We start from the raw sequence: 373,050 nt of genomic DNA on the forward strand, positions 1-373,050 counted from the left end.
CGTCGTCGGCGTCCAGGCCGTAGGGGTCGTTGCCGACGACCCGCACGGTGCCGGAGACGTACGCCGGGCCGTCCCCGCTGCCGCCCGCACAGTCGACGTCGCTGGCGACCGGCACGCAGCCGCTGGAGTAGTTCGGGTCGCAGCCGCCGCTGAGCGCGGGCGCGACGTACGTGCCGACGAACACCACCCGCGGGACCGGCTTCCTCACGACCACGGACTTCACCTTGGTGCGCTCGGTGACCTTGCCCTTCTTGACCGTCACCCGCCAGGTGGTGACGCGCAGGCCGTCGTGGCCCCGCTGGGTCACCCGCCGCTCGCCCCGGTCGAGCCGGGTGGTCCGGTGGGTCTGCGTGCCGTTCGGGATCGACTCGCGCTTCGTGACCGTGCGCGTGCCGGACTTCGGCGCCGAGGCCGGCTTCGTCCTGGCCGCGGTCGGGCGGCTCTCGCCGCCGCCCTTCGCGTCGTCGGTCGCGGCGCAGCCCGTCAACGAGCCGGCCAGCGACAGGGCCAGCACCACCGCTGCGGCGAGGACGCGTGCGTGCATGGTGGGAAGGTAGGCCGAAGTGACCGTCCTGGCACCGGTGGACTACACCGGTCGCGCGCGTCGACGACGACGTGCGGCGGCTGAAGAGCGGCGCCGTCGCGCGCGGTGAGGGCGACAGCAACCGCGCCGGTCCGCAGTACAACGGCCCGATCTAGTCCGGGTCGGCCGCCGGGTCGTGCTCCGCGGCCGCCCGGCGGGCGGCGTCGCGGATCTCGAAGACCTCGGTCGCGAACCCGCCGACCGCGCTCGCGACGTCACGCACGGCACTGGTGACGATCGTGGCGACCTGGCCGACCGTGGAGGCCGCGGCCTCCACGGTCCCCTGCACGGCGTCCTTGCGGATCTCTGCTCGCGACAGCTCGTCCTTCATCTGCCCATCCTCAGGCGGCGACCGGTTCCGCCACAACCCGGTCCGGCGTACGTCGCGGTCGGTCCGGCAGCGCCATCCGGCAGATCTTGCGGGCCACGCTGCCGAGCTGCTTGCGCAGCGGGCCGGTGTTGTACGCGAGCCCGTACCGCTCGCAGATCTCACGGACCTCGGCGGCGATCTCGGGGTACCGGCGCGCCGGCAGGTCCGGGAACAGGTGGTGCTCGATCTGGTGCGACAGGTTGCCGGTCATCACGTGGAAGAGCGGGCCACCGGTGATGTTCGCCGAGCCGAGCAGCTGACGGTAGTACCACTGCCCGCGGGACTCGTCCTCGCACTCCTCCTGGCTGAACGTCGCGACGCCCGCCGGGAAGTGACCGCAGAAGATGATGTTGAACGCCCAGATGTTGCGGACCAGGTTCGCGGTGGCGTTGCCGGCCAGCGTCAGCGGGAACAGCGGGCCCGTGAGCGCCGGGAACAGGACGTAGTCCTTGAGCGCCTGGCGCTTCACCTTGCGCATGATCCCGGCGTGCAGCGCCTTGTTCTCCGACATCTTCCGCCGGCCGGCGACGATGTTCTCGACCTCGAGGTCGTGCATCGCCACGCCCCACTCGAAGAAGACCATCAGCAGGAACGCGTAGAGCGGGTTGCCGAGGTAGTAGGGGTGCCACGGCTGGTCCTCGTCCATGCGGAGGATGCCGTACCCGATGTCGCGGTCCTTGCCGAGGATGTTGGTGTAGGTGTGGTGGATGTAGTTGTGGCTGTACTTCCACTGCTCGCTCGGGCAGACGTTGTCCCACTCGTACATTCGCGAGCTCAGCGCCGGGTCGCCCATCCAGTCGTACTGGCCGTGCATGACGTTGTGGCCGATCTCCATGTTGTCGAGGATCTTGCTGACTGACAGCGCGGCGACCGCGAGCGGCCAGGCCGGCGGCAGGTAGAACAGCGCCCGGCCGGCGATCTCGAAGTTGTTCTTGGTCTTCACGACCTTGCGGATGTACGCCGCGTCCTCGTCGCCGAGGTCGGCGATGATGCGCCGGCGGATCGCGTCCATCTCCTCGCCGAACGCCTCGAGCTGCTCGTCGGTGAGCGTCGTCGTGTTCATGGGTGCCTCCTCACAGCTCCACGGCGCAGTCGCCGACGGGAGCGTTGACACAGATCTGGATGTCCTCACCAGGGAGGGAGGACTCGACACCGGTCAGCACGTTGCGGACGGTGCCCTCGGTCTTGCGGGACGTGCACGAGAAGCAGATCCCCATCCGGCAGCCGGACTCCGGCTTCAGCCCCAGCGCCTCGGCCTGCTCCAGCAGGGTGGCGCCGGTGTTCGCGCCGCTCACGCCGGAGCGCTCGAACGCGACCTCACCGCCGCTGGCTCCCGTGGAGACCCGGGGCGGCTTGAAGTACTCGACGCGGAGCGCCTCCGAGCCGTCGTACGCCGCCTGGACGGCCTCGATCATCGGCGCCGGCCCGCACGCCCACGTGGGCACGTCCCGGTAGCCCGGGACCAACCGCTCCAGGTACGCCGGCGACAGGTTCGGGTCGCCGAGCTCCGGGTGCAGCAGGTGCACGTCGATGCCATGGCCTGAGCGACGGATGTCGTCGAGCTCGGCGGCGAAGATCTGGCGCTCGGGGCTCTGCGCGTAGTGCAGGAACGTCACCCGGCCGCGGTGCGTGCGCCGCTGCAGGGTGCGCAGCATCGACATCACCGGGGTGATGCCGGAGCCGCCGCTGATGAACAGCACGTGCTCGGGCACGTGCGCCGGGAGCACGAACTCGCCCTCGGCCTGCGACAGGTGCAGCATCTGGCCGGGCTGCGCGCGCTCCACGAGGAACCGGCTGACGACGCCGTCGGGGTTCGCGCGCAGCGTGATCGTGAACCGGTCACCGTTGCGGGACTCGGGGCTGGAGATCGAGAACACCCGCGTCGTACGCCGCGCGCCGTCGACCTCGACGCCGACCTGGACGTGCTGGCCGGCCCGGTGGCCCTGCCAGGTCGAGGTCGGCTGGAGGGTGAGCGTGGCGACGGCCGGGTGCCCGGCGACGTCGACCTCGCGGTGGATGGAGACGATGCGGGCGCGCACGTCGTGGGCGGCCCACATCGGGTTCAGCTGCTCGAGGTAGCGGTCCACGCCGTGCGGCGAGGTGAGAGCCGCCACCGCGCGGGACCGGAGGATCCGGTTCATGTCCGCTCCTTCCTTTCAGTGAACGTTCGTACACTCAAACCATGCCCGCATACCGGGAGTACGGTCAAGGTCCCCGCGGGTGAGCCGGAGCACAGCCGTGCTCCCAGCGCTAGCCTGAGCCCATGAGCACGCGCGTCGAGCAGAAGGAGCGCACCCGGCGCGCGATCCTCGATGCCGCGCTCGAGCTGTCCGACGAGAGCACGCTCGCCGTGCTGTCGCTGCGTCAGGTCGCCAAGGAGGTCGGCATCGTGCCGACGGCGTTCTACCGGCACTTCGACTCGATCGAGGCGCTCGGGCTCGCCCTCGTCGACGAGTCGTTCGTGTCGCTGCGGACGATGATGCGCGACCTGCGCCGCGGCGACCCGGCCCTCTCCGACGTCGTCGACCGCTCGGTCTCGGTGCTGGTAGCGCACGTGCACCAGGACCGCGCGCACTTCCTGTTCATCGCCCGCGAGCGGGCGGCCGGGCCACCGGCGGTCCGGGAGGCGATCCGGCACCAGATCGAGCTGTTCGAGCGGGAGCTCGCCACCGACCTGGCCCAGCTGCCGGGCACCGACGCCTGGTCCGGCGAGGACCTGCGGGTGCTGTCGAACCTGATCGTGACCGCGATGGTCGCGACCGCCGAGGCGATCCTCGGCGCCGCCGACCGCCCGGACGCCGAGAAGGAGCTCGTCGAGCAGGCGCGCACCCAGCTCCGGATGGTGCTGATCGGTGCGCTGAACTGGCGATCCAAGCCGTGACCGCGGCTCGCGCCCTGGTCGTGCTCGCGCACCCACGGCCGGGCAGCCTCAACCACGCGGTCGCGGACCGCGCCGCGTCCGCCCTGCGCGACGCCGGGCTGCAGGTCGACCTGCACGACCTGTACGCCGAGGGCTTCGACCCGGTCCTCACCGCCGAGGAGACCTGGACCGCGGGGGTCTCCGCCGCGGAGCTGCTCGCGCGCACCACCGACCCGCTCGTACGCCGCCATCGCGAGCTGGTCGCCGGCGCCGACGTCCTCGTCGCCGTGCACCCCAACTGGTGGGGCAAGCCGCCCGCCGTGATGGCCGGCTGGCTCGACCGCGTGCTCGTCCCCGGTGTCGCCTACACCCTCGACGACGCCGGCGGCCTGCCCCGTTCGCTGCTGCGCCTGCGCCGGCTTCTGGTCGTCAACACCTCCGACACCCCCGACGACCGCGAGGCCGAGCAGTACGGCGACCCGCTCGACGCGATCTGGCGACGCTGCCTGGCGCCGTACCTCGGTGGCCCGGCCGTCGACCGCCTCGTGCTGCGCGTCGTCGCCGACGCGAATGCCGACCAGCGCGCCGCCTGGCTCGCCGAGGTCGCCGACCTGGCGACCCGGGCCGGCCGGGAAGTGTCCCAGGCGGTCGCTCCGCCGCGATAGTCCCTCACGTTGTGGCTGCCGACACGCCGAGAACGACAGCCAAAACGTTAGGGACTATCGCGACGGGCGCACTGTCACGTCGGGGATCGTCGCGTCGCGCGGCAGGTCGAGGACGTGCAGGATCGCGTCGGCCACGGTCTCGGGGCGGATCCAGACGGAGGCGTCGTACTCCTTGCCCTCCTGCTCGTGCACCTTGGCCTGCATCGGGGTGCCGGTGCGCCCGGGGTAGACCGTCGTCACGCGCAGGTCGGTCTCCTCGCCGCGCAGGGAGTCGGCGAGCGCCTTCAGCCCGTGCTTGGAGGCGGCGTACGCCGACCAGCCCGGGTGGGCGTTGAGGCCGGCCCCGGAGTTGACGAACACGACGGTGCCGCGGGCCGCGCGCAGCGCCGGGAGCGCGACCCGGGTGAGCGCGGCCGGGGCGACGAGGTTGACCCGCAGCTGGGTCGACCAGTCGTCGACGGACAGCTCGGCCACCGCGCCGAGCTCGACGACCCCGGCGGAGTGGACGACGGAGTCCAGCTCGCCGGGCAGCGCCAGCGACTCCACGGACTCGGGCGAGCCGAGGTCGGCGACCAGCACGTCCGCGCCGGGGAACCGCTCGGCCAGGTCGGCCGCCCGCTCCTCCGAGCGCGCGAGCAGCACCAGGTGGTCGCCGCGCGCGTGCAGCCGCTCGGCGACGACTGCGCCGATGCCGGAGCCGGCACCCGTGACCAGATGCGTGGCCATCAGCGGGTGAAGACGATCTTGCCGAACTGCTCGCCGTCCAGCATCGCGGCGAACCCGTCCCGCGCCTCGGTCATCGGCAGGGTCCGGTCGATCAGCGGCCGTGCGCCGGTGGCGTCGAGCAGCGAGACCAGCGAGGCGAGCTCACCGCGGGTGCCCATCGTCGAGCCGACCACACTGAGCTGCAGGAAGAAGATCCGGGTCAGCTCGGCGTCGTCGAGGTCCGGGCCCGACGTGGTGCCGGAGGTGACGATCCGGCCGCCGGGGCGCAGCGCGCGGATCGAGTGCGACCAGGTCGCCTTGCCGACGGTCTCCATGACCGCATCCACCTTCACGGGCAGCCGGGCGCCGGCCTCGAACACCTCGTGGGCCCCGATCTCCAGCGCGCGCGCCCGCTTGGCCTCGTCACGGCTGGTCGCCAGCACCCGCAGCCCGGCCGCACGGCCGAGGATGATCGCGGCCGTCGCGACGCCGCCGCCGGCACCCTGCACGAGCACGGTCTCGCCGGCCTTGAGCCCGCCGCGGGTGAACAGCATCCGGTACGCCGTCAGCCACGCCGTCGGCAGGCAGGCGGCCTCCTCGAACGACAGCGACGCCGGCTTCGGCACGACGTTCGAGCAGGGCACGGCGACCCTGTCGGCGAACGTGCCCTGGTAGCGCTCCGACAGCAGCGACCGCTTCGGGTCGAACGTCTCGTCGCCCGACCACGACGGGTCGCTGATCACCGCGTGCACGACGACCTCGTTGCCGTCCTCGTCGTACCCGGCCGCGTCGCAGCCGAGGATCATCGGCAGCGCCTCCTCGCGCAGGCCGACGCCGCGCAGGGAGAACAGGTCGTGGTGGTTGAGCGAGGCGGCCTTCACCGTCACGGTCGTCCAGCCGTCGGGCACGTCGGGGTCGGGGCGCTCCCCCACCTGCAGCCCGGCGAGCGGGTCGTCCTTCGAGAAGCTGTCGGCGTAGACGGCAAACATGTGGACCACGCTAGCGAGCCGCCGCGCGCCTGCCGACATGAGTCCGATCACGCCGCACGACCGGCGCGCGAGCGCACGTGGTGGTGCAGCAGCTGCTCGAGCCGGACTGGCTGATCGAGGTCGAGGCGGTGGCAGCGAAGGTCGACTAGCGGCGGGCCACGCCGTCGCGCCGTGCGGCCTCCGCCACGGCGGCGGCCACCGCCGGCCCGACCCGCGGGTCGAACGGCGACGGGATCACCAGCTCCTCGGTGAGGTCGTCGCCCACCAGGTCGGCCAGCGCCTGGGCCGCGGCGAGCTTCATGCCCTCGGTGATCGCGCTCGCGTGCACGTCGAACGCGCCCCGGAAGATCCCGGGGAACGCCAGCACGTTGTTGATCTGGTTCGGGAAGTCCGAGCGGCCGGTGGCGACCACGCGGGCGTGCCGGTGGGCGACGTCCGGGTGGACCTCCGGGTTGGGGTTGGCCATCGCGAAGATGATCGCGTCGGGCGCCATCCGCGCGACGTCCTCCTCGGGCACGGTGCCGCCCGAGACGCCGAGGTAGACGTCGGCGCCGTCGAGGACGTCGGCGAGGCTGCCGGTGCGCCCGGTCTTGTCGGCGGTCATCTCGGCCAGCTCCCGCTTGACGGGGGTCAGGTCGTGGCGGCCGGAGTGCACCACGCCCTTGCGGTCGGTGACCGCGAGGTCGGTGATGCCGGCGCCGAGCAGGATCTTGGCGATCGCGACGCCGGCGGCGCCCGCGCCCGAGATCACGACGCGGGTGGTCGCGGGCTCGCGGCCGGTGAGCCGCAGTGCGTTCCAGAGCGCGGCGAGCGCGACCACCGCGGTGCCGTGCTGGTCGTCGTGGAAGACCGGGATGTCCAGCAGCGCCTTGAGCCGGTCCTCGATCTCGAAGCAGCGCGGCGCGGAGATGTCCTCGAGGTTCACGCCGCCGAAGCTCGGCGCCAGCCGCGCCACGGTCTCGATGATCTCCTCGACGTCGGTCGTGTCCAGGCAGATCGGGATCGCGTCGACCCCGCCGAACTGCTTGAACAGCACCGCCTTGCCCTCCATCACCGGCATCGCCGCGGCCGGGCCGATGTCGCCGAGGCCGAGCACCGCGGTGCCGTCGCTGACGACCGCGACGGTGTTCGGGACCCACGTGTAGTGCTGGGTCATGGCCGGGTCGGCGGCGATCGCCTCGCACACCCGGGCCACGCCCGGGGTGTAGGCCAGCGACAGGTCGTCGCGACCCACCAGCGGGACGGTCGCGGCGACCGCCATCTTGCCGCCGACGTGCAGGTCGAAGACCGGGTCGCCGGAATGAGGATGAGTTGCAGACATTGAGGGGCTTTCCAAGGGTGAGAGCGTGCGTGACGAGGGGTCCGGATCGGGGCGCGGGGTGGTGCGCAGATTCGATCGACGGACCGCAGGGGGTCTCCCTCGTCGCCAGTCTGGCACAGCGTCAGAGCTTGCGGGGGCGCGGCCAGACCCTGGCCAGGGTGACTGCGATCACGTCGTCGTCGGGCACCGGGCCGCGGTGCCGGGAGTCCACGCCCTCGCCGGGGTTCTCGCTCAGCAGCCACCAGGCCGGCCGCCCCAAGGCCGTCGTACGACGCTCCACCGCTCGCTTGACCGCCACGGTGCCGTCGGCGAGCCGCGCCACGACCAGGTCGCCCTCCTCTGCCGGTCGGCGGTACGAGACCAGGAGCCGGTCACCGGGGCGCAGGACGGGCAGCATGGACCGCCCACCGACCACCGCGAATCCCCACCTCGACACGCGGAGTAGTGTCGCAGCGAGCACGAAACAACCGAACAAGAGAGGACCCGCATGTTCGCGCGACTGTTCGCACCCACCCTCGAGGTGTCCGCCCACTGCGACCTTCCCTGCGGCGTCTACGACCCCGCGCAGGCCCGGATCGAGGCCGAGTCGATCAAGGCCATCATCGCCAAGGTCGCGGACAACGACGACCCCGACTTCCGCACCCGCGCGATCCTGATCAAGGAGCAGCGCTCGGAGCTGGTCAAGCACCACCTGTGGGTGCTCTGGACCGACTACTTCAAGCCCCCGCACTTCGAGAAGTACCCGCAGCTGCACACCCTCGTGAACGAGGCCACCAAGCTGGCCGGCGCCTCGGGCACCAAGGGCGAGCTCGACGCCGCGAAGGCCGACGAGCTGCTCGCGAAGATCGACGAGATCGCGGAGATCTTCTGGGAGACCAAGAAGGCCTGACGCGACGGCCGCAGGCCGTCGCCTGGCCTTCGACGTCTCGAGCGCGACTGAACGAAGCGAAGTCGCTACCGCAACGAAGGCCTGACACACGCAAGCGCAACGACCCGCCCGGTTTCCGGGCGGGTCGTTGCGCATTTCCGGCATGCCCTCGTCAAAGTCGAGTAACTTAGGAGATATTATTCAGTAGTTCGATTGCCGTTCAGAGGAGTCCGCCATCACCACCACCACCGCCCCGCGGCACCACGACTACTGGAACGGCTTCTACGCCGGAGCCGATCGGGGCCGCGTCCCCGAGGAGCCGTCGGCGTTCGCCCAGTGGGTCGACCACCAGCTCCCGGCGGCCCAGGAGGTCGTCGAGATCGGGTTCGGCACCGGGCGCGACTCGCTCTGGTTCGCCCGCACCGGTCGTCGCGTGCGCGGCCTCGACTTCGCCGAGTCGGCGGTGGCGCACGGTCGCGCCGAGGCCGCGGAGCGGGACCTGCCCTGCGAGTTCGACCTCCTCGACCTGTACGACGACCAGGCAGTGACGCGGGCCGCGACGTCGCTCACGGCCACGCCCGGCCCCCGCGCGGTGTACGGCCGCTTCCTCGTGCACTCCCTCGAGGACGCCGGCCGAGCCAACCTGGTCCGGCTCGCCGCCGACGTCCTGCGCAACGGCGGCGGCGAGCTCTTCCTGGAGTTCCGCACGGGCAAGGACCTCGGCCAGGAGCACCTCTTCGGCGACGACCACTTCCGCCAGTTCATCGACCCGATGGTCGTCGAACTGGAGATCGAGGACCTGGGTGGCGCGGTCACCTACCGCGAGGAGGGCTGCGGGCTGGCGGTCTACCGGACCGAGGACCCGCACGTGGCCCGGATCGTCGCCCACTTCCCGGCAGGAGCACGACGCTGAGCGGAGCGGCCGTGCGGCGCCGCTTCGCGGTGAGCAGCCACGGCATCCGGGTGCCCGCGGGCGTCCAGGACGTCGTCGACGTCCGGATCGCCGGCGAGCGGGTCTGGTCCATCAACCCGCGGCGCGAGCGCCACCGGCTCGGCCTGCGGCCGGTGCCCTGGCCGACCGCGCTCACGCCGTACCTCGACGGCGTCGCCGACGTGAGCCTGGTGCGGCACGCGAGCGGCGAGACGGTGCACGAGCAACGGGTCTCGTTCGGCACCGGCACCACCCCGGTCAGCGTGGTCGACGCGAGCGGACACCCGGTCGCCGTCGACAAGGCCGGGCACCTCCAGCGCATGTTCGACCGCACCGACGAGGACCTGACCGCGGACGTCCTCGACTCCGTCGAGCGGGTCCTGCGCGACCTGCGCGAGGCGTGCGGGCTCGACGCGTTCCTCGCGTTCGGCTGCCTCCTCGGGGCGGTGCGCGATGGTCACGTGATCGGCCACGACTGCGATGCGGACGTGTCCTACCTCAGCCGGCACACCCACCCGTTCGACATCATCCGCGAGAACCGCCGGGCCGCGGAGACCATGAAGTCGCTCGGGTGGAGGATCACCCGGATGTCAGCCGGTGACTTCAAGATCTGGACCCGCCCCGGCGGCGGCCGACGCGTCGGCATCGACGTCTTCGCGGCGTTCCACGTCGACGGCCGGTTCTTCATGGTCCCGTCCGTCAGCGGCGACCTCCCCCGCACGGCGCTGCTGCCCGTCGGCGAGGTGACGCTCGAGGGCCGGCGCATCCCTGCGCCGGCTCAGCCCGAGGCGCTCCTGGAGACCACCTACGGACCGGGCTGGCGGGTCCCGGACCCGTCGTTCGAGTTCGAGCCGTCACGGGCGACGGTACGACGGCTCAACGGGTGGCTGCGCAACAACCGCAAGCACCTGCGGCACTGGGGCGACTTCTACGGCTCGCGGGCAGCGGACCGGGTGCCGGCCACGCCGAGCCCGTTCGCGACCTGGGTCGCCGGACGCCTCGAGCCCGGCCAGGAGGTCCTTGACGTCGGCTGCGGCACCGGCCGGGACGCGGTCTTCCTCGCCGAGCAGGGACACCGCGTGACCGCGCTCGACGGCAGCCCGCGCGCGCTGCAGCGCAGCCGGCGGCTGGCCGCGGAGCGCGGCGTACGGATCCGACCGACGCCGCTGAACCTCAACGACCTCGCCTCCGCGCTCACGTCGGGAGCGCGGTTCGCGCACGCTGCGCGACCGCCCGAGATCTACGCCCGGTTCCTGCTGGACGCCATCGAGCCCGACACCCGGCTGACGTTCTGGCGCTGGTGCCGGATGGTCCAGCGCCGCGGCGGGACGACGTACCTGGAGTTCCGGACCTGGCAGGGGACGCTGCGCGCGCGGGCGTTCCCGTTCCACTACCGCACCTTGCTCGACCCCCGGCACGTCGTCGCCGAGATCGAGCGGGCCGGCGGCACCGTCGTGCACCGCAGCATCGGAACAGGGCTGGCGGCCTTCGACGGTGAGGACCCGCGCATCTGTCGACTCGTCGTGAGGTGGTCATGAACAGGTCGGACCGTCGTCAGGTGAAGCTCCGGCTGGGACCGCTGTCCTGGCGTCGTCGGGTCGTGGAGCTCGAGCTGGAGATCCAGGAGTCGCGCCGGCTCAACCAGCGGCTCTCGGACCTCATCGACGTGGTCACCGAGGTCCTGGTGCCCACCGTCGACCGCGACGACGAGCGGCTGCGCGCGGCCCTCGCCCGGCTCGAGGAGGCGAAGGCGCCCGGCAGCCCGCCGATCCGTTAACGCCCGAGGGGCACCGGGTACGACAACCCAGACAGGGTGACCGCTACTGTTTCCGGCACCTACCCCGAGCCCCACCAAGGACGGAACCCATGACTTCGACCGGTCAGGACGGCCGACGGGCCGACGTCGAGCTGCGGGTCCCCGCCGACAGCGCCTACGCGTCGGTGCTGCGGACCACGACCGCGGGCCTGGCCGCCCGCCTCGACTTCCCGATCGATGACATCGAGGACCTGCGGATCGCGGTCAGCGAGGCCAGCGCGATGGTGCTGCCCGCGGCGTCCGAGGACGCCGACCTGACCTGCCAGTTCTTCATGAGCCCGGGGTCGCTGACGGTGAGCGTGGGCGTCGAGGTCGACGCACCGGTCGACCCCCAGTACGACAGCTTCGCGTGGACCGTGCTGGCCACGTTGGCCACGGACGCCTCCGCCGACACCAGCGACGGTCGGTTCACGGTCAGCGTCACCATGGCGCCCGGCCAGACCGACGGTCACTGAGATGTCCCCCGTGAAGGGCGACGTGGACGAGGAACCGGACGGCCTCACCGGCGTCGAGCTCACGCGCGCCCGCAGCGCCGAGCTGTTCGCGGTGTTCCGCGACGAAGGAGCGCCCGAGGCGAGCCGGGACGCCGCCCGCGACGCCCTGGTCCACCTCCACCTCCCGCTGGTCGAGCACTGCGCGCGACGCTTCCGCAACCGCGGCGAGCCGCTCGAGGACCTCGTACAGGTGGGCACGATCGGCCTGATCAAGTCGGTTGACCGCTTCGACACCGACCGCGGCGTGGAGTTCTCGACGTACGCGACGCCGACGATCATCGGCGAGATCAAGCGCTACTTCCGCGACAAGGGCTGGGCGATCCGGGTCCCGCGCCGGCTCCAGGAGCTGCGCATGCAGATCGGCTCGGCGAGCGCCGAGCTCACCCAGACCCTGGGCCGCTCCCCCACGCCGCGCGAGCTCGCCGAGGCGATCGGGTGCTCGGTCGAGGAGATCGTCGAGGGCATCGAGTCGAGCAACGCCTACTCCACGCTGTCGCTGGACGCCACCGACAACGGCGAGGACAGCACCGCGACCATGCTGGACGCGATCGGGATCGACGACGAGGGCCTCGAGCACGTCGAGATCCGGGAGTCGATCAAGCCGCTGCTCGACCGGCTCGAGCCGCGCGAGAAGAAGATCCTGCTGCTCCGGTTCTTCAAGAACATGACGCAGTCGCAGATCGCCGAGGAGATCGGCGTCTCCCAGATGCACGTCTCCCGGCTGCTCAACCGCACGCTCGAGCAGCTGCGCGCCGCGATGGAGGAGGAGTCGGGCTAGACCGGTTCCTCGTCGGAGAGGGCCGCGAGGCTCGACGGGACGAACAGCCCGACCAGCACCACCACGGCGACCAGCGCGGTCACGACCGCCACCACCGTGGTGTCGCCGCCGCGGAAGCTCCACGCCACGCCGAGCTGGATCAGCTGGGCGAGCACGACGGGGCTGCGCGCCCAGGATCGGCGGTGGGTCAGCGCCCAGGCGGCGGCCAGCAGCAGCGCGCCGTACCCCGCGAAGAACACGGAGGTCGTCAGCGCCACCGCGACCCGGTCGGAGGAGATGCTGGCGAGCTCCAGGACGGCGTACCCGAGGAGCACCAGCCCCTCCACGGCGGTCAGCGAGGCGGCGACCACGAGCGGGGCGGGGTTGGCGAGGGGGCGTACGGTCACAGTGCGAGCCTAGAAGAGCCCTGTCACCCGACCGACACCCGCCGGTAACTCCTGTGACGAACAGAACCATCCAAAGGGTTGTTTAACGGTCCAATAGTTGCGAGGCTTGGTGAGCGCTCGTGAATGAGTTCGCTTCGTAGCGCCGTCAAGCAACAACGCAGGTCTTTCATCGACCCGGGCCTGCCCGCGCAAGTGTAGGAAAGAGGGATTCCCCAGCCATGGATTGGCGCCACCGTTCTGCGTGCCTCGACGAGGACCCGGAACTGTTCTTCCCGATCGGCAACACCGGTCCGGCCATCCTCCAGATCGAGGAGGCCAAGCAGGTGTGCCGACGCTGCGAGGTGCGCGAGCAGTGCCTCGCGTGGGCGCTCGAGGCTGGCCAGGACCACGGTGTCTGGGGTGGGCTCGGCGAGGACGAGCGCCGCGCCCTGAAGCGCCGCAACGCCCGCTCGCGGGTCCGCACGGCCTAGGCGTTACTCGAGAGGTACGTCGAGGGCGGCTCGGGTCCCCGTCCCTGACGGCACCGGACCGAGCTCCAGCTGGCCGCCCAGCTCCGACTCCACGAGCGTGCGGACGATCGACAGCCCCAGGCTGGTCGACGCGTCGAGGTCGAACCCCTCCGGCAGCCCCTTGCCGTCGTCGTCGACGGTCACGTGCAGCCGGCCGACGATCCGGCGCACCGTGAGCACGATCTCCCCGGCGGTCTCCGGGTCGTCGTAGCCGTGCTCGACCGCGTTCTGGAGCAGCTCGGTGAGCACCATGGCCAGCGCGGTCGCGGACTCGGAGGGCAGCTCTCCGAACGTGCCGTCGCGGCGCACCCGGATCCGCCCGCCCTGGTCGCTGACGTCGGTGACCATCCGGCCGAGGGGGTCGACGATCTCGTCGAAGTCGACCCGCTCGCCGACCGACTGGCTGAGCATCTCGTGCACGAGCGCGATCGACCCGACCCGGCGCACGGCCTCCTCCAGCGCGAGCCGGGCGCTCTCGGAGTCCATCCGGCGCGCCTGCAGCCGCAGCAGCGCGGCGACGGTCTGGAGGTTGTTCTTCACCCGGTGGTGGATCTCGCGGATCGTCGCGTCCTTGGTGACCAGCTCCCGGTCGCGGCGGCGCAGGTCGGTGACGTCGCGGACCAGGATCAGCGCGCCGATGTGGTCCCCCGCCGGTCGCAGCGGGATCGAGCGCACGATCAGGGAGACGGTGTCCGTGCCGATCTCGGTGTCGCGGTGCGCGCGGCCGCCGAGCACCGCGCTGAGCGTCTCCTCGTCGGGCCGGCGCCGCGGCGGTACGAGGTCCCGGGTCAGCTCGGCCAGCGACAGCCCCGCCAGGTCGCCGGAGAGGCCGAGCCGCCGGTAGACCGACAGCGCGTTCGGGCTGGCGTAGACGACCCGGCCGACGTTGTCGACGCGCAGGAAGCCGTCGCCCACCCGCGGGGTGTCCGCGTGGTCGCTGCGCTGCCCGGCCGCCGGGAAGTGCCCGTGGGCGATCATCTGGGTCAGGTCCGCGGCGGTCTGGAGGTACGACAGCTCGAGCCGGCTGGGCGTGCGCACGCCGAGCAGGTTCGTGTTGCGCGCGACGACCGCGATGATCCGCCCGGCCCGGCGCACCGGGATGGTCTCCACGCGCACCGGCACGTCGTCGCGCCACTCGGGGTCGCCCTCGCGGACCAGCCGGCCCTGGAGGTACGCCGCGTCGATCAGCGGCCGCCGTCCGATCGGCACGAACGTGCCCACGACGTCGTCGACGTACGCCGTCGGGCCGGTCGTCGGGCGCATCTGCCCGGCGGCCCAGAACCCCTTCCCCTCACGGTCGGGGAGCCACAGCACGAGGTCGGCGAAGGACAGGTCGGCGATGATCTGCCAGTCCGCCTGCAGCAGCTGCAACCAGGCGACGTCCTCGTCGTCCAGGTCTGTGTGGCTGCGCACCAGGTCGGTCATCGTCGGCACGCTCGCAAGGCTAGGTGCTCCCCCTCCCCATCTGGACACGTGGGCAGCATTTGGCATGCTGGGGGCCATGTCCGGGGCGTACTGGCAGCAGGTGCACGCAGACGGACTGGCGGTACCGACCGACCGGCCGCTCGACGAGCTGACCGCCGAGCTGACCCGGATGCTGGGTGACCCCGACCCCGCCAAGCGCGACGGCACCGCCTACCCCACGCTGACCACCTGGGTGGCCCGCGGCGTGTACGACGACCTGCTCGCCGGGCTGGGCGACGGGATGGCCATCGGGCTCGGGATCGGCCTGGGCGACCAGGACACCGACACCGTGTTCCGGCGCAGCTTCTCGGCGCTGGTTCTCGGCGAGTGCATCGCCCGCGACAACCGGCGGCCGCTGCTGCCGGGCGGCAAGATCCTCGAGTGGGGCGACCGGCTCTCGACCTGGCTGCTGCGCGAGCGCGACCTGCGCGGGTTCGTGCCCGGCAAGGGCTGGGCGCACGCGGTGGCCCACGGTGCCGACACGCTGGCCACGCTCGCCGGGTCCCCGCACCTGGCGACCCCCGAGCTGACCGTGATCCTCGACGTGGTCGCCGACCGGGTGCTGCTGCCGGTCGACCAGCTGTTCACCAGCGGCGAGCCCGACCGGCTGGCCCACGCCACGATGGCGGTGCTGCGCCGCAACGTCGTGCCGCTGCGGGTCCTCGAGCCCTGGATCGCCCGGCTGGCCGCGTCCGCGAGCACCCGGGCGTCGTACGACGAGCGCGACCCGTACCTCGCCGGCGGCAACGCCGAGGCGTTCCTCCGGGCGCTGTACCTGCAGCTCTCGCTCGGCGCGCAGCCGCCGCAGATGCGCTCCGACCTGCTGCTGGTGGTGGTCGACGCGCTGAAGTCGTCGAACGCCGCCTTCCTCAGACCTACGGGTGAGTAGCCTTCGGGCATGTCCTCCGAACTGACCGGTCATGCCGGCGAGCTCGCCGTCTCCGTGGCCCAGGCGCACGGTGTCGAGACCATGTTCACGCTGTCCGGCGCGCACGTCTTCCCGCTGTACGACGGCGCCGTCAAGGCCGAGACGCCGATGCGGCTGCTCGACGTCCGCCACGAGCAGACCGCGGCGTTCGCCGCGGAGGCGACCGGCAAGCTGACCCGCGTGCCGGGCCTCGCCGTGCTCACCGCGGGCCCGGGTGCGACGAACGGGCTCAGCGCGGTCGCCCAGGCCCAGTTCGCCGGCTCCCCGATGGTGGTCGTCGGTGGCCGTGCCCCGCAGAGCCGCTGGGGCACCGGCGCCCTGCAGGAGCTCGACCAGCCGCCGATCTTCGCGCCGGTGTCGAAGCTCGCCCGCACGATCCCGACCGCCGGCGAGGTGCTCGACGGCATGCACGAGGCGTTCGTGACCGCTCGGTCCTCGCACCGCGGCCCGGTGTTCGTGGACGTGCCGATGGACGAGCTGTTCAACTCCGCGACCGGCACGCTCCCCGAGGTCGTGCCGAGCCGAGGCGCCGACCCGGACCCCGACGCCGTCACCGCGATCGCCGGGCTGCTCGCGAGCGCCGCACGCCCCGTGCTGATCCTCGGCACCGACGTCTGGGCGGACCACGCCGAGGAGGCCGCCCTGCGCTTCGTCGAGTCGGCGGGCGTCCCCGCGATCACCAACGGGATGGGCCGGGGCATCGTCCCCGGCGGCCACCCGCTGCTGGTCACCAAGGCCCGCAGCCACGCGCTCAAGCAGGCCGACCTCGTGGTCGTGGTCGGCACGCCCCTGGACTTCCGGCTCGGGTACGGCGTCTTCGGCGACGCCCAGGTCGTGCACGTCGCCGACTCCGCGGGCCAGCTCTCGGCGCACGCCACGCTCGCCGGCTCCGTCTCCGGCGACCTGTCGTCGGTGTTCGACGGGCTGCTGGAGGCGCTACGCGCCCCCGACTGGTCCGCCTGGGTCGGCGAGCTCCAGGGCGCCGTCGCGGCCGCCGTGGAGCGCGACGCGGCCCTGCTGGGCGCCGAGGCCGACCCGATCCACCCGGCCCGCATCTACGGCGAGCTGGTCCCCCGGCTCGCCGACGACGCCGTGGTCATCGGCGACGGCGGTGACTTCGTCAGCTTCGCCGGCAAGTTCGTGGAGCCGAAGCGACCCGGCTGCTGGCTCGACCCGGGCCCGTACGGCTGCCTCGGCGCCGGCTTCGGCGCCGCGATCGCGGCCCGCCTCGCGCGCCCGTCGTCCCAGGTCGTGCTGCTCCTCGGCGACGGCGCCGCCGGCTTCTCGCTGATGGACGTCGACACGATGGTGCGCCACGGCCTTCCGGTCGTGATGGTGATGGGCAACAACTCCGCGTGGGGCCTGGAGAAGGGTCCGATGCAGATGCTCTACGGGTACGACGTGATCGCGGACCTGGCCCCGAGCACGGGCTACGACGCCGTCGTGCGCGCTCTCGGCGGGGGCGGCGAGACCGTCACCGACCCGCGCGAGGTCGGTCCGGCGCTGGACCGGGCGTTCGCGTCGGGTGTGCCGTACCTCGTCAACGTCATCACCGACGTGAACGCGACGTACCCCCGGAACAGCTTCGGTGTCTGACGTCAGCCTGCGCCGCGCCACGCCCGCCGACCACGAGGCGGTCGGCGCGGTCACGGTCGCGGCGTACGCCGAGTTCCACTCCGCCGAGGGCGACTACGTCGAGCGGCTGCGCGACGCGGCCACCCGCGACCGCGAGGCCGAGCTGTGGCTGGCCGAGCTCGACGGCTCGGTGGTCGGCACCGTGACCATCACGCCCGAGGGGTCGCCGTGGCGCGAGATCGGGCGGCCCGGCGAGGGCGAGTTCCGGATGCTCGCGGTCGCGCCGTCCGCGCGCCGCCGGGGCGTCGGCGAGGCGCTGATGCAGCTGGTGTTCGACCGCTTCCGCGAGCTCGGCGCCCGCGCGATCGTCCTCTCCAGCCTCGCGGAGATGACGTCGGCGCACCGGGTGTACGAGCGGCTCGGCTTCACGCGGCTCCCCGAGCGGGACTGGTCGCCCGTGCCGGGCGTCGACCTCATCGCGTTCCGGGCGGAGCTGTGATGGAGGCGACGCTGAGATTCACCGTGACGTCCGCCGACACGGCCGAGGCGGTCGGCTCCGGCAGCCTGCCGGTCCTCGGCACGCCGCGCCTGCTCGCCTGGTGCGAGGCGGCCACCTGCGCCGCGATCGACCCCACGCTCCCCGAGGGAGCCACCAGCGTCGGCACCCGCATCGAGCTCGAGCACGTCGCCGCCAGCGCGGTCGGCCAGGAGGTCGAGGTGACCGCGTCCGCGTCGTACGTCGACGGCCGGCTGCACCGGTTCACCGTCGGCGCCCGCAACGTGGGCGGCAAGGTGATCGGCACCGGCGAGGTCACCCGCGTGGTGGTCGACGTGGAGAGGTTCATGAGTCGGGTCTGACGGTGCAGGTTTCCCCGGTGGGCCGGGGAAACCTGACGTTCTCGGCCGAAACTTCACCCCAGAACGTCAGGCTTTGCCCGAACACTGGTGCTGGTGGGACGCCCGCGTGGTGGTCGACGTGGAGAAGTTCATGAGTCGGGTCTGACGGCGCAGGTTTCCCCGGTGGGCCGGGGAAACCTGACGTTCTCGGCCGAAACTTCACCCCAGAACGTCAGGCTTTGCCCGAACACTGGTGCTGGTGGGACGCCGATTCGCGCCGGGCACCAGCATTTGAGAGACTGACCCTTGGCCTTCGGGCCACGGACGTCTCGATCAGGAGGAAAACCATGGGCAAGACCGGCCGCAAGCGCCGCGCTCGCAAGAAGAAGGGCGCGAACCACGGCAAGCGCCCCAACGCCTGAGCGCAGTACCGCTTCAGAAAAAGCAGAACCCCCGGACCATCGGTCCGGGGGTTCTCGCGTTGCTGAGGACGTCAGCCCTCGGTGACCTGGATCTGGACCTGGACCTCGCGGATCCGGAACAGCACCTTCTGGCGCAGCTCGTCGGGTGCCGCCTCGGAGCAGGAGCGCGCGACCACGGACTTCACGGTGCGCTGGAGGTCGTACTTCTCCAGGCACGGGTTGCACGTGTCGAGGTGCATGCGGACGGCCGAGCAGTCGGCCTGGTCCAGCTCGTTGTCGAGGAAGTAGACGATCTGCTCGAGGAAGTCCGCGCACTCGCTCGCGGTCGGCTCGTTGTCGTGGGTGTGGCTCACGACGCACCCCCCTCGGGGCCGACGGGCAGCAGGTCGTTGTCGCGCACGTAGTCCGAGAGCAGGTCGCGCAGCTGGCGGCGGCCGCGGTGGAGCCGGGACATGACCGTCCCGATCGGAGTGTCCATGATCTCGGCGATCTCCTTGTAGGCGAAGCCCTCGACGTCGGCGAGGTACACCGCGAGCCGGAACTCCTCGGGCAGGCGCTGCAGCGCGTCCTTCACCTGGGAGTCGGGCAGGTGCTCGAGCGCCTCCATCTCCGCGGACCGGAGCCCGGTGGAGGTGTGCGACTCGGCACGGTGCAGCTGCCAGTCCTCGACGTCCTCGGACATCGACTGCTGCGGCTGGCGCTGCTTCTTGCGGTAGTTGTTGATGAAGGTGTTGGTCAGGATCCGGTACAGCCAGGCCTTCAGGTTCGTGCCGGGCTTGAACTGGTGGAACGACGCATACGCCTTCGCGAAGGTCTCCTGGACGAGGTCCTCGGCGTCGGCGGGGTTGCGGGTCATCCGCATCGCGGCGGAGTACAGCTGGTCCAGGAACGGCAGCGCATCGCGCTCGAAGCGCGCCGACCGGTCGGCCTCGGACTCGGTCGCGAGGTCGACGATCTCAGGGGTGGGGTCAGTTGGGTCTGTCATCGTCTCCCAGACTATCCCCGACGGGCGTTCCAGCACGGCCAGCATGTCGGGTCAACGCGTCAGGCCGAGCGCTCATTCCCGGTCACCTCGCGCACCAGCCACTCCAGCGTGGACTCCACGATGATCTCCAGCGCGACCTCCTGGGAGACCGGAGCGGTCTTCGCGACCTTGAAGGAGTGGTCCGCGGCGGGGACGACGGCGAGGTCGATCTCCTGCGGGAACTCCTCCGGCCGGCCCATGGTGTCCTTCTCCCCCTGGACCACCAGCGTGGGCACCCCCGCGCCGCGCAGCTCGTGCAGCCGCGACTTCTCGGGCTTGCCCGGCGGGTGCAGCGGGAACGCCAGCGCCAGGCAGCCGGCGGCGCCGAGCGTGGACGCGCAGCGAGCCGCCGAACGGGCGCCCGCGGAGCGGCCGCCGACCACCAGCGGCGCGGTGCTGCGGAGCTGGTGCGCAGCGGCGGTCAGCCCGGCGTCCAGGGTGGGCGGCGGGGTCGCGACCTTGCGGCCGGCGACGCGCCACGGCTGCTCGAGCCGCACCACGGTGAAGCCGTTGCGGGGCAGCGACGTCGCGAGCGCCTCGAGGTCGGCGGTGTCGATGCCGACGCCGGCGCCGTGGCTGAGCAGCAGGGTGGCGTACGGCGAGCGCGCGCGGTCGGTCACGAGCCGGGCCTCGCCGTGCGGGGTGTCGATGCGGCGCTCGGTCACAGGTCCTCCAGGGGCAGCGGCTCGAGCAGCTCGGGCCCGTTGTTGCGGACGTTGCTCACCAGCGTCGAGACCGGGTAGGCCTCGAGCATCCCCGGCGCCGCGGGCACCAGCAGCCCGGTGTCGCCGCCGGAGCGCGGGTCGAGCCACTGCGACCAGCGCTCACGCTCGACCATCAGCGGCATCCGGTCGTGGATGTGGCCGACGGAGTCCTCGGCCTCGGTCGTGATCACCGTGCAGGTCCACCGGAAGCGGTCCTCGGCGTCGTCGGCCTTGGTGGGGTCGCGCCAGATCTCGTAGAGCCCGGCCATGGCCAGCACCCCGCCGTCCTTGGGGCGGATGAAGAACGGCTGCTTCTTCGGCTTGCCGGCCTTCGTCCTCTCCTCGGTGGGGTACCACTCGAAGTAGCCGTCGGCCGGCAGCAGGCAGCGGCGTACCGCGAAGGCCTTCTTGTACGCCGGCTTCACCGCGACCGTCTCCATCCGGGCGTTGATCATCCGGTTGCCGATCGCGGGGTCCTTGGCCCAGGACGGCACCAGGCCCCAGGTCAGCACCCGCAGCTGCCGCTCGGGCGGCTCCTCGGACTCCTTCGTGGGCGGCCGCTCGACGACGGCGTACACCTCTTTGGTGGGCGCGACGTTGTAGTCGGCCTCGAGCGGCGCGGGAATGCGCACGTCGGCGATGTCGAACTCCTCGACGAGGTCCTCGGGGCGACGGCTCGACGCGTAGCGACCGCACATGCGGCCACTCTAGAGCCAGGCGCCGTCAGACCCGGGTGAGCTCGTCGAGCAGCGCGGCTGCACCCGCGTCGGTCTCGGGCAGGCCCTCGATCCAGACCCGCGCCTCGACCATCTCCCGCAGCAGGCCGACCCGCCGCGCCATGCGGTCGTCACGACCGGTCAGCACGACCACACGGCCGGCACCGACGTGGCCGATGGTCTCGGGGCCGGGGAACACGGTGCGGGCGGTGTCGCCGACCCGGGCGACCCGCATCGAGCGGGTGAGCACGTCGTCGTGCTCGTGCTCAGGGGCGGCGACCACGACCAGGGCGTGCTCGGCCGGGGCGGAGCCGCGGTAGACCTCGGAGACCCGGCTGCGCAGGTGCGCCAGGCTCGCCAGGCCGGTGAGCGGGTCGTCGCAGGAGAGGCTGTGCAGGTAGCCGAGCGTCGCCTCGCTCCACGCGACGCTGAGCGCGCGGACCTCGTAGTACGTCGGCTCGTCACCGCGAACGAGCGCACTGGTCTCGGCGAGCTGGTCGAGCGCCTCGGCGAGGGACAGACCGTCGCGGGCCAGAGCGGCTCCGGCGACCTCGCAGGCCGAGGAGGTGCCCGACCCCGAAGCAAGGGTCTCCCCCACTGCCTCGAAGCGCGGCGGCAGTGCCGCACGCTGCTCCGAGGACAGCTCCCCCCTTGCTCCGGGGTCGCCCGTGGCCCCACATCGTCCGCGACTCGCGAACCATCCCACGGTGGCCCCCTCACTTGGTCTGCGGCGATGAAACGGGGCGCCTCGCGAACCGTGACGCGGAACTCAGAGATTTTTTCGTTCCTTTTTCCGCCCTCCGGCGTTGGTGGGTTGTGGCCAGCCATATTTCGACCATCGACGGGCCGAGCGACGGGGAGCTGATCTCCGCCGTTCGCAGCGGCGACGTCGACGCCTACGGCGAGCTCTTCGCCCGGCACGTCGAGGCCGCCCGTCGGCTCGCGCGGCAGCTCGTGCCGGCCGGTGACGTCGACGACCTGGTGTCCGAGGCGTTCGCGAAGGTGCTCGTCGTCCTCCAGCGCGGCGGCGGCCCGGACCTCGCGTTCCGTGCGTACCTCCTCACGGCGGTACGCCGCCTGCACGTCGACCGGATCCGCTCGACCGCGCGGCTGCACACCACCGGCGACCTGACCCCGTTCGACCCCGGCATCCCCTTCCGCGACACCGCCGTCGAGGGCTTCGAGAGCGCCGCCGCGGCCCGCGCGTTCGCCTCGCTCCCCGAGCGCTGGCAGCTGGTGCTCTGGCACACCGAGGTCGAGCAGCAGAAGCCGGCCGAGGTCGCCCTCCTGCTCGGCATGACCGCGAACTCCGTCTCCGCCCTCGCCTACCGCGCCCGCGAGGGGCTGCGCCAGGCGTACCTCTCCATGCACGCCCAGGACGTCGACGAGGACGCCTGCGCGCGCACGCGCGCCGCGCTCGGCGCCTACGTCCGCGGTGGGCTCTCGCGCCGCGACAGCGCGCGCGTCGAGGAGCACCTGGAGAAGTGCCGGCGCTGCGCGGCCCTCTACCTCGAGCTCACCGAGGTCAACTCCCGCCTGGGCGCCCTGCTCGCCCCGCTGCTGCTCGGCAGCGCGGCGGCAGCGTACGTCGGCGCCTCCTCCGCGGGCGGCGTCGGCGCGGCGGCCGGCACGGTGACCGTGCTGGCCGGCCGGGCGCGCGACGCCGTCGTCACCTACGGTCCGACGGCTGCGGTCGCCGGCGCGGCAGCGGCGGTCGTGGCCGCCGGGCTCTTCGTCACGGTGCGCCAGGACCGGCCCGACCAGCAGATCGACAGTGCCCCGGTCGTCACCGACCTGCCGGCCGCGTCGACCACCGGCCCGGTGCTGCCGGCCGAGCGGGTGAAGGTGGACCCGGCCGCCGCCGCAGGCGCCGCGCCCGCGCGGTTCGCCCCCGCGCCGACCGCGAGCCCGGACTCCATCGACCCCGGGACCGGGCCGGGCACCGAGCCGACGGACGGCCCCACCGCGGGCCCCACCGGCGGGCCGACGGGCGGGCCGACGGGCGGGCCGACCCGACAGCCCAGCGAGCAGCCGAGCTCCGAGCCGACGGTCCCGCCGCAGTCGCCGCTCGCCCAGATCGGTGTCGAGGCCTCGATCGGGCCCGACGGCATCGGGGTCGGGGCGACCGTCGGCGTCCTCGGGCTGCCGCCCCTGGTCATCGACGCCACGGTGCCCGCTCCCGCATTGCCCTGACGCTCAGTGGGTAGGAGGTACCCATGACCGTCAGCAGACTGATCGCCCGCCCCATGCTCGCGTCGATCTTCGTGGTCGGCTCCTCCGCCGCCCTCAAGAACCCGTCCGCCGCCGCCACGAAGGCCGAGCCGGTGACCTCCCGGCTGGTGCCCGCGATCCGCAAGGCCGGCGTCCCCGTGCCGAACGACACCGAGACCCTGGTGCGGATCAATGCCGGGGTGCAGATCGGCGCAGCGCTGGCGCTGGCGACCGGCCGGATGCCGCGGCTGTCCGCGGCGGTGCTCGCCGCGTCGCTGGTCCCGACGACGGTCGCGGGACACCGGTACTGGGAGCAGGACGACCCGGCCCAGAAGACACAGCAGCGGCTGCACTTCTTCAAGAACATCTCGGTGCTCGGCGGCCTCGTCATCGCCGCCGGTGACACCGACGGCAAGCCCGGCGTCGCCTGGCGCGCCCGGCGCGCGGCCAAGGACGCCCGCCGCGAGGCAAGACGACTGGCGAAGGACGCGCACCTGCGCCACTAGGCTTCGGCGGGTGACCGACGCTCAGCATGACTCCTGGCAGGACCCCTGGCCCGCGCCCCGCGCCAGCAGCCCTGTCGACGCGATCGTGTCGTTGCCCGGCAGCAAGTCGCTCACCAACCGTGCGCTGGTGCTGGCGGCGATCGCCGACGGCCCGTCCGTCGTACGCCGCGCGCTGCGCTCGCGCGACACCCTGCTGATGGCCGGCGCGCTGACCGCGCTCGGGTCGGCCGTGGACACGTCCGGCGACGACTGGACGGTCACGCCCGGGACGTTCACCGACGACGCCACCGTGGACTGCGGCCTCGCGGGCACGGTGATGCGCTTCGTCCCACCGATCGCCGGGCTGTCGACGGGGACGGTGGCGTTCGACGGCGACCCGCACATGCGCAAGCGCCCGATCGGCGAGATCCTCGGCGCGCTGCGCGGCCTCGGCGTCGACGTGCCCGGGGACGCCCTGCCGTTCACGGTGCGTGGCTCCGGCTCGGTCCGCGGCGGCACGGTGGTGGTCGACGCGTCGGCGTCGTCGCAGTTCATCTCCGCGCTGCTGCTCGCCGGGGCGCGCTACGACGAGGGCGTCGACGTGCGCCACGACGGCAAGCCGGTCCCCTCGCTCCCCCACATCGACATGACGGTCGCGATGCTGCGCGAGCACGGCGTGGACGTCGACGACTCCGAGGCGAACCGCTGGCGGGTCGCGCCCGGACCGATCCGCGCGGCCGACCACGTGATCGAGCCGGACCTGTCGAACGCGGCGCCGTTCCTCGCGCTCGCGGCGGTGTCCGGCGGGACCGTGACCGTGCGCGACTGGCCGCGGTCGACCACCCAGGCCGGCGATGCGCTGCGCGACATCCTGACCACGATGGGGTGCGAGGTCGCGTTCACCGACGAGGGGCTGGAGGTGACCGGGAGCGGCACCCTGCTCGGCCTCGACGTCGACCTGCACGACGTCGGCGAGCTCACGCCGGCGGTCGCCGCCCTGTGCGCCCTGGCCGAGGGGCCGTCGCACCTGCGCGGCATCGGGCACATCCGCGGCCACGAGACCGACCGGCTCGCGGCCCTCGCCACCGAGCTCGGTGGCCTCGGCGCGGACGTCACCGAGCACCCCGACGGACTCAGCATCGCCCCGGCGCCCCTGCACGGCGGGGTGTTCCACACCTACGCCGACCACCGGATGGCGCACGCGGGCGTGATCGTCGGCGCCGCGGTCGAGGACGTGCTCGTGGAGAACATCGGCACCACCGGCAAGACGTTCCCCGACTTCGCGCGCTTCTGGTCAGGGCTGATCCCGTCGTGACCGGCAGGTACTCCGACCACGACGTCGAGCACTACGACCGTCCCCGTCGGCGTACCCGTCCGCGCACCAAGGAGCGTCCCGCCTACGACGACGCGGTCGACGGCGTCGTGGTCACCGTCGACCGGGGGCGCTTCACGCTGCTCATCGACGGCCAGAAGGTGATGGCGATGAAGGCCCGCCCGCTGGGCCGCAAGGGCGTCGTGGTCGGCGACCGGGTCCGGGTCGTCGGCGACACGTCCGGCGACGAGGGTTCCCTGGCCCGGATCGTCGAGGTGCGCGAGCGGGTGACCACGCTGCGCCGCACCGCCGACGACGACGACCCGGTCGAGCGGGTGATCGTCTCCAACGCCGAGCAGCTGGTCGTGGTGACCGCGCTCGCCGACCCCGACCCCCAGCCCCGGCTGATCGACCGCGCGCTCGTCGCGGCGTACGACGCGGGCATGCAGCCGCTGCTGGTGCTCACGAAGGCCGACCTCGCCGACCCCGAGACGCTGCTCTCGACGTACCGCTCGCTCGGCGTGCCGTGGGTCGTCACCCAGCGCGGCGGCGACCTGACCGAGGTGCGTGAGCGGCTGCACGGGCGGACCAGCGTGCTGGTCGGCTCGAGCGGTGTCGGCAAGTCCACGCTGGTCAACGCGCTGGTGCCGACGGCCTACCGCGACGTCGGCGTGGTCAACGCGGTGACCGGCCGCGGGCGGCACACGTCAACGTCGGCGTTCATGCTCGAGCTGCCGGACGGTGCCGGCTGGATCATCGACACCCCGGGGATCCGCTCCTTCGGGCTCGCGCACGTGCAGCCGGAGCGGCTGATCGAGGCGTTCCCGGACCTCGACGAGATGACCGAGGACTGCCCGCGCGGCTGCACGCACGGCACCGACGAGCCGGAGTGCGGGCTGGACGAGGCCGTCGAGGCGGGCACGGCCGACCCGGACCGGGTCGCGTCGTTCCGGCGGCTGCTGGCCGCGCGGAGCGAGCCGGCGTACTAGTCCGTCAGCCCCAGACGGCGCGGGCGCCGGCCTCACCGGTGCGGAACACCCACACCAGCAGCACGACCGACGACACCGCGAGCAGCACGTCGAGCACGACCCGCAGCGCACCGGTGCGGCTGTGCAGCCAGCCGGACAGGACCGCGACCGCCCCGAAGGCGAGGCTGACCCAGAGCAGCTGCTCGCCCAGCTCCTCGTGCTCCTGGACCTGCGGGAGCTGCCGCAGCTCGGACCTGCTGTCGAGGAAGTCGCCTCCGGAGAAGTACGCCAGGACGAGCGCGCCGGTCGCGACCACGGCGAGCACGACCATGGGCCAGCGCATCACGTCGCGCCAGCGTGGGACGAGGTAGGCGAGCGCCGCGAGGGCCGCGAGGGGGCCGAAGATGACCGCCGCGTGGACGACGAGCGGGTGAAGTGGGAGGCCGTTGATCTCCATGACTCGTACACGGTCCACCACCGCGGAGCGTTCAGTGCATAGGCTGACGGCGTGTCGACTGACTACACCGACGATCTCCGGCTGGCTCACGTCCTGGCCGACGACGCGGACTCCCTGACCGAGGCGCGCTTCAAGGCGCTCGACCTGCACGTGATGAGCAAGCCCGACCTGAGCCCGGTCACCGACGCCGACCAGGCGGTCGAGGAGAGCATCCGGCGGACGCTGTCCCGGGTCCGCTCGCGCGACGCGATCACCGGTGAGGAGCAGGGCTCGACCGGGCACAGCCAGCGGCGCTGGGTCATCGACCCGATCGACGGCACCAAGAACTTCGTGCGCGGCGTGCCCGTCTGGGCGACGCTGACCTCCCTGGTCGTCGACGACGAGGTCGTCCTCGGCGTCGTCTCCGCACCGCTGCTGAACCGGCGCTGGTGGGCCTCGTCCGGCAACGGCGCCTGGACCGGGCGCTCGCTGCTCAAGGCCACGCGCTGCCAGGTCTCCGACGTACGCCGGCTCGAGGACGCGTCGCTGTCGTACGCCTCGCTCTCCGGCTGGGAGGAGCGCGGCCAGATGGAGGACTTCCTGACGCTGATGCGGCGCTGCTGGCGCACCCGGGCGTACGGCGACTTCTGGTCCTACATGCTCCTCGCGGAAGGGGCCGTCGACATCGCCGCCGAGCCCGAGCTCGAGGTCTACGACATGGCGGCGCTCGACATCATCGTGCGCGAGGCGGGTGGCCGCTTCAGCTCGCTCGACGGCACCGACGGCCCGTTCGGCGGCAACGCGCTGGCGACCAACGGCCACCTGCACGAGGCGGTGCTGTCGTTCCTCGGGTCGATGCCGCACGACGACGACGACCCGGACTCGCGGTCCACCGGCCCGGGGTCGGTGTCCGACCTGCGGATGCACCGCTCGCGCGAGTGAGCGCCCGAGACTGACCCTGTACGCCGGGCCTGCTCGCCAGTACCGTCGACGGCATGCGGATCAGTGAGGTGCTGCAGGCCAAGCCCAGCCAGGAGATCGTCACGATCAGCCCGGACGCCGGCGTGCGCGAGCTCATCGCCACGCTCGACGAGAACAACATCGGCGCCCTCGTCGTCAGCTCCGACGGCACCACGCTGGAGGGCATCGTCAGCGAGCGTGACGTCGTACGCCACCTGCACCGCGACGGCACGGTCATCAACAACTCCGTCAGCGCGATCATGACCACCTCGGTCCAGACCTGCGACGAGGACACCCCCGTCGACGAGCTGATGAAGACCATGACCGACCGGCGCATCCGGCACGTCCCCGTCGTCCGGGGCGACGTCCTCGTCGGCATCATCTCGATCGGCGACGTGGTCAAGCACCGCATCGACCAGCTCGAGTTCGAGCGCGACCAGCTCGACAGCTACGTGCACCAGGGCTGAGAGCGGGACCGCCGAGTGCTGACCTCGGGGGTCGCCCGCACTCAACGGTCCCTCGCCCCGGTCGGCAGCGGTGACCGGGACTACCGGAGCGGGACCTCGCTGCTCCCTGGTCACCGTCCCCGGTGAGCACCTCCCCGGAGGGACGGTCGCGGACCCGGCCCCAGGGCATCAGGCGTCCGCGACCTCAGGTGCTCACCTTCCACGGTACGTCGGGGACGGTGAGCGGGCTCAGCGCCGCCGGCGCTCCCGGACCTTGTCGACCGCGGCCTTGATCCGGGCCTGGTTCTCGGGCTTGCGGGACTCGTCGTACAGCTTCTTCGCGACACCGGCGGCCGCGACGGCTCTCATCAGCTTCATGTCCGTCCGTACCCGCAGGCGCCGTCTGGTCATGCGTCCTCGCTAGGGTGGCTGGCATGGACAAGCCCGAGATCGACTTCCCCGACTTCGACCCGCCGGCCGACCTGGTGGTCACCGAGATCACCGAGGGCAGCGGCGCCGAGGCGACCGCCGGCTCGACCGTGTCAGTGCACTACGTGGGCGTTGCCCACTCGACCGGCGAGGAGTTCGACGCGTCGTACAACCGCGGCACTCCGCTGGACTTCCGGCTCGGCATCGGCCAGGTCATCCAGGGCTGGGACCAGGGCGTGCAGGGGATGAAGGTCGGCGGCCGCCGCCAGCTGGTCATCCCGCCGCACCTCGGCTACGGCGACCGCGGCGCCGGCGCGGTCATCAAGCCGGGCGAGACGCTGATCTTCGTCGTCGACCTGCTCGCGGTGAGCTGAGAGCTACCAGGGCAGGCCGTCGTCGTACGACGCCTCGTCCACCACGCGCGCGGACTGCGGGCCGAGGGTGACCACGTCGCCCTTGACCAGCTGCCGGCCGCGGCGGGTCTCGACCTCGCCGTTGACGAGCACGGCGCCGTCGGCGATCACCGGCTTCGCCTCCGCGCCGCTCTCGACGAGGTTGGCGAGCTTGAGGAACTGACCGAGCCGGATGGACTCGTCACGGATGGGTACGTCGAACGGCTCGGCCATGGCGCTCATTCTGCCCGTACGACATCGGCGTCGAGCCAGCGCGCCAGGTCCTCGACCTCGGCCCAGACCGCAGCGGCCATCTCGTCGGCGAAGGGCTCGTCCTCGTGCAGCGCACGCACGACCAGCGCGCCCTCCGCACGGTCGGCCGCGGCGTCGAGCTTGCCGACCAGCCGGTCGCCGTACAGCACCGGCAGGGCGTAGTACCCCCACCGCCGCTGCTCGACCGGCTTGTACATCTCGAGCTGGTACTCGAACCCGAACAGGTCCACCAGCCGCTTGCGGTCGAAGACCAGCCGGTCGAACGGCGAGAGCAGGGCCGCACGGCCGGTGAACGAGCCGTCGAGCAGGCCGGCGTCGACCTTCCACGTGCCACGCACCCCCTCGACGACCGCCGGCTCCCCCGCCGGGCTCTTGCGGACGATGCCCAGCGCGCGCAGCTCGCGCTCGGCCAGCTCCTGCCGCGCCGTCTCCACGTCGGGCACCGGGTCGTCGGGATACACGCGGCCAGCGAGGTCCCACAGGGGTTCTCGGCCCTGGCGCCCGACGGTCGCGACCTCGCCGCGCTGGACCATGAGCGCGAGCAGCCGCTGCACGTTGCGGTTGTTGTTCCAGCCGCTGGAGCGCCACGGCACCTCACAGGTGTCGGGCAACGCGCTGGTCGGCAGCGGTCCGTCGGAGCGCAGCGCGGCGAGCACGTCGAGCCGGCAGCCGTTGTTGGCCTCGACCCACTCCGCCCGCTCGACCTCCCAGTCCTTCAGCGGTCCGGTGCCCGGCCACGCCGCCATCTCCGCGCGGAACAGCGCCATGTCCTCGACCGGCCGGATGAACCCCTGGTGCTCGATCAGGGCCTGCTCGTCGAGCGCGTCGCGCAGCTCGCCCGGGTCGTACGACGGCCCCAACCGGCTCCACAGCACCAGGTCGGCGCTGGGAGCGATGGGGCTGGTCGGCTCGGCCTGGATCGCGGTCAGGTGCCGCGCGACCTCGAACAGGTCGCCCGGGCGGTCGGCGTCCAGCAGCTGGGCGCGCACCGCGATCCGCCTCGCGTCCTCGCGGGACAGCTGGAGGGTCATCCGATCGTCACGGAGACAGCATGGATCAGCACGCCGACCAGGCCGCCGACGATCGTGCCGTTGATGCGGATGAACTGGAGGTCACGGCCGACGTGCAGCTCGATCCGCCGGGCCGCCTCCTTGCCGTCCCACCGCTCGATCGTGGTCGTGATGATCGTGGTCACCTCGGTGCCGTACCGCTCGACGCCGAACACCGCGGCGTCGGCCGCCAGCCCGTCCAGCCGCGTCCGCAGCGCCTCGTCGGCCAGCAGCCGCTCGGCGAACGACGACAGCTCCGTCAGCAGCCGCTGGCGCACCGCCCCCGCGGGATCGGTCAGCGACGCCAGCAGCGAGCGGCGCAGCGCGTTCCACAGCGAGACGCTCGACGAGAGCACCTGAGGGTGGTCCAGCAGCCGGTCCTTGAAGCGCTCGGTGCGCTCCTGGGTGGCCGGGTCGGTCAGCAGGTCCTCGGCGAGCTGGGCGAGCATCGAGTCCAGCGCCTGCCGGGCGTGGTGGCGCGGGTCGTCGCGGATGTCCTCGACCCACTGGACGAGCTCGCGGTGCACCCGTGAGGTGACCGCGTCGTTGAGCCGGGTCGGCGCCCACCACGGCGCCCGCTCCCCCAGGATCAGCGTGACGGTCTCGGGGTTCTCGACGAGCCAGCGGTGCAGCTCGACCAGGCCGAGGTCGACCAGCCCGTGGTGGAGGTCGTCGCGGACCGCCTCCTCCAGCATGCTGCCGAGCAGCGGCGCGATCGGCTCCTCGTGGAACCGGGGCACCAGCGCGTCGCGGATCAGCCCCTCGACGTGCTCGTCGCGGACCCGGTTAAGCGCGAGCACGGCCACGTCGGCGACCTCGTCGGCGGCGCGCTGCGCGTGCGCCGGTACGGCGAGCCAGCGCCCCACCCGCAGCGAGATCGTGGCGGACGCGACGCGCTCGCGGATGATCTCCTCGTGGAGGAAGTTCTCCCCCACGAACTCCTCGAGGCCCTTGCCGAGCTCGTCCTTGCGCTTGGGGATCAGTGCTGTGTGCGGGACCGGCAGCCCGAGCGGGTGCTTGAAGAGCGCCGTGACCGCGAACCAGTCCGCGATCGCGCCGACCATCGAGGCCTCGGCGCCGGCGTTCACGAAGCCGAGGAAGCCGTCCTGCCCGAGCGTGGCGACGTACACGACGGCGGCGAACCCGAGCAGCGAGACGGCGAGGGTGCGCATCCGGCGCAGCCCACGTCGGCGCTCGTCGTCGGCCGCGGGGTCGGGCGTGATCAGGGGGATCGCTGTGGTCGTCATCGGGTTCGTCATCGCTCGCCATCCTCCCCCACGCGTCCGCACCCAACCCGCGTGCCAGAATTCCCGGATGCCTCGCACCGTGATCACCTTCGGCACGTTCGACGTGTTCCATGTCGGACACCTCCGCGTCATCGAGCGCGCCGCCGCGCTGGGCGACCGGCTGGTCGTCGGCGTCTCGGCCGACGCGCTCAACCTGAGCAAGAAGGGCCGCGAGCCGGTGTTCAGCCAGGCCGAGCGGATCGCGATCGTGGCGGCGCTCAAGCCGGTCGACGCCGTGTTCATCGAGGAGAGCCTCGAGCTCAAGCGCGACTACATCCTCGAGCACCAGGCCGACGTGCTCGTGATGGGCGACGACTGGGCCGGCCGCTTCGACGAGTTCAAGGACATCTGCGAGGTCGTCTACCTGCCGCGCACGCCGGCGATCTCCACCACCGCGCTGATCGAGAAGATCTCCGGCACCGCCTGACCCTGGTTTGGGGGGACCGCCCGTGGGGGCAGTCTCCCGGCATCGATCGTTCTCGGGGAGGAACTTTGCGTCGTTGGATCCTGGCCGTCGTCGTCGCGGTGAGCCTGCTGACCGCCGTACCGGCCACCGCTGCCGAGGACGACCCGGCCCTCGTCGCCGCGCGGGAGGCCTTCGCCGGCGACCCGACGCGGGACACGACCCTGGTCCTGCGCGACCTGTTCATGTCGCTCCAGCAGCTCGACGGCTCACAGCGGCGCGAGGCGCAGGCCTATCTCGCCCGCCCGACCGACGGCGCGACCGACCAGTTCGGCGACGGGTACTCGGTCCCGGCCCAGCGCAAGTGCCGCGCGAACATCTGCATCCACTGGGTGCCGACGACCGCGGACGCCCCGCCCAGCCAGGCCTGGGTGAACTCCACCTTGAAGTTCATGAACAAGGTGTGGCGGTTCGAGGTCGGCGAGCTCGGCTACCGCCCGCCGCTCGGCGACGCGCGTCGCGGGGGCAATGCCAAGCTCGACGTCTACCTCAAGGAGGTCGGCGCGCGTGGCGTCTACGGCTACTGCGCCCCCGAGCGCCGCGCGAAGGGCCGCAAGTGGCTCGCGTCCGGCTACTGCGTCCTCGACAACGACTTCGCCGAGGCGCAGTACGGCGCCCCGCCGCGCGAGTCCATGCGGGTGACGGCCGCGCACGAGTTCTTCCACGCCGTGCAGTACAGCTACGACTACGGCGAGGACCCCTGGCTGATGGAGAGCACCGCCACCTGGATGGAGGAGCGGGTCGCCGACGACGTCAACGACAACCGGCAGTACCTCGCGCACGGCCAGGTCGGCCAGCCCGCGCAGTCGCTCGACCGCTTCAACGAGCAGGGGTTCAACCAGTACGGCAACTGGGCGTTCTTCGAGTTCCTCGCGTCCCGGTACGGCACCCGCGTCGTCCGCTCGATCTGGAACGAGGCCGGCGCGTTCGCCGGTGCCGGGTACCAGTTCTCGACGGCTGCGGTGAAGTCCGTGCTGGCCCGCCACGGCGGTTTCGTGAAGGTCTTCCGGGCGTACGCCGGCGGCAACTCGGTCCCCGCGCGCACCTACGGTGAAGGCAAGGCCTGGCCCGCCGCCCCGGTCAGCCGGACCTGGGAGCTGACCAAGGCCCAGCGGCGCTCGACCGACACCCTGCGGATCAACCACATGGCGTCGCGGAACGTGAAGATCCGCCCGGGCACCGGGATCCGCAAGGGCTGGAAGCTCCGGATCACGGTCGACGGCCCGCCGGGTCGCACCTCGCCGGCGGCGTACCTCGTCGTGCGCCGCAAGCACGGCATCGGGGCCAACCCGATCCGCCTCAACGGCAAGGGAGTCGGGCGCGCGACCATCGCGTTCAGCCCGCGCTCGGTCTCGTCGGCGACCGTGAGCCTGGTGAACGCCTCGACCCGGTTCTCGTGCTGGCACCGCACGAACTGGTCGTGCCAGGGCCGGGCGCGCGACGACCAGCAGCGGTTCACGCTGACGGCCACCGCGGTGCCACCGAGGCGCCGCTGACGGCACTGCGCTGCGGACTGTCGGCGAGGGTCCCTAGATTGTCCGGGTGACCCACGGCAGCCTCGGCGTCCCCCAGGGCGCGGCCCTGACCCTCGGTGCCGTGCTCGGCACCGGCGTGATCTCCTTGCCCGCGCTCGCGGCCCACGAGGCCGGGCCGGCCTCGCTGGTGGCCTGGCTCGGCCTGGTCCTGCTCTCGGTCCCGCTGGCCACGACGTTCGCGGCGCTCGGCGCGCGGCACCCCGACGGCGGCGGGGTGTCGACGTACGTCCGCCGCGCGTTCGGCGGGCAGGCCGCCACGGTCATCGGCTGGTGCTTCTACTTCGCGATCCCGGTCGGGGCTCCGGCGGCCGCGGGCTTCGCCGGGGCGTACGTCGCCGACAGCGTCGGCGGCGGCCGACAGACGCAGCTGCTCACCGCCGGGGCACTGATCGCGGTCGTCGCGGTGATGAACTGGTACGGCGTGCGCGTCTCCGGCCGGGCCCAGCTCGTGATCGCCGCTGCCCTCGCCCTGCTGCTGACGGTCGCCACCCTGGTCTCGCTCCCCCACGCCAGCGCCGAGAACCTCACGCCGTTCGCGCCCCACGGCTGGGCGGCGATCGGCACGGCCGCCGCGCTGCTGATCTGGGCGTTCGCGGGCTGGGAGGTCGTCACCTCGCTGTCGGGCGACTACCGCGACCCCGAGCACGACATCCCCCGCGCGACCGCGATCGCCCTGGTGGTGATGGCGGTCCTGTACCTCGGCATCGCGTTCGCCACCGTCGCGGTGCTCGGTCCCGACACCGGCAAGGCTCCGCTGTCCGACCTGCTCGTGCTCGGCTTCGGCGAGCCGGCCCGGGCGGTCACCACCGTGGTCGCGGTGCTGCTCTCGCTCGGCGCCATGAACGCCTACTTCGCGGGCAGCGCACGCCTCGGCGCGGCGCTCGGCCGCGACGGGTCCCTACCGGTGTGGTTCGCGCGCGGCTCGACCGCCGGCGAGGTGCCCCGGCGCTCCCTGCTCGTGGTCACGGCCGGGGCGCTCGCCACCCTCGCGGCCATCGCGGTCGTCGACGTGCAGATCGAGCGGACGATGATGCTGGTGACGGGCGCGTTCACGATCGTCTACCTCGTCGGCACCGCCGCCGCGATGAAGCTGCTCCCCCGGCGGACCTGGGTCTGGCGCGGCGCGGTGATCTCGTTCGTCGCGACCTTCGCCCTGCTCGCCTTCACCGGGCGGTACCTCCTCCCGCAGCTCGTCGTCGCCCTCGCCGCCCTCGCCTGGACCGCACAGCGGAGCCGGCGGGCGCGCCGCGCCGGCGGCAGCGCCGCGCTGGTCCCGGCCGGGCCGGAGGAGTGACCCTGCGTCCCCTGGCGTGGGCGAGCGCCGTCGCCGTGGTCTCGATCGGGCTGCTGGCGATCGCGGTCGGCGCCGACTGGCTCGGGCCGGACGTCGGTCGCGGCGCGAACTTCTGCGAGGCCGCCCGCGACGCGTGGGTGAAGCAGCCGGCCAACTCGTTCTCCAACGCCGGCTTCGTCGTGGCCGGTCTCCTGATCGCCTGGCACGCCGACCGGACGTCGCTCCACGGGCTGGCGACGCCGTACGCCTGCGTCGTGGTGCTCCTCGGCCCGGCGAGCGCCGCCATGCACGCGACCCAGTCCGAGCTCGGCGGTGAGCTCGACCTGCTGAGCATGTACCTCATCGCGTCGTTCGCAGCGGCGTACGCCCTGATGCGGTGGTACCGGCGCGACCGGGTGTTCTTCTGGCAGCTGTTCCTGCTGTTCGTGGCGGCCTGCGAGCTGGTCGGGCTGCTCGGCGACGACGTCCCCGTGGTGGAGCAGTCCGGGAACGTCGCGTTCGCGGCGCTGCTGCTCACCGCCGTGGTCGTCGAGGTCCGGCTCTGGAGACGCGGGCCGGAGCGCACCGACCTGCGGTGGGGCGCGGGTGCCCTGGGGTGTCTGCTGCTCGCGTTCGCCATCTGGAACGTCACGAAGTCGCACTGGTGCGACCCGCACTCCCTGCTGCAGGGACACGCGGCCTGGCACCTGCTGGACGCGGCGGCGGCGTACCTGCTCTACCGGTTCTGGGCCAGCGAGCCCCAGCGGGGGCTCAACCCGTGAGCTCGAGCACGGGCCGGCCGTCGGCGGTGCGCACCTCGACCGACGCGATCTCGTCGGTGGTCAGCGCGGTCGCGCCGGTGACGTGCACGGGCTCCCCGGGCAGACCCGTCCAGGACGCGACCTGCTCGCTGCCGCCGTCGCGGTCGTGCACGACGAGCGTGTAGACCGGCGGCGCGTCGTCGGGCTGGTAACCCCCGGCCGGCGCCTCGTAGGTGCAGGTGAGGTCGAGCCGGGTGCCCCACTCGACCGAGGTGAGCGAGAGCGTGCCCCACACCGAGGTCTGGTCGACCTGCGCCATCTCGTGCGCCGGAGCGAGCGCCACGGTCTGCGAGGACCCGCCGTCGTCGCCGGTCGCCGCGACCACGGCCACGCTGCCCGCGGCGATCGCCACGACGGCCGCCGCCGCGGCCAGGGCCACCGTCCAGCGCCGACGGTGGCGGGTGCGACGTACCTCCTGCACGAGCGCGGGGAGCAGGGTGTCCGGCACCGGCTCCTCGACCCGCTCCGACGCGAGCACGTCGGGCGAGACCTGCGCGAGCAGGCCCGGGAGGCCGGCGAGCTGCTGGACCGCCTGCGAGCAGCTGCGGCAGCCGGGCAGGTGCCGCTCGAACTCGAGCCGCTCCTCGCCGCTGAGCGCGCCCAGGACGTACGCCGCGTCGAGGTGGGCGTAGGAGCAGGACGTCGAGTCGCTCATGCGACCACCCCCATCTCCTCCAGCGCCAGGCGCAGCGCGCGCAGGGCGTAGTGCGTGCGGGACTTCACGGTGCCCTCGGGGACGCCCAGCCGTCGGCTGGCCTCGGCCACGGTCTGGCCGCGGTAGTAGCACTCGAGCAGCACCGCCCGGTGCTCCTCGCTCAGCCGGGCCAGGGCGTCCGCGACGACCCACGACAGCAGCACCTGGTCGGTCCGGTCGGGCTCGCCCCGGCCGTCGGGGACCTCCGCGACGCTGACCTCGCTCTGCGAGCGCCTGGTGCGCCACTCGTCGATCACGATGTTGCGCGACACCCGGAACAGCCAGGCCCGGACCGAGCCGTGGGACTCGTCCAGCGCGGGGAAGTTCCGCCACGCCCGCAGCAGCGTCTCCTGGACCACGTCCTCGGCCCGCGCCTGGTCCCCGCTGGTCAGCCGCAGGCAGTAGCCCCAGAGCGCGGTCGCGTGCTCGTCGTGCAGCTGCTGCATCAGGGCCACCGGGCTGTCGGCCATCACACCTCCCACCTGTAGTACACACGGAGGTCGGGCCGGAAAGGTTCAGGGCCGGAAAGGTTCAGGGCGGAAAGGTTCAGGCCGGGCCCCGACCTCGACCACCACCTCCGTGGCCGGCGAGCAGCGCGTCGAGGGCGTCGTCGACCAGCTGGCTGGGAGAGGTGTGCCGAGCGCCGGCCGCGGCGACGAGCCGGGCCTCGACGGAGGGATCCAGCAGCGGGCCGGACGGCATGGGCCCGGGGCGGCGGCGGAAGACACCGACGGCGGTCAGCACGATGGTGCCGAGGACGTCGAGGATGGCGATGACGCCGAAGGCCCGCCAGTAGTTCCCGGTCATCACGGACTCGGTGACGATCGGGACGCTGATCATCGTGGCGACGACCGCGATGGCGAGCAGCGTCAGGGCGAGGGCGGGCTCGACCCGGTGGCGACCGACGAGCGCGAGCAGCAGGCAGGCCTGGGCGAACGACCAGGCGAGGGTGGCGGAGACGCCGAAGACCTGCCAGGTGTGAGCGCCGCCGAGGGTCTCCGACCACGTCATCATCAGCGCGGTGGCGGTGGCGACGACGGACGTGAGGCCGCCGACGGCACCGAGGACGGCGAGCCGGTGGCCCGCGAGACCGAGGTAGCAGAGCGCGGCGACGGACTCGCAGCCGACGATCACGGTGGTGATCAGGACGTTGACCTCGGTCTCCCCGAAGACGCCACCACTGACGATGGCGCCGATGCCGAGGAGCGCGGCGAACGAGAACGAGACGATGACCAGGGCGCTGACGAGCTTGCGTAGATCTCTCATGCCTCGATCCTCGGGAGATCGGGGCACGCCGGCATGAGCCCGGCTACTCAACCAGCTGCTCGACCGGCGAGCCTGGCCTCCTTCTCGGTGAGCGCCTGGGTGAGCAGCGCGACCAGCGCCTCGAGCTGCAGGTCGGCCGAGGACGAGACCTCCTCGTCCGAGCCGTCGAGGGCGACGGCGGCGAGGCCGGCCTTCGAGTCGATGAGCTCGGCGATGCGGGTGTCGATGGTCTGCGAGGCGATGATCCGCCAGGCGGTGACCGGCTCGGTCTGCCCGATCCGGTGCACCCGGTCGATCGCCTGGGTCTGCTCGGCGTCGGTCCACGACAGCTCGGCGAGCACGACGTTCGAGGCGACCTGGAGGTTCACGCCGACACCGGCCGCGGTGAGCGAGCAGACGATGACCGCGACCTCGGGGTCGTTGACGAAGTCGTCGATGTTCCGGGTGCGGACGGCGGTCGTCTGGTCGCCGCGGATCGAGGAGTACCGCAGCCCGCGCTGGGCGAACGTCTCCTCGGCCGCGTCCATGACCTCGATGTGCTTGGCGAAGAACACGACCTTGCCGACGCTGCGGGCCAGCTGCGCGGCGTAGTCGGCCGCCAGCCCGGCCTTCGCCTTGCCGATGCGGCGCAGCATGCTGAAGACGTTCTCGCCGTTCGAGGACTCCATGTCCTCGCGCTCCCACGTCGCGACCTGGCGCACCAGCCGGTGGTCGATGCCGTCGACCGTGCGGCCCGACGTGCGGGTCTCGAGCGCGGTCTCGTACCGGGCCACCAGGCGGCGGGCCAGCTCCTTCTCCGCGGCGCGGATCGAGCGGCCGGCCTCGTCGTCGAGCTCGACGGGGAGGTCGGCGACGCGACGGGCGGGGATGTCGGAGGCGACGTCGATCTTGCGGCGCCGGACGATGCCGCGGTCGACGACGCTGCGCCGCGCGGCCGGGTAGAAGCCCGGGTCGGCCGGGGTCAGCCCGGTCTCCTCGAGGCTGTCCATGAGCTGGCCGAGCGGCTTCTTCTCGTCGATCCAGCCGAGGAACTCCCAGATCGCCTGGAAGTCCTCGATGTCGTTGATGAGCGGGGTACCGGTCAGGGCCATCAGCAGCGGACGTGACATCCGGGCGCGGATCCGGTCGGCGAGGTACAGCACGTGCTGCGAGCGCTGCGAGGACTTGTTCTTGATGAAGTGCGCCTCGTCGACGACCATCCCGCGCAGGCCGTGGTTGGCCAGCCAGCCGACGTGCCGGTCGAGGATCTCGTAGTTCACGACGAAGATGTCCGCGAAGCCGTCGACGTCGCTGCCGTCGCCGTGGATCACGGTGACCGACCGGTTCGGCGTCCAGAGCCCGACCTCGCGGGCCCAGTTCATCTTCACGACGTTGGGGACGACGACCAGCAGCGGGAACGCCTCGGCCGCCTGGGCGGCGAGCAGCGCCTGCGCGGTCTTGCCGAGACCCGGCTCGTCGGCGAGCAGGAACGTGCGGTGGCCCTCGGCGGCGCTCGCGATCAGCTGCGCCTGGTGGTGCATCAGCTCGCGGCCCGGGGGCAGCGGCACCGGCGTCTGGACGGGGTCGGGCAGGGGCATGCAGGAGGGGCCGTTGCTGGCGTACTCGAAGGAGCGGAACAGCGGCCCGAGCAGCTCCCAGCCGGCCAGCCGGCGGGCCTTGCCGCTGCCGGGCTGCACCGCGGTGAAGTCGGGCACGAGGAAGGGGTTGGAGAGCTGGCGCTGGATGACCGACTGGGGCACGACGCGGCGCGGGGCCGTCGTCGCGGCCACCTCGGCCGGCTCGTCGGGCTCGGGCTCCTCCTCGGGCACCTCGACGCCCCCGGCCTCGAGCATCCGGCGGCGCAGCTCGCGGGCGGAGTCGGAGACCTCGGCGTCCTCGGCGAGCAGCATCAGCAGCGAGGTGTCCCGCGCGGCGGTCTTGGCGAGGATCGTGGCGATCCCGTCGAGACGCTTGAGCTGCTCGGCGCGCTGCGCCTCGCTGATCTCGGTGTCCGCCTTGAGGTGGGCCCGCTCCTCGCGGACCAGCAGCGCGACGACCTGGTACTTCGTCCGCGTCGACGGCGACACCGCGCCGCGACCGACGGCGGTCTCGACCTCGCGGACCGCGCGCGCGAGCACCGGGATGATGCCCTCGTTGTCGAGGGGGCGTCCGCGGCGCTGGTTGCGGGCCGGGGTACGGCGCTGGCCCTGTCGAGCCAAGACTCCTCCTTGGAGTACGTGAAACGAGCCGTCACAGGGAGGCGACCCGTGGGGTCATCCCGCGACGAGAAGACGCCGGCGAGGGGCAGAGCGCCCGCGGACGGCAGAAGTGCTGTCGCCAGCATAGCGCGCGAGTCGCCCGGCGGCGTACCGTGGTCCGACCCGGTCGAAACATGTCGCATCTGAGGGAGGCGGAGATGGACGTACGTCGGCACGTGCACCGCACCGCCTGGACGCGCGGACGCGTCGCCCACGGCGCCTGACCCTGCCGTTCTGGCCCCTGTCCCGACTCGACCAGGAACGACCCATGGAACCCGACACGGTCATCGTGAACGGCGCGCCCCGGCCCCTCGCCGCTGCCGCGCACACCACCGCCCTCGACTGGCTGCGAGGCCAGGGCCTCACCGGCGCCAAGGAGGGCTGCGCCGAGGGCGAGTGCGGCGCCTGCACCGTCCTGCTCGCCCGCCCGGGCGCGGACACCCCGACGGAGTGGACCGCGCTGAACTCCTGCCTGCTCCCGGCCGCCGCCCTCGACGGCCAGGAGGTGGTGACCGCCGAGGGGTTGGGCTCCCCGGAGGCGCTGCACCCGGTGCAGCACGAGATGGCCGTCCGGGGCGGTTCGCAGTGCGGCTACTGCACGCCGGGCTTCGTCTGCAGCATGGCCGCGGAGTACTACCGCCCCGACCGCGTGCAGCTGAACGGCTCCAACGGCTTCGACGAGCACGCGCTCAGCGGCAACCTGTGCCGGTGCACCGGCTACCGGCCGATCCTGGACGCCGCCCGCGCGCTCGGCCACCCCGGCCTCGACGACTCCCTCGCCGCCCGGCGGCACCAGCCTCCCCCGCCGCCCCCACGGGCCCAGCGCGGCCTCCAGGAGGTGCTGCGGCTGCTCGCCGACGAGCCGGACGCGCTGGTCACCGCCGGCTGCACCGACACCGGCGTCGAGGCCAACCTGCGCGGCGCCCGGCCCGCCCTCCTCGTGCCGGTCGACCGGGTCCCCGAGCTGCGCGAGCTCCGCGCGACGCCGGAGTACGTCGAGGTCGGCGCGGCGCTCACCCTCAGCGAGATCGAGCGCCGGCTCGGCGGCGCCGTACCGCTCCTGGAGCAGGTGCTCCCCCAGTTCGCCTCGCGGCCGATCCGCAACGCCGCGACCATAGGCGGCAACCTCGCGACCGCCTCCCCGATCGGCGACCTCGCACCCGCACTGCTGGCCCTGGACGCGACGGTCGTGCTGGTCTCCCTCGACGGCGACCGCGAGGTGCCGCTGACCGCCTACTTCACCGGCTACCGGCAGACGGTCCGCCGCCCCGGCGAGCTGGTCCGGGCCGTCCGCATCCCGCTGCCGCTCGCGCGCACGACCGCGTTCCACAAGATCGCCAAGCGCCGCTTCGACGACATCTCCAGCGTCGCCGTGGGGTTCGCCCTCGACATCGAGGACGGCGTGGTCGCGCGGGCCGCGATCGGGCTCGGCGGGGTCGCCGCCACCCCGGTCCGGGCCACCGCGACCGAGGCCGCCCTGACCGGGCAGCCGTGGACGGACGAGACCGTCCGCGCGGCGGCCGCCGTGCTGGCCACCGAGGGCACCCCGATGGACGACCACCGCGCGAGCGCGGCGTACCGCTCCGCGATGCTCGGCCAGTCCCTCCACCGCCTCCACGCGGAGGTCGTTGCATGAGCGTCGGCACTCCCCTGCCCCACGAGAGCGCGGCCCTGCACGTCACCGGCGCGGCGCTGTTCACCGACGACCTCGTCGGCCGGACGAGCGCCGTCCTGCACGGGCACCCCGTGCAGGCTCCGCACGCCCACGCACGCATCGCCCGGCTCGACCCGGCCCCGGCGTACGACGTGCCCGGCGTGGTGCGGGTGCTGACCGGCGCCGACGTCCCCGGTGTCAACGACGCCGGCGTGCGGCACGACGAGCCGCTGTTCCCCGACGAGGTGATGTTTCACGGGCAGGCCGTGTGCTGGGTGCTCGCCGAGTCCCTCGAGGCGGCGCGCCTCGGCGCCGCCGCGGTCGAGGTCGAGTACGAGCCGCTTCCCGCGATCGTGAGCCTGCGCGACGCGATCGCCGCCGAGTCGTTCCAGGGCAACCGGCTGCTCCTCGAGAGCGGCGACGTGGAGGCCGGGTTCGCCGCGGCGGCGCACGTGTTCGAGGGCGAGACCGAGATGGCCGGTCAGGAGCACTTCTACCTGGAGACGCAGGCGTCGCTCGCGCACGTCGACGAGTCCGGGCAGGTGTTCGTGCAGTGCAGCACCCAGCACCCGACCGAGACCCAGGAGATCGTCGCGCACGTCCTCGGGCTGCACAGCCACGACGTGACCGTGCAGTGCCTGCGGATGGGCGGCGGCTTCGGCGGCAAGGAGATGCAGCCGCACGGGTACGCCGCGGTCGCCGCGCTCGGCGCGACGCTGACCGGGCGTCCGGTGCGGGTCCGGCTCACCCGCGCCCAGGACGTCACGATGACCGGCAAGCGGCACGGGTTCCACGCGACGTGGAAGGTCGGGTTCGACGCCGACGGGCGCCTGCTCGCGCTCGAGTCCACGCTGACCTCGGACGGCGGCTGGAGCCTGGACCTGTCCGAGCCGGTGCTCTCGCGGGCACTGTGCCACCTCGACAACGCCTACTGGATCCCGAACGTGCGCGCCGCCGGCCGGGTGGCGCGCACGCACAAGACGTCGCAGACGGCGTTCCGCGGCTTCGGCGGCCCGCAGGGGATGCTCGTGATCGAGGACGTGCTCGGCCGGTGCGCTCCGCTGCTCGGCATCGAGGCGGCCGAGCTGCGGCGCCGCAACTTCTACGCCGACGGTCAGGCGACGCCGTACGGCCAGCCGGTGCGGCACCCCGAGCGGGTCGCGCGCGCCTGGGAGCAGGTGACCGAGTCCGGTGAGCTCGCGCGGCGCACGGCCGAGGTCGCGGCGTTCAACGAGTCGAGCCCGCACCGCAAGCGCGGGCTGGCGATCACGCCGGTGAAGTTCGGGATCTCGTTCAACTTCACGTCGTTCAACCAGGCCGGCGCGCTGGTGCTCGTCTACAAGGACGGCTCGGTGCTGATCAACCACGGCGGCACCGAGATGGGCCAGGGCCTGCACACCAAGATGCTGCAGGTCGCGGCGAGCACGCTGGGCCTCCCGCTCGACAAGGTCCGGCTGGCGCCCACGCGCACCGACAAGGTGCCGAACACCTCCGCGACCGCCGCGAGCTCCGGCACCGACCTCAACGGCGCGGCGGTGAAGGACGCGTGCGAGCAGATCCTCGAGCGGCTCGCGGGCGTGCCCGGCGAGACCTGGGAGGCGCGGGTGCACCGTGCCTACCTCGACCGGATCCAGCTGTTCGCCGCCGGCTACTACAAGACCGACGGGCTGCACTGGGACCCGGCCGCGATGCGCGGCAACCCGTTCAAGTACTTCGCCTACGGCGTCGCCGCGAGCGAGGTCGAGGTCGACGGCTTCACCGGGTCGTACGTCGTCCGCCGGGTCGACATCGTCCAGGACGTCGGCGACAGCCTGTCGCCGCTGGTCGACCTCGGGCAGGTGGAGGGCGGCTTCGTGCAGGGCACGGGCTGGCTGACGCTGGAGGACCTGCGCTGGGACGAGCGCGACGGCCGGCTCGCCACCTCGTCGGCGAGCACCTACAAGCTGCCGAGCCTCTCGGAGATGCCGGAGGTCTTCAACGTCGCGCTGCTGGAGAACGCCACCGAGACCGGCTCGGTCTACGGCTCGAAGGCCGTCGGCGAGCCGCCGCTGATGCTCGCTCTCTCGGTGCGCGAGGCGCTGCGCCAGGCGGCCGCGGCGTTCGGCCCGCCGGGGACGAGCGTCGAGCTGGCCTCCCCCGCCACGCCCGAGGCGGTCTTCTGGGCCGTCGAGCGGGCCCGCGAGCGGAGTCTCTCGTGGACTGGCTGAGCGCGGTCTCCCGACTGCGGGAGACGCGGACCCCGGGTGTGCTGGTTACCGTGGCCGCGGTCCGCGGGCACGCCCCTCGCGACGCCGGCGCGAAGATGGTCGTCTCCGCCGACGCCACCTGGGGGACGGTCGGCGGCGGCAACCTCGAGGAGGTCGCGATCGAGCGCGCCCGGGCGCTGGGCGCGGCGCCGGAGATGGTCACCGTGACGTTGTCCGACAAGGCGCCGTACGAGCACGGTGTGCAGTGCTGCGGCGGCGAGGTCACGCTGCTGTTGGAGCCGCTCACGGTGGTGCCTTCGGTTGCGGTCTTCGGCATCGGCCACGTCGGGCTGGAGCTGGCTCGGATCCTCGCCCGGCACGACCTCGACCTGCACCTGGTGGACTCCCGCGCCGACCAGCTGACCGAGACGCGGCTCGCGCCGGTGCTCGCCGACGCCGTCGCGCGGGTGCAGGTGCACGACGTCCCCGTGCTGCCCGAGCTGGTCCTCACGACCCTGCCCGCCGGCACCCACGTCCTGGTGATGACCCACGACCACGCGGAGGACGCCGCGCTCTGCGACGCGGCGCTGCGTACGCCGGCGCTCGGCTCGATCGGCCTGATCGGGTCGGCCGCCAAGTGGGCGCGCTTCGAGCGCAAGCTGCTCGACGAAGGCCACTCCCCCGCAGACGTCTCGCGGATCACCACGCCGATCGGGATCGAGGGCATCGAGGGGAAGGAGCCCGCCGTGATCGCGGTCGGCGTGGCTGCGGCCCTGCTCCGGGAGGTCAGCCGGTCAGCGACTCCAGCGCCACGACGATCGCCAGCACCAGGCCGGCGTCCTCCCCGGGGCTGATCTCGACGCCGTAGGTGTCGCGGACCCGGAACCAGCGCTTCGAGACGTTGGCGACGGTCTGGCCGTCGCGCTCGATCTCGTACTCGTGGTCGACGATGTTGCCGTGCGCCTTCAGGTCGGGGCCGCCCTCGACGTCGATCGCGAACCGGTCGCGGATCCCCACCAGCGCCTTGTGCACCGTGGCGATCGTGTCGCCGCCGCGCTCGATCGCGACCTTGTCGCGCACGCTGAGCTTCTTCTCCTGGATCCGCGCGATCTCGGTGCCGGCCAGGTCCTCGAGCACGAACGTCTCGCGCAGCCGGAAGGCCTTGCCGTCCACCTTGAAGGCGCGCTCGCCGCTCTCGTCCTCGATCCAGAAGTCGTCGCCGATCGAGGCGAGCCTCTCCCGCATCCGGAACCGCCGCCCCTGCGGCCCGTCGTCGTCTCGTCGTCCTCGTAGCAGTCCCATGCCTGCACGCTCGCAGCGCGGCGGGCCGGTGACCTCACGCGGACCGGGTGAGTCGCGATGACTCCCACCACGCGACAATCCACCGGTGAGGAAGTACTGGCTGCTGTGGGCATGGCTCAGCATCTGCTTGCTCCTCGCAGTCGGTGCCTACTCGGTCGCGGCCGACCAGCCACCCGTCGAGGGACCGGAGGACAGCTGGCCGTACGTCGCGGTGTTCGCACTGGTGCTCGGCGACGCGGTCATCGCCGTCCTCCCCGGCGAGACCACACTCAACACCGCCTCGACCCTGGCCGCCCAGGGCGTCCTGGAGCTGCACTGGGTGATGCTCGCCGGCGCGCTCGGCGCCGTCGTCGGCGACTCGGCGCTGTACTGGATCGCGCGCCTCTTCCGGCCCCGCGTGCAGGCGCGGCTCGACTCGGCGCTGAAGAACCCCAAGGTCGCCGCCGCGCAGGAGATCGTCGGGTCGACCACGACCGAGCTGATCGTGTTCGGCCGCTACCTGCCGGGGATGCGGTTCGTCGTCAACGCGAGCATGGGCCTCTCCGGGCATCCCTACCGCGACTTCGTCCGTTGGTCGTCGCTCGGCGGGACGCTGTGGGCGGTCTACAACTGCTCGGTCGCCTACCTGGTCGGCACCGCCCTCGTCGATGCACCGCTCGCGTCGGTCGTCATGTCGGCGCTCGCCTCCACGGTCGTGGTCGCGATCGTCTTCCTCGTGGTCGCGCGCCGGGTCCGGCGGGAACGACGCTCAGGGAGCGTCGATCAGGACGCACCGACCAGCTGAGACGCTGCATCGGGCCATCGGGCGCGGGCCTTCGTGGTCCTCGCCCGGCATCAGCGCGGAGACGAGGTACTCGTCGTCCTCCCACCACAGGGAGCCCGCCACGAACTCCCACATGCCCGGCGCCGTCAACGTCGTGCCCGACGAGCCGTCGACCCTCCCCACCTCGATCGTGTCGAGGTAGAACGCCTCACCGCCGAGCGACCCCTGCGGGACCCACGCCATCGCCCTGCCGCCGGGGCTGACGTCGAGGATGTCGAGCCCCGGCAGGTCTCCGATCTGGGTGACCTCGCCGTCGTCGGACAGCTCGGCGAGGTACGCCGGGCCCTCCTCGCCGTCGGACACCCACAGGCCGGCCGCGGTACTCGCGTGGAACCACACTCCTGGGGCGGTCTCGGTGAGGTCGACGGGCGGGCTGCTCTCGCCCCTCACCGTCCACAGGACCGTCGTCTCCAGGCCCTGGACGACGACCTGGCCGTCGTCCGTGACCGCTCGGATGTGGACCTGGGTGCCGGCGGTCTGGTTGCCGAGCTCGACCGGCCCCGAGCCGAGCCGCGAGCCGTCGGCGGTGTCGAGGACCGTGACGATGCCGCCGTTGTCGGTGCTCAGTACGGCGACGTACCGGCCGTCGGGCGACAGGACGGGAGGCGAGTCGACGGTGAGGTCGATCTGGTATTCCGGCTCCGGCCCGGTCCCCCACCACCAGGTGCCGTCCTCGCCGGCCATCGCGAGCCAGACGTCGCCGCCGGACGTGAGGTAGCCCCAGACGCCGTCGACCTTCCGGCCGTCGACGTACAACGTGCCGTCGTTCATGTACGGGATGGTGGGAGCCGCGGTCGGGATCTCGCGCGGCGCCTCGGTCGGGGTCGGGCTCGGCGCCGGATCGGGCGCCGTACCTCCCCGGTCGCTCGCCACGACCGCGACCACGCCGAGCACGACCAGCAGCACCGCGGCCGCGGCCAGCACCGGCAGCCAGGGCCGGCGCGGCGGGCCCTCGGACAGGACGGGGAGCGGCGGGACGCGCAGGCCGTCGGCCACCTCGCGCAGCTCCCGGTTCAGGATCTCCTCGACGTCGTGCATGTCAGCCCTCCCTCCCATCGGTCTCGAGTGCGCCCCGGAGCGCCTGCAGGGCGCGGTGCGCCGTGGACTTCACGTTGCCGGTGGAGCAGCCGAGAACGTCGGCGATCTGCTGCTCGCTGAGGTCCTCGTAGTACCGGAGCACCACCACGGCTCGCTGCCGCGGCGGCAACGAGCGGACGTGCGGCCACAGCACCATCCGGTCCTCCGGACCCGGCGGCGGCGCGGTGCCGCGCTCGGGCGGCTCGTCGGTGAGCACCTCGCCCCGACGCGCCTTGGGTCGCTTCTGCGACAGGTAGGTGTTGGTGAGGGTCCGGCGCAGGTACGCCGTGGGCGAGTCGGCTCGCACGACCTTCGCCCAGGCGCCGTACGCCTTCACGAGTGTCTGCTGCGCGAGGTCTTCGGCATCCGCGTGGCTGCCGGTGAGCAGGTAGGCGTAGCGGTACAGCGACGGCCACGCGCCGCTGGCGTACTCCTCGAACGTCGGGGTGTCCGACCTGCTCGTCACAACGTCCATGCTCCGATGACTACCGAAGCCGGCGGAAGGTTGCGTCAGCGGTCGATCATCCGGTCCATCTGCTCGGGATAGCGCTCACCCGCGACCTGGATCTGCTCGGCAGCGGCGTCGATCGCCTGCAGGTCCGCGGGCGTGAGCGTGAGGTCGGCGGCGCCCAGGTTCTCCTCGAGCCGCTCGAGCCTGCGCGTGCCGGGGATCGGCACGATCCAGGGCCGCTGGGCAAGCAGCCAGGCGAGCGCGACCTGTGCCGGGGAGGCCTCCTTCTCGGCGCCGATGCGGGCGAGCAGGCCGACCAGGGCCTGGTTCGCGGCCATCGCGTCGGCGGCGAACCGCGGGATGCTGGCGCGGATGTCGTCGGCGCCGAACGACGCGTTCGGGTCGATCGTCCCGGTGAGGAAGCCGCGGCCGAGCGGGCTGAACGGCACGAAGCCGATGCCGAGCTCCTCCAGCAGTGGGAGGAAGTCGGCCTCCGGCTCGCGCCACCACAGGGAGTACTCGCTCTGCAGCGCGGTCACCGGCTGGACGGCGTGGGCGCGGCGGATGTTCGCGACGCCCGCCTCGGACAGCCCGAAGTGGCCGACCTTGCCGGCCTCGACCAGCTCCCTGACCGTGCCGGCGACGTCCTCCATGGGCACGTCGGGGTCGACGCGGTGCTGGTAGAACAGGTCGATGCGGTCGGAACGCAGCCGCCGCAGTGCCTCGTCGGCCACGCGACGGATCGTCTCCGGCCGGCTCGACAGCCCGTGCTGGGTGCCGTCCGGCTCGATGTCGAAGCCGAACTTGGTCGCGATCACGACCTGGTCGCGCACGGGCGCCAGCGCCTCGCCGACCAGCTCCTCGTTGTCGAAGGGGCCGTAGACCTCAGCCGTGTCGAAGAAGGTCACTCCGCGCTCGACCGCGGCTCGGACGACCCGGACCATGTCGGCGCGCTCCGGGCGCGGACCGTAGCTGGCGCTCATCCCCATGCAGCCGAGCCCGAGTGCCGAGACCTGAAGGCCCTGTCCGAGGGTGCGCATCTCCACGCGGCGAACCTATCGAAGGTGGCGCCGGGGCGGCCGGCGCGTTCCACGCCTCGTCGTGCGGGCACTCGCAGTCGTGCCCGCAGAAGTCGCACAGGTCGACGGCACACGCCGCGCAGAGGAAGGCCATGCCACCAGCCTCCGCGCCGCGGGCCGGGAGCGGCAGGGCCGGACGGACGCCGTTCCGGGACTTAGGTCCACTTGAAGCCAAAGGTGCCACGATTGTACGCAATCTGCGATCCTGGGCCCGTGACGACGGCGTACACCCAGATCCGGCAGGCGATCGTCGAGGGCCGCTACGAGCCGGGACAGCGGCTCATCGAGCAGCGCATCGCCGAGGAGTTCGCGCTCTCGCGCACGCCCGTGCGCGAGGCGCTGCGCCGCCTGGAGGCCGAGGGGCTGGTGCGCAGCGAGCCCAACCGCGGCGCGGTCGTGCGCGACATGACCACCGACGACCTCGCGGACCTCTACGGCCTGCGCGCCCGGCTCGAGGCGTATGCCGCCGAGCTCGCCGCCTCGCGGATCGAGCCGCACCAGGTCGAGGAGCTCGACGCCGCGATCGCGGACTTCGACCGGGCGCTGGCCGAGCAGAGCGACGCGCTGGAGGTGACCCGCGCGATCACGGAGGCGAACCGGCGCATCCACGCGACGATCCTGGCCGCCGCCCGGCACGACCGGCTCGGCCAGCTGCTCGAACGGACCGTCGACGTACCCCTGTCGTTCCAGGCGTTCCGGCAGTTCGACCGCGGCGAGACCGAGCGGTCGCACCTGTTCCACCAGCTGATCCGGGACGCCATCGTCGCCGGCGACCCGTCCCGGGCGTCGGCGCTGATGCTCGAGCACGTCCTGCAGGGGCGCGACGTGCTGGTCGCGCACCTCGACGGCTAGGCCGGGAAGCCGCCGGCCCTGCCGAGCAGGGCGGGCACCTTCTCCCCGAGCACCCCGGACAGCCAGTCGGCGGTCTCGACGAGCGGGGCCAGCGCGACACCGGTCTCGATGCCGCTGCGGTCCAGCAGGTAGACCAGGTCCTCGGTCGCGATGTTGCCGGTGGCGGCCGGCGCGAACGGGCAGCCGCCGATGCCCCCGGTCGACGAGTCGAGCGACGTCACGCCGGCCTCCACGGCGGCGATCGCGTTGGCGTAGCCGGTGTTCCGGGTGTTGTGGAAGTGGGCGCGGGTCCGGACGTGAGGCGCGACCTCCCCGAGCCCGGCGAGCAGCCGGCGGACCTGGGCCGGGACGCCGACGCCGATGGTGTCGGCCAGCGCTATCTCGTCGACACCCAGGTCGCCGACCTGGCGGGCGATGTCGAGGACGGTCGACTCGGGGACCTCGCCCTCGAACGGGCAGCCGAAGGACGCGGCCACCGTCACCGACAGGGTGAGCCCCGCGCCCCGCGCCTCGGCGGCCAGGCCGCGCACGTTCTCGATGGAGTCCGCGATGGACATGCCCTGGTTGCGCTGGCTGAACGTCTCCGAGGCGACCACCACGCAGTTGACCTCGTCGACACCGGCCGCGACCGCCCGGTCGAAGCCGCGCCGGTTGAGCACCAGCCCGATGTACGACACGTCGTCACGGCGCGGGACGGCCGCCATCACGTCCTCCGCGTCCGCCATCTGCGGGACCCGGCCGGGGTGCACGAAGCTGGTCGCCTCGATCCGGCGCAGGCCTGCGGCGATGCTCCGCTCGATCAGTGCGACCTTGTCGGCGGTCGACACCAGCACGGACTCGTTCTGCAGGCCGTCGCGAGGCCCGACCTCGATGATCTCCACCTCTCGATCGTACCCATATTGCATACAATCGCGCGGACCTTCTCACGATGGCACCATGACCGCCGTGAGCACCTTCGACGGCCACCAGGCGGTCTGGTCCGGCCGGCTGGGCAGCCTGCGCAACACGGTGCGCCAGCACGTGGTGCGCGAGCAGCTGCACAGCCACCTCGACGGGGTGACGAGTGCGCTCGACGTGGGGTGCGGGCAGGGCACCCAGGCCGTGGAGCTGGCCGCGCGCGGGATCCGGGTCACCGGCGTGGACCCGGCGCCCGAGCTCCTCGCCCTGCTGGCCGCGTCCGCGCGGGCCCGCGGTTGCGCGGTCGAGACGGTGCCCGGGTCGCTGGCGGACCTGGAGCGGCTCCTCGACGGTCGGGCGTTCGACCTGGTCTGTGCCCACGGCCTGCTGATGTACCTCCCCGATGCGCGGGCCGCGCTCGCCACGCTCGGCGGCCTCGTCCGCGCCGGGGGGCTGGTGTCGTTCACGGTGCGCAACGGCGACGCCCTGGCGTTCCGCCCCGGTGTCCGCGGCGACTGGCCCGCAGCGCTCGCGGCGTACGACGCCACGACGTACACCAACGAGCTGGGCGCGTCGGCGACGGCGCACCGCCTCGCCGACGTCCTCGACTGGTGCGACGAGCTCGGGCTCGACGTCGAGGGCTGGTACGGCGTGCGGGTGCTGACCGACGGCGTCCCGGCAGGCGCACCACCGGACCCGGACACGCTCGCCGCCTGCCTGGCCGCCGAGGTCGAGGCGGGTCGTCGGGAGCCCTACCGCCGCTTCGGCTCCCAGCTGCACGTCATCGCGCGGAAGCGCTGACCCGGGCGCACTCGTCCGGCGGCATGCCGAGCAGGGCCAGCGACATCTCGATGTAGCGCTGCGCCAGCTGCCTCGGGCCCAGCTCGCCCGACTCCCGGTACCAACGCGGGATCGCCTGAAGCATCCCGAGGAGCGCCCGGGTCGTGAGCGCCACGTCGACGGCGTGGAACACGCCGCGTCCGACGCCCCGCTCGACCACCCGGCGCATCATCAGCTCGAGCGCGCGGCGCAGCTCGATGTACTCGTTGCGCGCCTGCGGGCTGAGGTAGCGGGTCTCGGAGTCGAGGGCCACGAACCGGGCGCGGGACGCGAGGTGCAGGACGTGCGACTCGACGAGGTTCGCGAGCTCGACGACCGGGTCACCGTTGCCGTCGGCGACGGCAGCCTCACCCCGCGGCAGCAGGTCGGCCATCGTCGACTGGAGCACCGCGAGCAGGATCGCTTCCTTGTTCTCGTGGTGGTAGTACAACGCCGGAACCGTGACCCCGACCCGGCCGGCGATGTCGCGCACGGACGTGCCGTGGAAACCCTGGTCGGAGAAGGCCTCGGCCGCGTGCTGCAGCAGGTCGGTGAGCTCGACAGGCGGGCAGACCCGCCAGTCCGTGGGTGCGGTTTCCACCGGCTTACGTCCAATCGACATCCGTGGTTCGACGTTGCAGGTCCCGAGCCCAGGGCGAGCGTACGTCAAGCAGTTGAATTTCGGACGAATCCTGGCGCAACGCCGGACCGGCGCGGTAGAAGTGTCTGCGGCCCACGCACCCGCTGGAGGATCGATGTCGGACACCCCGGAGTTCCCCGAGCTCGGCTTCTACGGCCTGGCCGGCCACTCCGACAACCCCGCCGACCTGATCGGCGAGGTCCGTCAGGCCGAGCACCTCGGCCTCGGATCGGTCTTCCTGTCCGAGCGCTTCAACTTCAAGGACGCCGCCGTGATGGCCGGCATGGCCGTCGCGGCGACCACCCGGCTCGGCATCGCCACCGCGGCGACGAACCACAACACCCGGCACCCGCTGGTCACCGCGACGATGGCCGCGACCGCGCACCGCGCCAGCGGGGGCCGGTTCGCGCTCGGGCTCGGGCGCGGGTTCGCGCCGCTGTTCGACCTGATGGGGATCCCCCGGATCACCAACGCGCAGCTCACCGACTCGTTCGAGATCCTGCGCCGGCTCTGGCGCGGCGAGCAGTTCGGTCACTCCGGACCGGCCGGCGAGTACCCGTACCTGTTCACGGTCAGCCCGCTCGACGAGCACATCCCGATCCTGATGGTCTCGATCGGCCCGAAGTCGGTGGAGCTGGCCGGCCGGATCGCCGACGCGGTGGTGCTGCACACCTACATGTCCGACGAGGCGGTCGCGCGGTCGGTCGCGACGGTACGCCGCGCCGCCGAGGAGGCCGGCCGCGACCCGGCGGCGGTCCGGGTGTGGGCGTGCACCGCGGTGATCGACGACGCCATCGACGAGCAGACCCGGTTGCGCAAGACCGTCGGGCGGCTGGCGACGTACCTCCAGGGGTACGGCGACACGCTGGTCGCCGCGAACGGGTGGGACCCCGCTGCCCTGCAGCGGTTCCGCGAGGACCCGAGGGTCACGTCGTCCCAGGGGGCGTTCGACACGGTGGGCACGGTCGAGGACCTCGAGTACCTGCGGGACGAGGTGATCCCTGCCGAGTGGCTCGCCGCCGCGATCACCGGCGACGAGCGCTCGTGCGCCGAGCAGATGGTCGCGCAGTTCGAGGCCACCGGCGTCGACAGCATGATCATGCACGGTGCGACGCCGTCCCAGCTGTCCGGCGTCCTGCGCGCCTACCGCAAGATCCGACCCGACCGGCCGGAGCTCCCGGCGAACCCCGGCTGGATGCGCTGAGCGCTACGGGAACAGCTGGTCGACCCGCTCGGTCAGCCAGCGCCGGTACTTCTCCGGGCTCCAGCCGGCGGTCTCGGTGAGCCGGAGGTACACCTCGGCGCTGCCGAGCGCCCAGAGGCCGTCCACGAGGTCCTGCGACGGGCGGCGGCCGAGGACGTAGCGCGCGCCGGCCGCGAACCGGGCGCGCTGCCCGGCGTCGTACTCCTCCCAGTGCCCGGCGAGCGCCGGGTCGGCGCTCGCGGCGTGCGCGAAGGTGCGGCTGAGCTCGGCGACGGCCTGGTGCGACTCCGTGACCCACCGGGTGAGGTCAGCCATCCGCTGGTCCCGGTCTCCCCGGGCGAGCGCGGCCCAGTCGACCCGCTCCCCAGCCGAGCCGAGCTCGACCACCTGGAGCAGCAGCTCTGCCTTGGATCCTGCCGTGGCGTAGACGGTCTCGACCGACACCTGCGCGAGCCGCGCGACGTCACGCATCCCTGCCGCCCAGCCACGGGTCGCGAACAGCTCAGCGGCGGCCTCGAGCACGGCCGCGCGGTTGGTCGCCGCCATCGCCCGGCGCCGCGACGCGTCGTACGTGCGCCGGGCGGTCGTGGTCATCCTGTGAGTGTGGAACAAGCCTGTATTGAATACAAGTACGTTCTGCATGGTGGTGGATCTCCACAGAACCTCCACGAGTCGTCCCCGAAACCTGGCGGACCCCGCTTCTAGGCTCGGTGCCATGGCAGCAACGATCCTGGTCGTCGAGGACGAGCCGGTCATCAACCAAGCGGTCACGGACCGGTTGCGCGGATCCGGGTACGACGTCGTGCAGGCTTTCGACGGACCGACCGCGGTCGCCCGGTGCGCCGAGACGACGCCGGACCTCGTCGTGCTCGACGTGATGCTGCCCGGCTTCGACGGCCACGAGGTGTGCCGGCGGATCCAGGCCGAGCGACCGGTGCCGGTGCTGATGCTCACCGCGCGCGACGACGAAGCCGACATCCTCGTCGGGCTCGGCGTCGGGGCGGACGACTACCTCACCAAGCCGTTCCGGATGCGGGAGCTGGTGGCCCGGGTGGCCGCCCTGCTGCGGCGGGTGGAACGCGCGGCCGAGCTCGCCGCGCGCCCGGTCCACGACCTCGGCGACATCCGCTTCGACGGACCCGCCCGCAGGGTCTGGGTCGCGGACGCCGAGGTGCACCTGACCCCGACCGAGTTCGACCTGCTGGCCCGCCTGGCCGCGAACCCGGGCGTGGTGATCACCCGGGAGGAGCTCTACAGCGAGGTCTGGGGCTGGCCCGGAGCTGCCGGCACCCGGACCGTCGACAGCCACGTGAAGGCGCTGCGCGCCAAGATCGGCGCCGACCGGGTCCGCACCGTGCACGGCGTCGGGTACGCCCTCGAGCCGGGCGGCACGGCGTGAGCGGGGTGCTCGACCAGGTCACCTCGGTCAAGGTGAAGCTCGGGCTGTTGGTCGCGGCCAGCGTGACCGTCGCCTGGGTCGTCGCCGCGATCGGGGCCGCCGGCGGGGTCCCGTACTGGCTCAGCCTGCCGGTCACCGTGGCCCTCGCGCTCGGCGTGACCCAGCTCCTCGCCGTCGGGATGACCTCGCCGCTGCGGGAGATGACCGCCGCGGCCCAGCGGATGGCCCGCGGTGACTACTCCACCCGCGTGACCGCGACGTCGAGCGACGAGGTCGGCCAGCTGGCGCGGGCGTTCAACAGCATGGCCGAGGACCTGGGTGCGGTGGACCGTCAACGGCGCGAGCTGGTGGCGAACGTCAGCCACGAGCTGCGCACCCCCCTCGCCGCCCTGTGCGCCGTGCTCGAGAACCTCGCCGACGGCGTCGCCGAGCCGGATCCCGCGACCCTCCGGACCGCGCTCGCCCAGGCAGAACGCCTGTCTGCACTGGCCTCCGACCTCCTCGACCTCGCCCGGGTCGACGCCGGCGAGACCCAGCTGTCCACCGCGGAGGTGCCGGTGGTGGTGCTGCTCGAGGAGGCGGTGGCTGAGGCCCGGGCCACCGGCCGGGACGTGCGGTACGACGTCCGCGTGACCCCGCCGACCCTGGGGGTCGTCGCCGACCCCGCCCGGCTGCTCCAGCTGGTCACCAACCTGCTCGACAACGCGTCGCGGCACAGTCCCACCGGCGGCGTCGTCCGGGTCAGCGCCGCGGCGACCTCCGACGGGTGGCGGCTCGAGGTCGCCGACGACGGGCCAGGCATCCCGGCCGCCCACCGCGAGCGGATCTTCGAGCGGTTCGGGACCCTCACGGACACCGAGGGCGGTGGCGGCACCGGTCTCGGGCTCGCGATCGCCCGCTGGGTCACGGACCTGCACGGGGGCGTCATCCACGTCGTCGACCCCGAGCCCCCGAGCACCGGAGCGCGCATGCGCGTGGACTTCCCCACCGACATCGAGGAGCCCCTCATGACCCAGCCCACGCCGGTCGTCCCGGCGCCCACCCTCCCCCCGGTCCCGGCCCCCGAGCCGGCCATGGACTCGCTGTTCGGCCGGTTCTGGCCGGACGCCGGCGTTCCCGGGAACGTGCGCGCCGTGCTGGCCTGTTTCGGCGTCGGGGTGCTGGCCGCGCTGATCCTGCCGTTCCGGGGCCTCGGCATCGGGACCTTCCTGGTGCTGCTCGCCGCCGGGGGCGTGATCCTCGGCTTCAGCGTCAACCGGCGCTCGCCGTTCACGCTCGCCTGCGCCGGGCTCTGCGTGCTGCTCGCGGCGACGACCTTCCTCCGCGACGCCGAGTGGATCGTGGTCCTGTGCCTCATGGCCGGAGGAGCGCTCTGCGTCGCCGCGCTCGTGAACGGCCGGACCCTCCCGGCGTTCGTCCTCGCGGGGATCGCCTGGCCGCTGGCGGCGCTGCGCGGTCTGCCCTGGCTGGCCAGGTCCGCGCGCGGCGTGAGCGGGCACGGGTCGAGCGCCTCGGCGGTGCGCACCGGCCTGCTGTCGCTGCTGGGCGTCGCGGTGTTCGGCCTGCTGTTCGCCTCCGCCGACGCGATCTTCGCCGAGTGGGTGAGCGCGCTGGTGCCCGACCTCGACCTCGGCTCGTTCGTGCTGCGGGCGTTCGTCGCGGTGGCGGTCGGCGGCGTGGTGCTCGCTGCGACGTACGTGGCACTCAACCCGCCGCGGGTCGAGCCGACCGGCGCGACGGCGCGGCCGGTCGCCCACCGCTACGAGTGGCTGGTGCCGGTGCTGCTGGTGGACGCGGTGTTCGTGGTCTTCCTCGCGGCGCAGGCGTCGGTGATCTTCGGTGGGCACGGGTACGTCGAGAGCACCACCGGGCTCACCTACGCGGAGTACGTGCACCAGGGCTTCGGCCAGCTCACGGTCGCCACCGCGCTCACCCTGCTGGTCGTGTGGGCGGCCGCGCGGAAGGCACCGCGCGAGACGTCCGCCGACCTGGCCTGGCTGCGCGGTTCGCTCGGCCTGCTCTGCGTCCTCACGCTGGTCGTGGTCGCCTCCGCGCTCTACCGGATGCACGTCTACCAGGAGGCGTACGGCTTCACCCAGCTGCGGCTGCTCGTCGACGTCTTCGAGGCCTGGCTGGGGCTGCTCGTCCTCGGCGTGCTCGCCGCGGGCGTGCGGCTCGACGCCACCTGGCTGCCGCGCACCGCGCTGCTCAGCGGCGCGACGTCGCTGCTGCTGCTCGCCGCGATCAACCCGGACGCCTGGGTCGCCCAGCACAACGTCGACCGCTACGAGGACACCGGCAAGGTCGACTGGTTCTACCTCCAGCAGCTCTCCGCCGACGCCGTCCCCGTCCTCGCCACGCTCCCCGACGACGTCGTCGGGTGCGCCCTCTCCGGCCACGAGCTCGAGGACGACGACTGGCTGGAGTGGAACCTCGGACGCCACCGCGCGCAGCCGCTGCTCGAGGAGTGGCTCCCCGCCGGCGGCTACGACAGCACCTCCTGCGCGGCCGCGTCGGACTAGGTGCGGCCCGGTGGTCGAGGAAGGCGCCCCGGCGCCGGTCTCGAGACCACCTCCTGTCCACACCACGGCTTCCGACGTCGATGTCCACAACCGGTTCTGGTGCGGGGGCTGGTTGTCGGTGGGCCCGCGTGGCCTAAAGGCATGACGGCACTGACCACACCCCGACACCGAGCTGACGTACCTGGCTGCCCAGGTGGCCGAGCTGACCGCCCGGGTCGCGGCACACGCGGACGACCTGCACGTCGGGCAGGAGGTCGGTGCCTCGTCCGCGGCCGCGTGGTGGGCGCACACCACCCACACCACGCGGGCAGCAGCGGCCGGCACGGTGAAGCTCGGCCATGCTCTCGAGGCCCATCTCACGCTGTGCCACTGGCACCACCAGCGGGCACACGACCCCGCCTACGCCACCACCTACCACCCGGACGGCGAGGTCACCTTCCGCCGGCGTCAATAGCGCCGTGCGCACCGACCGGCGTCCGTCCCCGCAGCACCGCGACGAGACCCGCGGCGGAGACGCACGCCCACACGCCCTCGAGCAGCAGGAAGCCGTACTGGAGGTGCAGGGCGGCCAGGACCGCGAGGACCGCGGACCCCACCAGGTTCAGCGCGAGATAGGGCACGGAGGAGGTGCCCATCCGGCCCTTCTGCGCGGCCACGAAGGCCACGAGGATGAGTAGCGAGCCGGCCACCTGAATGATCTGTTCGAACACGTCGATCTCCCGGGTGCGTCGTCTTGGCGGCGGGTACGGCGCGTCTCGTCCGGAAGCTGAGATCCTCAGTTCAACGTCAGGTTCTCACACGCCCGCGACCGGGGCGAATCCCAGCAGCAGCACGGCGAGCGCGAGCTCGATCGCGGCGCCGAAGACGTCACCGGTGACACCGCCGAAGCGACGTACGGCGCGGGCGACCAGTGCCACCACCACCAGCGCGGCGGCGAGGACCGTCAGCGGTCCGCGCCACGGGTCGACCAGGGCGGCGAGGGCAGCGAGGACGAGCCATCCCGCGACCACGACGGTGCGCGGGACGGTCGAGGTGAACGCGCTGCCCAGACCGTCGCGCCGAGCGGCCGGAACCCCACGGGCACAGGTGATCCAGAGCGCGGCGCGGGAGGCGCACACCAGCGCACCGGCGAGCAGCCAGTCCTCGTACGCCGCGAGCGCGGTGGCCTGGACGCCGAGCACGACCACGACGGCGACAACGCCGGCCGGCCCGGCCGTGCCGCCCTTCATGACCGCCAGCGACCGCTCGCGGTCGTAGCTGGCGGTCAGCCCGTCCGCGACGTCGGAGAGGCCGTCGAGGTGCAGCGCGCGGCTCCCCGCGGCGAGGGCGCCGACGGCGAGGAAGGCCACCGCGAGCGCGGGGAGGGAGAGCTCCGCCCCGGCCCAGCCCACGAGCGCCACCAAGGCCCCGAGCGGCGCGGCGGCCACCGGAGCCAGCAGCATCGCCCCGCGCGCGGTCGTGGGCGTGACCGCGGCAGCGCCGACAGGGATCGCGGTCAGCGTGCCGACCGCGACCTTGAGGGAACCGATCACCCGCGCAGGACCTTCTCCATCGCCTTGCCCCGGGCGAGCTCGTCGACGAGCTTGTCGAGGTAGCGGATCTGCCGCATCAGCGGGTCCTCGACCTCCTGCACCTTCACCCCGCACACCGAACCGGTGATCAGCCCGACGTTCGGGTTGAGGTCGGCGTCAGCGAAGAAGTCCTCGAACGTCGTCTCGTCGGCGAGGTGCTTGCGGAGCGCGGCCTCGTCGAACCCGGTCAGCCACTCGATCACCTCGTCCAGCTCGGCCTGGGTGCGGCCCTTCCGCTCGACCTTGGCCACGTAGTGCGGATAGACCGAGGCGACGCTGGTGGTGAAGATCCGGTGCATGATCGGCAGCGTAGATCACGGCCACCAGGTGTCCAGCCGGGCGACCGACGCCGCCGGCCGATCCTCGTCCCGGCCGCGGCGGGGTCAGGTCGACGCGCGCTCGGCGACCTCGCGATGGCTCAAGCCAGGCCCTCGAACGGACGCACCTCGACCTTGCCCCGGCAGGCCTTCGACCCCTCCGCGGCGAGCGCGAGGGCGCGATCGAGGTCAGGCGCCTCGATGACCCAGAAGCCACCGATGAACTCCTTGGTCTCGAGGTAGGGGCCGTCGGTGAACAGCGGCTGCTCCCCCTGGCCGTCGACGACCGTCGCGGACGAGGCTTCCAGCAGGCCGCCGCCGAAGACCCAGTAGCCCTCGGCGCGAAGCTTCTCGTTGAAGGCGCTGGTGTCCGCGAACGCCTGCTCCATCTCCTCCTTCGAGCCGTAGTTGCCGAACTCGTTGCGCTCGGCCGGGCCGTGCACGCTCAACAGGTAGTGCGTCATGGTGCTTCTCCTCCGTCGCGGGCGACCTCGGTGACCGCCTCTCACCATCACCACGAACGAGACGGCACCGATACGACAGCCTGCCACCGGGTACCGCTCGGCCATGCCCGAACTCTCCCGGCTCGCGGGTGGTGCGCTCGCCACCGCGACCCACGCCCTCGCCGCTGCGCGGTCCACCGCCAAGCCCCTGCACCCCTCGGGCCAGGTCTTCGACGGCTCGCTGGTCCGCCGCGGCAGCGCCGAGCCGACCGGGGTGGGCTGGCTCGACGAGCCGGGCACCGACGACGTCACGGTCCGGCTCTCGCGCGCGGTCGGCCTGCCCGACGCGCTGCCCGACATCCACGGGCTCGCCGTGCGCGTCGACCTGACGAGCGGACCGGCGGACCTGCTCTTCGCCAACACCGGCACCCGCCGCCTGACTCGCTACCTGCTGACCGCCACCCGCGATCCTCGCCGCGCGATGACGACGCTGCTGCCCTACCGCACACCCACCGGGGCGCTGTTGCTGCGCGCGGACGGCACCGGCGCGACGACCTTCGAGCTCTCCTGGGCGCGTCCCACCAGCGGGTGGACCGGCTTCGCGACCCTGCACCTCGGCGAGCGCCAGGGCGACGGCGACGAGCTGTCCTATGACCCGCTGCTGCACCGGGTCCCCGGCCTCGAGCAGTACGACGCCGTCGTCCGGCTGCGGGAGCCGGCGTACCGCCGCGCGCGCCGGACCCGCTGACCGCTCCGGCGGGTCAGGCGCTGCTCCCGGGCTCCAGCCGGGCGCCCTCGGGGAGCGTCACGTCCCGCCCGACCGTCGAGCCGCGCCCGATCAGGACGATCGCGTCGGAGTCGTCCGGGTCGGTGTCCGGCGAACCCACCCCCGCATCCGGGCCGATCTCGCAGTCCTGGTCGACGATCGCCCAGTCGATCCGGGCACCGGCGCGGACGACGCTGTCGCGGAAGACCACGCTGTCGCGCACGAGCGCACCCTCCTCGACCACGGCGCCCGGCCCGATGACGCTGCGGATCACCGTCCCGCTCACGCACGACCCCGGGCTCAGCAGGCTGTCGCTGACCCGGCCGCCGTCCAGGACCCGGGCTGCGGGCCGCTGCTGCTGGTGGCTCAGGATCGGCCAGTCCAGGTCGCCCAGGACACCGAGGTCGTCGGTGAGGACGTCGTGGTGTGCGGCGAGGTACTTCGCCGGCTGACCGAGGTCCTTCCAGTAGCCGGTCATCTGGTGCACGTAGGTCTTCCCGCGCTCGACGAGCCGCGGCACGAGGTGCTCGCCGTAGTCCCCGAGGCCGCTGTCGCCTTCGTCGGCGTCGGCGCCGAGCTCGCGGTGCAGCTCCTCGAGCACGGGCACCAGCACGGCCGGGTCGTACAGGAAGATCTCGGTCGCCACGGTCCCCGTGGCCGGCTTGTCCGGCTTGTACGCGAAGTCCGTGACCCGGCCCTGCCGGTTCGCGACCACCGTGGCGTGGTCGCTCGCCTCCTCGACCGGGATCGTGGTGGTGACGATCGTGCACTCCGCGCCCTTGCGGCGATGGGTCTCCAGCGCCTCGTTGACGTCGAAGCGGTACACATGGTCGGCGCTCAGCACGACCAGCACCTCGGGGGCGTCGTCGACGACCTGGTCGCGGAAGCGGTACAGCTCGTCGGCGTTGCCCTTGGCGAACCCCTCCTCGTCCGTGCTGCCGGTGCCCTGCTGCGGCATCAGCAGGCGCAGGCCGCCCCGGTTGCGGTCGAGGTCCCACGGCCTGCCGTTCGCGACCCCCTCCCCCAGCCCGGCGCCCTGGAACTGCACCGACATCCAGACGTCGGTGATCCCGCTGTTCGCGAGGTTGGAGAGGGGGAAGTCGACCAGCTGGAAGGTCCCGGCGAACGGCAGCGTGGGCTTGGCCCGCTCCCGCGTCAGGACGTCCATCCGGCCACCGGCGCCGCCGGCCTGGACCAGGGCGAGCACGTGGGAGCGGTTCATCACCGCACCCTGCCCGGTCACCAGCGGCGCCACACGTGCGGGGGTGAGGTCATCCCATGCCGAGCAGGACTTCCGGTGCCGACAGGACGGTGACGACGGAGAAGCCGACTGAGCCGGCGCCGCCGTTGCCGGCGTCGGAGCCGCCGCCGTTGCCCCCGGCGCCACCCCCGCCGAAGCCCGGAGTCACCGACGCCCCGGTCCCACCGGACCAGCCGCCGGCACCTCCGTTGACCAGGATGGAGCCGGTGACCGAGGGCGTCGACGGCGCGTAGAGGTGCACGATGCCGCCACCGCCCCCACCGCCACCGCCGGCGACCTGGTTGGCCACCGTCGAGACTCCGCTGGAACCCGAGCCGCCGTTGGCGGCCACGGTGCCGCGGACGTTGATCGCGCCCTTCGCGATGATCCGGACCACGCCGCCGGCGCCGCCGCCGGCGCCGGGGAGGAGCCCGGAGGCCGGGGTGGGCGCACCGTTCTCGCCGTTCGCCATGATCGCGCCGCCCACCGCCACGGTCACCGTGCCGGACGCGGCGAGTGTCAGCGAGCCGCCGCCGGCACCACGGGGATCCGAGGACGAGCCGTCCGGAGAGCCGGTGCCCCGGGCGCCCGACCCGCCGCCCAGCAGCCCCGGACCGACGAGAGCGGCCTGGAAGGACGATCCCAGCCCGACCCCGCCGAAGCCGGCGGTCGCCGCGGCCAGGCCGACGCCGGGCTGGGCCGGCCCGCCCGGCTGCGTCTGCGCACCGGGGAGCACGGTGACGGTTCCGTTGATCGTGATGTCACCGGTGGCACGCAGGACGGTGCCGCTCGGCACCTTCAAGGTGCCGCCGGCCTGGACGAGGATCGAGGTGAACTGCGGGTTGCGGTAGACCGACGCCCCCAGGTCGAGGGTCGCACCCGGAGCGACCGTGAGCGCACCAGCGCTGCCGTCCCCGTACCCGGCCACGGCACCCGACGGACCCTGGGGCCCGGCTGGGCCCTGAGGTCCGGCGGGACCTTGCGGGCCAGTGGTGCCCTGCGGCCCGGTCGCACCCGTGGCACCCGTCGCACCCGTGGCCCCGGTCGCGCCCGTCGCCCCGACGGCGCCGGGGATGCCCTGAGGGCCAGCGGCTCCGGGTCGGGCGACCTGGATCCACCGAGCCGGATCGGTCCCCGGCTCGACGCCGGCGCTGTCGTCGATCGCGACGTAGGCACCGCCGTCGTAGGCGACGACGTCGGACGGCGGGCCGGCGAGGTAGTCGACGTCCTCGTCCCACACGGTGATCGCGGACCAGGGGTTGGGCCCGGCAGCACCGGTCGCACCCGTGGCACCCGTCGCACCCGTGGCACCAGCCGGACCGGCCGGACCGGCCACGCCCGCGGCACCCGTCGCGCCGGTGGGTCCCGCCGGACCCTGCTCACCCGTGGCCCCGGTCGCCCCGGTCGCTCCCGCGGCCCCGCGCGGCCCCTTGGTGTTCCAGGTCAGCGGACGCTCCGCGGCACTGCAGCTGCCGGCCCGGTCGGTCACCAGTCGCAGCGAGCCGTCCGAGGGCCGGTAGCAGGCGTTGATCGTCCGGTCGCCCCCGACGCGCGCGAGCGGCGCGGAGGCCGTGGCGGTGACGGCGATGCCCGCCAACGCGAGCGCCGCGACGGCTGCGCTCGAGAGACGTCGTCCGGTGATCGGGTGTGGCACGTGGGGCTCCTCGTTCTCGGGTCGTGGACCCGGGAACGTCCGAGCCCGGCCCATCCTGGTCGTACCGGACACTCTTCGTCCCGAGAACGCCGGACTTTCCTCGACGCCCCGCTCCGCCCTCTGAATATGCTGGCGCCCCGGGCCAGAGAGGGACTCATGATCAGGACGACGCCGTTCCACCCGCGGCTCAGCGAGCTCAACGACCAGCACCTGTTCACGCACTGGCAGGGCACGCTCTCGCCGCTGCGCTACAGCCACGCCCCCAAGCACGAGTACTTCGCCGTCCGCAACGGCGTCGGCGTCTTCGACACCTCCCCGCTCTACAAGTACGCCGTCACCGGACCGGACGCCGAGAAGCTGCTGTCCGGCGCCCTGGTGCGCGACATCCGGACCTGCCGGCCCGGCCAGGCCCACTACACGGCCTGGTGCGACGACCGCGGCTACGTCATGCACGACGGCGTGGTGTTCCGGCACGCGACCGACGAGTTCCTGCTCACCGCCGGCCGACCGGCGCTGTCGTGGTTCCAGGAGCTCGCGACCGGTCTGCGCGTCGAGCTCGAGGACGTCACCGAGGCGTACGGCATGCTCGCCGTCCAGGGCCCGCGCTCGCGCGCGGCGCTGGCCACGGTGGCGCCGGAGGCCGAGACCCTGGGCTACTTCGACCACGTACCGGCGAAGCTGGCCGGCGCCGCCGTGACCCTGTCCCGCACCGGCTACACCGGCGACCTCGGCTTCGAGATCACCGTGGCCGCCGACGACGCGGTCGACGTGCTCGACGCCGTGCTCGATGCCGGCCGCCCGCACAGCATCCGGCCGTTCGGTGAGGAGGCGCTGATGACGCTGCGCATCGAGGCCGGGCTCCCGCTGGTCGACGTGGAGTGGCACGACGCGCGGCTCACGCTCAGCGACGCGGACTGCGTGACGCCGAAGGAGCTCGGACTCGGCTGGATGCTCCGCGGTGTGCGCGACGGCTCACGCCGCTTCGTGGGATCCGAGGCGATCCGCCGCGAGCTCGTCGACGGCACCTCGCGCTGGGCGACCACCGGCATCGTCGTCGACGCCGACGACTGGGACCGGCTCTACCGGGAGGCGGGGCTGTTCCCGCCCAAGTCTCCGCATCCGCTGCCGTACGAGTCGATGATCCTCGACGAGGGCGGCACCGAAGTCGGCTACTGCACGAGCTTCGTCTACTCCCCCGTGCTCCAGCGCCACATCGGCATCGCCCGGGTGCGGCCCGACCTCGCCGCCGCCGGGACCGAGCTGCGGCTCGAGCTCGCCGTCAACCACCACAACACCACGGTGCGGATCGCCACGACGCCGATGCCGTTCTTCGAGCCCGACAGGAAGAAGTCATGAGTTCCCCCCATTCCAGGCATGAGTACGACGCGATCGTCGTCGGCGGAGGCCACAACGGGCTCACCCACGCGGCGTACCTCGCGAAGGCGGGGCTGCGCACGCTGGTGCTGGAGAAGAACGACCTGGTCGGTGGTGCCGCGATCACCGAGGAGCTGATGCCGGGCTTCAGCTTCACGACCTTCTCGTACGCCCTCAGCCTGCTGCGGCCCGAGATCATCCACGAGCTCGACCTCGTGAAGCACGGCTTCCTGCCGCTGATGATGCCCTCGTCGTTCCACCCGACCGGCGACGGCGACTACCTCCTGTTCGGCGACGACCACGCGCAGAACCTCCAGGAGGTCCGGCGGCACTCGCCGCGCGACGCGGACGCCTACGAGCGCTACCACCGCGACCTCGACCGCGTCTGTCAGGCGATCCGTCCGTTGTTCGACAGCCCGCCGCCGAACCTGTGGGGCACCGACCCCGAGGACGCGGTCGACGTGAAGTGGCTGCTGGACCACCTGGGCGGGATCGACCGCAAGACCATGCACGACACCGTCCGGCTGCTGACCGGCAGCGCCCAGGACTGGCTCGACGACTACTTCGAGCACGAGGCGATCAAGGGCTACCACGCCTCCTCCTCCATCATCGGCTCCAAGGTCGGGCCGATGTCGCCCGGCTCCGGGCTGGTGCTGCTGTTCCACAAGATGGGTGAGCACGACGGCCACCTCGGCTCGTGGGCGTTCCACAAGGGCGGCAACGGCGGCTTCACTCAGGTGCTGGCCCGGGCCGCCCAGGCGTACGGCGCCGAGATCCGCCTGGCCGCACCCGTGACGTCCGTGATCACCACGGACGGCCGCGCGGTCGGCGTCGCGCTCGAGGACGGCACCGAGTTCCGTGCGCCCGTCGTGGTCTCGGCGCTCGACCCCCGGCGCACCTTCCTCGAGCTCGTCGAGCCGCGCGAGCTCCCGCTCGACCTGGTCGACAACGTCCGCCGGATGAAGTTCCGCGGCGTCTCGGCGAAGGTGAACTTCGCCCTCGACGGCCTCCCGGTGTTCCCGGCGCTGAAGGACACCGTCGACCACTACGGCGGCTTCCTCAACATCGGCCCGACGATCGAGTACGTCGAGAAGGCCTTCGACGCCGCGAAGTACGGCTGGTACTCCGAGCAGCCGTTCATCGACGGTGCGATCCAGTCCGTCGTCGACCCCGACATGGCGCCGCCGGGCAAGCACGTCATGTCGTGCTTCGTGCAGTACGCGCCGTACGAGCTGCGCGGCAGCGACTGGGAGACCGAGCGCGAGGCGTTCGGCGACCAGGCGCAGGCCGTGCTCGAGTCGCACTTCCCGGGGTTCGGCGACCTCGTGCTGCACCGCGAGGTCGTGACGCCGGTCGACATCGAGGCGCGCACCGGGCTGACGGAGGGCAACATCTTCGCCGGCGAGTTCCTCGCCCCGCAGATGTACTTCTTCCGCCCCGCGCCGGGATGGAGCCAGTACGCCACACCGATCGACGGCTACTACCAGTGTGGCTCCGGCACCCATCCCGGCGGGTGCGTGATCGGCTCGCCCGGGAAGCTGGCCAGCCAACGGGTGCTGCGCGACCTCGCGCGCTAGCTCGCCTAGGTGCGCCACCGCGAGAAGCGGCGCTCCACGGCGACCAGGCCGTAGTTGACGGTCAGCCCCAGCAGGGTCGTGGTGAGGATCGCGGCGTACATCTGCGGGATCAGGAAGTTCATCTGTGTGTAGTTGATGAGGAATCCCAGTCCCTCCGTGGCGCCGACCAGCTCGGCGGCGATCAGCACGAGGATCGCCGCGGCGCCCGAGATCCGGATGCCGGTGAAGATCGTCGGCACCGCCGCGGGGAACACGACCTTGCGGAACGTCGCCACCGGACTGAGGCCCAGCACCTTCGCCGAGCGCAGCAGCTGCGGGTCGACGGTCGCCACCCCGCTGACCGTGCTGAGCAGGATCGGGAAGAAGCAGGCGTAGGTGACGATCGCGATCTTCGAGGTCTCGCCGATCCCGAGGATCAGCGTGAACGCCGGCAGCAGCGCGAGGGCCGCCGTGTTGCGGAACATCTCGAGCGGCGGGGTGAGGATCTCCCGGATCGGCCGGTACCACGCGATCGCGGCGCCGAGCGGGATCGCGACCACGGTCGCCAGGCCGAAGCCCACCACCGAGCGGCTCAGGCTGGCCTTGACGTGTACCCAGAGCTCGCCACCGCTCGCCAGGTCCCACCACGCCTGGAGCACGGTGTGCAGCGGCGGCAGGAAGTAGGGGTCGACGACACCGAGGCGCGGGAAGAACTCCCACACCAGGGCGAGGATCGCGATGCCGAGCAGGCCACGACCCACCCGCCCGGCCTTCGTCGCGTACGTCGACACGCCGATCGCGCGCGCCGCCTGACGTTGGCGCGGGTTGAGCTCGGCCTCGGTGCGCTCGTCGAGCAGGGTGCTAGGCAACCGAAGCCACCCCCTCACGACGCCCGACCGACCCGGCGGACCGCTCGCGCAGCAGGTTCCAGATCCGGTGGCGGTACCCGGCGAACGCCTGCGTGCCTCGGATGTCTCCCCGAATGTCTCCCCGAATGTCATGGTCTCCAGCACCCGACCGGTCGAGCCGGATGTCGACGACCTCGCGGATCCGGCCCGGCCGCGCGCTCATCACCGCGACCCGCTGACCGAGGAACACGGCCTCGTCGATGTCGTGGGTGATGAACAGGACCGTCGTCCCGGTCCGCTCCCAGATCCCCAGCAGCTCCTCCTGGAGCAGCTCGCGGGTCTGCGCGTCGAGCGCACCGAACGGCTCGTCCATGAGCAGCACCTCCGGCTGGACCGACAGGCTCCGGGCGATCGCGACCCGCTGCTTCATGCCGCCGGACAGCTCGCCCGGCAGCCGGTTGGCGAAGTCGGCGAGCCCGACCAGGCGCAGGTACTCCTCCGCCTGGCTGGCGCGCTCGGCCTTGTTCAGCCCACCCTTCGCCTCGAGCGCGAGCTCGATGTTGCCCTGGGCGGTCCGCCACGGGAGCAGGGTGTACTGCTGGAACACCACGCTGCGGTCCAGGCCGGGACCGGTGATCGGCCGGCCCCCGATGCTGACGGTGCCGGACGTCGGCTCCGCGAGACCGGCGACCAGGTCCAGGATCGTGGACTTGCCGCAGCCCGACGGGCCCACCAGGGTCACGAACTCACCCGCGCCGATGGTCAGGTCGACGTCCTCCAGCGCGACGAAGTCGTGGATCCGCTTGTCGGTGTCGCTGCGGACCGGGAAGGTCCGCCCGACGCGCTCGAGCTCGATCAGGGCGCTCATCAGGAGCCTCCGTTCGCGAGGCCGTTGTACTCGTTGGTGTAGACGTCGCTCGCCGAGATCTGCGACGGGTCGACGTCACCGCGACCGGCCAGCCAGTCGAGCCACAGCGAGATGTCCTCGTCGGAGATCTCGGCGGTGTCCTTGGTGGCGACACCGGTGCTGCCGGCCCAGTTCTGCTCGACCGCCTCGACGTAACCCTCGTACCCGTTCTCCTCCAGCCAGGGGAGGTAGACCTCCAGCACCTCGTCACGACTGTGCGACTCGATGTACGCGACCGCCTTGGCGATCCCGGTGACGAGCTTCTCGGACGTGTCCGGGTTGCGCTCCAAGAACTCCTCGGTCATCACCATGCCGCCGCCGTTGTACGGGCCGACCACGTCGGTGTCCTTGACGAGGGTCTGCAGCTTCACGCCGGTCGACTCGGTCGCCTGGATCTGGCCGCTGCCGATCGACGCGGCGTCGACCTGGCCCTGCTGCAGCGCCTGGATCGTGTTGAGCGGCGGGAGCGGCACGAGCGTGACCTGCTTGATCTCGTCCTCGCTGAGGCCGCTCTCCTCGAGCCAGGTGTCGAGGATCGCCTCGGCGTTCGCGCCGAGGGTGTTGACCGCGACCTTCTTGCCGACGAGGTCCTCCGCGTCCTTGATCGGCGAGCCGTCCAGCGTGACGATCGCGGAGCTGATCTTGTCGTTCGAGCCGTACGACGACACGACCGCCTTGATCGGAGCGCCGCTCGCGACGACCTGGGCGATCGCGCCGAAGAACGCCGACGAGCTGATGTCGATCTGGCGGCTGGTCAGCGCCTGGACGCTCTGCGGACCGCCGGTGACGTCGCCTACCTTCTCGAGCTCGAGGCCGTCGAGGTAGCCCAGCGCGGCCGCGAGCTGCAGCACGTCGACGGACCCGGCGTACGACTGGTAGCGGATCGTGGTCGTCTCACCGCCGCTCCCGCCCTCGCCCGCGGCGGAGCTGCAGGCGACCAGAGAGCTGGCGGCGATGATCGTGACGAGACCGGCGGCGAGACGCCTGAGTCGGTGGTTGTGCATGGGGGCTCCTGGTTCGGGGTCGGTCAGGCGTTGGCGGCGGCGGGAAGCGGCGTCGCGTACTGGCTCTCGGGGCGGGGCAGGCCGTAGTGCTCACGGAGGGTCGTGCCGTCGTACTCGGTCCGGAACAGGCCGCGGTCCTGGAGGATCGGCACGACCTTCGACGTGAAGTCGTCGAGCAGCTGCGGGTAGAGCGGCGGCATCACGTTGAAGCCGTCCGCCGCACCCTGCTCGAACCACTCCTGGATGGTGTCCGCGACCTGCACCGGGGTGCCGTGCACGACGTTGTGACCGCGGCCGCCGGCGAGCCGGTGCAGCAGCTGGCGGACCGTCGGGTTCTCGCGCTCGACGATGTTGGCGACGACCTGCTTGCGGCTGCGCTCGTTGTCGAGGACGTTCCCGGCGCCGCCGAAGAGCTCCGCCGGCACCGGCTCGTCGAGGTCGAGGTGGCGCAGCGAGACGCCGGCGAACCCCTCGAGCTGCTTGAGGCCGTACTCGGGAACGGTGAGCTCGTTGAAGTAGCGAAACTTCTCCTCGGCCTCGGCCGGGGTGTCGCCGATGAACGGGCTGATGCCCGGGAGCACCAGCACCTCGCGGGGGTTGCGGCCGAAGCTCAGCGCCTGCGCCTTGATGTCGGCGTAGAACGCCTGGGCGTCGCCGAGGGTCTGGTGCGCGGTGAAGATCGCCTCGGCGTTGCGGGCGGCGAACGCCCGGCCGTGGTTGGAGGAGCCGGCCTGGATGTGCACCGGACGACCCTGCGGCGGGCGCGGTGCGCTGAACGGGCCGCGCACGTTGAGATACGTGCCCCGGTGGTCGATCCGGTGGACCTTGCCCTCGAGCGTGTGCACGCCCGACTCCCGGTCCGCGAGCACGGCGTCGTCCTCCCAGCTGTCCCACAGCTTGTCGACGACGTCGACGAACTCCTGGGCGCGCTCGTAGCGCTCCTCGTTGCTCGGGACCCCGTCGAGACCGAAGTTGTGGGCGGCCTCCTCGCTGAACGTCGTCACGATGTTCCAGCCGGCGCGGCCTCCGGAGATCTGGTCGAGCGAGGCGAAGAGCCGGGCCAGGTTGTAGGGCTCGTAGAACGTCGTCGACGCGGTGGCGATCAGGCCGATCCGCTCGGTGGCCGCGGCCAGCGCGGTCAGCAGCGTGATCGGCTCGAACTGGTTCGCCGGGCGGTGGCCGGTGCCCCACCAGGCGGGGCCGTCGGCCAGGAACACCGCGTCCAGCTTGGCCTCCTCGGCCTTGCGAGCCAGGCCCTGCCACCAGGTGACGTCGCCGATCCGCTCCACGGAGGAGTCGGGGTGACGCCAGGACGCCTCGTGGTGACCGGTGTCGTGCAGGAAGGCATTGAGGCGGAGCTGTCGACTCATCGTGGTGTTCCTCTCGTGGCTTTTCTAGATTTAGTCGAGTAACTTACTACTGTTTAATCGAGGCGCAAGGAAACGTCTCGGGAAACCCCACGAGAGGTAGGCCACATGAAGGACATCAGGACGGCGGTCGTCGTCGGCAACCCCAAGCCGGAGAGCCGCACCCTGGCCGCCACGATCCATTTGACCCGCGAGCTGACGGGCGCGGATCCGGGCCTGGTGGTGGACCTCGCGACGGTCGGCCCCGCCCTGCTCGACTGGTCCTCCCCCGAGGTGGCCGGCCTGGTCGCCGGTGTCGGCGATGCCGACCTCGTGGTGGTCGGCTCGCCGACGTACAAGGGCGCCTACACCGGGCTGCTCAAGCTCTTCCTGGACCGGTTCGCCGCCCGCACCGGGCTCAGCGGGATCGCCGTCCCCCTGATGCTGGGTGGCAGCCCGGCACACGCGCTCGCTCCCGAGCTCACCCTCCGCCCGCTGCTCACCGAGATCGGCGGCACCGTGCCGGGTCGCGGGCTGTTCGTCCTCGACAGCCGCTACGACGACCCGTCGGCGTACGACGACTGGCTGCACGACACCGCGCCCGCTGTCCGCGCGCTGCTCGAGGCGACCCAGGGGGCGCTCGCATGACGACGGCGCCGGACGGCCTGAAGACCAACCAGGACCTCGACCCGCGCCGGCTCCGCGACGCGTTCGGGATCTTCCCCTCGGGCGTCGTGGCGGTGGCCGCGAACGTCGACGGCCGCCTCGTCGGGCTCGCCGCGTCGTCGTTCACCTCGGTCAGCCTGGATCCGCCCCTGGTCTCGATCTCGGTGGCCAAGACCTCGAAGACCTGGCCCGACCTGCGCCGCAGCGCCCACCTCGGGGTGACGATCCTCGCCGAGCACCACGACGAGGTGTGCCGCCAGCTCGCCGGTCCGGTCGACGAGCGCTTCGACGGGATCGGGCTGAGCAGCTCCGACGACGGCGCGGTCACCCTCGACGAGGGACTGGCCCGCTTCGACTGCACGATCTACCGCGAGGTCGAGGCGGGTGACCACCTCATCGTGCTGCTCCAGCTCCACGCCGTGCAGCACTCGGCCGGGCAGCCGCTGGTCTTCCACCGCAGCGCGTTCGGCCGGCTGGCCGGCTAACCGGCCGGCGAGGGAGAGAACCGCTCCTGGGTCTCGGCGTAGCTCAGCGCACCGTCCAGGAACTCGAGGGTGCCGGTCGCGAGGAGCTCCCGACCGGCGCGTTCCACCAGGCTCAGCGCGGCGCGGGCGATGCTGCCACCGACGCTGACTCGCCGCACCCCGAGCGAGAACAGGGTGGGCGCGTCGGTCGTGCTCGCCAGGCCGGCGACCACGTTGAGCGGCGCGGGGATCGCGGTGACGAGCCGTCTGATCGTGTCGTCGTCGGCGACGCCGGGCACGAACACGCAGTCCGCCCCGGCCTGGGCGTACCGGACTGCCCGCTCGACGGTCTCGTCGAACGGGTCGCCGGCCGACCCCGCGAGGTAGGTGTCGGTGCGGGCGTTGAGCACGAAGGCGCCGCGCGGCGCAGCGGCCCGCGCGCCGGCCACCCGCTCGACGGACTCGTCGAGCCCGAACAGCACACCGCCCGCGGCGTCCTCGAGGTTGCCGCCGACGGCGCCGGCCTCGAGGGCCCGGGTGACCGTGGCGTGGACGTCGTCGTAGCCGGACTCGAGGTCCGCCGTGACCGGGACCCGCACGGCGGCGACGATCCTGGCGACCTCGTCGAGCATCACGTCGCGGGCCATGGCTCCGCCGTCCGGGACTCCGCGGGCCCAGGCGATGCCGGCGCTCGTCGTGGCGACGGCCGGGAAGCCCACGCGCTCGAGGATCCGGGCGGAGCCGGCGTCCCAGGCGTTCGGGAGCACGAAGCCCGGGGCGTCGTGCAGGGCGAGCAGCGCCGCTGCTCCCCCAGCCGGGCGGGCCACGCTCTCGGTGTCCATGCCTCGATCGAAGCACGGCCCACCGACAGGCGTCAGGGAGCCTCCAGGCCCCCGGCGGTGAAGACCGCGAGCTGCTCGACCCAGTCCTTGTCGAGGCCCGAGGGACCCACCGCGCCGCCGTACCCGTAGAGGTCGGCGCGGGCGAGGGCGTGCAGCATGCCGAACATCGCGATGCCGTACCGCCGCCCGATCTTCTGGCTCTTGCGCCCGGTGGCGCGGCGCACGCAGGTGGCGAACAGCGCGGTGATGCCCGGCTCGATGTCCTGCTCCTCGTAGAAGGCCGCGTCGCGCGTGACCCCGAGCCAGTCGACGACCTTCATCCAGTTCAGTCCGGAGACCGGGTCGTCGTCGATCACGTGCACGAGCGGCAGCAGCACCGCGTCGATGACGGCGCGCACCGTGGGCTTCTCCCGCGAGTCGGCGAGCGCGACGAGGTTCGACCGCATCTCCTCGCTGACCGCGCGCCCGCGCCGGTCGACGACCGCCGAGACCAGGTCCTCCTTGCTCGCGAAGTGGTAGAACACCGCGGCGGGAGCGACGCCCGCGTCCCGAGCGACCGCGCGCACGGACACCGCGTCCACGCCACCCTCGCCGAACATCCGCTCGGCGGTGTCGACGAGCACGCTCGGGACGTCGAGGTCGAGGCGTCGTCCAGGACGCCGCGCCCGACTGCTCATTCCGAGGCCGGGGCCTTCTCCTCGGAGCCGGCCGTCGCGCTCTCGACGTCGCCGAGGTACGCCGCCTCCAGCACCGCGGTCTGCTTCGCGAGCTCGTCGGCGGGCCGGTCGAGCACGATCTCTCCGTGGACCAGCACCATCGCCCGGTCGGCCACCTCGAGGGCGAGCTGGACGTGCTGCTCGACGAGCACCACGACCGCACCTGTCTCGTCCGCGATCTTGCGGACCATCGGCATGAGCTCCTCGACGATGACCGGCGCCAGGCCCATGCTCATCTCGTCGATGAGCAGCACGCGGGGCTCCTGCATCAGCGCCCGCGCGACGGCGAGCATCTGCTGCTCACCGCCCGAGAGGTCGCCGGCGTTGATCTTGCGGCGCTTGGCGAGAGCCGGGAACCGGTCGAAGGCCTGGTCCACGGTGGTCGCATGCTTGCCACGCGCGGCCTTGAGGTTCTCGTCGACGGTCAGGCCGGTGAACAGGGCGCGGTCGTCGGGCACGAGGACGAGCCCGCGTCGGGCGGCGATGCCGGGCCGGCCGTTCTTCAACGGTTGGCCGTCGATCGTGACGGTGCCCGCCTGCGCCGGCAGCAGTCCCGCGAGCGTGGTGAGCAGGGTGGTCTTGCCCGAGCCGTTGGGCCCGAGCACGGCGATCACGCTGCCCGCGGCGGCCTCGAGGTCGAAGCGGTGCACCACGTTGACCTTGCCGTAGCCCGCCTGGACACCGTCACAGACGAACACCGGACTGGCCGAAACGGCCTGCGCGTCGAGCGGCTGGGTGATCGTCATGACACGACCTCCTGGTCGGCGTGGGTGGTGCCGAGGTAGGCGTCGGCGACCGCGCGGTCGGCACGGATCTGCGCCGGCACCCCGTGCGCGATCACCTTGCCGAAGTTGAGCACGTAGATGTCGTCGCACAGGTTGAGGACCAGGTGCATGTCGTGGTCGATGAGCAGGATCGTCACGCCACTGTCGCGCAGGGTGCGCAGCCGCTGTCCGAGCCACTGGCTCTCGCGACTGTCGAGACCTCCCGCGGGCTCGTCGAGCAGCAGCACCCGCGGGTTGCCGATCAGGGCGCGCCCGATCGAGACGAGCTGGCGGCGGCCCTGCGACAGCTCGGCGACCGGCACCTCGGCGACGTCACTGAGCCCCAGCAGCTCGAGGGTCTCGTCGAGTCCCTTCGGCTCCCGGCCCTGCGCCGCGGCCGCGCCGACCACGATGTTCTCGGTGACCGACAGGTCCTCGTAAAGCTCGGTGTGCTGGAACGTGCGCCCCATCGACGCGCGCACGCGCTGGTGCGGCTTGAGCGAGGACAGGTCGTTGCCGAGGAGCTCGACCGCCCCGGTGGAGCGGGTGAAGCCGCTCATCGCGTCCAGCAGCGTGGTCTTACCGGCACCGTTCGGACCGATCAGGCCGACGATGGTCCCCTCGCGGACCTCGAGGTCGACGCCGTCCACGGCCACGACACCGCCGTAGCGCACCTGGACGTCGCGCGCCCGCAGGACGACGTCGCCACCGGGCAGCGGGTCCTGCGGCTCGAGGTGTCCCTCGAGTGCCTGGACGGCGACCGCCTGCTGGTCGGCGATCTTGGCGCGCCGGCGCGCGTCGAGCCAGTTGTGGAACGGCCCGACGATGCCCTCCGGCTGCGTCATCAGGATCGTCACCAGGCCGAAGCCGGAGAGGACCGGGTACAGGTCGCCGCCGAAGCCCAGGCCCTCGTTGATGCCGAGCGCGAGCAGGCCCCCGGCGCCCACCACTCCCGAGAGCACGCCCCCGGACACGCTGGTGATGCCGGCGAGGTACGTCGTGGCGAACACCGTCAGGCCGAGGAACACCGAGAACGTGATGAAGGTGATGTTGGCCTGGAAGTAGCTGAGCATGGAGCCCCCGAGGCCGGCGGTGAACGCACCCATCGCGAACGCGATGATCTTGACGCGCACCACCGGGATGCCCGCGCCGGCCGCAGCCTTCTCGTTGGCGCGGACCGCCAGCATCTGCGACCCGAGCCGCGACGTGCGCAGCTTCGCGACGCTCACGGCCACGGCGACCAGCACCGCGAGGCAGAGGAAGGCGAACTCCTTGCGCGGGTACTCGAAGCCCACCCGCGCGCTGAGGTCGATGCCGAAGATCGTGGGACCGTCGATGTCCTGCCCGGACACGCTCACGAAGTCGAGGTTGTGGAACCAGAACGCCTCGATCGCGACCGCCGTGGCGAGCGTGACGACCGCGACCGGAAGGCCCCGGATCCGCAGCGCCGGCAGGCCGACGACAACACCGATCGCGGCCGCGATCAGCGCCGCGAGGATGGGCGCGACCGGGAACGGTACGCCGCCGTCGATGAGCCGGCCCATGGCGAACCCGGCGACACCGGCCAGGGTCAGCTGGGCGAGGGAGATCTGCCCGGCGTACCCGGTGACGATCACCAGCGAGAGGCCGATGACCGAGAAAATAAAGCCGCTGATGAGCGCGATCAGCCAGTCGCCGGACAGAGTCAGCACCCCGACGGTGCCCAGCAGCGTCCCGACGACGGTGGGCAGGAGGATCGACCGCGGTCGCGGCGCGCGGCCGAGTGCCGGCCGAACCACGACCCCGCGGCTGGGCAGTGGCTTGGCGCGGACCACGAGCACGATGAGGATCAGCAGCAGGACGAGCATCTCGTCGCGGCCCGACGTGGGCAGCCAGTCGTGCTGGCCCTTGAGGTAGGTCAGCTCGCTCTGGACCATGCCGATCACGAGACCGGCGATCACGGCCGGGAGCAGGCGCTGGAAGTTGCCGATCACCGCCGCCGCGAGCGCCGGCACGATCAGCAGCGTGAAGAGGTTCGGCGTCAGCGGCACGATCGGGGCGATCAGGATGCCGGCGACAGCGGCGACCGCGCCGCTGATCATCCAGTTCACGGCCGCGATCCGGTCCGGCTGGATGCCGCTGACGTACGCGCCCTTCTCGCTCTCGGCGGCCGCCCGGGTGAGCAGGCCGAACCGGGTGAACTTGAACGACGCGGCGAGCGCGATCGTGATGCCGAGGATGACGATCGCGAACCACACGCGATCGCTGGTGACGTTGGCCCCGGCGATCTTCCACGACTCGACCGGCAGGATCGGCTCGGTCGTGATGCCCGTGTCGCCGAGCCGGACCGTGTAGAGGCCCGAGAGCATCAGCATCACGCCGATGGACGCGACCGCCTTGCCGACCGGAGGCACGTCGCGCAACGGCCGGAAGACCAGGACGTACAGGAGCAGGCCGAAGAGCGAGGTGATGACCACCGAGATGGCGGCGGCGCCCCAGAACGTCAGCTCGGACCCGAGGTCCACGGTCTTCGGCAGGCCGGGGATCGGGATCAGGAGCTCACCGCGGCGCAGGAACGCGTACGTGTACGCCCCGAGCGCCGCGAGGCCGCCGGTCGCGAAGTTGATGACACCGCTGCTGCGGTAGGTCACGACCAGCGTCAGGGCCAACGCGGCGTAGATGGCCCCGTTCGCCAGGCCGAAGAGCAGGAAGACGAGATGCTGGTCCATGGATACCTCGAGTAGTCAGGCCGGGCCGGAGGGCGAGCTGGGTGCGCGGTCGACCGGCACCGGTGGGATCAGCGTCCGCCGATCCCACCGGTGCACAGGGGTCGTCACATCGCGTCGGCGCTGGTGAGGACTTCCTCGGAGACCGCGTTGCCGTCGGCGTCCAGGTTGGAGCGGAGGGTCGTCGCCACGCAGACACCCGGCAGCACCGCGATGACGTCGGCACCGCACTGGAACGTCATGCCGCCACCGAGCGGGAGCGGGACCGGACGGTCCATGTTCTGCAGGGCGTCCATGACCGACGCAGCGTCAGCACCCGAGTCCGGGGTGAGCGCCAGCGCCTTCTGCAGCGCGAGCTCCACCTGGAAGGCGGCGGTCGTGAAGATGTCGTCCACCGGCGCTCCGTCCGCGTAGGTCTCCACGACGGTGTTGTAGAGCTTCCGGTCCTCGTCGGACTCGTCGAGCGTGGTGCTGCCGAGGACGATGACACCCTCGAGGCCACCGGGGATCGACGCGATCTGGTCCTCGGGGAACCCGCTGACCTGCGTGATCAGCGGCCCGTCGAAGCCGAGCTGCTTCGCGGTCTTGATGCCCGTCGTGACGAACTCGGTCTCGCCGAAGAAGACCAGCTGGCCGGCGCCGTCGCTGATGGCCTGCTGGATCGCGGCGGTCGGGTCGGCCACCTGCAACGGGATCGGCACGATGGCGAGCTCGAGGCCGGCGGCCTCGTACTGCGGCTCTGCCAGCTCCTTGACCGGACCGGTCGTCGACGGCAGGTCGGGCATGACGAACGCGGCGCTCTTCACGCCCTCGTCCTTGGCGACGGCGATCGTCGCGCTGCCCAGGCCGAGCGGGTTGAAGAGCACGAAGGCCTCGTCGCTGCCCAGCACGTCCACGTCGGCGGTGAGCTGGGTGATGTACGGGATCCCGGAGCCCTCGAGCGGCTTGTAGACGCTGAGCGAGACTCCGATGTTCGGGGCCAGGACCGCGGCCACGTCCTCCTGGCCGAACTGGACACCGCACGCCGTACCACCGGCGGGCGTGTTCTTGGTCGCGCACTCGACGAGCTCGATCGGGTGTCCGTTGAGGCCGCCGAGGTACTCGTTGATGTACTCGGTGGTCGCCCGGTAGCCGGTGAGGCGCGCGTCGTCGGGCTCGTCGGCGGTGACGCCGATCTTGACCGGCTCGCCCGTGGCGGGGTTCTTCTCGCCGAGGTCGGTGGTCTCCTTGCTGTCCCCGGTGCCACCCTCGCTGTCGCCGTCGCTGCTCGCGCAGCTGGCGAGCGTCAGGGACGCCACCCCGATCAGCGCGATCGCGGCCAGCCGACCGCGTCGGTTCCCAACTTGCTTCATTTCTCTCCTGGTGAGCTCGGACCGCCGCAGCGGGTTGGTACCAGTCCAGATCTGGAGAGCCGACACCGGTGAGAGAAATAGCCGTCCGTCCACCCCCGCGCGGAAGTGCCGGACCCCTCCCAATTCGGCCCAGGGTGACCTCCGTCACCGCGTGACGGATCTAAACAGGTGTCCAGACGAGAGTCAATAGGTCTGGACAGGGCTCGGGCAGGCGTGGCGGAGGCGCTCGCGCGCCCGACCGGGAGGCTCCGAGCGACACGCCAAATTGTTACCCGTGAGTGCTGGACCTCCGCTCAGACACACGTCTACCCTCTGCCGCGGGAGGGGCGTTCTTTCCTGCGTACACGCAGGACTGATCGAGCGACCTCCCATGCGCGCCCGGGGTGACCGGCGAGCGCGATACGGCGAAAGGGAGACATGACCACCACGCAGAGCCGGAGCGCCGACGGAGCGCCCAGCGAGACCCGACCCAAGAAGCGCAGCGGCTGGCTGGGATTCGTCCTGATCGGCCTGGCGGCCTTCCTCGTCGTCGCGGGCCTTCTCTTCCAGATCTGGGCGCCCGACCAGCTGAAGCGGGCTCCGATCGACACCGACGAGGTGACCGAGCTCGAGGGCGTCGCCCTGCTTCCGGCCAACTTCGCCGAGCCGAGCAACCTCGAGCAGGTCGACATCCGGGTCTACCAGGGCACCACGTCCGACACGGACAAGTCCGACGACGACGTCGCGGTCTACGACGAGTACACCTGCCTCCTGCGCGACGAGGGCGAGCTCGACGGCTGCGTCGACGCCGAGGACCCCGAGGGCCGCCTCGTCACCGCCGACCTCGACCGCTACGCGACCGACCGCCGTACCGGCGAGGCCGTCAACGACGTCGAGTACGTCGGCGAGGACGCGATCCCCCACACGGGCCTGATTAACAAGTGGCCGTTCGACGTGGAGAAGAAGTCCTACGAGATGTGGGACGGCGTCGTCGGCGACTCGGTCGAGGCGAAGTTCGTCGAGGAGTCGACGCTCAAGGGCCTCGACGTCTACGTCTTCGAGACCGACGTGACGGCCGAGGACGTGAACATCCTCCCCGACATCCCGGGCACCTACATCAACCAGGCCACCTGGTACGTCGACCCGGTCACGGGCTCGATCGTCGGCAAGAAGGAGCACCAGGAGCGACTCCTCGGCGGCGACACGCTCGTGCTGAACCTGGACTTCGAGTTCACCGACGCCGAGTACGCGCAGAAGGTCGACGACGCGAAGTCGAACATCCAGCTGCTCAACCTGGTGACGACCATCCTGCCGATCGTCTTCTACGTCGCCGGCGCCCTGTGCCTGGTCGCGGGCCTGCTGCTGATGCGCCGCCGCCGGCGCGCGGCCTGACGCACGACCTGACGAGGCCCCGCTCCGTGCGCGTTGTGCACGGGGCGGGGCCTCGTGCCGTCCGCGTCGCGCAGTGGGCGCTCGGCGCCGTCGGCCGCGAGTCGCTGGCGGGGATCCTGAACGCGCCGGGACTCGAGCTGGTGGCCGTCAAGGTCCACTCGCCCGACAAGGCGGGCGCGACCGCCGGCAACGGCGTCGTCACGACGGTCTCGGTCGAGGAGCTGCTCGCGGCCCGTCCCGACGTCGTCGTCTACACACCGCGCACGCCGTCGGTCGACGAGGTCTGCGGCCTGCTCCGCGCAGGGGTGGACGTCGTGACCACCGCCTTCGCGTTCCATCCCGCGCGGATGGCCGAGCCCGACCGCTCCCGCCTGCTCGACGCCGCCGTCGCGGGAGGGTCCACGCTGCACGGTTCCGGCCTCAACCCGGGCAACTTCAGCGCCGCCGTACCGCTCGCGCTCTCGGGCCTCGTACGCCACCTGCGCCGGGTCACGCTCACCGAGCGCGCCGACTGGTCGGTCTACGAGAGCACCAGCATCACGTTCGACGCGATGCGCTTCGGCCGGCCGCCCGAGGAGGTCTCGGAGTCGGCCAGCGAGCTGCTGGCCTTCAACGCCGACCTGTTCCGGCAGCAGGTGTGGCTGCTCGGCGATGCACTCGGCGCGGACCTCGACGAGGTCGTGACGGAGCACGAGGTCGTCGTGGCCGGGGAACGGGTCCCGGTCTTCGACCGGGTCATCGAGCCCGGCACCGTCAACGCCCAGCGGTGGCGCTGGGTCGGCCGCTCGGGTGGTGCCGACCGGGTCGAGATCGACTGCATGTGGACGGTCGGACCGACCACCGCGGACTGGCCGGCAGCCCAGCACGGGTGGACGCTCCAGCTCGAGGGCGACCCCTCGGTCTCCGCGCACCTCATGACGCTCGCCAGCCTCACCGAGCCGCGGACCCTCGCCGAGCACGTCCGCGCGGCGAGCGTCGCCACCGCGATGCAGGTCGTGAACGCGATCCCGCACGTCCACGCCGCTCCCCCGGGCTTCGCGACCAGCGCGGACCTGCCGATCCCCCGCAGCCTCCAGGGTTTCCGCGAGCCCGCGTCCCCCTGAGGCGGATCAGGCGCCGTCGCGGGTGAGCAGCGCGACCGCGCCCTCGAGCTCGCGCCCGAGGTCGGCGTACTCGATCATGCCGACGCCGGCCTCGATCAGGGCCCCGGAGAACATGAACGTGAGTGTCCGGATCAAGGTGGGCTCCGCGTGCTCGCCGAGCGCCTCGCTGAACAGCGCGTACCAGTGCTGGCCGACCGCGCGCCGGACCCGCTCGACGTCCGGGTCGGACGCCAGCAGGCTCTTGGTCGCGGCCGCCGACAGCATCGGCCCCGCGGCGGCGGTGTCCGCGAGGTGCCGCACGGTCTGCCGCAGCCGGTCGGTGGGTCCGCCGGTCAGCTCCGGCCGCCCGGCGTCCGCGAGGTGGCGCCAGTAGAGCGTGGCGAAGAGATGGTCCTTCGAGGAGAAGTAGGTGTAGGCCGTGGCCGCCGAGACCCCGGCGCCCGACGCGACGAGCCGGATCGAGATGTCGTCGTACGCCGCCTCGTCGAGCAGCGTGCGCGCCGACGCGAACAGGCGCTCGACGGTTTCGACCTGACGCTCGTTGAGCCCGCGCTGCGGCAGGACGGACGGCTGGCTGGACACCGGTCCAGCCTACGTCGTCACCGCTCGATGTCCGTCCCGACCCCGTGCCGGACGGCCCAGGCCACGGCCTGGGGGCGGGTGTGCACGTCGATCTTGCGGTAGGCGACGCGGATGCTGCTCTTGACGGTGTTGATGCTGATGAACTCCTGGGCGGCGATCTGGTCGTTGCTCAGGCCCTGGGCGATCAGCTCGAGGATCCGCATCTCCCGCGGGGTCAGCCCCACGTCGGTTCCCAGGCGGTGCGAGCGCTGCTCGGACGTGCTCGAGCCGACGACCGGGTCCGGGCCGGGGTCACCGGCCTGCCACCCGGTCAGGGCGGACTCGACGGCGGCCACCAGCTCCTCCTCCGTGGCCGCTGCGGAGAAGAAACCGTCCACGCCCCGCGACAACGCGCGGCCGAGGAGGTCCGGACGGAGCGGGCGCTCGATCGCGAGCACGACGCTCGCCGTCCTCTTCACGAGCTCGTCGAGCTCGACGCCGTCACCGTCGGCGAGCGCCGCGACGTCGTACAGCACGACGTCGGGCTCGAGATCATCGAAGGAGGTAGGCAGGTCGATCACCTCGACCCGGTCGTGGTAGCGACTCAGCATCGCCGTGAATCCCTCGACCACCACCGGGTGCGGGCTCAGCACCGCCACCTTGGCGACGCCAGCGGGCATGACCGGATTGTTGAGCGAAATCCGCGATTCCAAACCCACCCGAACGGGTGAGTGGCCACCAGGGTCGCCGCTGCGTCGGTCCCGGACCTGCGAGAGGCCCTCACACCCGATTGAGCCTTCGCCAGCAGGCAGCGATCGAGGATCTATACAGAGAAGGTTTGAGCCTGCGAGACACCGCCGGCCATCTCGAAGTCGCCAGGTCTACGGTCCTGATCTGCTGCGATGCGCTGCGGCCGGTGACCTGCCCAGCCGCCTTCACAGCCTCGAACACGTCGGAGTGGACGCGAGTCGGTGACGTCCTCGCAGAAACCATCGGTTGACGTTCCTCTCCGAGCGCGAACGCCCTCACCACACCAAAGAGTGCGACACCTGCGGCGGCTCTAGTCGGTCTCCAGGAGCAACTCATCGGCGACCCTTCCCGCGCCTGCACCGCTCGAGCGCAGCAACGAGCAGAGCAGCCTCTGGAGCGCTCTGGAAAGCGACTGCGAGCCGCTACCCTCTTCGCGACGACTGCCACGCTCGGGATGGAGGCGCGCTGATGGTTCGGTCACGGATACCTGGCTTCGTTGCGTTCGTTCCATGAGGTCCCTCCGGTGGATCGCGACGTGGGTCATCGCAGCCACCTTGCTGACTGGCTGCTGGGACAACGACGAACCTCCACCAGTCACCCCGAGTGCAAGCCCAGGATCGCAGGACAGCTCGCTGGATTCCTCACCGCGCCAGCTCACTGTCCAAGAAGCGCGCGACGCCCTACTCACCGCCGAGAATCTGGGCGAAGGATACGAGGACGCGCCCGACGAGGACGGGACTGGTGAAAGTCCACCGCTCGGGTGTCTGGAGGCAATCTCAGACTTCGACAAGGATGTTCAAGGCGTAGATGCCAAAGCGCAGTTTGCGTTCATGCCGCAGACGACGGCCGGGGTGCCTGATGTCATCAATGGCGTGCTCAGCTTCGGCACTCTCGAGCAAGCCACGTCCTTCATGCGGCGCTTCGCGAGTACATTCGCGAGCTGTCAAAAGGTCGACAAGCGCGCCGAGAACGGAATCGCCGTCGACCTCTCCGTGAATCTCGACGAGCGCGTTGCCGACGGCAACGTCGATGAGCAAGCGAACCTGTACGCCGAAGGTTCCTTCAGGTTCCGGGACCAGGGCCTGCAGTTCTCGATCGCGATGTCGGTGGCGCGGGTAAAGAACAGCATCATCGCCGTGCTGACCACTGATCTCGACAGCCTCGCTGCCGTTGCCCCGCTCACAAAGGAGTACCTCCGCCTAGGCGTCGACCGCCTCCGTGCAGTGATGGCTGGCGAGGACCCACCAAACGACACATCATCCGTGAGTCCAGAACCGCACACAGCCCCACCCGCCGACGTGTGACCAACCACCAGACGCAGCGACCTCTCGGCGATTCAAAGCCGCCCTACGCCACTTCGCCGAGCCTCAAGCCGTCAGCAGACGGGTTCTCGCACCGCCATGAATCCGGACCGGGGAGAATGGCAATTCGCGGCGTAGGCATTCTCGGCAGCCTTGCCCCAGCCGCAGATGAGGAAACCACCGAAGATCGCACCCAACGGGCTTCGACCCAAGCCTGCACCCATGACCGCGCCCCCGCCGCAGACGAGGGTGAACTTGGCGACCTTCTCACCGATGCGGTGGATCTCCTCAGAATCCTCTTTTGCCTCGGCACAACCGGCCGGATGCAAGCCAGTAGACATGCACCGTTCGGCCTCGAAGAAGTAGTCGCACACGGGGCACCAGTCGCCCCACCCGCGCGGCTGGCTCCAGCTGCGCGGTTGGCCGCGGAACTGCTCGGGGTGGTGCTTCTGGTACCGCTTCACCGCGTCGCGCATGAGGCGGTTCCACTTCTTCTTCGGCATGAGCTTCTTCTGTATGCCCGCGGAGTTCCCGGTCCGACCGTTCTTGAACTTCTGAACCTGCCTCCTGGCCCAAGACTCACAGGTCCGGTCACCGCCGCTAGGGGGGACACAACGACGTTCCGGATCCGGCGCGGTACCAAGCGCAACCGCGGTTACCGAGGCCGAGCGTGCGTTCACGGGCGTCGCCGCAGATGCACGCTCCTCGACATACCCGATGGCGATAACCGAAACAATGGCGATCACCGCAGACGCGACAAACGCCACGATCTTCGTCGAGCGTGACCACCCGCTGCGCGGTCCCCGCCACTCACTCCACATTCCCATCACGTTCCACACCCCCGAGTAGGTTCTTGCGATTGTGTCTACCCGGGACCTGACCTACCCAACCGCCTTCTACGAGCCTCCGCTCAGCATCGACAGTCGCCCGGTTACCCGGACGCAGGCGCACTCTGTAGCCGCGAATCAGGCGTCCGCTCGTGCCGACAAACGAACATCTGCGACCATGCACCGTGACGAACGACCTTCCGGAGGACATTGCTCGTGCGGTGCGGAAACTGAACGAGTTTCGGATGGGCGTTCACAGGGTCTCGGTTCTAGCTGCTTGTTGCCGCAGCGGTCAGCGCTTCTCTCATCGCGGGCTCCGGCGCGAACACCAGAGCGCTGGCGAGGGTCACGTACTGATGCCGGCCGCGCACAACCACACCCAGCTGACGAACCGCTCCGAGCCACGTAGCTTCGTGTCGCGTCAGCCCCAGCAACCTGCGGGCATCGCCAGCCGGAACAAGGAGCTGGCCAGCTGTGCCGCCGGCCCCATCGTCCGCCGGCGCCGGGTAGCTTGCGTTGTACGCCTCGACACTGCTGCGTGTCACGTACAACCTGCCACCGTGGCCGGGAGGGCTGAGTCCCCGTTGGAGAGCTGAAGACGACAAAAGCCGCCCAGATGAGTCTGGGCGGCTTTTGTCTCAATCCGGCGATCGCAGGATTTCTCTGTAGCGGGGGCAGGATTTGAACCTGCGACCTCTGGACCTCCAGCGTGTGTGCGTTCCGCCGCTGGATCCTTTGACCGCACTTGCCGATGTGTGCTCTGACCTGCGCAGACGCGCAAAACCCAGCGCGCCGAATCCAGATCTTCTTGACGCTATGTGCTCAGATCAGACGGCTTGCGCTGACGTTTTCGGGACATAAGCGCGGCGTGGCTCGAATCGCAGTCGGACCCACTGGTGCGGCCGAACGGCGGTTGGTCGAGCGGCGGCCAAGTGGTGGTTGCCCGTCCAGGCACCTCGCAGCGCACACCATTACGAGGCGACGGCGCAGTAGTGGACGAAGTGCTTCATCTGGGTGCCTGCGGCCCCTACAGCTGCCAGGCCGCTCGCACCCTGGCGCGCAGCCCACCGCCGACGTCAACGGGACGATCACCGACGTCCCCCGGATGCAGGCGTCACTGCCGCCATGATGGACACCTGCGAACTCCCCGCCCTACAACCTCGACCCTTGCCTCACGTGTCTCGCACGATGATGTGACAGATCTTGGTGTCGGTGCAGTCAGCAGGATCAAGCCGGTCACTGCGGCTGATGAGCCCCTCAATCTCCGCTTCGAGCGCGGCGAGCTCGCGTTGCCGGGCCCGGATGCCTTCCCGCTTGGTCACGAGCAGGGATTGGACGTGCGAGCACGGGACGGCGCCGTCTCGACGCAGCTCGAGGATGCTGGCCACCTCGACCAGGGTGAGACCAGCCGCCTGGCCGCTGCGGATAAATGCGAGCCGGTTGAGGACCGAGGCGTCGTAGTCCCGGTAACCGTTGGGACCCCGCGGTGGCTGGGGAAGCAGGCCACGCCGCTCGTAGAAGCGGATGGTCTGTGCCGCTACGCCCGCCGCCTCGGCAGCCTCTCCAATGCGCATGGTCTCACTTTACGCTTGACCTTGCACCATGGATCAAGGTTTAACGTGACGGCTATGGACATCACGCTGCTCTACTTCGAGGACTGCCCGAATTGGAAGGTGGCGGACGAACGACTCCGCGTCGTTGCGTCGGAGCGCGGCGACGTCCGCTTGACTCGCCATCTTGTCGAGACTCCGGCGGAGGCCGAGCGCACCGGCTTCCACGGCTCCCCGAGCATCCAGGTCGACGGCGTCGACGTCTTCGCCGAGCCCGACTCCGAGGTCGGCCTGACCTGCCGCCGCTACCGCACGCCGGATGGATTCCAAGGCGCACCGACCCTCGAGCAACTACGGGCGGTCCTGGCCGATGCGTGACCGCATCACCACCATCGGCCCCATCGCGGCAACGGCCGACGCCATCGGCCTCTGCTGCGGCCTGCCGGTCCTGTTGTCGCTGGGGATCGCCGGCGCCATCGCCAGCTGGTCCCTGCAGAACTGGGTGCTGATCTGGGCTCGTGCTCGCCGCTGCCCGGATGGGCACGGTGGGTCCGAGGCCGGCGACGCAATCGTCCGAGCCATAGCCCGAGACCGACCGTGCACACGGACACCTCACCCGCACAGAACGCTGACAGCTCCACCGACCTGACAGTCAAGGAGAACACCGCATGAGCCAGCACTTCGACCTGATCGTGATCGGCGCCGGCATGGCCGGAGTCGCCGCCGCGAACAAGTGCGCAGCCCAAGGGTGGGAAGTGGCCATCGTCGACTCACTCCCTTACGGCGGCACGTGCGCCTTGCGGGGCTGCGATCCCAAGAAGATCCTGCGACGCGGCGCCGAGGTCATCGAGAGTGCCCGCCTGCTGAGCGGCAAGGGCATCAACAGCGACGGGTTGTCGATCAACTGGGCGGACTTGATGAAGCACAAACACGGCTTCACCGACCCGGTCCCCCAGAGCATGGAGGACGGCCTGACCCGCAGCGGCGTCACCACCCTGCACGGCCGGGCGAGGTTTACCGGTCCTCGCCAGCTCGAGATCGACGGCACCGTCTACGACGCCGACCGCCTCCTGGTCGCCACCGGTGCGCGACCACGTCCCCTGGAGTTCCCGGGCCACCAGCATCTGATCGACAGCACCGACTTCCTGGATCTCGAGGAACTGCCTTCTCGGATCCTGTTCGTCGGAGGCGGCTTCATCTCATTCGAGTTCGCCCACATAGCCGCACGCGCCGGCAGCGCAGCAACGATCATCGACCGCGGCGAGCGTCCATTGAAGGGCTTCGACCCCGACCTCGTCGAGCTCCTGGTCGACCACGGCCGGGAAGTCGGCATCGACCTGCGCCGACGCACCAGCGTCGTGAACCTGCACCAGTCCGACACCGGCTACCGAGTCGCACTCGAGCACGACGGCGCCCAGGAGACCATCGAGACCGACCTCGTCGTCCACGGCGCCGGCCGAGTCGCGGACCTGGCAGACCTCGGCCTCGACGCCGCCGGGGTCGAATGGGGCGAGCACGGCATCCACGTCGCCGACTACCTCCAAAGCACGACCAACCCGGCCGTCTGGGCCGCAGGCGACTCCGCTGACACCGCCGGGATGCCGCTCACACCGGTCGCGGTTTCGGAGGCCAAGGTCGCCGCCTCCAACATGATCAAGGGCACCACCACGACCCCGGACTACGCCGGCGTGCCCACGGCGGTCTTCACCATCCCTGAACTCACCCGCGTCGGCATGCTGGAATCCGAAGCCCGCCAGGAGGGCATCGATCTCGCCATCCGCTACTCCGACACCAGCGGCTGGTACTCCAACTACCGGATCGGCGCAACCACCGCTGCGACGAAGATCCTCATCGACCAGTCAACCGACCAGGTCGTCGGAGCCCACCTGCTAGGACACGAGTACGGGGAGCTGATCAACACTCTCGGCCTGGCCATCAAGGTCGGCCTCACCACCCGTCAACTGAAGTCCGCGACAGCCGCCTACCCCACCGTAGGGTCCGACTTGGGCTCAATGTTGTAGTTCCCTTGCACGCCACGCCGCCCTGTGGGCCACACCTCCAAGCGCCGTTCCGGTGGGTCCAGGCTTGTGACGCAATTCCTCAGCGCGTTGGCGGCCGCACGGTACGGCGGCTGGCTGACCGGAGTCACGACCTGGGTCGGGAGTTCCCAGGTCGAGCCGAAGGGCGGCGCGTTCGGGAGCTTCCGGCACGGGTATGCGGATGAGATCTCGACCTGTGTCGACTCCGCGCTTCACCATGAGGCCGGATTCGGATCTCCTCCGGCCCAATCGGAACACCGCCCCGGCAGATCCGGTGCTGATCCATCTCCCTGCGCCTTCGGATTGGAATGGTGACCTCGACCGTAACCGCCCCACGACCATGCACCAGCGGCTGCCTAAGATCGAGCTCATGCAGGATCTCCGAGCACCGACCGGGACACGCGGGCCGCGCTACGCGCTGGTCGCGGTTGCCGTCGCACTGTTCGGCCTTCTGTCGATGCACGGCTGGGGCTCCCACACCGGCGCTCACTCCGTGGGAGCCACATCCCAGAGCGCAATCGCCATGATCGCCGCGAGCGGCGCCATCAGCCATGACCACTCCGGGCCGGCTGCCAATGAGCCGGATACCCCCGAACCGATCGTCGCGGGCCACCCAGCGGGAATGAGCTCTGAGGAGCCCGTCGGCGAGAACGGTGCGGGGCTTCTTGGGCTCTGCCTAGCCGTGCTGGCCGGCCTCCTACTGCTGGGGATCGCCCTGCTGCTCGCACGTCGCGGCGTCCGCATCGCCCGCACCATGCTGCCCGCGTGGCAGCCCTTGCGGCTCATCGGGCGAGACCGTGACCCGCCAGGCCTCCGCATGCTCTGTGTGATCCGCTGCTGACAGGCGTCCGCCACGAGCGCCCGACCCGGGCGACTCGGGGCTTTCGCCTCCCCAGACACTGATCACACAGATGGAGAAACACTCATGCGCAAGTCGCTGATCACCGCCGTCGTGACGGCCTCGCTGTTCACCCTCACCGCCTGTGGCAACGAAGACGACACTGACACCGCTGGCGGGCACAACGACGCCGACGTCACCTTCGCCCAGGAGATGATCCCCCACCACCAGCAGGCCATCGAGATGGCCGACCTCGCCGAATCACGCGCTGAAAGCCAGGAGGTCAAGGACCTCGCCACCGACATCGAGGCAGCCCAAGGCCCCGAGATCGAGACTCTGACCGGCTGGCTGGAGTCCTGGGGCGAGGACGTCCCCGATGAGGGCATGTCGGGCATGGATCACGGCGACATGTCGTCCGACGACATGGGCGGAATGATGACCGAGGACGAGATGGCCGACCTCGAGGCGGCCTCCGGCGCGGAGTTCGACCAGATGTTCCTCACCATGATGATCGAGCACCACGAGGGTGCGATCGAGATGGCCAAGACCGAGCAGTCCGAGGGCGAGTTCCCCGATGCCGTCGACATGGCCAAGGAGATCGAGACGACACAGGCGGAGGAGATCCAGACAATGCAGGACCTGCTGAAGTCCTAATCTCGTCCCTGGTGCCGGGCAGGACAAAGCTAGTGCGCCTGCCCGGCACCCATCCTCACCTCGGAGCCGCCCTCATGTACCGACCCCACATCGCCCTCACAGGCATCCTCCTCGGCGCCGCGCTCCTCTCGGGCGGCTGCGCCAAGGACACCCCAGCGACAACACCGCCCGCCGATGAGGAAACGAGCGTCGGCCACATCCACGGTCTCGGCGTCGACCCGGCCGACGACAGCCTCTACGTCGCCACCCACTTCGGCCTGTTCCACGTCGACCAGAGCGGCCAGCCGAGCCGGGTCGCAGACCGGTATCAGGACACGATGGCGTTCACCGTCGTCGGCCCGGGCCACTTCCTCGGCAGCGGCCACCCGGACCTCCGCGAGGACCTGCCCGCTCACCTGGGCCTGATCGAGTCCACCGACGCCGGAGAGACGTGGACGGCCCTCGCCCTCCAGGGCGAGGCGGACTTTCACATCCTCGAACCCGCCGGCGACGCCCTCTACGCATACGACGCGACCTCCGGCCGCCTGCTGCGAACCGTGGACCGGAAGAACTTCGACGAGGTGTTCCAAGGTCCGCTGATCAGCGTCGCGGCGGTCGATGGGAGCGTCGCGCTGATCGCGACCGACGGCAACGGCCAACTCCACAGCATCGACGCCATCTCCGGGGAGACCCGAGAACTCGGCGGTCCGAGCACGATGTACCTCGACACCACTCCGGACGGGAACCTGGCCGGTATCGACCCCGACGGCGTCGTCCGGGTCAGCACCGACACCGGCCGAACCTGGCGCGAGGTCGGCTCAATCGAGGGCCAACCGGCCGCATTCACCATCAGCGCCCAGGGCTGGTTCGCCGCGACCGAAACGGCCGTCTACCGGTCCACCGATGACGGCGACACATGGACCCGCGTCCTGTGATCGTCCAGGGACGATGAGTAACCGCAGAGCCACGCATCGACGCGCGGGTTCCCATCGCGCGCCGCGGCGTGCCACGAGAGGGCTCACCGGCCTGGCGGTGCTGGCAACGACCGCCGCCGTGGCTGTGCCCGCCGCGTTCCTCATCCCCGGCGCAACGAACACCGGGGAGGCGGGCCGCCACACTACAGTTGCGTCCCCGCCACCGTCCGCGCCGCACCCTGACCCGACTCTCAAGGGCGAGCGACCAGACGGTGAGGTCGCGGTCGGTCGAGATCGTGACCCAGATCCGAGTGGGCCCCCCTCCCCCGCCACTCAAATTCCGGAACGCGGCCCCGGCACCTTCGAAGTCGCCGCCGCATCACTGCTCGGGCCGCAGGACGGGGTGACCTACCGGGTCGAGGTCGAGCAGGGCCTGCCCTTCAGCACCGTGGATGTGGCGCGGCTGGTCGAAGCCACCCTGTCTGATCAGCGCGGCTGGGCGACGCGACACACGCTCGTCCGCGTCGAAGGCCATGCCGACCTCCGCATCGTCCTGGCCACCCCGGAGACGGCCGATCAACTCTGTGCACCACTCGACACCGACGGACGGCTGTCCTGCCGCAACGGTGACGACGTCGTCCTCAACGCCTGGCGGTGGCAGTTCGGTGCAGACGGCTACGCCGGTGACCTTGTGGCATATCGACGCTACGTCATCAACCACGAGACGGGCCACGCCTTGGGCTATCCCCACGTCGGCTGTCCCGGACCTGGCGAGATCGCGCCAGTGATGCTGCAACAGACCAAGGGCCTGGACGGCTGCAAACCAAACCCGTGGCCCGCCCGCGTGGACCTCGTCGGGCACTGATCCACCTTCTGGTCGGACCGGAGACGTGCGGGGGTCCATAGAGGAGCCTGGCCCTCACGGCCCCGAGCAGATGCTGAATCCCAACCCAAGGACCTTGGCGATGACACCCCTACTCATGCCCCGCGTGCTCCACAGCTCCCATCGAAGCCGTTGAATCCGACGAGGCGACCGGCTGAACCGGCAGCCGAAGCCGCTTCAGCAACAGCGCGTTGACCGCCACCAAGAAGCTGGACCCCGACATCGACAAAGCCGCGACCTCCGGCCTCAGCACCAAGCCGAAGGCGGGCTCGAACACGCCTGCCGCGATGGGGAGCGCGATCGCGTTGTAGCCCACCGCCCAGCCGAGGTTCTGGCGCATCTTGCGCAGCGTGCCCCGGCCGATCGTCAGCGCCACCGGCACGTCCAGCGGGTCGGACCGCATGAGGACGACGTCCGCGGCTTCGATCGCGACGTCAGTGCCCGCGCCGACTGCGATCCCGACGTCTGCCTGCACGAGCGAGGGCGAGTCGTTGACGCCGTCGCCCACCATTGCCACGGTGCGGCCCTGCGCCTGCAGCTGCTGAACCTGGTGCGCCTTGTCCTCGGGCAGCACCTCGGCGATGACGTCGTCGATTCCCAGTTCCTCGGCGATCCGCTCGGCAGTGGCGCGGTTGTCGCCGGTCAGCATGGCCACCCTGATGCCCGCCTGGTGGAGCGCCGCGATCGCGGCAGCCGAGGTCTCGCGGACCGCGTCGGCAATGCCGAGCACGGCGACGGCTCGACCGTCGACGGCGACGAAAACCGCCGTGCGGCCTCCGGAGGCGATCTCGTCGCGCCGCGCGCCGAGATCACCGATGGTGATGCCCCCCGACTCCATGAGGCGTCGGTTGCCGATAGCCACCTGGTGGCCGTCGACCTCGGCGAGGGCGCCGATGCCGGTGACGTTGCGGAACCCGGTGGCACGCAGGCGCGGGACATCGGTGGCGTCGACGTACCGCACGACGGCGTGGGCGAGCGGGTGCTCGGACTCGCGCTCGAGGGCACCGGCGAGGGCCAGCACCCGGTCGTGATCGAAGTCGCCGACCACTACGTCGGTGACCTCGGGTTCGCCCTTGGTGAGAGTGCCGGTCTTGTCGAACACGACGGTGTCGATGCGCGCGGAGGACTCGATCGCGGTCGCGTTCTTGAACAGGATCCCGCGCTTCGCCCCGAGACCGGACCCCACCATGATCGCCGTCGGGGTGGCCAGGCCGAGGGCGTCGGGGCAGGTGATGACGACGACCGTGATGGCGAACAGCAGCGCGGTCTGCACGCTCGCGCCGGCCGCCAGCCAGACCAGGAAGGTCCCGACTCCTCCGACGAGGGCGACCAGGACCAGCCAGAACGCGGCCTTGTCGGCGAGCCGTTGTCCGGGAGCCTTGGAGTTCTGGGCCTGCTGCACCAGTGCGACGATCTGGGCCAGTGCGGTGTCGGCACCCACCTTCGTGGCGCGCACTCGAAGAGTGCCGCTGGCGTTGACAGTAGCGCCGATGACCTGGTCGCCGGGTGCCTTGTGCACCGGGAGGCTCTCGCCGGTGACCATGGACTCGTCGACCTCCGACTCGCCCTCTTCGACGGTGCCGTCGGTGGCGATCTTCGCCCCGGGCCGTATGAGGAGCAGGTCGTCGACCTGGACCTCAGAGGTGGGGACCTCGACGGGTTCGCCCTCGCGGAGCACGGTCGCCATCGGAGGGGCCAGGTCCAGCAAGGTGCGGATGGCGTCGTTGGCGCCGCCTCGTGCTCGCATCTCGAACCAGTGGCCGAGCAGCACGAATGCGGTGAGCATGACCGCGGCCTCGTAGAAGACCTCGCCGCCACCGGTGAGGGTGATTCCGAGGGAGTAGAGCCAGCCGGCGCCGACCGCTACGGCCACCAGCACCATCATGTCCAGGGTCCTGGCTCGGAGTGCTCGCCAGGCGCCGTCGAAGAAGATCCAGGCGGAGTAGAAGATGACCGGCAGCGACAGGATCAGGGCGAAAATGTCATCGCGCATCCCGAACGGGGCGGCCGCGTCGAAGCCGAGCATGTCGCGCCCCATCGGCGAGTACAGAGAGACGGGTACGGCGAGCAGCACGGCGACCAGGAACCGGTTGCGCATGTCGCGGACCATGTCGGCCATCGACATCGAGCCGTGTCCGCCGTGGCCCATCGCGTCGTGCGGTGACGAGACGGGCGATGCCGGGCCGGCGGGGCCGGCGTGTTTGTCGTGGCTGTCATGCGGGTCGTGCTCGCCATGCTCGCCATGCGCGGCCTGCTGAGCGTGGCCAGCGTGGTGGTCATGACCTGGTTCGAGCATCGGGTCGCACACGTGACTGGGGACAGACTGCCCGGCGCAGTGGAAGCCGCACTCCCGGACCCAGTCCCGCAGCTCGCTGATGCTGGTGCGGTTCGGGTCGTAGGTGACGGTGGCGGTCTGGGCGACCGGGTTGGCGTCGACGGAGAGCACGCCAAGCTGGCGTGACAGCACCGCCTCCGCGACGTTCTTGCTGGTCGCCCATTGAACGCCGGAAACCTCGAGGACAGCGGTGGCGGCGCCGTCACGGTGCGCGTCCGCGTCGTGGCGGCCGGCGGGGTGCTGGTGGGTGGTCATCGTCCTGCCTCCACCTTGGAAGGGTTGGTCCTGGTCGAGTCGTGCTCGAGGTGTGGCGCCTCGGTCGATTGCGTGGAGACGGCCTGGAACCGACGCAGCCGCAGGCTGTTGGACACCACGAACACCGAGGAGAACGCCATCGCGGCACCGGCGATCAGCGGGTTGAGCAAGCCGAGCGCGGCCAGAGGCAGCGCCGCGACGTTGTAGGCGAAGGCCCAGAACAGGTTGCCCTTGATCGTCCGCAAGGTGCGGCGGGACAACCGGATCGCGTCGACGGCCGCGCGCAGGTCGCCGCGAACTAAGGTGAGGTCGGACGCCTCGATGGCCACGTCGGTGCCGGTGCCCATAGCGATGCCCAAGTCGGAGGTCGCCAGTGCGGCGGCGTCGTTGACGCCGTCCCCGACCATCGCCACCGTCCGGCCCTCACGCTGGAGACGTTCGACGACGGCGACCTTGTCGGCCGGAAGGACCTCGGCGATGACCTCGTCGATGCCCACCTCGGCGGCGACCGCGCGGGCGGCGCGTTCGTTGTCTCCGGTGAGCAGCACCGGCCTGAGTCCGAGCTCCTTGAGCTCGGCCACGGCCTGGGCACTGGTGGGCTTGATGGCGTCGGAGACGACCAGCACGCCGCGGGTTGCGCCGTCCCAGCCGGCGGCGATCACGGTCCGGCCTTCCTGCTCGGCCGCATCGACCACCTGTGCCAGGCGCGGGGCGAGGGGCTGGCTCCACTCCTGGGCGAGCCAGCCGGGCCGACCCGCCACGACCGCGTGGCCGTCGACCACCCCGGCGACGCCGAGGCCTTGGGTCGAGGTGAATCCCTCGACGTCAGGCAGCTGCGCGTCGAGGCGTTGGCTGGCGCCGGTGGCGATAGCTTGACCGATCGGGTGTTCCGAGGCGTTCTCGAGAGCGCCGACCAGCCGGAGCAGGTCGTCGGTGTCGACACCTTCGGTGGGCTCGGCGGCGATCAGCTCCATGCGCCCGGTGGTCACAGTGCCGGTCTTGTCCAGGACGATGGTGTCGACGATCCGGGTGGACTCGAGCACCTCGGGGCCCTTGATGAGCACGCCGAGCTGGGCGCCGCGGCCGGTGCCGACGAGCAGTGCGGTGGGTGTGGCCAGCCCGAGGGCGCAGGGGCAGGCGATGATCAGGACCGCCACTGCGGCGGTAAACGCCGCGGTGACGCTGTGGCCGGTCAGCAGCCAACCGGCGAGTGTGGCCAGTGAGAGGGCGATCACGATGGGAACGAAGACCGCCGACACCCGGTCTGCGAGGCGCTGGACCTGAGCCTTCCCGTTCTGGGCATCCTCGACCAGCCGTGCCATCTGGGCCAGCTGGGTGTCGGCTCCGACGCGGGTGGCCCGGACCACCAGCCGGCCGCCGGCGTTCACGGTCGCGCCCACGACGACATCGCCAGGGCCCACCTCGACCGGGACTGGTTCTCCGGTGAGCATGGAGGCGTCGACGGCCGACGTGCCGTCCTCGACGACACCGTCGGTGGCGACCTTCTCCCCCGGACGCACGATGAACCGGTCCCCGACCGCCAGCTGGCTCACGGGCACGCGCACCTCTGCGCCGCCACGGAGGACGGCGACGTCCTTGGCGCCCATGTCGAGCAGGGCGCGCAACGCCGCACCGGACTGGCGCTTGGCGCGGGCCTCGAAGTAGCGGCCGGCGATGATGAAGGTGGTGACCGCGGCCGCCACTTCGAGGTAGATGTGGACGTCCGCCTCGCCGTCGGGGAAGAGGTCGAACGGCATCCGCATCCCGGTCATCCCGGCGTGGGTGAACAGCAGTGCCCACAGCGACCACAGCCAGGCGGCGGTGACGCCGACCGAGATCAGGGTGTCCATGGTGGCGGCGCCGTGACGGGCGTTGGTCACCGCGGCTCGGTGGAACGGCCAGGCACCCCAGACCACGACGGGTGAGGCCAGGGTCAGCGAGATCCACTGCCAGTTGTCGAACTGCAGCGCCGGGACCATCGACATGGCCAGCACCGGCACCGTCAGCACGGCCGATACCACCAGGCGCTGCCACCACCCCGCGGCCTCGCGGTCCCGATCGTCCGGCTCGGTGGTGGCCACGCCCTCGTCACCGCTGGGCGCCCGGGCCGGCACAGTCGCGGTGTAGCCGGTGGCCTCCACCACCGTGACGAGGTCGTCGGGGCTAAGGTTTGTCGGGTAGCTGACCTTGGCCTTCTCGGTGGCGTAGTTGACCGTGGCGCTGACGCCGTCGAGCTTGTTCAGCTTCTTCTCGATCCGCGCGGCGCAGGAGGCGCACGTCATCCCACCGATGGCGAGCTCGATGTCGTTGACGGTGTCGGACGCGGTGGTCTGCTGGGTCATGACTGTGCCTCCTGGGGGATGGATCGCGCTTCGGACGTGAGGGACCTGGCCCGTCAGGCGAGGTGGTAGTCGCCGGCCTCGTCGAGGGCTGCGGCGACCTGCGCCCGATCGAGGGGCTGGGCGCTGGTCACGGTGACCGACGAGGTCCCGCCGGCGACGAGGTCGACGGAGACGTCGCTGACGCCGTCCAGGCTCTTGAGCTCGCTGGTGACGGCGCTGGCGCAGTGGCCGCAGGTCATCCCCGTCACGTCGTAGCTGGTCGTGGTCATTTCGTTTCCCTTCGTTGCGGCGGTGGCGGTCGATTCGATCCTGGTGCCGGTGGAACTACCGGTCTCGGTGTTGGAGCCGCAGCCGCATCCTCCGCAGCCGCAGCCACCGCCGTTCGGGGGGCTGTCGGCCAACTGGAGTTCGTGGCTGGTGTGTGGGGCGGGCATGGGTGCTCCTTCGTTGGTCGGGTCGGTCATGAGCGGACGAGTCGTCGGATCGCTGCGGAGGCCTCGTTGAGCTTCTGTTGGGCCTCGGCGGGGTCGGTGGCGTGGGTCAGGCAGTGCTCGAGGTGCTGGTCGAGGAGAACGAGCGCCACGCCTTCGAGGGCCTTCGTCGCCGCCGAGACCTGGGTGAGGATGTCGATGCAGTACTGCTCCTCGTCCACCAGGCGCTGCAGGCCGCGAATCTGGCCCTCGATGCGGCGCAGCCGGGTCAGCACTGCCTGCTTCTCGGTGAGGTATCCCGGTTCGGCTGCCATCGCGACCCTCCTCTGCCTGTACCCGGACGGGGTGTCTGCCTTCGCAGTTGACTATACCCCCATGGGGTACTCCCACAAGGTGGCCGGAGAGACCTTCATCGAACCTTCATCGAGATCGGCTCTGCCTCGGTGGTCAGGCGCTGAGGTTGCTGCGGATCTCGTCGAGCAGGTCCTGGGGTGCCAGCCACATGGAGGGGTATTCGCCGTACCAGCGCTGTCGGCCCTGCCTGTCGATGAGCACGAAGCTGTGCCCGGGCAGTCCGGCATGCATGCCTTTGCCGAGGGTTCCGTAGGCCTCGGAGACCGTGCCGTCGTCGAGCAGGAACGGTGTGGTGACTCCGCTGGCGGTCATGTCGGCGGTGATCTGCTCGCGGGTGTTCATCACGATCGGCAGCACGGTGACGTCGAGCTTCTGGAAGGCTGCCGCTTGCTTCTCGATCTCGCCCATCTGGACGATGCAGGACTGGCACCCGGCGCCCTCGGAGAAGTACAGGAGCACGTTCTCGCCGCGGTGTTGAGCCAGGGTGTGTTCGGAGCCGCCGGTGTCGGTGAGGGTGAATTCGGGGGCGGTGCGGATCGCGTCGGAGGACTCGGGGCGCGAGGTGAGCATCATGGCTGTCACCGCGGCGACCAGAGCCAATGCACTGGCCGTGCCGATCATGATGCGCAGGCGGCGGCGACGACCGGATGCCCGCGCGGCCTGTTCCGCGCACTGACGGCGTTCGTTACGGGTTTGCTCGGCGGCCTTGTGCGACATGATGTTTCCTCCAGGGTCCGGGTCAGCTGTGGTTGTCGGGGTGGGCGCCGACGCCCGGGCCGTGGCAGGCGGGATCCTCGTCGGGGTCCGCGTCGGTCGATGCGTCCGGTCGGTGTCGGTCACGCAGGGTGGCGATGACGAAGACTGCGGCGAGGGCCAGCACGGCGAGTCCGAGCACCGGCTCGGGGACCGGGTCGGTCCAGGTCTCGATGCGGGCGAGGACCTCGGACAGCCCCTTGCCGATGGAGACCTGGAATCCGGGGCCACCGGTCATCTGGCCGGTGTTGGCCAGGTAGATGACGAAGCCACCCATGACCGTGAACGCGACGGCGACCGCGATGTTGATGGTGTTGGTGGCCAGCACCTTGCCGGCCAGCCGCAGCCGGACCGGCCTGGCCTGCAGGAAGCGCCGCTCGCCGAGCCGGAAGCGGTCCCAGAACAGGGCCATCACGAACAGCGGGAACACCATGCCGAAGGTGTAGGCCAGTCCCAGCGTCACTCCGCCGACAGCGGAACCGGACAGGGCGGACAGTGTCATCACCCCGGCGAGCACCGGGGCGCAGCAGGAGCTGGCGATTCCGGAGAAGACGCCGAGGGCGAAGAAGCTGGCCGAGTCCCCGCGAGTGGTGTCGGGGGCTCGCAGGAAGGACGGCAGGCTGACCATCCGACCGGACAGGCTGAGCCCCGCCAACGCGAGCATCAATGCTCCGCCGGCGTAGTACAGCGGTGCGTGGTAGTTCGCGATGGTCGAGGCCACCAGGCTCATGCCCAGCGTGATCGGCACGAGCACGAGCGCGAGGCCGGCGGCGAACACGAAGGTCAGCGGCAGCAGTCGCCACCGCCGATTCTTCACCGCCACCGCCAGATAGGACGGGGCGAGGAAGACGATGCAACACGGTGCGAACAGGGCGACGCCTCCGGCGAAGAACGCGGCGAGGACCGAGCCAGTTGTCAGCAGGTCACCCATGGTTGGCCCCCCTCGCCGCGGAGGCGGTGCTCGGTGCGTCGCCGTACCTGCTCTTGAGGAGCTTCTCCAGTTTGCGTCGTGGCAGACGTCCGCTGCTGAAGAAGGTGCCGTCGAGGAGAACCAGGGGGCTCATCGGCGCGCGGTGGCGTGCCATCAGCGCCTGGCCGGCCTCGCTGCGCACAGCTACCGTGTCGACCGCGAGCGGGTAGCTGGCTGCCAGCGTCGCAAGCGCCCGCTGGGCGTCCTCGCAGAAGTGGCAGGCCTCGTTGTCCACGACGGTGATCCGGAGCGGCTCGAATGCCGGCGTGGGTGATGACATGGCTTCCCCTCGTGCGCGCTGGTTCGACACGGTCCAGCGTCGACGGGGTGCTCGGGGAAAAGTGGCGAGGTTGTGTGAAGGTTCGCTGAAGATGCCCGGCGATTGGCCCCGGATGTCCGGGCCCGAAGGCCCTACCGGAGGCCAGGTAGCCGTACCGTGAACGTGGCCCCGAGTCCGGGTCCGGCGCTGGTCACCGAGATACCGCCGCCATGTGCCTCGACGAGGGCGCGGGCGATGGCCAGCCCGATGCCTGAGCCGCCATGGCCACGGTCGCGGGCGGAGTCGGCACGGTAGAACCGGTCGAACAGGTGCGGCAGGTGCTCGGCTGCCACCCCCTGGCCGGTGTCGGCGACGCGGTACTCCACCCACTGGTCGATCCGTCGGCAGCCCAGGGTCACGGTCCCGCCCGCCGGAGTGTGGCGCAGGGCGTTGTCGAGCAGGTTGCCGAGCACCTGTCCGAACCGGTCGGCGTCGACGCGGACCTGGCCGGCATCGGCGAGCTCGGTGCGCAGGTCTACCCCCTTGGCGGCGTACCGGTCGCGGGCGACGTCGGCGGCCGCGGCAGCCACGTCAGCGGCGGCCATCGGTCGCAGCGTCACGTCGATCCCCTCCTCTGCCTGGGAGACGGCGGACATGTCCTCGGCGAGGCGCCGCAGGCGGCCCGTCGAGCCGCGGATCACCCCGAGCGTGTCGTCGTCCAGGGCTCGGATGCCGTCCTCGACGGCCTCGAGGTGCGCGTCGATCGTGGCCAGGGGCGTGCGCATCTCGTGGGCCAGGTCGGCCAGCATGCTGCGTCGAGTCGACTCGGTCGCTTCGAGCCTCTCCGCGAGGCGGTTGTAGGTCAGTGCGAGGGAGGCGAACTCGCCGCCCAGTCCCGGGTCGGGCACCCGGGCGTCGTACCGTCCGGCGGCGATGTCCGCTGCGGCGGCGGCCACGTTGCCGATCGAGCGCTGCACCCGGCGGCTGAAGTACCACGAGACCGCCAGCGCCGCGAGGACCGAGGCGAGCAGCGCCAGAGAGACCGAAAGGACCAGCGCCGAGGCGAAGGCCTCCTCCACGTGACGAGTCTCCTCGGCGGTGTGGGTGTCGCCGGCCTGCTGGAGGTGGTCGCTGAAGATGCTGGGTCCGACGACGGAGGCGACCAACCAAGTGGTCAGGGCGCCGGCCACCAGCACCAGGGCCTGGGCGACCAGGAGCCGAGTGGCGAACCGCGGCCGGGCACGGACCGTGTCCGCCAGGAGTGGGGGGCTGGTCACTGCCCTGTGCCCATCCGGTAGCCGACGCCACGGACGGTCCGGATGAATCGGGCCTGAGTGGCGTCGTCGTCCAGCTTGCGGCGCAGGTGGCCGACGTGCACGTCGACCAGGTGCTCGTCACCGACCCACGAGGGTCCCCAGACGGCGTCGATGAGCTGGCGCCGACTGAACGCCATCCTGGGTCGCTCGGACAGGGCGGCGAGGAGGTCGAACTCGGTGCGCGTCAGCGCCACTGGTTCCTCCTCGAGCCATACGTCGCGTCCCAGCGGATCGATGACCAGGGCACCGAAGGTGCGAGCACCTTCCAAGGCATCGGACGAGGCTCCCGATGGACGGGGCCTGCGAAGCATGGCCTGGATCCGGGCCATCAGGATCCGGGGGCTGAACGGTTTGGTCAGGTAGTCATCAGCCCCCACCGAGAGCCCGATGAGCGTGTCGACCTCTTCGCTGCGTGCGGTCAGCATCACCACGTAGGCATCGGAGAAGGTGCGCAGCTGCCGACAGACCTCCATTCCGTCCAGGCTGGGCAGACCCAGGTCCAGCACCACGACGTCCGGGTCGACGGCGCGGGCGGCCTCCACCGCCTCGAGCCCGTCATGAACCACCGCCACCTCGAAGCCGTCGCGCTCGAGGTAGCTGCCGATGAGTCCGGCCAGCTGCGTCTCGTCTTCGACCACCATCGCCCGGAGACCGGTTCGGGGGCGGCCACCCGCGGTACCCCCTGCCGGTGAGCCGGCCTTCTCGTCCATGACGTCCTCGCCCATACCCGCCATGGTCTCAGTCCGCTGCCCGGCCAGCCGTAGGTCAGCACCGGCGAGGGCACGTTCTTCAGCGAACCTTCACATGAACGCGACCGGGACACAGTGGTGTCCGGGCAATCGTGGGAGTCACCAAGCCAAGCGAAGGAGCTGAGGACGATGATGGGCTGGTACCACGACGGCATGGGTTGGGGCGGTTGGATCATCATGACCGTGGCCATGGTCGCGTTCTGGGCGTTGGTGGTCTTTGCCGTTCTCGCCCTGTTCCGCACGCAGCGCCCCGGTGGGTCCACCCCGGACCGCCGCGACCCGATGCAGATCCTCGACGAGCGGTTCGCCCGAGGCGAGATCGACGAAGACGAGTACCACGCCCGCAGCAGTGTGCTGCGTGCCTCGGTGCACTAGCCGCTCGCCCCTTCCCGCCTCGCACATCTCGCCTCTCGCCGAACCTGAGTCAGGAGCCCCCACTTGTCCGAGATCACTCGTCGCGCCGTCCTTCGCGGGGCCGCCGGGCTCGCAGGCGTGGCCGCCCTCGGCGGCCTCGCCGCTTGCAATCGGTCCACTGGCACAGCGGTCGGGCCCGCCGCCGACGCGGTAGCAGCGGCGGAGGCGGCGCGCCGGAAGCCCGGAGCTCGGGTGGTCACCGCGCGCCTCACGGCCCAGCCGGTGACCCTCGACCTGGGTGGCCAGACCGTGAGCACGTGGGCGTACGGCGACACCGCGCCGGGACCGCTGCTCCGCGTCGACGCCGGAGACGTGCTCCGGGTCGACGTCGCCAACCAGCTCCCGGACGCCACGAGCGTGCACTGGCACGGCCTCGCACTGCGCAACGACATGGACGGCGTGCCCGGACTCACCCAAGATCCGATCGCCGTGGGAGAGACGTTCCGCTACGAGTTCACCGCACCTCACCCGGGCACGTACTTCTACCACCCGCACTCCGGAGTTCAGCTGGACCGCGGCCTGTACGGCGTCCTGGTCGTCGACGACCCTCAGGAGCCCGGTGAGTACGACGCCGAGTGGATCGTCGTCCTGGACGACTGGGTCGACGGGACGGGCCGCACCCCGGACCAGGTCCTTTCCGACCTGCAACAAGCCGGCGGCGACGACTCCATGGGCGGCATGCACGACATGGGCGGCACGGGCATGGAGGGGATGGACCACGGCTCGATGGGCTCTATGGGTGGGATGGAGGTCATGCGGTCGCCCCTGCTCGGTGGTGCCGGGGATATCACCTACCCGTACTACCTGCTCAACGGCCGGACAGCCGCCGATCCGGCGACGCTGTCGGCTAAGCCGGGTCAACGCGTTCGGATCCGCTTCGTCAACGCCGGCTCGGACACGGCGTTCCGGGTCGCCGTCGGTGGGCACCGCATGACCGTCACGCACAGCGACGGCTTCCCCGTCGTGCCGGTGCCCACCGACGCGCTACTGATCGGGATGGGCGAGCGCTTCGACGCCACCGTCACCTTCGGCGACGGCGTGTTCGAGTTGGTTGCCTCGGCCGAGGGCAAACAGGGCCAGGCGCTGGCTGTGATCCGCACCGGCGCCGGTCGCCCGCCCACGGCTGACGTCAAGGTCCGCGAACTGTCGGGCAAGGTACTGCTCGGCACGGCGCTGTCGGCGGTCGAGTCGGCCCGCCTGGACCGACGGTCGGCCGACCGAACCCACGACCTGGTCCTGGGCGGCACCATGGCGCCCTACCGCTGGACCATCAACGGCAAGACCTTCCCCGACACCGACCCGTTGCGGTTGATTCAGGGTGAGCGGGTCCGGCTGCGCTTCGTCAACCAGTCGATGATGTTCCACCCCATGCACGCGCACGGCCACACCTTCGCGCTGAGGGGCGGCGGAGCCCGCAAGGACACGGTCATCGTGCGCCCCATGGCGACCCTCGACGTCGACCTCGAAGCCGATAACCCAGGACAGTGGGCGACCCACTGCCACAACATCTACCACGCCGAGACCGGCATGATGACCACGCTTTCCTACCAGGCACAGGAGTGACGATGTCCGACCACCACGCTGCCGCCGGGGAGGTAGCGGACGACCGCCTCGACGAGTCCCGCGCCGAAAGCACCCCCAACCAGACTTCGCAGAGGCGGGGCGTCCTGGCCACCGCTTGGAGTGCGGTGACCGCTGTGGTGGGCGGCATCATGGGCCTCCTTCCCCACCTGCTGCACCACGTCGGGCTCCTCGGAGGAGCGGTACTGGTGACCGGCGCCACCGGCAACGTCCTGTTCGCCGTACTGGGATTGGTGTTCTCCCTGCCCCTGCTTCGGCGCCTCTACCGGCGCTTCGGCTCCTGGAAGGCCCCCGCCCTCGCTCTGGGCGTGTTCGCGCTGATGTTCTCGCTCTCGGCGTTCGTCATCGGCCCGGCCATCAGCAACGACGATCCGAGTCAGGACCGGGACCGCACCCCCGTGCAGACCCCAGACCCTGACGAGCACGAGGGCCACCACGACTGACGAGCCCTCACGACAACGGCACGAGTCACCGAGGAGGTCCCCATGGACACCGCAGTGGCCCTGGTGCAGGCCTACCTGCACGTCAATGGCTACTTCACCGTCGTCGAGCACCCGGTCCTGGAGAGTCTGCGCGCCGGCCAGGTGCGCACCGTCACCGATCTCGACGTCCTGGCCTATCGCCTTCCCGGTGCCGGCCACGACCTGATCCACGGGCGCTCAGGAACCGTGCCCCAGCGCCTGAGCTCCGAGGTCGACCCGGCCCTCGGCGCGCCGACTGGCCGAGCCGACATGATCGTCGGCGAGGTCAAAGAAGGTCGTGCGCGACTGAACCCGGCTCTGCGCGACCCGGCGACACTAGAGGTCGCGCTCGCGCGGTTCGGGTGCTGCCCCGCCGAGGAGGCCCGAGACGTCTCGCGTCGGTTGCTCGACCATGGCCGCGCAGCCACCAGGGCCGGCCATGAGATCCGGGTGGTGGCCTTCGGCGGCACACCGGGCCAGGTAGAACCTCACAATCCGTGGACAACCGTGCCCATGAACCACGTCGTGGAGTACCTCCAGGCCTATCTCCACGCACACTGGCAGGTGCTGCGCCACGCGCAGATCCACGACGAGGGACTCGCTGTCCTCGCGCTGATGGAGAAGTGGGGGCTCGGCCACAACGCTGCGGATCGCCTCCCCGTCCCGTAAGGAGGCGCGTCATGGCCGAGTGCGAGTGCGACCACCCACATGTACCCCGCCGGGTTCTGCTCACCGGCGGGCCGGGCGCGGGCAAGACGGCCGTCCTGGAACTCGTACGCCGCTCGCTGTGCCGACACGTCAAGATCCTGCCGGAATCGGCAGGAATCGTCTTCGGTGGCGGGTTCCCGCGCGACGACGACGCGGAGTGTCGACGCGCGGCGCAACGGGCGATCTTCCACGTTCAGAAGGAACTCGAGGCGACCGGGGACGCCCACAATCCGGCAATCGTGCTGTGCGACCGCGGCACAGTCGACGGGCTCGCGTACTGGCCCGGGCCACCGGGCGACTTCTGGACCTCGACGGCCACCACGCTGGACACCGAGCTGCATCGGTACGACACAGTGCTGCATCTACGCACGCCAACCGCGGACCAGGGCTACAACCACCAGAACCCGCTGCGGACCGAGACGGCCCTCCGTGCGGCCGATGTCGACGCCCGCATCCTGGAGGCCTGGCAGCGCCACCCCCATCGCCACGTCATCCCATCCACCGGCGACTTCCTCGAGAAGGCGACCCGAACCGTGGACCTGCTGCGAGAAGAGCTCCCTGCCTGCTGCGCCAGCCACCTGGACCTCAACGCCGCACCCACCCTCCCTCCCACCTGACATGTGGCCGCCGCGGTGACTCGCCGCCCTTCAGCCCCTCCGAGCACTTCGACGCCACGTGGTTCTTCAGCGAACCTTCACAAGACGGCGCCGGTCACCTTCACCCCGCGGCGAGACCCTCGAAGTGGACCGAGGAGACCAGCGGTCCACCGAAGTTGGAGGAAGTCATGAGTAACCGTTGGAGCATCAACATCACCCCCGCCGAACGCGTCGCTCGCGTCGCCATCGGCGGTCTCGCCGCGATCGCCGGCGCGTTCCTGCTGGGCGGCGCCGCCTCCACCTTGGCGGTCGTCCTCGAGCTGCTACTCGTACTGGCAGGCCTCGACCTGGTCGTCACCGGAGCGCTCGGACACTGCCCGCTCTACGCCAAGCTCGGCCACGTGCCCGCATCCCTGAAGGGTAGGACGTCATGAGCACCCCGAACGGCATGGACCGCGAATCCCTCCGCGACTCCCAGCAATGGCCCTACCAGCCAGAGCCCTCGACACCCACCGAGCCCCACCACGCCGGACAGGAGACCGACGGCGGCGCCCACGGAGCGCACGGTGGTCACGGGCTGATGATGATCGTCTGCTGCATCCCCATGCTCGCCATCGCCGGCCTGCTCTTCCTCACCGGCGTAGCAGGTTCCGGCATCATCGTCACGGCTCTGCTGTGCACCGCGATGATGGCGGCCATGATGTTCGCCATGCCCGGCGGGCACGGCGGTCACGGCCACAAGTAGCACGAACGTCGAGCCACGCTCGGCAAACGGAAGTGAGCCACATGAAGGCCAGGGTTGAAGCCTCGGTCCCGGTCACCCGCCGGTTTCTCACGACGCATCCGTTCCGCACCGCCGCCGGAGCCGCCGGGATCGGGCTCGCCCTGATGCTCATGCTGCTGCTGGCCGGACTCTGGGTCGGCGTCCAGGACCGCGTCACCACCTACGACGACCACCTCGGTGCCGACCTGGTCGTCGTCCCGGCCGGAACGCGCAACCTCTTCGCCGACCCCGGCGCTCTGCCGGCGCCGGCCGTGGACGCCATCGCCCAGGCCCCTGGCGTGACACGAGCCGCGCCGCTGCGCGGCATGTATCAGATCCTCGAGCTGTCGCACGGCAAGGCTGCCGTGGCCGCGGTCGCCTACGAACCCGGCAGCGGGCTCGGTGGCCCCTGGGCCTTCACCGATGGCCGTGCCCCCGAAGCCCCCGACGAGGTGGCCATCGATGCTTTGTGGGCCGAACAACACGACTTCGCCATCGGCGATCGGCTGCCCATTCTCGGACACCCGATGCGGGTGGTCGGCCTCACCGACGACACCGCACTGTTCATGACCCCGCTGCTGTTCACCACCACGGCCGGGATGGACCAGATGCTGCGGGCTACCGGCACCACCGGAGCGGTGCTGGTCACGACCGCGGACCCCGATGCCGTAGCAGCGCAGCTGCGTGACGAGGGGTACACCGTGCGCACTCCTGCCGAACTGCGGGAGGCGTCCCTGCGACTGGCGACCGACATCTACGGCTCGCCGGTACGGCTCATGGTGGGCGTGGCCTTCGCAGCCGGCACCCTGATCGTCGCGCTCGTGGCCTACACCCGAGTCACCGAACAACAGCGGGACCTGGGCGTCCTCAAGGCCCTCGGCGCCACGCCCGGCCGGCTTCGCCGAATCGCGGTGACCGAGACCGTGGCACTGACGGTGCTCGGCACACTGGCCGCGATCGTCCTGCTGATCATCACCCGGGAAGTCCTCGCCTGGTGGCGACCCGCATTCCCGGTGCTGCTCACCTCCGGCACCATCGCCCAGACCGCCGCCGCAGCGGTCACGATGGCACTACTCGCCGCATGGCTACCGGCACGCCGACTCAACCGGCTCGACGCAGCTTCCGCATTCCGGAGCGGACGATGACCACCATCACGCAACCAACTCCGCCGCGATCCGATCACCCACGACGCGCCCTCGCGACAGGAGCCGTGCCCGTGGGGCGCCGCTTCCTGTTCGCCGACCGCCGCCGCGCCACGCTGACCGTCCTCGGCGTGGCCGCCTCCCTGCTACTGGTCCTCGTCCTCGGCGGCATCTTCGCCGGGGCCGTCGACCGCGTCACCTACTACATCCGCACCTCCCCGGCCGACGTGTTCGTCTCCCAGGCCGGGGTCCGCACCATGCACATGTCCGCCTCGACGCTCCCCGCGGACACCCCCGAGCGCGTCGCCGACATACCGGGAGTTGCCTGGGCCGCACCGATCGCGTTCGCCTCCGGCTCGGTAGCCGGACCACAGGGCCGGCAGCTGTCCTACCTCATCGGCTACGACACCCGCACCCGCCGGGGCGGCCCCACACGCCTCGTGGCCGGCCGCACACCGGCCGCCGGCGAGGCCGTCCTGGACGAGCAGGCAGCCAAACAGCTCGGAGTCCAGGTCGGCGACCAGTTCACGGTCATGGGCACGTCCCTGCGCGCTGTCGGCTTCTCCACCGGCGGCAGCAGCATCACCAACACCACCGTCTTCGTCGAGCTCAGCGAGTTCGGCCGGATCCACGACGACCGCGTTTCGTACGTCCTCACCGGGCTGGACCCAGGCGCCGACCCAGAAGCGGTCACGGACCGGATCGAGGCCGAAGTCGGTGGCGTCACGGCCCAGACCCGCGAGCAGTTCGCCGACTCCGAAGCCCGCATCGTCACCGATATGAGCGCTGACCTGCTCCGGCTGATGTCCTCCATCGGGCTCGTCATCGCGCTCGCCGTCATCGCCCTGGGACTGATGACGGCCACCTTGAACAGGCTGCGGGACTTCGCCGTCCTCAAGGCTCTCGGCGTCCGCACACCTCGGCTCGCGGCAGCGGTGGCGATGCAGGTGCTGCTCACCGTCGTACTCGCCTCCACCGTCGCCACCACAGCCGCGCTGGGGCTGGCGTGGTTGCTGCCACTCGCCGCTCCAGCGGTCCAGATCTCCATCACCACCGCCGCCGTCGCACAGACCACCACCACAGCGCTCCTGGTCGGCCTCATCGCCGCCCTGTGGCCGCTGCGCCGCATTGCCGCGCTCGACGCGGCAACCGCCTTCCGGGAGACACGATGAATACCAACGCCCCCACCACCTCCGGCAATGCCTCGGTCCCCGACCCAGTGCTCCGGTCACCGGGCAACAACAGGCCCCACGGTGAATCGACCAGGTCCGGGGTGCTGACCGTTCGAGGGCTCACGAAGACGTACGGGGCGGGCGAGACCGCCGTGGATGCCGTGCGAGCAGTCGACCTCGACCTCGCCGCCGGGGAAGTGCTCCTCGTGATGGGGCCGTCCGGATCGGGCAAGACCACCTTGCTGCTGATGCTCGGCGCACTGCTGCGTCCGAGCGCAGGCTCCATCACCGTCACCAGCCGTGATGGCGTCGACGTGGACATCGCCGCGGCGCGTGAGAAGGAGCTCCCTGTGCTGCGGTCGCGCACCTTCGGGTTCATCTTCCAGGACTACGCCCTCTTGGACGCACTCACGGCCACCGAGAACATCGCAGTTGCCGCCAATCTCGCCGGCACCACCGGATCCGCCGCCCGCCACCGCGCCACCCAGCTGCTCGAGCGCGTCGGCCTTGCCCACCGGGCAGCGGCGCGGCCCTCCCAGATGTCCGGCGGCGAACAACAGCGCGTCGCAGTCGCACGCGCGCTCGCCAATGACCCACCCGTTCTGCTCGCGGACGAACCCACCGCCAACCTCGACGCCTCTCGCGGCCGAGACCTCGCCCGGCTGCTGCGCCAGCTCGCTGACGAGGACAGCCGCTCGATCGTCATCGTGAGCCACGACGATCGACTCCGAGAGATCGCCGACCGCGTGCTCTGGTTGGAGGACGGGCAGTTCCGCCACGTCGCCGCGCTTGCCGTCGATCCCGTCTGCCGCATGCAGGTCGAGCCGAACGGACCCCACGCGAGCTGGCGCGGCGAGCAGTGGTGGTTCTGCTCTGACGCCTGCCGACGGGAATTTGTCACCAAGCCCGAGCGATTCACCCCACGGCCAGCGTCCACCTAGGCCGTGCTGCCGCAGGGTCGGCAGTCGTCATCAGCGGACTTGCGCCCGGAACCGGAACGCGTCCCGTCGCGTGTCGGTCTCGACGAGACCGAACCCGGCAGCCTTCAGCCGTGCCGGCAGTTCCTCCGGGTCGACCAAGGTGCAGGTGTCGCCGATGTGTGCCAGCGCGAACAGCGGACCCCACCGGCTGTCCGAGCCCGCCAACCTGCCGTTCGGGCGCAGGACCCGGCCGGCTTCGGCGTACAGGCGATCCTACGCCGCCGCCGTGGGCAGGTGATGCAGCATCGTGAAGCAGACCACCGCGTCGAACGAGCCTGACGCCAATGGAAGCGCCGTCGGGTCACCATGTCGCACGTCCACCCCCGGGTGTCTTCGTGCGAGCGCCGTGGCATCGGCTGCGTCGTAATCCAGGCACGTCAGCGATCCCACCTGCTGCACCAGCCAGTCTGTGGTCAGTCCCGGGCCCGGCCCGAGCTCCAGGACGGACGCTCGCTCGAGGGAGATGCCGTCCAACGCCCATGGCAGCAGCGCTCTCACCTGGGCGCGCCAGATCCGGGATCGGCAGTAGACGCGATGGATCAGGTTCACCGTGGAGTCCTTCCTTCATGCACGCGGGCGGCCTCCCACCTCGATCTGACTATGCGGCTCGACCACTGTCCAGTCATGTGATCGGCCTTCATCGGTTCTTCATCGAAACCACCGGCGATCCGTCTGGGTCAAGCGGCGAGGGTGATGGCGCGGTCCCCACCGGGCCGACGTCGTCTATACGAAAGGTTCGCCCATGAGCTCAACATCCGGCACCGGTCCCGATGCGGCTTCTGCGCAGCTCCCGAAGGATCGGCACGGGTGGAGCCGGCGGATGCGCGTCGTTGCTCTCTCCGCCGGTGCGTTGGCCGTGCTTGCCGCCGCGGGTGGCCTGGCGGCGCTCAACGGCTATGACGACCGCGCCGACGAGGGCTCGACGGCGGCCGCTCTCGCCGGCCACCGCGGCATGGTGGAGGGCACCGTCTGGATCGCCAACGAGGGCGGCGACTCGCTCACGGCAATCGACGCCGCCACCAACCGGGTCGTGACCACCGTCGCCGGCGTCAAAGGGCCGCACAACGTGCAGGTGTCTCCCGACGGTGCGTCGGTGTGGACGGTGAGTGGCCACGACGGATACGCCGCGATGCTGTCCGCGGGGAGCTTGGACCTGCACGGTGTGGTCCCGACCGGCTCGGCACCAGCCCATGTCGTGGTCTCCCCGGACGGGGCAACCGCGTACACCACGAACGGCGCGGACGACACCGTCTCCGTCATCGACGCGTCCACCATGAAGGCCATCGACACCATCAAGGTGGGCCAGGGCCCGCACGGCCTCCGACCCAGCCCGGACGGCCGCTGGCTTGTCGTGGCGAACGTCGCCGACACCACGCTCAGCGTCATCGACACCCGGACCAACCAGCTGGTCACAGACGTCGAAGTCGGGAAGGCCCCCGCGCAAGTCGCCTTCTCCCCCGACGGCCGGTTCGTCTACGCCTCCCTGAACGGCGAGGACGCCGTCGCCAAGGTCGACATGACGTCGCGCAAGCTGGTCGGCACGGTCGCAGTCGGAGACGGCCCCATCCAGACCTATGTCAGCGGCGACAACCGCTACCTCCTCGTCGCCAACCAGGGCACCGAAGACTCGCCCGGGACCGCCGTCTCGGTGATCGACATCAAGACGTTCACCGTGACCGCAACCGTCGAGACCGGACAGGGCTCCCACGGCGTCGTCGTCGACCCCTCGAGCCAGCACGCCTACGTCACCAACATCTACGGCGACGACGTCGCCGTCCTGGACCTCCAGAAACTCGAGGTCGTGGCCCGAATCCCCGTCGGAGACAAGCCCAACGGCGTGAGCTTCTCCCCGCTCCCGAACGACGCCGAAGACGGCAGCGTCACGCTCGACCTTTCCACGGATCCCGAAGTGCCCGCCGACGAGATCGAAACCGATCACGGAGACGGCCACCAGGACGGTCACTGATCCTCTGGAAGGCGACGCCGCCTCAGTGCGGCTGACTCAGACCCAGGCATCGGGGTGGACATCGCCAGCCATCACCGCGCAGTTCGCCACGCTGGGCCAGCATCCGCCGAGTTTTTGGGTCATCAATCCGCGACATAAGCGGAAACGGTTCAAAATACGAGTGGCCTCTGACCTGCGTTTCTGCAGGTCAGAGGCCACTTTTCAGTAGCGGGGGCAGGATTTGAACCTGCGACCTCTGGGTTATGAGCCCAGCGAGCTACCGAGCTGCTCCACCCCGCGTCGGTGAGACCAACCCTACCGGGCGGGGTCGGGCGGGCCAAATCCGGGGGGTCAGGACTCGGGGTCGGCCGACTCCGAGGGGGTCGGTTCGTCGCTGGCGCCGCCCGACGGGTCCTGGTTCTCCGGCAGCGTGCCGGAGAGCCGGACGGCCTCGGCGACCTTGGCCTTCCCCTCTTCCATCAACCTGGCCCACTCGACGGTGTCGCCCGCGCGCTGGGCCTCGTCGGCGTCATTGAACGCCGCTTGGGCCTCGAGCAGCAGGTCGCGGATCTGGTCCGGGACCGGGACCTGCTCGCCGTCGCCCGGCTCCTCGGTGCCGGGGTCCTCGCCGCCCGGCTCCTCGGTGCCCGGGGTGAACGGGCTGGCCCCGAGGGCGTCGCCGAGGGCCTCGGTCAACGTGGCGCCGATGCCGACGTTGCCGCCGTAGGACACCAGCACGTACTGCAGGATCGGGTAGCCACCGGTGGTGCCGGCGCGCGCGGCGTAGATCGGCTCGATGTAGATCAGGCCGTCGTCGACGGGAAGCGTCAGCAGGTTGCCGTACAGCGGCGGGTTGCCGCCGGTCTGGAACGGCAGCAGCGCCGCGCGGACGTCCGGGTCACCGGCGAACTCGTTCGCGATGAGGCCCGGCCCCTGGGCAGGGGTGTCGGTGTCGGCGAGCTGGAGGACGTTGATCTTGCCGTAGTTCTCCTCGTCGGTGGCGTCGGAGGAGACGGACACGAAGGCCGCCAGGTTGTTCTTGGAGTACGGCACGAAGTTCGAGGTCAGCGACCACACGTCGTCGACGGCGGCGCCGGTCCCACCACCCTGGTTCACGAACATCCGGTACGGCGGTTGCAGGTGGTCGGGCGAGTTCGGGTCCTCGGGGACCTGCCACCGGTTGTTGCCGTTGTAGAAGTCCACCGGGTCGGTCACGTGGTAGCGCGCGTACTGGTAGCGCTGCACCTTGAACATGTCCTCGGGGTAGCGCAGGTGCGCCATGAGGTCGTCGGAGATCGCCGACTTCGGCTGCACGGTCCCGGGGAACGCGCTGCTCCACGCCTGGAGGATCGGGTCCTCCTCGTCCCACTCGTAGAGCGTCACCGTGCCGTCGTACGCGTCGACGGTCGCCTTCACCGCGTTGCGCATGTAGTTGATCTCGTCGGTCGGCAGCGTCGCCAGGCCGGTGTTGGCCTGGAGGGAGTCGTCGGTCATGTCGTCGAACGACTCCTTCTCCGCACTCGGGAACCGGTCGGTGGTGGTGTAGCCGTCGAGGATCCAGACGATCTTGCCGTCCACGATCGCGGGGTAGGCGTCGTCGTCGATGGTCAGCCAGGGCGCGACCTTCTCGACCCGCTCGCGCGGGTGGCGGTTGTAGATGACCTCGCTGTTGGAGTTCACGCGGTCCGCGAGCAGGAAGTTCGGCTCGCCGAACTTCACGGCGTACATCAGCTTGTTGAAGAAGCTGCCGACCGGGACGCCGCCCTCGCCCTCGTACGTCGTGAAGGTCTCCGCCTCGCTGTCGCCGGTCTCGCCCTCGGTCTCACCGTCGCTCTCACCCTCGGTGTCGGTCTCCCCCGTGGGCTCGGTGGTGCGCAGGTCCAGCTCGACGTCCGTGCCGCCCGGCTCCTTGCCGACGACGGAGTACTCGGGGCTCTGCTCACCGAAGTAGACCTGGGTCTGGTACGGCCCGGTGCCGAGCTCGGTCAGCGAGTTCTGGTCGGCGCTCTGCAGTCCCTGGGCCCACTGGGTGTCGGTCTGCTCCGGGCCGTCGTCGGCCGGGCGCTGGTTCGCGTAGGCCGCGATGATGCCGTTGCCGTGGGTGTAGACCGTGTGCAGGTTGTTCCAGTTCTTGTTGCCCTCGCTGATGTCGTCCTGGTTGAGCTCGCGGACGCCGAGCACGAGGGCGCGGTCGACGCCGTCGACCTCGTAGCGGTCGACGTCGAGCACGTTGGCGACGGAGTAGTACGCGAGCACCTGCTGGTTCTGCTCGAACGTCTCCCGCACCAGCTGCGGGTCGACCAGCGGCACCGACCTCGTCTCGGCGACCAGCGAGGCGAGCTCGTCGCTCGAGGCGACCGCGCGCTTGGTGTACTGCTGCACCTCGACGTCCTCGATGTCGTACGCCATGCGGGTCGCGTCGATGTTCGCGGCGATGTACTGCTGCTCCTTGTCCGCCTCCGACGGCTTGACCTGGAACTGCTGCACGATTCCCGGCCAGATCAGGCCGAGCAGGATCGCCGACACCGCGAGCAGCGCGAGGCCGACCGACGGCAGCAGCCAGGTACGGCGCCACACGTTGACGAAGAAGAGGATCGCGCAGATCACCGAGATGCCGAGCAGGATGTTCTTGGCGGGCAGCACCGCGTTGTGGTCGGTGTAGCCCATGCCGGTGAACAACGGTCCGCCCTGGGTGACCAGGTCGAAGCGGTCCAGCCAGTAGTCGGCCGCCTTCGCCAGCACGAACAGGCCGAGCAGCACCGAGAGCTGCACCTGCGCCGCGCCGGAGAGCCGGTCGCGGGCGGTCTGCAGCCGGATACCGCCGTACAGGTAGTGCACCAGCGCCGATGCCAGCAGCGCGACGACGAGCACGGCCATCGTGAAGTCGACGAGGAAGTGCAGCCACGGCAGGTCGAAGACGTAGAAGCCGATGTCCTTGTTGAACCACTCGTCCTCGCTGCCGAACGGCACGCCGTTGCGCCACAGCAGGTAGGAGCGCCACTGCCCGATCGCGGAGCTGCCGGCGAACGCGCCCAGCACCAGCGAGATGCCGATGAGCAGCCAGGTGCGGATCGGCGAGATCGCCTCGCGGTAGCGGTCCAGCCCGTTCTGCTCGGGCGAGTTCGGACGGAAGAACGGGCGGAAGCGGTAGGCCAGGTAGATGTTGACGCCGACGACGATCGCCATCACGGCGCCGAAGACCGCGAACAGCAGCGTCTTGGTCCACACCAGGGTGCTGAAGACCTCGGCGTAGCCGCCGTCCTTGTACCAGAGGCGGTCGGTGTAGAGCCCGGCGAAGGTGCTCAGGAACAGGAACCCGATCACCAGCACGACCGCGGTGATGATCAGCGCGCGGGAGCGCCGCGACCCGGACCGGGGCGGGGGTTGGTTGTCCCGCGACTCCTGGTCGAACAGCTCGCTCATTCCTCGTTCTCCCTCTCGTGCCCGGCTCCGGGCTCTTCCAACGTCGCACGCAGCAGCTGCAGCAGGGCCGGCACGAGGTCGCCCCCACCTACGACGGACTGGTCGTCGTCGTGTGACCGCAAACGTAGGGCACAGTAGGTTGCGCCCGCGCGGGTTGCGCCCGCGACGATGCGGACCTCCTGGCGGTCCGGGTGCTCGCGGGCGAACTCCTCGGCGGCCGCCTGGTCCTCCGGGATGTGCGCGTCGGCGTCCGGCGGCAGCACCAGTCGCTCGACCACGGCGGCGCAGCCGGCGACGTCCTCGGGCCACACGATCGACTCGAGCACGACCTCGAGCGGCTGGTCCGGAGCGAGCTGGTCCTGCTCGACCGGGGTGAGCGAGCCCTGCGCGGAGGCGGCGTCGAGGCCCATCGCAGAGGCGAGCGCGGGCTCGCGGCGGACGAGCTGGGCGGTGTCCACGAGCGCGTAGAGGCGCGCCGGCCGGTCCCAGCCCTCGGCGGCGACGTGGCCCTCGATCTCGAGGACGGCAGCGGCCAGCGCCGGGTCCACGTCGAGGATCTCGTCGAAGTCGCTCATGCGTCGCCCTTCTCGCAGCTCGGGAGGTCGGCGTCGTGGTCGTCGACCCACGCCTCGATCGACTCGCGGGCGCTGTGCATGGTGGGCGCCCGGACCAGCCGCATGTCGTCGTTGGGCGCGAGCACGGCCTGGTCGCAGTTGTCGGGCGGGACGAGGAACAGCTGGGCTCCGGCGTCGCGGGCGCCGACGATCTTCTGCTGGATGCCGCCGATCGGGCCCACGGTGCCGGTGGCGTCGAGGGTCCCCGTACCGGCGACGACCTGACCGCCCGTCAGGGACCCGGGCGTGAGCGTGTCGTAGATGCCGAGGGAGAACATCAGCCCGGCGCTCGGGCCGCCGATGCCCTGGTCGATGTTGATGGTGACGTCGACCGGGAGGTCCGGGGTCACCACGGTGCCGAGCTGGATGCCGACCTGCGGCCGGCCGTCGGCGACCTCGGGGGTCACCGGGACCTCGATGCGCTGGTCGTCGCGCAGCACCAGGAAGTCGACGGGCTCGCCCTCCGGGGCCGCGGCCACGGCCTCGGCCACCGCCGCGGTGTCGGCGACCTCGGTGTCGTCGACCTCCAAGATCACGTCGCCGTTCTCGAGCTCGCCGTCGGCCGGCGCGTCCGCGACGACGCCCACGACGGCCGGGTGGGTGACGTCGTACCCGAGCTCCTCCAGCGCGGCGGCGGTGGCGGCGTCCTGGGAGGACGTCATCTCCGCCGCGCCCTCCTCGCGGTTCTGCTCGACGGTCTCGTCCTCGCGGTAGACAGCGTCGTACGGGTAGACGGCGTCCTCGTCGCTGACCCAGTCGTACATCAGCTCGAAGAGGTTGTTGGAGCCCTTCGGCAGCGGCTGGGACACGTAGACCGTGGTCATCCGGAGCTGGCCGTCGTCGCGGTAGACGTCGTGGCCGGACACCTCGATGATCTCGTCGCCCTGGTCGTTGGTGCCGAGGACGTCGAGGGTCAGACCGGGCTCGTAGGTGACGTACGGGAGCGGGTGCAGGGCGGCGGCCAGCCACAGCCCGATGAGCAACGGGACGGCCAGCACCCCGGCCACGGTCCGCTGCGTCATGGCGCCAAGAGTGTCAGATCAGTCCTAGGACGCTCGCCGGGAGGGCCGTACGGCGATACCGGTGGAGCGGTCGGGGTCCGGCTTGGTCACGGCGTACCCGGGCGCCGGCCGGCGGCGACGCCGGCGGGTGTCCGGCTCGAGGGCGGACGCGAGGCGGCGTACCGCGACGTCGCGCTCGACCTCACCGCGGCCCTCCCGTCCCAGCCAGCCGACCCAGAGCATCGCCAGCACCGTGACGACGACCGACGGCACGAGCCAGAGCAGGATCTCCACGGCCCCAGGCTAGGCGCGCCGCGGCCCGGCTCCGGGGAGGCTCGCCTCAGGGGGTGCCGACCCACTCCTCGGAGCCGTCGGCGAAGCGCTGGTGCTTCCAGATCGGCACCTCGGCCTTGAGGGTGTCGATCAGCGCGCGCGACGCGTCGAACGCCTCACCACGATGCGCGGTGGTGGTCGCGACGATCACGGCGATGTCGCCGATCGCCAGGGTGCCGACCCGGTGGACGGCCGCGATCCCGTGCACGTCGTACGTCGCGGCGACCTGCTCGCAGATCTCCCGCATCCGGTCCAGCGCCGTCGGATGGGCGGAGTAGTCGAGGCCGTCGACGCCCTTGCCGCCGTCGTGGTCGCGCACCCGCCCGACGAACAGCGTCAGGCCGCCCGAGGCGTCGTCGTCGAGGGCGGCGACGACCTCGCTGACGTCGAGCGGCGTGTCTCGTAGGTCCACGAGTCGTACGGCGGAGGTCACGCCCCGAGCCTAGGCCCACCGGCGTACCGTGGAGGACATGAGTGAGCAGCCGGGCGAGACGCCCGACGAGGGGAAGAACCCGTTCAAGGGCACGCCGTTCGAGCAGATCTTCGGCGCGTTCGCCGCCGGACCCGCGGGCGCGACACCGGGCATGCCCGACCTCAACCAGCTCTTCAGCCAGCTCCAGTTCCTGATGCAGCCGCACGACGGCCCGGTGAACTGGGACTTCGTGCTCGACACCGCGCGCAAGGTCGTCGCCCAGTCCCCCGACCCGTCGCCGACGCAGAAGCAGAAGGACGCGGTCGCCGACGCGGTCCGGCTCGCCGACCACTGGCTCGACACGACCACGGAGTTCCCGTCCGGCGTCACCTCGGCCGCGGCGTGGAGCCGCGCCGAGTGGGTCGTCGGCACCACCGACGTGTGGAAGGTGCTCGTCGAGCCGATCGCGGAGTCGTCGGTCCAGGCACTCGGCGGCGCGCTGCCCGAGGAGGCCACCATGGCCGGCCCGCTGCTGGGCATCCTCGGCAAGGCGGTCGGCGGGATGCTGGCCTCCCAGGTCGGCTCGGGCCTCGGCGGCCTCGCCTCGGAGGTCCTCAGCGTCTCCGACATCGGCCTCCCGCTGGCCGCGCCCGGCCAGGCCGCGATCGTCTGGACGAACGTCGCGGAGTTCGCCGCCGGCCTCGACGTGACCGAGGACGACGTGCTGCTCTACCTCGCGCTGCGCGAGGCCGCGCACCAGCGCCTGTTCGCCCACGTGCCGTGGCTGCGCGAGCACCTGATCGACGCGGTCGCGGAGTACGCCCGCGGGATCGAGGTCAACGCCCAGGGCCTGCAGGCGAAGATCGAGGAGCAGATGCAGGGCATCGACCCGACCAACCCGGAGTCGATGCAGGCGCTGCTGGACGGCGGGATGTTCGACCTCCCCCGGTCCGCGGCGCAGGACGCGGCGCTGCAGCGGCTCGAGGTGACCCTCGCCCTGGTCGAGGGCTGGGTCGACGAGGTCGTCGGCCAGGCCACCGCCGAGCGGATGCCCGCGGCGGCGAAGCTGCAGGAGGCGTTCCGGCGCCGGCGCGCGGCCGGCGGGCCGGCCGAGCAGACGTTCGCGACCCTGGTCGGGCTCGAGCTGCGCCCGCGCCGGCTGCGCGACGCCTCCACGCTGTGGGGCTCGCTGCGCACCCGGCAGGGCACCGAGGCCCGCGACGGCGTCTGGATGCATCCGCACCTGCTGCCGACCGCCGCCGACCTCGACGACCCGCTGGGCTTCCGCGAGGACGCCACGGCGCTGCCCGCGCTGGACGACGCGGACTTCGACGCGGAGCTGAAGAAGCTCCTCGACGGCCCGACCGAGTGACGCTCCACGACGACGCGCTCGCCGTCCTCGAGGGCTGGCGCGCGCCGCACGACGGGCAGGAACGGCTCCGGGAGCGGTACGTCGCGCACCTGCGCGCCCACCCCGACGGGATGCAGCGGTCCTGCCGCCCCGACCACGTCACCGCCAGCACCGTGGTGCTCAACGGTGACGGCACTGCCGTGCTCCTGACGCTGCACGCCAAGGCGCACCGGTGGTTCCAGTTCGGCGGCCACTGCGAGCCCGGCGACGCCACCGTCGCCGGCGCCGCGCTGCGCGAGGCCACCGAGGAGTCCGGCCTGGCCGGGCTGGAGCTCGATCCCGAGCCGGTCCAGCTCAGCGAGCACGCCGTACCGTTCTGCGGCCCCGCCGGGGACGTGCACCACCTCGACGTCCGGTTCCTGGCCATCGCGCCAGAGGGCGCGGAGCACGCGGTCAGCGAGGAGTCGCTCGACGTGCGCTGGTGGCCGGTGGACGCACTCCCCGACCCCGAGCCGGACCTCGTCGAGGCGGTCGCGCTCGCCCGCGAGAGAGCTCAGTCGAGCTCGAAGGGCGGCGGGTCGACCTTGGCCGCCGCGGACCAGCCGATCAGGTAGCCCTTGGCCCGCTCCGCCTGCGGGTAGCGGTCGACCCAGGCCCAGAACTTCGCGTCGTGACCGGGCTCGAGCAGGTGGGCGAGCTCGTGCACGAGCACGTAGTCGACGACCCAGCCGGGCATGCCCTGCAGCCGTGACGAGAGCCGGATGGTCCGGTCACCCGGCGTGCAGGAGCCCCACCGCGACCGCTGGTTGTCGACCCAGCGCACGGTCTCCGGCACCGCGAGCCCGCCGAGGTACTTGTCGCTGAGCTCGGTGGCGCGGCGCATCAGGTCGGCGTCGCTCGGCTTGCGGCGGCGCTCGGAGCGCTCCAGCCGCGCGAGCATGGTCTCGACCCACTCCGCCTCCTCCTTGCGGGACAGGGAGGCGGGGATCATCACCACGACGCGGTCGCCGTCGCGGTAGGCCGAGACGGTACGACGGCGCCGCTTCGAGCGCCGTACCTCCACCTGCGGCTGGGTCATGGCAGCACGCTACTTCTTCGCCCAAGCAAGCAGGCGCTCCCGCGGCCAGGTGTTGACGATGCGCTCGGCCGGGATCCCGGCCTCCTCGGCCCGCTCGCAGCCGTAGACCTGGAAGTCGAGCTGGCCCGGAGCGTGCGCGTCGCTGTCGATGGAGAAGACGCAGCCCAGGTCGCGGGCGAGCTCGAGGAGCTCGGTCGGCGGGTCGCGGCGCTCGGGCCGGGAGTTGATCTCGACCGCCACGTCGTGGTCGACGCAGGCCTGGAAGACCGCCTTCGCGTCGAACCGCGACGGCGGCCGGGTGCCGCGGTTGCCCATCACCATCCGTCCGGTGCAGTGGCCCAGCACGTTGGTGAACGGGTTCTGCACCGCGGCGACCATCCGCCTGGTCATGTCGGGTGCGTCCATCTTCAGCTTCGAGTGCACGCTCGCGACCCGGACGTCGAGCCGCGCGAGCAGCTCGTCCTCCTGGTCGAGCCCACCGTCGTCGAGGATGTCGACCTCGATGCCCTTGAGCAGCATGAAGTCGCCGGCTCCCCCGGCGGTGAGGTGCTCGTTGACGGCGTCGACGACGCCGAGCTGGCGGGTCAGCCGCTCCGGGCTCAGCCCGCGCGCGACCGTCAGCCGGGGCGAGTGGTCGGTGAGCACCAGGTAGTCGTGCCCGAGCTCCATCGCGGTGAACGCCATCTCCTCGATCGGCGATCCGCCGTCGGACCAGTCGGAGTGCGAGTGCAGGTCGCCGCGCAGCGCCGCGCGCAGGTCGGCGCCGCCGGCGGCGAGGGGGCCGCCGTGCTCGCGCTCGAGCTCGGCGAGCCGGGCCGGCATCTCGCCGCGCACCGCCGCCGTGATCACCTTCGCCGAGCTGGCGCCCACGCCGGGCAGGTCCGTGAGCGTGCCGTCCTCGACCGCCGCGGCGACCTGCTCAGGCGGCAGCGGGAGGATCGCCGCGGCCGCGCCGCGGAACGCCTTGACCTTGTAGGTGTCCTCGCGGCCGCGCTCGAGCAGGAAGGCGATCCGGCGCAGCGCCGCGACCGGTCCGCCGTCGTACTGCTCCTCGACCTGGGGCGACACGCCGATGACCTCCCGAACTCGTGGTGGGTTTCTTTTCTCCACACCCGGTGGACAGCCATTCTTGCTGGTCAGCGCCGGGTACGTCGTCCTGGTTCACGGCTCGTCCACAGCCTGATCCCGCCCCGGACCGGGTTCCTCCACCGGTCGGCGGCGTACTCCACAAGTTTGTCCACAGGGTTGTCCACAGGCTGTGACGACCGCACGTTGACCGGCGCACCCCCGCGCTCCTAGGTTTGCGCGCAGACGAGGCCCCTGGGCCGCCGAAGGACACTCGCAAGGGGAAGGCAAGTGTCCGGCTGGCGAACCGGGGGCCTCTCTTTCTCTGCGCTGCCTCAGGCCTCGCGCTCCAGCACGAAGTAGTAGTGCCGGCCCTCGTGACGCACGCCCTTGCCGTTCATCACGCCGAGCAGGACGTGGGGCGGGGTGCCGGCGTCCACGGCCTTGAAGTGGTCGATCACGGGCTGGCCGTCGTAGACCATCGACGCGGTCACCTCACCGCGGAACTCGACGTCCCACAGCGACGCCAGGCCGCGGCCGAGCTCCTCGTTCGAGAAGAGGCTGCCGTCGTCGGCGCGACAGATGAGCGGGTGCGCGACGCGGACCGAGTCGAAGCGCTTGCCGTGCCAGCCCGAGGCGGTGAGCATCGCGTGCACCGGGTGGTCGGTGTCGAAGTCCGAGCCGACCCACGAGCCGAGGATGTCGGCGCTGCGGACCGGCGTGCAGTCGGCCCAGAGGGCGTCGAGGTCCTCGGCGGGTACGTCGTCCATCCGGCGCAGCGCGGCCAGCCGGCGGCTCAGCAGCGTGGGCTCCATTCAGGCTCCTGCGTAGAGGCGGTCGAGCACGTCGGCGTACTTCGTGTGCACGACGCGTCGCTTCAGCTTGAGCGTAGGGGTGAGCTCCTCGGACTCGGCGCTCCACTCGACCGGCAGCAGCTCGAAGGCCTTGACCTGCTCGGGGCGCGAGAGGCGCGCGTTGGCCCGGTCGACGGCGTCCTGCGCCAGCGCGCGGATGGCGGGGTGCTGCGCGAGCTCGGCCAGCGACCCGGCCTCGATGCCGAGTCGCTGCGCGACCACCGGGGCGACCTCGCCGTCGAGGGTGAGCACGGCGACGCAGTACGGCCGGGCCTCGCCGAACACCAGCGCGTGGCCGATGACCGGCGACTCCTTGAGGAGGTTCTCGACGTTGGAGGGAGCGATGTTCTTGCCCGACGACGTGATGATCATTTCCTTCTTGCGGTCGACGACCTTCAAGAACCCGTCCTCGTCGAGCTCGCCGATGTCACCGGTGTGCACCCAGCCGTCCGCATCGACCAGCGCGGCGGTGGCGTCGTCCTGGCGGAAGTAGCCGGGCGTCGTCACGGGGCCGCGGGCGAGGATCTCGCCGTCCGCGGCCAGCCGGACCTCGATCCCGGCCAGCGGCCTGCCGACCGTGCCGAGCCGGAACTGCTCCGGCCCACAGGCGGTGACCGCCGCGGTGGTCTCCGTCATCCCGTAGACGTCGTAGATCCGCATCCCGAGGCCGGCGAAGAACCGCGCGGTCTCCAACGGCATCGGGGCCGCGGCGGACGTCGCCCACTCGACCCGGTCGAGACCGAGCAGGGCCCGCATCGGCCGGAGCACCTGGGCGTCGGCGGCGGCGAAGCGCTCGGCGAGCTCCGCCGACGGCCGCCGGCCGAACTCCTGCGCCTCGACGTACTCGAGGCCGACCGCCATCGCCGCCGTGACCGCGGCCCGCGTGGCCTCATCCGGCTCGGCGGCCAGTCGCGCGCCGAGGCCGGTCTGGATCTTCTCCCACACCCGCGGGACGCCGAAGAACCGCGTCGGGTGCACCTCGGCCAGGGCCCCGACCAGCTGGGACGGGTCCGCGACCAGGTGGACGTGGCCGCCCACCACCTGCGGGATGTACATCCCGAGCAGCCGCTCGGCGATGTGCGCGAGCGGCAGGTACGAGATCCACACCAGGTCGCCCTCGGGCGCCGCGGTGCGCAGCGACGAGTGCGCCTCGAACAGCACGTTGCGGTGGGTCAGCACCACGCCCTTGGGGTTCCCGGTGGTGCCCGAGGTGTAGAGGATCGTGACCGGGTCGGCCGGGCGTACGGCGGCGACGCGCTCCGCGAGCCGGTCGGAGCCGGCGGCCCGGCCGAGCTCGACGAGCGCCGACCAGGCGACGTACCTCTCCCCCGCCGGCACGGCCGACTCGTCGAGCAGGACGACGGTGTGCACGCTGGCCGAGGCGTCGAGGGCCGGGCGCCAGCGCGCGAGCTGGTCGGCGCCCTCGAGCACGACGACGCTCGGCGCCGCGTGGCCGGCGACGAACGTCACCTGCTCGGGCGACAGCGTGGCGTAGACCGACATCGGCGTCGCCCCGGCGTGCACCGCGGCCATGTCCACCACCACGTGCTCGATCCGGCTCGACGCCATGATCGCGAGCGTGTCGCCGCGCGCGACACCGCGCTCGACCAGTCCGGCGGCCACGTCGTGCACGAGCGCGTCGTACTCCCGCCAGCTGACCGTGCGCCAGCCCGCGCCGTCGATGCCGACCTTGTCGGAGTAGGCCGGCCGGTCGCCGCGTTCGGCGACGACCCGCTTCAGGGTCACCGGCAGGGTCAGTCCCTCGATCTGCCGCTCGATCTCGGCGCGCTGGGCGAGGACGTCGGTCATGGCTCTCTCCTTAGTAGCTGCGCGGCAGGCCCAGCATCTGGGTGCCGATGTGGGCGAGGACGAGCTCCTCGGAGACCGGGATGTTCTTCCCGATCCGGCTGTCACGGAACAGCCGCTCGACGGGGTACTCCTTGGAGTACGCCATCCCGCCGAAGGTCTGGAACGCGCGGTCGGCCGCCTCCCAGGCGACCTGGGCAGCGGTGAGCTTCGCGATGCTGGTCTCGTTGCCGCACGGCCGTCCCTGGTCGAAGAGCCAGGCGGCGTTGTAGGTCATCAGCCGGGCCAGCTCGACCTTCGCCTTGACCTGCGCGAGCGGGAACGCGATGCCCTGGTTGGCGCCGATCGGTCGGCCGAAGACCTCGCGCTCGCCGGCGTACTCGACGGCGAGCTGCAGCGCGGCCTCGGCGCCCCCGACGCCGCCGGCCGCGGCGAGGATGCGCTCGGGGTTGAGCACGTCCCACAGGACCGAGAAGCCGTGGTCGACCTCACCGACGACGTTCGCCAGCGGCACCCGCACGTCGTCGAGGAAGACCTGGCTCGACGTCACGATGTTGCCGCCCAGCTTGGGGATCGGCGTGTAGCTGAGGGTGCCGGCCGCCAGCGCCTCCGGCACGTCGACGAGCGCGATCGTGAAGCCGGCGGTGCGCGAGCCGAGCCGCTCGCGCGCCTCGAAGGCCGGGGTGGAGCGGGCGACCACCAGCATCCAGGCGGCGTTCTCGACACCGGAGATCCAGACCTTCTGACCGCGCAGCACCAGCTCGTCGCCGTCGACGCGTGCCGTGGTGGCGATCTCGATCGCGTTCGAGCCGGCGTCCGGCTCCGTGAGCGCCATGCAGAACTGGGTCTCCCCGGTGGCGACGCCCGGCAGGATCCGTCGGCGCTGCTCCTCGGTGCCGTGCCGGGTCAGGGTCGTCGCGCCGAAACCCGGCGTCAGGATGTAGAGGAACGTGCCGGCGGTGCCACCGGACGCCGCGAGGGTCTCGCACGCCACGGCCAGCTCGAGCATGCCGGCTCCTCCACCGCCGTACTCCTCCGGCACGCAGAGCCCGACCCAGCCGCCGTCGGCCAGGTCGCGCCAGGCCTCGGTGGGGAACCGGTGCTCCTCGTCGCAGCGCGACCAGTACGCGTGGTCGTACTTCGCCGCGACCGCGGCCACGCCCTCGCGCACGGCGACCGCGGTCTCGGGCAGGTCGAAGTCCATCAGTCGTTCCTCTCGTCGGCGCCGAAGTAGGCGCGGTGCACGGCGTCGCGGTCGGCCAGCAGCTCGGCGGCAGGCGCCTCCAGCACCGCGCGCCCGTGGTGCAGCACCAGGCCGCGGTCGGAGACGCCGAGGGCGAGGTCGACGTGCTGCTCGACGAGGAGCACCCCGACGCCGAGGTCGGCGGCGAGCCCACGCACGACGGGGAGCAGCTCCTGGACGGCGACCGGCGCCAGTCCCATGCTCAGCTCGTCGACGAGCAGCACCCGCGGCTGCATCAGCAGCGCCTTGGCGAGCGCCAGCATCTGCTGCTCTCCCCCGGAGAGAAGGCCGACCCGACGGTCCACGAGCGGCGCGAGCCGCGGGAGCCGTTCGAGGGCGGAGTCCCACCGTGGACCGCTCCGGCGCGCCGCCAGCCGCAGGTTGTCGCGGACCGAGAGCCCGGAGAAGATCGCCCGCGAGTCGGGCACGAGGACGACGCCGTGGCGCGCCGTTCGGTCGACGCGGCGGTCGACCGCGCGGCCGAGGGCGAGCACCTCGCCTGAGCGCGGCCGGATCAGACCGACGGCCGCCCTGAGCGTCGTCGTCTTGCCCGCGCCGTTCGGGCCGAGCAGGGCGACCACCTCACCGGCCGCGACCGTGAGGTCGAGGTCGCGTACTGCGGCGGCGGACCCGTAGCCGGCCGTCACGCCGCGGAGCTCCAGCACCGTCATGGCGCCACCTCCGCGCCGAGGTACGCCGCGACGACCGCGGGATCGTGCCGCACCTCGTCCGGGGTGCCGCAGGCGATCACGCGGCCGAAGTCGAGGACGTAGATGCGGTCGCAGGTCCCGAGCACGAGGTTCATGTCGTGGTCGATGAGCAGGATCGCCGAGCCGCGGTCCGCCATCCGCCGGACCTCCGCACCGAATGCCAGGCTCTCGTGCGTGTCCAGGCCGGCGGCCGGCTCGTCCAGCAGCAGCACGTGGCTCTCGCCGGCCAGCGCCCGCGCGACACCGACGAGCTTCTGCCGGCCGAGGCTGAGCGCGTCTGGGCGCCGGTGGGCGTCCTCGGCCAGGCCGAGCTCGTCGAGCACCGGGTCGTGCGGCGCGCGCGCAGCCCGTCGCCGGAACGTGTCGGCGGCGAGGCCGCGCAGGCCACCACCCTGAGCGACCACGGCGAGGTTCTCCGTCACGCTGAGGTCGCCGAAGAGCTCACCGGCCTGCCAGGTGCGGGCCAGACCGGCCCGGCGGCGCCGGTGCGCGGGCATCGCGTCGATGCGCCTGCCGGCGAGCCAGACCTCGCCGCTGGACCGGGCGAACCCGGTGACGGCGTCGACGTACGTCGTCTTGCCGGCGCCGTTGGGGCCGATCAGGCCGACCACCTGGCCGCGGTGGACCTCGAGGTCGACGGAGTCGTTGGCGGTGACGCCGCCGTAGCGGACCGTGAGACCGCGGGTGCGCAGGACGGGGTCAGGCTGCGAGGACATGGTGCCTCCTGCTGCGGGCGTGGGCGACGGCGGCGCGGACGCTGCCGGTGATGCCGACCGGGTTGAGGACCGCGGTGACGACCAGGGCGATCGCGGCGATCAGGTTGTAGTACTCGCCCAGCCCCAGGCTCGACTCCAGGAACGTCTCGGCGACGCCGAGGGGCGCGAGCAGCCCGGCCAGCAGCGCCCCGGTGATGCCGGTGATGCCGGCGACGTACACCGTGCACAGCAGCGCCAGCCCGACGAGGATGCTGAACGACTCGACCGAGAGCTGGCCCCGGCTGTAGCCGATCAGGCAACCACCGATCCCGGCGAGGAACGCCGAGATCCCGAAGCCGAGCAGCTTGGTCGCGGCCACGTTGATGCCGGCCGCCGCGGCGGCGCGCTCGTTCGAACGGACGGCGAGGAACGCGCGTCCGGTGCGGCCGCTCATCAGTCGCGCGGTCAGCCACGTCAGCGCGCCGACCACCACGACCACCATGAACGCGAACCGGACGGTCGTCAGGTTGGTGCCGTCCCGGACGCCGAGGTCGAGACCGCCGATCGTCGGGTCGGCGATCAGGTTGCCCTCGTACGGCGTGAGCGCGGGGTTGCCGAACACGAAGTTCTGGATCGCCAGCGCGCCGGCGAGCGTCACGACCGCGAGGTGGGCGCCGCGGATCCGCAGCGCGGGGATGCCGACGACGATCCCGAGCGCGGTGGCACCCAGGGCCGGCAGCAGCAGGGAGAGCGGGAAGCCGATGCCCCACTCGCTGGTCACCCGGGAGAGCAGGAAGCCGCCGGTGCCTGCGAACGCCATCGCCGCGAGCGAGATCTGGCCGAGGTAGCCGGTGAGGACCACCAGCGAGAGCGCGATCAGCGCCATGATCACCGAGGTGACCACGCCGAAGCGCCAGCTGCCCTCGGTCAGCACGATGGCGGCGACGACCCCGGCCAGGGTGAGGAACGCCGGGAGCGCGCGCATCGTGGGCGGGTGCACCGGAGGCATCCGGCCGCTCACGACGCCGCCCCGCTCGGGCAGGCTCTTGCCGTTGACGAAGAGCGCGACGACCACCACGAGGAACGGCACCGTGTCGCCGAACCCCGCCTGCGCCCAGACCGGCCAGAAGTCGTAGGTGCTGAACATCAGCAGGAGGGACTGGAACGAGCCGATCGCGAGCCCGGCGACGCAGGCGACGAGCACCGACGTGAGCCGCGCGACGAGGGCCGCGGCCAGTCCCGGCAGCACGTAGAACGTGTACGCCAGCGGGTCCAGGCCGATCGACGGGGAGCCGACCACGGCGATGAGCCCGGTCGCCGCACCGGTGACCAGCCAGACGACGGCGGCCAGCCGGTCCGGCGAGTAGCCGGTCAGCAGCACCGCTTCCTCGTCCTCCGCACTGGCGCGGGTCGCGGTGCCCCAGCGGGTGAAGCGCAGGTAGCCGGCCAGCAGCAGCGCGACCCCGACCGCGAGGCCGAGCATCACCAGGTTCGCCACCGCGACCTCGGCCCCGAGGATCGTCACCGAGTCGTCGGCGAGGATCGGCCGCGCGACCGTCGTGGTCACGTCGAAGCGCAGCGGCACGAGGCTCGCGACGAGCAGCATGACGCCGACCGACGCGGCCACCTGGGACAGCGCGGGCGCGGCCCGCAGCGGCCGGAGCACCAGCAGGTGCATCAGCAGCGCGAGCACCGTCGAGCTCACGACGCCGAGCGCGACAGTCGTCGGCACCGGGGCCGGCCCGTCGGTGAGCCGGAGCTCACCGACGGGCAGGACCAGGGTGCCGGTCGTGCCGAGCTCGGCGGCGACCCAGACTCCCCACAGGGCCACCGAGCCCTGGGCGAAGTTGAGCACACCGGTGGCGCTGTGGATCGCGACCAGCGAGGAGCCGATCACGGCGTACACGGCGCCGACGGTGAAGCCGAGGCTGACGAACAGGACCAGCTGGTCCACGTCAGGTCGCGCCGGGGATCTGGGCCAGGATCTCCGGCACGGGCGTCAGGAACCCGTCGCCGGCCGGCTTGATCGAGCCGTCTTCCTGGACGTCGAACAACAGCATCTCCGTGGTGCAGTTCGGTGACGTCTTGCTGCCGCACGTGATGTCCGGGCCGAGGAAGCTCGGGAAGTCCTTCAGTCCCTTGAGCGTCGTCAGCACGGTCTCGCCGGTGAGCTCGCCCTGGACGCCGTCGAGAGCCTTCGCGAACGTGACGATCTGGGCGAACTCGGCGTACGCGTAGAAGCCCCCGGTGCCGCCGTCGACACCCTCGATCGCCTGCTGGGCGATCTCCAGGTCGGCCTTGACGTCCTCGGGCGCGTAGTCCATCGCGTCCGGGAGCCAGGTCGAGGAGTAGAGCGCGCCGCCGGCCGCGTCGGCCGGAGCCGCCTCGATGTAGTCGGTGCAGGCCGCGGTGAAGATCGTGCCGTCGTACTGCTGCTGGCGCAGCGCCTGGACCAGGGCGGTGCAGGCGGCCTCGTTCGGCGAGGCCATCAGGCCGCCGACGTCCGGGTCGTCCTTGGCGATCGTCGCCGCGAGCGCGGTGAAGTTGGGGTTCGTCGGCGAGAAGTAGACGCCGGAGGCGTCCATCTCCAGCGCGCCGGCCAGCGCCGGGAGGAGCGTGTCGATGGTCTGGTGCGACGACGGGGTGTCGACGAGCGCCAGCACCACCGAGTCCTTGCCGGCCTCCTTGAAGGCCTGCATAGCGCCGACGAGGAACGACGCCTGCGGGGCCGCGAAGTACACGCGGTCCTCGGCCGCCGAGCCCGTCACCGAGTCGAACGCGATCATGCCGACGAGCGGGATCTTCGCCGAGCTGAGCACCGGCAGGGTGGCGCTGGACGAGAGGTTGAAGCCGTCCATGACCGCGACGACGCCCTCCTCCACGAACGTGTTCGCGCACGAGGTCGCAGACTCCGGCGTGGTGTCGGTGTCGCACGACACCAGCTCCAGCGGGCGTCCGCCGATGCCGCCGAGCTGGCCGTTGACGTAGTCGACCGCGGCGGTGGCGCCGGTGTCGGCGCCGGGCTGCGGGACGGGACCGCCCGAGGGGTTCAGGAAGCCGACCTTGACCGGCGGGCCGTCGAGCTCGGCGGCCGCGGACGTCGACGGCGCCGCGGCGTCCGGATCGTCGTCGCCGCTGTCGCCGCCGCTGTCCGACGCGCAGCCGGCGAGGGCGAGCGCCACCGCCGACGACACGACGACGGAGCGCCACAGGGAGTGCCTGGTTCGCATGGAGACCTCTCTTCTTGGTGGTGTGTCAGAGCCGCGCGGCGAGGCGCGAGGCGTTCATGTGGGCGATGGCCTCGATCGAGACCATCGGGTTCACTCCCGAGGCAGTGGGGAAGCTGGACGCGTCCGCGACGACGACGTTCGGGTCGTCCCACGTGACGCCGTCGGGGTCGGTCGCGCTGGTGGCGGAGTCGCCGCCCATCCGCGCCGACCCCATGAGGTGCAGAGCCGCCATCGCGCAGCGGCCCGGGCCGTACCCCGCTCGGTCGCAGCGGTCGATGAACTCCTCGACGCCGCCGTCGCGGTCGCGGGTCCAGGTCACCCCGGCCTGGTGGCCGGAGAAGAGGCTGCGCGCACCGGCGGCCTCGAGGATCCGCGCCGCGCCGGCGACACCGGCCCGCAGCCTCCGCTCGTCGCGGCCGGAGAGCCGGTAGCTCACGACCGGCTCGCCGTCCTTGCCGACCCGCACCTCCCCCGAGTCCTGGTCCCGGGTGATCACGCCGACGCTGCTGAGGTTCGCCAGGCGCAACATCCGCTCGCGGTGCTGAGCCGCGCCCCGCCAGGACATGAACGCGACCGCGAGGGCGGGGTTGGCCGCGGCGGTCTCGTACACGACGCCGTAGCCGGAACCGTCGAGGTCGGCGTGCTCGCGCGAGTACCGGCTCTGCATCGCGCCCTCCCAGGGAGCGACGCGCTCGTCGAAGTCGGCCCACACCGCTGTCGCCGGGTGCAGGCGCAGGTGCTTGCCGATGTTGGGGTTGCCCAGCCCGGAACGTCGCAGCAGCGCCGGCGTCTGGATGGTGCCGCCCGCGACCACCACGGCCCGGGCGCGCACGCGGACCGGGTGCCCGTCCGCCGTACGTCCCTCGACGCCATCGGCCTTCCCGCCGCTGCGCGTGATGGTGCGTACGTCGACGCCGGTGACCAGCCGTGCCCCGTGCCGCTCGGCGTCCTCGAGCCAGGTCTTGGTGACCGACTGCTTGGCGCCGATCCGGCAGCCGAGACCACACCGGCCGCACTCGGCGCCGGTGTCGCAGCCGACGACGTTGCGGTCGAGGGAGTCGACGTGCCAGCCGAGCTTCTCCAGCCCGGCCTCCATGATCTTGTCGCGCGAGGAGATCTGGCTGTGGTCGCCGTTGACCCGCAGCCGGTCCCACACGGCGTCGAGGGACCGGTCGAACTCCTCGGTCGCGAACTGAGGCACCCCCAGCCCCGCCCACTCGGACCGGACGTCGTCGGGCGTGCGGAAGCAGGTCGAGTAGTTCACGACCGTGCCCCCGCCGAGACACTGGGCGGTGAGCAGGCTGAGCTGCCCCTCGACCGTGGCCGACGGGCCGGGCGCGTAGAGCCGTGACATGCCGCTGAGCTCTCCGCCGTCGAAGTCGCGGTCGTCGTAGTAGCCACCCTTCTCCAGCACCACGACGGAGTGCCCGGCCGCGGCGAGCACCGCAGCCGCCGTCCCCCCACCGGCACCGGAGCCGACGACGACTACGTCGCACGCCAGCTCGAGCGGAGCGGTGGGCGTGACCGGCTGCAGCGCGGGCGCCGGCGCGGTGTCGAGCGGCCCGAGCGGGCCCGAGTAGCCGATCGCGTCCCACAGCGGCGAGTGACCGGTGGGGCCGGGCGTCATGTAGTAGGCCAGCGTCGCCGCGCCCTTGAGCGCCTGGAACAGCGCCCGCTTCTGGGACAGCCGCGAGTCCGAGAGGCCGATCAGCGCGGCCTCGCGCTGATCCTGGCCCAGCCGGGAGAACCGGCGCGGACCGAAGCCGAGCAGGACACCGAGCGTGCGCGAGTCCCACGCCGAGAGCAGCCGGGCCAGCTGCTCGAACTCGGCGGCGCGCGGGTTGTGGGCGGCCAGTCCCTCGACGACCTCGACCGCGCCGAGCGCGCTCGCGGACGGGAGCCGGTCGCCGTCGCCAGGGGCGAACGTGTCGCAGATCAGGGCCAGGTTCGCCCGCTGCCTCGCGGTCAGCTCCATCGCACTCCCTCTCGCGTCTCCTGACGTGACGTGCGGCACAGCATGCCCGGGACGGCTGGCCATTTGCAAGGATTTTGTTAATCGAGATTCACAGATAAGTTAACGACCATCCACGTCGGCGACAGCGGAGAGGCAGGGGCCCGTGGCAGGTGCGCAACGCGTCGCCGTCCGGCCGCGCAACCGCAAGCAGCTGATCCTGGCCGCGGCCGGCGAGGCCTTCGCCGAGCGCGGCTACCACCACGTCGGCATGGAGGAGATCGCCGCCGCGGTGGGCGTCTCGGGCCCTGCCCTCTACCGCCACTTCCCCAGCAAGTACGCGCTGTTCGCCACCTGCGCGACGTCGCTCAGCGGCCGGCTCCTCGACGAGTGGGCAGCCGCGCCCCTGGGTGCGGACCTCGCGGACCCCGTGGTCGCGACCGCGCACCTGCACGACGTCTTCGCCACCCTGGCCCGCGTCACCGCGGGTCAGCGGCGCGCCGGCGGCATCTACCGCTGGGAGGGGCGCTACCTCGAGCCGGCCGACCGCGAGGCGGTGCGCCGGCAGTTCGAGGAGATGATCGAGCGGGTCGCGACCGGCGTCCGCACCGTGCGACCCGACGACCCGCCCGCCGACGTCGACCTGCTGAGCTCCGGCGCCCTGAGCGTCGTCGCCAGCATCACCGCCCACCGCACGTCACTGCCGATCACCCGACTGACCCGGATGGTCGCCGACACCGCGACCCGCGTCGTGCACACCGACGTGCCACCGCAGCGGTCGACCGGCGACCCCTTGCCGACGGCGCCGGCTGCGCGTCGGGTCCCCCGGCGTACCGCCGTGCTCGAGTCGGCGGTCCACCAGTTCCACGCGGAGGGGTTCGCCGAGGTCACGATCGAGGCGATCGCGGCGGAGGCGGGCCTCACGACCTCCGGCTTCTACCGGCACTTCCGCAGCAAGGCCGAGGTGCTGCTCGAGGCGTGCCTGGTCGCATCACGAGACCTCGACGCCGCGGTCGAGGCGGCCGGCATCCGGGGCGCGCCGCCCGGCGTCGCCCTCGACCGGCTCGCCCGGGCGTACGTCGCCCACTCGTTCTCCCACCAGGAGCAGATGTCGGTCTACTACGCCAACGTCGCCACGCTCCCCGCGGCCGACCAGGCACGGCTGCGCGCGCTGCAGCGCGACCACGTCGCGCTGTGGGTGACGCTGCTGCGCGGGACCCTGCCGGACCTCGGGCCCGCCGAGGCGCGGTTCCTGGCGATGGCCGCGATCTCCACGGTCACCGACCTCGGCCGGCGGCTGCACTGGCGCGACGACGACAGCACCCGCGCACGGGTGCACGCGATCGTCGGCCAGATCCTCGCAGCGGACGGACTCAGCGCCCCGTGAAGACCGGAGCCCGCTTCTCCTGGGCGGCCCGGATGCCCTCCTGCAGGTCCGCGGTCGCCAGCGTGATCGGCTGCGCCATCGCCTCCCACTGGATCGCGGCCTCGAAGTCCGCGTGCCCGCCGTCGGTCAGCGCGAGCTTGGTCAGCCGGCTCGGGATCGGCGCGGTCGCGGCGATGCCGGCGGCCGTCTCGAGCACGGTGTCGAGGAACGTCTCCGGCGCGTGCACCTGCGACACGAGGCCGAGCCGCAGCGCCTCGTCCGCGTCGACGACGCGGCCCGTGAGCAGCAGGTCGCGCGCGTGTGCGGGACCGACCACGTTCGGCAGCAGGTGGGTCGCGGCCATGCCCGGGTGCATCCCGAGCTTCACGAACGGCACGCCCAGCTTGGCGCCGGTGGCGGCGTACCGCAGGTCGCAGGCCAGGGCCAGGCACAGGCCGGCCCCGATCGCCGCACCGTTGACCGCCGCGATCGTGGGCACCTCGAGCCGACGGATCGACAGCCAGGCCCGGTAGAACGCGATCATCCGGGTGCGCAGGTGGTCGACCGACGCGTCCGGCTCGCTGGCGATCCACGAGGTGTTGCCGCCCGAGCAGAACGCCGAGCCGGCACCGGTGACGACCACCGCCCGGACCGAGCGGTCCCCGGCCAGCTCGTCGACCGCCGCGACCCACGACGTGGTCATCTCGTCCGACATCGCGTTGCGCTGGTCGGGGTTGTCGAGGGTGAGCAGGACGACCCCCTCGGAGGGGCGGTCGACGCGCAGGTGAGGGCCGGTAGTCATGGGGTCAAGGTACTGAACCGGGTTTCGCCCCGCCGTGAGCGGATTCACGGCTCACGGTGCGCCTGACGCACGCTCAGGCGCACGTGACGTAGGGTCGAGTCGGTTCGGCAGCACCCGCTGTCGTACTCCGACGGGTCTTCCCCCCTTCCCCGTCGCGACGACCGATGAAAATGATTAGGCAAGGAGGCCGTCATGGCGGAGACCTGGAGCGGCGAGTTCTACTGCGTGAAGTGCAAGGAGAAGCGCGAGGCTGAGGGCGAGGTCAAGGTCAACGACAAGGGCACCCGGATGGCCAAGGCCGTCTGCCCGGTCTGCGGCACGAACCTCAACCGCATCCTCGGCAAGGCCTGACGCACATCCGCGTAACGCCAAACTGAGCCAGTACGACGGCGCCCTCCCGCACGGGAGGGCGCCGTCGTCATTTCCTCTCCGGCTGTGGACGACCGGAACCGGGTGCTCCGCGCTGGGTAGACGGCACCCATGAGCCATCCCCGCCTCCGGCCCGGGCTGCACGTGGTGCGCCGCGACGACGACCACCTCCAGGTCGGCGTGGACCCACCGTGGCGCGTGGTCCTGCCCGACCAGCCCGACGTACGTCGCCTCCTCGACGACCTGGTCTCCGGGCGGCCCGCCCGCCCGGACTCGCCGGCCGCGCACCGCGCGCTGGCCGACCTGCACCGTGCCGGGCTGCTGGTCGAGCCCGTGGTCCGCCGCGGAGCCGTCCGGGTCGCGGTCGAGGGCGGTGGCGTCACCGCGGCCGAGGCGGTCCGGATCCTGCGGGCGGCCGGCGGCGAGGTGGTCGCGGCGGAGGACGCCGAGGTCGCGCTGGTGGTCGCCGACGGCGAACCCCGGCGCACCGACGTGGACACCCACCTGCGCGACGGCCGGACGCACGTGGTCGTCGGCGCGGCGCCGTCCGGCTTCACGGTCGGGCCGTTCGTCGTTCCGGGCTGGACGGCCTGCCTGCGCTGCGTCGACGCGCACCGGGGCCAGCACGACCCGCGCCGGGCCGTGGTGGTCGAGCAGGTCGGCGGCCTGGCGGGCGAGGCGCACGACGCCGGGCTGACGGCCCTGGTCGCCGCGTGGGCGGTGCGGGACGTGCTCAGCTATGCCGAGGGCGGCCGGCCGTCGACCTGGTCCGCCACCGTGACGATCGGCCCGGACCTGGCACCGCGCACGGACTCGTGGCTGCGGCACCCGCACTGCGGCTGCTCCTGGGCCGAGGGGCTGGTGGGTTGAGCCGGGAGGTTCACCAGAACTCGCTGTCGAGCTTGCCCTCCATCGCGCGCAGGTTGGCTCGCGAGCAGTCGTCGCAGTAGGCGCGCTTGCGGCCGTTCTCGACGGCGGTCGTCCACGTCAGGGTCGCGGCGTCGTCGGATTCCTGGCGGCCGCAGAAGTCGCAGATCATGCCCACCGCTCCAGGGTAGCCAGCGCGGCCGTCGAAATGCCGAGAGCCGGGCACGGGACCTGTGGTCTCGTGCCCGGCTCCCGGGTTCAGTCACCCGCGATCAGGTGAGGGGTGGTTGGTTCGTGATCAGAGCGCGCGCCAGAGCCAGACGCGCCTGCTGTGCCGCCTGCTCGGCCTTGCGGCTGAGTCGACGAGCCGTGGCCAGCCGGCGACCCAGCTGGAGCTCCTGCGCCTCTCCCAGGCGCATGGACATTTGCGCGCGGGCCAGATCTTCGTGCATCAAGTTCATGTCGTTCGTTCCGTTCGGGTTCGTGGTCACGATGGTCTTCATCAGATGAGCTTTCGTTGTTCGGTGCTGCGCTCAGAAGGTGCGAGCGAGAGCGAGGCGGGCCTGCTGAGCGAGTCGCTCGGCCTGACGGCTGGTGCGGATCGCACCGGCCAGCCGGCGACCCGGTCGGCACTGCTCGGCCTCGCGCAGGCGAGCGGTCTGCTCCGCGCGAGCGAGGTACTGGGTGTTGAGGTTCATCTCGGTTCCTTTGACGTCGTTGTCGAAGAGGTTGGTCGGTGGTGCTGGATCAGGCGGCTGCCTGGTTCTTGCGGGGGCGGCCCCGGGGACGCTTCCGGGGGATCACCACGCCCTGGAGGAAGAGCTGGCCTCCCCAGACTCCCCAGGGCTCACGGCGTTCGAGGGCACCGTCGAGGCACAGGGCCTGGACCGGACAGGCCTGGCACAGCGCCTTGGCGTTCTCCACGTCGGCCGGGGACTCTGCGAACCAGAGCTCCGGGTTGTTGGCCCGGCACGGGAGCAGGTCGTCGTCGACCTGACCCGCCTGGTCGTGCAGCTGGCCCAGGGTGACCTCGGCAGTGCCATCGGTGCGAACGAGCTCGCTGATGGTCATGTTTCACCTCCTCTCCTGACCTGATCGCTGGTGGTGGTGCGGTTCGGGTTGAAGATCCGTGCCTTGAGAAACACAAAGGCCGCGGATCCCGGTTTTCGGGTTCCGCGGCCTGGAGGCTGCCGAGCTGTTGGTTCTCAACAGGTCGGTGGACTCCAGGCACTGGTCCCCGGGACGTAGGACTGGGCGAGACCCCGGTTGTCATCGCCGAACGAGTCAGCGATCACCGCAACGCGGTCGCGCATGACGAGCTTCGTCGTGGCGGCGTTGCCGGCCTCGGCTGCGCGGGCGGACACCGTGAAGGCGTGGCCGCAAATGGGCATGCCAAAGGCCGACGGGGTCTGAGCCGTCATCCAGGTCTTGGTGCTGTTCATTGGTGCCACCTCCTTCAGTAGTAGGGCGCCGATCCTGCCAAGATCGTGTGCGCTGTTTCTGTTGCTTGCGGAAAACTATCGTGGACCCGCTGTAATGGGCAAACGATTTAGTGGGTATTTCTCGATTTTTTTCGCGACCGGCTCAGCCGACCACGCTCAGCACCTCGTCGCCGTACTTCTCGAGCTTCGACCGGCCTATACCGCTGATGCGCAGCAGGGCGTCGGGGGTGCGCGGCTTGTGCTCGGCGATCAGCTGCAGCGTCGCGTCGGTGAAGACCACGAACGCCGGCACGCTCTCCTCCCCCGCCCGCTCCTTGCGCCACTCGCGCAGCCGGTCGAACAGCTCCTCGTCGTACGACGCCGGGCAGTCCGCGCAGCGCCCGCGCTTCTTCTCCGCGCCGGTCGACAGCGGCCGGCCGCACTCGCGGCAGCCGGCGACCTTGCGGGTGCGGGGCTGCTCGCGGGCGGCCAGGACCTCCTGGGGCAGCAGCGGGTCGAGGAACCGGGACGGCTTGCGGTTGGGGCGTCCGCCCGGGTTGCGCGCCAGCGACCAGGACAGCGCGAGGTCCACCCGCGCCCGGGTCATGCCGACGTACAGGAGCCGGCGCTCCTCCTCGATCGCGGCCGGGGTGTCGGCGTAGGTGATCGGGAGGGTGCCGTCCTGCAGGCCGCAGAGGAACACGGAGTCCCACTCGAGGCCCTTGGCGGCGTGGAACGTCGCCAGGGTGACGCCGTCGGCGACCGGGGCGTGCTGCTCGGCCGCGCGCCGGTCGAGGTCGTCGACGAAGCCGTTGAGCGTCGCGCCGTCGTGGCTCGCGAACTCGATCGCCTGGTCGACCAGCGCCTGCCAGGACTCCCAGCGGTCGCGGGTCTGGCCGCGCGTGGTCGGCGCCTCGGCGGTCCAGCCCATGCCGGCCAGGATCGCCGCCACAGCACCCGGGATGCTCGCCGCGTCGTCGCCGGCCTCGCCGGAGCGAGCGGCGCCGCGGAGCCGGGTGACCGCCTCACGGACCTCCGGCCGGTCGAAGAACCGGGCCGCGCCGCGGACGACGTACGGGATGCCGCGCGCCGACAGCGCCTCCTCGAACGACTCCGACTGGGCGTTGATCCGGAACAGCACCGCCACCTGGCCGAGGCTGCGGCCGGCGTCGCGCAGCCGCAGGATCGCGGCGGCCACCGCCTCGGCCTCGGCGACCTCGTCGGAGCGCGGGGTGTAGCTGACGGTCGGGCCGGACGGGCGCTGGGCACGCAGCTCCACACCTTGGCTGAGCGACCCCGCGAGCAGGGTGTTCGCGGCCTCGACGACCTCGGGCGTGGAGCGGTAGTTGCGGACCAGCTCGACGGAGGTGGTGTTGGCGTGCTTGCGGGGGAAGTCGCGCAGGTAGTCGGCGTTGGCCCCGGCGAAGGAGTAGATGGTCTGCGCGGGGTCGCCGACGACGCAGATCTCGTCGCGGCCACCGAGCCAGAGGTCGAGCAGCGCGGACTGCAGCGGCGAGACGTCCTGGTACTCGTCGACGACGAACCACTTGTACTGGCGGCGCACCTGCGCCGCGATCCGCTCGTCGTCGGCGAGCATGCCCGCGGTCAGGAGCAGTACGTCCTCCATGTCCATCCGGCCCTGGCCGCGCTTGACGTCCTCGTAGCTGCTGAACACCCGGCCGACGGTCTCGTGGTCCTGCCCGGTGACGCTGCGGCCACGCTGGGCGGCGACCCGGGCGTAGTCGTCAGGGTGCACGTTGCTGACCTTGGCCCACTCGACCTCGGAGGCCAGGTCGCGCAGCAGTGCCTGGTCCGCGGAGAGCCGCTGCCGGCGGGCCGCGGTGGCGAGCAGGCCGATCTTCGACTCGATCAGCGTGGGCAGCTCGGTGCCGTGCGCCTGCGGCCAGAAGTAGCGCAGCTGACGCAGTGCCGCCGAGTGGAACGTGCGCGCCTGGACCGGCCCCGCGCCGAGGGCGCGCAGCCGGGCGCGCATCTCGCCGGCCGCGCGCGTGGTGAACGTGACCGCGAGGATCTCGGTCGGGGCGTAGATGCCGGTGGCGACGCCGTACGCGATCCGGTGGGTGATCGCCCGGGTCTTGCCGGTCCCGGCTCCCGCGAGCACGCGGACCGGCCCGCGCAACGCCTCGGCGACCCGCCGCTGCTCGGGGTCGAGCGCATCGAGCAGGGGGTGGGCGTCGGGCATGTCGGGGGAACAACTCCTCGTGAGCGATGGTTGAGTCGGCGAGACCTTTCCAAACCCTAGACGCCGGAGGCGACAGTCCCGATGCACGGTTCCTTCACGATGTACTCGACCCCGTGGTGTGGCTACTGCCACCGCCTCAAGGGCCAGCTCGACCGCGAGGGCATCACGTTCGACATCGTCGACATCGAGCAGCAGCCGGAGGCCGCCAAGCTGGTGGAGTCGGTCAACAACGGCAACCAGACCGTCCCCACGCTGGTCTACTCCGACGGCACCGCGCAGACGAACCCGTCGCTGGCGCAGGTCAAGGAGAAGCTGGCCGCTCTGGCTGGCTGAGCGCTGGTGACGGATTCCCCGGTGCACCGGGGAATCCGTCACTTCCTGGGTGTTGCAACGGCTGAGAAGTTCCAGGAAAGGCCGAGAAGTCCGGCCTCACCACTCGCCGGGCAGCTCCCCGCCGTACCAGTGCTCCACGAGTGAGCGACTGATCGATACGCCGCGCGGGAGCAGCAGGGTGCCGGCCTCGGCGAGCTCCTTCATCTCCGCGCGCGTGAACCAGCGCGCGTCCTCGAGCTCGTCGTTGTCGACCGCGATCTCGGTGCTGGTCGCGCGCCCGACCATGCCCAGCATCAGGCTGGCCGGGAGCGGCCAGGGCTGGTTGCCGAAGTACTCCACGTCACCGACCACGACGCCCGACTCCTCGAGCACCTCGCGGCGTACGGCGTCCTCGAGCGTCTCCCCCGGCTCGCAGAAGCCGGCCAGCGTGGAGTAGCGACCCTCGGGCCAGACCGCCTGGCGCCCGAGCAGGCAGCGCTCGTCCTCGGCGCCCGGCTCTCCCGAGGTGACGATCATGATGACCGCGGGGTCGGTGCGCGGGAACTGCACATGGCCGTTCTCGCAGACCAGCTCGTGCCCGGCCGCGCGCGGCGCGAGGGGCTCGCCGCAGCGCGGGCAGAAGCGGGTGACCCACAGCCACTCGGCGAGGCCGAGCGCGTGGAAGACCAGCGGCGCGCCGGCGAGCGCGTCGTCGGCGAGGAACGGCAGGAGCCCGCGCAGCGGCGTCCAGTCGCCGCCGGCCTTGGAGATCTCGGCGTCGACGATCACCGCGAACCACGCGCGACCGTCGTGCTCACCCAGCAGCACCCGGAGGCCGTCCGGCGCCTCCGCCGGCGCGACCCAGTCGAGCGCGCCGGCCACCGGCCGCACGCGCGTGCCGGCGACGACCAGCACCCGCGACTCCGGGTCGGCCCACCGCGCGGCGAGCCAGGCGTCGTCAGCGCGGTAGGCGCCGGCGCGGTCGTGCGGGTTCGCGGACAGGCGCTCGTGCTGGTACCTCACGAGTGCAGGCTATGCGCCATGCGGAGCGGCACGCCGAGCGACCTCGTTGTTGACAATGATTCTCATTTGCAATGAGAATCATGGTCATGTCACGACACGTCTTCCGCCGTACTCCCGTCCTCGTCGCCCTCGCGCTCACCGCCCTCACGGGCTGCGCGAACGACGACTCACCCGCCGCCGAGCAGCCGTCGTCGACGCCCGAGGCGCCGTCCGTCCAGTCCGTCGACGCACCGGAGCCGCGCCTCGCGGTGACGTACGACGGCGGCGTGCTCGTCGTCCGCGCATCGGACGGCGAGGTGCTGCTCGACGAGCCGCTCGGGGGCTTCCTGCGGGTCAACCCCGCGGGCGACGACCGGCACGCCTTCGTCAGCGCGGCGGGCGGGTTCACGGCGCTCGACCTCGGGTCCTGGACGTCCGACCACGGCGACCACGGCCATTCCTACGCCGACGACCCGGCGCTGCTCGACTTCACGGTGCCCGCCGAGGAGCCCGGCCACGTGGTCGTCCACCACGGCTGGACCACGCTCTTCGACGACGGCACCGGCACGATGACGTCCTTCGAGTCCCACGAGCTCGACGAGCCCGACGAGCTGGAGACCGAGACGGCGACGACGCCGGACCCGCACCACGGCGTCGCGGCCCGCACGCACGACGGTGGCTGGCTGCACACGCTCGGCACGAGCGAGGAGCGGTCGAGCATCACCGTCGTCACCGCGGACGGCGAGCAGCTCGCGTCCAGCGACGAGTGCCCGGGCGTGCACGGCGAGGCGTTCGCAGGTGAGGTCGCGGTCGTGGGGTGCGAGGACGGCGTGCTCGTCGTCGACGGCACCGAGATCACCAAGGTGGACGCACCGGACGCGTACGGCCGGATCGGCAACCAGGCCGGCCACGACGAGTCGGCGTACGTCCTCGGCGACTACAAGGTCGACCCCGACGCGGCGCTCGAGCGCCCGACCCGGGTCAGCGTCATCGACACGACCGACGCCTCGCTGCGCCTGGTCGACCTGCCCGCGAGCTACTCGTTCCGCTCGCTCGGCCGTACGCCCGAGGGCGACGGGCTGGTGCTCGGCACCGACGGCGCGCTGCGCGTGATCGACGTGCGCCGGGCCGCGGTGCGCTCCTCGCTCACGGTGGTCGCGCCGTGGCGCGAACCGCTCGACTGGGAGCAGCCGCGCCCGACGCTCGAGGTGGTCGACGGGACGGCGTACGTCACGGAGCCGGCGACCCGGGAGATCCACGTCGTCGACCTCGACCGGCTCGAGGTGGTGCGGACGCTGACGCTGCCCGAGGTGCCCAACGAGCTGGTGGGCGTCAGCGGCTGACCGCCAGTCCCTAGGGTGGGCGCCATGAGCACGCACATCGGCGCCCGCCCCGGGGACATCGCCCCGCTGGTCCTGCTGCCCGGCGACCCGCTGCGGGCGAAGTGGATCGCCGAGACCTTCCTCGAGGACGCGACGCTCTACAACGAGGTGCGCGGGATGTACGGCTACACCGGCACATGGAACGGCCACCGGGTGTCGGTCCAGGGCTCCGGCATGGGCCAGCCGTCGCTCGCGATCTACGTCCACGAGCTCTTCACCGAGTACGACGTGCAGTCGGTCATCCGGGTCGGCTCGTGCGGCGGGATGAGCGAGAAGGTCGCGATCCGCGACCTCGTGATCGCGTCCGGCGCCTGCACGGACTCGTCGATGAACCGGATCCGGTTCGAGGGCCTCGACTACGCCCCGGTCGCCGACTTCGGGCTGCTGCGTGCGGCGTACGACGCCGCGGAGGGCCGCGACGGGGTGCACGTCGGGCTGATCTACAGCAGCGACTCGTTCTACGCGGCGCGTCCCGAGCTGGCCGCCCGGATGGTCGAGTACGGCGTGCTCGCCGTCGAGATGGAGGCCAGCGCCCTCTACACCCTCGCTGCCCAGCACGGCCGCAGGGCGCTGGCGATCTGCACGGTCTCCGACCACCTGGTCACCGGCGAGGAGACCACCTCTCAGGAGCGCGAGCAGACGTTCGGCGAGATGGTCGAGATGGCGCTCACGGCTGGGACCACCGTCACGGACTAAACCCGCGCCCCGACAGCGTTCTGCCGACGTGGAGATCCTCGACGCGGTGGTGATCGGTGCCGGGCAGGCCGGGCTGTCGGCGTCGTACCACCTCACGCGGCGCGGGATCGCGCACGTCGTGCTCGACGCCGACGCGGCACCCGGTGGCGCGTGGCAGCACCGCTGGGACTCGCTGACCATGCGCGACGTGCACGGGATCGCGTCCCTCCCCGACTCCGACTCCCCCGCCGACGAGGCCGGCCGGGCGAACGCCGTGGTGCCGGCGTACTTCGGCGCCTACGAGCGCGCGCACCGGCTGCCCGTGCTGCGTCCGGTGCGGGTCGACCGGGTCGAGCCGGCCGGCGAGCTGCTGGTCGTGCACGCCGGTGAGCGGAGCTGGACGACGCGCACGATCGTGAACGCGACCGGCACCTGGACCCAGCCGCACGTGCCGTACTACCCCGGCATCGAGACCTTCCGCGGCGAGCAGCTGCACACCGTCGGCTACCCCGGTCCTGCCCACTTCCACGGCTTGCGCGTCGTGGTCGTCGGCGGGGGCGCGTCGGGCGTGCAGCTGCTCGGCGAGATCGCCCCGGTCGCCGCCGACACCCTCTGGGTCACCCGGCGCGAGCCGGTGTGGCGCACCGACGAGTTCACGCCCGAGGCCGGGCGCGAGGCGGTGGCGCTCGTGGAGGAGCGGGTACGCCGCGGTCTTCCGCCGGCGAGCGTCGTCAGCGTGACCGGACTGGCGCTGCGCGACCAGGAGCGGGCGGCGGAGCAGCTGGGCGCCTACCGACGCCACCCGATGTTCACAGCGATCGAGCCCGACGGCGTGCGGATGCCGGACGGGTCGCTGTGGCCCGCCGACGTGATCCTCTGGGCGACCGGGTTCCGGCCCGCGATCGCCCACCTCGCTCCCCTGCACCTGCGCTCCGAGCACGGCGGCATCCAGCTCGACCGGGCCGGGACCACCGCGGTCGCGGACCCGCGCGTGCAGCTGGTGGGCTACGGCCCGTCGGCGAGCACGATCGGCGCGAACCGCGCCGGCCGGGCTGCCGCCACCGGCGTCGCCCGCTGGCTCGCTCAGAGCGCGAGCAGCGCCTCCAGCGCCTGACGGTCCGGCAGGTCGGTGGGCTCGACGACCTCGCCGGTGCGCACGTAATAGAACGCCGCGCGCACCCGGTCGAGCGGCACGTCGTGCAGCTCGGCCCACGCCAGCCGGTAGATCGACAGCTGGAGCGGGTCGGCGGTCGCGGACCGGTTGGTCTTCCAGTCGACGACGAGGTGGTCGTCACCGTCGACGTACACCGCGTCGATCCGGCCACGCACGACCTGGCCACCGAGCACGAGCGCGAACGGCGCCTCGACCTGATGGGGCACCCGGCTCGCGAACGGCCCGGACTCGAACGTCGCGATGAGGTCCTTCAGGTCGGTGTCGTCGTCGATGCCCGCGTCTCCGCGACCGGGCAGGTCGCCGTAGTCGAAGAGGTCCTGCTGGCCGAACCGCGCCTCCACCCACGCGTGGAAGCGGGTGCCGAACCGCGCCGCCGACGACGGTGGCCGCGGCATCGGCCGGGCCAGCTCGCGGGCGAACGTCTCGGGGTCGTCGCGCAGCCGGCCGAGCGCGGTGGCCGAGAGGCTCGACGGGAGGGGTACGGCGACGTCGGAGCTGCGGTCTCGGCGCGCCTCGGCGAGCAGCCGGTCCAGCTCGGCGTCCCACTCCGCGACCCGCGCGGCCTCGATCATGTCCAGCCCGGCGTCGACCGCCTCCGGGTCGGCCTCGACCACCCGTCGCGCGGCCTCGATGCGCAGCGCGGCCTCACGCCCGGTGCCGGTCGGCGGCCACGGACGGGACGGGTCGACGGCGTCGTACGGGTTCGCGGCGCCCTTCTCGGGCTTGTCGAGCCAGTCCGCGACCGGCTCGCCCCAGTCGTCGAGCTGGTCGCGGACCACGAGCTGGTACGCCGACGGGCCGAACGGCGTCGCGCGCGGGCTCCAGAGGTAGGAGGACACGAACAGGCGCCGGGCCGCGCGGGTGAACGCGACGTACCCGAGGCGCAGCTCCTCCTCGGCGTCGTGGTCGCGGGTGGCGGCGCGGTAGGCGTCGAGGGCGGCCTTGTCGTGGCCGGCGAGCTGCGGGAGGTCGGCGGCGTCGCCGCGCAACGGCGCCGGGAGGATCGCCGGCGACGACGTCCACAGCGTGCGGGAACGGTTGGACGGGAACCGGGTCTCGCAGACGCCGACCAGGAAGACGAAGTCCCACTCGAGGCCCTTGGAGCGGTGGACGGTGAGCAGCTTGACCGAGTCGGCCTCGGTCGGGGTCGCCACGTCGAGGCCGTTGCCCTGGTCGTCCTCGGCGGTGAGGTAGGCCAGCAGCGCCGGGAGGGTGACGTCGCCGTCGACGGCCTGGAAGTCCGCCACCGCCTTCACGAACAGATCGAGGTTGTCGCGCCGCGCCGACGCCGCCGGGCTGACCGCCGAGGCGAGCTCGACGTCGGTGCCGCTGGTGTCGATGATCCGGCGCACGATGTCGAGCAGCGGCTCCCCGACGTACGTGCGCAGGGTGCGGAGCTCGGCGGAGAGCAGGGCGAAGCGCTCGAGCGCCTCGGGCGAGTAGGGATGGTCCCCGGGGTCGGCGAGCGCGTCGTCGAGGGACGGGATCTCGGCCGGGTCGATGCCGTCGGCGATCTCGAGCAGGTGCTCGGTCACGGACTCCGGCGCCGCGCCGCGGCCCAGACGGCCGGAGATCTCCACGGCCCGGCGGCTGAGCAGCCGCAGGTCGCGCGGGCCGATCGCCCAGCGGGGGCCGGTCAGCAGCGTGAGCAGGGCGGCGTTGGCGGTGACGTCGTGCAGCAGGTGCAGGGTCGCGACGATCTCCGCGACCTCGGGCAGCCGGAGCAGCCCGGACAGGCCGACGATCTCGACCGGGATGCCGGCGCTGGTCAGCGCGTCGAAGACGTCCTCGGCGTGCGCGTTGTCGCGGGTGAGCACGCCGATCTTCGCCCACGAGCCGTCGTGCGACTCCTTCACGGCGTCGACCAGCCAGGCGAGCTCGTCGGCGTGCGTCTCGAAGACCCGCGCGGTCACCGAGCCGGTCTCCGCCTCGGGCTTGGCGACCAGCGGCTCGACCTGGCCGTACTTGGCGTACAGCGGGGCGGCCAGCCGGTTGGCGACCTCGAGGATCCGGGCGTCCGAGCGGCGGTTGACGGTCAGGGGGTACGTCGGGACCGGGCGGCCGCTGCCCGAGGGGAAGGTGTCGGCGAAGTTGAGGATGTTGGACACCGACGCACCGCGCCAGCCGTAGATCGCCTGGTTGGGGTCGCCGACCGCGGTGACGGGGTGACCGTCGCCGAACAGCCGCGAGAGCATCACGGCCTGGGCGACGGAGGTGTCTTGGTACTCGTCGAGGAGCACCACCTTGAAGCGGGTCTGCTCCAGCGCGCCGACGTCCGGCTGCTCCCGGGCGAGCCGGGCGCCGAGCTCGATCTGGTCGGAGAAGTCCATCAGGCCGAGGTCGCGCTTGAGCCGGCGGTAGGCCTCGACCAGGCCGAGCAGCTCGGCGCGCCGGTCGATCGCGGAGATCGCCTTCTCGACGGCCTCGCGGTAGGTGACGCGGTTCTTGCCCGCGACCTCCTCCTCGAGCGCCCGCACGAACCCGGCCCGCGCATCGTCGTCGACCGCGCGCACGTCGTCGGGGCCGACGAGGTGCTCGCTCATCGCGCTGTCGAGGGCGAGGAGGTTCTGGATCACGGTCTCCGGGTGGTCGGAGAGGTGCCGCACGTCGCCGGTGTAGCGGTCGACCGCCCGCGCGCCGAGCTGGTAGCGCGCGGCGTCGGTGATCACCCGGGTGTCGGGCTCGTGCCCGATCCGCAGGCCGTGGTCGGTGAGCAGCCCGGCGGCGTAGGCGTTGTACGTCGCGACCGTCGGCTCCAGGACGTCCTCACCGTCCTCCGGCTGCTCCAGCGCGCCCGCGGCGGCGAGCGCCTCGCGGATCTTGCGGCGCAGCTCGCTGGCGGCCTTGGTGGTGAACGTCAGGCCGAGCACCTCGTCGGGCCGCACCTGGCCGGTGACCACGAGGTAGACCACCCGCGCGGCCATCAGCGTGGTCTTGCCGGAGCCGGCTCCGGCGATCACGACCGCCGGCTCGAGGGGCGCGGAGATCGCGGCCCACTGCTGGTCGCTCGGGGCGTACGGCGTGCCCATGACCTCCTGGAGGTCCTCGGGGCTGTCGATGCGGCGGATCACTGGCTGGTCACCGGCCCCGCGCTCTTGATCGGGCAGATCGGAACGAACGTGCAGTCGCGGCAGTGCTGGCCGGCGACCGCCGGGAAGGTCTCGGTGCGCAGCAGCGACGCCGCGTGACCGAGCCGGGCGCGGAGCTCGTCGCGGGCCGGTCCGTCCTCGGCCTGGACGTCCTGGGCCTGGACGACCGCGGTCTCGCCGCCGTCGGTGAGCCCGAGCTGGACCAGCTCGGCGCCGCCCGCCTGCGCCCCGGGCACCAGCTCGTCGACCGCGCCGTGGTCGACGGCGTACTGGTAGAGGCCCAGCTGGACGTGGCTCTCGACGGCCTTGTTGCTGGGCTTGGTGCGGCCGGTCTTGAGGTCGACGACCACGACGTTGCCGTCGGCGTCGACCTCGAGGCGGTCGGCGTACCCGGTGAGCTTCACGTGCTCGCCGTTCTCGAGCTGGACGACGGTCGTGAACGCGGACTCCGTGTCGAGGAGTCGGCGCGGGTTCGCCAGGTGCCACTGCAGGAAGCGGCCGAGGGCCGCGCGGACTCGCTCGTGCTCGCGCAGCTTCGACCAGGGGGTGCGGAAGTCGAGCCGGTCCCACACGGCGTCGACGTGCTCCATCAGCACGTCGAGGGCGGGCTCGACCTCGCCGGTGGCGACCCGCTGGGCGAGCGCGTGCAGGAGCTCGCCGAGGTTCGCGGACTGGTGGGCCCGGGAGATGCCGCCGGCCTCGCGCTCGAGGAACCACTGGGTCGGGCAGACCGCCATCGACTCCAGCACGCTCGCCGACACCGGCACCGGCTGGTCGGGGTCGCGGACCGGCTGCACGGAGCGGGTGGCCGCCCGGGTGCCCCACCACGACGACGGGTCGGCGATGCGGACCTCGGGGGCGAGCCGGGCAAGCCGCCGAGCGGCCGCCTCGCGCAGCGGCTCGGTGGTGTCGGGGTCGGCGACGGTGCGCCGGAGCTCGGCGACCAGCCCCGCGAGGGACAGCGGCCGGGGTGGGCGGCCCACGACCCGCTCGACGGTGACGCCGAGCTCGTCGAGGAACCGGGACGGCTGCTCGCCGTCGTCCTCGGCGGACGCGACCGCGGTGACGACCAGCCGCTGGCGCGCGCGGGTGCAGGCGACGTAGAACAGCCGGCGCTCCTCCATCAGCAGCTCGCGCGCGGACACCGGCGGGACCACGCCGTGCTCGCCGATCCGGTCGGCCTGGAGCAGCGTCGAGCGGCGCCGCAGGTCGGGCCAGCCCTCCTGCTGCACGTGCGCGACCACGACCAGGCGCCACTCGAGCCCCTTGGCGCGGTGCGCGGTCAGCAGGCGCACGGCGGAGCCGCGGGCGCCACGCTCGGCCAGGGTGTCCGCGGGGATCTGCTGCTGCACCAGCGTGGCGAGGAAAGCGCGCACGCCGACGTGGTCGCGCTGCTCCTCGGCCCGCGCGGCGACGTCGAACAGCGCGCACACGGAGTCGAGGTCGCGGTGCGCGCGGCGGGCTGCGCCCCCGCCGAGGTCGACCGAGCGGCGCAGCCGGGCCGGCCAGCCGGTCCGTGACCACAGCGTCCAGAGCAGCTCCTCGGCCGAGGCTCCCCCTCGCATGTCGTCGCGGGCGTCGACGAGCAGCTGGGCGAGCGCCCGGGCGCGCACCACCTCGGGGCCGTCGAGGCCGTCGAGGAACCCCGGGGTGACGATCGCCGAGCGGACCAGCTCCCGCGACGTGCGCGGGGTGCGGCCCTCGGCCTTGCTCTGCTCCTTCTCCCGGATCCGCAACCGCCGGGCGAGGCGGCGTACGTCGCCTGCGTCGAGCCCACCGAGCGGCCCGAGCAGCAGCGCCTCCGCGCGCGCCGGGTCGATGTGGTCGACGTGGTCGATGTCGTCGTTGTCGAGGTTGACCACGGCGCGGAGCGCATCGATCAGCGGCAGGACGGCAGGGTCGCGGACCAGCGGCACCTCGTCGCTCGCGACCTCGACGGGGACGCCGGCCGCCCCGAGCGCTCGGCGCAGCGGCGGGATCGACGCCCGCCCCGAGCGGACCAGGACCGCCATCTGGTCCCAGGGGATGGAGTCCTCGAGGTGGGCGCGGCGCAGCAGGTCGGCGAGGTGCTCGGCCTCGGCACGCTCGGTGTCGAAGGTGCGGACCAGCACCCGGCCGTCGCCGAGGTCGTTCGGCTCGGCCTCGGGCGCGAGGAACGCCGCGCGCGCCTCGGCGGGGATCGTGCCGGGCAGCGCGAGCCGGCCGGCGACCCGCTGCGAGGCGACCAGCAGTCGCGGCCCGAACCGCCGGGTGGTGCGCAGCGCGACCACGTCGGCGGGCGCGCCGTCGGCACGCGGGAACTCGGTCGGGAAGTCGAGGATGCCGCGCACCTCCGCGCCCCGGAAGCCGTAGATCGACTGGTGGGGGTCGCCGACCACCACCAGGTCGCGGCCGTCACCCGCGAGCGCACGCAGCAGCGCGACCTGGCCGGGGTCGGTGTCCTGGTACTCGTCGACGAACACCGCACTGATCTGCGCACGCAGCTCGTCGCGGTGCGCCTCGGCCTCGATGGTGGCGCGGCGGATCAGGTCGGCGTAGTCGGTCGCGCCCTGGGAGTCGAGGTTGGTGAGGTACTGGTCGAGGAACAGCCCGGCGGCGACGTACTCCGGCAGGCCCTCGGCCTCGCCGAGCGCCTTCAGGGCCATGCCGTCGAGGCCCTTCTCGCGGGCGCGGGACAGCACGGTGTGGACCTCGCGGGCGAAGCCGCGGGTGCCGAGGGCGCTGGCCAGCGACTCGGGCCAGACGACGGACTCGGGGTGGTCGGTGAGCAGCTCGCGGAGCACGACGTCCTGCTCGGGCGCGGACAGCAGCCGCAGCGGCGCCTCGTAGAGCTCGGCGGGCGAGTAGCGCCGGATCAGCGCGTAGGCGAACGAGTGGAACGTCGAGCTCAGCGTGGTCGACATGGTGCGGCCGAGCCGGGCGGTGACCCGGTCGCGCAGCTGCTCGGCGGCCTTGCGGGAGAACGTGAGCGCGAGGATCTCGTCGGGCTTGGCGCCGCGCTGCTCGATCCGGTCGACGATCGCCTCGACCAGGGTCGTGGTCTTGCCCGTGCCGGGGCCGGCGAGCACGAGCAGCGGCCCACCCGCGTGGTCGACGACCCGGCGCTGGTGCTCGTCGAGCTCGGGCACGGCGACCGTGACGTCGGGCCGCACCAGGCGGTACGTCGTCGGGGTGGCCGTCATGTGGGCTAGCCAACCACCTGGCGCCGACATGGCTCGACAATGGCCCTCGTGAGCCAACGCACTGTCGCCATCCTCGCCTTCGACGACATGGAGGTGCTCGACTTCGCCGGGCCCTACGAGGTCTTCAACGTGGCCGGGGAGCTGGGCGAGGGCAACCCGTTCTCGGTGCACTCGGTCGGCGTCACCGGGGATCCGGTCGCAGGTCGTGGCGGGTTCACCGTGCTGCCGACGTACGCGATCGCGGGCGCGCCGATCCCCGACCTCGTGGTCGTGCCCGGCGGCGCCGGGTCGCGCGCGCTGATGACGGACGAGCGGGTGCTGGCGTGGCTGCGCGAGCGGGCCGCCGAGGCCGAGCTGCTGCTGTCGGTGTGCACCGGCGCACTGGTGCTCGGCGCGGCCGGGCTGCTCGCTGGGAAGCCGGCGACCACCCACCACGACGCGTTCGACGAGCTGGCCGCCGTGTCGCCGACGACCAAGGTGGTCCGTGGGCAGCGGTTCGTGCGCAGCAGCGAGACGATCCTGACCTCGGCCGGGGTGTCGGCCGGCGTGGACCTCGCGCTGCACGTGGTGCAGCTGCTGGCCGGGCAGGAGACCCGCGACCGGACGGTCACGGAGATGGAGTGGATGTGGCAGTCGTGAGCTGCCCGCGTTGGCACCTCTCGCCATAGGCGGCGTCGGTGCGCCTCAGTAGCGTGCGCACATGACCGAAGGCCCCCTGTCCGACGTACTCGTGCTCGACCTGACCCGCGCGCTCGCCGGCCCGCACGCCGCGATGATGCTCGGCGACATGGGCGCGCGCGTGATCAAGGTCGAGTCGCCCTCCGGCGACGACAGCCGCGGGTGGGGCCCGCCGTTCCTCGGCGAGGGCGACGACCGCGAGTCGACGTACTTCATGTCGGCCAACCGCAACAAGGAGTCGATCGTCCTCGACCTCAAGTCCGAGGCCGACCAGGACGTGCTGGCGCGCCTGGTCGAGCGCGCCGACGTGCTGATGGAGAACTTCCGCGTCGGCGTCCTCGACCGGCTCGGCTTCTCGGTCGAGCGGCTGCACGAGCTCAACCCCCGGCTGGTGGTGCTGTCGATCACCGGCTTCGGGCACGACGGCCCGGAGGCGTCGCGCTCGGGCTACGACCAGATCGCGCAGGGCGAGGGCGGGCTGATGTCGATCACCGGCACCGAGCAGCCGACCAAGGTCGGCGTGCCGATCGCCGACCTGGTGGCCGGGATGTACGGCGCGTACGGCGTGGTCGCCGCGCTGCACGAGCGGAACCGCACCGGCCGGGGCCGCGTGGTCCGCACGTCGCTGCTGGCCGGGATGGTCGGCGTGCACGCCTACCAGGGCACGCGGTGGACGGTCGGCGGCGAGGTGCCCGGCCTGGCCGGCGACCACCACCCGTCGATCTCGCCGTACGGCATGTTCGCGACGGGCACGGCGCCCGTGCAGATTGCGTGCGGCTCGGAGGGCCTGTGGCGCGCGCTGTGCAACGCCTTCGGCTGGGACCCGGCCGAGGCGGCGTTCGCGACGAACGCGCTGCGCGTCGCCAACCGGGGCGCGCTGATCGAGCGCATCGAGGGGCTGTTCGCCGACCAGCCGGCCGAGCACTGGCTGGAGCTGCTCTCGGCGGCCGGCGTCCCGTCGGGCATGGTGCGGTCGATGGACGCCGTCTACACCTGGGACCAGACGCGGTCGCAGGGGCTCGTGATCGACGTCGAGCACGCCACCAAGGGTCGTCTCGAGCTGCCGGGGTCGCCGATCCGCTTCGACGACAACCCCTACTCCGGCGGGCGCTCGACGCACCTCGCTCCCCCGACGCTGGGCCAGCACGATGCGTCGATCCGGGAGTGGCTGGAGTCGTGAGCCGCGACTGGCAGCAGTGGCACGAGCACTACGACGACCCGGACTCGTCGCTCTCGAAGCGGCTGACCGTGGTGCGTGGCGCCCTGCAGGGGCTGCTGGCCGCGGCCGAGGGGCCGGTCCGGCTGCTGAGCCTCTGCGCCGGTGACGGCCGCGACACGCTGCCCGTCGTCCGCGCGTCCGACGCCTCGGTCACCGGGGTGCTCGTCGAGCTGGACCCCGAGCTGGCTGCCCGTGCCCGGGCGAACGCCCCGGCGGGGATCGAGGTGCGGACCGCCGATGCCGGCACCACCGCGTCGTACGCCGACGTCGCGCCTGTCGACGTCCTCCTCGAGTGCGGGATCTTCGGCAACGTCACGGACGACGACATCGCGCGGACCGTCGCCGCCACGCCCTCGCTCCTGGTGGCCGGCGGTCACGTCGTCTGGACGCGCGGCAACAACGTGCCGCGCGACCCCACGTCGTACGAGGGAGACCCGGCGGAGCTGGTGCGCGGGCTCTTCCTCGACGCGGGCTTCGAGGAGGTCGTGTTCGTCAGCGACCCGTCCGGCTTCCGGGTCGGCGTCTCCCGGTGGCCGGGGCCGGACGGCGTGCCCGGGCCCGGCCAGCGGGTGTTCCACTTCGTCTGAGCTCGGACTTCTCGGGCAATCCCTGACGTTCTGGGGTGAAGTTTCGGCCCATAAGGTCAGGTTTCCCCGGCCCACCGGGGAAACCTGCAGCAGCCTCAGCCCAGGTCGACGATCGCCGCCACCGGGCCGCCACCGTCGGGGCCCTGGTGGGCGGCGGAGACCGACACGAAGACGGCCGGGTCGCCGGTGACCGCGGCGGTCACGCCACCGACCGCGGACTTGATCTGGCGGTGCCAGTGCACGTCGGAGTCGTCGAGCATCGCGTTGCGGCGGCCGCGGACGACGCCGTCCTGCGACACCTCGCACTTGAGGAACACGTTGACCAGCCGGCCGTCGAGGTCGGAGGGGTGCGGGCGCTCGGGGAGGTCGAGGCCGGCGGAGCGGATCGCGTCCCAGATGCCGTCGGCGTCGAGGGCGTCGTTCATCACCGAGTGGCCGATCCGGTAGCGGCCGCCGACACCCGGCGCGTTGCCGACCACGACGACCTGCGCCTGGTCGAGCTCGACGCCGGAGGAGCAGGAGGCGACCGAGGAGTACAGCGAGCGGTTGTGCATGACGTCGGCGTCGGTCGGCATCTCGATCTCGCCGAGGGCGACCGCGATCCCCAGCGCCGTGCAGCCGTTGGAGAGGTCCATCGACTCGTGGGTGTGCTCGGTCCACACGGTCTTGCCGCGCGACTTCGCGTCGCGGATCGTGTGCACGGTCAGCAGCGGCGTCTTGGTCTGCACGTAGTGCACGTCGGCCGGGTCGGTGATCCCGGCCCGCTCCATCGCGACCTTCACGGCGTCGGCGACCTTCGTGACCATCGCGGTCCGGCCGATGTCCTCGGGCATCAGCACCTCGCTCATCGCGAAGCCGACGGTGAGCCGCGGCTCGTCGGTCGGTACGACGTGCTCGGGCGGGACGGTCGCGAAGATCGTGGCGTGCGGGCTGATCACGCCGTCGGTGCCGCCCGACCACACGATCGGGACCTGCTTCACGGCCTCGGCGTCGGCGCCCTTCTCGACCAGCACCTCGCGGAACGCGCGGTCGGCGATGATCCGCGTGTAGTCGTTGACGCCGCCGTTGCCCTCGGTCTTGCCGATGATCGCGATGACGCGGTCGGCCTGCATCACGCCGTCGTCGATGAGCTTCGCGAGCTCGCTGGCGTCGGCGACGGAGTGGATCGGGACCTTGCGGACTTCGATGGCGTCGGGCATGACGTTCCTTCTGCTAGTCGGGCTCTAGGTGGGTACGACGACGGTGCCGGCGTCTCCGGCGATGGCTGCGGCGAGGTGGTCGAGGTCGGTGATGACGGCGCGGGTGCCGCCCTGCTCGACGAACCGGCAGGCGGCGTCCACCTTGGGTCCCATCGAGCCGCTGGCGAAGTGCCCCTCGGCGGCGTAGCCGCGCAGCTCCGCGACCGTCACGGCGCCGAGGGACTCGGCCTCGGGGGTCCCGTAGCGCAGCACGGCGTTCGGCACGTCGGTGCCGATCACCAGCACGTCCGCGGCGACCGTGCGCGCGAGCAGCGCGGCGCCGAGGTCCTTGTCGATCACGGCCTCCACGCCGCGCAGCCGGCCGTCGGGGTCGCGGACCACGGGGATGCCTCCACCGCCGTTGGCGATCACGACGAAGCCGGCGTCGACCAGCGCGCGCACCGCGGCCGCGTCGAGGATCTCGAGCGGCTCGGGCGAGGCGACCACGCGCCGCCAGCCCTTCTCGCCGCGGTCCTCCCAGACCTGACCGTGCTCCTGCATCACCGCGGCCTCGTCGGCGGGCAGGAAGCGGCCGATCGGCTTGGTCGGCTTCGCGAAGCCGCTGTCGGCGGCGTCGACGAGGGCGCGGGTCACCACCGCCGCCGTACGCCGGTCGACGCCGCGGCGGGCCAGCTCGACGTCGAGCGCGTCCATCAGCACGAAGCCGAGCGTCCCCTGCGTCTGTGCGCCGCACCAGTCGAGCGGCACCGGCGGGACGACGGCGGCGGCGACCTCGTTCTTGACCAGCAGGTTGCCGACCTGGGGACCGTTGCCGTGCGTGATGACCACGTCGACGTCCTGCTCGAGCATCGAGGCGACGGCGGCCATCGCGACCTCGGCGGCGCCGATCTGGTCCTCCGGGCGGGCCCGGCCTGCGTTCGTCATGGCGTTGCCACCGAGCGCGAGCAGGACCCTCATGCTCCGAACCTAGTGACCGCGCAGGCGCGCATCTTCGGCAGGAGTTGCCAAGAGAACGCCGCCGACGCCGTCATCGTCCTCCGGCCACCCGCAGCGTCGTGCCGGTGACGTACGACGCCTCGTCGCTCATCAGCCAGGCGATCGCGTCGGCCACCTCGCCGGGCTCCCCGGCCCGGCCGAGCGGGACCAGCGGCCCGACCCGGTCGATCCGGCCGGGTTCGCCGGCGTCGGCGTGGATCGAGGTGCGCACGATCCCGGGCGCGACGCCGACCACGCGGATGCCGTCGCCGGCCACCTCCTGCGCGAGCCCGACGGTGAGCGTGTCGACGCCGGCCTTGGACGCGGCGTACTGGACGTACTCGTTCGCCGAGCCCAGGGTCGCGGCGCCGGAGCTGACGTTGACGAGCACGCCGCCGCTGCCGCCGTACGACGTCCCCATGGCGCGGACCGCCGCGCGGGCGACGAGGAGCGCGGAGGTGAGGTTGAGGTCGACGGTCGCGGCGATCACGTCGGGGGGCGTCTCGGCGAGCTTCCCGATGTGCAGCGTGGCGCCGGCGTTGTTGACGACGCCCGTGACCGGGCCGGCCGCCGCGAACAGCCGGTCGACGCCCGCGGGGTCGGTCAGGTCGGTGCGCACGACCGTGCAGTGCCCGCCGGCGTCCTCGACGGCCAGCCGGGCCTCCTCGGCGGCCCGGTCGTCGCGCGCGTAGCCGAGCACCAGGTCGTGGCCGTCGCGCGCCAGCCGCAGCGCGGTCGCTGCGCCGATCCCGCGGGTGCCGCCGGTGATGAGGGTCTTCATGCCATCTCGAAGTCGTCGAAGTCGAAGCCCGGTGACACCAGGCAGCTGACGAGTGCGTCCGCCGGCGCGGGAAGCGTGCGCTGCCAGGTGCCGGCCGGCACCAGCAGCTGCGGCTCGACGAGGTCGACCGACACCGCGGTCACCTCGCCCGGTCGGTCGCCGACCCCGCCGAGCTCGAGGGTCACCGCGCCGTGGTGGGCCAGCCACACCTCGTCGGAGGAGACCCGGTGCCAGGCGGAGGACTCCCCCGCCGGGAGCAGGAAGTAGATCAGCGTCGCGGTCGGCCGCACCCGCCCGTCGGGCAGCGTCACCGACTCCGGCGACGCCCAGGTCTGCCGGTACCACCCGCCCTCGGGGTGCGGCTGCAGGTCCAGCGCCTCGGCCAGCGCCGGTCGGGTCATGAGCCCACTCCGTGCAGCCGGGCGTGCAGCGCGCGGACCTCGGCCTCGAGCTCGGGCGCCGGGCCGTCGACGGGTACGCCGGGCGCGACGTCGCGCACCGCCAGCGGCCGCACCGGCCCGGGCGCGATCCCCCACTCGGCCAGCCACCCGACCAGCTGCTCCGTGGAGGCGGCGTACACGATCCGCCCGAGGCCGACCCACGCGTGCGCCGCCGAGCACATCGCGCAGTGCTCGCCGGAGGTGTAGACGGTGCAGGCCGCGCGGTCCTCCTGGGGCAGGTTCTCGCCCGCCCAGCGGGCGATGTCGAACTCCGGGTGCCGGGTCTGGTCGCCGTCCTTGACCCGGTTGCGGTCGGCGTACAGCACCTCACCGGAGCCGGACACGAGCACCGAGCCGAACGGCTCGTCGCCGTCGTCGAGCGCCTCGCGCGCCAGCTCCACGCAGTGCCGCAGGTGGTCGAGATCGGTCTCGGAGAGCGTCACGACCCCGAGTCTGTCAGCCGAGCGCGTACGACGCCCGCCAGACGTAGCCGTCGTCGCCGCGGGCGACCAGGGAGACCGAGCGCGGCAGCCGCCCGCCGGGCAGCGCGCGGGTCAGCGTGACGACGCCGTTGAGGCACTCGTCGCGGCCCAGGCCCGACGTGATCGTGTGGTCGCGCCAGCGGACGACGACCTTCGCGCGCCACGTGGAGTCGCCCTGACAGGTGTAACCGGCGTACTCCACGTGCACCCGGCCGCGGTACGCGGTCGCCTGGAAGCGGGCGTGGTACATGCTGACCGACGCCGAGCGCCGGGCGAACGCCGCGTCGATCGAGCACGAGGGCCGGGTCTGGCCGGTCGCGGCGGTCAGCATCACGCCGGACGACGAGAAGCCGTTCGGCACGTCGAGCACCGACGTGTGCCGGGCCCGCCCGCGCGGCGTGCTGACACCGAACTGGTCCTGCTGGCCCCCGGAGCTCTGCATGCCGCCGTACAGGACGTGGGCGCTGCCGCTCCAGCGCCGGTGCGGCATCCCGGTGGCGCGCAGGGTCACCCCCAGCCGGTCGCCGTCGCGGACCTGGCGGACCTTCAGGTGCCCGGGGGTCTCGATGCAGTCGCCGCGGTAGGTGCTCGCACCGGCCGGAGCCACCGCGAGCAGGGTGATGCCGAGGGTGGCGACGACCAGTGCACCAAGCAGGGTACCGAGCAGGGTCCGCATGGGTCCGGAGCGTACGTCGTCTCGCTAGGCTCGGCACTCGAACCGTGAACATCCGCCTCGGGCCAGTCACCAGGAGAGTCGATGCAGACCGAGATCATGTACGGCCCGGCCTATGCCACCGCGAAGGTCGTCCTCAGCGCCGGCGAGGTCGTCCGGGCGGAGGCGGGCGCGATGCTCGCGATGTCCCCGGGCGTGGCGATGGAGACCACGACGCAGGGCGGTGTGCTCAAGGGGCTGCGCCGCTCGGTGCTCGGTGGCGAGTCGTTCTTCATGAACACGTTCACCGGGCAGGTGGACGGCGCCGAGCTGTGGCTCGCGCCGCCGCTCGCGGGCGACGTGGTGGCGTGGCCGATCAACGGGACGCTGTTCGTGCAGTCCGGGTCGTACCTCGCGTCCTCGCAGGGCCTCGAGGTGGACTCGAAGTGGGGCGGCTCGAAGACGTTCTTCTCGCGCGAGGGCCTGTTCATGCTGCGCGTCAGCGGCCAGGGCGACATCGTGCTGTCGAGCTACGGCGCGATCCACGCGATCGACCTGCAGCCGGGCCAGACCTACACGGTCGACACCGGCCACATGGTCGCGTGGACCGAGGGCGTGAACTACGCCGTGCGCAAGGTCGGCAACTGGAAGTCGACGTTCTTCTCGGGCGAGGGCTTCGTGGTCGACGCGACCGGCCCCGGCCGGATCTACATCCAGACCCGCAGCCAGGACTCGTTCCTCAACTGGCTGATCCCGCAGCTCCCCCAGCAGAGCAGCTAGGCGTCCGCGGTGGCGGCGGGCTCGGTCCGCCGCCACGCGGCGAGCGAGACCGCGCCCAGCGCCAGCGGCCCGCCCAGCGTGAAGACGCGCCACACGACGAGCCCGGCCACCGCGGCGGCCTCGGCCTCGAGCCCGGCGGACTGCACGATCGCGGCGAGGATCAGCGCGTCCACGATGCCGATGCCGCTGGCCGGGAAGATCGTGAACGGGTAGGCGAACAGGTACGCCACCGCGATCTCCGCCGCCCCCACCTCGCTCGAGCTCAGCCCGACGAACCGCAGGCACATCACGAGCAGGGTGAGGTCGACCGCCAGCATCCCGGCCAGGGCGAGCAGCGAGCGCGGGAAGCCGTACCGGAACCGAGCCGCGACGTCGCCGCGGAAGCGCACGCAGGCCTCGGCCCACGCGGCCGGGTCGACGGTACGGCGGACCCGGCGCGCCACCCTGCCCGCCCTGGTGCCCACCACGCGGGCCAGGCCGTCGCTGCGGACCACGAGCAGCAGCCCGGTCAGGATGCCCGCCGAGATCGCGATGCTGACGAGGTCGGCGAGGCGGTAGCCCAGCTCACCGCCGACGATCGCCAGCAGCACGAAGCCGACGGCCGGAGCACCGAAGCGGACGATGTAGAACGTCAGCGTGTTCATGATCGTGCCGGCCATGCCCTTCGCGACCGGCACGCCCCACGACGAGAACATCGCCATCCGCAGCGCGATGTCGCTCGGCGGCGGCGCGATCGTGGACATCAGGATCGCGACCTGGTCGTTCTGGGCGGCGCGCAACGGCGAGACGCCCGGGATGTAGAGCGACAACGGCAGCGCGTTGAGCACCTGCCGGACCACCAGCACGGCGAAGAGGACCGGCGCCTGCCACCAGTCCAGGTGCCCCAGGGCGGCCCGGACCTCGCCCCAGTCGACCTTCCCCACGAGCTGGACGACGATGTACGTGACGAGGGCCGCGACCGCCAGGAGGGCGAGGCGGACCCACCAGGACCGACTCAGAACTCCACCGGCTCCCGGATGATCGGGCAGGTCATGCAGTGCCCGCCGCCGCGGCCACGGCCGAGCTCGGCGCCCACGATCGTGATGACCTCGACCCCGGCCTTGCGCAGCAGTGTGTTCGTGAGCGTGTTGCGGTCGTAGGTGAACACCACGCCGGGCTCGAGCGCGACCGCGTTGTTGCCGCTGTCCCACTGCTGGCGCTCCGACTGGTAGACGTCACCCCCGGTGTCGATGACCTGGATCGACGGGAGACCGAGCTCGCGGGCGACGACGTCGACGAACCGCGCCGAGCCCTCGTCGCGCACCTCGACCCCGGGCGCCGTGTCCGACGGCATCAGCGTGAACGTGTGCACCGCGTCCATGATCGTGGGGTAGAGCGTCACGATGTCGCGGTCGACGAACGTGAAGACCGTGTCGAGGTGCATCGCCGCGCGCAGCTTGGGCATCCCGGCCACGATCACCCGGGTGGCCGCGCCCTGGTCGAACAGAGCCTTGGCCACCTGGGTGATCGCCTGGCGCGACGTCCGCTCGCTCATCCCGACGAGCACGACGCCGTTGCCGACCGGCATCACGTCGCCACCCTCGAAGCTGGCCTGTCCCCACTCCTGCTCCGCGTCGCCCCACCAGACGGTCGACCCCACGAAGTCGGGGTGGAACTGGTAGATCGCCTTGTAGAGCAGCGTCTCCTCCTTGCGAGCCGCCCAGTAGAGCGGGTTCATCGTGAGCCCGCCGTACAGCCAGCACGTGGTGTCCCGGGTGTAGAGCGTGTTCGGCAGCGGCGGCATGAGGTACTCCCGCGCGCCGGTCGACTCGCGCGCGAGGTTCACGTAGTCCGAACGGAAGTCGTCGGGCAGGTCGGTGGTCGCGAGCCCGCCAATGAGGAACTCCGCGAGCCTCCGCTCCTCCAGGCCCTCGAGGTAGCCGCGGGTGTCGTCGACCAGCCCCAGCCCGACCTGGTTGGGCACGATCTTGCGATCGAGGATCCAGTCCTTGGCGCCGGGCACCCCGAGCGTCTGCGCGAGCAGGTCGTGCAGCTCCACGACCTCGACGCCACGCTGGGTCATCTTGTTGACGAAGTCCGCGTGGTCGCGCTGGGCGTTCTCGACCCACATCACGTCGTCGAACAACAGCTCGTCGTTGTTGCTCGGGGTGAGTCGGCGATGGGCGAGGCCGGGGGCGCAGACCAGCACCTTGCGGAGCTTGCCGACCTCCGAGTGCACGCCGTACGTCGAGGAGACGCTCATGTGGAACTTCCTTTCACAGGGTGATGGTTCCGGTCCAGAGGCCGACGGCGCCGAAGACGCCGCCGGCGACGATGAGGACGCACAGGCCGATCTCGGCCGGGGTGAACAGCCGGCGCCCGTGCTCGCTGCGCGCCTTGACGTACAGCAGCGACGCCGGCGCGAGCAGCACCGTCATCAGCAGCACGAACTTCATGCCCGCGGCGTCGAACAGGAAGATCGTGTACGCCACCGCGACGCCGGCCACGATCGTCTCCTTGCGCCGCACGCCGGCGGGCACCCCCTCGTAGGCCTCGCCGGTGAGGCCGAGCTTGAGGGCGTAGGCGGCGGCCAGCAGGTACGGCAGCAGCGCCAGGCTGGTCGACAGGTCGAGCATGAAGTTCAGCGCGTCCGTGACGAACAGCGTGAGCGCCAGCATCCCCTGGACCGCGAGCGAGGTGACCACCAACGCGGTGATCGGGGTGCCCGCCGCGTTCTCCCGGCCCAGGAACTCCGGGAAGTCGTCCTGCCGGGCGGGGATGAACATGACCTCGGCCGCCATCAGCGTCCACGCGAGGTAGGCGCCGAGCACCGACACGATCACGGCGATGCTGATGAACCACTCGCCCCAGTCCCCCACGACCGACTCGAAGACGCCGACCATCGACGGCTGCCGGGTGGCCGCCAGCTCGGGCTGCGGCACGACGGAGTAGCTCGACAGGGTCACGAGCGCGAAGATCGAGAGCACGCTCAGGAAGCCCATCACCGTGGCCTTGCCGACGTCCTCGCGCTTCTGGGCGTACCGCGAGTAGACGCTCGCGCCCTCGATGCCGATGAAGACGAACGTCGTGATCAGCATGGTGTTGCGGACCTGCTCGTTGAGATCGCCCAGGTCGCCGTACCCGTACGCCGTCCAGTTGTCGGAGAAGACTCCGGCGTCGAAGTTCACGAACAGCACGACGATGAACACCAGGATCGGGATGATCTTGAAGACCGTGACGATCCGGTTGATCACCGCCGCGTCGCGGACCCCTCGCGCGATGAGGTAGTGGAACGTCCAGACGCCGACGGTGGCCAGCGCGATGGCGAGGACGGTGTCGCCGTCCCCGAAGCCGTCGAAGAACGCGCCGAGGGTGGCGCCGATGAACACCCAGTAGAAGGTGTTGCCGGCGATCGAGCTGGCCCAGAAGCCGATCGCGGAGTTGAAGCCGGCGTAGTCGCCGAACCCGGCCTTCGCGTAGATGAAGACGCCGGAGTCGAGGTCGGGCTTGCGGATCGCGAGGTTCTGGAACACGAACGCCAGCATCAGCATGCCGGCGCCGGCGACCGCCCACGCGATCAGCGACCCCAGGATGCCGGTCGCGACGCCGAAGCGGGCTGGGAGCGAGAACACGCCCGCGCCGACCATGCCGCCGACCACCATGGCGGTGAGCGTCGGGACGCTCATCTTCGCGACGGCGCCACCGGCGGGAGCTGCGTCGGTCTCAGTGCTCATCGGGTCTCCTCGACGTCGGTCGGGTCCGTCTTCTCGATCTTGAAGCCGGTGAAGCCGTAGAGCACGCTCAGCGCTGGACTGGCGTAGCAGAAGACGGCGTACGGCAGGTAGAGCAACGTGGACACGCCCAGCGTGGCACCCATGAAGGCTCCGCACGAGTTCCACGGGACCAGGGGTGACGTGACGGTGCCGCTGTCGGCGGCCAGCCGCGACAGGTTGGTCGGCGCCAGCCCGCGCCGCGCGAACTCGGCCTTGAAGATGCGGCTGGGCAGCACCAGCGCGATGTACTGGTCGCCGGCGACGACGTTGAGGCCGAAGGCGCAGGCGAAGACCGTGAGGAACAGCCGGCCGGTCGTGGTGGCCGCCGCGATCATCGGGTCCACCAGCCGGCTGATCAGGCCGAACTCCTCGAGCATCGCGCCGAACGTGACCGCCCCGAGGATCAGCCAGATCGTGAGCAGCATGCTGTCCATGCCACCGCGCGACAGCAGCCGGTCGACGTCGGCGATCCCGGTGTCGATCGAGAAGCCGTTCGCCATCGCGGTCCACACCGCCTTGACCGACTCGGCGACCACGTTGCCGGACCCGGCGACGAAGTCGGCGTACACGTCGGGCTGGAGGAAGGCGCCGAGCACGCCGGCGAACAGCGTCGACGCGATCAGCGCCAACGACGCCGGGACCTTCTTGATCGACAGCACCGCCAGCAGCACCAGCGGGAGCAGCGCGAGCGGCGTGATCCAGAAGACCTGGTCGAGGTCGTCCAGCTCCGAGGAGACCACGGCATCGGAGACCGTCACGGACCCGGTGAGGCTCAGCACGACGAAGACGACCATCGCGACGCCGAACGCCGGGACCGAGGTCCAGACCTGCCGCTTGATGTGCTCGTGCACGTCGACACCGACGATCTGCGCGGTGAGGACCGTGGTCTCCGACAGCGGCGACGTCTTGTCACCGAGGTAGGCGCCCGAGATGACCGCGCCGGCGGTGATCGCCGGCGAGACCCCGATCAGCGTGGCGATCCCGACGAGGCCGACCCCGATGGTGGCCGCGGTCGTCCACGAGCTGCCGATGCTCAGCGCGACGATCCCGCAGATCACCGCGGTGGCGGCGTAGAACCACTCCGGCGAGAGCACCTGGATGCCGTAGTAGACGAGGGTCGGGATGGTGCCGCTCAGGTTCCAGACGCCGATCAGCGCGCCGACCGCGAACAGGATGAAGACCGCGCTGGTCACCGACGCGACCGCACCGCGACCCGCCTCCTGGACCGCGGTGAACGGGTGCCCGTTCCGCATCGCGATCAGCGCCGCCACCCCGCAGCACAGCAGCAGCGCGACCTGGATCGGGCCGTCGAGCGCGTCGAGTCCGTACAGCGCGAGCGACCCCGCGATCAGGACAGCCAGCACCGCCAGCGGCACGAGGGCGTCGGCCAGCGACGGGTCCCGCACCCCGGTGACGTGGTCGGCCATGGTCCATGACTAGCGGCTCACCCCGGTGCTCGCCTCCCCCGAAGCGGGCTAGTCCAGCCCGTTGAGCTCGTCGACCACGTCCAGCAGGTCGCCCCGGTCGTAGTAGTCGACCGCCACGAAGTTCGGCAGCTGGCCCCGCTCCTCCTCGCACTCCCGCAGGCGCGGCAGCAGCACCGCGCGGGCGTTGACGATCGCGGAGTTCTGCGGGACGTTGCGCCAGTCGTCGATCCAGTGGTTGACGAGGAACAGCGACGCGTCGGGGTCGCCGCGGTTCTCGGCGCAGGTGAAGTCCGCCGGGCTCCGGAACCGGTACGGCGTGTCCTGCACGACGTCGAAGCCCGGGATCAGCCACGGCAGCAGCTCGCCGCCGCCGTGGTTCTCCATCAGCACCACGAGCCGGGTCCCGTCGTCGACCATCTCCCCCAGCGTCGGCCAGGTGCCGTCCTCCTCGGGCGTGTACACGTAGGGCTGCAACCCCGCCTGCTCGATGACCCGCGCGGTGTCGGCCGGCGTGACCTCGTCCTGCACGAACAGCGTGACGACCTCGCGCGGGTGGGCGTCCAGCCAGTCCTTGGTGGCACGCAGGCTGCGCGCCCACGACGTCGACCCGAGCTCGCACATCGCGTGGCAGAGGTAGGGCCGCACCTCGCCGGTCGGCGCGAGCCCGGCCGCCCGCCGAGCCCGCAGCGCGGCGTCGACCGCGCGCCGCCCGAAGTCCTGCCGGGCCTGCTCGATCGCCTCGGCCCGGCTCTTGTCCGCGGTGGCCACGATGCCGCGGCGGTCGGTCGGCTGGCCGTACCAGGTGTCGATCAGCAGCACCCGGATCCCGTGGTCGAGCTGGGCGATGATGCCGTCGGGCTGCTCGGGGAAGAACCAGCCGGGCTCGGCCGCGGCCGACATCGAGTTGTGCGTGGCTGGGTAGGCGACCTCGTCGTACGCCCGGTCGCACAGCTCCTCGTGCCCGTTGCAGGCCACGTCCGCCTTCCTCGCCGCGTCGTCGGAGCAGCCGGCGAGCGCCAGGCAAAGACCCAGGGCCAGGGCCAGGGTCAGGACGAGGACGCGACGCACCTGCACAGCCTCGCGTCAGCCGAGCAGCGCGCGCAACGGCAGCGTGCCCACCGGCAGGCCGTGTCGGTCGTAGTAGGCGAACATCGCGCTCAGCCACGGGTGCGTCCCCGGGTCGGGGACCCTGCGGGCCACGATGCCGGCCTCCGCGGCGAGCTCCGCCACCGTCGCCTGCCGGCTCGCGAGCTCGTACGTCGCGCCGTCGTGGCCGTCGTCCAGCAGCACCCTGGCCGCGGCCGCGCCGAGGTCGGCGAGGTCGAGGAACCCGAACCGGGCGTCCACGTCGTACGGCACGTCCAGCGTCGGCCCGCTCAGGTCGAGGTTCTGCAGGTACGCGCCGGGCTGGAGGATCGTCCAGGCCAGGGCGGACCGCCGGACCCGGTCCTCGGACACCGCCTTCCCGAGGTGGTGCGGCATCGCGGGCACGTACGGCGACGCGACCGAGTGGTAGACGAGCCGCCGGACGCCGGCCGCGGCGCAGGCCCGCACCACCTCGTCGACGTACGCCGGCTCGTCGGGGTGCAGGTTCGGGGCGACGAGGTACACCGCGTCGCAGTCCTCGAGCGCGGTGGCGAGGTCGGGCCAGTCGGCGCGGCCGACGGCGCGGGCGTCGGGCACGGCCGCGCGCACGGCTCGACCGGTCTTGCCGTTCCCGCCGACAACAACGATCCGCGTCATGGGGCGAATCTAGACGGGCGGCAGCCGGGAACCTCGCCGGCCGCGGTGGTGTACACAGGTTCGACCGACAGAAGGACTCGACCCTGGACACCGGCCTGGACGACGCCGACGTACTGGCCCGGGTGCGCGACGGCGACCGTGACGCGTACGCGGAGCTGGTGCGTCGGCATGCCCCGGTGGCGATCCGCACCGCGGCACTCCTCGGTGCCGGAGGAGATGCGGAGGACGTGGTGCAGGAGGCGTTCGTGAAGGCGTACGGCGCCCTGGGGAGCTTCCGGCCGGGCGCGCCGTTCCGCCCGTGGCTGCTGAGGATCGTCGCCAACGAGACCCGCAACCTGCACCGCGGCGCGGGCCGCCGGACCGCCCGGGAGCGGCGGTCCTGGGCGGAGGCCGAGCCGCTGCTCCTCGCCCGGCCCGACGACCCCGCCGAGGCGACGCTGTCGCGGGAGCGTCAGGACGCCCTGGTCCGCGGGCTCGCGGTCCTGTCACCCGCGCACCGGCAGGTGGTCACCTGCCGCTACCTGCTCGACCTCGACGAGGCGGAGACCGCGGCGGTGCTGGGCTGGCCGCGCGGCACCGTGAAGTCCCGGCTGAGCCGCGCTCTCGCGAGGCTCCGCGAGGAGGTGGCCGTCGATGGCTGACGACGCGCTGGTGCGCGACCTGGTCGCGCTGGGACGCGTGGCCGACGTACCCCCGCCGTCGGACGAGCTGGCCGCGGCCGTGCTGCGGCGGGTGACCGCTCCCCCGCGACCGTCGTGGTGGACCCGGCAGCGCCGGGTCGTCGCGCTCGTGGTGACGGCGATCCTGCTGGCGCTGCTGGCCGCGCCGCCGGTGCGCGCGGCGGTCGCGGACTGGTTCGGCTTCGGTGGCGTGCGGGTCGAGATCGGCGGCTCCGACCAGGGGTCGGCACCGCCGCCCACCGGCGTCACGGGCGACGCGCCCGTCGCGGTCGACTTCCCGGTCCACACGTTGACGGCGCTGGGCGAGCCCGACGGCGTCGAGGTCTCGCCCGACCGCCGGATCGTGTCGATGAGCTGGACGACCGAGGACGGCGTCGTGCGGCTCGACCAGCTCGACGGGCGGCTCGACTTCTCGATGGCCAAGCGCGCTCCCGACGTCACGTTCGTGACGGTGTCCGGGGGCGGTGCCCTGTGGTTCGACGACCCCCACGAGGTCTGGGTCCTGGGCGACCCCGAGGCGCACGCGCCCCGGCTCGCCGGCCACACGCTGATCTGGCCTGCCGGCGCCACGACGCTGCGGCTCGAGGGCGAGGTCGACCTGCGGACGGCGATCGAGATCGCGGAGTCGGCGGAACCTCTCGGCTGACGGCGGTGTACCGCCAGCATGACCATCGTCCGTGCACGTATCGCCGCAGCCGTCTGTGCTGCTGTCTCCGCCGTCGCGCTCGCGGTGCCCGCATCGGCGGGCGGGCCGACCAGCGTCACGCTGACCGCGCCCGGTGACAGCCGGCCCGCGTCGCTGTCCTACACCGAGTCCGACTACGACCTGCTCGGCGAGCTCGTGGGCATCAACGAGACCATCCCCGAGGACGCGGGCGGGACGCACGCGAGCGGCTCCGCCATCACCGCCACCTGGCTCATCCACGACGTCGACCCGTGGCGCATCGACCGGATCTACCTCGACGCCGAGGGCGGCCCGTGGATCGCGACCCAGGTGATGGACCACGAGACCGGCGAGATCTCCGGCAGCCCGGTCGTCTGGCACCAGCCGCAGCGAGGCATGGAGCTCGCGTTCCTGCTCGAGCGGCTGCTGCCCGCGGCCAGCGTCCCGGAGCCGGCGCCGGTCGAGACGCCGGTCGAGACGCCGGAGCCTGCCGCCGCACCCGCCGAGCCCGCGGACCGGGTGTCCGGTGCGTGGTGGGGACTCGGCGGCCTGGTCGCCGGCGCCCTGCTGGCGCTGGGCTGGACGCGGTTCCGCCCGGCCCGCCCGGCCCGCGCGGCCGAGCCCGAGCTCGATCCCGACGCGGACTGGCTGGTACCTCAGACCAGGTCGACCTCGGCGTAGGCCGCTCCGTCGGCGAGCCGGGCGTAGCCCGGGCCGCGGTCGAAGAACGCCTCGCTCGGCTCCGGGCGGCCCTGGCGCTCGGCCCGGGTCGCGGCCTCGTCGTACGACAGCGAGTCGTCGTCGAGGTCGCCGGTCAGGACGACGCCGTAGTCGGCGAGCGCGGCCTCCGGCGAGACCTTGCGCCACACGACGTCGCGGACGACGAGGGCGGGGTCGCGGTCGAGCGGGTTGCCCCAGCCGCCGCCGCCGGTGGTGCGGATGCGGACGACCTCGCCGGCCTTGATCGGCTCGGCGTCGGCGAGGGCGTCGACCTCGCGCTCGTTCGGGCCGCCCGGGTCGATGGTGACCTCGAACGGCTTGCCGGCGTGGCCGCCCTTCACGCCCCAGCAGGCCAGGATCGACCGGTCCGCGATGGACATGAAGTGGCCGTCCTTGAGCATCCGGATGTGCTTCTCGTAGCCGAGGCCGCCGCGGAACTGGCCGGCTCCCCCGCTGTCCATCGCCAGCGACAGCGACTCGACGCGGAACGGGAAGCGCGCCTCGGTGAACTCGGTCGGCAGGTTCCGGGAGTCGGGGACGACGTGGATGGTGTCCTCGCCGTCCGCGTAGTAGCGACCGCCCGAACCGCCGCCGAGGACCTCGCGCATGAGGTACGGCCGGCCCTCGAGGTCCTCGCCGTACACGCCGGTGTAGCGGATGGTCTCCTGGTCGGCCGGCATCCGGCCGTCGACGGCCTTCGCGACCACGCCGGCGAGCACGCCGAGCAGCCGCAGGATCACGAACGTGCGCGCGTTGGTCGGCGCCGGGAACACCGGTGTCAGCAGGGTCCCGGGCTCGGGGAACCGCATCTCGATGAGCGGCACGATGCCCTCGTTGACGTCGAGCTCGGCCATCCGCTCGGGGCTGTCGGCGAGGTTGCGCAGGATCGGCGCGAGCCACTTCTTGAGGAAGACGCCGTCGCTGTAGTCGCCGCAGTGGTTGATCGGGCCCTTGGCCTGCGGGCTGGTGCCGTCGAAGTCGAGGACCAGCCGCTCGCCGTCGGGGTCGTCGGACGGCGTGCGGGTCAGCGTGATCCGCTGCGTGTGCAGCATCGGCTCGTCGACGCCGTCGTGCTCGGCGTAGTCCTCCCACACCCACGAGCCGACCGGGATCTGGCTGAGGATCTCGCGGCGGTAGGTCTCGGTGGTCCGGCTGATGATCGCGTCGAAGCAGGACTCGACGGTGTCGGTGCCGTACCGGTCGAACAGCTCGCCGAGCCGGCGGGCACCCATCAGGCAGGCGGAGCACTCGGCGTCGAGGTCGGCGGCCAGGGACTCCGGCATCCGGGAGTTGCGGGTCATGATCGAGAGCGCGGCCCTGTTCGGAACGCCGGCGTCCCACAGTCGGATCGGGGGGACCATCAGGCCCTCCTCGAACACGCTGGTCGCGTTGGAGGGCATGGAGCCGGGCACGGCTCCGCCGATGTCGTCGTGGTGGCCGAAGGCCTGGACGAACGCGACCACCTTGCCGCCGCTGAACACGGGGACGGTGACGCACAGGTCGGGCAGGTGCCCGATGCCGCCCTCGGAGCGGTAGACGTCGTTGTGGAAGAAGACGTCGCCCTCGCGCATCTCCTCGATCGGGAAGTCGCGGGCGACGGGGTGCACGAGCGCGGAGTACGACCGGCCGGTGAGCTTGCGCAGCAGCCGGTCGTGGATGCCCGCGCGGAAGTCGTGGGCGTCGCGGATCATCGGGCTGCGGCTGGTCCGCCCGATCGCGGTCTCGACCTCCATCTCGACGCTGGCCAGCGAGCCCTGGACGATCTCGACGAGCACCGGGTCGGCGCTCGCGCCGGCGTCCGCGGTCAGGTGGCCGAACGGGAACTGGGTCGGTGCACGGCGGCTCATGCCTGGCTCCTCGTCACGATCAGGTTCAGGTACTCGTCGACGCGTACGTCGAAGCCGGGGTGGATCGGCACCGTGGAGCCGAACTCCTCGACGATCACCGGGCCGGTCAGCGTCGACCCGGGTGGCAGGTCGCTGCGTTGGTACAGCGGTGTCTCGACGTAGCCGTCGGCGGCCTCGAAGCAGACGGGCCGCACGGTGGTTGAGGTGCGAGCGGAGCGAGCCTCGAAACCACCATCGTGGCGCTTGATCTCCGGGCGCTGGATCGGACCGATGCCGGAGACGCGGAGGTTCACCCACTCGACCTGCTGGCTGTCGTCGCCGGAGAAGTCGTAGCCGTAGAGCGCCTTGTGCTCGGCGTGGAACGCGTCGGCGACCGCGGCCGGGTCGAGGGCACCGGCGCCGACGGGCACCCGCACTTCGAAGGCCTGGCCGAAGTAGCGCAGGTCCGCCGTACGCACGAACTGGTGCTCGCTCGGGTCGAAGCCCTCCTTGGCCAGCGCCTCGGCGGCCTGCGCGGTGAGCTCGTCGTAGATGCCGGCGACCGCGGCCGGGTCGAGCTTGTCGGCCAGCGTCACGTGGGTGCGGACGTAGTCGTTCTTCACGTCGACGGTGAGCAGCCCGAACGCCGAGACGTTGCCGGGGTTCGGCGGGACCAGCACGGTCGGGATGCCGAGCACGTCCATCAGCCGGCACAGCAGCAGCGAGCCCGAGCCACCGAACGTGGTGAGCGTGAAGTCGCGGACGTCGAGGCCGCGCTTGACCGTGACCTGGCGCAGCGCGTTGGCCTGGTTCCACGCGGAGATCTCGAGGATGCCGGTGGCGCACGCCTCCGGAGACAGGCCGAGCTTCCCGGCGAGCGCCTCGATGCCGGTCGTCGCGGCGTCGACGTCGAGCGGGATCTCGCCGCCGAGCAGGTGCGGAGGGATCCGGCCGAGGTAGACGTGGGCGTCGGTGATGGTGACCTCGGTGCCGCCCTTGCCGTAGCAGATCGGGCCCGGGTCGGCGCCGGCCGACTGCGGGCCGACCTTGAGGGTGCCCTCGGGGCTGAGCCACGCGATCGAGCCGCCGCCCGCGCCGACGGTGACCACGTCGATCATCGGGATCTTGCTGGGGAACGCGCCCACCGACCCCTCGGTCGTCAGCGTGGGCTCGCCGTCGATCACGACCGACACGTCGGTCGACGTACCACCACCGTCGCTGGTGAGGATCTTGTCGAACCCGGCGACCTTGCCGATCAGCGCGGCGCCGAGCGCGCCGGCGGCGGGTCCGGACAGCACGGTGGTGATCGGCTGGTGCACGACCTCGTCGGCCGACAGCACCCCGCCGTTGGACTTCATCACGTAGAAGGGGATGGTGCGGTCGTCGTACGCCGTGAGCCGCGCCTTGATGTTGTTGACGTACGCCGACAGGCGCGGCTTGACGGCCGCGTCGACGAGGGTGGTCATGGCGCGCTCGTACTCGCGGTACTCGCGCAGCACCTCGCTGGAGAGCGACACGATCGCGTCCGGGTGCTCCTCGGTGAGGATCGCCCGCATCCGCTCCTCGTGGACGGGGTTGGCGTAGGCGTGCAGGAAGCAGACGCCGAGGGTCGTGATGCCCTGCGCCTTGAACCAGCGGGCAACGGCGCGGGCGCCGTCCTCGTCGAACGGGCGGACCTCGTCGCCGTCGACGTCGAGGCGGCCCTCGACGCCCTTCACGAGGTCGCGCGGGACGATCCGGTCGGGCTTCACCCAGAAGTAGCTGTTGCCGTAGCCGTCGGGCACGGACTGGCGGGCGATCTCGAGCATGGCCTCGTAGCCGGTGTTCGTGATGAACCCGAGCCGGTCGACCTTGCCCTCGAGCAGCTGGTTGGTCGCGACGGTCGTGCCGTGGCTGACCGCGTCGATGTCGGCGCCGGTCGCGCCGAGCAGGCCGAGGACCTTGTCGATGCCGGCGAGGAACCCGTCGGCGGGGTTGCTCGGCGTCGACGGGGTCTTGGTGGTGACCAGCTCGCCGCTGTCCTCGTCGAAGGCGACGACGTCGGTGAACGTCCCGCCGGTGTCGATGCCGATCCGGATGCGTCGCTGCCCTGACATGCCCCCGATTCAACCGTCCCCGGGGTCACCGAGCCACGGCAGAGGTTGCCGACGGGCGCTCGATGCTCCGGCAATCTCTGCCAGGAGGGTCGCTCCGGGAGACGTGCACGACGCCCACGGTCGCGAGAACGGAGTACAGGCCCTCGCCAGGAGGCGCCGTCACTGCAACAGCCCGGACTCACCCAGCTCGAAGCGCCCGGTCTCGACGAGAGTGGCCTCCGGAGTCAGCGGGTGGAACTTCGCCGCGCGGATGTCGCGGTACGCACGCTCGACGACCGAGCCGCGGAAGAAGCCCGGACCGCCGACGACGTCCATCGCGAGGTCACAGACCTCGAGGCCGGCGCGGGCGACCTCCGCCTTGGCGATCATCACCGCGACGTAGGTGTCGTGGGACGGCACCGGGTCGTCGCCGACCGCCGCGAGGGCGCCGTCCAGCGACCAGGACGCCACCTGCAGCGCGTGCTTCATCCGCCCGAGCTGGCGCTGCACGAGCACGTTGCCGGACTTGCGGGCGGCCGCGGCGCGCGCCTCGGCGTACGCCGCCTCCGCCACGCCGAGGTAGACGCCGCTGATGATCGGGAAGGCGATGCTCGAGATCACCTGCAGCGGACCGTCGACGACGCCGAAGGGCCGGTTCGCGAGGACCCGCTCGTCGGGCACGAAGACGTCCTCGATCTCGATGTCGTTGCTCGCCGTGCCGCGCATGCCGAGCGTGTTCCAGCTGTCGGTGACCGTCACGCCCTCCGAGGCGACCGGGACGGCCATGTTGAGCACCCGTCGGCCCTGCTCGGGGTCGGCGACGGCGAACATCGTCGACAGGACGGTGCCGTGGCGCGACTGGCTCGCGAACCGCTTCGTGCCGCTCACGCGATAGCCGCCGTCGACCTTGACGGCCTCGCCGTGCGGGTGGGTGTAGTCGCCGCCGCCGGTGGAGACGAGCAGGATGCCCTCCTCGGCCACGCGGCGCAGGGTCGCCTCCGCGCCCGGCAGCCCGCGGCGGTACCGCCAGGCGGTGAACGCGACGACGTGCTGGTGCATCGAGCTCGCCAGGGCCGTCGAGCCGCAGTGGTGGGCGAGCTCGCGCTGCAGGGCGGTGAGCTCGGCGATCGTCGCGCCATTCCCGCCGAGCTCGACGGGCACGGCCGCGGTGAGCAGGCCGGCGTCACGGAGGGCGTCGTACGCCTCGGTGACGAAGGTGCCCTCGGCGTCGTGCCGCGCGGCGTGCTCGGCGAGCTGGGGTCCGATGGCCGCGGCCCGGGCGGTCAGGTTCACGGTGGTGGGCTGTGTCAGTGTGGTCATGGATCCAGGCTGGGCCGAGGCGCCCTCGCCCACTAGTGCAGGTTTGCGACCTGGGTGGTACAGATTCGCGACTACCGCTGCCGGTCGCTGTGGGCCACCATGGAACATGCCCGACTACGGTGACTTCTGCCCGGTCCAGATGGCGGCCGAGGTCGTCGCCGACCGCTGGACGCCGATGATCGTGCGCGAGCTGGTGCTCGGCAACACCCGGTTCAACGACATCGCCCGTGGCCTGCCCGGCATCTCGCGGTCGCTGCTGGTGCAGCGCCTGCGGCACCTGGAGAAGAACGGTGTGGTGGAGACCTGGCCCTCGCCGACCGGTCGGGGCAACGAGTACCACCTCACCCCGGCGGGCCGGGACCTCGAGCGGGTGATCGACAGCTTCGGCCGCTGGGCGATCGAGTGGCTCTTCGACGACATGCGCCCCCAGGACGTGCCGCCGACGACGCTGATGTGGTGGATGCACCGCCGCGTCGACCCGACCCGCTTCCCGCCACAGCGCACGGTGATCGAGTGGCGGCACACCGAGCCGGCCGCGCAGACCATCTGGCTGGTCCTCGACCGCCAGGAGGTGTCGGTGTGCATGGTGCACCCGGGCTTCGACGTCGACGTCGTCGCGACCGCCACCACCGCCACGTTCGCCGAGGTCTTCCAGGGCTACTCCACCTGGCAGGAGGCCGTCGCCGACGGCCGCATCGAGGTCGCGGGGCTGCCCCGGCTGCTCTCCGCGCTGCCCCGCTGGTTCCTGTGGAGCCCGTGGGCCGAGGTCACCCGGGAGCGGGCCGACCGCGCCCAGGCCGAGCAGCCTGCGCACTGAGGCCAGCGGCCCGACGTCCGGCGCGCGGGGGTCAGTTCTCGGTGATGCCGAGCAGCTGCTCGACGCTGCGCAGGTCGTCAGGGTCCTGCTGCGGCCGGTCGTCCTTGCCGGTGACGGTGCTGTCCAGGGTCACCGGCTCCGGCAGCCGGGTGTAGTCGCGTCCGGTGGTCATGACGCCATGGTGCCACTCAGGCGTCGGGCGCGCGGTCGTTGTAGACCCCGGCTTCCTCCTGGCCGGTGATCGCCTGGATCGCCCGCATGATCTCGTCGGTGAGCTCGCGGCGGGCCTTGCCGAGCGCCATCCCCTCGAACCTGCCGGCCACCTCGATGGGCTCGCCGAAGGTGACGGTGACGGGAACGACCTTGGGGAACCGGGCGCCGACGGGCTGGAGCTTCTCGGTGCCGGACAGCCCGACGGGGACGACCGGGCAGCCGGCCGTCAGAGCCAGGTGCGCGACGCCGGTGCGGCCGCGGTAGAGCCGACCGTCGCGCGAGCGGGTGCCCTCGGGGTAGATGCCGAACGCCTCACCCCGGCCCAGGACGCCGAGGGCGGTGTCGAGGCTGTCCAGGGCGGCCTTGCTGTCGTCGCGGTCGACCGGCAGCATCCCGAGCCCCTCGAACCAGGCGCGAGACAGCGCGCCCTTCACGCCGGTGCCGGTGAAGTAGTCGGACTTGGCGAGGAACGCGACCTTGCGGGGTGCCACGATCGGGATCACCAGGCTGTCGGCGAAGCTCAGGTGGTTGCTGGCCAGGATCACCGGGCCGGTGCGCGGGAGGTTCTCCATGCCGGTGACCGTCGGGCGCCAGATCGCCTTCGACAGCGGCGCGACCACCGCGTGCACGACCGTGTACATCTCCACGGGACCAGTGTCGCGGTTACCGGCGGGTCCGCCGCATCGGGCTCGGAAATGGGCGAAGGGCCCTCGGAAGTATGAGTTCCAAGGGCCCTTCAGGTGACCGGTACTGGTGACGCTCCCGATCGACATCTCGTCCACTCCGGCCCCGGCGGCCTCGTCACCCTGCCGCCGCGGTGCGTCCCCAGCAAGCTGGTTCTGCACCGTCTGGACCCTCGTCTCCGAGCTGTCCCGATCTCCCTTGCGGGATCTCGTGGGAGAAGTTCTATGCCCTCGGGAACAGGCCGCGCAAGGGGTTCGGGAAACATTCTTCGAGTTCCACCGAAATTCGCCCGGTGCTCCACAGATCGAGGTCGCCTATCCACAACGAGCGACGACTTTTCCCCATGGTTGAGCGGGATTGGGTCGTCGTCGGCCTGTCCCGCGGCACACCCGGAAATGAGTGAAGGGCCCTTGCGAGTATGAGTCGCAAGGGCCCTTCGGGTGACCGGTACCGGTGACGCTTCCGGTCGACGCGCTCTTCCCCGTGGGTCCCAGCGGCCTCGTCACCCAGCCGCTGCGCCTCGCTCCAGCAAGCTGGCGCGGTGCGTGTGGATCCTCGTCTCCGAGTCGTCCCGCCTCCCGGTTGCCCGGACTGCGTGGGGGAAGTTCTATGCCCTCGGCGAACCGGCCCGCAAGGGCTTCTCGGAACATTCTTCTGGTTCCACCGGAATTCGCCCGTTGCGCACAGGTTCGACCCCAGTACTCCACAACCCGCCCCGCTGTTTCCCACAGGTTCTCCACAACCTGTGGCCGGCCGCGACGGTTGGGGATCGCGCACGCACTGTCTCGGTGCGCGGGTCAGGGCAGGTCAGTGCCCACGCGAAACACCGGCCAGCCGATCTCGGTGCGCCACGCGGCGCTGTCATCGGTGTCACGCGGACCGACGAGGTAGCGCTCGCGCACGGGCCCCGCCACGGTCAGGGCGTTGGCGACGACCCAGGAGCCGAGCTGGCCGTAGGTCACGTCGGCGCCGTCGTGCTCGCCGTGGTGGGTGGTGACGGCGAGCTCGACGGCGGGCAGCCGGACCGGGCGGACACGTCCGCGTCGGGGAGGCTCGGCGGAGGGCCGGTAGAGCAGGAGGCGCCCGTGTCCGTGCTCGAAGAGCCCGTTGTCGTAGAGGCCGCCGGGCGGTCCCGCGTCGGTCGGCGGGCCGAGGGCTGCGTCCAGCTCGGCCATCGCCCCGGCGAACCAGGTGCCGACGTCGTCGGCGTCCACCTCGTCCTCGACGGCGGCGACGGTCACCTCGGGCTCCGCGCGCAGCTCGACCTGCAGGGGCGGGGGGTCCGGCGCCAGCAACCGTCGCAACGAGCTGACCGCCACGCGGGTGCGCGCCAGCTCGGCCTCCAGGCGCACGAGGTGCTCGGCGACCAGCGCCGCTCGCTGGTCGGGGTCGGAGGCACCGAGAATGCGTCGTACGTCCGCGAGGGGGACGTCGAGCTCGCGCAGCCGGTGGATCACCTGCGCCGTGGGGATCTGGTCGGCCGAGTAGTAGCGGTAGCCGCTGGACGCATCCACCAGCTCCGGCTCGAGCAGACCTCCCTCGTGGTAGCGCCGCAGCGTGCGGATGCTGAGGTGCGTCAAGCGCGAGAACTCACCGATCGCCAACATGGGTGAAGTCTGGACTCTCCCCCTGGGGGAGATACCAGTCCTTGACTCTCGCGCCGCCCGAGTGCCCAGGCTCGAGCACATGGACAACGACACCCTCACCGCCCAGCTGCCCACCCCGATCCGCGCCTACCTGGACGCCCAGGGGGCTCGCGACGCCGACGCCGCCCTGGCCGTGCTGAGCCCTGGAGCCGTCATCTCCGACGTCGGGGAGTCCTTCAGTGGCGAGGACGGCCTCCGGCGTTTCGTCACCGAGGCGGGGGCGGAGTTCACCGTCATCACCGAGATCACCGGCGTACGTCGCGACGGCGAGACCTGGGTGGTCGGCCACCACCTCGAGGGCGACTTCCCAGGTGGGACCGCGGACCTGGACTACCGGTTCGTGCTCGACGGCGAGCGCATCGAGCGCATCGACATCGTCGTCGCGCACTGACTGCCTGACCGCAGGGAGAGGGGTACGGCGTGCGTGGTGGAGCGCGCCGTCCCCGGTCCGGTCGAGGACGGCCACGCCGGTCTCGTGCGGACGGCCGCGCAGGCCGGCGAGCCCCACATCGACCCGGAGACCCGCGGTCCGGAATGGCACGGCTCGCGCTGCTTCCCGGCTTTCGGCACCAGCTTTCGTCCACATCGAGGGTTGAGACAGCGATGTGCACAGGCTGATCGTGGGGGTGGGCTGGTTGTCGGTGGGGCGGCGTTGCCTGGGGTCATGAGCGCGATCACCACTCCCAGGCACCGAGTGTCGGTGGCGGTCGCGCACGTCCACGCCGACCTCGACACCGTCACCGACTCCTCGGTGTGGTCCATGGATGCCGCCGCGACCGCCGCCACCCTCGTGGCACTGACCCGTGCGGAGGCGAGGCTGGCCGAGCTCAAGGCCCGCGTTGCCGCGCACGCCGACGACCTCCATATCGGTCAGGAGGTCGGCGCATCCAGCGCGGCGAGCTGGCTGGCGCACACCACCCACACCACGCGGGCAGCAGCCGCCGGCACGGTGAAGCTCGGCCACGCTCTCGAGGCCCATCCCATGACGCGAGACGCCCTCGCGCGCGGGGACGTGCTGCTGGAGCAGGCGCGGGTGATCGTGCACGCGGTCGACCTGCTGCCTGCCGACGCCGACACCGATCGCTCGGAGGCACATCTGCTGGCTGAGGCAGCCCACCACGACGCGAAAGCCCTACGCGTGCTGGGCAAGCGGCTGTTCGAGATCGTCGCCCCCGACGAGGCCGACGCCCGCGAGGCAGCGATCCTCGAAGCCGAGGAGAAGGCAGCAGCCAAGGCCTGCCACCTGAGCATGTACGACGACGGGCACGGCAAGACCCACGGCCGGTTCACCATCCCCACCGTCGCCGGCGCCCACCTGCGCAAGATCCTCCTCGCCGCGATCACCAACAAGAAGGACCCCGAACCCCGCCCGACTCCCGAACGGCTCGGCCAGGCGCTGTGCGACTTCATCGCCGCCTACCCCGACAACAAGCTCCCGAGGACCGGCGGACTCACCGCTACCCTCCTCGTCCTCATCGACGAGGACTCCCTGATGGGACGCGTCGAGAAGGCCGGCGTCCTCGACACCGGCGAGAAGATCAGCCCCGGCGCCGCCCGCCGCCTGCTCTGCGAGGCCGAGGTCATCCCCGTCGTCCTCGGCGGCGACTCCGAGATTCTCGATGTCGGCCGCGGCCGGCGGTTCCACACCCGCGCCATGCGACTCGGCATGATCGCCCGCGACCGAGGCTGCCGCGCCGACGGCTGCGACCGCACCCACAGCCTCCACGCCCACCACAAGACCCGCTGGACCGACGGCGGTGCGACGAACGTCAAGGACGGCGTGACTCTCTGCCACTGGCACCACCAACGAGCCCACGACAGCAGCTACGAGACGACCTACCAGCCCAACGGCACCGTCATCTTCCATCGACGCCAATAGGTCTTTCAACGGTGACCACAACGGTCGACCACGACGAACCCGCAAGCCGACCAGCCACCGCAACCACCTTCCGGTGACCCCAGACCGCCGTAACCCGGTATTCGAAAACCAAACAACCGGTACCATCCACCACCCCGGAGGCCGCCAAGCCTCCGCCACTCCGCCCGGGCCGCCAGGCGCCCCGGCGCGCCCCACGACCCCTGCAGGACGCCCGGATCTGCCGATGAGCGGGCGTGCCGTGGTGCAATGAGTTCGTGGCCGACGACCGTGAAGCACCGCCGATATACTTCGGCGACCACCCCCACGGTTCGTACTGGTCAGCCGAGGTGGGCGGTGGCTCAGATGACGAGCCCGAGTCCTGTGAAGTCAGCGGAACCGTCATCACCTTCATGCCTGAGGACACCGTCACCGTGCCTCTCTGGAGCGACGAGGGACTACTTCCCGAAGAACCTGAGTGGCTGAATCGCGCTCTCGGCCTCAGCCGTGGACTGGTTGAGGACATCGCTGCTTGGGGCAGGGACTGGAACGCCGATCGCATGGGCGAAACACTCATCGCAGCGCAGCGTGAAGAACGTCGGATCCGGCTCGACGCTGAGGCGCGGCTGCTGGTCGCGCGACTCCAGCGTGAAGTTCCTGAGCGGTTCACCGTCGTGTACAGGCCCTGAGTCAAAGCATCCGCATCTGCCGCGTTGGGTGCGCCGCTTACCGATGCACGGCGCCTTGGAGCGTAGCGATGCAGCGGCGCCAGCTGACGTCCTTCGACCTCTGGATGATCTGGTCGACCGCGCCCGAGCGCGGCGCATCAGGGGACGGTGACGGTGACGCGGATAGCCGTCTCCTCTGTGCCGCGCCGGAAGAGCCGTTCCCACCCGTATCGGTAGGTGAAGTCGAAGCTCGGCACATCCAGCACGCCGGCCTGGGTGGCCACGGTGGTCATCATGACGTAGTCGGAATCCGAGAGTCGCGCGTCGGTCGTTGGGCTGACATCAAGACAGACGTCGTGGAGATCGCCTTCGTACGTGCCCATCACGCCTTGCGCCGGATCCATCGTGCACACGGAAAAGCTGATCGTTGCTCCGGACGTGTTCTCGGCGACGTTCGCCGCGATGTCCTCGATGGTCACCTCATCCACGCCTGCGGGGGCACCCGGGAAGGTGATGGAGACATTGACCGGCGTTCCGACGGTGCTCTGCGTGCCGACTGCGTTGCCGGGAGGCCCGAACAGGGCCGGATGGGCCCACCACCAGGCGAGCCAGCAGAGTCCGCAAAGAAGGATGAACACCACAGCCGGCGCCGCGGATCGGCGAGCCGGGCCCGTACAGGACAGCGCGCCCGCCTCGACACCGCGCTGACGGGCGCCTGCTTTCGCCCCGCCTCCGGAGCCGCCGTGTCCCGAGTGTCGTTCACGGACGCAGTCTGGCATCACGGGGAACGCGGCGTCCTGGCATCATGCGCGCATGGTTCGTTCGCTTGCTGAGGCTGCGAAGACGCAGCGCGCGGTTCGATGATCGTCGCCTCCAGCTCCGTTGAGCTCGGCTCCGACGAGCACACCTTCGTGATCCGTGGCGAGGCCGGCACCGTCGTCGGCAGCCCGTGGGACGGCAGCACTCTGGTCACCATCCCTACCGATGTCGACCAGGTCGGCGACGTGTGGGTGAACACCGGTGACCAGTGGGGGCCTTTCAGCGTCACCACCCAGGTCCACGACACCCCACCTCCGGACGACCCTTCCTGGGAGGACGTCGTCGAGATCACCCTGACCTGCACCAGCGGTCTCCTCGTCGCAGAGCTGGTCAACCATGAACCGTCCACCTCATTGACTACCGACCCCGGCTCCTACCGAATCCGGGTCTGTGCCCGCGGCCGAGTCGACCCAGAGCTCGACGACGACTACGACGACCAGGACGAGCCCGGCGCCGAGAGCACCGAACCAGTCGAGCACTACCTCGTCCAGGCATGGCCGGCCCTACCGACTGACCCAACAGCCCCTGTCATCGTCCGGGACACCAGCAGCTGGGCCGCTGCGCAGCTCGCCGGCCCACGCACCTACCCCGAGGTCGAAGGCACCAAGGTCGGGTTGGCGGCAGCCGCGCGTATCGGCCACGACGCCGACGGCGGCCCCGGCGCCAGACACCTGTCAGGGACCGTCAGCGCGATCACGCTCGAGGGTGTCGTACCAGGCACCCGCAGGAAGGTCTCGAAGTACCTCAAGTATGGGCCAACACTCTCTCGACACGTCCCGACGTGGAGCTTCATGGCCGGCCCCGGCTGGGACCAGCTCGGCGCCGCCAACTACTGCGCCGCTGGCGGAGGCCACCCCGACCAGCTGACCGGTGCCAACGGCGTGATCCGGGTTGTCCGGGTCGCCGACGACAGTCCACGCTCGTGGGTGAGCCAATGGGCGTGGATGGTCCCCGGCCCAGGCCCGAACGGCAGGTGGATCGCCAATCTGGTCCCCCTGCTCGTCGAGGACACCACCGTCACCGCCACCTTCACCCAAACCAAGGACGAGCAGGGACAACCGTGGACCACCGTGCAGGTCCAGCACGACCTCATTCCGGTGGAGTGGGTCGATGACCTGACGTCGTGGTGGACCTACCAACTCGCCATGATGACGTCACTCGCGGCCACAACCTGACATGGAACGCGGCTCGAGTCGCGTCTCATCGCCGCCTGCCGGCGATGCCGGCGACGAGCAGGACGGCGAGGGCGACGACGGCAGTGCGGCAGCCGCGGGGCCGATGAGTACGGCGCGCGCGCGCGCGGTCAAACGACCATGTCGTCCTATCGCACCGTCATCGCCCTGCCCACCGCCGACCGCGGACGTGCGTACGCGTTCGCCCGGACGCTCGGCTTCGAGACGCCAGGGGAGCTGGCCGACGACGGGGTGCCTGAACCGCTGCGGGTGCAGCTGAACGAGCTGACCGCGGTGATGTACATCCCGACCGGCGGGTTCGGCTGGGTCACCAGCGGCCGAACCACCGCAGACTCCACGATCTCCGAGTGCCTGCTCAGCCTGCAGGTCGACTCCCCCGGCGAGGTGGACGGCATCGTCGGTCGCGTCGAGGCGGCCGGCGGCGTGGTCGTCTCAGCGCCCGAGCAGAAGCCGTGGGGCTACACCGCGACCTTCACCGACCCCGACGGTCACCTCTGGGAGGCCATCGTCTCGGAGATCTGATCAGGCCAGGTGCGCCGCCAGGAGGTCGAGGAGCCCGCGGCTGCCGGCCTCACGGCCGGGGCCCTCGGCCCAGTACTGGTCGAGGAAGACGCCGTGCTCGGTGTGAGTGAACACGGTGCCGTCGTCGGCGGGCTCGAACTCGAACGACGCGACCGACGTCGACATGTGGGCGCCGTCGAGCCACATGTCGTACGACGTGACGATGCGTTCGTGCTCCACGATGTCGGTGTAGGTCGCGACGTACCGCGAGACAGGTCCGTCGTGGAACGCGCCCTCGGCCACGTCGCGGCCGCCGACGCGGAAGTCGAACGCCCACTCACCACGGACGAAGGCGTCGGCGTCGCCGTACCACGCCCGCTTCTGGTCCTCCTCGGCGAAGGCGCTCCAGACCCGCTCGACCGGCACCGGATAGGTGCGGCTGAGGGTGAAGCCGGCATGAGCCAGGCGACGTTCGAGAGTCATCGGTGCGGTCCTAGCGCGTGAAGGTGACGTGGAGCGTGCCGCTCTCAGCGACCTCGGTCGTCATGCGGTGCGTCTGCTCGAGCCCACGCAGGTCCTCCCAGACGCGGTGCCCGCGATCGAGCACGACCGGCGCGATCGCGACGTGCAGGTCGTCCACGAGCCCGGCGCGCAGAAACGCGCGGGCGGTGCGGATGCCACCTCCGACGCGTATGTCGAGACCGCCGGCGGCCTCGCTCGCCTCGGCGAGCACGTCCTCGATCCGCCCGTCGCGGAAGCGGAACGTCGTCCCGCCCTGCATCGCGATGTCGGGACGGGGCGCCGTGCTTGTCAGCACGAAGACCGGGAAGCCGAAGGGCGGCTCGTCGCCCCACCACCCCTTCCAGTCGGGATCGTCGGGGAACGTGTGCAGGCCGAACATCGCCGCCCCCATGATCTCGGCGCCGATGCCGGTGAAGAAGGCCGTGGCGTAGGCGTCGTCGATCCCGGTCGTGCCGGCGCCACTGGTGTCGCCGAACACCCGCTCCTTCATGGTGCGGGTCGCGACGTAGGCGGCGGTGATCGGTCCCCAGTCCTCACCCATCGGGTTCTCCGGTCCGTCGCCGGCCGAGGTGCAACCGTCGAGCGAGCTGAAGAGGTCGATCCGAACGCGCGTCATGTCAGGAGTCCTTCGATCCGGTGCGGGCCAGGTGGATGCCGAGTCGGTCGGCTTGCCGTTCTGCAGGGGTGCGCTGCTCGCCGAGCCACAGGTGCAGCACGTCGAGCGCGCCCGGTCGCAGGCTCACCGTCCGCACCCGGCCGTGCTTCTCGGACGAGACGACGCCGGCGTCCTCCAGCACGCGGAGGTGCTGCATCAGCGACGGCAGCGCCATCGAGAACGGCGCCGCCAGCTCGGAGACGACGGCCGGCGACACCGACAGCCGCTCCACGACGGCGCGACGCGTCGGATCCGCCAGGGCGCGGAGGACGGCGTCCAGCTCCGCCTGATAGTTAGGCACAAGCCTAACTATTGCACGAAAACCCAGAGACCGGTGCGACCCTGCGCGGCAGGATGTGCGGGTGCAGCTCACGATCTCCGTCCTCGCCGACCGTCCGGACCTCGTCGACGCGATGTGGGCCATGCCCAACTCGTGGCCGACGTTCATGACGAACGACCCGATCGGCGGGCTGTACTACGGCAACGTCGAGACGCGGTTCGCCGCGTACGTGCTCGTGGCGCAGGACGAGGCGGGCGAGGTCGTGGCGTGTGCGTACTCGGTGCCGTTCACGCGGGGCGACGACGAGCTTCCCGACAACGGGTGGGACTTCGCGATCCGCAGCGGGCTGCTGACCAGCCTGCGCGGCGACCGACCGGACGCGATCTCCGCGATCGAGATCGCGGTGCGGCCCGACCTGCAGGGCGCCGGTCTGTCCAGCCAGATGGTGACGGCGATGCGGGACAACGCCAAGCGGCACGGGTTCGCCGAGCTGGTGGCGCCGGTGCGTCCCAACGGCAAGACCGACATCCACGAGCCGATGTCGACGTACGCATTCCGTGTCCGCGAGGACGGCCTGCCGGTCGACCCGTGGCTGCGGGTGCACGTGCGCGCCGGCGGGCGGATCGCCAAGGTCGCGCCGCGCTCGATGGTCATCCCCGGCACCGTCGAGGAGTGGCGCGAGTGGACCGGGCTGCCGTTCGACCGCAGCGGCCCGGTGCACGTGCCGAAGGCGCTGTCCCCGGTGCACTGCGACCTGGAGCACGGGGTGGCGACGTACGTCGAGCCGAACGTGTGGGTCGTCCATCGCACCGGCGCCTGAGATGGGCTTCGAGGAGGACTGGCACGCCTGGCGCGACGCGCGCGAGCAGCGGCTGCGCAGCCCGCAGGGGTGGCTGGCCGTCACCGGGATCCACTGGCTGACCGAGGAGCCGCAGCGCTTCGACGGCGTCCCGGGTGAGTGGCGCCGCGACGACCACGGCCCGGTCCTCGACGGGCAGCACCTCGGTGACGTCGACGAGGACGGGGTGCGGCTGACGCTCGGCGACACGACGGTCGAGGTGGCCGACCGGGACGGTCGGACCATCGTGCGGCCACGGCAGCCGAGCTCGCCCCACCTGCGCCGGTACCAGGGGACGCCGTGCTTCCCGCCGGACGCCGCCTGGGTGGTCCCCGCCCGCCACGAGGGACACGAGGTGGTCTTCGAGCACGACGGCAGCGAGCACCGGCTGGTCGCGGAGGTCGAGGACGACGGCCGGCTGTGGATCCTGTTCCGCGACGCGACGTCGGGCGTGACGACGTACGCCGCGATGCGCCAGCTGCTGACCGAGGTGCCGGACGACGACGGCGCGGTCGAGCTCGACTTCAACCGCGCCCACAACATGCCGTGCGCCTACACCGACTTCGCCACCTGCCCGGTGGCGCCGGCGCAGAACACGCTGCCGTTCGCCGTCGAGGCCGGCGAGCAGACCCCGAGGATGGACCCATGACCTACGACGTGACCGAGCTCCGCAGCCACTTCCCGTCCCTGGACTCGGGCACCGCCCACTTCGACTCCCCCGCCGGCACCCAGACCCCGCGCCAGGTCGGCGCGGCCATCGCCGCCACCCTCACCGGCCCGTTGTCGAACCGCGGCACCGGCTCCCCGTCCGAGTCGAACGCCGACGCCGCGGTCGCCGCGTTCCGCAGCGCGTACGCCGACCTGCTCGGCGTGCCGGCGGGCGGCATCGTCTACGGACGCAGCGCCACCCAGCTGATCTACGACTTCTCCCGCGCGATCGCCAAGGACTGGCGGTCGGGCGACGTGATCGTCGTGAGCCGGCTCGACCACGACTCCAACGTCCGCCCGTGGGTCCAGGCCGCGGAGCAGCAGGGCGTCACGGTGCACTGGCTCGACTTCGACCCCGAGACCGGCGAGCTGGAGGAGGCGCAGCTCGACCCGCGTACGCGCCTGGTCGCGATCACCGGTGCGTCCAACCTGATCGGCACGAAACCGCCGGTACGACGGATCGCGGACGCCGCGCACGCGGTCGGCGCGCAGGTGTTCGTCGACGCCGTGCACCTCGCAGCACACGGGTTCGTCGACGTCACCGAGCTCGGCGCGGACTACTTCGTGTGCTCGCCGTACAAGTTCCTCGGCCCGCACTGCGGCGTCCTCGGCGCGGCGCCCGAGCTCCTCGCGACACTGCGCAACGACAAGCTGGTGCCGTCGACCGATGCGGTGCCCGAACGGTTCGAGCTCGGGACCCTGCCGTACGAGATCATGGCCGGCGCGACCGCGACCGTGGACTTCCTCGCCGCCATCGCGCCCGGCGACGCGACCTCTCGCCGCGAGCGGCTCCGCACGTCGCTGCACGCGGTCGACGAGCACGAGCTGCGCCTGCGGACGCGGCTCGAGGACGGCCTGGACCCTGGCGTGGTCGTGCACTCCCGCGCAGCCGACCGGACGCCCACGCTGCTGCTGACCTTCCCCGGGCGAGAGACCAAGGACGCGTACCGCTTCCTCGCCGAGCGCGGGGTCCTCGCGCCGGCCGGCTCGTTCTACGCCTACGAGGGGTTCCGCCGACTCGGGCTCGAGGACGAGAACGCCCTGCGCCTCGGGCTCGCGCCGTACGTCGACGACACCGACGTCGACCGGGCGCTCGAGGGTCTAGCGGCGTTCCTGGACCGCTAGCTCGACGGCCGCCGCCACCTCGAGGAGGAACCGGTCGCGGCCGTGCGCTGCGACGATCTGGATGCCGACCGGGAGCCCGTCCGACGTGTGCCCGAACGGCACCGAGATCGCCGGGCAGCCGGTGACGGTGATGAAGTAGGCCGCGCGCATCCAGTCGAGGTAGGTCTGCATCGGCCGACCGTTGATCGCGGTCGGGAACTCCTGGTCGGCGGGGAACGGCGGCACCTGCGAGACCGGGAGCACGAGCACGTCGTGGGTCTCGAAGAACTCCCGCATCCGCTCCGCCAGCATCGTGCGCTGGTGGTAGGCGCGGGCGACGTCGGCGCCGGTCAGCGTCTCCCCCGCCCGGATGTTGTCGGCCAGCGACGGCTTGAACGCGTCGGGGTGCTCGGCCAGCAGCGGACCGAGCTTCGCCTGGAAGTGCCAGGCGCGCAGGGTGCGGAACGTGTCGTCGGCCTCGGCCAGGACGGGGTGCGCGTCGGAGACGCGGTCGAACAGCGAGGCGGCCGACGCCACCACCGACGCCACCTCGTCGTCGACCTCGAACGCCCCGCCGAGGTCGACCGACAGCGCGACGCGGAGCCCGGCCAGCGAGAGCGGGACGAGCGACGCGAACGACGAGCCCGGCTCGCGCAGTGCCTGCGGAGCGCGGGGGTCCGGTCCGGCCAGCACCGACAGCAGCAGCGCGAGGTCGCCGACGTTGCGGGCCATCGGGCCACCGACCGACGTGGTCTCCCACTGGTTGTACAGCGGCCACTCCGGCACCCGGCCCAACGACGGACGCAGGCCCACCACGCCGCAGAACGACGCCGGGTTGCGCAGCGACCCACCCATGTCGGAGCCGTCCGCGAGCGGCACCATCCCGGACGCCAGCGCGCACGCCGCGCCGCCCGACGAGCCACCGGCGGACCGCGCCGGGTCGACCGGGTTCAGCGTCGTGCCGAAGACGGTGTTGAACGTGTGCGACCCGGCCGCGAACTCCGGCACGTTCGACTTCCCGATCGGCACCACGCCGGCGCGCCGCACCCGTTCGACGATCAGCTCGTCGGCGTCGGGCACGTGGTCGCGGAAGAGCGGGGAGCCGTACGTCGTGCGCCATCCCGCGACGGCATGGGTGTCCTTGAACGCGAACGGCAGCCCGTGCAGCGGGCCGATCTCGGCCCCGGTCGCCAGCGCCTGGTCCGCGGCCGCGGCGCCCTCGCGGGCGCGGTCCTCGTCGAGCGAGACGATCGCGTTCAGCTGTGGGTTGCGCTCGGCGATCCGCTCCAGGTGCAGGTCGAGCAGCTCGCGTGCCGAGATCTCGCGGCGACGTACGGCGGCGGCCTGGTCGCGCGCGGTCGAGTCGACGTTCAGGTCCCTCATGGTCGGTCCTCGCCGGACATCTCGGGGAATGCCTGACGTTCTCGGGTGATGCTTCGCCCCAGAACGTCAGGTTTCCCCGGGGGGCCGGGGAAACCTGCGCCGCGCAACCCCGTCATGGCCGGCCGAAGAGCCGCCCGACGACGACGCCGAGCACGACCAGGCCGGCACCGACGGCGATGCCCTTCACGAAGTCGGACGACGAGCCGAGCGCCGGCCGGGCCGGGGCGGTGAACGCCTGGGGTGCTCCCGGGGTCTCGGCGGTCTCGACCCCGGACGGGCCGGGACCCTGGCCGATCGCCTGCGCGACGTTGCCGAAGAAGTCCCCGGCCATCCGCTTCGAGACGCTGGTCAGCATCCGCTGCCCGACACCGCCGACCATGCCGCCCACGACCGCGTCCGCGTCGTAGTCGATGCGGGTCACGCCCGGCTCTGCCTCGCCGAAGAACACCTTCACGGTGGCGTCGATGGTGCCGGGGGCGCCGGCACCGGTCAGCTTCATGACCAGCGACTCGTTCTCCTTCAGGTCGGAGAGCTCGCAGGAGCCGAGATAGGTGCCCTTGATCGCGGCGACGCCGGCGGTGACGGTCATGTCGTAGGAGTTCTCGCCGGTCGCGACCAACCGGTCGCAGCCCGGGATCGTCGAAACCAGCACCCGTGGGTCGAGGATCGCGTCCCAGACCATCTCGACCGGGTACGGGACGATGTTGGAGCCGACGATGTTCATGAGTTCTCCAGGCCTTGCGATTGGCGAAGTGCGTACAGCTCGGACGGCGAGATCGGCATCGCGGTGATCACGATGTCTTCGGCGTCCTCGATGGCGGCGGCGAACACCGCGGCCGAGGGGATCACGCCGGCCTCGCCGGCGCCCTTGATGCCGAGCGGGTTCAGCGGGGACGGCGTCTCGAGGTGGTCGATGTCGATGCCGTCCGGCACCTCGGTGACGTACGGCATCAGGTAGTCCATGAACGACGCGTTGAGCAGCTGCCCGGACTCGTCGTACGCCATCCGCTCGTACAGCGCGCCGCCCACGCCCTGCGCCACACCGCCGTGGATCTGGCCCTCGACGATCATCGGGTTGATCAGGTTGCCGCAGTCGTGGACGACGGCGTACTTGAGGATCGTGATCTCCGCGGTGTCCGGGTCGGTCTCCACGATCACCGCGTGCATGCCGGACGCGAACGTCGCCCGCTCGGGCGAGTAGAAGTCGCGACCCTCGAGGCCGGGCTCCTCGTCCTCGGGCACCGGCGGCTTGCCGGGATCGCCCACGGAGAACTGGGTCGCGGCCTTGGACGCCTCGTCGAAGGCGTAGCGCAGCGGGTTCGACAGCACCGACACCGTGCCGAGGTCGATCGACGAGCCGGGCGAGCCCTTGACGGACACGACGCCGTCGACGATCTGCAGGTCGGCGGGGTCCGCCTCGAGCGCCTCCCCCGCGATCTTGAGCGCCTTCTCCTTGGCCCGCTTGGCCGCGAGGTGGATCGCCGAGCCGCTCATCACCGCGGCGCGGGAGGCGAACGTGCCGACGGCGTACGGCATCCGCCGGGTGTCGCCGGTGACGACCTCGACGTCCTCGAACTTCACGCCGAGCTCGTCGGCGACCAGCTGCGCGAAGACGGTGGCGTGCCCCTGACCCTGCGTGGTGAGGCCGGTCGCGACCTTGACCTTGCCGGTGGTCTCGATGTGCACGTGCGCGCCCTCGTAGGGACCGACGCCGGTGCCCTCGACGTAGCAGGCCAGCCCGATGCCGACCCGCCGCCCCTCGGCGGCCATCTCCGCCTTGAACGCCGGGAACTCGTCCCACCCGACCAGCTCCTTGATCTTCACCAGGGACGCCGGGTAGTCGCCGGAGTCGTACTCCAGCTCACGGCCGTCCTGGAAGATCAGCCCCTGGTCGTACGGGAACTCGTCGGGCTGGATGAAGTTGGTGGCGCGCACCTCCGCGCGGTCCTTGCCGAGGTACTTCGCGATCGCGTCCATGGTCCGCTCCATCGCGTAGCAGCCCTGCGGCCGCCCGGCACCGCGGTACGGCGTGACCATCACGGTGTTGGTGTAGAGCGACTCGAAGTAGACGCGGTAGTTCTGCGGCTTGTAGGGACCGAGCAGCTGGGTGGAGGTGATGATCGGGACGATCAGGCCGTACGGGATGTAGGCCCCGTGGTCGTGCCAGAACTCGACGTTCAGCCCGAGCAGCCGGCCGTCGTCGTCGAAGCCGACCTCGATGTGCTGGACCTGGCCGCGCTCGTGGGCGGACGAGATGAAATGCTCGCGCCGGTCCTCGGTGAACTTCACGGTCCGCCCGAGCGCACGGGCCGCCATCGGGACCAGGAGCTCCTCGGGCCACGGGTGGTTGATCTTCACGCCGAAGCCGCCGCCGACGTCGGGCGTGATCACGTCGACCTGGCCGAGGTCGAGGCCCAGCTTCACCGCGACGGCGGCGCGCACGCCGGTGGAGCTCTGCGTCGAGGTCCACAGCTGCAGCCGGTTGAGGTCGGGGTCCCAGCGGGCGACGGTGCCGCGCCCCTCCATCGGCGTGCAGGCGCCGCGCTCGATCGTGAGGTCGAGCTCGAGCCGGTGCGGCGCCGCGGCGATCGCGGCGACCGCATCGCCGACGTTCTGCTCCAGCTTCGCCGCGACGTTGCCGGGGACGTCAGCGTGCACGAGGTTCTTCGCCTCACGCGCGGCGTCGACACCCACGACGGCCGGCAGGAACTCGTACTGCACGCGGATCTTCGAGACCGCGTCCTCGGCGACGTAGCGATCCTCGGCGACCACGAACGCGATGGCCTCGCCGACGTAGTTCACCTCGTCCTTCGCCAGCGCGTACTGAGTGCGGCCCTCGGTGAGCGCCGGGTGCGGGATCAGCAGGGGCAGCGGCTCGGCCATCGGGCCGGTGAGGTCGTCGTAGGTGTAGACGAGGTGGACGCCCTCGACGTCGAGCACGTCGGTCACGTCGATGTCGAGGATGCGGGCGTGCGCGTGGGGCGAGCGGAGCACCGCGGCGTGCAGGAGGTCCTGCTCCACCGCGACGTCGTCGACGTAGCGGCCCTGGCCGCGGAGGAACCGCTGGTCCTCGACGCGCTGGACGCCCTGGCCCATCAGCTTGGTGGTCATGAGAGCTCAGCCGCTCGCTCGACCGCCTTCACGATGTTCTGGTAGCCCGTGCACCGGCACAGGTTCCCAGCGATCATGTCGCGGGCCTCCTCGTGCGTGGGGTGCGGGTTCGCCTTCAACCCGGCGGTGATCGTGGTGAGGAAGCCCGGGGTGCAGAAGCCGCACTGGAGGCCGTGGCACTCCGCGAACGCCTGCTGCACCGGGCTGAGCGTGCCGTCCTCGTCGGCGAGGCCCTCGACCGTGGTGAGCTCGTGGTCGACCGCGGAGACCGCGAACATCAGGCACGAGCGCATCGGCTCGCCGTCGACCAGGATCGTGCACGCGCCGCACACGCCGTGCTCACAGCCGACGTGGGTGCCGGTCAGCTTCAGGTCGTGGCGCAGGGCGTCGGACAGCAGCCGCCGCGCGGGCACCCGGATGTCGTGGGTGGCGCCGTTCACCGTCAGGCGTACGTCGTGGAGCTCCTCGCTCATGCTGCCTCCCGGGCCGATCGGACCACGCGCTCGGTGAGCACGCGCACGAGCTGGGCGCGGTACGCCGCACTCGCGTGGATGTCGCCCATCGGCTCCAGCTTCTCGAGGGCCGCCTCACCGAGGTCGGCGTCGGCGACGCCGGAGAGGTCGACCACGGTGGGTACGTCGCTGACGGAGAGGTAGCCGACCTTCAGGGAGTCCCCGTGGGCCAGCGCCGCGACGCCGACCAGCGCGTAGTCCCCGTGCCGGCGCGCGATCTCCTCGAATCCGACACCGGCGCCGGGCGCGAGTGCGGGGAAGAACGCGGACACCGCGATCTCGTCGTGCGCGAGCGAGGACTCGAGCGGGCCGACGTACAGGTCGTCGGCGTGGATCGTGCGGCGCCCGGCCGGACCCTCGACCTCGACGTGGCCGCCGAGCAGCGAGAGCACCATCGGCATCTCGGCCGCGGCGTCGGCGTGCACGATCGAGCCGACGGTGGTGCCGCGGTTGCGGATCGTCGCGTGGGCGACGTGCGCGAGCGCCATCGGAACGAGCGGCTGCACCCGCCGGACGTCCTCGGAGGCCAGGACGGCGGCGTGCCGGGCGAGCGCACCCACCCGGCAGCCGCCCTCGGTGACCTCGATGCGGTCCAGGCCCGAGACCCCGTTGATGTCGACGAGCAGCGACGGCGCCGCGAGCCGCATCGACAGCAACGGGACCAGGCTCTGGCCGCCGGCCAGCACCTTGGCGTCCGGCTCGCCGGCCAGGGCGGCGACCGCCTCTGCGAGCGTCCCTGGCCGGCGGTAGTCGAACGGTGCTGGCTTCACGATTCCCTAGTCAATCAGTGCTTGTGCTTGGGGTCTTCGCCGTGGTGGTGCGGCGCCGCGTGGTCCTCGACGTGCGCACCCGGGCTGCCGACCGACAGCATCGTGCCGTCGCCGCCCTTCGGAGCGACCAGGCGCGCCAGGTGGTAACCGACGATCACGACGATCGTGCCGAGCGCGATGCCGCCGAGCTGGAAGTCCTTGGTGATCTCGAAGAACCCGGTCGTGCCGTACCCGATGGCGAGGATCAGACCGGCCGAGATCGGCACCAGGTTGATCGGGTCGGCGAAGTTCACCCTGTTCTCGACCCAGATCTTCGCGCCGAGCAGGCCGATCATGCCGTAGAGCACCAGCGTGATGCCGCCGATGACACCGCCGGGGGTGGCGTAGACGACCTGACCGAACTTCGGGACGAAGCCCAGCAGGATCGCCACGATCGCGGCCACGAAGTAGGCGGCGGTCGAGTAGACCCGGGTCGCGGCCATGACCCCGATGTTCTCGGCGTACGTCGTGGTCGGCGAGCCACCGACCGAGCTGGCGACGACGGTGCCGACACCGTCGGCGGCGATCGCCCGGCCCATCACCGGGTCGAGGTCGCGTCCGGTCATGCCGGCGACGGCCTTGACGTGGCCCATGTTCTCGGCGACAAGCGCGATGACTGCCGGAAGTGCGAGCAGCGTGAACGTGACCGAGAAGCTCGGGAGGTGCCAGCCGACCTGGTCCATGTTGTTGGCACCGCCGAAGGGCGACTGGTTGCCGACGAGGCCGGCGACGGTCTTGTCCGGCAGACCGAACCACGGCGCGTCCTTCACGCCGTCCCAGTTGACCCGGTCGCCCGCGACCCCGCCGACGCCGATGGCGTCGAAGACCCACGAGAGCAGGTAGCCGAAGATCAGGCCGAGGAAGATCGCGATCCGGCCCAGGAAGCCCCTGAGACCGACGGCCATCACGATGACCGCGGTCATCGTGATCAGTGCCATCCACCGGTCCGCCGGCATGTAGGTGCTGGTGGCGACGCCGGCCAGGTTGAAGCCGATGATCATGACGACGGCACCGGTGACCACCGGCGGGAGCACCGCGTTGACGACGTCGGCGCCCAGGAAGTGGATGATCACGCCGACGAGCGCGAGGATGACGCCGGAGACGAGGATCGCGCCGGTGACGTCCTGGGGTCCACCGGGGCCGCCGGAGCCGCTGTAGGTGTAGATCGCGGTGGCACCGCCGACGAAGGACGCCGACGTGCCGAGGTAGCTGGGCACCGTGCCCTTCACGATGAGCAGGAAGCAGATCGTCGCGATACCGCTCATCATGATCGCGAGGTTCGCGTCGAGACCCATGATGATCGGGAAGACGAAGGTCGCGCCGAACATGGCGACGACGTGCTGGGCTCCGATACCGACGGTCTTGCCCCACGCGAGGCGCTGGTCCGGGGCTACGGCTTCACCTGGCTTGGGATCGACCACTTCCCACTTGAACATCGACATGACTGCACCCTTTCGGTGTCAGGACGGGCCCGAGGCACCACAAACTAGTGAGGCCCATGACACACCCACGACGGCGACAAATGCCGAAGGAACGCCGCACCGACTGGCACCAGTTGTGGGCGCGTCGCGTCAGGCGCGAGACCGAAATCCCGGCGTCATCAACCGGTGATCTCGTGGACACGGAGGGCGACCGCGACGTCCAGCCGGAGGTGCGAGTCGGTCGACAGCGGACCCAGCAGGCGCTCCAGCTTCGAGACCCGGTAGCGCATCGTGTTGTAGTGGAAGAACTGCAGCCGCGCGGCCTCCGCGACGTTGAAGTTCGTGTCCAGCAGCACCTGCAGCGTCTCGCGCAGGTCCGCGGCCTCGGTCGTGTCGTCGGCGAGCGGGCCGAGCACGTCGTGCACGAAGGCGCGCAGCTCGCCATTGCCCTCGGGCCCGTCGGGGATCAGCGCGATCACCCGGTGCAGGCCGAGCTGGTCGAAGAACGTCGTCGAGCCGCCGCCGTTCACCCGGCGCCCGACCTCGACGGCCCGGCGCGCCTGGGCGTACGCGTCGGGCAGCTGGTCGAGTGACTCTGCGACCCGGCTGACCCCGACGGAGAACGGCCGGCGCCCACCGCCCTTGTCGCCGGCGACCGCCTGCACGACGCGGGCGACCTCCTGGTCCGCGGGCAGGAGGGTCACGACCTCCGTCGAGAAGTCCACGGTCGCGACGCCCGGCGCGACCACCTGACGCCACGCGGCCGAGAACCGCTCCTGCCAGGCCCGGCGCTGCGTGCTCGAGGCGGGCTCGTCGGTCGGGTCGAGCTCGGCGGCGACGACCACCACCGGACGGGTCAGGTCCCAGCCGAACGTGTCCGCGTGCTCGGCGACGTACGCCGGGTCGACCGCGCGGCGCAGCAGCAGGTCGCGCAGGAAGTCGCCGCGGTACTTGTTCTCGACGGCGGTGACCGCCTCCTCGCGCGTGATGAGCAGCGCCGCCACGGCGGCGGCACGCTCGAGGGCGTGCACGTCGTCGGCCGTCCACGGGCCGTCCGCCCGCACGCACACCAGCCGGGCGAGGTCGGTGCCGCCCGCCGCGACCCGCGACACGTGCGCCGGCCCGCCACCCACCGCCTGGTCGATCCGCTCCACGCGGATCCGGCCGGTCGGGTCGAGGAGGTCGCCCGCGGCCAGCAGCGCGCGGTGGTCCTCGGCCAGCGCGGCGGCCCGCTCGCGGCCGTCGGTCGAGGTGAACGCCACGCCGACGCCGAGCACGCGCGCGACCTCCGCGGCGATGCCGCCGAGGTCGCCACCCTCCAGGACGATCTGGGTCAGTCCGGTGTGCAGCGCGTCCACACGAGCGAGCGCGGCGATCGCGCGCTCCTCCCGGTCACCGGTTGTCAACACTTGCACTCCCCTGCCCACTGCGTTGGCACAACGTCACATCGGCAAACGTAATGGGCGGTCGATAGCGTGAGGAAGGTGATCCCCGTCAGCGCGCCGGCCCGGGTGCGCGAGCACCTGCGCGCGCAGCCCGACGGACCGGTCCGGGTGCTGCACCGCGGCCGCGACGCGGTGTACGTCGAGGTCGCGGGCCGCTGCGTGGGCGTCGTCGGGCCGCGCGCCACCGCCGTCCCGTGCGCGCTCCGGTCACGATCCGATCACCTCGGTGGCGACTCGGCACCGTCGGGCGCAGATGCGGCGTACCTTCGACAGGGAGTGCTGCACCTCGACGGCGCCGCGCTGAGCATCGGCAGGATCGTGGACGTCCGCGTCCCGCGTCTTCCGGACACGGCGTGCTCGGGCACCTTGCAGGCTGTCCCCCCGGCCGCGGTGACCGAGCACGTCGGCTCGGTGCCGAGCGACCTCGGCCCCGACGACGTCGCGCGGATGGTCGGCCGCGGCGACGGGCTCACCCCCCTCGGCGACGACGTGATCTGCGGCTGGCTCGCGATCCACCGCGCGGCCGGCGTCGAGACCCCGGACGTCGACGCCGCGGTCCGCGCGCACCTCGGCCGCACCACCCTGCTGTCCGCGACGCTGCTCGACTGCGCGATGCACGGCGAGGTCATCCCGGAGTTCGCCGCCTGGGTCGCCGCCACCGACGACCCCGACCGCACCGCCGCCCTGGCCGCGGTCGGCCACACGTCCGGAGCCGGGATGCTGCACGGCGCCCGGCTCGCCCTCACCCACCTCCAAGGAGTCGCCGCATGACGACCCACGTCGAGCTCCGACCCGGCGCGTACGCCGACTCGGTGACGCTCCTCCAGGTCAGCCGCACCGTGCAGGGCCTGCCCGGTGTGGACGCCGCCCAGGTCGCGATGGCCACCCCGCTGAACGTCGACGTGCTCGCCGAGATGGGCTTCGACATCCCGGCCGAGGCCACGCCCAACGACATGGTCGTCGCGCTCCGGCTCGACGACGCGAGCGCGCTCGCCGGGGCCCTGGCCGGCGTCGAGCAGGCGCTGCGCGACGCCAACCGACGCGACGAGTCCACCAGCGCCATCGCGCCGCCCCGGACGACGGCGAGCGCGCTGAAGCGCGGGTCCGGCGCCATGGCGCTGATCTCGGTGCCCGGCGCGAACGCGTTCGTCGAGGCGATGGACGCCGTCGACGCGGGCAACGACGTGATGGTGTTCAGCGACAACGTGCCGCTGGAGCAGGAGATCGCGCTCAAGCGCGCGGCCGCCGAGCGTGGCGTGCTGGTGATGGGGCCGGACTGCGGCACCGCCGTGGTCGGCGGCCTCGGCCTCGGCTTCGCCAACACCGTCTCCCCCGGCCCGGTCGGCATCGTCGCCGCGTCGGGCACCGGCTGCCAGCAGCTGCTCGCGCTGCTCGACCGCGCGGGCGTCGGCGTCACCTCCGCGCTCGGCGTCGGCGGCCGCGACCTGTCCGCCGAGGTCCGCGGCCTCGCCACCCGCGAGGCGCTGCGCCGCCTCGACGAGGATCCCGCCGTCGAGCTGATCGTGCTGGTGTCCAAGCCGCCGGCCGACGACGTGGCGGCCGAGATCGAGGAGTACGCCGGCAGCCTGTCCACGCCGGTCGAGCACGCGCTCCTCGGGGCCGGCCGGCCCGACCTCACCGCCGCCGCCGAGTCGGTGCTGCGTCGCCTCGGCCGGGAGGTGCCGGCGTGGCCGGTCGTGGGCTCGGCCTCGCCCCGGGCCGGGCTGGTCCGCGGCCTGTTCGTCGGCGGCACGCTGAAGAGCGAGGCCCAGCTGATCGCCGGCGACCCTCACACGTTCGTCGACTTCGGCGACGACGCCTACACGGCCGGGCGCGCCCACCCGATGATCGACCCGACGCTGCGCCTGGAGCACCTCGCCCGCGCCGCCGCCGACCCCGAGACCGGCGTGCTGCTGCTCGACGTGGTGCTCGGCCACGGCGCCGAGCCAGATCCCGCGTCGCGGCTCGCGGCCGCGATCAGCGGCCTCGACAAGCCGGTCGTGGTCGCGGTCGTCGGCACCGACGCCGACCCGCAGGACCGCGAGCGCCAGGTGCGTGCGCTCGCCGACGCCGGCGCCGAGGTCCACCTGTCCAACGCCGGCGCCACCCGCCGCGCCCTCGAGCTCGCCGGAGGCCTGCGATGACCACCCCGAACACCGTCGTCAACGTCGGCGCCGACCTGCTGGCCGACGCGGTCGCCGAGCAGGCCGTGCCCGTCACCCGCGTCGACTGGCGCCCGCCGATGGTGGGCACCGAGGCCGACCTGGCGGACGTCGCGGCGGACCCGCGCCGGCGTACCGCCAACGAGCAGGCACTGGCCGCAATGCTCGACGTCACCGCCACCCTGGTCGACGTCGCCCCGGCCTCGGAGGTGCTCGGCCTGCAGCGCGGCGAGTTCCTGCACGCCGGACCGCCGATCACGTGGGAGCGCGCGTCCGGCCCGATGCGCGGCGCGCTGATGGGCGCCGCCGCGTTCGAGGGCCTGGTCGACGACCCGGAGGACGCCGTCGCGCTGTTCGAGTCCGGCGCCAACGTCTCCCTGGAGCCGTGCCACCACCGCTCCGCGGTCGGCCCGATGGCCGGGATCACCACGCCGGGCATGTGGGTCTGGGTGCTCGAGGACCAGGCGAGCGGGCGGCGTACGTACTGCACGCTCAACGAGGGCCTCGGCAAGGTGCTGCGGTACGGCGCCTACGCCCCCGACGTGATCGAGCGCCTGCACTGGCTGGCCGACGTGCTCGCGCCCCTGCTGCAGAAGGCCGTGCGCGCGGCCGGCCCGGTCGACATCACCGGCATCCTCACGCAGATGCTGCAGATGGGCGACGAGGCCCACAACCGCAACCGGGCCGGGACGTTGATGACCCTGCGTGACCTGGCGCCCGCGATGGTCACGAGCGGCTTCGATGCACCTGACGTCGCCCAGGCGATGCGGTTCATCGGTGGCAACGACCACTTCTTCCTCAACCTCGCGATGCCGGCCTGCAAGCTCGCGCTCGACGCCGCGCGGAACATCGACGGCTCGACGATGGTCGTGGCGATGGCCCGCAACGGCACCGACTTCGGCATCCAGGTCGCGGGCACCGGCGACGAGTGGTTCACGGGTCCGTCGCAGCAGGTGGACGGGCTCTACTTCGGCGACTACGGCCCGGACGACGCGAACCCCGACATCGGCGACTCGGCGATCACCGAGACCGCGGGCATCGGCGGGTTCGCGATGGCGACGGCCCCGGCGATCGTGCGGTTCGTCGGCGGCTCGGTCCCGGATGCCCTCAACACCACCCGCCGGATGCACGAGATCACGCTGGGCGAGAACCCGCGCTGGTCGGTGCCGGTGCTGGAGTTCCAGGGCACGCCGACCGGGATCGACGTGACCAAGGTGTGCCGCACCGGGATCCTGCCGCAGATCAACACCGGCATGGCCGGGAAGCTGGCGGGCGTCGGCCAGGTCGGCGCCGGCCTGGTCACCCCTCCCGCGGAGATCTTCCCGAAGGCGTTGGCCAGGCTTGCTGAGCTGGCGGTCTCCAGAACGCCTTCCTGATGTCGACGTTCCCGGTCCGGCGCAGCGGCGTGCCCTCCTCGAGGTAGGCCTGCCGCGCCTCGTCCCGGTGGCTCGCCGGCAGCGAGCCGTCGGCGCGCACCACGCGCCACCACGGGACCGGCGCGCCGTGCGACGCCATGATCGACCCGACCTGGCGCGGGCCGCCGCCGCCCATCACCGCCCCGACCACCTCCGCGATCGCGCCGTACGTCGTGACCCGCCCGCGCGGCACCGCCTCGACGCAGCGCAGCACCCGCTCGACGTACTCCTCGACGTCCATCAGCCCTCCCCCGTCCGCACCGCGAGCGCCGCGGTCGCCGCCACGGTCGCGGCGAACGCCGTCGCGGCGCCGAGCAGCCAGATCCCGGGCTGCTCCGGCTCACCACGCAGCAGCAGCGCGAGCACCCACGCGGCCGGGACCGTCAGCGCGACCAGCGCGCCGCGGCGCACCCACAGCACGAGGGTGGCGCTGTCGAGGGGCATCGTGGGCGGACCGTACGACGCCAGCAGCGCGGCGACGTGGGCCACCACCAGCGCGAGCGCGGCGACCAGGATCGAGGCGGGCAGCGAGTCCTCGAGCGCGATCGCCCACCAGCCGAGCACGACCAGGCCGGCGGCGGTGCCGTACGGCGAGTCCGGGGCCCACGCCGCCGCGGCCGCGGTTCCCACCACCGCCCCGGCGATCCACCACGGCGGCCAGTTGCCGGCCGGGCCGGTGGCGAGCACCGCGACCACCGGGCCGAGGAGGACCAGGGCTCGCAGGGCGATCTGGGAGCTGCTCGTGCGGGGCGTCATCGAGCCACCACCCGGGGCAGCTGGGCACGCCGGGCCAGCCGGCGCATCACCTCGTCGACCGTGCCCGGCCCACGCCACGGCACGACCGGGCAGCCGAGCGCGGCCAGCCGCTCGAGCACCACCGAGCGCTCGATGCGGCGCATCCGCCAGGCCAGCGCGGCCAGCGCCGGGTCCTGCTCGTCGCCGAGCGTCGCGGGGCGCGCGTCCGGCGGCAGCGTGTCCACGACCAGCACGGCGACCCCGCGGCGGGTCAGCGTGGCAGCGACCGTGCCCATCGACTCCGCGAGCATCGGCGACAGCACGACCACGATCGCGCCGCCGGTCACGCCGAGCTGGAGAACGCCGGTCTCGGGCTCCCCCGGGTCGCCGGTGCGCAGGGTCGCGAGCTGGTCCTGGATGCGGCGCAGGTGCCGCGCGCCGGCGCCGTACCCGACCTGCTCCTGGCCGCGGCCGACCACGCGCAGCGCGACCCGGTCGCCGGCCCGCACGTGGTGCTCGGCGATCGCGGCCGCGGCGCGGACCGACAGGTCCAGGCTGCTCGCGGCCGCGCCGACGCCGCCGGACCCGCCGTGGTCGGCGAGCGCGTCGACCACGAGCAGCACGCCGGTGTCCTCCTCGGCGCGCGTCGTCACGACGTGCAGGGTGCGGGTGCGCAGCGACACCGGCCAGTTGACGCGGCGCAGCCGGTCGCCCGGCTGGAACGGGCGGATCCCGGACAGCTCGGTGCCGCTGCCACTGCGCTGGGAGCGATGGGCCCCGACCAGCCCGATCGGCTGCGGCGCCTCGGCGCGGGAGTCGTACGGCGCGGTCGTCGGCAGCACCCGCACCGGGCGGCCGCCGAGCCGGACCGGGCCGAACCGGAAGCCCGCCCACGGGCTGTACAGCGCGACGTTCTCCTCGCCCAGCACCCGGCGGCCCCAGCGCCGGGGGCTGATCTCGACGGCGGGGACGCCGCCGGCAAGCAGTCCGCCCACCTGGCCGTCGTGCGGCCGGATCGCGACGTACGCCGGGCGGCCGGCGGCCCGGGTGACGTACTCCGCCTCGTCACCGTCGCCGACCACCAGGCGCGAGGTCGTGCCCTGGCCCTCGTGGAGGACGCCGTGGTCGAGCCGGGAGTCGAGCCGCGGCAGCCGGTGCGGCCGGTGCGCCAGGCCGAGCGCCGTGAACGTCACGAACGGCGCGGCGAGCACCATCAGCACCGGCTTGCCCACGACGAGCGCGAGCGCGACGGCGACCGCGCCGAGCACGACCGCCCGGCCGAGTGCCGCCGTCGCCCGCCAGCTGCTCATCGGCGCCTCACCGGCGGTCGAGCGTCGCCGGGGTCGGGACCTGCGTGAGCACCGCGTCGACCACGCTGGCGCCGGTGACGTCGCTCATCCAGAGCTCGGGCTTGACCGTGATCCGGTGGGCGAGCACCGGACGGGCGATGGCCTTCACGTCCTCGGGGACGACGTAGTCGCGCCCGCGCAGCAGCGCGAACGCCCGGGCGGCGAGCACCAGCCCGAGCGACCCGCGCGGCGAGGCGCCCGTGAGCACGTCCGGGTGGTGGCGGGTCGCGACCGCGAGGTCGACGCAGTACCGCCCGACGCTCTCGTCGACGGTCACGGTCTCGACGGTCTCCTGCAGCGCGAGCAGGCCGGGGCCGTCGGTCACCGCGGTCAGCTCGAGCTCCTCGCGCCGCCGGTCCATGCGGCGGGCGAGGACGTCGTACTCCTCGCCGGCGGAGGGGTACCCGAAGCCGATGCGGAGGAGGAACCGGTCCAGCTGGGCCTCGGGCAGCGGGTAGGTGCCTTCGTACTCGATCGGGTTGGCGGTGGCGAGCACGTGGAAAGGCGAGGGCAGCGCGAACGTCTCGCCCTCCACGGTCACCTGCCGCTCCTGCATCGCCTCGAGCAGCGCCGCCTGGGTCTTCGGCGGCGTCCGGTTGATCTCGTCGGCGAGCAGCAGGCCGGTGAAGATCGGGCCGCGCCGGAAGTCGAACTGCCCGCGCCCCTGGTCGTAGACGAACGAGCCGGTGAGGTCGGCGGGCAGCAGGTCGGGCGTGAACTGCGCGCGCGTGAAGTCGATGCCGAGCGCCTGGGCGAACGACCGGGCCGCCAGCGTCTTGCCGAGGCCCGGGTAGTCCTCGAGCAGCACGTGCCCCTTGGCGAGGATCGCCGCGAGCACCTGCATCAAGGCGGCGCGCTTGCCGACCACGGCCCGCTCGACCTCGTCCAGCACCTGGCGGGCGACGTCGGCGGCCTCGCTGACGGGAAGTGGGTGGGTCTGGGTCACAGCTCCTCGATCCTGGTCAGGTAGCGGTCGATCTCGGCCGGCGCGAGCCGGCGTGGTGCGCCGTCGAGCACGGCGACGAGCTCGGGGCCGAGCAGCTCCGCGGCCCGCGGGTCGTCGCGGCGTACGCCGTGGCGCTGGCGCAGCACCTGGTCGGCGAGGGCGGCGAGCCGGTCGCGCAGCGCGGTGTCCTGCGACCGCGCGGTCCGGTGCGCCTCGAGCAGGCCCACGTAGCGGGCCAGCCGCGGGTCGCCCCCGGCGCGCGCCGACGGCTGCTCGACGGTGACCTCCCACGCGGCCCCGCCGTCGGCGAGCGCGTCGAGGATCAGGCCGAGCACGCCGACGCAGGTCGCCACGAGCAGCGCCAGCCGCAGCGGGTCGGGGTCGGTCTTCGCGAGCACCAGCGCGAGCTCGAGCACGACGAACACCGCCGTGCCCCCGGCCAGTCGCCGCAGCCAGCGGTTCCCCGCCAGGGCGCTCACGCCGAGACCCCGATCGTGCGGTGGATCGTGTCGAGCGCCTCGAGGGCGTCCGCGCGGTCGGCCTCGGTGAGGTCGTGCTCGGAGAACCGTGCCTCCCGGTAGAGGTCCCCCAGCCGCGAGACCGCCGGCTGGTGGGCGTCGACCAGGTCGAGCACCCGCATCGTGTACTCCGACGAGGTCTCCCAGTCGCGGCGCTCGAGCCCGGCAGCCGCGGCGGCGACCTCGAACCGGTGCCAGCACTCGACCACCGCGTTGCGCGGGCTGCCGTCCTCCAGCAGGCGGCGCTGGGCGGCCGCGTCGTCGAGCAGCGCCCGGGCGACGCGTTGCGGGGGCTCGAGCACGGTGAAGTCGGGGTCGGTCGGCCCCTCGCGGCCCCTGCGCCGGCGTTCGCGGCGGCCGCGCACGCGCCGCAGCATCGGCAGGATGACGTAGCGCACGAGCAGCACCGCGAGCAGCGCCACCACCGCGAGGTTGACGACGAACGCCGCCACCTGGATCCACCTCGGGGTCTCGCTCGACTCCTCGGTGGCGTCATCCTGCGGGACCGACGCCTCGTCGGTCGGCGCGGGCTCGTCGGTGGGAGTGCCGACCGGCGAGGGTCCGTCGCCGCGCAGCACCTCGCTCGGCCCGATCGACGACGCCCACGTGGCGAGCACGAGGACCAGCAGCGCGATGGCGAGCGCGCCGAGGACCGCGGTCGTGCCGGCCCGCCGAGTCGTCATGCCCGGGAACCTACCAACGCAGACGGCGGCCCCATCCGAACCGGATGGGGCCGCCGTTCGAGTCGATCAGCGCGGCGCTCAGAGGATGGGCGAGAAGGGCTCCGTGCCGTTGACCAGCGTGAGGCCCGAGATGCCGGAGTGCTGCTGCGCGAACGCGAGCTCCTTGGCCAGGTCGCCGATGTTGTTCGAGAGCGGCAGCGGCGCCAGGCCGAGCGTCGAGAGGGTGCCGATGGCCTTGCCGTCCTCGCTGACGAACGCCGAGCCCGAGTCACCGGGGATGCCGGGCGTCACGGTGTAGAGCGGGTGCGACCAACCGCCGTCGGCGGCGCTGTCGCCGAGGCTGATGCCGGTCTTCGGCGAGAGCGGCTCGATGCCGGCGCGGAGGCTGGAGTTGCCGTAGGAGTACACGCGGTCACCGGCCGCGGTGCCGTCGGTGTCGATGCCCGTCGGGCCGCCCCAGAACGGGATGCTCGGGTTGACCTTGCCGACGTCGGCGGCGTCCACCTTGACCAGCGCGAAGTCGTTGTAGGCACAGGTGTTCGCGTCGGTGGTGCCGATCTTGTCCATGGTGTCCCAGGCGGAGTACACCAAGGTGCCCGAGCCCACCTTGGTGCCCTCGCTGACCAGCGAGCCACCCTCGGTGAAGTTCACCCGCGTACCGAGCGGCAGCGAGTCCGAGAGGCACCCGTCCGTGTCGGTCGCCGCGCCGGTGCCCGCGCAGTGGGCGGCGTAGCCGACGTAGACGTTGCTGGCGCTGTCGGTGAACACGAAGTTCGCCGTGCACTGGGCGCCCTCGGTGTACATCATCGTCCCGGGGTGGATCTTCGCCGTGGCCGCCGGCGCCCAGGTGGGCGCGGCGTTGGCGGGAGCCGGGGAGATCGCCATCAGTGCGGCGGTCATGATCGTCACGGTCACGGCCGCGAACACCGCGGCGAACTGGCTTCGGTTGAGGCTCATGCCACACACAACGACCCCCCACCGGTGCGGGTTACGCACCAGTAAGGGGTCGTCGTGGATCTGTCTGGCTCAGTACGACGGCTGCGAGGGGTCGATCTGGTTGACCCAGGCGACCACGCCGCCACCCACGTGGACGGCGTCGGCGTACCCGGCGCCCTTCACGATCGCGAGCGTCTCGGCCGAGCGGACACCGGACTTGCAGTGCATGACGATCTGCTTGTCCGACGGCAGCTGCTCGAGCGCCTTGCCGTTGAGGAAGTCGCCCTTCGGGATCAGCACCGAGCCCGGGATCTGGTTGATCTCGTACTCGTTCGGCTCGCGCACGTCGACGAGGACGAAGTCGCGGGTGCCCTCCTCGCGCTCCTTGAGCATGTGCTCGAGCTGGACGACCGAGATCGTCGAGCCCGCCGCGGCCTCGGCCGCGTCGTCGGAGATCGCGCCGCAGAACGCGTCGTAGTCGATCAGCCCGGTGACGGTGGGGTTCTCGCCGCACAGTGCGCAGTTCGGGTCCTTGCGGACCTTGAGCTTGCGGTACTCCATCTCCAGGGCGTCGTAGATCATCAGCTTGCCGACCAGCGGCTCACCGATGCCGGTGAGGAGCTTGATCGCCTCGTTGACCTGGATCGAGCCGATGCTCGCGCACAGCACGCCCAGCACGCCGCCCTCGGCGCAGCTCGGGACCATGCCCGGCGGCGGGGGCTCCGGGTAGAGGCAGCGGTAGCACGGCGCGTCGTCGGCGAGCGTCGGGGCGAACACCGACGCCTGGCCGTCGAAGCGGTAGATCGAGCCCCAGACGTACGGGATCCCGAGGAAGTACGCCGCGTCGTTGACCATGTAGCGCGTCGCGAAGTTGTCGGTGCCGTCGACGATGAGGTCGTAGCCCTTGAAGATCTCCATGACGTTGTCGTTGTCGAGACGCGTCTCGTGCACGATCACGTTCACGTAGGGGTTGGTCTCGGCGATCGACTCCTTGGCCGACTGCGCCTTCGACTTCCCGATGTCGGACTGGCCGTGGATGATCTGGCGCTGCAGGTTGGACTCGTCGACCTCGTCGAACTCCGCGATGCCCAGGGTGTGCACCCCGGCCGCGGCCAGGTAGAGCAGCGCGGGGCTGCCGAGACCGCCGGCGCCGATGACCAGCACCTTGGCGTTCTTGAGGCGCTTCTGACCCGACATCCCGACGTCCGGGATGATGAGGTGCCGGCTGTAGCGGCGTACCTCGTCGATGGTCAGTTCGTCCGCAGGCTCCACGAGCGCGGGAAAGGACACGGCTAACTCCTTGATCGGTCGGTTCGACTGTCCGAACAACCTGTCGTCCTGCCATGTTCCCCGCCGACGTCGTGCGCGGATCGCCGTGTCCCGTCATCCGGACGCGAGTGACTGCCGGGTAGTCTTCGCCGGGTGACCGCAGAGCAGTACGACGCCCCGGCCGTGCGACCGCGCGGAGGCCGGATGCCCCGGCGCGAGCGGCGCGCGCAGCTGATGAGCTCCGCGCTCGAGGTGTTCGTCGCCCAGGGCTACCACGCGGCGGCGATGGACGACATCGCCGACCGGGCGGGCGTCTCCAAGCCGGTGCTCTACCAGCACTTCCCCGGCAAGCTCGACCTGTACCTCGCGCTGCTCGACCAGTCCTGCGACATGATCATCGCCGGCTGCCGCGAGGCGCTGGAGTCGACGACCGAGAACAAGCAGCGCGTCGCGGCCACGATGGACGCCTTCTTCGAGTACGTCGCCGGCGACACCGGCGCGTTCCGCCTGGTCTTCGAGTCCGACCTCACCAACGAGCCGGCCGTGCGCGAGCACGTCGACCGGGTCACCACCGAGTGCGCGGCGATGATCGCGCACGTCATCCACGACGACACCGGCCTGCCGGACGACGCGTCGCGGCTGCTGGCCGTGTCCCTGGTGGGAATGGCCCAGGTCAGCGCCCGGTTCTGGCTCTCGGACCCGGGCGCGATCAGCAAGTCCGACGCCGCCGCCCTGGTGGCCGGGCTCGCCTGGCGCGGCATCCGCGGCTACCCGCTCGAGCACTGAGTTCCCGCACAGTCCCGGCACAGTCCCGCACCACCCCCGCAACACCCGCGCAGAACCAGAAGGAGGACCTCGTGGAGGTCAAGATCGGCATCCAGAACGCCGTCCGTGAGCTGACCGTCGAGACCGACGAGTCGGCCGAGGCCGTCGAGAAGCTCGTCGCCGACGCCATCTCCGGCGAGGGCGTTTTCACGCTGGCCGACACCAAGGGCCGCCGCGTGATCGTGCCGTCCGCCAAGCTCGCGTACGTCGAGATCGGTCACGGCACCGTCGGCCAGGTCGGCTTCCGGGGCTGACCCCGTGCTCTCCGCCCTGCTCTGGGCGCTCATCGGCGGGACCATCATCGGTCTCCTCGGCAAGATGCTCGCGCCCGGCGACCGGGACAACGTCCCGCTCTGGCTGACCGTGCTGTGCGGCATCGGCGGCGTGCTGCTCGGCAACTTCCTCTACGGGCTGTTCTTCGACCTCAACACCCGCGGCTTCGACTGGTGGCGGCACGGCTGGCAGGTCGTGGTCGCCGCGATCCTGGTCTCGCTCGCGGCCGGGCGCACCGCCCGGACCCGCTAGGGCCGCTGCTGGGCCCGGGGGTCAGCTGTCGAGCCCGAGCTCGGCCATCCGCGCCGCGTGACGCTCGGTGATCCGCGTGAACATCCGCCCGATCGCGGCCAGGTCGAGGCCCGGGCGGTCCACGCCTCCGGCCAGCAGCGCGGACAGCGCGTCGCGGTCGGCCGCCACCCGCTGGGCCTGGGTGAGCGCCTCGCCCATCAGCCGTCGCCCCCACAGCGCGAGCCGGCCGCCCAGGCGCGGGTCCGCCGCGATCGCCGCACGCACCCGGTCGACGACGAACGCCGAGTGCCCGGAGTCCTCCAGCGCCGAGACCACCAGGTCCCGGGTGTCCGGGTCGAGGTACGCCGCGATCTCGCGGTAGAAGTCGTTGGCCATCCCGTCGCCGACGTAGGCCTTGATCAGGCCCTCGTACCAGTCGTCGGGGGCGGTGTACTCGTGGAAGCGGTCGATCGGCTCGCGGAACGGCGCCATCGCCTCGAACGGGTCCGCGCCGAGCTGGCTCAGCCGCTCGTTGAGGGCCGCGACGTGACCGAACTCCGCGGTCGCCATCGAGGCCATCGCGACCTTGTCCTCCAGCGTCGGCGCCAGCTTCGCGTCGTCGGCGAGGCGCTCGAACGCCGAGATCTCGCCGTAGGCGATCGCACCGAGGAGGTCCACGACGGCCTCGCGGTACTGCGGGTCCTCGAACGCGACGGACGTGGATGCGGTCACGTGCGCACCCTACCGATAGACTCCCGGAGATCGAGGTCGCGCTCACTCCCGAGCGCACCCGCGTATGTGCGCGGCAGGCCAGCCCCGAAATTGGCAGGGTGAGTCCGCCGCAAGCCCACGGCAGTGACTCACGAAAGCGACAAGACCATCACCACGTTCCGAGAGCTCGGGGTGCTCCCCGAGATTTGTGACGCGCTCGAGCGCGCCGGTATCACCACCCCCTTCGCGATCCAGGAGATGACCCTCTCCGTCGCGCTGCTGGGCACCGACCTGATCGGCCAGGCCCGGACGGGCACCGGCAAGACGCTGGCGTTCGGCATCCCGGTGCTGCAGCGCAGCGTCGCGCCGAGCGACCCGGCGTACGCCGACCTGCCCCAGGGCAAGCCGCAGGCGCTGATCGTCGCCCCGACCCGCGAGCTCGCGCTCCAGGTCTCCAACGACCTCCACCTCGCCAGCAAGGACCTCGGTCTCCGGGTCCTCACGGTGTACGGCGGCGTCGGCTACGACACCCAGCTCGAGGCGCTCGAGTCCGGCGTGGACATCGTCGTCGGCACCCCGGGTCGCCTGATCGACCTGGCCAACCGCCGCGCGCTCGACCTCTCGCACGTGCACGCGCTCGTGCTCGACGAGGCCGACGAGATGCTCGACCTCGGCTTCCTGCCCGACGTCGAGACGCTGCTGCGCAAGACCCCGGAGACCCGTCAGACGATGCTGTTCTCGGCGACCATGCCGTCGGCGATCGTCGCGCTGGCCCGGATGCACATGCGCCACCCGATGAACATCCGCGCGGAGTCGTCGTACGAGAACGCGACGGTGCCCGCGACGGCGCAGTTCATCTACCAGTGCCACGACCTGGACAAGCCGGAGATCATCGGTCGGGTCCTGCAGGCCGAGGACGTCGACAAGATCATCGTGTTCACCCGCACCAAGCGCCAGGCGCAGCGGGTCGCCGACGACCTCACCGAGCGCGGCTTCAAGGCCAGCCCGCTGCACGGCGACATGGCGCAGGTCGCCCGCGAGAAGGCGCTCGCGAAGTTCCGTGAGGACAAGATCCAGGTGCTGGTGGCGACCGACGTCGCCGCGCGCGGCATCGACGTCCGCGGCGTCTCGCACGTCATCAACTACTCCTGCCCCGAGGACGACAAGACCTACGTCCACCGCATCGGCCGCACCGGCCGCGCGGGCGCGAGCGGCATCGCCATCACGTTCGTCGACTGGCAGGACATCGCCCGCTGGAAGATGATCAACAAGGCGCTCGACCTGCCGTTCGACGAGCCGCAGGAGACGTACTCCACCTCCGAGCACCTGTTCCACGACCAGGGCATCGCCCCGGGCACCAAGGGCCGCATCGTCGACCCCGCACCCGTGGAGCGCAAGCCGCGCGAGGAGCGCAGCGAGCGCAAGCCGAGCAACCGCAACCGCACCCGGACCCGCAACGGCGAGAAGGTCGCCCCGGAGTCCGGCACGCCGGCCGCCGCGGCCGACGGCGAGAACCGCCCGAAGCGCACCCGCAACCGCCGGCGGCGCTCGGGTGGCGGTGCCGCGAAGGCGCCCGCCGCGGAGTGACCGCTACGCGGTGACGACCACCGTGGTGCCGAGCGGCGCGAACTCCCAGAGCGCGATCGCGTCGGACAGCTTCTGACGGATGCAGCCGTGCGACTGCGGCGTGCCGAGCTGGGCGACGGTCTGCACCGCCTTGCCCTCGTCCACCGGGATCGTGTGGAAGCCGATCGCCGCGCCGGTGTCGCCCTGGGTGAAGCGCACGAAGTACTTCATCGTGCCGGAGTCGTCGATCCCCCACGCCTGCTCGGAGCGCGAGTACACCGAGTAGGTGCCGGGGTCGAGGTTGTCGGTGAGGCTGCCGGACACGAGGTAGGTGCGCTCGACCTGCTGGCGCTTCGTGACCAGCCAGACCCGCTGCTGGCTCTCGCTGAACACGATCCGCCGGCCGGTGCCGGAGTCGGCGGGCAGCGCGTCCTCCTCGACGAGGTCCTCCTCGACGACGGGCTCCTCGGACTGCTCGATCTCGGGGCTCGGCGTCTCCGAGGGCGTCTCCGACGGCTGGGCCACCGGCGCGACGGCTGCGGCCGCTCCCCCGTCGCCGTTCTCGCCGGTCGTGGACGGCAGCACGCCGGTGCCGCCGAGCACCGCGATCATGGTGACGGCGAGCGACGAGCCGAGCACGGCGAGTCGTCCGTAGCGGGGCCGCACCGGGGTGCCGCGGTGCTGGCTCACCGCTCGGCCTTCCTCTGGGCCTTCTTCTGCGCCTTCTTCTTCGGGCGCTTCGAGCGCTCGACGAGGTTCACGGCCACCTCGCGGTAGGCCTGCGCACCCTTGTTGCTGCGGCTGGTGGCCAGGATCGACCGGCCGGCGGCCGGGGCCTCGGCGAACTTGATGGTCTTCGGGATCGGCGGCTCGATCACCTCGAGGTCGTAGGTGTCCGAGATCGTCTCGAGCACCGTGCGCGCGTGGTTGGTGCGCCCGTCGTACAGCGTCGGCAGCACGCCCCACACCTCGAGGCCGCGGTTGGTGAAGCGGCGGACGTCGTGGACCGTGTCGAGCAGCTGCCCGACGCCGCGGTGCGACAGCGTCTCGCACTGCAGCGGCACCAGGACGCCGTCGGCCGCGGTCAGCGCCGCCACGGTGAGCACGCCGAGCGAGGGCGGGCAGTCGAGCAGCACCCAGTCGTAGTCGAGGTCGCTGTCCTCGAGCGACTCGATCATGGTCTTGAGGACGTGCTCGCGGCCGGTGCGGGTCAGCAGCTCGGCCTCGGCGCGGGCCAGCTCGATGGTCGCCGGCAGCAGGTCGACGCCGTCATCGGTCTGGAGGATCACCTCGGCCGGGTCGAGGCCCTTGGTGAGGACGTGGTGGACCGACAGCTCGAGGTCCTCCGGGTCGATGCCCAGCGAGAACGTCAGGCAGGCCTGGGGGTCGAGGTCGACCAGCAGCACGGAGCTGCCGAGCTCTGCCAGCGCGGCGCCGACCGAGGCGACCGTGGTCGTCTTGGCGACACCGCCCTTCTGGTTGGCGATCGCGAGTGTCGTCGTCATCGGTCACCATCATGCCCGACGGGGGTGCGCAGATCGCGCAGCCACCTGTTTGACTTGCGTCATGTCCCAGACCGCTCTTGTCACCGGCCCCACCGCGGGCATCGGCCGCTCCTTCGCCCACCAGCTCGCCGAGCAGGGCTACGACCTCGTGCTGGTCGCCCGCGACCGGGCCCGGCTCGAGGCCGAGGCCGACGAGCTGCACGCGACGTACGGCGTCTCCGTGGAGGTGCTGGCCGCCGACCTCGCCGACCGTGCCGAGCTCGCCACCGTCGAGGCCCGGCTGGCCGACCCCGAGCGACCCGTGCACCTGCTGGTCAACAACGCCGGCTTCGGGCTGAAGAAGCGGTTCCTCGACAACACGGTCGACCAGGAGCAGGCGATGCTGGAGGTGCTGGTCACCGCGGTGATGCGGCTCAGCCACGCGGCTCTGGGACAGATGTCCGAGCGCGGCAGCGGCGGGATCATCAACGTCTCGAGCGTGGCGGCGTTCCTGCCGCGCGGGACGTACTCCGCGGCGAAGGCCTACGTGAACAGCTTCTCGGAGTGGGCCGCCCACGAGTACGCCGACCGTGGCGTCACGGTCACCTGCCTGTGCCCGGGCTTCACGAAGACCGAGTTCCACGAGCGGATGGAGGTCGGGCGCGGGTCCGCGCCGGACTTCATGTGGCTCGACGCCGACGAGCTGGTCCGCACGGCCCTGAAGGACCACGCCAAGGGCAAGGTCTTCTCGATCCCGAGCCCGCAGTACAAGACGATCGCGGCGGCCGCCCGGATCATCCCGACCGGGGTGCTGCAGAAGTTCCAGTCCCTCGGGCGGAAGTGAGCCGCTCGAGCTCCTCCGGCGCCGTGGTGTTGCAGCCGAGGTCGTGGTCGGTCTTGCCCGACCCGTGGTAGTCGCTGGACCCGGTGACGACCAGGTCGAGGTTCCGCGCGATCGCCCGGAGCCGGTCGCGGTCGGCGGCGTCGTGGTCCTGGTGGTCGACCTCGATGCCGTTGAGCCCGATCTCCTTGAGCTCGGCGAACGTCGCCTCCTCGGGCCGGCCGTAGCCACCGCGCCCCCACGGGTGCGCGACCACCGACACTCCCCCGGCACCCGCCACCGCACGCACCGCGGTCTCGAGCGGCGCGGCGTACCGGTCCACGTGCGCCGGCCGGCCCCAGCCCAGGTAGCGGTCGAACGCCGCGGTCCGGTCCGGCACCACCCCCTTGGTGACCAGCGCGTCGGCGACGTGCGGGCGGCCTGAGGCGACCGCACCGGCGGCAGCCCGGCGTACGTCGTCCTCGGTGATCTCGATGCCGAGCCGGTTGAGGCGGTCGATCATCGTCGGCACGCGGGCCGCGCGACCGTGCAGGATCCGCTCGAGCTCGGTGACCAGCGGCGGATGGGCCGGGTCGACGAAGTAGGCCAGCAGGTGCACGCCGCGGCCGCGGTGGTTGGTGCTGATCTCCATGCCCGGGACGACCTGGATGCCGACCTGCTCGGCAGCCGCCGTCGCCTCCGCCCAGCCGTCGGCCGTGTCGTGGTCGGTCAGCGCGACGACGTCGAGGCCGGCCGCCGCGGCGGCGCGGACGAGCTCGGCCGGGGTGTCGGTCCCGTCGCTCGCGCGCGAATGGGTGTGGAGGTCGATGCGCACCCGGGACAGCCTAGGTTCACCAGGCCGGCCGGTGCGCACCGAAGGGCAGCTCCACCAGCTGGGGACCGACGTGCGACACGTCGCGGAGGATCCAGTCGTCGCGCAGCAGAAGCAGCGCCGACGCCGGCCGCAGCACGATCCAGAGCCACCGCCCGCCGGCCTCCCCGGCGACGACCGAGCGGTCGAACTCGCCGTCGAAGGAGTGCGTCGACACGTCCCACAGGCTCACCGACTGGCTCCCGATCCGCACCTTCGCGGCCGGGGGTCGCTCGCCGATCTCGGCGCCGGGATCGTCGTACCGGCTGCGCGCGCAGCGCGCCCCGAGCCCGGTGCCCGCCTCCTCCGCGACCACCACCACGTCGACCGGCCCGTCGAGCGGGCTGGTGCCGGACGTGCACGTCAGGGTCGCGCGCGGGCGCCCCGCCTGGTCGGCCACCGCGGCGAAGTCGGTCACGGTCCATCCCGGGCTGATCGGCCAGGGCAGGTACGTCGGGAACTGCCGTGACGCCGCCAGGTGCTCCGCGAACGCGTCGTACGTCGCCTCCGGCGGGCGCCACAGCGCCGGCCCTTCCCCGTGGTCGGGGCAGGGCAGCACGGGTGCCGAGCACCGCACACATCCCGCCGCCAGCGACATGCGCTCCACGGTGATTCCCCGGCGGTCTCTCGTCAAGAGCGCCTGGTGATCCCGGTGAGCCAGGCATCGGGGCCCGGATGGCCCGCTCGTGGCTCCGCGCGCCGCCGGGAAGAAGAGCAGCGGCCCGTCCGGACCGCGGCCGCGGGTCAACGACTCTCGACACGACGAATGCCCCGCCGGCCGTGGTCGGCGGGGTGTGGGTCAGCGGATATGTCGGTCGGTGTCGACGAGGTAGGTCTGGCCGTGGGGACTGGTCCACACGAACGTGGTGGGTCCCATGCGGTGGTAGGTCCAGGCGGTGTGGGTCTTGAGCCGGTGGTGTCCGCGGCACAGGGGCGCGAGATTCACTGTCTCGGTGCGACCGGTCGGGTACTCGGTGATGTGGTCGGTGTCGGCGGTGCGTGAGGGGCGGCTGCAGTTGGGGAACACGCAGGTCGGGAACGTCAGCGTGACTTGTTCCTGCTGCCGAGGGGTTGGTGTGTAGGAGTCGGTGGACAGGTTGTCGTTGAGGTCGAGCACCGGCCGCACGGTCACCCGGGTGCCGGCCTGTTGGCACCAGTGCTTGATCTGGTCGGGGGTGACGACGGTGCGGGTGTGCTCGACCTCGACCATCGACTGCTCGGGGCGGGTGTGGGTGTGGATCACGACCTCACGCCGAGGGTCGCCGGCGAGCATCCCGGCGGCGATCGAGCGGCGCACGTCCAACGGCAGGGCCGGGTCCTGGGCGGCGGCCTTCGCGGTGATCGCGTCGTCCAGGGCGACCGCGTCGGCCAGGTCCAGCACTCCGGCGACGGGGACCTGCCCGTCGACCACGTTGCGCCAGTAGAACGTCAGGTGCCGCTGCTCGGCCGCCGCGACCCGGCGTTCCTCCGCGGCGGCGGGGTCGTACTCGGCGCGGGCGGCTTCCACGGTCCGCTCGATCTGCGCGAACGAACACCGGTGCAGCACCGGCGCCAGCGCGCGGTCCACGAACCCGGCGGCGTCGGCCGGCAGGGACCGGGTCTGCTGGGCGACCTTGCGGGCCTTCCACACCAGCACCTCCCCGGCCAGCACGCGGGCCCAGGTGCACGGGAGCCGGTGGCACAGCTCGACCGCGTCCCCGATGAACACCCGACCCGCATCAGACGACAGACCCACGGCCAGGGCGAACTCCGCGATGCAGAACTCCGCCACCGTCGGTGCGCCGTCGCCGGCGACCTCCACGTCCCGCTCCTCCCACGGCCTGGTCGCATCGACCGGGAAGCCCGGGTGCAGCTCGGCCCAGTCGACGGCGAGCTGGAGCTTGTCGACCTCGGCTTCCATCGCTGCGGCGTGGCGGGCGCGGGCGACGTTCAGCACCTGCTCACGAGTGAGGGTGCTGGTCGTCTCCATGGCTCTACTCAACCAGGGGGCACCGACAGTGGGACGCCGATATCCCTTGTTTTGAAGGGTTCTGGGGAAATGGGCTTGGTATAGATTCGTGACGGGGCGGGGGTGCGCGGGGGTGGTGGTTTCGAGACAGGCGCCAGGGCGCCTTCCTCAACCACCGTGACCCGCCAGAGCGCCTTCCTCGACCACCGCGCGCCGGCCCGCTCAGTCGTCGGCGAGCACCACGACCCGGTCGCCCGGGAGCACCTGGAACGTCTCGGACTTCGGCGGGTTCACGCGGACGCCGAAGGACGCCTCGCCCTCGGCGAGCGCGGCGGACTTGTAGCCGAGCGCGGTCTCGTTGCGGCGGGAGGCGCCGGCGATGATCGTGGCGTAGGTGACCTCGGCGCCGGGCTCGACGTACCACTCGGCCGGGCGCAGGTAGATCTCGCTGCCCTGGTCGCCGAGCAGCTGGTCGAAGACCGCCTCCAGGCGGTGGTCCTCCGACAGCTGGGTGACCAGGAGGCTGACGATCTCGCCGCTGACCACGACGTCGTCGACGTGCGCGACCTGGGCGAGCACCCGGTTGCGGTCGTCGAGCATCTCGCTGACCACCGGGGTCGCGGAGTCGAAGCGGGACAGGATGTCGCGCACGTGCAGCAGGGTGACCAGCGTCCGCGCGTCCGCGGCCTGCGGCTCCAGGTCGTCGGAGTAGCAGAGCACCAGCACCTGGTCGAGGTCCGGGCGCACGTGCGCCTCGAGGGTGCCGCGGTCGGTCGTCGCACCGGGCGCCACCGTCACCTGGAGGTTGCTCAGCTGCGGCACGTTGCGGACGTCGAACGACGTGAGCACGGTGATCGTCGAGCCGGCCGGGGCGTACTTGTCCATCTCGCGCAGCACGATCGGCGCCCGCTCGTTCCACCCGATGAGCAGGGCCTGGGTCGGGTGGTCGGCCTGGCCGCCGCCGGTGCCGAGCTGGCTCAGGTCGGGCTGCACGGTCGAGTCCGGGTCGCCCTGGAGCACCGAGTCGTCCTCGGCCACGACGATGAGGGTGTGGCCGGCGATCACGGTGTCCGCGGTCGGGTTCAGCTTCGGGACACCGTCGGCGATCACGCCGATGACCGTCGCCTGCTCGAAGCCGAGCTGCACCTCGCCGTACGTCATCCCGTCGAGGTTGTGCTCCTCGAGGAAGTAGATCTCGTCGCCGCCGTAGTCGAACAGCTCGGTGTAGACGGCCGCGGCGCCGGACTGGCGCGAGGTCTGCACGACGAGCTTGGCGACGGTCTCGCGGATGTCGAGCAGGACCGTCCGGTCGGCGCCGACCAGGCGGGCCGCCTCGAGGTTCGTGGGGTTGCGGATCTCGGCGACGATGCGCGGTCCGTCGGGGCCGGCGTGGGTCAGCGCGAGCAGGGTCTTGATGACCTCGCTGTCCGGGTCCTCGGACTCCTGCGGCGCGAGCAGGATCACCGAGCGGGCGGTGGTGTGGCTGCTCAGCCGCAGGTCGTCGATGTCCATCGGCGAGCCGTTGCGGCAGATCACGCGGGTGCCGCGGAAGTCGTCGACCTTCGCGCGCAGCTCGTCCTCCATGTCGACCTTGTCGCGGTCGGCGAGGATCACGATCACCGGCTTCCGGCGGCTCTCGTTGGCGATGGTGAGCTCACGGACGATCGTGAAGATCGAGTCCGACCAGCCCAGGATCACGGTGTGGTCCTTCTCGAGCACGATCGAGCGGCCGCGGCGCAGGTCGGCGAGCTTGGTGTCGATGCCGGCCGCGATCACGCCGATCAGCGCGCTGACGATGAACAGGCCGGCGATCGTGAGGACCAGCATCGTGAGGAGGAACCGCCACGGGCTGTCGGCGTCGCCGCCGATCGTCCCCGGGTCGAGCGCGTGGAACAGGCTCTGTGCCATCTCCCGGAAGAAGCCGCCGACACCGTCGTACGACTCGCCCTGCCGCAGGTTGAAGAGGCTGACGATGACCGTGAACAGCAGGATCAGCAGCAGCGTGACGACCGACAGCCAGGCGATCAGCGCGGGCGTGCCCCGCGACATGCTGTTGTCGAACCGGTAGCGCAGCCGGTCGCCGAGGCTCGACCGCGGCTCAGCCGCGCCCTTGGCGGCGCTGGAGGCCACGGCCCCCTTCGGCTGGGCCATCGCCTTGGCGGTCCTCTGACGCATCTGTTGACCGGTCCGTGCCATCTCTCGTCTCCCCGCCTGGTTCTGCTATCGGGGCATCGTTGCAGGTCCCGAGGGCCGACCTCGGCGTTTTCGGTGATCCGACCGACCACCGAACCCGGGCGTGGCAGCATGCGGGCCGTGGACATCTCCCGTTGCCGGATGGCCGTCGCCGCCGGCTTCCTCACCCAGGGCCTGATCCTGCTGAGCCTCACGACGCGGCTGCCGGAGTTCCAGGACCGCTGGGACATCTCGGACGTCCAGCTCTCGCTGATCCTGCTGATGATGATCCTGCTCGCCGGCGCCGGTTCGGTCGCCGCCGAGATGCTCGCCAAGCGCAAGGACAGCGCACTGCTGCTGCGCGCCGGCCTGGTCGTCGTGGCGGTCGGCGTGGCGATGCTCTGCACCGCGCAGACGATGGGTCTCTACATCGGCGGGATCGCGCTCTACGGCCTCGGGCTCGGTGTCGTCGACGCCTCCACGAACATGCAGGCGGTCGCCCTGGAGCACCGCTACGAGCGGCCGATCCTCCCGTCGTTCCACGGAGCCTGGACCCTCGGCGGCGTGATCGGCGCGGGCGTCACGCTCGCGACGACGGACCTGCCGCTCGAGGCGGGCGCCGCGGTCGCGGTGATCCCGCTGCTGGTGGCGTTCGGCCCGTTCCTCCCCCGCGACCACGGCCCGACCGAGCTCCCGGCCGACGTGGCGGTGCCGTGGCGCCCGATCCTGCTGGTCGGTGTCGCGATGGTGCTCTTCTACATGGTCGACACCGCCGTGCAGACCTGGGGACCGCTGTTCCTCGACCACACCTTCGACACCCCGGAGCGGTACGTCGCCCTCTCGGCGATGGCCTACCTGCTGGCCAGCGGCATCGTCCGGCTGGCCGGCGACGGCCTGGTCGCGCGGTTCGGACCGGTGGTCGTGCTGCGCGTCGGCGCCGTGGTGGGCGCCGGGGCGCTGGCGATCGTGGTGTTCTCCTCGACCTGGCAGGTCGCGGTCGTCGGCTTCGCGATCCTGGGCGGCGGCGTCGCGGTGGTCGCCCCGTTGAGCTTCTCGGCCGCCGCGAGGATCGCCGGCGGCGAGGGCTTCGAGCCGGCGCAGCGGCAGGCCCGGGTCGATGCCGTGATCGCCCGGTTCAACCAGTTCAACTACGTCGGTGCGCTGCTCGGCTCCGTGCTGACCGGCATCGTCGGCGCCGACTCGCTGCGGATCGGCTTCGCCGTACCCATGGTGCTGGTGCTCGGGATCATCCCGCTCGCCCCGGCGTTCGCGCCGCGGATCGCGGCGGCGCTCACGACACCGCGACCCTCGGGACCCTGACCCAGGTCGGGCCGGCTCAGGCGGTGGGGCCGGGCCAGTTCTTGTCCGGCACCGGGGTCGGACGGCCGGGCTGCTCGCCGCCGCGCGCCTCCAGGTAGCTGTTCTTCGGCACCATCACCTTGCGGCGGAAGATGCACACGACCGTGCCGTCCTGCTTGTAGCCGATGGTCTCGACGTAGACGACGCCGCGGTCGTCCTTCGACTTCGACTCGAACTTGTCGAGCACGGTGGTCTCGCCGTAGATCGTGTCGCCGTGGAACGTCGGCGCGACGTGGCGCAGGGACTCGACCTCGAGGTTGGCGATCGCCTTGCCGGACACGTCCGGGACGCTCATGCCGAGCAGGATCGAGTAGATGTAGTTGCCCACCACGACGTTCTTGCCGAACTGCGTGGTCTCCACCGCGTAGTTCTCGTCGATGTGCAACGGGTGGTGGTTCATGGTGAGCAGGCTGAACAGGTGGTCGTCGTACTCGGTCACCGTCTTGCCGGGCCAGTGCTTGTACGTCGCGCCGACCTCGAACTCCTCATAGCTGCGTCCGAACTGCATGGGGACATGCTGCCCGGCGATCGGCGTCGGCGCACCCGTGGTTACCTGTGGGTAATCTCACGGGGCGCCGACGCGACCGTCAGGACCCGCCGCCGCCGGCCTTGCGGCGGTGCATCTTCGGGGCACCGCCGACGACCTCGGACCCGTGCGCCTTCTCCTTGACCGGACCGTCCTGGTGGACGCCGCGCTCGTGGTGGTTCTTCTTGTCCAGCGCCTCCCGCATCTTGGCCTTCAGGTCGTCGTTGGCGTGGGAGTCGGTCATGGTTCCTCCTGCGTGAACGGTCTGGACGGTCCGTCCACCCTCGCACGGTGGACCCGGATCGGCCACCGATAAACCCCGCCTAGACTGGCCGCGCAGACCGAGGGGGAAGACAGCGTGCGTTCGAGGATCACCGACACCGCTGCCCTGACGGCGGTCATGGTCGGGCTCCTGATCGTGGTGATCACCGCGCTGCTGATCGCCACCAAGGATCCCGAGCAGCCCGCGGCCCGCCTCCCGGACCCGACGGCACCGCCGCCCACCGCGCCCGCGGATCCCGAGGCCTCCGCGACCGGCCAGACCAAGCCGCCCCGGCCGACCCGCTCCCCCGGTGACCGCGAGACGTGCGTCGACGGCGGGACCCGCACCCGGCTGACCGTGCTGACGTTCAACATCCACTCCGCACGCACCCCGGACGGCAGCGTGCGCCTCGCGGAGATCGCCTCCGAGCTCGCCACCTGGGACGCCGACGTGGTCCTGCTGCAGGAGGTCGACCGCGGCCGGGCCTGGACCGGCGGTGTCGACATGCCCGCCGTGCTGGCCGACCAGCTGGACATGGCGTGGGCGTTCGGCACCAACGTGCGCCGATCCGCCACCAACCTGTACGGCACCGCGATCCTGTCCCGCTTCCCGATCGAGTCGTACCGCAACACCCTGCTCCCCGCGCCGCCCGGCACCCAGCAGCGCGGCCTGCTCAACGCCGTCATCGACGTCGACGGCACCCGGATGAGCGTCTACGGGACCCATCTCGAGCACACGTCGTCCGACGCCCGGGTGCAGCAGATGCAGACGATCGCCCCGATCCTCGCCGCCGACGAGCTCCCCAAGGTGTTCGGGGGCGACCTCAACGCCAAGCCCGGCTCCCCGGTCCTGCTCGCGGCCGGCCCAGCCGTGCAGGACACCTGGAAGGCGATCGGCGACGGCGCCGGCCTGACCCACCCCGCGGGCGTGCCGCAGCACCGGATCGACTACCTGATGCACGGCGACGGGTCGGACGCCGACCTCGCCCCGCTTGCCACCCAGGTGCTGACCTCGAACGTGTCCGACCACCGCGCCGTGTGGGCGACGTACGAGCTCAGCAGCGGCAGTGCGACCGACGTGTGCGTCCCGGTCGTGCCGGAGCAGGACCAGGGCTGACGGTCAGGACTCCTCGGACGCGTTCGCCCGGCGCTTGTCCCGGTCCCGGCTCTTGCCGAACGGGTACGGCCCGTGGCCGGTCTTGCGGGTCTCGCGGAGCTGGTCGAGCAGCGCGTCGTCGCAGGACCCGGTGACGAACTCGGCGATCGAGCGGAGCTGGGCGTCGGAGGTCGCCTGGTCCTCGCTGGTGAGCAGCTCGTAGCGCAGGTCGAGGACCCGGTCGGGGCGGGTCTCGCGCAGGAAGGCCTGGATCTCCTCGACCCGCCGGATCGCCTGCATGACCTCGCCCTCGTCCTGCCCCTGCCAGAAGCCGGAGCCGACCACCTTGTCGTGGTTGCGCTCGTTGAGCACGAACTGGCAGCCGGGGAAGGTCTTGTCGAGGAACTCGAAGAACGCCTCGGTCTCGGCCGGGCGGATCCGGTGCCAGAGCACCTCCTTGAAGCCGAGCCGGTCCACCTCGGCGGGCTCCACCGACCCGAGCAGGTGCCCGGTGACGAGGGTGCGGGTGCTCTCCACGAAGCTCGCGGGGGTGATCTCGTTCAGCCCGAAGAACGCCGAGTGGCTCGCCTTCGGGTTGTGCTTCAGGTGCGTCTTGCGGAACGCCTGCACCGAGTGCATCGCGCGGAACAGGTGCAGCAGGTACATGTTGTTCTCGCCGCGGACCAGCGTCCGCGGCAACGTGTTCAGCAGCCCCTGCACCAGCGTCGAGCCGGACCGGCCGTAGGTCACGACGAAGACGTAGCCGTACGTCTTCGGCTTCTTCCGCCCACGGATCTTGCTCAGCACGTGTCCTCCTCAGACCTTCCCGAGCAGCGCGCTCGGCACCCGGCACAGCGGCTGCTGCTCGAGCGCGGCGACCTGGCCGCGGCCGACGCTGCGGTACCAGCCGCCCTTGTGCTCGACGATCCCGCGGAGGTCGACCTCGGCGGGGTTGAACTCGGGCACCCGGTCGGGATCGACGCCGGCGGTCGCCCGGTCGAGCACGCCGACGATCTCCTCGGCCTCGCGCGACCAGCTGGACTTGATGGCCCGGCCGTCGGCCTCGACCAGCGCGCGCCGGTGCGCGGCCACCCGGCGCAGCGCGTCCCGGTCGGCGAACTTCAGGTGCACCATGTACAGCTCGGGGTCGATCTCGAACGGCGCCTCGATGCCGTGCGACGCCCACTTCCACGCCGCCGGGACCCGCTTGACCTGCGGCTTGCACATGAGCGGGGCGAACTTCGCGAACCGGCGCTGGCCGAGGACCGGCTCGTCCGCCTTCAGCGGCTCCTCGAGCGAGGCCACGTGCACGACGTTGAGCGCCACGGGAGCGACCACCTCGCGGTCGCGCCGCGTGGCGAGGAAGCTCGGGAGGTCGGCGTGCTTCGTCGGGTCGGGCAGCAGGAACTCGTCGGCGTCGACGAAGACGACGTAGTCGTAGAGCGCGAGGAAGCCGCTGGCCAGCCCGCTGAGCAGCTGCATCCGCACGCCCTCGTAGCCCGGGCCGGGCAGCTGCGGCAGCCGGTGCACCGTGCACCCGAGGTCGTCGGTGGAGCCGTCGGTGCTGTTGTCGTCGAGCACGACGAGGTTCTCGATGCCGACCTGGGCGGAGTAGTGCCGCACCCAGCGCGGCAGCATCTCGGCCTCGTCGCGCGCCATCGTCATCACGAGGACCTCGGGGTTCCCCGCCGGCTCCTCGGAGGTACGTCGGCGGAGCAGCGGCATGCGACGCACTCTAGTCGGCCGACTTCCCGTTGCCGGAGGCCCGTACCAGCCCCTCGATCGCCGCCACCGCGGCGGCGAGCTGCTCCTCGGGCGGCAGCCCGCCGGGCCGCGCGCCGGAGACCGCCAGCGGGGTCAGCTCGGCCAGGTCGCCGACGACACGGATGCCCGACCCGCGCAGCTGCTCGACCAGCTGGCCCGCGCGCTCACGCAGCCAGGGCGACGGCTCGTAGCCGACGCCGGGCTCCTCGCCGCGGCGCTTCGCCAGGACCCGCTTGGCCAGCTGCTGCTTGACCTTGCGCGCGTACTCGCCGTACGCCATCCCTTCGACGCGCTCGTTGAGCAGCCGCAGCACCTCGGCGGACGCGGCGCCCAGGGACTCGTTGGTCGGGCCGGGCTCGGCGAACCCCGCGGGGTCGACGCCGAGGGTCGAGGCGAAGCGCTCCCAGAGCAGCGTGCTCGGCGCGCCGGGGGTCGGCACGGTCACCAGCGTCATCCGGTCGACGCCGACCGCAGCGGACCAGCGCTCGCAGATCCCGGCGACGTCCTGCTCGCGCCAGAACCGGCGGCCCAGGCCGTCGCGGTCGGCGATCGCGGCGACGTACTCGTCGTAGGGCAGGAACCGCCCGTTCTTCAGCGTCTCCTGCCACATCGCCGGGATGCTCCGGCCGAGGTCGCGCGCGGTGACCACGACCTCCACGGTGCCAGTGGGGAAGGACGACACGACCCTCTCGATCTTGGCGGCGGCGGCCGGGCCGAGGAACTCCATCGAGATCACCGCGGTGCCGCTCGCGGCGCCGATCTCGTCGACCATGCCCTGCCAGGCGCCTTCGGGCGGTGCGGCGACGACGCGCTTGCGCTCGAGGACCTCGGAGACCGCGCGGACCTGGTCGGGCCAGGCATTGCCGGGCACCAGCACGCCCTGGTCGGCGAGCCGGTCGCGGTTCAGGAACAGCAGGCGCTGGAGGTAGCTGGTCCCCGACTTCATCGCCCCGACGTGCAGGATCACCCGCTGCGCCACGCCCGCTCCCGTTCCTCGCCTCGATCCGACCCTCGCACTACGACCGCCCAGCCTAGGGGGCGCTACGTACGCCGCCGCCACCAGCGCCGGCGCTCGGCGGCCTCGGTGAGCCCGGCGACCTGGGCGGTGAGCAGCTCGTTCTCCGCCTCCAGCGCCTGGATCGCGGCCCGGTCGTCGCGCGCCCGGAGCAGCATCAGCGCGACCGCGTCGGACAGCCCGTCCAGCATCTCGGCCGCGGTCACCTCGTCGGGGGTGGGGGTGCCGGGCGCGGGGACCTCGGGCACCAGCTCGTCGAGGTCGCCGTACACCTGGTAGCCGCCGGTCCGCACCAGCTCGCTCCAGGAGCGGGCGACGCCGGTGAGCCGCTCGGCGACCGTCGCCGGCGCCACCGCCTTGCGCCCGCGCACCGTGCCCAGGATCGTCTGGGCGAACCAGCGCTTGGCCACGACCGAGTACCACGGCTGCTCCAGCCGGCCGTCCAGGGAGGTCAGCACCTGGCGCAGGAACGCGACCTGCGCGGCGCCGAGGGACTCGTTGCCCTGCGGCGCGGTGGCGGGGTCGATCAGGCCGGGCGGCAGGTCGATCGCGGTGGCGAAGCGGTTCCACAGACCGTCGGGGCCGGCACCGGCGCCCGGCGTGACCACGAGGTGGGTCCGCTCCGGCGGCGCCACCACAGCCCACCGGGCGAGCAGCGCCGCGAGGTCCTGGCCGCGCCAGAACACCGACGTCCCCTGGTCCTCGCCCTCCCCCGGCAGGTCGGCGATGACGGCGTCGGAGTACTCCGCGAACGAGTCGGGGTGTCCGTTCTTCACGCGCTCCTGCCACTGCGCGGTCACGACGCGGCCGAGGTTCCGCACGGTGACCACGAGGTGCACCTCGAAGTCCACGAGCCGCTCGGCGATCACCTCGACCTGCTGCGGGCTGGCCGCGCTGAAGATCTCGTGGCTGATCACCACACGGCCACCGAAGTTGCGCCCGCGCCTCAGCAGGTCGGCGAACGCGCCCTCGACCGCCTCCGCAGTCAGTCCCCACGCGGCCGGCTTGCCCGCCATCTCCAGGGCGGCGTGGAACATGCCCTCCTGGCGGACGTACGGGTAGATGTACCCGTTCTCCTTCAGCACCGACCGGTTGCCGCCGAGCAGCGACTGGAGGAACGTCGATCCACTCTTCGGTAGCCCGATGTGCAGGTAGAGCCGCGGGGGCGGCTCCTCTTCCGGGACCACCGCGGAGTCGGACACGGGAGAGAGCCTAGGACCCGGAGCCGCTCGCGTACTCCTTGAGCAGCGCGCGGCCGATGATCATCTTCTGGATGTCGGACGTGCCCTCGCCGATCAGCATGAACGCGGACTCGCGGTAGAGCCGCTCGATCTCGTACTCCTTGGAGTACCCGTAGCCCCCGTGGATCCGGAAGGAGTCCTGGACGACCTCGTTGCAGTACTCGGCCGCCAGCATCTTGGCCATGCCCGCCTCGACGTCGTTGCGCTCGCCGCGCTCCTTGGTGCGGGCCGCGCGGACCATCATCGAGTGCGCGGTCTCGACCTTGGTGGCCATCTCCGCGAGGCGGAACAGGATCGCCTGGTGCTCGGCGATCGGCTTGCCGAACGTCTCGCGCTGCTGCGCGTAGTCGATCGCCAGCTCGAAGGCGCGCAGCGCGATGCCGCAGGCGCGGGCGGCGACGTTCACGCGGCCGACCTCGACGCCGTCCATCATCTGGTAGAAGCCCTTGCCGGGCTCGCCGCCGAGGATCTGGTCGGCCGAGATCTGGTGGCCCTCGAAGACAGCCTCGGTGGTCTCGACGCCCTTGTAGCCCATCTTGTCGAGCTTGCCGGGGATGGTCAGGCCCGGCGCGGTCTCGCCGAAGCCGGGCTCCTTCTCCACCAGGAACGTCGTCATGTTCTTGTAGACCGAGTCCGAGCCCTCGTCGGTCTTCACCAGCAGCGCGATCAGCGTCGACGTGGCGCCGTTGGTCAGCCACATCTTCTGGCCGTCGATCGTGTAGTTGCCGTCGTCGCCCTTGACGGCCTTGGTCTTGATGGCGGCCACGTCGGAGCCCAGGCCCGGCTCGCTCATCGAGAACGAGCCGCGCACCTCGCCGGCGGCCATCAGCGGCAGGTACTTCTTCTTCTGCTCCTCGGTCCCGTGCTGCATCAGCATGTGGGCCACGATGAAGTGGGTGTTGATGACGCCGGAGACGCTCATCCAGCCGCGCGCGATCTCCTCGACGCACAGCGCGTAGGTCAGCAGCGACTCACCGAGGCCGTCGTACTCCTCGGGGATCATCAGGCCGAAGATGCCGAGCTCCTTGAGCCCGTCGACGATCTCCTGCGGGTACTCGTCCGCGTGCTCGAGCTCGGTCGCGACCGGCAGGATCTTCTCGTCGACGAAGCGGCGTACGGCCTTGAGGATCTCCTGCTGGTCCTCGGTGAGGCCGTCGGTCTGGGCGAGTCGAGGCATGGTGGAACCTTCCATCGGCGTGCAGGAACGCCAGGATGCTATCCGCCGGAGCGCGTCCTGAGACCTGCGCTACCGGTGACATGTGCCACGGGCGTTATTTACCCAGCTTGCGCTTGACCTTGGTCAGCAGACCATCCTCACCGACCCGGATCTCGCCGGTACGACGCTCCGCCTCGGCGGTCCCCCGGGCCGCGAGCATGCTGGCGATGGCGGTCACCGACGCGGCGGCGACGTCGCCCTCGCTGGGGCGGGTGCTGCCCTCGGCGAACGCCGCCTCGGTGCAGCGCAGGTCCTCCAGCGTGCCCTCGACGCGGTAGCCGCCCTGGGCGAGGTCGGCGACGTGACGCTCGGAGACCTCCTCGCACCAGGACCGGAACTTGGCGGGCACCAGGATCCGCTGCTTCTCCTGGGCGCCGAGGACCTGGGCGCCGAACTGGCGCTTCACGACGTCGCCGTACACGTAGCGCCGGTGCACCTCCTCCGGGAGCTCGGCGTTGACGCGGCGCAGCACCTCCGCCTGGACCAGGCCGAGGCTGGAGTTGCTGGGCCGGTCCTCCGGCTCCAGCCGGGTCGCGTCGACGTCGAGGACCCGGGCGAACCGCTGGAGCAGCAGGTCGGTCGGGCTCCCGGCGGGCGGGACGGTGATCACGTGCACGCGGTCGGCGGACAGGGCCGCCGCCCAGCGGGACGCGACCGTCGGCGGGTCGAGGTGGATCCACGGGGCCTTGGCCTTCCCGGCCCGCTCCAGCTCCTGCAGGCCGCGGAGGTAGGCGCCGAACCGGGTCGTGCCGCCGGCCTTGAGGTCCTCCTGCCACATCGACGGCAGCTGCCGGGCGAGGTCGCGGACCGTGATCACCGCGTGCACCTCCCGGTCACCGCAGGCGTCGAGCAGTCGGTCGATCTGCGCGGGGCCGGCCGCCGCCAGCGACTCCTGGCTGAAGACCGCACGCGACCCGGGAGCCTTGTCGAGCTGGTTGGTGAAGCGCTCGACCGTGGCCCGGTCCGACGCCTCGTCGCGGCGCGCCTCGTAGCGGTTGCGGATCACGACCATCAGCTCGAAGCACTCACGCTTCGACGGCGGGACCAGGTCCAGGCCCTGCGCCGCCAGCTGGGCGGTGCTGTTCAGCAGCGCGGCCTGGAGGTACGACGTCCCCGTCTTCTGCAGGCCGACGTGGACGTAGAGCCGGCGCGACATGGGGTCACTCCACTGCATCGCCGCCGCGCGGCGCAACTCGGCGGCTGCCGGGTCAGCTGATGGACTCCAGCAGCTGCTCGCCGTCCTCGAGCGCGATCGAGCCGACGCGCACCGTGACCTGCGACGGCGAGGACACGAGCGCCTTCCCGAGCTTGCGGGCGACGTCGAAGCGGGTGGTCCAGGACCCGGCCGTGTCGCTGACCATCATCAGCGTCCGCGGCAGGCCGGCGCTGGTCCACGAGCTGCGGCAGCTGGCGTTGCACCGGCGCACGGAGCTCCGCGTGTCACCGCTGTCGGCCACCGCCTTGGTCAGCCGCTTCTCGGTCGGCGTCGGCTCGGCGCTGGCGGTGATCACCCGCACGTGGACGCCACGGCCGAGCGCGAGGGCGAGCTGGCGGGAGACGGCCGGGAACTCCAGGCTGGCCGTGGCGAGTGCGATCTGGGCGCCCGGCTCGGCCGCCTGGATGCCCGCGAGCAGGGTGTTCAGCGCCGCGCGCCGCTCGGGGCGGGTGCCTGCGGGGTCGTTGCTGACGATCGTGGTGTCCGTCGGGGCGTCCACCGTCCAGGCGAACTCCGCGACGACCGCGTCGTGGTCGGACTTCAGCTCGATCGGGTAGTGGTTGACCGGCGGCAGCTCGTCGGCGTGGGTGCCGAAGACGTAGTCGATCGTGTAGCCGTGGTGGTCACCGGTCGAGAAGTGCGAGGCGAGGTTGTCGTACGTCGGGATCAGGCCGCTGCGCGACAGGATGTCGCGCGGGTAGCGCGGGCCGGTGTAGGCGACGTTGAAGTCACCGCCGACGAGGACCGGGCCGGCCGCCTCCAGCCGGTCGACGAGGAGCTCGAGCCGGGTCATCGAGCGGCGCAGCAGGTCGGGCATGCCCTTGGTGACCGGGGCGACGTGGACCGAGACGACCGACAGCACCCGGCCGTCGACGCCCTGGAACGTCACCCAGTTCGCCCAGCGCCGGCCGAGCTCGACGACCTTGCCCGGCGGCTTGCCGCGCCAGTTCGAGATCTTCCAGCTGCCCTGCGCGATCGGCGTCCACCGGTCCTCCCGCCAGGCGACCGGGGTCGCGGCGGTGAAGCGGTCGGTCATGTCGCGGTAGATGCCGTAGCCGTCGGGGGCCATCACGGCGTCGTTGCGGAACGGGACCTCGTTGTACGTCACGAAGTCCGGCTGCACCTTGAGCACCCGGCGCACGTCGGCCTGGAACCGCTCGGGGCTCAGGCCGGTGTAGATGTTGGCCTGGACCATCCGGAGGTCGCTGGCGGGCGGTACGCCGCCGGGATCGGACGAGACGGCGCCGGGGACGCGGTCGCCGGCACCCGCGGGGACCGGCGCGAGCGCCACCCCGGCGAGCGCGGTGAGCACGGCGGCACCGGCCGCGAACAGTCGTCTACGCATCGCCCGGACTCCTCGTGAGCTGCCAGTGGAACTGGGGGGAAGAAGGCCCTCCGGGCCAAGTCACACCAATCACAACATCCCCATGCGTCACTGACAACCGCTTCGAAATAACTACAACCGTGTAGTTCTCAGCGGGTCGTTCAGGCGCCGCTCCCGGCGCCCCCGGAGGCGCCCTTCTTGTGGATCCGGACCGCGAAGTCGGCCAGCGTCTTGATGGCCGACGCCGCCACCTCGGCCTCGTCGAGCTCGGGGATCGGGGCGGCCGCGTCCGGGCCGGGGACCAGCATCGCCGGGTCGCCGTGGATGGCGTAGCCCCGGGCGGTCACCTCCGCCATCCGCTGCTCGGCGAGCTCGCGGACCCAGCCGAGGTGCTCCGGCGGCAGTGTCAGCCGGGCGCTGGCCTGGCGGGCGAGCACCTTCTGCACGAGGGTCCGACGGATCGCCGGGAGGTAGTCGGCGCGGTAGTCGGGCAGCCGTTTGCCGAGCGCCAGGTTCAGCCGGCGCAGCACCTCGGCCTCGACGTACCCGAACGAGGCGTTGACGTCGAAGCCGGGGAGCGTGATCACCGCCGGGTCGTAGCCGACGACGGAGCCGAACGAGCGGAACACGTGGTCGGGATCCACGCGCATCGGCGGCACCGGGATCACGTTGACCCGGTCCGGCTCGAGGCCCGCGCCCCAGCGCGTGCAGATGTCGAGGACGTCCTGGCGCATCCAGTACTGCTCGGCGAACGCGCCGGACCGGTCGCGCACCTCGTCGAGGAACGTCGGGTAGTCGGTGGTCAGCCGGTGCTTGAGGAACTGCTGCCACTCCGATGGCAGCTGCTTGGCCCAGTCCCGCGCGGTCAGCACGACGTGCACGTCGAGTCCCGCGGCGTCGGCGACCTCGGAGAACGCCGTCACCTGCGCGGGCGTGCACTCGGCGAGGTCCTCGTTGCTGATCAGCAGCCGGTCCCCCGGCGTCGACCTCAGGACCTCGACCAGGCTCCTCACCCGGGGCAGGTCGACGTCGCGGGTGAAGCCGCGACCGCCCTCCCAGCCGAGCGGGCGCAGCAGCCGCTGGATGTGCTCCTGCCGACCGACGAACGGCACCCCGACCCCGGCCGCGGCCAGCGCGTCGACGGACTCCCAGAGGCCGTGCTGGAGCGCGGAGGTCCCGGTCTTGCTGGAGCCGACATGGACGAATACCGGACGTCGAGCACTCACGGGGCGAGGGTATCCATGCGCGGCCTCAGCCGATCTGGGCGGTGGCGCTGATGAAGAAGTGGTCGCTGATCTTGCTGGTGATCGGCGAGGTGTCGCGCCAGTAGCCGGACCAGGAGATCGAGCCGGCACCGGCGACCCAGTCGACCGGGATCGGGCTCGGGGGCGGCACGCAGCCGGAGGCGTAGCTGCCGCCGTTGGCGGCGGTCATGCCGGCCGCCGGGACGACGTTGCAGTAGAAGAGCTCGCGGTCGTTCATGTCGCCGGTGACCAGCACCGGCAGCCCGGTGGCCTTGAGCTGGTTGACGATGCCGACCAGCGCCTGCTGGCCCGAGCGCCGCTCGGTGGCGTACCGGCCACCGCCCGCGGACGGGTGGGTGTTGACGACGTAGAACTCGCGGCCGGTCGCGATGTCGCGCAGCTGCAGGATCGGCTGGGGGCGCGGGCGGCCCATGAACGTGATCGTGAACTTGCTGCCGCTGACGAACTGGAAGCGGGCGTCGTCGTACAGGATCGAGTTGTCGGTCTCGGCGCTCCCCCAGGCGGTGCCCGGGTACGCCGCCATCCCGGTGCGCGACTGCAGCGCGGCGAGCTGGTCGGTCTGGAGCTCCTGCGTGCCGACGATGTCGACGTCGTGCTTGGCGATCAGGCCGGCCGCCTTCGGCGAGCGCACCGAGGCGGGCGGGTAGCGGCGGCGGTCACCGCCGGGGGCGGTGTGCTGGCTGCCGAGCACGTTGAAGGTGCCGACCCGCACCGCGATCGGCTCCTGCGGCTCCTCGGAGCGCGCGATGCGACCGGCCGCGCGGGCCAGCGATCGGTCCCGGGCCTTCGCGCGCTTCTCGGCGAGCGCCTGCTGGCGCGCACGGATCTCGGCCTTGGTGGGCGGAGCCTTGACCAGCGTCTGGGCAGGCAGGACCGCGCCCGGGGTCGGGTCGTCGGCGCGGTTGGCCAGGTTGGCGGCGACCTGTCCGGCGAGGTCCTCCGAGGGCACCGACGGATCGAGGTCGACCAGCGACGCCCGAACCGCAGCGAAGAGCGAGAGTCCGAGAGTCACGACCAGGACCACTCCGAGGACCGTCCGGACGTGTCGCCCGCCCGGCGGCCGCTTGCGGAGCGCATGGCGGGGCACCGCAGGAGGTTAGCATTCGAGCGCGCCGCCGGCGCCTTCTTCGGCGCCGCCCGGACCGTCGCTACCCTTCGGCCATGATCCTGACGGCCTCGACGATCAAGGACTCCCCGGAGAACGTGCGGTTCTTCGTCTCCGCGAACCTGGCGTCCGGGGTCGACCACATGGTCGTGTTCCTGGACGCCCCCAAGGAGCCCGGGCAGCCCGAGGTCGCCGCGGAGCTGGCCGAGCACCCGCACGTCACCTGCATCCCGACCGGCCGCAAGTCGTGGTGGACCGACGGGCGCCCGCAGAGCCTGAACGTGCGCCAGCGGATCAACGCGAACGTCGTGCGCCGCGCCCTGGAGCCGTTCGCCTGGGCCGAGTGGCTCTTCCACATCGACGGCGACGAGGTCGCCCGGGTCGACCGCGAGGCGCTCGCCGCGGTCCCCGCCGGGACCGACGCGGTCCACCTGCCTCCCTGGGAGGCCGTGAGCCAGTGGAGCCAGCCGGAGCGCCCGACCCGCTTCAAGCGGCTTCTCGAGGACGCCGACCTCAACCTGCTGCAGGTCCTGGGCACGATCGGCGAGCCGACCAACCAGGCGTACTTCCACGGTCACGTGATGGGCAAGAGCGGCGTGCGCCCGGGCTCCGGCCTCGCGCTCACCCTGCACGAGGCGATCTCCGCGGACGGCGAGCGGCAGCCGCGGCACACGGACCCGCGGCTGAGCGTGCTGCACTACGACGCCCCGTCGGGCGAGGAGTTCGTGCGCAAGTGGACCGCGCTGGCCCAGGCAGGGCCGGCGCGCTACCGCCCCGACCGTGCCCCGGCGGCCAAGGCGCTGCGGGCGCTGGCGTCGAGCGACCTGCCCGAGGACGTCCGGGCGACGTACCTGCGCCGGATCTACGACCTCACGACCCGGGACGACGTGGAGACGCTCGCCGACCTCCGGCTGCTCGTCGAGCACGACCCCCTGCAGGCGGGCGCGACCCCGCGGCCGTTCCCGGCCGGCGCCGCCGAGGCGCTCGCGGCCCGGGTCGCCGAGCTCGCGGCCGGGCCGAAGGCCGGGTTCTACGTCGAGGAGTCGTCGCCGCCGCGCGAGCGGAACAAGCGGCTCAAGCGGCTCGTCGGCCGGTCCTGACGGGCCTGGGCGGCCTGCTTGAGCTCCCGGACGTCACCGAGCATCGTCGCGACCAGGTCGACGGCGACCGCCGCGACCTCGTCATCGGTGACCGACAGGGTGCTGCGCCGCGGCTCCAGGGTCTCCGGGACCAGCAGGTGGTCGAGCTCGCCGACCACGTCGAACGGCGTACGGCGCAGGTAGTCGACCGCCTCGACGGCCCGGCGGCGGCAGTCCTCGACCTGGTCCGGCTCGGGCCAGAACCGCTCCCCGCCGCGCGGCACCAGCCGCTCGTCGGCGAGGAAGGTGCGCAGGTAAACGCCCTTGTCGAAGGCCTTGTCGAAGCCGGTGAGCCGGCCGTTCACGCGACGTAGCGTCTCGGCCTCGGCCACGCCCATCGAGGTGTTCGGGAACGAGCCGGACAGGTCGATGCCCTCAGTGGCGAAGCCGACAGTGGCGGCGAAGCGGTGCCAGACGTCCTCGCGCGGGGCGCCCGGGTCGAGCACGAGGACGTGCACGCGCTCGGGCGGCACCGCCGCGGTCCAGCGCTCGAGCACCAGGCGCAGGTCGAGGGTGCGCCAGTTCCAGATGTCGGTGGGCCGGTCGGAGACCTCGCGGGCGTAGTCGGGCATCGGGGTGGTCGAGCCGTTCTTCAGGCTCTCCTGCCAGCTCGCGGTGAACAGGCCGAGCGGCTCGCGCGCGGTCACCACGAGGTGCACCTCGGTGGCGCCGAGCGCCTCGACGGCCGCGACCGCCTGCTCGGCGCTGGCGGCTGCGAAGAACTCGTGGCTGACCAGGCCGGTCCCCGAGGCGCTCGCGAGCTCCGCGCAGATCCGCGACCAGGCCGTGCGCTGGTGCTCGGGCGCGCGCTGGTGGCTGCGTTGCTCGCGGACCGTGCGGGAGGCCCACAGGTGGTCGCGGCGCTCCGCGCCCGGCACCACGATCCCCCGCTCGCGCAGCCGCTCGCGGTTGGACCAGATGATCGTCTGGAGGTAGGAGGTCGCAGTCTTCGGGAGCCCGATGTGGACGAAGGTGCGATCGACCACTACAGGCTCTCCTGGAAGCGGGCGATCGCCTTCTGCACGGCCTCGTCGTCGCGCGAGGCCATCGGCACGAGGAGCTCCTGGACGACGTCCACGATCTCCGCGAGCCGGACGTTGTGGCGGCGCATCTCGGCGACGTCGGCCTCGAGGTCCGCGACCCGCTGCTCGAGCCGTCGTACGGCGGCCCGGCTCGACCCCGGTCGCAGCGAACTCATGACCACTCCCCTACCACTCGGACGATCGGCCGGCCCTTGCGCTCCAGCTCCTGCACGTCGACCTGGGCGGCCCCGGCACCGCGCAGCAGCGTAGCGAACGCGTCGGTGTCGACCGTGCCGAGCACCCAGTCCGGCAGCCGGGCGTCGGTGCCGGTGTAGAACTCGGCGAGCAGCTGGCCGCCGTCGCGCAGCGCCATCGAGCACAGCCGGGCCAGCGACTCGCGGCCGAGCCCGGACGTGGCGTCGACGACGTGCCGGGCGAGCACGACGCGCGGTCGCGGCCGGCTCGCGAGGCGAGCGCCCTCCGACAGCACCGAGCGCCGGTCGGCGAGGTTCAGGTAGCGCACGTCGAGCGGCAGGTCCTCCCGCGCGGCGTGCTCGCGGGCGGGGGCGAGCCCGCGGACCGCGAAGTCGTACGCGGTGACGGTGTGCCCCTGCCTGGCCAGCCAGAGGCTGTCGGTCCCGCTGCCGGCGCCGACGTCGAGGATCTCCGCGTCGAGCCGGCGCGCGAGCTTCGCGGCCCGCTTCGCCAGGAGCGACGGCTTCTTGACCGCGGACCGAGCGGAGGCCTGGGCGGCCTTGCGGTCCCAGTGCCGCAGACCCGGCTGGACACCGCGGAACCAGTCGTCGAACGCGCGGATCGTGCGCTCGGGCGTCGTGAACTTGAACGCCGGGTCGGGCGTGCGCCAGCCCGGGCCGTACGTCGCCTCGAGCAGCTTCTCCGGTCGCGCCGGGACCGGCACCGCGCGACCCTCCAGCTCGGCGGTCCCGAGCGGGTGGATCCACTCGCGCTCGAACGGCGTGCCGATCTCGCCCATGAGGTACAGCCGCCCGGCGTCGAGGAAGCCGCCGAACACGTCGAGGCCGCGGCGCACGTCGGCCTCGGTGACGTAGATCTTGAACGAGGCCCCGCTGTAGCGCGAGATCTCCCAGCCGTCGCGGGCCAGCCGACGCTGCACCTCGAAGGACTCCCGCGCGACGTCGACGGGGTTCGAGTACCTGCTGACGTAGCCCAGGTCGGCGTCGGAGTCGTGACCGAGGACCTTGCCCTCGCGGACCGCTCCGAGCAGCGTGCCGTACGCGACGAACGGCTCCACGCCGGCCGAGCGCAGCGCCGCGAGCACCGACTCCGTCGCGTCCAGGAGCGCGGAGATGTCGCGGTCGGACCGCCCGGCGAAGGTCGGCACGAGCCGGCCGGACTTGTCGATGCCGAGGTCGACACCCTTCTTGTTCCGGACCCGGATCTCGCCCTCGCCGCCGCCGAGCGCGACGTCGCGGTCGAAGTACGTCGCCCCCGTCGCGGAGTCGACGACGCTGATGCGCGCGCGGCCGTCGAGGTGGCGGCGCAGCGGCGCGGGCCACGGCGCGGTGCGGATCGGCCACGGTCCGCGGTCCAGCGGGAACGCGGCCGGGACGGTGTCGCGGTGGGTCCAGAACGTCCAGACCCGCCGGCCGTCGATGCGGACGTCGACCGGGCGGTCGGTCACCGTCACGACGGAGAAGCCGTTGTCGTCGGCGCTACGCACCCAGACCGGACGCGCCACGGTCACCCCAGGTCGAGGTTGGCGTAGGGGTCGACCCCGCTCAGGGAGTACGGCGTGCCGTCCTCGAACACGGCGTTCTCGCCCGTGCCGAACACCAGGTCGTCGGGGCCGGCGACCCGGGTCGTCGGCGCGCGGCGCGCGGCCAGGTCCGTCGTCGTGTCGTTCGTGTTGTCCTGCGGCGGCTTGGGGAAGTTCGTGTACCAGTAGTTGATGTGCTCCTGGTACTGCAGCGTGCGGTGCTTGCTCCAGTAGATGCCGAGGTTCTCGTCGCTGTTGCGAGCCAGGCTCGACCAGTTCGCGGAGCCGTTGAGCACGACGTAGCCCGACCGGTCCCCGCGCACGTTGCCGACGACCGTCATCGCCTTCAGGTGGAAGTAGTTGTCGAACTCGCCGTCCTCGTCGAAGTCCTGCGTCAGGTGCTTCATCGGGATGGGGCCGCGACCGGCCGGCGAGCGCAGCACCCGGCCGACGTCGATGCCGATGACCGTGTAGCCGATCTTGATGTCACACCCGCGGTCCCAGAGCTGGCGGACCTTCCTGGCCAGGGCGAGGCCACGCGCCTGCCGGATGACGTCGGGCGCCATCCGGATGATGGTGCGACCACCCGGCGTGTTGGTCGCCTCCCAGCACTTCACCTTGTTGAGCAGGTCCATGACCGGGTCCCGCTGCGCGGCGATCGGGAACATCATCAGCCGGAAGCCCTTGAAGTCGCGGGAGGCGAACGGGCGCTTGGCCTTCCTGTCCTTCGCGGCCTCGCGGAAGATCCGGTCGTAGAACCGCCACACCGAGCGGGTGCGGGTGTGGGTGTAGATGTCGTTCCACTGGTTGTTGGTCGAGGCGAGCGTGAAGTTCGCCGAGCCCTGCATCACCACGCGCCGGACGTCGCCGACCTTGGAGAACATGAAGAGCTTGGCGTGCGCCGCGCCACCCGGGCCGCGGCAGGAGTGGTCGCAGGTCCGCGCCCAGCTGCGCACACCCTTCGGAGCGTGGTCGTTGCCCTGGCGCAGCTCGTAGCGGAGCCGGCGGAACGGCCCGTTCGGGAAGTCCTCTTCGTTGTTCGTGGCGTCCATGAGGACCTGGACCTGCACCCCGCGCCGTTGCGCGGCCAGCAGCGCGTCGGTGCCGGCCCGGGTCAGGAAGTTCCAGGACAGGATCTTGATGTCGCTACCGCGCGCGGAGGAGTTGATGGACCGGATGATCTTGTGGAAGATCGCCCGCCGCGCGTTGGTGTCGCCCAGCGGGCTGTTGAAGGTCGGGCCCGGCTTCGGCGTGTAGCGGTCCGGCGCGGCGGCACGTGCGGCCAGCGGCGCGGCGGCCGATGCCACCGGGGCGGCCAGGTCGAACGTCGTCGGGACCGCGGCCGCCTGAGACCCCAGCGAGGGCATCACGAGACACGAGACAGCGACGAGCAGCGCAAGGAATCGGGCCACGCCGGATCTCCCTCTCAACGGTCCTGGATGGTCGTGCGAGCGCTCAGGCGCGGCATCGCAGTGCGGCAGCACGGTACTCCGAGTCCTCGATCAACGGCGCATCGGCGGCGTGGACCAGGCCTCCCGGTACGGCGTAGAACCGGTCGTCGTAGCGGATGATCCGCTGCCCCGACGAGCAGGCCAGCGGGTCCGCGGGGACGTACGTCCCGGTGCCGTCGGCGCACCCCTTGTACCCCCGCGGCAGCGTGGCCCGGTCCTTCCAGACCAGCGCGCACGGGAGCGTCCCCGCGGGCAGCGGCTCGGCGCTCTCGGACCCACCCGGGGAGCCGGTCGTGGAGTCGGAAGCGGCGTCGGGCGAGGTGTTCGCGGTGTCACCGCCGGCATCGCTGCCGCAACCGGCTGCGAGCACGGCGACGACCGCGACGATCGCGGGCACCCAACGCCGGAGCATGACTCATCGTAACTGCGCGGCCAATGCCCGGATCACGCTCGCGGGGTCCTCGGGGAGCGCGACGTCGTCGGGGCGCGGGTCACCGGGCCCGCCGAGCACCGGCGCGAGGTCCGCCGGGTCGCCGTGCACGGCGACGCCGTCCTGCTCCACCTGCGCGAGCCAGGCAGCGGTGGCGGCGCCGAGCACCTCCGCCAGGTCGTGCGGCGCGACCGGCCGCGGACCCGGGCGCGTGGCGAGCTCGCCCTCGGCGTACCCGCGCTTGACGACCCGGAGGTACTCGCCGCGCTCCACCCGGCCGACGAGCCCCGCGTTGACGGCGCGCAGCAGCGCGATCTCGGCCGTGCCGAGCGAGGGGTTGGCGGGCGCCTGGTCGGTGGGGTCCAGCACCCCCGGGTCGATCCCGGCAGCGGCGGCGAAGCGCCGCCACAGCTCGGCGGGGTCGGCGCCGGGTCGGGGCAGCGTGACGAGGTGGGCGTGGCCGGTGGACCAGCGCCGGAGGCAGGCGGCGAAGTCCTGGGCGTGCCAGAAGTGCGGCCGGTCGCCGCCGCCGGTGTCGGCGCGCAGCTGGGTGGCCTCGAACTCGGCGAAGGAGTACGTCGCGCCGAGCTTGACCTCCTCCTGCCAGTGCGCGACCGACTGCCGGCCGAGGTCGCGGGCCGTCACCACGACGTGCACCTCGAGCCCGGCGAGCGGCTCGAGCGCCGCCCGGACCTCGTCGGGGCTCGCGCCCGCCAGCACCTCGTGGCTGATGATCGTGGTGCCCTCGAAGCTGCGGGCCCGCGCGCAGAGGGCGGCCCAGGTCCCGGCGACGTCGTCGGCGCTCAGGCCGAACTTGGCGTGGCTGCCGCGGACCTCGACAGCGCCGTGGAACTGCGCCCCGGGGCGGAGGAACGGGTAGAGGATCCCGGCCGCCCGCAGCCGGTCGCGGTTCGCCGCGAGCAGCCCCTGGAGGTACGTCGTCCCGCTCTTGGGCAGGCCGACGTGCAACACGACGCGTTGCTGGGTGCTCGACACGACGCACATGCTCCCACCAGAGCGGTAGCGTTACCGCACGTGAGCCTGACCCCACGAAAGCGCGAGTCTCCCCCGCTCCGCTCCTCCACCTCACGCTTCCGCGGGGACCCCAGATGAGCACCGCCCCCGCGCGCGTCTTCGTGGCCCGCCTGGTCGGCCTCCCGATCTTCGATCCGGTGGGCGAGCAGGTCGGCAAGGTCCGCGACCTCGTCGTGGCCGTGCGCACGGAGGTGCACCAGCCGCGGGTGCTCGGCATGGTGGCCGAGGTGTTCGGCCGCCGGCGGATCTTCGTCCCGATGACGCGGGTGACCAACATCGACAGTGGCCAGGTGTACACGACCGGGCTGCTGAACATGCGCCGGTTCGAGCAGCGCCCGAGCGAGACGCTGGTGATCGGGCAGATGCTCGACCGCACCGTGCGGATCCCGAGCACCGGCGTGACCGGGACCGTCTACGACGTCGGCATCGAGCAGGCCCGCAACCGGGACTGGGTGGTCAGCCGGGTGGCGGTCAAGGAGCACGCCAGCAAGGGACTGCGCCGGCGCAGCAACCGCGGACAGACCCACGTCGTGGAGTGGCGCGACGTCGAGGGCCTGAGCCGGCGCGAGGAGGCGCAGGGCGCGACCCACCTGATCGCGGCCCTCAACGAGATGCGGCCCGCCGACGCGGCGAACATGATCCACGACCTCCCGCCCGAGCGGCGCAGCGCCGTGGTGGCCGCGCTCGACGACGAGCGGCTCGCCGACGTGCTCGAGGAGCTCTCGGAGGAGGACCAGGTCGAGATCCTCGCGAACCTCGACTCCGAGCGCGCCGCCGACGTGCTCGAGGAGATGTCGCCCGACGACGCGGCGGACCTGATCGCCGACCTGCCGCCGGAGACCGCGGCGACGCTGCTCGAGCTGATGGAGCCCGAGGAGGCCGAGGACGTCCGGCGGCTGATGTCGTACGCCGAGGAGACCGCGGGCGCGATGATGACGCCGGAGCCGGTGATCCTCGGCCCGGACGCGACCGTCGCCGACGCGCTCGCCCACGTCCGCAACCCGGAGCTGACCCCGGCGCTGGCCGCGCTGGTCTACGTCTGCCGGCCGCCACTCGAGACGCCGACCGGCAAGTTCCTCGGCGTCGCGCACATCCAGCGGCTGCTGCGCGAGCCACCGTCGTCGCTCGTGGCGGGTGCGCTGGACGACACGATGGCGTCGCTGCGTCCCGAGGCCTCGATCGACGGGGTGGCGGCGCACCTGGCGACGTACAACCTCGTCGCCGCCCCCGTCGTGGACGAGAACGGCCACCTGCTCGGCGCCGTGACCGTCGACGACCTGCTCGACCACATGCTCCCCGAGGGATGGCGCGACCGCGCCCGGCCGGGTGACGACCGGGAGGAGGTGACCGGATGACCGAGCCTCGCGGCGCGCGGTTGGACACGCCCAAGGACCTGCGCCGACAGCCCCTGCTGCGGCGGCCGGCGTACGACTCCGACGCGTTCGGCAGCTTCGCCGAGGGCTTCGCGCGCTACATGGGCACCGCACGGTTCCTCATCTGGATGACCGCGGTCGTCGTGATGTGGGTGCTGTGGAACTCCCTGGCGCCCGAGGAGGTGCGCTTCGACGACTACCCGTTCATCTTCCTCACGCTCGCGCTCAGCCTGCAGGCGTCGTACGCCGCGCCGCTGATCCTGCTCGCGCAGAACCGCCAGGAGCAGCGCGACAAGGTCATCGCCGAGCAGGACCGGCAGGCCAACGCCCGCGCACATGCCGACATGGAGTTCCTGGCCCGCGAGGTGGCGTCGCTGCGGATGGCCGTCGGCGAGGTGGCGACCCGCGACTTCCTCCGCTCGGAGCTGCGCTCGCTGCTGCAGGACATCGAGGAGCGGGCCGAGGAGCGCGCCCGCGAGAGTGCGCAGGGTCACGCCACCGAGGCGGAAGTCGAGCCACCCACCACCTAGACTCGGTCATCATGAGCACCCCCACTCTCGAGCAGGTCAACGCCGCTCTCGCGACCGTCAACGACCCCGAGATCAAGCGTCCGATCACCGACCTCGGCATGGTCGAGTCCGTCGAGGTCGACGACGCCGGGGTGGTGCACGTGACCGTGCTGCTGACGGTGGCCGGTTGCCCGATGAAGGACACCATCAACCGCGACGTCTCCGCCGCCGTCGGCGGTGTCGCCGGGGTGACCGGCGTCGACCTGCAGCTCGGCGTGATGACCGCCGAGCAGCGCTCCGGGCTGCAGGAGCTCCTGCGCGGCGGCCAGGCCCAGCGCGAGATCCCGTTCGCCCAGCCCGGCTCCCTGACCAAGGTGTTCGCCATCGCCAGCGGCAAGGGCGGTGTCGGCAAGTCGTCGGTCACCGTCAACCTCGCGCTCGCGATGGCCAAGCAGGGCCTGCGGGTCGGCATCGTCGACGCCGACATCTACGGCCACTCGGTCCCGGCGATGCTCGGCGTCGCCGACAGCCGCCCCACCCAGGTCGACGACCTGATCATGCCGGTGCCGACGGCCAGCGGCGTCTCGGTGATCTCGATCGGCATGCTCAAGCCGCGCCGCGACCAGGTCGTCGCGTGGCGCGGCCCGATGCTCGACCGGGCGCTCGTGCAGATGCTCGCCGACGTCTACTGGGGCGACCTGGACGTGCTCCTCCTCGACCTGCCGCCGGGCACCGGCGACGTGGCGATCTCCCTCGGCCAGCACCTGCCCGGCGCCGAGGTCGTCGTGGTGACGACCCCGCAGGAGGCCGCGGCCGAGGTCGCGGAGCGCGCCGGCACGATGGCCTCGATGATGCACCAGCGCGTCGTGGGCGTCGTCGAGAACATGAGCTACCTCGCCTGCCCGCACTGCGCGGAGACCGGCACCGAGCACCGCCTCGAGATCTTCGGCTCCGGCGGCGGCGACCGGGTCGCCGCGACCCTGTCGGCTCGGTTCGGGTACGACGTGCCCGTGCTCGGCCAGGTCCCGCTCGACATCTCGCTGCGCGAGGGCGGTGACGCCGGCAAGCCGATCGTCGACTCCGACCCGACCGCCCCGGGCGCCACGGTGCTCACCGAGATCGCCACGAAGCTCGCCGGCCGCGGCCGCGGACTGGCGGGGATGCAGCTCGGCCTGACGCCGACCAGTAAGTTCTGACGCGTGTTCGGGGTCGGCCTGCCGGAGTTCGCGGTGCTCGCGTTCGTGGCGGTGCTCGTGTTCGGCCCCGACAAGCTGCCCGAGCTCGCCAAGCAGGCGGCCCAGCTGGTCAAGCAGGTCCGCCGGATGGCCAACGCCGCCCGTGACGAGCTCCGCGAGGAGCTGGGCCCGGAGTACTCCGACCTGGAGCTGCGCGACCTCGACCCGCGCACGATCGTGAAGAAGCACATCGCCGAGGCGCTCGAGGACGACGACGAGCCGGTGCGCGCCCCGCGGCGCGGCCAGCGCCCGCTCGGCGCGGGCGAGATCCCGCCGTACGACTCGGACGCGACCTAGTCGCGGGACTGGACCGCCGCGAGGGCGCTGAACGCCACCAGGACCGTGCGGCCCGCGCCGACGCTCGCCTCGACGAAGTCGGCGCCGACCCGGCGCAGCACCGCGTCGTACGACGTGGTGTCGCGCAGGTGCAGCACGCACCGCTCCCCCGCGTCGGCCAGCCGGCGCAGCGCCGAGCCGAGACCGAGCGCGGCGACCGGTGACCACGCGACCTCCGGGACGGACCGGTCCGAGACGCCGTGCACCGCCGCGACGGCAGGGAGGCACACCACCCAGTCCTGCGCGGGCCCGCGCAGCACGCACCAGCCGTCGGCCACCCGCTCGAGGTCGCCCGCGACCGTCCCGACCCCGGTGACCTCGAGCCGCACCTCGGTGTCCAGCGACGCCATCAGCCGGCTCGCGAGCGTCACCTCGCCGTACGCCGCCCGGCTGCGGTCGGCGAGCTCGGCGTCCCGGTCGGCGGCGTAGAGCGCCTCAGCCTGCTGCTCGAGGTCGTCGAGCAGCGCGAAGAGGTCGTCCTCCCAGGCCATGGGTGCAGCCTAGGTCGGAGCGGCGGTCAGGACGCCCTCACGAGCACCCGCCGCACCGCGGGCGTCGCTCGGCTGCCGACGAAGCGCCGGACGGCGACCTCGTCGGCCCGCGCGACCACCAGCTCGAGCGGGCCGCGGCCGGACACGCTCGCACCGAGCAACCCGAACCGGTCGTCGACCAGGTGTGCGAGCTCCTCGCGCGCCGCGGTGACCTGCGGATCCTCGTTGATCTCGTCGCGGATCAGGACGAACGGGCCGGCGACCACGTCGACGATCTCGAGGTCGGTGTCGCGATACCGGTCGGCGTACGCCGTCAGCTCCGCGAACCGGGTGGGGGCGAGCTCGGCGCGGACGCCGTTGGACACGGGGTGGGCCTCGCGCCGGAACGCGACGACCGCGTCGTCCGCCTGGTTGGCGACGAGGTCCTCGACCGCGTCCCGCGTGACGAGGATGCCCTCCCCCGCCGAGAGCGACGCCTGCTTGGGTCCGGCCAGGACCACCTCGACCGAGTCGAGCTCGTCGTCCTCGATCGGGTCGTCGTAGGCGTCGAAGACCGCCATCACCTCGTCGGCCGAGGCGTCGGCTTCCATCCGGACCCGCACGTGCTTCGGTGCCGCGACGAACGGGACGGCGTCGTCGCCGTCGTTCTCCCACACCTCGACGCTGTCCACGCCCGACCTGCCGTCCACCCGCTCCTCGAGCGAGCTGAGCGACTCCGAGCACCCACCGAGGACGAGGACCGCCGCGAGCACGGCGAGGGTACGCATGCCGTCCACGGTAGGCGACCTGTGGAGACATGATTGACGACGTGGGTAAAGAAGCGCATCGTGAAGCAAACGGAAGCAAACGCATAGATTGGCTCTCGGGATGCACGCTCCGGCACACCGCTGTCTGACCGTCTGGCTGGCCGCCACCGCAGCCGCCGCGACCCTCGTCGGCTGGCTGCTGCCGGTGGCGCTGGCCCCGGCGGCCCGCTTCGACGACGTCCTCGTCCGCCTCTGCGCCGCCGGCGGGTGCGCTGCCGCCGGCTGGCTCTATGTGGTCACCACGGCCGCGGTGGCCGAGGCCGCGACCGGCGCCACCACCCCGGGCGTCCCGGCGCCGCTGCGCCGCCTGGTGCTGCTCGCGTGCGGCGCGGCCGTGGTCGCCGGGCTCGCGGTCCCGGCCCAGGCCACGCCGGGCGAGGTGCACCGCGACCGGCGGCCTTCCGTCGCCGGGCTGCCCTTCCCCGACCGCGCCGTGTCCCCCCGGCCAGCCGCCGAGGTGGTCGTCGTGCACCCCGGGGACACGCTCTGGGCCCTCGCCGCGGCCGACCTCGGCCCGGACGCCGCAGCCGCGGAGATCGACGCCCGGTGGCGCGAGATCTACGCGCAGAACCGGGACGTCATCGGTCCCGACCCCGACCTGATCCAGCCCGCCCAGCGACTGCGCCTCCCGGCGCAGCAGTGAACCGAGGAGGCCCGTCCATGTCTCAGGAGATGTCCCAGCACAACGTCGTCCCGTTCCCGCCGCCGGCTCCGGTCGCCAGCGTCCAGGGAACGCTCGCCCTCGACCTGCAGCCGCGCCAGGACCCGCCGACCGTCACCGGTGCGACCGGTGCCCGCCCCCGCGCCGACGTGATCTCCATCGAGGCGCCCCGCCGGCGCGGCCTGGAGCAGTGGGCGCGCCGCTACACGCAGGCCGCGGTCGAGATCGTCGGCGGCGACCGGCCGGTCACCCAGCTGCTGCGCTGGAGCTCGCGCGACGTCTACCTGGACCTCGAACGCCGCGCGCAGCTGGTCGCCCGGGCGGGCCGGCACCAGCCCGGGCTGGGCCGGGTGCAGCCGGTGCGCCCCAAGGTGCTCGGTGTGCACCTGTGCTTCCTGGACCGCGAGGTCGTCGAGGTCAGCGCGCACGTGCGCTACGGCGAGCGCTCCCGCGCCCTGGCCGCCCGCTTCGAGGAGCGCCAGCAGCGCTGGTGCTGCACGGCGCTGGAGTTTGCTTGAGTTAGCGCGCGGCCGAGCCCGCGAGGCCGCGACCGCGCGTCGAAACCCGGTAAGACGACAGTCGGCGGTGACCACGGAGGTCACCGCCGAATGTCAGGTCCGGTGGTTTCGAGGCTCAGGCGCCAGAGCGCCTTCGCGCCTCGACCACCGTGGGTCTAGTTGACCCGAGCCGTCAGTCCCGTCGGACCGCCGGGGCGGCCGTGGCACTGCTTGTACTTCTTGCCGGAGCCGCACGGGCACTTGTCGTTGCGACCGGTGCCGGCGTACTCGTCCACCTCGGCCTCGGCGGCGCGCACCTCGGCCTCGCCGTCCTCGCTGGGAGCGGTGTAGGTGAGGTTCTGCGGCTTGCTCGGCAGGTCGAGGCCCTTGGCCCGGATCTGCGGGGCATCGGCGGACGGCACCGCCTGGCGCATCGGCTCGAAGGCCTCCTCGTCCTCCTCGATCTCCTCCTCCTCGACCTCCACCTGGACGTCGAGGTTGAAGAGGAAGCCGACCGTCTCCTCCTTGATGCCGTCCATCATCGTGGTGAACATCTCGAAGCCCTCGCGCTGGTACTCGACCAGCGGGTCCCGCTGGGCGTAGGCGCGCAGCGAGATGCCCTCGCGCAGGTAGTCCATCTCGTAGAGGTGCTCGCGCCACTTGCGGTCCAGCACCGACAGCACCACGCGCCGCTCGAGCTCGCGCATGACGACCTCGTTGACCTCCTGCTCGCGACGGTCGTACGCCGCGTGCGCGTCGGCCTTGATCGCCTCGGTCAGGAAGTTGCGGTCCAGGGCCTCCCGGCCGCCGGCCTCCTCGACGATCGCGTCGGTGTCGAGGCCGACGGGGTAGATCTGGCGCAGCGCGGTCCACAACCCGTCGAGGTCCCACTCCTCCGCGAAGCCGTCGGTCGCCGCGGCGACGTAGCCCTCCACGGTGTCGTCGAGGAACGTGCGGATCTGCTCCTCGAGGTCCTTGCCCTCGAGGACCTCGCGCCGCTCGGCATAGATCACCTTGCGCTGGCGGTCCATCACGTCGTCGTACTTGAGGACGTTCTTGCGGGACTCGAAGTTCTGCGACTCCACCTGCCCCTGCGCGTTGGCGATCGCGCTGGTGACGCGCTTGTTCTCGATCGGGACGTCGTCCGGGATCTTCAGCACCTGGAGCACGCGGTCGACCCAGTCGGACTTGAACAGCCGCATCAGCTCGTCCTGCAGGGACAGGTAGAACCGGGACTCGCCCGGGTCGCCCTGACGGCCGGAGCGACCACGCAGCTGGTTGTCGATACGGCGCGACTCGTGCCGCTCGGTGCCGACGACGTACAGGCCGCCGAGCTCGCGCACCTCGTCGTGCTCCGCGGCGACCTGCGCGCGGATCCGCTCGAGCGCGGCCGGCCAGGCGGCTTCGTACTCCGCAGCGGTCTCGCCGCCGGGCTCGAGGCCCTCCTTGCGGAGCGCGGCGTCGGCGAGGAACTCGACCGAGCCACCGAGCATGATGTCGGTACCGCGACCGGCCATGTTCGTGGCGACGGTGACCGCGCCCTTGTGGCCGGCCATCGCGACGATCTTGGCCTCGTCGGCGTGCACCTTGGCGTTCAGCACCGAGTGCGGGATGCCGCGCTTCTTGAGCTTGCTCGAGAGGTGCTCGGACTTCTCGACGGAGACGGTGCCGACCAGGACCGGCTGGCCCTTCTCGTGGCGCGCCGCGATGTCCTCGACGACCGCGTCGTACTTGGCCTCCTCGGTCCGGTAGACGAGGTCGGGCTGGTCGATGCGGGCCATCGGCTTGTTGGTCGGGATCGGGACCACGCCGAGGTTGTAGATCTTGTCGAACTCGGAGGCCTCGGTCATGGCCGTACCGGTCATGCCGGAGAGCTTGGCGTAGAGGCGGAAGTAGTTCTGCAGCGTGACGGTCGCGAGGGTCTGGTACTCCTCGCGGACCTCGACGCCCTCCTTGGCCTCGATCGCCTGGTGCAGGCCGTCGTTGTAGCGGCGGCCGGCGAGCATGCGGCCGGTGTGCTCGTCGACGATGAGCACCTCGCCGTTCATGACGACGTACTCCTTGTCGTTGCGGAACAGCTCCTTGGCCTTGATGGCGTTGTTCATGAAGGAGATGAGCGGCGTGTTGACCGAGTCGTACAGGTTGTCGATGCCGAGGTAGTCCTCGACCTTGGTGATGCCCGGCTCGAGCACCGAGATCGTGCGCTTCTTCTCGTCGATCTCGTAGTCGACGTCGATGGTCATGGTGCGCGCGATCTTGGCGAACTCGCCGTACCACTTGACCTCGTCCTGCGTCGGGCCGCTGATGATGAGCGGGGTCCGCGCCTCGTCGATGAGGATCGAGTCGACCTCGTCGACGACGGCGAAGTTGTGGCCGCGCTGGACGCACTCCTCGATCGACCCGGCCATGTTGTCGCGCAGGTAGTCGAAGCCGAGCTCGTTGTTGGTGCCGTAGGTGATGTCGCAGTTGTAGGCGACCCGGCGCTCGTCGGGGCGCATCTCCGGGAGGATGACGCCGACCTCGAGGCCGAGGAAGTGGTGGACGCGGCCCATCATCTCGGACTGGTACTTGGCGAGGTAGTCGTTGACGGTGACCACGTGGACGCCCTTGCCCGAGAGCGCGTTGAGGTACGACGGCGCGACCGCGACCAGGGTCTTGCCCTCACCGGTCTTCATCTCGGCGATGTTGCCGAGGTGCAGCGCCGCGCCACCCATGATCTGGACGTCGAACGGGCGCAGCCCGAGGACCCGGCGAGCGGCCTCGCGGACGGTCGCGAACGCCTCGGGCATGATGTCGTCGAGGGTCTCGCCGTTGGCGAGGCGCTCCTTGAACTCCGCGGTCATCCCCTGGAGCTCGGCGTCGCTCATCGCGACGAAGTCGTCCTCGATGGCGTTGACGGCCTTCGCGATCGCTTCGAGCTGTCGGAGGATCTTGCCTTCGCCGATGCGGAGGATCTTGTCGAGAATGGCAGGCACGTGGGCACAACTCCTGGGTGTTCAGCCTGAAGGCAGGGGCGGCGCCACTCTACCCAGGGGCCTGAACCCACCCTAACCAGCGCGACGGTTTGCGACCCGTCCAGATATTCACGTCAGTGCCCGTTGACATGAACCTCACACTTCGTGTCAACTCGTACTGTCATGAAAACGACGCGCCGCTACACGATGACCGCCCGGGCCGAGGCCAAGGAGCGCACCCGGCTGCGGCTGCTCGACGCGACGATCACGCTGGCCGAGACGCGGCTGGTCTCCCAGATCTCGCTCGACGACATCGCCGCCACCGCGGGGGTGAGCGTGCAGACGTTGCTGCGCCACTTCGGCAACCGGGCCGGCCTGATCGACGCGGCCCGCCAGCACGCGCTGACGACGGTCGGCGAGGAGCGGCGTACCCCCGTCGGCGACCCGGACGCCGCCGTCCGCACGGTGCTCCAGCACTACGAGCGCCGCGGCGACACCGTGCTGACCATGCTCGCCCAGGAGCACGTCGACCCGGCGACCAAGGAGGTCACCGACGCGGGGCGGGCGTTCCACCGCTCCTGGGTCGTGGCGGTGTTCGAGCCGATGCTCCCCTCCCCCGGGCCCGAGCGCGACGAGCTCGTCGACCTGCTGGCCGTGGCGACCGACGTCTACACGTGGAAGCAGCTGCGCCGCGACCGCGGCCTGAGCCCGGCCGCCACGGAGCAGCGGGTCCGCACCCTGGTGAGGGCGCTGCTGTGAGCGGCTTCCTCTTCGTCACGTGGGACGGCGGCGGCAACGTGCCACCGGCCACCGCGCTGGCCCGCGAGCTGGTACGGCGTGGCCACACCGTGCGGTTCCTCGGCCACGCCTCGCAGGAGCAGGCGCTCACCGCCGCGGGCTTCACGTTCGTGCGACCTCGGCACGCCCGGCGCTTCGACTCCACCCGCGACTACACGCCGCTGCGGATGCTCGGCGTGTTCGCCGACGCCGGGATGGGCCGCGACCTCCTCGACGCGCTGGCCGCCGAGCCGGCCGACCTGGTCGTGGTCGACTCATTCATGTTCGGCGCGATGGACGCCGCCCGGCGGGCCGGGGTGCGGTACGCCGTGCTCGAGCACATGTACGCCGCGGCGTACCGGACCGGCATCCTCGGCGGGCCGATGGGCCTCAACCTCCGGCTGCGCCGGCTGGCGCCGCAGCGCGCTCTCGACGGCGCCGCGCTGCGGCTGCTGATGACCCTGGCCGACGTCGACCCCGCGCCGGCCGCGGCCAACCTGCTCCAGGTCGGCCCGCTGGCGGCCTGGTCGCCGCGCGTCGCGGGCGACCCGACGATCGTGGTCGGGCTCAGCACGTTCGGCTACCCGGGCATGACCAGGGTCCTCCAGCGCCTCGTCGACGCCACCGAGGGCCTGCCGGCGCGGGTGCTGGTGTCCACCGGCCCGAACGTCGACCCCGCCGACCTGACGGCTCGGCCCGGCGTCGAGGTGCACCGCTGGCTGGCGCACGCGGACACGCTGCCCGGCGCCTCGGCGCTGGTGACGCACGGCGGCCACGGGTCGACGATGGCCGGCCTCGCGCACGACGTGCCGGTGCTCGTCGTACCGCTGGACGGCAAGGCCGACCACGTGGTGGTCGGGCGCAGCATCGAGAGCGCCGGCGCCGGGCGGACGGTGCCGCGCCGCGGGTCCACGGGCGACTTCCGCGCGGCTCTCTCGGCGCTGCTGGAGCAGCCGTCCTACCGCGCCGCCGCGGCGCGGCTGGGCACAGCGATCCGGGCGACCGACGCCGTCGGCGACGGCGCGAGCGCGCTGGAGGCGCTCACGGACGGAGCAGCGGCGCCAGGTCGCCCCGCGGCTCGACCGTGACCGAGTCGAGGCCGAGCCAGCCCGCGAGCTGACGCAGCTCGGCCGACAGCTCATCGGCGGTCTCCGGCGGCGCGGTCGGCTCGGCGTACGCGCCCTTGACGACCAGCCGGCCCTCCTTGCGCTCGGCCTTGAGGTCGACCCGCGCGACGACCCGGTCGCCGAGGAGGAACGGGAGCACGTAGTAGCCGTGCACGCGCTTCTCGGCGGGCACGTAGATCTCGATCCGGTAGTGGAAGTCGAACAGCGACTCGGTGCGCGCCCGCTCCCACACCACGGGGTCGAACGGGCTGAGCAGCGCCCGCGCGCGGACCCGCCGCGGCAGTCGCGCCTCGGCGTGGAGGTACGCCGGCCGCTTCCAGCCCTCGACGGTCACGGGGAGCAGCTCCCCGGCCTCGACCAGCTCGGCGACCGCGGTCGCGGTGTCGGCGACCTCCATCCGGTAGTAGTCGCGCAGGTCCTGCACCGTGGCCACGCCGTGCGAGCGGGCGGCGCGGCGCACCAGCTCACGCGCGGCGTCGGCACGACTCGGCACCGGCTGGGCGAGCACGGCGGGCGGGATCACCCGCTCCGGGAGGTCGTAGCGGATCTCGAACTGGGAGTTGCGGCCCGCGATCGCGACCTGGCCCGAGGTGTAGAGGTAGTCAAGGACGCGTCGGGTCTTGGACCAGTTCCACCCCCAGTTGTCCTTGGCCCGGGGCAGGCCGTCGTCGAGGTCACGCGCGGTGGAGGCGCCGCGGTCGGCGAGCTCGGCGAGCAGGCTCTGCTCGAGCTCGTCGTCGGCCTGCACGAAGCCCCACTTGCCACGCTTGGCGCGGTAGTCGTCCATCCGGTGCTGCATCACCGGCCACAGCTCGACCGGCATGAACGCCTGGACGTGGGCCCAGTACTCCACGATCCGGCGGGGCCGCCGCTCGGCGGCGCGGCGCAGCAGGTCGACGTCGTACGGGCCCATCCGGGAGTACAGCGGCATGTAGTGGGCGCGCTGCAGCACGTTGACCGAGTCGACCTGCAGCACGCCGGTGCGCTCCAGGGTGCGCTGGAACGTGCGCATCGTCGGCTCGGCGTGCGGCTTGTCGAGGAACCCTTGGGCGGCGAGGGCGATCCGGCGCGCCTGGGCGACGCTCAACGACTCCATGGCGGGAGGCTAGTGGGCCGCGCCGACAGCGCGCCGGGTGGTTTCGAGGCTCGTCGCTGACGCTCCTCGCACCTCAACCACCGAACCGGTGGTTGAGGTGCGAGCGAAGCGAGCCTCGAAACCACCACTACGGCAGGTCGAGCAGCTTCTCCTTGACGGCGTACATGACCGCCTCCATGCGGGAGTGCAGCTGCAGCTTCTCGAGGATGTTGCGCACGTGGTTCTTGACGGTGTTCTCGCTGATGAACAGGTCGCGGGCGATCTCGCGGTTGTTCATGCCCTTGGCGACCAGGCGGAGCACCTCGAGCTCGCGCTCGGTGAGCCGCAGGCCGGGGACGTGGTCGCGCTCGGGGCGCGACATCTGCTTGAACTCGTCGATCAGCTTCACCGCCATCGACGGGCTGATCAGCGACTGGCCGTCGGCGACCACCCGGACCGCCTGGGCGACCTCCTCGATCGAGGAGTCCTTGAGCAGGTAGCCGGCGGCGCCGCTCTTCACGGCCTCGTAGAGGTCGGCCTCCTCGTCGGAGACCGTCAGCATGATGATCTTGGTGGACGGCACGGCGTCCTTGATGGCGCGGCAGGCCTCGATCCCGGAGCGCTTCGGCATCCGGATGTCGAGCAGCACGACGTCCGGCGTGGTGCTCGTCGCGAGGGTGGTCCCCTCGACGCCGTCACCGGCCTCGCCGACCACGTCGATGCCGGGCTCGACGGTCAGGAGCATCGTCAGGCCGCGACGGAACAGCTCCTGGTCGTCGACCACGAGCACACGGATCGGCTCACGTTCGGCCTCGGTCGTCGCGTCAGCCACGTGGGCATCATGGCACGAACGGACCCCGCATGGCTCCCATGCGGGTGGTGGCAAGACTCCGGGGGTGGCCCGAACGGGCCACCCCCGGGTCTGTCACGGTGTCGGTCAGAGCTCGGAGTCGAGGTCCAGCGAGATCACGCCGTAGTCGTATCCGCGCCGGCGGTAGACCACCGACGGGCGCTCGCTCTCCTTGTCCACGAACAGGTAGAAGTCGTGCCCGACCAGCTCCATCTCGTAGAGCGCCTGGTCGAGCGTCATGGGTGCGGCCGGGTGCGTCTTCTCCCGGACCACGAGCGGACCGTCGCCGGTCACGTCGATCGGACCGACGCTGCGCTCGGTCGTCGTCACGTCGTCCTCGCCGTCCTCGACCATCGGCGTGCCGGCGAGTGCCTCGCCGACGGACACCGGGGTGTGCCGGCCGTGGTGGACCCGCCGCCGGTCGGAGGCGCGGCGCATCTGAGCGGCCATCTTGTCGATGGCGAGGTCCAGGGCGGCCATCTTGTCGGCGGCACAGGCCTCGGCCCGGATCACGGGTCCCTTCGAGAGTGCGGTGAGCTGGAGGCGTACGGCGCGGTCCGCCTGCCGCGGGTTGCGTTCGTTCTCGACCTCGACGTTCACCCGGATGATCCGGTGATCGTGCTTCTCGAGCTTGGTGAGCTTGTCCTCGACGTGACTGCGAAACCTGTCAGACAGCTCGCAGTGACGACCCGTGACGACAACTTCCATGTGAACCTCCCGTTGCACAGTTGGTTTCTCGATGCGCTCAGCTCGCGGCCATGCCCTCCTCGGGGACGGTCGGGAGCGAGAGAGGAGTCCGTCCGGCCGACCTGGTCTTCGACCCCACAATCGCCTGCTGAGACGTTCGCAGCTTGGATGCCACTACTGGCCTTCTCCCGGCCGTCGTCGCATCTGGCGACGGGGCCGAGGCAGGACTTACCACTAAGCCGCACCGTGATCCCACGCCCTGCGTGAGCAGGACCTGGTTACGTGGACCGTTTTGCCTGCGACTGGCATCGGCTTGCCGTGCGGGCTCCCGGTTGGACCGGGGCGTCCCGACGACGCAACCACGGACCCGGACGGACTCCATGCACAGACGTTAGTCCGCTGCCGACGACGACAAAAGGGTCAGGCGGGTCCAGTTTCAGGTGACCTTGCGGACACGCCCGTCGACCGCCGCCGGGTCGCCGCGACGGTCGCCACCCCGGCCACGGCGAGGCCGGCCGACTCCAGCGCCCGCTGCGCCTCCCGGGCCGTCGCGCCGGTCGTGAGCACGTCGTCGCAGACCACGAACCACGCCCGGGGGCGGGTCGCCGCGAGCCGGCGCAGCGCGCCCGGCCGGCACCGCATCGAGCCGGCCAGGTTGGCCGCGCGGTCGGCCGCGCCGAGGCCGGCCTGGTCGGCGACACCGCGGCGGCTGCGGAGCAGCGAGCGGGGCACCACGTCAGCGCCCCCCGAGCGCAGCAGCCGGGCCGCGAGGGTGGTCACCGCGGTCGTCGGGTCGTGCCCGCGAGCCCGGGCCACGCCGGGACGCGACGGGACCGGCACCAGCACGACCGGGCCGCGGCCGGTGTCACCGAGCAGGCCGGCCACCGCGTCGGCGAGCAGCCCCGCGAGCGGGCGGCGCAGCGCCAGCACGCGGTGCTCCTTGTGGGCGAGCAGCAGCGCGCGGACGACGCCGTCGTACTCCCCCGCCGTCCAGGGCGGGGCCAGCCCGGGCGGCACCGGGTCCGGCCAGGCCGGCCGTGGCTCGGCGGGCAGCAGCGCGGCGCACGCGCGGCACAGCGACCGCCCGGGGCGGGCGCACCCAGCGCAGGAGCCGCCGAGCAGCAGGTCGGCGGCGCCGTCGAGGAGCATGCCCCGATGCCACCGCACCGGCGCCGGCGGCTCAACCCGGTCCGGCCGGCCTGTGGATCAGCCGACGTACACGAGCGTCGTGACGCCGGGGTCGATCGAGGTCGACTTCTGGTCGACGACCTCGACCAGGGTGCCGCGCGCGAGCCCGTACAGCGGCTCGTCCGGGTACGGCGACCCCGCCAGCGAGACCAGCCGCTCCTCGATGGAGGCCGTCGCGGCCTCGGGCACGGCGGGTGAGCCGTCGACCGACACCAGCTCGACGTGCGCCAGCGTCGGCGTCAGCGGGATCAGCATCGCGATGCGCGCCGGGGAGCTCCACGTGATCGACCGGATCGGCAGGTTGGCCTCGCCGCCGGTGCCGATCCGCTCGGCGCGGGTCGCGCCCACCACGCGTCCGGTCGGCGAGTGCTCGATCCGGCTCACGACCAGCGCGTCGCTGCCGTCGCGGCGCACGACCGCGACCAGGCGGGTGCCGTCGCGCGAGACCTGGAACGAGCGGACGTTCGCACCGGTGAGGCCGGGGACGCGCAGCCCCTGGACGCGCCCCTCGAACACGTACAGCACGCGGGCCCCGGCGGTGGTCCGGTCGACGACCCAGGCGCGGTCGGCGAAGTCCCACGACGGGCGGAGCAGGTCGGTGGCGTTCTCGACGACGGACTCGACGCGCATCGACTCGGCGCTGTCGCCGAGCTCGCCGAGCAGCAGCGAGGTGCCCTCGCCGCCGACGCCGGCCACCGCGGTCGCGTCGAGACTGGTGCCGATCGAGCGCAGGCCGAGGTTCCGGGTGCCGAGCGGGCCGGCGACCGGGGAGAGCCCGCTCGGGGTGCCGGAGACGACCCTGCCGTCGCGCAGCCCGTAGAGCAGCGGGCTCGCCTGGAAGCCCGCCGGGTCGAACTCGCCGCCGCCGTCGACGCGGTACGACGTCACCCCGCCCGGCAGCGGCACCGGGTCGCCGTTCAGCGTGACCCGGATGCTCTCGATCGCGGCGTCCTGGCGCAGGGTCCACGCGAACTGGGCCATCATCAGCTCGATCGTCGCCGCGGTCAGCTGGGCCTCACCGGCCAGCGGGATCACGGCCTCGCCCTCGGCCGAGACCCGGACGCCGACCACGACCTCGAGCTCGGCCGGGACGGCGCTCTGCACGACCCGGCCCAGCTCGTCGCCGGGGCCCTTGACCAGCGCCTTGGTCAGCGACGACGCGAGCTGCTCGCCCTTGGGGACGTAGATGGGCTCGGGGGCGAGGATGCTGTCGGTCGGGTCGAAGAAGTACAGCGACGCCGGGACGTAGCGGGACTCGAACCAGTCCTCGGGGACGATGAGCGCGTCGGGAGCGGCGTCGATGCGCCACTCGCCGTCCTCCATGACCATCGGGAACGTGATCTCGCGCTGGTCCGCGGGCAGCGGACCCTGCCAGGCGCCGCGGCCGTCGAGCCGGTCGGCTCCCGTCAGGGTCACCTGGACGCCGTCCGCGGTCTCGACCGGCGCCGGTGGCTCGGCGTAGGTGATGGTCTCGAGGCCGGGGTCCCACACCGCGTCGGCGTCCTGGCTGAGGAACTGGCGTGCGGTCTGGGTCTGGATCGGGGTGGCCTGCATCGCGTCGAGGAAGTGGTCGACGATCTCGGCCGGCCCCTCGCCCGCCTGCGGCGGCCGCGGGTCGATGAAGACGCCCGGGTCGGAGCCGACCCGGCCCTCGGACCGGGTCTCCTCGACCGGGCCCTCGGTCGGCACCCGGACACACCCGGCGAGCAGCACCAGGCCCGCGGCGACGGCGGAGGCGAGCGCGCGGTTCACGACACCGGCTCCGCGACGTCGGTCGGGACCAGCGGCAGCGGGCTGTGCCGCAGCACGCTGCCGGCGCGCCGGGGCAGGGTGAGCCGGAACTGGGCGCCCTCGCCCGGTCGGCCCCAGGCCTGCAGCCAGCCGCCGTGCAGGTGCGTGTCCTCGAGCGCGATCGACAACCCGAGGCCCGTGCCACCGCTGGTGCGGGCACGGGCCGGGTCGGCGCGCCAGAAGCGGTTGAACACCATCGAGGACTCGCCCGGCGCGAGGCCGACACCGTGGTCGCGTACGGCGATCGCCGCGGCGTGGTCGTCGCCGGCGACCTGGACGACGATGCCGGCGTCCTCGCCGTCCACGGCCGCGTGGTCGATGGCGTTGGTGACCAGGTTGCGCACGATCCGCTCGACCCGGCGTACGTCCGCCTCGGCCAGGCACGGCTCCTCCGGCGCCCGCACGACGACCCGGACGCCCCGCTGCTGGGCGAGCGGCGCCGTGGCGTCGACGACCCGGCGCGCGACGGCGCCGAGGTCGAGGTTGTCGACCTCGAGCACGGCGGCCCCGGCGTCGAAGCGGCTGATCTCGAGCAGGTCGGCGAGCAGGGTCTCGAACCGGTCGAGCTCGGTCTGGAGCAGCTCGGCGGCCCGCGCGGTGACCGGGTCGAAGTCCGCACGCGCGTCGTGCAGCACGTCGCTGGCCATCCGGACCGTGGTGAGCGGGGTCCGCAGCTCGTGGGAGACGTCGGAGACGAACCGCCGCTGCACGCGGCTGAGCTCCTCGAGCTGGCGGATCTGGCGCTGCAGGTTGCTGGCCATCTGGTTGAACGACGTCGCGAGGCGGGCCAGGTCGTCCTCACCGGAGACCTTGAGCCGCTCCTGGAGCTGGCCGGCCGCGAGCCGCTCGGCGACCCGGCGCGCGAGCCGGATCGGCGTGACCACCTGCCGGGTCACCAGCCAGGTCATCCCGGCCACCAGCACGAGCAGCAGGACCGCGGCGGTCAGCAGCGCCCGCGTCACCAGCGCCAGCGTCTCCGCCTGCTCGTCGAGCGGGAAGAGGTAGTACAGCGTGTAGGTCTCGGAGTCCGCCGGCAGCGTCACCTGGGAGGCGACGACGATGCCCGGCTCCTCGGAGGTCGTGCCGTCGGGGTCGGTGGTCTCGATGTCGGTGTAGGTCCAGGCGGTCGACGTGTCCTGGTCGAAGTGCGCCTGCAGGGAGTCCGGGACGCTGCTGGTGTCGAGGCCGGGCGTGAACGTCGCACCGCCGTCGACGATCCGGCTCCCGGGCTCGGACGGCCCGAACAGCACCGCGGAGAAGCCGCGGGTCTCGCCGCGCTGGATGATGGTCGCGGCGAGCTGCTGGCGCTGGGTGTCGGCGTCACTGTCGGTGCCAACCGCGGAGTCGAGCAGCTTGCGCGCGGCCGCCGTACCGCCGTTGGCCTCGGCGACCACCGCGTCGACCCGGTTCTCGAGCAGACCGTCGCGGGTCTGCTGGAGCAGGAACCAGCCGACCACGCTGAAGACGACGGCCGACAGCAGCACGGTGCTGATCACGACCCGGGCCTGGATCGAGCGGCGCCAGAACGTGAGCGCCCGACGGGTCGGCTCCGGGAGCCGCGGGAGCCTCACCAGGTGGACCATGCCCTGGCCCTACGCCGTTCCGGCCTTGTACCCCACGCCGCGCACGGTCACGACGATCTCCGGGTTCTCCGGGTCGTGCTCGACCTTGGAGCGCAGCCGCTGCACGTGCACGTTCACCAGGCGGGTGTCGGCGGCGTGCCGGTAGCCCCAGACCTGCTCGAGCAGCACCTCGCGGGAGAACACCTGCCAGGGCCGGCGGGCCAGGCACACCAGCAGGTCGAACTCGAGCGGCGTGAGGCTGATCGGGGCGCCGGCGCGGGTGACCGCGTGGCCGGCGACGTCGATCGCGAGGTCCCCGATCGTCAGCGTCTCCTGCGCCGGGGTGTCGAAGCGCCGGATCCGGGCGCGGATCCGGGCGATCAGCTCCTTGGGCTTGAACGGCTTGACGACGTAGTCGTCGGCGCCGGACTCGAGCCCGACCACCACGTCCACGGTGTCGCCCTTGGCCGTCAGCATCACGATCGGGACGCCGGACTCCGCGCGGATCTCCTTGCAGACGTCGATGCCGTCCTTGCCCGGGAGCATCAGGTCGAGCAGGACGAGGTCGGGCTTGTAGTCGCGGAACTCGTCCATCGCGTCGTCGCCGCGACCGCACATCCTGCTGTCGAAGCCTTCCTGGCGCAGGACGATCGTGAGCATCTCGGCGAGCGAGGCGTCGTCGTCGACGACCAGGATCCGGCCCTTGCCGGTGGTCTCGATCGGGGGGCCGGATGGGGCGCCGACGGGCTCGCTCATGTTGACCATAGTGCCAGCCCGCCGGTCGCCGCCGGCGGTGTACGACGTGCTCAGTACCGGTACTGCTCGGGCTTGAACGGACCCGCGGCGTCGACGCCGAGGTAGGACGCCTGGTCGTCGGTCAGCGTCGTGAGCTTCACGCCGAGCGCGTCGAGGTGCAGGCGCGCGACCTCCTCGTCGAGGTGCTTGGGCAGCACGTAGACGCCGACCGGGTAGTCCTCGGGCTTGGTGAAGATCTCGATCTGCGCGAGGACCTGGTTGGTGAACGAGTTCGACATGACGAACGACGGGTGGCCGGTCGCGTTGCCGAGGTTCATCAGGCGGCCCTCGGAGAGCACGATGATCGAGTTGCCGGCCGGGAAGGTCCACACGTCGACCTGCGGCTTGACGTTCTTGCGGACCGCGACGCCCGGCGCCTCGAGGCCGGCCATGTCGATCTCGTTGTCGAAGTGGCCGATGTTGGCGACGATCGCCTGGTGCTTCATCCGCGCCATCTGGTCGACGGTGACGACGTCCTTGTTGCCGGTCGCGGTGATGATGATGTCGGCGACCGGGAGCGCGTCGTCCAGGGTGGTGACCTGGTAGCCGTCCATCGCCGCCTGCAGCGCGCAGATCGGGTCGATCTCGGTGACGATCACGCGGGCGCCCTGGCCGCGCAGCGACTCAGCGCAGCCCTTGCCGACGTCGCCGTAGCCGCAGACGACCGCGACCTTGCCGCCGATGAGGACGTCCGTGGCGCGGTTGATGCCGTCGATGAGCGAGTGGCGGCAGCCGTACTTGTTGTCGAACTTCGACTTGGTGACGGAGTCGTTGACGTTGATGGCCGGGAAGAGCAGCGAGCCTTCCTTCATCATCTCGTACAGGCGGTGGACACCGGTGGTGGTCTCCTCCGTCACGCCCTTGATGCTGTTGGCCTTCGGGGTCCAGTACGACGCGTTGGCCGCGAGCTGCTCGTTGAGCACCTCGAAGACGACCTTCTGCTCGACGCTGGTGGCGGTGGCCGGGTCCGGCGCGGTGCCGGTCTTCTCGGCCTGGACGCCGAGGTGGACGAGCATGGTGGCGTCGCCACCGTCGTCGAGGATCATGTTCGGCTGGTCGTTGCCCCAGTCGAGGATCTGGCGGGTGCACCACCAGTACTCCTCCAGGGTCTCGCCCTTCCACGCGAAGACCGGGACGCCCTGCGGGTCGTCGACGGTGCCGTTCGGGCCGACGGCGATGGCCGCGGCCGCGTGGTCCTGGGTCGAGAAGATGTTGCAGGACGCCCAGCGCACCTCGGCGCCGAGCGCGACCAGCGTCTCGATGAGCACCGCGGTCTGGATCGTCATGTGCAGCGACCCCGCGATCCGCGCACCCTTGAGGGGCTGCTCGGCGCCGTAGCGCTCGCGCATCGCCATCAGGCCGGGCATCTCGTGCTCGGCGAGCTGGATCTCGGTGCGGCCGAAGTCGGCCAGGGAGAGGTCGGCGACCTTGAAGTCCATGTCTGCTCCTGCGGGTCTCTGCGACGAGTGCTGGCTGCGGAATCCGAGCGTAGGTCGTGCCTCGCGCAAACTGAGAATCCTCGAAGGACCTCAGGCGCCGGTGAGGACCACGAGCCGCTGCGTCGCGCGGGTCATCGCGACATACCGGTCCACCGCGCCCTCGATGCCGGAGCCGAAGGACGGGGGATCGACGAGGACGACCAGGTCGAACTCGAGTCCCTTCGCCAGCTCGGGGGTGAGCGAGCGGACGCGGGACGTCGCGACGAACTCCGGGTCGCCGATCACGCAGGCAGTGCCCTCGGCGTGCTCGGCGAGCCAGGTGTCGAGGATCGCGCGGAGCTCGTCGCCCCGGCCGTGGTGGACGGGTACGCCGCTGCTGCGGACCGAGGTCGGCACGTTGGCGTCGGGCAGTGCGGCCCGGATCACCGGCTCCGCCTCGGCCATGACCTCCTCCGGGGTCCGGTAGTTGATGCTCAGCGACGCCATCGTGACCCGTTCGAGGCCGGCGCGGGCGAGCCGCTCCTCCCACGACTCCGTGAACCCGTGCCGGGCCTGGGCGCGGTCCCCCACGATCGTGAAGCTGCGAGACGGGCAGCGCAGCAGCAGCATCTGCCACTCCGCGTCGGTCAGCTCCTGCGCCTCGTCCACCACGACGTGCGCGAAGGGCCCGGCCAGCAGGTCGGCGTCAGCGGCCGGCACGGCGTCGGGGTCGACGAGCGCGTCCCGGATGCCGTCTTGGCGCAGCTGGGCCCACATGCCGTCCTCGTCGTCGAGCTGGAGCATCTCGTCGACGACCCGGTCCATCTGCTCCCGCTCGGCCGCGACCGCGGCCTCCTGCCGGCGCCGCCGCCGCGACGCCTCGGGGTCACCCAACCGGTGCCGCGCGGCGTCGAGGAGCGGCAGGTCGGAGGTGGTCCAGGCGCGGGCGTCCTCGCGCTGCAGCAGCCGCACCTCCTCCGGGCTGAGCCAGGGCGCGCACATCCGCAGGTACGCCGGCACCTCCCACAGGTCCCCGACCAGGTCGGTCGCCTCGATGAGCGGCCATGCCTTGGTCAGCGCCGCGGTGAGGCCGCGGTTCTGGCGCAGCGCCCGCCTGAGCTGGTCCTCGGGAACCTCCTCGTCGTCGACCTTGCTCACGAGGATCGTGAGCAGCTCGTCCCAGACCTGGTCGCGCGCCTCGTTGTGCGGGGTGCCGGGGTCCGGCGCGTCGAACGCCTCGGCCCAGTCGGCGGGGCTCAGCCAGATGTCGCCGTACGGCGTCTCCACCTCCATCGCCTCGGTCGGCGGCTCCTCGTAGAGCCGGACGGCCGGCTCGATGGCCCGCACCATCGCGACGGACGCCTTCAGGCGGGCCACCTCGGGGTCGGCCTCGGGCACCGCGTGCGCGCCCTCCGGCAGCAGGTCACGCACCGTGCAGGTCTGCACGCCCTCCTCCCCCAGGCTCGGGAGCACGTCGGCGACGTAGGCCAGGTAGGGCTGGTGCGGCCCGACGAAGAGCACGCCGCCGCGCCGGTGCCCGAGCCGCGGGTCGGAGTAGAGCAGGTACGCCGTGCGGTGCAGCGCCACGACGGTCTTGCCGGTGCCCGGCCCGCCGTCGACCACGAGCGCACCCCGGGACCCGGCGCGGATGATCGCGTCCTGGTCGGCCTGGATCGTGCCGAGCACGTCGCGCATCCGCGGCGACCGGCTGCTGCCGAGGCTGGCGATGAACGCCGACTGGTCGTCGAGGGCGGCGGCGTGACCGTCGAACCCGTCGGCGGTGAACACCTCGTCCCAGTAGTCGGTGATCCGGCCGCGGGTCCAGCGGTAGCGGCGGCGGAAGGCCAGGCCCATGGGGTCGGCGTGCGTGGCGCCGAAGAACGGCTCGGCCACCGGCGAGCGCCAGTCGACCAGCAGCCGCCGGCCGTCGCGGTCGGTGAGGCCGAGGCGGCCGACGTACACCGGCTCCTGCCCGTCGGCCGGGACCATGTGCCCCAGGCAGAGGTCCCAGCCGAAGCGGCGCAGGGCCCGCAGCCGCGCCGTCAGCCGGTGCACCTCCTGGTCGCGGTCCATCGCCTCCTGGCCCGTGCCGCCGGGAGCCCGGCGGGCCGCGTCGAGCCGCTCGGTGAGGTCGGCGATCGCGTGCTCGAGGCTGTCGGCGATCGCCGCGAAGTGCCGCTCGTCGGCGGTGATCAGGGCCGGCTCGGCCTTGGCGGTCAGGTGGTCGGGGAGCGCGAAGGCAGACGTCACGACGGGCGATTCTGAGGCAGCCCGGGGGTCTTGCCGCAAGCCCCGGGGTCGGCTATACCTTGGTTGTGGCGAGGGGATCCCCCTCGCCACGTCCATGCCCGGCTCAGGGCACGGCTCAGTGCGCCGCGTGGTCCTTCTTGGGGAGCGGGAGCACGTGCAGGACCGCGATCAGCACCAGCCCGAGCGCGAGGCCGAAGATCGCCGAGAAGACGGTGTTGGTCAGCCAGCCGAGGACGGCGCCGAAGCTCTCGACCGCGTGCTCGACGTCGTGCTCGACGTGGTGCACGAAGTCGTAGAGCAGGTCGAAGCCCAGCTCGTGGGTGCCGTTGAGCACGATGTGGCCACCGACCCACAGCATCGCGACGGTGCCGACGACCGAGATCACCTTGAGCAGTCGCGGCATCGCGGCGACCAGGCTGCGGCCGACCTTCTGCGCGACGGCCGACCGGCGGCCGGCCAGGTGCAGGCCGACGTCGTCCATCTTCACGATCACGCCGACCACGCCGTACACGGCGATCGTGATCGCGATCGCGACCACGACCAGGATCACCAGCCGGCTGAGGAACGGCTCGTCGGTGACCTCGTTGAGCGCGATCACCATGATCTCGGCCGAGAGGATGAAGTCGGTGCGGACCGCGCCGGAGACCATCTGCTTCTCGGCCTCCGCGCCGCTGCCGGCGAGGACGACGTCGTGGTGCTCGTGGCCGCGGATCCGGCCCCAGATCTTCTCCGCGCCCTCGTAGCAGAGGTAGCTGCCGCCGACCATGAGGATCGGCGTGAGCAGCCACGGCAGGAACTGGCTGAGCAGCATCGCCGCGGGGAGGATGAACAGCAGCTTGTTGCGGATCGAGCCCCACGCGATCTTGCGGATCATCGGGAGCTCGCGCTCGGCGGCGACGCCGTGGACGTACTGCGGTGTCACCGCGGTGTCGTCGACCACGACACCGGCGGCCTTCGTGGTCGCGCGGCCGGCTGCGGCGCCGACGTCGTCGACGGATGCGGCAGCGAGCCGCGCGAGCGCGGCGACGTCGTCGAGCAGCGCGAACAAGCCTCCAGCCATGCCCGAAGGCTATCGGGAGGTCAACACGTCCTCGCGCACGGTCGCCTCCACCTCGGGCTGGACCTGGTCCTTGGCGATCGTGAGGTCGACCGCGCGGTTCATGTGCCGCTCGGCGTACCCGAACGGGTCCACGAGGTCGACCAGGCGCGACGACACCGGCTTCCAGGCCAGCGCCAGCGCCAGCGCGAGGGCGGCGAGCGTGGTCACGCCGAACGCGATCGGGGCGTGCTCGTCGGCCCACCCGCCGTAGCCGGCGTACGACGCGCCCTTCACGAAGAACCCGTGGAACAGGTAGACCACCAGCGTGGCCGCGCCCATCCTCGTGAACCAGCCGAAGGTGCGCGGCACCAGCGACAGGAACGCCGCCGCCCCGAGCGTGCCGACGAGCAGCACCAGAGCCCGCGTGAGCAGCGCGTTCAGGTCGTCGGCGTAGCCCATCTCGTCGTAGCGGGAGCGGTAGTAGAGCCACTCGGTGCTCGCCCACACGTCGGTCCACGTGGTCAGCACCCACAGCGCGAGCAGGGTGCAGACCGCCGCCGCCTGCGTGGGCTTGCGGCGCAGCCACTCCAGACGCTCGGTTGTGGCCTTGAGTCCCATCACGAAGAACGGCAGCAGGCCGAGGACGCGGGCGAGGTCCAGGGTGTCGCCGGCGTACATCCCGGCCACCAGGCTGATCGCGACCGCGGCGACCACGCCACCCCACATCGGCCGGAAGATCGGCGTCAGCAGCCGCCAGAAGAACAGCGCGGCGAGGTACCACATCGGCCAGTGCGGGTCGCGGAAGAGGTCGTCGAGCTCCTCGCCGCCGACGTACACGCGGAACAGGCCGAGCGCGGTCTCGAAGAGGAGGTACGGCACCACGATGGTGCGGAACAGCTGCCAGGTGCGCTCCTTCGTGTACGCGAAGCGCTGGGAGAGGTAGCCGGTGACGAACACGAACGCCGGGACGTGCCAGGCGTAGAGGAAGTCGTAGAGGTGCTCGACCATGCCGGTGCTCGGCAGCAGCGTCCAGGCGTGCCCGATGACGACGAGGGTCACCAGCGCCATCTTGGCGTTGTCGAACCAGGGATCACGGGTGGAGGTCGGCACGCGGGTCTCCTACCCGGGTGCGCGGCGCGTTAGTCCTCGACCAGTCCGATCCGCAGGTACTCCGCGGCGTAGGTGCCGCTGAGCAGCAGCGACGCGTAGCGAGCGACCTCGGTGGCCGCGTCGGTGGTGACGGTCTCGACCCGCAGGCCACGAGCCGCGGCCGCCGCCTGCAGCCGGCCGCGCTGCTCGCGCACGACGTGCTCCTCGGCCCCGTCGTCGAGCACCAGCAGCATCGGCCGCCGCTCGGGGACGCCGTCGGTGAACGGGTCGTCGAACAGGTTGCGCTGGCGCGCGGCCTCCAGCACCGGCAGCAGGTGCTCGGCGTCACCCGCCAGCGCGGTCCGCCCACTGGCGCGGCGCACCGACTCGGCCACCCGGCGCGCGGCGCGGGCGGCGAGCACCGAGCCTCCCCACACCAGGGGGTTGCTGTCGGCGAGCGCGATGGCGAGCACCTTGGCCGGGTTCACCGCCAGGTCGCGGTGGGGCGAGCACTCGATGGCGACGGCGTCGAGCGCCTCGGCGACCTGCTCGGCGTCGGCACGAGGGCCGAGCGACACGCGGTCGAGGTACTCGAGCACGACCACCGCGGTCGCCAGCTGGTCGTGGGTGGTCGTCGGCAGGATCGTGGTCCACCGGCCGGCGGCGTGCTCGGCGACCATCGACGTCGGCGGGCACGCGACCACGACCTGGCAGCCGCGGCGTACGGCCTCGGCGACCGCGGAGGCGGTGCCGGGGTCGGAGCCGTCGGGTGCGAGCACGACGACGAGGTCCAGGCTCCCCGCCCAGCCGGGCAGCGCCGGGCCGGGCCAGGCCACGAACGGCACCGGGCACCACGGCTCGAGGACGGCCCGCAGCAGCCGCGAGTCGGGGCCGGCGGCGATCACCGCCCGTGGACGGGCCAGCTCCTCGGCACGGGCCACGGCCGCGGCGGTCGCCTCGGCCGCGTCACCGGCGGCCCGGCGGACGCGGGCACCGGACTCCGCGAGCACGCGGAGCGCACCGTCGACGGCCTCCAGCACCGCCGCGTCGTCGAGGCGGGACTCGTCGAACCAGGTCGCCATCGTCGTGACTCAGGCCGGCTTGCGGGCCTCGTCGACCAGCAGCACCGGGATGTCGTCGCGGACGGGGTAGGCCAGCCCGCAGCCGCTGCAGACCAGCTCCTCGGCGACCAGGTCCAGGCCGGAACGGCAGGCCGGGCAGACGATGATCTCGAGCAGCGCGGGGTCGAGGTTCGGGGCGTTCATCGGTCTCTCCTGATCTCGGCGAGGACGCGGTCGCGCACCTGCGCCATGGTGGCTTCGTCGCGACCCTCGGCGTTGAGCCGGAGCAGCGGTTCGGTGTTCGACGGCCGGACGTTGAACGCCCAGTCGGCGTGGGTGACGGTGAGCCCGTCGAGTCGGTCGGTGGTGACGCCGTCGGCGCCGGCGTACGCCGCCTCGATCTCGGCCATCACGGCGCGCTGGTCGGCGACGGTGCTGTTGATCTCGCCGCTGACGACGTACCGCTCGTACTCCGCCAGCAGTCCCGACAGCGGCCGGTCGGTCTCGGCGAGCGCGGCCAGGGTGTGCAGGGCCGCGAGCATCCCGGAGTCGGCGCGCCAGAAGTCACGGAAGTAGAAGTGGCCGCTGTGCTCGCCGCCGAAGATCGCTCCGGTCTCGGCCATCGTGGCCTTGATGTAGGAGTGGCCGACCCGGGTGCGGACCGCGGTGCCGCCGCGCTCCGCGACGATCTCGGGTACGGCGCGGCTGGTGATCAGGTTGTGGATCACCGTGGCGCCGGGCTCCTTGGCGAGCTCCCGGGTGGCGATCAGCGCGGTGAGGGTCGACGGCGAGACCGCCCGCCCCTGCTCGTCGACCACGAAGCAGCGGTCGGCGTCGCCGTCGAAGGCCAGCCCCACGTCGGCGCCCTCCGCGAGCACGCGGGCCTGGAGGTCGCGGAGGTTCTCGGCCTCGATCGGGTTCGCCTCGTGGTTCGGGAACGTGCCGTCGAGCTCGAAGTACAGGGGGATCAGCTCCACGGCGTCCCAGAGCCGCTCGAACACCGCGGGCGCCGTGTGCCCCGCCATCCCGTTGCCGGCGTCCACGACGACCTTGAGCCGGCGTCCCTCGACCGGCGCGAGGCCGAGCAGGTGGGCGGCGTACGCGTCGAGGACGTCGCGCTCGCTGATCTCGCCGCGCGCGCCGCCGTGCGGCTTGACGCCCTCCTCGACGAGGTCGCGGATGTCGGCGAGCCCGGTCTCCATGCCGATCGGCTGGGCCTCGGTGCGGCACATCTTGATGCCGTTGTACTGCGCCGGGTTGTGGCTCGCGGTGAACATGGCGCCGGGGTGGCCGAGGTGGCCGGAGGCGAAGTACAGCTGGTCGGTCGAGGCGAGCCCGATCATCACCACGTCGGCGCCCGCGACGCTCGCGCCGTCCGCGAACGCAGCGGCCATCCCGGGCGAGCTGGGACGCATGTCGTGCCCGACGACCACGGTGGCCGCGCCGGTCACGCGCACGAACGCGGCGCCGGTGGCGCGGGCGAGGTTCTCGTCGACCTGGTCGGGCACGGTGCCGCGCACGTCGTACGCCTTGAAGACCGCGCGGAGGTTCGCCGGGTCGAGGGTGTCGGCCATGGCGGTGAGCCTAGTCGGGCTCAGTCGGTGCTGAGCGAGCGGAGGTGGCCGCGCCGCGTGGTGACCCGGCCGGTCTCCTCGGCGGGCGACACCCGCACCGGCGGCGCCGGGCGGGCGGCCTCGCGGACCGCGTCGGCGAGCGCGAGCAGGTCGTCGCCGGAAGGGCCCTGGTCGGCCTGCCCGGTCGAGAGGCGGAGCACCTCCCAGCCGCGGGGGGCCGAGAGCCGCTCGCTGTGCACGTCGCACAGGTCGTAGGCGTGCGGTTCGGCGTACGTCGCGAGGGGGCCCAGCACGGCGGTCTGGTCGCTGTAGACGTACGTCAGCGTGGTGACCGCGGTACGGCTACAGGCGGTACGCGAACACCGGCGGGCAGGACTCACGCGGCAGACGGTACCCGGCGCACGACCCGGTCCGGATTAGGCTCGCGGCGTGGATGACACGCGGCGCTCGACGCCCAGGTTGCGGGACCGGCGCGGCCGCGGGATGCGCGGCCCGGCCGTGCTCCCGGAGACGCCGGGACGGCCCGCGCTGCGGACCGCGCGCGAGCGCTTCGACGACCTCGCGCTCGGCATCGTGACCGAGATCGACGCGCGCTGGCAGGACCGGCTCGGGCTGGTCGAGTACGCCGTCGAGGACACCCCCCAGATCCCGGACGACTGGAGCTCGCCGACGGTCCCGCTGTCGTCCCTGGTCCGTGGGAGCGGCGCTACGCCGACCCGGCTCGTGCTGTTCCGCCGCCCCATCGAGCGGCGCTGCGAGACCCGCTCCGACCTCGAGGCGCTGGTGCTGACGGTGGTGGTCGAGCAGGTCGCCGAGCTGCTGGGCATCGACGCCGAGCAGGTCGACCCGCGCTACGAGTCGGGCGACGACTAGCTTGTTGGAGGTCCGGCGGCCGCGATAGTCCCTAACGTTTTGGCTGCCGACACGCCGATGGGCACGACCGAAACGTGAGGGACTATCGCGGCGTAGCCCTACGGAAGGCCGGGGCGGACCGCGGGGATCAGCCCGTTGGTCGCCGGGACCGTGAGGGGCACGACCGCAGCGCCGCCGTCTCCCGCCATCATCACCGCGCCGGACACCGTGGTGCGCTCGACCTCCACGGTCACCAGGACCGTGTCGGCCGGGAGCTTCACCGTGACCCCGAGGTCCGGGGAGATCTCGGCCTGGGTGCGGTCGAGCTCCTCCCCCGACGCCGAGCGGGCGACCACCGTGACCAGGCCCTGGCGGGTGGCGCCGCCGACCTGCACGCTCTTCTGGCCGCCGGTCTCCGGCAGCAGCGCGGTCGCCGACGACTCGACCAGGTCGCTGGGGACGGCGTGGGACAGGTCGCCCCGGACGTACGACCGGACGGTCGCGGTCACCGGGCCGGTCGCGTCGAGAAGCAGGCCGGTCGCGCCGTCCTTCAGCGCGGCGTCCAGGACGCTGGACACCGAGATCCGCTGGACGCTGTGCGGGGCGACGCGGATCTCCGGCAGGCCCTCGGGCGCGAACACCGACCGGCCCGACACGACCTTGACCTCGGCGCGGATCTCGTCGTCACCGCCGTTGGCGACCACGAGCGTACGACGGCCCGGGCCGGGAGCGAGCCCCATCAGCAGGTTGGAGGTGGCCGGTGCGGGCTGGTCCGCGAGCCAGTCCGCAGTGGGCTCGGCGGAGCCGATGCCGTCGAACCGGTCCTGCACGACGGCGCCGATGCGGCCGCGGACGGTCGCGACCTGCAGCGCGAGCTCGTCGCGGCGCGGGACCAGCGTGCCGAGGTCCAGCCGGACGCTGGTGCCGCCCGGCACGGAGACACCCCTCAGCCGCTCGGCCTCGACGACGCCGGAGCGTCCGTAGACGGTGACGTTCGCGATCGCCGTGCCGGCGTCGGGGTTGACCAGCTCGAGCACCGACGTGTGACCGGCGCCGGCGCCGACGCCGGTGAACCAGGTGACCGGCGTGGGGTCGGGGCAGCTGACGGCGGCCGGCTCCGCGCCGCCGAAGCGGGCGGCGACCAGGCCCGGGGCGGCGTCGTCCTCCCCCAGGATCGCGACCGCGTCGGACTGGTCCGGGACCAGGGTGACCTCTCCGGACGTGAGGTCGGCCGGCTGCTGGGCGTCTCCGAGACCGACCTGGACGGTGCCCCGGACGTCCTCGCCGGCGCTCGTGATCGCCACCTCCCGGGCGTCGTCGGCCGGCGCCGTCGGGCAGACGAGCGTGGCCCGGGTGAGCTCGGTGCGAGTCGGCGGCGCCACGGGGTCGGTGACGGCGTCCTGGTCCACGAGGGCGAGGCCGCCGAGCCCGAGCAGCGGGAGGAGCACGGCGAGCAGCACGGTGACGTCGACGCGGCGCGTCTTCGCCCGCGCGCTGCGCCGGCCCGGGGCCGGGGGTGCGCTGTGGCTCATCAGGACCGCCTCCTGCTCGTCGTCGGGAGGCAGAGCACGACGACGACCAGCGTCCCGAGCCCCGCGAGGACCAGCAGCGCGACGCGCAGCCACGACGTCGGACCCTCGAGGCTGGCGGCGTCCAGCGGACGGTCCACCTCCCAGGCGCGCGTCGGCGCGATCGCGCTCGCCTGGATCAGCCCGGTGGCCGCGTCCAGCACGCCGGCGACGCCGCCGTCGGCCGGCTCTGGGAGCACGACGTACTCGATGCCGCTCTGGCCGAGCGCGTCGATGACCTCCGGCGTGGGGCGCGAGACGAGCTCGCGGACCTGGGCGGTGAAGTCCTCGTCCTCGCTGGTGAGCGCGAGGATCTCGTCCTCGCCCATGGTGACGCCGTCGCCGCGGCGCACGGAGTAGGTGAGGCCCTCGTCGACCGAGCCGCGCACCACGAGGATGCCGTGCTCCGGGCCCTGCTCGGAGCTCTCGACCATGTAGACGGGGATGTCGGTGTCGACGCCGTCCGCGACGGTGTTCTCGGCCGCGCCGAGCCACCACGCGAGCCCGCCCAGCGGGACGACGGCGGCCGCAACGGCGACCACCGCGGCCACGGCGCGGCGCCAGGAGTGGAGGTCATGGACCAGCGCGATCGCGCCGATCGTGGCGGCCACGACGAACGCGCCCTGGAGGACGACGACGAGGGCGGCGAGGCCGGTCGCGACCGTGGTCGCCGCGAGCGCGAGCGTGCCGGTGCCGAGCAGGGCGGCGAGCACCGCCGCTACCAGCGCGACCACCCAGCAGACGAGCACGGGGATCCGGGTCGAGCGCGGCACGAGGGCCAGCAGCGCCAGCACCGCGAGGATCGCGCCCGTCCACCACGGCGCTCCCAGCCCGGCGAGCCGGCCGGTCGCGAGGTCGAGGCCGTCGGCCACCGGCGACGGGAGCCGGCCGACGTCGAGGAGGAAGGCCTCGGCCGCGCCACGCTGCACCGCCGGGACCCACCACGGGGAGAGGAGCGCGGGCACCAGGGCGAGCGCCGTGGCCGGCGGGCCCCAGACCGAGCGGTCCCGCACCGCGCCGCGGACGATGAGGAACGCCGCGACCACGACCACCAGGCCGAGGAGTGCGGCGAACAGCCACAGCACCGGCGCGAACGCCGAGGCGAGCGCGAGCAGCAGGCCGGTGCGCCAGGCCGCCCGCCAGCGCCGGTCGGGGGCCGGATCGGCGAAGCCGAGCGCGGCGTGCGCGAGCCAGGGCAGGGTCGCGGCGACCACGACCACCCCGAAGCGGCCATCGCTCCACGCGCCGCTCACCACGGGGACCAGCGCCCAGGTGGTCGCGCCCCACAGCAGCGCCGTGCGCGGCGCACCGGTCGGCGTGACCAGCCGGCCGACCACCCGCAGGAACCGCCACGCGCCCCAGAGGCCGAACGGCACCGCGAGCAGCATGACCAGCGACACCGCGAGCGACGGGCTGCCGCCGAGCAGCGTGGCGAGCAGCGCCATCGGCAGGACGTACGCCGGAGCGGGCACCGCCGTACCGGTCCCGAGCGGGTGCCAGGTCTCGACCTGGAGCTGCCACCACTGGCCGGCGCTCGCCGGGGCCGGCGAGAGCCCGCCGCCGGCGAGGGAGTCGAAGGCGTCGCGCGCGCCGACCAGCGCGACGAGCACGAACGCGGCCAGCGTCAGGGCGACCGGGTTGGTCAGGAAGCGCGCGACGATGCCGGTGTCCTCCACCAGCTCGTCCTCGTCGGTCCGGGGCCGTGCGACGGTGCTCGCCGGCGCCACGGCGGCGGCCGCGACCCGGCGTCGCTCCGCGACGTCCTGCGCCTGGTTGGTGGCCGCGGCGGCGAGGTCGCCGAGGAAGTCGAGCCCGTGCCGGTAGGGCACCCACCACGGCGACAGCAGCGACCGGGCGTGCTCCTCGGCCGGACGCTGCTCGCGCCGGGCGCGCCGGGCGGCGCGGACCTGGCCGGGGTGGGCGTACAGGTTCAGCAGCGCGGCGAGGTCGTCGAGCGCCTCACCCGGGGAGCGGACCACCAGGAACCCGAGCATCCGCAGCACGGTCCCGAACGCGAGCCGGACCACCAGCCACGGCAGCGCGCGGCCGCGGGCGTTGGCGAGCAGGGTGTAGAGCGCCGCGCGGCGCTCCTGGTAGTGCGTGTGCCGCCCGGTCAGCGGCGTACGGCGTACGCCGCGGTGGGCCGCCTCGGCGTGGAAGACGACCGCCTCCGGCACGATCAGGGTGCGGTGCCCGGCCGCGGCCGCGCGCCACCCGAAGTCGATGTCGTTGCCGAAGATCGGCAGCTGGGCGTCGAAGCCGCCGAGCTCCTCCAGGACGGTACGCCGCACCAGCATGCCGGCGGTGTTCACGGCGAGGACCTCGCGGACCTCGTCGTGCTGCCCCTGGTCGTACTCGCCGCGCTCCAGCCCGGTCTCGCGCCGTCCGGTGCCGGAGATCGTGACGCCGAGCTCGAGCAGGCGGCGCAGCGACGGCCACTCGCGCAGCTTGGGGCCGAGTACGTCGGCGCCGGGGTCGGCCGCGGCGGCCGCGAGCAGCGCGGCGAGCGCCCCGGGGTCGGGGTTCGCGTCGTCGTGCAGGATCCAGACCCACTCGCTGCTCGAACCCTGCAGGCGCAACCGTTCGAGACCGAGCCGGACCGCTTCGGGGAAAGACGTGGAGCCGGAGACGCGGAGCGCGGCGCCGAAGTCGGCGGCGAAGGCCGCGTCGAGGAGGTCGGCGCTCTCGTCCTTGCTGCCGGTGTCGACGCAGACGACCGCGTCGACCGGGGTGCGCTGGGCACGCAGGCCGTCGATGACGGCGGGGAGCCAGCGCCCGCCGTCGTGACTGACCAGCAGGACCGACACCGAAGAAACCACGATCCCGAACCCTAACGGCCGGGCGGTGAAGCACGCCCATCCCGGCGGGGCGCCCCTCGGCCGGAAGATGACCTAGGGGACGCCCACGCCGACGGACGTCAGACTGCGCGCTTCTTGAGCTTGCGGCGCTCCCGCTCGGAGAGCCCGCCCCAGATCCCGAACCGCTCGTCGTTCATGAGGGCCGACTCCAGGCACTCGTCGCGAACCTCACACGTGAGGCAGACCTTCTTGGCCTCCCTCGTGGACCCTCCCTTTTCCGGGAAGAACGCCTCAGGGTCAGTCTGTGCGCACAGCGCACGGTCCTGCCATCCAGCTTCCTCGGCGTCCCCGTCGAGGAGAAAGAGTTCTCTCACGGCACTCGCCCTTTCGACCCGATACTGCTCCCACATCCCCGAAACCACACGGCGGGCCTAGCCGATCAGACCCGGAACCCCGCGAAGACTCGCGAACGACACTGTGGGAATTACATGCCTGTCGTACCCCGGAAGTCAACCCCGGATCTGCTATGGGCGCACCGCGGGGCCGCGGGCGGCCGGGTCATCCCCCTCATCGGCAGGTGACCCCGGTGCGGCAAGGTATTCGCATGCACAAGCTCACGGTGCTCTCGGGAGGCATGGGCGGCGCCCGCTTCCTCCAGGGTCTCCTGCACGCGATCACGACCGGCCGACTGCCCGGCGTGGACCCCGACGCCGAGGTGACGGTGGTCGCCAACACCGCCGACGACCTGTGGATCCACGGGCTCAAGGTCTGCCCCGACCTCGACACCGTGATGTACACGCTAGGCGACGGCATCGACCCCGGCCGCGGCTGGGGCCGGCGCGACGAGACGTGGAGCGTGAAGGAGGAGCTGGCGACGTACGGCGTGGAGCCGACGTGGTTCGGCCTCGGCGACCGCGACATCGCCACGCACCTGGTGCGCACCCAGATGCTCGACGCCGGCTACCCGCTCTCCCAGGTGACCGAGGCGCTCTGCAAGCGGTGGAACCCCGGCGTGACCCTGCTCCCGATGACCGACGACCGCGTCGAGACGCACATCGCGATCACCGACCCCGACACGCCGAGCGGCCGCCGGGTCGTGCACTTCCAGGAGTACTGGGTCCGGCTGCGCGCCGAGGTGCCCGCCGAGACCGTCGTCGTGGTCGGGCTCGACGACGCCACCCCCGCCCCCGGCGTCATCGACGCGATCACCGACGCCGACCTGGTGCTGCTGCCGCCGTCCAACCCGGTCGTGTCCGTCGGCACCATCCTCGGCGTCCCCCGGGTGCGCGAGGCGCTGGCCGCGACCACGGCCCCGGTCGTCGGCCTCTCCCCCATCGTCGGCGGCACGCACGTGCGCGGGATGGCCGAGCAGATGCTGACCTCGATCGGCGTCGAGGTCAGCGCGTCCGGCGTCGGGCTGCACTACGGCGCCCGCCCGAACGGCGGGGTCCTCGACGGGTGGCTGGTCGACACCGCCGACGCCGCCGAGGTCGACCGGGTGACCGCGGCGGGGATCGCGTGCCGCGCCGTGCCCCTGATGATGACCGACGTCGACGCGACCGCGGCCATGGCCGCGGCCGCCGTGGAGCTCGCCCGGGAGTCGGCCCAGCGATGAGCCGGATCGAGGTGTTCGCCCCCGACGGCGCGCCGGAGATCCGCGCCGGCGACGACCTGGTCGAGATGGTCGTGCCGCTCGTCGAGCTCGCCGACGGCGACATCGTCGTGGTGACGAGCAAGGTGATCAGCAAGGCCGAGGGGCGGGTCCGGACCGGCACCCGCGACGATGCCCTGGCCGAGGAGACCGTGCGCGTGGTCGCCCGGCGCGGCGAGACCCGGATCGTGCGCACCCGGCACGGGCTGACCATGGCCGCGGCCGGGATCGACGCCTCGAACGTCGCGGCCGGCAGCATCGTGCTGCTGCCGCTGGACCCCGACGCCTCGGCGCGCGGGCTGCGCACCGGGCTGCGGCACCGCACCGGCCGCAACGTCGCGGTGATCGTCACCGACACGGCCGGCCGCGCCTGGCGCGAGGGGCAGACCGACATCGCGATCGGCGCGGCCGGGCTGCTGGTGTCGGAGGACCTCGCCGGCCGCGTCGACGGCTACGGCAACCTGCTCGAGGTGACGCTGCCGGCCGTCGCGGACGAGCTGGCCGGCGCGGCCGAGCTCGCCCAGGGCAAGCTCGGCGGCCGACCGTTCGCGGTCGTCCGCGGCCGCGCCGACCTGGTGCTGCCTCCCGAGGTGACCGGCCCCGGGGCGCGCGCGCTGGTGCGTGCCGACGGTGCCGACCTGTTCGGGTACGGCGCCCGCGAGGCCGTCGTACGCGCGCTGCGGGGCGACCCGGCCGACCGCCTCCCCTTCGGGGCGCCGGCGCCGGCGGCCGACCTGGCCGCCGCGATCACGAGCGCGATCGGGCTGGTCGCCTCCCGCTCCGGCCCCGACGGCGGGGAGCTGGTCGTCACCCGGCCCGCGGGTCTGAAGCGACCGCTGGCGGCCCTGGCGTTCGCGCACGGCTGGGAGGTCCTCGAGACCGATTCCGCCAGTGATGTCCGGCTGCGACCGGCCCGCCCGTAGACTCTCCCGGTCGTAACCCGAAGCAAGGAAAGCCGAGCCGTGGCCAAGTCCTCGAAATCCGTGAAGTCCGACCGCCGCGCGGTCATCGACCAGCTCCGCAAGGAGCAGAAGGGCGCCGAGCGCACGCGCGGATTCGCCATCGTCGGTGTCTGCGTCCTGGTCGCGCTCCTCATCATCGGTGCCGCCGCGTACAAGCCGATCATGGACTGGTGGGACAGCCGCGAGGTCGAGAAGCTCGCGCTGAGCGACATCGGCTCGCCGGCGTCGGTCTGCCAGGACATCACCACGAAGAAGGCGGACGGCAACCAGAACCACGTGCCGACCGGCACGCCGGTCGAGTACACGATCGCGCCGCCGGCGTTCGGCGCCCACTGGAACGAGGCCGGCGTCGCGCCGGCGCCGTTCGACCGGAAGTTCTACAGCGAGGAGGACCGTCCCGAGATCGAGTCGCTCGTGCACAACCTCGAGCACGGCTACACGATCCTCTGGTACGACGAGACCCTCTCGGACGAGCAGGTCTCCGAGATCCGCGACATGGCGGAGAAGTTCGACGACTCGGACGACAACTTCCGCGACAAGTTCATCGCGGCGCCGTGGACCGCCGCCGACGAGGACGGTGCGTCCTTCCCCGAGGGACAGCACGTCGCGTTCACGCACTGGTCGGCCGGCGGCGAGGGCGAGACCGACGTCTCCAAGCAGCTCGGCGCCTTCCAGTACTGCACGGCCCCCAGCGGCGAGGCCCTGCAGGAGTTCATGAAGCAGTACCCCTACTTCGACTCCCCCGAGCCCGGCGCCATGTGAGCTCGGCCGGCGCCGAGATCGTCGAGTGACGTGAAACGGCCCCTGGGACCTGGTCCTGGGGGCCGTTTCACGTCACTCGACGGAAACTAGGTGAGCTCGCTCCGGCCGGACTCCTTCAGCTGCTCCACGACCCGCTTGACGTCCTGGGCCCGCGCCCTGGTGGTGACCAGGAGCGCGTCCGGGGTGTCGACGACGACCACGTCGTCGAGCCCGATCACCGCGACGACGCGCCCGGACGACGGCACCACGAGGCCGGTGCTGTCGACCGCGAGCACGTCACCGGCCTCACCCAGCACGGCCGTGTCGCCCCCGAGCAGCGTGGCGAGCGAGTCGAAGTCGCCGATGTCCTCCCAGTGGAACGACGAGGGCACGCACGCGACCCGGCCAGCGTCGGCCGCCGGCTCCGCGATCGCGTGGTCGAGCGCGATCTTCGGCAGGCCGGGCCACAGCTCGTCGAGCAGCGACGGGTCCGCGGCGATCGCGCGCAGCGCTTCCGCGAACTCCGGGTGCCACCGGTGCAGCAGGTCCAGCAGGACGGTCGGGCGAACCACGAACATGCCGGCGTTCCAGCGGTAGCGCCCCGTGGCGACGTACTCCGTCGCGGTCTCGACCGACGGCTTCTCCACGAACTCCTGCACCGCGCGCGCACCGGCGTGGCCCGCCAGGTCGTCGCCGAGGTGCACGTAGCCGAACGCCGAGGACGGGAACGCCGGCTCGATCCCGAGGGTCACCAGCCATTCGTCGCGGGCGACCCGGGCCGCGATGCGGACGGCGTCCGCGAACCCGCCGGGGTCCGGGATCACGTGGTCGGCGGCGAAGGAGCCCAGCACCGCGTCCGGGTCGCGGCGCTCGATGATCGCGGCGGCGAGGCCGATCGCGGCCATCGAGTCGCGCGGCGATGGCTCGGCGAGCACCGACCCCGGGTCGACCTCGGGCAGCTGCTCGACCACGGCGGGGCGGTGTGGCCGCCCGGTGACGACGACGAACCGGTCCTCGGCGAGCGGCGCGAGCCGGTCGACGGTGCCCTGGAGCAGCGTCCGTCCGCCGCCGGTGAGGTCATGCAGGAACTTCGGCGACGACTGGCGAGAGAGCGGCCACAGCCGCGTCCCCGCCCCGCCGGCCGGGATCACGGCCCAGAAGTGGTCGATCGAGGACATGCTGCGAGGCTAGTGCCGTGACCACCTTCTCCGAGGTCCTGACTCGCCAGCTGCGGGCCGATGCTGGTCGGCCGTTCGTCACGTTCTACGACGACGCGACCGGCGAGCGCGTCGAGCTGTCGGTGACGACGTACGCCAACTGGGTGGCGAAGGTCGCCAGCCTGCTCGTCGAGGAGCACGACCTCGAGCGCGGGCAGACGCTCCGCCTCGACCTGCCCCCGCACTGGCTGGGCCCGGTGTTCCTCGGCGCCGCCTGGACGGTCGGCCTGGTGGTCGACCCGGACGCGTCGTCGCCGGACGCCGTGGTCTGCGGACCGGCGGGACTGGCGCAGTGGGCGCCGCTGGCCGGCGACCTGCCGGTGCTGGCCTGCTCGCTGCTGCCGCTCGGCGTCCGGTTCGCCGACCCGCTGCCGCCCGGCGTCCACGACGTCGGCGTCGAGGTCTGGTCGCAGCCGGACGCCTTCGCACCGTGGGACCCGCCCGGGCCGGACGATCTCGCCCTGCCGGGCGTCACTCAGGGAGAGCTGTGGAGAGCGGCCGCCGCCGGGAGCCTCCTCACCGACGGCGGCCGCCTCCTCTCGGAGGCGAACCCGGCTTCCCCACCAGGTATCGCCACCTTCACCGAGCCGCTCGTTCGTGGCGGCTCGCTGGTCCTGGTCACCCACACCGAGCCGGAACGGCTCGCGGCGACGTCCGTCGCCGAGCGCGTCACGGCCCGCTTCCCTTGATCGCGGGACGACCAGCCAGTCCACGGGTTGCTAGCCCGCCAGGTCGTAGACCCCCATCCCGTCGGCCAGGAACCGCCGCGGCTTGAGGCCGGTCGCGGTGCCCTGGAGCAGGTAGAGGTCGCCGCTGGCCTTCTCGCGGACGATGACGTCCGCGTGGCCGGTGAGCGTCGCGTCGCTGACGCCGATCACCCAGTCGTACTTCGCGAGGTTCGCACCCAGCGCCTTGGGCCGGGTCAGCCCGCCCGGGCCGTTGCCGCGGTAGAGCGCGAGCTTCGAGCCCTGACGGAACAGCGAGTCCGGGGCGCCGTCGCTGTCCCACCGACCGACCGCGATCTGGCGGGCGGCCTCGATGCGGCTGTAGGCGACGTACGACGTGCCGAGGCCCGAGAGCCCGCGTCCGGGGTAGATCCGCATCGAGCTGCCGGCCGGCTGGCCCATCAGGTCCGGGAAGCCGTCGCCGGTCATGTCTCCGACCGCCGCGAGCAGGCCGACCTTGGCGAAGCCGTCCGCGATCTTCACCGGCTCCGCGAGCTTGCCGGTGCCGTTGCCGCGCCACAGGGACAGCGCGCCGTTCTTCTTGTTCCGCGTGATCACGTCGCCGAAGCCGTCGCGGTCCCAGTCCCCGGCGTTGAGCACGAGGTTGGCGCGGCGGAAGTCCGCCCCGGTCGCGATCGGCGTACCGGTCTCGTAGGTGCCGTTGTTCGGGAGCACCGCGAGCCGCGCGCCGGTGCGGGTCACCAGGTCGGGGGCGCCGGCGCCGGTCATCTCGGCGGCACCGAGCAGGCTGCCGACGCTCGCCAGCCGGGTCACCGGGCCGAGGGGGTGGCGGTAGCCGCCGTCGCCGTCCGAGGGCAGCACGTAGCCGTACTTGGTCTGCGCGTGGCGGACGAACAGGTCCGAGCGTCCGTCCTGGTCGAAGTCACCGACCCCGGTGATCGCCGAGTACTGGCCCCAGGAGCCGGGGACCGTCACCGGGTCGCCGAACCCGCCGTTGCCGGCGCCGGGGAACAGCCACATCGCGCCGGCCTTGTCGCGGGCCAGCAGGTCGGCCTTGCCGTCGCCGTCCGCGTCGCCCGCTCCGACGAGGAGCGTGTACGCCGACCAGGTCGTGCCGAGCTTCTTGAGGCGGAACGTACCGTCGCCGCGACCGAGGTAGACGTCGAGCCGGCCGGTGGCGACGTGGCGCGCGACGAGGTCGTTGCGGCTGTCGCCGTTGAGGTCACCGACGGCCGTGATCAGGTCGCGGCCATTGAACGCTCGGGTCTCCTTGATCCCCTCACCGAACGCACCGGTGTCGCTGCCGGGGCGGACCACGGCCGATCCCGCGCCGCCGCGGACCAGCAGGTCGCCGACGCCGTCGCCGGTGAGGTCGGGGGACGCGACCAGGGTCGCGCCGTCCTCCACGTTGCTCAGCGCGGCCACACCCGGAGCGAACGACGTCAGGCCGCCGGTCGGGATGATGAAGCCCTTGCCGTCGCTGGCGCGCCGGACCACCAGGTCGGGGTGCGGGGTGCCGGCGAGGTTCGACTCGAGCTCGCGGCCGTCCCAGCCGCGCTGCGCCTCGGCGGCGAGCTTCCGGATGTCCGGGATCTTGGCGTAGAGGTACTTGCCCGGGCACGCGGTCGACGCGGCGTCGCGGTGGCCGTTGATCGCCTGGAAGTCCTTGGACCCGACCCACTGCTTGGTCGAGGAGGCGTTGACGCCGTGCAGCGAGAGCTTCCACGCGAACAGGGCGCCGTACGCCTGGATCATCGCGCGGGACGGCTGGGTGAGCTCGAAGTTCCCGATCGCCGACATCGCGAACGAGTAGTCGTTGTAGTTCAGCGTGTGCGCGCCGACGACCGGGCGGTCGACCCCGCCGTACCGGCCCTCCCAGATCCGGCCGAACCGGTCGACGAGGAAGTTGTAGCCGATGTCGGACCAGCCGCGGGACTGCGTGTGGTACGCGTAGATGCTGCGCAGCAGCGCCGGCACCTCGCGGCGCGTGTAGTTGTTGGCGTTCACCGTGTGGTGGACGAAGCCGGCGTGCACCTCGTAGTAGTTCAGCGAGCTCTTCTCGCGCATGCTCTCGTCGGCGCCCCACTGGGCGCGCGAGAAGATCTGCGGCTTGGGCGTGTACGTCGCCGCCTGCAGGTCGAGCTCACCGTCCACGGTGCCGTCCTCGGCGCCGTCCTCGGCGCCGTCCTCGGCGCCGGTCTCGGTGACCTCCGCGGCCGGGAGCGCGGTGGCGTCGCCCGGCGTACCGTCCATCGCGGTGGTGTCGAGGGCCGGGCGCTCCTGGGCGGTCTGCGTCTCCTTGCCCGGGTCGATGACCGCGAGCCTCATGTCGCTCGGCAGCGCCTCGGTGCCCGCGACGCGGACCTGGACCTGGTCGACCTTGCCGACCAGCAGCGGGTCGGTGCCGGGACGGGCGCGCCGCGCCTCCGCGCTGTCCGGGTCGGGGCCGTGCTCGTCGTGGTACTCGAGCTCGGTCCAGTCGCTCCACGTGTCGCCGGTGCGGGTCCGCACGTCGAACGCGATCTCGGACTCCTCGATGTCCTTGCTCCCGTGCGCCCAGGTGACGCCGACCGCGCCGAAGCCGGTCACGTCCTCCGGCGCGCTGGTGACGCTCTTCGGCAACGCGCCCACCTTGGCCCGCGCGCTCGTCTGCGGCGCGGTCAGGGAGTACTCGTTGACGATCGGGTCGACCGGCGCGGTCGGCACCTTGGTCGCCTGGTGCGACACCCGGGTGTAGGCGGCGAGGTCGCCCTGGAGCGCCGTGGACGGAGCCTCCCCGGGCGTCTCGCGGACGACGTCGAGGCTGACGACGCTCGCCGCGGGGGCGAGCGCGGCGAGCACGACACCGAGGGCCAGCATCTGCTGGCAGCCGGTGACGAAGGTGGTCTTGCTGGGAGGCATCGGGCGTTCTCCAGGTGTGGGGGAAGTTCACACGAGAGCGCAACTTTCACACGAGTCACAGCGACCACGGAAGAGTTCGTGAGTAACTACAAGAGTGTAATTTCCACTCGACACGCCGACGATTCCGAGATTTGTCAAGAAACTTCAGGCGTGTAATTCACGGCGGCGGTGCCGCGCGAGCCGGGCGAGCTTCGTCTCCCCTATCGGCCGGCGGGGTGGGTGGCGGAGGGCTGGGGGCCGTCGGATTCCCCGGTGCACCGGGGAATCCTGCACTTCCTGGGCAAAGCAACGCCCGAGAAGTGCCAGGAAAGCCTGAGCCATGTGCCTCGTGGGACTGGTGGGACGACGGGCGGGGCAGCCGTGCCAGCCAGGACAGCCGTACGCCGAGCGGCTGCCCGCTGGGCTCAGATCCCCTGGTCCTCGTCCTCGGCGGTCTCCTCCTCGTCGGGGCCGCCGTCGTACTTCACGAACTTGATGCCCTCGTCGACGCCGCCGTCGAACGCGAGCTTGCCCTTCTCGAGGACGAGCACGCGGTCGCACATCCGGCGCACCGAGCCGGCGGCGTGGCTGACGTAGAAGAGCGTGCGGCCGCCGTCGCGGATCTCCTGCATCTTCTCCAGGCACTTCTTCTTGAAGGGCTTGTCCCCCACCGCGAGCACCTCGTCGGCGAGAAAGATGTCGGAGTCGACGTGGATCGCGACCGCGAAGCCGAGGCGGGCGGTCATGCCGGACGAGTAGTGGCCGACCGGGGAGTCGAGGAACTTGCCGAGGTCGGCGAAGTCCGCGATGGCGTCGAACTTCCGGCGGGTCTCGGCGTCGCTCATCCCGAGTACGGCGGCGTTGAGGAAGACGTTCTCGCGCCCGGTCAGCTGCGGGTGGAACCCGGCGCCGGTCGCGATGAGGCCGGAGATCCGGCCGCGGGTCAGGACCTGTCCCCCGTCGGGGCGCATGACGCCGTTGATCAGCTTCAGCAGGGTGCTCTTGCCCGAGCCGTTGAGGCCCATCAGGCCGATCGACTCGCCCTGCTCGACGGTGAACGAGACCCCGTCGAGGGCGTTGAACTCGTTGCTGATCTCCTGGCCGCGCATCTTCGCGACCGCCATCTGCTTCAGCGTGCGGTGGTAGCGCAGCGTGAACGACTTCGTGACGTCCTCGACCACGATCGAGGTGCTCGGCGGATAGGTCATCAGAGCCGCTCCGGGATCCGGTTCTCGAACCGCTTGAAGATGAACTGCCCCAGCAGCAGCATCAGCGCGGAGACGCCCAGCGCCAGGAAGCTGAACGCCCACAGGTTGCCCGGGATGTGGGTCGCGTGGGTGAGCTCGGGGTGCTCGGTGGTCCCGACCCAGAACGCCTGCTGCATCAGGAGTACGGCGTCCGCGATCGGGTTGAGCAGGTAGAACTGCGCGAACCAGCCGAAGCGGGCGTCGACGAGGATGTAGGGGTAGATCATCGGCACGCCGAAGCGGACGAAGTTCGTGAGGATCGAGACGAAGCTGCTCACGTCGCGCAGGAACACGTTGGCGACGGAGAACATCAGGGCCAGCGAGGTGCCGAGCAGGGCGATGATCAGCATCGCCAGCACCACCCCGGCGAGGTACTCGAGGTTCGGCGTCCAGCCGGACAGCACGGAGACGACGGTGAGGATCACCAGCTGCGGGCCCATGTGGTAGAAGGACACGAGCATCGAGGCCACCGGGAACATCTCCCGCGGGACGGCCATCTTCTGCACCAGCCCCTTGTTGCGCACGATCGAGCGGGTGCCGGCGTTGAACGTCTCGACGAAGAACTGGACGATGATCAGCCCGCAGAACACGTGGACCGCGAAGTTCTCGGTCCCCCGGTTCATGATCTTGCCCATCACGAACCAGTAGATGAACAGCTGCGACAGCGGGTTGATGTACGACCACAGCAGCCCGAGGAACGAGCCCTGGTACCGCGCGCTGATCTCGCGCTGCACCAGCATCCGGAGCAGGTAGCGGCGCCGGAAGACGTCGATCAACCCCGCCTTGGGGGCCGGCGAGACCAGCGGGGCATCGACCAGGTGATGCCGGCCGGCCTCAGTCATCGGTGCCCGTCCACGGCCGGAAGGTCTCCTCCCATGCCTCCGGGGACGTGATGTCACCGAGCTTCGCGCGGTACTCCTCGGCCAGCCGCGGCCACTCGCGCCGCAGCCGGCGGTGGATGGCGATGGTCTTGCCCAGCAGCTCGCGGAACTTCTCCGGGTCGCGCTGGTAGAGCGCGGCCGAGGTCCCGTCGTTCATCGACACGATCGCGGAGTCGTACTTGGTGATCCGGTACCACTGCGTGTCCATGGCCGGCAGCTCCGCCTCGGGGAACTTCCGGCTGAGCGCGCGGACCGGCAGCAGCTGCCGGATCGGCGCCTTGAGCGCCGCCATCTTGATCTCGCGCGGCATCGGGACCGCGGTGTCGTCGCGCCCCTTGCGCGGCGGCTTGGTGCGCCGGACCGGCGGGAACGCGTCGCGGTCGGCCTCGAGCCGCGCGTCGGTGAACGCCTTGACGAACTCGCGGATCTCCTTGAGGCGGCTCGGCAGCATCTCGTGCAGGTGCTCCGGGCCGGCGAGCACGTCCTCGAGCGCCTGGTGGCGGATCTCGACGGTGGAGTACTGCATCGACACCAGGTGCTTGATCTGGTGGTTGAAGCTCTCCTGCACCATCCGGCCGCCGTTCGGGTACGGCGAGTGCAGCAGCGCCGCGACGAACCGGTTGCGGTGGTGGAAGTACGACTGCCAGTCGAGCGCGTCGTTCTTGTCGCTCCACGGGATGTGCCAGACCGCGGCGCCCGGGAACGTCACCGTCGGGTAGCCGGCCTCCTTGGCGCGCAGGCCGTACTCGGAGTCGTCCCACTTGAGGAACAGCGGCAGCGAGAGCCCAATCTCCGCGATGACCTGGCGCGGGATCAGGCACATGAACCAGCCGTTGAAGTCCACGTCGACGCGCTTGTGCAGCCACCGGGCGGACCGCAGGTTGCGTGCGGAGAAGTCCCAGTCACCGAAGACGCCCGGCGCCGACTGCCACCAGAACTTCCACGGCTGCACGATCTCGCCGAAGCTGTGCATCCGCGACTTCGCGTAGAGGCTGAACATGTGGCCGCCGACGATCGTGGGGCGGCGGGCGAGGTCGCCGAACGTGACCGCGCGGATGATGCCCTCGGGCTCGCAGACGACGTCGTCGTCAATCATCATCGCGTACGTCGCGGTGCCCTTGCGGACCGACTCGAGCTGGCCGCGGGCGTAGCCGCCCGAGCCGCCGAGGTTGCCCTGCTCGATGAGGGTCAGCCGGTCGCCGAGCGCGGCCTGGGCCTTGGCGAAGTAGGCCGAGTCGACGACCTTGTCGGTGCCCTGCTCCATGACGAAGACCGTGTCGAGGTACGGCGCCAGCGCGGTGTCCTCGCCGATCTGGCCGAGCAGCTGCGCGCAGAAGTCGGGGCGGTTCATCGTCGTGATCGCGATGTCGACGGTGCCGTGCTGCGCCCGGTCCTCGGGCACGTCGGCGGTCCACTCGGCGGACTCGACGACGACGTCCTCGTCGCCGGCGACGACGTTGTACCAGTACCAGCCACCGTCGACGAACGGCTTCAGCGACAGGTCGAACGTGAACGTCTCAGCGCTCGCGGACTCGGTGCTCGCGGCGTCGACGCGCTGCGAGCGGCCGTTCGCCATCGACTTGTAGACGATCACGGTCGCGCCGCGCCCGCGCACGGTGATGGTGAGGCGGACCTCCTTCACCACCGTCCAGCGGCGCCAGTAGCTGGCCGGGAACGCGTTGAAGTAGGTGCCGAACGACAGCCGTTCGCCCGAGCGCACGGTGAACGCGGTGCGCGACTGGACCTGGTCAGGGTGGATCGCCGAGCCGTCACCGAGCGCCTGCCGCATGGCCGCGGCGTTGAGCTCGCGGGCCTGGCGGTTGTGGCCGACCTCGTACTTGTCCGCGTCGAGCACGGCCGGACCGGCGTCGACGTACAGCGAGAGGACGTCGAGGTCACGGTCCAGGGGCAGGATCTGGCGCTGCAGCAGTCGGGTGGTCATTCGTCGACGCCTCCGCTGGTGAGGGCCGCGCCTTCGGCGAAGTGCGGCCGGAGCTTGTTCTCGAACATGGAGAGCGCCGAGCCGATCGCCATGTGCATGTCGAGGTACTTGTAGGTCCCGAGCCGCCCGCCGAAGAGCACCATCGGCTCCTTCTTGGCGAGCTCGCGGTACTTCAGCAGCTTGGCGCGGTCCTCGGCGGTGTTGATCGGGTAGTACGGCTCGTCGCCCTCCTCGGCGAAGCGGGAGTACTCGTGCACGACGATCGTCTTGCCGGGCAGGTAGGTCCGCTCGGGGTGGAGGTGCTTGAACTCGAGGGTACGGGTGTAGGGAAGGTCCTGGTCGTTGGCGTTGACCACGCCGGTGCCCTGGTAGTCGTCGACGTCGACGGTCTCGCGCTCCAGGTCGATCGTGCGCCAGGAGAGCCGGCCCTCGGAGTTCCCGAAGTACTCGTCGACCGGACCCGTGTAGACGATCGGGACCTTGCCCTTGTACTCGTCGGCGACGTCGAAGAAGTCGGTGTCGAGGCGGACCTCGATGTTCGGGTGCTCCGCCATCTTCTCCAGCCACGCGGTGTAACCGTCGACCGGCAGACCCTCGTAGGTGTCGTTGAAGTAGCGGTTGTCGAAGTTGTAGCGGACCGGGAGGCGCGTGATGATGTCCGCGCTCAGCTCCTTGGGGTCGGTCTGCCACTGCTTGGCGGTGTAGCCCTTCACGAACGCCTCGTAGAGCGGGCGGCCGATCAGGCTGATCGCCTTCTCCTCGAGGTTCTGCGCGTCCGCGGTGGCGATCTCGCTGGCCTGCTCCGCGATCAGTGCGCGTGCCTCGTCCGGGGTGTGGCTCTTGCCGAAGAACTGGTTGATCAGGCCCAGGTTCATCGGGAACGAGTAGACCTGGCCCTCGTACTTCGCGAAGACCCGGTGCTGGTAGCCGGTGAAGTCCGTGAACTTGTTGACGTAGTCCCAGACCTTCTTGTTCGAGGTGTGGAAGAGGTGCGTCCCGTAGACGTGCACCTCGATCCCGGTCTCCTCATCGAACTCGGAGTACGCGTTGCCGCCGAGGTGGGGCCGGCGCTCCAGGACGAGGACCTTCAGGCCCAGCTCCGTGGCGCAGCGCTCAGCGATGGTGAGTCCGAAGAAACCGGACCCGACGACAACGAGATCAGGGGACGACACGATCGGTCAGTCTACGGATCGAGACGGTCCGACCCGCATTCCCCGCGCGTCGCGCATGGCGCGGATCACATTGGCCGCCTCCCGACGCCCTCCCCGCACCGGGCTGAGCAGCACGACGGCGGCGGTCACCAGCCACGGCTTCAGGCGAACGAGGGCGTTCTCGCCGTACCGCAGGTGCACGACGAACAGGTTGCGGTACATGTAGTACCCCTTCCACCCGCTCAGGTCGTGCTGCTGGTCGAAGTCGAGCTGGCGGACCAGCACCGCGTCGCGCACGGCCCAGATCCGGTAGCCGGCCCGCTGGGCGCGGACGGCGTAGTCGACGTCGTCGTAGAAGATGAAGTACGACGGGTCCGGCAGCCCGATCGCGGTCACGACCTCGCGGCGGATCATGAAGCCCTCGAACGCGACGTTCTGCACCTCGACCCGCTCGGGCATCGCGACCCGGCAGTCGTAGCGCGAGTCGACCGACTCGGTCTTGGGGCGGATCGCCAGCGGGTTGCGCAGGTCGAACCGGGTCGCGGCCTTCTCGACCAGCCGCCCGTCCAGGTCCTCGCGCACGGCGATCAGGCACGCCTCGTCCTGGGCGAGGAGCACGTCGAGGCAGTCCGGCGCGGGCACGACGTCGTCGTCCATCAGCCAGATCCGGTCGAAGCCGCCGTCGTACGCCGCCCGCACGCCGCGGTGGAAGCCGCCGGCGCCGCCGAGGTTGTCGTCCGTGCGGATCATCTCGAGGCCGGCGTTGGTCGCCGCGGCCAGCACGTCGGGCGTGTGGTCGGAGCTGGCGTTGTCGACGACGATCACGGCGTCCGGCTGCCGGTGGAGGGCCTCCAGCCCGGTCAGCATCCGCGCCAGCAGGTCGGCGCGGTTGTAGGTCACGACGACGACGGCGACCGTCTCGCTCATCGGAGGTACCTCCGATGACCGGTGAAGTCGCCGCGCAGCCCGGCCCACGCCCCGCGCGCGCTGAGCGCGATCCGGCCCGGCTGCGGCCGGGTGAGCAGGTAGAACCAGACGGTCTTGAGCCAGAACAGCAGCACGTGCGGCCAGCCGCGGTAGTCGCGCAGGTTCACGGTGTTGTTGCGGGCCATGCAGTAGGCCTTGAGCTCGCTGGGGCTGTGGTTGTACGTCGTCCGGCCGAACATCATCGGCGTGCCGAGGTCGCCCACGGACGGGTGCCGCACCTGCGCGGCCACGATCGTGGCGATCCGGGCGCCGGCGGCCTCGGCGCGGAGGCGGTACTCGTGGTCGTCGCCCCAGATGAAGAACTCCGCGCGGGGCAGCCCGATCCGGTCGACCAGCTCCCGGGTCACGAGCACCCCGTTGAACGGGATCACGATGTCGTCGATCCGGCCGTCGCGGGCGGCCGCCGCGACGTCGGCCAGCCGGTGGACCACCGCCGTGCCGCCGGGCAGCCGGATCGGGAACACCAGCCGCTCCGGCTGTGCCTCGTCGACCACCAACGGCCCCCAGAAGTCGAGGTCGCGGTGCTCGAGCAGCGTCGCCAGGCAGCCCTCGTCGGGCAGCCCGTCGTCGTCCATCAGCCAGGCCAGGTCGGCGCCGCGCTCCATCGCCCACGCGAGCCCGTCGTGGAAGCCGCCCGCCCCGCCGCGGTTCTCGGTGAGCGTGCGGACGCGCACCCGGTCGTCGGCCAGCGCGGCGAGCCACTCCCCCGTCCCGTCGGTCGAGGCGTTGTCGACGACCAGGACCTCGGTGAGCTCGGGTACGTCGGTCAGGCGCTCGACCAGCCGCTGCAGCAGCCCGAGCCGGTTGAAGGTGACCACCACCGCCGCGACACGCACGGCGACCACCCTAGGGGGCGACTCTGTGCGGAACGCGCGCGGATCTGGTGGTTTCGAGGCTCAGGCGCCAGGGCGCCTTCGCACCTCAACCACCGACAACGGTGGTTGAGGTGCGAGCGGAGCGAGCCTCGAAACCACCGACAACGGTGGTTGAGGTGCGAGCGGAGCGAGCCTCGAAACCACCGTGACGGGCGGTTACGAGCCGCACTCCGTCAGGCCGAGCTCGTTCGCCAGGGAGTTGGCGTCGCCGAACACGTCGGAGTCCGACAGGATCAGCGACGGGTCGTCGCCGAGCTGGTCGAGTCCCTCCTGGAGGTCGGCGAGCATGTCGTCGAAGTCGTCCTGGGCGTCCTCGGGCGGGGTCAGCTCCTCGAGCGAGTCGTGCTGGTCCTGGATGTTCGGCACCAGGACGTCCTGGACGAACCCCTCGACGTCCTGCTCGTTCTCGGGGTCGATGTCGCCGGACGCCTCCTCCAGCTCCGCGTTGGCGTCGGCGCAGATCTTGTCAGCCTGCTCGACGAACTCCTCCTGGCTGAGGGGCTCCTCGTCGGAGCCGCAGCCGGTGACCAGCAGGCCGCCGGCGAGCGTCAGTGCGGACAGGAGCAGCGCGGGTCGTCTCATGGGGCTACGTAACCGGACTGCACAGCCCCTGTCGAGGGGGTCGAGACCAGTCAGCAGGCAGCGCCGAGGTCGTCGGACTGGTTGGCGGCGTAGCCCTCGCTGAGCGAGCCCAGCGAGCCACCGGTGACGCTGTCGGTCCGGTGCTTCTTCTTGGCCTTGGCGCCGTCGCCCTCGGCCTGGTCGATCGCCTCGGCGACCTTGCTCCGCACCAGCGCGATGTCGGGCTCGGCGGTGTTGATCATCGGCGGCACCAGGGAGAGCGTGGAGATCTTCTGGCCGCGGGCCTTGAGCGCGAGGTCGATGAACCGGTCGACCTCGCTGGCCGGGATGTTCGTGGAGATCATCGCGGAGCTCGCCTTGGCGATCTTCTGGAAGTTCCGTACGGCGGTCTGCGGGCTGACCTGCTGGAGCATCGCGTTCATGACGCACTTCTGCCGGGCCATGCGCGAGTAGTCGTCGGAGTCGTAGCGGGCCCGGGCGAACCACAGCGTCTCGAAGCCGTCGAGCTTCTGCACGCCCGGCTCGATGTGGCTGTAGAAGGAGTCGTGCGGGAGGCCGACCGGGATGCTCTGGCGCACGTTGAGGGTCACCCCGCCGACGGCGTCGACGAGGTCCTTGAAGCCCTCGAGGTTCACCATCGCCCAGTAGTTGATCTTCAGGCCGGTGATCCCCTCGATCGCCATGATCGTGGCGTCGACGCCGGGGTTCTCCGAGTCGGGGAACAGCTCGGTGTTGTCGCCCGCCCAGGTGGCGACGCCGTTCAGGTAGTCGGCGTCGAAGCCGTCCGGGAACTGCTCGGCCATCACCGAGTCCTTGGCGAACGGGAAGTTCTGCATGTTGCGCGGCAGCGAGATCAGGACGGTCTTGCCGGTCTCCTCGTCGATGCTGGCCACCGTCATGGAGTCGGGGCGCAGCCCCCAGCGGCCGGCTCCGGAGTCACCGCCGAGCAGCAGCACGTTGTAGCGGCCGTGGTGGGCGTCGGACGCCTTCCCGTCGCCGAACATCGTCAGCATCAGGTCGCGCTGGACACCGACCAGGTGCGCGCCGAACAGCAGCGTCCCGGCGACCGCCAGGCACAGCACGCCGTTCACGCCGACCACCGCGCGGCGGTGGCCCATCGCCAGCGAGAGCGGCTGGCCGATCCGCCAGGCGTCGAAGAACAGCAGCGCCCATCCGATCGCGAGTCCCATCAGCACCAGCCGCAGCCAGAACAGCGCGGCGGTGTCGGTCCCGAGCCGGAAGAAGAGCTGGTGGTGGAACAGCCCGGCGACCATCGTCGCCAGGAACACGACGACGACCACGAACCAGGTCCGCAGCGCGATCCAGCCGACCCGCCGGTTGCCGGCCACGATCTGCGCCGAGCCGGGAAGGACCAGCGTCGCGAGCATCAGGGCCATCGCGCGACGGAAACGGACCCGCGCGGCGCGGTCGCCGGCGGTGAGCTGTGACCCGGGGGAAGGAACGGGTGGCATCGAGATGCCTCCATGCAAGAGATGCCGAACGGGGAAGAGTGGTGCTGACCGTCAGTATCACCAGTCACACCCGTCACATCCGGGCACGACGCGCCGGGAGCCCTCACCGGATCGGGTTGCGGCCGGGGCGGTACCGTCACGGCCATGACCGATCGTCCCCGGGGAGACGGCACACCCGAGGACGGGACGCCCGAGTACCACTGGCTCTACGGCAGCGAGGGCGGCACGCCCCCCGCCGAGCCGCGTCCCGACGAGACCCGGGTGATGCCGGTGCAGCCGCGTCCCGACCAGCCCTCGCCCCCGGGAGATCCCGCCGTGACCGCGCCGACGTACGAGCCGCCGCCGCTCCCCCCACCGCCTCCCGGTCAACCGCCGACCCCGACCCCGGGCGGCGGCCAGCGCCCGCCGCGCCGGCGCGGCGGCGTCAAGCGGGCCGTGCGGATCGTGCTGCTCCTGCTCGTCGCGTGGCTGGTCTACCTCGTCGCCGTCCCGTTCTTCGCGTGGACCAAGGTCGACGGGGTCGCGTTCGAGCCGAAGGGCCAGCGACCCGACGACCAACCGGGTACGACCTACCTCATGGTCGGCAGCGACTCGCGCGCCGGACTGTCGGCCGAGGAGCGCAAGAAGTACGGAACCGGCAACGCGTCGGGCCAGCGCACCGACACGATCATGCTGCTGCACACCGGCGACGGCCCCAACCTGCTGATGTCGATCCCGCGCGACTCGCTCGTCGACGTCCCGGGCTACGGCACGACCAAGATCAACGCGGCGTACGCGTTCGGCGGCCCGAAGCTGCTGGTGCGCACGATCGAGCAGAACACCGGCATCCGGGTCGACGAGTACATCGAGATCGGGCTCGGCGGGCTGGCCGGCGTGGTCGACGCCGTGGGGGGCATCGAGATCTGCCCGACCGAGGCGATGAAGGACCCGCTCGCGGACCTCGACATCGAGAAGGGCTGCCAGGAGGCGAACGGCGAGGTGGCACTCGGGTACGCGCGCTCGCGGCACACGTCCAACATCGGCGACATCGAGCGGGTCAAGCACCAGCGCGAGGTCGTGGCCGCGATCGGCGACGAGGTGATGTCGCCGTGGACGTTCGTCAACCCGGTCCGCTACTGGCGGCTGTGGAACGCCGTGCCGGACTTCTTCGCGTTCGGTGAGGGCATGGGCCCGTTCCAGGCCGGCCGCTGGGCGATGGCGATGACCAGCGTCGACCTGAGCTGCGTGGTCCCGATCTCCGACCTCGCGGTCCACTGGGACCCGGACCGCTCGGAGCAGCTGTTCGGCCTCATCCGCGAGGACAAGACCGGGGACGTCCCCAAGGGCCTCTGCACCCCCACCGGGCTCCCGAAGAGCGTGACCGGATGAGCCGGGCCCGCTACGAGACCCTGGCGTGGGACGTCGACGCCGACGGCGTCGCCACGCTGACGCTGAACCGCCCCGACCAGCTCAATGCGTTCGACCTGACGATGGCCGGCGAGCTTGAGCAGCTCTTCCGCACCGACGCCCACGCCGACGACGTCCGCGCGGTCGTGGTCACCGGCGCGGGCCGGGCGTTCTGCGCCGGCATGGACCTGTCCGCCGAGGGCAACGTGTTCGGGCTCGACGAGTCGCTGCGCCCGACGGTGGCGGAGTTCCGGGAGTCGTACGACGCGGCGCCGTACGACGCGGGGGTGCGCGACACCGGCGGCAAGGTGACGCTCGCGATCCACGCGCTGCCGAAGCCGGTGATCGCGGCGATCAACGGGCCGGCCGTCGGTATCGGCGCCACGATGACGCTCGCGATGGACCTCCGGCTCGCGTCGACCAGGGCGCGGATCGGGTTCGTGTTCGGGCGGCTCGGCATCGTGCCGGAGGCCGCGTCCACGTGGTTCCTGCCCCGGATCGTCGGCATCCAGCAGGCGCTGGAGTGGGTCTACTCCGCCGACATCCTCGACGCGGACGCCGCGCTGGCGGGACGCCTGGTGCGCAGCCTGCACGAGCCTGACGACCTGGTGCCCGCGGCCCAGGAGCTCGCCCGGTCGTTCGTCGTCGGCCGCTCGGCGACAGCGCTGGGCCTCGCCAAGCGACTGCTCTACCGCAACAGCGCGGTGGCCGACCCGCTCGAGGCCCACCTGTCCGACTCGCTGGCGATGTACTGGTCGTCGCTCGGCGACGGCAAGGAGGGCGTGGCGGCGTTCCTCGAGAAGCGCGCCCCGGAGTTCTCCGGCCGCGCGTCCGAGCTGCCCGACGTCTTCTAGCGGCCGACGGCCTTCTCGAGCTCGGCCTTGTTCATCTTCGAGCGGCCCTTGATCCCCTTGCGGCGGGCCTCCGCGTAGAGCTGGTCGCGGGTGCGTCCGCCCGCGCCCCGGTGGGAACGCAGGCCGCCGCGGCGACCGGACGAGATGTCATCGGTCGACGTGCGGCTGGCCTGCTCGGCCTCACCGTGCCGCGCCCGCTCTTTGTTCACGGTCCGGGCCGCGATCTCCTCGGCCTCGTCCTCGCTGCGGCCCCGGTCCTCGAGGCCCTCCTTGATGTGCTCGTACTGACGTTCCCGCTTCTTCGACCACTGTTGCTGAGGCATGCAGAAGCCGTACCCGGTTCACTGACCGCCGAACGTCTCCATCAGGGTCTCGCGCTCGGCCTCGGTCAGGTTGGTGCTGATCAGCGTCTTGTCCAGGCCGCGGAGGCGCTCACCGAGGCGATCGAGGTCGCCCTCGTCGGTGACGAGGAACAGCGCCGAGGAGCCTTCGACGACCTCCTTGCGGATCCGCTCGAGGTCGCCCTTCGTGATGCCGGTGCCGTCGGTGGCCTTGCTCAGCGCACCGATCGCCGCTCCCACCACGCCGCCGACGACAGGCACCAGGAACAGCGAGCCCGCGACGACACCCCACAGTGCGCCCCAGCCGGCACCCCGCTTCGGGTCGTCGTGCTTGTGCTTGGTCGTCGGCTTCGCCTCGCCGACCGGCCAGCTCACGACGGCGTGGTCGACGATCTTCACCAGCCCTTCGGAGGCCGCGGACTCCAGGACCGACTCCGCATGCTCCGCTCCGGCCGGGTCGTCGAACTTCCACACGGTGAACGTCGTCATCTCTTGTCTCCTTGGGTGGGTTGGCTGTCAGACGGGCTCGGGGTCGGGGTCGAGGCGGCGGACGACCACCTTGATCAGCTCCTCGACCACGACGATCGAGAGTGCGATGCCGATGCAGATGCACCACTGGTCGAACGTCAGCGCGGTCGTGCCGACGATGCGGGCGAGGAAGTCGATGCCGGTCACCGCCACGATCGCCAGCAGCGCGAGGCCGTAGCGGCGCAGCTGGACGACGGCCGGGATCGCGTCTCGGTCGAAGATCGTGTTGCGCTGGTCGCGGCTGAGCAGCGCCGCGGCGAGGTGGAAGACCGAGAGCGTCGTCAGCAGCATGGTGCTCGCCAGCACCGCGTTGCCGTCGATGTCTCCGATTGCGCCGTCGCCGATCTGGTAGGCGAGCAGCGCACCGACGGTCATCACCGCGCCCTGGACGCAGAGCCGGATCCAGTTGTTGCGCGACAGCACCGGCGCGGATACCGGCCGCGGCGGTCGCGACATCAGCCCACGCGCGGGCTGGTCGAAGCCGAGCGCGATCGCGAGCGGGATGTCGACGACCATGTTCAGCCACAGGATCTGGTACGGGTTGAGCGGCGCACCGCTGGCGATGCCGAGGATGCCCGCCCCGATGAAGATCGCGATGTAGGCGACCAGCGTCGACATCTGGAAGCGCAGGTACTTCAGCAGGTTGTCGTACAGCGTGCGGCCGTAGGCCACCGCGCCGACGATCGTCGCGAAGTTGTCATCGGTCAGGATCATCACCGCGGCCTGCTTGGAGACCTCGGTGCCGGTGATGCCCATCGCGACACCGATGTCGGCCGACTTCAGCGCCGGCGCGTCGTTCACGCCGTCGCCGGTCATCGCGACGATGTTGCCCTTCTCCTTCAGCAGCCGGACCAGGCGCACCTTGTCCTCCGGCGCGACCCGCGCCACCACGCCGATGTCGTCGATCTCCGTGCGCAGCTGCTCGTCGCTCATCGCGGCGAACTGGGTGCCGGTGATCGCCCGGCCCTCGATGCCGAGCTCGGCCGCGATGGCCCCGGCCGTGGTGGCGTGGTCACCGGTGATCATCCGGACCCGGATGCCCGCCGTCCGGCACTCGGCGATCGCCGCCTTCGCCTCGGGCCGGGGCGGGTCCACGATGCCGACCATCGCGAGCAGGGTGAGCTCCTGGACCAGCGGCAGCAGGTCACCACCGGCCTGGACGACGCCGGGCTCGAAGTCGCGCTGCGCGACCACCATGACCCGCTCCCCCGCGTTGGCGATCGCGTCGTTGGCCTCGAGCGCGAGGTGCCGGTTCTCCTCGGTGATCGCGATCAGCGACCCGTCGGGGTGCCGGAACGTCGTGGCGCGAGCGATCAACACGTCCGGCGCGCCCTTGACGTAGCAGCGCACCACCGGGCGACCGTCGTCGGCGGTCATCTCGTGGAACGTCGCCATGAACTTGTAGTCGGAGTCGAACGGCACCTCCGCGACGCGCGGCAGGGCCGCCCGCGTCTCGGTGATGTTCAGCCCGCCCTTGGCCCCGAGCACGATCAACGCTCCCTCGGTCGGGTCGCCGATCAAGGCCTCGCCGTCCAGCACGGCGTCGGCGCAGAGCACCATCGGCAGCAGGTACGGGTCGAGGTCGATGCGCTGGCCGCCGACGTGGTTGAGCTCCCCGACGGTGCTGTAGCCCTCGCCGGTGACCGTGTAGCGGTTCTGCCCGGGGATCACCAGCTCGCGGGCGGTCATCTTGTTGAGCGTCAGCGTGCCGGTCTTGTCCGAGCAGATCGCCGAGGTGGAGCCGAGGGTCTCGACGGCCGGCAGCCGCTTCACGATCGCGCCCCGCTCGGCGATCTCCCGGGTCCCCATCGACAGCAGTGCGGTGACGACCGCGGGCAGGCCGGTGGGGATCGCGGCGACCGCCAGGGCGACACCGGTGATGAAGAGGGTGTCGAAGTCCAGGCCCTGCGCCCGGCCCAGCAGCACGACGAGCACCAGCGCGACGCCGGCGATCGAGGCGATGATCTTCGACAGCGAGTCCAGCTGCCGCTGCAGCGGCGTCTTGGTGGCCTCGGTGTTCGCGAGCATGTCGGCGATGTGGCCGATCTCGGTGCCCATACCCGTGGAGGTCACGACCAGCTCGCCACGTCCGCGGGTCACCGAGGTGTTCATGTACGCCATGCAGGTGCGGTCACCGAGCGGTACGTCGTCGCCGGGCACCGGGTCGACCGACTTCCCGACGGGGAGGCTCTCACCGGTGAGCGCGGCCTCCTCGATCTCCAGCGTCGCCGCCAGGACCACCCGGCCGTCGGCGGGGACCAGGTTCCCCGCCTCGACGAGCACGACGTCGCCAGGGACCAGGTCGCTCGCGTCGATCTCGACCGCCTGGCCGTCGCGGCGTACCCGGGCGATGGTCTTCATCATCTGGGCGAGCGCCTTCACGCTCTCCTCGGCCTTGGCCTCCTGCCGCAGGCCGATGATCGCGTTGAAGACCGTCAGGCCGGCGAGCAGCACCGTGGTGGCGAGCTCCTGCACCACGACCTGGTTGACGACCGCGGCGCCGAGCAGGATCAGCTGCATGAAGTCCTGGTACTGGCGCACGAACGCCTTCCACCCGGGCTCCTTCTTCGCGGCGGCCAGCTGGTTCGGGCCGTGGGAGGCGAGCCGGGCCGCGGCCTCGGCCGCCGAGAGCCCCTGGGCCGGGTCGACGCCGAGGCCGCGCGCGACCTCGTCCGCCGGCACGGCCACCGGGTTCGCCACCTGTCCTGGCATGGCGACAGCATCCTGGGTCGACATCGGTGCTCCTGTCCGGTCCGAAAGTCCAGCCACCCGATTCTCGGGAACATCCGGGTGGTGCCGCCTCACCCAATTCAGGGTGGGTTGGCCAACCCCACCCCGCCCGGGGTGAATGCGAACCACCCTCCCTCGTGGCACGTTCGAGCCTCAGACCTGTCAGCCGTGGAAGGGGAGAGATGACCGACCAAGACGTGGGGCCGATCGACTACCTGGTCGTGGAGTTCCCGGGAGCCCAGCTCAAGGGTGAGGCGCTGGCCGCGCTCATCGACCTCGTGGAGCAGGGAATCATCCGCATCCTCGACCTGGCCGTGGCCATGGTCGGCGACGACGGCTCCTTCACCGCCGTCGAGATCACCGACCTCGACGGGGACGGCACGCTCGACCTCGCCGTGTTCGAGGGCGTCTCGTCCGGGCTGCTGGACGACGACGACCTGGCGGAGAGCGCCGCGCTGGCCGAGGCCGGCAGCGCGGTGGGGCTGCTCGTGTACGAGAACACCTGGGCCGGCCCGTTCGTCTCGGCCCTGCGCCGAGCCGGTGCGGACGTGATCTCCAGCGGGCGCATCCCCGCCGACGAGGTCATCGCCGCGCTCGACGCCCTCGAGAACGCCTGAAGCAAGAAGGGAAGTGCACCATGGGACTTGTTGGTGGAATGGCACGCACCGCGGTCGTGGCCGGTACGGCGACCGCCGTGTCGAACCGCGTCTCGCGCCGGCAGGCCGGCCGCTGGGCCGCACAGGAGCAGCAGCAGTACGCCGCTCAACCGCAGTACGCTCCCCCGCCGCAGCAGCAGTACGCCCCGCCGCCCCCGGCCCCGGTCGAGGACGACGCTCCGTCCGGTGACGAGCTGATCGCCCAGCTCGAGAAGCTCGGCGACCTGCGCGACAAGGGCATCCTCACGCAGGCGGAGTTCGACGCGCAGAAGGCCAAGCTCCTCTACCGCTGACGCCTGCTGGACGCGCGGCTGTCGTCACCCGATCCGGGTGACGACAGCCGTTCGCGCGTCGATCTAGGTTCGAGCCATGCGGCAAGGTGGGCGGGCACCGTCCGGGTCTCCCGGAACGCGCCTGGCCTCGCCGTTCTTCCGCTCGAAGTTCCGGGTCCCCACCGTCCCGGACCACTACGTGCCCCGTGACCGGCTCGTCGACCTGCTCGACGACCTCGCCGACTACGCCGTCACCGCCCTCGTCGCGCCGGCCGGAGCGGGCAAGACCGCCCTCGCCTCCGACTGGGTGCGCCGCGGTCGCCGTCCCAGCGCCTGGCTCGCGCTCGACGAGTCCGACCGCGACCCCGCGCAGCTGTGGACCGCGCTCATGGCCGCCCTCGACACGCTCTCGCCGGGCGTCGGCGACCGGGCCACCGCCCTGGTGCCCGGAGCGATGGTGCCCGGAGCGGTCGAGCTCGACGACGTCGGCCGGGTCCTCGCCGACGACCTCGAGCTCGTCGACGCCCCGCCCAGCGTGTTGGTCGTCGACGACGTGCACTGCCTCGACGAGGATGCCGGCGCCCAGGCCGCGCTGGCGTCGTTCGTGGAGCACAAGCCGGACTGGCTGCACGTGCTGCTGCTGAGCCGGCGCCGCCTCCCGCTGCCGGTCGAGCGGCTGCGCGCCGCCGGGGTCCTGGCCGACGTCGAGTTCGACATGCTGCGCTTCCGGGAGGACGAGGCGATGGCGATGCTCAGCGCGCTCTGCCCGGACGCGCCTGCCGAGATGCTCCCGACGCTCGCCGGCCGCGCCGACGGCTGGGCCGCGGCCCTCCAGCTGACCGCCCTGTCGATCCGTTCCCAGCGGGGCCGGCAGCTGGCGGAGTCGAGCCCGACGGCCGCGAGCGACCCGTCCGACCGGCTCGTCGACGAGTACGTGTGGCGCGAGGTGCTGCGGACCGAGCGGCGCGAGCTGATCAGCCTGCTCCTGGCGATCGCGGTCGTCGACCGGGTCAACTACGGCCTCGCGGAGGCGCTGACCGCCCGGCAGGACGCCGGCGACCTGCTCGAGGAGGCCCGGGCCCGCGGCCTGTTCGTCACCAGCCTCGACGCGGGTGGTTGGTTCGAGGTCCACGGGCTCGTGCGCGACATGCTGCTCGCCGAGCTCGAGCGCCGTTCCCCGCAGACCCTGCGCGAGCAGCACACCCGGGCGGCACGCTGGTTCGAGAGCATGGGCGACGGACCCGCAGCGGTGGAGCACTGGTTGGCCGCCGGTGACGCGCCGGCGGCGCTGCGGCTGCTCTCCGAGATCGCCCTTCTCCTCTCCGAGTCCGGACGCTCCGCGACCATCGCGCGGGTGCTGGACGCGATCCCGGCCGACGTCAGCAGCGCCGACTCGGAGTCCCTGGTGCGCTACGCGTGGTGCCGGCTGTTCGTCGACCGGGCCGGGTTCCTCGACGCGCTCGCGGCGGCCCGGACGGCCGACGACTCGCGGCTGCTGGTCCTGAGGTCGGCCGAGCGCTTCCTCGCCGGCGACTGGGCGGGCTCCGAGGCGCTCGCCCGCCAGGCGCTCGACGAGCTCGGTGACCAGGTCTGGCAGGACCCGGTCGGGCGCGCCGCCTGGAGCCTGGTGGCCCACGGGCTCGCGCTGGACGAGAGCTGGAACGACAGCGGGCGGCTGGTCGGCGAGGCGCGGGTCGCGGTCAGCAACGACGCCGGCCGCCGGGTGGCGTTCGAGGGGACCCGCGCGCTCGGCCTGGCCCTCAGCGGCCACCCGCTCGACGAGCTGCGGTCCGCGGCCGGCGTACGGCACATCGTCGACGCGACCGCGCTGGCCACGCTGCGCACCGAGCTCGGCCTCGCCGACGCGATCGTCGCCCGCGAGGTCGGCGACCACGACCGTGCCGAGCAGAGCCTGAGCCAGCTCGCCGCGCAGCACACCTACCCGTTCTCCTTCGTGCCGCTCCTGGCCCAGCTCGAGCTGGTCGAGATGCGCCTCGGCGACGGCCGGCACGCCGACGCCGCGGCGGCGTTCGCCGAGGCCGTCGCGATCTGTGCGGAGCAGTTCGGCGGGCCGATCGCCCGGCTCGGCCGGGTCGGCGTGCTGGTGCACCTCGCCGCGGACGATCTCGAGGCGGCGGATCAGTGGGCCCGCCGCGTCGACGACCCGTTCTGGGGGCCGTGGTGCCGGGCGAAGGTCGAGCTCGCGCGTGGCCGGAACGCCGAGGCCGGCGACCTCCTCGCGCAGGCGCTCCCCCGCTGTCCGCGCCACCACGTGGTCCACGACCTGGTGCTCGCCCAGACCGTCGCCGCGGAGAGCAGGGAGGCCGCGGCCAAGTACGTCGCGGTCGCGGTCGAGCTCGCGGCCGAGCACGGCATGCTGCAGTCGGTGGCCGCCGAGGGGGCGACCGTGCTGGAGCTGGTCGAGCTCACCGCGTGGGCGGTCTCGGACGGCTGGATGGACCGGCTGCGCCGGCTCCTCGTCTCCTCGTGGGAGGCGCAGGTCCCCCGGACCGGCCTGGTCGAGGACCTCACCGAGCGGGAGCGCGACGTGCTGCGACTGCTGCCGAGCCGGCTGTCGCTGCGCGAGATCGCCGCCGAGCTCTTCGTCTCGCAGAACACGCTGAAGTTCCACCTGCGGGTGATCTACCGCAAGCTCGGTGTGAACTCGCGTGCGGAGGCCGTCGACACGGCCCGACAGCTGAGGCTGCTCCCGCGCACCGCCGCCGGCTAGCTAGGGCGTGTCCCGGTGCAGCCGGCGCTGCTGCTGCTCGAACTCCTCCTCGGAGAGCAGCCCCCGGTCGACGAGCGTCAACAGCTCGCGGACCTGGTTGGAGCGTCGTACGTCGACCTCGGGCATGAACTGGTCGGCGGTCACGTCCACGACGGGACGACGGCGCAGCACGCCGAGCAGGTGGGCGCGTGAGGTGGCGACCCGCTCCATGATCGGTCCCCTTCTCTAGGTGGTGTCGACGGACCGGCGCCCGGCCGCCCGCAGGGACTGCGCGATCCGGTGCCGCGGGATCCGCTCGCCGCCGACGATCCGGCCGCCACCCTGGCGGGCGGCGTCGGCGAGGAGGTGGGCCCAGCGGTCCTCGACGACGAGGATGAGCGCGGTGGTCGACGGCTTCAGAGCGCCGCACGCCAGCGCGATGTCGTCCTCACTCAGCAGGCCGCCCACCTCGCCCTCGACCCCGCGCAGGGCCGCGAGGCCGGGCACGGACTCCGCCTCGATCGAGGTGTAGTGCCCCTCGGCGTCGGTCACCACCGCGACCAGGTCCAGGATCCGGATCCGCGCCGCCTCCACGAGCTCCTTGAGGGCCCCGGCGATCGACGCCGTCGCCGACAGGCCGCCGAGCGTGATCACGACGTACTCGACCAGGTCGAGGTCGGGCAGGTCGACAGCACGGCGAAGCTCGCCCTCGTCGTCGACCATGCCCCACCCCGTCCTCGTCCGGTGCCGAGCTCACGCCAGCAGCTTGGCCTTCGCCGCGGCGAACTCCTCCGCGGTGATCGCGCCACTGGCCTGCAGGGCCGCGAGCTTCTCGATCTCCTCGGCGGTGCTCGTCGAGGAACCCGTCACGTTCTGCACGTACGCACGCATCTGGTCGTCCCTCGCCTGGGCGTCGCGCACGGCGTGCTCGCCCATCTTCTTGCCCCGGGCGATCAGGTACACGAACACGCCGAGGTAGGGCAGCACGATCACGAAGACCGTCCAGAGGCCCTTGCCCCAGCCGGAGAGGTCGTCACTGCGGAAGATGTCGCTGAAGACCGCGATGAGCAGCCAGATCCAGATGAAGAACAGGAAGAACCAGAGCATGGACAAGAAGACGTCCCCGTTGCCGAACTCCCATGCAGTGATCACGTTGTGCCTCCAAGCGTTGTCAGCCGGCGCTCACGCCGGCGTCGCGGGCTGCCGTTGCTCCGGCAGTGTCGGTCCATCGTCGAGACGGACCGGGTAGGTCCGCACCACCCCGGCCGGGGTAGGAGCGGGACCGGGTCAGGGGCGCTTGTGGCCCAGTTGCAGGCACAGCGCCCAGATGATCAGCGCGTCGAACGCGATCACCACCAGCGACCACAGCGGGTAGTGCGGGAGCGCCGCGAAGTTCGTGAGCATCGACAGGCTCACGACGATGATGCCGCACAGCCACGCCCACGCCTGGCCGGCGAGGATCCCGATCGCGACCGCGGCGGAGAGCACCCCGACCACCAGGTGCACCCAGCCCCACACGGTCATGTCGAGCTTGTAGAGATAGTCGCTGCCCGCCGCGTACAGGTCGTCGTTGGCGATCGCGGACAGTCCCTGGAGGATCTCGAAGGACGCGCTGACCAGCATCAGCACGCCCGCGAACATCGTCGTGAAGTCGGTCAGGGCGCCCTTGGTCGAGTACTCGAACCCACCGGGCCGCCCGTCGAACGGGTCACTGCTCATCGCGCCATGGTCGGCGCGTCCCGGGTGGAGCCGCATCACCCCGGGTGGGGTGGGCCGCTTCAGTGCCGGTGGTAGACCTTGTTCGCGATCCGCCACCCGTCGCCGGTGCGCACCAGCACGAACATGTCGGTGAAGCGGCTCTCCCCGTGGTCGAGCGTCATCGTCGCCGTCGCGACCGTGCCGTCGACCCGCACGGAGTCGATGGTCCGTGAGAACTCGGCCTCGCGCGGGTCCGGGCGGCCGTCGAAGAGCGCCGTGTAGCCGTCCAGGTCCCAGGACGTGAAGGCGCCGTCGCGCAGCCCCTCGACATGCGCGGTCGGCAGGAACGCCCGGCGGAAGTACGCCGGGTCGCGGGTGGCGTGCCCCCGGGCGTAGTCCTCCAGCGGAGCGGTCACCCCCGTCCCCGGACGCGCCAGCACGGCCACGTCCTCGCCGGACCCGGCGGCGGCCGCACGCTCCAGGACCGCGGCGAGCGTGGGCGGCGTGCTCGTGGCGGAGCGCTGGACGAGCCCGAGGTCCTTGGCGAGCGCGCCGACGGCGAAGTCCGCCCGGTCCGGGACCTCCTCCCCCAACAGCTGGCCGCGCTTCGACCCGACGAGCCCGCCGAACGCCGTGTGGGACAGCAGCTCGACGGCCTGCTCGTCCGGCACCCCCAGTGCTCGTGCGGCCGTCCAGGCGGTGCGGACCCCGTCGAGCGCGCTCGCCAGTGCGGCCGCGCCGACCAGCTTCAGCGCCGCCGCGTCCGCCACCCCGCGAGCGGTGATCACCCGCGCCGAGACGGCGGACAGGACGTCGGCGACACCCGGTGTCTCGACGTCACCGCCGGCGATCACGGTGAGTGTCCCGGCCGTCACCGCACCGACGGATCCCAGGACCGGCGCGTGCACGTAGGCGACGCCCGCCTTCACCGCGAGCTCCGCGAGCTCCGCGGCCTCCGCAGGACCGACGGTGGCGGTGTTCACCACCACGCCGACGTCCACGATGTCGGCCAGCACGTCGCGGCACGCGGCACCGTCGAACACCGCGAGCACGACGACGCCGCGTCCGCGCACGGCCTCGGCGAGCGGCCGCCCGGCCTCCGACCGGGTCCACCCGGTCGCGTCGAAGCCCTGCTCGAGCAGGCGGTCCAGGAGGGCAGCACCCATCCGGCCGAGTCCGACGACGGTCACCGTGGGGAGTGTCATGCGGCGACCGTAGGTGCGGCCGAGAGGTGCGACAAGCGCAAGTCCTACCGGTCATCCATGCGGAACCCGCATACTTCTCGCATGGCGACGATCAGCGCGTGGCGGACGTACGTCGAGGTCTGCCGGCTCGGCTCGTTCTCCGCGGCCGGCGCCGCGCTCGGCTACAGCCAGTCCGCAATCTCGCGGCAGCTGGCCGGCCTCGAGCGCGACCTCGGCGTCGCGCTCCTCGAGCGCCGACCCCGGGGGGTGCGGCCGACCGCCGCTGGACGTGACGTCCTCCGGCACGCCCAGACGATGGTGCACGCGGAGGCGCAGGCGCGGCGGGCGGCGAGCGACGCCCGGGACCGGCGCCGGCTCTCGGTGGGCGCGGTCCCCTCCGCCTCCGGATGGCTGCTCCCGGAGGCGTTCCGCGCGATCCGGGCCGACCACCCCGAGGTGCTGCTGACGCTGCGCACCGCGGGGTCCACCGAGCTCGAGGACGGCGTCGAGGCCGGCGTGCTCGACCTCGCCGTCGTCAGCGACTACCCGCCCGGACTGCCGGTGCGGCCCGGCATCGACCGGACGGTCCTGCTGCGCGACCCGATGTCGGTGATCCTCCCCGCCGATCACCACCTCGCGGCCACCGCCGACCCGTTGGGCCTCGGCGTCCTCCGGGACGAGACGTGGGTCGAGGACAACGCCGGCTCGGCCGCCGTGCTGCAACAGGCTGCGGCCGCGGCCGGCTTCACTCCCCGGATCGACCTCGAGGCGGGCGACCTGCTGGGCAAGGTCGCGCTGGTCGCAGCCGGTCACGCGATCGCGCTGGTGCCCGGTCTGCTCGTCGCGGCACTGCCGCCCGGTGTCGCCGTACGACGGATCGCCGACGGCCCGACCCGCGTGGTCTACGCGAGCCGGGTCCGGCGCCCCGATCCCGACGCGGCGCTCGACGACCTGGTGTCCGCCTGCCGCCGCGTGGCCGGTCAGATGTCCGACTGAACCCCGGCGAGGAGCTGGCGGGCCATCACGATCCGCTGCACCTGGTTGGTGCCCTCGTAGATCTGGGTGATCTTGGCGTCGCGCATCATCCGCTCGACCGGGTAGTCACGGGTGTAGCCGTAGCCGCCGAGCACCTGGACGGCGTCGACGGTGACCTGCATCGCGACGTCGGAGGCGAAGCACTTGGCCGCGGCGCCGAAGAACGTGAGGTCGGAGTCGCCGCGCTCGGAGCGGCCGGCGGCGGCGTAGGTCATCTGGCGGGCCGCCTCGACCTTCATGCCCATGTCGGCGAGCATGAACTGCAGGCCCTGGAAGTCGGCGATCGGCTTGCCGAACTGCTTGCGCTCCTTCGCGTACTCCAGCGCGTAGTCCAGCGCACCCTGCGCGATCCCGACGGCCTGCGCCGCGATCGTGACGCGCGTGTGGTCGAGGGTCTTCATCGCCGTCTCGAAGCCGGTGCCCTCGGCGCCGATCATCCGGTCGGCGGGGATCCGCACGTTGTCGAGGTAGACCTCGCGGGTGGGCGAGCCCTTGATGCCGAGCTTCTTCTCGGGCGCGCCGAAGGACACGCCCTCGTCGGACTTCTCGACGACGAACGCCGAGATGCCGCGGCTGCGCTTCTCCGGGTCGGTCACGGCCATCACCGTGTAGAAGTCGGACTCGCCGGCGTTGGTGATCCAGCGCTTCACACCGTCGAGCACCCAGAAGTCGCCGTCGCGGACCGCGCGGGCCTTCATGCCGACCGCGTCGGAGCCGGCGTCCGGCTCGGACAGGCAGTAGGAGAAGCCGCCCTCACCGCGCGCGAGCGCGCCGAGGTACTTCTTCTTGAGCTCCTCCGACCCCGAGATCTGCACGGGCAGGGAGCCGAGCTTGTTCACCGCGGGGATCAGGCTGGACGACGCGCACGCGCGGGCGACCTCCTCGATCACGATCACGGTGGCGAGCGCGTCGGCCCCGGCGCCGCCGTACTCCTCCGGCACGTGCGGGGCGTGGAAGTCCGCGGCCAGCAGCGCGTCGGCCGCCTCCTGGGGGTAGCGCGCGTGCTCGTCGACGTCGGCGGCGAACGGCGCGACCTTGGCGTCGCAGACGGCCCGGACGGCCTCGCGGATCGCCTGGTGCTCCTCGGAGAGCGCGTACATGGGGAACTCGGAGCTCATGCCCGAATTGTATATTTTCCCGCTCCGCGCCCCGACGCCAGGTCCCGGAAATGCCGGACGCCCGGCCGGGGCAGAACCCGGCCGGGCGTCGGATGGAGCAGGTGCCTACTTCTTGACGGTGACCTTGAACGGGGCGCTCGAGGCTCCGTTGGTCGAGGTGTCACCGGCGTAGACGACCGTGAACGTGGTCGTCTTCTTGATGCCCTTGGCCAGCTTGATCGTGGCCTTGCCGTTCTTGAGCGTGCCGGTGCCGACCTTCTTGGAGCCGGCCTTCAGCGAGACCTTGCCGGTGGCGGGCTTGTTGTCGCCGACGACGCTGGCGACGACCGAGAACGCCTGGCCCTTCTTGACGGCCTTCGGGGCCTTGCCCGTGACGGCCGCGTTCTGCGGCACGACCGTGTAGGTCGTCACGACGCCCTGGGTGCCGGCCACGGTGCAGTCCAGCGGGATCGGGATCACGTTGGTCAGCGAGAACGACGTCGGCATCAGCAGCTCGAGGGTGCCGGGCTCGGGCAGCGCGAACTGCTCGTTCGCCGTCGTGGTCTTCATGCTGTAGCCACCGGTGGCCGGGAGCTGGGCCGACGGGACGTTGAAGCCCTTGAGCGCGGCGGCGGACGAGCCGAACGGGAAGCTCATGCCGGCGCTGGTGGCGCCGACCGAGTTGATGCCCTGGGCCTTGAGACCGGCGACGACCTCCGGCGAGAGGTCGATGCCGATCTCGACACCGACGATGTCCTCGGGCACCTGGAAGCCGGTCGCGAACGGCGGGAACGCCGTGAGGTCGGCGGTCGCGCTCAGCGTCAGCGGCAGCACGTCGGTGGTGAAGCCGTTGGTGCAGTTGTAGTTGGCGGTGCCGGTCGCCGCAGTGGCCGTGGTGCTGGTGAGGCCGACGAGGACGCCGGCGGCCAGCGCGGTGGTCGCGCCGGCGACGACGGCGCTGCGCGTGATCTTGCGAAGGTTCATGTGTGTGCTCCCTCCCGAGCAACTCGAATGCGCGGCTACCGGTAGGTAGTGCGCCGCGTCACGTTATCCCCTGCTCGTCCGCCCCGGGGACCGAACCCCCGAATCTCTCCCGAATTCGGATGTGGGGTCCTCAAATAGGATGGCCGGATGACGGACTGGCAGCGCGCGGACTGGGTCGAGACGATGCTCGACGACACCGAGACGTGGGCGGTCGTCGGCCTCTCGGGTGATCCGAGCAGGACGGCGTACGAGGTCGCCCGCGCCCTCCAGAGCCGCGGCAAGCGGATCGTGCCGATCCATCCCAGCGCCCCCACCGTGCTGGGCGAGCAGGGCTACGCGAGCCTCGCGGACGTGTCGTTCCCGATCGACGTCGTCGACGTGTTCCGGCGCTCGGAGGCGGCCGGTGAGTACGCCGACCAGGCGGTCGCCGTGGGCGCCGGCGGCGTGTGGTTCCAGCTCGGGGTCGTCGACGAGGCGGCGTTCGAGCGCACGACGGCTGCCGGGGTGCCCATGGTCATGGACACCTGCCCGCTGATCGAGTGGCGCCGACGCCGGTGAGCCGACCGGGTGAGGACTTGAGGGTCGCCGGCCTCGTGATCCCGGCCGGCGAGCTGGTCGAACGGTTCTCGCGGTCGTCCGGACCGGGCGGGCAGTCGGTGAACACCACCGACAGCCGCGTCGAGCTGGAGCTCGACGTCCTGACGTCGTCCGCGCTGACCGAGCAGCAGCGCGCCCGGCTCGTCGGGCGGATCGGCTCCCCGGTGGTGGTCGTGGCGTCCGAGCACCGCTCGCAGCACCGCAACCGGGTGGCCGCGCGCGAGCGCCTCGCCGAGCGGATCCGGACCGCGCTGGCGCCGCCTCCCCCGCCGCGCCGGCCGACCAAGCCCACGCGCGGCTCGCAGAGGCGCCGGCTCGACGCGAAGAAGCAGCGCGGTCAGACCAAGGCGCTGCGCGGCCGGGTCACCGACGGGTGACGCGGGCGCGCATCGTCAGCGCGACTCCACCGCGAGCCGGGCGCTGAGCGCCACGAACGAGGCCGCGAACGCCTGCCGGATCCGCCGCACCAGGCGCGGCCGGGTGAGGACACGGTCACGGAGCGCGGCGGCCGCGGCGCCGTAGGCCGCGAAGACCACGAACGTCATGAGCATGAAGACGCCGCTCAGCGCGAGCATGCGGGGCACCTGGTGGGGCGTGCCGGCCGGCACGAACTGCGGGAGGAAGGCGAAGAAGAAGATCGTCAGCTTCGGGTTGAGCAGGTTCAGCGTGATCCCCGCGACCAGCACCTGCCGGCGCGACCCGGTGCCGGCACCGGTGTCGACGGACAGGGTGCCGGTGTCGCGCCAGGTCGCCCACGCCATCCACAGCAGGTAGGCGACGCCGAGGTACTTGATCGCCTGAAAGGCGACGCCGCTCGCGTGCAGCACGGCGGCCAGGCCGGTGATCGCGGCGAGCAGGTGCGGCACGGTGCCCAGGGTGCAGGCGAACGCGGCGAGGATGCTGGCCCGCGTCCCGCGCGCCAGGCCCGCGGCGACCGTGTAGAGCGCGCCCGTCCCGGGGGTCGCGACGATCACCAGCGCGGTCACCAGGAAGGCGATGCTCATGGCCCGACGCTAGTGGGCGGCGACCGCCGCCGTGAAGGCCCGCACCAGCGGGTGCACAGGGCGGCCCTCCAGGGCGCCGATGTGGGGCTGGAACATGCTGGCGACGTAGAAGGGATGGTCCGGGAACTCGAGCACCTCGGCCCCCGCGTCGTCGGCCGTCGCACCCACGACCACGCCGGCCCCCTCGAGCCGGCGCACGGCCGCGGCGGTCGGCGCGTAGTTGCAGAAGTGCATGCCCACGAACGGCGCGTCGACGATGTCGGCGAACCGCGTGCCCGGCACCGGCGTCACGAGCCGCTCCTCGCCGTACAAGCTGCACGCGAGCGCGGTGACGACGTTGTCGTCGGCCTCGCCGTCGGACTCCGCGTGCGAGGCGGACTCGCCGAGGACCGAGCGGGTGAACTCGATGACGGCGTACTGCATCCCTCCGCACGAGCCCAGGAACGGGATGCCGCGCTCCCGCACCACCGTCAGGGCCGCGAGCACCGCGGCGTCGTCGGCGTACGGCGAGCCGGGCACCAGCCAGACGCCGGCGTACTCCGTGATGTCGAACGCCGAGTCGGTGGGCACCCACACGGTCTCCGTGTCGAGCATCGGGCGCAGCGCGTTGAGCTCCTGGTGGCTGCGGTGGCCGCGGTCGTCGCCGAGGAGCGCGATCAACTCCCCAGCCTCGCCAGCTCCTCGTCTACCACCGACGGGTCGAGCTTGGTGAAGATCGGCGTCGGCTTCGCGACCGGCGTGCCGGGCACGATGGGCCGCCGCTCCCACCGCGGGGTGCGGGAGTACTCGCCGGTGATGATCGGGTACGGCGCTCCGCCGTCGAGGTCGTCGACCTCCACGATCTGCGGCATCGGCGCGACGTCGCCGGCACCGCCGAGCGCCGCGTCGACCTGGTTCGCGGAGAACGGCAGGAACGGGCTGAGCACCAGGTTGAGGTCGGCCACGCACTGCGCGACGACGTGCAGCACCGTGCCCAGGCGCGCCGGGTCGTCCTTGATCTTCCACGGCTCGGTGTCGGACACGTACTTGTTGACCTCGGCGACCACGCGCATCGCCTCGCCGATCGCCTGCTTGAGGCGGTGCCGCTCGAGCAGCTCGCCGACCGTGGTGAACGACGCGAGCGTCGCGTCGAGCAGCGCCTGGTCCTCCGCGGTCAGCTCGCCGGCCTCCGGGATCTCGCCGAAGTTCTTCGCGATCAGCGTCGCCGTGCGGTTGACCAGGTTGCCCCAGCCCGCGACGAGCTCGTCGTTGGTCCGGCGCACGAACTCCGACCAGGTGAAGTCGGAGTCCTGGTTCTCCGGACCGGCCGCGGCCACGAAGTAGCGGAACGCGTCGGGCTGGTAGCGACTGAGCAGGTCCCGCACGTAGATGACGACCTTCTTCGACGACGAGAACTTCTTGCCCTCCATCGTGAGGAACTCGCTGCTCACGACCTCGGTGGGCAGGTTGAGCACGCCGTACTGCCGCGGGGTGCCGCCCTTGGCTCCCTTGCCGGAGTAGGCCAGCAGCTCGGCGGGCCAGATCTGGCTGTGGAAGGTGATGTTGTCCTTGCCCATGAAGTAGTAGGCCTCGGCGCTCGGCTCGTTCCACCACTCGCGCCAGCGGTCCGGGTCGCCCTGCCGGCGCGCCCACTCGATGCTCGCCGAGAGGTAGCCGATGACCGCGTCGAACCAGACGTAGAGCTTCTTGGTCGGGTTCTCGCGCCAGCCGTCCAGGGGCACGGCGATGCCCCAGTCGATGTCGCGGGTCATCGCCCGCGGCCGGATCTCCTTGAGGATGTTCTGGCTGAACCGGATCACGTTGGGCCGCCACGTGCCCGACGCCTCGCGCTCGTCGAGCCACTCGGTCAGCGCGTCGGCGAGCGCCGGCAGGTCGAGGAAGAAGTGCTGGGTCTCGATGAACTCCGGCGGCTGCCCGTCGATCTTCGACACCGGGTTGATCAGGTCCTGCGGGTCGAGCTGGTTGCCGCAGTTGTCGCACTGGTCGCCGCGCGCGCCGGCGTACCCGCAGATCGGGCAGGTGCCCTCGATGTAGCGGTCCGGCAGCGTGCGCCCGGTCGACGGCGAGATCGCGCCGTACGTCGTCTGCTCGACGAAGTAGCCGTTCTCGTACACGCCGAGGAACAGCTCCTGCACCACCGCGTGGTGGTTGCGGGTGGTGGTGCGGGTGTAGAGGTCGTAGGTCAGGCCCAGCGCCGCGAGGTCCTCGGCGATGATCCGGTGGTTGCGGTCCGCGAGCTCCTGGGGGCTCACGCCCTCCTCGCCGGCCGCGATCAGGATCGGCGTCCCGTGCTCGTCGGAGCCCGACACCATCAGCACGTCGTGACCCGCCATCCGCATGTACCGACTGAAGACGTCGGAGGGCACACCGAAACCGGCCACGTGGCCGATGTGGCGCGGGCCGTTTGCGTACGGCCAGGCGACGGCGGACAGAACTCGGGTCATGGGTTGATCCTATTGACCCGGCGCCACCGGGTTGTCGCGGGCCGTTGCTAGCGTCGACACATGGAGACGCTCATCGCAGAGGACCTGCTCCTGCTGCTGCTCCACGACGAGAAGGGCACGGTCGTCGGGACGATCAACCTGCCTCCGGCGCTCGGCGGCGCCGTGCTCACCGAGCTCGCGCTCACGGGCGCCGTGGAGGTCGAGGAGGACCCGGGCCGGTGGCGGACCGCGAAGGTGCACGCGGTGGCCGGCGCCCGGCCCGACGACCCGACGCTGGCCGCGGCGTACGACGTGGTCGCGCAGCGGCCCCGGACGGCGCAGGACCTGGTGACCCGGCTCGGCAAGCACCTGCGCGACGAGCTCGCGCGGCGGCTGGTCGAGCGCGGCATCCTCGAGCGCCGCGACACCAAGGTGCTCGGCCTGTTCCCCAGCAAGCGGTGGCCGACCGCCGACCCGGGACGCGAGCGCGAGCTCCGGTTCCGGCTCACCTCGGTGCTGGTCCAGGGAGTCCAGGCCGACGAACGCACGGCGGCGCTGGTCGCGCTGCTGTCCGCGGTGGACCGGGCCCACAAGGTCGTCGACCTCGCCGGGCTGCCGCCGAAGGTCGTGCGCAAGCGCGCCAAGGAGATCGCCGACGGCGCCTGGGCGGCCAAGGCCGTCAAGGACGCCATCGCGGCCGCGACCGCCGCCGTTGCGGCGGTCGCCGTCGCCGGAGCCGTCGCGGCGTCGAGCGGCAGCTGACGTCTCAGACCGCGCGGCCCGCGAACGCCGCGAGCCGCTCGTACGGCCCGCCGTCGGTGGCCACCTCGGCCGCGAACGCCTCGCCCCGGTTGTCGTCGGTGAGGTTGGCCCGCATGAAGGCCAGGCCGCGCTCGGCCACCTCCGGGTCGAGCCGGTCGACCGGGTAGCCGATCGCGGTCGCGACGTCCCACGTGTGCGTGGCGAGCTCCGCGATCTGCCAGTCGGCGGGCACGGGCGCGTCGCCCTCGTGCTCGTGCCAGTGGTGCAGCAGGTCGTCGCCGGCGACCCGGAACACCGGCCCCCAGCTCTCGGCGACGTGCGGCGGGGTCGCCGAGAAGTCCGGCTCCCCGCCCCGCATCATCGTGAGGAAGTGGCCCGGCTGGGCGACCAGGTGGTCGATCAGCGCGGCGACGTCCCAGTCGCGGCACGGCGTCGGGCGACCCAGGTGGTCGGCGTGCACGTGGTCGAGCACGTCACCGGCCTGGTCGATGGCCCGTGAGAGGACCCTGACCTCGTCGCCCATGGGACCACGCTAGGTCGGCCGTCAGCTGAAGTCGAGGTCCTCGGTGCGGCTGCGCTTGAGCTCGTAGAAGTGCTCGTACTTCGAGAGGGTCACGAACGCGTCCCACATCCGGCCGGCGTCCTCACCGCGGGGCGCCTTGCTGATCACGGGACCGAAGAACGCCCGGCCCTCGAACGCGATGGTCGGGGTCCCGACCTCGTTGCCGACCTGGCTCATGCCGGCTTCGTGCGAGGCCGCGATGGCGTCGTCGTACGACGCGTCGTCCATGGCGTCGGCGAGCGAGAGGTCGAGCCCGGCGTCGGCAAGCGCGGCCTCGATCAGGTCGCGGTCCTTGGCCTGCTTCTCGATGTGGATGCGGGTGCCCATCGCCGTGTACAGCGGCAGGAGCACCTCCTTGCCGTACTTCTGCTCGGCGGCCATCAGCACGCGCACCGGCTGCCAGGCGGTCGAGAGGAACTCGCGGTACTCCGCCGAGATGTCCTTGTCCTGGTTCAGGTAGGCCAGGCTCATGATGTGCCAGGTGACCTCGATGTCACGGACCTTCTCCACCTCGAGGATCCAGCGCGAGGTGATCCAGGCAAAAGGGCAGGCGGGGTCGAACCAGAAGTCAGCGTTGGTCATATCGGACGGAACAATCCGGACTCGGGTCCGCATTCCCTGTCAGGTGAGAAGGGCGACTGCCAGCCCGGCGAGCCCGCAGACGCCGAGGGAGCGCAGCACCGGCCACCGCAGCGCGAAGATCAGGATGGCGCCGAGCGCGCCCAGCGCGGCCGGCTCCCACTGGAAGGACGACCACACCGGCACCAGCAGGCCGAGATGCTCGAGCCCGGCGCGCCTGGTGTCCTCGAACAGCGTGTGCACGGTGAAGTAGTAGGCGAGGTTCGCGATCACGCCGACGACCGCCGCGGTGACGCCGGTCAGCGCCGCCGACAGCGGCTCGTTCCCCCGCAGCCGCTCGACGTAGGGCGCCCCCAGGAAGATGAAGAGGAAGCACGGCACGAACGTCACCCAGACGACCAGCAGCGAGGCCAGCACGGCCGCCGCCCACGGGTCCAGCGCGCCGGGGTCGCGGAACGCGCCGAGGAACGCCACGAACTGGACCACCATGATCAGCGGGCCGGGTGTCGTCTCGGCCAGCGCGAGTCCACGCACCATCTCCTGGGCGGTCAGCCAGCCGTAGTTCTCGACCGCGGCCTGGGCGACGTACGACAGCACCGCGTAGGCGCCGCCGAACGTCACCAGCGCCATGCCGCCGAAGAACAGGCCCTGGTCGGTGAACACCGTCTGCTGGCCGCCGGCGAGGGCGAACGCCGCGGCGACCGGCAGCATCCAGAGCGCCAGCCCGACCACGAGGATCACGAGCGAACGCCGCCCGGACCGCGGCGCGGTGTGCAGGGCGTCGTCGGGGATCAACGGCGCGTCCTCGTCCGGCTCGGGCGGCGGCTCGGGCAGCCGGACCAGGTCGGGTCGCCGCCGGCCGACCACCCAGCCGACGAGACCGGCGACGAGCACCACGAGCGGGAACGGCACGGCCAGGACCGCCAGCGCCACGAAGGCGACGACGGCGAGCACCAGGAGCACCCGGTTGCGCACGGCGCGACGCCCCAGGCGCAGCACCGCCTGGAGGACGATCGGGATGACCGCGGCGGCGAGGCCGAGCAGCACGCCGGTGACCAGGGTGGATTCACCGTGGGCGACGTACACCCACGAGAGCGCGAGGATCGTGATCAGGCCCGGGATCACGAACAGCACCCCGGCGATGAGGCCGCCCAGCCAGCCGTTGAGCAGCCAGCCGCTGTAGACGGCGAGCTGTTGGGCCTCGGGGCCGGGCAGCAGCATGCAGTAGCTCATCGCGTGCAGGAACCGGCGCTCGCCGATCCACCGCCGCTCCTCGACGAGCTCCCGGTGCATCACCGCGATCTGCCCCGCCGGGCCACCGAACGTCTGCCAGGAGATCAGGAACCAGACGCGAAACGCCTCGCGCAGCGAGATGACGTCGCGTCCGCTGTCGCTCACGCGGGACATCATGCCGGGGATTCCGCTTTTCGCAGGTGACCTGCCCAGTGGCAGGATGCTGGGCATGCCTGGAACCAACCTCACCCGGGACGAGGCCGCCACCCGCGCCGCCCTCCTGGACGTCACGTCGTACACCATCGATCTGGACCTCACGACGGGCGACAAGACCTTCGGATCGACCACCACGATCGCGTTCACCTGCCGCGAGCCCGGCAGCGCGACGTTCGCCGACCTCGTCGACGCGATCGTCCACGAGATCACGCTGAACGGCGAGCCGCTCGACCCGGCGACGGCGTACGCCGACAGCCGCATCGCGCTCCCCGGCCTGCAGGCCGAGAACGAGCTCGTCGTGCGCGCCGACTGCACGTACTCCCACACCGGTGAGGGCCTGCACCGCTTCGTCGACCCGGCCGATGGCCGCGTCTACCTCTACTCCCAGTTCGAGGTCCCCGACGCCCGCCGCGTGTTCACGACGTTCGAGCAGCCTGACCTGAAGGCGCCGTTCCAGTTCAATGTCGTCGCTCCGGACAGCTGGAAGGTCGTCTCGAACTCGCCGACCCCCGAGCCGGAGCCCGTCACCGAGGGCAAGGCCGTGTGGCGCTTCGAGCCCACCAAGAAGATGTCGACCTACATCACCGCGATCGTGGCCGGTGAGTACCACGAGGTCCAGCACGTCTACAACGGCAAGTACGGCGACATCCCGCTCGGCCACTACTGCCGCCAGTCGCTGGTCGAGTACCTCGACGTCGACGAGCTCGTGAAGCTCACCCAGCAGAGCTTCGCGTTCTTCGAGGAGCAGTTCGACTACCCCTACCCGTTCGGCAAGTACGACCAGCTCTACGTGCCGGAGTACAACATGGGCGCGATGGAGAACGCCGGCTGCGTGACGCTGCGCGACGAGTACCTCCCCCGGAGCCGCCAGCCGCGCTCGTTCTACGAGTTCCGCGCCTCCGTCATCACCCACGAGATGGCGCACATGTGGTTCGGCGACCTGGTCACGATGAAGTGGTGGGACGACCTCTGGCTGAACGAGTCGTTCGCCGAGTGGGCCTGCTACTGGTGCGAGGCGGAGGCCACCGAGTTCACCGACGCGTGGACCGGCTTCGCGAACGCCCGCAAGCAGACCGGCTACCGCGCCGACCAGCTCCCCAGCACCCACCCGATCGCGGCCGACAACGTCGACCTGCACGCGGTCGAGGTCAACTTCGACATGATCACCTACGCCAAGGGCGCGTCGGTGCTCAAGCAGCTGGTCGCCTGGGTCGGCCTCGAGCCGTTCCTCGCCGGCCTGCGTCAGTACTTCAAGGACCACGAGTTCGGCAACGCCGAGTTCGGCGACCTGCTGCTCGCCCTCGAGAAGTCGTCGGGCCGCGAGCTCCAGGGCTGGGCCCAGGAGTGGCTGCAGACGGCGGGCGTCAACACCCTCGCCCCGGAGTTCGCGCTCGACGGCGACTCCTACGCGTCGTTCAAGGTCCTGCAGACCGCGCACCCGGACCACCCGACCCTGCGCCGGCACCGCCTCGGCCTCGGCCTGTACGACGAGGTCGACGGCCGCCTGGTGCGTCGCGACTACCTCGAGATCGACGTCGAGGGCCCCGAGACCGAGGTCCCCGCGCTGGTCGGCGTGAAGCAGCCCGACCTCCTGCTGCTCAACGACAACGACCACGCGTTCGCCAAGATCCGCCTCGACGAGCGCTCGCTCGCGACCGTCACCGGCGGGCTCTCCAAGCTCGACGACTCGCTCGCCCGGGCCCTCGTCTGGAGCGCCGCCTGGGACATGACCCGCGACGCCGAGATGCCGGCCTCCGACTTCGTCCGCCTGGTGCTGGCGAACATCGGCTCCGAGACCGACTCGTGGGGCGTCACCCGGATCCCGACGTACGCCGCGATGGCCGTCAACGCCTACAGCGCTCCCGCCGGCCGCGCCGCGCTGCGCGCCGAGTGGGAGTCCGGCCTGCGCGAGCTGCTGCTCGCCGCCGAGCCGGGCAGCGACCACCAGCTCACGTTCGCGCGGTCGTACGCCGCGGTCGCCCACAGCGACCAGGCGCTCGGCGACGTCGCCGGCCTGCTGGACGGCTCGTTCGAGGTGGACGGCCTGGCCGTCGACCAGGATCTGCGCTGGGTGCTGATCACCTCGCTGGCCGCCTCCGGCCGCTTCGGCGACGCCGAGATCGACGCGGAGCTCGAGCGCGACAACACCATCTCCGGCAAGGAGAAGGCCGCCGCCGCCCGGGTCGCCCAGCCGACCGAGGATGCCAAGGCCGAGGGCTGGCGCGCGATCCTCGACCCCGGCACGCCCAACGAGACCGCCCGCGAGATGGTCTTCTCGATCTTCCGCTACGGCCAGGACGACGTCGTCGCGCCGTACCTCGAGCGCTACCTCGAGGCCGCGGAGACCTGCATCGACACCCTCGGCTTCCACAAGGGCTCCGTGCTGCTCGAGTACGGCTTCCCCAAGGCCCTCGGCTCCGAGGCGCTCGTCGAGCGCGTCGACGCCTGGCTCGCCGACAACGAGGCCCCCAAGGGCGCCCTGCGCTACGTCCAGGAGGGCCGCGCCGACGTCCTCCGCGCCCTGGCCGCCCAGAAGCGGGACGCCCAGGGCTGACGCCTGGGCCCGTCGAGAGACGCGAAACGGCCCCCAGGACCTGGTCCTGGGGGCCGTTTCGCGTCTCTCGACGGTTACGACTCGGCGCATGTCGGGGGCTTTCAGCGTCCTCTCGGCGCCGCCCTGCGGCCGGAACCAGCTCGGTCGCGCAGGAGGCCAGGCGCGTAGCCGCGCTCCTCCGTCCCGGACGGCGGCAGCCAAGGGCGGTGAAGCGAACCCTTGACGGGGCTGCCGGTCGGGTCGGACGATCCAGCGCCGGGGGGCCGCCGCTCGCTCTACGACTCGGCGTGCAGCGTCTGCGGCGCCCGCGCGTGCTCGGCGAGATGCTGGATGCCGCGGCGCAGCCCGTCGACCAGGTTGCCCTCGGCGAACGACGACTGCATCTGGAAGGCGGTCAGCTCGACCTCGCGGTCGGTGAGGTTGCGGCGCACGATCCCGCCGGTGACGATCTCGAGGACTCGCGCGTTCGGGTCCACCAGGATCAGGATGCTGCGCGACGGCGCGACCAGCGAGTTGTGCAGCCGGGTCGCGAACGCGCGCGGCTCGCCGTCGACGCGGCCGACGAACACGCTGAACTCGAAGCGCGAGATCTGCTCGGCCTGGCGGATCGCCTCGTCGACCTGGTACCGCTCAGCGGCGTTGAGCTCACCAACGGGCACTTGCGCCACCCGCCTTCGAGTCCTGGTCGTCCGGCGCGGGAAGCTCGGCGGTGCCCTTGACCGGGCCGCCGAACCACTGGTCCGCGGTCGCCTGGCCGCCGACCGTGAACCGCTCGCCGCGGATCAGGCTGGGCAGCAGCACCAGCAGGGTGATGACCGCGAAGAGCAGCACCGGGATGCCGACGAAGATGAGCGCCGCCTCGACGCCGTCGACCACGGTCGGCGGCTCGCCGGTCCAGTTCTCCGGGGTGTCCGCGCCGGCCGGCCCGGCCATCGCGACGAGGCCCAGAGCGACGAGGACGACAGAGGTACGGCGAACGAGGTGCGCGAGCTTCGTGGTCACGAGCAAAGCGTATCGTCCCGCGCTCCCACGTCCTTGCTCGGTGCGGTAGACATGGGGCCCATGTTCGGCTTCGACGACGCCACCTGTGAGTCAGGTCACGACATCTGCGAGCAGGTCTACGACTGGACCGACAACCAGGGCCTGGCGAACGCCTCCGACGTCCTGATCGGCAAGCCCCTCACGATCGCGATGCTGCTCGCGCTCTTCTTCGTGATCCGCTGGGTGCTGTACCGGGTGGTCGACCGCCTGGTGGCCAGCGCCGAGGACGGCATGCTCCCCGACAAGATCAGCCGGTTCGGCTTCCGCGGCAGGGCCGCACAGCAGGCCGAGGCCCGCGACCTGGCGAGCACGACCCGCCGGGTCCAGCGCGCCAAGACCATGGGCGACCTGCTCAAGAGCGTGATCACGGGCCTGCTGATCGCGATCTTCGGGACGATGATCCTCAGCGAGCTCGGCGTGAACATCGCGCCGATCATCGCCAGCGCCGGCATCATCGGCATCGCGCTCGGCTTCGGCGCCCAGTCGCTGGTGAAGGACTTCCTCTCCGGCATCTTCATGATCTTCGAGGACCAGTACGGCGTCGGCGACGTGGTCGACGTCGGCGAGGCGAGCGGCACCATCGAGGCGGTCAGCCTCCGCGTCACCCGGTTGCGCGACCTCAACGGCACCGTCTGGTACGTCCCGAACGGCGAGATCCTGCGGGTCGGCAACATGAGCCAGAACTGGTCGCGCGCCGTGGTCGACATCAAGGTCGGCTACCAGGAGGACCTCACCCGGGTGCAGTCGGTGCTGCGCGACGTCGCGCACGGCCTGTGGGAGGACGAGGACTTCCAGGGCCTGGTCATCGAGGAGCCGGAGGTGACCGGCGTCGAGCTCTTCGATCCCGAGGGCGTCACGCTCCGGGTGCTGCTGAAGACCCTGCCGATGGAACAGTGGGGCGTGGCCCGGGCGCTGCGCGAGCGGGTCAAGGCCCGCTTCGACCACGAGGGCATCGAGATCGCGATCCCGCAGCAGGTCGTCTGGCAGCGCCAACAGAAGACGGGCCCCTCCCCCGAGGGGGAAGAGCCCGTCCAGAGCTGAGGTCGCGCTACGCCAGCGACGCCTCGAGCTTGATGGTGACCGCGGAGAGCGCCTGGCTGACCGGGCAGCCCTCCTTGGCGGCGGTGGCGGCAGCGACGAAGTCGTCGTTGCTCATGCCCTCGACGACGCCCTTGACGGTCAGTCGGATCTCGGTGATGCCGGTGCCGGGCACGAAGTCGACCGCCGCGCTGGTGTCGAGCGAGGTGGCCGGCGTACCCGCCTTGGCCAGACCGTTGGACAGCGCCATCGAGAAGCAGGACGAGTGCGCGGCGGCGATCAGCTCCTCGGGGCTGGTCTTGCCGTTCGCCTCCTCGGCGCGGGAGGGCCAGGACACGTCGAACGTGCCGACGCCGGAGGAGTCCAGGGTGACCTTGCCGGCGCCCTCGAAGAGGGTGCCTTCCCAGTGGGTGGTGGCGTTGCGCGTGGTTGCCATGTGCGTCGATCTCCTGTGGATGGCTCGATGGTCGGTGAACTCCTGCGAGTCTTGCACGCCGGTGTCGAGCCGTGCCCGGCTGCCTTGCAGAATGGACCCGTGACCACGTTCTACGAGGAGATCGGCGGCTTCGAGACGTTCCGACGGATCGTCGCGAAGTTCTACGAGGGCGTGGCCGAGGACGAGGTGCTGCGGCCGCTGTACCCCGAGGAGGACCTGGGCCCGGCCGAGGAGCGCTTCCTGCTGTTCCTCGTGCAGTACTGGGGCGGGCCCACGACGTACTCCGACAACCGCGGCCACCCGCGGCTGCGGATGCGGCACGCGCCGTTCGCCGTGACCCCGGAAGCACGCGACCGCTGGCTGCTGCACTTCCGTGCCGGCCTGGACGACGTCCAGCTGACTCCCGAGCAGGACGCGCAGTTCTGGGGCTATGTGACCCACGCCGCACAGTTCATGGTCAACTCTTTCGAGTGACCGTGTAACACCGGGGCGCGGTCGCGACAGGAGAGGGGCGTACGGGCGGACATCCGCCGACCCCATCCTCCGGAGGTTTTGCATGCGCCGGACCACCACTGCCCTGACCGCCACCACCGCCCTCGCGGCCGCCCTCACGTTCGGCACCGCGTACGCGACCACCCAGGTGGGCACGGCGAGCAGTCCGACCAGCGACTCGACCGCTGAGCCGACGGAGACCCCCACCACGGTCGTGAACAAGAACGGTCACGAGGTCGACGAGCACGCAGCCAAGGGCCAGGCCCGGGCCGCCGAGGTGCGGGAGCGCAACGCGCTGCGGCAGGCCGAGAAGCACCCCGAGCCGAGCGAGACCCCGAGCGAGACCCCGACCGAGACCCCGAGCGAGACGCCGGCCGAGACGCCGACCGAGACGCCGACCGACCACCAGCCGAACGAGCACGCGGGCACCCACCCGGACACGCACGCGCTGCCGGGCGGCACCGACCACGGCCAGGACGGCATGGAGCACGGCCACCAGGGTGACGACCACGGCCAGGGCCACGCCCACGGCCACACCCAGGGCCACGGCCACGGCCACGACGACGACACCACCACGGAGCTCGCTGAGAGCTGACCCCAGAACTGGGCGGTCTCGGACCCAACAACGTCCCCGGAGTCCGGGACCGTCCTTCTGGGTAGGAGTGAGCCGTGCACCTGCGAACACCGACCCCCACGCTCGAGCCCGACGACGCTTTCGTCGCCCGGCTGAGCGCGCTCGCCGCCGCCGGCGCCCCGGTCGCCACCGCGCCGCGCTCCCCCATCACCACCTGGCGCGTCGCCCTGGCCGCCGCCGGGGTCGCGGCGATCCTCGTGGGCGTCGCGTGGCTCGCCGGCCTCAGCCCCACGGGCAGTCCGCAGCCGGCCCCGGGGCCTGCGACGTCGCCGTCCGCCCCTGAGTCGAGCGCGAGCACCGAGCGGGCGCCCTCGTCCGCCGAGCCCGGCGCCGGCACCAGCCGCGCCGTCGACCCCTCAGGGACGACGTTCTCGGAGACCGCGGCGGTCGACCCGCCGGCCGCACAGCCGACCGGGACTCCCGGCCGGCAGCCCACCAACCTCGCCAGCGGCGCGGACTCCGATCCCGGCCAGTCCGGCCAGTCGGGCCAGGCCGGCACCGCCGGCCCCGGGCGCGGGCCGAACGCCCACGCGGGCGACCACCCGAACGAGCACGCCACCACGAAGTCGAACAACGGCAAGCCGCGCAACGAGGACAAGCCGGACCGCGGGCCGAAGAAACCGAAGGACCCGACGAGCCCAGGGAGCAACGCACACCGGTGACCGGAGGGGACGACGAGCTCATCGAGCTCGCCAAGCGGGGAGACCAGGAGGCTTGGCGGGCGCTGTACCGCGCCCACGCGGGCCGGCTGCTGGTGTGGCTCAGCACGCGACCGAGCGGCGACACGTCCGAGACAGCGGAAGACATCGCCTCCCAGGCATGGCTGACCGCGGCGGAGCGGGTCCACGACTTCAGCGGTACGTCGGACGACTTCGCGGGCTGGCTGTTCGGGATCGCGCGCAAGCACGCCGCCAACACCCGCCGCCGCGGTGAGCGCCGGCGGACGCACCCGGTCGACCTCGGCGGTGCCGACACGATGGGCACGCTGCCCGCCGTACCCGGTCCCGAGCCGGCGGTCGCTGCTCAGGACTGGGTGGTGCGCGCGCTGGCGACGCTGCCGGAGCGCGAGCGCGACGTGGTCGGTTGCCGGGAGGTCGTCGGCCTGGACGTCGCGAGCACGGCGACGGCCCTCGGGATCTCGGCGGTCGCCGTCCGGGTGGCGCACCACCGCGGGCTGCGCAGGCTGCGCTCGATCGTCGGCGACGGCGCTGGTCAGGACGGCAGCAGCGCGCGCAGCCTGTCGAGGTAGGGCTCGGGCGGCTGCGTCGACCGCTGGGTGTGCTGGTCGAAGAACACGATCGTGACCCGGGCCCGCGCCAGAACGGTCTCACCGTCGAGGATCAGCGACTCGATGGTCGCGGAGCGCGTGCCGACGCGCGCGACCCAGCTCCACGCGTCGTACGCCTCGGGCCGGAACAGGATCGGGACCCGGTAGTCGACGTCGGTCTGCGCGACCACGATCGAGATCGGGTCGAGGCCCTTCCAGACCTCGCCGATCAGCCGGATCCGCGCCTCCTGGAGGTACTCGAAGTACTTCACGTTGTTGACGTGGCCGTACACGTCGACGTCGGAGAAGCGCACCTGCACGGGGTAGTGCGCGGCCGTCTCGGGACGGGAGGCCGGCAGCGCGACGCGGGCGCCGCGCTCCTCGGGCTCGAGGTAGGCGCTGAGCGTCTCGCGCTCGACGGGTGACAGCCGGCGCGGGCGCTCGGTGGCGAAGACGTACGGCGTCAGCACGGTCTTGGCCCGTGCGTACACCACCCGCTCGCCGTCGCGCTCCTGGAAGAGCTCGTAGGCGAGCGTGAACGCCGCGACCCGGATCTCGGTGACCCAGCAGTCGATGCTGACGGGCCGGGAGCCGAAGGTCAGCGGCGCGAGGTAGCTGACCTCGTGGCGCACCACGACCGCAGCCTCGGCGAGGTCGTCGGCGGGGTCGTCGATGCGAGACGCCCCGTTCGCACGGAACAGGTCGACGCGGGCCTCCTGGAGGTAGTCCACGTAGACGACGTTGTTGACGTGACCGAGCACGTCGAGGTCGGCCCAACGCATCGGGCACTCGTAGGTGTGCCGCACGGGCTCGATCGTGCCAGACGGGCCGCCCGGCACCCGACTGGTCTCACGGGACCTGCAGCTCGGTCAGTGGGTGGGCGCGAACTGGCGGCCGTAGTAGGTGCGCATCGACTCGTGGCGCGCGATCCGCTCGTGCCGGTTGGCGACGACGGTCCGGGCGATCACGGCGGTGGAGACGACCGCGCCCAGCACGGCGAGCACGACGACGGTGACGACGGCGGTCACGTCGAGGGTGGTGAGGTTGGAGGAGAGATCCATGGTGCATCCTTTCTACAAATGTAGATTTCTACGTATGTAGAAGGTACGCCTGGAGGCTCCCTGGAAGCCAGCCGGAGCGGTAGTGTCCCCCCTCACAACCAGCAGGAGAGATGTGATGGCCGAGAGCCCACGGCGTCGCCAGCTGCTCGATGCGGCCCTCCACGTGATCGCCGACCAGGGGCTGCGCGGACTCACGCACCGGGCGGTGGACCGGCAGGCGGGACTCCCCGAGGGCAGCTGCTCGGCCTACCTGCGGACCCGCAGCGCCCTGCAGCAGGCGCTCACCGACCACGTCGCCGCCACCCTCGTCGCCGACGTCGACGCGCTCGCCGAGCAGGTCCGCGACGCCCCGCCGTCCGACCAGGGCGTCGAGGCGGCCCTGGACCTGTTCCTGCGCTGGCTGGGCCAGCGCGAGCTCCTCGTCGCCCGCCTCGAGCTGACCATGCTGGCCACGCGCGACCCCGACCTGGCCGCGCGGCTCGCCGAGCACCGGGCGCGGCTCGTCGAGCTGGTCGACGAGATCATGGGCTCCCTCGGCAAGGAGCACAGCCGGGAGCGCGCCGAGGCGCTGGTGGCGTCGTACGACGGCATCCTGATCACGGCGCTCCTCAAGCCGCCCGGCGAGCGCCGGGTCTTCCTCACCCGGTCGCTCGAGCTGCTCAGCAGCGCCCTGGCCGGCTCCGACGAGGGGTGACGTACGCCTCCCCCGCAGAACTAGAACACGGTCTAGTGTTGGCGCTCGGAGCAGTCCCCCAGCGCCCCCAGTGAATGGAGTCCCCATGCCCGAGGCAGTCATCGTCAGTGCCGCCCGTACCCCCATCGGCCGAGCCAACAAGGGCTCGCTGAAGGACTTCCGGCCCGACGACCTCAGCGCGCTGATCATCAAGGCCGCGCTGGACAAGGTGGACGGGCTCGACCCGAACACCGTCGACGACCTGTACCTCGGCTGCGGCCTGCCCGGCGGCGAGTCCGGCAACAACATGGCGCGCATCGTGAACGTGCTCAACGGCATGGACCAGGTGCCGGGTGCGACGATCACCCGCTACTGCGCCTCGTCGGTGCAGACCACGCGGATGGCGTTCCACGCGATCAAGGCCGGCGAGGGCGACATCTTCATCTCCGCCGGCGTGGAGACCGTGTCCCGCTTCGCGAAGGGCACCTCGGACCACTGGCCCGACACCAAGAACCACCTGTACGACGACGCGATGGCGCGGACCGAGAAGATGGCCGAGGGCGGCATCGACTGGCACGACCCGCGCGAGGACGGGCTGCTGCCCGACGCCTACATCGCGATGGGCCAGACCGCTGAGAACGTCGCCCGGCTGCGCGGGCTGTCGCGCCAGGAGCTCGACGAGTTCGGCGTGCGCTCGCAGAACCTCGCGGAGAAGGCCATCAACGACGGTTTCTGGGCCCGTGAGATCACGCCGGTCACCACGCCCGACGGGGTCGAGGTGTCCAAGGACGACGGCCCGCGCGCGGGCGTCACCTACGACGGCATCAAGGACCTCCAGCCGGTCTTCCGCCCGGACGGCGTCGTGACGGCCGGCAACTGCTGCGCGCTCAACGACGGCGCGGCGGCGGTCGTGATCATGTCCGACACCAAGGCTGCCGAGCTGGGCGCCAAGCCGCTGGCCCGGATCGTCGCCACCGGGGTCTCGGGCCTGTCCCCCGAGATCATGGGCCTCGGCCCGGTCGAGGCGACCAAGCGGGCGCTGGCCAACGCCAAGATGAGCATCGGCGACATCGACCTCGTCGAGATCAACGAGGCGTTCGCGGCGCAGGTCGTGCCGTCGTACCAGGATCTCGGCATCGACATCGACCGGTTGAACGTGAACGGCGGCGCGATCGCGGTCGGCCACCCGTTCGGCATGACCGGCGCGCGGCTGCAGAACACCATGCTCAACTCGCTGGACTGGCACGACAAGTCCACCGGCCTCATCACGATGTGCGTGGGCGGCGGCCAGGGCATGGCGTTGATCCTGGAGCGCGTCTGAGCGTCCTACACTGCCGGGGTGACCGACATTCCGGGGGCGGAGACCAGGTGGCTCGACGAGGACGAGCAGAACTCGTGGCGCGCCCTGATGATCGGGATGACGCTGCTCCTCGACCGTCTCGACGACGACCTCAACCGCGCCTGCAACCTGTCGCTGGTGGAGTACGAGATCCTGGTCCGCCTGTCGGAGCGTGAGGACCGGCAGATGCGGATGGCCCAGCTCGCCGACGCGCTGGCGCACAGCCGCAGCCGCGTCACGCACACCGTGGCACGGATGGAGCGCGCCGGCCTGGTCGAGCGCACCAGCTCGCCCGAGGACGGTCGCGGTGTCGTCGCGCTCCTCACCGACAAGGGCTTCGAACTGCTGACGACGATGGCGCACGTGCACGTGAGCGGCGTCCGCAAGAACCTCGTCGACCTGGTCAGCCCCGAGGACTTCCGCGCGGTGGGGCGGGTGATGAACGCGGTCACCGACCACCTTGCCGCGGGGCACCCCGAGATGGACATCCGGCTCCGGTCCTAGGCGAGGCCGAGGACGGCACGAGGGGCGGCGACCGTGGTGGTCGCCGCCCCTCGTCCTGCGTGCGGTGGGCGTCAGTCGCGCGTGAGCCGGCGGTGTGTGACGCGGTGGGGGCGCGCCGCCTCGATCCCGAGACGCTCGATCTTGTTCTCCTCGTAGGCCGCGAAGTTGCCCTCGAACCAGAACCACCTGGCCGGGTCCTCGTCGTCGCCCTCCCAGGCGAGGATGTGGGTGGCGACGCGGTCGAGGAACCACCGGTCGTGCGAGGTGACCACGGCACAGCCCGGGAAGTCGAGGATCGCGTCCTCGAGCGAGGACAGGGTCTCCACGTCGAGGTCGTTGGTGGGCTCGTCGAGGAGCAGCAGGTTGCCGCCCATCTTGAGGGTCAGCGCGAGGTTGAGGCGGTTGCGCTCACCACCGGAGAGCACGCCGGCCTTCTTCTGCTGGTCGGGGCCCTTGAAGCCGAACGACGCGACGTAGGCGCGCGAGTTCATCTCGAAGTTCGCGACCTTGATGAAGTCCAGGCCGTCGGAGACGACCTCCCAGACGTTCTTGTTCGGGTCGATGCCGCCGCGGCTCTGGTCGACGTAGGAGATCTTCACCGTCTGGCCGACGTTGAGCTCGCCGCTGTCGGGCGCCTCGCCGCCGGTGATCATCCGGAACAGCGTGGTCTTGCCGACGCCGTTGGGACCGATCACGCCGACGATGCCGGCGCGCGGGAGGCTGAACGAGAGGTCGTGCATGAGCGTGCGGCCCTCGAAGCCCTTGGTCAGGCCCTTGGCCTCGAGGACGACGTCACCGAGCCGCGGACCTGCCGGGATGTTGATCTCGGAGGTGTCGATCTTGCGGGCGCGGTCGGCCTCGGCGGCCATCTCCTCGTAGCGCGCCAGCCGCGACTTGCTCTTGGTCTGGCGGGCCTTGGCGTTGGAGCGGACCCACTCGAGCTCCTTCTCCAGCATCTTGGCGCGCTTGGCGTCCTTCTGCCCCTCGATCTTGAGACGTTCCTTCTTGGTCTCGAGATAGGTCGAGTAGTTGCCCTCGTAGGGGTGCGTCTGGCCGCGGTCGAGCTCGAGGATCCACTCGGCGACGTTGTCGAGGAAGTACCGGTCGTGGGTGATCGCCAAGACGGCGCCCGGGTAGTCCTTGAGGTGGCCCTCGAGCCACTGGACCGACTCCGCGTCGAGGTGGTTGGTGGGCTCGTCGAGCAGCAGCAGGTCGGGCTGCTGGAGCAGCAGCTTGCAGAGCGCGACCCGGCGGCGCTCACCACCGGAGAGGTTGTCGACGATCGCGTCGGCCGGCGGGCAGCGCAGCGCGTCCATGGCCTGGTCGAGCCGGCTGTCGAGGTCCCAGACGTTCGCGGCGTCGAGCTCGGTCTGCAGGTCGCCCGCCTCGGCCGCGACCTTGTCCTGGTCGGCGTCGGGGTCGCCCATCATCATGTAGAGCTCGTCGAGACGGGCCATCTTGGCCTTGATCTCGCTGACCGCCTCCTCGACGTTCTCGAGCACCGTCTTGCCCTCGGTCAGCGGCGGCTCCTGCTGCAGCATCCCGACGGTCGCCTCGGGGTCGAGGATCGCGTCACCGTTGTTGGGGTGGTCGAGCCCCGCCATGATCTTCAGCAACGAGGACTTGCCCGTGCCGTTCGGGCCGACGACGCCGATCTTCGCTCCGTGCAGGAACGACAGCGTCACGTTGTCGAGGACGACCTTGTCGCCGTGGGCCTTACGCACATTGCGCAGGGTGAACACATACTCCGCCATGGTCCCCGAGCCTACGGGGCAGCGGGCGCTTGCGTCGTATCGGGGGGACGGCTCAGGCCGCCGCCTCCGCCTGCTCCTGCCCCGCCTGCTCCTGCTTCGGCGTGCGGGTGAACGCGCTGGTGCCGCGGCTGAGGTCGTGACCGAGGTGGGTGGCGTCGACCTCGAAGACCACGACCTCGACGTCCTCCTTGTTGACGTAGGTGCGCACGTGGAGTCGGCCGGTGACCACCACCGGGTCACCGCGGCGCAGCGAGGTGGCGGCGTTCTCGCCCAGCGCGCGCCAGGCGCTGACGGTGTACCACTGGGTGACGCCGTCGGACCAGTTCTCCGTGCGCCGGTTGAACCGGCGCGGGGTGCAGGCCAGCCGGAAGCTGGCGACCGGGACGTCGCCGGCCCGCCGGAGCTCGACGTCGCTCCCGAGCCAGCCCTGCAGCGTGATCGTCGTGTCGTTCATGAGAGGTCTCCTTGCCTCGATCGAGTGGACGCATCGAGGCTCGGCGCCGGCGCCGACAGTCCTGCGGTCGGCGCCGGCTGCCTGTGGAACACCGCGTCGGAAACGACGCTGTGCACGGAGACCGGCTCGGGGTGGAGCCTGGGGATCAGGTCCGGAACGTCGAGACCGTGGTCCGCAGCTCGGCAGCCATCCGGGACAGCTCGTCCACGGCGGAGTTCGTCTGCGTGACCGCCTGCGTGGTGGTCTCGGCCGCGCCGGCGACACCGGAGATGTTCATCGCGATCTCACCGGAGCCGGTGGAGGCCTCGGCGACGTTGCGCGCCATCTCGTTCGTCGTGGCGGTCTGCTCCTCGACCGCCGAGGCGATCGTGAGCTGGTAGTCGTTGATCGAGGAGATGATCGTCGAGATCTCCCCGATCGCGCTCACCGCGCCGGTGGTGTCGGACTGGATCGCCTCCACGCGGCGGGCGATGTCCTCGGTCGCGCGGGCGGTCTCCTGCGCGAGCTCCTTGACCTCGTTGGCCACGACCGCGAAGCCCTTGCCGGCCTCACCGGCACGCGCGGCCTCGATGGTCGCGTTCAGCGCCAGCAGGTTGGTCTGCTCGGCGATCGAGGTGATCACCTTGACCACGTTGCCGATCTCCTGCGAGCTCGCGCCCAGCTTGCCGACCGACTCGTTGGTCGTCTCGACGATCCCCACGGCCTGGGCGGCCACCCGGGCGGCGTCGTTCGCCGAGCCGGCGATCTCGCGGATCGACGCGCCCATCTCCTCCGCGCCGGCGGCGACGGTCTGCACGTTGCGCGACACCTCCTCCGCGGCCGCGGAGACGACACCGGCCTGGACCGAGGTCTCCTCGGCACCCGCGGCGATCTGCTGCGAGGACGCCGCGAGCTCCTCCGAGGCGGCCGCGACGGCGTCCGAGGAGCCCATCACGGACCCGATCAGCGTGCGCAACTTCGAGCTGGCGGCGTCGAGCGCGTCGCCGAGGCGGCCCACCTCGTCGCGCGAGTCGAGGTCGGCGGTGCGGGTGAGGTCGCCGTCGGCGAGGGACTCGGCGACCGACTGCACCTTCGCGATCCGGCGGGCCAGCGCGGTGGCCACGAACCAGCCGAGGGCGACCGACACGAGGGTGCCGATGACCAGGAGCAGGATCGCGATGAGCCGGTTGGACTCGTAGCTGCTCTTGACCGAGGCCGCAGCGTCGGCGGCGATCTCCGCCTCCTTGGAGGTCAGCCAGTCGAAGTCCTCGCTCATGGCGTCGGTGAACGGCCGGGCCTGCTCGCTGTTCGCCTCCCACCAGAGGTCGGTCTCCTCCTTGTCGGCCAGGGGGATCAGCACGTCCTGCTGGATCTGGAGGTAGCCGTCGACGTTCACCTTCAGGTCGGCCAGGCGGCTGGCCTGCTCGGACGAGATGCCGGTGGCGGTGTAGGTGTCCATGAGCTCGACCGCGGCGGCGTGGCCCTCCGCGACCTTCTGCGCCGCGTCGGCCCGCTCCTCGGGGGTCGGCGCGAGGGCGGCGCTGCGCGCCTGGATCCGCATGTCCCCGACCGCCACCTGGAGGTCACCGAGCGCGTCGACGCCCTTGACGTTCGACGAGTAGAGCAGGTCCGCCTGGTCGGCCGACTTGCTGAGTGAGACCAGGCCCATCACGCCGATGGTCACGGACACGACCGCGCCGACCGCGACGGCGGAGAGGACCTTGGGGCGCACCCCGAGGTCGTTGAACCGGCGCAGCGGGCGGAACCGGGCGGGCCGACCGGAGGCAGCCGCCTCCGGGTTCGTCGGCGTGGCTTCGTGGGCAGTAGTCATGTGGCTTCCTTCGCGGGATCAGGTCTACGACGCTGATGGCTCGATCGGCCGGTGCGCGAAGAACCTGAACACGGTCCGGGGAGACCATGGGACCGAAAGGGTGAAACTAGGCGCTGAGCGCCTTGCCGAGCGCCGTGCGGACGCTCGTGTACGCCGCCAGCTCCACCTCGACCGGGTCGACGACCAGCTCGTGCGAGACCTCGCGGACCGCCTCGCGCAGCCGCTGATCGGCCTCCTCGGCGCGGTCGCTGGCCACTCCCGCCACCGCCAGGCGACACACCAGCCCGATCGCGATGCCGAGGACGAGGCCGCCCACCAGCAGCACCAGCGCCAGCGCGATGCCGCCGAACTGGGGCGTGTCGGAGTCCTGGAGCTTGCCGGTGGCGGCGAGCACCCCGGTCCACACGAGGCCGCCGACCGCTGCGGCGAGCAGCAGCCACTGCAGGATGCGGACGAGGTGCGCCCACCACGGGGTGCGGCCGGCCTTGATCTGGGCGGCGGCCAGCGCCGCGTCCAGCCGGTCACCCAGCTCATCGAGCCGGGCGGTCGACGCGCGGCGGACCGCCTCGACCCAGGGCTGCGCCAGGCCCGCGGAGACGTCGTCGGCGAGCGCGCGCACCTCGCCGTCCACCCGGGCGCGCTGCACCTGGGTGGCCTGCGGGAGCGTGGGGCCACGGCCGGCGAACTCCCGGCTGTCGTCGCCGAGGTCGAGCTCGAGCGCCTTGACCGGGTCGGACTTCATCCTCGAGAGCCAGCCGACGACCGGCCAGCCGGTGGCCCGGCCGACCCGCATCCGCGTCGACCGCTCGACCGCGTCGACGACGATCGGGACGCCGGCCGCGTCGGCGAACGCGTCGTCGAGAGCCGCGACCCGCTCGGCCGGGAGCACCCGTGTCGGTGCGTCGCCGGACGCCGCCTCGAGGCGCGAGGCGGCCGAGCGGATGTCGGCGTCGAGGCGGAGCCGGGTGGACTGCTTCTCGGCCGCCCGGCGCGCGATCTCGGCGCGCAGCTCGGGGATGCCGACGCCCTCGCGGGCGCTGATCGGGAGCACCGGGACGCGATCGAGGCCGTCGGCGTCCAGCAGCCGGCGTACGTCGTCGAGCATCGACTGACGGCGCTCCGGAGGCACGGTGTCGATGTGGTTGAGCGCCACGACCAGCACGTCCTGGTGGTCGACCGAGGGCGCGAGGTAGCGGTCGTGGATCGCGGCGTCGGCGTACTTCTGCGGGTCGAGGACCCACACCAGCACGTCGGCCAGATCGACGAGCCGGTCCACCTCGAGGTGGTGGGCGACCTCGGTGGAGTCGTGGTCGGGCAGGTCGAGCAGCACGACGCCGTCGAGCTCGGACTGGGCGTCGCGGCGACCGCTGTCGAGCATGGAGTCGCGCGTGGTCTGGTGCCGCGGCGGGATGCCGAGCCACTCGAGCAGCTCGTCGGCACCGTCACGGCCCCACACGCACGCGGAGGCCCACGACGTGGTCGGGCGGCGGACGCCGACGGCCGACAGCTCGAGCCCGGTGAGCGCGTTGAACGTGGAGGACTTACCCGAGCCGGTCGCGCCGGCGATCGCGACCACCGTGTGGGTGGCGGACAGCCGCAGCCGGCCGGTGGCGCGGTCGACGACCGCGACCGCGTCGTCGACGAGCGCGTCGTCGAGGCGGCCCCGGGCAGCGTGCGCGGCGGCGTCGAGCCCCTCGATCCGGGCACCGATGTCGGTGCCACGGGTGACCAGCCTCTTGGCCCCCTCGAGCAAGGACGTCATCTTCTCCCTCGACCCGTCCGCAGGACGGCATCGGCGAACAGTTCTGCTCCCACCCTAGGGGGTGTCCCTGTCGGTGTCGTCGGCACGGCCCATGGTCTGCTCGAAGCGCCGGTCGTCCACGCGGCGGGACGCGGCCCGGAGCTGCTCGGCGACGGCCTCCGGCAGGTCCAGCCCGTCGAGGATCTCGAGGCGGCGCCCGCGCTCTCGCTCGATCAGCTCGGCCATCCGGCGCTCCAGTGAGGCGCCGGCCCGCTCGACGAGACCGGCGACCGTCTCGGGGCCGAGCACCGCATCGAGCAGCGTGCGCCCGAGGTCGGCGTCGTGGAGGGCCTGGGCGCGGCGCGCGAACACCAGCACCGACAGCGCCACGCCGAGCGCGGGCACGCCGTGCGCGAGGAACTTGCCCGCGTGATCGGCGCCCTCGGCGCGGATCAGCCCGTGCAGCTCGTCCTGCCAGGCGCGGACCTCGGCCTCGGCGCGGCGGCGCAGGTCCGCTCCGGCCCGGCCGAACGTCGGCTCGCCGGCGACCAGCGCGCGGCCGGCATCGCTCTCCTCCCACGCGGCGCGGGTCCGCGCCGCTGCGAGCTCGGCGTGGTCGAGCACGAGGTTCTCCAGCGCCGACTCGACCGCGAGGGTGACCCGGTCGGCCTGCTGCGGGGCGCCCTTGACCGCGCTCACGACGCGACCGCGCAGGCGGCCGACGGGGCGGTCGAGCGAGCGCAGCAGCTCGCCGGTGCCGATCAGCTCCTGCCAGCGGGCGAGCAGCTCGCCGCGCAGCAGCGTGCCGTCACCGGTCTGGGCGGCGAGCTCGGCGGCGGCGTCGTCGTACGCCGACGTGGCCGCGGCGCGCAGCTGCTCGGCGGCCGACACCTGCTCCTGGAACGCGTCCGCGAGCACGTGGGTACGCCGCGCGAGCGTGCGGATGGTGCCGTCCAGCGTCTGCCGGACCACCGCCCCGCGCGCCCCGGAGTCGGACGCCAGCGAGACCAGCCAGCTGCGGATCTCGGCGACCTCGGCGGCGGGCAGCAGACCCTCTTCGTCCAGGGTCGCCTCGGCGACGGTGAACAGCGGCGAGTCCTTGAGGCCGCGGCTGGCGAGCATCCGCGCCAGGTGGGCCGCGACCGTCGGCACCGCGTCGGCCGCCGTCCGGTCGAGCACGACGGCGACCGCGGTCGAGCGCTCGGCCGCGCGCTTGAGGTGCTCCCAGGGGACCTGGTCGGAGTACCGGGCGGCCGAGGTGACGAACAACCACAGGTCGGCCGTCGCGAGCAGCTGCCCGGCGAGGGTGCGGTTGTGCTCCTCGACGGAGTCGATGTCGGGGGCGTCCAGGATCGCGAGGCCGGCCGGGACGGTGTCGGAGGCGACCAGCTGGAGCGAGCCGTGGTCGTCGGTGACGTGGTCGATGCGGACCAGGTCCGGCAGCAGCCGGTCCTGGCCGAACCAGTGGGCGTCGTCGGGGTGGTGCACGAGGACGGGCGACCGGGTCGTGGGCCGCAGGACGCCGGACGTGGTGACCCGGCGGCCGACGAGCGAGTTCACCAGCGTGGACTTGCCGGCGCCGGTCGAGCCGCCGACCACGACGAGCAGCGGGGCCTCGACGCTCATCTGGCGCGGGATGACGTAGTCCTCGAGCTGGTCGATCATCTGCTCGAGCTCGACGCGGTGCTGCTCGACCCCGGCGACGTCCAGCGGCAGCCGGGCCTCCTGCAGCGCACCACGGAGCCGCACCAGCGCGGTCAGCATCCGCGTGTTCTGGTCGCTGGAGACGGTCATCGCGTGGGTACCACCTGTCCGGGGAAAGCGATCGACGGCCGAAGGTCGTCGATCCTCTGGAGGAACTGTTGTCCGCGCGCGGCGTAGTCGGGCGGCGGAGTGCCGCGCAGGAAACGGTAGTGGAGGAACCCGAGCTCCACGGCCGCCTGCTGATAGTCCCGCATGGCGCGCTCGGCCTCGCGACCGCCCCTCGCCCGGGCGTAGGCGCGGCTCTGCCGGCGGCCGCGCAGGTCGACGACCCAGCCGATGTCGGTCGCCGGCACCAGCCCCCGGTTGGCGGCGTCGGTGAGCGCGGAGGCCAGCATCCGGCGCTCGGAGCTGCGCGCCCAGACCGCGAGACCGACGAGCCCGACGAAGGCGGGTGCCATCAGCACGAGATAGGTCAGCAGGAAGCTGTCGAAGCCGTACGCCGTCGACGTGTTCCAGATCGCGTGGGCGGTCACAGCCACGACGTACCCACCGATCGGCCAGAGCCATCGTGCGGTGCTGCTGCGCGAGCTCACGGCCAGCCCGACCCCGATGCCGGTGAACGCCGTGAAGAGGGGGTGCGCGAACGGGCTGAACAGGCAGCGCACGACGAAGGTCGTCGTCAGCGCCTCGGTGCCGCCGGGGCCGGTGCCGTCGGTCCCGTTGTACGCCGCGAGCAGGTAGAGCACGTTCTCGGTGAAGGCGAAGCCGATGCCGACCATCCCGGCGTAGACGATGCCGTCGAGCACGCCGTCGAGCTCCGCGCGCCGCCACCAGAGCAGCAGCACGAGGAACAGGCCCTTGCACGCCTCCTCCACGATCGGCGCCTCCAGGACCAGGCTCGCGTCGTCCCCGAGCCCGAGCACCAGGCCGCCGACCCCGGCGATCACGATGGCGGCGGCGGTCGCCACGAAGCTCCCCCACAGCAGTCCGGCGGCCAGCAACGTGCGCGGCTCGGGCTCGTAGCGGTCGAGCCAGACGTAGCACGCGACGAGCGGACCGACGGGCAGCACCGCGAGGACGGTGGCGAGCGCCAGGCTGCCCGGCGCCCCGGAGACGGCGAGCAGCGCGAGGATCGCGAGCGCCCCGAGACAGGTCAGAACCGTGACGACGACCGTGAACGCACGACCGGTCCTGGGCATGGAAGGCAGCCTATCCGGGCATTCCGGTGCGGCCGCGACAGCGGCGTACAGTGGCCGCGTGAGCGAGCAGAACGAGAGCCAGCCGGCAGCACCGAAGACCGAGTCGCACGACCCCGCCGTCCCCGCCGCGTACGCCGCGTTCATGCGTCAGGGTTGGGGCGATCGCGAGCTCGACCTCGCCGTGGAGCCCGTCGCCGGTCCGGCGGCCGAGCGGCGCGCGAGGCTCGCCGAGGCGTTCCCCGGCGAGCGGCTGGTGCTGCCCGCCGGCACGTTCAAGGTCCGGGCCAACGACACCGACTACCGGTTCCGCCCCGACACCGCGCACACCTACTTCTCCGGCAACCAGACCAGCGACGCCGTCCTGGTCGTCGACGACGGCGAGTCCGTGCTCTACGCGCGCCCCCGCTCCTCGCGCGACACCGACGAGTTCTTCCGCGACCGCCAGTACGGCGAGCTCTGGGTCGGCCGGCGCCCCTCGCTGAAGGAGATCTCCGACTCCCTCGGCATCGAGGTGCGCCACATCGAGGACCTCCCGTCGTTCGACGACGACCGCAAGACCCGCGACATCACCACCGACGACGACCTCGCCCGTGTCGCCGACGAGCTGCGCCTCATCAAGGACGACTGGGAGGTCGCCCAGCTGCAGGAGGCGTGCGACATCACCACCCTCGGCTTCGAGGACTCGGTCCGCGAGTGGGACCAGGCCCTGAAGTACGGCGAGCGCTGGATCGAGGGCACCTTCTTCCGCCGCGCCCGGGCGATGGGCAACGACATCGGCTACGACTCGATCGTCGGTGGCGGCTCGCACGCGACCACGCTGCACTGGATCGAGAACACCGGGGCGATCACGCCCGGCTCGCTGGTGCTGCTCGACATGGGCGTCGAGAACCGCTCGCTCTACACGGCCGACGTCACCCGCACGCTGCCGGTGGACGGCACGTTCACCGCCCTCCAGCGCGAGCTCTACGACCTCGTGTACGCCGCCCAGCAGGCGGGCATCGAGGCGGTGCGCCCGGGCGAGCCGTTCAAGGTCGCCCACAACGCCGCGATGCACGTGCTCGCGCACGGCCTCGAGGACCTGAAGCTGCTGCCGGTCTCGGCCGCGGAGGCGCTCGACCCGGAGAGCCGGGTCTACGCCCGCTGGACGCTGCACGGCACCAGCCACATGCTCGGCATGGACGTGCACGACTGCGGCCGCGCCGCGCCGGACACCTACGCCGAGGGCACGCTCGCCGAGGGCATGGTGCTCACCGTCGAGCCGGGTCTGTACTTCCAGGAGGACGACCTGCTTGTCCCCGAGGAGCTGCGCGGCATCGGCATCCGGATCGAGGACGACATCCTGGTCACCGCCGACGGCTACCGGAACCTCTCCGCCGCGCTGCCCCGGACGTCGGCCGAGGTCGAGGCGTGGATGGCGGAGCACCGCCGCTAGGTTGCCGCCGCCTCGATCTGGGTAACTCCCCCGCGTGGGAGACGATCGCGACGAGACCGACGAGGAACGCCTGGACCGCAAGTTCCAGGACATGCTGCAGGAGCTCCGGATCATGCAGACCGGGGCCCAGCTGACGGCGGGGTTCCTCCTGACGCTGCCGTTCCAGGAGCCGTTCGAGGACCTCGACCAGTTCCAGCGCACCGTCTACCTCGCGCTGGTCGTGGGCGCCGGCCTGACGACCGCGCTGCTGCTGACCCCGGTCGCGATCCACCGCAAGCTGACCGGCACCCACGTGAAGGAGCGCGTGGTGACGTCGGTGCACCGGCTGATGGCCACCGCGCTCGCGACGCTGGCGACCATCATCGTCGGCATCATCTTCTTCACGTTCGACGTGGTCGTCGACCGCACGATGGCCTTCGTCGTCGCCGGGGCGATGGGCGTCGTCGTGGGCAGCCTGCTGCTCGCCCTGCCGTACAGCCTCGCCGGCGGCGCGACCTCGGACCCGGACTAGGCGCCGCGGGCGCGCTGGCCGTAGACGGTGCTGAGCGCCCAGATCACGAACAGGTCGAAGGCGATCACGACCAGGGCCCACAGCGGGTAGTACGGCAGGAACATGAAGTTCGCCAGCGCCGAGACCATCGCGATCACGATGCCCGCGATCATCGCCCAGCCCTGGCCGTAGAGGATGCTGACGCCGATCACCACGGCGAGCACGCCGAGGAGCAGGTGCACCCAGCCCCACGCGGACAGGTCGATGTCGAAGACGTAGTTCGCCGCACTCTCGAACACGTCGTCCTTGGCGATCGCCGAGATGCCCTCCAGTGCCTGGAAGACGCCGACGGTCGTCAGCATCACGGCGGCGAAGATCGTCCCGCCGTCCGCCCACATCATCTCCCGAGGGCTCGCGTTGTGTTGGCTCATGGCCCGAGGCTAGGGACGCGCGACTGCTCCCGAGATCACCCGGTTCGGACGATCTCGCTCGGTCGCGCCACACATCAGGGACCGCCCTGCGTGGCCGGAGCAGGTTCGCGACGGCATCGCCGGGCGCTGACGAACGAGCGAGCGCGTCCGACATACTTGCCCCGGGCCTTGGGCCCTCGGCCTCCGTAGCTCAGCTGGATAGAGCATCGGCCTTCTAATCCGACGGTCGCAGGTTCGAATCCTGCCGGGGGCGCCACGCTCGGCCGCGCTGACGTGCTGAGGTCGGCAACACAGTCGACCCACCACGACCTTGGGCACCCGCTCCACGCAGATGGGTCGTGTGCCTGACAACGCGCTATGCCGCGGCCTCAGGCACACGACCCGACGGCCGACGACCCGAATCCTGCCGGGGGGCGCGCGTCAGCGGTCCTCGGGGATGATCGCCTCCGCGATCGGCTCCTCGTACTGCTCGCGCTCCTCGGGGTCGAAGTCCGGCTGGTCCGGCCGGTTCACATGGTCCTCGGGGTCCATGTCGACGTCGGCCGGGGTCGGCTCCTCCTCCTCGACCGGCTGCTTGGTGCGCTCCAGGTCTCCCGTGTCTCCCATACCGGCCGAGTACCCACCGGATGGAGGGCGTATTACCGCGGGACGGTGGTGTCGATGCTGCGCATCCGGTCCGGCTCGAACCCGTGCCGCAGGCCCCAGGCGACGGCCTGGGAGCGCCGGGCGACGCCGATCTTGCGGTAGCCGGTGCGGATGTAGGTCTTCACCGAGTTGATCGACAGGTACGTCTGCTGGGCGATCTCCTGGTTGCTCAGGCCCTGCACGATGAGCGCCAGCACCTCGGCCTCGCGCGCCGTGAGGCCGTGCTCGCGGCCGGGCCACTCGCCGTTCGCGACACCGTCGGCCACCCCGGCCGACTCCGGCGGGGTGATGGTCTCGCCGCTGTGGATCGCCTCCAGCGCATCCGCGATCTCCGAGCCGCTGAGCCCCTTGGAGAGGTAGCTGGCCGCACCGCGGGCGATGGCCCGCTCGACCAGGTCGGGCTGGGTGTTCCAGCTGAAGATCACGACCCGGTGGCCCCGGCCCGCCACGAGGTCCTCCAGGTCGACCGCGTCACCCTGCACCTGTCCGAAGGTGTCGTAGAGGACGACGTCGACGTCGCTGACGACCGGCAGGCCGGAGTCGAGCTCGACGACACGGATGCGGTCCTGGTGGGGCGCGAGCATCGCCGCGACGCCGGCGACGACGATCTCGTAGTCGTTCACGACCGCCACGCTGATCGGGGGCATGGGCACAGTTCTACCCGAATGTGACTCGGTCGACACGCGCGCCAATGCGACTGAACCAGCCCGGTACGGGATACAAAGGAACTGGCCCCGCTTGGTATGAGCTCGCGGGGCCGATTACTTTTCTCAGCCGCTTTCCGGACGGCCGACGTACTCGTCGATCTCGCCGAGGATCCGGGTCTTGACCGCCTCGTCGGCGAACGACGCGCGGACGCCGGTCCGTGCCAGCTCCGCGACGCCCGCCTCGTCGAGGCCGAGCAGCTCGGCGGCGATCTCGTACTCCCGGTTCAGCGTGGTGCCGAACATCGGCGGGTCGTCGGAGTTGACGGTGATCGTCACGCCGGCGTCGCGGAACGCCCGGATCGGGTGCTCCTCGAGCGTCGCGACCGCGCGGGTGGCGATGTTCGACGACGGGCACACCTCGAGCGGCACGCCGGTCTCGGCGAGGTGCGCGAGCAGCTCGGGGTCCTGGGCCGCCGACGTGCCGTGCCCGATCCGCTCGGCGCCCAGGAGGCGCAGCGCGTGCCAGATCGTCTCCGGCCCGGTGGTCTCACCGGCGTGCGGGACGCTGTGCAGCCCGGCCGCACGGGCCGCGTCGAAGTGCGGCTGGAACTGCTGGCGCGGCACGCCGATCTCCGGGCCTCCGAGGCCGAACGCCACCAGCCCCTCGGGGCGGTGGTTGAGCGCGAAGTCCACGGTCGCGTCCGCCGCCGGCACCCCGGACTCCCCCGGGACGTCGTAGATCCAGCGCAGCACCAGCCCGAAGTCGCGCTCGGCGGCGACCCGGGCGTCCTCGATCGCCTCGGTGTAGGCCTGGATCGACATCCCTCGCCCCTCGTCGTGCGGCAGCACCGAGGTGTACGGCGTGCACGTGAGCTCGGCGTAGCGCAGGCCCTGCTGGGTCGCCATCTCCCGGCCGATCTCGTAGGTGAGGTAGCGGATGTCCTCCGGCGTCCGGACCAGGTCGACGACCGCGAGGTAGACCTCGATGAAGTGCGCGAAGTCGCGGAACTCGAAGAACGTCCTCAGCGCATCCTCGTCGCTCGGAACCGTCCCGGGATGGCGCTCGGCCAGCTCGGAGACGATCCGGGGCGACGCCGAGCCGACGTGGTGGACGTGCAGCTCGGCCTTGGGCAGGTGGGCGATGAAGTCCTTCAGGGATCGCGGAGAGCTCACGCGCCGCAGTCTGTCACTGCAGCTGCTCGACGAGGTTCTCCGCCATCTCCTCCGCCGTACGACCGTCCTGGAAGACCTCGCCGTCCAGCAGGATCGTGGGCGTGCCCTGGACTCCGGCGTCGAACGCCGCCTGGGTCGCGTCGGCCACCCAGTCCGCGGCGGCCCCCTCGCGGATCTTGTCCCCGACGTCGCCCTCGTCGGCCCCGGCCTCGACCGCCCAGTCGACCAGGTCGTCGTTCGTGGGGAACGGGCCCTGCTCCGACGGCTGGTTCTCGAACATCAGGTCGTGGAACTCCTTCGCGACCTCCGGGCCGGACTCGTCGAGCACGATCTTCCACGCGCCCGCGGAGCGCTCGGAGTAGTCGCCGATCGACGACAGCAGGTTGAACGGGCGGTACTCGACCTGCACCTTGCCGTCCGCGGCCAGCCCGGCCAGGTCCTCGCTGCTCGCCAGCTCGAACTGACCGCAGTAGGGGCACAGGAAGTCCTCGTAGATGATCACCGAGTGCGGGGCGTCGTCCGGCCCGATCGTCAGCCCGAACTCGCTGCCCGCGGCCGGCGCGTCGACGTCGGTGGTCGTGTCGAGCGCGCGGGCCAGGAAGAACCCGCCGACCACGATCACGAGCAGCACGGCGATGACGCCGCCCACCATGCGGTTGCGGCGGCGGCGCTCCTCACGCTGCTGCTCGGCCAGCGCCGCGGCGGCGCGGCTGGCTCGGTCGGCTTCGCGGTTCTTCTTCGACATCACGTTCCTTGGGGCTCGGGAGTACGGCGGAACAGCAGCGAGTCCAGCGCCAGTCTCGTGGACGGCTTCCAGACCAGAAAGAGGGAGGCGAGCAGCAGCGCGGCGTCCCGGGCGATCTCCCACGGGTACTTGTCCGCGGCGTCCGGGTCGTAGCCACCACCACCGAAGCAGCCGCAGTCGATCGTGATGCCGCGCGCCCACGCGGACGCGATGCCGATGATGAACAGCACGAACAGCACGGCGGACGCCGCGGCCATCCAGCGGGTCAGCAGCCCGAGGACCAGACAGAGCCCGATCACGATCTCGAGGACCGGGAGCAGCTGGCCGACCGGCTGGACCAGCTCGCCCGGGAGGAGCTGGTAGGCGCGGACGGCGTTCACGCTCTGGGCGGGATCGGGCAGCTTGAGCGCGCCGGCCACGATCCACACGCCGCCCACGACCACGCGCGCGAGCAGGCCGACCCATTCCCTCACGCGCCCGAGCCTAGGGCCCGACCCTGAGTGGGGGCTGAGCGGCGAAGGTCCCGAATCGCTGGGACTAAGGTTGCGGGTGTGAACGAACGACTGGTCTGGATCGACTGCGAGATGACCGGCCTGGATCTCGGCGCCGACGCGCTCATCGAGGTCGCGGCCCTGGTCACCGATTTCGACCTGAACGTGCTCGGTGAGGGCATCGACCTCATCATCAAGCCCCCGGCCGAGGCACTCGACCAGATGAACGACTTCGTCCGGGACATGCACGAGAAGTCCGGCCTGAGCCGGGAGCTCGACGCCGGCATCACGCTCGAGGAGGCCGAGGAGCGGGTGCTCGCCTACATCAAGGAGCACTGCCCCGACGGCAGCCGGCCGCCGCTGGCGGGCAACACCGTCGCCACCGACCGGGCGTTCCTCGCCCGCGACATGCCGAACCTGGAGTCCTTCCTGCACTACCGGATCGTCGACGTGTCCTCCATCAAGGAGCTGTCGCGGCGCTGGTTCCCGCGGGCGTACTTCCAGGCGCCGGCCAAGCGCGGCAACCACCGGGCGCTGGCCGACATCCAGGAGAGCATCGAGGAGCTGCGCTACTACCGCGAGGCCGTCTTCGTGCCCTCCCCCGGCCCGGACAGCGATGCGGCCCGGGCGATCGCCCTCAAGCACGGCGGCGCGCTCACCGGTCTGACCGCCGACGCACCGTCCGGCGACCGGCCCGATTCCCCGAACGCGGACTGAGTCCCCTACACTTTCTGCTCGGTCCGTCAGGACCGGCTTGGTGGGTATAGCTCAGCTGGTAGAGCGCTGCGTTGTGGTCGCAGATGTCGCGGGTTCAAGTCCCGTTACTCACCCCAGTGCGACGAGCCCCCGACCTGATGTCAGGTCGGGGGCTCGTCGCATCTCCCCTTGGCACCCCCGACTGCCGGGTCTAGCGTGTCGAGATGGGCCGAGGCCCACCTCGGCCACGTTCGACCCGGGAGGTCGGAAATGGCACTAGATCGTCGCAGCGTGTTGAAGACAGGGGCCGCGGCGGCAGGCGCCGCGCTCACCGGAGGCCCCTTCCAGGGGCTGCTCGCCGAGTCGGCGTCGGCCAAGCCGGGACACCACCCTCGGTTTGACCTGGTGCCGGCGCTCGACCGCCGTGACGGCCAAGTCCGGCTGCACCTGCCCCGGGGCTTCTCCTACCGCTCCTTCCACGACACGGAGCTGCCGGTGACCCTCGGCGACGGCACCCTGCTTCCCGGACGGCACGACGGCATGGGTGCGTTCCCCGGCCCTCACGGCAACATCCGCCTGGTCCGCAACCACGAGATCACCAACTCCGCAACCGCCACCGCGTTCGGACCGGGTGCTCCGTACGACGCGAACGCCGGTGCGGGCTGCACGACCGTCGAGGTCACCAAGTACGGCGAGGTCGTCGACTCCTACACCAGCCTCAACGGCACCATGTTCAACTGCAGCGGGGGTGTCATGCCCTGGGGCTCGTGGATCACCTGCGAGGAGACGATCAACGGTCCCGACGTCGGCCCGGACTTCCAGGGTGTGCCCAACACCCACCTGGAGGAGAAGCACGGCTACATCTTCGAGGTGCCGGCGGACGGCCAGAGTAACCGCCAGCCGATCACGCGCGCCGGGCGCTTCCCTCACGAGGCCGTGTCGTTCGACCCGGTCGACGGCATCCTCTACCTGACCGAGGACAACTTCGAGTTCCCCTCCGGCTTCTACCGCTACATCCCCAAGCACCACCCGATGGATACCGGATTCCTCGACAACGAGGGGCGACTGCAGATGCTCGCGGTCAAGGGTCGTCCACTCGCCCACCTGGAGGCACGGCAGCAGCGGCGCGCGACGTACAAGGTCGAGTGGGTCGACATCGACGACCCGGACCCGACGATGCCGGCCGGCACCACCAACGACCAGGCGCTGGTCAAGGTCGGCGACCAGGGCCGGGCGCAGGGTGCTGCGCTGTTCTCCCGGCTCGAGGGCCAGGTCTACGAGGACCACGTCGTCTACTTCACCTCCACCCAGGGCGGTGGTCCGGCCGAGCAGGACTGGGGCGCCGCGGACGACGACGACGACAACGCCAGCGGCTTCGGCAAGGGCAACGGTCAGGTCTGGGCCTACCACTGCCGGTCGAAGACGCTGCAGGTCGTCTACCAGGCACCGGTGGACGACACGGAGGCCAACCTCAGGTTCGATTTCCCCGACAACATCACCACCAGCAAGCGCGGCACGCTGGTGGTGTGCGAGGACAGCGCCGTGGACAACTACATCCGCGGGCTCTCGCGAGGCGGACAGCTGTGGGACATCGCCCTGAACCGGCTGGTGAGCCAGGTCAGCACGGACCCGGTCACCGGTGAGTACCGACAGCGGTACGCCGACGAGTTCGCAGGGTCGACCTTCTCGCCCGGCGGCCACACCCTCTTCGTGAACATCCAGGCCAGCGCCGGCATGACGTTCGCCATCTGGGGGCCGTGGCGCAAGATCGGGGTCTGACACCGGTCACTCCGGGATAGTCCCTCACGTTGTGGTTGCCCGGTACGGCGTGTCGGCAGCCACAACGTTCGGGACTATCCCGGCGCTCGGCTGTCTCAGCCGCCGACGGCCGGATCCGCCTGCGCGGGCGCGGGGTCGGGGAGCCGCATCATCCGGAAGGCGACGGCGATCCCGGCGAGCGCTGCGAGGAGTGCGACGACCAGCGCGACCTGGAGCGCGAGGTCCCGGGCCTCGTCGTTGATGCTGAGGACCTCGTCCTGGACGTCCTCGGGCTGGTCGACGAGGAGCTCGCCGAGCTGGGCGTCGCTCATCACCTGCGCGTCGTCCTCGAGCACCTGGGCGACGCGCTCCTGGTCGGCGGGCGGCAGCACGTCGCTCGACTCCGCCATGTTCGTGAAGGAGATCGACAGCGTGGCGAGCATGATCGCGCCGGCGAACGCGAGACCGAACGAGAGACCGAACGACCCGGTCGCCGAGGTGACCCCGGCCGCCTCGCCGACGCGCTCCTCCGAGATGGGGGCCAGGGCGTAGTTGTTCAGCTGCGACGCGAGCAGGCCGAGCCCGGCGCCGGCGAGCATCAGCGGGATCACCAGGTGCCAGCCGGAGTCCGCGCGAGGCACCAGCACCACGAGCAGGGCGATCGACGCGGCGAGCAGCACGAAGCCCGCCCGGACGATGCTGCTCGCCCGCCGCCGGCCCGCCCGGCGCCCGGCGAGCAGCGCGACGCCGAACATCGTGAGCGACAGCGGCGCGAGGGTGATGCCGGCCTCGAGCGCGTTGTATCCCCACACGAGCTGCAGGTAGATCGGCAGGGCGATCAGGAGTCCGCCGAGCGCTACCTGCTGCAGGAAGATCTGGGAGACGCCGGTCCGGAACAGCTGGGAGGCGAACAGGGTCGGGTCGAGCAGGACCGGCTTGCCCTGACGCTTGCGCCGGAGGAGCCAGTACACGAGACCCGCCATCGCGGCGGAGCCGATCGCGAGCAGCAGCGCGACCGACTCGCCGCCCTCCTGCCACACGAGCACGCCGATCACCAGGCCGCCCATGGCGACCACCGAGAGGCACGCGCCCACGACGTCGATCGACCGGTCTCCGGCGTACGGCACGTCGCGGATGCTGCGGCTCCCGATCAGCACGACGAGGATGATCAGCGCCTCGATGAGGAACCCGACGCGCCACGACAGGACGGTCGTGACGAAGCCGCCGATCAGCGGACCGATCGCCGCCGCGATCGCCGCGGACGCGCCGACCAGCGCGAAGATTTTCGCGCGCGCCTTGCCCTCGAAGTTGCCGTGGATCAGCGACTGCATCGCCGGGAGGTAGAGCGAGGCGCCGAGCCCGCCGAGCACCGCCCAGAAGACGATGATCGCCGTCAGGCTCTGCGCGAAGACCATCGCGAGCGCCCCCACGGCGTAGAACACCATGCCGGTGACGAACGCGCGCTTGCGCCCGAACAGGTCACCCACCTTGCTGCTGATGAGGATGAACGCGGCGGACACGAGGGCCTCGATCGCCACGGCCGACTGGACGCCGCTCACGGTCGTGTCGAGGTCGTGGACGACGGCCGAGATCGACACGTTCATGAACGACGTGTCGATCACGAACACGAACATCGCCGCCGCCAGGAGGATCCCCTGCCGGGGCGTGCCGGTGTCGTCGGTGCTCGACGCGGTCTGGTTCACGGCGCCATCGTCGGCTCTGCCGGGGTGGTGGCGCCTCACCCGGCGACGGGTGGGCCGGGCCACCCGTTCGACAGCCGCCAATTCTCTGACTAAGGTCAGAGAATGGATCCGGACACCGCCACCCTGCGCCGGTTCAACCGTACCTACACGCAGCGGATCGGGGCGCTCGACGAGTCGTTCCTCGGGACCGGCCGTCCGCTCGGCGTGACCCGGCTGCTGTTCGAGATCGGGTACGACGGCGCCACGGTCCGCGAGCTGCGCGACCGGCTCGACCTCGACTCGGGGTACCTCACCCGGCTGCTGCGCCGCCTGGGCGACGACGGCCTCGTCGAGGTGCACCCCGACCCGGCCGACCGTCGCCGGAAGGTGGCGACGCTGACCGCTGCGGGCCAGCGGGCCTGGCGCGACCTCGACGACCGCTCCGAGGAGCTCGCCCGCGCGATCGTCGGCCCGCTGACGCCACGGCAGCGCGAGCGGCTCACCGAGGCGCTCTCGACCGCCGACCTGCTGGTGCGGGCCGCGACCGTACACCTGCGCGAGGTGTCCCCCACCGACCCGGTCGCCCGCGAGGCCGTGCAGCGGTACTTCGACGAGCTCGAGCGACGCTTCCCCGACGGCTTCGACCCCGGCGAGCCCGACCACCGCGGGACGTTCCTGCTCGCGTCCAGCGACGGGCAGCCGGTCGCGTACGGCGGTGTCCAGCAGCTCTCGGACGAGACCGGCGAGATCAAGCGGATGTGGGTCGCCGACGACTGGCGCGGCGCCGGCCTCGGCGCCCGGATGCTGCGCGAGCTCGAGTCACTGGCGGCCCGGCTCGGCCACACCCGCGTCGTGCTCGACACCAACGGCACCCTGCGCGAGGCGATCGCGATGTACGGCCGCGCGGGCTACACCGCGGTCGAGCGCTACAACGACAACCCGTACGCCGAGCACTGGTTCGCCAAGGAGCTCATGGCTCCTCGGTGAGCCGCTCCCAGTCCGTGACGATCGGCGCGAGCTCGCCGTCGACCCAGAGCGCGAGCTGGTCAGGAACCACCCAGCCGCCTGCCGCCCGGTCGGCGAGGTCCCAGACGTAGCGGGCCACCGAGCCGCGCGAGCAGACGTCGGTCACCCCCGGGATCGACGAGGTGCAGCGGACGCAGTCGTAGTCACCCGACACGGGCAGGGCGGGGATCGTGAACCCCAGCGCGTGCAGCGGCTGGAAGACGTGGGTCGCACCCCACGTCGCCGGGTGGCCGACGGCCTCCTCAGCCGCTGCCTGGGCATGCGCGCGGACGTCGATGCCGAACGGCGTGCCCGCGCGCACGAGCGACTCGATCGCGAACCCGACCTTGCTCGTCAGGTCGAGCCACGGCGCGAGCACCGGGTTGTCGACGAGTGGCTCGGTGAGCGGCGCGAGCACCGGCTCGGCGGCGATGCGGCGTACCAACGCGGACCGCCAGGCGGCGAACGCGGCCGCTCCTCGGGAGTCGGCGGACATGTGGCCGTCCCACGCGAGGACCGTCTCGCGGACCGGCCCCGGGTCGAGCTCGCGGGCCAGGTCCTGGAAGAGGGCGAGCGTCGGCAGCAGGTCGTCGTCATGGATCGCGCGGAAGTCTTCGGTGGTCAGGTCGCGGCGGCCGTCGAGCAGCGCCCGGATGCGCGCCGCGCGGTGCGGCGGCGCGAACGACGTGCCGATCGGGTCGCTCTCCGGGCCGCGGCGCTCGTTGGCGGTGACCACCTGCCCGTCCGGCGCGACGTCGTGGGCCGGCAGCTCGTCGAGCCACCCGGTCCACGCCGACTCCGGTCCGACGACGCCGCGACGGTTGGCCTCGGGCCGCACCGGCACCCGCCCGGCGTTGCGGAACCGCACCGCCCCGCTCCGGTCGGCGGCGATCACGTTGTTGACCGGCTCGACCCAGTCGTCGAGAGCGGCCATCACGTCCGCGGCGGTGCGGGACCTCAGCAGCGGCAGGAAGGCGTCGAAGCCGAGGTCGTCGAGCACCACCGACGCGGCGCGCAGGCTGAGCCCGCGACCCTCGTCCACCGAGCCGGCGAACACCGGGCCGCGCGCCGTCACCACGATCTCCAGCACCTCGCCACCGAGCACCTCGGTGCGCGCACTCGCGGGCTCCCAACCGGACGGTCCCAGCGCTTCGACGCCGTCAGCGGTACGCCGCAGCCGCTCGTCGTACACGTCCTGGTAGTCGGCCATCGCATTGGTGATCGCCCACGCGACCTCGCCGGCGTGGGCGAAGTGCTGGATGCCCGGCACGCCGGGGAACGCGAAGCCGAGCACGTCGAACTCGTCGCAGGACAGCCGCACCTGCTGGTAGACGTTCGGGTGCTCGAGCCCGCGGTGCGGGTCGCCCCCGATCAGCGGGAAGCCGGTCGCGGTCCGGTCACCCCCGACCGCCCAGGCGTTGCTGCCGCTGGCCAGCGGCCCCTCGTGCGACAGCAGCCGGGCGTCGTCGCCGAGCACCTCGCGCGCCCGCGCCTCCCAGAGCTTGCCGGGCAGGCTCGCGAACAGCAGGTGCTGGGCGAGGAACACCGCGAGCGGCGTCCACGGCTCCCACGCGGCCGGGCTCAGGCCGAGCTCGCGCAGCTCCGGGGCGTCGTCGTGCAGGCCGTCGTTCACGCCGTCGACGTACGCCGCGACGAACGCCGCGGACTCCGGCCGCAGCCGCGCATGGGCGCGGCGCGCGGTCGCGGCGATCCCGGTCCTGCGGGCCAGCCGGTCCCACGGCAGCCCGGCCGGGCCGAGCACCTCGGCCGTGGTGCCGGTGGCCCGGCGCCGGAGGTGCTCGAGCTGCCAGGCGCGGTCGTGGGCGGTCACCCGGCCCTGCCCCTCGGCGAGGTCCGCGACGGTGCTGGCGCGCACGTGCGGGACGCCGTACGCGTCGCGGTAGACCCGGGCCATCTCAGACGTGGGTGAGCAGCGGCAGCCGGACGAAGAACGTGGTGCCCGCGCCCGGCTCGGACTCGACGCGCATGTCACCGCCGTGCTTCTCGACGATCGCGTGCGCGATCGACAGGCCGAGGCCACTGCCGGGGATCGCCTGCTCCTGGGCCAGGGAGGAGCGGAAGAACCTGCTGAACAGCCGCTCCTGCTCGGCCCGCGGGATGCCGATGCCGGTGTCGGCCACCGAGATCACCGCCGAGTCCCCCTCCGCCAGCAACGTCACCGTGACGCGCCCCTCCTCCGGCGTGAACTTCACGGCGTTGCCGACCAGGTTGATGACCACCCGCTCGAGCATGTCGCGGTCGCCGAGGAACGGCACCGGCTCGTCGGGCAGGTCGACCACCAGCTCGAGGTCGCGCAGCTCGGACGTCGGCGCGACGACCGTGCAGGCGGCCGCCACGATCTTGCGCAGGTCGACGAGGCGGTCGACCATCGCCATGCCGTCCTCCTGGACCCGCGAGAGCGTCAGCAGGTCGTCGATCAGCGACAGCAGGCGGGTGCTGTTGGCCGCGACCCGGCCGACCGCGTCGAGCTGGGGCGCCTCGAGCTCGCCGTACACGCCCTCCTGGAGCATCTCGGTGTAGCCCAGGATGCTGGTGATCGGGGTGCGCAGCTCGTGGCTGACGCTCGACACGAAGGCGTCCTTGACCTGGTCGACCTCGCGGAGCCGCTCGACCGCCTGCCGCTCGGTCTCCAGCGCCTCGACGAGCTTCTCCTGCGCGCGCACCCGCTCGGTGATGTCCTCGGAGGTGCTGACGTAGCCGGTCACCTCGCCACGGTCGTCGTGGATCCGGTTGAGCGTCATCGAGTGCATCCGCAGCTCGCCGTCCTTGCGCACGAAGCCCATGTCGACCGGGCCCTTGTCGATGACCATGCGGGCGACGGCGACCAGGGTCGGCTCGACGCCGAGCAGGGCGCCCTTGGCCTCGAGCTCCTCGCGCGAGTGCAGCATCTCGGTGGTCCGGCCGAGGAGCTCGTCGGCGGTGTAGCCCAGCAGGCGCTCGGCGCCCGGGTTCACCAGCGTGACCAGGCCGTGCTCGTCGGTGCCGATGATCGCGACGCCGTTCGCGCCGTTGACGATGTTCTGCACCTTGTCGCGCTCGGCCGCGACCTGGCGGGCGCTCTCGAGCTGCTCGCCGACCGCGAGCAGCAGCGGCACCACGACCAGGGCGCACACGATGGCGAACGTCGAGAGCAGGATCCCCTGCGCGTCGGGCGAGAAGCCGTAGCGCGCTCCGGCGTTGGCGAACGGGCCTCGGCCGTTCGTGGTGCACGTGACCGCGAAGGCGAGCACGACCACCATCTGCGACAGGGCTTCGTACGGCGCGGTGCGCAGCGCGCACCACGTCAGCACCGGCACCACCATGAACGCGATCGACGGGAAGTCGTGGGGCAGGAACACCAGCGGCGACAGCGTCAGGATCACGACCCACTGGGCGGCTCGCTCCGACGGGCCGGCCGCGCTCGCGTGCAGCCGCAGCCGCGCGAAGAACGGCACGATCACCAGCTGCGAGCACAGGTTGCTGGTCAGCAGCGCGAGCGCCAGCACGGACGGGTCGCTCCACCCCGTGGCGGTGCTGGTGACGAACGCCGCGGCCCCGGAGACCAGGGCACCGAGCGCCGCCCCGCCCACGAACCGGGCCAGGTCACCGCTCGAGCGCAGCTCGGGCCGGACCCGCCGGCCACCGGCGAAGATCCGCCAGGTCACCCAGGCGCCGGCGGTCATGCCGAGGCCGAGGCCGACCGCGACCTCCGGGTCGCGACCTCCGGACCAGATCGTGCCGACCGCGATCCCCGCGACCAGCACCAGGAGGACCGGCGTGCGCGGCCGCGCCGCCACCATGAGGCAGGCCGTGGCCGCACCGATCGGCCAGATGCCGATCGCCGTACCGCCCTCCGGGGTGGCATGCACGGCGGAGAGACCGAACAGGGTCATGGCAGCGAGCAGGCACGCGACGCGCACGACCCACGACCTCACCACGGACGTCCCTCCCGAGCGGCGGCGCGCCTGATGCACCACCCTCCTCTGACCGACATCTTCGCCCCGAACACGTGCCGTGGCGCGTACGACCTGCCGAGCGGGGCTAGGTTGGCTCGATGAGTTCGGCTCGGAACAGCTACGACGTGGTGGTCGTCGGGGGTGGCCACAACGGCCTGGTCGCGGCGGCGTACCTCGCCGGCGCGGGCCTCTCGACGCTCGTCCTCGAGCGGCTCGCGCGACCGGGCGGCGCCGACCTGGTGTCGCCGCTGCCGGGCGCCGTGGTCACCGACCTCGGGCTGGACCTGCCGCGCGGCAGCCGGAACCCGGCCTGCGGCGACCTGGCCAGCGACCTCGTGCGCGCGGTCGGGCCGACGCTGCTCCAGCCGCTGCCCCTCGAGCGCGACGTCCGGGCCCAGGTCGACCCCGACACCTGGCGGGACTTCGTCTCCACGCCGCTGGGCGTGACGCTCGAGGCCCGGTACGCCGACGACGCCGAGCGCGGACGCGTCGCAGCCGAAGCCCTGACCGGCACGTTCGCGTCCCTGCACGACGAGTCGCTCGCGGCGAACCGCGGCCTCCTCTACCGGCTGCTCGGCGGCACCGCGAGCACCCGCGGCGTGGCGGAGCTGCTGACCCAGGCGGCCGCCGGCGCGGGCGCCGAGCTGGTCACGTCCGCCGGGGTCAGCTCGATCCGCGGCGGCGACGACGGGGCCGAGGTGTCGTGGCACGACGGGATGTCGCAGCACACCGTGGGTGCGCGGTTCGTGCTCTCGAACGTCGCGCCCTGGGTGCTGCAGATCCTGATGGGCGGCGACGAGGACCCGGCGACCAAGCCCGAGGGCGCGCAGCTGCGGATCGACCTGCACCTCGACCGGCTCCCCCGGCTGAGGTCCGGCGCAGACCCGGAGGCGGCTTTCGCCGCCGGCATCGTGGTGGGCAGCGGCTACGCCGAGCTCGCGTCGGCGTACGACGAAGCCGCCGCCGGGCGGATGCCGTCGGTGCTGCCCGGCCGGCTCCAGGGCCGCGGTGACACGCTCACCTACCTCGGCACCCACACCCCGGCCCGGCTGTTCGCCGACGACCCGCAGGGCGCCAAGGACCTGGCCGTCGCGCGGGCGCTGGCCACGATCGACACGCAGCTCGCCGAGCCGATCGCCGACCGCGTGGTGCACCTGGAGGCCCGGACCCCGCAGGACATCGAGCACGACCTGGCGATGCCCGGGGGCCACCGGTTCCATGGCGACCTGGAGTGGCCGTGGGCTCCGAACCGGGCGCGCCTGGACACCCCGGCGCAGCAGTGGGGCGTCCAGACCGACGTCGGGTCCGTGCTCGTCTGCGGCTCCGGATCGCGCCGAGGGGGCGGCATCTCGGGCCTCGGCGGGCACAGCGCGGCGCACGCCGTCCTGGCCTCCAGATGAGGACGACGGCCCCGATTTTTCCGCGACGTCGCCCGCTGGTAGAGTTCACGTCGCTTCACCGCGCGGCATTAGCTCAATTGGCAGAGCAGCTGACTCTTAATCAGCGGGTTCGGGGTTCGAGTCCCTGATGCCGTACATCACGAAGGGCCGGGACGAGTTCCCGGCCCTTCGGCATTTCCCCGCCGTTCCCCCCGTCGTCACGAAATCACCCGTTCGGGCGTAACGCCAGGCGGGCGCGGGACCGTCCGCGCCAGAGACGATGTGGACGTGTCAGTCAGGCCTCCGCGTGTCGGGATCGTGAGCAGCCAGGTGGTCCTCGGCAAGGGTCTCGCCGCCATGCTCGCCGAGCACCCGGAGAGGGCCGTCCTCGCGGACGCGGACCAGGCGGACGTCGTGCTGTACGACGTGCTCGGCGTGCACCGGCACAACGGCGCCGACCTCGAGCGGCTGGTCCGCGAGACCAGCTCGGTGATCCTGGCGGTCAGCCGCGACCTGCGACCGGACCTGCGCGCGCGGGCGATGGCCCGCGGTGCGCACGGATGGATCTCGATGAGCGTCGACTCCGCGCAGCTGGTCGAGGCCGTCGAGGCCGCGGTCGACGGGCACGCGCTGCCGGGACGTGAGGACCGGATCGGGCACGCGGTCGGCCTCACCGAGCGCGAGGTCGAGGTGCTCGCGCTGATCACGCTGGGCATGAGCAACCAGGAGATCGCCGACCGGCTCTTCCTCTCGATCAACTCGGTGAAGACCTACGTGCGCACGGCCTACGCCAAGATCGGCGCCCGCTCGCGCAGCCACGCGGTCGCGTGGTGCCTCCACCACGGGTTCGCGCCGCCCGAGCTCTGACGCATGGCCCCCGACCGGCGGGGGCACCGGGGCTGCATGGCACTCACGTCCCTCTGGGAGGACCTGCACCCCCACCCCGCCCCGGCCGAGGCCGTCGTGGACGGCGAGTGGGACGCGCTCGTCATCGGGGCCGGCATCACCGGCCTCACCACCGCGACCCTGCTGGCCCGGGCCGGCCTGGCGGTCGCGGTGCTGGAGGCGCGCCACGTCGGTGCGGGCACGACGGGCCGCAGCACCGCCAAGGTGAGCCTGCTCCAGGGCACCCAGTACTCCCGGATCTCGCGCCGGCACAGCGACGCCGTGCTGCGCGGGTACGCCGCAGCGAACGCCGAGGCGCTCGCGTGGGTCACCCGCTTCTGCGACGACCACGGCGTCGAGTACCAGCGGCGGCCGGCGTACACCTACGCGACCAGCGAGCAGGGCGAGCGCTCGGTGCGCGCCGAGCTCACCGCGCTGCACAAGGCGGGCGTGGACGGTGCCACGTGGGTCGACGAGGTCCCGTTGCCGTTCTCGACGACCGGCGCGGTCCGGCTGGACGACCAGGTCCAGCTCGACCCGCTCGAGCTGCTCGCGGGGTTGCGCGCCGAGGCGGTCGAGCACGGCGTCAGCATCGTCGAGGGCGCGCGCGTACGCCGCCTGCACGGGCACGGCCCGTACACCGTGGAGACCGAGGCGGGTGAGGCCACGGCGCCGCTGGTCGTGGTCGCGACGAACATGCCGATCCTGGACCGCGGCGGATTCTTCGCCCGGGCCGAGCCGGCCCGGTCCTACGGGCTGGCCTTCCGCACCAGCGGTTCGGCCGTCGACGGGATGTACCTCTCGGCGGACTCCCCGTCCCGCTCGCTGCGCGACACCCCGGCACCCACGGGCAGCCTCCTGCTGGTCGGCGGCGACGGGCACAAGACCGGCACGTCGGGCTCGGAGCTCGGGCACCTGGACTCGCTGCGCGCGTGGACCCACGAGCACTTCCCCGACGCCGAGGAGACGCACGCCTGGTCCGCGCAGGACTACGTCCCCCACCACGCCCTGCCGTACGCCGGCCCGATCCTGCCCGGCGCGGACCGGCTGCTGATCGCCGGCGGCTACTCCAAGTGGGGCATGACCAACGGCGTCGCCGCCGCGCTGGCGATCACCGCTCGGGTGCTCGGCGGCAACCTGGAGTGGGCCTCGACGTTCGAGCCCTGGAGCACCCACGAGCTGACCGGCGTGCCGGACAGCATCCGGATCAACGCCGCGGTCGCCCTCGAGATGACCTCGGGCTGGGTCCGCAAGATCGCCACCCGCGACGACGCCCCGATCTGCACGCACCTCGGCGGGGTGCTGCGCCGCAACGACGCCGAGGACAGCTGGGACTGTCCCCTGCACGGCTCCCGGTTCGGTCCCGACGGCTCGGTCCTGGAGGGTCCGGCCACGTGTGCGCTGCGCGGCTCGGGCGCCTGACCGCCAGTCCCTTTTCGGACGCCTTCAGACCACTTTTCTCAAGGCTTACTCAAGGTTCCTCCACCGGCGGTGCAAGGTTCGTCCACATCCGTTACGGGGGCTGTTCTCGGCGTGGAATCGTGCCGATGCACCCGGAGATCACGCCGGACACCCGACCCCCAGGAGTCACCTCATGCGAGCCCGTCTCGTCGCCGCCCTCACCGCCGCCGTCGCGGTGGTCCCGGCGTTTCTCGTCGTCGGCGCCAGCCCGGCGCAGGCCAGCGGCAACAGCGGCACGGTGAAGATCTCCGAGGTCGGCGGCGCCGCCGACGAGAGCAACGACCCGCACGTCGGCTGCTCGTTCGACGTGCAGTGGTACGGCTTCGACCGCTCCTCGTCCGCCGTCACCTTCGCCAGCTGGGCGCCGACCCAGGCCGCAGACCTCACGGTGTCCGGCCCGGCCGCGGTGCCGCTCGGGAACCCGGCCTCCGGCAGCGAGCTGAACACCATCCAGACCTACACGCTGGCCTTCACCGGAGCCGATCCGGCCGCCCAGGGCTACCACGTGAAGCTGACCGTGGAGACCACCCGCCCGGACGGCCGCAAGGGCGTGACGAAGTACAAGACGTTCTGGGTCGACTGCGAGCGCGAGGACGCCTCGACCGAGCCGACCGACCCGGACAACCCGGGCAACCCGGGCAACCCGGGAGAGCCGACCACCCCGGGCACGCCGTTCGACTGGGACTGGACGTACCCCACGCCGACCTGTGACGCGCTCTCGCTGACCTACCCGGCCAGCATCCCGGCCGGCCAGGCCAACGACGCCAACGTCCGGTTCGCGACCGCCTCGGGCCAGTTCACGCTGAACTTCCACAACAACGCGGGCACCTGGTCCGGCGCCCACGTCTTCGACTTCAAGAGCCACCCGCAGTGGCCCGCCGGGCTCACCGACTACCACGTCGTGTGGACCCAGGTCGGCGGCACCAACTACCACTGGCAGGGCGACGTCGCCTGCGCGCCGGTCCCGACGACCGACCCCGAGGAGCCGTTCAGCTGGGACTGGGAGTACGCCGACCCGACCTGCACCGCGCTGACCGTCGGCTACCCGGCGAACATCCCGGCCGGGCAGGCCAACGACGCGAACATCCGCTTCGAGAGCAACGTCGGCCAGTTCACGCTGAACTTCCACAACAATGACGGCACCTGGTCCGGCACCCACGTCTTCGACTATCGGTCGCACCCGCAGTGGCCGGCCGGCGTCACCGAGTTCCACGTCGTGTGGACCCAGGTCGGCGGCACCAACTACCACTGGCAGGGCGACGTCGCCTGCGTGATCGAGGACGGCACCGCCAAGGCGGTCACCGAGGTGGCCGGGTTCAAGGCCGGCAAGGTCACGGTCAGCAAGGGCGCCACCGTCGCCAGCGACGCGATCGTGGTCGACGGTGCCGGCTTCCAGGACCTCTACCTGCAGATGTCGACCACCGGCCAGAGCTCGTGGAAGTCGGTCAGCACCGTCACCACGACCGCCAGCGGCACCGGCCGGGTCACCTTCCCGCAGCTCACGAGGAAGGGCACCTACCGCTTCCGGGTGGTCGTGGCCGAGTCCGGGATCTCGACCGGCGACACCACCGACGTCCTCACCGTCAAGGTCCGCTGACCACGAACCGGCGTACCAGGTCCCTGCGGATCTGGGCGTCGGTCCACGCGAAGCGCACCCACCGGCCCCGCGAGAACATCCGGGTCTGGTCGGTGGAGTACGGCGAGCGCGGGTTCTCGGACTGGCCGTAGGTCAGGATCGTGCGCGCGTCCACGCGGCCACCGCTGAGGTAGGAGACCGCCTGGATGTGCGAGGAGCCGTACGTCACCGCGCGGAAGTAGTCCGCGTTGTCGCGCGCCCAGCGGGAGGCGAGCGCGTTGGCGTTGCCGACCTCGTCGCCGCTGCCGCCACCGAGCGGGATGGGCGGCGCGCCCCGGTCGCCCGCGACCTGGAGCCGACCCCACGGGACGTCGAAGGCGATGCCGCGCTCGCGCAGCGAGGCGATCGCGTCCGCCATCGCCTGGACGACCTGGGGGTTCGCGACGTTCAGGTCCCGCGGGGTGTCCAACGGGTCGCCGGGGTCGAACTGCGTCACCCAGACCGGGTCGACGAGGTCGAGCGGCAGGGACGGCAGCCGGGACACGAACTCCTCGAAGATGTGGGTGCCGACGGAGTCGACGTTCGACGTGCGGTCCCAGGCCTCGAGGACGTCACACGCCTCGGTCTCCCCCGTGGCCCGGCAGACCTGGTCGAGCGCGCCGCCCTCGCTCATCACCTCGGCCGCCATCAGGCGGTTCTCGTGCTGGTGCCGGCGCAGGCTGCGCGGCGACTCCTTCCGCCCCGACTCGAGCCGGTCGATCACGTACTGCGACACCATCCGGGTGCGCATCGTGCGCACGCACCGCTCGCAGCCGATGATCCCGGCGTACCCCTCCAGCGGTTGTGCGGGGTTGGGGAGCCAGTACGAGTCGTTGGCGTTCATCACCCAGTCGCGACGGACCGCCTTCGGCAGGTTCGCCGGGCCGAAGACCCCGGGACGCTGGGCGTCCTCGTCGGTGCGCCACGCGCAGGTCGAGCCCGCGAAGGTGCCGTCGAGGCCCGGCAGCCCGGCCACCTGCTGGAGCAGGATGCCGGTCGGCGTGAGGCACTGCTGCACGAGGTCGTCGGGCACGTTGGGCACGACGGAGTGGTCGGCGTACAGCACGTTCCCGGCGCGGTCGGCCGCCGTGGTGTTCACCCACGGCATGCCGCCGCCCGCGTCCTGGCGGCGCAGCAGGTCACGGACGCTGGTCGCCTTGCCCATGTCGAGGAACGTGTCGATCGTGCGCAGGTGCTCGGCGTTCGCGTCGCGGATCGCCCAGACGCTGAGCGGTCCCCACGGCATCAGCGTCGCCGGAGAGTCGACGACGTAGCCCTGCGGGGTGCGGTAGACGTCCTCGGTCACCGTCCCGTCCGGAGTCTCCACCTCCACGACGTCGCGGATGAGCTCCTGCGGGCCGGCGTCGGTGAGGTAGGTCGTGCCGGGGCCGGGCGTCTCGTACTCGTACGGCGTGAACCGGTACGCCGTCGACACGGTGTGGCTCCACGCCACGTCCTCGTTCCACCCGATGTTCACCACCGGCGAGCCGATCAGCGAGGCGCCGGCGACGTCGTACCTGCCCGGGATCGTCAGGTGCTGCTGGGTGAAGTGGTAGCGGCCGCGCCAGGGGAAGTGCGGGTTGCCCAGCAGCATCCCCTTGCCGGTGGTGGTCGCGTCGCCGCCGACGGCGGTGGCGTTGGACCCGAACGGGGACTCCGGGTCGCGGCCGAGCGCCCTCAGCAGCGCGTCGCGGTCGACGTCGGCCGCGACCGGGAGCTCGGGCAGGCCTGGGTCGTCCGGGGTCGGCGGCGCCGCGTCGACGATCTCCTCGACGAAGACGCCGGACGACGCGAGCAGGTTCGCCAGGTAGACGCCGTACCAGAGGTCGAGCGACGTCACGTCCGGCTTCAGGTACGCCGCTCCAGCGCACGCCGGGTCGGTCACCCGGTGGGTGCGCAGCCACTGGTTCGCGCCGGCGACGTACCCGTCGACCATGGCGCGGGCCTGCGGGCCGGGACCACGGACGGGGTCCTTCAGCAGCTTCTCGACGACCTTGCGCTGGTGCAGGCTCGCCACGAACGCGTCGACCTGGAGGTTCGAGGCGTCGAGGGTGACCTGGTCGTTGTACCGCTCGTCGGGGCCGAACCACTTCGACCGCTCACCACGCGCGGTCACCAGGGTGTCGGCCAACGTGCAGACGGCGGCCTCGGTGGCGGCGTACCCGCTGCCGAAGCCCAGCGAGCCGAAGTCCCGCGCGGTGATGTGCGGGATCCCGTGCTCGGTGACCGCGATGCTCGCGCGGTAGCGGTCCCGGGGCGCGGCGTCCGCCGCCGGGACGGCGACGAGCGGGACCAGGGCGGCGGTCGCAGCGAGGGCGACGAGTCGGCGCAGCATGCCCGCTACAACGGGCCGGAGTGCGTCCGGGTTACAGGTACAGGCCGGTGGCGGAGTCGCCGATGCGCTCCGCGGCCACCGCGTGGACGTCCCGCTCGCGCATCACGATGTAGACCTCGCCGGCGACCTCGACCTCGGCCTTGTCCTCGGGCTCGAAGAGCACCTTGTCGCCGACCTCGACCGCACGCGCGTGCGGGCCGACCGCGACCACGCGCGACCAGGCCAGCCGGCGCGCGCCCATGGCGGCGGTCGCCGGGATCACGATGCCGCCGCTGGAGCGGCGCTCTCCGGACTCACGGTCCAGCTCCACGAGGATGCGGTCGTGGAGCATCTTGATGGGGGTCTTGTCGCCCATCGGTCAGCGAACGACCTTGCGGACGACGACGAAGAACGTGATCACACCGACCGCGACACCGGCGGCCTTGAGGATGTTGTCGGTGCGCGGCTGGCCGGTGGACCGGTCGACGAAGTGTGCCTTGATGTCGGCGACCTCACGGCTCACGATCGTCTTCGGGTGCGAGCGGTAGAGGAGCTGGTCGATCGTGGTCGCCAGGCGCTCCCTGGTCTCCTCGATCTCCTGCTCGAGAGCGGACAGCTGGTCGTCCTTGCCCACGTGATCTCCTCGTCGTCGTCTGTCGGGGCGAGGCTATCAACGCGCCGGAGGCAGCGTCGTCCGCGGGTCGAACCCGAACGGCAGCTCGAGCCGGTTCTCCTTCATCAGCACGTCGTCGGTGAGCACGTCGTACGTCGATCCGTCGGCCACGACCGTGCCACCGCTCAGCACGACCGAGCGCGGGCACAGCTCGAGGGCGTAGGGCAGGTCGTGGGTCACCATCAGCACCGTCACGTCGAGCGAGCGCAGGATGTCGGCGAGCTCGCGGCGCGAGGCCGGGTCGAGGTTCGACGACGGCTCGTCGAGCACGAGGATCTCCGGCTCCATCGCCAGCACCGTCGCGACCGCGACCCGGCGGCGCTGGCCGAAGGAGAGGTGGTGCGGCGGGCGGTCGACGAACTCGGTCATGCCGACCTTGTCGAGTGCGTCCATCACCCGGCGGTCGAGCTCGTCGCCCTTGAGGCCCAGGTTGGCGGGCCCGAACGCGACATCGGCCCGGACCGTGCCCATGAACAGCTGGTCGTCGGGGTCCTGGAACACCACGCCGACCCGGCGCCGGATCTCCTGGAGGTTCGCCTTCTCGACCGGCAGCCCGCTCACCGAGACGCTGCCGGCGCCGGCGGTGTGGATGCCGTTGAGGTGCAGCACCAGCGTGGTCTTGCCGGCGCCGTTGGGACCGAGGAGCGCGACCCGCTCACCCTGGTGGACGTGGAGGTCGACCCCGAACAGCGCCTGGTGGCCGTCGGGGTAGGCGTAGGCGAGGCCCTTGACCTCGAGGACGGGGGTGCTCACTGGGTGCTCATTTCGGGGGCATCCTCCCGGTGTAGCCGCGCGACAGCATCGCGAGGTGGACCCGCTCGCCGCGCTCGTAGGAGCGGATGAACAGCGCGCCCGCCGAGCGGGCCAGGATCGGCCAGTGCCGCGGGTTGCGGGCGGTGAACCCGCGCGACTCGCGGGCGACCTTCATCCGCTGCATCTCGCCGGTCACCACGTCGAGGTAGCGGACCATGAACGACATGATCTGCACGAGCTGGCTCGGCATCCGCAGCCGCTCCAGCCCGGCCAGCAGCTCCTGCGGCTCGGTCGTCGCGGCCAGGGTGAGGCTGGCGAGCACGCCGAGCGTGCCCTTCACGACCAGCGCGACGCCGGCCTCCAGCCCGTGCTGGCTGACGGTGAGGCCGAGCACCTCGGTCTTGGGCCCCTCGGCGACGAACGGCAGCAGCAGCGCGAACACCAGGAACGGGACCTCGACGACCGTCCGCTTCAGGATGTAGGTCGGGGGCACTGTGCTGATCGCGACGACCACCGCGATGACGCCCAGGTAGACCGCGTAGGCGGCGTACCAGTCGCGGGGTGTGGCGACGACCACCAGCATGAAGGCCAGCAGCGTCAGGATCTTCAGGTGTGCCGGGGCGCGGTGCACCACGGAGTGCCCGTGGTAGTGCAGCTTGTGACCGTGCCCGGCGCCCATCAGTCCGAGCCTCGGCGGCGCACGGCGTACGTCACGCCACCCGCGACGGCCAGCACGACGAGGACGCCGACGACGCCGGTCACGCTGCCGTAGTCGCCGAGGAGCGCGTCGCGGCTCTCCTCGGTGTCGGCGAAGCCGTGGTCCTCGGAGACCTTGGTCAGGCCGTCCGGCGAGCCCGAGGCGTAGCTGCTGACGACCCCGGCGAGCAGGAGCGCGACGAGGACACCCGCCGCGACGAACCAGCGCGTCCTCATGCCGTCACCTCCGAGCGGATCTCGAGCTCGCGGCGCGCGAGCACCCGGCGGGCGCCGTAGACGAGGTCGGGGCGTACGGCGATCACGGCGCCGACCGCGAGGAACGTGATGATGCCCTCGCCGATGCCGATCAGCACGTGCACGCCGATCATCGCCGTCAGCAGCTTGTCGAGCGAGATGTCCGCCGTGCCCCCGACGGCGTAGAGGCCCACGAACAGCAGGGCGGCGGCCGGGACCGACGCGAACGCCGCGATGCCGGCCTGGGCGGGCACGAGCGCGAGGCGCTTGGGCATCGTGGCCTGCAGGACCTTGAACACCAGCCAGCCGACGAGGACCGTGGCCACGCCCATCAGCAGGATGTTGGTGCCGAGGGCGGTGATGCCGCCGTCGGCGAACAGCAGGCACTGCACGAGCAGCACGACGCTCACGCACAACAGGCCGGTGAAGGGGCCGACCAGCACCGCCGCGAGCGCACCGCCCATCAGGTGGCCGCTGGTGCCGGCCCCGACGGGGAAGTTCAGCATCTGCACCGCGAAGACGAACGCGGCGACCAGGCCGGCCATCGGCGCGGTCTTGTCGTCGAGCTCCTTGCGGGCGCCGACCAGGGCGGCACCGACACAGCCGATGGCGACGACCGCGGTCGCCGTCGACGTCGGAGCGTCGAGGAACCCGTCGGGGACGTGCATGCTGACTCCTGCTCAACGGATACGTTGGAACCCTTCGCGCTCACCCTACGTTATTGCAAACCACTCGCAACAAGGAGCCCACCTCGTGACCCAGCGCCTCTCCCCCGGTGACACCGCACCCGAGTTCACGCTCACCGACGACACCGGCGCCGAGGTCGGTCTCAGCGACTTCCTCGGCCGCAAGGTGATCGTGTACTTCTACCCCGCCGCGATGACTCCGGGCTGCACCAAGCAGGCGTGCGACTTCACCGACTCGCTGGACTCCCTCAAGGCCCAGGGCTACGAGGTGCTCGGCATCTCCCCGGACAAGCCGGAGAAGCTGGCGAAGTTCCGCGAGCGCGACGCGCTCACCATCACCCTGCTCTCCGACCCCGACAAGTCGGTGATGAAGCAGTACGGCGCGTTCGGGGAGAAGAAGCTCTACGGCAAGACCGTCGAGGGTGTCATCCGCTCCACGGTCGTCGTCGACGAGGACGGCAAGGTCTTCCTCGCGCAGTACAACGTCAAGGCCACCGGGCACGTCGCCAAGCTCCGCAAGGACCTGAAGCTCAACCTCGCCGACGAGCAGCCTCGCTGAGACCGGGTCGTCCGCCTCTCGGCTGGCTATAGCCCCGCCTGAGGCGGACGACCCGTCTGGGACACTGCTCCCGCGCGCCCGTAGCCCAATTGGCAGAGGCACCAGGTTTAGGTCCTGGCCAGTGCGAGTTCGACTCTCGCCGGGCGCACTCCCGACCCGCCCAGCGATTCGCCGCCGTCCTGTGACCGCAGTCACTAGAGTCCGCGCATGGACTCCGCCCTCACCACCGTCGGGCTGCCGCTGGCGCTCGGGATCATCATGTTCGGCCTCGGGCTCTCGCTCACGCTCGACGACTTCCGCCGGGTGGCGAAGGCGCCGAGGGCGGTGGCGGTCGCCCTCGCCTGCCAGCTGGTGCTGCTCCCGCTGGTCTGCTTCGGGCTGGTGAAGGCGCTCGACCTCGACCCGCTGCTCGCGGTCGGGATGATGCTGCTGGCGGCATCGCCGGGCGGCACGACCGCGAACCTGTTCAGCCACATCTTCCGCGGCGATGTCGCGCTGAACGTCAGCCTGACCGCGGTGAACTCGATCATCGCGCTGTTCACGCTGCCGCTGATCACCAACCTGGCGATCGACCACTACGGGCTCGACGACGAGGTCAGCCTGCCGTTCAGCGAGGTCGTGCAGGTCTTCGCGATCGTGCTGATCCCGGTCGCGATCGGCATGTTCGTGCGGGCGCGCAACATCGCGTTCGCGGACCGGATGGAGCGTCCGGTGCGGATCGGGTCCGGCGTGATCCTCGCGATCCTGGTGCTCGCGGTCATCGTCGACCAGCGCGAGAACGTCTCGGACTACGTCCAGGACATCGGGCTGGCCACCGCGCTGTTCTGCGCGATCTCGCTGGTCGTCGGGTTCTTCGTGCCGCGCGCCCTCGGCGTGCGGGAGGACCAGGCGATCGCGTCCTCGATGGAGATCGGGGTCCACAACGCGACGCTCGCGATCTACGTCGCGGTCGAGATCCTCGACAGCACCGAGATCTCGGTCCCGGCCGCGGTGTACTCGCTGGTGATGTTCGCGTTCGCGACGCTGTGGGGCCTGCTGCTCACCAAGAAGCTGGTGAAGACCGCTCAGCCGGCCTGAGCGTCCTCCTCCTTCAACCGCGGCACGGTCGCGCCCTCGGGCCTGATCCCGCGCTTGTCCGCGAAGAACTCGCGGAGCCGGTCCATGTCGGCGACGACGTCACCGGTCAGGGCGAACGTCGGGCCCCAGCCGACGGTCCGCGAGGGCGCGTCGAGGAAGGCGAGCGTGATCGGCAGGCCGGTCTGCTGGGAGATCCGGTAGAAGCCGGACTTCCAGTACTCGCCCCTGCTCCGGGTGCCCTCGGCCGCGATGCCGAGCAGGAAGGTCTCGTCGGTCTCGGAGTCGACGATCAGCCGCCGGATGGTCTCGCCCGGGTTCTCCCGGTCGAGCTCCACCGCGCCGGACCAGCGCAGGATGCTGCCGAGCGGGCCCTTGAACAGCGAGTCCTTGACCAGCAGCCGGATCTGGATGTTGTAGTCCCACGCCAGCAGCATCGTGAGGACCCAGTCCCAGTTGGACGTGTGCGGCGCCCCGACCAGGATGCCCTTGCGCGGCACTTCCCCCACGGTCTTCCAGCGCGCCAGCCGCAGCAGCAGCCGGGCGAGGTTGCGGCGGAAGAAGAACTCGCGCTTCATCGCAGGATCCGGGCGACGATCGGCGCCATCCGGCGCAGCGCCCACCCGCGGTGCGAGATCGCGTCCTTGTCCTCCCGCGAGAGCTCCGCGGTGCTCACGCCCGGCCGGTCGTCGGCCTCGAACAACGGGTCGTAGCCGAAGCCACCGTCGCCGCGCGGCGCCCGCAGCACCCGGCCCGGCATCACGCCGCTGGTGAGCTCTTCACCGCCCGGGTGGCAGAACGCGACGGCGCACTGGAAGTGGGCGGTACGCCGCTCGTCCGGCACGTCGTCGAGCTGCGCGAGCAGCAGGTCGTTGTTGCGCTGGTCTTTGTCGTCGCGAAGCGATCCCCCGGTCCCTGAGGAGCCGAGGGACGAGGCGTCTCGAAGGGTGGGCGGGCCGGACCAGCGCGCGGACAGCACGCCCGGCATCCCGTTGAGGGCGTCGACGCAGATCCCGCTGTCGTCGGCGAGCGACGGCAGACCGGTGGCGGCCAGCCCGGCGCGAGCCTTGAGCAGCGCGTTGCCCTCGAACGTCGGCTGGTCCTCGACCGGCTCGTCGTAGCCATCGACGTCGTCGATGCCGACGACCTCGATCTCGGGGAGGTGCTCGCGGAGGATCCGCTCCATCTCCTCGATCTTCTTGCGGTTGCGCGAGGCGAGGAAGACCCGCGTCATCGCGCCAGCGCCTCCTGCTGCAGCCGCGTGAGGTCGGCGCAGCCCTTCGCGCCCAGCTCCAGCAGCGCGTCCAGCTCGGCGCGGTCGAACGCCGCACCCTCGGCGGTGCCCTGCACCTCGACGAACTTGCAGTCGCCGGTCATCACGATGTTCATGTCGGTCTCGGCGCGGACGTCCTCGACGTAGGGCAGGTCGAGGCGGGGCACGCCGTCGATGATCCCGACGCTGACGGCTGCGACCGAGCCGGTGAGCGGCTCGCCGGTGAGCGACCCCGTCGAGCGGAGGTGGGCGACGGCGTCGGCGAGGGCGACGTACGCCCCCGTGATGGCGGCTGTGCGGGTGCCGCCGTCGGCCTGCAGCACGTCGCAGTCGAGCTGGATGGTGTTCTCGCCGAGCGCCTTGTAGTCGATCACCGCACGCAGGGAGCGGCCGATCAGCCGGCTGATCTCGTGGGTGCGGCCCCCGATGCGGCCCTTGACGGACTCGCGGTCGGACCGGGTGTTGGTCGACGCCGGCAGCATCGCGTACTCCGCGGTGACCCAGCCCAGGCCCGAGCCCTTGCGCCAACGCGGGACACCCTCGGACGCCGATGCCGCGCAGAGCACCTTCGTCCTGCCGAACTCGACGAGCACCGAGCCCGCCGCGTGGTCGAGCCAGTTGCGGGTGATCGTGATGGGTCGGAGCTCGTCGTCGGCGCGACCGTCCTCGCGCGGGGTGGCGTTCATGGCCCCGACCCTAGTCGGCGCTCACTTCACCTCTGCCCGCAGCACCCGTCGGATCCCGATGGCGAGAGGGATCCCCAGCCAGATGATTCCGGAGACCACGAGCTGCGCCCAGTCCTCCCCTGAGCTCGACCAGTCCCAGATCGCCTCCTGCGAGGACTGGAAGTCGATCCACGGTGCCAGGGAGTCGAACCAACCCATCAGCGCGGCACCGGCGAAGAACAGCGGCGGCAGGACCCACTTGTAGACGAAGAAGGCCACGATCGCCGCCGGGGTGTTCAGCAGGAGCGCGGCCAGGGCGAAGCCGCCGAGCATCGCCAGGACCTGGGTGACCAGGAACGCGAACATGTCCGGCCAGCCGAACGACCAGTCGGCCCCCCCCTCGATCAGCCCGTAGATCAGCGTGCACACGAGCCCGATCACGACCGAGACCGCGACCGTCGCCAGCGTCAGCAGCACGCCGACGAACGCCTTGGCCGCGATCACCAGCGGCCGGCGCGGCTCGAGCGAGAACGTCACCATCGCGGAGCGCTGGCTCCACTCGGTGGTCAGCACCATGATGCCGAGCACCGGCAGCAGGAACGACGTCAGGAACGCCGCGACGCCGATGAAGTCGCCCCACGAGATCGGCTCGTCCTGCACGGTGGTGACGGCGAGGACGATGACCTCGGCGGCCAGCACGATCAGGCCGATCGAGACCAGCAGCCAGAAGCCCGCGCGGGTGTCGTACGACTTGCGCAGCTCCACTCGGGCGAGCCGCCAGAACGACGTCTTCCGGGTGCCCGAGACGTCGAGCGTCATCGCACTCATGTCACTTCACCTCCGCGCGGAGCACCCGCCAGATGCCGACCGACAGCGGGATCACGAGCCAGATCACGCCCGAGACCAGCAGCTGGGCCCACTCCTCGCCGGTCACCGAGCCGTCGATGAGTGGGACCTGGGCGTTGTTGAAGTCGATCCAGGGGTGGATGTCGGCGAACCAGCCGATCAGCTCGGCCCCGATCCCGAAGATCGTGGGCAGGATGAACGAGTAGGCGAAGTAGACGACGATGGCGGCCGGGGAGTTCAGCAGCAGCGCCGCGAACGCGAAGCCCGTGAGCATGCCGATCACCTGCAGCAGCAGGAAGAACGAGGTCCGCTTGATCCCGAAGTCCCAGTCGGCGGGGATGTCGGAGATCGCGTTGAACGCGGCCGTGCACAGCGCCGCCAGCAGCAGCGTCACCACGACGGCGGCGACGGCGAAGAGGACGCCGACGACCAGCTTGGCGGCGATGACGTGCGCCCGGCGAGGCTCGAGCGAGAACGACACCATCGCGGTGCGCTGGCTCCACTCGCTGGTGAGCAGGAGGATGCCGAGCACCGGCAGCAGGAAGCCGATCGAGAACGTCGTCGAGGTCAGGAAGTCGTTGTAGGAGACCTGGATGTCCTGGGCGATCGCTACGGACACCTGGATCACCATGACCAGCGCGGTGACGATGCCGATCGAGATCAGCAGCCACAGACCAGAACGGGTGTCGTAGGTCTTGCGCAGCTCGGTGCGCAGCAACCGGGTGAAGGGCGTGGGCGCGGTGCCCGAGATGTCCAGGGTCATCGGCGCGGCGGTGGTCGCGCTCACGAGACCGCCTCCCGCTGGGTTTCGGCGGTGAGCTCGAGGAACAGGTCCTCGAGGCCGCCCTCGCCGCCCCGGAGGTCGGTGAGCACGACGCCGGCCTCGAGTGCGGTCCGGCCGACCTCGACCGGCTCGGCCTCGACCCGCAGCCCCTCGCCCGCGCTGGCCACGGTGATGCCCTTGGCGGTCAGGGCCGCGGCGAGCGCGGCGTTGTCGAGGGCCGTGACGAAGCAGTGCACGCCGCCGCCCTTGGCGGCACCCGCGAGCAGCGACTTCTTGTCACCCTGCGCGACGATCTTGCCGTTGCCGATCAGGATCATCTCGTCGGCGATCTGCTCGACCTCGTGCAGCAGGTGGCTCGACAGCAGCACGGTGCCACCGCGCTCGGCGTACCCCTTGAGCAGACCACGCATCCAGCGGATGCCGGCCGGGTCGAGGCCGTTGGCGGGCTCGTCCAGGATCAGCACCGAGGGGTCGCCCAGCAGGGCGTGCGCGATGCCGAGGCGCTGCTTCATGCCGAGCGAGTAGTTGCGCAGCCGGCGCTTCGCCTCGGTCGGGGTCAGCGACACCAGCTCGAGCATCTCGTCGACGCGCGAGTCGGGCAGTCCCATGGTGGCGGCGCCGAGCTCGAGGATCTCCCGGCCGGTGCGGCCGGCGTGCTGGGCGGACGCGTCGAGCAGGACGCCGACGTGGCGGCCCGGGTTCGGGATGTCCTTGTAGAGGTGACCACCGATGGTGACCCGGCCGGAGGTGGGCGGCGTCAGGCCGACCATGATCCGCATCGTGGTGGTCTTGCCGGCGCCGTTCGGGCCGAGGAAGCCGGTCACGGTCCCGGGGACGCAGCTGAAGCTGATGTCGTCGACGGCGGTGAACGTGCCGTAGGTCCTGGTCAGTCCTTGCACTTCGATCATGGCTCCAGCCTGCCGGATCGAGACGAGCGCCGCACGGTACGCGCGGATGGACCTCGCAGACCAAAGTAGGGGTGCCGCCGGGACCCCGGCATCGTGTACGCCGCGGCCCGGACGCCTAGCCTGGGCAGGTGGACCGGCCGACCCCAGCGGAGTACCAGCCGCCGCTGCGGTGGTGGAGCCACGCGTGGCGGCTCGCGGTCATGCTGTCGATCAGCGTCACGGTGTGGCTGACCGTCGTCGACTGGCAGACCGAGGCCCGCCTGCTGCTCGACGTCGCGGTGGGCGTTCCCGCGTTCGTCCTCATCTTCTACCGACGCCGGTGGCCGGTGGCCGTCGCCGTCGTCCTGACCGTGGCGGGCGGGTTCTCCTCGATCGCCGCCGGGCCCGCCACCCTGGCGGGCGTCTCCCTGGCCACGCGCCGCCGGTGGCGGGAAATCATCCCCATCTCGGTGCTCGCCCTGGGCTGCGCCGAGCTCTTCACGGTGGTCCAGCCGAGCAACCCGGACGACCCCGAGTGGTTGATCCTCCTGATGAACGTCATCGCGGTCTCCGCCACGGCGGCCTGGGGCATGTACATCGGCTCGCGGCGCGAGCTGATCTGGACGCTGCGCCACCGCGCCGAGCGCGCCGAGGCCGAGCAGGAGCTGATGGTGCGTCAGGCGCGCAGCCAGGAGCAGGCGCGGATCGCCCGCGAGATGCACGACGTGCTCGCCCACCGGATCTCCCAGATCTCCATGCACGCCGGGGCACTCGCCTACCGCGACGACCTCACACCGGAGGAGGTCCACACCAGCGCCGAGGTGATCCGCGACAAGGCACACGAGGCCTTGACCGATCTCCGCGGCGTGCTGGGCGTGCTGCGCGACGGCGCCGGCGAGCCGATGCTCGCGCCGCAGCCGACGTACGCCGACCTCCCCGAGCTGGTGGCCGACGCGCGCGAGACCGGCGTGCGCATCGAGTTCGAGGACCTGGTCGAGGACCCCGTGCCGGAGTCGACCGGCCGCACGATCTACCGGATCGTGCAGGAGGGCATCACCAACGCCCGCAAGCACGCGCCGGGCGCGCTGCTCAGCGTGCGGGTGAGCGGTACGCCGGAGGACGGCATCGACGTGTTCCTGCGCAACCCGGTCGGCTTCGGCCCGACTCGGACCCCCGGCGCCGGACTCGGCCTGGTCGGCCTCACCGAGCGCGCCGAGCTGCGGGGTGGACGGCTCGACCACGGCCGGGAGGGCTCGACGTTCGTCCTGCACGGCTGGATACCGTGGGCCGCGTGAACACCACGCGCGTGCTCGTCGTCGACGACGACCCCCTGGTGCGCTCCGCCCTGGCGCTGATGCTCGGTGGCCACGACGACCTCGACGTGGTGGGCGAGGCGGCGGACGGCCGCGAGGGCGTCCGGCTGGCCGGTGAGCTGCGGCCCGACGTGGTGCTGATGGACATCCGGATGCCGCGGCTCGACGGGCTCGGTGCGACCCGTGAGCTACACGCGCGGCCACACCCGCCGCGGGTGATCGTGCTGACGACGTTCGATGCCGACGAGCAGGTCGTCGAGGCGCTGGCCTCCGGCGCCGACGGGTTCCTGCTCAAGGACACCCCGCCGCCGCAGATCGTCGAGGCGATCCGCAAGGTCGTCGACGACGAGCCGATGCTCTCCCCCTCGGTGACCCGGACGCTGATCCGGCGGCTGCGGGACGCGCCCGACGACGGGGCCGACGCCGCCGCCGCGGCCGCCGCGCGGCTGGCGCTGCTGACCGAGCGCGAGAGCGAGGTCGCGGAGGCGGTCGGACGCGGGCTGAGCAACGCCGAGATCGCCGCGGAGCTGCACCTGTCGGTGCCGACCGTGAAGGCCCACGTGTCCCGGCTGTTCGACAAGCTCCAGGTCACCAACCGCGTGCAGATCGCGATCCTGGTCCACGACGCCCAGAAGGGCTAGTCAGAGGTCGTAGACGGCTCCGCACACCGCGAGCTCGGTCGGGCCGTCGTACGTCGTCGCGGCCTCGGCCAGCGCGTCCGCCGGCTCGTGCCACGGCGGGACGTGCGTGAGCACCAGCCGCTTCACGCCGGCGCGGGCGGCGACCGCGCCCCCGTCGGCACCGGTGAGGTGCAGGTCGGGCGGGTTCGCGTGGCCGACCCGGAACGACGCCTCGGCCAGGAACACGTCGGCGTCCCGCGCCACCTCGTCGAGCGACGAGCACGGGCCGGTGTCTCCGCTGTAGGCCACGGTCGCGCCGTCGGCGGTCACCCGCAGCCCGAACGCGTCGACGGGGTGCAGCACCGGGATCGGCTCGATCGAGAACGGGCCGATCTCGACCGGCCCGAGCCACTCGCGGAAGTCGAACTCCTCGTGCATCCCGGGGTCGAGCGGCAGGTCGTAGGCGCGCGCCATCCGGTCCGCGGTGCCCGCGGGGCCGTAGACCGGGATCCGCGGCTGGTGCCCGGTCGGGTGGTACTTGCGCATCACGTAGTAGCCGGACAGGTCGAGGCAGTGGTCGGCGTGCAGGTGGCTGAGCAGCACGGCGTCGATCGCCAGCGGGTCGGCGTACTTGTGCAGCGCACCGAGGGCGCCGCTGCCGAGGTCGAGCAGGATCCGCCAGGTGCGCCCGCCGGCGTCGGCCTCGAGGAGGTAGCAGCTGGCGGGCGAGTCCGGCCCGGGGTAGGAGCCCGAGGAGCCCACGATCGTGAGCCTCACGCCAGGCCTCCGACGAACTGGGAGGCGGCCACCATCTCGGGGCCGAGGAAGCGCCGGCCGATGGTCTCGAACTCGCCCGGGGTGCCCGTGGTGAGGAAGGAGTACGACGGGTCGCCGCCCGGCCGGATCAGGTCGGTGCGGACCAGCATCTTGTAGACGTCCTTGGCGCACTCCTCGGCGCTGCTGACCAGCGTGACGTCGTCACCCATCACGTAGGAGATGACGCCGGTGAGCAGCGGGTAGTGGGTGCAGCCGAGCACCAGCGTGTCGACGCCGGCGGCAATGAGCGGGTCGAGGTATTCGTGCGCGTGGTCGAGCAGCTCGTCCCCCGACGTGACGCCGGCCTCGACGTACTCGACGAACTTCGGGCAGGCCCGGACGTGCAGGTCGATGTGCGGCGCGGCCGCGAACGCGTCCTCGTAGGCCATCGACTCGGCGGTCGCGCGGGTGCAGATCACGCCGATCCGGCCGGAGTGGCTGGCGGCGACGGCGCGGCGGGTCGCGGGCAGGATCACCTCGACGACGGGGACGTCGTAGCGCTCGCGCGCGTCGCGGAGCATCGCCGCGCTGGCCGAGTTGCACGCGATCACCAGCGCCTTCACCCCGCGGTCGACGAGGTGGTCGAGGCACTCGAGCGCGTACTCACGCACCTCGCCGATCGGCTTCTGGCCGTACGGCTGGCGAGCGGTGTCGCCGACGTACACGATCGACTCGTGCGGCAGCTGGTCGATCACCGACCGGGCGACGGTGAGTCCGCCGAAGCCGGAGTCGAAGATGCCCACAGGGGCATCGCGCAGCTCAGGCGTGGTCATGGTCGGCACGAGGAGCAACGGTATTGGGTCGGGAGGGTCCACGCACGGAGTCGCGACGTACCTCACGCGTGCTCGTCGTCACCCTCGCCCTCCGAGCCGACGGCGGTGCGCTCGAGGATCTGGTCGGCGTGGCGGGTCACCCAGATCATCAGCGGCAGGAGCTTCTCGACCAGACCCTCGCCCAGCGGGGTGAGGGAGTACTCGACGTGCGGCGGCACGACCGGTCGCGCCTCGCGCAGGACCAGCCCGTCGCGCTCGAGGGTGCGCAGCGTCTGAGCGAGCATCTTCTCGCTGATGCCGTCGGCGCGCCGCCGCAGCTCGCTCCACCGCAGCGGCTCACCGTCGCTGAGCGCGGCGAGCACGAGCGGCGCCCACTTGCTCATCACGTGGTCGAGGACCTCGCGGGTCGGGCACCCGGTGGTGAAAACCTGCTCGGGGAACGCCGCGGCCAGACTAACCTTCATGCCAGTACCTTACTCGAAAGTGGGTACTAACCAACGGGAAGCATGGAGGTCGACCGGTCGTTCCAGCAGGTGACAACCACCCGCTCGAAAGGCTCATCATGACCGTCCTCGTCACCGGCGCCTCCGGCCACCTCGGCCGGCTCACCGTCCTCGCCCTGCTCGACCGCGGCGTCCCCGCCGCCGACGTCGTCGCCACCGCGCGCGACCTCGACGCGGTCACCGACCTCGCCGACCGCGGCGTCCAGGTCCGCCGGGCCGACTACGACGACCCGGCCTCGCTCGACGCGGCGTTCGCCGGTGTCGACCGCCTCCTGCTGGTGTCGTCCAACGCGGTGGGCGCGCGCGTCACCCAGCACCGCAACGTGATCGAGGCCGCGGCCCGCGCCGGCGTCGACCTGCTCGCCTACACGAGCCTGCTGCGCGCCGACAGCAGCGGCCTCGGCCTCGCCGCCGAGCACATCGCGACCGAGGACCTGCTGAAGCAGAGCGGGCTGCCGGTCACCCTGCTGCGCAACGGCTGGTACCTCGAGAACTACACCGAGAACGCCGGCCCGGCCCTCGCCACGGGACAGGTCCTCGGCGCCGCCGGCGACGGCCGGATCAGCGGCGCGACCCGGCAGGACTTCGCGGAGGCCGCGGCGGTCGTCCTCGCCGGCGGCGAGCACGCCGGAGCCGTCTACGAGCTCGCCGGCGACGAGGCCTTCACGATGGCGGAGTACGCCGCCGCGCTGGCCGCCGCGACCGGGCGGGAGATCACCTACACCGACCTGCCCGCCGCGGAGTACGCCGCCGCCCTGGAGTCCGCCGGCGTGCCCGCGCCGTTCGCCCAGGTGCTCGCGGACTCCGACCAGGGCGTCGCCCGTGGCGACCTGGAGGACCACTCCGGCGACCTGTCGCGGCTGATCGGCCGGAGCACGACCGGACTCCCCGAGGCGATCGGCGTAGCGTTGTCGGGTGCGTAGCCCAGCAGCCCTCGCCCTCGCGGCCGCCGTGGTCCTCGCGGGCGCGGCCGCGCCCGCCCACGCACGCACGACCGGAGCGGGCGCGCCCCGCTCCGGCGTGGTCGCGATCTCGGTCGACGGGCTCAACGTCGCCGCGATCAGGAGGCTGGGCGCGGCCGGCGCCCCGACCCTGCACCGGATGCTCGACCAGGGTGCCGGCACCCTGAACGCCCGCACCGAGCACGAGCAGACGACGACGCTGCCGAACCACACGAGCATGCTCACCGGGCGCCGGATCAGAGCGTCCGCCGGCGGCCACGGCGTGACGTGGGACGACGACCGGCCGCGCACCACGGTCCAGGGCGCGGCCGGCCACCCGGTCGGGTCGGTGTTCAGCGCCGTCCACGCCGCCGGCGGCCGCACCGCGCTGTACACGACGAAGGAGAAGCTCCGGCTGTACCAGCGGTCCTGGAGGGCCGGCGTCGACACGTTCCGTTTCACGGAGAACCAGCGCCGCCTGGTCCGCGCCGCGCGCGCCGACCTGGCCGACGGGGCGCCGGCGTTCACGTTCCTGCACGTCTCGCTGCCCGACCGCGCCGGTCACGCGTACGGCGGGATGTCGCCGCGGTACCTCGACGCGGTGCGGCGTACCGACCGGCAGCTCGGCGGCGTCCTCCGTGCGGTCGCGCGCGAGGGCACGGTGATCCTGACCACCGACCACGGGTTCGCGACCGGGGAGAACGGCCACGCCGACAAGCGCGACGTCGAGAACTACCGGATCCCGTTCCTGGTCTGGGGCGTGGGCGTCGAGCCGGGCGACCTGTACGCGTCGAACCCGACGTTCCGCGACCCGCGGGCGCGGCGTCCGGGGTACGCCGGGCTCCAGCCGGTGCGCAACGGCAACGTGGCCAACCTCGCGCTCGACCTGCTCGGGCTGGGCGCGGTCCGGGGCAGCGGGATCGACCCGGAGCAGACGCTGTCCGTCGACTAGCTGAACAGCCGGCCCTGGGGCGGCCCCAGCGACGGGTCGACACCGTCGAACATGCTGCTGACCGACTCCCCCGCGTGGGACCGGGCGATCGCCTGGGCGAAGAGCCCGGAGACCGAGAGGACCCTCAGCTCCGGCCAGCCGGAGGGCGGCGGGACGGTGTCGGTGGTGACGACCTCGGTGACCATCGGGTGACCGCGCAGCCGCTCGATCGCCTTCCCGACGAAGAGCCCGTGGGTGCAGGCGATCGCGGCCTCGGTGCAGCCCTGCTCGGCGAGCCGGTCGAGCAGCTCGACGATCGAGCCGCCGGTCGCGATCTCGTCGTCGAGGACGATCGCACGGCGTCCCTCGACGTCGCCGACGATCGTGTCGATGACGACCTGGTCGTCCCCGAGCCGCTTCTTGCTGCCAGCGGCGACCGGGACGCCGAGCAGCCGCGCGAGCTGGCCCGCGGTCTTGGCGTTGCCGAAGTCCGGCGACACCACGACCGCGTCGGTGAGGTCCTGGCCGAGGAAGTGGTCGGCGAGCACGCCGAGGGCGGTCAGGTGGTCGACCGGGACCGAGAAGAACGCGTGCACCTGGGGCGCGTGCAGCGTCATGGTGAGCACCCGGTCCACGCCGGCCGCGACCAGCATGTCGGCCACCAGCCGGCCGCCGACGGACAGCCGCGACGCGTCCTTCTTGTCGGAGCGCGCGTAGGAGTAGTACGGGATCACCGCCGAGATCCGCTCCGCCGACGCACCGCGCGCGGCGTCGATCATCAGCAGCAGCTCCATCAGGTGCTCCTGCGTAGGCGGGCACAGCGGCTGCACGAGGTAGACGTCGCGCTGGCGGCAGTTCGTCTGCAGCTGCGCCTGCAGGCAGTCGTTGCTGAACCGCGTCATCTCCACCGACGACAGCTCGACGTCGAGGTCCTCGCAGATGGCCGTGGCCAGTCCTCGGTGGGCGGATCCGCTGAAGACGACGATCTCGCGCAAGGGAGCTCCCAGGTCGGCAGGGCCGGTCGTGGCCACCGTAGCCAACGACCCGCGACCGGGCCCATCACCCGGAGCGGGTGATCTTCGACCCTGGGGTCTGGCCCCGGATCTGGCCCGGGGGTCGGGCCCCCGGGATCAGGCCCAGAGCTGGCCCTCGAGGCGGTCCTCCGCCTCGTCAACGGTGCCCTCGTAGGCGCCGGTGGAGAGGTACTTCCAGCCGCCGTCGCAGACCACGAACGCAATGTCGGCCGACTCCCCCGCCTTGACCGCCTTGGCGGCCTGCCCGATCGCGGCGTGCAGGATCGCGCCGGTGGAGATGCCGGCGAAGATGCCCTCGACCTCCAGCAGCTCGCGGACGCGGCGTACGGCGTCGCGCGGGCCGACCGAGAAGCGGCTGTCGATCAGGTCGGCGTCGTACAGCTCGGGGACGAAGCCCTCGTCGAGGTTGCGCAGGCCGTAGACGAGCTCGCCGTAGCGCGGCTCGGCGGCGACGATCCGCACGTCGGGCTTGGCGGTGCGGAAGAACCGGCTGACGCCCATCAGCGTGCCGGTGGTGCCGAGACCGGCGACGAAGTGCGTGATCGACGGCAGGTCGGCCAGCAGCTCCGGGCCGGTGCCCTGCTCGTGCGCGAGCGCGTTGGCGGCGTTGCCGTACTGGTAGAGCATCACCCAGTCAGGGTGCTCGGCGGCCACCTGCTTGGCGACCCGGACCGCCTCGTTGGAGCCGCCGGCGGCGGGCGAGGAGATGATCTCGGCTCCCCACATCCGCAGCAGCTGGCGACGCTCCTCGGAGGTGTTCTCCGGCATCACGCAGACGATCCGGTAGCCCTTGAGCTTCGCGGCCATCGCCAGCGAGATGCCGGTGTTGCCGGACGTCGGCTCGAGGATCGTGCAGCCGGGACGCAGCGTGCCGTCCTTCTCCGCCTCCTCGATCATCTTGAGGGCCGGGCGGTCCTTGATCGAGCCGGTCGGGTTGCGGTCCTCGAGCTTCGCCCAGAGGCGCACGTCGGCGGACGGCGACAGCCTCGGCAGCCCGATCAGCGGCGTGTTGCCGACCGAGGCGAGGAGGTTGTCGTACCGGGTCATCTCAGCGAGCGCCGCCGGCGACCGCCGGGAGGACGACGACCTGGTCGCCGTCGCTGAGCTCGGCCTCGAGGCCACCGATGAAGCGGACGTCCTCGTCGTTGACGTAGACGTTCACGAACCGGCGCAGGTCGCCGTTCTCGATCAGGCGATCCTTGATCCCGGGGTGGTTGGCCTCCAGGTCGTCGATCAGCGCGCTCAGGCTGGCGCCGTCACCGCTGACGGCCTTCTCGCCGCCGGTGTAGGTGCGCAGGATGGTCGGGATCCGGACCTCGATGGCCATGGGTACTACTCCTCAGTTGCTGGGCAGCTCGTCGACGACCGTGACCTCTTCCTCGGTCACCTCGCCGTCGATGATTCTGTAAGACCTGAACTCCACGGGACCGTCGTTATTCCCGTGCTCACGCGTGCTCACCAGCACATAGTGTGCCCCCGGCTCGCTCGCCAACCCGATGTCGGTCCGGCTCGGGTAGGCCTCGGTCGCGGTGTGCGAGTGGTAGACGATCACCGGCTCCTCGTCGTTCGCGTCCATCTCCTTGTAGAGCTGCAGGAGGTCGGTGGAGTCGAACTCGTAGAAGGTCGGCGAACCCGCGGCGTTGACCATCTCGACGAGCCGCTCGGGGCGGTCGCTGCCCTCCGGGCCGGCGACGACGCCGCAGGCCTCGTCGGGGTGGTCGCGCTTGGCGTGCGCGACGATGGCGTCGTACGTCGCCTGGTCGATGGTCAGCACCGTTCCAGCGTAGGGGCAGCAGCCGGGCCGGCCGGCACCTGCCCGGACCCCGGACCGGTCCGCAGCCGGGTGGCGGCGAGCGTGGTACCGCCGGCGAGGACCACGGCGGCGACCAGCAGGCCGGCACCCAGGCCGGAGCCGTCGGCGACGATGCTCACCACCGCCAACCCGACCACGCCACCCACCTGCTGGGTGGTGGTGACGAACCCGGACGCCACGCCGCTGTGCTCGAGCGGCGCGTCCCCCATGGCGATCGAGGTGACCTGGGGCATGGCCAGGCCGAAGCCGGTGCCCATCACCGCGAACGCGGGCGCGACGTCCAGCCAGAACGTTCCCTCGGCCGGCGTCCGGGACAGGAGCAGCAGGCCGCCGACGAACAGGACGAGCCCGGACACGAGCACCCGCTCCGCGCCGAACCGCTCGGCCAGCCGACCGCTGAGCACGAGCGACGAGAGGGCGATGGCCACGGTGACCGGGAGGTAGGAGAGCCCCGTGGCCATCGGGCCGAGACCCATCACGTCCTGCAGGTAGAGCGCGCTGAGGAACTGGAAGCTGAACCCGGCGACGGTCATCGTGAACAGCACCGCATTGGCGACCACGAACCGCCGGGCGCGGAACAGCGCCCTCGGCACCAGACCGGTGCGGAGCGCACCGGTCCCCCGCGCCGGATCGAGGTGGCGCAGCGCGACCGGGACGACGAGGAGCCCGATCGGGACGTTGACCAGGAACACCCAACGCCACGACACGAGCTCGACCAGCACCCCGCCCGCGATCACCCCGAGCGAGGCGCCGGCCGCGCCCACGAAGGCCAGCAGCCCGAAGGCGCGGGTGCGCCCGCGCTCGTCGTCGGCGTACAGCGCGGCGATCATCCCTAGCACCACTGCGGATGCGAGCGCCCCGCCGACCCCCTGCAGGAACCGGGCGGCCACCAGGAGCTCGGCGCCGGGCGCGAGGCCGCACAGTGCGGACGCGGCGGTGAACACCACCAGGCCGGCGAGGAAGACGCGGCGAGCGCCGAGCAGGTCGGCGAGGCGTCCCGCCGGGAGCAGCAGGAGGGCGAAGGCGACGAAGAAGGCGTTCACGACCCAGGCGAGGCCGGCGTCGGAGAACCCGAGGTCCGCACGGATCGTCGGGAGCGCCACGTTCACGATCGTGCCGTCGAGGATCACCATCAGCTGGGTGGCCGTCAGGGCGGCGAGCGCCCAGGTGCGCGAACGGGGGCGGGTACGGGTGAGAGAGGACATGACGAGACCGTATCAAATGGTCTCGTACAAAACTATCTCTTTTTGTCTTATCCTGTTGCGGACGGAACCCTGCGTCGCCGCTGCGGTGCCGTGTGCGACGGCTTCGCCAGCGGGCCACCCGTCAGCAGCTCCAGCGCCTCGACAAGGGCGGTCCGGCGCGCGCCGCTCAGCGGCGCCAGCACCCCGTCGATCACCTCGGTGGCCACGCCGAACCCGCGATGCAGCACGCGCCGACCTTCCGGGGTCACCGCGACGACGCGCGCGCGGCGGTCGGTGGAGGAGACCCGTCGCTCGGCGAGCCCTGCCTTCTCGAGCGCGTCGAGCGTCACCACCATCGTCGTCTTGTCCAGGCCGGCGAGCTCGGCGATCTCCGTCTGCGAGCGCTCGGCCTCGTCCGCCTTCCACAGCACGCAGTACTCCCTGACCGTGAGGCCGACCGCGTCGAGCGCGGCGCCCAGCTGGGCAGCAAGCGCGTACGACGCCTGGTTGAGGAGGTAGGAGAGGTCGACGGGCGGCGGGGTGGCGGAGGATCGAGCCATGCGTCGACTGTAGCGAGACCATCCCGTTGCGGACGATCTGCCAGAAGACCTTGTCCGGCGACGCCTCAGCTGCGGAACCGCGCCGCGGTCTCCCCTGCGAGGACGTCGTCGATCCGCTCGCGCAGCCAGTCGGCCATCGGCGGCAGCGCGTCGGCCGGCCACCAACGCACGTCGACGTTCTCGTCGTCGGCGACGTGGGCGTCGCCGCTCACCCACGTGCAGGCGAACGTGAGGTCGAGGTAGACGCCGAGGTCGCCGTTGCCGTGCACGACCTGCGGGCTCGCGCTGACCGACGCGAGCCGGTCCACGGTCACCACGACGCCGGTCTCCTCCAGCGCCTCACGCGCGGCCCCGACACCCGGCTCCTCGCCCGGGTCGAGGATGCCGGTGACCGGCGCCCACTCGCCGTTGTCGGCGCGCTTCGTGAGCAGGACCTCGTCGCCGCGGACGATCACCGCGGTCACCGCCGGCAACCACAGCTCGTGGGTGCCGACCATCTCGCGCAGGGCGGCGACGAACGGTGGGATGGGCATCGGCAGCTCAGTCCGACAGCGCCTGGACGAGGGTCTCCTGCAGGTAGCCGACCCACTCGTAGATGTCGTGCGCCTGCGCGGTCGGGTCGTCGTCGGGCAGCGAGTGCCAGTACTCCTCGTCACCCTCCTCGACACCGAGCCGGGTCGCGAGCGCCAGCCGCAGGTCGGTGAACGAGCGCATCCAGGTCTCGGCGCCGGGCTCGTCGAGCTCGACGTCGATCATCAACCCCTCCTCGGTGAGCTCGGGCGGCAGCCCGGCCTCCTCGAGACCGTCGATGATCGCGATGGCGGCGTTCGCCTTGCCGTCGCGCAGGCTCCCCTCGGTGAACCGGCGGAACTCGGCCGCCGCCTCCTCGTCGGCCGGGTACGCCGTCGGGAACAGCCGGGCGAGCACCGGGTCCTCCGGCTCCTGGGTCGGCCCGGTGAAGTCGAACATCGCCTCGAGCGGGTCGACGTCGTCGCGCGGGACCGCGGCCTCGTTGCGCAGCAGCTCCACGAGCTGGGAGGCCAGCGAGCGCAGCAGATCGGCCTCGAACCCGGTGAAGTTCGCGATGATGCGCTTGCTCCTGCGGTGCCTGTGGAACCCGCTCAAGTCCGTCCTCAGTCCTGCCGGTCCATGGTCGCCCAGAGGCCGTACTCGTGCATCGCCTGCACGTCGCGCTCCATCTCCTCGCGGGTGCCCGAGCTGACCACCGACTTGCCGTCCTCGTGCACCTCCATCATCAGCTTCTCCGCCTTCTTCTTCGAGTAGCCGAAGTACTTCTGGAAGACGTAGGTGACGTACGACATCAGGTTGACCGGGTCGTTCCACACGATCGTCACCCAGGGCTTGGCCGTCTGGGTGATCTCGTCGGGAGTGAGGTCGGGCTCGATCTCGACGGGGGCGGACACGCACTCAATGTTGGCACACTGACCTCCGTGGCCCCGTCAACAGCCCTGTTCACCGATCACTACGAGCTGACCATGCTCCAGGCCGCGCTGCGGTCGGGGGCCGCCCACCGCCGGTCGGTGTTCGAGCTGTTCCCGCGGCGGCTCCCGGAGGGCCGCCGGTACGGCGTCGTCGCCGGTGTCGGGCGGGCACTCGACGCCATGGAGGCGTTCCGCTTCGACGACGAGACGCTGGCCGCACTCGGCGGCGTCGTCGACGGGCCGACGCTCGACTGGCTGGCGTCGTACCGCTTCTCCGGCGACGTCTGGGGATACGCCGAGGGCGAGGCGTACTTCCCCTACTCACCGCTGATGATCGTCGAGTCGTCCTTCGCCGAGGCGGTGCTGCTCGAGACGCTGCTGCTGTCGATCTACAACCACGACTCGGCCGTCGCCTCCGCGGCGTCGCGGATGACGCTCGCCGCCGGCGACCGGCCGTGCATCGAGATGGGCTCGCGGCGCACGCACGAGGACGCGGCGGTCGCGGCCGCGCGGGCGGCGTACGTCGCGGGCTTCACGGCGAGCTCGAACCTCGCGGCGCGGCAGCGCTACGGCGTGCCCACCACCGGCACCAGCGCGCACAGCTTCACCCTGCTGCACGACACGGAGGCCGACGCGTTCCGCGCGCAGGTCGCGTCGCTGGGGACCGGGACGACGCTGCTCGTCGACACCTACGACGTGGCCGAGGCCGTGCGGCAGGCGGTCGAGGTGGCCGGTCCCGGCCTCGGCGCGGTGCGGCTCGACTCGGGCGACCTGGCGGTGCTGGCCACCGAGGTGCGCGCGCAGCTGGACGCCCTCGGCGCGACGAGCACGCGGATCATCGTCACCAGCGACCTCGACGAGTACGCGATCGCGGCTCTCGCAGCGGCCCCGGTCGACGGGTACGGCGTCGGCACCGAGCTGGTGACCGGCAGCGGCCACCCGACGTGCGGCTTCGTCTACAAGCTGGTCGCGCGAGCGTCGGACGCCGGGGAGATGGTCTCGGTCGCCAAGCGCAGCGTCGACAAGGCGTCGATCGGCGGACGGAAGTACGCCCTGCGACGGCTCACGTCGAACGGCGTGGCCGAGGCCGAGGTGATCGGGATCGGCCAGCGGCCCGACGACGACGGCGACGACCGGGAGCTGCTCGTGCCGCTCGTCCGCGACGGCGAGGTCGTCGGCCGGGAGTCCCTGGAGGCGGCGCGGGCGCGGCACCTCGCGTCCCGCGCCGAGCTGCCGGTGGCGGTGCAGCAGATGTCGCGCGGCGAGCCGGCGATCCCGACCGTCCACGAGTGACCGGTAGCCTGCGAGGAATGAAGCGGGCGCTGATCGTGACCGACGTCCAGAACGACTTCTGCGAGGGCGGGTCGCTGCCGGTCGCGGGCGGGGCCCGGGTGGCCGCCGACATCGGCGCCGTCCTCCACCACTGGTCGTCCGGCGAGCCGGACGCCCCGGCGTACGAGCACGTCGTCGCCACCAAGGACCACCACATCGACCCCGGCGGGCACTGGTCGAAGGACCCGGACTTCAAGGAGTCGTGGCCGGTCCACTGCCGCGTCGGCACCGACGGCGAGGCGTTCCACCCCAACCTCGACCCGCAGCCGTTCGACGCGATCTTCCTCAAGGGCGAGCACGAGCCGGCGTACTCCGGATTCCAGGGCCGCGCGCACGGCGACGTGCTGCTCGCGGACTGGCTGCGCGCGCACGACGTCGGCGCGGTGGACATCTGCGGGATCGCAACCGACTACTGCGTGCGGGCGACCGCGCTGGAGGCGCTCGCGGCCGGCTTCTCGACGCGGGTGCTGATCGACCTGTGCGCGGGCGTCGCGCCGGAGACGTCCGAGGCCGCGATCGCCGAGCTGCTCCAGGCCGGGGTGACCGTTGTCTGAGCAGTCGGAGCACCTCGTCGTCGAGCTCGCAGACGGCGTGCTGCGGCTGACGTTCAACCGCCCCGAGGTCCTCAACGCCGTGTCCGGCGACATGATGTCGTCGCTGGCGGCCGAGCTCGAGGGCGTCGGCGGGCGCGAGGACGTGCGGGTCGTGGTGATCACCGGCACCGGCGCCGGGTTCAGCGCCGGCGCGGACATGGAGACGCTGGAGCTCGCGCCGCAGTTCCCGGTCGAGATCATGGACGGCGCGAACCGCGTGATCCGCGCGGTCGTCGGCTGCCCCGTGCCGGTGCTCGCCGCCGTCAACGGCGTGGCCGCCGGCGTCGCCTGCTCGGCCGCGCTCGCCTCCGACATCATCGTCGCCGCGGAGTCCGCGTCGTTCCTGCTGCCGTTCGCCAAGGTCGGACTGATGACCGACGGCGGGGCGTCGCTGACGGTGGCCGCCTCCATCGGCCGCGCCCGTGCGATGCGGATGGCGCTGCTCGCCGAGCCGCTGTCGGCGCGCGAGGCGCTCGAGTGCGGCCTGGTCACGCACGTGGCCCCCGACGACGCCTTCGACGAGCTGGTCTCGAAGCTCGCGCGCCGGCTCGCCTCGGGACCGGCCCTCGCCCAGACCGGCATCAAGAAGGCGATCAACGCCGCCACCCTCGGCGACCTCGAGTCCGCCCTCGACCGCGAGCACTCCGGCCAGCGCGCCCTCTTCACCACCGCCGACTTCCGCGAGGGTGTGGCGGCGTTCCTCGGCGGCCGGCGGCCGGAGTTCCGCGGCGACTGAGCGCGGGGCTGTCTTCCGCTTGTAACGCGGGGTTAGGACCTCTGGTCACCCTGAAATTTCGGGGTCACCAGAGGCTCTAACCCCGCGTTACAAGCGTCCGCCTCAGCGGCGACGGCGCCGGACGACGTACGGCGCGAGGTCGTCGATCGAGGTGCCGAACCGGGCGTCGGTGTCGGCGATCTCGCGCTGCAGGCGCCGCTTCGTTGCCTCCCAGGTGTCCGGCTGCAAGTCCGCCCAGACGAGACGGGACATGCCGAGCTTGAAGCCGCAGAGCCAGTCCTGGCGCTTCTTCTCCCGCCAGACGACCGCGCCGGGCGACTGGTCGGCGTACCCGCCGTCCTCGTGGCGCTGGTACTTGTGCCAGCCGTCGAACTCGATCAGGTGGCGACCGACTCGGAAGTCGACCCAAGCGGTCCTCCCGCGGTCACGCAGACCGAACTGGGGATGCACCACTCCCATCCCGAGCTCCTCGAGCATCAGCTTCGTCAGGTCCTCCCCCGGGTTCTCGCAGCGGGCATCAGCGAGCTCGATGGACGACCGCACCTTCGTGACGAACGGCCAGTTGCGCATCGCGACCACCGCGGACCGCAGCGTCGGCTTGGTGATCCCCATGCGCAGCGCCGACCCAGCGGCGACGATGCCGTGCCGGGTGCCGTGCTCGCGCGCTATGTCCGCGACCGTGCGCGGGATGTCGAGGAGCGGCTGGCCGTCGACGAACACGATCTGCTCGTCGGCGAACGGCGCCTTGTGGTGCTTGACGCCATGCCGCGTCCGACCGCCGAGCGCGCCGAACCTGGTGACGTGCACGAGCCGCGGAGTTGCCTCCAGGATCGCCAGGCCGTGCAGGTACGCCGCCGAGTCGTGGCTGACGAGACCTGGAGTCTGCATCGTCATGGTGGCCGCCCAGACCTCGAGCCGCGGTCGACCGACGTACGGGTCGAGCTCGGCCCATCGTGTCGCGGTCGTGTACACGCCATGGCGTACCGCCACCCACTCGCCGCGCCTGAGTAGGCCGGCCACGTCCTTGACCGTCGCACCGGCCGCCAACGCCTGGCGGCGCCGGATCAGGCCGTGCTGCTCGGCGAAGTAGTGGGCGAACTTCGGCATGCCGCGACCATTCCCGGCCGCCGAGTCCCGACTCTCACGAGTTCCTCGCCTGTGGACAGCGCAGCTGTAACGCGGGGTTAGACCCACTGGTGACCCGCAAATTTCAGGGTCCCTAGAGGTCATAACCCCGCGTTACATGCGGCGGAGCGGCCTCAGCTGGTGACGGTGATCGGCGTGCCGCCGGAGACCAGGCGCCAGTCGACGGAGGCGAACGCGGCGGGGTCGATGGTGCCGTTCTCGGTGACCCAGTCGATGAGCAGCTGGCGGATCTCGTTCTGGCGGTTGTAGACGACGGGGCGGTGGAGACGGCCGGGAAGCCGCCGCCGCCGGACTGGCGGTAGTTGTTGACCGCCAGCACGAACTGGTCGGCGTCCTTCACGGGCACGCCGCCGTACGCCAGCCCGACGATCCGGGCGCCCGCCGGCTGCGAGAGGTCGATGTCGTAGGTCAGCGGCGCGTCGAGGCCGGCGACGGAGTCGAAGTTGTAGTCAGGTGTGCCGTTCGGGGCGGTCGGGGTGACGGCGTTGGTGACCTGGGCCATCGTGAACGGGCCGGTGCCCGAGACCTGCTTGAAGTAGCGGGCGGAGTGCTCGAGGTAGGCCTTCACGTCGGCGCCGGAGACCTGCACGCCGAGCAGCGTGTTGTCGTAGATGTAGAGCCCGGCGACGTCGCGCACGGTCACCTCGCCGGCCGGGAACGACGCGGACCGGTTGAACGGCGCCGCGATCGACAGCACCGGCAAGGACGCGGCCTCACCCGTGAGGCCGGCCTTCACCGCATCGGCCTGCACGTAGTTCACGAAGTCGATGATCGGCACGTCCTCGACGACCGCCCGCGCGGCCGACATCGCTGCGGCGGACGTGCCGATGACGGAGTTGACGTACTCGATCACGGTGTCGTGCTGGGCCTGCACGGCCGCGACCACGGCCGGGTCGGCGTCGACGGTGTTGGAGTTCAGCACCTGCGAGCCGGCCGCGACCAGCGTCCACTTCTGCTTGCCGCGCTTGGTGTAGGTCTCCTGCACGATCAGGTCCATCAGCGCGACGCGCATGCCCCAGTACGCCGGCTCGCAGAGCAGCACCTGCTGCCCGGTCTTCGTGTTCCGCACGAACTGCTGGGCGATCTCCTTGTGCGCATGGCCGACGAGGATCGCGTCGACGTGCGGCACCTGCTCGGCGACCAGGGACGCGGCGTTCTCCGGGTACGGCAGCGCGTCGCCGTACGACGAGGACGTGTCCGCGCCCGAGTGCGCCGAGATCACCACGAGGTCGCAGCCGCGCTTCTTCATCTCGGGCACGAACTTCTTCGCCTGCTCGACGAGCCCGGGGAACTCCATCTTCCCCTCGACGTTCGCCTTGTCCCAGATCGCGATGCCCGGGTTCGTCAGGCCCAGCACGCCGACGCGGAGCGTGCGACCGCGGCCGACGCGGAAGGTCTTGATCACGTACGGCCGGAACGCCGGGCGCTTGGTGGCCGGGTCGACGGCGTTCGCACCGAGCAGCGGAAAGTCCAGCTGCTCCTCGAACGTGCGCAGCGTGTCGAGGCCGTAGTTGAACTCGTGGTTGCCGAGCGCGGCGGCGTCGTACCCGACCAGGTTCATCGCGCTCGCCATCGGGTGCTTCGCGCCCTCGGTGATCGGGTCGATCTTGGCGTAGTAGTACGCCAGCGGCGTGCCCTGGATGGTGTCGCCCGCGTCGAGCGTGAGGACCGGCTCACCGCGCCGCTCCTTGCGCATCGCCTTGATCAGCGTGGTCGCCTTCGCCAGCCCGATGTCGTCGTGCGCGCTGTTGTCGAACTCCGCGTTCTTGAAGTAGTCCCAGTTGTAGACGTTCCCGTGCAGGTCGGTCGTGCCGAGGACGGTGAGGCGCACCCGGTTGCCGGGCTTGCGAGGGTTGTACTCCCCGCCGTACGACGGAGCGGTGAAGCCGGCGGCCGCGAGCGCGGCACCTCCGGTGACTCCACCAGCAAGGACAGCACGGCGCGACGGCATGGCAGAAAACACGACAGTTCCTCCCGCGGCCTCAAGGGGTCAGTGCAATCGCCTTCTGACTGGAGGTGGTTGGGATGCGTCCTCGGACT

General features: G+C 71.7%; 385 protein-coding genes, 5 tRNA genes, 1 pseudogene and 1 riboswitch (1 of these 392 cut by a window edge). Of the genes and pseudogenes, 150 read left to right on the forward strand and 241 right to left on the reverse strand.

From position 1 onward, the window contains the following. From ABD875_RS09420 to ABD875_RS09435, 4 genes are all read right to left on the reverse strand, one after another. Positions 1-544: the 5' portion of a G5 domain-containing protein gene (locus tag ABD875_RS09420; protein WP_345173764.1), read on the reverse strand. Its footprint begins 20 nt before the window's first position; the window shows 544 of its 564 coding nt (coding positions 1-544); it begins with the start codon at positions 542-544; the stop codon falls past the left edge of the window. A gap of 151 nt (positions 545-695) precedes the next feature. After that, the gene (locus tag ABD875_RS09425; RefSeq protein ID WP_345173767.1) at positions 696-914 is read right to left on the reverse strand and encodes a hypothetical protein; all 219 of its coding nucleotides are present in this window, start codon (positions 912-914) and stop codon (positions 696-698) included. A gap of 10 nt (positions 915-924) precedes the next feature. Further along, on the reverse strand, positions 925-2,016 hold the full coding sequence (locus tag ABD875_RS09430) for a fatty acid desaturase family protein (protein ID WP_345173770.1): 1,092 nt from the start codon (positions 2,014-2,016) through the stop codon (positions 925-927). A 10-nt stretch (positions 2,017-2,026) separates the two neighbouring features. Beyond that, positions 2,027-3,094 carry a ferredoxin reductase gene (locus ABD875_RS09435; protein WP_345173773.1) on the reverse strand — a complete coding sequence of 356 codons (1,068 nt, stop codon included), beginning with the start codon at positions 3,092-3,094 and terminating at the stop codon, positions 2,027-2,029. Positions 3,095-3,216: 122 nt separating this feature from the next. On the opposite strand from ABD875_RS09435, the gene ABD875_RS09440 reads away from it, so the two are divergent. Further along, positions 3,217-3,834: a TetR family transcriptional regulator gene (locus ABD875_RS09440; RefSeq protein ID WP_345173776.1), complete on the forward strand. Its 618-nt coding sequence runs from the start codon at positions 3,217-3,219 to the stop codon at positions 3,832-3,834. After that, a complete protein-coding gene (locus ABD875_RS09445) occupies positions 3,831-4,478 on the forward strand; it encodes an NAD(P)H-dependent oxidoreductase (protein ID WP_345173778.1) in 648 nt (215 codons plus the stop codon). Before ABD875_RS09440 ends, ABD875_RS09445 begins: the two co-directional genes overlap by 4 nt. Positions 4,479-4,532: 54 nt before the next feature. Here the strand turns inward: ABD875_RS09445 and ABD875_RS09450 are convergent, their stop codons facing one another. From ABD875_RS09450 to ABD875_RS09465, 4 genes are all read right to left on the reverse strand, one after another. Further along, entirely contained in the window at positions 4,533-5,204 is a 672-nt protein-coding gene (locus ABD875_RS09450; RefSeq protein WP_345173780.1) for an SDR family oxidoreductase, read from the reverse strand. Next, the gene (locus ABD875_RS09455; protein ID WP_345173782.1) at positions 5,204-6,172 is read right to left on the reverse strand and encodes a zinc-binding dehydrogenase; all 969 of its coding nucleotides are present in this window, start codon (positions 6,170-6,172) and stop codon (positions 5,204-5,206) included. The genes ABD875_RS09450 and ABD875_RS09455 overlap by 1 nt, the downstream gene beginning before the upstream one ends. A 145-nt stretch (positions 6,173-6,317) precedes the next feature. After that, a complete protein-coding gene (locus ABD875_RS09460; protein ID WP_345173785.1) occupies positions 6,318-7,493 on the reverse strand; it encodes an NAD(P)-dependent malic enzyme in 1,176 nt (391 codons plus the stop codon). A gap of 121 nt (positions 7,494-7,614) precedes the next feature. Continuing rightward, entirely contained in the window at positions 7,615-7,929 is a 315-nt protein-coding gene (locus ABD875_RS09465; RefSeq protein ID WP_345173787.1) for a S24/S26 family peptidase, read from the reverse strand. 51 nt (positions 7,930-7,980) lie between these two features. Between ABD875_RS09465 and sodN the strand changes: the two genes are divergently transcribed. The 6 genes from sodN (at position 7,981) to ABD875_RS09495 (ending at position 12,380) form a co-directional block, all read left to right on the forward strand. Then, a complete protein-coding gene (gene sodN, locus ABD875_RS09470) occupies positions 7,981-8,382 on the forward strand; it encodes a superoxide dismutase, Ni (protein WP_296607533.1) in 402 nt (133 codons plus the stop codon). Between the two features lie 358 nt (positions 8,383-8,740). Next, positions 8,741-9,274 carry a class I SAM-dependent methyltransferase gene (locus tag ABD875_RS09475; protein ID WP_345176291.1) on the forward strand — a complete coding sequence of 178 codons (534 nt, stop codon included), beginning with the start codon at positions 8,741-8,743 and terminating at the stop codon, positions 9,272-9,274. Positions 9,275-9,285: 11 nt separating this feature from the next. Further along, positions 9,286-10,830 (forward strand): methyltransferase domain-containing protein, encoded by a 1,545-nt coding sequence (locus tag ABD875_RS09480; protein WP_345173790.1) that lies wholly within the window; start codon positions 9,286-9,288, stop codon positions 10,828-10,830. A 20-nt stretch (positions 10,831-10,850) separates the two neighbouring features. Then, entirely contained in the window at positions 10,851-11,069 is a 219-nt protein-coding gene (locus tag ABD875_RS09485) for a DUF6752 domain-containing protein (RefSeq protein WP_345173793.1), read from the forward strand. Between the two features lie 89 nt (positions 11,070-11,158). Next, positions 11,159-11,563 (forward strand): ATP-binding protein, encoded by a 405-nt coding sequence (locus ABD875_RS09490; RefSeq protein WP_345173795.1) that lies wholly within the window; start codon positions 11,159-11,161, stop codon positions 11,561-11,563. Between the two features lies 1 nt (position 11,564). Continuing rightward, entirely contained in the window at positions 11,565-12,380 is an 816-nt protein-coding gene (locus ABD875_RS09495; protein WP_345173797.1) for an RNA polymerase sigma factor SigF, read from the forward strand. Here the strand turns inward: ABD875_RS09495 and ABD875_RS09500 are convergent. Further along, positions 12,377-12,766, reverse strand: a complete 390-nt coding sequence (locus ABD875_RS09500) for a hypothetical protein (protein WP_345173799.1) — start codon at positions 12,764-12,766, stop codon at positions 12,377-12,379. The two genes, ABD875_RS09495 and ABD875_RS09500, sit on opposite strands and share 4 nt — an antisense overlap. A 218-nt stretch (positions 12,767-12,984) precedes the next feature. Here ABD875_RS09500 and ABD875_RS09505 point away from each other — a divergent pair, with 218 nt between their 5' ends. Further along, positions 12,985-13,236 carry a WhiB family transcriptional regulator gene (locus ABD875_RS09505; RefSeq protein ID WP_243058197.1) on the forward strand — a complete coding sequence of 84 codons (252 nt, stop codon included), beginning with the start codon at positions 12,985-12,987 and terminating at the stop codon, positions 13,234-13,236. 3 nt (positions 13,237-13,239) lie between these two features. On the opposite strand, the gene ABD875_RS09510 is transcribed toward ABD875_RS09505, so the two are convergent. Continuing rightward, the gene (locus tag ABD875_RS09510) at positions 13,240-14,700 is read right to left on the reverse strand and encodes a sensor histidine kinase (RefSeq protein WP_425576190.1); all 1,461 of its coding nucleotides are present in this window, start codon (positions 14,698-14,700) and stop codon (positions 13,240-13,242) included. 64 nt (positions 14,701-14,764) lie between these two features. Between ABD875_RS09510 and ABD875_RS09515 the strand changes: the two genes are divergently transcribed. The 5 genes from ABD875_RS09515 to ABD875_RS22600 all read left to right on the forward strand — a co-directional run bounded on the left by ABD875_RS09515 (position 14,765) and on the right by ABD875_RS22600 (position 18,501). After that, complete coding sequence (locus ABD875_RS09515; RefSeq protein ID WP_345173804.1) at positions 14,765-15,628, forward strand: DUF2785 domain-containing protein; 864 nt, start codon at positions 14,765-14,767, stop codon at positions 15,626-15,628. Positions 15,629-15,637: 9 nt separating this feature from the next. After that, entirely contained in the window at positions 15,638-17,263 is a 1,626-nt protein-coding gene (locus ABD875_RS09520; protein ID WP_345173807.1) for an acetolactate synthase, read from the forward strand. Then, complete coding sequence (locus ABD875_RS09525; protein ID WP_345173810.1) at positions 17,256-17,741, forward strand: GNAT family N-acetyltransferase; 486 nt, start codon at positions 17,256-17,258, stop codon at positions 17,739-17,741. Before ABD875_RS09520 ends, ABD875_RS09525 begins: the two co-directional genes overlap by 8 nt. Before the next feature lie 23 nt (positions 17,742-17,764). After that, positions 17,765-18,100 (forward strand): thioesterase family protein, encoded by a 336-nt coding sequence (locus tag ABD875_RS09530; protein ID WP_345173812.1) that lies wholly within the window; start codon positions 17,765-17,767, stop codon positions 18,098-18,100. A gap of 326 nt (positions 18,101-18,426) precedes the next feature. After that, positions 18,427-18,501 (forward strand): 50S ribosomal protein bL37, encoded by a 75-nt coding sequence (locus tag ABD875_RS22600; RefSeq protein WP_369759046.1) that lies wholly within the window; start codon positions 18,427-18,429, stop codon positions 18,499-18,501. A 71-nt stretch (positions 18,502-18,572) separates the two neighbouring features. On the opposite strand, the gene rsrA is transcribed toward ABD875_RS22600, so the two are convergent. From rsrA to ABD875_RS09555, 5 genes are read right to left on the reverse strand one after another with little or no spacing between them, the layout of a single operon-like run. Next, on the reverse strand, positions 18,573-18,854 hold the full coding sequence (gene rsrA / locus ABD875_RS09535) for a mycothiol system anti-sigma-R factor (RefSeq protein WP_345173814.1): 282 nt from the start codon (positions 18,852-18,854) through the stop codon (positions 18,573-18,575). Continuing rightward, on the reverse strand, positions 18,851-19,486 hold the full coding sequence (locus tag ABD875_RS09540; RefSeq protein WP_345173817.1) for a sigma-70 family RNA polymerase sigma factor: 636 nt from the start codon (positions 19,484-19,486) through the stop codon (positions 18,851-18,853). Before ABD875_RS09540 ends, rsrA begins: the two co-directional genes overlap by 4 nt. Positions 19,487-19,545: 59 nt before the next feature. Next, positions 19,546-20,190 carry an alpha/beta hydrolase family protein gene (locus tag ABD875_RS09545; protein WP_345173819.1) on the reverse strand — a complete coding sequence of 215 codons (645 nt, stop codon included), beginning with the start codon at positions 20,188-20,190 and terminating at the stop codon, positions 19,546-19,548. Continuing rightward, positions 20,187-20,927 carry an SOS response-associated peptidase gene (locus tag ABD875_RS09550; RefSeq protein ID WP_345173821.1) on the reverse strand — a complete coding sequence of 247 codons (741 nt, stop codon included), beginning with the start codon at positions 20,925-20,927 and terminating at the stop codon, positions 20,187-20,189. The genes ABD875_RS09545 and ABD875_RS09550 overlap by 4 nt, the downstream gene beginning before the upstream one ends. A 25-nt stretch (positions 20,928-20,952) precedes the next feature. Then, positions 20,953-21,543 (reverse strand): hypothetical protein, encoded by a 591-nt coding sequence (locus ABD875_RS09555; protein WP_345173823.1) that lies wholly within the window; start codon positions 21,541-21,543, stop codon positions 20,953-20,955. Between the two features lie 218 nt (positions 21,544-21,761). Here ABD875_RS09555 and ABD875_RS09560 point away from each other — a divergent pair, with 218 nt between their 5' ends. Genes ABD875_RS09560 through rsgA form a run of 4 tightly spaced genes read left to right on the forward strand, consistent with a single transcriptional unit; the run spans position 21,762 to position 25,942 of the window. Further along, positions 21,762-23,138: a sigma-70 family RNA polymerase sigma factor gene (locus ABD875_RS09560; RefSeq protein WP_345173825.1), complete on the forward strand. Its 1,377-nt coding sequence runs from the start codon at positions 21,762-21,764 to the stop codon at positions 23,136-23,138. Between the two features lie 23 nt (positions 23,139-23,161). Further along, the gene (locus ABD875_RS09565; protein WP_345173828.1) at positions 23,162-23,662 is read left to right on the forward strand and encodes a DoxX family protein; all 501 of its coding nucleotides are present in this window, start codon (positions 23,162-23,164) and stop codon (positions 23,660-23,662) included. Between the two features lie 10 nt (positions 23,663-23,672). Further along, entirely contained in the window at positions 23,673-24,956 is a 1,284-nt protein-coding gene (aroA, locus tag ABD875_RS09570; protein ID WP_345173830.1) for a 3-phosphoshikimate 1-carboxyvinyltransferase, read from the forward strand. Then, positions 24,953-25,942: a ribosome small subunit-dependent GTPase A gene (gene rsgA, locus ABD875_RS09575; protein ID WP_345173832.1), complete on the forward strand. Its 990-nt coding sequence runs from the start codon at positions 24,953-24,955 to the stop codon at positions 25,940-25,942. The genes aroA and rsgA overlap by 4 nt, the downstream gene beginning before the upstream one ends. A gap of 4 nt (positions 25,943-25,946) precedes the next feature. On the opposite strand, the gene ABD875_RS09580 is transcribed toward rsgA, so the two are convergent. Beyond that, positions 25,947-26,378 (reverse strand): DUF2231 domain-containing protein, encoded by a 432-nt coding sequence (locus tag ABD875_RS09580; RefSeq protein WP_345173834.1) that lies wholly within the window; start codon positions 26,376-26,378, stop codon positions 25,947-25,949. A gap of 51 nt (positions 26,379-26,429) precedes the next feature. Between ABD875_RS09580 and ABD875_RS09585 the strand changes: the two genes are divergently transcribed. Next, the gene (locus tag ABD875_RS09585) at positions 26,430-27,299 is read left to right on the forward strand and encodes an inositol monophosphatase family protein (protein WP_345173836.1); all 870 of its coding nucleotides are present in this window, start codon (positions 26,430-26,432) and stop codon (positions 27,297-27,299) included. Between the two features lie 53 nt (positions 27,300-27,352). After that, positions 27,353-27,784, forward strand: coding sequence for a CBS domain-containing protein (locus ABD875_RS09590; protein ID WP_345173839.1), 432 nt, complete (start codon positions 27,353-27,355; stop codon positions 27,782-27,784). Between the two features lie 228 nt (positions 27,785-28,012). On the opposite strand, the gene ABD875_RS09595 is transcribed toward ABD875_RS09590, so the two are convergent. Next, the gene (locus ABD875_RS09595) at positions 28,013-28,174 is read right to left on the reverse strand and encodes a hypothetical protein (protein ID WP_345173842.1); all 162 of its coding nucleotides are present in this window, start codon (positions 28,172-28,174) and stop codon (positions 28,013-28,015) included. Between the two features lie 23 nt (positions 28,175-28,197). Here ABD875_RS09595 and ABD875_RS09600 point away from each other — a divergent pair, with 23 nt between their 5' ends. After that, positions 28,198-28,566 (forward strand): FKBP-type peptidyl-prolyl cis-trans isomerase, encoded by a 369-nt coding sequence (locus ABD875_RS09600; protein ID WP_345173845.1) that lies wholly within the window; start codon positions 28,198-28,200, stop codon positions 28,564-28,566. A gap of 3 nt (positions 28,567-28,569) precedes the next feature. On the opposite strand, the gene ABD875_RS09605 is transcribed toward ABD875_RS09600, so the two are convergent. Genes ABD875_RS09605 through ABD875_RS09615 form a run of 3 tightly spaced genes read right to left on the reverse strand, consistent with a single transcriptional unit; the run spans position 28,570 to position 31,165 of the window. Then, positions 28,570-28,818: an RNA-binding S4 domain-containing protein gene (locus ABD875_RS09605; protein WP_345173848.1), complete on the reverse strand. Its 249-nt coding sequence runs from the start codon at positions 28,816-28,818 to the stop codon at positions 28,570-28,572. Positions 28,819-28,823: 5 nt separating this feature from the next. Further along, positions 28,824-29,888 carry a DNA glycosylase AlkZ-like family protein gene (locus ABD875_RS09610; protein WP_345173850.1) on the reverse strand — a complete coding sequence of 355 codons (1,065 nt, stop codon included), beginning with the start codon at positions 29,886-29,888 and terminating at the stop codon, positions 28,824-28,826. Next, positions 29,885-31,165, reverse strand: a complete 1,281-nt coding sequence (locus ABD875_RS09615; RefSeq protein WP_345173853.1) for a DUF445 domain-containing protein — start codon at positions 31,163-31,165, stop codon at positions 29,885-29,887. Before ABD875_RS09615 ends, ABD875_RS09610 begins: the two co-directional genes overlap by 4 nt. Positions 31,166-31,220: 55 nt before the next feature. Here ABD875_RS09615 and ABD875_RS09620 point away from each other — a divergent pair, with 55 nt between their 5' ends. The 4 genes from ABD875_RS09620 to ABD875_RS09635 all read left to right on the forward strand — a co-directional run bounded on the left by ABD875_RS09620 (position 31,221) and on the right by ABD875_RS09635 (position 35,245). Next, complete coding sequence (locus ABD875_RS09620) at positions 31,221-31,619, forward strand: FAD synthase family protein (RefSeq protein ID WP_345173856.1); 399 nt, start codon at positions 31,221-31,223, stop codon at positions 31,617-31,619. 65 nt (positions 31,620-31,684) lie between these two features. Further along, a complete protein-coding gene (locus ABD875_RS09625; protein ID WP_345173858.1) occupies positions 31,685-33,151 on the forward strand; it encodes an MXAN_6640 family putative metalloprotease in 1,467 nt (488 codons plus the stop codon). Positions 33,152-33,197: 46 nt separating this feature from the next. Then, positions 33,198-34,484 carry an APC family permease gene (locus tag ABD875_RS09630; protein WP_345173860.1) on the forward strand — a complete coding sequence of 429 codons (1,287 nt, stop codon included), beginning with the start codon at positions 33,198-33,200 and terminating at the stop codon, positions 34,482-34,484. Beyond that, complete coding sequence (locus ABD875_RS09635) at positions 34,481-35,245, forward strand: ceramidase domain-containing protein (RefSeq protein ID WP_345173863.1); 765 nt, start codon at positions 34,481-34,483, stop codon at positions 35,243-35,245. Before ABD875_RS09630 ends, ABD875_RS09635 begins: the two co-directional genes overlap by 4 nt. Here ABD875_RS09635 and ABD875_RS09640 read toward each other — a convergent pair. The 4 genes from ABD875_RS09640 to ABD875_RS09655 form a co-directional block, all read right to left on the reverse strand. After that, positions 35,235-35,939 carry a zf-HC2 domain-containing protein gene (locus ABD875_RS09640; RefSeq protein ID WP_345173865.1) on the reverse strand — a complete coding sequence of 235 codons (705 nt, stop codon included), beginning with the start codon at positions 35,937-35,939 and terminating at the stop codon, positions 35,235-35,237. The genes ABD875_RS09635 and ABD875_RS09640 overlap by 11 nt on opposite strands. Next, positions 35,936-36,448, reverse strand: coding sequence for a sigma-70 family RNA polymerase sigma factor (locus ABD875_RS09645; RefSeq protein WP_345173867.1), 513 nt, complete (start codon positions 36,446-36,448; stop codon positions 35,936-35,938). Before ABD875_RS09645 ends, ABD875_RS09640 begins: the two co-directional genes overlap by 4 nt. A 76-nt stretch (positions 36,449-36,524) precedes the next feature. Further along, positions 36,525-37,244, reverse strand: a complete 720-nt coding sequence (locus tag ABD875_RS09650; protein ID WP_345173869.1) for a hypothetical protein — start codon at positions 37,242-37,244, stop codon at positions 36,525-36,527. A gap of 47 nt (positions 37,245-37,291) precedes the next feature. After that, the gene (locus tag ABD875_RS09655) at positions 37,292-39,442 is read right to left on the reverse strand and encodes a DEAD/DEAH box helicase (RefSeq protein WP_345173871.1); all 2,151 of its coding nucleotides are present in this window, start codon (positions 39,440-39,442) and stop codon (positions 37,292-37,294) included. A 307-nt stretch (positions 39,443-39,749) separates the two neighbouring features. Here ABD875_RS09655 and ABD875_RS09660 point away from each other — a divergent pair, with 307 nt between their 5' ends. Genes ABD875_RS09660 through xdhC form a run of 3 tightly spaced genes read left to right on the forward strand, consistent with a single transcriptional unit; the run spans position 39,750 to position 44,175 of the window. After that, a complete protein-coding gene (locus ABD875_RS09660; protein ID WP_345173874.1) occupies positions 39,750-41,117 on the forward strand; it encodes a xanthine dehydrogenase small subunit in 1,368 nt (455 codons plus the stop codon). Next, entirely contained in the window at positions 41,114-43,342 is a 2,229-nt protein-coding gene (locus ABD875_RS09665; protein ID WP_345173877.1) for a xanthine dehydrogenase molybdopterin binding subunit, read from the forward strand. The genes ABD875_RS09660 and ABD875_RS09665 overlap by 4 nt, the downstream gene beginning before the upstream one ends. Next, positions 43,330-44,175 carry a xanthine dehydrogenase accessory protein XdhC gene (xdhC, locus tag ABD875_RS09670; RefSeq protein ID WP_345173880.1) on the forward strand — a complete coding sequence of 282 codons (846 nt, stop codon included), beginning with the start codon at positions 43,330-43,332 and terminating at the stop codon, positions 44,173-44,175. Before ABD875_RS09665 ends, xdhC begins: the two co-directional genes overlap by 13 nt. Here the strand turns inward: xdhC and ABD875_RS09675 are convergent. Then, on the reverse strand, positions 44,108-44,623 hold the full coding sequence (locus ABD875_RS09675) for an LURP-one-related/scramblase family protein (RefSeq protein ID WP_345173883.1): 516 nt from the start codon (positions 44,621-44,623) through the stop codon (positions 44,108-44,110). The genes xdhC and ABD875_RS09675 overlap by 68 nt on opposite strands. 85 nt (positions 44,624-44,708) lie before the next feature. Here ABD875_RS09675 and ABD875_RS09680 point away from each other — a divergent pair, with 85 nt between their 5' ends. Continuing rightward, entirely contained in the window at positions 44,709-45,407 is a 699-nt protein-coding gene (locus ABD875_RS09680; RefSeq protein WP_345173886.1) for a DedA family protein, read from the forward strand. Here the strand turns inward: ABD875_RS09680 and ABD875_RS09685 are convergent. Genes ABD875_RS09685 through ABD875_RS09695 form a run of 3 tightly spaced genes read right to left on the reverse strand, consistent with a single transcriptional unit; the run spans position 45,372 to position 48,014 of the window. Further along, positions 45,372-46,484, reverse strand: coding sequence for a hypothetical protein (locus ABD875_RS09685; RefSeq protein ID WP_345173888.1), 1,113 nt, complete (start codon positions 46,482-46,484; stop codon positions 45,372-45,374). The two genes, ABD875_RS09680 and ABD875_RS09685, sit on opposite strands and share 36 nt — an antisense overlap. A gap of 1 nt (position 46,485) precedes the next feature. After that, positions 46,486-46,998, reverse strand: a complete 513-nt coding sequence (locus ABD875_RS09690) for a SigE family RNA polymerase sigma factor (protein WP_345173890.1) — start codon at positions 46,996-46,998, stop codon at positions 46,486-46,488. A gap of 35 nt (positions 46,999-47,033) precedes the next feature. Next, positions 47,034-48,014, reverse strand: coding sequence for an aldo/keto reductase (locus ABD875_RS09695; protein ID WP_425576191.1), 981 nt, complete (start codon positions 48,012-48,014; stop codon positions 47,034-47,036). Positions 48,015-48,266: 252 nt separating this feature from the next. Here ABD875_RS09695 and ABD875_RS09700 point away from each other — a divergent pair, with 252 nt between their 5' ends. Continuing rightward, positions 48,267-48,905: a GntR family transcriptional regulator gene (locus tag ABD875_RS09700; protein ID WP_345173895.1), complete on the forward strand. Its 639-nt coding sequence runs from the start codon at positions 48,267-48,269 to the stop codon at positions 48,903-48,905. Here ABD875_RS09700 and ABD875_RS09705 read toward each other — a convergent pair. Continuing rightward, complete coding sequence (locus ABD875_RS09705) at positions 48,902-49,786, reverse strand: hydroxymethylglutaryl-CoA lyase (RefSeq protein ID WP_345173897.1); 885 nt, start codon at positions 49,784-49,786, stop codon at positions 48,902-48,904. The two genes, ABD875_RS09700 and ABD875_RS09705, sit on opposite strands and share 4 nt — an antisense overlap. Before the next feature lie 55 nt (positions 49,787-49,841). On the opposite strand from ABD875_RS09705, the gene ABD875_RS09710 reads away from it, so the two are divergent. Beyond that, positions 49,842-50,603 (forward strand): class I SAM-dependent methyltransferase, encoded by a 762-nt coding sequence (locus ABD875_RS09710; protein ID WP_345173900.1) that lies wholly within the window; start codon positions 49,842-49,844, stop codon positions 50,601-50,603. Here the strand turns inward: ABD875_RS09710 and ABD875_RS09715 are convergent. Further along, the gene (locus ABD875_RS09715) at positions 50,584-51,222 is read right to left on the reverse strand and encodes a TetR/AcrR family transcriptional regulator (RefSeq protein ID WP_345173903.1); all 639 of its coding nucleotides are present in this window, start codon (positions 51,220-51,222) and stop codon (positions 50,584-50,586) included. The genes ABD875_RS09710 and ABD875_RS09715 overlap by 20 nt on opposite strands. A 154-nt stretch (positions 51,223-51,376) precedes the next feature. Here ABD875_RS09715 and ABD875_RS09720 point away from each other — a divergent pair, with 154 nt between their 5' ends. Next, complete coding sequence (locus ABD875_RS09720) at positions 51,377-52,465, forward strand: TIGR03857 family LLM class F420-dependent oxidoreductase (protein WP_345173906.1); 1,089 nt, start codon at positions 51,377-51,379, stop codon at positions 52,463-52,465. 3 nt (positions 52,466-52,468) lie between these two features. Here ABD875_RS09720 and ABD875_RS09725 read toward each other — a convergent pair whose 3' ends face one another. Next, positions 52,469-53,059, reverse strand: coding sequence for a TetR/AcrR family transcriptional regulator (locus ABD875_RS09725; protein WP_345173909.1), 591 nt, complete (start codon positions 53,057-53,059; stop codon positions 52,469-52,471). Positions 53,060-53,180: 121 nt separating this feature from the next. On the opposite strand from ABD875_RS09725, the gene ABD875_RS09730 reads away from it, so the two are divergent. The 3 genes from ABD875_RS09730 to ABD875_RS09740 all read left to right on the forward strand — a co-directional run bounded on the left by ABD875_RS09730 (position 53,181) and on the right by ABD875_RS09740 (position 56,840). After that, positions 53,181-53,864 carry a response regulator transcription factor gene (locus ABD875_RS09730; RefSeq protein ID WP_345173911.1) on the forward strand — a complete coding sequence of 228 codons (684 nt, stop codon included), beginning with the start codon at positions 53,181-53,183 and terminating at the stop codon, positions 53,862-53,864. Then, complete coding sequence (locus tag ABD875_RS09735; RefSeq protein WP_345173914.1) at positions 53,861-56,386, forward strand: DUF4153 domain-containing protein; 2,526 nt, start codon at positions 53,861-53,863, stop codon at positions 56,384-56,386. Before ABD875_RS09730 ends, ABD875_RS09735 begins: the two co-directional genes overlap by 4 nt. A gap of 193 nt (positions 56,387-56,579) precedes the next feature. Next, on the forward strand, positions 56,580-56,840 hold the full coding sequence (locus ABD875_RS09740) for a hypothetical protein (RefSeq protein WP_345173916.1): 261 nt from the start codon (positions 56,580-56,582) through the stop codon (positions 56,838-56,840). Here the strand turns inward: ABD875_RS09740 and ABD875_RS09745 are convergent. From ABD875_RS09745 to ABD875_RS09760, 4 genes are all read right to left on the reverse strand, one after another. Next, the gene (locus ABD875_RS09745; protein WP_345173919.1) at positions 56,818-57,096 is read right to left on the reverse strand and encodes a CBU_0592 family membrane protein; all 279 of its coding nucleotides are present in this window, start codon (positions 57,094-57,096) and stop codon (positions 56,818-56,820) included. The genes ABD875_RS09740 and ABD875_RS09745 overlap by 23 nt on opposite strands. 12 nt (positions 57,097-57,108) lie before the next feature. Then, positions 57,109-57,170, reverse strand: a riboswitch (guanidine-III (ykkC-III) riboswitch). Positions 57,171-57,180: 10 nt separating this feature from the next. Further along, on the reverse strand, positions 57,181-57,918 hold the full coding sequence (locus tag ABD875_RS09750) for an adenosylcobinamide-GDP ribazoletransferase (protein ID WP_345173921.1): 738 nt from the start codon (positions 57,916-57,918) through the stop codon (positions 57,181-57,183). After that, a complete protein-coding gene (locus ABD875_RS09755) occupies positions 57,915-58,256 on the reverse strand; it encodes a DUF2200 domain-containing protein (protein ID WP_345173923.1) in 342 nt (113 codons plus the stop codon). The genes ABD875_RS09750 and ABD875_RS09755 overlap by 4 nt, the downstream gene beginning before the upstream one ends. A 119-nt stretch (positions 58,257-58,375) precedes the next feature. Beyond that, entirely contained in the window at positions 58,376-58,738 is a 363-nt protein-coding gene (locus ABD875_RS09760) for a YciI family protein (protein WP_345173927.1), read from the reverse strand. A gap of 103 nt (positions 58,739-58,841) precedes the next feature. Between ABD875_RS09760 and ABD875_RS09765 the strand changes: the two genes are divergently transcribed. After that, positions 58,842-59,465, forward strand: coding sequence for a hypothetical protein (locus ABD875_RS09765; protein WP_345173930.1), 624 nt, complete (start codon positions 58,842-58,844; stop codon positions 59,463-59,465). A 13-nt stretch (positions 59,466-59,478) separates the two neighbouring features. On the opposite strand, the gene ABD875_RS09770 is transcribed toward ABD875_RS09765, so the two are convergent. Together ABD875_RS09770 and ABD875_RS09775 are read right to left on the reverse strand one after the other, a co-directional pair. Beyond that, positions 59,479-60,705 carry a glucose-1-phosphate adenylyltransferase family protein gene (locus tag ABD875_RS09770; RefSeq protein ID WP_345173933.1) on the reverse strand — a complete coding sequence of 409 codons (1,227 nt, stop codon included), beginning with the start codon at positions 60,703-60,705 and terminating at the stop codon, positions 59,479-59,481. Between the two features lie 49 nt (positions 60,706-60,754). After that, positions 60,755-62,377: a hypothetical protein gene (locus ABD875_RS09775; protein WP_345173937.1), complete on the reverse strand. Its 1,623-nt coding sequence runs from the start codon at positions 62,375-62,377 to the stop codon at positions 60,755-60,757. Positions 62,378-62,533: 156 nt separating this feature from the next. On the opposite strand from ABD875_RS09775, the gene ABD875_RS09780 reads away from it, so the two are divergent. Next, positions 62,534-63,733, forward strand: coding sequence for an aminomethyl transferase family protein (locus tag ABD875_RS09780; RefSeq protein WP_345173940.1), 1,200 nt, complete (start codon positions 62,534-62,536; stop codon positions 63,731-63,733). Beyond that, positions 63,730-65,328 (forward strand): phytoene desaturase family protein, encoded by a 1,599-nt coding sequence (locus ABD875_RS09785; protein WP_345173944.1) that lies wholly within the window; start codon positions 63,730-63,732, stop codon positions 65,326-65,328. Before ABD875_RS09780 ends, ABD875_RS09785 begins: the two co-directional genes overlap by 4 nt. Before the next feature lie 5 nt (positions 65,329-65,333). On the opposite strand, the gene ABD875_RS09790 is transcribed toward ABD875_RS09785, so the two are convergent. From ABD875_RS09790 to ABD875_RS09805, 4 genes are read right to left on the reverse strand one after another with little or no spacing between them, the layout of a single operon-like run. Next, a complete protein-coding gene (locus tag ABD875_RS09790) occupies positions 65,334-66,176 on the reverse strand; it encodes an ABC transporter permease (RefSeq protein ID WP_345173947.1) in 843 nt (280 codons plus the stop codon). Then, positions 66,169-67,023, reverse strand: a complete 855-nt coding sequence (locus ABD875_RS09795) for an ABC transporter ATP-binding protein (RefSeq protein ID WP_345173951.1) — start codon at positions 67,021-67,023, stop codon at positions 66,169-66,171. The genes ABD875_RS09790 and ABD875_RS09795 overlap by 8 nt, the downstream gene beginning before the upstream one ends. Further along, positions 67,023-68,066 (reverse strand): ABC transporter substrate-binding protein, encoded by a 1,044-nt coding sequence (locus tag ABD875_RS09800; protein ID WP_345173955.1) that lies wholly within the window; start codon positions 68,064-68,066, stop codon positions 67,023-67,025. The genes ABD875_RS09795 and ABD875_RS09800 overlap by 1 nt, the downstream gene beginning before the upstream one ends. Before the next feature lie 23 nt (positions 68,067-68,089). After that, positions 68,090-69,436, reverse strand: a complete 1,347-nt coding sequence (locus tag ABD875_RS09805) for an LLM class flavin-dependent oxidoreductase (RefSeq protein ID WP_345173959.1) — start codon at positions 69,434-69,436, stop codon at positions 68,090-68,092. Between the two features lie 105 nt (positions 69,437-69,541). Here ABD875_RS09805 and ABD875_RS09810 point away from each other — a divergent pair, with 105 nt between their 5' ends. Both ABD875_RS09810 and ABD875_RS09815 read left to right on the forward strand, forming a co-directional pair. Beyond that, on the forward strand, positions 69,542-70,060 hold the full coding sequence (locus ABD875_RS09810) for an NADPH-dependent FMN reductase (protein ID WP_345173961.1): 519 nt from the start codon (positions 69,542-69,544) through the stop codon (positions 70,058-70,060). Further along, positions 70,057-70,563 carry a flavin reductase family protein gene (locus ABD875_RS09815; protein ID WP_345173966.1) on the forward strand — a complete coding sequence of 169 codons (507 nt, stop codon included), beginning with the start codon at positions 70,057-70,059 and terminating at the stop codon, positions 70,561-70,563. The genes ABD875_RS09810 and ABD875_RS09815 overlap by 4 nt, the downstream gene beginning before the upstream one ends. Here ABD875_RS09815 and ABD875_RS09820 read toward each other — a convergent pair. The 5 genes from ABD875_RS09820 to ABD875_RS09840 form a co-directional block, all read right to left on the reverse strand. Further along, positions 70,560-71,384, reverse strand: a complete 825-nt coding sequence (locus tag ABD875_RS09820) for an isocitrate lyase/PEP mutase family protein (RefSeq protein WP_345173970.1) — start codon at positions 71,382-71,384, stop codon at positions 70,560-70,562. The two genes, ABD875_RS09815 and ABD875_RS09820, sit on opposite strands and share 4 nt — an antisense overlap. 32 nt (positions 71,385-71,416) lie before the next feature. Then, a complete protein-coding gene (locus ABD875_RS09825; protein WP_345173974.1) occupies positions 71,417-72,061 on the reverse strand; it encodes a TetR/AcrR family transcriptional regulator in 645 nt (214 codons plus the stop codon). Next, entirely contained in the window at positions 72,058-72,846 is a 789-nt protein-coding gene (locus tag ABD875_RS09830) for an ABC transporter ATP-binding protein (RefSeq protein ID WP_345173978.1), read from the reverse strand. The genes ABD875_RS09825 and ABD875_RS09830 overlap by 4 nt, the downstream gene beginning before the upstream one ends. Further along, on the reverse strand, positions 72,843-75,572 hold the full coding sequence (locus ABD875_RS09835) for an ABC transporter permease subunit (protein WP_345173982.1): 2,730 nt from the start codon (positions 75,570-75,572) through the stop codon (positions 72,843-72,845). Before ABD875_RS09835 ends, ABD875_RS09830 begins: the two co-directional genes overlap by 4 nt. A 104-nt stretch (positions 75,573-75,676) precedes the next feature. Next, on the reverse strand, positions 75,677-76,921 hold the full coding sequence (locus ABD875_RS09840; protein ID WP_345173989.1) for an ABC transporter substrate-binding protein: 1,245 nt from the start codon (positions 76,919-76,921) through the stop codon (positions 75,677-75,679). 417 nt (positions 76,922-77,338) lie between these two features. Here ABD875_RS09840 and pgfA point away from each other — a divergent pair, with 417 nt between their 5' ends. Further along, on the forward strand, positions 77,339-78,292 hold the full coding sequence (gene pgfA, locus ABD875_RS09845; protein ID WP_345173995.1) for a cell envelope lipid trafficking protein PgfA: 954 nt from the start codon (positions 77,339-77,341) through the stop codon (positions 78,290-78,292). Positions 78,293-78,318: 26 nt separating this feature from the next. Continuing rightward, positions 78,319-79,395, forward strand: coding sequence for an NAD(P)H-dependent amine dehydrogenase family protein (locus ABD875_RS09850; RefSeq protein ID WP_345174002.1), 1,077 nt, complete (start codon positions 78,319-78,321; stop codon positions 79,393-79,395). Positions 79,396-79,401: 6 nt separating this feature from the next. Here the strand turns inward: ABD875_RS09850 and ABD875_RS09855 are convergent, their stop codons facing one another. Beyond that, a complete protein-coding gene (locus tag ABD875_RS09855) occupies positions 79,402-79,977 on the reverse strand; it encodes a TetR/AcrR family transcriptional regulator (protein ID WP_345174008.1) in 576 nt (191 codons plus the stop codon). Positions 79,978-79,994: 17 nt separating this feature from the next. After that, the gene (locus tag ABD875_RS09860) at positions 79,995-80,636 is read right to left on the reverse strand and encodes a LuxR C-terminal-related transcriptional regulator (RefSeq protein WP_345174017.1); all 642 of its coding nucleotides are present in this window, start codon (positions 80,634-80,636) and stop codon (positions 79,995-79,997) included. A gap of 47 nt (positions 80,637-80,683) precedes the next feature. On the opposite strand from ABD875_RS09860, the gene ABD875_RS22605 reads away from it, so the two are divergent. Together ABD875_RS22605 and ABD875_RS09865 are read left to right on the forward strand one after the other, a co-directional pair. After that, positions 80,684-80,956: a helix-turn-helix domain-containing protein gene (locus tag ABD875_RS22605; protein WP_379188167.1), complete on the forward strand. Its 273-nt coding sequence runs from the start codon at positions 80,684-80,686 to the stop codon at positions 80,954-80,956. A 259-nt stretch (positions 80,957-81,215) separates the two neighbouring features. Next, positions 81,216-82,010, forward strand: coding sequence for a hypothetical protein (locus ABD875_RS09865; RefSeq protein ID WP_345174025.1), 795 nt, complete (start codon positions 81,216-81,218; stop codon positions 82,008-82,010). Between the two features lie 71 nt (positions 82,011-82,081). On the opposite strand, the gene ABD875_RS09870 is transcribed toward ABD875_RS09865, so the two are convergent. Together ABD875_RS09870 and ABD875_RS09875 are read right to left on the reverse strand one after the other, a co-directional pair. Continuing rightward, complete coding sequence (locus ABD875_RS09870; RefSeq protein ID WP_345174030.1) at positions 82,082-82,510, reverse strand: hypothetical protein; 429 nt, start codon at positions 82,508-82,510, stop codon at positions 82,082-82,084. A gap of 1,496 nt (positions 82,511-84,006) precedes the next feature. Next, positions 84,007-84,408, reverse strand: coding sequence for a MerR family DNA-binding transcriptional regulator (locus ABD875_RS09875; protein ID WP_224280312.1), 402 nt, complete (start codon positions 84,406-84,408; stop codon positions 84,007-84,009). A 54-nt stretch (positions 84,409-84,462) separates the two neighbouring features. Between ABD875_RS09875 and ABD875_RS09880 the strand changes: the two genes are divergently transcribed. The 6 genes from ABD875_RS09880 to ABD875_RS09905 all read left to right on the forward strand — a co-directional run bounded on the left by ABD875_RS09880 (position 84,463) and on the right by ABD875_RS09905 (position 89,673). After that, the gene (locus ABD875_RS09880; RefSeq protein ID WP_224280311.1) at positions 84,463-84,762 is read left to right on the forward strand and encodes a DF family (seleno)protein; all 300 of its coding nucleotides are present in this window, start codon (positions 84,463-84,465) and stop codon (positions 84,760-84,762) included. A gap of 290 nt (positions 84,763-85,052) precedes the next feature. Then, positions 85,053-86,405: a dihydrolipoyl dehydrogenase family protein gene (locus ABD875_RS09885; protein ID WP_224280310.1), complete on the forward strand. Its 1,353-nt coding sequence runs from the start codon at positions 85,053-85,055 to the stop codon at positions 86,403-86,405. 388 nt (positions 86,406-86,793) lie between these two features. After that, positions 86,794-87,264, forward strand: coding sequence for a hypothetical protein (locus tag ABD875_RS09890; RefSeq protein WP_224280309.1), 471 nt, complete (start codon positions 86,794-86,796; stop codon positions 87,262-87,264). 84 nt (positions 87,265-87,348) lie between these two features. Beyond that, a complete protein-coding gene (locus tag ABD875_RS09895) occupies positions 87,349-87,915 on the forward strand; it encodes a DUF305 domain-containing protein (protein WP_224280308.1) in 567 nt (188 codons plus the stop codon). Positions 87,916-87,989: 74 nt separating this feature from the next. After that, positions 87,990-88,829: a F510_1955 family glycosylhydrolase gene (locus ABD875_RS09900; protein ID WP_345174063.1), complete on the forward strand. Its 840-nt coding sequence runs from the start codon at positions 87,990-87,992 to the stop codon at positions 88,827-88,829. A gap of 13 nt (positions 88,830-88,842) precedes the next feature. Continuing rightward, on the forward strand, positions 88,843-89,673 hold the full coding sequence (locus tag ABD875_RS09905; protein WP_345174069.1) for a DUF3152 domain-containing protein: 831 nt from the start codon (positions 88,843-88,845) through the stop codon (positions 89,671-89,673). Positions 89,674-89,782: 109 nt separating this feature from the next. Here the strand turns inward: ABD875_RS09905 and ABD875_RS09910 are convergent, their stop codons facing one another. From ABD875_RS09910 to ABD875_RS09950, 9 genes are all read right to left on the reverse strand, one after another. Beyond that, positions 89,783-92,281: a heavy metal translocating P-type ATPase gene (locus tag ABD875_RS09910; protein ID WP_051707256.1), complete on the reverse strand. Its 2,499-nt coding sequence runs from the start codon at positions 92,279-92,281 to the stop codon at positions 89,783-89,785. After that, the gene (locus ABD875_RS09915; protein ID WP_345174085.1) at positions 92,278-94,623 is read right to left on the reverse strand and encodes a heavy metal translocating P-type ATPase; all 2,346 of its coding nucleotides are present in this window, start codon (positions 94,621-94,623) and stop codon (positions 92,278-92,280) included. Before ABD875_RS09915 ends, ABD875_RS09910 begins: the two co-directional genes overlap by 4 nt. 53 nt (positions 94,624-94,676) lie before the next feature. Continuing rightward, positions 94,677-94,892 (reverse strand): heavy-metal-associated domain-containing protein, encoded by a 216-nt coding sequence (locus ABD875_RS09920; protein WP_030485937.1) that lies wholly within the window; start codon positions 94,890-94,892, stop codon positions 94,677-94,679. Between the two features lie 191 nt (positions 94,893-95,083). After that, the gene (locus ABD875_RS09925; RefSeq protein ID WP_179530457.1) at positions 95,084-95,368 is read right to left on the reverse strand and encodes a metal-sensitive transcriptional regulator; all 285 of its coding nucleotides are present in this window, start codon (positions 95,366-95,368) and stop codon (positions 95,084-95,086) included. A 133-nt stretch (positions 95,369-95,501) separates the two neighbouring features. Then, positions 95,502-96,125, reverse strand: a complete 624-nt coding sequence (locus ABD875_RS09930; protein ID WP_345174097.1) for a peroxiredoxin family protein — start codon at positions 96,123-96,125, stop codon at positions 95,502-95,504. Positions 96,126-96,147: 22 nt separating this feature from the next. After that, positions 96,148-97,092, reverse strand: coding sequence for a cytochrome c biogenesis CcdA family protein (locus ABD875_RS09935; RefSeq protein ID WP_313536282.1), 945 nt, complete (start codon positions 97,090-97,092; stop codon positions 96,148-96,150). Next, positions 97,085-97,411, reverse strand: a complete 327-nt coding sequence (locus ABD875_RS09940) for a hypothetical protein (RefSeq protein ID WP_051707258.1) — start codon at positions 97,409-97,411, stop codon at positions 97,085-97,087. Before ABD875_RS09940 ends, ABD875_RS09935 begins: the two co-directional genes overlap by 8 nt. Before the next feature lie 131 nt (positions 97,412-97,542). Further along, the gene (locus ABD875_RS09945; RefSeq protein ID WP_300641921.1) at positions 97,543-98,667 is read right to left on the reverse strand and encodes a sensor histidine kinase; all 1,125 of its coding nucleotides are present in this window, start codon (positions 98,665-98,667) and stop codon (positions 97,543-97,545) included. Beyond that, the gene (locus tag ABD875_RS09950) at positions 98,664-99,431 is read right to left on the reverse strand and encodes a response regulator (protein ID WP_425411798.1); all 768 of its coding nucleotides are present in this window, start codon (positions 99,429-99,431) and stop codon (positions 98,664-98,666) included. Before ABD875_RS09950 ends, ABD875_RS09945 begins: the two co-directional genes overlap by 4 nt. 153 nt (positions 99,432-99,584) lie before the next feature. On the opposite strand from ABD875_RS09950, the gene ABD875_RS09955 reads away from it, so the two are divergent. The 10 genes from ABD875_RS09955 to ABD875_RS10000 all read left to right on the forward strand — a co-directional run bounded on the left by ABD875_RS09955 (position 99,585) and on the right by ABD875_RS10000 (position 107,233). Continuing rightward, a complete protein-coding gene (locus ABD875_RS09955) occupies positions 99,585-99,830 on the forward strand; it encodes an SHOCT domain-containing protein (protein ID WP_206051916.1) in 246 nt (81 codons plus the stop codon). Positions 99,831-99,893: 63 nt separating this feature from the next. Further along, positions 99,894-101,432 carry a multicopper oxidase family protein gene (locus ABD875_RS09960; protein WP_345174135.1) on the forward strand — a complete coding sequence of 513 codons (1,539 nt, stop codon included), beginning with the start codon at positions 99,894-99,896 and terminating at the stop codon, positions 101,430-101,432. Between the two features lie 2 nt (positions 101,433-101,434). Continuing rightward, a complete protein-coding gene (locus ABD875_RS09965) occupies positions 101,435-101,893 on the forward strand; it encodes a hypothetical protein (RefSeq protein WP_157210301.1) in 459 nt (152 codons plus the stop codon). A 42-nt stretch (positions 101,894-101,935) separates the two neighbouring features. After that, positions 101,936-102,580: a hypothetical protein gene (locus ABD875_RS09970; protein WP_030485947.1), complete on the forward strand. Its 645-nt coding sequence runs from the start codon at positions 101,936-101,938 to the stop codon at positions 102,578-102,580. Positions 102,581-102,591: 11 nt separating this feature from the next. Continuing rightward, complete coding sequence (locus ABD875_RS09975) at positions 102,592-103,236, forward strand: ATP/GTP-binding protein (RefSeq protein WP_345174160.1); 645 nt, start codon at positions 102,592-102,594, stop codon at positions 103,234-103,236. Positions 103,237-103,403: 167 nt separating this feature from the next. Then, positions 103,404-103,649 carry a YgaP-like transmembrane domain gene (locus tag ABD875_RS09980; RefSeq protein ID WP_030485949.1) on the forward strand — a complete coding sequence of 82 codons (246 nt, stop codon included), beginning with the start codon at positions 103,404-103,406 and terminating at the stop codon, positions 103,647-103,649. After that, entirely contained in the window at positions 103,646-103,960 is a 315-nt protein-coding gene (locus tag ABD875_RS09985; protein ID WP_036196260.1) for a hypothetical protein, read from the forward strand. Before ABD875_RS09980 ends, ABD875_RS09985 begins: the two co-directional genes overlap by 4 nt. A gap of 41 nt (positions 103,961-104,001) precedes the next feature. After that, positions 104,002-105,123, forward strand: a complete 1,122-nt coding sequence (locus ABD875_RS09990) for an ABC transporter permease (protein ID WP_245604520.1) — start codon at positions 104,002-104,004, stop codon at positions 105,121-105,123. Continuing rightward, a complete protein-coding gene (locus ABD875_RS09995) occupies positions 105,060-106,292 on the forward strand; it encodes an ABC transporter permease (protein ID WP_345174190.1) in 1,233 nt (410 codons plus the stop codon). Before ABD875_RS09990 ends, ABD875_RS09995 begins: the two co-directional genes overlap by 64 nt. Positions 106,293-106,393: 101 nt before the next feature. Then, a complete protein-coding gene (locus tag ABD875_RS10000; protein ID WP_345174197.1) occupies positions 106,394-107,233 on the forward strand; it encodes an ATP-binding cassette domain-containing protein in 840 nt (279 codons plus the stop codon). Between the two features lie 252 nt (positions 107,234-107,485). Here ABD875_RS10000 and ABD875_RS10005 read toward each other — a convergent pair whose 3' ends face one another. Beyond that, on the reverse strand, positions 107,486-107,821 hold the full coding sequence (locus ABD875_RS10005) for a class I SAM-dependent methyltransferase (protein WP_345174203.1): 336 nt from the start codon (positions 107,819-107,821) through the stop codon (positions 107,486-107,488). 481 nt (positions 107,822-108,302) lie between these two features. On the opposite strand from ABD875_RS10005, the gene ABD875_RS10010 reads away from it, so the two are divergent. After that, complete coding sequence (locus ABD875_RS10010; RefSeq protein WP_345174212.1) at positions 108,303-109,238, forward strand: YVTN family beta-propeller repeat protein; 936 nt, start codon at positions 108,303-108,305, stop codon at positions 109,236-109,238. A 205-nt stretch (positions 109,239-109,443) separates the two neighbouring features. On the opposite strand, the gene ABD875_RS10015 is transcribed toward ABD875_RS10010, so the two are convergent. From ABD875_RS10015 to ABD875_RS10040, 6 genes are all read right to left on the reverse strand, one after another. Continuing rightward, positions 109,444-109,517 (reverse strand) — tRNA-Met (locus tag ABD875_RS10015). Between the two features lie 51 nt (positions 109,518-109,568). Beyond that, positions 109,569-112,640 carry a UPF0182 family membrane protein gene (locus tag ABD875_RS10020; protein WP_345174220.1) on the reverse strand — a complete coding sequence of 1,024 codons (3,072 nt, stop codon included), beginning with the start codon at positions 112,638-112,640 and terminating at the stop codon, positions 109,569-109,571. Continuing rightward, positions 112,637-113,215, reverse strand: a complete 579-nt coding sequence (locus ABD875_RS10025; protein WP_345174227.1) for a PPA1309 family protein — start codon at positions 113,213-113,215, stop codon at positions 112,637-112,639. The genes ABD875_RS10020 and ABD875_RS10025 overlap by 4 nt, the downstream gene beginning before the upstream one ends. After that, positions 113,212-114,276, reverse strand: coding sequence for a YlbL family protein (locus ABD875_RS10030; protein WP_345174235.1), 1,065 nt, complete (start codon positions 114,274-114,276; stop codon positions 113,212-113,214). The genes ABD875_RS10025 and ABD875_RS10030 overlap by 4 nt, the downstream gene beginning before the upstream one ends. A 24-nt stretch (positions 114,277-114,300) precedes the next feature. Continuing rightward, positions 114,301-114,549 carry a hypothetical protein gene (locus tag ABD875_RS10035; protein ID WP_345174245.1) on the reverse strand — a complete coding sequence of 83 codons (249 nt, stop codon included), beginning with the start codon at positions 114,547-114,549 and terminating at the stop codon, positions 114,301-114,303. 46 nt (positions 114,550-114,595) lie between these two features. Then, positions 114,596-115,021, reverse strand: a complete 426-nt coding sequence (locus tag ABD875_RS10040; RefSeq protein ID WP_345174253.1) for a molybdenum cofactor biosynthesis protein MoaE — start codon at positions 115,019-115,021, stop codon at positions 114,596-114,598. Positions 115,022-115,058: 37 nt separating this feature from the next. Between ABD875_RS10040 and ABD875_RS10045 the strand changes: the two genes are divergently transcribed. Together ABD875_RS10045 and ABD875_RS10050 are read left to right on the forward strand one after the other, a co-directional pair. Continuing rightward, positions 115,059-116,372: a zinc-dependent metalloprotease gene (locus ABD875_RS10045; RefSeq protein ID WP_345174262.1), complete on the forward strand. Its 1,314-nt coding sequence runs from the start codon at positions 115,059-115,061 to the stop codon at positions 116,370-116,372. Next, on the forward strand, positions 116,369-116,965 hold the full coding sequence (locus tag ABD875_RS10050; RefSeq protein ID WP_345174267.1) for an NUDIX hydrolase: 597 nt from the start codon (positions 116,369-116,371) through the stop codon (positions 116,963-116,965). Before ABD875_RS10045 ends, ABD875_RS10050 begins: the two co-directional genes overlap by 4 nt. On the opposite strand, the gene ABD875_RS10055 is transcribed toward ABD875_RS10050, so the two are convergent. From ABD875_RS10055 to ABD875_RS10100, 10 genes are all read right to left on the reverse strand, one after another. Further along, positions 116,905-117,429, reverse strand: a complete 525-nt coding sequence (locus ABD875_RS10055; protein ID WP_345174273.1) for a M48 metallopeptidase family protein — start codon at positions 117,427-117,429, stop codon at positions 116,905-116,907. The two genes, ABD875_RS10050 and ABD875_RS10055, sit on opposite strands and share 61 nt — an antisense overlap. Positions 117,430-117,438: 9 nt before the next feature. Beyond that, complete coding sequence (locus ABD875_RS10060; protein ID WP_345174281.1) at positions 117,439-118,497, reverse strand: PHP domain-containing protein; 1,059 nt, start codon at positions 118,495-118,497, stop codon at positions 117,439-117,441. 332 nt (positions 118,498-118,829) lie between these two features. After that, complete coding sequence (locus ABD875_RS10065) at positions 118,830-119,309, reverse strand: DUF4334 domain-containing protein (RefSeq protein ID WP_345174289.1); 480 nt, start codon at positions 119,307-119,309, stop codon at positions 118,830-118,832. After that, positions 119,310-121,157 carry an AMP-dependent synthetase/ligase gene (locus ABD875_RS10070; protein ID WP_345174297.1) on the reverse strand — a complete coding sequence of 616 codons (1,848 nt, stop codon included), beginning with the start codon at positions 121,155-121,157 and terminating at the stop codon, positions 119,310-119,312. It abuts the gene before it with no gap. Between the two features lie 10 nt (positions 121,158-121,167). Beyond that, positions 121,168-122,358, reverse strand: a complete 1,191-nt coding sequence (locus ABD875_RS10075) for an acyl-CoA dehydrogenase family protein (RefSeq protein ID WP_345174306.1) — start codon at positions 122,356-122,358, stop codon at positions 121,168-121,170. Continuing rightward, the gene (locus tag ABD875_RS10080) at positions 122,358-123,068 is read right to left on the reverse strand and encodes an ABC transporter ATP-binding protein (protein ID WP_345174314.1); all 711 of its coding nucleotides are present in this window, start codon (positions 123,066-123,068) and stop codon (positions 122,358-122,360) included. The genes ABD875_RS10075 and ABD875_RS10080 overlap by 1 nt, the downstream gene beginning before the upstream one ends. Then, positions 123,065-123,823 carry an ABC transporter ATP-binding protein gene (locus ABD875_RS10085; protein WP_345174339.1) on the reverse strand — a complete coding sequence of 253 codons (759 nt, stop codon included), beginning with the start codon at positions 123,821-123,823 and terminating at the stop codon, positions 123,065-123,067. Before ABD875_RS10085 ends, ABD875_RS10080 begins: the two co-directional genes overlap by 4 nt. Beyond that, positions 123,807-125,756, reverse strand: coding sequence for an ABC transporter permease (locus tag ABD875_RS10090; RefSeq protein ID WP_345174349.1), 1,950 nt, complete (start codon positions 125,754-125,756; stop codon positions 123,807-123,809). Before ABD875_RS10090 ends, ABD875_RS10085 begins: the two co-directional genes overlap by 17 nt. A gap of 1 nt (position 125,757) precedes the next feature. Continuing rightward, positions 125,758-127,032, reverse strand: coding sequence for an ABC transporter substrate-binding protein (locus ABD875_RS10095; RefSeq protein ID WP_345174358.1), 1,275 nt, complete (start codon positions 127,030-127,032; stop codon positions 125,758-125,760). 25 nt (positions 127,033-127,057) lie between these two features. After that, complete coding sequence (locus ABD875_RS10100) at positions 127,058-129,007, reverse strand: GMC family oxidoreductase N-terminal domain-containing protein (protein ID WP_345174364.1); 1,950 nt, start codon at positions 129,005-129,007, stop codon at positions 127,058-127,060. A 142-nt stretch (positions 129,008-129,149) separates the two neighbouring features. Between ABD875_RS10100 and ABD875_RS10105 the strand changes: the two genes are divergently transcribed. After that, positions 129,150-130,370, forward strand: a complete 1,221-nt coding sequence (locus ABD875_RS10105; protein WP_345174373.1) for a TetR/AcrR family transcriptional regulator — start codon at positions 129,150-129,152, stop codon at positions 130,368-130,370. Here ABD875_RS10105 and ABD875_RS10110 read toward each other — a convergent pair. Then, a complete protein-coding gene (locus ABD875_RS10110) occupies positions 130,357-131,151 on the reverse strand; it encodes an enoyl-CoA hydratase/isomerase family protein (protein WP_345174382.1) in 795 nt (264 codons plus the stop codon). The genes ABD875_RS10105 and ABD875_RS10110 overlap by 14 nt on opposite strands. 192 nt (positions 131,152-131,343) lie before the next feature. Between ABD875_RS10110 and ABD875_RS10115 the strand changes: the two genes are divergently transcribed. Together ABD875_RS10115 and ABD875_RS10120 are read left to right on the forward strand one after the other, a co-directional pair. After that, entirely contained in the window at positions 131,344-131,502 is a 159-nt protein-coding gene (locus ABD875_RS10115; RefSeq protein ID WP_011754982.1) for a DUF5679 domain-containing protein, read from the forward strand. Between the two features lie 129 nt (positions 131,503-131,631). Beyond that, a complete protein-coding gene (locus ABD875_RS10120; protein WP_345174395.1) occupies positions 131,632-132,390 on the forward strand; it encodes a hypothetical protein in 759 nt (252 codons plus the stop codon). Between the two features lie 10 nt (positions 132,391-132,400). Here the strand turns inward: ABD875_RS10120 and ABD875_RS10125 are convergent, their stop codons facing one another. The 6 genes from ABD875_RS10125 to ABD875_RS10150 all read right to left on the reverse strand — a co-directional run bounded on the left by ABD875_RS10125 (position 132,401) and on the right by ABD875_RS10150 (position 136,011). Continuing rightward, positions 132,401-132,565: a hypothetical protein gene (locus ABD875_RS10125; protein WP_345176306.1), complete on the reverse strand. Its 165-nt coding sequence runs from the start codon at positions 132,563-132,565 to the stop codon at positions 132,401-132,403. Positions 132,566-132,659: 94 nt separating this feature from the next. After that, complete coding sequence (locus ABD875_RS10130; protein ID WP_345174402.1) at positions 132,660-132,890, reverse strand: hypothetical protein; 231 nt, start codon at positions 132,888-132,890, stop codon at positions 132,660-132,662. Between the two features lie 30 nt (positions 132,891-132,920). Further along, entirely contained in the window at positions 132,921-133,085 is a 165-nt protein-coding gene (locus ABD875_RS10135) for a hypothetical protein (protein WP_345174410.1), read from the reverse strand. A 49-nt stretch (positions 133,086-133,134) separates the two neighbouring features. Then, a complete protein-coding gene (locus ABD875_RS10140; RefSeq protein WP_345174418.1) occupies positions 133,135-133,458 on the reverse strand; it encodes a WhiB family transcriptional regulator in 324 nt (107 codons plus the stop codon). Positions 133,459-133,592: 134 nt separating this feature from the next. After that, positions 133,593-133,829 (reverse strand): hypothetical protein, encoded by a 237-nt coding sequence (locus tag ABD875_RS10145; RefSeq protein ID WP_345174427.1) that lies wholly within the window; start codon positions 133,827-133,829, stop codon positions 133,593-133,595. Positions 133,830-133,971: 142 nt separating this feature from the next. Beyond that, entirely contained in the window at positions 133,972-136,011 is a 2,040-nt protein-coding gene (locus ABD875_RS10150; protein ID WP_345174436.1) for an ATP-dependent DNA helicase UvrD2, read from the reverse strand. Between the two features lie 81 nt (positions 136,012-136,092). On the opposite strand from ABD875_RS10150, the gene ABD875_RS10155 reads away from it, so the two are divergent. Then, entirely contained in the window at positions 136,093-136,344 is a 252-nt protein-coding gene (locus tag ABD875_RS10155) for a mycoredoxin (protein ID WP_345174441.1), read from the forward strand. A 96-nt stretch (positions 136,345-136,440) separates the two neighbouring features. On the opposite strand, the gene nudC is transcribed toward ABD875_RS10155, so the two are convergent. Beyond that, positions 136,441-137,346 (reverse strand): NAD(+) diphosphatase, encoded by a 906-nt coding sequence (nudC, locus tag ABD875_RS10160; protein ID WP_345174446.1) that lies wholly within the window; start codon positions 137,344-137,346, stop codon positions 136,441-136,443. Between the two features lie 86 nt (positions 137,347-137,432). On the opposite strand from nudC, the gene aztD reads away from it, so the two are divergent. From aztD to ABD875_RS10175, 3 genes are read left to right on the forward strand one after another with little or no spacing between them, the layout of a single operon-like run. After that, positions 137,433-138,668 (forward strand): zinc metallochaperone AztD, encoded by a 1,236-nt coding sequence (gene aztD / locus ABD875_RS10165; RefSeq protein WP_345174474.1) that lies wholly within the window; start codon positions 137,433-137,435, stop codon positions 138,666-138,668. Positions 138,669-138,692: 24 nt separating this feature from the next. After that, entirely contained in the window at positions 138,693-139,403 is a 711-nt protein-coding gene (deoD, locus tag ABD875_RS10170; RefSeq protein ID WP_345174483.1) for a purine-nucleoside phosphorylase, read from the forward strand. 28 nt (positions 139,404-139,431) lie between these two features. After that, complete coding sequence (locus ABD875_RS10175) at positions 139,432-140,496, forward strand: NAD(P)-binding domain-containing protein (RefSeq protein ID WP_345174490.1); 1,065 nt, start codon at positions 139,432-139,434, stop codon at positions 140,494-140,496. Here ABD875_RS10175 and ABD875_RS10180 read toward each other — a convergent pair. Further along, on the reverse strand, positions 140,466-143,627 hold the full coding sequence (locus ABD875_RS10180; RefSeq protein WP_345174496.1) for an ATP-dependent helicase: 3,162 nt from the start codon (positions 143,625-143,627) through the stop codon (positions 140,466-140,468). The genes ABD875_RS10175 and ABD875_RS10180 overlap by 31 nt on opposite strands. Next, a complete protein-coding gene (locus ABD875_RS10185) occupies positions 143,624-146,827 on the reverse strand; it encodes an ATP-dependent helicase (RefSeq protein ID WP_345174502.1) in 3,204 nt (1,067 codons plus the stop codon). Before ABD875_RS10185 ends, ABD875_RS10180 begins: the two co-directional genes overlap by 4 nt. A gap of 39 nt (positions 146,828-146,866) precedes the next feature. Here ABD875_RS10185 and ABD875_RS10190 point away from each other — a divergent pair, with 39 nt between their 5' ends. The 3 genes from ABD875_RS10190 to ABD875_RS10200 all read left to right on the forward strand — a co-directional run bounded on the left by ABD875_RS10190 (position 146,867) and on the right by ABD875_RS10200 (position 149,311). Continuing rightward, positions 146,867-147,466: a DJ-1/PfpI family protein gene (locus ABD875_RS10190; protein ID WP_345174510.1), complete on the forward strand. Its 600-nt coding sequence runs from the start codon at positions 146,867-146,869 to the stop codon at positions 147,464-147,466. 61 nt (positions 147,467-147,527) lie between these two features. Continuing rightward, complete coding sequence (locus ABD875_RS10195) at positions 147,528-148,685, forward strand: CaiB/BaiF CoA transferase family protein (protein ID WP_345174515.1); 1,158 nt, start codon at positions 147,528-147,530, stop codon at positions 148,683-148,685. After that, on the forward strand, positions 148,682-149,311 hold the full coding sequence (locus ABD875_RS10200) for a class I SAM-dependent methyltransferase (RefSeq protein WP_345174536.1): 630 nt from the start codon (positions 148,682-148,684) through the stop codon (positions 149,309-149,311). The genes ABD875_RS10195 and ABD875_RS10200 overlap by 4 nt, the downstream gene beginning before the upstream one ends. A 95-nt stretch (positions 149,312-149,406) precedes the next feature. On the opposite strand, the gene bar is transcribed toward ABD875_RS10200, so the two are convergent. The 6 genes from bar to ABD875_RS10230 form a co-directional block, all read right to left on the reverse strand. Beyond that, the gene (bar, locus tag ABD875_RS10205) at positions 149,407-150,510 is read right to left on the reverse strand and encodes a barbiturase (protein WP_345174565.1); all 1,104 of its coding nucleotides are present in this window, start codon (positions 150,508-150,510) and stop codon (positions 149,407-149,409) included. A gap of 24 nt (positions 150,511-150,534) precedes the next feature. Then, positions 150,535-151,467 (reverse strand): carbamate kinase, encoded by a 933-nt coding sequence (locus ABD875_RS10210; protein WP_345174573.1) that lies wholly within the window; start codon positions 151,465-151,467, stop codon positions 150,535-150,537. A gap of 70 nt (positions 151,468-151,537) precedes the next feature. Further along, positions 151,538-152,266 carry an SDR family oxidoreductase gene (locus tag ABD875_RS10215; RefSeq protein ID WP_345174580.1) on the reverse strand — a complete coding sequence of 243 codons (729 nt, stop codon included), beginning with the start codon at positions 152,264-152,266 and terminating at the stop codon, positions 151,538-151,540. Beyond that, the gene (locus ABD875_RS10220) at positions 152,263-152,667 is read right to left on the reverse strand and encodes a cupin domain-containing protein (RefSeq protein ID WP_345174588.1); all 405 of its coding nucleotides are present in this window, start codon (positions 152,665-152,667) and stop codon (positions 152,263-152,265) included. Before ABD875_RS10220 ends, ABD875_RS10215 begins: the two co-directional genes overlap by 4 nt. Then, a complete protein-coding gene (locus ABD875_RS10225; RefSeq protein ID WP_345174598.1) occupies positions 152,664-153,149 on the reverse strand; it encodes a nucleoside deaminase in 486 nt (161 codons plus the stop codon). Before ABD875_RS10225 ends, ABD875_RS10220 begins: the two co-directional genes overlap by 4 nt. A 13-nt stretch (positions 153,150-153,162) precedes the next feature. Then, complete coding sequence (locus tag ABD875_RS10230; RefSeq protein ID WP_345174605.1) at positions 153,163-153,864, reverse strand: hypothetical protein; 702 nt, start codon at positions 153,862-153,864, stop codon at positions 153,163-153,165. Between the two features lie 81 nt (positions 153,865-153,945). Between ABD875_RS10230 and ABD875_RS10235 the strand changes: the two genes are divergently transcribed. After that, positions 153,946-154,620, forward strand: coding sequence for a TIGR00266 family protein (locus ABD875_RS10235; RefSeq protein ID WP_345174613.1), 675 nt, complete (start codon positions 153,946-153,948; stop codon positions 154,618-154,620). Here ABD875_RS10235 and ABD875_RS10240 read toward each other — a convergent pair. The 6 genes from ABD875_RS10240 to ABD875_RS10265 all read right to left on the reverse strand — a co-directional run bounded on the left by ABD875_RS10240 (position 154,617) and on the right by ABD875_RS10265 (position 161,542). Next, positions 154,617-155,543, reverse strand: a complete 927-nt coding sequence (locus ABD875_RS10240) for a hypothetical protein (protein WP_345174619.1) — start codon at positions 155,541-155,543, stop codon at positions 154,617-154,619. The two genes, ABD875_RS10235 and ABD875_RS10240, sit on opposite strands and share 4 nt — an antisense overlap. 71 nt (positions 155,544-155,614) lie before the next feature. Then, positions 155,615-156,862, reverse strand: a complete 1,248-nt coding sequence (locus tag ABD875_RS10245) for an arginine deiminase (protein WP_345174625.1) — start codon at positions 156,860-156,862, stop codon at positions 155,615-155,617. Positions 156,863-156,875: 13 nt separating this feature from the next. Beyond that, complete coding sequence (locus ABD875_RS10250; RefSeq protein WP_345174630.1) at positions 156,876-158,333, reverse strand: basic amino acid/polyamine antiporter; 1,458 nt, start codon at positions 158,331-158,333, stop codon at positions 156,876-156,878. Continuing rightward, positions 158,330-159,799, reverse strand: a complete 1,470-nt coding sequence (gene nhaC, locus ABD875_RS10255) for a Na+/H+ antiporter NhaC (RefSeq protein ID WP_345174636.1) — start codon at positions 159,797-159,799, stop codon at positions 158,330-158,332. The genes ABD875_RS10250 and nhaC overlap by 4 nt, the downstream gene beginning before the upstream one ends. A 48-nt stretch (positions 159,800-159,847) precedes the next feature. Beyond that, a complete protein-coding gene (locus tag ABD875_RS10260; RefSeq protein WP_345174642.1) occupies positions 159,848-160,867 on the reverse strand; it encodes a phosphoinositide-specific phospholipase C-related protein in 1,020 nt (339 codons plus the stop codon). A gap of 15 nt (positions 160,868-160,882) precedes the next feature. Further along, on the reverse strand, positions 160,883-161,542 hold the full coding sequence (locus ABD875_RS10265; protein ID WP_345174650.1) for an SDR family oxidoreductase: 660 nt from the start codon (positions 161,540-161,542) through the stop codon (positions 160,883-160,885). Between the two features lie 158 nt (positions 161,543-161,700). Between ABD875_RS10265 and ABD875_RS10270 the strand changes: the two genes are divergently transcribed. Genes ABD875_RS10270 through ABD875_RS10280 form a run of 3 tightly spaced genes read left to right on the forward strand, consistent with a single transcriptional unit; the run spans position 161,701 to position 163,567 of the window. Next, complete coding sequence (locus tag ABD875_RS10270) at positions 161,701-162,183, forward strand: RNA polymerase sigma factor (RefSeq protein WP_379188138.1); 483 nt, start codon at positions 161,701-161,703, stop codon at positions 162,181-162,183. After that, entirely contained in the window at positions 162,176-162,868 is a 693-nt protein-coding gene (locus ABD875_RS10275; protein ID WP_345174664.1) for a hypothetical protein, read from the forward strand. The genes ABD875_RS10270 and ABD875_RS10275 overlap by 8 nt, the downstream gene beginning before the upstream one ends. Positions 162,869-162,886: 18 nt before the next feature. Continuing rightward, entirely contained in the window at positions 162,887-163,567 is a 681-nt protein-coding gene (locus tag ABD875_RS10280; protein WP_345174670.1) for a hypothetical protein, read from the forward strand. Here ABD875_RS10280 and ABD875_RS10285 read toward each other — a convergent pair. From ABD875_RS10285 to ABD875_RS10295, 3 genes are all read right to left on the reverse strand, one after another. Beyond that, the gene (locus tag ABD875_RS10285) at positions 163,543-165,453 is read right to left on the reverse strand and encodes a hydantoinase B/oxoprolinase family protein (RefSeq protein ID WP_345174676.1); all 1,911 of its coding nucleotides are present in this window, start codon (positions 165,451-165,453) and stop codon (positions 163,543-163,545) included. The two genes, ABD875_RS10280 and ABD875_RS10285, sit on opposite strands and share 25 nt — an antisense overlap. After that, positions 165,450-167,528: a hydantoinase/oxoprolinase family protein gene (locus tag ABD875_RS10290; protein ID WP_345174681.1), complete on the reverse strand. Its 2,079-nt coding sequence runs from the start codon at positions 167,526-167,528 to the stop codon at positions 165,450-165,452. Before ABD875_RS10290 ends, ABD875_RS10285 begins: the two co-directional genes overlap by 4 nt. A gap of 159 nt (positions 167,529-167,687) precedes the next feature. Continuing rightward, positions 167,688-168,827, reverse strand: a complete 1,140-nt coding sequence (locus tag ABD875_RS10295) for an acyl-CoA dehydrogenase family protein (protein ID WP_345174712.1) — start codon at positions 168,825-168,827, stop codon at positions 167,688-167,690. Between the two features lie 106 nt (positions 168,828-168,933). Here ABD875_RS10295 and ABD875_RS10300 point away from each other — a divergent pair, with 106 nt between their 5' ends. Further along, complete coding sequence (locus tag ABD875_RS10300; RefSeq protein ID WP_345174722.1) at positions 168,934-169,644, forward strand: winged helix-turn-helix transcriptional regulator; 711 nt, start codon at positions 168,934-168,936, stop codon at positions 169,642-169,644. A gap of 31 nt (positions 169,645-169,675) precedes the next feature. Here ABD875_RS10300 and ABD875_RS10305 read toward each other — a convergent pair whose 3' ends face one another. The 3 genes from ABD875_RS10305 to ABD875_RS10315 form a co-directional block, all read right to left on the reverse strand. Continuing rightward, positions 169,676-169,816, reverse strand: a complete 141-nt coding sequence (locus ABD875_RS10305; protein ID WP_345174731.1) for a hypothetical protein — start codon at positions 169,814-169,816, stop codon at positions 169,676-169,678. Between the two features lie 16 nt (positions 169,817-169,832). After that, a complete protein-coding gene (locus ABD875_RS10310) occupies positions 169,833-170,498 on the reverse strand; it encodes a lysophospholipid acyltransferase family protein (protein WP_345176299.1) in 666 nt (221 codons plus the stop codon). 840 nt (positions 170,499-171,338) lie between these two features. After that, complete coding sequence (locus ABD875_RS10315; protein WP_345174741.1) at positions 171,339-172,148, reverse strand: MerR family transcriptional regulator; 810 nt, start codon at positions 172,146-172,148, stop codon at positions 171,339-171,341. A gap of 79 nt (positions 172,149-172,227) precedes the next feature. Here ABD875_RS10315 and ABD875_RS10320 point away from each other — a divergent pair, with 79 nt between their 5' ends. The 3 genes from ABD875_RS10320 (at position 172,228) to ABD875_RS10330 (ending at position 174,731) form a co-directional block, all read left to right on the forward strand. Continuing rightward, positions 172,228-172,578, forward strand: a complete 351-nt coding sequence (locus ABD875_RS10320) for a nuclear transport factor 2 family protein (RefSeq protein ID WP_345174749.1) — start codon at positions 172,228-172,230, stop codon at positions 172,576-172,578. A gap of 273 nt (positions 172,579-172,851) precedes the next feature. Further along, positions 172,852-174,066 carry an HNH endonuclease signature motif containing protein gene (locus tag ABD875_RS10325; protein WP_345174755.1) on the forward strand — a complete coding sequence of 405 codons (1,215 nt, stop codon included), beginning with the start codon at positions 172,852-172,854 and terminating at the stop codon, positions 174,064-174,066. A gap of 254 nt (positions 174,067-174,320) precedes the next feature. Next, entirely contained in the window at positions 174,321-174,731 is a 411-nt protein-coding gene (locus tag ABD875_RS10330) for a hypothetical protein (protein WP_345174763.1), read from the forward strand. Between the two features lie 137 nt (positions 174,732-174,868). On the opposite strand, the gene ABD875_RS10335 is transcribed toward ABD875_RS10330, so the two are convergent. After that, positions 174,869-175,351, reverse strand: coding sequence for a hypothetical protein (locus ABD875_RS10335; RefSeq protein WP_345174774.1), 483 nt, complete (start codon positions 175,349-175,351; stop codon positions 174,869-174,871). A 219-nt stretch (positions 175,352-175,570) separates the two neighbouring features. Between ABD875_RS10335 and ABD875_RS10340 the strand changes: the two genes are divergently transcribed. Both ABD875_RS10340 and ABD875_RS10345 read left to right on the forward strand, forming a co-directional pair. Beyond that, positions 175,571-176,704: a hypothetical protein gene (locus ABD875_RS10340; protein WP_345174781.1), complete on the forward strand. Its 1,134-nt coding sequence runs from the start codon at positions 175,571-175,573 to the stop codon at positions 176,702-176,704. 138 nt (positions 176,705-176,842) lie between these two features. After that, positions 176,843-177,244, forward strand: a complete 402-nt coding sequence (locus ABD875_RS10345) for a VOC family protein (protein ID WP_345174788.1) — start codon at positions 176,843-176,845, stop codon at positions 177,242-177,244. Here ABD875_RS10345 and ABD875_RS10350 read toward each other — a convergent pair whose 3' ends face one another. The 3 genes from ABD875_RS10350 to ABD875_RS10360 are packed head-to-tail and all read right to left on the reverse strand — an operon-like array spanning position 177,245 to position 178,701. Continuing rightward, entirely contained in the window at positions 177,245-177,706 is a 462-nt protein-coding gene (locus ABD875_RS10350; RefSeq protein WP_345174795.1) for an SRPBCC domain-containing protein, read from the reverse strand. A gap of 10 nt (positions 177,707-177,716) precedes the next feature. Next, positions 177,717-178,361, reverse strand: a complete 645-nt coding sequence (locus ABD875_RS10355; RefSeq protein ID WP_345174804.1) for a dihydrofolate reductase family protein — start codon at positions 178,359-178,361, stop codon at positions 177,717-177,719. 1 nt (position 178,362) lies between these two features. Next, positions 178,363-178,701 carry an ArsR/SmtB family transcription factor gene (locus ABD875_RS10360; RefSeq protein WP_345174833.1) on the reverse strand — a complete coding sequence of 113 codons (339 nt, stop codon included), beginning with the start codon at positions 178,699-178,701 and terminating at the stop codon, positions 178,363-178,365. 61 nt (positions 178,702-178,762) lie between these two features. On the opposite strand from ABD875_RS10360, the gene ABD875_RS10365 reads away from it, so the two are divergent. From ABD875_RS10365 to ABD875_RS10375, 3 genes are read left to right on the forward strand one after another with little or no spacing between them, the layout of a single operon-like run. Then, positions 178,763-179,500: a GNAT family N-acetyltransferase gene (locus ABD875_RS10365; protein WP_345174839.1), complete on the forward strand. Its 738-nt coding sequence runs from the start codon at positions 178,763-178,765 to the stop codon at positions 179,498-179,500. A gap of 1 nt (position 179,501) precedes the next feature. Further along, the gene (locus ABD875_RS10370; protein WP_345174846.1) at positions 179,502-180,167 is read left to right on the forward strand and encodes a DUF1684 domain-containing protein; all 666 of its coding nucleotides are present in this window, start codon (positions 179,502-179,504) and stop codon (positions 180,165-180,167) included. After that, positions 180,164-181,351, forward strand: a complete 1,188-nt coding sequence (locus ABD875_RS10375; RefSeq protein WP_345174855.1) for a cysteine desulfurase-like protein — start codon at positions 180,164-180,166, stop codon at positions 181,349-181,351. Before ABD875_RS10370 ends, ABD875_RS10375 begins: the two co-directional genes overlap by 4 nt. Here the strand turns inward: ABD875_RS10375 and ABD875_RS10380 are convergent. The 7 genes from ABD875_RS10380 to ABD875_RS10410 form a co-directional block, all read right to left on the reverse strand. Then, positions 181,328-182,713, reverse strand: a complete 1,386-nt coding sequence (locus tag ABD875_RS10380) for an amidase (RefSeq protein ID WP_345174861.1) — start codon at positions 182,711-182,713, stop codon at positions 181,328-181,330. The genes ABD875_RS10375 and ABD875_RS10380 overlap by 24 nt on opposite strands. A 112-nt stretch (positions 182,714-182,825) precedes the next feature. Continuing rightward, positions 182,826-183,437, reverse strand: coding sequence for an SRPBCC family protein (locus tag ABD875_RS10385; RefSeq protein WP_345174867.1), 612 nt, complete (start codon positions 183,435-183,437; stop codon positions 182,826-182,828). Beyond that, on the reverse strand, positions 183,434-185,824 hold the full coding sequence (gene cutA / locus ABD875_RS10390) for an aerobic carbon-monoxide dehydrogenase large subunit (RefSeq protein ID WP_345174874.1): 2,391 nt from the start codon (positions 185,822-185,824) through the stop codon (positions 183,434-183,436). The genes ABD875_RS10385 and cutA overlap by 4 nt, the downstream gene beginning before the upstream one ends. After that, complete coding sequence (locus ABD875_RS10395; protein ID WP_345174882.1) at positions 185,821-186,297, reverse strand: (2Fe-2S)-binding protein; 477 nt, start codon at positions 186,295-186,297, stop codon at positions 185,821-185,823. The genes cutA and ABD875_RS10395 overlap by 4 nt, the downstream gene beginning before the upstream one ends. Further along, positions 186,294-187,106 carry an FAD binding domain-containing protein gene (locus ABD875_RS10400; RefSeq protein WP_345174888.1) on the reverse strand — a complete coding sequence of 271 codons (813 nt, stop codon included), beginning with the start codon at positions 187,104-187,106 and terminating at the stop codon, positions 186,294-186,296. Before ABD875_RS10400 ends, ABD875_RS10395 begins: the two co-directional genes overlap by 4 nt. Positions 187,107-187,120: 14 nt before the next feature. Beyond that, positions 187,121-188,587: a uracil-xanthine permease family protein gene (locus ABD875_RS10405; RefSeq protein WP_345174907.1), complete on the reverse strand. Its 1,467-nt coding sequence runs from the start codon at positions 188,585-188,587 to the stop codon at positions 187,121-187,123. Between the two features lie 158 nt (positions 188,588-188,745). Continuing rightward, positions 188,746-189,975, reverse strand: coding sequence for a PucR family transcriptional regulator (locus ABD875_RS10410; protein WP_345174912.1), 1,230 nt, complete (start codon positions 189,973-189,975; stop codon positions 188,746-188,748). A gap of 75 nt (positions 189,976-190,050) precedes the next feature. Between ABD875_RS10410 and ABD875_RS10415 the strand changes: the two genes are divergently transcribed. The 3 genes from ABD875_RS10415 to ABD875_RS10425 are packed head-to-tail and all read left to right on the forward strand — an operon-like array spanning position 190,051 to position 193,549. Then, the gene (locus tag ABD875_RS10415) at positions 190,051-190,782 is read left to right on the forward strand and encodes an oxamate carbamoyltransferase subunit AllH family protein (protein ID WP_345174918.1); all 732 of its coding nucleotides are present in this window, start codon (positions 190,051-190,053) and stop codon (positions 190,780-190,782) included. Next, entirely contained in the window at positions 190,779-192,155 is a 1,377-nt protein-coding gene (locus tag ABD875_RS10420) for an AllF/FdrA family protein (protein ID WP_345174924.1), read from the forward strand. The genes ABD875_RS10415 and ABD875_RS10420 overlap by 4 nt, the downstream gene beginning before the upstream one ends. Then, positions 192,152-193,549 carry a YlbE family protein gene (locus ABD875_RS10425; protein WP_345174933.1) on the forward strand — a complete coding sequence of 466 codons (1,398 nt, stop codon included), beginning with the start codon at positions 192,152-192,154 and terminating at the stop codon, positions 193,547-193,549. The genes ABD875_RS10420 and ABD875_RS10425 overlap by 4 nt, the downstream gene beginning before the upstream one ends. Here ABD875_RS10425 and ABD875_RS10430 read toward each other — a convergent pair. From ABD875_RS10430 to moeZ, 8 genes are all read right to left on the reverse strand, one after another. Beyond that, positions 193,473-193,829, reverse strand: coding sequence for an MGMT family protein (locus tag ABD875_RS10430; RefSeq protein ID WP_345174939.1), 357 nt, complete (start codon positions 193,827-193,829; stop codon positions 193,473-193,475). The two genes, ABD875_RS10425 and ABD875_RS10430, sit on opposite strands and share 77 nt — an antisense overlap. Next, on the reverse strand, positions 193,829-194,344 hold the full coding sequence (locus ABD875_RS10435; protein ID WP_345174945.1) for a hypothetical protein: 516 nt from the start codon (positions 194,342-194,344) through the stop codon (positions 193,829-193,831). Before ABD875_RS10435 ends, ABD875_RS10430 begins: the two co-directional genes overlap by 1 nt. After that, a complete protein-coding gene (locus tag ABD875_RS10440; protein ID WP_345174953.1) occupies positions 194,341-195,633 on the reverse strand; it encodes a DUF58 domain-containing protein in 1,293 nt (430 codons plus the stop codon). The genes ABD875_RS10435 and ABD875_RS10440 overlap by 4 nt, the downstream gene beginning before the upstream one ends. A gap of 7 nt (positions 195,634-195,640) precedes the next feature. Beyond that, on the reverse strand, positions 195,641-196,618 hold the full coding sequence (locus tag ABD875_RS10445) for an AAA family ATPase (protein WP_345174961.1): 978 nt from the start codon (positions 196,616-196,618) through the stop codon (positions 195,641-195,643). After that, entirely contained in the window at positions 196,615-197,097 is a 483-nt protein-coding gene (locus ABD875_RS10450; RefSeq protein WP_345174967.1) for a hypothetical protein, read from the reverse strand. Before ABD875_RS10450 ends, ABD875_RS10445 begins: the two co-directional genes overlap by 4 nt. Beyond that, positions 197,094-197,819 (reverse strand): DUF4129 domain-containing protein, encoded by a 726-nt coding sequence (locus tag ABD875_RS10455; protein ID WP_345174973.1) that lies wholly within the window; start codon positions 197,817-197,819, stop codon positions 197,094-197,096. Before ABD875_RS10455 ends, ABD875_RS10450 begins: the two co-directional genes overlap by 4 nt. Before the next feature lie 78 nt (positions 197,820-197,897). Continuing rightward, complete coding sequence (locus tag ABD875_RS10460; RefSeq protein WP_345174981.1) at positions 197,898-198,776, reverse strand: chymotrypsin family serine protease; 879 nt, start codon at positions 198,774-198,776, stop codon at positions 197,898-197,900. A 69-nt stretch (positions 198,777-198,845) separates the two neighbouring features. Further along, positions 198,846-200,045 carry an adenylyltransferase/sulfurtransferase MoeZ gene (moeZ, locus tag ABD875_RS10465; protein WP_345174988.1) on the reverse strand — a complete coding sequence of 400 codons (1,200 nt, stop codon included), beginning with the start codon at positions 200,043-200,045 and terminating at the stop codon, positions 198,846-198,848. A gap of 183 nt (positions 200,046-200,228) precedes the next feature. On the opposite strand from moeZ, the gene ABD875_RS10470 reads away from it, so the two are divergent. The 3 genes from ABD875_RS10470 to ABD875_RS10480 all read left to right on the forward strand — a co-directional run bounded on the left by ABD875_RS10470 (position 200,229) and on the right by ABD875_RS10480 (position 201,374). Further along, the gene (locus ABD875_RS10470) at positions 200,229-200,810 is read left to right on the forward strand and encodes a TetR/AcrR family transcriptional regulator (RefSeq protein ID WP_279235715.1); all 582 of its coding nucleotides are present in this window, start codon (positions 200,229-200,231) and stop codon (positions 200,808-200,810) included. A 71-nt stretch (positions 200,811-200,881) separates the two neighbouring features. Continuing rightward, positions 200,882-201,103: a DUF3107 domain-containing protein gene (locus ABD875_RS10475; protein WP_345174997.1), complete on the forward strand. Its 222-nt coding sequence runs from the start codon at positions 200,882-200,884 to the stop codon at positions 201,101-201,103. Positions 201,104-201,107: 4 nt separating this feature from the next. After that, positions 201,108-201,374: a hypothetical protein gene (locus tag ABD875_RS10480; protein WP_345175004.1), complete on the forward strand. Its 267-nt coding sequence runs from the start codon at positions 201,108-201,110 to the stop codon at positions 201,372-201,374. A gap of 21 nt (positions 201,375-201,395) precedes the next feature. On the opposite strand, the gene ABD875_RS10485 is transcribed toward ABD875_RS10480, so the two are convergent. After that, on the reverse strand, positions 201,396-202,085 hold the full coding sequence (locus ABD875_RS10485; protein WP_345175014.1) for a ferritin-like fold-containing protein: 690 nt from the start codon (positions 202,083-202,085) through the stop codon (positions 201,396-201,398). A 237-nt stretch (positions 202,086-202,322) separates the two neighbouring features. Here ABD875_RS10485 and ABD875_RS10490 point away from each other — a divergent pair. Beyond that, positions 202,323-203,648, forward strand: a pseudogene (locus ABD875_RS10490) (DEAD/DEAH box helicase); the annotation flags it as partial. Between the two features lie 6 nt (positions 203,649-203,654). Here ABD875_RS10490 and ABD875_RS10495 read toward each other — a convergent pair. Both ABD875_RS10495 and ABD875_RS10500 read right to left on the reverse strand, forming a co-directional pair. Next, entirely contained in the window at positions 203,655-204,320 is a 666-nt protein-coding gene (locus ABD875_RS10495; RefSeq protein ID WP_345175035.1) for a L,D-transpeptidase, read from the reverse strand. After that, a complete protein-coding gene (locus ABD875_RS10500; RefSeq protein WP_345175042.1) occupies positions 204,317-205,135 on the reverse strand; it encodes a ParA family protein in 819 nt (272 codons plus the stop codon). The genes ABD875_RS10495 and ABD875_RS10500 overlap by 4 nt, the downstream gene beginning before the upstream one ends. Positions 205,136-205,196: 61 nt before the next feature. Here ABD875_RS10500 and ABD875_RS10505 point away from each other — a divergent pair, with 61 nt between their 5' ends. Then, a complete protein-coding gene (locus ABD875_RS10505) occupies positions 205,197-205,958 on the forward strand; it encodes an SDR family NAD(P)-dependent oxidoreductase (RefSeq protein ID WP_345175052.1) in 762 nt (253 codons plus the stop codon). Here ABD875_RS10505 and ABD875_RS10510 read toward each other — a convergent pair. From ABD875_RS10510 to ABD875_RS10525, 4 genes are all read right to left on the reverse strand, one after another. Further along, positions 205,909-206,769 carry a PHP domain-containing protein gene (locus ABD875_RS10510; protein ID WP_345175060.1) on the reverse strand — a complete coding sequence of 287 codons (861 nt, stop codon included), beginning with the start codon at positions 206,767-206,769 and terminating at the stop codon, positions 205,909-205,911. The genes ABD875_RS10505 and ABD875_RS10510 overlap by 50 nt on opposite strands. 16 nt (positions 206,770-206,785) lie before the next feature. Beyond that, positions 206,786-207,403, reverse strand: a complete 618-nt coding sequence (locus tag ABD875_RS10515) for a DUF6758 family protein (RefSeq protein WP_345175070.1) — start codon at positions 207,401-207,403, stop codon at positions 206,786-206,788. A 201-nt stretch (positions 207,404-207,604) separates the two neighbouring features. Beyond that, the gene (locus tag ABD875_RS10520) at positions 207,605-208,774 is read right to left on the reverse strand and encodes an HNH endonuclease signature motif containing protein (RefSeq protein ID WP_345175078.1); all 1,170 of its coding nucleotides are present in this window, start codon (positions 208,772-208,774) and stop codon (positions 207,605-207,607) included. A gap of 201 nt (positions 208,775-208,975) precedes the next feature. Further along, the gene (locus ABD875_RS10525; RefSeq protein ID WP_345175104.1) at positions 208,976-210,928 is read right to left on the reverse strand and encodes a CASTOR/POLLUX-related putative ion channel; all 1,953 of its coding nucleotides are present in this window, start codon (positions 210,926-210,928) and stop codon (positions 208,976-208,978) included. A 129-nt stretch (positions 210,929-211,057) separates the two neighbouring features. Here ABD875_RS10525 and ABD875_RS10530 point away from each other — a divergent pair, with 129 nt between their 5' ends. Further along, complete coding sequence (locus tag ABD875_RS10530; protein WP_345175114.1) at positions 211,058-212,245, forward strand: MFS transporter; 1,188 nt, start codon at positions 211,058-211,060, stop codon at positions 212,243-212,245. A 16-nt stretch (positions 212,246-212,261) separates the two neighbouring features. Here the strand turns inward: ABD875_RS10530 and ABD875_RS10535 are convergent, their stop codons facing one another. Both ABD875_RS10535 and ABD875_RS10540 read right to left on the reverse strand, forming a co-directional pair. After that, the gene (locus tag ABD875_RS10535) at positions 212,262-212,792 is read right to left on the reverse strand and encodes a MaoC family dehydratase (protein ID WP_345175123.1); all 531 of its coding nucleotides are present in this window, start codon (positions 212,790-212,792) and stop codon (positions 212,262-212,264) included. A 79-nt stretch (positions 212,793-212,871) separates the two neighbouring features. Beyond that, complete coding sequence (locus ABD875_RS10540; RefSeq protein WP_345175130.1) at positions 212,872-213,054, reverse strand: DUF5302 domain-containing protein; 183 nt, start codon at positions 213,052-213,054, stop codon at positions 212,872-212,874. A 114-nt stretch (positions 213,055-213,168) separates the two neighbouring features. On the opposite strand from ABD875_RS10540, the gene ABD875_RS10545 reads away from it, so the two are divergent. Next, positions 213,169-214,188 (forward strand): endonuclease/exonuclease/phosphatase family protein, encoded by a 1,020-nt coding sequence (locus tag ABD875_RS10545; RefSeq protein ID WP_345175139.1) that lies wholly within the window; start codon positions 213,169-213,171, stop codon positions 214,186-214,188. Positions 214,189-214,191: 3 nt separating this feature from the next. Here the strand turns inward: ABD875_RS10545 and ABD875_RS10550 are convergent, their stop codons facing one another. From ABD875_RS10550 to ABD875_RS10590, 9 genes are all read right to left on the reverse strand, one after another. After that, complete coding sequence (locus ABD875_RS10550) at positions 214,192-214,974, reverse strand: sulfotransferase (protein ID WP_345175146.1); 783 nt, start codon at positions 214,972-214,974, stop codon at positions 214,192-214,194. 9 nt (positions 214,975-214,983) lie between these two features. After that, a complete protein-coding gene (locus ABD875_RS10555) occupies positions 214,984-215,892 on the reverse strand; it encodes a glycosyltransferase family 2 protein (RefSeq protein ID WP_345175153.1) in 909 nt (302 codons plus the stop codon). A 10-nt stretch (positions 215,893-215,902) separates the two neighbouring features. Further along, positions 215,903-216,910 (reverse strand): hypothetical protein, encoded by a 1,008-nt coding sequence (locus tag ABD875_RS10560; protein WP_345175161.1) that lies wholly within the window; start codon positions 216,908-216,910, stop codon positions 215,903-215,905. A 62-nt stretch (positions 216,911-216,972) separates the two neighbouring features. Continuing rightward, entirely contained in the window at positions 216,973-218,148 is a 1,176-nt protein-coding gene (locus ABD875_RS10565) for a hypothetical protein (protein ID WP_345175171.1), read from the reverse strand. 10 nt (positions 218,149-218,158) lie between these two features. Beyond that, positions 218,159-219,364 (reverse strand): acyl-CoA dehydrogenase family protein, encoded by a 1,206-nt coding sequence (locus tag ABD875_RS10570; protein ID WP_345175181.1) that lies wholly within the window; start codon positions 219,362-219,364, stop codon positions 218,159-218,161. Positions 219,365-219,458: 94 nt separating this feature from the next. Beyond that, a complete protein-coding gene (locus ABD875_RS10575) occupies positions 219,459-220,559 on the reverse strand; it encodes a Rho GTPase-activating protein (protein ID WP_345175188.1) in 1,101 nt (366 codons plus the stop codon). Between the two features lie 52 nt (positions 220,560-220,611). Then, positions 220,612-221,964: an endonuclease/exonuclease/phosphatase family protein gene (locus ABD875_RS10580; protein WP_345175216.1), complete on the reverse strand. Its 1,353-nt coding sequence runs from the start codon at positions 221,962-221,964 to the stop codon at positions 220,612-220,614. A gap of 140 nt (positions 221,965-222,104) precedes the next feature. Then, positions 222,105-223,169, reverse strand: a complete 1,065-nt coding sequence (locus ABD875_RS10585; protein ID WP_345175220.1) for a hypothetical protein — start codon at positions 223,167-223,169, stop codon at positions 222,105-222,107. A 25-nt stretch (positions 223,170-223,194) separates the two neighbouring features. Continuing rightward, positions 223,195-224,220, reverse strand: a complete 1,026-nt coding sequence (locus ABD875_RS10590) for an endonuclease/exonuclease/phosphatase family protein (protein WP_345175237.1) — start codon at positions 224,218-224,220, stop codon at positions 223,195-223,197. Positions 224,221-224,369: 149 nt separating this feature from the next. Here ABD875_RS10590 and ABD875_RS10595 point away from each other — a divergent pair, with 149 nt between their 5' ends. Then, positions 224,370-225,413: a glycosyltransferase family protein gene (locus ABD875_RS10595; protein ID WP_345175244.1), complete on the forward strand. Its 1,044-nt coding sequence runs from the start codon at positions 224,370-224,372 to the stop codon at positions 225,411-225,413. Here the strand turns inward: ABD875_RS10595 and ABD875_RS10600 are convergent. The 6 genes from ABD875_RS10600 to ABD875_RS10625 all read right to left on the reverse strand — a co-directional run bounded on the left by ABD875_RS10600 (position 225,344) and on the right by ABD875_RS10625 (position 231,089). Continuing rightward, complete coding sequence (locus tag ABD875_RS10600) at positions 225,344-226,438, reverse strand: hypothetical protein (RefSeq protein WP_345175250.1); 1,095 nt, start codon at positions 226,436-226,438, stop codon at positions 225,344-225,346. The two genes, ABD875_RS10595 and ABD875_RS10600, sit on opposite strands and share 70 nt — an antisense overlap. After that, entirely contained in the window at positions 226,438-226,650 is a 213-nt protein-coding gene (locus ABD875_RS10605) for a DUF6752 domain-containing protein (protein WP_345175260.1), read from the reverse strand. Before ABD875_RS10605 ends, ABD875_RS10600 begins: the two co-directional genes overlap by 1 nt. Continuing rightward, on the reverse strand, positions 226,647-228,200 hold the full coding sequence (locus ABD875_RS10610) for a class I SAM-dependent methyltransferase (protein ID WP_345175269.1): 1,554 nt from the start codon (positions 228,198-228,200) through the stop codon (positions 226,647-226,649). The genes ABD875_RS10605 and ABD875_RS10610 overlap by 4 nt, the downstream gene beginning before the upstream one ends. Continuing rightward, on the reverse strand, positions 228,197-229,579 hold the full coding sequence (locus tag ABD875_RS10615) for a phospholipase D-like domain-containing protein (RefSeq protein ID WP_345175276.1): 1,383 nt from the start codon (positions 229,577-229,579) through the stop codon (positions 228,197-228,199). Before ABD875_RS10615 ends, ABD875_RS10610 begins: the two co-directional genes overlap by 4 nt. Positions 229,580-229,667: 88 nt before the next feature. Next, positions 229,668-230,075: a hypothetical protein gene (locus ABD875_RS10620; protein WP_345175283.1), complete on the reverse strand. Its 408-nt coding sequence runs from the start codon at positions 230,073-230,075 to the stop codon at positions 229,668-229,670. 3 nt (positions 230,076-230,078) lie between these two features. Continuing rightward, positions 230,079-231,089: a hypothetical protein gene (locus ABD875_RS10625; RefSeq protein ID WP_345175290.1), complete on the reverse strand. Its 1,011-nt coding sequence runs from the start codon at positions 231,087-231,089 to the stop codon at positions 230,079-230,081. A gap of 113 nt (positions 231,090-231,202) precedes the next feature. On the opposite strand from ABD875_RS10625, the gene ABD875_RS10630 reads away from it, so the two are divergent. Genes ABD875_RS10630 through ABD875_RS10645 form a run of 4 tightly spaced genes read left to right on the forward strand, consistent with a single transcriptional unit; the run spans position 231,203 to position 234,542 of the window. Further along, complete coding sequence (locus ABD875_RS10630) at positions 231,203-232,483, forward strand: magnesium transporter MgtE N-terminal domain-containing protein (protein WP_345175317.1); 1,281 nt, start codon at positions 231,203-231,205, stop codon at positions 232,481-232,483. Continuing rightward, positions 232,480-233,031, forward strand: a complete 552-nt coding sequence (locus ABD875_RS10635; RefSeq protein ID WP_345175338.1) for a DUF1003 domain-containing protein — start codon at positions 232,480-232,482, stop codon at positions 233,029-233,031. The genes ABD875_RS10630 and ABD875_RS10635 overlap by 4 nt, the downstream gene beginning before the upstream one ends. A gap of 11 nt (positions 233,032-233,042) precedes the next feature. Next, positions 233,043-234,206 carry an Mrp/NBP35 family ATP-binding protein gene (locus ABD875_RS10640; RefSeq protein ID WP_345175346.1) on the forward strand — a complete coding sequence of 388 codons (1,164 nt, stop codon included), beginning with the start codon at positions 233,043-233,045 and terminating at the stop codon, positions 234,204-234,206. Between the two features lie 3 nt (positions 234,207-234,209). Then, positions 234,210-234,542, forward strand: coding sequence for a sec-independent translocase (locus tag ABD875_RS10645; protein WP_345175355.1), 333 nt, complete (start codon positions 234,210-234,212; stop codon positions 234,540-234,542). Here the strand turns inward: ABD875_RS10645 and ABD875_RS10650 are convergent. Both ABD875_RS10650 and ABD875_RS10655 read right to left on the reverse strand, forming a co-directional pair. Next, a complete protein-coding gene (locus ABD875_RS10650) occupies positions 234,539-235,072 on the reverse strand; it encodes a hypothetical protein (RefSeq protein WP_345175362.1) in 534 nt (177 codons plus the stop codon). The genes ABD875_RS10645 and ABD875_RS10650 overlap by 4 nt on opposite strands. A gap of 26 nt (positions 235,073-235,098) precedes the next feature. Beyond that, positions 235,099-235,839: a hypothetical protein gene (locus ABD875_RS10655; protein ID WP_345175369.1), complete on the reverse strand. Its 741-nt coding sequence runs from the start codon at positions 235,837-235,839 to the stop codon at positions 235,099-235,101. A 100-nt stretch (positions 235,840-235,939) separates the two neighbouring features. Between ABD875_RS10655 and ABD875_RS10660 the strand changes: the two genes are divergently transcribed. Further along, on the forward strand, positions 235,940-236,521 hold the full coding sequence (locus ABD875_RS10660) for a LysM peptidoglycan-binding domain-containing protein (RefSeq protein WP_345175378.1): 582 nt from the start codon (positions 235,940-235,942) through the stop codon (positions 236,519-236,521). Between the two features lie 17 nt (positions 236,522-236,538). Beyond that, positions 236,539-237,057: an Rv3235 family protein gene (locus ABD875_RS10665; protein ID WP_345175386.1), complete on the forward strand. Its 519-nt coding sequence runs from the start codon at positions 236,539-236,541 to the stop codon at positions 237,055-237,057. Between the two features lie 155 nt (positions 237,058-237,212). On the opposite strand, the gene secA is transcribed toward ABD875_RS10665, so the two are convergent. Next, positions 237,213-240,011 carry a preprotein translocase subunit SecA gene (gene secA / locus ABD875_RS10670; RefSeq protein WP_345175410.1) on the reverse strand — a complete coding sequence of 933 codons (2,799 nt, stop codon included), beginning with the start codon at positions 240,009-240,011 and terminating at the stop codon, positions 237,213-237,215. Positions 240,012-240,173: 162 nt separating this feature from the next. Between secA and ABD875_RS10675 the strand changes: the two genes are divergently transcribed. Together ABD875_RS10675 and ABD875_RS10680 are read left to right on the forward strand one after the other, a co-directional pair. Next, positions 240,174-240,749 (forward strand): TetR/AcrR family transcriptional regulator, encoded by a 576-nt coding sequence (locus ABD875_RS10675; protein ID WP_345175420.1) that lies wholly within the window; start codon positions 240,174-240,176, stop codon positions 240,747-240,749. Next, complete coding sequence (locus tag ABD875_RS10680) at positions 240,746-241,855, forward strand: glycosyltransferase (RefSeq protein WP_345175427.1); 1,110 nt, start codon at positions 240,746-240,748, stop codon at positions 241,853-241,855. The genes ABD875_RS10675 and ABD875_RS10680 overlap by 4 nt, the downstream gene beginning before the upstream one ends. Here ABD875_RS10680 and ABD875_RS10685 read toward each other — a convergent pair. The 15 genes from ABD875_RS10685 to ABD875_RS10755 all read right to left on the reverse strand — a co-directional run bounded on the left by ABD875_RS10685 (position 241,809) and on the right by ABD875_RS10755 (position 258,653). After that, the gene (locus ABD875_RS10685) at positions 241,809-242,990 is read right to left on the reverse strand and encodes a winged helix-turn-helix domain-containing protein (RefSeq protein WP_345175434.1); all 1,182 of its coding nucleotides are present in this window, start codon (positions 242,988-242,990) and stop codon (positions 241,809-241,811) included. The genes ABD875_RS10680 and ABD875_RS10685 overlap by 47 nt on opposite strands. A gap of 127 nt (positions 242,991-243,117) precedes the next feature. Beyond that, a complete protein-coding gene (locus ABD875_RS10690) occupies positions 243,118-243,801 on the reverse strand; it encodes a response regulator (RefSeq protein WP_345175441.1) in 684 nt (227 codons plus the stop codon). A gap of 105 nt (positions 243,802-243,906) precedes the next feature. After that, complete coding sequence (hpf, locus tag ABD875_RS10695; protein ID WP_345175471.1) at positions 243,907-244,527, reverse strand: ribosome hibernation-promoting factor, HPF/YfiA family; 621 nt, start codon at positions 244,525-244,527, stop codon at positions 243,907-243,909. A gap of 399 nt (positions 244,528-244,926) precedes the next feature. Then, positions 244,927-245,655 (reverse strand): ComF family protein, encoded by a 729-nt coding sequence (locus tag ABD875_RS10700; RefSeq protein ID WP_345175480.1) that lies wholly within the window; start codon positions 245,653-245,655, stop codon positions 244,927-244,929. Between the two features lie 57 nt (positions 245,656-245,712). Then, positions 245,713-247,446 (reverse strand): LpqB family beta-propeller domain-containing protein, encoded by a 1,734-nt coding sequence (locus ABD875_RS10705; protein ID WP_345175487.1) that lies wholly within the window; start codon positions 247,444-247,446, stop codon positions 245,713-245,715. Then, on the reverse strand, positions 247,443-249,056 hold the full coding sequence (gene mtrB, locus ABD875_RS10710) for an MtrAB system histidine kinase MtrB (RefSeq protein WP_345175506.1): 1,614 nt from the start codon (positions 249,054-249,056) through the stop codon (positions 247,443-247,445). Before mtrB ends, ABD875_RS10705 begins: the two co-directional genes overlap by 4 nt. A gap of 21 nt (positions 249,057-249,077) precedes the next feature. After that, entirely contained in the window at positions 249,078-249,812 is a 735-nt protein-coding gene (mtrA, locus tag ABD875_RS10715) for an MtrAB system response regulator MtrA (protein ID WP_425576189.1), read from the reverse strand. Between the two features lie 41 nt (positions 249,813-249,853). Further along, complete coding sequence (ahcY, locus tag ABD875_RS10720; RefSeq protein WP_345175532.1) at positions 249,854-251,281, reverse strand: adenosylhomocysteinase; 1,428 nt, start codon at positions 251,279-251,281, stop codon at positions 249,854-249,856. A gap of 90 nt (positions 251,282-251,371) precedes the next feature. Then, a complete protein-coding gene (helR, locus tag ABD875_RS10725; RefSeq protein ID WP_345175540.1) occupies positions 251,372-253,510 on the reverse strand; it encodes an RNA polymerase recycling motor ATPase HelR in 2,139 nt (712 codons plus the stop codon). A 115-nt stretch (positions 253,511-253,625) separates the two neighbouring features. Continuing rightward, a complete protein-coding gene (locus ABD875_RS10730; RefSeq protein WP_345175547.1) occupies positions 253,626-254,570 on the reverse strand; it encodes a DUF808 domain-containing protein in 945 nt (314 codons plus the stop codon). A gap of 9 nt (positions 254,571-254,579) precedes the next feature. Then, the gene (locus ABD875_RS10735; protein ID WP_345175556.1) at positions 254,580-255,659 is read right to left on the reverse strand and encodes an acyltransferase family protein; all 1,080 of its coding nucleotides are present in this window, start codon (positions 255,657-255,659) and stop codon (positions 254,580-254,582) included. Between the two features lie 29 nt (positions 255,660-255,688). Next, complete coding sequence (locus ABD875_RS10740; RefSeq protein WP_345175563.1) at positions 255,689-256,720, reverse strand: SIS domain-containing protein; 1,032 nt, start codon at positions 256,718-256,720, stop codon at positions 255,689-255,691. Positions 256,721-256,729: 9 nt separating this feature from the next. Further along, positions 256,730-256,903 (reverse strand): Trm112 family protein, encoded by a 174-nt coding sequence (locus tag ABD875_RS10745; protein WP_345175570.1) that lies wholly within the window; start codon positions 256,901-256,903, stop codon positions 256,730-256,732. Beyond that, positions 256,900-258,273: a phosphomannomutase/phosphoglucomutase gene (locus ABD875_RS10750; RefSeq protein ID WP_345175578.1), complete on the reverse strand. Its 1,374-nt coding sequence runs from the start codon at positions 258,271-258,273 to the stop codon at positions 256,900-256,902. The genes ABD875_RS10745 and ABD875_RS10750 overlap by 4 nt, the downstream gene beginning before the upstream one ends. Before the next feature lie 20 nt (positions 258,274-258,293). Continuing rightward, positions 258,294-258,653 (reverse strand): DUF3499 domain-containing protein, encoded by a 360-nt coding sequence (locus tag ABD875_RS10755; protein WP_345175586.1) that lies wholly within the window; start codon positions 258,651-258,653, stop codon positions 258,294-258,296. A gap of 49 nt (positions 258,654-258,702) precedes the next feature. Here ABD875_RS10755 and ABD875_RS10760 point away from each other — a divergent pair, with 49 nt between their 5' ends. Then, positions 258,703-259,146 (forward strand): metallopeptidase family protein, encoded by a 444-nt coding sequence (locus ABD875_RS10760; RefSeq protein ID WP_345175592.1) that lies wholly within the window; start codon positions 258,703-258,705, stop codon positions 259,144-259,146. 98 nt (positions 259,147-259,244) lie between these two features. Here the strand turns inward: ABD875_RS10760 and ABD875_RS10765 are convergent, their stop codons facing one another. The 3 genes from ABD875_RS10765 to ABD875_RS10775 form a co-directional block, all read right to left on the reverse strand. Further along, positions 259,245-260,657, reverse strand: coding sequence for a DUF5719 family protein (locus ABD875_RS10765; RefSeq protein WP_345175599.1), 1,413 nt, complete (start codon positions 260,655-260,657; stop codon positions 259,245-259,247). Next, positions 260,657-263,512 carry a glycosyltransferase gene (locus ABD875_RS10770; RefSeq protein WP_345175623.1) on the reverse strand — a complete coding sequence of 952 codons (2,856 nt, stop codon included), beginning with the start codon at positions 263,510-263,512 and terminating at the stop codon, positions 260,657-260,659. The genes ABD875_RS10765 and ABD875_RS10770 overlap by 1 nt, the downstream gene beginning before the upstream one ends. 98 nt (positions 263,513-263,610) lie before the next feature. Beyond that, positions 263,611-263,901: a WhiB family transcriptional regulator gene (locus ABD875_RS10775; RefSeq protein WP_345175629.1), complete on the reverse strand. Its 291-nt coding sequence runs from the start codon at positions 263,899-263,901 to the stop codon at positions 263,611-263,613. Positions 263,902-264,095: 194 nt separating this feature from the next. On the opposite strand from ABD875_RS10775, the gene cofD reads away from it, so the two are divergent. From cofD to ABD875_RS10790, 3 genes are read left to right on the forward strand one after another with little or no spacing between them, the layout of a single operon-like run. After that, a complete protein-coding gene (cofD, locus tag ABD875_RS10780; protein WP_345175634.1) occupies positions 264,096-265,106 on the forward strand; it encodes a 2-phospho-L-lactate transferase in 1,011 nt (336 codons plus the stop codon). Then, positions 265,103-266,065 (forward strand): coenzyme F420-0:L-glutamate ligase, encoded by a 963-nt coding sequence (locus tag ABD875_RS10785; protein ID WP_345175640.1) that lies wholly within the window; start codon positions 265,103-265,105, stop codon positions 266,063-266,065. The genes cofD and ABD875_RS10785 overlap by 4 nt, the downstream gene beginning before the upstream one ends. A gap of 39 nt (positions 266,066-266,104) precedes the next feature. Further along, positions 266,105-266,866 (forward strand): DUF3105 domain-containing protein, encoded by a 762-nt coding sequence (locus tag ABD875_RS10790; RefSeq protein ID WP_345175647.1) that lies wholly within the window; start codon positions 266,105-266,107, stop codon positions 266,864-266,866. An 86-nt stretch (positions 266,867-266,952) separates the two neighbouring features. On the opposite strand, the gene ABD875_RS10795 is transcribed toward ABD875_RS10790, so the two are convergent. Next, a complete protein-coding gene (locus ABD875_RS10795; protein WP_345175654.1) occupies positions 266,953-268,023 on the reverse strand; it encodes a mannose-1-phosphate guanylyltransferase in 1,071 nt (356 codons plus the stop codon). Between the two features lie 17 nt (positions 268,024-268,040). On the opposite strand from ABD875_RS10795, the gene ABD875_RS10800 reads away from it, so the two are divergent. Continuing rightward, positions 268,041-268,751, forward strand: coding sequence for a TIGR03089 family protein (locus ABD875_RS10800; RefSeq protein WP_345175662.1), 711 nt, complete (start codon positions 268,041-268,043; stop codon positions 268,749-268,751). Between the two features lie 30 nt (positions 268,752-268,781). Here ABD875_RS10800 and ABD875_RS10805 read toward each other — a convergent pair whose 3' ends face one another. The 9 genes from ABD875_RS10805 to ABD875_RS10845 form a co-directional block, all read right to left on the reverse strand. After that, on the reverse strand, positions 268,782-271,649 hold the full coding sequence (locus tag ABD875_RS10805) for an FG-GAP-like repeat-containing protein (protein ID WP_345175672.1): 2,868 nt from the start codon (positions 271,647-271,649) through the stop codon (positions 268,782-268,784). Positions 271,650-272,053: 404 nt separating this feature from the next. Beyond that, a complete protein-coding gene (locus ABD875_RS10810; RefSeq protein ID WP_345175691.1) occupies positions 272,054-272,836 on the reverse strand; it encodes an ABC transporter ATP-binding protein in 783 nt (260 codons plus the stop codon). Then, positions 272,836-273,717 carry an ABC transporter permease gene (locus ABD875_RS10815; RefSeq protein WP_345175699.1) on the reverse strand — a complete coding sequence of 294 codons (882 nt, stop codon included), beginning with the start codon at positions 273,715-273,717 and terminating at the stop codon, positions 272,836-272,838. The genes ABD875_RS10810 and ABD875_RS10815 overlap by 1 nt, the downstream gene beginning before the upstream one ends. After that, a complete protein-coding gene (locus tag ABD875_RS10820) occupies positions 273,710-275,698 on the reverse strand; it encodes a glycosyltransferase (RefSeq protein ID WP_345175721.1) in 1,989 nt (662 codons plus the stop codon). Before ABD875_RS10820 ends, ABD875_RS10815 begins: the two co-directional genes overlap by 8 nt. After that, positions 275,695-276,870 carry a UDP-galactopyranose mutase gene (gene glf, locus ABD875_RS10825; RefSeq protein WP_345175741.1) on the reverse strand — a complete coding sequence of 392 codons (1,176 nt, stop codon included), beginning with the start codon at positions 276,868-276,870 and terminating at the stop codon, positions 275,695-275,697. The genes ABD875_RS10820 and glf overlap by 4 nt, the downstream gene beginning before the upstream one ends. A gap of 6 nt (positions 276,871-276,876) precedes the next feature. Beyond that, positions 276,877-277,776, reverse strand: coding sequence for a glycosyltransferase family 2 protein (locus ABD875_RS10830; RefSeq protein ID WP_345175747.1), 900 nt, complete (start codon positions 277,774-277,776; stop codon positions 276,877-276,879). Then, the gene (locus ABD875_RS10835; RefSeq protein ID WP_345175752.1) at positions 277,773-278,672 is read right to left on the reverse strand and encodes a glycosyltransferase family 2 protein; all 900 of its coding nucleotides are present in this window, start codon (positions 278,670-278,672) and stop codon (positions 277,773-277,775) included. Before ABD875_RS10835 ends, ABD875_RS10830 begins: the two co-directional genes overlap by 4 nt. A gap of 195 nt (positions 278,673-278,867) precedes the next feature. After that, positions 278,868-279,293 carry a hypothetical protein gene (locus ABD875_RS10840; protein ID WP_345175759.1) on the reverse strand — a complete coding sequence of 142 codons (426 nt, stop codon included), beginning with the start codon at positions 279,291-279,293 and terminating at the stop codon, positions 278,868-278,870. Between the two features lie 50 nt (positions 279,294-279,343). After that, positions 279,344-280,690: an LCP family protein gene (locus ABD875_RS10845; RefSeq protein WP_345175765.1), complete on the reverse strand. Its 1,347-nt coding sequence runs from the start codon at positions 280,688-280,690 to the stop codon at positions 279,344-279,346. Between the two features lie 219 nt (positions 280,691-280,909). On the opposite strand from ABD875_RS10845, the gene ABD875_RS10850 reads away from it, so the two are divergent. Together ABD875_RS10850 and ABD875_RS10855 are read left to right on the forward strand one after the other, a co-directional pair. Next, complete coding sequence (locus ABD875_RS10850; protein ID WP_345175771.1) at positions 280,910-282,133, forward strand: LCP family protein; 1,224 nt, start codon at positions 280,910-280,912, stop codon at positions 282,131-282,133. Further along, a complete protein-coding gene (locus tag ABD875_RS10855; RefSeq protein ID WP_345175780.1) occupies positions 282,130-283,005 on the forward strand; it encodes a crotonase/enoyl-CoA hydratase family protein in 876 nt (291 codons plus the stop codon). The genes ABD875_RS10850 and ABD875_RS10855 overlap by 4 nt, the downstream gene beginning before the upstream one ends. Here ABD875_RS10855 and ABD875_RS10860 read toward each other — a convergent pair. Genes ABD875_RS10860 through ABD875_RS10870 form a run of 3 tightly spaced genes read right to left on the reverse strand, consistent with a single transcriptional unit; the run spans position 283,002 to position 286,586 of the window. Then, positions 283,002-283,328, reverse strand: a complete 327-nt coding sequence (locus ABD875_RS10860; protein WP_345175785.1) for a plasmid stabilization protein — start codon at positions 283,326-283,328, stop codon at positions 283,002-283,004. The genes ABD875_RS10855 and ABD875_RS10860 overlap by 4 nt on opposite strands. An 18-nt stretch (positions 283,329-283,346) precedes the next feature. Further along, positions 283,347-283,835 carry a DUF1269 domain-containing protein gene (locus tag ABD875_RS10865; RefSeq protein ID WP_345175793.1) on the reverse strand — a complete coding sequence of 163 codons (489 nt, stop codon included), beginning with the start codon at positions 283,833-283,835 and terminating at the stop codon, positions 283,347-283,349. A gap of 27 nt (positions 283,836-283,862) precedes the next feature. Beyond that, positions 283,863-286,586: a cation-translocating P-type ATPase gene (locus tag ABD875_RS10870; protein WP_345175800.1), complete on the reverse strand. Its 2,724-nt coding sequence runs from the start codon at positions 286,584-286,586 to the stop codon at positions 283,863-283,865. 200 nt (positions 286,587-286,786) lie between these two features. Here ABD875_RS10870 and ABD875_RS10875 point away from each other — a divergent pair, with 200 nt between their 5' ends. The 3 genes from ABD875_RS10875 (at position 286,787) to ABD875_RS10885 (ending at position 290,263) form a co-directional block, all read left to right on the forward strand. Then, the gene (locus tag ABD875_RS10875) at positions 286,787-287,221 is read left to right on the forward strand and encodes a DUF6325 family protein (protein WP_345175808.1); all 435 of its coding nucleotides are present in this window, start codon (positions 286,787-286,789) and stop codon (positions 287,219-287,221) included. A gap of 38 nt (positions 287,222-287,259) precedes the next feature. Then, on the forward strand, positions 287,260-287,553 hold the full coding sequence (locus ABD875_RS10880) for an SHOCT domain-containing protein (RefSeq protein ID WP_345175816.1): 294 nt from the start codon (positions 287,260-287,262) through the stop codon (positions 287,551-287,553). A gap of 76 nt (positions 287,554-287,629) precedes the next feature. Next, entirely contained in the window at positions 287,630-290,263 is a 2,634-nt protein-coding gene (locus ABD875_RS10885; RefSeq protein WP_345175821.1) for a winged helix-turn-helix domain-containing protein, read from the forward strand. Here the strand turns inward: ABD875_RS10885 and ABD875_RS10890 are convergent, their stop codons facing one another. The 5 genes from ABD875_RS10890 to ABD875_RS10910 form a co-directional block, all read right to left on the reverse strand. Continuing rightward, positions 290,264-290,473, reverse strand: a complete 210-nt coding sequence (locus ABD875_RS10890) for a hypothetical protein (protein ID WP_345175827.1) — start codon at positions 290,471-290,473, stop codon at positions 290,264-290,266. A gap of 15 nt (positions 290,474-290,488) precedes the next feature. Next, positions 290,489-290,965: a DUF6325 family protein gene (locus tag ABD875_RS10895; protein WP_345175834.1), complete on the reverse strand. Its 477-nt coding sequence runs from the start codon at positions 290,963-290,965 to the stop codon at positions 290,489-290,491. 30 nt (positions 290,966-290,995) lie between these two features. Then, the gene (locus ABD875_RS10900) at positions 290,996-291,394 is read right to left on the reverse strand and encodes an SHOCT domain-containing protein (RefSeq protein ID WP_345175842.1); all 399 of its coding nucleotides are present in this window, start codon (positions 291,392-291,394) and stop codon (positions 290,996-290,998) included. A 135-nt stretch (positions 291,395-291,529) separates the two neighbouring features. Then, on the reverse strand, positions 291,530-291,961 hold the full coding sequence (locus ABD875_RS10905; RefSeq protein WP_345175848.1) for a DUF7144 family membrane protein: 432 nt from the start codon (positions 291,959-291,961) through the stop codon (positions 291,530-291,532). Between the two features lie 59 nt (positions 291,962-292,020). Then, on the reverse strand, positions 292,021-293,145 hold the full coding sequence (locus ABD875_RS10910; RefSeq protein WP_345175857.1) for a nuclear transport factor 2 family protein: 1,125 nt from the start codon (positions 293,143-293,145) through the stop codon (positions 292,021-292,023). A gap of 81 nt (positions 293,146-293,226) precedes the next feature. Between ABD875_RS10910 and ABD875_RS10915 the strand changes: the two genes are divergently transcribed. Continuing rightward, positions 293,227-294,120 (forward strand): LysR family transcriptional regulator, encoded by an 894-nt coding sequence (locus ABD875_RS10915; RefSeq protein WP_345175864.1) that lies wholly within the window; start codon positions 293,227-293,229, stop codon positions 294,118-294,120. On the opposite strand, the gene ABD875_RS10920 is transcribed toward ABD875_RS10915, so the two are convergent. Both ABD875_RS10920 and ABD875_RS10925 read right to left on the reverse strand, forming a co-directional pair. Beyond that, complete coding sequence (locus ABD875_RS10920; RefSeq protein WP_345175883.1) at positions 294,105-295,277, reverse strand: acyl-CoA dehydrogenase family protein; 1,173 nt, start codon at positions 295,275-295,277, stop codon at positions 294,105-294,107. The genes ABD875_RS10915 and ABD875_RS10920 overlap by 16 nt on opposite strands. Before the next feature lie 105 nt (positions 295,278-295,382). Next, on the reverse strand, positions 295,383-296,240 hold the full coding sequence (locus ABD875_RS10925; protein ID WP_345175890.1) for an Ig-like domain-containing protein: 858 nt from the start codon (positions 296,238-296,240) through the stop codon (positions 295,383-295,385). A gap of 147 nt (positions 296,241-296,387) precedes the next feature. Here ABD875_RS10925 and ABD875_RS10930 point away from each other — a divergent pair, with 147 nt between their 5' ends. Both ABD875_RS10930 and arfB read left to right on the forward strand, forming a co-directional pair. Further along, positions 296,388-296,798, forward strand: a complete 411-nt coding sequence (locus ABD875_RS10930) for a CoA-binding protein (RefSeq protein WP_345175899.1) — start codon at positions 296,388-296,390, stop codon at positions 296,796-296,798. Positions 296,799-296,815: 17 nt separating this feature from the next. Further along, on the forward strand, positions 296,816-297,214 hold the full coding sequence (gene arfB, locus ABD875_RS10935) for an alternative ribosome rescue aminoacyl-tRNA hydrolase ArfB (RefSeq protein WP_345175906.1): 399 nt from the start codon (positions 296,816-296,818) through the stop codon (positions 297,212-297,214). 15 nt (positions 297,215-297,229) lie between these two features. Here arfB and ABD875_RS10940 read toward each other — a convergent pair whose 3' ends face one another. From ABD875_RS10940 to metG, 3 genes are read right to left on the reverse strand one after another with little or no spacing between them, the layout of a single operon-like run. Continuing rightward, on the reverse strand, positions 297,230-297,841 hold the full coding sequence (locus ABD875_RS10940; RefSeq protein WP_345175914.1) for a LysE family translocator: 612 nt from the start codon (positions 297,839-297,841) through the stop codon (positions 297,230-297,232). 9 nt (positions 297,842-297,850) lie between these two features. Continuing rightward, positions 297,851-298,501: a glutamine amidotransferase-related protein gene (locus ABD875_RS10945; protein WP_345175921.1), complete on the reverse strand. Its 651-nt coding sequence runs from the start codon at positions 298,499-298,501 to the stop codon at positions 297,851-297,853. Then, on the reverse strand, positions 298,498-300,285 hold the full coding sequence (metG, locus tag ABD875_RS10950) for a methionine--tRNA ligase (RefSeq protein WP_345175929.1): 1,788 nt from the start codon (positions 300,283-300,285) through the stop codon (positions 298,498-298,500). Before metG ends, ABD875_RS10945 begins: the two co-directional genes overlap by 4 nt. A 60-nt stretch (positions 300,286-300,345) precedes the next feature. On the opposite strand from metG, the gene ABD875_RS10955 reads away from it, so the two are divergent. Then, a complete protein-coding gene (locus ABD875_RS10955; protein ID WP_345175938.1) occupies positions 300,346-301,026 on the forward strand; it encodes a GOLPH3/VPS74 family protein in 681 nt (226 codons plus the stop codon). A gap of 4 nt (positions 301,027-301,030) precedes the next feature. Here the strand turns inward: ABD875_RS10955 and ABD875_RS10960 are convergent, their stop codons facing one another. From ABD875_RS10960 to chrA, 3 genes are read right to left on the reverse strand one after another with little or no spacing between them, the layout of a single operon-like run. Next, entirely contained in the window at positions 301,031-301,549 is a 519-nt protein-coding gene (locus ABD875_RS10960) for a maleylpyruvate isomerase N-terminal domain-containing protein (protein WP_345175945.1), read from the reverse strand. Positions 301,550-301,570: 21 nt separating this feature from the next. Further along, the gene (locus tag ABD875_RS10965; RefSeq protein ID WP_345175953.1) at positions 301,571-302,170 is read right to left on the reverse strand and encodes a mycothiol-dependent nitroreductase Rv2466c family protein; all 600 of its coding nucleotides are present in this window, start codon (positions 302,168-302,170) and stop codon (positions 301,571-301,573) included. A 39-nt stretch (positions 302,171-302,209) separates the two neighbouring features. Further along, complete coding sequence (chrA, locus tag ABD875_RS10970; protein ID WP_379188265.1) at positions 302,210-303,574, reverse strand: chromate efflux transporter; 1,365 nt, start codon at positions 303,572-303,574, stop codon at positions 302,210-302,212. Positions 303,575-303,629: 55 nt separating this feature from the next. Here chrA and pepN point away from each other — a divergent pair, with 55 nt between their 5' ends. Further along, entirely contained in the window at positions 303,630-306,170 is a 2,541-nt protein-coding gene (gene pepN, locus ABD875_RS10975; protein ID WP_345175983.1) for an aminopeptidase N, read from the forward strand. Between the two features lie 275 nt (positions 306,171-306,445). On the opposite strand, the gene ABD875_RS10980 is transcribed toward pepN, so the two are convergent. Together ABD875_RS10980 and ABD875_RS10985 are read right to left on the reverse strand one after the other, a co-directional pair. After that, positions 306,446-306,829 (reverse strand): DUF5130 family protein, encoded by a 384-nt coding sequence (locus ABD875_RS10980; protein WP_345175991.1) that lies wholly within the window; start codon positions 306,827-306,829, stop codon positions 306,446-306,448. Beyond that, complete coding sequence (locus ABD875_RS10985; RefSeq protein WP_345175998.1) at positions 306,816-307,172, reverse strand: hypothetical protein; 357 nt, start codon at positions 307,170-307,172, stop codon at positions 306,816-306,818. Before ABD875_RS10985 ends, ABD875_RS10980 begins: the two co-directional genes overlap by 14 nt. A gap of 60 nt (positions 307,173-307,232) precedes the next feature. On the opposite strand from ABD875_RS10985, the gene ABD875_RS10990 reads away from it, so the two are divergent. Continuing rightward, positions 307,233-308,252, forward strand: coding sequence for a mechanosensitive ion channel family protein (locus ABD875_RS10990; protein ID WP_345176002.1), 1,020 nt, complete (start codon positions 307,233-307,235; stop codon positions 308,250-308,252). Between the two features lie 7 nt (positions 308,253-308,259). Here the strand turns inward: ABD875_RS10990 and ABD875_RS10995 are convergent, their stop codons facing one another. After that, positions 308,260-308,685, reverse strand: a complete 426-nt coding sequence (locus tag ABD875_RS10995) for an OsmC family peroxiredoxin (RefSeq protein ID WP_345176007.1) — start codon at positions 308,683-308,685, stop codon at positions 308,260-308,262. Between the two features lie 99 nt (positions 308,686-308,784). Between ABD875_RS10995 and ABD875_RS11000 the strand changes: the two genes are divergently transcribed. The 4 genes from ABD875_RS11000 to ABD875_RS11015 all read left to right on the forward strand — a co-directional run bounded on the left by ABD875_RS11000 (position 308,785) and on the right by ABD875_RS11015 (position 311,060). Beyond that, on the forward strand, positions 308,785-309,159 hold the full coding sequence (locus ABD875_RS11000; RefSeq protein ID WP_345176011.1) for a globin: 375 nt from the start codon (positions 308,785-308,787) through the stop codon (positions 309,157-309,159). Between the two features lie 82 nt (positions 309,160-309,241). After that, positions 309,242-309,772 (forward strand): hypothetical protein, encoded by a 531-nt coding sequence (locus ABD875_RS11005; protein WP_345176016.1) that lies wholly within the window; start codon positions 309,242-309,244, stop codon positions 309,770-309,772. A gap of 74 nt (positions 309,773-309,846) precedes the next feature. Beyond that, on the forward strand, positions 309,847-310,473 hold the full coding sequence (locus tag ABD875_RS11010; RefSeq protein ID WP_345176019.1) for a hypothetical protein: 627 nt from the start codon (positions 309,847-309,849) through the stop codon (positions 310,471-310,473). Then, complete coding sequence (locus ABD875_RS11015; protein WP_345176021.1) at positions 310,470-311,060, forward strand: RNA polymerase sigma factor; 591 nt, start codon at positions 310,470-310,472, stop codon at positions 311,058-311,060. The genes ABD875_RS11010 and ABD875_RS11015 overlap by 4 nt, the downstream gene beginning before the upstream one ends. Here ABD875_RS11015 and ABD875_RS11020 read toward each other — a convergent pair. Together ABD875_RS11020 and ABD875_RS11025 are read right to left on the reverse strand one after the other, a co-directional pair. Continuing rightward, on the reverse strand, positions 311,024-311,860 hold the full coding sequence (locus ABD875_RS11020) for an acyl-CoA thioesterase (RefSeq protein ID WP_345176024.1): 837 nt from the start codon (positions 311,858-311,860) through the stop codon (positions 311,024-311,026). The two genes, ABD875_RS11015 and ABD875_RS11020, sit on opposite strands and share 37 nt — an antisense overlap. A gap of 87 nt (positions 311,861-311,947) precedes the next feature. Continuing rightward, complete coding sequence (locus tag ABD875_RS11025; RefSeq protein WP_345176029.1) at positions 311,948-312,139, reverse strand: hypothetical protein; 192 nt, start codon at positions 312,137-312,139, stop codon at positions 311,948-311,950. A gap of 115 nt (positions 312,140-312,254) precedes the next feature. Here ABD875_RS11025 and ABD875_RS11030 point away from each other — a divergent pair, with 115 nt between their 5' ends. From ABD875_RS11030 to ABD875_RS11040, 3 genes are all read left to right on the forward strand, one after another. Next, positions 312,255-312,833 carry a TetR/AcrR family transcriptional regulator gene (locus ABD875_RS11030; RefSeq protein ID WP_345176033.1) on the forward strand — a complete coding sequence of 193 codons (579 nt, stop codon included), beginning with the start codon at positions 312,255-312,257 and terminating at the stop codon, positions 312,831-312,833. 85 nt (positions 312,834-312,918) lie between these two features. Next, positions 312,919-314,133, forward strand: a complete 1,215-nt coding sequence (locus ABD875_RS11035; RefSeq protein WP_345176036.1) for an acetyl-CoA C-acetyltransferase — start codon at positions 312,919-312,921, stop codon at positions 314,131-314,133. Between the two features lie 18 nt (positions 314,134-314,151). Further along, positions 314,152-314,655, forward strand: a complete 504-nt coding sequence (locus ABD875_RS11040; RefSeq protein WP_345176039.1) for a MarR family winged helix-turn-helix transcriptional regulator — start codon at positions 314,152-314,154, stop codon at positions 314,653-314,655. Between the two features lie 71 nt (positions 314,656-314,726). Here ABD875_RS11040 and ettA read toward each other — a convergent pair whose 3' ends face one another. The 6 genes from ettA to ABD875_RS11070 form a co-directional block, all read right to left on the reverse strand. Continuing rightward, the gene (gene ettA / locus ABD875_RS11045; RefSeq protein ID WP_345176044.1) at positions 314,727-316,409 is read right to left on the reverse strand and encodes an energy-dependent translational throttle protein EttA; all 1,683 of its coding nucleotides are present in this window, start codon (positions 316,407-316,409) and stop codon (positions 314,727-314,729) included. A 52-nt stretch (positions 316,410-316,461) separates the two neighbouring features. Further along, complete coding sequence (locus tag ABD875_RS11050; RefSeq protein ID WP_345176049.1) at positions 316,462-316,863, reverse strand: single-stranded DNA-binding protein; 402 nt, start codon at positions 316,861-316,863, stop codon at positions 316,462-316,464. A 145-nt stretch (positions 316,864-317,008) separates the two neighbouring features. After that, the gene (locus tag ABD875_RS11055; RefSeq protein ID WP_345176051.1) at positions 317,009-318,673 is read right to left on the reverse strand and encodes a methyl-accepting chemotaxis protein; all 1,665 of its coding nucleotides are present in this window, start codon (positions 318,671-318,673) and stop codon (positions 317,009-317,011) included. Between the two features lie 106 nt (positions 318,674-318,779). Further along, positions 318,780-320,435, reverse strand: coding sequence for a GTPase (locus ABD875_RS11060; protein ID WP_345176055.1), 1,656 nt, complete (start codon positions 320,433-320,435; stop codon positions 318,780-318,782). A 54-nt stretch (positions 320,436-320,489) separates the two neighbouring features. Beyond that, a complete protein-coding gene (locus ABD875_RS11065) occupies positions 320,490-322,208 on the reverse strand; it encodes a dynamin family protein (RefSeq protein ID WP_345176061.1) in 1,719 nt (572 codons plus the stop codon). Further along, positions 322,205-323,317 carry a PrsW family intramembrane metalloprotease gene (locus ABD875_RS11070; protein ID WP_345176065.1) on the reverse strand — a complete coding sequence of 371 codons (1,113 nt, stop codon included), beginning with the start codon at positions 323,315-323,317 and terminating at the stop codon, positions 322,205-322,207. Before ABD875_RS11070 ends, ABD875_RS11065 begins: the two co-directional genes overlap by 4 nt. A gap of 58 nt (positions 323,318-323,375) precedes the next feature. Here ABD875_RS11070 and ABD875_RS11075 point away from each other — a divergent pair, with 58 nt between their 5' ends. Both ABD875_RS11075 and ABD875_RS11080 read left to right on the forward strand, forming a co-directional pair. Further along, on the forward strand, positions 323,376-324,749 hold the full coding sequence (locus ABD875_RS11075; protein ID WP_345176070.1) for an aminopeptidase P family protein: 1,374 nt from the start codon (positions 323,376-323,378) through the stop codon (positions 324,747-324,749). Positions 324,750-324,783: 34 nt separating this feature from the next. After that, positions 324,784-325,260, forward strand: coding sequence for a DUF6328 family protein (locus tag ABD875_RS11080; RefSeq protein WP_345176072.1), 477 nt, complete (start codon positions 324,784-324,786; stop codon positions 325,258-325,260). On the opposite strand, the gene ABD875_RS11085 is transcribed toward ABD875_RS11080, so the two are convergent. Further along, positions 325,257-325,670 carry a DUF7144 family membrane protein gene (locus ABD875_RS11085; RefSeq protein WP_345176074.1) on the reverse strand — a complete coding sequence of 138 codons (414 nt, stop codon included), beginning with the start codon at positions 325,668-325,670 and terminating at the stop codon, positions 325,257-325,259. The genes ABD875_RS11080 and ABD875_RS11085 overlap by 4 nt on opposite strands. Positions 325,671-325,849: 179 nt before the next feature. Between ABD875_RS11085 and ABD875_RS11090 the strand changes: the two genes are divergently transcribed. Next, a tRNA-Arg gene (locus ABD875_RS11090) sits at positions 325,850-325,926 on the forward strand. A gap of 164 nt (positions 325,927-326,090) precedes the next feature. On the opposite strand, the gene ABD875_RS11095 is transcribed toward ABD875_RS11090, so the two are convergent. From ABD875_RS11095 to ABD875_RS11115, 5 genes are all read right to left on the reverse strand, one after another. Then, entirely contained in the window at positions 326,091-326,276 is a 186-nt protein-coding gene (locus tag ABD875_RS11095; RefSeq protein WP_345176075.1) for a hypothetical protein, read from the reverse strand. A gap of 32 nt (positions 326,277-326,308) precedes the next feature. Continuing rightward, positions 326,309-326,962: a helix-turn-helix transcriptional regulator gene (locus ABD875_RS11100; protein ID WP_345176078.1), complete on the reverse strand. Its 654-nt coding sequence runs from the start codon at positions 326,960-326,962 to the stop codon at positions 326,309-326,311. 123 nt (positions 326,963-327,085) lie between these two features. After that, entirely contained in the window at positions 327,086-328,135 is a 1,050-nt protein-coding gene (locus ABD875_RS11105) for an adenosine deaminase (protein WP_345176082.1), read from the reverse strand. A gap of 13 nt (positions 328,136-328,148) precedes the next feature. Then, a complete protein-coding gene (locus ABD875_RS11110; protein WP_345176085.1) occupies positions 328,149-328,880 on the reverse strand; it encodes a DsbA family protein in 732 nt (243 codons plus the stop codon). After that, positions 328,880-329,353, reverse strand: coding sequence for a MauE/DoxX family redox-associated membrane protein (locus tag ABD875_RS11115; RefSeq protein ID WP_345176090.1), 474 nt, complete (start codon positions 329,351-329,353; stop codon positions 328,880-328,882). The genes ABD875_RS11110 and ABD875_RS11115 overlap by 1 nt, the downstream gene beginning before the upstream one ends. Positions 329,354-329,431: 78 nt before the next feature. On the opposite strand from ABD875_RS11115, the gene orn reads away from it, so the two are divergent. The 3 genes from orn (at position 329,432) to ABD875_RS11130 (ending at position 331,846) form a co-directional block, all read left to right on the forward strand. Then, the gene (orn, locus tag ABD875_RS11120) at positions 329,432-330,088 is read left to right on the forward strand and encodes an oligoribonuclease (RefSeq protein ID WP_345176094.1); all 657 of its coding nucleotides are present in this window, start codon (positions 329,432-329,434) and stop codon (positions 330,086-330,088) included. 40 nt (positions 330,089-330,128) lie between these two features. Further along, a tRNA-His gene (locus ABD875_RS11125) sits at positions 330,129-330,204 on the forward strand. A 154-nt stretch (positions 330,205-330,358) separates the two neighbouring features. Next, the gene (locus tag ABD875_RS11130) at positions 330,359-331,846 is read left to right on the forward strand and encodes a PhoX family protein (RefSeq protein ID WP_345176097.1); all 1,488 of its coding nucleotides are present in this window, start codon (positions 330,359-330,361) and stop codon (positions 331,844-331,846) included. 95 nt (positions 331,847-331,941) lie between these two features. Here the strand turns inward: ABD875_RS11130 and ABD875_RS11135 are convergent, their stop codons facing one another. Beyond that, positions 331,942-333,528 (reverse strand): MFS transporter, encoded by a 1,587-nt coding sequence (locus ABD875_RS11135; protein WP_345176103.1) that lies wholly within the window; start codon positions 333,526-333,528, stop codon positions 331,942-331,944. Between the two features lie 102 nt (positions 333,529-333,630). Here ABD875_RS11135 and ABD875_RS11140 point away from each other — a divergent pair, with 102 nt between their 5' ends. Then, the gene (locus ABD875_RS11140; RefSeq protein WP_345176107.1) at positions 333,631-334,494 is read left to right on the forward strand and encodes a bifunctional helix-turn-helix transcriptional regulator/GNAT family N-acetyltransferase; all 864 of its coding nucleotides are present in this window, start codon (positions 333,631-333,633) and stop codon (positions 334,492-334,494) included. Here the strand turns inward: ABD875_RS11140 and ABD875_RS11145 are convergent. Then, a complete protein-coding gene (locus tag ABD875_RS11145; protein ID WP_345176110.1) occupies positions 334,478-336,427 on the reverse strand; it encodes a penicillin acylase family protein in 1,950 nt (649 codons plus the stop codon). The two genes, ABD875_RS11140 and ABD875_RS11145, sit on opposite strands and share 17 nt — an antisense overlap. Position 336,428: 1 nt before the next feature. After that, positions 336,429-338,447, reverse strand: coding sequence for an ATP-binding protein (locus ABD875_RS11150; RefSeq protein ID WP_345176112.1), 2,019 nt, complete (start codon positions 338,445-338,447; stop codon positions 336,429-336,431). Between the two features lie 119 nt (positions 338,448-338,566). Here ABD875_RS11150 and ABD875_RS11155 point away from each other — a divergent pair, with 119 nt between their 5' ends. The 5 genes from ABD875_RS11155 (at position 338,567) to ABD875_RS11175 (ending at position 343,790) form a co-directional block, all read left to right on the forward strand. Continuing rightward, a complete protein-coding gene (locus ABD875_RS11155; RefSeq protein ID WP_345176115.1) occupies positions 338,567-339,868 on the forward strand; it encodes an FAD-dependent oxidoreductase in 1,302 nt (433 codons plus the stop codon). Between the two features lie 62 nt (positions 339,869-339,930). Continuing rightward, positions 339,931-340,003 (forward strand) — tRNA-Lys (locus tag ABD875_RS11160). Between the two features lie 132 nt (positions 340,004-340,135). Then, positions 340,136-340,714: a helix-turn-helix transcriptional regulator gene (locus tag ABD875_RS11165; RefSeq protein WP_345176118.1), complete on the forward strand. Its 579-nt coding sequence runs from the start codon at positions 340,136-340,138 to the stop codon at positions 340,712-340,714. 36 nt (positions 340,715-340,750) lie between these two features. After that, positions 340,751-342,154, forward strand: coding sequence for an FAD-dependent oxidoreductase (locus tag ABD875_RS11170; RefSeq protein ID WP_345176122.1), 1,404 nt, complete (start codon positions 340,751-340,753; stop codon positions 342,152-342,154). 172 nt (positions 342,155-342,326) lie between these two features. After that, on the forward strand, positions 342,327-343,790 hold the full coding sequence (locus tag ABD875_RS11175) for a hypothetical protein (protein WP_345176126.1): 1,464 nt from the start codon (positions 342,327-342,329) through the stop codon (positions 343,788-343,790). Here the strand turns inward: ABD875_RS11175 and ABD875_RS11180 are convergent. Genes ABD875_RS11180 through ABD875_RS11210 form a run of 7 tightly spaced genes read right to left on the reverse strand, consistent with a single transcriptional unit; the run spans position 343,777 to position 349,167 of the window. After that, positions 343,777-346,143, reverse strand: a complete 2,367-nt coding sequence (locus ABD875_RS11180) for a penicillin acylase family protein (protein ID WP_345176130.1) — start codon at positions 346,141-346,143, stop codon at positions 343,777-343,779. The two genes, ABD875_RS11175 and ABD875_RS11180, sit on opposite strands and share 14 nt — an antisense overlap. A gap of 31 nt (positions 346,144-346,174) precedes the next feature. Further along, positions 346,175-346,498, reverse strand: a complete 324-nt coding sequence (locus ABD875_RS11185; RefSeq protein WP_345176133.1) for a GroES family chaperonin — start codon at positions 346,496-346,498, stop codon at positions 346,175-346,177. Between the two features lie 3 nt (positions 346,499-346,501). Next, on the reverse strand, positions 346,502-346,756 hold the full coding sequence (locus ABD875_RS11190) for a DUF3618 domain-containing protein (RefSeq protein ID WP_345176138.1): 255 nt from the start codon (positions 346,754-346,756) through the stop codon (positions 346,502-346,504). 36 nt (positions 346,757-346,792) lie between these two features. Beyond that, positions 346,793-347,548, reverse strand: a complete 756-nt coding sequence (locus ABD875_RS11195; protein ID WP_345176141.1) for an energy-coupling factor ABC transporter ATP-binding protein — start codon at positions 347,546-347,548, stop codon at positions 346,793-346,795. Positions 347,549-347,555: 7 nt separating this feature from the next. Next, positions 347,556-348,227 carry a cobalt ECF transporter T component CbiQ gene (gene cbiQ, locus ABD875_RS11200; protein ID WP_345176144.1) on the reverse strand — a complete coding sequence of 224 codons (672 nt, stop codon included), beginning with the start codon at positions 348,225-348,227 and terminating at the stop codon, positions 347,556-347,558. Further along, complete coding sequence (locus ABD875_RS11205; RefSeq protein ID WP_345176148.1) at positions 348,227-348,481, reverse strand: PDGLE domain-containing protein; 255 nt, start codon at positions 348,479-348,481, stop codon at positions 348,227-348,229. The genes cbiQ and ABD875_RS11205 overlap by 1 nt, the downstream gene beginning before the upstream one ends. Next, positions 348,478-349,167 (reverse strand): energy-coupling factor ABC transporter permease, encoded by a 690-nt coding sequence (locus ABD875_RS11210; RefSeq protein ID WP_345176151.1) that lies wholly within the window; start codon positions 349,165-349,167, stop codon positions 348,478-348,480. The genes ABD875_RS11205 and ABD875_RS11210 overlap by 4 nt, the downstream gene beginning before the upstream one ends. Positions 349,168-349,252: 85 nt before the next feature. Between ABD875_RS11210 and bcp the strand changes: the two genes are divergently transcribed. The 3 genes from bcp (at position 349,253) to ABD875_RS11225 (ending at position 350,821) form a co-directional block, all read left to right on the forward strand. Continuing rightward, complete coding sequence (bcp, locus tag ABD875_RS11215) at positions 349,253-349,744, forward strand: thioredoxin-dependent thiol peroxidase (protein ID WP_345176157.1); 492 nt, start codon at positions 349,253-349,255, stop codon at positions 349,742-349,744. Between the two features lie 74 nt (positions 349,745-349,818). Further along, positions 349,819-349,892, forward strand: a tRNA-Leu gene (locus ABD875_RS11220). Positions 349,893-349,951: 59 nt separating this feature from the next. Next, positions 349,952-350,821, forward strand: a complete 870-nt coding sequence (locus ABD875_RS11225; protein WP_345176161.1) for a bile acid:sodium symporter family protein — start codon at positions 349,952-349,954, stop codon at positions 350,819-350,821. Here ABD875_RS11225 and ABD875_RS11230 read toward each other — a convergent pair. Genes ABD875_RS11230 through ABD875_RS11255 form a run of 6 tightly spaced genes read right to left on the reverse strand, consistent with a single transcriptional unit; the run spans position 350,809 to position 355,294 of the window. Beyond that, positions 350,809-351,396, reverse strand: a complete 588-nt coding sequence (locus tag ABD875_RS11230; RefSeq protein ID WP_345176165.1) for a 1-acyl-sn-glycerol-3-phosphate acyltransferase — start codon at positions 351,394-351,396, stop codon at positions 350,809-350,811. The two genes, ABD875_RS11225 and ABD875_RS11230, sit on opposite strands and share 13 nt — an antisense overlap. Continuing rightward, positions 351,393-352,052 carry a non-canonical purine NTP pyrophosphatase gene (locus ABD875_RS11235; RefSeq protein WP_345176169.1) on the reverse strand — a complete coding sequence of 220 codons (660 nt, stop codon included), beginning with the start codon at positions 352,050-352,052 and terminating at the stop codon, positions 351,393-351,395. Before ABD875_RS11235 ends, ABD875_RS11230 begins: the two co-directional genes overlap by 4 nt. Next, positions 352,049-352,777 carry a ribonuclease PH gene (rph, locus tag ABD875_RS11240; protein WP_345176173.1) on the reverse strand — a complete coding sequence of 243 codons (729 nt, stop codon included), beginning with the start codon at positions 352,775-352,777 and terminating at the stop codon, positions 352,049-352,051. The genes ABD875_RS11235 and rph overlap by 4 nt, the downstream gene beginning before the upstream one ends. A gap of 21 nt (positions 352,778-352,798) precedes the next feature. After that, positions 352,799-353,584 (reverse strand): ABC transporter permease, encoded by a 786-nt coding sequence (locus ABD875_RS11245; RefSeq protein WP_345176177.1) that lies wholly within the window; start codon positions 353,582-353,584, stop codon positions 352,799-352,801. Position 353,585: 1 nt separating this feature from the next. After that, positions 353,586-354,389 (reverse strand): ABC transporter permease, encoded by an 804-nt coding sequence (locus ABD875_RS11250; protein ID WP_345176182.1) that lies wholly within the window; start codon positions 354,387-354,389, stop codon positions 353,586-353,588. Further along, complete coding sequence (locus ABD875_RS11255; RefSeq protein ID WP_345176187.1) at positions 354,386-355,294, reverse strand: ABC transporter ATP-binding protein; 909 nt, start codon at positions 355,292-355,294, stop codon at positions 354,386-354,388. Before ABD875_RS11255 ends, ABD875_RS11250 begins: the two co-directional genes overlap by 4 nt. A 128-nt stretch (positions 355,295-355,422) precedes the next feature. Here ABD875_RS11255 and ABD875_RS11260 point away from each other — a divergent pair, with 128 nt between their 5' ends. Together ABD875_RS11260 and ABD875_RS11265 are read left to right on the forward strand one after the other, a co-directional pair. Then, the gene (locus tag ABD875_RS11260) at positions 355,423-356,568 is read left to right on the forward strand and encodes a sensor histidine kinase (RefSeq protein WP_345176192.1); all 1,146 of its coding nucleotides are present in this window, start codon (positions 355,423-355,425) and stop codon (positions 356,566-356,568) included. 59 nt (positions 356,569-356,627) lie between these two features. Continuing rightward, on the forward strand, positions 356,628-357,227 hold the full coding sequence (locus tag ABD875_RS11265) for a response regulator (RefSeq protein ID WP_379188263.1): 600 nt from the start codon (positions 356,628-356,630) through the stop codon (positions 357,225-357,227). On the opposite strand, the gene ABD875_RS11270 is transcribed toward ABD875_RS11265, so the two are convergent. The 3 genes from ABD875_RS11270 to ABD875_RS11280 form a co-directional block, all read right to left on the reverse strand. Next, a complete protein-coding gene (locus ABD875_RS11270; RefSeq protein ID WP_345176201.1) occupies positions 357,228-357,983 on the reverse strand; it encodes an MBL fold metallo-hydrolase in 756 nt (251 codons plus the stop codon). Continuing rightward, positions 357,980-358,795 carry a glutamate racemase gene (gene murI, locus ABD875_RS11275; RefSeq protein WP_345176207.1) on the reverse strand — a complete coding sequence of 272 codons (816 nt, stop codon included), beginning with the start codon at positions 358,793-358,795 and terminating at the stop codon, positions 357,980-357,982. Before murI ends, ABD875_RS11270 begins: the two co-directional genes overlap by 4 nt. A gap of 62 nt (positions 358,796-358,857) precedes the next feature. Beyond that, positions 358,858-359,259: a winged helix-turn-helix transcriptional regulator gene (locus tag ABD875_RS11280; RefSeq protein WP_345176210.1), complete on the reverse strand. Its 402-nt coding sequence runs from the start codon at positions 359,257-359,259 to the stop codon at positions 358,858-358,860. Between the two features lie 98 nt (positions 359,260-359,357). Between ABD875_RS11280 and ABD875_RS11285 the strand changes: the two genes are divergently transcribed. Together ABD875_RS11285 and ABD875_RS11290 are read left to right on the forward strand one after the other, a co-directional pair. Further along, a complete protein-coding gene (locus ABD875_RS11285; protein WP_345176215.1) occupies positions 359,358-360,221 on the forward strand; it encodes an SDR family oxidoreductase in 864 nt (287 codons plus the stop codon). Beyond that, positions 360,214-361,191 carry an alkaline phosphatase family protein gene (locus ABD875_RS11290; protein WP_345176220.1) on the forward strand — a complete coding sequence of 326 codons (978 nt, stop codon included), beginning with the start codon at positions 360,214-360,216 and terminating at the stop codon, positions 361,189-361,191. Before ABD875_RS11285 ends, ABD875_RS11290 begins: the two co-directional genes overlap by 8 nt. Here ABD875_RS11290 and ABD875_RS11295 read toward each other — a convergent pair. The 9 genes from ABD875_RS11295 to clpS all read right to left on the reverse strand — a co-directional run bounded on the left by ABD875_RS11295 (position 361,188) and on the right by clpS (position 367,185). Further along, the gene (locus tag ABD875_RS11295; RefSeq protein ID WP_345176225.1) at positions 361,188-362,165 is read right to left on the reverse strand and encodes a ribose-phosphate diphosphokinase; all 978 of its coding nucleotides are present in this window, start codon (positions 362,163-362,165) and stop codon (positions 361,188-361,190) included. The genes ABD875_RS11290 and ABD875_RS11295 overlap by 4 nt on opposite strands. A 135-nt stretch (positions 362,166-362,300) precedes the next feature. After that, positions 362,301-363,251, reverse strand: a complete 951-nt coding sequence (locus ABD875_RS11300; RefSeq protein ID WP_345176228.1) for a PLP-dependent cysteine synthase family protein — start codon at positions 363,249-363,251, stop codon at positions 362,301-362,303. 1 nt (position 363,252) lies between these two features. After that, positions 363,253-363,531 (reverse strand): MoaD family protein, encoded by a 279-nt coding sequence (locus ABD875_RS11305; protein WP_345176232.1) that lies wholly within the window; start codon positions 363,529-363,531, stop codon positions 363,253-363,255. A 12-nt stretch (positions 363,532-363,543) separates the two neighbouring features. Then, positions 363,544-363,978, reverse strand: coding sequence for a M67 family metallopeptidase (locus ABD875_RS11310; protein WP_345176237.1), 435 nt, complete (start codon positions 363,976-363,978; stop codon positions 363,544-363,546). Continuing rightward, complete coding sequence (locus ABD875_RS11315; RefSeq protein WP_345176241.1) at positions 363,972-365,222, reverse strand: MFS transporter; 1,251 nt, start codon at positions 365,220-365,222, stop codon at positions 363,972-363,974. The genes ABD875_RS11310 and ABD875_RS11315 overlap by 7 nt, the downstream gene beginning before the upstream one ends. 47 nt (positions 365,223-365,269) lie before the next feature. After that, positions 365,270-365,761 carry a MarR family winged helix-turn-helix transcriptional regulator gene (locus tag ABD875_RS11320; protein ID WP_345176245.1) on the reverse strand — a complete coding sequence of 164 codons (492 nt, stop codon included), beginning with the start codon at positions 365,759-365,761 and terminating at the stop codon, positions 365,270-365,272. Positions 365,762-365,826: 65 nt separating this feature from the next. Then, complete coding sequence (locus ABD875_RS11325; RefSeq protein ID WP_345176250.1) at positions 365,827-366,294, reverse strand: NUDIX hydrolase; 468 nt, start codon at positions 366,292-366,294, stop codon at positions 365,827-365,829. Between the two features lie 7 nt (positions 366,295-366,301). After that, entirely contained in the window at positions 366,302-366,886 is a 585-nt protein-coding gene (locus ABD875_RS11330) for a DUF2017 domain-containing protein (RefSeq protein WP_345176253.1), read from the reverse strand. An 8-nt stretch (positions 366,887-366,894) separates the two neighbouring features. Beyond that, on the reverse strand, positions 366,895-367,185 hold the full coding sequence (clpS, locus tag ABD875_RS11335; RefSeq protein ID WP_345176257.1) for an ATP-dependent Clp protease adapter ClpS: 291 nt from the start codon (positions 367,183-367,185) through the stop codon (positions 366,895-366,897). A 27-nt stretch (positions 367,186-367,212) separates the two neighbouring features. On the opposite strand from clpS, the gene ABD875_RS11340 reads away from it, so the two are divergent. Genes ABD875_RS11340 through ABD875_RS11350 form a run of 3 tightly spaced genes read left to right on the forward strand, consistent with a single transcriptional unit; the run spans position 367,213 to position 369,864 of the window. Beyond that, the gene (locus tag ABD875_RS11340; protein WP_345176260.1) at positions 367,213-368,496 is read left to right on the forward strand and encodes a nicotinate phosphoribosyltransferase; all 1,284 of its coding nucleotides are present in this window, start codon (positions 367,213-367,215) and stop codon (positions 368,494-368,496) included. A 17-nt stretch (positions 368,497-368,513) separates the two neighbouring features. Beyond that, on the forward strand, positions 368,514-369,089 hold the full coding sequence (locus ABD875_RS11345) for an isochorismatase family protein (protein WP_345176262.1): 576 nt from the start codon (positions 368,514-368,516) through the stop codon (positions 369,087-369,089). Beyond that, positions 369,082-369,864, forward strand: a complete 783-nt coding sequence (locus ABD875_RS11350; RefSeq protein WP_345176266.1) for an enoyl-CoA hydratase — start codon at positions 369,082-369,084, stop codon at positions 369,862-369,864. Before ABD875_RS11345 ends, ABD875_RS11350 begins: the two co-directional genes overlap by 8 nt. Positions 369,865-369,966: 102 nt before the next feature. On the opposite strand, the gene ABD875_RS11355 is transcribed toward ABD875_RS11350, so the two are convergent. Continuing rightward, a complete protein-coding gene (locus ABD875_RS11355; protein ID WP_345176271.1) occupies positions 369,967-370,971 on the reverse strand; it encodes a type IV toxin-antitoxin system AbiEi family antitoxin domain-containing protein in 1,005 nt (334 codons plus the stop codon). Positions 370,972-371,083: 112 nt separating this feature from the next. Next, a complete protein-coding gene (locus ABD875_RS11360) occupies positions 371,084-372,973 on the reverse strand; it encodes a bifunctional metallophosphatase/5'-nucleotidase (RefSeq protein ID WP_345176275.1) in 1,890 nt (629 codons plus the stop codon). Positions 372,974-373,050 lie beyond the last annotated feature (77 nt).

It is taken from the genome of Nocardioides caricicola, from assembly GCF_039541135.1.
Taxonomy (GTDB): domain Bacteria; phylum Actinomycetota; class Actinomycetes; order Propionibacteriales; family Nocardioidaceae; genus Nocardioides; species Nocardioides caricicola.

Coding starts and splice junctions, on each gene's coding strand:
- ABD875_RS11320 (WP_345176245.1), bottom strand. CDS start 365,761: ATGGCTCGATCCTCCGCCACCCCGCCGCCCGTCGACCTCTCCTACCTC.
- ABD875_RS10765 (WP_345175599.1), bottom strand. CDS start 260,657: ATGAGCCACAGCGCACCCCCGGCCCCGGGCCGGCGCAGCGCGCGGGCG.
- ABD875_RS10775 (WP_345175629.1), bottom strand. CDS start 263,901: ATGTGGGAGCAGTATCGGGTCGAAAGGGCGAGTGCCGTGAGAGAACTC.
- ABD875_RS10920 (WP_345175883.1), bottom strand. CDS start 295,277: ATGAGCTCCGAGTTCCCCATGTACGCGCTCTCCGAGGAGCACCAGGCG.
- ABD875_RS10580 (WP_345175216.1), bottom strand. CDS start 221,964: ATGCGTAGACGACTGTTCGCGGCCGGTGCCGCCGTGCTCACCGCGCTC.
- ABD875_RS09820 (WP_345173970.1), bottom strand. CDS start 71,384: ATGGACACCGAGAGCGTGGCCCGCCCGGCTGGGGGAGCAGCGGCGCTG.
- ABD875_RS11210 (WP_345176151.1), bottom strand. CDS start 349,167: ATGCACGTCCCCGACGGGTTCCTCGACGCTCCGACGTCGACGGCGACC.
- ABD875_RS10380 (WP_345174861.1), bottom strand. CDS start 182,713: ATGAGGGACCTGAACGTCGACTCGACCGCGCGCGACCAGGCCGCCGCC.
- rph (WP_345176173.1), bottom strand. CDS start 352,777: ATGAACGCCACCCCGCGCGAGGACGGTCGCGCCGACGACGAGCTCCGA.
- pepN (WP_345175983.1), top strand. CDS start 303,630: ATGCCTGGAACCAACCTCACCCGGGACGAGGCCGCCACCCGCGCCGCC.
- ABD875_RS10570 (WP_345175181.1), bottom strand. CDS start 219,364: ATGCCTCGACTCGCCCAGACCGACGGCCTCACCGAGGACCAGCAGGAG.
- ABD875_RS10530 (WP_345175114.1), top strand. CDS start 211,058: ATGCGGGCCGTGGACATCTCCCGTTGCCGGATGGCCGTCGCCGCCGGC.
- ABD875_RS09565 (WP_345173828.1), top strand. CDS start 23,162: ATGACCGTCAGCAGACTGATCGCCCGCCCCATGCTCGCGTCGATCTTC.
- ABD875_RS10685 (WP_345175434.1), bottom strand. CDS start 242,990: ATGGAGTCGTTGAGCGTCGCCCAGGCGCGCCGGATCGCCCTCGCCGCC.
- ABD875_RS09550 (WP_345173821.1), bottom strand. CDS start 20,927: ATGTGCGGTCGCTACGCGTCGAGCCGTCGCCCCGAGGACCTCGTCGAG.
- aztD (WP_345174474.1), top strand. CDS start 137,433: ATGTCACGACACGTCTTCCGCCGTACTCCCGTCCTCGTCGCCCTCGCG.
- ABD875_RS10115 (WP_011754982.1), top strand. CDS start 131,344: ATGGCGGAGACCTGGAGCGGCGAGTTCTACTGCGTGAAGTGCAAGGAG.
- ABD875_RS09840 (WP_345173989.1), bottom strand. CDS start 76,921: ATGAAGCAAGTTGGGAACCGACGCGGTCGGCTGGCCGCGATCGCGCTG.
- ABD875_RS10320 (WP_345174749.1), top strand. CDS start 172,228: ATGGACAACGACACCCTCACCGCCCAGCTGCCCACCCCGATCCGCGCC.
- ABD875_RS10235 (WP_345174613.1), top strand. CDS start 153,946: ATGCAGACCGAGATCATGTACGGCCCGGCCTATGCCACCGCGAAGGTC.
- ABD875_RS09710 (WP_345173900.1), top strand. CDS start 49,842: ATGACCGCCGTGAGCACCTTCGACGGCCACCAGGCGGTCTGGTCCGGC.
- ABD875_RS09955 (WP_206051916.1), top strand. CDS start 99,585: ATGATGGGCTGGTACCACGACGGCATGGGTTGGGGCGGTTGGATCATC.
- ABD875_RS11315 (WP_345176241.1), bottom strand. CDS start 365,222: ATGTCCTCTCTCACCCGTACCCGCCCCCGTTCGCGCACCTGGGCGCTC.
- ABD875_RS09970 (WP_030485947.1), top strand. CDS start 101,936: ATGGACACCGCAGTGGCCCTGGTGCAGGCCTACCTGCACGTCAATGGC.
- ABD875_RS10055 (WP_345174273.1), bottom strand. CDS start 117,429: ATGACCCAGCCGCAGGTGGAGGTACGGCGCTCGAAGCGGCGCCGTCGT.
- ABD875_RS11030 (WP_345176033.1), top strand. CDS start 312,255: ATGGCCGAGAGCCCACGGCGTCGCCAGCTGCTCGATGCGGCCCTCCAC.
- ABD875_RS10805 (WP_345175672.1), bottom strand. CDS start 271,649: ATGCCTCCCAGCAAGACCACCTTCGTCACCGGCTGCCAGCAGATGCTG.
- ABD875_RS10405 (WP_345174907.1), bottom strand. CDS start 188,587: ATGTCGATGTTCAAGTGGGAAGTGGTCGATCCCAAGCCAGGTGAAGCC.
- ABD875_RS11065 (WP_345176061.1), bottom strand. CDS start 322,208: ATGACCGTCTCCAGCGACCAGAACACGCGGATGCTGACCGCGCTGGTG.
- ABD875_RS10895 (WP_345175834.1), bottom strand. CDS start 290,965: ATGGTCGACGACGAGGGCGAGCTTCGCCGTGCTGTCGACCTGCCCGAC.
- ABD875_RS09780 (WP_345173940.1), top strand. CDS start 62,534: ATGATCAGGACGACGCCGTTCCACCCGCGGCTCAGCGAGCTCAACGAC.
- chrA (WP_379188265.1), bottom strand. CDS start 303,574: ATGTCCCGCGTGAGCGACAGCGGACGCGACGTCATCTCGCTGCGCGAG.
- ABD875_RS09610 (WP_345173850.1), bottom strand. CDS start 29,888: ATGACCCTCCAGCTGTCCCGCGAGGACGCGAGGCGGATCGCGGTGCGC.
- ABD875_RS09455 (WP_345173782.1), bottom strand. CDS start 6,172: ATGTTTGCCGTCTACGCCGACAGCTTCTCGAAGGACGACCCGCTCGCC.
- ABD875_RS10110 (WP_345174382.1), bottom strand. CDS start 131,151: ATGACTACCGGCCCTCACCTGCGCGTCGACCGCCCCTCCGAGGGGGTC.
- ABD875_RS10865 (WP_345175793.1), bottom strand. CDS start 283,835: ATGACGACGTTCACCGTGTGGAAGTTCGACGACCCGGCCGGAGCGGAG.
- ABD875_RS09755 (WP_345173923.1), bottom strand. CDS start 58,256: ATGCACCGGATCTTCACCACCAGCGTCGCCTCGGTCTATCCGCACTAC.
- ABD875_RS09830 (WP_345173978.1), bottom strand. CDS start 72,846: ATGACGATCACCCAGCCGCTCGACGCGCAGGCCGTTTCGGCCAGTCCG.
- ABD875_RS10120 (WP_345174395.1), top strand. CDS start 131,632: ATGAGCCATCCCCGCCTCCGGCCCGGGCTGCACGTGGTGCGCCGCGAC.
- ABD875_RS10430 (WP_345174939.1), bottom strand. CDS start 193,829: ATGGACGTCGAGGAGTACGTCGAGCGGGTGCTGCGCTGCGTCGAGGCG.
- ABD875_RS10535 (WP_345175123.1), bottom strand. CDS start 212,792: ATGCAGTTCGGACGCAGCTATGAGGAGTTCGAGGTCGGCGCGACGTAC.
- ABD875_RS10395 (WP_345174882.1), bottom strand. CDS start 186,297: ATGAGCGAGGAGCTCCACGACGTACGCCTGACGGTGAACGGCGCCACC.
- ABD875_RS10455 (WP_345174973.1), bottom strand. CDS start 197,819: ATGACGACTCGGCGGGCCGGCACGACCGCGGTCCTCGGCGCGCTCGCC.
- ABD875_RS10925 (WP_345175890.1), bottom strand. CDS start 296,240: ATGAACCTTCGCAAGATCACGCGCAGCGCCGTCGTCGCCGGCGCGACC.
- ABD875_RS09645 (WP_345173867.1), bottom strand. CDS start 36,448: ATGGCCGACAGCCCGGTGGCCCTGATGCAGCAGCTGCACGACGAGCAC.
- ABD875_RS10810 (WP_345175691.1), bottom strand. CDS start 272,836: ATGACCTATCCGCCGAGCACCTCGATCGTGGTCGAGGACGTCACGAAG.
- deoD (WP_345174483.1), top strand. CDS start 138,693: ATGAGCACGCACATCGGCGCCCGCCCCGGGGACATCGCCCCGCTGGTC.
- ABD875_RS10210 (WP_345174573.1), bottom strand. CDS start 151,467: ATGAGGGTCCTGCTCGCGCTCGGTGGCAACGCCATGACGAACGCAGGC.
- ABD875_RS10310 (WP_345176299.1), bottom strand. CDS start 170,498: ATGTACACGGTCGTGCACGCGGTGGTCGCGCCGCTGTCGAAGGCGATC.
- ABD875_RS10555 (WP_345175153.1), bottom strand. CDS start 215,892: ATGCCGCTGCTCCGCCGACGTACCTCCGAGGAGCCGGCGGGGAACCCC.
- ABD875_RS10300 (WP_345174722.1), top strand. CDS start 168,934: ATGCCCGACTACGGTGACTTCTGCCCGGTCCAGATGGCGGCCGAGGTC.
- ABD875_RS09795 (WP_345173951.1), bottom strand. CDS start 67,023: ATGAGCGCCCTGATCGAGCTCGAGCGCGTCGGGCGGACCTTCCCGGTC.
- ABD875_RS10025 (WP_345174227.1), bottom strand. CDS start 113,215: ATGAGCGACTTCGACGAGATCCTCGACGTGGACCCGGCGCTGGCCGCT.
- ABD875_RS10730 (WP_345175547.1), bottom strand. CDS start 254,570: ATGGCTGGAGGCTTGTTCGCGCTGCTCGACGACGTCGCCGCGCTCGCG.
- sodN (WP_296607533.1), top strand. CDS start 7,981: ATGTTCGCGCGACTGTTCGCACCCACCCTCGAGGTGTCCGCCCACTGC.
- ABD875_RS10860 (WP_345175785.1), bottom strand. CDS start 283,328: ATGCCTCAGCAACAGTGGTCGAAGAAGCGGGAACGTCAGTACGAGCAC.
- ABD875_RS09430 (WP_345173770.1), bottom strand. CDS start 2,016: ATGAACACGACGACGCTCACCGACGAGCAGCTCGAGGCGTTCGGCGAG.
- ABD875_RS10275 (WP_345174664.1), top strand. CDS start 162,176: ATGGCTGACGACGCGCTGGTGCGCGACCTGGTCGCGCTGGGACGCGTG.
- ABD875_RS10855 (WP_345175780.1), top strand. CDS start 282,130: ATGAGCCGGGCCCGCTACGAGACCCTGGCGTGGGACGTCGACGCCGAC.
- ABD875_RS10285 (WP_345174676.1), bottom strand. CDS start 165,453: ATGAGCCGCCGTGCACCGACCCAGTTCCCGTTCGGCCACCTGACCGCG.
- ABD875_RS10420 (WP_345174924.1), top strand. CDS start 190,779: ATGACGACCCACGTCGAGCTCCGACCCGGCGCGTACGCCGACTCGGTG.
- pgfA (WP_345173995.1), top strand. CDS start 77,339: ATGACCACCACGCAGAGCCGGAGCGCCGACGGAGCGCCCAGCGAGACC.
- ABD875_RS09590 (WP_345173839.1), top strand. CDS start 27,353: ATGCGGATCAGTGAGGTGCTGCAGGCCAAGCCCAGCCAGGAGATCGTC.
- ABD875_RS11070 (WP_345176065.1), bottom strand. CDS start 323,317: ATGCCCAGGACCGGTCGTGCGTTCACGGTCGTCGTCACGGTTCTGACC.
- ABD875_RS11180 (WP_345176130.1), bottom strand. CDS start 346,143: ATGCTGCGCCGACTCGTCGCCCTCGCTGCGACCGCCGCCCTGGTCCCG.
- ABD875_RS09965 (WP_157210301.1), top strand. CDS start 101,435: ATGTCCGACCACCACGCTGCCGCCGGGGAGGTAGCGGACGACCGCCTC.
- ABD875_RS09805 (WP_345173959.1), bottom strand. CDS start 69,436: ATGAGTCGACAGCTCCGCCTCAATGCCTTCCTGCACGACACCGGTCAC.
- ABD875_RS10960 (WP_345175945.1), bottom strand. CDS start 301,549: ATGGGCGACGAGGTCAGGGTCCTCTCACGGGCCATCGACCAGGCCGGT.
- ABD875_RS10440 (WP_345174953.1), bottom strand. CDS start 195,633: ATGAGCAGCTGGCGGGCGACGGCGGCACTCGGCCGGGCGGTCGTGCTC.
- ABD875_RS09925 (WP_179530457.1), bottom strand. CDS start 95,368: ATGGCAGCCGAACCGGGATACCTCACCGAGAAGCAGGCAGTGCTGACC.
- ABD875_RS10195 (WP_345174515.1), top strand. CDS start 147,528: ATGACCGAAGGCCCCCTGTCCGACGTACTCGTGCTCGACCTGACCCGC.
- ABD875_RS09910 (WP_051707256.1), bottom strand. CDS start 92,281: ATGACCACCCACCAGCACCCCGCCGGCCGCCACGACGCGGACGCGCAC.
- ABD875_RS10185 (WP_345174502.1), bottom strand. CDS start 146,827: ATGACGGCCACCCCGACGACGTACCGCCTGGTGCGGCCCGACGTCACG.
- ABD875_RS10700 (WP_345175480.1), bottom strand. CDS start 245,655: ATGCTCCTCGACGGCGCCGCCGACCTGCTGCTCGGCGGCTCCTGCGCT.
- ABD875_RS10820 (WP_345175721.1), bottom strand. CDS start 275,698: ATGACCACCCGACTGCTGCAGCGCCAGATCCTGCCCCTGGACCGTGAC.
- ABD875_RS09425 (WP_345173767.1), bottom strand. CDS start 914: ATGAAGGACGAGCTGTCGCGAGCAGAGATCCGCAAGGACGCCGTGCAG.
- ABD875_RS09620 (WP_345173856.1), top strand. CDS start 31,221: ATGCCTCGCACCGTGATCACCTTCGGCACGTTCGACGTGTTCCATGTC.
- ABD875_RS09580 (WP_345173834.1), bottom strand. CDS start 26,378: ATGGAGATCAACGGCCTCCCACTTCACCCGCTCGTCGTCCACGCGGCG.
- ABD875_RS10075 (WP_345174306.1), bottom strand. CDS start 122,358: ATGGACTTCGACCTGCCCGAGACCGCGGTCGCCGTGCGCGAGGGCGTG.
- ABD875_RS11225 (WP_345176161.1), top strand. CDS start 349,952: ATGGACTCCGCCCTCACCACCGTCGGGCTGCCGCTGGCGCTCGGGATC.
- cutA (WP_345174874.1), bottom strand. CDS start 185,824: ATGACCACCAAGCTGATGGGCCAGGGCGTCCAGCGCGTCGAGGACCAG.
- ABD875_RS10990 (WP_345176002.1), top strand. CDS start 307,233: ATGTTCGGCTTCGACGACGCCACCTGTGAGTCAGGTCACGACATCTGC.
- hpf (WP_345175471.1), bottom strand. CDS start 244,527: ATGGAAGTTGTCGTCACGGGTCGTCACTGCGAGCTGTCTGACAGGTTT.
- ABD875_RS10030 (WP_345174235.1), bottom strand. CDS start 114,276: ATGACGCAGCGGACCGTGGCCGGGGTGCTGGCCGTCCCGTTGCTCATC.
- ABD875_RS09665 (WP_345173877.1), top strand. CDS start 41,114: ATGAGCGTCGGCACTCCCCTGCCCCACGAGAGCGCGGCCCTGCACGTC.
- ABD875_RS10460 (WP_345174981.1), bottom strand. CDS start 198,776: ATGAGCCTCAACCGAAGCCAGTTCGCCGCGGTGTTCGCGGCCGTGACC.
- ABD875_RS10070 (WP_345174297.1), bottom strand. CDS start 121,157: ATGACCGACGTCCTCGCCCAGCGCGCCGAGATCGAGCGGCAGATCGAG.
- ABD875_RS11110 (WP_345176085.1), bottom strand. CDS start 328,880: ATGTCGAAGAAGAACCGCGAAGCCGACCGAGCCAGCCGCGCCGCCGCG.
- ABD875_RS10220 (WP_345174588.1), bottom strand. CDS start 152,667: ATGACCCGACCGGCGCTGGCCGAGGCGCTGGACCTGCAGCCGCACCCC.
- ABD875_RS11255 (WP_345176187.1), bottom strand. CDS start 355,294: ATGATCGAAGTGCAAGGACTGACCAGGACCTACGGCACGTTCACCGCC.
- ABD875_RS11280 (WP_345176210.1), bottom strand. CDS start 359,259: ATGAAGGTTAGTCTGGCCGCGGCGTTCCCCGAGCAGGTTTTCACCACC.
- murI (WP_345176207.1), bottom strand. CDS start 358,795: ATGACCACGCCTGAGCTGCGCGATGCCCCTGTGGGCATCTTCGACTCC.
- ABD875_RS11140 (WP_345176107.1), top strand. CDS start 333,631: ATGGATCCGGACACCGCCACCCTGCGCCGGTTCAACCGTACCTACACG.
- ABD875_RS09720 (WP_345173906.1), top strand. CDS start 51,377: ATGTCGGACACCCCGGAGTTCCCCGAGCTCGGCTTCTACGGCCTGGCC.
- ABD875_RS11325 (WP_345176250.1), bottom strand. CDS start 366,294: ATGCCCATCCCACCGTTCGTCGCCGCCCTGCGCGAGATGGTCGGCACC.
- ABD875_RS09975 (WP_345174160.1), top strand. CDS start 102,592: ATGGCCGAGTGCGAGTGCGACCACCCACATGTACCCCGCCGGGTTCTG.
- ABD875_RS11305 (WP_345176232.1), bottom strand. CDS start 363,531: ATGGCCATCGAGGTCCGGATCCCGACCATCCTGCGCACCTACACCGGC.
- ettA (WP_345176044.1), bottom strand. CDS start 316,409: ATGGCGGAGTATGTGTTCACCCTGCGCAATGTGCGTAAGGCCCACGGC.
- ABD875_RS10280 (WP_345174670.1), top strand. CDS start 162,887: ATGACCATCGTCCGTGCACGTATCGCCGCAGCCGTCTGTGCTGCTGTC.
- ABD875_RS10995 (WP_345176007.1), bottom strand. CDS start 308,685: ATGGCAACCACGCGCAACGCCACCACCCACTGGGAAGGCACCCTCTTC.
- ABD875_RS09515 (WP_345173804.1), top strand. CDS start 14,765: ATGCTGGGGGCCATGTCCGGGGCGTACTGGCAGCAGGTGCACGCAGAC.
- ABD875_RS10385 (WP_345174867.1), bottom strand. CDS start 183,437: ATGAACATCGTCGGCTCCAACATCGTCCCGTACCCGGTCGAGATGGTC.
- ABD875_RS09540 (WP_345173817.1), bottom strand. CDS start 19,486: ATGACAGACCCAACTGACCCCACCCCTGAGATCGTCGACCTCGCGACC.
- ABD875_RS10375 (WP_345174855.1), top strand. CDS start 180,164: ATGACCTACGACGTGACCGAGCTCCGCAGCCACTTCCCGTCCCTGGAC.
- ABD875_RS11175 (WP_345176126.1), top strand. CDS start 342,327: ATGCGAGCCCGTCTCGTCGCCGCCCTCACCGCCGCCGTCGCGGTGGTC.
- ABD875_RS10265 (WP_345174650.1), bottom strand. CDS start 161,542: ATGACGCGGATCGTTGTTGTCGGCGGGAACGGCAAGACCGGTCGAGCC.
- ABD875_RS09950 (WP_425411798.1), bottom strand. CDS start 99,431: ATGGGCGAGGACGTCATGGACGAGAAGGCCGGCTCACCGGCAGGGGGT.
- ABD875_RS10840 (WP_345175759.1), bottom strand. CDS start 279,293: ATGAGACGACCCGCGCTGCTCCTGTCCGCACTGACGCTCGCCGGCGGC.
- ABD875_RS09880 (WP_224280311.1), top strand. CDS start 84,463: ATGGACATCACGCTGCTCTACTTCGAGGACTGCCCGAATTGGAAGGTG.
- ABD875_RS09895 (WP_224280308.1), top strand. CDS start 87,349: ATGCGCAAGTCGCTGATCACCGCCGTCGTGACGGCCTCGCTGTTCACC.
- ABD875_RS10655 (WP_345175369.1), bottom strand. CDS start 235,839: ATGCGTACCCTCGCCGTGCTCGCGGCGGTCCTCGTCCTCGGTGGGTGC.
- ABD875_RS10675 (WP_345175420.1), top strand. CDS start 240,174: ATGAAAACGACGCGCCGCTACACGATGACCGCCCGGGCCGAGGCCAAG.
- ABD875_RS10065 (WP_345174289.1), bottom strand. CDS start 119,309: ATGGAGCCCACGCTGCTGAGCCGCCGGCTGGCCGCGCTGCGCCGGATG.
- ABD875_RS09890 (WP_224280309.1), top strand. CDS start 86,794: ATGCAGGATCTCCGAGCACCGACCGGGACACGCGGGCCGCGCTACGCG.
- ABD875_RS10325 (WP_345174755.1), top strand. CDS start 172,852: ATGAGCGCGATCACCACTCCCAGGCACCGAGTGTCGGTGGCGGTCGCG.
- ABD875_RS09650 (WP_345173869.1), bottom strand. CDS start 37,244: ATGAGAGATCTACGCAAGCTCGTCAGCGCCCTGGTCATCGTCTCGTTC.
- metG (WP_345175929.1), bottom strand. CDS start 300,285: ATGACCCGAGTTCTGTCCGCCGTCGCCTGGCCGTACGCAAACGGCCCG.
- ABD875_RS09810 (WP_345173961.1), top strand. CDS start 69,542: ATGAAGGACATCAGGACGGCGGTCGTCGTCGGCAACCCCAAGCCGGAG.
- ABD875_RS10295 (WP_345174712.1), bottom strand. CDS start 168,827: ATGACCACACTGACACAGCCCACCACCGTGAACCTGACCGCCCGGGCC.
- ABD875_RS10245 (WP_345174625.1), bottom strand. CDS start 156,862: ATGAGCGTCTCCTCGACGTACGGCGTGCACTCGGAGGTCGGCAAGCTC.
- ABD875_RS10145 (WP_345174427.1), bottom strand. CDS start 133,829: ATGAACAGCACCAAGACCTGGATGACGGCTCAGACCCCGTCGGCCTTT.
- ABD875_RS10425 (WP_345174933.1), top strand. CDS start 192,152: ATGACCACCCCGAACACCGTCGTCAACGTCGGCGCCGACCTGCTGGCC.
- ABD875_RS10345 (WP_345174788.1), top strand. CDS start 176,843: ATGTCGTCCTATCGCACCGTCATCGCCCTGCCCACCGCCGACCGCGGA.
- ABD875_RS10910 (WP_345175857.1), bottom strand. CDS start 293,145: ATGACACTCCCCACGGTGACCGTCGTCGGACTCGGCCGGATGGGTGCT.
- ABD875_RS10155 (WP_345174441.1), top strand. CDS start 136,093: ATGCACGGTTCCTTCACGATGTACTCGACCCCGTGGTGTGGCTACTGC.
- ABD875_RS09815 (WP_345173966.1), top strand. CDS start 70,057: ATGACGACGGCGCCGGACGGCCTGAAGACCAACCAGGACCTCGACCCG.
- ABD875_RS09450 (WP_345173780.1), bottom strand. CDS start 5,204: ATGGCCACGCATCTGGTCACGGGTGCCGGCTCCGGCATCGGCGCAGTC.
- ABD875_RS11235 (WP_345176169.1), bottom strand. CDS start 352,052: ATGACGCGGGTCTTCCTCGCCTCGCGCAACCGCAAGAAGATCGAGGAG.
- ABD875_RS11170 (WP_345176122.1), top strand. CDS start 340,751: ATGGCACTCACGTCCCTCTGGGAGGACCTGCACCCCCACCCCGCCCCG.
- ABD875_RS11155 (WP_345176115.1), top strand. CDS start 338,567: ATGAGTTCGGCTCGGAACAGCTACGACGTGGTGGTCGTCGGGGGTGGC.
- ABD875_RS11060 (WP_345176055.1), bottom strand. CDS start 320,435: ATGACGTCCTTGCTCGAGGGGGCCAAGAGGCTGGTCACCCGTGGCACC.
- ABD875_RS10305 (WP_345174731.1), bottom strand. CDS start 169,816: ATGACCACCGGACGCGACTACACCCGGCTGCCGGAGCCGGTGACCCTG.
- ABD875_RS10435 (WP_345174945.1), bottom strand. CDS start 194,344: ATGACGCCCCGCACGAGCAGCTCCCAGATCGCCCTGCGAGCCCTGGTC.
- ABD875_RS10230 (WP_345174605.1), bottom strand. CDS start 153,864: ATGCGGACCCTGCTCGGTACCCTGCTTGGTGCACTGGTCGTCGCCACC.
- ABD875_RS10635 (WP_345175338.1), top strand. CDS start 232,480: ATGACCGAGCCTCGCGGCGCGCGGTTGGACACGCCCAAGGACCTGCGC.
- ABD875_RS09920 (WP_030485937.1), bottom strand. CDS start 94,892: ATGACCACGACCAGCTACGACGTGACGGGGATGACCTGCGGCCACTGC.
- ABD875_RS10515 (WP_345175070.1), bottom strand. CDS start 207,403: ATGTCGCTGGCGGCGGGATGTGTGCGGTGCTCGGCACCCGTGCTGCCC.
- ABD875_RS09825 (WP_345173974.1), bottom strand. CDS start 72,061: ATGAGCAGTCGGGCGCGGCGTCCTGGACGACGCCTCGACCTCGACGTC.
- ABD875_RS11145 (WP_345176110.1), bottom strand. CDS start 336,427: ATGGCCCGGGTCTACCGCGACGCGTACGGCGTCCCGCACGTGCGCGCC.
- ABD875_RS10150 (WP_345174436.1), bottom strand. CDS start 136,011: ATGCCCGACGCCCACCCCCTGCTCGATGCGCTCGACCCCGAGCAGCGG.
- ABD875_RS10785 (WP_345175640.1), top strand. CDS start 265,103: ATGAGCCGGATCGAGGTGTTCGCCCCCGACGGCGCGCCGGAGATCCGC.
- cbiQ (WP_345176144.1), bottom strand. CDS start 348,227: ATGGGCGCCGGGCACGGTCACAAGCTGCACTACCACGGGCACTCCGTG.
- ABD875_RS10290 (WP_345174681.1), bottom strand. CDS start 167,528: ATGTCAGGGCAGCGACGCATCCGGATCGGCATCGACACCGGCGGGACG.
- ABD875_RS09520 (WP_345173807.1), top strand. CDS start 15,638: ATGTCCTCCGAACTGACCGGTCATGCCGGCGAGCTCGCCGTCTCCGTG.
- ABD875_RS10880 (WP_345175816.1), top strand. CDS start 287,260: ATGGCACGCACCGCGGTCGTGGCCGGTACGGCGACCGCCGTGTCGAAC.
- ABD875_RS11050 (WP_345176049.1), bottom strand. CDS start 316,863: ATGAACGACACGACGATCACGCTGCAGGGCTGGCTCGGGAGCGACGTC.
- ABD875_RS09460 (WP_345173785.1), bottom strand. CDS start 7,493: ATGTCTGCAACTCATCCTCATTCCGGCGACCCGGTCTTCGACCTGCAC.
- ABD875_RS10605 (WP_345175260.1), bottom strand. CDS start 226,650: ATGAGTTCGCTGCGACCGGGGTCGAGCCGGGCCGCCGTACGACGGCTC.
- ABD875_RS10350 (WP_345174795.1), bottom strand. CDS start 177,706: ATGACTCTCGAACGTCGCCTGGCTCATGCCGGCTTCACCCTCAGCCGC.
- ABD875_RS11265 (WP_379188263.1), top strand. CDS start 356,628: ATGCTCGGTGGCCACGACGACCTCGACGTGGTGGGCGAGGCGGCGGAC.
- ABD875_RS09600 (WP_345173845.1), top strand. CDS start 28,198: ATGGACAAGCCCGAGATCGACTTCCCCGACTTCGACCCGCCGGCCGAC.
- ABD875_RS10885 (WP_345175821.1), top strand. CDS start 287,630: ATGCGGCAAGGTGGGCGGGCACCGTCCGGGTCTCCCGGAACGCGCCTG.
- ABD875_RS10540 (WP_345175130.1), bottom strand. CDS start 213,054: ATGACCGACTCCCACGCCAACGACGACCTGAAGGCCAAGATGCGGGAG.
- ABD875_RS10020 (WP_345174220.1), bottom strand. CDS start 112,640: ATGAGCGAGCTGTTCGACCAGGAGTCGCGGGACAACCAACCCCCGCCC.
- ABD875_RS10500 (WP_345175042.1), bottom strand. CDS start 205,135: ATGACGACGACACTCGCGATCGCCAACCAGAAGGGCGGTGTCGCCAAG.
- ABD875_RS10190 (WP_345174510.1), top strand. CDS start 146,867: ATGGCCCTCGTGAGCCAACGCACTGTCGCCATCCTCGCCTTCGACGAC.
- ABD875_RS10940 (WP_345175914.1), bottom strand. CDS start 297,841: ATGAGCATCGCCTTCCTGGTGACCGCGCTGGTGATCGTCGCGACCCCC.
- ABD875_RS10595 (WP_345175244.1), top strand. CDS start 224,370: ATGATCCTGACGGCCTCGACGATCAAGGACTCCCCGGAGAACGTGCGG.
- ABD875_RS09935 (WP_313536282.1), bottom strand. CDS start 97,092: ATGGGTGACCTGCTGACAACTGGCTCGGTCCTCGCCGCGTTCTTCGCC.
- ABD875_RS09510 (WP_425576190.1), bottom strand. CDS start 14,700: ATGACCGACCTGGTGCGCAGCCACACAGACCTGGACGACGAGGACGTC.
- ABD875_RS11355 (WP_345176271.1), bottom strand. CDS start 370,971: ATGCCGAAGTTCGCCCACTACTTCGCCGAGCAGCACGGCCTGATCCGG.
- ABD875_RS11185 (WP_345176133.1), bottom strand. CDS start 346,498: ATGGGCGACAAGACCCCCATCAAGATGCTCCACGACCGCATCCTCGTG.
- ABD875_RS09495 (WP_345173797.1), top strand. CDS start 11,565: ATGTCCCCCGTGAAGGGCGACGTGGACGAGGAACCGGACGGCCTCACC.
- ABD875_RS09615 (WP_345173853.1), bottom strand. CDS start 31,165: ATGACGAACCCGATGACGACCACAGCGATCCCCCTGATCACGCCCGAC.
- ABD875_RS10955 (WP_345175938.1), top strand. CDS start 300,346: ATGGAGACGCTCATCGCAGAGGACCTGCTCCTGCTGCTGCTCCACGAC.
- ABD875_RS10905 (WP_345175848.1), bottom strand. CDS start 291,961: ATGAGCAGTGACCCGTTCGACGGGCGGCCCGGTGGGTTCGAGTACTCG.
- ABD875_RS09640 (WP_345173865.1), bottom strand. CDS start 35,939: ATGAGCGACTCGACGTCCTGCTCCTACGCCCACCTCGACGCGGCGTAC.
- ABD875_RS09995 (WP_345174190.1), top strand. CDS start 105,060: ATGGCTACCGGCACGCCGACTCAACCGGCTCGACGCAGCTTCCGCATT.
- ABD875_RS10250 (WP_345174630.1), bottom strand. CDS start 158,333: ATGAGCACTGAGACCGACGCAGCTCCCGCCGGTGGCGCCGTCGCGAAG.
- ABD875_RS09940 (WP_051707258.1), bottom strand. CDS start 97,411: ATGTCATCACCCACGCCGGCATTCGAGCCGCTCCGGATCACCGTCGTG.
- ABD875_RS10620 (WP_345175283.1), bottom strand. CDS start 230,075: ATGCTCCGGCGTTGGGTGCCCGCGATCGTCGCGGTCGTCGCCGTGCTC.
- ABD875_RS10875 (WP_345175808.1), top strand. CDS start 286,787: ATGACCGACCAAGACGTGGGGCCGATCGACTACCTGGTCGTGGAGTTC.
- ABD875_RS09835 (WP_345173982.1), bottom strand. CDS start 75,572: ATGGACCAGCATCTCGTCTTCCTGCTCTTCGGCCTGGCGAACGGGGCC.
- ABD875_RS09440 (WP_345173776.1), top strand. CDS start 3,217: ATGAGCACGCGCGTCGAGCAGAAGGAGCGCACCCGGCGCGCGATCCTC.
- ahcY (WP_345175532.1), bottom strand. CDS start 251,281: ATGGACTTCAAGGTCGCCGACCTCTCCCTGGCCGACTTCGGCCGCACC.
- ABD875_RS09900 (WP_345174063.1), top strand. CDS start 87,990: ATGTACCGACCCCACATCGCCCTCACAGGCATCCTCCTCGGCGCCGCG.
- ABD875_RS11285 (WP_345176215.1), top strand. CDS start 359,358: ATGACCGTCCTCGTCACCGGCGCCTCCGGCCACCTCGGCCGGCTCACC.
- ABD875_RS09675 (WP_345173883.1), bottom strand. CDS start 44,623: ATGGGACTGCTACGAGGACGACGAGACGACGACGGGCCGCAGGGGCGG.
- ABD875_RS09800 (WP_345173955.1), bottom strand. CDS start 68,066: ATGCACAACCACCGACTCAGGCGTCTCGCCGCCGGTCTCGTCACGATC.
- ABD875_RS09885 (WP_224280310.1), top strand. CDS start 85,053: ATGAGCCAGCACTTCGACCTGATCGTGATCGGCGCCGGCATGGCCGGA.
- ABD875_RS10525 (WP_345175104.1), bottom strand. CDS start 210,928: ATGCGTCAGAGGACCGCCAAGGCGATGGCCCAGCCGAAGGGGGCCGTG.
- ABD875_RS09765 (WP_345173930.1), top strand. CDS start 58,842: ATGCCCGAACTCTCCCGGCTCGCGGGTGGTGCGCTCGCCACCGCGACC.
- ABD875_RS11205 (WP_345176148.1), bottom strand. CDS start 348,481: ATGAGGACGCGCTGGTTCGTCGCGGCGGGTGTCCTCGTCGCGCTCCTG.
- ABD875_RS10615 (WP_345175276.1), bottom strand. CDS start 229,579: ATGCCCTCGCTGGGGTCTCAGGCGGCCGCGGTCCCGACGACGTTCGAC.
- ABD875_RS09875 (WP_224280312.1), bottom strand. CDS start 84,408: ATGCGCATTGGAGAGGCTGCCGAGGCGGCGGGCGTAGCGGCACAGACC.
- ABD875_RS10520 (WP_345175078.1), bottom strand. CDS start 208,774: ATGGAGACGACCAGCACCCTCACTCGTGAGCAGGTGCTGAACGTCGCC.
- ABD875_RS09860 (WP_345174017.1), bottom strand. CDS start 80,636: ATGCCCGCTGGCGTCGCCAAGGTGGCGGTGCTGAGCCCGCACCCGGTG.
- ABD875_RS10890 (WP_345175827.1), bottom strand. CDS start 290,473: ATGGAGCGGGTCGCCACCTCACGCGCCCACCTGCTCGGCGTGCTGCGC.
- ABD875_RS09685 (WP_345173888.1), bottom strand. CDS start 46,484: ATGCACGACGTCGAGGAGATCCTGAACCGGGAGCTGCGCGAGGTGGCC.
- ABD875_RS10045 (WP_345174262.1), top strand. CDS start 115,059: ATGAGTGAGCAGCCGGGCGAGACGCCCGACGAGGGGAAGAACCCGTTC.
- ABD875_RS10215 (WP_345174580.1), bottom strand. CDS start 152,266: ATGAAGACCCTCATCACCGGCGGCACCCGCGGGATCGGCGCAGCGACC.
- ABD875_RS09695 (WP_425576191.1), bottom strand. CDS start 48,014: ATGCGCACCCTCGGACAGGGCCTTCAGGTCTCGGCACTCGGGCTCGGC.
- ABD875_RS10815 (WP_345175699.1), bottom strand. CDS start 273,717: ATGACTGAGGCCGGCCGGCATCACCTGGTCGATGCCCCGCTGGTCTCG.
- ABD875_RS10830 (WP_345175747.1), bottom strand. CDS start 277,776: ATGAGCGAGACGGTCGCCGTCGTCGTCGTGACCTACAACCGCGCCGAC.
- ABD875_RS09605 (WP_345173848.1), bottom strand. CDS start 28,818: ATGGCCGAGCCGTTCGACGTACCCATCCGTGACGAGTCCATCCGGCTC.
- ABD875_RS10845 (WP_345175765.1), bottom strand. CDS start 280,690: ATGGCCCTGATGCTCGCGACGCTGGTCCTTCCCGGCTCGGCGCAGATC.
- ABD875_RS10370 (WP_345174846.1), top strand. CDS start 179,502: ATGGGCTTCGAGGAGGACTGGCACGCCTGGCGCGACGCGCGCGAGCAG.
- ABD875_RS10340 (WP_345174781.1), top strand. CDS start 175,571: ATGATCGTCGCCTCCAGCTCCGTTGAGCTCGGCTCCGACGAGCACACC.
- ABD875_RS10750 (WP_345175578.1), bottom strand. CDS start 258,273: ATGGCCGACACCCTCGACCCGGCGAACCTCCGCGCGGTCTTCAAGGCG.
- ABD875_RS11020 (WP_345176024.1), bottom strand. CDS start 311,860: ATGCGTTGGGCCGACCTCGACGTGCTCGGTCACGTCAACAACGTCGTC.
- bar (WP_345174565.1), bottom strand. CDS start 150,510: ATGCCCGACGCCATCGAAGTCCGCAAGGTCCCGATCCACTCCGTCGCC.
- ABD875_RS09930 (WP_345174097.1), bottom strand. CDS start 96,125: ATGTCGCACAAGGCCGCCGAGCAAACCCGTAACGAACGCCGTCAGTGC.
- ABD875_RS10080 (WP_345174314.1), bottom strand. CDS start 123,068: ATGACGGTGCTGGAGCTCCGCGGCGTGACGGCCGGCTACGGGTCCGCC.
- ABD875_RS09730 (WP_345173911.1), top strand. CDS start 53,181: ATGGCAGCAACGATCCTGGTCGTCGAGGACGAGCCGGTCATCAACCAA.
- ABD875_RS10630 (WP_345175317.1), top strand. CDS start 231,203: ATGAGCACCGCCCCCGCGCGCGTCTTCGTGGCCCGCCTGGTCGGCCTC.
- ABD875_RS09865 (WP_345174025.1), top strand. CDS start 81,216: ATGAGGTCCCTCCGGTGGATCGCGACGTGGGTCATCGCAGCCACCTTG.
- ABD875_RS10085 (WP_345174339.1), bottom strand. CDS start 123,823: ATGTCCTCGCAGCCTGACCCCGTCCTGCGCACCCGCGGTCTCACGGTC.
- ABD875_RS10505 (WP_345175052.1), top strand. CDS start 205,197: ATGTCCCAGACCGCTCTTGTCACCGGCCCCACCGCGGGCATCGGCCGC.
- ABD875_RS11025 (WP_345176029.1), bottom strand. CDS start 312,139: ATGGATCTCTCCTCCAACCTCACCACCCTCGACGTGACCGCCGTCGTC.
- ABD875_RS10140 (WP_345174418.1), bottom strand. CDS start 133,458: ATGACCATCAGCGAGCTCGTTCGCACCGATGGCACTGCCGAGGTCACC.
- ABD875_RS10575 (WP_345175188.1), bottom strand. CDS start 220,559: ATGTCGCGCCGGCTCTACGTCCACGTCGGCCTGCAGAAGACGGGGACG.
- ABD875_RS09760 (WP_345173927.1), bottom strand. CDS start 58,738: ATGACGCACTACCTGTTGAGCGTGCACGGCCCGGCCGAGCGCAACGAG.
- ABD875_RS09980 (WP_030485949.1), top strand. CDS start 103,404: ATGAGTAACCGTTGGAGCATCAACATCACCCCCGCCGAACGCGTCGCT.
- ABD875_RS10470 (WP_279235715.1), top strand. CDS start 200,229: ATGCCCCGGCGCGAGCGGCGCGCGCAGCTGATGAGCTCCGCGCTCGAG.
- ABD875_RS10665 (WP_345175386.1), top strand. CDS start 236,539: ATGTCTCAGGAGATGTCCCAGCACAACGTCGTCCCGTTCCCGCCGCCG.
- ABD875_RS11345 (WP_345176262.1), top strand. CDS start 368,514: ATGAAGCGGGCGCTGATCGTGACCGACGTCCAGAACGACTTCTGCGAG.
- ABD875_RS11035 (WP_345176036.1), top strand. CDS start 312,919: ATGCCCGAGGCAGTCATCGTCAGTGCCGCCCGTACCCCCATCGGCCGA.
- ABD875_RS09490 (WP_345173795.1), top strand. CDS start 11,159: ATGACTTCGACCGGTCAGGACGGCCGACGGGCCGACGTCGAGCTGCGG.
- ABD875_RS09690 (WP_345173890.1), bottom strand. CDS start 46,998: ATGGACGTTGTGACGAGCAGGTCGGACACCCCGACGTTCGAGGAGTAC.
- ABD875_RS10740 (WP_345175563.1), bottom strand. CDS start 256,720: ATGGCGACCTGGTTCGACGAGTCCCGCCTCGACGACGCGGCGGTGCTG.
- ABD875_RS10135 (WP_345174410.1), bottom strand. CDS start 133,085: ATGAACCTCAACACCCAGTACCTCGCTCGCGCGGAGCAGACCGCTCGC.
- ABD875_RS11230 (WP_345176165.1), bottom strand. CDS start 351,396: ATGAAGCGCGAGTTCTTCTTCCGCCGCAACCTCGCCCGGCTGCTGCTG.
- ABD875_RS11300 (WP_345176228.1), bottom strand. CDS start 363,251: ATGACCCGGTACGACAACCTCCTCGCCTCGGTCGGCAACACGCCGCTG.
- ABD875_RS10100 (WP_345174364.1), bottom strand. CDS start 129,007: ATGGAGCTGACCGCGAGGCAGCGGGCGAACCTGGCCCTGATCTGCGAC.
- ABD875_RS10795 (WP_345175654.1), bottom strand. CDS start 268,023: ATGTCCTCGATCGACCACTTCTGGGCCGTGATCCCGGCCGGCGGGGCG.
- ABD875_RS10915 (WP_345175864.1), top strand. CDS start 293,227: ATGGCGACGATCAGCGCGTGGCGGACGTACGTCGAGGTCTGCCGGCTC.
- ABD875_RS09505 (WP_243058197.1), top strand. CDS start 12,985: ATGGATTGGCGCCACCGTTCTGCGTGCCTCGACGAGGACCCGGAACTG.
- ABD875_RS09990 (WP_245604520.1), top strand. CDS start 104,002: ATGAAGGCCAGGGTTGAAGCCTCGGTCCCGGTCACCCGCCGGTTTCTC.
- ABD875_RS09770 (WP_345173933.1), bottom strand. CDS start 60,705: ATGAACCGCTCCCACGTGCTCGCCCTGGTCCAGGCCGGCGGCGCCGGT.
- ABD875_RS09660 (WP_345173874.1), top strand. CDS start 39,750: ATGGAACCCGACACGGTCATCGTGAACGGCGCGCCCCGGCCCCTCGCC.
- ABD875_RS10870 (WP_345175800.1), bottom strand. CDS start 286,586: ATGCCAGGACAGGTGGCGAACCCGGTGGCCGTGCCGGCGGACGAGGTC.
- ABD875_RS10745 (WP_345175570.1), bottom strand. CDS start 256,903: ATGAACGCCCCGAACCTCGACCCCGCGCTGCTCGAGATCATCGTCTGC.
- ABD875_RS10095 (WP_345174358.1), bottom strand. CDS start 127,032: ATGCGAACCAGGCACTCCCTGTGGCGCTCCGTCGTCGTGTCGTCGGCG.
- cofD (WP_345175634.1), top strand. CDS start 264,096: ATGCACAAGCTCACGGTGCTCTCGGGAGGCATGGGCGGCGCCCGCTTC.
- ABD875_RS10965 (WP_345175953.1), bottom strand. CDS start 302,170: ATGACCAACGCTGACTTCTGGTTCGACCCCGCCTGCCCTTTTGCCTGG.
- ABD875_RS11055 (WP_345176051.1), bottom strand. CDS start 318,673: ATGACTACTGCCCACGAAGCCACGCCGACGAACCCGGAGGCGGCTGCC.
- ABD875_RS09985 (WP_036196260.1), top strand. CDS start 103,646: ATGAGCACCCCGAACGGCATGGACCGCGAATCCCTCCGCGACTCCCAG.
- ABD875_RS11095 (WP_345176075.1), bottom strand. CDS start 326,276: ATGGGAGACACGGGAGACCTGGAGCGCACCAAGCAGCCGGTCGAGGAG.
- ABD875_RS09905 (WP_345174069.1), top strand. CDS start 88,843: ATGAGTAACCGCAGAGCCACGCATCGACGCGCGGGTTCCCATCGCGCG.
- ABD875_RS10130 (WP_345174402.1), bottom strand. CDS start 132,890: ATGAAGACCATCGTGACCACGAACCCGAACGGAACGAACGACATGAAC.
- nhaC (WP_345174636.1), bottom strand. CDS start 159,799: ATGGCCGACCACGTCACCGGGGTGCGGGACCCGTCGCTGGCCGACGCC.
- ABD875_RS10650 (WP_345175362.1), bottom strand. CDS start 235,072: ATGGCCTGGGAGGACGACCTCTTCGCGCTGCTCGACGACCTCGAGCAG.
- ABD875_RS09435 (WP_345173773.1), bottom strand. CDS start 3,094: ATGAACCGGATCCTCCGGTCCCGCGCGGTGGCGGCTCTCACCTCGCCG.
- ABD875_RS09595 (WP_345173842.1), bottom strand. CDS start 28,174: ATGACCAGACGGCGCCTGCGGGTACGGACGGACATGAAGCTGATGAGA.
- ABD875_RS10930 (WP_345175899.1), top strand. CDS start 296,388: ATGACGGACTGGCAGCGCGCGGACTGGGTCGAGACGATGCTCGACGAC.
- ABD875_RS10355 (WP_345174804.1), bottom strand. CDS start 178,361: ATGACGCGCGTTCGGATCGACCTCTTCAGCTCGCTCGACGGTTGCACC.
- ABD875_RS09725 (WP_345173909.1), bottom strand. CDS start 53,059: ATGACCACGACCGCCCGGCGCACGTACGACGCGTCGCGGCGCCGGGCG.
- ABD875_RS09785 (WP_345173944.1), top strand. CDS start 63,730: ATGAGTTCCCCCCATTCCAGGCATGAGTACGACGCGATCGTCGTCGGC.
- ABD875_RS11005 (WP_345176016.1), top strand. CDS start 309,242: ATGCGCCGGACCACCACTGCCCTGACCGCCACCACCGCCCTCGCGGCC.
- ABD875_RS10660 (WP_345175378.1), top strand. CDS start 235,940: ATGCACGCTCCGGCACACCGCTGTCTGACCGTCTGGCTGGCCGCCACC.
- ABD875_RS11100 (WP_345176078.1), bottom strand. CDS start 326,962: ATGCCCCCGATCAGCGTGGCGGTCGTGAACGACTACGAGATCGTCGTC.
- ABD875_RS09870 (WP_345174030.1), bottom strand. CDS start 82,510: ATGCCGAAGAAGAAGTGGAACCGCCTCATGCGCGACGCGGTGAAGCGG.
- mtrA (WP_425576189.1), bottom strand. CDS start 249,812: ATGGTCAACATGAGCGAGCCCGTCGGCGCCCCATCCGGCCCCCCGATC.
- ABD875_RS11085 (WP_345176074.1), bottom strand. CDS start 325,670: ATGAGCCAACACAACGCGAGCCCTCGGGAGATGATGTGGGCGGACGGC.
- ABD875_RS10640 (WP_345175346.1), top strand. CDS start 233,043: ATGAGCACCCCCACTCTCGAGCAGGTCAACGCCGCTCTCGCGACCGTC.
- ABD875_RS10315 (WP_345174741.1), bottom strand. CDS start 172,148: ATGTTGGCGATCGGTGAGTTCTCGCGCTTGACGCACCTCAGCATCCGC.
- ABD875_RS10850 (WP_345175771.1), top strand. CDS start 280,910: ATGACCGATCGTCCCCGGGGAGACGGCACACCCGAGGACGGGACGCCC.
- ABD875_RS09915 (WP_345174085.1), bottom strand. CDS start 94,623: ATGACCCAGCAGACCACCGCGTCCGACACCGTCAACGACATCGAGCTC.
- ABD875_RS11245 (WP_345176177.1), bottom strand. CDS start 353,584: ATGAGTGCGATGACGCTCGACGTCTCGGGCACCCGGAAGACGTCGTTC.